Annotated in this window: 402 protein-coding genes, 3 tRNA genes, 1 other RNA gene, 11 pseudogenes and 2 riboswitches (1 of these 419 only partly in view); of the genes and pseudogenes, 218 read left to right on the top strand and 199 right to left on the bottom strand. The window is 64.3% G+C overall.

Annotation, left to right across the window (positions count from 1 at the left end; all coding sequences use genetic code 11):
- The 6 genes from AC25M7_RS02085 to AC25M7_RS02060 all read right to left on the bottom strand — a co-directional run.
- On the bottom strand, window positions 1-592 hold the 5' portion of the coding sequence (locus AC25M7_RS02085; RefSeq protein ID WP_486970683.1) for a beta-ketoacyl synthase N-terminal-like domain-containing protein. The gene continues 587 nt to the left of window position 1, outside the view; the window shows 592 of its 1179 coding nt (coding positions 1-592); its start codon is at window positions 590-592; its stop codon lies off the left edge, out of view.
- Window positions 589-1323, bottom strand: coding sequence for an ApeI family dehydratase (locus tag AC25M7_RS02080; RefSeq protein WP_486970682.1), 735 nt, complete (start codon window positions 1321-1323; stop codon window positions 589-591). Before AC25M7_RS02080 ends, AC25M7_RS02085 begins: the two co-directional genes overlap by 4 nt.
- On the bottom strand, window positions 1316-2176 hold the full coding sequence (locus AC25M7_RS02075; protein ID WP_486970681.1) for a hypothetical protein: 861 nt from the start codon (window positions 2174-2176) through the stop codon (window positions 1316-1318). The genes AC25M7_RS02080 and AC25M7_RS02075 overlap by 8 nt, the downstream gene beginning before the upstream one ends.
- Before the next feature lie 141 nt (window positions 2177-2317).
- Window positions 2318-2551, bottom strand: a complete 234-nt coding sequence (locus AC25M7_RS02070) for an acyl carrier protein (RefSeq protein WP_486970680.1) — start codon at window positions 2549-2551, stop codon at window positions 2318-2320.
- Window positions 2541-3377, bottom strand: coding sequence for a hypothetical protein (locus AC25M7_RS02065; protein ID WP_486970679.1), 837 nt, complete (start codon window positions 3375-3377; stop codon window positions 2541-2543). The genes AC25M7_RS02070 and AC25M7_RS02065 overlap by 11 nt, the downstream gene beginning before the upstream one ends.
- Window positions 3378-3428: 51 nt before the next feature.
- Complete coding sequence (locus tag AC25M7_RS02060; RefSeq protein WP_486970678.1) at window positions 3429-4112, bottom strand: SDR family NAD(P)-dependent oxidoreductase; 684 nt, start codon at window positions 4110-4112, stop codon at window positions 3429-3431.
- A gap of 300 nt (window positions 4113-4412) precedes the next feature.
- On the opposite strand from AC25M7_RS02060, the gene AC25M7_RS02055 reads away from it, so the two are divergent.
- Together AC25M7_RS02055 and AC25M7_RS02050 are read left to right on the top strand one after the other, a co-directional pair.
- Entirely contained in the window at window positions 4413-4688 is a 276-nt protein-coding gene (locus AC25M7_RS02055; RefSeq protein ID WP_486970677.1) for a transposase, read from the top strand.
- Between the two features lie 118 nt (window positions 4689-4806).
- Window positions 4807-5013 (top strand): transposase, encoded by a 207-nt coding sequence (locus AC25M7_RS02050; RefSeq protein WP_486970676.1) that lies wholly within the window; start codon window positions 4807-4809, stop codon window positions 5011-5013.
- A gap of 169 nt (window positions 5014-5182) precedes the next feature.
- Here AC25M7_RS02050 and AC25M7_RS02045 read toward each other — a convergent pair.
- Window positions 5183-6034 (bottom strand): annotated as a pseudogene (locus AC25M7_RS02045) (YifB family Mg chelatase-like AAA ATPase); the annotation flags it as partial.
- A gap of 199 nt (window positions 6035-6233) precedes the next feature.
- On the opposite strand from AC25M7_RS02045, the gene AC25M7_RS02040 reads away from it, so the two are divergent.
- On the top strand, window positions 6234-6500 hold the full coding sequence (locus AC25M7_RS02040) for a type II toxin-antitoxin system RelB/DinJ family antitoxin (RefSeq protein ID WP_236247723.1): 267 nt from the start codon (window positions 6234-6236) through the stop codon (window positions 6498-6500).
- A gap of 9 nt (window positions 6501-6509) precedes the next feature.
- On the opposite strand, the gene AC25M7_RS02035 is transcribed toward AC25M7_RS02040, so the two are convergent.
- The 5 genes and pseudogenes from AC25M7_RS02035 to AC25M7_RS02015 form a co-directional block, all read right to left on the bottom strand.
- On the bottom strand, window positions 6510-6782 hold the full coding sequence (locus tag AC25M7_RS02035) for a type II toxin-antitoxin system RelE/ParE family toxin (RefSeq protein WP_486970675.1): 273 nt from the start codon (window positions 6780-6782) through the stop codon (window positions 6510-6512).
- Window positions 6783-6875: 93 nt separating this feature from the next.
- Window positions 6876-7310 (bottom strand): DUF2493 domain-containing protein, encoded by a 435-nt coding sequence (locus tag AC25M7_RS02030; RefSeq protein WP_486970674.1) that lies wholly within the window; start codon window positions 7308-7310, stop codon window positions 6876-6878.
- Window positions 7311-7320: 10 nt separating this feature from the next.
- Window positions 7321-10032, bottom strand: coding sequence for a magnesium-translocating P-type ATPase (gene mgtA / locus AC25M7_RS02025; protein WP_486970673.1), 2712 nt, complete (start codon window positions 10030-10032; stop codon window positions 7321-7323).
- Between the two features lie 817 nt (window positions 10033-10849).
- Window positions 10850-11047 (bottom strand): annotated as a pseudogene (locus AC25M7_RS02020) (TOBE domain-containing protein); the annotation flags it as partial.
- Between the two features lie 24 nt (window positions 11048-11071).
- The gene (locus AC25M7_RS02015) at window positions 11072-11335 is read right to left on the bottom strand and encodes an accessory factor UbiK family protein (RefSeq protein WP_307943623.1); all 264 of its coding nucleotides are present in this window, start codon (window positions 11333-11335) and stop codon (window positions 11072-11074) included.
- 406 nt (window positions 11336-11741) lie between these two features.
- Here AC25M7_RS02015 and glnK point away from each other — a divergent pair, with 406 nt between their 5' ends.
- From glnK to sutA, 3 genes are all read left to right on the top strand, one after another.
- The gene (gene glnK / locus AC25M7_RS02010; protein WP_002555808.1) at window positions 11742-12080 is read left to right on the top strand and encodes a P-II family nitrogen regulator; all 339 of its coding nucleotides are present in this window, start codon (window positions 11742-11744) and stop codon (window positions 12078-12080) included.
- 47 nt (window positions 12081-12127) lie between these two features.
- The gene (locus tag AC25M7_RS02005) at window positions 12128-13462 is read left to right on the top strand and encodes an ammonium transporter (protein WP_028688622.1); all 1335 of its coding nucleotides are present in this window, start codon (window positions 12128-12130) and stop codon (window positions 13460-13462) included.
- A 431-nt stretch (window positions 13463-13893) separates the two neighbouring features.
- Window positions 13894-14223, top strand: coding sequence for a transcriptional regulator SutA (gene sutA / locus AC25M7_RS02000; RefSeq protein WP_023632536.1), 330 nt, complete (start codon window positions 13894-13896; stop codon window positions 14221-14223).
- Between the two features lie 114 nt (window positions 14224-14337).
- Here sutA and AC25M7_RS01995 read toward each other — a convergent pair whose 3' ends face one another.
- The 6 genes from AC25M7_RS01995 to lptM are packed head-to-tail and all read right to left on the bottom strand — an operon-like array spanning window position 14338 to window position 18951.
- Entirely contained in the window at window positions 14338-15033 is a 696-nt protein-coding gene (locus AC25M7_RS01995; RefSeq protein ID WP_062359929.1) for an HAD family hydrolase, read from the bottom strand.
- On the bottom strand, window positions 15030-15929 hold the full coding sequence (gene xerC, locus AC25M7_RS01990) for a tyrosine recombinase XerC (RefSeq protein ID WP_028688620.1): 900 nt from the start codon (window positions 15927-15929) through the stop codon (window positions 15030-15032). The genes AC25M7_RS01995 and xerC overlap by 4 nt, the downstream gene beginning before the upstream one ends.
- Window positions 15929-16639: a DUF484 family protein gene (locus tag AC25M7_RS01985; RefSeq protein ID WP_028688619.1), complete on the bottom strand. Its 711-nt coding sequence runs from the start codon at window positions 16637-16639 to the stop codon at window positions 15929-15931. Before AC25M7_RS01985 ends, xerC begins: the two co-directional genes overlap by 1 nt.
- 13 nt (window positions 16640-16652) lie before the next feature.
- Window positions 16653-17483 carry a diaminopimelate epimerase gene (dapF, locus tag AC25M7_RS01980; RefSeq protein WP_028688618.1) on the bottom strand — a complete coding sequence of 277 codons (831 nt, stop codon included), beginning with the start codon at window positions 17481-17483 and terminating at the stop codon, window positions 16653-16655.
- Between the two features lie 4 nt (window positions 17484-17487).
- Window positions 17488-18735, bottom strand: a complete 1248-nt coding sequence (lysA, locus tag AC25M7_RS01975) for a diaminopimelate decarboxylase (protein WP_062359926.1) — start codon at window positions 18733-18735, stop codon at window positions 17488-17490.
- A gap of 9 nt (window positions 18736-18744) precedes the next feature.
- Window positions 18745-18951, bottom strand: a complete 207-nt coding sequence (gene lptM, locus AC25M7_RS01970) for an LPS translocon maturation chaperone LptM (protein WP_050703271.1) — start codon at window positions 18949-18951, stop codon at window positions 18745-18747.
- Window positions 18952-19158: 207 nt separating this feature from the next.
- On the opposite strand from lptM, the gene cyaY reads away from it, so the two are divergent.
- The 3 genes from cyaY to rnk all read left to right on the top strand — a co-directional run bounded on the left by cyaY (window position 19159) and on the right by rnk (window position 20278).
- Window positions 19159-19491 carry an iron donor protein CyaY gene (gene cyaY / locus AC25M7_RS01965; RefSeq protein WP_028688616.1) on the top strand — a complete coding sequence of 111 codons (333 nt, stop codon included), beginning with the start codon at window positions 19159-19161 and terminating at the stop codon, window positions 19489-19491.
- A 1-nt stretch (window position 19492) separates the two neighbouring features.
- Complete coding sequence (locus AC25M7_RS01960; RefSeq protein ID WP_028688615.1) at window positions 19493-19711, top strand: DUF1289 domain-containing protein; 219 nt, start codon at window positions 19493-19495, stop codon at window positions 19709-19711.
- Between the two features lie 156 nt (window positions 19712-19867).
- On the top strand, window positions 19868-20278 hold the full coding sequence (gene rnk / locus AC25M7_RS01955) for a nucleoside diphosphate kinase regulator (protein WP_028688614.1): 411 nt from the start codon (window positions 19868-19870) through the stop codon (window positions 20276-20278).
- A gap of 45 nt (window positions 20279-20323) precedes the next feature.
- Here the strand turns inward: rnk and AC25M7_RS01950 are convergent, their stop codons facing one another.
- From AC25M7_RS01950 to AC25M7_RS01940, 3 genes are all read right to left on the bottom strand, one after another.
- Complete coding sequence (locus AC25M7_RS01950) at window positions 20324-23188, bottom strand: class I adenylate cyclase (protein ID WP_486970672.1); 2865 nt, start codon at window positions 23186-23188, stop codon at window positions 20324-20326.
- A gap of 166 nt (window positions 23189-23354) precedes the next feature.
- Window positions 23355-23606: a TIGR02647 family protein gene (locus AC25M7_RS01945; RefSeq protein WP_486970671.1), complete on the bottom strand. Its 252-nt coding sequence runs from the start codon at window positions 23604-23606 to the stop codon at window positions 23355-23357.
- A gap of 51 nt (window positions 23607-23657) precedes the next feature.
- A complete protein-coding gene (locus AC25M7_RS01940) occupies window positions 23658-23960 on the bottom strand; it encodes a hypothetical protein (protein WP_028688611.1) in 303 nt (100 codons plus the stop codon).
- A gap of 146 nt (window positions 23961-24106) precedes the next feature.
- On the opposite strand from AC25M7_RS01940, the gene AC25M7_RS01935 reads away from it, so the two are divergent.
- Window positions 24107-24766, top strand: a complete 660-nt coding sequence (locus AC25M7_RS01935) for a glutathione S-transferase (RefSeq protein ID WP_486970670.1) — start codon at window positions 24107-24109, stop codon at window positions 24764-24766.
- Window positions 24767-24888: 122 nt separating this feature from the next.
- Here AC25M7_RS01935 and argH read toward each other — a convergent pair whose 3' ends face one another.
- Window positions 24889-26283: an argininosuccinate lyase gene (argH, locus tag AC25M7_RS01930; protein WP_028688609.1), complete on the bottom strand. Its 1395-nt coding sequence runs from the start codon at window positions 26281-26283 to the stop codon at window positions 24889-24891.
- Between the two features lie 297 nt (window positions 26284-26580).
- On the opposite strand from argH, the gene AC25M7_RS01925 reads away from it, so the two are divergent.
- The 7 genes from AC25M7_RS01925 (at window position 26581) to AC25M7_RS01895 (ending at window position 33075) form a co-directional block, all read left to right on the top strand.
- On the top strand, window positions 26581-27330 hold the full coding sequence (locus AC25M7_RS01925; protein WP_028688608.1) for a LytR/AlgR family response regulator transcription factor: 750 nt from the start codon (window positions 26581-26583) through the stop codon (window positions 27328-27330).
- Between the two features lie 167 nt (window positions 27331-27497).
- Entirely contained in the window at window positions 27498-28439 is a 942-nt protein-coding gene (gene hemC, locus AC25M7_RS01920) for a hydroxymethylbilane synthase (RefSeq protein WP_028688607.1), read from the top strand.
- The gene (locus tag AC25M7_RS01915; RefSeq protein ID WP_028688606.1) at window positions 28436-29203 is read left to right on the top strand and encodes a uroporphyrinogen-III synthase; all 768 of its coding nucleotides are present in this window, start codon (window positions 28436-28438) and stop codon (window positions 29201-29203) included. Before hemC ends, AC25M7_RS01915 begins: the two co-directional genes overlap by 4 nt.
- 46 nt (window positions 29204-29249) lie before the next feature.
- Window positions 29250-30350 carry a uroporphyrinogen-III C-methyltransferase gene (locus AC25M7_RS01910; protein WP_028688605.1) on the top strand — a complete coding sequence of 367 codons (1101 nt, stop codon included), beginning with the start codon at window positions 29250-29252 and terminating at the stop codon, window positions 30348-30350.
- Window positions 30347-31585, top strand: a complete 1239-nt coding sequence (locus tag AC25M7_RS01905) for a heme biosynthesis protein HemY (RefSeq protein ID WP_062359920.1) — start codon at window positions 30347-30349, stop codon at window positions 31583-31585. The genes AC25M7_RS01910 and AC25M7_RS01905 overlap by 4 nt, the downstream gene beginning before the upstream one ends.
- Before the next feature lie 291 nt (window positions 31586-31876).
- Window positions 31877-32374: a disulfide bond formation protein B gene (locus AC25M7_RS01900; protein WP_028688603.1), complete on the top strand. Its 498-nt coding sequence runs from the start codon at window positions 31877-31879 to the stop codon at window positions 32372-32374.
- Window positions 32375-32604: 230 nt separating this feature from the next.
- Complete coding sequence (locus tag AC25M7_RS01895; RefSeq protein ID WP_028688602.1) at window positions 32605-33075, top strand: Rsd/AlgQ family anti-sigma factor; 471 nt, start codon at window positions 32605-32607, stop codon at window positions 33073-33075.
- A 1-nt stretch (window position 33076) separates the two neighbouring features.
- On the opposite strand, the gene AC25M7_RS01890 is transcribed toward AC25M7_RS01895, so the two are convergent.
- Window positions 33077-33742, bottom strand: coding sequence for an FKBP-type peptidyl-prolyl cis-trans isomerase (locus AC25M7_RS01890; RefSeq protein ID WP_486970669.1), 666 nt, complete (start codon window positions 33740-33742; stop codon window positions 33077-33079).
- Between the two features lie 224 nt (window positions 33743-33966).
- On the opposite strand from AC25M7_RS01890, the gene AC25M7_RS01885 reads away from it, so the two are divergent.
- A complete protein-coding gene (locus AC25M7_RS01885; RefSeq protein ID WP_486970668.1) occupies window positions 33967-35049 on the top strand; it encodes an AlgP family protein in 1083 nt (360 codons plus the stop codon).
- On the opposite strand, the gene AC25M7_RS01880 is transcribed toward AC25M7_RS01885, so the two are convergent.
- Window positions 35025-35504, bottom strand: a complete 480-nt coding sequence (locus tag AC25M7_RS01880; RefSeq protein WP_062359917.1) for a TIGR02444 family protein — start codon at window positions 35502-35504, stop codon at window positions 35025-35027. The two genes, AC25M7_RS01885 and AC25M7_RS01880, sit on opposite strands and share 25 nt — an antisense overlap.
- A 50-nt stretch (window positions 35505-35554) precedes the next feature.
- Here AC25M7_RS01880 and AC25M7_RS01875 point away from each other — a divergent pair, with 50 nt between their 5' ends.
- The 3 genes from AC25M7_RS01875 to AC25M7_RS01865 all read left to right on the top strand — a co-directional run bounded on the left by AC25M7_RS01875 (window position 35555) and on the right by AC25M7_RS01865 (window position 38764).
- A complete protein-coding gene (locus tag AC25M7_RS01875; protein ID WP_247283858.1) occupies window positions 35555-37465 on the top strand; it encodes an ATP-binding cassette domain-containing protein in 1911 nt (636 codons plus the stop codon).
- Entirely contained in the window at window positions 37465-38052 is a 588-nt protein-coding gene (locus AC25M7_RS01870) for a mechanosensitive ion channel family protein (protein WP_062359913.1), read from the top strand. Before AC25M7_RS01875 ends, AC25M7_RS01870 begins: the two co-directional genes overlap by 1 nt.
- Window positions 38053-38131: 79 nt before the next feature.
- Window positions 38132-38764 (top strand): LysE family transporter, encoded by a 633-nt coding sequence (locus tag AC25M7_RS01865; RefSeq protein ID WP_028688596.1) that lies wholly within the window; start codon window positions 38132-38134, stop codon window positions 38762-38764.
- Between the two features lie 28 nt (window positions 38765-38792).
- Here the strand turns inward: AC25M7_RS01865 and AC25M7_RS01860 are convergent, their stop codons facing one another.
- Window positions 38793-39545: a slipin family protein gene (locus AC25M7_RS01860; RefSeq protein ID WP_486970667.1), complete on the bottom strand. Its 753-nt coding sequence runs from the start codon at window positions 39543-39545 to the stop codon at window positions 38793-38795.
- A 3-nt stretch (window positions 39546-39548) separates the two neighbouring features.
- A pseudogene (locus tag AC25M7_RS01855) lies at window positions 39549-40892 on the bottom strand (NfeD family protein).
- A 96-nt stretch (window positions 40893-40988) separates the two neighbouring features.
- On the opposite strand from AC25M7_RS01855, the gene AC25M7_RS01850 reads away from it, so the two are divergent.
- The 3 genes from AC25M7_RS01850 to AC25M7_RS01840 all read left to right on the top strand — a co-directional run bounded on the left by AC25M7_RS01850 (window position 40989) and on the right by AC25M7_RS01840 (window position 42459).
- Window positions 40989-41447, top strand: coding sequence for an aminoacyl-tRNA deacylase (locus AC25M7_RS01850; RefSeq protein ID WP_486970666.1), 459 nt, complete (start codon window positions 40989-40991; stop codon window positions 41445-41447).
- A gap of 60 nt (window positions 41448-41507) precedes the next feature.
- Window positions 41508-41750 carry a DUF2789 domain-containing protein gene (locus AC25M7_RS01845; RefSeq protein ID WP_028688592.1) on the top strand — a complete coding sequence of 81 codons (243 nt, stop codon included), beginning with the start codon at window positions 41508-41510 and terminating at the stop codon, window positions 41748-41750.
- Window positions 41751-41820: 70 nt separating this feature from the next.
- On the top strand, window positions 41821-42459 hold the full coding sequence (locus AC25M7_RS01840; RefSeq protein WP_028688591.1) for a hypothetical protein: 639 nt from the start codon (window positions 41821-41823) through the stop codon (window positions 42457-42459).
- Between the two features lie 6 nt (window positions 42460-42465).
- Here the strand turns inward: AC25M7_RS01840 and AC25M7_RS01835 are convergent, their stop codons facing one another.
- Together AC25M7_RS01835 and AC25M7_RS01830 are read right to left on the bottom strand one after the other, a co-directional pair.
- Window positions 42466-42903, bottom strand: a complete 438-nt coding sequence (locus AC25M7_RS01835) for a CBS domain-containing protein (RefSeq protein ID WP_028688590.1) — start codon at window positions 42901-42903, stop codon at window positions 42466-42468.
- A 146-nt stretch (window positions 42904-43049) separates the two neighbouring features.
- On the bottom strand, window positions 43050-44780 hold the full coding sequence (locus tag AC25M7_RS01830; protein ID WP_486970665.1) for a dipeptidase: 1731 nt from the start codon (window positions 44778-44780) through the stop codon (window positions 43050-43052).
- Between the two features lie 226 nt (window positions 44781-45006).
- Here AC25M7_RS01830 and AC25M7_RS01825 point away from each other — a divergent pair, with 226 nt between their 5' ends.
- A complete protein-coding gene (locus AC25M7_RS01825) occupies window positions 45007-46851 on the top strand; it encodes a DUF3857 domain-containing transglutaminase family protein (RefSeq protein ID WP_486970664.1) in 1845 nt (614 codons plus the stop codon).
- Between the two features lie 92 nt (window positions 46852-46943).
- Here the strand turns inward: AC25M7_RS01825 and AC25M7_RS01820 are convergent.
- From AC25M7_RS01820 to AC25M7_RS01810, 3 genes are all read right to left on the bottom strand, one after another.
- Window positions 46944-47020: transfer RNA gene (locus AC25M7_RS01820), tRNA-Arg, on the bottom strand.
- 86 nt (window positions 47021-47106) lie between these two features.
- Entirely contained in the window at window positions 47107-47970 is an 864-nt protein-coding gene (locus AC25M7_RS01815; protein WP_486970663.1) for an ABC transporter ATP-binding protein, read from the bottom strand.
- On the bottom strand, window positions 47967-49550 hold the full coding sequence (locus AC25M7_RS01810) for an ABC transporter permease (RefSeq protein ID WP_486970662.1): 1584 nt from the start codon (window positions 49548-49550) through the stop codon (window positions 47967-47969). The genes AC25M7_RS01815 and AC25M7_RS01810 overlap by 4 nt, the downstream gene beginning before the upstream one ends.
- A 303-nt stretch (window positions 49551-49853) precedes the next feature.
- Between AC25M7_RS01810 and AC25M7_RS01805 the strand changes: the two genes are divergently transcribed.
- Together AC25M7_RS01805 and AC25M7_RS01800 are read left to right on the top strand one after the other, a co-directional pair.
- Entirely contained in the window at window positions 49854-50894 is a 1041-nt protein-coding gene (locus tag AC25M7_RS01805) for an ABC transporter substrate-binding protein (protein ID WP_028688585.1), read from the top strand.
- Between the two features lie 28 nt (window positions 50895-50922).
- Entirely contained in the window at window positions 50923-51828 is a 906-nt protein-coding gene (locus AC25M7_RS01800; RefSeq protein ID WP_062359903.1) for a TauD/TfdA dioxygenase family protein, read from the top strand.
- Between the two features lie 111 nt (window positions 51829-51939).
- Here AC25M7_RS01800 and AC25M7_RS01795 read toward each other — a convergent pair whose 3' ends face one another.
- Window positions 51940-52845 carry a LysR family transcriptional regulator gene (locus tag AC25M7_RS01795; protein WP_062359901.1) on the bottom strand — a complete coding sequence of 302 codons (906 nt, stop codon included), beginning with the start codon at window positions 52843-52845 and terminating at the stop codon, window positions 51940-51942.
- A gap of 192 nt (window positions 52846-53037) precedes the next feature.
- Between AC25M7_RS01795 and AC25M7_RS01790 the strand changes: the two genes are divergently transcribed.
- The 5 genes from AC25M7_RS01790 to AC25M7_RS01770 all read left to right on the top strand — a co-directional run bounded on the left by AC25M7_RS01790 (window position 53038) and on the right by AC25M7_RS01770 (window position 61758).
- On the top strand, window positions 53038-55374 hold the full coding sequence (locus tag AC25M7_RS01790) for a TonB-dependent receptor (protein WP_486970661.1): 2337 nt from the start codon (window positions 53038-53040) through the stop codon (window positions 55372-55374).
- Window positions 55375-55391: 17 nt separating this feature from the next.
- Entirely contained in the window at window positions 55392-57065 is a 1674-nt protein-coding gene (locus AC25M7_RS01785; protein WP_486970660.1) for an aryl-sulfate sulfotransferase, read from the top strand.
- Window positions 57066-57382: 317 nt separating this feature from the next.
- Window positions 57383-58825, top strand: a complete 1443-nt coding sequence (gene gabD / locus AC25M7_RS01780; protein ID WP_028688580.1) for an NADP-dependent succinate-semialdehyde dehydrogenase — start codon at window positions 57383-57385, stop codon at window positions 58823-58825.
- 183 nt (window positions 58826-59008) lie between these two features.
- The gene (gabT, locus tag AC25M7_RS01775; RefSeq protein WP_028688579.1) at window positions 59009-60286 is read left to right on the top strand and encodes a 4-aminobutyrate--2-oxoglutarate transaminase; all 1278 of its coding nucleotides are present in this window, start codon (window positions 59009-59011) and stop codon (window positions 60284-60286) included.
- A gap of 137 nt (window positions 60287-60423) precedes the next feature.
- Complete coding sequence (locus AC25M7_RS01770) at window positions 60424-61758, top strand: response regulator (protein WP_069015915.1); 1335 nt, start codon at window positions 60424-60426, stop codon at window positions 61756-61758.
- Window positions 61759-61814: 56 nt separating this feature from the next.
- On the opposite strand, the gene AC25M7_RS01765 is transcribed toward AC25M7_RS01770, so the two are convergent.
- On the bottom strand, window positions 61815-62804 hold the full coding sequence (locus tag AC25M7_RS01765) for a GGDEF domain-containing protein (RefSeq protein WP_241411340.1): 990 nt from the start codon (window positions 62802-62804) through the stop codon (window positions 61815-61817).
- A 140-nt stretch (window positions 62805-62944) separates the two neighbouring features.
- On the bottom strand, window positions 62945-64129 hold the full coding sequence (desA, locus tag AC25M7_RS01760; RefSeq protein WP_028688577.1) for a delta-9 fatty acid desaturase DesA: 1185 nt from the start codon (window positions 64127-64129) through the stop codon (window positions 62945-62947).
- A 150-nt stretch (window positions 64130-64279) separates the two neighbouring features.
- Between desA and dibA the strand changes: the two genes are divergently transcribed.
- Window positions 64280-66175 (top strand): phosphodiesterase DibA, encoded by a 1896-nt coding sequence (gene dibA / locus AC25M7_RS01755; RefSeq protein ID WP_062359892.1) that lies wholly within the window; start codon window positions 64280-64282, stop codon window positions 66173-66175.
- Window positions 66176-66319: 144 nt separating this feature from the next.
- Here the strand turns inward: dibA and AC25M7_RS01750 are convergent, their stop codons facing one another.
- From AC25M7_RS01750 to AC25M7_RS01720, 7 genes are all read right to left on the bottom strand, one after another.
- Window positions 66320-66964 carry a methionine ABC transporter permease gene (locus tag AC25M7_RS01750; RefSeq protein WP_028688575.1) on the bottom strand — a complete coding sequence of 215 codons (645 nt, stop codon included), beginning with the start codon at window positions 66962-66964 and terminating at the stop codon, window positions 66320-66322.
- The gene (locus AC25M7_RS01745; RefSeq protein ID WP_062572470.1) at window positions 66954-68063 is read right to left on the bottom strand and encodes a methionine ABC transporter ATP-binding protein; all 1110 of its coding nucleotides are present in this window, start codon (window positions 68061-68063) and stop codon (window positions 66954-66956) included. Before AC25M7_RS01745 ends, AC25M7_RS01750 begins: the two co-directional genes overlap by 11 nt.
- Before the next feature lies 1 nt (window position 68064).
- Window positions 68065-68865, bottom strand: a complete 801-nt coding sequence (locus tag AC25M7_RS01740) for a MetQ/NlpA family ABC transporter substrate-binding protein (RefSeq protein ID WP_028688573.1) — start codon at window positions 68863-68865, stop codon at window positions 68065-68067.
- Window positions 68858-70249: an LLM class flavin-dependent oxidoreductase gene (locus AC25M7_RS01735; RefSeq protein ID WP_486970659.1), complete on the bottom strand. Its 1392-nt coding sequence runs from the start codon at window positions 70247-70249 to the stop codon at window positions 68858-68860. Before AC25M7_RS01735 ends, AC25M7_RS01740 begins: the two co-directional genes overlap by 8 nt.
- Window positions 70249-71430 (bottom strand): SfnB family sulfur acquisition oxidoreductase, encoded by a 1182-nt coding sequence (locus AC25M7_RS01730; RefSeq protein WP_486970658.1) that lies wholly within the window; start codon window positions 71428-71430, stop codon window positions 70249-70251. Before AC25M7_RS01730 ends, AC25M7_RS01735 begins: the two co-directional genes overlap by 1 nt.
- Window positions 71431-71566: 136 nt before the next feature.
- On the bottom strand, window positions 71567-72808 hold the full coding sequence (locus AC25M7_RS01725) for an SfnB family sulfur acquisition oxidoreductase (protein WP_062359884.1): 1242 nt from the start codon (window positions 72806-72808) through the stop codon (window positions 71567-71569).
- A gap of 295 nt (window positions 72809-73103) precedes the next feature.
- Entirely contained in the window at window positions 73104-74084 is a 981-nt protein-coding gene (locus tag AC25M7_RS01720) for an NADPH:quinone oxidoreductase family protein (RefSeq protein WP_028688569.1), read from the bottom strand.
- A 157-nt stretch (window positions 74085-74241) separates the two neighbouring features.
- Between AC25M7_RS01720 and AC25M7_RS01715 the strand changes: the two genes are divergently transcribed.
- A complete protein-coding gene (locus tag AC25M7_RS01715) occupies window positions 74242-74643 on the top strand; it encodes a flagellar basal body-associated protein FliL (RefSeq protein ID WP_028688568.1) in 402 nt (133 codons plus the stop codon).
- Here the strand turns inward: AC25M7_RS01715 and AC25M7_RS01710 are convergent, their stop codons facing one another.
- The 4 genes from AC25M7_RS01710 to AC25M7_RS01695 form a co-directional block, all read right to left on the bottom strand.
- Window positions 74644-75753, bottom strand: coding sequence for an ABC transporter permease (locus AC25M7_RS01710; protein ID WP_062359883.1), 1110 nt, complete (start codon window positions 75751-75753; stop codon window positions 74644-74646). It abuts the gene before it with no gap.
- Window position 75754: 1 nt separating this feature from the next.
- Window positions 75755-78478: a ribosome-associated ATPase/putative transporter RbbA gene (gene rbbA / locus AC25M7_RS01705; protein WP_486970657.1), complete on the bottom strand. Its 2724-nt coding sequence runs from the start codon at window positions 78476-78478 to the stop codon at window positions 75755-75757.
- Window positions 78475-79434 (bottom strand): HlyD family secretion protein, encoded by a 960-nt coding sequence (locus AC25M7_RS01700; RefSeq protein ID WP_028688565.1) that lies wholly within the window; start codon window positions 79432-79434, stop codon window positions 78475-78477. The genes rbbA and AC25M7_RS01700 overlap by 4 nt, the downstream gene beginning before the upstream one ends.
- Window positions 79435-79527: 93 nt before the next feature.
- Entirely contained in the window at window positions 79528-79977 is a 450-nt protein-coding gene (locus AC25M7_RS01695) for an EVE domain-containing protein (protein ID WP_028688564.1), read from the bottom strand.
- 176 nt (window positions 79978-80153) lie between these two features.
- On the opposite strand from AC25M7_RS01695, the gene AC25M7_RS01690 reads away from it, so the two are divergent.
- Window positions 80154-80309, top strand: a complete 156-nt coding sequence (locus AC25M7_RS01690) for a hypothetical protein (protein WP_011536298.1) — start codon at window positions 80154-80156, stop codon at window positions 80307-80309.
- Between the two features lie 16 nt (window positions 80310-80325).
- Here the strand turns inward: AC25M7_RS01690 and AC25M7_RS01685 are convergent, their stop codons facing one another.
- The 4 genes from AC25M7_RS01685 to AC25M7_RS01670 all read right to left on the bottom strand — a co-directional run bounded on the left by AC25M7_RS01685 (window position 80326) and on the right by AC25M7_RS01670 (window position 81716).
- The gene (locus AC25M7_RS01685) at window positions 80326-80934 is read right to left on the bottom strand and encodes a 5-formyltetrahydrofolate cyclo-ligase (RefSeq protein WP_028688563.1); all 609 of its coding nucleotides are present in this window, start codon (window positions 80932-80934) and stop codon (window positions 80326-80328) included.
- A gap of 61 nt (window positions 80935-80995) precedes the next feature.
- Window positions 80996-81175: non-coding RNA, 6S RNA (ssrS, locus tag AC25M7_RS01680), on the bottom strand.
- A 17-nt stretch (window positions 81176-81192) separates the two neighbouring features.
- Complete coding sequence (locus AC25M7_RS01675) at window positions 81193-81510, bottom strand: cell division protein ZapA (RefSeq protein WP_028688562.1); 318 nt, start codon at window positions 81508-81510, stop codon at window positions 81193-81195.
- Window positions 81507-81716, bottom strand: coding sequence for a TIGR02449 family protein (locus AC25M7_RS01670; protein ID WP_028688561.1), 210 nt, complete (start codon window positions 81714-81716; stop codon window positions 81507-81509). The genes AC25M7_RS01675 and AC25M7_RS01670 overlap by 4 nt, the downstream gene beginning before the upstream one ends.
- A 146-nt stretch (window positions 81717-81862) precedes the next feature.
- Between AC25M7_RS01670 and AC25M7_RS01665 the strand changes: the two genes are divergently transcribed.
- From AC25M7_RS01665 to gcvP, 10 genes are all read left to right on the top strand, one after another.
- On the top strand, window positions 81863-82417 hold the full coding sequence (locus AC25M7_RS01665) for a YecA/YgfB family protein (RefSeq protein ID WP_028688560.1): 555 nt from the start codon (window positions 81863-81865) through the stop codon (window positions 82415-82417).
- Window positions 82418-82438: 21 nt separating this feature from the next.
- Entirely contained in the window at window positions 82439-83773 is a 1335-nt protein-coding gene (gene pepP, locus AC25M7_RS01660; protein ID WP_028688559.1) for a Xaa-Pro aminopeptidase, read from the top strand.
- Window positions 83770-84969 carry a 2-octaprenyl-6-methoxyphenyl hydroxylase gene (gene ubiH, locus AC25M7_RS01655; protein ID WP_486970656.1) on the top strand — a complete coding sequence of 400 codons (1200 nt, stop codon included), beginning with the start codon at window positions 83770-83772 and terminating at the stop codon, window positions 84967-84969. Before pepP ends, ubiH begins: the two co-directional genes overlap by 4 nt.
- Window positions 84966-85448: a DUF4442 domain-containing protein gene (locus tag AC25M7_RS01650; protein WP_241411350.1), complete on the top strand. Its 483-nt coding sequence runs from the start codon at window positions 84966-84968 to the stop codon at window positions 85446-85448. Before ubiH ends, AC25M7_RS01650 begins: the two co-directional genes overlap by 4 nt.
- 9 nt (window positions 85449-85457) lie before the next feature.
- A complete protein-coding gene (locus AC25M7_RS01645) occupies window positions 85458-86675 on the top strand; it encodes a 2-octaprenyl-3-methyl-6-methoxy-1,4-benzoquinol hydroxylase (RefSeq protein WP_486970729.1) in 1218 nt (405 codons plus the stop codon).
- Between the two features lie 151 nt (window positions 86676-86826).
- Complete coding sequence (locus AC25M7_RS01640; RefSeq protein ID WP_028688555.1) at window positions 86827-87828, top strand: extracellular solute-binding protein; 1002 nt, start codon at window positions 86827-86829, stop codon at window positions 87826-87828.
- A 116-nt stretch (window positions 87829-87944) separates the two neighbouring features.
- Entirely contained in the window at window positions 87945-89567 is a 1623-nt protein-coding gene (locus AC25M7_RS01635) for an ABC transporter permease (RefSeq protein ID WP_486970655.1), read from the top strand.
- 124 nt (window positions 89568-89691) lie between these two features.
- Entirely contained in the window at window positions 89692-90774 is a 1083-nt protein-coding gene (gcvT, locus tag AC25M7_RS01630; protein WP_028688553.1) for a glycine cleavage system aminomethyltransferase GcvT, read from the top strand.
- Between the two features lie 48 nt (window positions 90775-90822).
- Window positions 90823-91206, top strand: coding sequence for a glycine cleavage system protein GcvH (gene gcvH / locus AC25M7_RS01625; RefSeq protein ID WP_028688552.1), 384 nt, complete (start codon window positions 90823-90825; stop codon window positions 91204-91206).
- A 139-nt stretch (window positions 91207-91345) separates the two neighbouring features.
- On the top strand, window positions 91346-94219 hold the full coding sequence (gene gcvP, locus AC25M7_RS01620) for an aminomethyl-transferring glycine dehydrogenase (RefSeq protein WP_486970654.1): 2874 nt from the start codon (window positions 91346-91348) through the stop codon (window positions 94217-94219).
- A gap of 93 nt (window positions 94220-94312) precedes the next feature.
- On the opposite strand, the gene AC25M7_RS01615 is transcribed toward gcvP, so the two are convergent.
- From AC25M7_RS01615 to AC25M7_RS01605, 3 genes are all read right to left on the bottom strand, one after another.
- Window positions 94313-94627 (bottom strand): DUF2388 domain-containing protein, encoded by a 315-nt coding sequence (locus tag AC25M7_RS01615; protein ID WP_028688550.1) that lies wholly within the window; start codon window positions 94625-94627, stop codon window positions 94313-94315.
- 92 nt (window positions 94628-94719) lie between these two features.
- Entirely contained in the window at window positions 94720-96402 is a 1683-nt protein-coding gene (locus AC25M7_RS01610; protein ID WP_062359872.1) for a GspE/PulE family protein, read from the bottom strand.
- A 99-nt stretch (window positions 96403-96501) separates the two neighbouring features.
- Window positions 96502-96816, bottom strand: a complete 315-nt coding sequence (locus AC25M7_RS01605; protein WP_062359870.1) for a hypothetical protein — start codon at window positions 96814-96816, stop codon at window positions 96502-96504.
- A 126-nt stretch (window positions 96817-96942) separates the two neighbouring features.
- On the opposite strand from AC25M7_RS01605, the gene AC25M7_RS01600 reads away from it, so the two are divergent.
- Complete coding sequence (locus AC25M7_RS01600) at window positions 96943-97413, top strand: Lrp/AsnC family transcriptional regulator (RefSeq protein ID WP_062359868.1); 471 nt, start codon at window positions 96943-96945, stop codon at window positions 97411-97413.
- A 72-nt stretch (window positions 97414-97485) separates the two neighbouring features.
- Here the strand turns inward: AC25M7_RS01600 and AC25M7_RS01595 are convergent, their stop codons facing one another.
- A complete protein-coding gene (locus AC25M7_RS01595) occupies window positions 97486-98865 on the bottom strand; it encodes a CYTH domain-containing protein (RefSeq protein ID WP_062359866.1) in 1380 nt (459 codons plus the stop codon).
- 128 nt (window positions 98866-98993) lie between these two features.
- Here AC25M7_RS01595 and argE point away from each other — a divergent pair, with 128 nt between their 5' ends.
- Complete coding sequence (argE, locus tag AC25M7_RS01590) at window positions 98994-100139, top strand: acetylornithine deacetylase (RefSeq protein WP_069015903.1); 1146 nt, start codon at window positions 98994-98996, stop codon at window positions 100137-100139.
- A gap of 109 nt (window positions 100140-100248) precedes the next feature.
- Entirely contained in the window at window positions 100249-101547 is a 1299-nt protein-coding gene (gene argA / locus AC25M7_RS01585; RefSeq protein ID WP_028688544.1) for an amino-acid N-acetyltransferase, read from the top strand.
- A 117-nt stretch (window positions 101548-101664) separates the two neighbouring features.
- Here argA and AC25M7_RS01580 read toward each other — a convergent pair whose 3' ends face one another.
- Entirely contained in the window at window positions 101665-103041 is a 1377-nt protein-coding gene (locus AC25M7_RS01580; RefSeq protein WP_028688543.1) for a glutamine synthetase family protein, read from the bottom strand.
- 667 nt (window positions 103042-103708) lie between these two features.
- Between AC25M7_RS01580 and AC25M7_RS01575 the strand changes: the two genes are divergently transcribed.
- The 7 genes from AC25M7_RS01575 (at window position 103709) to AC25M7_RS01545 (ending at window position 112006) form a co-directional block, all read left to right on the top strand.
- Window positions 103709-105067 carry a glutamine synthetase family protein gene (locus AC25M7_RS01575; RefSeq protein ID WP_062359862.1) on the top strand — a complete coding sequence of 453 codons (1359 nt, stop codon included), beginning with the start codon at window positions 103709-103711 and terminating at the stop codon, window positions 105065-105067.
- A 48-nt stretch (window positions 105068-105115) separates the two neighbouring features.
- Window positions 105116-106477 (top strand): aspartate aminotransferase family protein, encoded by a 1362-nt coding sequence (locus AC25M7_RS01570; RefSeq protein WP_028688541.1) that lies wholly within the window; start codon window positions 105116-105118, stop codon window positions 106475-106477.
- Between the two features lie 168 nt (window positions 106478-106645).
- Window positions 106646-107743, top strand: a complete 1098-nt coding sequence (locus AC25M7_RS01565) for a polyamine ABC transporter substrate-binding protein (RefSeq protein WP_011536274.1) — start codon at window positions 106646-106648, stop codon at window positions 107741-107743.
- Between the two features lie 161 nt (window positions 107744-107904).
- Window positions 107905-108999, top strand: coding sequence for a polyamine ABC transporter substrate-binding protein (locus AC25M7_RS01560; protein ID WP_062359858.1), 1095 nt, complete (start codon window positions 107905-107907; stop codon window positions 108997-108999).
- 57 nt (window positions 109000-109056) lie between these two features.
- Window positions 109057-110199, top strand: a complete 1143-nt coding sequence (potA, locus tag AC25M7_RS01555) for a polyamine ABC transporter ATP-binding protein (RefSeq protein ID WP_062359856.1) — start codon at window positions 109057-109059, stop codon at window positions 110197-110199.
- Window positions 110200-110234: 35 nt separating this feature from the next.
- Window positions 110235-111116: an ABC transporter permease subunit gene (locus AC25M7_RS01550; RefSeq protein ID WP_175406148.1), complete on the top strand. Its 882-nt coding sequence runs from the start codon at window positions 110235-110237 to the stop codon at window positions 111114-111116.
- Complete coding sequence (locus AC25M7_RS01545; protein WP_028688537.1) at window positions 111113-112006, top strand: ABC transporter permease subunit; 894 nt, start codon at window positions 111113-111115, stop codon at window positions 112004-112006. The genes AC25M7_RS01550 and AC25M7_RS01545 overlap by 4 nt, the downstream gene beginning before the upstream one ends.
- 60 nt (window positions 112007-112066) lie before the next feature.
- On the opposite strand, the gene AC25M7_RS01540 is transcribed toward AC25M7_RS01545, so the two are convergent.
- Window positions 112067-113233: an AAA family ATPase gene (locus tag AC25M7_RS01540; protein WP_062359854.1), complete on the bottom strand. Its 1167-nt coding sequence runs from the start codon at window positions 113231-113233 to the stop codon at window positions 112067-112069.
- Between the two features lie 141 nt (window positions 113234-113374).
- On the opposite strand from AC25M7_RS01540, the gene AC25M7_RS01535 reads away from it, so the two are divergent.
- The 18 genes from AC25M7_RS01535 to AC25M7_RS01450 all read left to right on the top strand — a co-directional run bounded on the left by AC25M7_RS01535 (window position 113375) and on the right by AC25M7_RS01450 (window position 131427).
- Window positions 113375-114463 (top strand): efflux RND transporter periplasmic adaptor subunit, encoded by a 1089-nt coding sequence (locus AC25M7_RS01535; RefSeq protein ID WP_062359852.1) that lies wholly within the window; start codon window positions 113375-113377, stop codon window positions 114461-114463.
- Complete coding sequence (locus AC25M7_RS01530) at window positions 114460-115527, top strand: efflux RND transporter periplasmic adaptor subunit (protein ID WP_028688534.1); 1068 nt, start codon at window positions 114460-114462, stop codon at window positions 115525-115527. Before AC25M7_RS01535 ends, AC25M7_RS01530 begins: the two co-directional genes overlap by 4 nt.
- On the top strand, window positions 115524-118589 hold the full coding sequence (locus AC25M7_RS01525) for an efflux RND transporter permease subunit (RefSeq protein WP_028688533.1): 3066 nt from the start codon (window positions 115524-115526) through the stop codon (window positions 118587-118589). The genes AC25M7_RS01530 and AC25M7_RS01525 overlap by 4 nt, the downstream gene beginning before the upstream one ends.
- Before the next feature lie 259 nt (window positions 118590-118848).
- Window positions 118849-119031, top strand: coding sequence for a sulfur starvation response protein OscA (oscA, locus tag AC25M7_RS01520; protein ID WP_016489716.1), 183 nt, complete (start codon window positions 118849-118851; stop codon window positions 119029-119031).
- Between the two features lie 48 nt (window positions 119032-119079).
- Window positions 119080-120087, top strand: coding sequence for a sulfate ABC transporter substrate-binding protein (locus tag AC25M7_RS01515; protein WP_062359850.1), 1008 nt, complete (start codon window positions 119080-119082; stop codon window positions 120085-120087).
- A gap of 185 nt (window positions 120088-120272) precedes the next feature.
- Window positions 120273-121091, top strand: coding sequence for a sulfate ABC transporter permease subunit CysT (gene cysT / locus AC25M7_RS01510; RefSeq protein WP_104833771.1), 819 nt, complete (start codon window positions 120273-120275; stop codon window positions 121089-121091).
- 12 nt (window positions 121092-121103) lie between these two features.
- Window positions 121104-121976 carry a sulfate ABC transporter permease subunit CysW gene (gene cysW, locus AC25M7_RS01505; protein WP_062359848.1) on the top strand — a complete coding sequence of 291 codons (873 nt, stop codon included), beginning with the start codon at window positions 121104-121106 and terminating at the stop codon, window positions 121974-121976.
- Between the two features lie 3 nt (window positions 121977-121979).
- Window positions 121980-122969 carry a sulfate/molybdate ABC transporter ATP-binding protein gene (locus tag AC25M7_RS01500; RefSeq protein WP_062359846.1) on the top strand — a complete coding sequence of 330 codons (990 nt, stop codon included), beginning with the start codon at window positions 121980-121982 and terminating at the stop codon, window positions 122967-122969.
- Between the two features lie 298 nt (window positions 122970-123267).
- Window positions 123268-124059: an energy transducer TonB gene (locus tag AC25M7_RS01495; RefSeq protein ID WP_486970653.1), complete on the top strand. Its 792-nt coding sequence runs from the start codon at window positions 123268-123270 to the stop codon at window positions 124057-124059.
- Between the two features lie 30 nt (window positions 124060-124089).
- Window positions 124090-124812 (top strand): MotA/TolQ/ExbB proton channel family protein, encoded by a 723-nt coding sequence (locus AC25M7_RS01490; protein ID WP_028688527.1) that lies wholly within the window; start codon window positions 124090-124092, stop codon window positions 124810-124812.
- Window position 124813: 1 nt separating this feature from the next.
- Window positions 124814-125215 carry an ExbD/TolR family protein gene (locus AC25M7_RS01485; RefSeq protein WP_028688526.1) on the top strand — a complete coding sequence of 134 codons (402 nt, stop codon included), beginning with the start codon at window positions 124814-124816 and terminating at the stop codon, window positions 125213-125215.
- Window positions 125216-125455: 240 nt separating this feature from the next.
- Window positions 125456-126037 (top strand): alpha/beta hydrolase, encoded by a 582-nt coding sequence (locus AC25M7_RS01480; protein WP_028688525.1) that lies wholly within the window; start codon window positions 125456-125458, stop codon window positions 126035-126037.
- A 62-nt stretch (window positions 126038-126099) separates the two neighbouring features.
- Window positions 126100-127047, top strand: coding sequence for a sigma 54-interacting transcriptional regulator (locus AC25M7_RS01475; protein ID WP_062359839.1), 948 nt, complete (start codon window positions 126100-126102; stop codon window positions 127045-127047).
- Between the two features lie 181 nt (window positions 127048-127228).
- Window positions 127229-128014, top strand: coding sequence for a MetQ/NlpA family ABC transporter substrate-binding protein (locus AC25M7_RS01470; RefSeq protein WP_028688523.1), 786 nt, complete (start codon window positions 127229-127231; stop codon window positions 128012-128014).
- 468 nt (window positions 128015-128482) lie between these two features.
- On the top strand, window positions 128483-129148 hold the full coding sequence (locus AC25M7_RS01465; RefSeq protein ID WP_069015892.1) for an amino acid ABC transporter permease: 666 nt from the start codon (window positions 128483-128485) through the stop codon (window positions 129146-129148).
- Window positions 129129-129788: an amino acid ABC transporter permease gene (locus AC25M7_RS01460; RefSeq protein WP_486970652.1), complete on the top strand. Its 660-nt coding sequence runs from the start codon at window positions 129129-129131 to the stop codon at window positions 129786-129788. The genes AC25M7_RS01465 and AC25M7_RS01460 overlap by 20 nt, the downstream gene beginning before the upstream one ends.
- Complete coding sequence (locus AC25M7_RS01455) at window positions 129785-130558, top strand: amino acid ABC transporter ATP-binding protein (RefSeq protein WP_247283881.1); 774 nt, start codon at window positions 129785-129787, stop codon at window positions 130556-130558. Before AC25M7_RS01460 ends, AC25M7_RS01455 begins: the two co-directional genes overlap by 4 nt.
- Window positions 130555-131427 (top strand): transporter substrate-binding domain-containing protein, encoded by an 873-nt coding sequence (locus tag AC25M7_RS01450; RefSeq protein ID WP_028688519.1) that lies wholly within the window; start codon window positions 130555-130557, stop codon window positions 131425-131427. The genes AC25M7_RS01455 and AC25M7_RS01450 overlap by 4 nt, the downstream gene beginning before the upstream one ends.
- Before the next feature lie 37 nt (window positions 131428-131464).
- Here AC25M7_RS01450 and AC25M7_RS01445 read toward each other — a convergent pair whose 3' ends face one another.
- Window positions 131465-132283 carry an alpha/beta fold hydrolase gene (locus AC25M7_RS01445; protein WP_028688518.1) on the bottom strand — a complete coding sequence of 273 codons (819 nt, stop codon included), beginning with the start codon at window positions 132281-132283 and terminating at the stop codon, window positions 131465-131467.
- A 47-nt stretch (window positions 132284-132330) separates the two neighbouring features.
- Window positions 132331-134694 carry a penicillin acylase family protein gene (locus tag AC25M7_RS01440; RefSeq protein ID WP_486970651.1) on the bottom strand — a complete coding sequence of 788 codons (2364 nt, stop codon included), beginning with the start codon at window positions 134692-134694 and terminating at the stop codon, window positions 132331-132333.
- Window positions 134695-134782: 88 nt separating this feature from the next.
- Here AC25M7_RS01440 and AC25M7_RS01435 point away from each other — a divergent pair, with 88 nt between their 5' ends.
- Window positions 134783-135349 carry a sugar O-acetyltransferase gene (locus AC25M7_RS01435; protein ID WP_062359830.1) on the top strand — a complete coding sequence of 189 codons (567 nt, stop codon included), beginning with the start codon at window positions 134783-134785 and terminating at the stop codon, window positions 135347-135349.
- On the opposite strand, the gene AC25M7_RS01430 is transcribed toward AC25M7_RS01435, so the two are convergent.
- Window positions 135328-135909 carry a DUF6436 domain-containing protein gene (locus tag AC25M7_RS01430; RefSeq protein ID WP_062359827.1) on the bottom strand — a complete coding sequence of 194 codons (582 nt, stop codon included), beginning with the start codon at window positions 135907-135909 and terminating at the stop codon, window positions 135328-135330. The genes AC25M7_RS01435 and AC25M7_RS01430 overlap by 22 nt on opposite strands.
- Window positions 135910-135997: 88 nt before the next feature.
- Here AC25M7_RS01430 and bipL point away from each other — a divergent pair, with 88 nt between their 5' ends.
- Window positions 135998-136924 carry a phospholipase BipL gene (bipL, locus tag AC25M7_RS01425; protein ID WP_028688512.1) on the top strand — a complete coding sequence of 309 codons (927 nt, stop codon included), beginning with the start codon at window positions 135998-136000 and terminating at the stop codon, window positions 136922-136924.
- Here the strand turns inward: bipL and AC25M7_RS01420 are convergent, their stop codons facing one another.
- On the bottom strand, window positions 136925-137677 hold the full coding sequence (locus AC25M7_RS01420) for a DUF2059 domain-containing protein (RefSeq protein ID WP_028688511.1): 753 nt from the start codon (window positions 137675-137677) through the stop codon (window positions 136925-136927).
- 121 nt (window positions 137678-137798) lie between these two features.
- Here AC25M7_RS01420 and AC25M7_RS01415 point away from each other — a divergent pair, with 121 nt between their 5' ends.
- Together AC25M7_RS01415 and AC25M7_RS01410 are read left to right on the top strand one after the other, a co-directional pair.
- Window positions 137799-138422, top strand: coding sequence for a 2OG-Fe(II) oxygenase (locus AC25M7_RS01415; RefSeq protein ID WP_028688510.1), 624 nt, complete (start codon window positions 137799-137801; stop codon window positions 138420-138422).
- Window positions 138409-138906, top strand: coding sequence for a 2-thiouracil desulfurase family protein (locus tag AC25M7_RS01410; protein WP_486970650.1), 498 nt, complete (start codon window positions 138409-138411; stop codon window positions 138904-138906). The genes AC25M7_RS01415 and AC25M7_RS01410 overlap by 14 nt, the downstream gene beginning before the upstream one ends.
- Window positions 138907-138982: 76 nt before the next feature.
- On the opposite strand, the gene AC25M7_RS01405 is transcribed toward AC25M7_RS01410, so the two are convergent.
- Window positions 138983-139465: a transporter substrate-binding domain-containing protein gene (locus AC25M7_RS01405; protein WP_069015887.1), complete on the bottom strand. Its 483-nt coding sequence runs from the start codon at window positions 139463-139465 to the stop codon at window positions 138983-138985.
- Window positions 139466-139693: 228 nt separating this feature from the next.
- Between AC25M7_RS01405 and AC25M7_RS01400 the strand changes: the two genes are divergently transcribed.
- A complete protein-coding gene (locus AC25M7_RS01400; protein ID WP_062359824.1) occupies window positions 139694-140170 on the top strand; it encodes a DUF4399 domain-containing protein in 477 nt (158 codons plus the stop codon).
- A gap of 65 nt (window positions 140171-140235) precedes the next feature.
- Here AC25M7_RS01400 and AC25M7_RS01395 read toward each other — a convergent pair whose 3' ends face one another.
- Window positions 140236-141105, bottom strand: a complete 870-nt coding sequence (locus AC25M7_RS01395; RefSeq protein WP_028688506.1) for a LysR family transcriptional regulator — start codon at window positions 141103-141105, stop codon at window positions 140236-140238.
- Between the two features lie 32 nt (window positions 141106-141137).
- Window positions 141138-143369: a heavy metal translocating P-type ATPase gene (locus tag AC25M7_RS01390; protein ID WP_486970649.1), complete on the bottom strand. Its 2232-nt coding sequence runs from the start codon at window positions 143367-143369 to the stop codon at window positions 141138-141140.
- A 111-nt stretch (window positions 143370-143480) separates the two neighbouring features.
- Here AC25M7_RS01390 and cadR point away from each other — a divergent pair, with 111 nt between their 5' ends.
- A complete protein-coding gene (cadR, locus tag AC25M7_RS01385) occupies window positions 143481-143924 on the top strand; it encodes a cadmium resistance transcriptional regulator CadR (RefSeq protein ID WP_028688504.1) in 444 nt (147 codons plus the stop codon).
- A gap of 141 nt (window positions 143925-144065) precedes the next feature.
- Here cadR and AC25M7_RS01380 read toward each other — a convergent pair whose 3' ends face one another.
- The 3 genes from AC25M7_RS01380 to AC25M7_RS01370 are packed head-to-tail and all read right to left on the bottom strand — an operon-like array spanning window position 144066 to window position 146694.
- Window positions 144066-145037 carry a thymidylate synthase gene (locus AC25M7_RS01380; RefSeq protein ID WP_028688503.1) on the bottom strand — a complete coding sequence of 324 codons (972 nt, stop codon included), beginning with the start codon at window positions 145035-145037 and terminating at the stop codon, window positions 144066-144068.
- A 48-nt stretch (window positions 145038-145085) separates the two neighbouring features.
- The gene (gene lgt, locus AC25M7_RS01375; protein WP_050707398.1) at window positions 145086-145895 is read right to left on the bottom strand and encodes a prolipoprotein diacylglyceryl transferase; all 810 of its coding nucleotides are present in this window, start codon (window positions 145893-145895) and stop codon (window positions 145086-145088) included.
- Window positions 145896-145911: 16 nt separating this feature from the next.
- Entirely contained in the window at window positions 145912-146694 is a 783-nt protein-coding gene (locus AC25M7_RS01370; RefSeq protein WP_486970648.1) for a sulfite exporter TauE/SafE family protein, read from the bottom strand.
- Window positions 146695-146825: 131 nt separating this feature from the next.
- On the opposite strand from AC25M7_RS01370, the gene AC25M7_RS01365 reads away from it, so the two are divergent.
- Window positions 146826-147572 (top strand): NRDE family protein, encoded by a 747-nt coding sequence (locus tag AC25M7_RS01365; RefSeq protein ID WP_182321925.1) that lies wholly within the window; start codon window positions 146826-146828, stop codon window positions 147570-147572.
- Between the two features lie 95 nt (window positions 147573-147667).
- On the opposite strand, the gene ptsP is transcribed toward AC25M7_RS01365, so the two are convergent.
- Window positions 147668-149941 (bottom strand): phosphoenolpyruvate--protein phosphotransferase, encoded by a 2274-nt coding sequence (gene ptsP / locus AC25M7_RS01360; protein WP_028688499.1) that lies wholly within the window; start codon window positions 149939-149941, stop codon window positions 147668-147670.
- Between the two features lie 22 nt (window positions 149942-149963).
- Window positions 149964-150443 carry an RNA pyrophosphohydrolase gene (locus tag AC25M7_RS01355; RefSeq protein WP_028688498.1) on the bottom strand — a complete coding sequence of 160 codons (480 nt, stop codon included), beginning with the start codon at window positions 150441-150443 and terminating at the stop codon, window positions 149964-149966.
- Between the two features lie 141 nt (window positions 150444-150584).
- Here AC25M7_RS01355 and AC25M7_RS01350 point away from each other — a divergent pair, with 141 nt between their 5' ends.
- Entirely contained in the window at window positions 150585-151241 is a 657-nt protein-coding gene (locus AC25M7_RS01350) for a histidinol-phosphatase (protein WP_028688497.1), read from the top strand.
- 32 nt (window positions 151242-151273) lie between these two features.
- On the opposite strand, the gene AC25M7_RS01345 is transcribed toward AC25M7_RS01350, so the two are convergent.
- Window positions 151274-151699: a DUF2269 family protein gene (locus AC25M7_RS01345; protein ID WP_028688496.1), complete on the bottom strand. Its 426-nt coding sequence runs from the start codon at window positions 151697-151699 to the stop codon at window positions 151274-151276.
- A 72-nt stretch (window positions 151700-151771) separates the two neighbouring features.
- Window positions 151772-153286, bottom strand: a complete 1515-nt coding sequence (gene ilvA, locus AC25M7_RS01340) for a threonine ammonia-lyase, biosynthetic (RefSeq protein ID WP_486970647.1) — start codon at window positions 153284-153286, stop codon at window positions 151772-151774.
- A 133-nt stretch (window positions 153287-153419) separates the two neighbouring features.
- Here ilvA and rpiA point away from each other — a divergent pair, with 133 nt between their 5' ends.
- A complete protein-coding gene (gene rpiA / locus AC25M7_RS01335) occupies window positions 153420-154094 on the top strand; it encodes a ribose-5-phosphate isomerase RpiA (protein ID WP_011536226.1) in 675 nt (224 codons plus the stop codon).
- A gap of 71 nt (window positions 154095-154165) precedes the next feature.
- Here rpiA and AC25M7_RS01330 read toward each other — a convergent pair whose 3' ends face one another.
- The 4 genes from AC25M7_RS01330 to AC25M7_RS01315 form a co-directional block, all read right to left on the bottom strand.
- Window positions 154166-155071, bottom strand: a complete 906-nt coding sequence (locus AC25M7_RS01330; protein WP_028688494.1) for an SdiA-regulated domain-containing protein — start codon at window positions 155069-155071, stop codon at window positions 154166-154168.
- A gap of 86 nt (window positions 155072-155157) precedes the next feature.
- A complete protein-coding gene (locus tag AC25M7_RS01325) occupies window positions 155158-156078 on the bottom strand; it encodes an SdiA-regulated domain-containing protein (protein ID WP_069015882.1) in 921 nt (306 codons plus the stop codon).
- A gap of 151 nt (window positions 156079-156229) precedes the next feature.
- Window positions 156230-156895, bottom strand: coding sequence for a fumarylacetoacetate hydrolase family protein (locus AC25M7_RS01320; RefSeq protein ID WP_028688492.1), 666 nt, complete (start codon window positions 156893-156895; stop codon window positions 156230-156232).
- Window positions 156896-156920: 25 nt separating this feature from the next.
- On the bottom strand, window positions 156921-158318 hold the full coding sequence (locus AC25M7_RS01315; protein WP_062359811.1) for an FAD-binding oxidoreductase: 1398 nt from the start codon (window positions 158316-158318) through the stop codon (window positions 156921-156923).
- Between the two features lie 173 nt (window positions 158319-158491).
- Between AC25M7_RS01315 and serA the strand changes: the two genes are divergently transcribed.
- The 6 genes and pseudogenes from serA to AC25M7_RS01285 form a co-directional block, all read left to right on the top strand.
- Window positions 158492-159721 (top strand): phosphoglycerate dehydrogenase, encoded by a 1230-nt coding sequence (serA, locus tag AC25M7_RS01310; protein ID WP_028688490.1) that lies wholly within the window; start codon window positions 158492-158494, stop codon window positions 159719-159721.
- A 185-nt stretch (window positions 159722-159906) separates the two neighbouring features.
- Window positions 159907-160965: a putative 2-aminoethylphosphonate ABC transporter ATP-binding protein gene (locus tag AC25M7_RS01305; RefSeq protein WP_062359809.1), complete on the top strand. Its 1059-nt coding sequence runs from the start codon at window positions 159907-159909 to the stop codon at window positions 160963-160965.
- 1 nt (window position 160966) lies between these two features.
- Complete coding sequence (locus AC25M7_RS01300) at window positions 160967-162691, top strand: putative 2-aminoethylphosphonate ABC transporter permease subunit (RefSeq protein ID WP_069015881.1); 1725 nt, start codon at window positions 160967-160969, stop codon at window positions 162689-162691.
- 30 nt (window positions 162692-162721) lie between these two features.
- The gene (locus AC25M7_RS01295) at window positions 162722-163744 is read left to right on the top strand and encodes a putative 2-aminoethylphosphonate ABC transporter substrate-binding protein (protein WP_028688487.1); all 1023 of its coding nucleotides are present in this window, start codon (window positions 162722-162724) and stop codon (window positions 163742-163744) included.
- Between the two features lie 91 nt (window positions 163745-163835).
- Window positions 163836-164381 (top strand): phosphonate degradation HD-domain oxygenase, encoded by a 546-nt coding sequence (locus AC25M7_RS01290; protein ID WP_028688486.1) that lies wholly within the window; start codon window positions 163836-163838, stop codon window positions 164379-164381.
- Between the two features lie 118 nt (window positions 164382-164499).
- Window positions 164500-164899 (top strand): annotated as a pseudogene (locus AC25M7_RS01285) (type II toxin-antitoxin system HicB family antitoxin); the annotation flags it as partial.
- Between the two features lie 101 nt (window positions 164900-165000).
- Here AC25M7_RS01285 and AC25M7_RS01280 read toward each other — a convergent pair.
- The 5 genes and pseudogenes from AC25M7_RS01280 to AC25M7_RS01260 form a co-directional block, all read right to left on the bottom strand.
- Complete coding sequence (locus tag AC25M7_RS01280; protein WP_028688484.1) at window positions 165001-165213, bottom strand: DUF3079 domain-containing protein; 213 nt, start codon at window positions 165211-165213, stop codon at window positions 165001-165003.
- A 77-nt stretch (window positions 165214-165290) separates the two neighbouring features.
- Window positions 165291-166436: a copper-containing nitrite reductase gene (nirK, locus tag AC25M7_RS01275; RefSeq protein ID WP_028688483.1), complete on the bottom strand. Its 1146-nt coding sequence runs from the start codon at window positions 166434-166436 to the stop codon at window positions 165291-165293.
- 305 nt (window positions 166437-166741) lie between these two features.
- Window positions 166742-167035: a hypothetical protein gene (locus AC25M7_RS01270; RefSeq protein WP_486970646.1), complete on the bottom strand. Its 294-nt coding sequence runs from the start codon at window positions 167033-167035 to the stop codon at window positions 166742-166744.
- 136 nt (window positions 167036-167171) lie between these two features.
- A complete protein-coding gene (locus AC25M7_RS01265; protein WP_486970645.1) occupies window positions 167172-167939 on the bottom strand; it encodes an MltR family transcriptional regulator in 768 nt (255 codons plus the stop codon).
- Window positions 167940-168087: 148 nt separating this feature from the next.
- Window positions 168088-168918, bottom strand: a pseudogene (locus tag AC25M7_RS01260) (site-specific integrase); the annotation flags it as partial.
- On the opposite strand from AC25M7_RS01260, the pseudogene AC25M7_RS01255 reads away from it, so the two are divergent.
- Window positions 168914-170425 (top strand): annotated as a pseudogene (locus tag AC25M7_RS01255) (terminase large subunit domain-containing protein); the annotation flags it as partial. The pseudogenes AC25M7_RS01260 and AC25M7_RS01255 sit on opposite strands and share 5 nt — an antisense overlap.
- Before the next feature lie 21 nt (window positions 170426-170446).
- Window positions 170447-171466: a phage portal protein gene (locus AC25M7_RS01250; RefSeq protein ID WP_486970728.1), complete on the top strand. Its 1020-nt coding sequence runs from the start codon at window positions 170447-170449 to the stop codon at window positions 171464-171466.
- 646 nt (window positions 171467-172112) lie between these two features.
- Here AC25M7_RS01250 and AC25M7_RS01245 read toward each other — a convergent pair.
- From AC25M7_RS01245 to AC25M7_RS01215, 7 genes are all read right to left on the bottom strand, one after another.
- Window positions 172113-172274: a hypothetical protein gene (locus AC25M7_RS01245; RefSeq protein ID WP_486970644.1), complete on the bottom strand. Its 162-nt coding sequence runs from the start codon at window positions 172272-172274 to the stop codon at window positions 172113-172115.
- A gap of 634 nt (window positions 172275-172908) precedes the next feature.
- Complete coding sequence (locus tag AC25M7_RS01240; protein WP_486970643.1) at window positions 172909-173472, bottom strand: hypothetical protein; 564 nt, start codon at window positions 173470-173472, stop codon at window positions 172909-172911.
- Between the two features lie 91 nt (window positions 173473-173563).
- Window positions 173564-173639: transfer RNA gene (locus AC25M7_RS01235), tRNA-Thr, on the bottom strand.
- A gap of 98 nt (window positions 173640-173737) precedes the next feature.
- Window positions 173738-173989, bottom strand: coding sequence for a hypothetical protein (locus tag AC25M7_RS01230; RefSeq protein ID WP_432214411.1), 252 nt, complete (start codon window positions 173987-173989; stop codon window positions 173738-173740).
- 22 nt (window positions 173990-174011) lie between these two features.
- Window positions 174012-174398, bottom strand: a complete 387-nt coding sequence (locus AC25M7_RS01225) for a hypothetical protein (RefSeq protein ID WP_028688479.1) — start codon at window positions 174396-174398, stop codon at window positions 174012-174014.
- 18 nt (window positions 174399-174416) lie between these two features.
- On the bottom strand, window positions 174417-174623 hold the full coding sequence (locus AC25M7_RS01220) for a helix-turn-helix domain-containing protein (protein WP_023629980.1): 207 nt from the start codon (window positions 174621-174623) through the stop codon (window positions 174417-174419).
- A 9-nt stretch (window positions 174624-174632) separates the two neighbouring features.
- Window positions 174633-175211, bottom strand: a complete 579-nt coding sequence (locus AC25M7_RS01215) for a hypothetical protein (protein WP_062359792.1) — start codon at window positions 175209-175211, stop codon at window positions 174633-174635.
- Window positions 175212-175738: 527 nt separating this feature from the next.
- Here AC25M7_RS01215 and AC25M7_RS01210 point away from each other — a divergent pair.
- Together AC25M7_RS01210 and mdtI are read left to right on the top strand one after the other, a co-directional pair.
- Window positions 175739-176098 (top strand): multidrug/spermidine efflux SMR transporter subunit MdtJ, encoded by a 360-nt coding sequence (locus AC25M7_RS01210; protein ID WP_088852212.1) that lies wholly within the window; start codon window positions 175739-175741, stop codon window positions 176096-176098.
- A complete protein-coding gene (mdtI, locus tag AC25M7_RS01205; RefSeq protein WP_028688476.1) occupies window positions 176092-176409 on the top strand; it encodes a multidrug/spermidine efflux SMR transporter subunit MdtI in 318 nt (105 codons plus the stop codon). The genes AC25M7_RS01210 and mdtI overlap by 7 nt, the downstream gene beginning before the upstream one ends.
- Before the next feature lie 225 nt (window positions 176410-176634).
- On the opposite strand, the gene AC25M7_RS01200 is transcribed toward mdtI, so the two are convergent.
- The 5 genes from AC25M7_RS01200 to AC25M7_RS01180 are packed head-to-tail and all read right to left on the bottom strand — an operon-like array spanning window position 176635 to window position 180903.
- On the bottom strand, window positions 176635-177858 hold the full coding sequence (locus AC25M7_RS01200) for a methyltransferase (RefSeq protein WP_486970642.1): 1224 nt from the start codon (window positions 177856-177858) through the stop codon (window positions 176635-176637).
- Between the two features lie 58 nt (window positions 177859-177916).
- On the bottom strand, window positions 177917-178606 hold the full coding sequence (locus AC25M7_RS01195; RefSeq protein ID WP_028688474.1) for an ABC transporter permease: 690 nt from the start codon (window positions 178604-178606) through the stop codon (window positions 177917-177919).
- The gene (locus AC25M7_RS01190) at window positions 178607-179299 is read right to left on the bottom strand and encodes an ABC transporter permease (RefSeq protein WP_050703398.1); all 693 of its coding nucleotides are present in this window, start codon (window positions 179297-179299) and stop codon (window positions 178607-178609) included. It lies immediately after the preceding gene.
- A 57-nt stretch (window positions 179300-179356) separates the two neighbouring features.
- Window positions 179357-180118: an ABC transporter substrate-binding protein gene (locus AC25M7_RS01185; protein WP_028688472.1), complete on the bottom strand. Its 762-nt coding sequence runs from the start codon at window positions 180116-180118 to the stop codon at window positions 179357-179359.
- 11 nt (window positions 180119-180129) lie between these two features.
- Window positions 180130-180903, bottom strand: a complete 774-nt coding sequence (locus tag AC25M7_RS01180) for an ABC transporter ATP-binding protein (protein WP_028688471.1) — start codon at window positions 180901-180903, stop codon at window positions 180130-180132.
- A 606-nt stretch (window positions 180904-181509) separates the two neighbouring features.
- Here AC25M7_RS01180 and gabP point away from each other — a divergent pair.
- The gene (gabP, locus tag AC25M7_RS01175) at window positions 181510-182895 is read left to right on the top strand and encodes a GABA permease (protein WP_028688470.1); all 1386 of its coding nucleotides are present in this window, start codon (window positions 181510-181512) and stop codon (window positions 182893-182895) included.
- An 80-nt stretch (window positions 182896-182975) separates the two neighbouring features.
- On the opposite strand, the gene AC25M7_RS01170 is transcribed toward gabP, so the two are convergent.
- The 6 genes from AC25M7_RS01170 to AC25M7_RS01145 all read right to left on the bottom strand — a co-directional run bounded on the left by AC25M7_RS01170 (window position 182976) and on the right by AC25M7_RS01145 (window position 188472).
- Entirely contained in the window at window positions 182976-183419 is a 444-nt protein-coding gene (locus AC25M7_RS01170) for a hypothetical protein (RefSeq protein ID WP_028688469.1), read from the bottom strand.
- A 106-nt stretch (window positions 183420-183525) separates the two neighbouring features.
- Window positions 183526-184536: a polyphosphate kinase 2 gene (ppk2, locus tag AC25M7_RS01165; RefSeq protein WP_028688468.1), complete on the bottom strand. Its 1011-nt coding sequence runs from the start codon at window positions 184534-184536 to the stop codon at window positions 183526-183528.
- A gap of 188 nt (window positions 184537-184724) precedes the next feature.
- Window positions 184725-184800 (bottom strand) — tRNA-Phe (locus tag AC25M7_RS01160).
- 89 nt (window positions 184801-184889) lie between these two features.
- On the bottom strand, window positions 184890-185162 hold the full coding sequence (locus AC25M7_RS01155) for an oxidative damage protection protein (protein WP_011536185.1): 273 nt from the start codon (window positions 185160-185162) through the stop codon (window positions 184890-184892).
- Window positions 185159-186226 (bottom strand): A/G-specific adenine glycosylase, encoded by a 1068-nt coding sequence (gene mutY, locus AC25M7_RS01150; protein WP_028688467.1) that lies wholly within the window; start codon window positions 186224-186226, stop codon window positions 185159-185161. The genes AC25M7_RS01155 and mutY overlap by 4 nt, the downstream gene beginning before the upstream one ends.
- A complete protein-coding gene (locus AC25M7_RS01145; protein ID WP_028688466.1) occupies window positions 186223-188472 on the bottom strand; it encodes an AsmA family protein in 2250 nt (749 codons plus the stop codon). The genes mutY and AC25M7_RS01145 overlap by 4 nt, the downstream gene beginning before the upstream one ends.
- A gap of 425 nt (window positions 188473-188897) precedes the next feature.
- Here AC25M7_RS01145 and AC25M7_RS01140 point away from each other — a divergent pair, with 425 nt between their 5' ends.
- From AC25M7_RS01140 to hisF, 6 genes are all read left to right on the top strand, one after another.
- On the top strand, window positions 188898-190556 hold the full coding sequence (locus AC25M7_RS01140) for an OFA family MFS transporter (RefSeq protein WP_028688465.1): 1659 nt from the start codon (window positions 188898-188900) through the stop codon (window positions 190554-190556).
- Window positions 190557-190827: 271 nt separating this feature from the next.
- Entirely contained in the window at window positions 190828-191421 is a 594-nt protein-coding gene (hisB, locus tag AC25M7_RS01135; RefSeq protein ID WP_028688464.1) for an imidazoleglycerol-phosphate dehydratase HisB, read from the top strand.
- Complete coding sequence (gene hisH / locus AC25M7_RS01130) at window positions 191422-192060, top strand: imidazole glycerol phosphate synthase subunit HisH (protein WP_486970641.1); 639 nt, start codon at window positions 191422-191424, stop codon at window positions 192058-192060.
- Entirely contained in the window at window positions 192061-192321 is a 261-nt protein-coding gene (locus AC25M7_RS01125; protein WP_028688462.1) for a DUF2164 domain-containing protein, read from the top strand. It abuts the gene before it with no gap.
- Window positions 192322-192348: 27 nt separating this feature from the next.
- Complete coding sequence (gene hisA, locus AC25M7_RS01120; RefSeq protein WP_028688461.1) at window positions 192349-193086, top strand: 1-(5-phosphoribosyl)-5-[(5-phosphoribosylamino)methylideneamino]imidazole-4-carboxamide isomerase; 738 nt, start codon at window positions 192349-192351, stop codon at window positions 193084-193086.
- Between the two features lie 9 nt (window positions 193087-193095).
- The gene (gene hisF, locus AC25M7_RS01115; protein ID WP_008091498.1) at window positions 193096-193866 is read left to right on the top strand and encodes an imidazole glycerol phosphate synthase subunit HisF; all 771 of its coding nucleotides are present in this window, start codon (window positions 193096-193098) and stop codon (window positions 193864-193866) included.
- Between the two features lie 138 nt (window positions 193867-194004).
- Here hisF and choV read toward each other — a convergent pair whose 3' ends face one another.
- The 3 genes from choV to AC25M7_RS01100 all read right to left on the bottom strand — a co-directional run bounded on the left by choV (window position 194005) and on the right by AC25M7_RS01100 (window position 197057).
- Window positions 194005-195183, bottom strand: coding sequence for a choline ABC transporter ATP-binding protein (choV, locus tag AC25M7_RS01110; protein WP_028688460.1), 1179 nt, complete (start codon window positions 195181-195183; stop codon window positions 194005-194007).
- Complete coding sequence (choW, locus tag AC25M7_RS01105) at window positions 195180-196028, bottom strand: choline ABC transporter permease subunit (protein ID WP_172402369.1); 849 nt, start codon at window positions 196026-196028, stop codon at window positions 195180-195182. Before choW ends, choV begins: the two co-directional genes overlap by 4 nt.
- Window positions 196029-196109: 81 nt before the next feature.
- Entirely contained in the window at window positions 196110-197057 is a 948-nt protein-coding gene (locus tag AC25M7_RS01100; RefSeq protein ID WP_069015877.1) for a choline ABC transporter substrate-binding protein, read from the bottom strand.
- A 444-nt stretch (window positions 197058-197501) separates the two neighbouring features.
- Here AC25M7_RS01100 and AC25M7_RS01095 point away from each other — a divergent pair, with 444 nt between their 5' ends.
- Window positions 197502-198878, top strand: coding sequence for an L-serine ammonia-lyase (locus AC25M7_RS01095; protein ID WP_028688458.1), 1377 nt, complete (start codon window positions 197502-197504; stop codon window positions 198876-198878).
- A gap of 389 nt (window positions 198879-199267) precedes the next feature.
- Window positions 199268-200374, top strand: a complete 1107-nt coding sequence (gene gbdR / locus AC25M7_RS01090; protein ID WP_028688457.1) for a choline metabolism transcriptional regulator GbdR — start codon at window positions 199268-199270, stop codon at window positions 200372-200374.
- Between the two features lie 61 nt (window positions 200375-200435).
- Here gbdR and AC25M7_RS01085 read toward each other — a convergent pair whose 3' ends face one another.
- Both AC25M7_RS01085 and AC25M7_RS01080 read right to left on the bottom strand, forming a co-directional pair.
- On the bottom strand, window positions 200436-200693 hold the full coding sequence (locus AC25M7_RS01085; protein WP_028688456.1) for a hypothetical protein: 258 nt from the start codon (window positions 200691-200693) through the stop codon (window positions 200436-200438).
- Between the two features lie 203 nt (window positions 200694-200896).
- Window positions 200897-201067 (bottom strand): annotated as a pseudogene (locus tag AC25M7_RS01080) (IS3 family transposase); the annotation flags it as partial.
- Between the two features lie 675 nt (window positions 201068-201742).
- On the opposite strand from AC25M7_RS01080, the gene AC25M7_RS01075 reads away from it, so the two are divergent.
- Window positions 201743-202279 (top strand): hypothetical protein, encoded by a 537-nt coding sequence (locus tag AC25M7_RS01075; protein ID WP_143496109.1) that lies wholly within the window; start codon window positions 201743-201745, stop codon window positions 202277-202279.
- 89 nt (window positions 202280-202368) lie between these two features.
- A complete protein-coding gene (locus tag AC25M7_RS01070; protein WP_486970640.1) occupies window positions 202369-203682 on the top strand; it encodes a hypothetical protein in 1314 nt (437 codons plus the stop codon).
- An 89-nt stretch (window positions 203683-203771) separates the two neighbouring features.
- Here AC25M7_RS01070 and AC25M7_RS01065 read toward each other — a convergent pair whose 3' ends face one another.
- From AC25M7_RS01065 to choX, 4 genes are all read right to left on the bottom strand, one after another.
- The gene (locus AC25M7_RS01065; RefSeq protein WP_028688454.1) at window positions 203772-204239 is read right to left on the bottom strand and encodes a thioesterase family protein; all 468 of its coding nucleotides are present in this window, start codon (window positions 204237-204239) and stop codon (window positions 203772-203774) included.
- A gap of 10 nt (window positions 204240-204249) precedes the next feature.
- On the bottom strand, window positions 204250-205215 hold the full coding sequence (locus tag AC25M7_RS01060) for an L-carnitine dehydrogenase (RefSeq protein ID WP_486970639.1): 966 nt from the start codon (window positions 205213-205215) through the stop codon (window positions 204250-204252).
- Between the two features lie 20 nt (window positions 205216-205235).
- The gene (gene cdhC, locus AC25M7_RS01055; RefSeq protein WP_028688452.1) at window positions 205236-206120 is read right to left on the bottom strand and encodes a 3-dehydrocarnitine:acetyl-CoA trimethylamine transferase CdhC; all 885 of its coding nucleotides are present in this window, start codon (window positions 206118-206120) and stop codon (window positions 205236-205238) included.
- 197 nt (window positions 206121-206317) lie between these two features.
- A complete protein-coding gene (gene choX, locus AC25M7_RS01050) occupies window positions 206318-207262 on the bottom strand; it encodes a choline ABC transporter substrate-binding protein (protein ID WP_028688451.1) in 945 nt (314 codons plus the stop codon).
- A gap of 144 nt (window positions 207263-207406) precedes the next feature.
- Between choX and AC25M7_RS01045 the strand changes: the two genes are divergently transcribed.
- Entirely contained in the window at window positions 207407-208351 is a 945-nt protein-coding gene (locus tag AC25M7_RS01045; protein ID WP_062359778.1) for a GlxA family transcriptional regulator, read from the top strand.
- Window positions 208352-208375: 24 nt separating this feature from the next.
- On the opposite strand, the gene AC25M7_RS01040 is transcribed toward AC25M7_RS01045, so the two are convergent.
- Entirely contained in the window at window positions 208376-208777 is a 402-nt protein-coding gene (locus AC25M7_RS01040; RefSeq protein WP_028688449.1) for a lysozyme inhibitor LprI family protein, read from the bottom strand.
- Between the two features lie 275 nt (window positions 208778-209052).
- On the opposite strand from AC25M7_RS01040, the gene AC25M7_RS01035 reads away from it, so the two are divergent.
- The 9 genes from AC25M7_RS01035 to AC25M7_RS00995 all read left to right on the top strand — a co-directional run bounded on the left by AC25M7_RS01035 (window position 209053) and on the right by AC25M7_RS00995 (window position 219776).
- Window positions 209053-210030 (top strand): dipeptidase, encoded by a 978-nt coding sequence (locus tag AC25M7_RS01035; RefSeq protein ID WP_011536164.1) that lies wholly within the window; start codon window positions 209053-209055, stop codon window positions 210028-210030.
- Window positions 210031-210108: 78 nt separating this feature from the next.
- Complete coding sequence (locus tag AC25M7_RS01030; RefSeq protein WP_486970638.1) at window positions 210109-210639, top strand: DUF5943 domain-containing protein; 531 nt, start codon at window positions 210109-210111, stop codon at window positions 210637-210639.
- 15 nt (window positions 210640-210654) lie between these two features.
- Window positions 210655-212715, top strand: coding sequence for a dimethylglycine demethylation protein DgcA (dgcA, locus tag AC25M7_RS01025; protein WP_197866254.1), 2061 nt, complete (start codon window positions 210655-210657; stop codon window positions 212713-212715).
- 207 nt (window positions 212716-212922) lie between these two features.
- Window positions 212923-214875, top strand: coding sequence for a dimethylglycine demethylation protein DgcB (gene dgcB / locus AC25M7_RS01020; RefSeq protein WP_028688446.1), 1953 nt, complete (start codon window positions 212923-212925; stop codon window positions 214873-214875).
- Complete coding sequence (gene etfA, locus AC25M7_RS01015) at window positions 214875-216107, top strand: electron transfer flavoprotein subunit alpha (protein WP_486970637.1); 1233 nt, start codon at window positions 214875-214877, stop codon at window positions 216105-216107. Before dgcB ends, etfA begins: the two co-directional genes overlap by 1 nt.
- An 11-nt stretch (window positions 216108-216118) precedes the next feature.
- Window positions 216119-216889, top strand: a complete 771-nt coding sequence (etfB, locus tag AC25M7_RS01010; RefSeq protein WP_028688444.1) for an electron transfer flavoprotein subunit beta — start codon at window positions 216119-216121, stop codon at window positions 216887-216889.
- 451 nt (window positions 216890-217340) lie between these two features.
- The gene (locus tag AC25M7_RS01005) at window positions 217341-218183 is read left to right on the top strand and encodes an RHS repeat-associated core domain-containing protein (protein WP_486970636.1); all 843 of its coding nucleotides are present in this window, start codon (window positions 217341-217343) and stop codon (window positions 218181-218183) included.
- 81 nt (window positions 218184-218264) lie between these two features.
- Entirely contained in the window at window positions 218265-219026 is a 762-nt protein-coding gene (locus tag AC25M7_RS01000) for an RHS repeat-associated core domain-containing protein (RefSeq protein WP_486970635.1), read from the top strand.
- A gap of 6 nt (window positions 219027-219032) precedes the next feature.
- Window positions 219033-219776 (top strand): RHS repeat-associated core domain-containing protein, encoded by a 744-nt coding sequence (locus AC25M7_RS00995; protein WP_051555597.1) that lies wholly within the window; start codon window positions 219033-219035, stop codon window positions 219774-219776.
- 150 nt (window positions 219777-219926) lie between these two features.
- Here AC25M7_RS00995 and gbcA read toward each other — a convergent pair whose 3' ends face one another.
- Together gbcA and AC25M7_RS00985 are read right to left on the bottom strand one after the other, a co-directional pair.
- A complete protein-coding gene (gbcA, locus tag AC25M7_RS00990; protein WP_486970634.1) occupies window positions 219927-221219 on the bottom strand; it encodes a glycine-betaine demethylase subunit GbcA in 1293 nt (430 codons plus the stop codon).
- 71 nt (window positions 221220-221290) lie between these two features.
- Entirely contained in the window at window positions 221291-221518 is a 228-nt protein-coding gene (locus AC25M7_RS00985; RefSeq protein WP_175406147.1) for a protein GbcA, read from the bottom strand.
- Between AC25M7_RS00985 and gbcB the strand changes: the two genes are divergently transcribed.
- Together gbcB and AC25M7_RS00975 are read left to right on the top strand one after the other, a co-directional pair.
- A complete protein-coding gene (gbcB, locus tag AC25M7_RS00980; protein WP_028688442.1) occupies window positions 221517-222617 on the top strand; it encodes a glycine-betaine demethylase subunit GbcB in 1101 nt (366 codons plus the stop codon). The two genes, AC25M7_RS00985 and gbcB, sit on opposite strands and share 2 nt — an antisense overlap.
- Before the next feature lie 124 nt (window positions 222618-222741).
- A complete protein-coding gene (locus AC25M7_RS00975) occupies window positions 222742-223503 on the top strand; it encodes an RHS repeat-associated core domain-containing protein (RefSeq protein ID WP_486970633.1) in 762 nt (253 codons plus the stop codon).
- A 55-nt stretch (window positions 223504-223558) separates the two neighbouring features.
- Here AC25M7_RS00975 and AC25M7_RS00970 read toward each other — a convergent pair whose 3' ends face one another.
- Together AC25M7_RS00970 and AC25M7_RS00965 are read right to left on the bottom strand one after the other, a co-directional pair.
- Window positions 223559-224422, bottom strand: a complete 864-nt coding sequence (locus tag AC25M7_RS00970) for a methyl-accepting chemotaxis protein (RefSeq protein WP_372454741.1) — start codon at window positions 224420-224422, stop codon at window positions 223559-223561.
- Window positions 224414-225169 (bottom strand): annotated as a pseudogene (locus tag AC25M7_RS00965) (MCP four helix bundle domain-containing protein); the annotation flags it as partial. The pseudogene AC25M7_RS00965 and the gene AC25M7_RS00970, both read right to left, overlap by 9 nt.
- Before the next feature lie 291 nt (window positions 225170-225460).
- Between AC25M7_RS00965 and AC25M7_RS00960 the strand changes: the two are divergent.
- From AC25M7_RS00960 to AC25M7_RS00945, 4 genes and pseudogenes are all read left to right on the top strand, one after another.
- Window positions 225461-225691, top strand: a complete 231-nt coding sequence (locus tag AC25M7_RS00960) for a hypothetical protein (RefSeq protein ID WP_028688440.1) — start codon at window positions 225461-225463, stop codon at window positions 225689-225691.
- Window positions 225688-225990: a cell division protein ZapA gene (locus tag AC25M7_RS00955; protein ID WP_028688439.1), complete on the top strand. Its 303-nt coding sequence runs from the start codon at window positions 225688-225690 to the stop codon at window positions 225988-225990. Before AC25M7_RS00960 ends, AC25M7_RS00955 begins: the two co-directional genes overlap by 4 nt.
- A gap of 135 nt (window positions 225991-226125) precedes the next feature.
- Window positions 226126-227199: pseudogene (locus AC25M7_RS00950) on the top strand (HAMP domain-containing protein); the annotation flags it as partial.
- 126 nt (window positions 227200-227325) lie between these two features.
- Window positions 227326-228063, top strand: coding sequence for a methyl-accepting chemotaxis protein (locus tag AC25M7_RS00945; RefSeq protein WP_372454740.1), 738 nt, complete (start codon window positions 227326-227328; stop codon window positions 228061-228063).
- A gap of 78 nt (window positions 228064-228141) precedes the next feature.
- On the opposite strand, the gene AC25M7_RS00940 is transcribed toward AC25M7_RS00945, so the two are convergent.
- The gene (locus AC25M7_RS00940) at window positions 228142-229182 is read right to left on the bottom strand and encodes a threonine aldolase family protein (protein ID WP_486970632.1); all 1041 of its coding nucleotides are present in this window, start codon (window positions 229180-229182) and stop codon (window positions 228142-228144) included.
- 272 nt (window positions 229183-229454) lie between these two features.
- Between AC25M7_RS00940 and AC25M7_RS00935 the strand changes: the two genes are divergently transcribed.
- The 7 genes from AC25M7_RS00935 to fdhA all read left to right on the top strand — a co-directional run bounded on the left by AC25M7_RS00935 (window position 229455) and on the right by fdhA (window position 238424).
- Window positions 229455-230708, top strand: a complete 1254-nt coding sequence (locus AC25M7_RS00935; protein ID WP_028688436.1) for a serine hydroxymethyltransferase — start codon at window positions 229455-229457, stop codon at window positions 230706-230708.
- A 15-nt stretch (window positions 230709-230723) separates the two neighbouring features.
- Window positions 230724-231974 (top strand): sarcosine oxidase subunit beta family protein, encoded by a 1251-nt coding sequence (locus AC25M7_RS00930; RefSeq protein WP_011536148.1) that lies wholly within the window; start codon window positions 230724-230726, stop codon window positions 231972-231974.
- A 16-nt stretch (window positions 231975-231990) separates the two neighbouring features.
- A complete protein-coding gene (locus tag AC25M7_RS00925; protein ID WP_028688435.1) occupies window positions 231991-232326 on the top strand; it encodes a sarcosine oxidase subunit delta in 336 nt (111 codons plus the stop codon).
- On the top strand, window positions 232323-235340 hold the full coding sequence (locus AC25M7_RS00920; RefSeq protein WP_062359769.1) for a sarcosine oxidase subunit alpha: 3018 nt from the start codon (window positions 232323-232325) through the stop codon (window positions 235338-235340). The genes AC25M7_RS00925 and AC25M7_RS00920 overlap by 4 nt, the downstream gene beginning before the upstream one ends.
- Before the next feature lie 92 nt (window positions 235341-235432).
- Window positions 235433-236065 carry a sarcosine oxidase subunit gamma gene (locus tag AC25M7_RS00915; RefSeq protein WP_028688433.1) on the top strand — a complete coding sequence of 211 codons (633 nt, stop codon included), beginning with the start codon at window positions 235433-235435 and terminating at the stop codon, window positions 236063-236065.
- A gap of 12 nt (window positions 236066-236077) precedes the next feature.
- Window positions 236078-236935, top strand: a complete 858-nt coding sequence (gene purU / locus AC25M7_RS00910; protein ID WP_349738403.1) for a formyltetrahydrofolate deformylase — start codon at window positions 236078-236080, stop codon at window positions 236933-236935.
- Between the two features lie 289 nt (window positions 236936-237224).
- Window positions 237225-238424 (top strand): formaldehyde dehydrogenase, glutathione-independent, encoded by a 1200-nt coding sequence (gene fdhA / locus AC25M7_RS00905; protein ID WP_011536143.1) that lies wholly within the window; start codon window positions 237225-237227, stop codon window positions 238422-238424.
- A gap of 66 nt (window positions 238425-238490) precedes the next feature.
- Here fdhA and AC25M7_RS00900 read toward each other — a convergent pair whose 3' ends face one another.
- Together AC25M7_RS00900 and AC25M7_RS00895 are read right to left on the bottom strand one after the other, a co-directional pair.
- Window positions 238491-239318, bottom strand: coding sequence for an RHS repeat-associated core domain-containing protein (locus AC25M7_RS00900; protein ID WP_279152936.1), 828 nt, complete (start codon window positions 239316-239318; stop codon window positions 238491-238493).
- A gap of 344 nt (window positions 239319-239662) precedes the next feature.
- A complete protein-coding gene (locus AC25M7_RS00895; protein ID WP_486970631.1) occupies window positions 239663-240223 on the bottom strand; it encodes an RHS repeat-associated core domain-containing protein in 561 nt (186 codons plus the stop codon).
- Between the two features lie 398 nt (window positions 240224-240621).
- Between AC25M7_RS00895 and AC25M7_RS00890 the strand changes: the two genes are divergently transcribed.
- Together AC25M7_RS00890 and AC25M7_RS00885 are read left to right on the top strand one after the other, a co-directional pair.
- Window positions 240622-240930 carry a hypothetical protein gene (locus AC25M7_RS00890; protein WP_236179587.1) on the top strand — a complete coding sequence of 103 codons (309 nt, stop codon included), beginning with the start codon at window positions 240622-240624 and terminating at the stop codon, window positions 240928-240930.
- Window positions 240931-241142: 212 nt separating this feature from the next.
- Window positions 241143-241715 carry a DUF2780 domain-containing protein gene (locus tag AC25M7_RS00885; protein WP_069015869.1) on the top strand — a complete coding sequence of 191 codons (573 nt, stop codon included), beginning with the start codon at window positions 241143-241145 and terminating at the stop codon, window positions 241713-241715.
- Window positions 241716-241747: 32 nt separating this feature from the next.
- On the opposite strand, the gene AC25M7_RS00880 is transcribed toward AC25M7_RS00885, so the two are convergent.
- Window positions 241748-242989 (bottom strand): MFS transporter, encoded by a 1242-nt coding sequence (locus tag AC25M7_RS00880; protein ID WP_486970630.1) that lies wholly within the window; start codon window positions 242987-242989, stop codon window positions 241748-241750.
- Window positions 242990-243111: 122 nt separating this feature from the next.
- Here AC25M7_RS00880 and AC25M7_RS00875 point away from each other — a divergent pair, with 122 nt between their 5' ends.
- Window positions 243112-244017, top strand: coding sequence for a LysR family transcriptional regulator (locus tag AC25M7_RS00875; RefSeq protein ID WP_028688428.1), 906 nt, complete (start codon window positions 243112-243114; stop codon window positions 244015-244017).
- Window positions 244018-244069: 52 nt separating this feature from the next.
- Window positions 244070-244843: a ParA family protein gene (locus tag AC25M7_RS00870; protein WP_028688427.1), complete on the top strand. Its 774-nt coding sequence runs from the start codon at window positions 244070-244072 to the stop codon at window positions 244841-244843.
- Here AC25M7_RS00870 and trxC read toward each other — a convergent pair.
- The 7 genes from trxC to betI form a co-directional block, all read right to left on the bottom strand.
- On the bottom strand, window positions 244840-245274 hold the full coding sequence (trxC, locus tag AC25M7_RS00865; protein ID WP_486970629.1) for a thioredoxin TrxC: 435 nt from the start codon (window positions 245272-245274) through the stop codon (window positions 244840-244842). The two genes, AC25M7_RS00870 and trxC, sit on opposite strands and share 4 nt — an antisense overlap.
- 44 nt (window positions 245275-245318) lie before the next feature.
- Window positions 245319-246779: a protein adenylyltransferase SelO gene (gene selO, locus AC25M7_RS00860; protein WP_486970628.1), complete on the bottom strand. Its 1461-nt coding sequence runs from the start codon at window positions 246777-246779 to the stop codon at window positions 245319-245321.
- Between the two features lie 79 nt (window positions 246780-246858).
- On the bottom strand, window positions 246859-250164 hold the full coding sequence (gene mscK / locus AC25M7_RS00855; RefSeq protein WP_084941999.1) for a mechanosensitive channel MscK: 3306 nt from the start codon (window positions 250162-250164) through the stop codon (window positions 246859-246861).
- A 35-nt stretch (window positions 250165-250199) separates the two neighbouring features.
- Window positions 250200-251942: a potassium/proton antiporter gene (locus AC25M7_RS00850; protein WP_028688423.1), complete on the bottom strand. Its 1743-nt coding sequence runs from the start codon at window positions 251940-251942 to the stop codon at window positions 250200-250202.
- 164 nt (window positions 251943-252106) lie between these two features.
- The gene (gene betA / locus AC25M7_RS00845; RefSeq protein ID WP_028688422.1) at window positions 252107-253804 is read right to left on the bottom strand and encodes a choline dehydrogenase; all 1698 of its coding nucleotides are present in this window, start codon (window positions 253802-253804) and stop codon (window positions 252107-252109) included.
- A gap of 76 nt (window positions 253805-253880) precedes the next feature.
- Window positions 253881-255353 (bottom strand): betaine-aldehyde dehydrogenase, encoded by a 1473-nt coding sequence (betB, locus tag AC25M7_RS00840; protein WP_062362587.1) that lies wholly within the window; start codon window positions 255351-255353, stop codon window positions 253881-253883.
- 38 nt (window positions 255354-255391) lie between these two features.
- The gene (betI, locus tag AC25M7_RS00835) at window positions 255392-256048 is read right to left on the bottom strand and encodes a transcriptional regulator BetI (RefSeq protein ID WP_028688420.1); all 657 of its coding nucleotides are present in this window, start codon (window positions 256046-256048) and stop codon (window positions 255392-255394) included.
- A gap of 479 nt (window positions 256049-256527) precedes the next feature.
- Between betI and AC25M7_RS00830 the strand changes: the two genes are divergently transcribed.
- Window positions 256528-258531: a BCCT family transporter gene (locus tag AC25M7_RS00830; RefSeq protein ID WP_028688419.1), complete on the top strand. Its 2004-nt coding sequence runs from the start codon at window positions 256528-256530 to the stop codon at window positions 258529-258531.
- Window positions 258532-258666: 135 nt separating this feature from the next.
- Window positions 258667-263349 (top strand): dermonecrotic toxin domain-containing protein, encoded by a 4683-nt coding sequence (locus tag AC25M7_RS00825; RefSeq protein WP_486970627.1) that lies wholly within the window; start codon window positions 258667-258669, stop codon window positions 263347-263349.
- A gap of 45 nt (window positions 263350-263394) precedes the next feature.
- On the opposite strand, the gene AC25M7_RS00820 is transcribed toward AC25M7_RS00825, so the two are convergent.
- Entirely contained in the window at window positions 263395-264822 is a 1428-nt protein-coding gene (locus tag AC25M7_RS00820; RefSeq protein WP_486970626.1) for a trypsin-like serine peptidase, read from the bottom strand.
- 161 nt (window positions 264823-264983) lie between these two features.
- On the opposite strand from AC25M7_RS00820, the gene AC25M7_RS00815 reads away from it, so the two are divergent.
- Complete coding sequence (locus AC25M7_RS00815; RefSeq protein ID WP_486970625.1) at window positions 264984-269654, top strand: dermonecrotic toxin domain-containing protein; 4671 nt, start codon at window positions 264984-264986, stop codon at window positions 269652-269654.
- A gap of 5 nt (window positions 269655-269659) precedes the next feature.
- Here AC25M7_RS00815 and AC25M7_RS00810 read toward each other — a convergent pair whose 3' ends face one another.
- The 4 genes from AC25M7_RS00810 to gpmI form a co-directional block, all read right to left on the bottom strand.
- A complete protein-coding gene (locus AC25M7_RS00810; RefSeq protein WP_028688415.1) occupies window positions 269660-270424 on the bottom strand; it encodes a divergent polysaccharide deacetylase family protein in 765 nt (254 codons plus the stop codon).
- A 9-nt stretch (window positions 270425-270433) separates the two neighbouring features.
- Entirely contained in the window at window positions 270434-271765 is a 1332-nt protein-coding gene (locus AC25M7_RS00805; RefSeq protein WP_028688414.1) for a S41 family peptidase, read from the bottom strand.
- Between the two features lie 87 nt (window positions 271766-271852).
- On the bottom strand, window positions 271853-273151 hold the full coding sequence (locus tag AC25M7_RS00800; protein ID WP_486970624.1) for a murein hydrolase activator EnvC family protein: 1299 nt from the start codon (window positions 273149-273151) through the stop codon (window positions 271853-271855).
- Window positions 273152-273291: 140 nt separating this feature from the next.
- Entirely contained in the window at window positions 273292-274827 is a 1536-nt protein-coding gene (gene gpmI / locus AC25M7_RS00795; RefSeq protein ID WP_028688412.1) for a 2,3-bisphosphoglycerate-independent phosphoglycerate mutase, read from the bottom strand.
- Window positions 274828-275033: 206 nt separating this feature from the next.
- On the opposite strand from gpmI, the gene AC25M7_RS00790 reads away from it, so the two are divergent.
- The 3 genes from AC25M7_RS00790 to secB are packed head-to-tail and all read left to right on the top strand — an operon-like array spanning window position 275034 to window position 276225.
- Window positions 275034-275447 (top strand): rhodanese-like domain-containing protein, encoded by a 414-nt coding sequence (locus AC25M7_RS00790; RefSeq protein WP_028688411.1) that lies wholly within the window; start codon window positions 275034-275036, stop codon window positions 275445-275447.
- Window position 275448: 1 nt separating this feature from the next.
- Window positions 275449-275703 (top strand): glutaredoxin 3, encoded by a 255-nt coding sequence (gene grxC / locus AC25M7_RS00785; protein ID WP_003249204.1) that lies wholly within the window; start codon window positions 275449-275451, stop codon window positions 275701-275703.
- A gap of 39 nt (window positions 275704-275742) precedes the next feature.
- On the top strand, window positions 275743-276225 hold the full coding sequence (secB, locus tag AC25M7_RS00780; RefSeq protein ID WP_011531802.1) for a protein-export chaperone SecB: 483 nt from the start codon (window positions 275743-275745) through the stop codon (window positions 276223-276225).
- Window positions 276226-276294: 69 nt separating this feature from the next.
- Here the strand turns inward: secB and trmL are convergent, their stop codons facing one another.
- Window positions 276295-276750: a tRNA (uridine(34)/cytosine(34)/5-carboxymethylaminomethyluridine(34)-2'-O)-methyltransferase TrmL gene (gene trmL, locus AC25M7_RS00775; RefSeq protein WP_028688410.1), complete on the bottom strand. Its 456-nt coding sequence runs from the start codon at window positions 276748-276750 to the stop codon at window positions 276295-276297.
- Between trmL and AC25M7_RS00770 the strand changes: the two genes are divergently transcribed.
- Window positions 276749-277183 (top strand): hypothetical protein, encoded by a 435-nt coding sequence (locus tag AC25M7_RS00770; protein WP_182321863.1) that lies wholly within the window; start codon window positions 276749-276751, stop codon window positions 277181-277183. The two genes, trmL and AC25M7_RS00770, sit on opposite strands and share 2 nt — an antisense overlap.
- A gap of 245 nt (window positions 277184-277428) precedes the next feature.
- A complete protein-coding gene (locus AC25M7_RS00765) occupies window positions 277429-278271 on the top strand; it encodes an RHS repeat-associated core domain-containing protein (RefSeq protein ID WP_082750476.1) in 843 nt (280 codons plus the stop codon).
- Between the two features lie 124 nt (window positions 278272-278395).
- Here the strand turns inward: AC25M7_RS00765 and ntrC are convergent, their stop codons facing one another.
- The 4 genes from ntrC to glnA all read right to left on the bottom strand — a co-directional run bounded on the left by ntrC (window position 278396) and on the right by glnA (window position 283263).
- Window positions 278396-279832, bottom strand: a complete 1437-nt coding sequence (ntrC, locus tag AC25M7_RS00760) for a nitrogen regulation protein NR(I) (protein ID WP_062362611.1) — start codon at window positions 279830-279832, stop codon at window positions 278396-278398.
- Window positions 279829-280914 (bottom strand): nitrogen regulation protein NR(II), encoded by a 1086-nt coding sequence (gene glnL / locus AC25M7_RS00755; RefSeq protein ID WP_062362614.1) that lies wholly within the window; start codon window positions 280912-280914, stop codon window positions 279829-279831. The genes ntrC and glnL overlap by 4 nt, the downstream gene beginning before the upstream one ends.
- A gap of 254 nt (window positions 280915-281168) precedes the next feature.
- A complete protein-coding gene (locus AC25M7_RS00750) occupies window positions 281169-281711 on the bottom strand; it encodes a chorismate mutase (RefSeq protein WP_028688406.1) in 543 nt (180 codons plus the stop codon).
- Window positions 281712-281856: 145 nt separating this feature from the next.
- Window positions 281857-283263 carry a type I glutamate--ammonia ligase gene (gene glnA, locus AC25M7_RS00745; protein ID WP_028688405.1) on the bottom strand — a complete coding sequence of 469 codons (1407 nt, stop codon included), beginning with the start codon at window positions 283261-283263 and terminating at the stop codon, window positions 281857-281859.
- Window positions 283264-283677: 414 nt separating this feature from the next.
- Between glnA and thiI the strand changes: the two genes are divergently transcribed.
- Together thiI and typA are read left to right on the top strand one after the other, a co-directional pair.
- Window positions 283678-285132: a tRNA uracil 4-sulfurtransferase ThiI gene (gene thiI / locus AC25M7_RS00740; protein ID WP_028688404.1), complete on the top strand. Its 1455-nt coding sequence runs from the start codon at window positions 283678-283680 to the stop codon at window positions 285130-285132.
- A 127-nt stretch (window positions 285133-285259) separates the two neighbouring features.
- A complete protein-coding gene (typA, locus tag AC25M7_RS00735; protein WP_028688403.1) occupies window positions 285260-287080 on the top strand; it encodes a translational GTPase TypA in 1821 nt (606 codons plus the stop codon).
- A 115-nt stretch (window positions 287081-287195) separates the two neighbouring features.
- Here the strand turns inward: typA and AC25M7_RS00730 are convergent, their stop codons facing one another.
- Window positions 287196-287600: a YkgJ family cysteine cluster protein gene (locus tag AC25M7_RS00730; RefSeq protein ID WP_028688402.1), complete on the bottom strand. Its 405-nt coding sequence runs from the start codon at window positions 287598-287600 to the stop codon at window positions 287196-287198.
- A 198-nt stretch (window positions 287601-287798) separates the two neighbouring features.
- Here AC25M7_RS00730 and AC25M7_RS00725 point away from each other — a divergent pair, with 198 nt between their 5' ends.
- The 3 genes from AC25M7_RS00725 (at window position 287799) to AC25M7_RS00715 (ending at window position 292038) form a co-directional block, all read left to right on the top strand.
- Window positions 287799-290264, top strand: coding sequence for a glycogen/starch/alpha-glucan phosphorylase (locus AC25M7_RS00725; protein WP_062362617.1), 2466 nt, complete (start codon window positions 287799-287801; stop codon window positions 290262-290264).
- 163 nt (window positions 290265-290427) lie between these two features.
- Entirely contained in the window at window positions 290428-291438 is a 1011-nt protein-coding gene (locus AC25M7_RS00720) for a class 1 fructose-bisphosphatase (RefSeq protein WP_028688400.1), read from the top strand.
- 3 nt (window positions 291439-291441) lie between these two features.
- Window positions 291442-292038 (top strand): DUF924 family protein, encoded by a 597-nt coding sequence (locus AC25M7_RS00715; RefSeq protein WP_486970623.1) that lies wholly within the window; start codon window positions 291442-291444, stop codon window positions 292036-292038.
- Between the two features lie 122 nt (window positions 292039-292160).
- On the opposite strand, the gene AC25M7_RS00710 is transcribed toward AC25M7_RS00715, so the two are convergent.
- Both AC25M7_RS00710 and AC25M7_RS00705 read right to left on the bottom strand, forming a co-directional pair.
- Window positions 292161-292886 (bottom strand): methyl-accepting chemotaxis protein, encoded by a 726-nt coding sequence (locus tag AC25M7_RS00710; protein WP_373875685.1) that lies wholly within the window; start codon window positions 292884-292886, stop codon window positions 292161-292163.
- Between the two features lie 129 nt (window positions 292887-293015).
- Window positions 293016-294053 (bottom strand): annotated as a pseudogene (locus AC25M7_RS00705) (cache domain-containing protein); the annotation flags it as partial.
- A 223-nt stretch (window positions 294054-294276) separates the two neighbouring features.
- Here AC25M7_RS00705 and bamE point away from each other — a divergent pair.
- Complete coding sequence (gene bamE, locus AC25M7_RS00700) at window positions 294277-294531, top strand: outer membrane protein assembly factor BamE domain-containing protein (protein WP_028688397.1); 255 nt, start codon at window positions 294277-294279, stop codon at window positions 294529-294531.
- Window positions 294528-295100 carry a lipocalin family protein gene (locus tag AC25M7_RS00695; RefSeq protein ID WP_182321858.1) on the top strand — a complete coding sequence of 191 codons (573 nt, stop codon included), beginning with the start codon at window positions 294528-294530 and terminating at the stop codon, window positions 295098-295100. The genes bamE and AC25M7_RS00695 overlap by 4 nt, the downstream gene beginning before the upstream one ends.
- A 159-nt stretch (window positions 295101-295259) precedes the next feature.
- On the opposite strand, the gene AC25M7_RS00690 is transcribed toward AC25M7_RS00695, so the two are convergent.
- Entirely contained in the window at window positions 295260-296624 is a 1365-nt protein-coding gene (locus AC25M7_RS00690) for a formimidoylglutamate deiminase (protein WP_182321857.1), read from the bottom strand.
- Window positions 296625-296768: 144 nt separating this feature from the next.
- Between AC25M7_RS00690 and hutC the strand changes: the two genes are divergently transcribed.
- The 7 genes from hutC (at window position 296769) to hutG (ending at window position 305088) form a co-directional block, all read left to right on the top strand.
- Window positions 296769-297479, top strand: a complete 711-nt coding sequence (hutC, locus tag AC25M7_RS00685) for a histidine utilization transcriptional repressor HutC (RefSeq protein ID WP_172402402.1) — start codon at window positions 296769-296771, stop codon at window positions 297477-297479.
- Complete coding sequence (locus AC25M7_RS00680) at window positions 297476-298048, top strand: HutD/Ves family protein (protein WP_028688393.1); 573 nt, start codon at window positions 297476-297478, stop codon at window positions 298046-298048. Before hutC ends, AC25M7_RS00680 begins: the two co-directional genes overlap by 4 nt.
- 155 nt (window positions 298049-298203) lie before the next feature.
- Window positions 298204-299877: a urocanate hydratase gene (gene hutU, locus AC25M7_RS00675; RefSeq protein WP_062362626.1), complete on the top strand. Its 1674-nt coding sequence runs from the start codon at window positions 298204-298206 to the stop codon at window positions 299875-299877.
- An 87-nt stretch (window positions 299878-299964) separates the two neighbouring features.
- Window positions 299965-301497, top strand: coding sequence for a histidine ammonia-lyase (gene hutH, locus AC25M7_RS00670; RefSeq protein WP_062362629.1), 1533 nt, complete (start codon window positions 299965-299967; stop codon window positions 301495-301497).
- 149 nt (window positions 301498-301646) lie between these two features.
- Complete coding sequence (locus tag AC25M7_RS00665; RefSeq protein ID WP_062362632.1) at window positions 301647-303050, top strand: amino acid permease; 1404 nt, start codon at window positions 301647-301649, stop codon at window positions 303048-303050.
- 18 nt (window positions 303051-303068) lie between these two features.
- Window positions 303069-304274, top strand: a complete 1206-nt coding sequence (hutI, locus tag AC25M7_RS00660) for an imidazolonepropionase (RefSeq protein WP_486970622.1) — start codon at window positions 303069-303071, stop codon at window positions 304272-304274.
- 10 nt (window positions 304275-304284) lie between these two features.
- On the top strand, window positions 304285-305088 hold the full coding sequence (gene hutG / locus AC25M7_RS00655; protein ID WP_028688388.1) for an N-formylglutamate deformylase: 804 nt from the start codon (window positions 304285-304287) through the stop codon (window positions 305086-305088).
- Window positions 305089-305150: 62 nt separating this feature from the next.
- Here the strand turns inward: hutG and AC25M7_RS00650 are convergent, their stop codons facing one another.
- Window positions 305151-310640 carry a dermonecrotic toxin domain-containing protein gene (locus tag AC25M7_RS00650; protein ID WP_486970621.1) on the bottom strand — a complete coding sequence of 1830 codons (5490 nt, stop codon included), beginning with the start codon at window positions 310638-310640 and terminating at the stop codon, window positions 305151-305153.
- Between the two features lie 168 nt (window positions 310641-310808).
- Between AC25M7_RS00650 and pip the strand changes: the two genes are divergently transcribed.
- From pip to AC25M7_RS00610, 8 genes are all read left to right on the top strand, one after another.
- On the top strand, window positions 310809-311780 hold the full coding sequence (pip, locus tag AC25M7_RS00645) for a prolyl aminopeptidase (RefSeq protein WP_028688386.1): 972 nt from the start codon (window positions 310809-310811) through the stop codon (window positions 311778-311780).
- On the top strand, window positions 311777-312214 hold the full coding sequence (dtd, locus tag AC25M7_RS00640) for a D-aminoacyl-tRNA deacylase (RefSeq protein WP_062362635.1): 438 nt from the start codon (window positions 311777-311779) through the stop codon (window positions 312212-312214). Before pip ends, dtd begins: the two co-directional genes overlap by 4 nt.
- Before the next feature lie 263 nt (window positions 312215-312477).
- Complete coding sequence (locus AC25M7_RS00635) at window positions 312478-314199, top strand: glucan biosynthesis protein G (protein ID WP_081791504.1); 1722 nt, start codon at window positions 312478-312480, stop codon at window positions 314197-314199.
- A complete protein-coding gene (mdoH, locus tag AC25M7_RS00630; protein ID WP_486970620.1) occupies window positions 314192-316765 on the top strand; it encodes a glucans biosynthesis glucosyltransferase MdoH in 2574 nt (857 codons plus the stop codon). Before AC25M7_RS00635 ends, mdoH begins: the two co-directional genes overlap by 8 nt.
- Window positions 316766-317027: 262 nt before the next feature.
- The gene (locus AC25M7_RS00625) at window positions 317028-317825 is read left to right on the top strand and encodes a transporter substrate-binding domain-containing protein (RefSeq protein ID WP_028688382.1); all 798 of its coding nucleotides are present in this window, start codon (window positions 317028-317030) and stop codon (window positions 317823-317825) included.
- A gap of 79 nt (window positions 317826-317904) precedes the next feature.
- Window positions 317905-318867: an amino acid ABC transporter permease gene (locus AC25M7_RS00620; RefSeq protein ID WP_028688381.1), complete on the top strand. Its 963-nt coding sequence runs from the start codon at window positions 317905-317907 to the stop codon at window positions 318865-318867.
- Window positions 318860-319594, top strand: a complete 735-nt coding sequence (locus AC25M7_RS00615) for an amino acid ABC transporter ATP-binding protein (protein WP_028688380.1) — start codon at window positions 318860-318862, stop codon at window positions 319592-319594. Before AC25M7_RS00620 ends, AC25M7_RS00615 begins: the two co-directional genes overlap by 8 nt.
- Before the next feature lie 823 nt (window positions 319595-320417).
- Window positions 320418-320582 (top strand): hypothetical protein, encoded by a 165-nt coding sequence (locus tag AC25M7_RS00610; protein WP_486970619.1) that lies wholly within the window; start codon window positions 320418-320420, stop codon window positions 320580-320582.
- Here AC25M7_RS00610 and AC25M7_RS00605 read toward each other — a convergent pair.
- The 12 genes and pseudogenes from AC25M7_RS00605 to ubiE all read right to left on the bottom strand — a co-directional run bounded on the left by AC25M7_RS00605 (window position 320572) and on the right by ubiE (window position 330794).
- Window positions 320572-321276, bottom strand: coding sequence for a methyl-accepting chemotaxis protein (locus tag AC25M7_RS00605; RefSeq protein ID WP_373875684.1), 705 nt, complete (start codon window positions 321274-321276; stop codon window positions 320572-320574). The genes AC25M7_RS00610 and AC25M7_RS00605 overlap by 11 nt on opposite strands.
- 198 nt (window positions 321277-321474) lie before the next feature.
- Window positions 321475-322515, bottom strand: a pseudogene (locus AC25M7_RS00600) (methyl-accepting chemotaxis protein); the annotation flags it as partial.
- A gap of 155 nt (window positions 322516-322670) precedes the next feature.
- On the bottom strand, window positions 322671-324587 hold the full coding sequence (locus tag AC25M7_RS00595) for a HAMP domain-containing methyl-accepting chemotaxis protein (RefSeq protein ID WP_486970618.1): 1917 nt from the start codon (window positions 324585-324587) through the stop codon (window positions 322671-322673).
- A 99-nt stretch (window positions 324588-324686) separates the two neighbouring features.
- On the bottom strand, window positions 324687-325394 hold the full coding sequence (locus AC25M7_RS00590; RefSeq protein WP_028688377.1) for a 16S rRNA (uracil(1498)-N(3))-methyltransferase: 708 nt from the start codon (window positions 325392-325394) through the stop codon (window positions 324687-324689).
- Window positions 325391-326182, bottom strand: a complete 792-nt coding sequence (gene tatC, locus AC25M7_RS00585; protein WP_182321850.1) for a twin-arginine translocase subunit TatC — start codon at window positions 326180-326182, stop codon at window positions 325391-325393. The genes AC25M7_RS00590 and tatC overlap by 4 nt, the downstream gene beginning before the upstream one ends.
- Entirely contained in the window at window positions 326179-326547 is a 369-nt protein-coding gene (gene tatB, locus AC25M7_RS00580; RefSeq protein ID WP_028688375.1) for a Sec-independent protein translocase protein TatB, read from the bottom strand. Before tatB ends, tatC begins: the two co-directional genes overlap by 4 nt.
- A gap of 3 nt (window positions 326548-326550) precedes the next feature.
- The gene (locus AC25M7_RS00575; protein WP_028688374.1) at window positions 326551-326823 is read right to left on the bottom strand and encodes a twin-arginine translocase TatA/TatE family subunit; all 273 of its coding nucleotides are present in this window, start codon (window positions 326821-326823) and stop codon (window positions 326551-326553) included.
- 164 nt (window positions 326824-326987) lie between these two features.
- The gene (locus AC25M7_RS00570) at window positions 326988-327323 is read right to left on the bottom strand and encodes a phosphoribosyl-ATP diphosphatase (RefSeq protein WP_028688373.1); all 336 of its coding nucleotides are present in this window, start codon (window positions 327321-327323) and stop codon (window positions 326988-326990) included.
- Window position 327324: 1 nt separating this feature from the next.
- Entirely contained in the window at window positions 327325-327717 is a 393-nt protein-coding gene (gene hisI / locus AC25M7_RS00565) for a phosphoribosyl-AMP cyclohydrolase (protein WP_011536069.1), read from the bottom strand.
- Window positions 327718-327790: 73 nt separating this feature from the next.
- Window positions 327791-329404: a ubiquinone biosynthesis regulatory protein kinase UbiB gene (gene ubiB / locus AC25M7_RS00560; RefSeq protein ID WP_028688372.1), complete on the bottom strand. Its 1614-nt coding sequence runs from the start codon at window positions 329402-329404 to the stop codon at window positions 327791-327793.
- Window positions 329401-330024, bottom strand: coding sequence for a ubiquinone biosynthesis accessory factor UbiJ (locus tag AC25M7_RS00555; protein ID WP_182321849.1), 624 nt, complete (start codon window positions 330022-330024; stop codon window positions 329401-329403). The genes ubiB and AC25M7_RS00555 overlap by 4 nt, the downstream gene beginning before the upstream one ends.
- On the bottom strand, window positions 330024-330794 hold the full coding sequence (ubiE, locus tag AC25M7_RS00550) for a bifunctional demethylmenaquinone methyltransferase/2-methoxy-6-polyprenyl-1,4-benzoquinol methylase UbiE (protein WP_028688370.1): 771 nt from the start codon (window positions 330792-330794) through the stop codon (window positions 330024-330026). The genes AC25M7_RS00555 and ubiE overlap by 1 nt, the downstream gene beginning before the upstream one ends.
- 125 nt (window positions 330795-330919) lie before the next feature.
- Here ubiE and AC25M7_RS00545 point away from each other — a divergent pair, with 125 nt between their 5' ends.
- The 3 genes from AC25M7_RS00545 (at window position 330920) to AC25M7_RS00535 (ending at window position 332517) form a co-directional block, all read left to right on the top strand.
- Window positions 330920-331195 carry a polyhydroxyalkanoic acid system family protein gene (locus tag AC25M7_RS00545; protein WP_062360240.1) on the top strand — a complete coding sequence of 92 codons (276 nt, stop codon included), beginning with the start codon at window positions 330920-330922 and terminating at the stop codon, window positions 331193-331195.
- 184 nt (window positions 331196-331379) lie between these two features.
- The gene (locus AC25M7_RS00540) at window positions 331380-331802 is read left to right on the top strand and encodes a phasin family protein (protein WP_062360237.1); all 423 of its coding nucleotides are present in this window, start codon (window positions 331380-331382) and stop codon (window positions 331800-331802) included.
- 10 nt (window positions 331803-331812) lie between these two features.
- On the top strand, window positions 331813-332517 hold the full coding sequence (locus tag AC25M7_RS00535) for a phasin family protein (RefSeq protein WP_486970617.1): 705 nt from the start codon (window positions 331813-331815) through the stop codon (window positions 332515-332517).
- An 87-nt stretch (window positions 332518-332604) separates the two neighbouring features.
- On the opposite strand, the gene AC25M7_RS00530 is transcribed toward AC25M7_RS00535, so the two are convergent.
- From AC25M7_RS00530 to gshB, 14 genes are all read right to left on the bottom strand, one after another.
- Window positions 332605-333219 (bottom strand): TetR/AcrR family transcriptional regulator, encoded by a 615-nt coding sequence (locus tag AC25M7_RS00530; RefSeq protein ID WP_028688366.1) that lies wholly within the window; start codon window positions 333217-333219, stop codon window positions 332605-332607.
- Between the two features lie 4 nt (window positions 333220-333223).
- A complete protein-coding gene (gene phaC / locus AC25M7_RS00525) occupies window positions 333224-334906 on the bottom strand; it encodes a class II poly(R)-hydroxyalkanoic acid synthase (protein ID WP_486970616.1) in 1683 nt (560 codons plus the stop codon).
- A gap of 115 nt (window positions 334907-335021) precedes the next feature.
- Entirely contained in the window at window positions 335022-335873 is an 852-nt protein-coding gene (gene phaZ, locus AC25M7_RS00520) for a poly(3-hydroxyalkanoate) depolymerase (protein ID WP_062360233.1), read from the bottom strand.
- Between the two features lie 64 nt (window positions 335874-335937).
- Window positions 335938-337617, bottom strand: a complete 1680-nt coding sequence (gene phaC, locus AC25M7_RS00515; protein ID WP_028688363.1) for a class II poly(R)-hydroxyalkanoic acid synthase — start codon at window positions 337615-337617, stop codon at window positions 335938-335940.
- A 336-nt stretch (window positions 337618-337953) separates the two neighbouring features.
- Window positions 337954-338331: a gamma-butyrobetaine hydroxylase family protein gene (locus AC25M7_RS00510; RefSeq protein WP_011536058.1), complete on the bottom strand. Its 378-nt coding sequence runs from the start codon at window positions 338329-338331 to the stop codon at window positions 337954-337956.
- A gap of 172 nt (window positions 338332-338503) precedes the next feature.
- Entirely contained in the window at window positions 338504-339847 is a 1344-nt protein-coding gene (gene hslU / locus AC25M7_RS00505) for an ATP-dependent protease ATPase subunit HslU (protein ID WP_028688362.1), read from the bottom strand.
- A 76-nt stretch (window positions 339848-339923) separates the two neighbouring features.
- Window positions 339924-340454 carry an ATP-dependent protease subunit HslV gene (gene hslV, locus AC25M7_RS00500; RefSeq protein ID WP_028688361.1) on the bottom strand — a complete coding sequence of 177 codons (531 nt, stop codon included), beginning with the start codon at window positions 340452-340454 and terminating at the stop codon, window positions 339924-339926.
- A 201-nt stretch (window positions 340455-340655) separates the two neighbouring features.
- Window positions 340656-341927, bottom strand: coding sequence for a dihydroorotase (locus tag AC25M7_RS00495; protein ID WP_486970615.1), 1272 nt, complete (start codon window positions 341925-341927; stop codon window positions 340656-340658).
- Window positions 341924-342928: an aspartate carbamoyltransferase catalytic subunit gene (locus tag AC25M7_RS00490; protein WP_028688359.1), complete on the bottom strand. Its 1005-nt coding sequence runs from the start codon at window positions 342926-342928 to the stop codon at window positions 341924-341926. The genes AC25M7_RS00495 and AC25M7_RS00490 overlap by 4 nt, the downstream gene beginning before the upstream one ends.
- Before the next feature lie 12 nt (window positions 342929-342940).
- Entirely contained in the window at window positions 342941-343459 is a 519-nt protein-coding gene (gene pyrR, locus AC25M7_RS00485) for a bifunctional pyr operon transcriptional regulator/uracil phosphoribosyltransferase PyrR (protein WP_028688358.1), read from the bottom strand.
- A 51-nt stretch (window positions 343460-343510) separates the two neighbouring features.
- Window positions 343511-343936, bottom strand: a complete 426-nt coding sequence (gene ruvX, locus AC25M7_RS00480; RefSeq protein ID WP_028688357.1) for a Holliday junction resolvase RuvX — start codon at window positions 343934-343936, stop codon at window positions 343511-343513.
- On the bottom strand, window positions 343936-344505 hold the full coding sequence (locus AC25M7_RS00475) for a YqgE/AlgH family protein (RefSeq protein ID WP_028688356.1): 570 nt from the start codon (window positions 344503-344505) through the stop codon (window positions 343936-343938). Before AC25M7_RS00475 ends, ruvX begins: the two co-directional genes overlap by 1 nt.
- A gap of 127 nt (window positions 344506-344632) precedes the next feature.
- Window positions 344633-345532 (bottom strand): energy transducer TonB, encoded by a 900-nt coding sequence (locus tag AC25M7_RS00470; RefSeq protein ID WP_062360217.1) that lies wholly within the window; start codon window positions 345530-345532, stop codon window positions 344633-344635.
- A 90-nt stretch (window positions 345533-345622) separates the two neighbouring features.
- Entirely contained in the window at window positions 345623-346576 is a 954-nt protein-coding gene (gshB, locus tag AC25M7_RS00465; RefSeq protein WP_069016037.1) for a glutathione synthase, read from the bottom strand.
- Window positions 346577-346760: 184 nt separating this feature from the next.
- On the opposite strand from gshB, the gene pilG reads away from it, so the two are divergent.
- The 7 genes from pilG (at window position 346761) to trhA (ending at window position 356662) form a co-directional block, all read left to right on the top strand.
- On the top strand, window positions 346761-347162 hold the full coding sequence (gene pilG / locus AC25M7_RS00460) for a twitching motility response regulator PilG (protein WP_028688353.1): 402 nt from the start codon (window positions 346761-346763) through the stop codon (window positions 347160-347162).
- A 47-nt stretch (window positions 347163-347209) separates the two neighbouring features.
- Window positions 347210-347575 carry a twitching motility response regulator PilH gene (pilH, locus tag AC25M7_RS00455; protein ID WP_028688352.1) on the top strand — a complete coding sequence of 122 codons (366 nt, stop codon included), beginning with the start codon at window positions 347210-347212 and terminating at the stop codon, window positions 347573-347575.
- Window positions 347572-348126, top strand: a complete 555-nt coding sequence (locus AC25M7_RS00450; RefSeq protein ID WP_028688351.1) for a chemotaxis protein CheW — start codon at window positions 347572-347574, stop codon at window positions 348124-348126. The genes pilH and AC25M7_RS00450 overlap by 4 nt, the downstream gene beginning before the upstream one ends.
- Before the next feature lie 63 nt (window positions 348127-348189).
- On the top strand, window positions 348190-350214 hold the full coding sequence (locus tag AC25M7_RS00445; protein ID WP_486970727.1) for a methyl-accepting chemotaxis protein: 2025 nt from the start codon (window positions 348190-348192) through the stop codon (window positions 350212-350214).
- Entirely contained in the window at window positions 350211-355508 is a 5298-nt protein-coding gene (locus tag AC25M7_RS00440; RefSeq protein WP_486970614.1) for a hybrid sensor histidine kinase/response regulator, read from the top strand. Before AC25M7_RS00445 ends, AC25M7_RS00440 begins: the two co-directional genes overlap by 4 nt.
- Window positions 355501-355974: a chemotaxis protein CheW gene (locus AC25M7_RS00435; RefSeq protein WP_028688348.1), complete on the top strand. Its 474-nt coding sequence runs from the start codon at window positions 355501-355503 to the stop codon at window positions 355972-355974. Before AC25M7_RS00440 ends, AC25M7_RS00435 begins: the two co-directional genes overlap by 8 nt.
- A 70-nt stretch (window positions 355975-356044) precedes the next feature.
- On the top strand, window positions 356045-356662 hold the full coding sequence (gene trhA, locus AC25M7_RS00430; RefSeq protein ID WP_028688347.1) for a PAQR family membrane homeostasis protein TrhA: 618 nt from the start codon (window positions 356045-356047) through the stop codon (window positions 356660-356662).
- Here trhA and AC25M7_RS00425 read toward each other — a convergent pair.
- The 3 genes from AC25M7_RS00425 to AC25M7_RS00415 form a co-directional block, all read right to left on the bottom strand.
- Window positions 356659-357378, bottom strand: coding sequence for a 16S rRNA (uracil(1498)-N(3))-methyltransferase (locus AC25M7_RS00425; RefSeq protein WP_486970613.1), 720 nt, complete (start codon window positions 357376-357378; stop codon window positions 356659-356661). The two genes, trhA and AC25M7_RS00425, sit on opposite strands and share 4 nt — an antisense overlap.
- 174 nt (window positions 357379-357552) lie before the next feature.
- On the bottom strand, window positions 357553-358959 hold the full coding sequence (locus tag AC25M7_RS00420; protein WP_028688345.1) for an adenosylmethionine--8-amino-7-oxononanoate transaminase: 1407 nt from the start codon (window positions 358957-358959) through the stop codon (window positions 357553-357555).
- A gap of 73 nt (window positions 358960-359032) precedes the next feature.
- Window positions 359033-359464 carry a hypothetical protein gene (locus AC25M7_RS00415; RefSeq protein WP_143496085.1) on the bottom strand — a complete coding sequence of 144 codons (432 nt, stop codon included), beginning with the start codon at window positions 359462-359464 and terminating at the stop codon, window positions 359033-359035.
- 205 nt (window positions 359465-359669) lie between these two features.
- Between AC25M7_RS00415 and AC25M7_RS00410 the strand changes: the two genes are divergently transcribed.
- The 3 genes from AC25M7_RS00410 to AC25M7_RS00400 all read left to right on the top strand — a co-directional run bounded on the left by AC25M7_RS00410 (window position 359670) and on the right by AC25M7_RS00400 (window position 362863).
- Window positions 359670-361505, top strand: coding sequence for a flavin monoamine oxidase family protein (locus AC25M7_RS00410; protein ID WP_486970612.1), 1836 nt, complete (start codon window positions 359670-359672; stop codon window positions 361503-361505).
- Window positions 361506-361698: 193 nt separating this feature from the next.
- A complete protein-coding gene (locus AC25M7_RS00405; protein ID WP_028688342.1) occupies window positions 361699-362250 on the top strand; it encodes a cytochrome b in 552 nt (183 codons plus the stop codon).
- 34 nt (window positions 362251-362284) lie between these two features.
- Window positions 362285-362863: a YceI family protein gene (locus AC25M7_RS00400; RefSeq protein ID WP_028688341.1), complete on the top strand. Its 579-nt coding sequence runs from the start codon at window positions 362285-362287 to the stop codon at window positions 362861-362863.
- An 84-nt stretch (window positions 362864-362947) separates the two neighbouring features.
- Here the strand turns inward: AC25M7_RS00400 and rhlE2 are convergent, their stop codons facing one another.
- The 5 genes from rhlE2 to ahcY form a co-directional block, all read right to left on the bottom strand.
- Complete coding sequence (gene rhlE2 / locus AC25M7_RS00395; protein WP_197866592.1) at window positions 362948-364843, bottom strand: RNA helicase RhlE2; 1896 nt, start codon at window positions 364841-364843, stop codon at window positions 362948-362950.
- A 222-nt stretch (window positions 364844-365065) separates the two neighbouring features.
- The gene (locus AC25M7_RS00390) at window positions 365066-365866 is read right to left on the bottom strand and encodes a substrate-binding periplasmic protein (protein WP_232108830.1); all 801 of its coding nucleotides are present in this window, start codon (window positions 365864-365866) and stop codon (window positions 365066-365068) included.
- Window positions 365867-365904: 38 nt separating this feature from the next.
- The gene (locus AC25M7_RS00385) at window positions 365905-366981 is read right to left on the bottom strand and encodes a hypothetical protein (RefSeq protein WP_486970611.1); all 1077 of its coding nucleotides are present in this window, start codon (window positions 366979-366981) and stop codon (window positions 365905-365907) included.
- A 98-nt stretch (window positions 366982-367079) separates the two neighbouring features.
- The gene (metF, locus tag AC25M7_RS00380) at window positions 367080-367925 is read right to left on the bottom strand and encodes a methylenetetrahydrofolate reductase [NAD(P)H] (protein WP_028688337.1); all 846 of its coding nucleotides are present in this window, start codon (window positions 367923-367925) and stop codon (window positions 367080-367082) included.
- Between the two features lie 139 nt (window positions 367926-368064).
- On the bottom strand, window positions 368065-369474 hold the full coding sequence (ahcY, locus tag AC25M7_RS00375; protein WP_028688336.1) for an adenosylhomocysteinase: 1410 nt from the start codon (window positions 369472-369474) through the stop codon (window positions 368065-368067).
- 21 nt (window positions 369475-369495) lie between these two features.
- A riboswitch (S-adenosyl-L-homocysteine riboswitch) is annotated at window positions 369496-369592 on the bottom strand.
- A 179-nt stretch (window positions 369593-369771) separates the two neighbouring features.
- Here ahcY and AC25M7_RS00370 point away from each other — a divergent pair.
- Window positions 369772-370173, top strand: coding sequence for an acyl-CoA thioesterase (locus AC25M7_RS00370; RefSeq protein ID WP_028688335.1), 402 nt, complete (start codon window positions 369772-369774; stop codon window positions 370171-370173).
- Between the two features lie 45 nt (window positions 370174-370218).
- Here the strand turns inward: AC25M7_RS00370 and AC25M7_RS00365 are convergent, their stop codons facing one another.
- A complete protein-coding gene (locus tag AC25M7_RS00365) occupies window positions 370219-371457 on the bottom strand; it encodes a cation:proton antiporter (RefSeq protein ID WP_062360206.1) in 1239 nt (412 codons plus the stop codon).
- A gap of 196 nt (window positions 371458-371653) precedes the next feature.
- On the opposite strand from AC25M7_RS00365, the gene AC25M7_RS00360 reads away from it, so the two are divergent.
- A complete protein-coding gene (locus tag AC25M7_RS00360) occupies window positions 371654-372487 on the top strand; it encodes a DMT family transporter (protein WP_182321842.1) in 834 nt (277 codons plus the stop codon).
- Between the two features lie 31 nt (window positions 372488-372518).
- Window positions 372519-372905, top strand: a complete 387-nt coding sequence (locus tag AC25M7_RS00355; RefSeq protein ID WP_028688332.1) for an MAPEG family protein — start codon at window positions 372519-372521, stop codon at window positions 372903-372905.
- A 69-nt stretch (window positions 372906-372974) separates the two neighbouring features.
- Here AC25M7_RS00355 and mltA read toward each other — a convergent pair whose 3' ends face one another.
- Entirely contained in the window at window positions 372975-374126 is a 1152-nt protein-coding gene (gene mltA / locus AC25M7_RS00350; protein ID WP_062360204.1) for a murein transglycosylase A, read from the bottom strand.
- Window positions 374127-374245: 119 nt separating this feature from the next.
- On the opposite strand from mltA, the gene AC25M7_RS00345 reads away from it, so the two are divergent.
- Window positions 374246-374692 carry a c-type cytochrome gene (locus AC25M7_RS00345; RefSeq protein ID WP_069016028.1) on the top strand — a complete coding sequence of 149 codons (447 nt, stop codon included), beginning with the start codon at window positions 374246-374248 and terminating at the stop codon, window positions 374690-374692.
- Between the two features lie 30 nt (window positions 374693-374722).
- On the opposite strand, the gene AC25M7_RS00340 is transcribed toward AC25M7_RS00345, so the two are convergent.
- From AC25M7_RS00340 to AC25M7_RS00325, 4 genes are all read right to left on the bottom strand, one after another.
- Window positions 374723-375118 (bottom strand): DUF1090 domain-containing protein, encoded by a 396-nt coding sequence (locus AC25M7_RS00340; RefSeq protein ID WP_028688329.1) that lies wholly within the window; start codon window positions 375116-375118, stop codon window positions 374723-374725.
- Between the two features lie 59 nt (window positions 375119-375177).
- On the bottom strand, window positions 375178-376848 hold the full coding sequence (gene ligB, locus AC25M7_RS00335) for an NAD-dependent DNA ligase LigB (protein ID WP_028688328.1): 1671 nt from the start codon (window positions 376846-376848) through the stop codon (window positions 375178-375180).
- A 145-nt stretch (window positions 376849-376993) separates the two neighbouring features.
- Entirely contained in the window at window positions 376994-378184 is a 1191-nt protein-coding gene (gene metK / locus AC25M7_RS00330) for a methionine adenosyltransferase (protein ID WP_028688327.1), read from the bottom strand.
- 19 nt (window positions 378185-378203) lie between these two features.
- Window positions 378204-379196 carry an ArsR/SmtB family transcription factor gene (locus tag AC25M7_RS00325; RefSeq protein WP_028688326.1) on the bottom strand — a complete coding sequence of 331 codons (993 nt, stop codon included), beginning with the start codon at window positions 379194-379196 and terminating at the stop codon, window positions 378204-378206.
- Window positions 379197-379522: 326 nt separating this feature from the next.
- Here AC25M7_RS00325 and tkt point away from each other — a divergent pair, with 326 nt between their 5' ends.
- From tkt to AC25M7_RS00280, 9 genes are all read left to right on the top strand, one after another.
- The gene (tkt, locus tag AC25M7_RS00320) at window positions 379523-381520 is read left to right on the top strand and encodes a transketolase (protein WP_028688325.1); all 1998 of its coding nucleotides are present in this window, start codon (window positions 379523-379525) and stop codon (window positions 381518-381520) included.
- Between the two features lie 154 nt (window positions 381521-381674).
- Window positions 381675-382736, top strand: a complete 1062-nt coding sequence (epd, locus tag AC25M7_RS00315; protein ID WP_028688324.1) for an erythrose-4-phosphate dehydrogenase — start codon at window positions 381675-381677, stop codon at window positions 382734-382736.
- A 12-nt stretch (window positions 382737-382748) separates the two neighbouring features.
- The gene (locus tag AC25M7_RS00310; RefSeq protein ID WP_028688323.1) at window positions 382749-383912 is read left to right on the top strand and encodes a phosphoglycerate kinase; all 1164 of its coding nucleotides are present in this window, start codon (window positions 382749-382751) and stop codon (window positions 383910-383912) included.
- A gap of 32 nt (window positions 383913-383944) precedes the next feature.
- A complete protein-coding gene (locus tag AC25M7_RS00305) occupies window positions 383945-384163 on the top strand; it encodes a hypothetical protein (protein WP_062360254.1) in 219 nt (72 codons plus the stop codon).
- A 79-nt stretch (window positions 384164-384242) separates the two neighbouring features.
- Entirely contained in the window at window positions 384243-384572 is a 330-nt protein-coding gene (locus AC25M7_RS00300; protein WP_062360198.1) for an MliC family protein, read from the top strand.
- A 100-nt stretch (window positions 384573-384672) separates the two neighbouring features.
- Complete coding sequence (fba, locus tag AC25M7_RS00295) at window positions 384673-385737, top strand: class II fructose-bisphosphate aldolase (RefSeq protein WP_028688320.1); 1065 nt, start codon at window positions 384673-384675, stop codon at window positions 385735-385737.
- A gap of 206 nt (window positions 385738-385943) precedes the next feature.
- The gene (locus AC25M7_RS00290) at window positions 385944-388061 is read left to right on the top strand and encodes a putative bifunctional diguanylate cyclase/phosphodiesterase (protein ID WP_486970610.1); all 2118 of its coding nucleotides are present in this window, start codon (window positions 385944-385946) and stop codon (window positions 388059-388061) included.
- A 38-nt stretch (window positions 388062-388099) separates the two neighbouring features.
- Window positions 388100-388600 carry a M48 metallopeptidase family protein gene (locus AC25M7_RS00285; protein ID WP_023631708.1) on the top strand — a complete coding sequence of 167 codons (501 nt, stop codon included), beginning with the start codon at window positions 388100-388102 and terminating at the stop codon, window positions 388598-388600.
- Window positions 388601-388614: 14 nt separating this feature from the next.
- On the top strand, window positions 388615-388917 hold the full coding sequence (locus AC25M7_RS00280; RefSeq protein WP_028688318.1) for a winged helix-turn-helix domain-containing protein: 303 nt from the start codon (window positions 388615-388617) through the stop codon (window positions 388915-388917).
- Between the two features lie 60 nt (window positions 388918-388977).
- On the opposite strand, the gene AC25M7_RS00275 is transcribed toward AC25M7_RS00280, so the two are convergent.
- Window positions 388978-389430, bottom strand: coding sequence for a GNAT family N-acetyltransferase (locus tag AC25M7_RS00275; RefSeq protein WP_028688317.1), 453 nt, complete (start codon window positions 389428-389430; stop codon window positions 388978-388980).
- A gap of 211 nt (window positions 389431-389641) precedes the next feature.
- Here AC25M7_RS00275 and AC25M7_RS00270 point away from each other — a divergent pair, with 211 nt between their 5' ends.
- Complete coding sequence (locus tag AC25M7_RS00270; protein ID WP_028688316.1) at window positions 389642-390379, top strand: substrate-binding periplasmic protein; 738 nt, start codon at window positions 389642-389644, stop codon at window positions 390377-390379.
- A gap of 11 nt (window positions 390380-390390) precedes the next feature.
- Here AC25M7_RS00270 and yccS read toward each other — a convergent pair whose 3' ends face one another.
- The 7 genes from yccS to AC25M7_RS00235 form a co-directional block, all read right to left on the bottom strand.
- Complete coding sequence (yccS, locus tag AC25M7_RS00265; protein ID WP_062360196.1) at window positions 390391-392574, bottom strand: YccS family putative transporter; 2184 nt, start codon at window positions 392572-392574, stop codon at window positions 390391-390393.
- Window positions 392575-392700: 126 nt separating this feature from the next.
- Window positions 392701-393882: a BaiN/RdsA family NAD(P)/FAD-dependent oxidoreductase gene (locus AC25M7_RS00260; protein WP_062360194.1), complete on the bottom strand. Its 1182-nt coding sequence runs from the start codon at window positions 393880-393882 to the stop codon at window positions 392701-392703.
- A 49-nt stretch (window positions 393883-393931) separates the two neighbouring features.
- Complete coding sequence (gene dbpA / locus AC25M7_RS00255; RefSeq protein ID WP_241776330.1) at window positions 393932-395269, bottom strand: ATP-dependent RNA helicase DbpA; 1338 nt, start codon at window positions 395267-395269, stop codon at window positions 393932-393934.
- Window positions 395270-395380: 111 nt separating this feature from the next.
- On the bottom strand, window positions 395381-396808 hold the full coding sequence (mdtD, locus tag AC25M7_RS00250; RefSeq protein ID WP_028688312.1) for a multidrug transporter subunit MdtD: 1428 nt from the start codon (window positions 396806-396808) through the stop codon (window positions 395381-395383).
- 124 nt (window positions 396809-396932) lie between these two features.
- A complete protein-coding gene (locus tag AC25M7_RS00245; protein ID WP_062360192.1) occupies window positions 396933-398264 on the bottom strand; it encodes a TldD/PmbA family protein in 1332 nt (443 codons plus the stop codon).
- Entirely contained in the window at window positions 398264-399706 is a 1443-nt protein-coding gene (locus AC25M7_RS00240) for a TldD/PmbA family protein (protein ID WP_236179794.1), read from the bottom strand. The genes AC25M7_RS00245 and AC25M7_RS00240 overlap by 1 nt, the downstream gene beginning before the upstream one ends.
- Before the next feature lie 173 nt (window positions 399707-399879).
- Window positions 399880-401676 (bottom strand): acyl-CoA dehydrogenase, encoded by a 1797-nt coding sequence (locus AC25M7_RS00235; protein WP_486970609.1) that lies wholly within the window; start codon window positions 401674-401676, stop codon window positions 399880-399882.
- A gap of 276 nt (window positions 401677-401952) precedes the next feature.
- Here AC25M7_RS00235 and AC25M7_RS00230 point away from each other — a divergent pair, with 276 nt between their 5' ends.
- Together AC25M7_RS00230 and AC25M7_RS00225 are read left to right on the top strand one after the other, a co-directional pair.
- Entirely contained in the window at window positions 401953-402285 is a 333-nt protein-coding gene (locus AC25M7_RS00230) for a type II toxin-antitoxin system RelE/ParE family toxin (RefSeq protein WP_028688309.1), read from the top strand.
- Window positions 402286-402334: 49 nt separating this feature from the next.
- Window positions 402335-402619 carry a helix-turn-helix domain-containing protein gene (locus AC25M7_RS00225; protein WP_028688308.1) on the top strand — a complete coding sequence of 95 codons (285 nt, stop codon included), beginning with the start codon at window positions 402335-402337 and terminating at the stop codon, window positions 402617-402619.
- A 136-nt stretch (window positions 402620-402755) separates the two neighbouring features.
- On the opposite strand, the gene putA is transcribed toward AC25M7_RS00225, so the two are convergent.
- Together putA and AC25M7_RS00215 are read right to left on the bottom strand one after the other, a co-directional pair.
- Window positions 402756-406706 (bottom strand): trifunctional transcriptional regulator/proline dehydrogenase/L-glutamate gamma-semialdehyde dehydrogenase, encoded by a 3951-nt coding sequence (gene putA / locus AC25M7_RS00220; RefSeq protein ID WP_236179792.1) that lies wholly within the window; start codon window positions 406704-406706, stop codon window positions 402756-402758.
- 96 nt (window positions 406707-406802) lie between these two features.
- On the bottom strand, window positions 406803-407066 hold the full coding sequence (locus AC25M7_RS00215) for a hypothetical protein (RefSeq protein ID WP_486970608.1): 264 nt from the start codon (window positions 407064-407066) through the stop codon (window positions 406803-406805).
- Here AC25M7_RS00215 and putP point away from each other — a divergent pair.
- The 8 genes from putP (at window position 407065) to AC25M7_RS00175 (ending at window position 417084) form a co-directional block, all read left to right on the top strand.
- Window positions 407065-408543, top strand: a complete 1479-nt coding sequence (putP, locus tag AC25M7_RS00210; protein ID WP_028688306.1) for a sodium/proline symporter PutP — start codon at window positions 407065-407067, stop codon at window positions 408541-408543. The genes AC25M7_RS00215 and putP overlap by 2 nt on opposite strands.
- 142 nt (window positions 408544-408685) lie before the next feature.
- The gene (locus tag AC25M7_RS00205) at window positions 408686-409522 is read left to right on the top strand and encodes a 23S rRNA (adenine(2030)-N(6))-methyltransferase RlmJ (protein WP_028688305.1); all 837 of its coding nucleotides are present in this window, start codon (window positions 408686-408688) and stop codon (window positions 409520-409522) included.
- A gap of 252 nt (window positions 409523-409774) precedes the next feature.
- Window positions 409775-411532: a carbamoyltransferase family protein gene (locus AC25M7_RS00200; RefSeq protein ID WP_028688304.1), complete on the top strand. Its 1758-nt coding sequence runs from the start codon at window positions 409775-409777 to the stop codon at window positions 411530-411532.
- On the top strand, window positions 411516-412646 hold the full coding sequence (locus tag AC25M7_RS00195) for a glycosyltransferase (protein ID WP_062360181.1): 1131 nt from the start codon (window positions 411516-411518) through the stop codon (window positions 412644-412646). Before AC25M7_RS00200 ends, AC25M7_RS00195 begins: the two co-directional genes overlap by 17 nt.
- Window positions 412646-413542, top strand: a complete 897-nt coding sequence (locus tag AC25M7_RS00190; protein WP_028688302.1) for an antimicrobial resistance protein Mig-14 — start codon at window positions 412646-412648, stop codon at window positions 413540-413542. The genes AC25M7_RS00195 and AC25M7_RS00190 overlap by 1 nt, the downstream gene beginning before the upstream one ends.
- Window positions 413539-414942 carry a PIG-L deacetylase family protein gene (locus AC25M7_RS00185; RefSeq protein ID WP_241411147.1) on the top strand — a complete coding sequence of 468 codons (1404 nt, stop codon included), beginning with the start codon at window positions 413539-413541 and terminating at the stop codon, window positions 414940-414942. Before AC25M7_RS00190 ends, AC25M7_RS00185 begins: the two co-directional genes overlap by 4 nt.
- Before the next feature lie 16 nt (window positions 414943-414958).
- Entirely contained in the window at window positions 414959-415915 is a 957-nt protein-coding gene (locus AC25M7_RS00180; RefSeq protein WP_486970607.1) for a glycosyltransferase family protein, read from the top strand.
- A gap of 80 nt (window positions 415916-415995) precedes the next feature.
- Complete coding sequence (locus tag AC25M7_RS00175) at window positions 415996-417084, top strand: glycosyltransferase (protein WP_486970606.1); 1089 nt, start codon at window positions 415996-415998, stop codon at window positions 417082-417084.
- A 3-nt stretch (window positions 417085-417087) separates the two neighbouring features.
- Here AC25M7_RS00175 and AC25M7_RS00170 read toward each other — a convergent pair whose 3' ends face one another.
- Window positions 417088-417693 carry a BUD32 family EKC/KEOPS complex subunit gene (locus tag AC25M7_RS00170; protein ID WP_062360176.1) on the bottom strand — a complete coding sequence of 202 codons (606 nt, stop codon included), beginning with the start codon at window positions 417691-417693 and terminating at the stop codon, window positions 417088-417090.
- Window positions 417694-417797: 104 nt separating this feature from the next.
- Here AC25M7_RS00170 and AC25M7_RS00165 point away from each other — a divergent pair, with 104 nt between their 5' ends.
- The 3 genes from AC25M7_RS00165 to hldE all read left to right on the top strand — a co-directional run bounded on the left by AC25M7_RS00165 (window position 417798) and on the right by hldE (window position 422348).
- Window positions 417798-418973: an O-antigen ligase family protein gene (locus tag AC25M7_RS00165; RefSeq protein WP_486970726.1), complete on the top strand. Its 1176-nt coding sequence runs from the start codon at window positions 417798-417800 to the stop codon at window positions 418971-418973.
- Between the two features lie 15 nt (window positions 418974-418988).
- A complete protein-coding gene (gene msbA / locus AC25M7_RS00160; RefSeq protein WP_028688296.1) occupies window positions 418989-420797 on the top strand; it encodes a lipid A export permease/ATP-binding protein MsbA in 1809 nt (602 codons plus the stop codon).
- A 129-nt stretch (window positions 420798-420926) separates the two neighbouring features.
- Entirely contained in the window at window positions 420927-422348 is a 1422-nt protein-coding gene (gene hldE, locus AC25M7_RS00155; RefSeq protein ID WP_028688295.1) for a bifunctional D-glycero-beta-D-manno-heptose-7-phosphate kinase/D-glycero-beta-D-manno-heptose 1-phosphate adenylyltransferase HldE, read from the top strand.
- Window positions 422349-422411: 63 nt separating this feature from the next.
- Here hldE and AC25M7_RS00150 read toward each other — a convergent pair whose 3' ends face one another.
- The 4 genes from AC25M7_RS00150 to AC25M7_RS00135 form a co-directional block, all read right to left on the bottom strand.
- A complete protein-coding gene (locus AC25M7_RS00150) occupies window positions 422412-423380 on the bottom strand; it encodes a hypothetical protein (RefSeq protein WP_028688294.1) in 969 nt (322 codons plus the stop codon).
- Window positions 423381-423417: 37 nt separating this feature from the next.
- Window positions 423418-424230: an aldo/keto reductase gene (locus AC25M7_RS00145; protein WP_028688293.1), complete on the bottom strand. Its 813-nt coding sequence runs from the start codon at window positions 424228-424230 to the stop codon at window positions 423418-423420.
- Window positions 424227-425402 (bottom strand): NAD(P)/FAD-dependent oxidoreductase, encoded by a 1176-nt coding sequence (locus AC25M7_RS00140; RefSeq protein WP_486970605.1) that lies wholly within the window; start codon window positions 425400-425402, stop codon window positions 424227-424229. Before AC25M7_RS00140 ends, AC25M7_RS00145 begins: the two co-directional genes overlap by 4 nt.
- Window positions 425403-425470: 68 nt before the next feature.
- The gene (locus tag AC25M7_RS00135) at window positions 425471-425803 is read right to left on the bottom strand and encodes a DMT family transporter (RefSeq protein ID WP_028688291.1); all 333 of its coding nucleotides are present in this window, start codon (window positions 425801-425803) and stop codon (window positions 425471-425473) included.
- Between the two features lie 90 nt (window positions 425804-425893).
- On the opposite strand from AC25M7_RS00135, the gene AC25M7_RS00130 reads away from it, so the two are divergent.
- A complete protein-coding gene (locus AC25M7_RS00130) occupies window positions 425894-426784 on the top strand; it encodes a LysR family transcriptional regulator (protein WP_207852782.1) in 891 nt (296 codons plus the stop codon).
- A 38-nt stretch (window positions 426785-426822) separates the two neighbouring features.
- Window positions 426823-428094, top strand: a complete 1272-nt coding sequence (gene waaA / locus AC25M7_RS00125) for a lipid IV(A) 3-deoxy-D-manno-octulosonic acid transferase (protein WP_182321827.1) — start codon at window positions 426823-426825, stop codon at window positions 428092-428094.
- Window positions 428095-428252: 158 nt separating this feature from the next.
- Here waaA and AC25M7_RS00120 read toward each other — a convergent pair whose 3' ends face one another.
- Window positions 428253-429686 (bottom strand): TolC family outer membrane protein, encoded by a 1434-nt coding sequence (locus AC25M7_RS00120; RefSeq protein ID WP_028688288.1) that lies wholly within the window; start codon window positions 429684-429686, stop codon window positions 428253-428255.
- Window positions 429687-429846: 160 nt separating this feature from the next.
- Window positions 429847-429953, top strand: a riboswitch (TPP riboswitch).
- 156 nt (window positions 429954-430109) lie between these two features.
- Here AC25M7_RS00120 and thiC point away from each other — a divergent pair.
- Together thiC and cytX are read left to right on the top strand one after the other, a co-directional pair.
- A complete protein-coding gene (gene thiC / locus AC25M7_RS00115) occupies window positions 430110-431990 on the top strand; it encodes a phosphomethylpyrimidine synthase ThiC (RefSeq protein ID WP_486970604.1) in 1881 nt (626 codons plus the stop codon).
- 164 nt (window positions 431991-432154) lie between these two features.
- Window positions 432155-433438, top strand: a complete 1284-nt coding sequence (gene cytX, locus AC25M7_RS00110; protein ID WP_486970603.1) for a putative hydroxymethylpyrimidine transporter CytX — start codon at window positions 432155-432157, stop codon at window positions 433436-433438.
- On the opposite strand, the gene AC25M7_RS00105 is transcribed toward cytX, so the two are convergent.
- The gene (locus tag AC25M7_RS00105) at window positions 433407-434153 is read right to left on the bottom strand and encodes an RsiV family protein (protein ID WP_028688285.1); all 747 of its coding nucleotides are present in this window, start codon (window positions 434151-434153) and stop codon (window positions 433407-433409) included. The genes cytX and AC25M7_RS00105 overlap by 32 nt on opposite strands.
- Before the next feature lie 185 nt (window positions 434154-434338).
- Here AC25M7_RS00105 and AC25M7_RS00100 point away from each other — a divergent pair, with 185 nt between their 5' ends.
- The 9 genes from AC25M7_RS00100 (at window position 434339) to AC25M7_RS00060 (ending at window position 443641) form a co-directional block, all read left to right on the top strand.
- Window positions 434339-434956: an NUDIX domain-containing protein gene (locus AC25M7_RS00100; RefSeq protein WP_028688284.1), complete on the top strand. Its 618-nt coding sequence runs from the start codon at window positions 434339-434341 to the stop codon at window positions 434954-434956.
- Window positions 434947-435399: a DUF1249 domain-containing protein gene (locus tag AC25M7_RS00095; protein ID WP_023630808.1), complete on the top strand. Its 453-nt coding sequence runs from the start codon at window positions 434947-434949 to the stop codon at window positions 435397-435399. The genes AC25M7_RS00100 and AC25M7_RS00095 overlap by 10 nt, the downstream gene beginning before the upstream one ends.
- Window positions 435400-435485: 86 nt before the next feature.
- Entirely contained in the window at window positions 435486-436289 is an 804-nt protein-coding gene (gene cpdA / locus AC25M7_RS00090) for a 3',5'-cyclic-AMP phosphodiesterase (RefSeq protein ID WP_028688283.1), read from the top strand.
- 155 nt (window positions 436290-436444) lie between these two features.
- Entirely contained in the window at window positions 436445-437053 is a 609-nt protein-coding gene (locus AC25M7_RS00085; RefSeq protein ID WP_062360166.1) for a YqiA/YcfP family alpha/beta fold hydrolase, read from the top strand.
- 33 nt (window positions 437054-437086) lie between these two features.
- Window positions 437087-438991, top strand: a complete 1905-nt coding sequence (gene parE, locus AC25M7_RS00080; RefSeq protein WP_062360164.1) for a DNA topoisomerase IV subunit B — start codon at window positions 437087-437089, stop codon at window positions 438989-438991.
- Window positions 438988-439974 carry an esterase-like activity of phytase family protein gene (locus AC25M7_RS00075; RefSeq protein ID WP_069016021.1) on the top strand — a complete coding sequence of 329 codons (987 nt, stop codon included), beginning with the start codon at window positions 438988-438990 and terminating at the stop codon, window positions 439972-439974. The genes parE and AC25M7_RS00075 overlap by 4 nt, the downstream gene beginning before the upstream one ends.
- Window positions 439971-440489: a retropepsin-like aspartic protease family protein gene (locus AC25M7_RS00070; protein WP_069016020.1), complete on the top strand. Its 519-nt coding sequence runs from the start codon at window positions 439971-439973 to the stop codon at window positions 440487-440489. Before AC25M7_RS00075 ends, AC25M7_RS00070 begins: the two co-directional genes overlap by 4 nt.
- A 10-nt stretch (window positions 440490-440499) precedes the next feature.
- On the top strand, window positions 440500-442755 hold the full coding sequence (gene parC / locus AC25M7_RS00065; RefSeq protein WP_028688278.1) for a DNA topoisomerase IV subunit A: 2256 nt from the start codon (window positions 440500-440502) through the stop codon (window positions 442753-442755).
- A 175-nt stretch (window positions 442756-442930) separates the two neighbouring features.
- Window positions 442931-443641, top strand: coding sequence for a PqiC family protein (locus AC25M7_RS00060; RefSeq protein ID WP_028688277.1), 711 nt, complete (start codon window positions 442931-442933; stop codon window positions 443639-443641).
- Between the two features lie 189 nt (window positions 443642-443830).
- Here the strand turns inward: AC25M7_RS00060 and AC25M7_RS00055 are convergent, their stop codons facing one another.
- Window positions 443831-445282 carry a histidine kinase gene (locus tag AC25M7_RS00055; protein WP_028688276.1) on the bottom strand — a complete coding sequence of 484 codons (1452 nt, stop codon included), beginning with the start codon at window positions 445280-445282 and terminating at the stop codon, window positions 443831-443833.
- 136 nt (window positions 445283-445418) lie between these two features.
- On the opposite strand from AC25M7_RS00055, the gene serB reads away from it, so the two are divergent.
- The gene (gene serB, locus AC25M7_RS00050; protein WP_028688275.1) at window positions 445419-446633 is read left to right on the top strand and encodes a phosphoserine phosphatase SerB; all 1215 of its coding nucleotides are present in this window, start codon (window positions 445419-445421) and stop codon (window positions 446631-446633) included.
- A 98-nt stretch (window positions 446634-446731) separates the two neighbouring features.
- Here the strand turns inward: serB and asd are convergent, their stop codons facing one another.
- Genes asd through AC25M7_RS00035 form a run of 3 tightly spaced genes read right to left on the bottom strand, consistent with a single transcriptional unit; the run spans window position 446732 to window position 449994 of the window.
- Window positions 446732-447595, bottom strand: coding sequence for an archaetidylserine decarboxylase (gene asd / locus AC25M7_RS00045; RefSeq protein ID WP_062360156.1), 864 nt, complete (start codon window positions 447593-447595; stop codon window positions 446732-446734).
- Window positions 447596-447604: 9 nt separating this feature from the next.
- Window positions 447605-448414, bottom strand: coding sequence for a rhodanese-like domain-containing protein (locus AC25M7_RS00040; protein ID WP_028688273.1), 810 nt, complete (start codon window positions 448412-448414; stop codon window positions 447605-447607).
- 44 nt (window positions 448415-448458) lie between these two features.
- On the bottom strand, window positions 448459-449994 hold the full coding sequence (locus AC25M7_RS00035; RefSeq protein WP_062360153.1) for an HDOD domain-containing protein: 1536 nt from the start codon (window positions 449992-449994) through the stop codon (window positions 448459-448461).
- A gap of 130 nt (window positions 449995-450124) precedes the next feature.
- Between AC25M7_RS00035 and motA the strand changes: the two genes are divergently transcribed.
- Complete coding sequence (motA, locus tag AC25M7_RS00030) at window positions 450125-450976, top strand: flagellar motor stator protein MotA (protein WP_023630652.1); 852 nt, start codon at window positions 450125-450127, stop codon at window positions 450974-450976.
- Between the two features lie 3 nt (window positions 450977-450979).
- Complete coding sequence (gene motB / locus AC25M7_RS00025; protein WP_062360151.1) at window positions 450980-451996, top strand: flagellar motor protein MotB; 1017 nt, start codon at window positions 450980-450982, stop codon at window positions 451994-451996.
- Between the two features lie 32 nt (window positions 451997-452028).
- On the opposite strand, the gene AC25M7_RS00020 is transcribed toward motB, so the two are convergent.
- Together AC25M7_RS00020 and rsgA are read right to left on the bottom strand one after the other, a co-directional pair.
- Complete coding sequence (locus tag AC25M7_RS00020; RefSeq protein ID WP_084943295.1) at window positions 452029-452508, bottom strand: molecular chaperone Tir; 480 nt, start codon at window positions 452506-452508, stop codon at window positions 452029-452031.
- Window positions 452509-452654: 146 nt separating this feature from the next.
- Window positions 452655-453686, bottom strand: coding sequence for a small ribosomal subunit biogenesis GTPase RsgA (gene rsgA, locus AC25M7_RS00015; RefSeq protein ID WP_028688269.1), 1032 nt, complete (start codon window positions 453684-453686; stop codon window positions 452655-452657).
- 109 nt (window positions 453687-453795) lie between these two features.
- Here rsgA and orn point away from each other — a divergent pair, with 109 nt between their 5' ends.
- Both orn and AC25M7_RS00005 read left to right on the top strand, forming a co-directional pair.
- On the top strand, window positions 453796-454338 hold the full coding sequence (gene orn / locus AC25M7_RS00010; RefSeq protein WP_028688268.1) for an oligoribonuclease: 543 nt from the start codon (window positions 453796-453798) through the stop codon (window positions 454336-454338).
- A 92-nt stretch (window positions 454339-454430) separates the two neighbouring features.
- A complete protein-coding gene (locus AC25M7_RS00005; protein WP_023630647.1) occupies window positions 454431-455042 on the top strand; it encodes a trimeric intracellular cation channel family protein in 612 nt (203 codons plus the stop codon).
- Window positions 455043-455298 lie beyond the last annotated feature (256 nt).

The following is a 455298-nucleotide window of genomic DNA, read 5'->3' as shown; positions in this document are numbered from 1 at the left end:
TGTAGAACCCTGACCAGACCTTTTTCGAAAAGGCGTCTCCACCTCCAACCACGGCTGTGTCGACTGCCCCGCAATGGAGCATGCGCAAAGCGAACTCCAGCGCTACATTCGCCGAGGCACAAGTGTTGTGAAAACACAATGCTGGCCCTACCGAGCCAATCGCGCGAGCTACGTTTTGGGCAATAGAGTGACTGGAGTAAGTGTTATTGCGCCAGCCCTCGTCATCTCCTTCGACGAGGCGATCCAGGATGTCCGCCTCGGCTTCATTGTTGCCCACGCAGACTAGCGCGTTGCGCAGCGCTGCAGATCCGGCGGATAGGCCAGCGTCCGTGATCGCCTGCATCGCCGCATCCACTGCGTATAGTGAGGAGTCGGGTACATTTGGCCCGGTCGCGTCAGGTGCACGTTGCTTGAGCAGCGCTTTCTGTGTGTTATCAATACGCCCGGCCTTGAAGTTCGGCTTCATCCCTGGATAAACCGGTGCCTGCGCGATGAAATTTGATTGACCATGAATCAGTGCGGACCAGAACTGTGCAACGTCGATGCCGATTGGCGTCACCGCCCCGAGACCGGAAACATATATCGTGCTCAAACGATTTTCCTCTTTACAGAAATAGCGTTGTGAATCACCAGCCTGACGCCATGCGCGTCCCAGGCGCAGGCATCCCAGGCGAGAAACGAGCCGAAGTGATTGACACGGGTCTGCAGATGGACGGGCGCATAGGCAATGCCTGGCTTCAGGTCAATGTCCAATGCATCGAACTTTGCGAAGACGTAGCTGGCTGCTGGCCCGCCTGCATGACGTTGTTGCAGCGCAAGCGCGAGGTTGCCTAACGCCTCGGTCAATATCAGTAAAGTCGGATCGGGAATCTGCGTCAGAAAGGGGTGGTGAGCGATCACCTGCTGTAGGTCAATGTGTGTTTGGGCGTGCGAGCCGTCCTCATTGAGGTTGATTTGCTCCGGCAGAAACCAGTAGAGCGGCTCACGTGCTGGTGCGATTGAAGTTTTGAACAGGCAAGGCTCATCGGTGAAATTCGGAGCATTCACGGGGGGGCCGGCGCGAGTCGAGAACGAGCAACATAGGCCCGCATCGGAGGTGATCCGGGTCTCTATGCCCTCATTCAGGTAAGTGACCTGCTGGCCAGGACGTACAAAAGACTTAAAAGCCAATCGTTCGACATGGGTGCTTGAGTTGGCCTGCTGCGGTCGACGCTGCAGTTCTGTAAGAAGCAGCAACATGCCTGGAACAATAGGAGCATCGTTAAAATGCACCTTGAACACATCAAGACTGGGGTCGAAGATTTCGTCTCGACAGTTATTCATGATGACGCGAGATCTCTATGCTGGCGGCGCTAGTCTGTTGCGCGAGTAACAACGCAGTGCTCTGTCCGGGCTTCAAGGCCAGCACACCCTCAAGGAAATCAGCGAACACGAAGGCGCGATTGTGCTCGTTCAGAGGGGAGCCCGAATGGCTATCATCCGGAGGACACAGTTTCCCAAGTTGCTCACGACTGCAGCTGTCTAAGTAGATTCGTGCGCTCGGGGTAAGCGTTTTTAGAATCTGCTCGGCGCGTTCGTCGAAGCGGATTTTGGCACTAAATTGGTCTCCCTCTTTGAGCGCCAGGTAGCAGATGCCGGAGGAAGTTTGAGCAGTGGGGGCACTCTTTAGGATGTCGTCTACTGCTTCGCTAAAGTAAGTGTCACCGATAAAGACATGGCTCTTGGTACGCTCACGACCATGTATGTGAAGCAGACCGTGAAGCAATGCTAGCGCAGGTGTCAGTGCACCAGCGTTCAAGGTGGCGTTGCCGCCGCTGATGTGGCGAATAATGTTGATAAAGGTCGACGCAGAGCTGGTTGTAGCATAGGGAAATTGCTGTGCCGAAAGCGTTTTGTGATCGGTAAGTGCCTGATGCTGAAAGCGCAGCATGGCTTCGAGGTTGCCGTACTCGGTGCCCACAATAACTGCTTCGTCACACGAACTTTCGGAATGGCTCATGTAGCGTTCTGCGAGGTAGAAGCATATGCGACTGAACGTATCGCAGAAACGGTCACCTTTGGCGTCGACCCAGTGGCTGAAGTCTTCAGGTAGAAGGTCGGCGACGGGATACGGTTTTGGCAATGCTGGATAGATTGCGTATCGCTCAATCGAGAACTCGAGAGTCGCTTGGTTCATAGAGGGCTCTGCGTGGAAAAATGCGATTAAGCATTTCGATAGCCTTGGACGGCATCATGACGGCCTCGACATGCCGAACGCCATGCTGCTGGTTCTCTGACCGATGCCGATGTGCGCTTAGTGCAGCCGTCGGCTAATGAATCAAGCTTTGGCAATCTCGATTTCGTGCCAGAGCTCTCCAACGGTGCGGGCACGCACCAATGCGTCCTCGTCCAGCTCAGTACCGAACTCTCGCTCTACTGACATCACGACATCGATCAACTTCAACGAATCGATTCCCAATGCTTGCAGTTCTTGCGAGGCGTTGATTGGATAGTTGGAGTCGAGTTCGGCGGCGGTTCTCAAGATTTCTGAAAAGCGGATATCAATAGACATAGCTGGACTCTTTTGTTTTATATGGGTTGGACGGCTGTGGATATGAAAGTGAAGACTCAATTTCCGTGTAAATGTCGCAGACAAATTCCCCCGTGTCGGCGATTGCGGAATTAAATCCATCTTTTACTTGGCTCGCGTCGATAGTGCCCTCGACGATAAGTTTTTCGATAGACTCACATGTTGCTTTGGCATGTGCTTCTTCGCCACTTTCATCCATGTGAATGGTAAAAAACTCATCGCAGATGATAATGTTGGAGAACTGCTCTGTCAGTGCTCTATGGATAACTGCAATCTGGAAATCAGCCTCAGTCTCGACGCCCAGTGCATAGCCAAGTGCGAATCCCAAGGTCTCGCTGTAGCCTGTTATCAACTTGTCAACAAAGCGTTGTGCGGTGAGCGGTCGTTTACCGACGTCAAAGCCAAGGTTCTGGATGAATTTACTAAGCATTGTCGAGTGGCAGCTCGGTGTGTTTTCTTCGCGAATGATGCTCTTTATGTAGGCGCGCCAGCTTTCGTTTGTGTGAGCTTTCAATGCGGCCGGTAGTACCTTCTTGTTAAAGCCTTGGCTGGAGCCCCAGTAATAGGTGCGCAGAAAGGATCCTAAGGCACTGGATGACATTTTTCCGTCCAGCAGCGTCAGGTACATCGGGTTTTCGATGTGATTCAGCTCCAGTATTCCGTGCTTGAGCAGCTGGTTCAGCCATGGAAGAGTCGAGGGATCATCTCGTGAAGCGATCCGTTCGCGGTAAAGTTGATTTGCCGCGGACCTAGCGTTGGCTAGTGCTGTTTCCTGCGGTTTAGCAGAGGCTGTTCCCAAAGTCGTCATTACGTCATACCTTCCTTGTATGAGAGGTTCCAATGGGGGGATTGATCAGTATCAGTTGGTCAAACCACCATCGAGCGCGAGTGCCGTGCCTGTAAGATAGGTCGAGTCGAGTGTTGCAATGCAGAAGTGAGCAACTTCATCAGGGGTGGCTAAGCGCTTAAGTGATGCTTCCCTGGCCAGTACGGCCTTCTTTTCGTCAGGCAGGTGAGCCAGCATTCCTCCGTCGACATAACCGGGCATGACCGTATAGGCGCGGATATTGAATCGGCCGTAGTCGTGCGCAATGTTTAACGCTAGTGCGTTCAGAGCTGCCTTGGAGCAAGAGTAAGGCGCAGCCCCCGTGGCACCGCGTACAGCTGCGGTAGAGGACACGAACAGGAAGACGCCTTTGCGTGCTTTGATGAAGTGAGGAAGTAGATGGCGGACCACGCGTGCGGCGCCGAAGAGGTTAACGTCAAATGTCTTTGACCATGCCTCGTCGCTCAATGTGTGGATCAGACCGTCGATAGAAAGTGCGGGAGCATAAATAACTGCATCGATAGTGCCAAAATTGGCAATCGCCTGATTTATTGCGGACGTTACGCTTTCATTCGACGTTACATCCATGAGCAACCCAGAACTGTCGACAGATCGTTGGGTGCTGAAGACTTGGTGGTTGTTAATTTCGGCGCGCCGAATTATGGCGGCCCCAATTTCACTTGAGCCACCAATCACCAATAAATTTTTATATAGCATATGTAAGGCCAAAAAAAGTTAGAGGAATAACCGCAACCTTTGCACTACTGAAAGCGCGAAGCTTTCAGGACCTCATCATCAACTTCCGAGTCAATGAGCATTACTACTCTTTCGAGTGCCTTACATTATCACTTAAAAATTACAGCTTTTGTGATTTATAGCGCGGTCTGAAATCGCCTGTCAAGCATATTGATGCTTGTGCAGTGCTTAGGGATTTTCCGATCAAGTCAGCACAGATCGTCTGACCTGTGCTGGAATAGCCCTCCGCCCAGTTCCCACGCCTGAGCAAGCCTTCACCCCATGCGTCAGGTGAGCTTTTCCGATTTTGAATACGCCGGTAAGCGCAAGCAAACCCGTCGTGAGCTTTTCCTGGCCGAGATTGACCAGGTCGTGCCATGGCGCGACCTGGTCGCGTTGATCGAGCCGCATTACCCAAAGGTAGGTGGCGGTCGCAGACCCTATCCATTGGAAACCATGCTGCGCATTCGTCTGCTGCAATACTGGTTTTCACTGAGTGACCGGCCATGGAAGAAGCGTTGTACGAGATCACCTCGATTCGCCAGTTCGCTCGACTGACGCTCAGCGCCCCGCCCCCCGAAGACACGACGATCATGAATTTCCGGCACCTGATGGAGAAACACCAGTTGGTGGCAGGTATCCTGGAACCATCAATGCGTATCTGCAAGACAAAGGCTTGTCGCTGCGCCAGGACACGATTGTCGATGCCACGATCATCCACACACAGGTTGACCAAGAACAAGGAAGGCAAACGAGACCCGGAAATGCACCAGACGAAGAAGGGAACCAGTACTTCTTCGGCATGAAGGGGCATATCGGTGCCGACGCTAAATCGGGTCTGGTACATCATGTCCATGGCACCGACGCCACGTGGCTGGCATGACGGAAGTTGCCCATCTGTTGCACGGTGATGAGAATCCACTCCGCTCAGTCACCGAGATATAGGTTGTCAAGGTACTGCGAGCTTACTCCCTGCACGTTGGAGCATTTACCTCCGCAAGCTGCCGATCTCAGTCGCACCTATTTCGAAAAAATCGCATTTAATTCGAAAACCTACAGCCGCCGCCGACCAGCGCCGGACCTGAGGCCGAATGGTGCGGATGGCGGAACGGCCGCTGTGGCCAGCTATCGAGCGGGGCGTGGCCGCTGACCGAGCGGATCGCCGCCACCTCCAGTGCCTCGCGCTCGTCCAGCGGCGGCAGCAGCCCGGGCAGACGACTGGCAAGCAAGGTCTTGCCAGTGCCCGGGGGACCTGTGAACAACAGGTTGTGCGCACCGGCCGCGGCGACCAGCAGGGCGCGCTTGGCCGCGATCTGGCCCTGGACTTCGCTGAGGTCCGGATAGGGGCGTTGCTCCAGCAGCAGGCCATTGGCCGCGTAGGGAGACAGCGCGGGCTGGCCGTTCAGGTGGGCCACCAGCTCGCGCAGGTGCCCCATCGCATACACCACCAGGCCGCTGGCCAGGCTGGCCTCCTCGGCATTCTCCCGTGGCACCACCAGCGCCCGACCCGCATCCCGGGCCGCCAATGCCGCAGGCAGCACGCCCTGTACCGGGCGCAAGGCGCCCGACAGGGCCAGCTCACCCAGGCATTCGATATCGTCGAGGGTGGCCACCGGCACCTGGCCATTGGCGGCGAGGATGCCCAGGGCGATGGCCAGGTCGTAGCGGCCACCGTCCTTGGGCAGGTCGGCGGGGGCGAGGCTCTGGGTGATGCGCCGGGCCGGGTAGTCCAGGCCGGAGTTGACGATGGCGCTGCGTACCCGGTCCTTGCTCTCCTTGACCGTGGTTTCCGGCAGGCCGACCAGGGTAAGCGTGGGCAGGCCGTTGGCCAGGTGGGTTTCGACGCTGACGGCGGGGGCCTGCACACCCACCTGGGCGCGGCTGTGGACGAGGGCGAGGGACATGGGCACTCCGTGTTTGCAGGTGATGGCCGCGTCCTGCGGCTTGGCAAAGCTTAGTGGTGCGCTTGGGCAGGTGGACGAGAAGAGTGCGTCGAGGTTTTTCCGGTCAGCCCGCCTTTCTGACTGTTGTATCTGGACAGGGCGAGGCTAAGGTCTAAAATGTGATCACAATGTAGCTACAAAGTGCTTTAAGGGGGATCTCATGGCCCATACCGAAGTCGTTCGCACGCGCATCGATAGCGAACTGAAGACCAATGCGACAAGAATCCTGGAGGAAATGGGCATCACCGTTTCCCAGGCCATCCGCATGATGCTGGTCCAGGTCGTACAGACCAAAACGCTGCCGTTCGAAGTGAAGGCTTTGTCGCTAAACGAGCGAGCCCGCCAGGTAATGGAAGCCCAAGACCGTGAGCGTACCGTGCAGACGCATGACAACGCCGAGGCGTTGTTCAAGGACCTGGGTATTTGAGCCAAGGGTCTATTCGAACAGGTAGCTGTGTGGGCCTGTCTGTTCCAAGGTGATGGCGCCGGCTCTGATGTCGCATTGGTAGATTAACCACCAGTCGTAACTGACGAGGCAGCACCAGCGACCGGGCGCCCCTACCAGCTGACCATCACAATGCCTGGGCGGCAGCGGGAGCTGCTTTTCCAGGTGGCGGACAACATCCTTGAAGGCGGCAAGGTCTGGGCCCCTGCTTAGTTGCAACCGAAAGTCGGCCCGGAATTGTTCGGTGGTCTGGATCTTGAGCACTGGAGGCCTCCCGCCGGGTTGCGCGACGGGAGTTTCGGTTGGGGTTGGCACTCCAGGTTCGCGTGAAAGCCGCAGCCTGCGGCCTGGCAAAGCTTAGTGGTGCTCCTGGGCAGGTGGACGAGAAGAGTGCGTCGAGTTTTGTCCGGCCTGGCACTCAGTACTGTGGGCGCCTGCCGCCCGAGGCTGCCTGCCGCAGATCACCGGAATCCCCGAACCCCGCGCCCGTGCCAGCAGCTCCTCGGTATCGTCACCGCCCGGCAGCGCCAGCACCACGTCGGGCCGGCTATCCCGCAGCATGAAGACGTTGCGCAGGCGCTCGGCCAGCTTGCCGTGCAGCTGCCAATTGGGCGGGTAGCGCACGATGTCGGCGCCCTGCTCGCGGGCCCAGCCTTCGATCTCGCCACCCAGGTGCTGGCTGCCGCCGTGGATCAGCACCCGGATCGGTTGCTGGCGCTGGAGGGTGTCCAGCGCCTGGCGGCAGCGTTGGCTGTCGGCGTAGTTGCGCCCTGCGCAGATCAGTACGCGCATGCTCACCCCCTCAGAACCACTGGCCGAAGCGGCGGATGTACAGGGTCTTCATGCCCTGGGCAACCAGGCAGTAGCCCAGCAGGGTGGCGGCCAGCCACGGGAAGTATTCCCACGGCAGTGGCACCAGCCCGACCATCGCCCCCAGCGGCGAGAACGGGATGTAGATGCCCAGGCACATGACCAGGCCGGTGGCCAGGATCACCGGCAGCGCCGCGGTGCTCTGGAAGAACGGCACCTTGCGGGTGCGCAGCATGTGCACCACCAGCGTTTGCGACAGCAACCCCTCGATGAACCAGCCGGACTGGAACAGCGCCTGCATTTCCACGCTGTTGGCGGCGAACACGTACCACATCAGGGCAAAGGTGGTGATGTCGAAAATCGACGAAGTGGGGCCGATCCACAGCATGAAACGACCGATGTTACGGGCATCCCACTTGCGTGGCTCACGCAGGAATTCCTTGTCCATGCGATCCCACGGTAGCGATAGCTGGGAGAAGTCGTACATCAGGTTCTGCAGCAGCAGGTGGATCGCCAGCATCGGCATGAACGGGATGAACGCGCTGGCCACCAGCACCGAGAACACGTTGCCGAAGTTGGAGCTGGCGGTCATGCACAGGTACTTCATGATGTTGCCGAAGGTTTCGCGGCCCTTGAGCACGCCTTCTTCCAGCACCATCAGGCTCTTTTCCAGAAGGATGATGTCGGCCGACTCCTTGGCAATGTCGGTGCCGCTGTCCACCGAGATGCCCACGTCGGCATCGCGCAGCGCCGGGGCGTCGTTGATGCCGTCGCCTAGGAAGCCCACGGTGTGGCCGTTGGCCTGCAGCGCCTTGAGCACCCGCGATTTCTGCAACGGAGTGAGCTTGGCGAACACCGTGCGCTCTTCGACCAGCGCCTTGAGCTGGGTGTCGTCCAGGCGCTCGATGTCCTGGCCGAGCAGCGGCTGGCCGGGTTCCAGGCCCACTTCGCGGCAGACCTTGCAGGTGACCACCGGGTTGTCGCCGGTCAGCACCTTGACCTTCACCCCCATCTCGCGCAGGGCAGCGATGGCCGGGCCGGCGGTTTCCTTGGGCGGATCGAGGAAGGTCAGGAAGCCGCGTATCACCAGCTCGCGCTCGTCATCGGTGTGGTACTGGGGCTTGCCGGCGGCGGCCGGAATGTCGCGGGTGCCGACCAGCAGCACGCGAAAACCGTCCTGGTTGTAGGCGCTCGCGGTGGCCAGCAGCTGCTGGCGTCGCCCGGCGTCCAGGGCGACCCGCTGGCCGGCTTCTTCCACATGGGTGGCGATGGCCAGCATTTCCTCGACGGCGCCCTTGCTCACCAGCAAATGATCGCCCAGGGCATCCTGGACGATAACCGACAGGCGCCGGCGGATGAAGTCGAAGGGCAGCTCGTCGACCTTGGCGTAGGCATAGGGTGGTTGGAAACCCTGGTCTGCGCCGGCAAAACGCAGCACGGCCTGGTCCATCAGGTTCTTCACGCCGCTCTGGTGGTGGCTGTTGAGCCAGGCCAGTTCCAGCAGGCGCGGGTCCTTGTGGCCGCTGGGGTCGACGTGGTGCTCGAGGATGATGCGGTCCTGGGTCAGGGTGCCGGTCTTGTCGGTGCACAGCACGTCCATCGAACCGAAGTTCTGGATGGCGTTCAGGCGCTTGACCACCACCTTGCGCCGGGCCATGGCCACGGCGCCCTTGGCCAGGTTGGCGCTGACGATCATCGGCAGCATTTCCGGGGTCAGGCCCACGGCCACGGCCAGGGCGAACAGGAAGGCGTCGCTCCAGTCGCCCTTGACCACGCCGTTGAGCATGAACACCACTGGCACCATCACCAGCATGAAGCGGATCAACAGGCGGCTGACGCTGTTCACCCCGCGGTCGAAGGCGGTCTGGCTGCGCGAGCCGACGATGGCCTTGGCCAGCGAACCGAAGTAGGTGCGCTTGCCGGTGGCCACCACCACGGCGCGGGCGCGGCCGCTGACCACGTTGGTGCCCATGAAGCCGATGTTGGGCAGATCCAGCAGGCCGCTTTCATCGTTGGCGTTGTCGGCTGCGGACTTCTGCGCGACGTGACCGAGGGTGTCGTACTTCTCCACCGGCAGCGCTTCGCCAGTCAGCACGGCCTGGCTGATGAACAGGTCGCGGGACTCGATCAGGCGGATATCGGCGGGGATCATGTCGCCGGCGGCCAGTTGCACGATATCGCCGGCCACCAGTTCGTTCATCGGCACTTCGCGCAGGCGCGCCGGCTGGTCGTGGCGCTCGCGGCGCAGCACGGTGGCGGTGGTGCGGACCATGGCCTTGAGCGCATCGGCGGCCTTGCCCGAGCGGTACTCCTGCCAGAAGCGCAGCAGGCTGCTGAGGCTGACCATGGTCATGATGATGATGACCTTGGTCAGGTCCGCTTCTTCCAGGTCGCCTGCGCGTACCGGCAGCCAGTAGTCGGTGACGAAGCTGATGCCGGCGAGGGTGAGCAGCACGTAGATGAAGGGGTTGTGCAGGGCCTTGAGCAGTTGCACCAGGGCCGGTTGCGGCTTGTCATGGGCAACCTGGTTGGCGCCGTCGCGCTGCAGGCGCTTGGCGGCTTCGTGCTCGGTCAGGCCCAGCTCGCTGGCGTCGAGGCTGGCCAGGGTCACGGCCAGGCCGTTGCGTGCCTCGCGGGCGGCGCGCATCGACAGGCGGGCATCGTCGCCGGCTTTGCTGCGGGTGTTGCGGTCTTTTACGGTCATTTGGCTGTGCTCCTGCCGCAGGAGGCGGCACGACACACAGTCGACTCACGGTAGGGAAGGTGAGTGAACGTGTCCCGTGTCGCAATGATTCAAACAATGAAAAACGTGGTTTTTCCGACGTTTACCTGTTCGCTGGCGAATGCCGGAAATTAGATCGGCAGCGAACTTTCGACTGGCTGATTCCATGGTCGGTTAATTCCTTTGCTAAATGGCGGGCAATAGAACGCCAACAAACTTTAATTATTTAAAGTTCGGACGTTTCTGACGATTTATATGGCGTCAGTTCAGCGAACGGACAGCATCGCGCGCGTCACTGAAGGCAGTAACGGGCGCGCTATCGACTGGGCGGTTCCAGGGACGAGGACAGGCCCCAGCCGAGGACAGGACGGTGCGGGGCCTTGTGCGCACAGGTGCGCAGGCGAGGGGTGGCGATATCGAGGTTCATGAGCTTGCCTCCGACCGGGCGGGCACCCAGGGCGGCAAGCTACGGCGGAGCAGCAGGCTCTGGCGCGGCTTGCCCGACCTAGGGGCGGGCCCGGAGTTCCGGTTCAAGTGCCTGGCGGCCAAAGGCTGCCAGACAGCGACTAGATACTGTGTCCATTGAATTCTTCGTGAGTTGAAATAAAGGCCCGCTTTTCGGGGCGGGTGAACTTTATGCAAAGCATAGCGGGGAAGTCAACCGGGAAGGCGTAACTTAAATATGTTTCATCTGCTGGGCGGGGAATTAATGCAATACCTCTGCGCAAGTGTTATCGCAGGGCAAGCCCGCTCCTGCCTGGTCAAGGCAGAAGCGGGCATTCGATCAAGGCTTGGCGCCCAGGATGATGTGCGAGGCCTTGACCAGCGCCACGGCCTGCTTGCCGACGTTGATGTTGAGGTTGTGCAGGCTGGCCATGGTGACCACCGCGACCAGCTTCTCGCCGCCGCCCAGGGTCAGTTCGACCTCGGCATTCACCGCGCCTGGCTTGATGTCGCTGACCGAACCTTCAAAGACATTCCGGGCACTGACTTTCATGGCTAACACTCCCTGTATCGATTGTTAGTCTGCGGCGGGCGGCGCCATCCGTGCTTCCAGCCCGGCAACCTGCTTTTCCAGGGCCTCCAGGCGGGCGCGGGTGCGGGCCAGCACCACCATCTGGCTGTCGAACTCCTCGCGGCTGACCAGGTCGAGCTTGCTGAAGGCACCCTGCATCAGCACCTTGAACTGGCTTTCCAGTTCGGCGCGGGGCGCGGCGGTGTCACCGCTGAACAGGCGCGAGGCCTGGTCGCTCAGGGCATCGAGGAAGGCTTTGGGCGCGAGCATGTCTGGTATCCGCTGATCACTGAAAGGGCAGCAGTGTAGCACGGGGCTCCGGGCCACTTGCGCTGCACGCTTTTCGCGCAGGGCGGCCAAAGGTCGCGCACCGATTTTGTGCGCTTTTTCCTTGCTGGCGATTGGCCAATCCCTGCCGGTTCACGCAACTACCTGTTTTCCCGTGACTTACGCTAACTGGCAAGGTTTCTGCAAAGACCTGAGCGAGCCATGCACTGATGCAGTCCCTTGTGACCAGGCAGTGCGCAGGCGGAGCCGGAAGGTTCTTCGTCACAGCCGGATCGTGCGTCGGCGGGGAGGATGGAGCCGACGACGCGTTACAAAGCCAGGCGCTGCGCTTAGACTTGAGACGGGTTTGTTTTCCTGGGGCAAGTCCACCAAATCGGGAGAGAGTTTCATGAAGCTAGTCACTGCCATCATCAAGCCGTTCAAGCTGGACGACGTGCGCGAGTCGCTGTCGGAAATCGGCGTGCAGGGCATCACCGTGACCGAAGTCAAAGGCTTTGGCCGGCAGAAGGGTCACACCGAGCTGTATCGCGGCGCTGAATATGTGGTCGATTTCCTGCCCAAGGTGAAGATCGATGTCGCCATCGACGACAAGGACCTCGATCGGGTGATCGAAGCCATCACCAAGGCGGCCAACACCGGCAAGATCGGCGACGGCAAGATCTTCGTGGTCAATCTGGAGCAGGCGATCCGCATCCGTACCGGCGAGACCGATACCGACGCGATCTAAGCGCCAAACCAAGCCTCACCAAACCCAACGCCCCAGGAGAAAACAACATGACTCTGCGCAAGATCGCAGGGCTAGGAGCCCTATTGTCCCTCGTAATGCCAGGGCTGGCCCTGGCCGAGGAAACTGCCGCCCCCGTGCTGAACTCCGGCGACACCGCCTGGATGCTCACCTCGACGGCACTGGTCCTGTTCATGACCATCCCGGGCCTGGCCCTGTTCTACGGCGGCATGGTGCGCTCGAAGAACGTGCTGTCGGTGATGATGCAGTGTTTCGCCATCACCGGGTTGATCAGCATCCTGTGGGTCATCTACGGCTACAGCCTGGCTTTCGATACCGCTGGTATGGAAAAGGGCGTGCTCAACTTCAATTCCTTCATCGGTGGCTTCTCCAAGGCCTTCCTCAACGGCGTCACGCCGTCGGGCCTGACCTCGGCCACCGCGCTGTTCCCCGAGGCGGTGTTCATCACCTTCCAGATGACCTTCGCCATCATCACCCCGGCGCTGATCGTCGGTGCCTTCGCCGAGCGCATGAAGTTCTCGGCAATGCTGATCTTCATGGGCGTGTGGTTCACCCTGGTCTATGCGCCGATCGCGCACATGGTCTGGAGCGGTGACGGCGCGCTGATGTGGGACTGGGGCGTGCTGGACTTCGCCGGCGGCACCGTGGTGCACATCAACGCCGGTATCGCCGGCCTGGTCTGCTGCCTGGTGCTGGGCAAGCGCAAGGGCTACCCGACCACGCCGATGGCCCCCCACAACCTGGGCTACACCCTGATGGGCGCGGCCATGCTGTGGATCGGCTGGTTCGGCTTCAACGCAGGTTCCGCCGCCGCGGCCAACGGTACCGCCGGCATGGCCATGCTGGTGACCCAGATCGCCACCGCCGCCGCCGCCCTGGGCTGGATGTTCGCCGAGTGGATCTTCCACGGCAAGCCAAGCGCACTGGGCATTGCCTCGGGCGTGGTCGCCGGCCTGGTCGCCATCACCCCGGCCGCCGGCACTGTCGGGCCGATGGGCGCCCTGGTGATCGGCCTGGTGTCCGGCGTGGTCTGCTACTTCTGCGCCACCAGCCTCAAGCGCAAGCTGGGCTATGACGACTCCCTGGACGCCTTCGGCGTGCACGGCATCGGCGGCATCATCGGTGCACTGCTCACCGGCGTGTTCGCGGCACCTGCCCTGGGCGGCTTCGGCGCGGTCACCGACATCGCCGCGCAGTTCTGGATCCAGGCCAAGGGCGTGATCTTCACCGTGGTCTACACCGCCATCGTCACCTACGTGATCCTCAAGGTCCTCGACCTGGTGATGGGCCTGCGGGTCAGCGAAGAAGAAGAGTCGGTCGGTCTCGACCTGGCTCAACACAACGAGCGCGGCTACAACCTGTAACCGCGATGCTGGAAAACTTGCCCGGTTCGCCGGGCATTTTTTTGCCTGTAATTTACCGTTTGGCCTGGGGCAAACGGTTTCCCTGCGCTGATCGCGACCCGGGGTTAAAACTTACAAGCCATCGGGTGTTTCTGGTGCTTTGCTTTTTCTGCGAGCGCGCTAGAATGCGCGCCGAAGGAAGCTGGACGAGTAGTCCACACACTTCGCTACCCTTTGCTAGGCTTGCCAATAGCCTGTGGCCAGCAAGGGCTCAAACAATTTTGTCAGGCCTTGCCAGGAGCAGGGCCTGCAGGGTGCCGGGCCCCCCATGAGGGGGTGGACACCCAGGGCAGTGGCCAATCCACGGCCAGTTGAATTTTCACTGGTGGCTGCCGGTCTACGGCTGCACCGGTCTATAACTAACCTGCTTTTCGCAAGTCATGAGGTAGAACATGAGCGACGACGATCTGGAAAATGATGACCTCGAAGTAGGCGACGAAGACGAGGCTGATGACGGCCTTGAAGCGGCCGCTGACGACGGCGCGGAAGACGCCGGCGACGATGACAGCAGCCCGGCTCCTGCGGCCAAGGGCAAGTCCAAGGCGGCGGTCTCGGTAGACGAGATGCCGAGCATGGAAGCCAAGCAGAAAGAGCGCGATGCGCTGGCCAAGGCGATGGAAGAGTTCCTGTCGCGCGGTGGCAAGGTGCAGGAAGTGGAGGCCAACGTGGTCGCCGATCCGCCCAAGAAGCCGGACAACAAGTACGGCAGCCGCCCTATCTGAGTGGCTGAACGCAAAAAAGCCCGCCGTCGCTGCGGGCTTTTTTGTGCCTGTCAGGTTGGCACGGTCTCTGTAGGAGCATTGCCTGAAGATGTGGGATGGGGAATGTGAAGCCAGTCAGCGCCAGCGCGACAGCACGTCGGGCAACTGCGACAGCCGCTGAATCTCCGCATCCGGCGCCTGTTCGCCGCTCCAGGGCTTGTGCTGCGGGTTGAACCATACCGCCCGCAGCCCGGCGCGCTGGGCGCCGGCGATGTCGTCACCCGGATGGTCGCCGACGTGCACCGCCGCCCCTGCGTCCACCTCACCGCGCTTCAGCGCTTCGAGGAACGGTGCCGGGTCCGGCTTGCCTATCCCTAGGTCCTCCGCGCACAGCGCGAAGCGGAAGTAGTCCGCCAGGCCGAGCCTGCGCACGTCGGCATTGCCGTTGGTGACCACGCCGAGGGTGTAGTGATGGCGCAGGATCTCCAGCACCGGCTGCACCTCGGGGAACACCTCGACCTGGTGCCGGGCATGCAGGAACACCTCGAAGCCCTCGTTGGCCAGCTCCTGGGCGTGCTGCTCGCTGTAGCCGACCTCTTCCAGGGCGTGGAACAGCACCCGTCGGCGCAGGGCGCTGATGCGGTGTTTGAGGCCCGGTTCGGCCTGCACCAGGCGCTCGCGGATGGCGAACAGGTGCTCGACCGGCACGCCGCCGAGGATCGGCGCGTTGGCTTCGAGCCAGTCGCGCAGGACGACTTCGGCGCTGGCGATGACCGGCGCGGTGTCCCAGAGGGTGTCGTCCAGGTCGAAGGTGATCAGCTTGATGCTCATGAGTCCGTGTCCTTGCTGCGTTTGGCCCGAGGGTGGGCGCTGTCGTACACCGCAGCCAGGTGCTGGAAGTCCAGGTGGGTGTAGATCTGCGTGGTGCTGATGTCGGCGTGGCCGAGCATCTCCTGCACCGCGCGCAGGTCCTGGGACGATTCCAGCAGGTGGCTGGCGAAGGAATGGCGAAGCATGTGCGGGTGCAGGTGCTGGCCGAGCTCACGCTCGCCAGCGGCCTTGACCCGCAGCTGGATGGCGCGGGGGCCGAGGCGCTTGCCCTGGCGGCTGAGGAACACCGCGCCGTCCCGCGGGCCGGCGATGCCGCGCAGCTTGAGCCACGCCTGCATCGCCTCGCGGGCCTTGCGGCCGACCGGCAGCACGCGGCTCTTGCCGCCCTTGCCGTGCACCTGTACCAGCCCGGCGGCCAGGTCCAGGTGTTCGAGGTCGAGCCCGGTCAGCTCCGACAGGCGCAGGCCGGACGAGTAGAACAGTTCGAGGATCGCCTGGTCGCGACGGGCAATGAACTCGTCGTCGACGCCGCCATCGAGCAGTTGCAGGGCACGGTCGGTGTCCAGCACCTTGGGCAGGCGCCGTTCACCCTTGGGCGGCGCCAGGCCGTTGGCCGGGTCGTGCTGGCAATGGCCTTCGCGGTTGAGGTAGCGGTACAGGCCGCGCACCGCCGAGAGCAAGCGCGCCAGGCTGCGCGAGGACTGGCCGTGATGGTGCTGACGGGCGACCAGCTGGCGCAACTGCTGGACCTGCAGGGCGCTCCAGCCGGCGATGCCCTGGGTGTTGCAGAATTCGATGACTTTCTCGAGGTCGCGGCGGTAGGCCAGCAGGGTGTGCTCGGACACCTGGCGCTCGTTGCGCAGGTGAGCGCAATAAGCCTCCAGCTGGCGTTCCATCAGCGTACCGAGCGCAACGTCTGGGTGAAGCGCGGCACCACGCGGCCAAGCACTTCGGCGATGTAGCTGAGGAACAGGGTGCCGACGCTGCTCTTGTAGTGCTGCGGGTCGCGGCTGCCGATCGCCAGCACGCCGTGCAGGCCCTGGTACTCAAGGGTGGCCACGGCGCTGGAACCGACTTCCTTGTGCTGGGCATCGCCGAACAGGAAGGCCAGTTCATGCTCGCGCAGGCTGCCGCTGATGGTCTTGCCGCCGCCGATCAGCCCGCCGATGGCCTGCTGCGCCTCGGCCCCGGAGACCCAGCGGCCCACGGGCGCGGCGTTCTCGCCGAACAGGATCAGGCTGACGAAGGGCACCTGGAATTCCTGGCGCAGGCTGTCCTCGACCGCCATCACCACCTCTTCGAGGGTACCGGCGTCGAGCAGGTCGAGGATCAGTCGGCGGGTCTTGTCGAACAGCCGGTCGTTGTCACGGGCCACGTCCATCAACTGCGACAGGCGATGGCGCATCTCGATGTTGCGGTCGCGCAGCAGCTTGAGCTGGCGCTCCACCAGCGACACGCTGTCGCCGCGCTGATGGGGGATGCGCTGTTCGAGCAGCAGCTCGTCGTGCTCGGCGAAGAAGGTCGGGTGGGCGCGCAGGTAGGCGACCACCGCTTCGGCATCGAGCTCTCGGGCCTGCGGGGATGCAACGTTAGGCTGATCGGTCATGGCGGATACTCGCTTAGAGACGAACTTGTCCTTCGAACACGCGGACGGCGGGGCCGGTCATCAGCACCGGCTTGCCGGGGCCGGCCCACTCGATGCTCAGGCGGCCGCCCGGCAGGTCGATGGTCACCGGCGAGTCCATCCAGCCCTGGCTGATCGCCGCCACGGCCGCGGCGCAGGCGCCGGTACCGCAGGCCTGGGTCTCGCCGGCGCCACGCTCCCATACCCGCAGGTTGGCGCGGTGGCGGTCGACCACCTGGATGAAGCCGGCATTGACCCGCTGCGGGAAGCGCGGGTGATGCTCGATCTTCGGGCCCAGCTCATGGACCGGCGCACTGCGCACGTCGTCGACGCGCAGTACCGAATGCGGGTTGCCCATGGACACCGCGGCGATCTGGTGCACCTGGCCATCGACTTCCAGCGCATAGCTGATGGCCTGCTCGTCGGCGATGAACGGGATCTCGGCCGGGGCGAAGCGTGGCGGCCCCATGTCGACGCAGATCTGGCCGTCGTTGCGCACATCGAGCTCGATGATGCCGCCCTTGGTCTCGACGCGAATGCGCTTCTTGGCCGTCAGGCGCTTGTCCAATACGAAGCGAGCGAAGCAGCGCGCGCCGTTGCCGCACTGCTCGACTTCGGAGCCGTCGGCATTGAAGATCCGGTAGCGGAAATCCACATCCGGGTTATTCGGCGCCTCGACGATCAGCAGTTGGTCGAAGCCGATACCGGTGTTGCGGTCGCCCCATTGCTTGGCGTGCTTGGGTTGGATGTGCGCGTGCTGGCTGACCAGGTCGAGGACCATGAAGTCGTTGCCCAGCCCGTGCATCTTGGTGAAACGCAGCAGCATGGGCTCACTCCGGCAGCAGGCTTTCGCCGGCGAACAATTCGGCGACGGTCTCGCGGCGACGCACTTCGAAGGCCAGGTCGCCATCGACCAGCACTTCGGCGCAACGGCCACGGGTGTTGTAGTTGGAGCTCATGACGAAACCATAGGCGCCCGCCGAGCGGACGGCCAGCAGGTCGCCCTCGGCCAGGTCCAGCACGCGGTCCTTGCCCAGGAAGTCGCCGGTTTCGCAGATCGGGCCGACCAGGTCGTAGGCCCGGCCTTCACCTTCGCGGGGCTTGACCGCGCTGACGTCCATCCAGGCCTGGTACAAGGCGGGACGGATCAGGTCGTTCATGGCCGCATCGATGATGGCGAAATCCTTGTGCTCGGTGTGCTTGAGGTATTCCACGCGGGTCAGCAGCACGCCGCCGTTGGCGACGATGTAGCGGCCCGGCTCGAACACCAGGGCCAGGTCGCGCTCGCCGACGCGCTCGCGAATGGCGGCGATGTAGTCGGCCAGCAGCGGTGGTTGCTCGTCGCGGTAGCGCACGCCGACACCGCCGCCGAGGTCCAGGTGGCGCAGGTGGATGCCGCACTCGGCCAGGCGGTCGACCAGCACCAGCAGGCGGTCGAGGGCGTCGAGGAAGGGCTCGACGGTGGTCAGTTGCGAGCCGATGTGGCAGTCGACGCCGACCACATCCAGGTTCGGCAACTGCGCGGCACGCACGTAGATAGCCTCGGCGTCGGCGATGGCGATGCCGAACTTGTTCTCTTTGAGACCGGTGGAAATGTACGGATGGGTGCCGGCGTCGACGTCCGGGTTCACGCGTAGCGAAACCGGGGCCGTCTTGCCCATTTCGGCGGCAACGACCTGGAGGCGCTCGAGCTCGTCGGTGGACTCGACGTTGAAGCAGTGCACGCCCACTTCCAGAGCGCGGCGCATGTCGTCACGGGTCTTGCCGACCCCGGAGAACACCACGCGATCGGCGCGCCCGCCGGCGGCCAGGACGCGCTCCAGCTCACCGCCGGAGACGATGTCGAAGCCTGCGCCGAGGCGCGCCAGCAGGTTCAGCACGCCCAGGTTGGAGTTGGCCTTGACCGCGAAGCAGACCAAGTGCTCGACCCCTTGCAGGGCGTCGGTATAGCTGCGGTACTGGGCCTCGATATGGGCGCGCGAGTACACGTAGGTGGGCGTGCCGAAGCGTTCGGCGATCGCCGTCAGGGCCACCCCTTCCGCGAACAGCTCGCCGCCGCGGTAGTTGAATGCGTCCATGGGATTTCCTTACTGCGCGGGCGACTCTTCTGGCTGCTCTTGCGGCTGCACCAGCACCGGTTGCGGCTGGACAGGCTTGGCATGCTGGTGCGATTTGCGCGGGCCTTTGCCGTCCTTGCCGTCTTCAGGCAGGTACAGGGGGCCTTTCTGACCGCAGGCCGAAACGAGGCAGGCAACCGCGACCAGCGCCGCGAGGGAGGAAATCAGGCGTTTCATGGGTGAAATCCTTGGAAATATGCAGTATTGCGCCCGAGTATACCGAGCGCCCACCTGATTGCCTATGCAAGGGTCAGCCCCGCTCGGCGGGCATGGGCGACCGAAGGACATGCGGCTTTTTCTTACCGCGATTAGCTTGTAGCTTGAGGCGTTCGCCCTTATCGTGCCCGGCTTGCGTGTGTACAGCCATTTTTCGAGGTCCCTGCAATGAGTTTGAGCGAAGCGCGTTTCCACGACCTGGTCGATGCGACCCAACAGGCCCTGGAAGACCTGTTCGATGAAAGCGGCATGGACCTGGACATGGAGAACTCCGCCGGCGTTCTCACCGTCAAGTTCGACAACGGCAGCCAGCTGATCTTCAGCCGCCAGGAGCCGCTGCGCCAGCTGTGGCTGGCGGACAAGTCCGGCGGCTTCCACTTCGACTACGACGAAGAGAGCGGCAAATGGGTCTGTGAGAAGAGCGAAGAACTGCTGGGCGAGATGCTCGAGCGCATCGTCTGGGAACGCGCCGGCGAGAAGCTGGACTTTGACGAGATCTGAGATGAGCGACCTGCCCCGGCCACCCAAGCCGCTCTACAGCAACGTGAGCCCGGCGGTGCCATCACCTTGTATCAGCATATGTCGGCTGGATGAGCACAAGGTCTGCACCGGCTGTCACCGCCATGTCGAGCATATCCGCGAGTGGCGCTCGGCCGATGACGAGCGGCGCCGGCAGATCTGCCGCGAGGCGCTGGCCCTGAAATCGCGAGCACCGGCATAGGCACAACGAAGGTGTGGGCTTGAGTATTTGCCCCGCTGTGGTAGTGTCAGGGTCTGCGTCGATGACGCCACAGTATTTTGCAAACCCCGCCCTTGGGCGGGGTTTTGCTTTATCTGCCTGTTGAAAATTGCCTGTTCAAAGGAGTCTGACTGGATCATGAGCACCAAGCCTTCCCTCATCCTCACCCGCTTGGACGTGCAGCGTCTCGAGCGCCTGCTCGACGACCTCGATGAAAGCACCCCAGGTGTGCTCGCCCTGCAGGACGAGCTGGACCGTGCCGAGCAGGTGGTCGGGCATGAAGAGGTGCCGGCCGGCGTGGTGACCATGAATTCGCGGGTGCACTGCCGAGAGAGTGCCAGCGGCAAGGATTACCACCTGACCCTGGTGTACCCGAAGGATGCCGGCCCCGAGGGCAACGTATCGATTCTTGCGCCGATCGGCTGCGCCCTGCTCGGCCTGTCGGTGGGTGACCAGATCGACTGGCCGGCGCCGGGCGGCAAGACCCTCAAGCTGGAGCTGCTGGCGGTCGAGTACCAGCCGGAGGCGGCAGGGGATTTCGATCTCTGATACTGTGCATTCCCCTGTAGGAGCGGCCCGTCAACGCCGAGAGAGTCAGGGCTCCAGCCGCGCCTGCAACTGTTCCAGCCCATCGTTGAGCGCCTGCTCCAGCTCGCGCTTGTAGCGCAGGTACAGGCTGGTGGACCCCTGCTCGTCCTCCAGCAGCTCGGACAGGTCGAGGTCGGTGATGTAGCAGCGGTAACGGCCGCTGCTGCGCCGCTGGCCCAGGATCTGCCGGGCGACCACGGCATACAGCTGGTCGCCATGCTCCAGTTCGGAAAACTCCTGCTGGTCGCAGTAGAGCGTGACATGCACCCCGTCGCCGGTACCCGCCTGGAGGATCGCCTGGACCTCGTAGTAGGCCTGGTTCTGGCTGTCCATTGGCGTCTGTCGCGGCTCCAGGCTGCGTGCCTTGCCGAGGCCGGATGGCAGCAACTGGTAGTAGAGGATATCCAGCGACGCCAGCGGCAGGCTGTCCAGGGGCAGTTGGGCATCGCGGCGCATCAGCATCGATTGCAGGAAGCGTTGCAGCGGCAGCAGCAGGTGCTGCTCGTCCTGCAGCGGCAGCCGTTGCTGCCAGAGCGCGTTGTGCTCGTCGAGCACATACAGGTCGGCCCAGCCTTCGAACAGCCGGTAGAACACCTGGATACAGCCGGGGCGGCCCTGGGCCAGGACCAGCGGCAGGTCATGGTCCTGCAGGGCATGGGCGTCCAGGTGCAGCGGGCTGTAGCGGCTGCGCTCCTCGCCGAGGGCCGCCAGCACCGCGTCGTGGTCGGCGAGGCTGGCCAGGGTGATCTGCCCGGGCTGCAGGTCGAGGATGTGGGTGTGCTGGGCCACCTGCAGCAGGTAGCGGTGATTCAGGCCCTGGTCGAGCAGCAGCTGCACGGTGTCGAAGATGTCCTCGACCCGTTGGCTGATAGCCTGGGCGCGGTTGTGGCAGTAGCAGCGCACCCGTACCCGCGGGCGGTGGCTGCGCAGGCCCAGGCTGTTGAGGAAGTCGCGCAGGCAGCGCACCAGCGCATGCTCGCCATCGTAGCGCTGCACCAGGACCTCGTTCCAGCTGTTGAGGGTGATCTGGTCGAGGGTCAGCACCAGGTTCTCGCGCACCCCGGCGTAGCTCAGCGAGTCGGTGCGCTCGGTGGTCATCAGGATGTTCAGGTCGCGGTGATGGCGCAGCGGATCGGCCCCGACATTCACCAGCAGCAGGATCTCGTCGGCCACGCTCGGTTGCAGCAGGCGCACCTCGCTGACCGTTTCCAGGGGCAGGGGGATGCTCTGTTGCAGGCTGCCGATCAGGTTGAACAGCTCGAACTCGCTCAGGTCGCTGGCGCCAGGGTGCAGGGCCAGGCGTGTGCCGCTGTCGATCACGCCGTTGCGATGGGCCCAGGTGAGCAGCTCGAGCAGTTCGCGGCAGCGCTTGATCGGGCTGAAGTGCTCCCACTCGTGCACGCCGAGGTTGCCGTTGTACAGGCCCCAGTGGTGGGTGCCCGGCTCCTTGCGGTTGGGCGAGTGCACCAGGGTCAGGGTGTCTTCGGCCAGGTCCGGGGCGATGCCCGGGTTGATCACCTCGATCTTGCCGGCCCGTCGCTCGAAGGCGGCGTACAGGCGCCGGCCGAGGACGTTGAGGTCGCGCTGGTCGGCGCGGCTGTTGGCGTTCTGCTGGCGGGCGAACTGGGTCAGGAAGCGGTAGCTGTGGTTCAGCTCGGCCACCAGCTCGCGGCGCTCGACGGCCACCTGGCGCACTTTCCACTGGCTGCGGCTGTCGAGCAACGCCAGCTGGCGCTCGTCCCAGCCCCATTCCTCGGTCAGGCGCCCGAGCAGCTGGCGCTGCCAGCCGCCGCTGCGGGTGCGGCCCAGGTCGCTTAGCTTCTTGTTCACTTTCAGGTACAGGCTGCGCCGCACCAGCTCCAGGCGTGCCGATTGACCACGCTGAAGCAGGTAGCGTTCGATGCGCCGGTAGACCATGACGTAGGGGTCGAGCTCGTCCAGGTCCAGCTGGTTGGCGAACACGGCCTGCTTGTAGTCCAGGCTCAGGCAGCGCACCTGCGGGTGTTCGCTGGCGTAGGCCTCGGTGAGCAGCAGCTTGAGCAGCGATTTGTAGGGCGAGTCGATGCCCTTGAACAGCTGCCACAGCCCGGCACCGACATACTCGCCAGGCGGTATGTGCGCCAGGTTGCCGAGGTCCAGGGCGTCGGTGATGCGGATGAAGCGCTTGGCCAGCAGGGTCTGGGTAAAGTCGCGGTAGTTATGCTCCTGGTACACCGGCACCAGCCACCACAGCGGCGTACGCCCGGCCAGCCAGATGGCGGTGCGGTAGAACTCGTCGAGCAGCAGGTAGTGCTGGGTGGTGCCGCAGTCGTCGGAGCTGAGCTGGCTGTCGCGCTCGCCCTGGACGAAGCCGCGTGGCTCGATCAGGAACAGGTGCGCCTCGGCGCCCTGACTGGCGGCCCAGGCCTCGAGCAGCTGGCATTTGCGGCGCAGGTCGGCCAGGGCCTGCTCGTCCAGGTCGGGGGCGTGGCAGACCCAAAGGTCCATGTCACTCTGCTCGGCCTGAGCCAGGGTGCCCAGGCTGCCCATCAGGAACAGGCCGTGGATTGGTTGCTGCGGCTTGCCGTGGCGCGGTTTGTAGGTGAACGAGCGGGTCAGGCGCTGGGCCTCGGCCAGCAGGTCGCTGTCGGGCTCGAAGCCGGATACGCCGGCGGGGGTGGTGCCCGACACATAGCCCGGCAACAGCGGGTGATTGACGTGGAAGAACAGCGGCAACAGGGTGAGGACCAGTTGCTGGCGCGTGGACAGCCCTTCCATGGCCCGTGCCAGGCGGCCCTGGTTGATCTTCAGGAAGCGCGCGCGCAGCTTGGACAGCTCCTTGCGGTCGATGCCTTGGTCGAGATCGGGGCGGATTTCATGGGGGTGGTACATTGCGCACTCAGGCAGGCCGGGGGAGCACTGGCGAGTTTAGCCTGAGTGGGGCGCTCGGATAAGGGGTTGCTGGGTTTTTGACGTCAGATTTGCAGCGCCTGTGCAAGCCATCGACGGTAAGCCTGCTCCTGCAGGTCTGCCGAGCTGCAGGAGCGGGAGCAGGGGTTCAGGCCGGCTGGGCGGATTTTGATTTGAGGATGGTCAGCAAAAGCCGGACGCTCTCAGCAGCATCGTTACCAAGGCTGGTGAGGTAACCGCCATCGGGTTGGTCGGTTAGCCCTTTGTCATGCAAGCGCTTGGCAGCGGCGACCAGGGCGGGGGAGGCGTCGCTGCTAACCTTGATGCCTTCCTGGTGGTTATCCAGGTTGAACTGAGAAAGGACTTCCAGTTCGGCGATCAGTTCGGTGGTAAAAGGCATGGGCAACTCCTGACTTCGAGACAAGGATGGAAGTCAGGAGTGTAGTCAGGCTTATTCGATGTCGCCTTGATCCGCCTCAGGTGGTAGCTCCGGCAGGGCCCGCAGGGCGGTTTCATACCATTCGGTGTTGAACGGACGGTCTTCGTCGAGCATGGCGTCGATTTCGATGGCCAGCACATGGGCCATGAGATTGAGGATGTCCTCGCGCTCGTAGCCGACCAGGGTCAGCTTGTTGAAGGTGGCCTTGGCCGCCGCGGGTTCGCCGCTTTCGATCTGGTTCTCGATGGCCTGGGTGAGGGTAGCCTCGGTGAAGGCTTCTTCGTCGTTGCCGTCGATCTCGTCGTGCTCGCTCATGGCGGTACTCCTGTGGTGAAGCGCATAGTGTGCCATGTCTGGGTTGGCAATGCCCGGCCATCAACGCCGAGCATGCCACTGGTCAAGGGCCGGGCAGGGGGCTATAACAGCCGGGCCAACCCCATACGGCCTTGGAGGCTGTCTCAATGCTCAAGCTTCATGGATTCGCAGTCAGCAACTACTACAACATGGTCAAGCTGGCCTTGCTGGAGAAGGGCGTGCCCTTCGAGGAGGTACCGTTCTTCGGTGGTCAGTTGCCTCAAGCCCTGGCCGTCAGCCCTCGCGGCAAGGTGCCGGTGCTGGAGACCGAGCACGGTTTCATCAGCGAAACCGGGGTCATCCTCGACTACATCGAACAGACCCAGCCGGGCAAGGCGCTGCTGCCGGCCGATGCCTTCGGGCAGGCCAAGGTGCGCGAGCTGCTGCGGGAGATCGAGCTGTATATCGAGCTGCCGGCGCGTACCTGCTACGCCGAGGCGTTCTTCGGCGCGGCGGTCGAACCGCTGATCAAGGAGCGGGCGCGGGCGGACCTGCTGGCGGGCTTCGCCACCCTCAAGCGCAACGGGCGGTTCCAGCCATACGTGGCCGGTGAGCAACTGACCATCGCCGACCTGATGTTCTGCTTCTCGGTAGACCTGGCCTGCGCGGTGGGCAAGAAGGTGCTCAATATCGACTTCCTGGCGGATTTCCCGCAAGCGAAGGCGCTATTGCAGTTGCTGGGCGAGCACCCACACATGGCGCGGATCGTGGCGGACAAGGACGCGGCGATGCCGGCGTTCCTGGAAATGATCAAGAGCAAGCGCTGACTGGCGTCGGGGCCTTTTGCTGGCAAGCCGGCTCCCACGGATACAGCGAAGCGCTGAGGGCTGTGTGATCGGAGTGGGAGCCGGCTTGCCGGCGAAAGGGCCGCAAAGCGGCCCCTGACTGCTTAGCGCGAAGCCAGCAAGGCCTTGCCGCGCGCGACGGCCGCGCGCACCTGGGCCGGCGCGGTGCCGCCAATGTGGTTGCGGGCGTTGACCGAACCTTCCAGGGTCAGTACGGCGAACACGTCCTGCTCGATCTGGTCGCTGAACTGGCGCAGTTCGTCCAGGCTCATCTCGGCCAGGTCCTTGCCGGTATCGACACCGTACTTCACCGCATGGCCGACGATCTCGTGGCAATCACGGAACGGCAGGCCGCGGCGCACCAGGTAGTCGGCCAGGTCCGTGGCGGTGGAGAAACCGCGCAGGGCCGCTTCGCGCATGATCGCGTGCTTGGGCTTGATCGCCGGGATCATGTCGGCAAAGGCACGCAGCGAGTCGCGCAGGGTGTCGGCGGCGTCGAACAGCGGCTCTTTATCTTCCTGGTTGTCCTTGTTGTAGGCCAGCGGCTGGCCTTTCATCAGGGTCAGCAGGCCAGTCAGGGCGCCGAACACGCGGCCGCTCTTGCCGCGCACCAGCTCCGGCACGTCTGGGTTCTTCTTCTGCGGCATGATCGAGCTGCCGGTGCAGAAACGATCAGGCAGGTCGACGAACTGGAACTGGGCGCTAGTCCACAGCACCAGCTCTTCGGAGAAGCGCGACAGGTGCATCATCGCGATGCTCGCCGCCGAGCAGAATTCGATGGCGAAGTCGCGGTCCGAGACGCTGTCCAGCGAGTTGCCGCCCACGGCCTCGAAGCCCAGCAGCTTGCAGGTCAGTTCGCGGTCGATCGGGTAGGTGGTGCCGGCCAGGGCGGCGCTGCCCAGGGGCATGCGGTTGGCGCGCTTGCGGCAGTCCACCAGGCGCTCGTAGTCACGGCTGAGCATCTCGAACCAGGCCAGCAGGTGGTGGCCGAAGGTCACCGGCTGCGCGGTCTGCAGGTGGGTGAAGCCGGGCATGATGGTCTCGGCCTCGCGCTCGGCCTGCTCCAGCAGCCCCTGCTGCAGGCGGGTGATCTCGGCCAGGATCAGGTCGATCTCGTCGCGCAGCCACAGGCGGATGTCGGTGGCCACCTGGTCGTTGCGGCTGCGGCCGGTGTGCAGCTTCTTGCCGGTGATACCGATGCGGTCGGTCAGGCGCGCTTCGATGTTCATGTGCACGTCTTCGAGGTCGACGCGCCAGTCGAAGGAGCCGGCCTCGATTTCGCCCTGGATGGTCTTCAGGCCATCGATGATGGTGTCGCGCTCGGCATCGGTGAGGACGCCGACCTGCGCCAGCATGGTGGCGTGGGCGATCGAACCCATGATGTCGTGGCGGTACAGGCGCTTGTCGAAATCGACCGAGGCGGTGAAGCGGGCGACGAAGGCGTCGACGGGCTCACTGAAGCGGCCGCCCCAGGACTGATTGGTCTTGTCGGTGCTCATGGATTCACTCGTTGAAGGCGTGAACGGAAAAAGTGCGCCGATCATAGCAGGGTTGCGCCCGCCGCCGCAGGGCGCTGGTCGCGAGAATCGTCCCGTTACAAGGGGGTGCGGCATATTCAACGATTGAACGGCAGTGTTCCACGGAGCGTCTACAGTTGGACAAAGGACTGGCGGTGAATCTGCCAGACCAGTGAATCTTTGGCCTTCGCACCGGTCTGTAGCGTGACCGCGTTTCGGTCGCCCCACACTTGTCTACGCTATACCCGTGCGAGACTCACTCAGGAATCCAGCGCAATTATGAATGTCCTGATCGTTGATGATGAACCCCTGGCCCGCGAGCGCCTGAGCCGGCTGCTTGGCGAGCTGGAGGGGTACACCGTGATGGAGCCCAGCGCCACCAACGGCGAGGAGGCCCTGACCCTGATCGAAAGCCTCAAGCCCGATGTGGTGCTGCTGGATATCGGCATGCCGGGCCTCGATGGCCTGCAGGTCGCCGCCCGGCTGTGCGAACGCGAGTCGCCGCCGGCGGTGGTGTTCTGCACCGGCGACGATGAGTACGGCAGCGAAGCTTTCAGGGACAGCACCCTGAGCCATGTCGACAAGCCCATCCAGCCGCAGGCCCTGCGCGACGCCCTGCGCCGGGCAGAAAAACCCAACCGGGCCCAACTGGCCGCGCTGACCCGCCCCGCCAGCGATGCCGGTGGTGGCCCGCGCAGCCATATCAGTGCCCGTACCCGCAAAGGCATCGAGTTGATCCCCATTCCCCAGGTCATCTACTTCATCGCCGACCACAAGTACGTCACCCTGCGCCATGAGGCGGGCGAAGTGCTGCTTGACGAGCCGCTCAAGGCCCTGGAGGACGAGTTTGGCGAGCGTTTCGTGCGCATCCACCGCAACGCGCTGGTTGCCCGTGAGCGCATCGAGCGCCTGCAGCGCACGCCGCTGGGGCATTTCCAGCTCTATCTCAAGGGCCTGGACGGCGACGCCCTGACCGTCAGCCGCCGCCATGTGGCGGGGGTGCGCAAGATGATGCAGTCCTTGCACTGAATACCTGTTCGTGGCGTGGGAGCGGGCTTGCCCCGCGATGAGGTGTTGCCCGCCATCGCAATCGCGGGTCATGCCCGCTCCCGCGTGGCGCTTTGCTGATCTGAATCTGCGGGCACACCCAGAGGAGCTGTTATCATCGACCGCATTTCTCTGGATCGGTGCGCTTCATGTCCACTCGCGAAATCCGCATTGCCACCCGTAAAAGTGCCTTGGCCCTGTGGCAGGCCGAATACGTCAAAGCCCGCCTGGAGCAGGCGCATCCTGGTCTTCTGGTGACCCTGGTGCCGATGGTCAGCCGCGGCGACAAGCTGCTCGACGCGCCGCTGGCGAAGATCGGCGGCAAGGGCCTGTTCGTCAAGGAGCTGGAAACCGCCCTGCTCGACAACGAGGCCGACATCGCCGTGCACTCGATGAAGGACGTCCCCATGGACTTCCCCGAGGGCCTGGGCCTGTACTGCATCTGCGAGCGTGAAGACCCGCGCGACGCCTTCGTTTCCAACACCTTCGCCAGCCTCGAGGCCTTGCCGGCCGGCAGCATCGTCGGCACCTCCAGCCTGCGCCGCCAGGCCCAGTTGCTGGCGCGCCGGCCCGACCTCGAAATCCGCTTCCTGCGCGGCAACGTCAACACCCGCCTGGCCAAGCTCGATGCCGGTGAGTACGACGCCATCATCCTCGCCGCCGCCGGCCTGATCCGCCTCGGCTTCGAGGACCGCATCACTGCCTCCATCAGCGTCGATGACAGCCTGCCGGCGGGCGGCCAGGGCGCGGTGGGCATCGAATGCCGCAGCGCCGACGCCCAGATCCATGCCTTGCTGGCGCCGTTGCACCATGCCGACACCGCCGACCGGGTGGTGGCCGAGCGTGCCCTGAACAAGCGCCTCAATGGCGGTTGCCAGGTGCCGATTGCCTGCTACGCGGTGCTCGAAGGCGAGCAGCTGTGGCTGCGCGGCCTGGTTGGCCAGCCCTCCGGCGGCACCTTGCTGGTGGCCGAGGCCCGGGCGCCGCGTGCCGATGCCGAGCGCCTGGGTGTGCAGGTCGCTGAAGACCTGCTCGGGCAGGGGGCCGAGGCGATCCTCAAGGAAGTCTACGGCGAGGCCGGCCACCCGTGAGCCCCTGGCGCCTGCTGCTGACCCGCCCTGAAGAGGACTGTGCGGCGCTGGCGCAGACCCTGGCCGACGCGGGCATCGCCAGCGCCAGCCTGCCGTTGCTGGTGATCGAGGCGATCGCGCCGGCCCCTGAGCAGTTGCAGCGCCTGCGGGCGATCGCCGAGGCCCACGCCATCATCGTGGTCAGCAAACCGGCGGCCCGCCTGCTGCTGGAGCAACTCGCCCAAGCGGGAGTGACGCCGCCGTTCGCCGGCTGGTTCACGGTGGGCGAGGCAACCGCGCGGATCCTTCAGGAGCGCCGGTTGCAGGTGGCCTTCCCGGCTGTCGGCGACAACAGCGAAGCCTTGCTCGCATTGCCCGCCCTGCGCGAGGCTATCGCCGTGTCGGCACCCCGCGTCCTTATCGTGCGCGGCGTCGGAGGTCGTGAACTGCTGGCCGAGCGTCTTGCCGAGCAAGGTGCTAGTGTCGATTATCTGGAATTGTATCGCCGCTGCCTGCCGCACTACCCTGCCACGACCCTCGCCCAGCGCATCGATGGGGAACGCCTCAATGGCTTGGTGGTCAGCAGTGGGCAGGGTCTGGAACACTTGCAGCGACTGGCGGGTGCGGATTGGCCGCGGTTTTCCCGCTTGCCGCTGTTCGTGCCCAGCCCCCGGGTGGCCGAGCAGGCCCGAGCGCTCGGGGCGAAAGACATTGTGGATTGCCGTGGCGCCAGCGCCGCGGCCTTGCTGGCAGCCGTGCAGCGAACCGCTGCGCCTGCCCCTTAAGGCGCTAAGCTAGAGAGCTATGCGCCACCATGCAAAGGATGGATACGTGAGCGAAACTGTCTTGTCCAACACTGAACAGCCCGCGGCGCCCGAGGCGCCGCAATCCGCCACCGCCAAGCCCGCCCGACGCTCCGGCAACGGCCTGGCGCTGCTGGCCCTGCTGCTGGGCGCCGCCGGCGTCGCGGTCGGCGGCTGGAGCGTCTGGCAGGTCCGTCAGCTGCAAGGCAGCGAGCAAGGCCAGGGCGAACACCTGCAAGCCCTCAATCAACGCGCCGACGCGCTGCAGCAGCGCGAGCAGCAGCTCAGCGCGCAGCTGGCCAGCTTGCCGGCAGCCAGTGAGCTGGAAGACCGCCGGCGCCTTGTGGCGCAATTGCAGGGCGACCAGCAGCGCCTGAGCCAGCGCCTGGAAACCGTGCTCGGCGAAAGCCGCAAGGAGTGGCGCCTGGCCGAGGCCGAGCACCTGTTGCGCCTGGCCACCCTGCGCCTGTCGGCGCTGCAGGACATCACCAGCGCCAAGGCGCTGGTCGAAGGTGCCGACGAGATCCTCCGCGAGCAGAGCGACCCGGGCGCCTTCGCCGCCCGCGAGCAACTGGCCCGCAGCCTGGCGACGCTGTCCAGCACCGAGCAGCCGGATCGCACTGGGCTGTTCCTCAAGCTCGCCGCGCAGCGTGAGCTGGTGCAGCAGCTCAGCGCCCAGTCGCCGGAGTTCGACAGCAAAGCCGACGCCATGGGCGCGCTGACCGCCGATGGCGACGGCGCCAGCCGCTGGTCGCAGTGGTGGGCGGAGATCTCCAAGTACTTCCAGATCGAGTTCAATGCCGACGACAATGTCCGCCCGCTGCTGTCCGGGCAGTCGCTCAACCAGCTGCGCCTGGCCCTGAGCCTGACCATCGAGCAGGCGCAATGGGCGGCGCTCAACGGCGAGGCCAAGGTCTATGCCCAGGCCCTGGATGACGCGCGCAGCGTGTTGCTGGCCAACTTCAACCCGGACAACCCGCAAAGCAAGGCGATGCTCGACAGCTTCAACCAGCTGGCCGAACAGCCGGTGTCGGTGGTCACGCCTGACCTGAGCGAGAGCCTGGCCGCGGTGCAGGCCTACATCCAGCGTCGCCACCTACCGGCCGCCGCCGAGGGGGCCAAGCCATGAAGCGAGTGTACTTGCTGGCGGTGCTGGCGATCGTCGTTGCCGCGGCGCTGGGCATCGCGATTGCCAAGCATAGCGGCTACGTGCTGATCGCCTACGGCGGCTTCCGCTATCAGTCCGGGCTGTGGGCGGCGCTCGGCGCGCTGGTTGGCATCATCGTGCTGCTGTTGCTGCTGCGTTACCTGGTCGGCCTGGTGCTGACCTCGTCCGGCGTGGTCAACCCGTGGTCGCGGCGCAACCGCAGCCGCCGTACCCGGATCGCCGTCGAACAAGGCCAGCTGGACCTGGCCGAGGGGCGCTGGGCGAGTGCCCAGCGCCACTTGCAGCGTGCCGCCGAGTCTGACCGCCAGCCACTGCTCTACTACCTCGGTGCCGCTCGCGCCGCCAACGAACTGGGACGGGTGGAGGAGCGTGACAACCTGCTCGAACGTGCCCTGGAGCGCCAGCCCCAGGCGGAGCTCGCCGTTGCCCTGACCCATGCCCAGTTGCAGATGGACCGGGGCGAGAGCGAGGGTGCGCTGGAGGCCCTGCAGGCGATGCAGGAGCGTCACCCGCACAATGCCCAGGTGTTGCGCCTGCTGCAGCGCCTGCACTTGGAGCGCGGTGACTGGCCGGCGTTGATCCGCCTGCTGCCGGACTTGCGCAAGCACAAGGTGCTGCCCGCGGCGGAGCTTGCCGACCTGGAGCAGCGCGCCTGGGGCCAGAACCTGGGCCTGGCGGCGACCCGTGGCGAGGATCCGCAGACGGCGCGCCAGGCGCTCGAGCGCGCCTGGCAACAGCTGACCAATGCTCAGCGTCAAGAGCCGCAACTGGTGTCTGCCTATGCCGAACAGCTGCGTCAGGTCGGTGCCCAGGGCGAGGCCGAGCAGGTGCTTCGCGGCGCGCTCAAGCGCGGCTACGAAAGCCACCTGGCACGCCTGTACGGGCTGGTGCGCGGCGACGATCCGGCGCGCCAGTTGCAGACGGCCGAAGCCTGGTTGAAGGAACACCCGCAGGATCCGAGCCTGCTGCTCACCCTCGGCCGGCTGAGCCTGCAGAACCGCTTGTGGGGCAAGGCGCGAGACTATCTGGAGAGCAGTCTGCGCATGGAGCGCAATCCGGAAACCTGCGCCGAGCTGGCACGCTTGCTGGCAGGGCTTGGCGAGACCGAGCGCAGCAATCAGCTGTTCCAGGAAGGGCTGGGGCTGCTGGATGAGCGCCTGCTGGCGTTGCCGCTGCCGGAGGGTGTTCGGGCCTGAGGGCTCACTGGCCACGTGACGTACTGTTGCGCATCGCGGGCATGCCTGCCGGTGCAGGTGCGATGTTTTGCCAGCGGCGTGTTGCATTTTCTGATGAGCGATGACTCAAGACGCGCCCTCTGCGGGGAGGGCGTTGAATCTTCCTTCCTTCGCGTCGGAATATTCCCACGCTCCACAAAAATGATTCTCTAGCCATTCAGCGACTTGTCTGCACTGTAGCGCCTTGATACAAAGCGCTCCTTTCCTCTACCGTTTCAAACCACTTCCTTCATTTTCGGATCACATCTACCCATGTCGCTGGCCTGCTTGCGCAGCTCGTTCCTTCCCGCCTTCCTGGCCGCCGTAGTGGTGCTGGTTGCGTCGTTCCGTCTCGAGAACGTGGTTGGCCTGGATCCCTGCGCGTTGTGTTTCAGCCAGCGCCTGATGCTGGGCTGTTTTGCGCTGACCTGCCTGGTCGCCACGCTACACACCGGCGCCCGCCGCTGGCATGCCCGGCTGGCGCTGCTGTTCGCGTCGGCTGGCGCCTTGCTGGCGGGGCGGCATGTCTGGCTGCAGGCCGAGCCGCTGCCGGTCAGCGGTTGCCACCTGCCCCTGGCGCACCTGGTCGAACGCCCGTGGAGCGAGATTCTGCAGGCGTTCCTGCTGGGCAGCCCGGACTGCGTGTCGGTCAACTGGAGCTTCCTCGATCTGACCCTGCCGGAATGGAGCCTGCTGGCCTTCCTGTTGCTGGCGGCGGTGCCGTTGTCGTGGCTGGTGCTGTATCGATTGCGCCAGGACGCGGCGGGTTGATCCACGGCAATGCACCGGGCATTGCGCGACCAGCGGTGGCCGGCAACGGGATTAAACGCTTGTATGAACTTTGTCTGCTGCGTACCTTGAAGGGCAGGTCGCGCGGGAATAATCTCGCAGCACGCTTACCGAAAATACAACTGCTCGATGCCGTTTGCTGACGTCACCTTTGTGCCACGGTGTTGTGTCGCGAGGTGCAGCGGCATCTACCCAGAAGGGAAGAGATCGCCATGCTCGATAGTTGCCAGAACGCCCAGGAACGCTGGGGCGGTGTTCACAAGCTGATCGATCGTTGGCTGGAGGAGCGCCAGGAACTGGTGCAGGCCTTCCGCGCGTTGCGCGATGCCAAGCCGGCCTTTGCCGACAAGCACCACAACGGCGGATTCTGCGAGGTCCTCGTCGACTACGTCTCGGCGTGGCACTTCGAGGTGTGCGAACAGCTCATCAGCGAGGCCAAGGCTTTTGGCGACGAGCGTGCGCTGGAGCTGGCCGAGGAAATCAACCCGCGGATCAACGACATCACCCAGATCGCCCTGGCCTTCAACGACCACTGCGCCAAGGGCGAATGCACCGACACCGAACGCTTCGCGGAAAAGCTGGGCAAGCTCGGAAGCCTGTTGCACGAGCGTTTCGAGCTGGAAGACTGCCTGATCGAAGTGCTGCACAACGCCCACAAGCAAGAGGACGCGGTGCAGGCCTGATTCAGTCGGCCACGTCCAGCAGTTTGATCTCGAACACCAGTGGGGTATAGGGTGCGATCAGGTCACCCGCACCGTCGGCGCCGTAGGCTTGCGCCGACGGGATCACCAGGCGCCATTTCGCCCCCGCCTTCATGCGCTGCAGCGCCACCTGCCAGCCCTCGATCACCGAGTCCAGCTTGAACCATTGCGGTTGCAGGTTCTGGTCGAACACCGTGCCATCCGGCAATTTCCCTACATAGCGCACCTGCACGCGACCGCTGGCCTTGGGTTGTGCGCCGCTGCCGCTGGCCAGCTCGCTGTAGAGGATGCCCTCAGGCAGTTCGCGTACCCCGGCCTTGGCCCGTTCGCCGGCGATGAAGCGTTTTTCCGCTTCCACCAGCTTGTCCACCTGGGCCTGTTCGGCGGCGGCGTTGGCTTGCGTCTCGTGCTGTTCGAGGATGGCCTGCATGCGTGACTTGGCAATGCGGGGCGGCTGGCCCTGATAGGCCTGGCGCAGGCCTTCGACCAGGGCGTCGAGCTGCAGGCCGGGGACTTCCTGGCGCAGGCGCTCGCCCAGGCTGGCACCGAGGCTGTAGGCCAGGTCGCTGTCGTTGGCGGGGGCGGTTTCGGCGTTGGCCAGGGCGAGTGGCATCACCAGGCACAGGCCCAGAGTCAGATAACGAGGCATGAACGGTTCCTGCGGCAAAGAGCGCAAAGTATGCCAGCGTTGTTGGGCGAAGATGTGTAAATATCGGCAGTGCACTAATGGGCAACTACACTTGTTTCCAGCTGCAAGACAACAACTTTGCCCAGGCATGCAACGCGGCGCTACTGAGACTGTCAACATGCCCTAGCGGCGGTAGCAGCAGAAGCATAGTATGAGCCGCACTCTCGTCAGCCAGGAGGTAAACCATGTCGGCCAAGAAGAAAGCAGTCAGTACGCCGTTGCACCTGCTCCAGCAACTTTCCGGTAGCTTGCTCGAACATTTGGAAGATGCCTGCTCCCAAGCGCTGGCGGATGCCGAGAAACTGTTGGCCAAGTTGGAAAAACAACGTGGCAAGGCCCAAGAGAAACTGCACAACGCTCGTTTGAAGTTGCAGGACGCCGCCAAGGCCGGTAAAGCCAAGGCTCAGGGCAAGGCGCAAAAAGTCGCCGGAGAACTTGAGGACTTGCTCGATTCGCTCAAGGATCGCCAAGCGCAAACCCGTACTTATATCCAGCAACTCAAGCGCGATGCCCAGGAAAGCCTGAAGCTGGCCCAGGGTGTCGGCAAGGTGCGTGAGGCCGCCGCCAAGGCCTTGGACTCGCGTACTGCGGCACCGAAAGCCGCCGCGAAAGCTGCAGCCAAACCAGCGGCCAAGCCTGCTGCCGCCAAGGCACCGGCGAGGACTGCTGCCGCTAAACCTGCGGCCAAGCCAGCGGCCAAACCGGCTGCCGCCAAGGCACCGGCGAGGACTGCAGCCGCAAAACCTGCCGCCAAGCCAGCGGCCAAACCGGCTGCTGCCAAGGCCCCGGCGAAGACTGCAGCCGCAAAACCTGCCGCCAAGCCAGCGGCCAAACCGGCTGCCGCCAAGGCCCCGGCGAAGACTGCAGCCGCGAAACCCGCCGCCAAGCCAGCGGCCAAGCCTGCTGCCGCCAAGGCCCCGGCGAAGACCGCCGCCGCGAAACCTGCTGCCAAGCCAGCGGCTAAACCAGCTGCCGCCAAGGCACCGGCAAAGGCCGCTGCAGCGAAACCAGCAGCCAAATCAGCGGCCAAGCCTGCTGCCGCCAAGGCCCCGGCCAAGCCAGCAGCGGCCAAGCCCGCCGCCAAACCTGCAGCCAAGCCAGCAGCCAAACGGGCCGCTGCCAAGGCTCCGGCCAAGCCTGTAGCCAGCAAGCCAGCCGAAAACCAGCCAGCCACGCCGACCGCCAGCACCACCCCGGCGCCTGCGAACAGCGCGGCCACGCCTGCGGCAACCGCCACACCGGCTCAGTCGTCGACTTCGGCGTCCTGAAGCTCACGGGCCGCGGCGCGCAGTTGATGCAGCGCGTCGTGGTCCCGGGCCTGGTCCGGCGCCAGCCGGGTCAGCCAGTCCTGCGCGGCGCCCGCTTGCGCAGGCCACTCGTGCGCCAACGCCTCCAGGCGCTCCAACAAGGTGCGTTCAGCCTGCAACTCCAGCGCCTTCACCTGCTCACGCATCACGCTCAGTCGCGGGTCGGCCAGCGCCTGCTCGCGCCATTGCCGGCGTAGCATGCGTAGCGGCGTCACCACGTCGCGTTGCCAGGGGCCGGCAAGGGCCTTCAAGGCGGTAATCCTTTGTTCATCGGCGGCCACGCCGCGGGTCTGCAGCCAGGTGCCGCAGAGCAGCAGGCAGACATCGCCGCCCAGTTCCTGGAGGGCCAGGCTGGCGGCTTCGACGCCTGGCCGGGCATACAAGGCCAGGGCGTGATTCCACAGGTCGGTGTGCATGGTTTCACTCGCGCCAGTGATCGGCGAAGCTGGTAGACTCCGCGACCATCATGATCAGACTATCGAACCTCACTTTACAGCGTGGTCCCCAGCGCCTGCTAGAAGGCGCCGAGATGACCCTGCACACCGGTCACAAGGCCGGCCTGATCGGCGCCAACGGCGCCGGTAAATCCAGCCTGTTCGCCCTGCTGCGCGGTGAGCTTTCGCCCGATGCCGGCGATTGCCTGCTGCCCGGCGACTGGCGCATCGCCCACATGCGCCAGGAGGTCGACACCCTTGACCGCATCGCCGTGGACTATGTGCTCGACGGCGACGCCCGCCTGCGCAAGGTGCAGGCGGAGCTGGCCGCCGCCGAGCAGGCACACGACGGCACCGCCCTGGCGCGCCTGCACAGTGAGCTGGACAGCGCCGACGGCTACACCGCCGATGCCCGCGCGCGCAAGCTGCTGGCCGGCCTGGGCTTTACCAACGAGCAGATGGACCGCCGCGTCGGCGACTTCTCCGGTGGCTGGCGAATGCGCCTGAACCTGGCCCAGGCACTGATGTGCCCGTCCGACCTGCTGCTGCTCGACGAGCCCACCAACCACCTGGACCTCGATGCCATCCTCTGGCTGGAAGAGTGGCTCAAGGGCTACCCGGGCACGCTGCTGCTGATCTCCCACGACCGTGATTTCCTCGATGCAGTGGTCGACCATGTGCTGCATGTCGAGCAGCGCAAGCTCAATCTCTACAAGGGCGGCTACAGCGCCTTCGAGCGCACCCGCGCCGAACGCCTGGCGCAGCAGCAGCAGGCCTACGAGAAGCAGCAGGCGCAGCGCGCGCACATGGAAAAGTACATCGCCCGCTTCAAGGCCCAGGCCACCAAGGCCCGCCAGGCACAGAGCCGGATCAAGGCCCTGGAGCGCATGGAGGAGCTGTCGGCGGCCCATGTCGATTCGCCGTTCGACTTTGTCTTCCGCGAGTCGGAGAAGATTTCCAGCCCGTTGCTCGACCTGTCCGAAGGCCGCCTGGGCTATGGCGACAAGGCCATCCTCGAGAAGGTCAAGCTGCAACTGGCGCCGGGTGCGCGGATCGGCCTGCTCGGCCCCAACGGCGCGGGCAAGTCGACCCTGATCAAGAACCTCGCCGGCGAGCTGCAGCCGCTGTCCGGGCGCCTGGTGCGCGGCGAGAACCTCGCCGTCGGCTATTTCGCCCAGCACCAGCTCGACTCGCTGGACGACAAGGCCAGTCCGCTGCTGCACCTACAGCGCATCGCCCCGGGCGAGCGCGAGCAGACCCTGCGCGACTTTCTCGGCGGCTTCGATTTCCACGGCAACCGTGTCGACGAGCCGGTGGTGAATTTCTCCGGTGGCGAGAAGGCCCGCCTGGCCCTGGCGTTGATCGCCTGGGAGCGGCCGAACCTGCTGCTGCTCGACGAACCGACCAACCACCTCGACCTTGAGATGCGCCTGGCGTTGACCATGGCCCTGCAGGAGTTCGCCGGTGCCGTGGTGGTGGTGTCCCACGACCGTCACCTGCTCAAGAGCACCACCAACGACTTCCTGCTGGTGGCCGACGGCAAGGTCGACACCTTCGACGGCGACCTGGACGACTACAGCCGCTGGCTGGTCGAGTACCGCCAACGCAACGCGCCGGTGAGCAGCGCGCCCGCGAACCCGGACAAGACCGACAAGAAGGCCCAGCGCCAGGCCGCTGCGGCCCTGCGTCAGCAGTTGGCCCCGCACAAGAAGGCGGCCGACAAGCTGGAGGCCGAACTCAACCAGGTGCACAAGCAACTGGCCGAGATCGAGACGACGTTGGGCGACAGCGGTCTGTACGAGACCACGCGCAAGGATGAGCTGCGCGACTTGCTGGCCCGTCAGACCAAGCTCAAGCAACGCGAAGGCGAGCTTGAGGAAGCCTGGATGGAAGCCCTGGAAACGCTGGAAAGCATGCAGGCCGAGCTCGAGGCGCTGTCCTGATGGAGGCGCTGCGTTCGCTGCTGCCGGGGCAGTGGATGGACTCGTTCTGGCTGGGGCTGCAGATCCTGCTGATCCTGATCGCCGCCTTCGTCCTGCAGCGCATGGTCGCGCGCGGCCTGCGCAGCCTGGGCGAGCGCTACCCGTTGCCGCACGAGCTGATGGTACCGGTGCGCGGCGCCCTGCGCTGGCTGATCATGGGCAGCGCGCTGCTGTTCGTGCTCGAGCGCATGGGGGTGTCCGCCACGGTGCTGTGGACGGCATTGTCGGGCTTCGTCGCGGTGGCGGCGGTGGCGTTCTTCGCCATCTGGAGCGTGCTGTCCAACCTGCTGTGCGCGGTGCTGATCTTCACCGTCGGACCGTTTCGCATCGGCGATGTGGTCGAGCTGGTCGATACCCTCGACAAGCCGGGGGTGAAAGGCCGGGTGATCGCCATCAACCTGCTGTACACCACGCTGATGGAAACGCCGGAAGCCGGTGGAGCGCTGGTGCAGGTGCCGAACAGCCAGTTTTTCCAGAAGGCCGTGCGGCGTTGGCGTGGCACTGAAGCCGCCGTGGCGGCCAAGCCTGAGGCGATGGAAACCGACTGAAGCCGCAGAATTGTCTGGTTATTTTTTCGCCAACACCTTAGCTTAGCGGTTTGCAAAAGCTGTTAGAGCGAGGTGTGCGATGTCGATGGAAACGTGGTTGGCCTTCTTTGCCGCGTGCTGGGTGATCAGCCTGTCGCCGGGCGCCGGGGCAATCGCCTCGATGTCCAGTGGGCTGCAGTACGGCTTCTGGCGTGGTTACTGGAACGCCCTGGGCCTGCAATTGGGCCTGATCGTGCAGATCGCCATCATCGCCGCCGGTGTTGGCGCCATCCTCGCCGCGTCGGCCACCGCCTTCCAGGTCATCAAGTGGTTCGGCGTCGCCTACCTCGTCTACCTCGCCTACAAGCAATGGCAAGCCCTGCCGATGGACATGAGCGACGAGTCCGGCGTACGACCGATCGGCAAGCCGCTGAGCCTGGTGTTCCGCGGCTTCCTGGTCAACGTCAGCAACCCCAAGGCGCTGGTGTTCATGCTGGCGGTGCTGCCGCAGTTCATCAACCCGCACGAGGCGCTGTTGCCGCAGTATGTGGCGATCACCGTGACCATGATCAGTGTCGACATGCTGGTGATGGCTGGATATACCGGGCTGGCTTCGCGGGTGCTGCGCCTGCTGCGCACGCCGAAGCAGCAGAAGCGCCTGAACCGTACCTTTGCCGGGTTGTTCATCGGTGCGGCGACGTTCCTCGCTACCTTGCGTCGCGCGCCGCTTTGACGCGTGATGGGGCCTCCCAGAGGCCCCATCAGCGCTGCTTGTCCACCAGCCCCTTGAGCAGATCCACCGGCAGCGGAAACACGATGGTCGAGCTCTTGTCCCCGGCGATCGACCCCAGCGTCTGCATGTAGCGCAGCTGCATCGCCCCCGGCTCCTTGCCCAGCATCTGCGCGGCCTGCATCAGCTTCTCCGAGGCCTGCAGCTCGCCTTCGGCATGGATCACCTTGGCCCGTCGTTCGCGCTCGGCCTCGGCCTGGCGGGCGATGGCGCGGACCATCGACTCGTTGAGGTCGACATGCTTGATCTCGACGTTGGCCACCTTGATGCCCCAGGCGTCGGTCTGCGCGTCCAGCACCTCGCGGATATCCGAATTCAACTGCTCGCGCTCGGCCAGCAGTTCGTCCAGCTCGTGCTTGCCGAGCACGGCGCGCAGGGTGGTCTGGGCCAGCTGGCTGGTGGCGGTGAGGAAGTTCTCGACCTGGATGATCGCCTTCTGCGGGTCGAGCACGCGAAAGTACAGCACGGCATTGACCTTGACCGAGACGTTGTCGCGGGTGATCACGTCCTGGGAGGGCACGTCGAGCACCACGGTGCGCAGGTCGACCCGGACCATCTGCTGGATGCCGGGAATCAGGATGATCAGCCCCGGGCCCTTGTCCTGCCAGAAGCGCCCGAGCTGGAACACCACGCCGCGCTCGTACTCGCGCAGGATGCGCAGGGCCGAGAGCAGCAGTATGCCCAGCAGCACCAGCACGGCGCTGAATCCGAATTGCATGAACATCGTCTACTCTCCTTGCGCCGTGGGCGCAGTGGCGCTGACTTCCAGCGTCACGCCATGACGGGCGGTCACCCGCACGTGCTGGCCCGGCTGCAGCGGTGTCGCGCACTGCGCCTGCCACTGTTCGCCCTGGGCCTGTACCGAGCCGCAGAACGGGTTGTCCGCGCGTACCTGGGTCACCGTCACCAGGCTGCCCACCAGCCCGGCATCGCCGCTGACCAGGGCGCGTCGGCGCGCCTTCAGCGCCATGCCCAGCACGCCGCCGAGCAACAGCGCCGACAACACTGCCAGGCTGACGATCAGCGTCAGCGGAATGCCAAAGCCAGGGGCGTCGGTGTCCATCAGGATCACCGCGCCGACCACGAAGGCGACGATGCCGCCGAAGCCGATCACCCCGAAACTGGGCAGGAACGCCTCGGCGACCATGAACGCCACACCGAGCAGGATCAACGCCACCCCGGCGTGGCTCACCGGCAGCAGTTGCAGGGCGTACAGCGCCAGCAGCAGGCAGATGCCGCCGACCACGCTGCCGACTCCGGAGCCTGGGTTCATGAATTCGAACAGCAGGCCGTACACGCCGATCATGATCAGGATCAGCGCCACGCTGGGGTTGGTGATCACCGCCAGCAGGCGAGTGCGCCAGTCCGGCAGGTGCTCCACTACATTGGCGCCGGCGGTCTGCAGTGATGCTGGCTGGCCGGCGACGGTCAGCGTCCGGCCATCGAGCTGGCGCAGCAGGTCGGGCAGGTCAGCGGCGACCAGGTCGATCACCTTCAGCCGCTGGGCTTCGCTGGCCGACAGGCTGACCGCCTCGCGCACGGCCTTCTCCGCCCAGTCGGCGTTGCGCCCGCGCAGTTGCGCCAGGCCACGGATGTAGGCCGCGGCGTCGTTGACCTGTTTACGGGCGAGGGTGTCCTGCTCGCTGTTCGCGGCGGGCTTTTCGTCCTTGCCGGGTGCGCCGATCTGTACCGGCGTCGCCGCGCCCAGGTTGGTTCCCGGGGCCATGGCCGCCACGTGGCTGGCATAGAGGATGTACGTGCCGGCGCTGGCCGCCCTGGCGCCGCCCGGGGCGACGTAGGTGGCCACCGGCAGCGTGCTTGCGAGAATGGCCTTGATGATCTGGCGCATGGCGCTGTCGAGCCCGCCGGGAGTGTCGAGGCGGATGACCACCAGTTGCGCGCCCTGGGCCTGCGCCTGGTCCAGCCCGCGCAGGAGTTAGTCGGCGCTGGCCGGACCGATGGCGTCGTCGACGCTCAGCAGCCACACGTTGGCACCGGGCGCGGCCTGGCCGCCCGGGGCGAAGCCCAGGATCAGCAGCAACAGCAGCACGCGCCAGCGCCGGGCGATCACCTGTCGTCACCTCATGCGGACCTGTCCTTGAAGTTTAGTCGTGGCTGCCGGGCCACGGCCTAAACTTGAGGGTGGGGGCAAAACCGGAGGTGCATCATGCGTATGGCCAAGACCCTTCAGCAGCGCCTGGACCAGGCCAACTGCGACTACGACATCATTCCCCATCCCCATTCGGCCACTGGCCTGGAGTCGGCGCGCACGGCCGGCGTACCCGCCGAGCGGGTCGCCAAGTCGGTGATGCTCGATGACCGCCATGGCAACTACATCATGGCCGTGCTGCCGGCCAACCGGCATCTGGACATGACCGAAGTGCGCATGACCGGCGCCTGGCAGCTGACCCGCGAAAGCAACCTGCCGAGCCTGTTCGGCGATTGCGAACGCGGCGCCATCCCGGCTCTGGGCGATGCCTACAACATTCCCATGCTGCTCGACCGGACCCTTACCCGCCAAGGTGATGTCTACCTCGAGGCAGGTGACCACGATCACCTTATCCACATGAGCATGGAGCAATACTTGAAACTGGTGCCGCACGCCGAAGTGCGCGAACTGAGCTGATGCTCGCAACCCACGCCGGGCTGGCGTCGTGGACGACCGGCCCGGCCATAGGAGTGAATCATGGAAGCGCCGATCCACAAGTTTTCCGAACTGTTCAAGCAACTGGGCCTGCCGGACGATGCGCTGGGCATCGACCAGTTCATCACCAGTCATTCGCCGCTCAAGGGGGATGTGAAGCTGGTGGATGCGCCGTTCTGGAATGAGTCCCAGCGCTCGTTCCTCAGGGACAGCATCCTTGAAGATGCCGATTGGGCGGAGCTGTTCGACCAACTCAACGAGGCGCTGCGCCGTCCCCGCCAATAAAGCGCCGAGCGGCACCTGATGGGTGATCGGGGCGTTGCTATGCTCAGGGAAAACAAGAGGGGATGGCGCAATGAAAGATCCCTACGCACCAGGTTTCTGGTGCACCGTGACGATCCTGGGCACCCTGACCGCCGGCTACTTCTACGGTATCCGGCACACCCACACGATGAACCAGGCCGTGCAGTTTCTCTATGCCGCCGCCGCCGTGACCGCGGCGGTGGCGTTGTGCGGGCTGGCGTGGATCGCCTGGCAGCAGCTGCACCTGAACAGGCGCGAAGTCGCCCAGGGACGAACGTTGCTGACCATCTGGAACACCAAGGTCGCCCTGCGCCGGGTCGAGACGGTGTTCGACCGCTATTTCTGGGGCAGCTACTGGCACTCCGGACGCACCTTCGAGGAGGTGATGGGCGAGCTCAAGGGCACGCCGCTGGAGCAGAGCCTGGACGCCCTCAAGCGCCAGTGCCGGGAACTCGACCGGGAAGTGCACGACCACCACCATCACTGGCTGGCCAATGCCCGCGACCTGTCCAGCGTGGCCACGGCCATGGCCCGCGAGCGCTACCAGCTGGACCTGTGCGACGCGCCGGCCCGTGACGGCGGCAACACCGCCGTGCTCAACAGGGATCTGGAAGTGCTGGTGTACACCTGGTCGGCGCGCCTGCGCAGCTTCGACCATCAGCTGGACGAGCTGGAGCGCGCCTATCACTGAGCTGGGTCATTCACCGCGGATGTACTGCTCCAGTTGCAGGATCAGGTTGGCCTGTTCGGCGATGGTTTCCTTCACCAGGTCGCCGATAGACAGCAGCCCGAGCAGCTTGCCCTCATGCACCACCGGCAGGTGGCGCAGGTGGCGGTTGGTCATCAGGTTCATGCAGTACTCGAGATTCTGCTTGGGTTCAACCGTGACCACTGGAGAACTCATGATGTCGCGTACCGGCGTGGCCGCCGAGGAGCGACCCTTGAGCACCAGCTTGCGGGCGTAGTCGCGTTCGCTGACGATTCCCACTACCTGGCCATGCTCCATCACCGGCAGGGCGCCGACGTTCTTCTCCGCCAGCAACTTCAAGGCATCCAACACCGAGTCGTCTGGGTTGATGGTGTAGACGGTGTGGTGCTGGGACTTGGCTTTGAGGATTTGTTCGACGTTCTTCATACGGGCCTCTGTGGGTGCAAATGCGACGTGTCGGAGTAAATAAAGCATCCGGCACGGCGCTCTGCACGGCAATGCAGGAAACGGCATCGAGGTGATTGAAAAACGTCATCGCGGCAAGGGGCCGCAACGCGGCCCCGAGTGGGTCATCAGAGCTTCGGCATCTGCCCGATCCGCGCCACCATCTCGCTGACGACCTGTAGGTCGAGCATGAACTGCTCCACGGTCTTGAACTCGTTGTCGTTGTGCCCGGTGTACTTGACGTCCGGCATGGCCAGGCCGAACTGCACGCCGTTGGGCAGGTCGTGCACCGAGGTGGCGCCAGCGGAGGTGCCGTACTCGTGCTTCATGCCCAGGTTCTCGCTGGCCACGGCCAGCAGGGCCTTGACCCATTCGCCCTCGGGGTTGCGGTACATCGGCTCATCGAGGGTGTAGTCGAACGCCACCGGGGTCTTGCTCTTGGCCTTCCACGCATCGAGCTTGCCGGCGATCTCGCCCTTGAGGGTGTCGAGCGACTTGCCCTTGGGAATGCGCAGGTTCACCGCCAGCTTCAGCGCCTTGTCATCCAGGCCGACGAAGGTCAACGAGGTGGTCAGCGGGCCCATGAAGTCGTCCTTGAAACCGACGCCGAGCTTGTTGCCCAGGTAGTCCAGGCCCCAGTTGTCGGCGGCGTAGCGGGCGGCGTCGGTGATGTGGTTGTGCTTGAGCGGCACGTCCTTGCCCAGGCCGTTGAGGAAGTCGAGCATGCGCGCCACCGGGTTGACCCCGGACTCGGGCTCGGAGGAGTGCGCCGACACGCCGGTCACGGTGAGCAGCACCTGCTTGCCGTCGACCTTGGCGTAGATGCTGAAGTCGCCGCCATGGCGTTTGACGTAGGCCGCGCCGGCCTTGTTCAGCGCCTTGGCCAGGTCGGCCGGCTTGTCGCCGGTCAATGTCGCCACCGAGCTGCCGGGGATCTGGTTGGTGGCCAGGCCGCCGGTGAGGTTGATCACCTCGGCGCCTTTGCCGTCACCGGCACGCTTGGCGAAGGTGGCCATGACGGTGCCGTAGCCTTTCTCGGCGATTACCACCGGGTAGCCGCCGTCCAGCGCCAGGTTGTAGTCGGGGGTGGCGTTGCGTTCGAAGTAATAAGGGATGGCGTCGCCGGTGGTTTCCTCGGTGGTGTCCACCAGCAGCTTGAACTGGCGCGCCAGCGGCAGCTTCTCGTCCTTGGCCACCTTCAGCGCGTACAGCGCGACGACGATGCCGTTCTTGTCGTCCTCGGTGCCGCGGCCGTACATGCGGTCGCCCACCAGGGTGACCTTGAACGGGTCGAGCTTGGTGCCGTCCTTGAGTTTCCAGTTGTCCGGAGTGACCGGTACCACGTCGGCGTGGGCGTGGATGCCGATCACTTCCTTGCCTTCACCGAGGGTGATCTCGTAGACGCGGTTGTCGATGTTGCGGAACGTCAGGCCGAAGCCCTCGGCCAGGGCCTTGATCTTGTCGGCGATCTTGATGAACTCAGGATTCTCGTGCTGCGGTACACCGTCCTTGCGAACGGTCGGGATCTCCACCAGCTCGCGCAGGGTTTCCTTGGCGGCCTTGCCGTACTTGATGCGGGTGTACAGGCCCAGCAAGCGGCTGATCTCGTCCTGCTGTTCGGCGCTCAACGGCTTGCCGGCCAGGTACAGCTTGAGGGTTTCGTCCAGCTTGTCGGCCTTGGCCAGGTCGCTGCCGGCCAGCTTGCCGAGGAACTGCTTGAAGTCGGCCGGGTCGCTGCCGTCGTAGGCCTTGATGATGGCGGCGGACTGCTGCTGGGAGAGGTTGGCCTGGGCCGGGATCGAGAACATGGCCACGCTGGCCAGCAGGAGCGATGCGGCGGATAGCTTGGTATATGGCATGGGGGTGCGCATTCCTTTGCAGGGGTGGAGGGTGACCGTTTACGCAAACGGAAGATGCCCACGCTATCACCAATGACCACCGGCACGGGAGAGGTGGCAATGTGCTTTTCTGCACAAACGTGCAAGCGTTCATATACGGCGCGGCCTGCAGGTTTATGATAAAAATGCGTATCATTAGCGTTTTTTGTAATAACCCTCGCGTCACAAGAGAAGGATCCTCATGTTCATGTCTTACCTTGCTCCCCTGGCCGGGGTGCTGGCATTCACCCTGGCCTGCATCGCGCCTGCCCAGGCTCGGGACGATGGCACCGACCACTCCGTCACCCTTGAAAAGGTCGTGCAGACCTTCACCGTGCAGCGCGACGGCAGTTTCCAGGTGGCGGTCGAATCGGTCTCGCGCATCAACGAAGAGCGCGCCATCCAGGCCAAGGCCCAGCAAGCACTGAGCTACAACCGTGGGTACGAGACCCTGGAGGTCGACCAGGCCTTCACCCAGAAGCCCGACGGGCGCAAGGTCATGGTCGACGCCTCGCAGATCAAGGAGCAGCAGGAGCAGGCGTCCACCTACGCGCCGATGTTCCAGGACTCCCGGGTCAAGGTGGTGATCTTCCCGGAAGTGGCCGTCGGCGACCGCCTGGTGCTGCGCTACAAGCGCCATCGCACCACCGCGCTGTTCCCCGGCCATTTCGAGGACCTCACCGCGGCGGAATTTCACCCCGTGGAGCAGTTCTCGCTGATCTACGACCTGCCGGCGGACCTGCCGCTGTATGCCGACGCCCGTGGTTTCAAGGCGTCCACGCCCAAGGCCGGCAAGGGCCGCAAGGTCTACCGCTGGGACTTCGTGCCGACCGACAGGGCCAGGATCGAGGCGAGCGCCGTGTCCTACCTGGACTATGGCCAGTACCTCGCGGTCTCGACCTTCAAGGACTACGCAGGGCTTGCCGCCAGCTACCAGGCGCGCGCCGACGTGCAAGTGACACCGGCCATTGCCGCGTTGGCCGGACAATTGACGGCGAACCTGCCCGACGCCCGGGCCAAGACGCTCAAGCTCAGCGACTGGGTGCGTGAGAACATCCGCTACGTGGCGGTCTATGTCGGTGCCGGTGGCGTGGTTCCGCACGCGGCGCAGAGCGTGCTCGACAACCGCTATGGCGACTGCAAGGACCATGTGGCCCTGCTCGAGGCGCTGCTCAAGGCGGCGGGTATCGAGAGCTCGCCGGCGCTGATCAACCTCGGCAATGCCTACCAGCTGCCGAAGGTGCCGACACTCGGTGTGCTCAACCATGTGCTGACCTATGTGCCGAGCCTCGACCTGTACCTGGATTCGACCGACCCGTCGGTGGCCGCCGGTTACCTGCCGCTGATGGACCTGGACAAGACCACCCTGCTGACCGCCACCGGCGTGTTCGGCAAGACCCCGGCCACCCAGTTCGGCAAGCAGGTCGGTGAAATGCTGTTCAAGGTCAAGGACACGGGTGCCGCGGACTTCACCGGCGACTCGACCATCGAAGGCTGGGCCAGCGAGGTCAACCGCTATGGCGCCAAGACGATGAAACCGACGGACCTCGATCGCATCGTCGAGCAGGTGCTCAATGCCTATGGGCAACGGGGCAGCGGCAAGATCCTGATCCAGCCGTCGGCAGCGCCGGAGCACTTTCGCAGCCAGGTCCAGGGCCATACCGAGAACCTGGTGAACCTGCCCGGCCCGGTGGGCGTGCCAGCCCTGAGCAGCCTGGTGGGCGGCATCGCCCAGTCAGTCTATGGCTTTGCCACCGAGAACGAGCGCACCCAGGGCTTCGTCTGCATCTCCAACGAAACGCTGGAGCAATCGCGCTTCGAGTTCCCGGCCGGGGTCACCGTCCTGGCGACGCCCAAGGCCGTTGCCGTGAAGGAAGGCAGTTTCGACTACAGCGCCCGTTACACCCGTGACGGCAACGCCGTGGTGGTCGAGCGCCGCATGCAGTTCAAGCACCCGAAGGCAGTGTGCACGCCTGAGGAGTTCAAGGCGATGAAGCCGGTCATCGAGACCATGGTCCGAGACCTGCAGGGCCAGATCATCGTGCAGGGCTGAGGCCCGGAAACGCAAAAGCCCCGCCAGAGCGATCTGAGCGGGGCTTTTGCTTGCCGGCACCGGTGAAAACAAACGGGTGACGGCTGATGTCATGGCGCACTCGGCGGGATTCGAACCCACGACCCCTGCCTTCGGAGGGCAGTACTCTATCCAGCTGAGCTACGAGTGCAACGGGCCGCATGATACCCATCTGTGTCGGTGGCGTCCATGGCCTTGATCTGTGGAGTTTTTTCCCGGGGGGACAGCGGGTGCCGGTCACAGTGCGATCAGCTCCGGCCGCAGCCCCTCCATCCGCTGTCCCGCAGGCTTGAGATACCCGCCATCCCCGGTGATCTGGTGCAAGACCTTTTCACGCAAGCCATGCAATGCCACGCCGGTGCGCTGGCGCGGGTGCGGCAGGTCGATTTCCACTACCGCCTTGATCCGCCCCGGCCTCGGCTCCAGCACCACCACCCGATCGGCCAGGTAGGTGGCTTCCTCGGCATCGTGGGTGACCAGCAGGATGGTGATCCCCGAGCGTTCGCGAATCGCCAGCAGTTCGTCCTGCAGCTGTTGGCGGGTCAGGGCGTCGAGGGCGCCGAAGGGTTCGTCCAGCAGCAGGATCCGTGGGCTGGCCACCAGGCCACGGGCGATGGCCACGCGCTGGGCCATGCCGCCGGACAGCTGGTGCGGATAGGCCGATTCGAAGCCGACCAGGCCCACCAGTTGCACGTACTCGTGTACGCGCCGGGCGCGCTCGCCCTGGGTGAGTGTCTCGTTGACCAGCCCCAGGCCGATGTTCTGCGCCACCGTCAGCCATGGGAACAGGCGATGCTCCTGGAATACGATGCCGCGTTCGCCGCCGATGCCGTCGACCGGCTGGCCGTCGACCCGGATCGTGCCGCTGTAGTCGGTGTCCAGCCCCACCAGCAGACGCAGCAGGGTGGACTTGCCGCAGCCGGAGGAGCCGACGATGGCGATGAACTCGCCTTCGTTGATCGACAGGTCGAAGTGGCGGATCGCTTCGAAGGGCTGGCCATCGACGCTGAAGGTCTTGCCGACCCCCTCGAAACTGACCAGTGGCGGCGTGGCGTCGGGTTGGTTGGCCGCGTGCAGGGCCGGGGTGATGAAGGCGTTCATGCGGATCTCCAGCGCGTGGCGCGCGATTCGAGGCGTTGGCCGAGGTGGCTGAGCAGGGCGCCGACCAGGCCGATCAGGACCATGGCGGCCATCACCTGGTCCATGTGGAACAATTGCTGGGCGCCGATCATCAGGCTGGCGATGCCACCGTCCGAGGGCATGAAGTACTCGGCACCGATGGTGCCGAGCCAGGCGTAGATCAGCGCCAGGCGCAGCCCGGCGAAGATCGCCGGGGCGGCGCCGGGCAGCACCAGCAGACGCAGCCGGTGCGGCAGGTCCAGACGCAGGGCCTGGGCCGCCTCGCCCAGCTGTGGCGGGAGGCTGGCGATGCCGCGCTGGGTGGCGATCAGCAGCGGGAAGAACGCCGCCAGCGCGACGAACACCAGCTTGGCACCTTCACCCAGGCCGAACCAGGCGGTCAGCAGCGGCACCCAGGCGAACAGCGCCACCTGGCGCAGCGCCGACAGGCTCGGGCCGAGCATGCGTTCGGCGTTGGCTGACAGGCCCAGCAGCAGGCCCAGTACGAAGCCCGCGCCACCGCCGAGCAGCAGCCCGGCCAGGGTGCGTTGCAGGCTCAGGCGCAGGGCCTCGGGCAATGAACCGTCGAGCAGGCCTGCGTACAGGCTGCGCAGCACTTCCAGCGGCGAGGTGAGGATGTTGGCGTCGACCCAGCCAAGGCTGTTGGCGGCCTGCCACAGCAGCAACAGCCCCGCAGGCAGCAGCAGGCTTTGCCAGCCGCGTGGCACCTGGCCGCGCAGCTGTTCGCCCGTGGCCGGTTGCGGCCAGTGCAACAGGCCGCGCTCCAGGCGCGTGAAGCCGCGATCCATCAGCGCGCCGACCAGGCCGATCACCAGGATGCAGAGGAACACCAGGTCGAGCATGAACAGTTGCCGCCCCCAGACCATCAGGTAGCCGATGCCTTCGCTGGACGCCAGCAGCTCCACGGCCAGCAGCGAGGTCCAGCCAGTGGCCAGGGCCAGCCGCACACCGGCGAGAAACGCCGGCAGCGCGGCGGGCAGCAGCAGGCGCAGGAACAGCAGGTGAGGGGGCAGGCGCAGGACGGCGGCGGCTTCACGCAGCTTGGGCTGGGCGTCGCGCACGCCGATCAGGGTATGCAGCGTGACCGGCACCACCACGGCCTTGACCAGCACCACCAGCTTGAGCAGCTCGCCGATGCCGAAGAACAGCATGAACAGCGGGATCCAGGCCAGGGTCGGGATCTGCGCGAGGGCGACGAAGGTGGGCAGCACCAGGGTCTGCGCCCGTCGCGATCCACCCAGCCAGGTACCCAGCAGCAGGCCGCTGGCGATTCCCGCCAGCAGTCCCCAGGCCAGGCGCTGCAGACTTATCCACAGGTGGCCCCAGAGCTCACCGGAGCCATACTCCAGCGCGCTCTGCCAGACCAGCGACGGCGCAGGCAGGATCTGCTCGCTCATCCAGTGTTCACGGCTGGCGATAATCCACAATGCCGCCACCACCAGCGGCACGGCCCACGGTATGTAGGAGCGGCCTTGTGCCGCGAAAGGACCACGTAGCGGCCTCCATCGACGGCGCTGGCCTACGCTCAAGACTTCGCTCATCAAGGCACCTCTCAAACAAACCATTCCTTGTTTATTCGTTTATGGAATTAAAAATTCTCACAAACGATATTCAGGAGATAAGAGCATGCGCCTGCTGCATGCGAAACCCCCGAGGCATTGCGTTTTCCTCATATTTTTCATGCGTGCTCTGCAAGCCGCCCGGCGTCCCGCATGGCGCCTCGTTTATGTCTTCTGGTTACTAAAAAATGAAGTTTTGATCTTTGTAGGTTCTAACCGGACCTGCCTAGCTTCTGGCCCATAGCGCCGGCCATCGCCGGTGGCAGCCTGCCAAGGAGCCTTGCCATGAAAACCGCCTTCCGCCATCTGCTCAGCCCGTTACTCGCCGCCTTGTTGAGCGCCCTGCCCGTGGCAGCCCATGCCGCCCAGCCGGATGTGATCCGTATCGCCGTGCCCGACCTCAGCGCCGGCAGCAAGCCCAGCGCCGGCGGCGTGGTGGATGTGCTGCGCGACCAGCAACTGCTGGAGAAAGAGTTCGCCAAGGACGGCATCCGTATCGACTGGCGCTTCTTCAAGGGCGCCGGCCCCGTGGTCAACGAGGCCCTGGCCAACGGCCAGGCGGACTTCGCCTACCTGGGCGACCTGGCCGCGATCATCGGCAAGGCCAACGGCCTCGACACCCGCGTGTTGTCGGCCGGGGTGCGTGGGGTGAAGAGCTACCTCGGCGTGGTGCCGGGCTCGGGCATCCACAGCCTGCAGGACCTCAAGGGCAAGCGCGTGGCGGTGTTCCGCGGCACCGCCAACCAGCTGTCGTTCGCCAGCGCCCTGGCCAGCCAGGGGCTGTCCGAACGTGAGCTGAAAGTCATCAACCTCGATTTCAACGCGGCCAACGCCGCCCTGGCCGCCAAGCAGATCGACGCCACCTGGGGCCTGTCCAGCCTGCTGTCGCTGCGCGAGCGAGGGCTGGTCGAGCTCCCGGTCAACTCCCGGGACCTGAAAGGCGCCGGCAGCACCCAGGCGGTGCTGCTGGGTACCGGCGAGTTCATCCGCCAGCACCCCGACCTGGTACAGCGGGTTGTCAACGCCCAGGAGCAGGCGGTGAAGTGGCTGCGCGACGAACGTAACCGCGAGGCCTATGTGGACCTGGTGGCGAACACCGCCAACTGGCCAAAGGCGATCCTGCGCGACGACCTGGCCGAGGAGAACCTCGCCGACTACTTCGACCCACGCCTGGATGCCGGTTTCGTCGGCCTGCTGCAACAGGGCGTGGACCTGGCCGTCAAGGAGCGCCTGATCCGCCGTGGCTTCCAGGTGGCCGACTGGATCGAACCCCGTTTCATCGATGCCGCCCAGCGGCAGGACCAGGCCGTCCAGGCCGCCCGCTGACCCGACAACAACCGTGAGGAGCACGACCATGAGCAACGCCGCACTGGCCACCGCGCCGCAAACCCTGGAACTCGACATCCACCCCGTTGCCGGGCGCATCGGCGCCGAGATCCGTGGCATCAAGCTGTCCGCCGACCTCGATCCGGCCACCATCGATGCCATCCAGGCGGCATTGGTGCGCCACAAGGTGATCTTCTTCCGGGCCCAGGAGCACCTGGACGACGTGGGGCAGGAGGCCTTCGCCCAGTTGCTCGGCGAGCCGATCGCCCATCCCACGGTGCCGGTGGTCGATGGCACCAGCTACCTGCTGCAGCTCGATGGCGCAGAAGGCCAGCGGGCCAACTCCTGGCACACCGACGTGACCTTCGTAGACGCCTACCCCAAGGCCTCTATCCTGCGCAGTGTGGTGGCCCCGGCTGCCGGTGGCGACACGGTGTGGGCCAACACCGCCGCAGCCTATCAGGAGCTGCCCGAGCCGCTGCGCGAACTGGCCGACAAGCTGTGGGCGGTGCACAGCAACGAATACGACTATGCCAGCGTGAAGCCGGATGTCGATCCGGCGAAGCTTGAGCGCTATCGCAAGGTGTTCACCTCGACGGTGTACGAGACCGAGCACCCGGTGGTGCGGGTGCATCCGATCAGTGGCGAGCGGGCGTTGCAGCTAGGGCACTTCGTCAAGCGCATCAAGGGCTATTCGCTGGCGGACTCGCAGCATCTGTTCGCGCTGCTGCAGGGGCATGTGACACGCCTGGAAAACACCGTGCGCTGGCGCTGGCAGGCGGGGGACGTGGCGATCTGGGACAACCGCGCGACGCAGCACTATGCGGTGGATGACTACGGCACCCAACCGCGCATCGTGCGCCGGGTTACCCTGGCTGGCGAGGTGCCGGTGGGGGTGGATGGGCAATTGAGTCGGACCACGCGCAAGGGCTGAGATCGTTGGGGCCGCTTTGCGGCCCTTTCGCGACGCAAGGCCGCTCCCACAGGAGGGCAGTTCCCTGCGCGACAGCGCAGTCCCAAAGGGCTGCACAGCAGCCCCTTACGGCTACAACTCGCTATCACAGGCAATCAACTGCCTCACCAACCCCTGCGCCAGCGCCGACAACCCATACCCCACCCGGCTCACCACCCCATAGCGGGTATAGAACGCCTCCTCCTGCTCCGGCGCCAGATCCACCAGCTTGAGGGCCACCAGGCCGTCATAGGGCCGCAGGTTCGCGCTGCAGGCGATACCGATGGTGTCCGAATGCAGCACGACATTGAGCAGCGCATAACCATGCTCGCATTCCACGCTGGGCAGAAAGTCCTGCCGCCCGCTCAAGTCACTGAGGATCTTGCGGATGTTCGGCGGGCGAAAGGTGGTGGCCAGCGGGTAATCGAACAGGTCCCGCGCCCGCACTTCGGCCAGCTCGGTCAATGGATGTTCCCGGCGACAGCAGAAGTGCCAGCGCTGTGGCCTGAGCTTGTGCACCTGGTAGTCCGGGTCGGCCTCGAACTGGCGGGTGTCGGCGACGAAGAACTCGATCTCCTCGGCGATCAGCCGCCGGTTCAGCGCCTGCCAGTTGTCCACCTGGAAGCAGGTGCGGGCCGCTGGGTACTCGGCGACGAACCGCGCCACCGCCCTTGGCACCAGCCCGCCGGCGGGGGCCGGCCCCGAGCCGAAGCGCACCACGCCGGTGGTGGCGCCGTTGAACTGGTTGATCTCGTTGACCAGGTTGTGCGCCCCGTGCACCAGCCGCCGTGAATGCTCCAGCACCAGCAGGCCCTGGCGGGTCGGCGCCAGTTCCTTGTTGGCGCGATCGACCAGGCGGCAGCCGACGTTGTGTTCCAGCGTCTGGATGCTGCGGCTGAAGGCCGATTGCGAGAGGTTCACCGCCGCCGCCGCGGCGACAAAGCTGCGGTGCTCGACAAGGGCGATGAAGTGGCGGAGCTGGCGCAGGTCGATATGCATTTTCTACATGGAAACTTTCGGTGGAATGCAATTGCTGGGAAGGGTTGGGAACCTTATAAAGGGAGTCACTTATTCCACAAAATATGAAATACAAATATTTATATCTCTTAAAAGAATAAAGCCCGTCTGATCGCGATTCGGTTCCGCCAACGGAAATGCTCGCCAGGGCCTGTGCCTCCAAGGAGCATCTGCATGTCCCGACTTTCCCGTTGGCCGGCGCGCGCGTCGGTATTCGCCCTGCAACCCTTGGCCGCTGGCGTGCTGCTGGCCGCCGCCGGCAACAGCTTCGCCGAAGAGCCGCGCTCGGCTGCGCCAGCTGTCGAGCAGGAGGCCAAGCTCGGCACCGTCACTGTCAATGCCCGGCGCCGTGAGGAGACCGCCCAGAGCGTGCCCACGCCGATCAGCGTGCTGGGCAGCGAAACCCTGGAGACCCAGCGCATCTATCGCGTGCAGGATCTGCAACAGCTGGTGCCGAGCACCAACGTCGCCTATGTGCACGCCCGCCAGTCGAGCATTTCCATTCGCGGCCTGGGCAACAACCCGGCCAGTGATGGCCTGGAAGGCAGCGTCGGCGTGTATCTGGACAACGTCTACCTGGGGCGCCCGGGCATGGCGGTGTTCGACCTGCTCGATGTCGAGCAGCTGGAGGTGCTGCGCGGGCCGCAAGGCACGCTGTTCGGCAAGAACACCACTGCCGGGGTGCTCAACATCACCACCCGCAAGCCGACCTTCCACCAGGAAGGCAGCGTGCAGTCGTCGTTGGGCGAGGATGGCTACTGGCAGACCCAGGGCAGCTTCTCCGGCCCCCTGACCGACACCCTCGCCGGGCGCATCAGCGTCTACCACACCGAGGACGACGGCTATGTGAAGAACATCTACAACGGCCACGACCTCAATGGCGGCAAGCGCCAGGGCTTTCGTACCCAGTTGCTGTTCAAGCCCAGCGAAACCTTCAACCTGCGCTGGATCGGCGAGTACAACGAAGAAGACTCCGACAACGGCATCCTCAGCCTCTACAGCACCGGCCCGACCATCAATGGCGTGAACCGCTACGAAAGCCTGGCCGCCCAGGCCGGCGCCACCCTGGTGTCGGGCAAGGACCGCAAGGTCAACTTCGATGCCGACCAGATGGTCAAGGTGTTCCAGGGCGGCACTTCGGTAGAGGCCAACTGGACCCTGCCCAACGACTTCACCCTCACCTCGATCAGCGCCTACCGTTGGTGGGACTTCACCCCGCGCAACGACGACGGCCTCAACGTGCCGGTGTTCTACAGTGCCGGGGTTTCGGTGCGGGACAAGCAGTACTCGCAGGAGCTTCGGCTGGCCTCACCCACCGGCGGCTTCTTCGACTACGTACTGGGCGCGTACTACTTCAAGCAGGACCTGGACAATAAATCGTTCACTTACTACGGGCCGCAGGCCGATATCTGGAACCTGACCCCGGCCGGCGCCCTGGCCAACGTGAACACCATCGGCAATGGCCACATCGACACCGACAGCTACGCCCTGTTCGCCCAGGGCACCTGGCACCTGACCGAGCGCCTGGACTTCACCGCCGGGGTACGCGGCACCTACGAGGAGAAAAGCGCCTGGGTGACCCGCGATGCGCCGTCCGGCGGCGCGGCCGTCACCGGTGCGGCCGCGGCCGCCCGCCAGGGCCGGGTGGGCGCGTACGACTCAGGTGACCTTAACCAATACAGCTTCGCCCCCTCCGGGCTGCTCAGCCTGAGCTACCGATTCACCGATGACCTGTTGGGTTATGCCAGCCTGTCCCACGGCGAGAAGTCCGGGGGTGTCAACCTGACTGTCGGTGCCGCCCCACGCTTGGGCACCGATTCGCTGTTGGTGGGTACCGAGCGGGCCAACAACGCCGAACTCGGGCTCAAGAGCACCCTGTTCGACAACCGCCTGCAGCTGAACACCAACCTGTTCTGGACTGAAGTGCACGGCTACCAGGCCAACGTCTACGACGAAGCCAACCGTGTGCAGTACCTGGCCAACGCCGGCAGCGTGCGTTCTCGCGGCCTGGAGTTCGAAGCCACGGCCCTGCCGATCCGAGGCCTGACGCTGAACTTCAACGGCTCATGGAACGACGTGCGCTACACCGACTACAAGGACGCGCCGTGCCCGCCCGAGGTAAGCCTGGCCAACCCCGCCGCCACCTGCGACCTGTCCGGCCACCAGGTGGTCGGCGCCTCCAAGTACATCGCCAACCTCAACGGCCAGTACAAGTGGCAGATCAGCGAACGCATCGAGCCCTACGTCACCGCCAGCTACGCGTTCCGCTCCAAGGCCGTCGGCACCATCGACGATTCCGACTACGGCCAGATCCCCAGCTACGCCATCGTCAACCTGTCCACCGGCGTGCGCCTGGACCAGGGCGACGGCGTGCTCGACCTGTCGCTGTGGGTGAAGAACGCCGGCGACAAGACCTACTTCACCAGCCTGTGGAACTCCGCCAACGGCGGCTATGCCGGCGTGCTGGGCACCCCGCGCACCGTGGGCGCCACCGCCCGTTACGACTTCTGAGCACAAGGAGCTTTGCCATGAATGCCAAGACCCAACCGCATGACCTGCCCGAAGGCGCCTGCCTCACCGCCAAGGTGCCCGACCGCGACCAAGCCCTGCTCGGCGACGTGGTGGTCAACCCGTACCGGCTGGCGCCGCTGACCGCGATCATCCGTGATGGCGGGCGTACCCTGAGTGCCGCCCATGTGCGGGTGCTGGGCCGCGGCGAGCGCGGTGTCGATATCGTCTACGACGTGTCCGACCGCTCGCTGTGGACCTACGGCGGCATCCCGGTGTTCGGCCTGTACCCCGACCACGTCAACCAGGTCGAGGTGAGTTACAAGCTTGATGGCGAACGCATCCGCGAACGTTACGAAATCTACGCCCCGGCGGTGCGCCTGCCGGTGGTGGCCAAGCAGACTGCCGCGCTGCCCGAGGTAGAGCCGGTCAAGGTCGCCCCCGGTTTCGAAAAGCGCCTGTACCTGTTCAATCACCTGCTGGCCGAGATCCCGGGTGGGCGCGCCTTCAAGTGGAACGGCCTGGGCGGCGCCGCCGAGTGGGACTCGGTGGGCAACAACTGGATCGCCGACAGCAACGGTGACGTGCGCTGGTACCTGGATATCGAGCAGATCCATGATTCCAACCATCGCGACGGCCTGGGCGGCACCATGGGCTTCCACCAGACCCGCGACGGCAAGCTGATCTGGGGCCAGGGCCAGACCTACTCCAAGTACGACCTGCTGGGGCGCAAGGTGTGGCAGCGCAACCTGCCGGACAAGTTCGCCGACTTCTCCCACGAGATCCGCGAGACGGTGAACGGCAGCTACCTGCTGCGGGTCGGCACCAGCGACTACCGTCGCCCGGACGGCAAGCGCGTGCGCTCGATCCGCGACCATATCATCGAGGTCAACGAGGCTGGCGACGTGCTGGATTTCTGGGACCTGAACCAGATCCTCGATCCGTACCGCGGCGAGCTGCTGGAAACCCTGGGCAAGGCCGCGATCCAGCTGCCGGACGGTGTGCAGAAACAGGATGAGCGGCTGGCCAACGAATTGGCTGAAGGCGACCTGCCGTTCGGCGACGTTCCCGGTGTCGGTACCGGGCGCAACTGGGCCCATGTCAATGCCATCGACTACGACGCCGATGACGACAGCATCATCGTTTCAGCACGGCACCAGGGCGTGGTGAAGATCGGCCGCGACAAGCAGGTGAAGTGGATCCTCGCCGCGCCGCAAGGTTGGCCGGCACGTTTGCAGGACAAAGTGCTCAAACCAGTGGGCGAGGGCTTCGAGTGGTCCTGGACCCAGCACACCGCCTGGCTGACCGGGCACGGCACGCTGACTGTGTTCGACAACGGCTGGGGCCGCGACTTCGGCCTGACTAGGCTGACTGGCAACTACAGCCGGGCGGTGGAGTACCGCATCGACGAGGCCAAGGGCACGGTCGAGCAGGTGTGGCAGTACGGCAAGGAGCGCGGTGACGAGTGGTACAGCCCGATCACCTCGGTGGTGGCGTACCGGGCGGATACCGATACCCAGTTCATCTACTCGGCTTCGGTGAATTTCCTGACGTCCGAGAAACTGACGACCAGCGTGCTCAATGAAGTGCGCCGTGGCACCCAGGAGGTGGCGGTGGAGCTGAAAGTGCACAGTCGCCAGCCGGGCAGCGTGGGCTACCGGGCGCTGGTGATCGATCTCGACAAGGCGTTCTGACCCTTCCTTCTGACCGATGGTCTAACCTCTTACGGCCCAATCGCGGGGCAAGCCCGCTCCCACAGGAACCCTGCGCTCCTTGTGGGAGCGGGCTTGCCCCGCGATTGGGCCGTTTGCCAGGGGGGTGTTCAACCATTCGTTCTTTTTTTCGAACAGCCTATTGTCCAACACCCCAACCCCCGCTTAGCATTCCGTTTGAGATTTCAAACGCTCGGCACCCAGGCGTCGAACACCCTGGTGCACGAATTTGTGACGGCCGCCCCCTTCTCGGGGGCGCCTTTTCAACAATCAATAATTCGCAGTAAAGGGAAGCCGACATGCAGCTCAAAGACGCTCAGTTGTTCCGCCAGCAAGCCTTCATCAACGGTGAATGGCTGGATGCGGACAGCGGTCAGACCATCAAGGTGACCAACCCGGCCACCGGTGAGGTGATCGGTACCGTGCCGAAGATGGGCGCCGCCGAGACCCGCCGCGCCATCGAGGCCGCCGACAAGGCCCTGCCGGCCTGGCGCGCACTGACTGCCAAAGAGCGTGCCGGCAAGCTGCGTCGCTGGTTCGAGCTGATGATCGAGCACCAGGACGACCTGGCCCGCCTGATGACCACCGAGCAGGGCAAGCCACTGGCCGAGGCCAAGGGCGAGATCGCCTATGCCGCCTCGTTCATCGAGTGGTTCGCCGAGGAAGCCAAGCGCGTGTACGGCGACGTCATCCCAGGCCACCAGCCGGACAAACGCCTGATCGTCATCAAGCAGCCGATCGGTGTCACCGCCGCCATCACTCCGTGGAACTTCCCGGCCGCGATGATCACCCGCAAAGCCGGCCCGGCCCTGGCCGCCGGTTGCACCATGGTGCTCAAGCCCGCTTCGCAGACCCCGTACTCCGCCCTGGCCCTGGTCGAGCTGGCCACCCGTGCCGGCATCCCGGCTGGCGTGCTGAGCGTGATCACCGGCAGCGCCGGCGAGGTTGGCTCCGAGCTGACCGGCAACTCGCTGGTGCGCAAGCTGTCCTTCACCGGCTCGACCGAGATCGGCCGCCAGCTGATGGAAGAATGCGCCAAGGACATCAAGAAGGTTTCCCTGGAACTGGGCGGCAATGCGCCTTTCATCGTGTTCGACGACGCCGACCTGGACAAGGCGGTCGAGGGCGCGATCATCTCCAAGTACCGTAACAATGGCCAAACCTGCGTCTGTGCCAACCGCATCTACGTGCAGGACGGCGTCTACGACGCCTTCGCCGAGAAGCTCAAAGCCGCCGTGGCCAAGCTGAAGATCGGCAACGGCCTGGAAGAAGGCACCACCACTGGCCCGCTGATCGACGGCAAGGCTGTCGCCAAGGTCCAGGAGCACATCGAGGACGCCGTCGCCAAGGGCGCCAAGGTACTGTCCGGCGGCAAGATCATCGAAGGCAACTTCTTCGAGCCGACCATTCTGGTCGACGTGCCGAAGACCGCTGCCGTCGCCAAGGAAGAGACCTTCGGCCCGCTGGCGCCGCTGTTCCGCTTCAAGGACGAGGCCGAAGTCATCGCCATGTCCAACGACACCGAGTTCGGCCTGGCCTCGTACTTCTACGCCCGCGACATGAGCCGCGTGTTCCGCGTCGCCGAGGCCCTGGAATACGGCATGGTGGGTATCAACACCGGCCTGATCTCCAACGAAGTGGCGCCGTTCGGCGGCATCAAGGCTTCGGGCCTGGGCCGTGAAGGTTCCAAGTACGGTATCGAGGACTACCTCGAGATCAAATACCTGTGCATCAGCGTCTGATCGCCAGGTAAACGCTTTTACCTCTGCCAGCGGGGCGCGAGAGCGACGTCTCGCTGGCCTTTTTGACATAGCGGTACCTGGTGGCCAGGGCATGTGTGGCAGTCGATCAACGAATACTGTGCACGCCTGCATCCAGCCACCCCCGAATAAAAGCGCCGCAGAACCGGCGCAATTGAGGGCACTATGAGCAAGACCAACGAATCCCTGATGCAACGCCGTGTCGCCGCCGTCCCACGTGGCGTTGGCCAGATTCACCCGATCTTCGTCGATACCGCGAAGAACTCGACGGTGATCGACGTCGAAGGCCGCGAACTGATCGACTTCGCCGGCGGCATCGCGGTGTTGAACACCGGCCACCTGCATCCGAAAGTGGTCGCGGCCGTGCAAGAGCAACTGACCAAGGTCAGCCACACCTGCTTCCAGGTGCTGGCCTACGAGCCCTACGTCGAGCTGTGCGAGAAGATCAACAAGCTGGTCCCAGGCAACTTCGACAAGAAGACCCTGCTGGTCACCACCGGCTCCGAAGCCGTTGAAAACGCCGTGAAGATCGCCCGTGCCGCCACCGGCCGTGCCGGCGTGATCGCCTTCACCGGCGGCTACCACGGCCGCACCATGATGACCCTGGGCCTGACCGGCAAGGTCGTGCCGTACTCCGCTGGCATGGGCCTGATGCCAGGCGGCATCTTCCGCGCCCTGTTCCCGAGCGAACTGCACGGCATCAGCGTCGATGACGCCATTGCCTCGGTCGAGCGCATCTTCAAGAACGACGCCGAGCCACGCGACATCGCCGCGATCATCCTCGAGCCAGTACAAGGCGAAGGCGGTTTCCTGCCGGCGCCGAAAGAGCTGATGAAGCGCCTGCGCGCCCTGTGCGACCAGCACGGCATCCTGCTGATCGCCGACGAAGTACAGACCGGCGCTGGCCGCACCGGCACCTTCTTCGCCATGGAGCAGATGGGCGTCGCGCCTGACCTGACCACCTTCGCCAAGTCGATCGCCGGCGGCTTCCCGCTGGCCGGTGTGTGCGGCAAGGCCGAGTACATGGACGCCATCGCCCCGGGCGGCCTGGGCGGCACCTATGCCGGCTCGCCGATCGCCTGCGCCGCGGCCCTGGCCGTAATCGAAGTGTTCGAGGAAGAGAAACTGCTGGATCGCAGCAAGGCTGTCGGCGAGCGCCTGACCGCCGGCCTGCGTGAAATCCAGAAGAAGCACCCGATCATCGGCGATATCCGTGGTCTGGGCTCGATGATCGCGGTGGAAGTCTTTGAGAAAGGCACCCACACCCCGAACGCCGCCGCTGTTGCCCAGGTGGTCGCCAAGGCGCGCGACAAAGGCCTGATCCTGCTGTCCTGCGGCACTTACGGCAACGTCCTGCGGATTCTGGTTCCGCTGACCGCCGAAGACGCGCTGCTGGACAAAGGCCTGGCCATCATCGAAGAGTGCTTCGCCGAACTGGCCTGAAGAATGTGACATGCTTTAGAAAAAAACCCGCCTCGGCGGGTTTTTTTTGTGCCGTTCGCCGGTATCAGGCGCTAAGGTTGTACGAGGATTCCGTGGAAGCTGCGATGGATCGCGCGTCATAGCCTGGAGAATAGCCCATGAGCGCTGTCGACCCCGTCCCCCCCTGCGTGCTGATTGCCGAAGGCGATCCCTGGGTGCGCGACATGCTCAGCGAAATGCTGCTTAGCGTGCGCTGCGATGCCCGCCTGCAGGTTTGTGCCGATGGTTCCGAGGCGCTGAGTGCGCTGGCGGCCAAACCCGACCTGATCATCGCTGCCCGTGAACTCTCAGGGTTCGACGGCCTCGATCTGCTGCGCAAGGTGCGCGCCAAGGGCGACAAGCCCGGTTTGCCGTTCATCCTCATGAGTGACCGCACCGACAGCGCCAGTGTGCGCGAGGCGCTGCCGTTGCACCCGACCGCCTACCTGAGCAAGCCGCTTGACCTGGACAACCTGCGCAAGCGCCTGGAGAACCTGCTGCTGGCAGTAGGTGAGCAGATCGCCTGCCCGGTACCGCCGTTGCAGCCCGGCGCGCGACTGCCGGCCTACCTGGAACAGCGCCGGGCCACCGCCGACGGCGGCCCGCTGTTTGCCGATGTGCAGGTGGCGGTCAAGCGGGCCCTCAACCCCCATGGCCTCAACCTCAAGGTGCTCGAGGAAGAGGTGCGCAACGACCCACAGATCACCGGCGTGCTCATCGCCGCCGCCAACAGTGCCGCCCTGCACCGTGAAGCGCCGGTACAGACCCTGCTACAGGCGCTGAACAAGCTCGGCAGCACCCAGAGCATGAACCTCATCCTCGGCCTCACGCTCAAGCGCAGCGCCCGTTTGACCGACCCGCTGCTGGAGCGGCACGCCACCCATTACTGGAACCTGTCGCTGCACACCGCCGAGTACGGCCGCACATTGGCGCGCATGCTCGAGGTGGACGAAGCGCGTTGTTACTGCGCGGGGCTGCTGCACTGCCTGGGTGACCTGGCGGTGCTGCGCACCTTGCAGGAGTGGCGCCTGGCCGGTGGCGAGCTGGACGAGGACCAGGTGGAGCTGTCGCTCAACGAGTTCGGCGCGCCGTTCGGCTCGGCACTGCGCACCCGCTGGCGTCTGCCGTTGGACCTGCGCGAGCTGATCGCCGCGGTGTACCAGCTGGGCGGCGGCGTCTACTCCCGGGAGATCCTGGCGATGAACCTGGCCGGGCAGCTGTCGCGGCTCAAGCCCAGCGAAGGGCTGGAGAAGGTCGCCAGCAGCAAGACGGCGCGCCTGCTAAAACTTGGATTGCCGGAGCTGTCGCGGCTGCGCAAGGTGGACCCTGAGGCGCTGGCGCGGGAGGAGGCCGAGCGTCTGGCGGCGGAAGCGGCCGAGAGCAAGCTGCAGGTTGCTCCCATCGCTGCCCTGACTATTGATGCTGATCCCGCGGGGGGTGAGGAGCAGGCCTGAGACGTAGCGGGCTGATCGATTACGAGTGGAGTGCCGCAGCCGCGAAGTGATCCGTTTCAGCCTTTAACGATCTGGTTCTTGCCCTGGCGCTTGGCACGGTACATGGCGGCGTCCGCCCGGGCGAACAGGCTGTCGAGCGTTTCATCCTCATCCTGCAACCCGGTCAGCCCTTGGCTTACGGTAACCCCGTAGGTGTGCTCGCCATGGCTGAAGCTCAACCGCTGGATCTCCCGCTGCAGACGCTCGGCAATTTGCTCGGCCACTTGTGCGGTGCAGCCGGGGAACACGGCCGCAAACTCCTCGCCACCGATTCGTCCGAACTGATCGCCACGGCGCAGCACGGCCTTGCCGCTGTCGGCGATGCGCTGTAGCACTTGGTCGCCTTCCTGGTGGCCGTAGGTGTCGTTGATATGCTTGAAATCGTCGATGTCCAGCAGCAGGAAGGCCATCGGCGCGCCGTCCTCGCGTGCGCTGTCGAAGGCCTGCTGGGCGCACTCGAAGAAGTGCCGGCGGTTGCTGCTCTGGGTCAGCACATCGGTGGTGGCCAGGCGTTGCAGCTCGCCTTCGAGCTGTTTTTTTTCGGTGATGTCCTCGGCGATGCCGACGATGATCACCCGCTGGTCGCCCTCGCGATGCTGGTTGATGTAGCACTTGTCGCTGAGCCAGCGCACCTCGCCGGCGGCATTGAGGATGCGGTATTCGCGGTCCTCGACGGTGCCCTTGACCAGCACCTGGGCAAGGCTGCGTTCGGCGTACTCCAGGTCGTCCGGGTAGATGGCGTCGCGCCATTCGTTGTAGTCGGCCAGTACCAGGCTGGCCGGGCGGCCAAAGATGCGCTCGTAGGCGGGGCTGACGTAGAGCACCTGACGGGTTTCCCAGTCGAAGGCCCAGAGCACGGCGTTGACGCTGTCGAGCAGCGAGCTGTACAGCTGCTCGCGTTCGCTTAGGCGAGCCACTTCGCCTTGGGCATGGAGCAGGGCCAGCAGGGTCTGGGCGGCTTCTGGGCGGGGAGTGCCGGCAGGTGTGGGTGGGAGGTCTTTGGCCATGAGCACGGAACGTTTCTCGACGATGGGCGTGCGGCCACGGTCCGGCCCGCCACGCGGGCGATATGCCGGATTTGAGTCGATTTGCGGGGGGGAAGTTCCGGTCGGCACGCCCCGTTGCGGGGCATGCCGATCAACGGTGCTCAGGCGCCATTGGGGCGCAGCGAGTAGGTCTTGAGCTGGGCGGCGAAGTCACGCAGCGAGTGGATGCCACTGGCCTCGGCCTCGTGTACCCAATCCTTCATCGCGGCGAGCATATCGTGGCCGTTGGCGCTGGTGCGCGCCCAGATCTGCTGCAGCGCCAGGCGCTTTTCGTAGATGGTCTTGAGAGCCTGGCTGTGGGCCAGCATCGACTCGATGCGCACGTGGTGGCGGTCCTGCAGCAGGCTGGTTTCCCGCGAGAGCAGGCGCTTGGCACGGCGGAAACGGTGGCGCAGCGAGGCGTCGACCTTGTCCAGCTCTTGCTTGACCAGCGGGCCGATCACCAGCTTGCGGTACTGGGCCATGATCTGGAAGCGGTTGTTGAGGATGGCCATGGCGGTGTCCATGTCCAGCGACGCCTTGCCCTCCACGCGATGGGCGATGGGCGCGACACGCTGGACCTTGGCCAGGCGCAGCAGGCTCAGCAGACGGATCCACATCCAGCCCATGTCGAATTCCCAGCGCCGCACCGACAGCTTCGCCGAGTTGGGGTAGGTGTGGTGGTTGTTGTGCAGCTCCTCCCCACCAATGATGATGCCCCACGGCACCAGGTTGGTGGCGGCGTCGCGGCACTCGAAGTTGCGGTAGCCCACGGCATGGCCCAGGCCGTTGACCACGCCGGCGGCCCAGAACGGGATCCACATCATCTGGATCGCCCAGATGGTGATGCCGATGGTGCCGAACAGCAGCAGGTCGATGACCGCCATCAGGGCGATGCCGCCGAGCTTGAAGCGGGTGTAGAGGTTGCGCTCGATCCAGTCGTCCGGGCAGTTCTTGCCGTAGATGCGCAGCGTTTCCTCGTTACGCGCCTCTTCACGGTACAGCTCGGCACCCTTGCGCAGCACGGTGCCCAGGCCCTTGTGCACGGGGCTGTGCGGGTCGTCCGGGGTTTCGCACTTGGCGTGGTGCTTGCGGTGGATGGCGGTCCATTCGCGGGTGTTCTGCGCGGTGGTGAGCCACAGCCAGAAACGGAAGAAATGCTTGAGCCCCGCGTTCAGCTCCAGGGCGCGGTGCGCCGAGTAGCGGTGCAGGTAGATGGTGACGCTGACGATGGTCAGGTGGGTCATCAGCAGGGTGACGGCGACCAGTTGCCAGGCCGACAAGTCGAGTAGACCGTAGTACCACATAACGGGAAAGACCCTCGAAAACTCAGGGGAACAGCGCTCGCATTATCCCTGGGCGGGGAAATAAAACCAGTCACCCTTTTAGATAGGAGGTCACAGGGTGTTTCAGCCCTTATAATGCCCCTTCATTTTTCATGGGCTCATCCACCCGACATGTCTGTTTCCGTTCGCGACGCCTTGCGCATGGCCGGGCTCTACGTGGTGCTTTCGATCCTCTGGCTGGTGCTGTCCGAGCTGGTCCTGCAGGGCATGACCGACGACCCGCTGGCGCTGACCGTGGGCCGGCAGATCAACGTGGTGGTCTGGGTGCTGCTCAGTGCCTTGCTGATCTTTGTCTCCCGTGCCCGCCTGCTGAACTTCATCGGCATCGGCGCCCGCTTGCGCAGTGAAGACCGCGAGCGCCTGCGCATGGCTGCGGCGGTGTTCGACAGCACCCTGGAGGGTGTGCTGGTGACCGACCGCAATGGCCTGATCGTGCACGTCAACCGGGCCTTCATGCGCATCACGGGCTACCAGCAGGACGAAGTCATCGGCCAGCGCCCGAGCAAGTTCAAGTCCGGTCGGCATGGCGCGCCGTTCTACCAGCAGATCTACGCCGCCCTGGCGGAGCAGGGCGAGTGGAGCGGGGAGATCTGGAACCGCCGTAAAAGCGGGGAGATCTACCCGCAATGGCAGACGATCTGCGCCATTCGCGATGACAGTGGCGCGCTCAGCCATTACGTTGCGGTCTTCAGCGACATCAGCGCGATCAAGCACACCGAGGAAGAACTGGCCTATCTCGTCCATCACGACCCGCTGACCGGCCTGCCCAACCGTCTGCTATTCAACGACCGCGCCATGCAGGCCATGGCCGCGGCCCAGGCCAACAAGCGCGGCTGTGCCCTGCTGCTGCTCGACCTCGACCATTTCCAGAGCATCAACGATGGCCTTGGCCACACCATCGGCGACCAACTGCTCAAGCTGGTCGGCGAGCGCCTGCGCGAGGTGCTGGGCAGCGGCGTGACCCTGGCCCGGCTGGGCGGCGACGAGTTCGGCGTGCTGGCCGAGAACTGCCAGCAGGTCGGCCAGGCCGGCAAGCTGGCGCAATCGATCATCGAGCGATTGAAGGAACCGTTCTGCTTCGAAGGCAATCGCCTGTTCATCAGTGTCAGCATCGGCATCAGCCTGTTCCCCAGCGACGCGCTGAGTGCCGAGCAGTTGTTGCGCAACGCCGACTCGGCGCTGTTCAAGGCCAAGAGCAACGGCCGAGCCTGCTATGCGCTGTACACCGAGGAGCTCACCGCCCATGCCCAGCAGCGGGTCGAAACCGCCGGCGAGTTGCGCCGAGCGCTGGAGCAGCAGGAGCTGCGGGTGTTCTTCCAACCGGTGCATGACCTGTTCACCGCGCGGATGATAGGCGTCGAGGCACTGGTGCGCTGGCAGCATCCGCAGCGTGGTCTGGTCCCACCCGGTGAGTTCATCCCTATCGCCGAACGCACCGGGCTGATCGCCGAGATCGACGCCTGGGTGTTGCACCAGGCCTGCCGGCAGATGGTGCAGTGGCAGACCGAGGGACGGCAGTTGGCATTCGTTGCGGTGAACATTTCCAGCCGCCTGTTCAGCCAACGCGACCTGTACCGGCAGGTGGCCGATGCATTGCACGACACCGGGCTGGACCCAGCGCTGCTCGAGCTCGAAGTGACCGAGAGCGCGGTGATGGAAGACCCCGAGGTTGCCCTGGAGCAGCTTTACCGCCTGCGCGAGCTGGGCGTGACACTGGCCATCGACGACTTCGGCACGGGGTACTCGTCATTGCTGCGGCTCAAGCGAATGCCCGTGCAGAAGCTCAAGATCGACCAGGGCTTCGTCGCGGGCCTGCCCCATGACGAGGACGACATCGCCATCGTGCGGGTGATCATCGCCCTGGCGCGGAGCATGGGCATGCAGGTGCACGCCGAGGGGGTAGAGCAGGCGGAGCAGGCGCGGTTCCTGCTGGAGCAGCAATGCCAGCTGGGGCAGGGGTACTGGTTCGGGCGGCCGGTGCCGGCGGCGGAGCTGCACTGGGGCTGAGCCATGTGCATACCGTTGTAGGAGCGGCCTTGTGTCGCGAAAGGGCCGCAATGCGGCCCCGGCGATCTTTGCATCAACGCTGAAATCCTGGGGCCGCTTCGCGGCCCTTTCGCGACACAAGGCCGCTCCTACACCAATAATATTTCAACGTTTGTTCAACCCTTTGGCCAGACGGTCCCCGCCCAGCTGGATCAGCGCCACCAATGCCACAAGCATCACGATCACGGTCAGCATGATCTGGCTGTCGAAGCGTTGGTATCCATACCTGTAGGCAATATCCCCCAGGCCACCGGCGCCGATCGCTCCGGCCATGGCCGACGAGTTGATCAGCGTCACCAGGGTGATGGTGAAGCCGCCGACGATGCCCGGCAGGGCCTCGGGCAACAGCACGTGCCAGACGATGTGCCAGCGCCGGCAGCCCATGGCCTGGGCGGCTTCGATCAGGCCGTGGTCGACCTCGCGCAGGCTGACCTCGGCGATCCGCGCGAAGAACGGCGTGGCGGCGATGGTCAGCGGCACCACGGCCGCCCACACGCCATAGGTGGTGCCGACCACCAGGCGGGTGAAGGGGATCAGCGCGACCATCAGGATCAGGAACGGAATCGAGCGGAACAGGTTGACGATGGCGCCCAGCACCCGGTTCAGCGCCGGGGCCTCGAAGATCCCGCCCTTGTCGCTGGTGACCAGCAGCACCGCCATCGGCACCCCGACCAGCAGCGCGACCAGCGAGGACACGCCGACCATCAGCAGGGTGTCGAACAGGCCTTGCAGCAGGCGATCAATCCACATGGCCGAGTACCTCCACATCCGCGGCCCAGCGGCGGGCGCGTTCGAGCAATTGATGGGTGTCCAGCGGCGAGCCGCGCACGGACAGGATCAACTGCCCCAGGGCCTGCTCGCCGATGGTCTCGACGCCGCCCTGGAGCAGCCGCACGCGTCCGCCCAGGTCGTTGAACAGGGCGCTCAGTTCCGGCTCGCCGAGCAGGTCGAGCTTGAGCACCACGGCCGCGTCGCGGCTGACCGGCTGGGCGCGCAGGCTGGCCTGCAAGGCTGCCGGCAGCTTGGTCTGCAGCGGTGCGAGCAGGGTGCGGGTGACGTCGTGGCGTGGCGCGCCGAACACCTGCCAGACCTCGCCCTGCTCGACGATCTCACCCCGTTCGAGCACCACCACGTGCTGGCAGATGTCGCGGATCACCGCCATCTCGTGGGTGATCAGCACCACGGTCAGGCCCAGGCGCCGGTTGATGTCGCGCAGCAGTTCGAGGATCGAGGCGGTGGTTTCCGGGTCCAGCGCCGAGGTGGCCTCGTCGCACAGCAGGATCTCGGGGTCATGCACCAGCGCCCGGGCGATGCCGACGCGCTGCTTCTGCCCGCCGGACAATTGCGCCGGATAGACATGATGCTTTTCCTCCAGGCCGACCAGTGCCAGCAGCTCGCGCACCTTGCGCTGGCGCTCGGCCTTGTCCACCCCGGCCACCTTCAGCGGCAGCTCGACGTTCTGCCATACGGTCTTGGCCGACATCAGGTTGAAGTGCTGGAAGATCATGCCGATGCGCCGGCGCAGCGCCACCAGACGGTCCTCGTCGAACGGCGCGATATCCACCTGGTCGATCAGCACCCGGCCCTGGCTGGGCTGTTCAAGGCGATTGATGGTGCGCAGCAGCGAGGACTTGCCGGCGCCACTGCGGCCGATGATGCCGAAGATCTCGCCCCGGCGAATGTTCAGGTCGATGCCTTGCAGCGCCGGCTGGCCCTGGCCCGGATAGGTCTTGCCCAGGCCGATGAAGCGGATGTGCGCCTGGTTCACCTCCGGGCGCAGGGCGGTTTCCTCGGCCTTGAACGGTTCGGCGGGCGGGACGGGCGCCCTGAGGGCGCTGGCCTGGGCCATGTCAGCCTTCCCAGCCGGCCTGGTAGAGCTTGCCATGGGCCTTGTCCAGGGCGGCGCGCACGACCGGCGAGTGTTGGTAGATATCGACGAACTTGGCCAGGCGCGGGTCGTTCTTCTCCTGCGGGCGGATGACGAACTGGATCACGTACTCCTTGTTCTCCAGGCCGTCGAACAGCAGCGCCGAGGTGGCGTCGAAGCTGTTGGCCAGGCGGATGTAGGCCGGGTAGCCCTGGACCAGGTCGGCGTCGTCATAGGCGCGTACCAGTTGCACGGCTTCGACCTGGAGAATCCGGATCTTCTTCGGGTTGGCGACGATGTCGTCCTCGGTGGCCTTGTAGCCCACGCCCGGCTTGAGGGTGATCAGCCCGGCCTTGGCCAGCAATTGCAGGCCACGGCCACTGTTGATCGGGTCGTTGGCGATGGCCACGCTGGCGCCTTCGGGCAGCTCGGTGAAGCTTTTGTACTTTTTCGAGTACAGGCCAACGTTGTTGATGATCCCCGGCGCGTACGGGACCAGGTCGAAGCCGGCGGCGGCCTTGGCGTTTTCCAGGAACGGGATGTGCTGGAAGTAGTTCACGTCGATATCGCCGCTGTTGAGGCTGACATTGGGCGCGATCCAGTCGCTGAACTCGATCAGCTTCACTTCCAGGCCCTGTTTCTGGGCCTCTTCCACCGCTGCCTCCAGGGGGATGGCGAAGGCGGCGGTGGTGCCGATCTTCAGCGGTTCGGCGGCCAAGGCGGCGGCGGACAGGCCGAGGCCCAGGGCAATGGCCGCGATGGGCCGGAACAGTTTCTCAAGCATGGTGCAGGGCTCCAGTCGGGGCAGGGTCGGGGGTGTTGCGGTAGCGGGCGCCGGGGTGTCCGGCGGGCAGATGCGGCTCGCTGCTGGCGAACAGCTTCTCGCGCAGGGTGCCCTCGGCGTAGGCGGTCTTGTAGCGACCGCGGTGTTGCAGGGCGGGGACCACCAGTTCGATGAAGTCCTCGTAGCTTTCCGGGGTGACGGTGCGGGTCAGGTTGAAACCGTCCAGGCCGGTCTCGTCGATCCAGGCGATCAGTTGCTCGGCCACCTGCTCGGCGTCGCCGACCAGGGTCACGTAGCGACCGCCCAGGGCGTGCTGCTCGAGCAGGCGGCGGCGGGTCCAGGCGCTTTCCTGCAACTGGCGGGTGGCGGACTGGATGGCGTTGCCCTTGGCGAAGCCGATGGGCTCGTCCAGTTCGTAGCGCGAGAAGTCGATACCGGTGGAACTGGCAAAGTGCGCGACCCCGGCCTCGGCGCTGGCGTAGCGCAGGTACTCGGCGTGCTTGGCCTGCGCCTGCGCCTCGGTCGGCGCGACGATCACGGTGATGCCCATGAACACCTTGACCGCCTGCGGATCGCGCCCGGCCGCCTTGGCCGCGGCGCGCATCTTGTCGACCTGGGCGCGGGTGGCGGCCTTGTCCTGGCCGCTGATGAACACGCACTCGGCATGGTTGCCGGCGAAGGCCAGCCCGCGCGGCGAGCTGCCGGCCTGGAACAGCACCGGCGTGCGCTGCGGCGAGGGTTCGCACAGGTGGTAGCCCTCGACCTTGTAGAACTCGCCGTGGTGCTCGACCTTGCGCACCCTGTCAGGGCGGGCATAGACCCGCTGCTCGCGGTCGGCGACCACGGCATCGTCGGCCCAGCTGCCTTCGAGCAGCTTGTACAGCACCTGCAGGTACTCGTCGGCCTGATCGTAGCGGCGGTCGTGCTCGGGTTGCTGCTCCAGGCCCATGGCCCGGGCGGCGCTGTCGAGGTAGCCGGTGACGATGTTCCAGCCGACCCGGCCATTGCTCAGGTGGTCGAGGGTGGAAAGGCGTCGGGCGAACAGGTACGGCGCCTCGTAGGTCAGGTTGGCGGTGAGGCCGAAGCCCAGGTGCCTGGTCACCGCCGCCATGGCCGAGACCAGCAGCAGCGGGTCGTTGACCGGCAGCTGGATCGACTCCTTGAGCGTCACGTCCAGCGACTGGCCATAGACATCGTAGGTGCCGACGATATCGGCAATGAACAGCCCGTCGAACAGTCCCCGCTCCAGCAGGCGAGCCAGGTCGGTCCAGTAGTCGAGGGTCTTGTACTGGGTCGAAGTGTCCCGTGGGTGGGTCCACAAACCGTGGTTGATGTGCCCGATGCAGTTCATGTTGAAGGCATTGAGCAGGATCTGCTTCGCCATCAGATGGTCCCCCGGCGCGGCGGCTTCTCGTCGTTGAGGTAGTAGTTGCCGATGGCGTGGTACTTCCAGCGCACCGGGTCATGCAGGGTGTGCACCCGGGCGTTGCGCCAGTGGCGGTCGAGGTTGTGCTCGGCCAGGGTGGCCTGGCTGCCGGCCAGCTCGAACAGCGTGGTGCCGGCGGCCAGGGAGATCTCGGTGCTGATCGCCCGGGCCTCGGCCACGGCGATGGAGGCGGCGGCCAGGGTCTCGGCGTTGCTGTCGGCCTGGGCGATGTCGAGGATTTCGCCGGCGCGCTCGAGCAGCGCCTCGGTGGCGTGAAGGCGGATCGCCAGGTGGCCGAAGCTCTTCAGGGTCAGCGGGTCGTCGCTGGCCTTGTCGAGGCCGGAGTCGATCCATGGTCGGCTGCGGGTGCGCACGAAGTGCAGGGCATCCTCGTAGGCGGCGCGGGCGATGCCGGTGTCGATGGCGGCATGGAGGATCTGCGCCAGCGGGCCGACCGTGGTCGGGCGTTCGAAGGCGCTCTGGAACGGCACCACGTCCTCGGCGCGGACCGCCACGTGGTTGAACACCACCGAGCCGCTGCCGGTGGTGCGCTGGCCGAAGCTGCTCCAGTCGTCGATCACCTCGATGCCCTGGCTGTCGGCGGGCACGAAGGCCAGGTGCGACACATCCTGGTCGTCGATCACCAGGGTCGGGATGCGCTGGGCGTAGATCGCGCCGGTGCAGTAGAACTTGCGGCCGTCGATACGGAAATGGTCGCCATCGCGGCTCAGGCGGGTGGTGCGCTCGTGGGCGTTCTTGGTGCCGAGCTCGGCCAGGGCGTTGCCGAAACGGCGGCCGGCGAGCACTTCGGCGTAGAGACGTCGCTGTTGTTCGGGGCTGCCATTCACCCGCAGCACTTCCAGGGCGTAGAAGTGGTTCTGCGGGATCTGCCCGAGCGAGGCGTCGGCCTGGGCGATGCGGGCGATGACCTTGGCCAGGGTGACATTGGACACCCCGGCGCCGCCGAAGGCCTTGGGCACGCTGATGCCCCAAAGGCCGGACTGCACGAAGCGTTCGAGTTCGGCATGGGGCAGGCGGCGCTCGCGGTCGCGCAGGGCGCTGTCCTGGCGCAGGTGTTGGGCGAGTTCGTCGGCGACGGCCAGGGCCTGGGCGTCGGTGGTGATGATGGATGCAGTCATTTTGCTCTCCGGGCACTTGGAGCCGCTGTGCGGCTCTTTCGCCGGCAAGCCGGCTCCCACAGTGAGCGTTCACTGACGTCCTAGTGGGAGCCGGCTTGCCGGCGAAAGGGCTGCACCGCAGCCCCTGGGCCTTGAATCAGATCCAGGAATGGCGGGCAGGCAGGGTGCCGTTGAGGTGGTAGGCGCCGACGGCGTGGTACTTCCAGCGCACCGGGTCGTGCAGGGTGTGGACCCGGGCGTTGCGCCAATGCCGGTCGAGGTTGAACTCGGCCAGGCTGGCGCGGCTGCCGGCCAGCTCGAACAGCTTCTCGCTGGCCTGCAGCGAGATCTCGGTGGTGAGCACCTTTGCTTCGGCCACGGCAATCGAGGCACGGGCCGCGGCGGCGGCATCGATCACGCCGGCGTTCACTTCGTCGAGCACCTTGGCGGCCTTGCGCAGCAGGGCCTCGGCGGCGTGCAGCTCGAGCTTCAGGCGACCGATGTCGGCGATCACATAGGGGTCGTCGCTGTTGCGTTCGACCTTGGCTTCGATCCACGGCCGGGACTTCTCCCGAACGAACTGGATCGTGTCCTCGATGGCCGCTTCGGCGATGCCGGCGTCGATGGCTGCCTGGATCAGCTGCGAGGCGGCGCCCTGGATGCTGGGCTCCTCACGCAGGCGCCAGTTGTCCACCACCAGGTCGGCGTCCACCGGTACCTGGTCGAGCAGCACGGTACCGCTGGCTGTGGTGCGCTGGCCGAAGCCGGACCAGTCGTCGACGATACGCAGCCCCGGACTGCCGCGACGGACGAACGCCAGGCGCTGGCGGCCATCGTCGTCCAGCGCCTTGACCGCCACCCAATGGGCGTACAAGGCACCGGTGGAATAGAACTTCTCGCCGCTGATGCGATAGCCGTCGCCGTCACGGGTGAGGCGCGCCTTGAGCGTCAGGGTGTCCTTGGTCCCGCGCTCGGGGCCGGCATTGCCGATGCGCCAGCCGTCAAGCACCGAGCGGAAGATCACTGCCTGCTGGGCCTGGGTGGCGGTCAGGCGGACCAGTTGCAGGATGCCGAACTGGTTCTGCGGAATCTGCCCCAGCGCCGGGTCGGCGGCACTGATCAGGCGGAACACTTCGGCGATGGTGGCGAAGGACACCTCGGGGCCGCCGAAGGCCTTGGGCACGCTGATGCTGCCCAGGCCGCTGCGGGTGAACTGTTCGATCTCGGCCCAGGGCAGCTTGCGCTGCTGGTCACGCTTGGCGGCCTGCTGGCGGGCCACCTCGGCCAGCTCACGGGCAGCCTGCAGGGCCTCTTCGTCGTTGCGCAACACCGTGGCCGGCAGCAGCAGCGGCGAGCTGTCGAGATCGCTGTGGAATCGGGTAGTTGGTTGGCTGGACATCAGTACCGCTCCTTGGCTGCACTCAATGCCCTGGCGTTATGCACTGGGGTGATTGTGATCCTGACCATTCCTAACCTCACAAAGTTGAAAGCGTCGCCTCAGCTGATGGCGACAGACGTTTGCTGGTCCGGTGGTCCGGTCGATATACCCTATTCGTTTAGAAAAAGTTTATAAACTACCGTTTAGGAATATGAATAGAAGAACTGCAGGGTCGGCCCTGTCGCCGGCAAGCCGGCTCCCATGACCGCGGCGTAAAACTGTGGGAGCCGGCTTGCAGGCGATGAGACCTGAGCGGTCAGCGCGGGATCATCACCACCAGCTTGCCCACCGCCTGGCGCTGCGCCAGGCGTTCGATCGCCGCGCCACCCTCGGCCAGTGCAAAGGTCTGCGACACCAGCGGCTTCAACTTGCCTTCGGCGTGCCAGGCGAACAGCTGGCGGAAATTGGCGGCGTTGTCTTCCGGCTGGCGCTGGGCGAAGGCGCCCCAGAACACACCGAGCACCGCCGCGCCCTTGAGCAGGGCCAGGTTTACCGGCAGTTGCGGGATCGTGCCGCTGGCAAAGCCCACCACCAGCAACCGCCCGTTCCATGCCAGCCCGCGTACGGCCTGGTCGAACAGCGCGCCGCCGACCGGGTCGTAGATCACATCCACGCCCTGGCCGCCGGTCAGGCGCTTGATCTCGTCCTTGAGGCTGGCCTGGCTGTAGTCGATCAGTTCGTCGGCCCCGGCGGCCTGGGCGATCGCCAGTTTCTCGGCGCTGCTGGCCGCGGCGATCACCCGCGCGCCCAGGGCCTTGCCGATCTCCACCGCCGCCAGCCCCACGCCGCCCGAGGCGCCGAGCACCAGCAGGGTTTCGCCGGCCTTGAGCTGGCCGCGTTGGGTCAGCGCGTGCATCGAGGTACCGTAGGTCATGCCGAACGCGGCGGCGGTGGTGAAGTCCATGCCCGCCGGGATCGGCAGCACGTTGTAGAACGGCACCGCCACCTGCTCGGCGAAGGCGCCCCAGCCGGTCAGGGCCATGACCCGGTCGCCGACCTTGAACGCGCCGGCCTTATCGCCGACCGCGGCCACCACGCCGGCCGCCTCGCCACCCGGGGCGAACGGCAGCGGCGGCTGGAACTGGTACTTGCCCTCGATGATCAGGGTGTCGGGGAAGTTGACCCCTGCGGCGTGCACGTCGAGGAGGATCTCGTTCTTCTTGGGCGTGGGGCTGGCGACCTCTTCCAGGACCAGGTCCCGCGCCGGGCCCAGGGCTTTGCACAACAAGGCTTTCATTAGGGCTATTCCTTTGCGTGTGGTGGCCGATAAGTGTAGGAGGGCCGTCCCGAGGGTCAACGAGCATGGCCGGCCCTGATGAGCCGGCATAAGCCCGGGCTTGGGTTTGGCCGGCGCGCTGGGTAAGCTGGCGCCAACTGTATTGAGGAGCGAATTCGTGAAAGCGTGGATCTTGATGGTGCTGGCCTTGATGCTGCCAGTGGCGGCGATGGCCGAGGAAAAGGAAGGCGAGCCCAAGGTCGCCTACATCAGCCTCAGCCCGCCCTTCGTCGGCAACTACGCCCTCGACGGCGGCCCCAAGCTGCGCGTGTACAAGGCCGATGTCGCCCTGCGCGTGACCGGCGATGCCGCCGCCGCTGCGGTCAAGCACCACGAGCCACTGATCCGCAACCAGCTGGTGGCGCTGTTCACCCAGCAGGGCGTGGACAACATGAGCAACGTCGAGGCCAAGGAAAAACTGCGCCAGGAAGCCCTGAAGCAGGTGCAGCAGGTGATGGAATCCGAAGAGGGCAAGCCGATCGTCGAGGACCTGCTGTTCAACAACCTGATCGTGCAGTGATCAGGCGGCGAGGCTGCGGCGAAAGCGCGCCAAAGCCACGCCGAAGAATACCAGGCCGATCGCGGCCAGGGCCGCCACATCCGGCCACACCACGCTCAGCCCGGCGTCGCGGAACAGGATCGCCGCGCCGAGGCTGACGAAGTGGGTCGAGGGCGAGCCCTGCATGACCCACTGCAGCCACTGCGGCATGCTGTCCAGCGGCGTGCTGCCCCCCGACAGCAGCAGCATCGGGATGATCACCGGAATCGCCAGCAGGCCGAACTGCGGCGTCGAGCGCGCCAGGGTGGCGAGGAAGATGCCCAGTGCCGTGCTGGCGAACAGGTACAGCGCGGTCACCCCCAAAAACAGCCCCATCGAGCCCGCCAGCGGCACGCCCAGGGCGCCCTTGACCACCACTTCTAGCGAAATCCAGGTACAGGCCACCACCACCAGGGCGTTGCTGGCGATCTTCGCCAGCATGATTTCCAGCGCCGTCAGCGGCAGCACCAGCAGGTGGTCGAGGGTGCCGTGCTCGCGTTCGCGCAGCAACGCGGTGCCGGTGAGGATGATGGCCAGGATGGTGATGTTGTTGACGATCTGGATCACCGCCAGGAACCAGCCGCCTTCGAGGTTGGGGTTGAACAGTGCCTTCGGGTTGAGCAGGGCCGGGCTGCTGGTGCTGCGCCCTGCGTATTCAAGCAGCTCGCGTTCGAAGATCCGGCCGATGTAGCCGGCCCCCATGAAGGCCTGGCTCATGGCCGTGGCATCGACGTTGACCTGCAGCTCTGGTGAGCGCCCGGCCAGCAGGTCGGCCTGGAAGTTCACCGGCACATTGATCACGAAGGTGTATTGCCCGCTGTCCATGGCCTGGTCCAGCCGATTTGCCGGTAGTGCTACGGCGGGCTGGAATTCGGGCGGCTGCAGCGACTCGGCGAGCTTGCGCGAGACGGCGCTGTGATCTTCATCGACCACCGCGACACTGGCGTTGTGCACGCCGATCACGGAGCCGGCGGCGGGCATGTAGATCGCCACGCTGAAGGCGTACAGCAGGAACAGCAGCAACACGCTGTCGTGGCGCAGGCTGGTGAGTTCCTTCAGGCCCAGGCGCAGGGTGTGGGAGAGGCGGCTCATCTCAGGCCTCCTGTTTTTTCAGCATGGCCAGGCTCAGCCCGGTGAAGGCGGCGAAGAAGCCCAGCAGTGCCAGGCACTGCGGCCACAGCTCGCGCAGGCCCAAGGCCTTGGTGAAGGTGCCGACGGCGATGTCGAGGAAGTAGCCGGCCGGGAACAACTGGCCCATCAGCGCCGCCGCGCCGTCCAGCGACGAGCGTGGCACGATCAGGCCGGAGAACTGGATGGTAGGCAGGCTGGTGATGATCATGGTGCCGAGGATCGCCGCGATCTGCGTGCGGGTGAATGCCGAGATCAGCAGGCCCAGGCTGGTGGTCGCCAGCAGGTAGGCCAGGCCGCCGCAGGCCAGGGCCAGCGGGCTGCCCTTGAGCGGCACGCCGAACAGCCAGCGGTTCATCGCCACCAGCAGCGCCAGGTTGACCAGGCTCACCGCAAGGTAGGGCGCCTGCTTGCCGAGCAGGAACTCCAGGCGGGTCAGCGGGGTGGCGTAGAAGTTGGTGATCGAGCCCAGTTCCTTTTCCCGCACGATGCCCAGCGCGGTGAGCATGGCCGGGATGAAGGCCAGGATCAGCGCCATGACGCCGGGGCCGATGGCGTTCACGCTGACCACGTCCTGGTTGTAGCGAAAGCGTGTCTCCAGGCGTACCGGCTGCTGGCGCGCCACCGGGTGCGGGCCGAGGGCGGCCAGCTGCTCCAGGTTGGCCTGGTGCACGGCCTCGACGTAGTTGCGGCTGGTCTCGGCGCGGAACGGCATGCCGCCATCGAGCCACGCGGCCACCACCGGCTGGCGCCCGGCATGCAGGTCGCGACCAAAGCCCGGCGGGATCTCCAGGGCCAGCTTGATCTCCGAGCGTTGCAGGCGCTGGTGCAACTGGCGGGCATCGCGGATCGGCGCCTGTTCGGCGAAATAGCGCGAGCCCCGGAAGGCCTCGAGGTAGGCGCGGCTCTGCGGGCTCTGGTCCTGGTCGTACACGGCGAAGGCGAGGTTCTCCACATCCAGCGAAATGCCATAGCCGAAGATCACCATCATGAACAACGCCCCTGCCAGGGCGAAGGCCAGACGCACCTTGTCGCGCAGCAGCTCTTTGCCTTCGCGGCTGGCTACGGCCAGCAGGCGACGCAGACTGAAGGCCTGGCGCAGGGCGGGCGCTGGGGCAGCGGCCTGATCCAGCGTGGTGTCGGCTTGTGTCTGGGGGGGCGCGTCCTGGGCCTGTTCGAGACAACGCACGAACGCGTCTTCCAGGGTGTCGCCACCGAACCTGACTTGCAGGGCCTGCGGGGTGTCGCAGGCCAGCACCCGGCCGGCGTGCATCAGCGAGATGCGGTCGCAGCGCAGGGCTTCGTTCATGAAATGGGTGGACAGGAAGATGGTCACGCCCTGCTCGCGGGACAACTCCACCAGCAGGCGCCAGAAGTCGTCGCGGGCCGCCGGGTCGACACCCGAGGTCGGCTCGTCGAGGATCAGCACTTCCGGGCGGTGCAATACCGCCACGGCCAGCGACAGGCGCTGGCGCAGGCCCAGGGGCAGGGCGCCGGACGGCTGGTCGGCGATGGCGCCTAAGTCGAAGCGTTCGATGAGCTCGGCGATGCGCGGCGCGCTGTCGGCCTTGGCCAGGTCGAACAGGCGAGCGTGCAGTTCGAGGTTCTGCCGGGCGCTCAACTCGCCATACAGCGAATAGCTCTGGGACATGAAGCCGACCCGCTTGCGCGTGGCCAGGTCGCCAGCATCCACCGGGCGGCCAAGCAGACTGGCGCTGCCCTCGCTGGCCGGCATCAGGCCGGTGAGCACCTTCATGGTGGTGGTCTTGCCGCAGCCGTTGGAGCCGAGGAAACCGAAGATCTCGCCGCGGCCGATGGCGAAGCTGACCTTATTCACCGCGGTGAAGTCGCCGAAACGCAGGGTCAGGTCGTGGGCCTCGATGGCAATCGGCCCGCCGTCGGCCTGGCGTGGCGGGATGCGCAAGGGCTCGGGCTGTGGTCGTCCGGCGCCCTGGAAGTGGGTGAAGGCGTCGTCCAGCTTGCCGCTGGGCGTAATCGCCGCCAGTTCGCGGCTGAGGCCGGCGGCCAGCAGGCGGCCAGCGTCGAGCATCAGGCAATGCTCGAACTGCTCGGCCTCCTCCATGTAGGCGGTGGCCACCAGCAGGGTCAGTTGCGGGCGCTGGGCGCGCACCTGCTCGACCAGCTCCCAGAAGCGCCGCCGTGACAGTGGATCGACGCCGGTGGTCGGCTCGTCGAGGATAAGCAGGTCCGGTTCGTGGATCAGCGCGCAGCACAACCCCAGTTTCTGCTTCATGCCGCCCGAGAGCTTGCCGGCCGGGCGTTCGGCGAAGCGCTCCAGGTCGGTGGCGCGCAGCAGGCTGGTCATGCGCTGCTCGCATTCGGCGCGGCCCAGGCCGAACAGAGTGGCGAAGAAACGGATGTTTTCGCGGATCGACAACTCCGGGTACAGGTTGTTGCCCAGGCCCTGGGGCATGAAGGCGACCTTGGGATACAGCGCGGTGCGGTGGCGGCGTTGGCGGATCGAGCCGCCGAGTACCTGCAACTCGCCCTGTTGCAGGCGCTTGACCCCGGCGATCAGCCCGAGCAGGGTCGACTTGCCGGCGCCATCCGGGCCGATCAGGCCGCAGCGGGTCCCGGCCGGCAGGCTGAACGCGAGGCTGTGCAGGGCCTGCAGGTCGCCATAGCGGTGGCTGACCCCTTCGGCCCGCAGGGCGATCGCCGCGTTCATTGCAGGTTGGCCGGCCAGCCCACGTCGGCGGTGCGCACGTACCCGGCGCCGGGCATGCCCGGCTTGGCCTGGGGCACGGCGCTCGGTTCGGTCAGGCGCAGCTTGACCCGGAACACCAGTTTTTGCCGCTCATCGCGGGTCTCGACCTGCTTCGGGGTGAACTGCGCCTTGGCCGCGACGAACGCCACCTTGGCCGGCAGGGCCTTGTCCGGCAGGGCGTCGAGCACGATCCGCGCCTGGTCGCCGACGGTCAACCGGCCGGTGGTGGCGGCGGGCAGGTAGAGGTTCATGTACTGGTCGCTGGGGTCGATCAGCATCAGCACCCGGCCGCCTGCGCCGAGTACTTCGCCGGGCTCTGCCAGGCGCAGTTGGATGATGCCGTCGATGGGCGCGCGCAGGCTGCTGTCGTCGATTTCGCTGGTGAGCTGGGCGACCTGGGCCTCGGCGGCGCCGATGGCGGCCTTGATCGCCGCCAGCTGGGCCCGGGCCGCGACCAAGGCCGCGGTGGCGGTGTCGTAGCGGGCCTGCTGCTGGTCGAGCAACTGCTGGCTGGCGAACTTGCGCTGGTAGATCTCGCGAATCCGCTTAAGCTCCTGGCTGGCCAGCAACAGCTCGCTCTGGCGCAACTGCACGCTGGCTTGTGCAGCGGCGTAGTTCTCCCGGGCGCGCAGCACTTCGGCCTCGGCCTGGCTGCGCTGGGCTTCCATCGTGCGGGTGTCGATGCGCGCCAGCAACTGGCCGCGGGTGACCTTGTCGCCTTCGTCGACCAGCACCTCGGCCAGGCGTCCGGGGATCTTGCTGGCGATCTGCACCTCGGTGGACTCGAGGCGCCCGTTGCCCATGCTCAGGCCTTCGGGCAGGCGGTCGTGAAGGGACTTCCAGTAGCCCAGCCCGCCTGCCGCCAGCAACAGCAATACCAAGGCGGAGGCGAAGATTCTGGGGGCTTTTCGATTCATCGGTCTGCATCCTGCGGCTGGCACGCCTTATCCTGGCGCGACGCGCTTCCTTGCGCGTTGATATTAGTCAAACCCCTGACAATAGCCGCACAATCAGCTCAGCGCGAGAATCGCGGCCCATTGCTCGGCGCTCACCGGCATCACCGACAGGCGGCTGCCTTTGTGCACCAGGGGCAGTTCCTCGAGCGCCGCCTGCTGCTTGAGCAGGCCCAGGCCGAGTACCTGGCGGAACGTCCGCACATGCTCGACATCCACTGCGCTCCATGGGTTTTTCTCGGCGCTGGCCTTGGCGTCGTGGTAGTGGCTGCGCGGATCCAGGGCGGTCGGGTCCGGGTAGGCGGCGGTGCTGATTCGGGCGATACCGGCGATACCCGGTTGCGGGCAACTGGAGTGGTAGAAGAAGAACTCGTCGCCTACGCTCATGGCCCGCAGGAAGTTGCGCGCCTGGTAGTTGCGCACCCCGTCCCAGCGGGCGCTGCCCAGGCGTGCCAGGGCTTCGATGGAAAGCTCGTCGGGCTCGGATTTCATCAGCCAGTAGGCCATGGAGGCTGCTCCTGAAAAAGTTTGAAATAACTCGTTGCATGAAACCGACAGTCGGTTGGCGTCAACGTTTGCCTGGCGGCTCATGTTGTCGGAAAATGCGCCGATTTTAAGCTATACGCTCCGGCAGCCATCAAGAAAGCCGCCGAGCCTGGACAGTTGTTCTTGGGGGGCAATCAATGAAACAACGTAAACCGGACCTGCTCTGGATCCTGGCGTTCATCTTCGGGCTGGGCGTGGTCACCACCGGTTACGCGCAAGGTTTGTGGGAACGCAAGCTGGATGCCGCCTATCAGCAGGCGCCTGTCGATCCGGCGCAGCAACAGCACCGCTGATTCCCCTTCGCGCGCCTCACTTGGGCGCCAGGTACCAGCCACGGTCCGAGACCGTGCCTTGCAACGGTACATCCCAGCTCGCCTGGTTGAGTCGCTCCACTTTCTGGCATTCGTGCGCCAGCCCCAGCAGCAGTGGTTTTTTCCACGCCTTGCGCCGGCCCTGGTAGGCCAGGCTGCGGTCATAGAAGCCTCCGCCCATGCCCAGGCGTCCCCCCACCTCGTCGAAACCGACCAGCGGCAGCAGGATCAGGTCCAGCGCCCAGATCGGCCGTTGCCGCTTGCGTTCGATCACCGGCTCCAGGATGCGAAACCGGTTCGGGCGCAGTGCCTCGCCGGCCTCGAAGCGCTGGAACACCATGCGCGTGCGCGGCCAGGCGTGCAGCACCGGCAGGTAGACGCGCTTGCCGCGCTTGTGCGCCTCGCGCAGCAGCAGGCGCGGGTCGATCTCGCCGTCGTTGGGCAGGTACAGGGCGATATGCCGGGCGCGGCGGAACAGCGGATCCTGCGCCAGTTGGCGATACAGGCCTTCGGCGGCCTGGCGTTGCTGGGCGGGTGTGAGGGCGCGGCGAGCGTTGCGCAGGAGACGGCGAAGCTGGGGGCGGGTAAGCGGCGCGGTGTCGGTCATGGCACGGGCGATCCCAGAAGAAACGAAAAGCCCGCCGTTGGAGGCGGGCAGTTCTGAATGCAGGCTCCCCGACAAGACCGCTATCGGTGTAGCCCTTGAACCCGAAAGTTCAAGGTGGAGATTGCAGGGGGCGTTAAGGCTTTCCGTCGGGCGGACATGCACACCTGCCCCAGCGTGCAACCCCCGTGGTTGTGCGTATCGGCTCAGGGACATAACCGACTGGCGCATCCCCCAGGGAGTGGCGCCAGTATACCAATCTCAGTCGTTTTTGCTAACCGGATCGTCGGACAGGGCCTGGTCGACCCGCTCCAGCAGGTCGCGCACCTGCTCGCGGGTGGTGCCACCGCTGGTCACTTCGGGGCGTTCCTGGCGGTGCAGCAGCTCGTGGGTGATATTCAGCGCGGCCATCACGGCGATGCGGTCGGCACCGATCACCTTGCCGCTGCTGCGGATCTCGCGCATCTTGCCGTCCAGGTAACGGGCGGCGCCGACCAGGTTGTTGCGCTCCTCGGGCGGGCAGATGATCGAGTATTCCTTGTCGAGGATCTGGACGGTGACGCTATTGCTTGAACTCATGAGTCTTGCTCCAGGGCCTTGAGGCGCAGGATCATCGATTCGATCTTGCGTTTGGCGATCTCGTTCTTTTCGATCAGGTGGGCGCGCTCCTCGCGCCAGGTTCGTTCCTGAGCTACTAAGAGTGCATTTTGCCGCTTTAGTTGCTCGACCCGTTCGATCAGCAACTCGAACCGGCCCATCAGCGCTTGCAGGTCGTTCTCTTGCATGGATTGCACTCGATTCCTTGACTCGCCTGACGATCATGCCTGCCCCAAGGGCGCGACGGCCAGTGCCGATGGTCTTGGCGCGCCTGCCGGTGCTAGGATACAAGGTCTCCATTCTAGTCATTGCGCCGTCTGGCGCCTAGCTGCCCATGCCCAATACCCAATCGCCCTACATCGCCTTCGCCATGTTGCTTTCGAGCAATGGCCACCCTGTCACTCCCGCCGAGCTGCATGGCCTGCTGATCGGCCGCAGCTGCGCCGGCGCCGGCTTCGATGCCGATGCCTGGCTGGCCGACGCCGCCCAGCTGCTCGAGACCGAGCCCGGTGACTCGGTGCGCAACGCCCTGGTCGGCCTGCAAGAGATGGTCAAGGCCGAGCTGACCGGCGAGGACGTCGCCATCGTCCTGCTGCTGCCTTCCGACGACGCCGCGCTGGCCGACCGTGCCACCGCGCTGGGGCAGTGGTGCCAGGGCTTCATCACCGGTTTCGGCCTGAACGCCGGCGGCAAGGACCTGTCCACCGATGCCAAGGAAGTGCTCCAGGACCTGGTGGCCATTTCCCAGGTCCAGGAAGCGCTGGAAGAGTCCGAGGACGGCGAGAGCGACTACATGGAAGTCATGGAGTACCTGCGCGTCGCCCCGCTGCTGCTGTACACGGAGCTGGCCAAGCCGCAAGCGCCCGCGCCAAAGCCATCGCTGCACTGATCTGAACGGGGTCGTTTGCCCATGAGCCACATACCCAAGGCGGAGTACGCCCGTCGGCGCAAGGCGCTGATGGCGCAGATGGTCCCCAACAGTATCGCCATCCTGCCGGCGGCCGCGGTTGCCATCCGCAACCGCGATGTCGAGCATGTCTACCGCCAGGACAGCGATTTCCAGTACCTGAGCGGCTTTCCTGAACCCGAGGCGGTGATCGCCCTGATTCCGGGACGCGAGCATGGCGAGTACGTATTGTTCTGCCGCGAGCGCAATCCCGAACGCGAGCAATGGGACGGCCTGCGCGCCGGCCAGGAAGGCGCGGTGCGCGATTTCGGCGCCGACGACGCCTTCCCCATCAGCGATATCGACGAGATCCTGCCGGGCCTGATCGAAGGGCGCGAGCGGGTCTACAGCAACATGGGCAGCAACCCCGAGTTCGACCGCCGGCTGATGGAGTGGATCAACGTGATCCGTTCCAAGGCCCGCCTCGGCGCCCAGCCGCCGAACGAGTTCGTTGCCCTGGATCATCTGCTGCACGACATGCGCCTGTATAAATCGGCGGCGGAAGTGAAGGTCATGCGCGAGGCCGCGGCGATTTCCGCCCGGGCCCACGTGCGCGCCATGCAGGCCTGCCGCCCCGGACTGCACGAGTACAGCCTGGAAGCCGAACTGGACTACGAGTTCCGCAAGGGCGGGGCGAAGATGCCGGCCTACGGCTCGATCGTCGCCGCCGGGCGCAATGGCTGCATCCTGCACTACCAGCAGAACGACGCGCCGCTCAAGGACGGCGACCTGGTCCTGATCGACGCAGGTTGCGAGATCGATTGCTACGCCAGCGACATCACCCGCACCTTCCCGGTCAGCGGGCGGTTCTCGCCGGAACAGAAAGCCATCTATGAGCTGGTGCTCGCGGCCCAGGCCGCGGCGTTCGCCGAGATCGCCCCGGGCAAGCACTGGAACCACGCCCACGAGGCGACCGTGCGGGTGATTACCGAAGGGTTGGTGGCGCTGGGGCTGCTCAAGGGCGAGGTGCAGGCATTGATCGACAGCGAGGCCTACCGCGCCTTCTACATGCACCGCGCCGGACACTGGCTGGGCATGGATGTGCACGACGTGGGCGAATACAAGGTCGGTGGCCAGTGGCGCGTGCTCGAGCCGGGCATGGCGCTGACCGTCGAGCCTGGCATTTACATCGCTGCCGACAACCAGGCGGTGGCGAAGAAATGGCGCGGCATCGGGGTAAGGATCGAGGACGACGTGGTGGTGACCAGACAAGGCTGTGAAATCCTGACTTCAGGCGTGCCACGCACGGTCGCCGAGATCGAGGCGCTGATGCGAGACGCCCGCAAGGACGCCGCATGAACCGAGTCAACCTGGCGATCATCGGTGGCGGCCTGGTCGGCGCGAGCCTGGCCCTGACGCTGCAGGGCGCGGCCAAGGCCCGTGGCTGGAAGATCCTGCTGATCGAGCCGTTCGCGCCCGGCGACAGTTTCCAGCCCAGCTATGACGCACGTTCCTCGGCGCTGTCCTACGGCACCCGGCAGATCTACGATCGCCTGGGGTTGTGGCAGACCATCAGCCGCCGCGCCGAGCCGATCCGGCAGATCCAGGTGTCCGACCGCGGCCGCTTCGGCGCCACCCGCCTGGACGCCCTGGAAGAAGGCGTGCCGGCTCTCGGCTATGTGGTGGAGAACGCCTGGCTTGGCCAGTGCCTGTGGCAGGCCATCGACGACGAAGTGATCAGTTGGCGTTGCCCGGCGCAGGTGCAGGCGATGCAGGCTATTGCCGGCGGCTATCGCTTGCAGCTGGATGACGACACGTCGCTGGAATGCGACCTGGCGGTGCTGGCCGACGGTGGTCGTTCGGGCCTGCGCGAGCAACTGGGCATCCATGTGCGCAACACGCCCTATGACCAGAGCGCGCTGATCGCCAACATCACCCCGGGCGAAGCCCACGCCGGCCAGGCGTTCGAGCGCTTCACCGAACAAGGGCCGATGGCCTTGCTGCCGCTGGCGGACAACCGCTGCGCGCTGGTCTGGACCCGCCAGGGGATGGACGCCAGGCGGCTGGCCGAGCTCGACGAGCGCAGCTTCCTGCGCGAGCTGCAGGAGGCCTTCGGTTACCGCCTCGGCGCCTTGCGCCAGGTCGGTGCCCGCCATCTCTATCCGCTGTCGCTGGTCGAGGCCGAGGAGCAGGTACGCCCGCACCTGGTGGTGCTGGGCAACGCCGCCCACAGCCTGCACCCGATCGCCGGCCAGGGCTTCAACCTGTCGCTGCGCGACGTGCAGTCGCTGGCGGACGCCCTGCTGGCCGGCCCGGCGTTGCCGGGCGACCTGGCCACGCTGCAGGCATACCACCAGCGCCAGCGCCTCGACCAGGCCCTGACCATCGGCTTCTCCGACCAGGTCACCCGCCTGTTCGGCAGCAGCCAGCCATTGCTGGCTGCCGGGCGCAACCTCGGCCTGCTCGGCCTGGACCTGCTGCCGCCGGCGAAAAGCTGGTTCGCCCGCCAGGCCATGGGCCTGGGCACGCGCCCCGACCCGCGAGGTCGCCCATGAGCGCGGCGCGCAGGCTCGCACGGCGGGCGCGGATGCTGCGCTGGCTGCTGAACTTCTACCCGCCCTACCTGGGCGCCGGCATCCATATCCAGCAAATCAGCCCGGACATGCGCAGCGTCAAGGTGCGCATGAAGCTGACGCGGTGGAATCGCAACTACGTCGGCACCCAGTTCGGTGGCAGCCTGTACGCGATGGTCGACCCGTTCTACATGCTGCTGCTGATCGAGCAGCTGGGGCGTGACTACATCGTCTGGGACAAGGCCGCCAGCATTGATTTCATCACCCCGGGCAAGGGCCCGGTGTATGCCGAATTCCACGTCGACGACGCGCTGCTGGACGAGATCCGCCAGCAGACCGCCAGCGGCAAGAAGTACCTGCCCCGGCTGCAGGTGGAGATCCGTGACGGTGCCGGCGAGCTGGTGGCGCGGGTCGACAAAACCCTATACGTGCGGCTCAAGCCGCAAGCGAGGCAGGCGTAAGGCATGGAAATGCGCGCAGATCTGTTGATTGTCGGTGCCGGTATGGTCGGCAGTGCCCTGGCCTTGGCCTTGCGCCACAGTGGCCTGGAGGTGCTCCTGCTCGACGGCGGGCCGATGACGGTCAAGCCGTTTGACGGCGAGGCACCTTTCGAGCCGCGGGTAAGCGCCCTGTCGGCGGCCAGCCAGCGCATTCTCGAGCGCCTCGGGGCCTGGGACGGCATCGCCCGTCGCCGTGTCTCGCCGTATTCGGACATGCACGTCTGGGACGGTAGCGGCACTGGCGAGATCCATTTCTCCGCGGCCAGCGTGCATGCCGAGGTGCTGGGTCACATCGTCGAGAACCGCGTGGTCCAGGACGGCCTGCTGGAGCGCCTGCACGACAGCGATGTCGGGCTGCTGGCCAACGCCCGCCTGGAGCAGCTGCGCCGCTCCGGCGATGAGTGGCTGCTGACCCTGGCCGATGGCCGCAAGCTGCGCGCGCCGCTGGTGATCGCAGCCGATGGCGCCAACTCGGCGGTACGCCGCCTGGCCGGCTGCGCGACCCGTGAATGGGATTACCTGCACCACGCCATCGTCACCAGCGTGCGCTGCAGCGAGGCGCACCGGGCCACGGCCTGGCAGCGTTTCACCGACGAAGGCCCGCTGGCATTCCTGCCGCTCAGCCGCGATGGTCGCCAGGACTGGTGCTCGATCGTCTGGTCGACCACCCCGGAGCAGGCCGAGCAGGCTATGGCGATGGACGACGCGAGCTTCCGCCAGGCACTGGAACGGGCGTTCGAGGGGAGTCTGGGCGATGTGCTGGAGGCGGATCCGCGGGTCTGCGTGCCGCTGCGCCAGCGCCATGCCAAGCGCTACGTGGAGGAGGGGCTGGCGCTGATCGGCGATGCCGCCCACACCATTCACCCGTTGGCCGGGCAGGGGGTCAACCTGGGCTTTCTCGATGCCGCGGTGCTGGCCGAGGAACTGGTCCGCGCCTGCGAGCGTGGCGAGCGCCTGGCCGATGTGAAGGTGCTGAGCCGTTTCGAGCGGCGACGCATGCCGCACAACCTGGCGTTGATGGCGGCGATGGAAGGCTTCGAGCGGTTGTTCCAGGCCAATCCGCTGCCCTTGCGCTGGTTGCGCAACAGCGGCTTGAAGCTGGTTGAGCAGATGCCCGAGGCCAAGGCGCTGTTCGTGCGCCAGGCGCTGGGGTTGTCCGGAGATCTGCCGGCGCTGGCCAGGGCCTGATATCGCTGGGCCGCTGACATTGTGGGAGCCGGCTTGCCGGCGAAAGGACTGCGCAGCGGCCCTTTGCAACATCCGGTAACGGCTAAGCAGATGAGCAGGAAAATGGGATTCACTACCATTTACACCTCTCAACCCAGCGAGGAGTCCCCCGATGTTGCCCCGCAAGCCCCTAATGGCCGCCCTGGCCCTCACTCTCTTCGGCGGCACCGCCCAGGCGGCCGATGAAGTGGTGGTGTACTCCTCGCGCATCGACGAGCTGATCAAACCGGTGTTCGACGCCTATACCGCCAAGACCGGCGTCAAGATCAAGTTCATCACCGACAAGGAAGCTCCGTTGATGCAGCGCATCAAGGCCGAGGGCGAGAACGGCGTGGCCGACCTGCTGCTCACCGTCGATGCCGGCAACCTCTGGCAGGCCGAACAGATGGGCATCCTGCAGCCGATCAAGTCGGCGGTCATCGACCAGAATATCCCGCCGCAGTACCGTGCCTCGTCCCATGACTGGACTGGCCTGAGCCTGCGCGCGCGGACCATCGCCTACTCCACCGACCGGGTCAAACCGGCGGAGCTGACCACCTACGAGGCTCTGGCCGACAAGCACTGGGAGGGCCGCCTGTGCCTGCGCACGGCGAAGAAGGTCTACAACCAGTCGCTGACCGCCACGCTGATCGAAAACCACGGCGAGGCCGAGACCGAGAAGCTGATCAAGGGCTGGGTCAACAACCTGTCCACCGATGTGTTCTCCGACGACACCGCGGTGCTCCAGGCCATTGCCGCCGGCCAGTGCGACGTGGGCATCGTCAACACCTACTACTACGGGCGCCTGCACAAGGAGAAGCCCGACCTGCCGGTGAAGCTGTTCTGGCCCAACCAGGCTGATCGCGGCGTGCACGTCAACCTGTCGGGCATCGGCCTGACCAAGCACGCACCGCATCCGGAAGCGGCGAAGAAACTGGTGGAGTGGATGACCGGCGAAGAGGCGCAGAAGCTGTTCGCCGACATCAACCAGGAGTTCCCGGCCAATTCGAAGGTCAAGCCTTCTGCGGAAGTCGCGGCCTGGGGCAGCTTCAAGGCCGACAGCATTCCGGTGGAAGTCGCCGGCAAGCGCCAGGCCGAAGCCATTCGTTTGATGGACCGGGCTGGCTGGAACTGAGCCTGTCGCCTTATCCTTGAGAACCAATCGCGGGGCAAGCCCGCTCCCACGAACCATGCAGACGTGGGGGCGGGCTTGCCCCGCGATGCTATCGCCCAGTCATCGAGACCTTCGATTTGCCTCACACCCCCCAACGCCGCTGGTACCTGCCGGTCTCCCTGACCGCCGCCCTGGTCCTGCTCCCGCTGAGTGTCCTGCTGCTGTCCTGGCAATCGGTCGATATGCAGATCTGGTCGCACCTGCTCGACACCCAGATGGGCCGCCTGCTGGGTAACACCCTCACGCTGGTGGTCGGCGTTGGCGCCGGCGTGACCGTGCTGGGGGTGAGCCTGGCCTGGCTGACCAGCCTCTGTGAATTTCCCGGTCGGCGCTGGCTGGACTGGGCGTTGATGCTGCCGTTCGCGATTCCGGCCTATGTCCTGGCGTTCGTCTTCGTCGGTCTGCTGGACTTCGCAGGCCCCGTGCAGACGGCGCTGCGCGAGGTGTTCGGGCCCATGCGCCTGCCGCGGGTACGTTCCACCGGCGGGGTGATCACAGTATTGGTGCTGGTGTTCTATCCCTACGTTTACCTGCTGGCGCGCACCGCGTTCCTGGCCCAGGGCAAGGGCCTGATGGAGGCCGCGCGGGTGCTCGGGCTGTCGCCGTTGCAGGCGTTCTGGCGGGTGGCCCTGCCCATGGCGCGCCCGGCCATCGGCGCCGGTATCGCCCTGGCACTGATGGAGACCCTGGCCGACTTCGGCGCGGTGGCGGTGTTCAACTTCGACACCTTCACCACCGCCATCTACAAGACCTGGTACGGCTTCTTCAGCCTGTCCAGCGCGGCGCAGCTGGCCAGCCTGCTGCTGCTGGCGGTGATGCTGGTACTGTATGGCGAGCGCCGTGCCCGGGGCGCCAGCCGCAGTGGCAACGAGCGACCACGGGGCCAGGCACTGTATAACTTGCGGGGCATCAAGGCCCTGGCCGCCAGCGGCTGGTGCCTGTTGGTGTTCGCCTGCGCCTTCGTCATCCCGATGCTGCAGTTGCTGGCGTGGTTCTGGCAGCGGGGCCGGCATGACCTGGACGAGCGCTACCTCGGCCTGGTCATGCACACCCTGTATCTCGGCGCCATGGCGGCGCTGATCACGGTCAGCGTGGCCATGCTGATGGCCTTCGCCCGGCGCCAGGCACCGACCACGGCCATCCGTGCCGGGGTCGGCCTGGCCAATCTCGGCTATGCCTTGCCGGGTTCGGTGCTGGCGGTGTCGATCATGCTGGCGTTCAGCTACCTGGACAACCAGCTGGTGGTGCCGCTGTCGCAATGGTTGGGCGGGGTGGGCAAGCCATTGTTGCTGGGCAGCCTGTCGGCCCTGCTGCTGGCCTACCTGGTGCGGTTCATCGCCGTGGCCTATGGCCCGCTGGAAAGCAGCCTGGAGCGGATCCGCCCGTCGTTGCCGGAGGCGTCACGCAGCCTCGGGGTCGCCGGGCCGGGATTGTTTTTCAAGGTGTATCTGCCGCTGCTGGTGCCCGGTGCGCTCAGCGCCGCCCTGCTGGTGTTCGTCGACGTGTTGAAGGAGATGCCGGCGACCCTGCTGATGCGCCCGTTCGGCTGGGACACCCTGGCCGTGCGTGTGTTCGAGATGACCAGCGAGGGCGAATGGGCACGGGCCTCGCTGCCGGCCCTGACCCTGGTGCTGGTCGGTCTGCTGCCGGTGATCGGCCTGATCCGTCGCTCGGCCCATCGTCCGGGACACCCGCGCTGAGGGTGTCACGCCGCTTCCTTGCGGCTACAATGCGCGGCATTCGCAGCGACGGGTCCTACAAGAACAGGTGATGCCTGAACATCGCCGACCGCCGCCGCCTCGCCACGCCCGGAAGGAGAAACCCATGGGACAGCGTACGCCTCTGTATGACCTGCACCTGGCGCTCGGCGCCAAGACGGTCGATTTCGGCGGATGGGACATGCCCCTGCATTACGGCTCGCAAGTCGAGGAGCACCACCAGGTGCGCAGCGACTGCGGGGTCTTCGATGTCTCCCATATGACCGTCATCGATATCGAAGGTTGCGCCGCCACGCCCTGGCTGCAACACCTGCTGGCCAATGACGTGACGCGTCTGGAAAGCCCCGGCAAGGCCCTCTACAGCCCTTTGCTCAACGCCGATGGCGGGGTGATCGACGACCTGATCGCCTACCGCACCGAGGACGGCTATCGCCTGGTGGCCAACGCCGCTACCCGCGACAAGGTACTGGCTTGGCTGCAAGCGCAGAGCGAAGGATTCAAGGTTGGCTTCAAAGTCCGCCCCGAACTGGCCATCCTCGCCATCCAGGGCCCCCATGCCCGGGAAAAGGTCGCCGCCCTGCTCAGCGCCTCGCGTGCCGCGCTGATCCGCGAACTGCGCCCCTTCGAAGGCCTCGCCGACGGTGACTGGTTCATCGCCCGCACCGGTTACACCGGCGAGGACGGCCTGGAGATCATCCTTCCCGGCGAGCAGGCCCCGGCATTCTTCAACGACCTGGTCGGCGCCGGTATTGCCCCGAGCGGCCTGGGCGCGCGTGACACCCTGCGCCTGGAAGCCGGCATGAACCTATATGGCCAGGACATCGACGAAGCCCATACCCCGCTGACCTCCAACCTGGGCTGGAGCGTCGCCTGGGAGCCGGCAAGCCGCGAGTTCATCGGCCGTGCCGGCCTGCTGGCGGAAATCGAGCAGGGCGTGAAGGAAAAACTGGTCGGCCTGGTGCTCGAGGAGCGCGGAGTACTGCGTGCCCACCAGGTGGTCCGTGTATCCGGGATTGGCGAAGGAGAGATCACCAGTGGTAGTTTCTCGCCTACGCTGAGCAAATCCATTGCCTTGGCCCGCGTGCCCATGGCCACCGGCGACCGTGCCGAAGTGGAGATCCGCGGCAAGTGGTACCCGGTGCGGGTGGTCAAGCCGACCTTCGTGCGCCATGGCAAGATCCTGATCTGAACACTCAAATGGCGGGCCGACCGCTGACCCAATCGAGGAAGACAAGACATGAGCAATATCCCCGCCGACCTGCGTTTTGCCGAAAGCCATGAATGGGCCCGCCTGGAAGCCGATGGCACAGTGACCGTGGGTATCAGCGACCACGCCCAGGAAGCCCTGGGTGACGTGGTGTTCGTCGAGCTGGCCGAAGTCGGCAAGGTGTTCGCTGCTGGCGACGCCGCTGGCGTGGTCGAGTCGGTCAAGGCTGCGTCGGACATCTACGCACCGGTAAGCGGCGAGGTGATCGCGGTCAACGAAGAACTGGCCGATAGCCCGGAGCTGCTCAACGAAGAACCCTACGAGTCGTGGATCTTCAAGCTCAAGCCAAGCAACCCGGCTGAGCTGGGCAAGCTGCTGGATGCCGCTGGTTACGCAGCCCTGATCGGCGAGTGACAGGACTGGCCTCATCGTGGGGGAGGGCTTGCCCCGCGATGAGGCCTGCACGGCCAATGCAATAATCCCCGCACATCCGGCAATCCTTCCTAGACTTGTAAGTCTCCCATGAGAACTGGTCCAGGAAGAGATCGTCGCCATGTCCCAGTCGCCATCCCTGCATCAACTGCAAGAGCCCAACCCCTTCCTGCGCCGCCACCTGGGGCCCGATGCCCAGGAGCAGCAGGCCATGCTCGATGCCCTCGGCGTCGCCAGCCGCAGCGAGCTGATCGAGCAGACGGTGCCGCCCGGCATCCGCTTCAACCGCCCGCTGGACCTGCCGCCGGCTCTCGATGAGCAGGCCGCGCTGGCCAGGCTGGCGGGCCATGCCGCGCAGAACCAGCTGTGGACAAGCCTGATCGGCATGGGCTACCACGCGACCATCACCCCCACCGTCATCCTGCGCAACGTGCTGGAGAATCCCGGCTGGTACACCGCCTACACGCCCTATCAGCCGGAGATCGCCCAGGGGCGCCTGGAGGCGCTGCTGAACTACCAGCAGATGGTCATCGACCTCACCGGCCTGGCCCTGGCCAATGCCTCGTTGCTCGACGAGGCCACCGCCGCCGCCGAGGCCATGGCCATGGCCAGGCGCGTGGCGCGCAGCAAGAGCAACGCCTTCTTCGCCGACGAGCACTGCCACCCGCAGACCCTGTCGGTGCTCAAGACCCGGGCCGAGGGCTTCGGTTTCGAGTTGATCATCGATTCTGTGGATAACCTGGCCAAGCACAAGGTGTTCGGGGCGTTGCTGCAGTACCCGGACACCCATGGCGAGGTGCGCGACCTGCGCCCGCTGATCGACCAGTTGCACGCCCAGCAGGCCCTGGCCTGCGTCGCCGCCGATATCCTCAGCCTGGTGGTGCTCACGCCGCCGGGCGAACTGGGAGCCGACGTGGTGCTCGGCTCGACCCAGCGCTTTGGCGTGCCGATGGGCTACGGTGGGCCGCATGCGGCCTATTTCGCCTGCCGCGACGACTACAAGCGGGCCATGCCCGGGCGCATCATCGGGGTGTCCCGCGATGCCCGCGGCAACACCGCGCTGCGCATGGCCCTGCAGACTCGCGAGCAGCACATTCGCCGGGAGAAGGCCAATTCCAATATCTGCACAGCCCAGGTGCTGCTGGCCAACATCGCCGGCTTCTACGCCGTCTACCACGGCCCCGAGGGCCTGCAGCGCATCGCCCAGCGGGTGCACCGGCTGACCTTCATCCTTGCCGCCGGCCTCGAGGCGAAGGGCATCAAGCGCCTCAATCAGCACTTTTTCGACACTCTGACCCTGGATGTCGGCGGTACCCAGGCGGCGATCATCGAGAGCGCCGAGGCCGCCCGCATCAACCTGCGCATCCTCGGACGCGGGCACCTGGGCGTGAGCCTGGACGAAACCTGTAACGAAGCCACGGTGCTCAAGCTGCTGGATATCTTCCTCGGCGTCGACCATGGCCTGGACATCGCCACGCTCGACCAGCAGGCGCTGCCCGAGGGCATCCCTGGGGCGCTGATGCGCCGTACGCCAATCCTCGGGCATCCGGTGTTCAACCTGCACCACAGCGAAACCGAGATGCTGCGCTACCTCAAGCAGCTGGAGAACAAGGACCTGGCGCTGAACCAGTCGATGATTCCGCTGGGCTCGTGCACCATGAAGCTCAATGCCAGCAGCGAGATGATCCCCATCACCTGGCCGGAGTTCGCCCTGCCGCATCCCTTCGCCCCGGCCGCCCAGGTGCAAGGCTACAAGGCGATGATCGACGAGCTGGAAAGCTGGTTGTGCGCGATCACCGGCTTTGACGCCATCTGTATGCAGCCCAACTCCGGTGCCCAGGGCGAATATGCCGGGCTCATGGCCATCACCCGTTACCACCGCAGCCGCCACCAGCCCGGGCGCACCTTGTGCCTGATTCCGTCCTCGGCCCATGGCACCAACCCGGCATCGGCGCAGATGGCCGGCATGGAGGTGGTGATCGTGGAGTGCGACGAAGACGGCAACGTCGATCTCGACGACCTCAAGGCCAAGGCCCGGGCCGCCGGCGAGCGGCTGTCATGCCTGATGGTGACCTACCCCTCCACCCACGGCGTGTACGAGGAGGGGATCCGCGAGATCTGCGAGGTGGTGCACCAGCATGGCGGGCAGGTGTACATGGACGGCGCCAACCTCAATGCCCAGGTCGGGCTGGCGCGACCGGCGGACATCGGTGCCGACGTCTCGCACATGAACCTGCACAAGACCTTCTGCATCCCCCATGGCGGTGGTGGCCCGGGCATGGGGCCGATCGGCATTCGCGCCCACCTCAAGCCGTTCGTCGCCAGCCACCCGGTGGTGCCGGTGCCGGGGTTGGAGCCGACCAACAGCGCGGTGAGCGCGGCGCCCTGGGGCAGTGCCAGCATCCTGCCGATCAGCTGGATGTACATCGCCATGATGGGGCCGCAACTGGCCGATGCCAGCGAGGTGGCGATCCTGTCCGCCAACTACCTGGCCAGCCAACTGCGCGATGCCTTCCCGGTGCTCTACCGTGGGCGCAACCAGCGGGTGGCCCATGAGTGCATCTTCGACCTGCGGCCACTCAAGGCGCTGACCGGCATCACCGAGGAAGATGTGGCCAAGCGCCTGATGGACTACGGCTTCCATGCGCCGACCATGTCGTTCCCAGTGCCGGGCACGCTGATGGTCGAGCCCACCGAGAGCGAGTCGAAAGCCGAACTGGACCGTTTCGTCGAGGCGATGCTGGCGATCAGGGCCGAGATTGCCCAAGTTCAGGAGGGCAACTGGCCGGCCGAGGACAATCCGCTCAAGCATGCGCCGCACACCCTGGCCGACGTGCTCGCGCCCTGGGACCGGCCGTACAGCATCGAGCAGGGCATCGCCCCCAGCGCTCACGCGCGTCAGCACAAGTACTGGCCGGCGGTGAACCGGGTCGACAACGTGTATGGAGACAGGAACCTGTTCTGTGCGTGCGTGCCGGTGGAGGCGTATCGCTAGCGTCTGGCGTGGGAGGGGAAACTGTCTTGCATTGGGGCCGCTGTGCGGCCCATCGCCGGCTTGCCTGCGATGGGCTGCAAAGCAGCCCGGGACTTACTCGGCCACGGCGTTCTTGGCCAGGATCGCGTTGGCCAGTTCCATGTCGCTGGCCTGGACGCCCGGGTTGTCCGCGCGTACCTGGCGAATCGCGGCTTCCAGGAACGGACCGCGGATGGCGCCCTCACTGGCGACGAAGCTGCCGGCATCGTCCTGGGCGGCGACGATCAGTTTGTGGTCCTTGAAGGTCAGGTAGGTCGAGGCAGTGGTGGCACCGGAGGAGATGATGTTGCGCCAGAACGTGTCGGCCATGGCCGAGCCGAGGGGCAGCGAACAGAGGACGGTGGCTGCGATGGCTGTTTTGAAACGCATGATGAATCACCTCGGTCGATGAGGGCTGTCGGAATGCCGATTTGATCCGTTTTACCGCGGCCAAGTTCCCGACCACACGGGAGATTTCTTACTTATCCACAGACCCGTAGCACCTCCTCGATGGAGGTCAGCCGTTGCTCGGCCAGGCGGCTTCCGCTGCGGCGCAGGTCGTGCAGGCCATCAGCGATCGCCTGCTGGCGCAGGACTTCCAGGTCGGCGCCTGGGGTGATGCGCTGGCGTAGCGCGCTGTCGACCCGTAGCAGCTCGAACAGCCCGGTGCGGCCATGAAAGCCGCTGCCCCGACAGGTCTGGCAGGCGGGGCGATCGGTGTGTTCCATGCCTTGGCAGGCAGGACACAAGGTGCGCACCAGCCGTTGGGCCATAACCCCCAGCAACGTGGCCCTGATCAGGTAGTCGGCCACCTTCAGCTCCTGCAGGCGGGTGATTGCCGCGCAGGCATCGTCGGTGTGCAAGGTGGACAGTACCAGGTGGCCGGTCAGCGCCGCCTGTACCGCCACTTGGGCGGTTTCCTGGTCGCGGATCTCGCCGATCATGATGATGTCCGGATCCTGCCGCAGCAGAGCGCGCACGCCATCGGCGAAGCCCAGGCCCAGGCCGGGTTGCACCTGTAGCTGGTTGATCGCCGGCTCCAGGCGCTCGATGGGGTCCTCGATGCTGCACAGGTTGACCTGGGGCGTGGCCAGGTGGCGCAGGCTGGCGTAGAGGGTGCTGGTCTTGCCCGAGCCAGTGGGGCCGGTTACCAGCAGGATGCCCTGGCGCCGTTGCAGCAGGGTTTTCCACTGGGCCAGCAAGGGCGCCTCCAGGCCGAGGTGCTCGAGGGTTTCATGGCGTAGCTGCGGATCGAACAGACGCAGCACCAGCTTCTCGCCGAATGGCGTGGGCAACGTGGACAGGCGCAGCTCGATCTGCGCGCCATCCGGCAGGCGGCTTTTCAGGCGGCCGTCCTGGGGCCGACGCTTCTCCGCCACGTTCATCCGACCCAGGTGCTTCAGGCGGCTGACCATGGCCAGTGCGACGCCCGCCGGGAAGGCGTAGACAGGGTACAGCAGGCCATCGATGCGCAGGCGCAGGTGGCCCAGTTCGCGGCGCGGTTCCAGGTGAATATCACTGGCACGCTGCTCGATGGCGTACTGCAGCACCCAGTCGACAATGCGCACCACATGCTGATCCTCGGCGCCCGCTTGGGCCTGGCTGGCACCCAGCTCCAGCAGCTGCTCCAGTTCGCCGAGCCCGGGCGCCGGGGGCTGCTGGGCATTGCGCAGTGAACGCGCCAGGCCGAAGAAGGTGGGCGTCAGTTGGCGGATCTGCCGGGGGCTGGCCAGCACACGTTGCACGCGCTTGCCCAGGCCGTGGCACAGGTCGGCCTCCCAGTCACGTCGATAGGGTTGGGCGCTGGCCACGGTCACGCTGCTGTCGTCCAGCGCCACGGCGAGGATGCCGTGACGTTCGGCGAAGGCCGCTGACATCAGGCTGGCAACCTGTGCCAGGTCGACCTGCAGCGGGTCGATGTGCAGGAATGGCTGGCCCACCTGATCGGCCAACCAGTGGCAGAGCGCATGCAGGTCCAGGTGCTGGCCAGGGTGTAACGGATCTGCCAGGGCCAGAGCGGCGATCAGCTCCAGGGGATGCTCGTCAGGGTGTTGCCTGGCCCGCTCGAGCGCCTTGAGCGCATCGCAGGCGGCGATCCGCTGTTCGGCGAGCAAGGCGTCGAGCAGCCGGTTCAGGTCCAGGTCTTGGCTAGCGTTGGCAAACATGGCGAGATCCCTGCCAGGTGATCCATGACGCTGGCAAGGCTAGTCAGAGGACGCAATGGTGGGGTGAATAAAGGGTTTCGGAATCTTGCCAGGGGGCGTTCAGGCCGAGGCGGCCTGCGCCAGGCGTGGCCGGCACTCCAGGCTGACATCGGCCACGCAGACCAGGTTGCGCAGCTTCTGCGCGATGACTTCGGCGCGGTGCCAGCTCAGGCCGCCGATGCCGATTTCCATGTCCAGCAGGTCATCGCACTGGTTGACCTGGACGCTATGTGGTGTGAGGAACTGCAGGGCGAACAGGTTGAGCACCCGGCACAGGCTGTCCGGTTCCGCCTCGGCCTGCAGGCGATAGTGGACGGTGCTGTGGGCGGTGTTGGGGGCCCAGGCATCGATCCTGGGCTGTTCGGCTGAGTGCATGGCGTTTCTCCACGAAAGTGAAGAAATTCTTGCACGCTGGCGGTGGTATTTTTTCGCTATGATTTGAGCGTTTTCTATCTATTGAGAATAGTTTAATTCGCAAAGTTGAGTTCTGGAGAATTGATAATGCATGGTGGATTGGATGCCTATGATCGGCGCATCCTCGAGCTGCTGCAGGAGGACGCGTCGCTGTCCAGCGCGCAGATCGCCGAGCGCGTGGGCCTGTCGCAGTCGCCATGCTGGCGGCGCATCCAGCGCTTGAGGGAGGAGGGCGTGATCCGCGGGCAGGTGACCCTGCTGGATCGCAAGAAGGTGGGGCTGAACACGCAGATCTTTGCCGAGGTGAAACTCAATGCGCATGGGCGCTCGAACTTCGCCGAGTTCACCGAGGCGATCCGCGGGTTTCCCGAAGTGCTGGAATGCTACGTGCTGATGGGGGCGGTGGACTTCCTGCTGCGCATCGTTACCTCGGATATCGAGGCTTATGAGCGGTTCTTCTTCGAGAAGCTGTCGAACGTGCCGGGTATCCAGGAAGTGAACTCGATCGTGGCGTTGTCGGAGATCAAGTCGACCACGAGCTTGCCATTGAGACCCTGACGAGTCGATCGCGGGGCAAGTCGCAACGGCGCACCGCCGCTCCCACGAAGTGCAGGAGCGGGCAGCGCGGACTCAGGCCTTGAGCAGGTGTTTCCAGGCGCGGTTCTGCTCAATGGCGCGGGCCTGCTCGATACGGGCTTCGAGCAGTTCTTCCTTGCCTTCTTCCACCAGGGGGTGCTCGGCCAGTTCGTGCAGCTTGTTCAGCTCGCCGTAGAGGCGGTCCTGTTGCGGCAGGTCCAGCACCTGGCGGGCGTGGTGCAGCCAGCTCTGCACGCATTCGATGCGTGGCAGCTGTTCGGCCAGGTCTTCCGGGCGCTGCACGTACAGCGGCAGCTTCAGGGCGCGAGACTCCTCACCCAGCAGGTGCTGCAGCCAGCTGGCCAGCTGCGCCTTGCCCTGGCGCTCGCCACGGCCCTTGCGCTCGGCGGTCCAGGCGCGGGCGCTCAGCCAACGTGCGGTCTCCAGGGAGAACTGGCCCCAGCGCGGGTCTTCCAGTTCTTCGGCGAACTGCTCGGGGGCGGCGCGGCGAATGTCCTCGTCATCGTTGCCGGCCAGCACCAGCGGGCGCCAGTCTTCCAGCAGCGCGTCGAGGCTGGCGCGCAGGGCACGGGTGGTCGGGCGCGGCGCGGCCTGGCCGAGGCTTGCGGTGAGGGCGCGCAGTTCGGCCAGGCAGCGGACCCAGTCCTGCAGCAGGCGCCAGTGGCCATTGTGGCGATACTGCTCGGCCAAGCGCTGGCTGCTGCCCAGCAGTTGCCAGGCGAGGGCGGCGTAGGCGTCGTCCAGCGGCATCTCGGCCTGCAGTTCGGTCACCGGCAGGCCCAACTCGTAGCTGTCCGGATCGAGCAGGCGGTAGCCGCGCTCGGCCTTGCTGATGTCGCAGGGCATCAGTGGCAGGCTGGCGGCCAGCTCGGCGGCCAGCTCCAACAGCGCCTCAGGGGGACCTTCACGCAGTTCCAGCTCCAGCTCGCAGATTTCTTCCTTGCGCTTGCCGGCGATCACGAAACCTTGGTCCAGCGCGGCCTCGATCACCACCTTCGCCTTGCCACGGCCCCAGGCGATCTCGGCGTACTCGCGGGTGAAGTCGGTGGTGAACAGCGGCTTGATGGTCTTCTTGTCCAGCTCGGCCAGTTGCTCGGGCCAGCAGGTGGCGTCGAGCTTCTTCAGGTCGAGCTTGACCTTGTCCAGGTGCCACTCGTGCTCGTTGCGCTCGGACAGGCCGGCGACGCTCTGACCACGGCACTTGAGGGTCTGGATGATGACCTCGCCATCACGGCGAAGGCGCAGGGCGACACGGGCGGCGGACAGGTCGCGCTCGGGGGTGTCGAAGTACTGGTTGAGCAATTCGCGGGTCTGCCAGCCGGACTTGTTGCGCTTCTTCAGCAGGGGGTGCTCGCGCAGGGCGGCAAGGGTCTCGCGGCTGGCGCGGAGTTTGAGTTCGGTTTCTTTGTGCATCGCGGGCTCGGAAGGAGGGGCATCGTTGCTGGGCAGTCTACAGTACTTGCTCCACGAGGATGCTGTGGATTGCCAGGTGACGGGTCGCCATTGTTATGATGCCTTTCACGCCGTCGAGGAGTCCGCGCATGCCGTTGCCGTCGCTGAAAGACCAGTTCGCCGCCCTGATCGCCGCGCCCTCGGTCAGTTGCACCCAGCCTGCGCTGGACCAGTCCAACCGCGCGGTCATCGACCTGCTGGCCGGCTGGCTGGGCGACCTGGGCTTCACCTGCGAGATCCAGCAGGTCAGCCCCGGCAAGTTCAACCTCCTGGCCAGCCGCGGCACCGGCCCGGGCGGCCTGGTGCTGGCCGGACACAGCGATACCGTGCCCTACGACCCGCAGCTGTGGCGCAGCGATCCGCTCAAGCTGACCGAGGTCGATGGTCGCTGGGTCGGGCTGGGCAGCTGCGACATGAAAGGCTTCTTCGCCCTGGTCATCGACGCGGTCATCCCGCTGCTTGAGCACGATTTCAAGCAACCGCTGCTGATCCTCGCCACCTGCGACGAGGAAAGCTCGATGTCCGGCGCCCGCGCTCTGGCCGAGGCCGGCCAGCCGCTCGGACGGGCGGCGGTGATCGGCGAGCCCACCGGGCTCAAGCCGATCAGGATGCACAAGGGCATCCTCATGGACCGTATCGACATCCTCGGGCGCAGTGGCCATTCGTCGGATCCGAGCTTGGGCCGCAGCGCCATGGAAGCCATGCACGCGGTGATGGGCGAGCTGATGGGCCTGCGTCGTACCTGGCAGGAGCAGTACCGCAACCCGCAGTTCACGGTGCCGACGCCGACTCTGAACTTCGGCTGCATCCATGGTGGCGACAACCCCAACCGCATCTGTGGCCAGTGCGCCCTGGAGTTCGACCTGCGCCCGCTGCCGGGCATGGATGTCGAGCAGCTGCGCGCGGCGATTCGCGGCAAGATCGCGCCTTTGGCCGAACGCCACGACGTGCGTATCGACTATGCGCCGCTGTTCCCCGAAGTACCGCCATTCGAGCAGGACGCCGACAGTGAACTGGTGCGCCTGGCCGAACGCCTGACCGGTCACCGCGCCGAAGCGGTGGCCTTTGGCACCGAAGCGCCTTATCTTCAGCAGCTCGGTTGCCAGACCATCGTGCTCGGCCCGGGTGACATCGCCTGCGCCCACCAGCCCGGCGAATACCTGGAAATGTCGCGAATCGAGCCTACTGTGCGTCTACTCCGTGACCTGATCCGGCACTATTGCCTGAGCCATTGATCTTTCCCTGACCAGAGGAGACCGCGCGTGACCGCAAGCCTGTTCCGACGATGACTTTCGAACGTTGTGCGCCTTTTCGTTCTCCGTTCACTTATCCACAGGCCCTGTCATGCCCGATTACGTCAACTGGCTGCGTCATGCGTCTCCCTACATCAACGCCCACCGCGACTGCACCTTCGTGGTCATGCTTCCCGGTGATGGCGTCGAACACCCGAACTTCGGCAACATTGTCCACGACCTGGTGCTGCTGCACAGCCTTGGTGTGCGGCTGGTGCTGGTCCACGGCTCGCGCCCGCAAATCGAAAGCCGCCTGGCCGCCCGCGGCTTGACCCCGCACTATCATCACGGCATGCGTATCACCGATGCGGCAACGCTCGACTGCGTGATCGATGCGGTGGGCGCCTTGCGCCTGGCCATCGAGGCGCGCCTGTCGATGGATATGGCGGCCTCTCCGATGCAGGGCTCGCGCCTGCGGGTGGCCTCCGGCAACCTGGTCACGGCGCGGCCGATCGGCGTGCTCGAAGGGGTCGACTACCACCACACCGGCGAAGTGCGCCGGGTTGACCGCAAAGGCATCAACCGCCTGCTCGATGAGCGCTCCATCGTGCTGCTGTCGCCGCTGGGCTATTCGCCGACCGGCGAGATCTTCAACCTCGCCTGCGAGGACGTGGCCACCCGTGCCGCAATCGAACTGGGCGCGGACAAGCTGCTGCTGTTCGGCGCTGAACCTGGCCTGCTGGATGCGCATGGCCAACTGGTGCGTGAGCTGCGGCCACAGCAGATCGCGCCGCACCTGCAACGCCTGGGCAGCGACTACCAGGCCGAGTTGCTGGATGCCGCCGCCGAGGCCTGCAAGGGGGGCGTGGCGCGCAGCCATATCGTCAGCTATGCCGAGGACGGTGCGTTGCTGACCGAGCTGTTCACCCGTGGCGGTGGCGGGACGCTGGTGTCTCAGGAGCAGTTCGAAGTGGTGCGCGAGGCGACCATCGAGGATGTCGGCGGCCTGCTGGAGCTGATCAGCCCGCTGGAAGAGCAGGGCATCCTGGTGCGTCGCTCGCGCGAGGTGCTGGAGCGGGAGATCGAGCAGTTCAGCGTGGTCGAGCGCGAGGGCATGATCATCGCCTGCGCGGCGTTGTACCCGATTGCCGATTCCGAAGCCGGGGAGCTGGCGTGCCTGGCGGTGAACCCGGAGTACCGGCATGGCGGGCGTGGCGACGAACTGCTCGAGCGCATTGAGGAGCGGGCGCGGGCGCTGGGGCTGAACACCCTGTTCGTGCTGACGACCCGCACCGCGCACTGGTTCCGTGAGCGTGGCTTTGCACCCAGTGGCGTGGAACGGCTGCCGGCGGCGCGGGCTTCGCTGTACAACTACCAGCGCAATTCGAAGATCTTCGAGAAGCCGCTCTGATGCCATCGCGGGTCAAGCCCGCTCCCACGGTGTACACGGGCTGGCACACGTGGGAGCGGGCTTGACCCGCGATGCGATGGCAAAGAAAAACGCCGCCCTTGTGGGCGGCGTTTTCGTTTACACGGTATGCAGGTACCAGTTGTACTCGAGGTCGGAGATCGAATGCTCGAACTCCTCCAGCTCGCTCTCCTTGCACGCGACGAAGATGTCGATGTACTTCGGATCGATGTACTTGTTGAGGATCTCGCTGTCGTCCAGCTCGCGCAGGGCATCGCGCAGGTTGTTCGGCAGGCTCTGCTCCAGCTGCTCGTACGAGTTGCCTTCGATCGGCTCGCCCGGTTCGATCTTGTTGGTCAGACCGTGGTGCACGCCGGCCAACACGGCCGCCATCATCAGGTACGGGTTGGCGTCGGCGCCGGCCACCCGGTGCTCGATGCGCACGGCGTCCGGCGAGCCGGTCGGCACGCGCAGGGCCACGGTGCGGTTGTCCAGGCCCCAGCTCGGCGCGTTCGGCACGTAGAACTGCGCGCCGAAACGGCGGTACGAGTTGACGTTCGGGCAGAGGAACGCCATCGAGGCAGGCAGGGTCTCGAGCACACCGCCGACAGCGTGACGTAGCGCGGCGTTCTGCTCGGGATCCTCGCTGGTGAAGATGTTGTTGCCATCCTTGTCCAGCACGGAGATGTGTACATGCAGGCCGTTGCCTGCCTGGCCCGGGTAGGGCTTGGCCATGAATGTGGTGTCCATTTCATGGTCGTAGGCGATGTTCTTGATCAGGCGCTTGAGCAGCACCGCGTAGTCACAGGCCTTGAGCGGGTCGGGGACGTGGTGCAGGTTGACTTCGAACTGCGCCGGGGCGCTTTCCTTGACGATGGCGTCGGCCGGGATGCCTTGCTCCTTCGCGCCTTCGAGGATGTCCTGCAGGCAGTCGGCGTATTCGTCGAGGTCGTCGATCAGGTAGACCTGGGTCGACTGCGGGCGCTTGCCCGAGATCGGCGAGCGCGGCGGCTGCGGACGGCCGTTCACGTTCTCCTGGTCGATCAGGTAGAACTCCAGCTCGAACGCGGCGCAGATGGTCAGGCCCATCTCGGTGAACTTGCTCACCACCTGGCGCAGTACTTCGCGCGGGTCGGCGAAGAAGGGCTCGCCTTCGAGCTCGTGCATGGTCATCAGCAGTTGCGCGGTCGGGCGCTTCTGCCAGGGTTCGTTGGAGAGGGTGCCGGGGATGGGGTAGCAGATACGGTCGGCGTCGCCGATGTCCAGGCCAAGACCTGTGCTTTCGACGGTTGAACCGTTGATATCCAGGGCGAAGAGGGAGGCAGGCAGGTTGATGCCTTTCTCGTAAACCTTGTGGAGGCTGGTGCGCTCGATGCGCTTGCCACGCACCACACCATTCATATCTGCAATCAGAAGGTCAACGTAGAGAACCTCAGGATGTTCCTTAAGGAACGCGTTCGCTTCGTTAAGCTGAACGGCACGCGGGGGTACCGACATGATGCAACACCTTTGTTGTTAAAAATATCAATCAAGGGGGGCTTGCAACCTCAGTCAATCGGAAAGACCAGGTGAAGTCAAGCCAACCCCATGATGCCCTTAAATGGCACATCTACGGCAGATTTGCTGCATATCGGGGCGTGCCATTATCCGCTATTTTTGCCCTGAAGGGTTATCCCGAGCGGGGCGTGTTTTATTTTTTACGGAGAGGTTGTGTAAAAAAATGAACGAGGATAAGCTCGGTCACAACCCAGAACACAATAATACGAGGGTCACATGGTCCGCTTGCCGAGACCTGTCAGCGCCGCATGCACGGTGCGTTCAGGTACATCTCCCGGTTGCCGTCCGGTCATCGCACGCCTGTATCAAAGGGGCGCCGCGCTGGCCGCAATAATTGACGGTTCGCAAAAAAAAACCATACCTCGTAACGCTTTACCGCAACACCTCCTTTCCTTCTGCCCTTCGCTTTCTGTCCGGGCGCGCCGTCATGGCGTGCCTCCACTGTCGTCCTGCGCGAGGGTTTTTGCTTTAGCCATGCACAGCATCCAGAATCAAGGCGCGGGCCTTTCCAGGCCCCTCGGCGCCCTGCGCGCCGACTTTGCCCGACGCCTGGCGTCAGTGGCCGCCGGTTGCCTTCAATCGCGCCACATTACCTCCTGAGGTATTTATGAGTCACAACCTCGACCAGCTCACCGATTGGTTGAAAGAGCACAAGATCACCGAAGTGGAATGCCTGATCAGCGATCTGACCGGCATCACCCGCGGCAAGATCTCGCCCACCAACAAGTTCATCGCCGAGAAAGGCATGCGCCTGCCTGAAAGCGTGCTGCTGCAGACCGTGACCGGCGACTACGTCGACGACGACATCTATTACGAACTGCTCGACCCGGCCGACATCGACATGATCTGCCGCCCCGACGAGAACGCGGTGTTTCTCGTACCGTGGGCCATCGAGCCGACCGCCCAGGTGATCCACGACACCTACGACAAGAAGGGCAACCCGGTCGAACTGTCGCCGCGCAACGTATTGAAGAAGGTCCTGAAACTCTACGCCGACAAGGGCTGGCAGCCGATCGTCGCGCCCGAGATGGAGTTCTACCTCACCAAGCGTAGCGAAGACCCGGACTTTCCGCTGCAGCCGCCGGTGGGTCGTTCCGGCCGTCCGGAAACCGGGCGGCAGTCGTTCTCCATCGAGGCGGCCAACGAATTCGACCCATTGTTCGAGGACGTCTATGACTGGTGCGAATTGCAGCAGCTGGACCTCGACACGCTGATCCACGAGGACGGCACCGCGCAGATGGAAATCAACTTCCGTCACGGCGATGCCCTGCACCTGGCCGACCAGATCCTGGTGTTCAAGCGCACCATGCGCGAGGCCGCGCTCAAGCACAACGTGGCCGCCACCTTCATGGCCAAGCCCATGACCGGCGAGCCGGGCAGCGCGATGCACCTGCACCAGAGCGTGGTCGACGTGGCCACCGGCAAGAACATCTTCTCCAACGCCGACGGCAGCATGAGCAAGCTGTTCCTGCACCATATCGGCGGCTTGCAGAAGTTCATCCCCGAGGCGCTGCCGCTGTTCGCCCCCAACGTCAACTCGTTCCGCCGCTTCCTGCCGGACACCTCGGCACCGGTGAACGTCGAGTGGGGCGAAGAGAACCGTACCGTTGGCCTGCGCGTACCCGATGCCGGCCCGCAGAATCGCCGGGTCGAGAATCGCCTGCCGGGCGCCGACGCCAATCCCTACCTGGCCATCGCCGCGAGCCTGCTGTGCGGCTACATCGGCATGGTCGAAGGCATCGAGGCCAGCGCGCCGGTGCAGGGCCGTGGTTACGAGCGGCGCAACCTGCGCCTGCCGCTGACCATCGAGGACGCCCTCGAGCGCATGGAGAACAGCCGCGCGCTGGTGCAGTACCTGGGCAAGAAATTCATCACCGGCTACGTCGCCACCAAGCGCGCCGAGCATGAGAACTTCAAGCGCGTCATCAGCTCCTGGGAGCGTGAGTTCCTGCTGTTTGCTGTGTGATCAACCCTGAGGCCGCCTGCGGGCGGCCACCGGAAAATGGAGAGGCACATGAGCGTCAACAACCCGCAAACCCGTGAATGGCAAACCCTGAGCGGCGAGCACCACCTTGCACCTTTCAGTGACTACAAGCAGCTGAAGGAGAAGGGGCCGCGCATCATCACCAAGGCGCAGGGCGTGCATTTGTGGGACAGCGAGGGGCACAAGATCCTCGACGGCATGGCCGGCCTGTGGTGCGTGGCGGTCGGCTATGGTCGTGAAGAGCTGGTGCAGGCGGCAGAAAAGCAGATGCGTGAGCTGCCGTACTACAACCTGTTCTTCCAGACCGCTCACCCGCCGGCGCTGGAGTTGGCCAAGGCGATCACCGACGTGGCGCCCAAGGGCATGACCCATGTGTTCTTCACCGGCTCCGGCTCCGAGGGCAACGACACCGTGCTGCGCATGGTCCGTCACTACTGGGCGCTGAAGGGCAAGCCGCACAAGCAGACCATCATCGGCCGCATCAACGGCTACCACGGTTCCACCTTTGCGGGTGCGTGCCTGGGCGGCATGAGCGGCATGCACGAGCAGGGTGGCCTGCCGATTCCGGGCATCGTGCATATCCCGCAGCCGTACTGGTTCGGCGAGGGTGGCGACATGACGCCGGATGAGTTCGGCGTGTGGGCGGCCGAACAGCTGGAGAAGAAGATTCTCGAAGTCGGCGAGGACAATGTCGCCGCCTTCATCGCCGAGCCGATCCAGGGCGCCGGTGGGGTGATCATTCCGCCTGAGACCTACTGGCCGAAGATCAAGGAGATCCTCGCCAAGTACGACATCCTGTTCGTTGCCGACGAAGTGATCTGCGGTTTTGGTCGCACCGGCGAGTGGTTCGGCTCCGACTACTACGACCTTGCGCCTGACCTGATGACCATCGCCAAGGGCCTGACCTCCGGTTACATCCCCATGGGCGGTGTGATCGTGCGTGACAAAGTGGCCAAGGTGATCAGCGAAGGTGGCGATTTCAACCACGGCTTCACCTACTCCGGCCACCCGGTGGCGGCGGCGGTGGGTCTGGAAAACCTGCGCATCCTGCGTGACGAGAAGATTGTCGAGCGTGCCCGCAACGAAACGGCACCGTATTTGCAAAAACGACTGCGTGAGCTGCAGGACCATCCGCTGGTGGGCGAGGTACGCGGCCTGGGCCTGCTCGGCGCGATCGAGCTGGTCAAGGACAAGGCCACCCGCAGCCGTTACGAGGGCAAGGGCGTTGGCATGATCTGCCGCACCCACTGCTTCGAGAACGGCCTGGTGATGCGCGCGGTGGGCGACACCATGATCATCGCGCCGCCGCTGGTGATCAGTCGCGAAGAGATCGACGAACTGGTGGAAAAGGCGCGCAAGTGCCTGGACCTGACCTACGAAGCGGTCAAATGACAGTCTGCTAGGCTGGCGAGGTGACATTAAGTCGTTACAAGGCCCTGCTTCTGTTGAAACAGCGCCTTGTAACTTGCCAGACTAACGGCTGTTTAGTCGCCCAGCGCGCGTCCCGTGGTACCTGGCTGCTGAACAGATGGCTTGATAATAAATTCTGGAGCATTACGCATGAAGAAATTGGGCAAGACGCTGCTGGCCGCGGCCCTGATGGGTGCCATGGCGACCGCTGTTCAGGCTGACGACAAGGTGCTGCACGTCTACAACTGGTCGGACTACATCGCACCGGACACCGTGGCCAACTTCGAGAAGCAGACCGGCATCAAGGTGGTCTACGACGTCTTCGACAGCAACGAGACCCTCGAAGCCAAGCTGCTGGCGGGCAAGTCGGGCTACGACATCGTCGTGCCATCGAACAACTTCCTGGCCAAGCAAATCAAGGCCGGCGTCTATCAAGAGCTGGACCGCTCCAAGTTGCCCAACTGGAAGAACCTCGACCCGGCACTGCTCAAGGCCGTGGGCGATGCCAGCGACCCAGGCAACAAGTTCGCCTTCCCTTACATGTGGGGTTCGATCGGCATCGGCTACAACCCGGAGAAGGTCAAGGCCGCGCTGGGCGTGGACAAGATCGACTCGTGGGACGCCGTGTTCAAGCCTGAGAACATCGCCAAGCTCAAGAGCTGTGGCGTGAGCTTCCTCGATGCCCCGACCGAGATGATCCCGGCCGCGCTGCACTACCTGGGCCTGCCCAGCGACAGCACCAAGAAGGAAGACCTGAAGGCCGCGGAAGACCTGTTCCTGAAGATCCGTCCTTCGATCACCTACTTCCACTCTTCCAAGTACATCTCGGACCTGGCCAACGGCAACATCTGCGTGGCCGTGGGTTACTCGGGTGACCTGGAGCAGTCCAAGGCCCGTGCCCACGAGGCCGGCGACAAGGTCAAGCTGAGCTACACCATTCCGAAGGAAGGTGCCGGCACCTTCTATGACATGGTCGCCATTCCGAAAGACGCCGAGAACGTCGAGGCCGCCTACAAGTTCATGGACTTCCTGCTGCAACCGGAAGTGATGGCCGGCATCACCAATGCCGTGCGCTTCCCGAACGGCAACAAGGCAGCCACCCCGCTGGTGGACAAAGAGATCACCAGCGATCCGGCGATCTACCCGTCCGATGAAGTGAAGGCCAAGCTGTACGCCATCAAGGCGCCGGAAAAGACCGCCCAGCGCGAGATCACCCGCAGCTGGACCAAGATCAAGTCGGGCAAGTAAGCCCGATGCAAGGCCCTCTGGGCCGGGGTTTCCCGGCCTGGAGGCAGGTTAAGGCAAATAAGTTTGCGGCATCCACGCCGTGAAGGTAAGTTGCGCGCCGGTTTTGCGTGTGCGGCCGAGGTTTACTGCCCGCAAAGGCACTGATTGTGAGGACCACCCACTTGTCTATTTCTGTTTTTCGCAAGGCCTTGATGGCCGGAGCGGGTCTGACGCTGGCTTGCAGCGTCCAAGCGGCGCCCACGGTGCACATCTACAACTGGTCCGACTACGTTGGCCCCAATACCCTCGCCGATTTCCAGAAGGAAACCGGCATCACCCCGAAATACGACGTCTTCGACAGCAACGAGACGCTGGAAGGCAAACTGCTGGCCGGGCGCACCGGCTATGACGTGGTCGTGCCGTCCAACCATTTCCTCGGCAAGCAGATCAAGGCGGGCGCTTTCCAGAAGCTCGACCGTGACCTGCTGCCCAACTACGTGAACCTCGACCCGGCGCTGATGAAGCGTCTGGAGAAGAACGACCCGGGCAACCAGTACGCCGTCCCTTACCTGTGGGGCACCAATGGCATCGGCTACAACGTCGAGAAGGTCAAGGCGGTACTGGGCACCGACAAGATCGACTCCTGGGCGGTGCTGTTCGAACCCGAGAACATGAAGAAGCTCAGCCAGTGCGGCGTGGCCTTCCTCGACTCGGCCGACGAGATGCTCCCGGCGGTGCTCAACTACATGGGCCTGGACCCGAACAGCAGCAACCCCAAGGACTACCAGAAGGCGGAAGAGAAACTGCTGGCCGTGCGCCCGTACGTGACCTACTTCCACTCATCGAAGTACATCACCGATCTCGCCAACGGCGACATCTGCGTGGCCGCCGGCTTCTCCGGCGACATTTTCCAGGCCAAGGCCCGCGCTGAAGAAGCGAAGAAGGGCGTGAAACTGGCCTACGCCATTCCCAAGGAAGGCGGCAACCTCTGGTTCGATGTGCTGGCGATTCCCAAGGACGCCAGCAACGTCAAGGAGGCCCACGCCTTCATCAACTATTTGCTGAAACCTGAGGTGATCGCCCAGGTCAGTGATTACGTCGGTTACGCCAACCCGAACCCCAAGGCTGGCGACCTGATGGACCAGGCCGTGAGGACTGACGCCGCGGTTTACCCACCGCAGGAAGTGCTGGACAAGATGTTCGTCAACGCTGAGTTGCCACCCAAGGTGCAACGTTTGATGACCCGCAGCTGGACCAAGGTCAAGTCGGGCAAGTAACAATCCAGGCCCGCCAGCGCAGCGGCGGGCACATAAATCTTGTTGGGAGTTTCACTCATGGCAGTTGCCTCCGGTGCCTATAAGAAAGCCCTCGAGGGTGGCCAGCAACCCAAGCAGGTGCTGGTCAAGATCGACCGGGTCACAAAAAAATTCGACGAAACGGTAGCCGTGGACGATGTGTCCCTGGAAATCCGCAAGGGTGAGATCTTCGCCCTGCTGGGCGGCTCCGGGTCCGGCAAATCGACCTTGCTGCGCATGCTGGCCGGCTTCGAGCGTCCGACCGAAGGGCGGATCTTCCTCGATGGCGTCGACATCACCGACATGCCGCCCTACGAGCGGCCGATCAACATGATGTTCCAGTCCTACGCGCTGTTCCCGCACATGACCGTGGCGCAGAACATCGCCTTCGGCCTGCAGCAGGACAAGATGCCCAAGGCCGAGATCGAAGCCCGCGTGGCCGAGATGCTCAAGCTGGTGCACATGACCCAGTACGCCAAGCGCAAGCCGCACCAGCTGTCCGGTGGCCAGCGTCAGCGCGTGGCCCTGGCCCGCTCGCTGGCCAAGCGCCCGAAACTGTTGCTGCTCGACGAGCCGATGGGCGCGCTGGACAAGAAACTGCGTTCGCAGATGCAGCTGGAACTGGTGGAGATCATCGAGCGCGTGGGCGTGACCTGCGTGATGGTGACCCACGACCAGGAAGAGGCCATGACCATGGCCCAGCGCATCGCCATCATGCACCTGGGCTGGATCGCCCAGATCGGCAGCCCGATCGACGTCTATGAAACCCCGACCAGCCGCCTGGTTTGCGAGTTCATCGGCAACGTCAATCTGTTCGAGGGCGAGGTGGTCGACGACGCCGAAGGCCACGCGATCATTGCCAGCCCGGAACTGGAGCGCAAGATCTACGTCGGCCACGGTGTCACCACCTCGGTCGAGGACAAGCACATCACCTACGCCCTGCGTCCGGAGAAGCTGCTGGTCACCACCGAGCAGCCGACCTGCGAGCATAACTGGTCGCGCGGCAAGGTCCACGACATCGCGTACCTCGGCGGCCACTCGGTGTTCTACGTCGAGCTGCCCGGCGGCAAGATCGTCCAGTCGTTCGTCGCCAACGCCGAGCGCCAGGGCACCCGCCCGACCTGGGATGACGAAGTCTACGTGTGGTGGGAAGACGACAGCGGCGTGGTACTGCGCTCATGAAACCACGAAAGCTCAAACGAGCCCTCCAGCGCTTGATCCCCGAAGGACGGCACATGGTGATCGGCGTGCCGTTCATCTGGCTGTTCCTGTTCTTCATGCTGCCGTTCTTCATCGTATTGAAGATCAGCTTTGCCGAAGCCGACGTGGCGATTCCGCCGTACACCGAGATCTATACCTATCTGGAAGGCAAGGTCCAGCTGGTGCTGAACCTGGCCAACTACGGCCTGCTGACCGAGGATGAACTGTACATCGCGGCCTACCTCGGCTCGTTGAAAGTGGCCTTCTTCAGCACCTTGCTGTGCCTGCTGATCGGCTACCCGATGGCCTATGCCATCTCCAAGGCGAACAAGGAATCGCAGACGGTCCTGCTGCTGCTGATCATGATGCCGACCTGGACCGCGATCCTGATCCGCGTCTATGCCTGGATGGGCATCCTCAGCAACAACGGGCTGCTCAACAGCTTCCTGTTGTGGCTGGGCCTGATCGACCAGCCGCTGCAGATTCTCAACACCAACCTGGCGGTATATATCGGCGTGGTCTATTCGTACCTGCCGTTCATGATCCTGCCGTTGTACGCCAACCTGGTGAAGCATGACCAGAGCCTGCTCGAAGCCGCATCGGACCTGGGTTCGAGCACCTTCAACAGCTTCTGGAAAATCACCGTGCCGCTGTCGAAGAACGGCATCATCGCCGGGTGCATGCTGGTGTTCATCCCTGTGGTCGGTGAGTTCGTCATCCCGGAACTGCTGGGCGGTCCGGAAACCCTGATGATCGGTAAAGTGCTGTGGCAGGAGTTCTTCAACAACCGCGACTGGCCGGTGGCATCCGCCCTGGCGGTGGTGATGCTGGCGATCCTGATCGTGCCGATCCTGCTGTTCAACCGTAGCCAGGCCAAAGAGATGGAGGGCCGCGCATGAAACGCTTCAGTTTCTCCAAGCTGATGCTGGTGCTCGGCTTGCTGTTCATCTACCTGCCGATGCTGATCCTGGTGATCTACTCGTTCAACGCCTCGAAACTGGTGACGGTGTGGGGCGGCTGGTCGGTGAAGTGGTACGTCGGCCTGCTCGACAACACCCAGCTGATGGGTTCGGTGATGCGCTCGCTGGAGATCGCCTGCTACACGGCGGTCGCCGCCGTGGCGCTGGGCACCCTGGCGGCCTTCGTGCTGACCCGGGTCACCCGCTTCAAGGGCCGCACCCTGTTCGGTGGCCTGGTCACCGCGCCGCTGGTGATGCCCGAGGTGATCACCGGTCTGTCGCTGCTGCTGCTGTTCGTGGCCATGGCGCAGATGATCGGCTGGCCCCAGGAGCGGGGCATCGTCACCATCTGGATCGCCCACACCACGTTCTGCGCCGCCTATGTGGCGGTGGTGGTGTCGGCGCGCCTGCGCGAGCTGGACCTGTCCATCGAAGAGGCGGCCATGGACCTGGGCGCCAAGCCGTGGAAGGTGTTCTTCCTGATCACCATCCCGATGATCGCGCCGTCGCTGGCGGCGGGCGGCATGATGTCGTTCGCCCTGTCGCTGGATGACCTGGTGCTGGCCAGCTTCGTCTCCGGCCCGGGCTCGACCACCCTGCCGATGGAAGTGTTCTCGGCCGTGCGCCTGGGCGTGAAGCCGGAGATCAACGCCGTGGCCAGCCTGATCCTGCTGTCGGTGTCGCTGGTGACCTTCCTGGTCTGGTACTTCAGCCGCCAGGCCGAAGAGCGTCGCCGCCGGGCGATCCAGCAGGCCATCGAAGAGGGCGCCGCGGCGAACGTCTCGCAGCCGCAGGTGCGTCGTCCGGCCCAGGCCACCGCGCAGGCCTGAGCCAACGCATCGCGGGGCAAGTCGCATCGGCGCACCGATGCGACTTGCCCCGCGATCGTTTCAGCCCTGGTCCGGCCAGTTCCAGGCCGGTTCATCCAGCATGCCTTGTCCGACGATACCGGTCTGCCCCAAGTTTTTCTCCAGGTGGATCGAATTGCAGTCGGCATCCTCCTCCAGCGCCGCCACCAGCCGGGGCGCGTGCGATACCACCCATACCTGACATTGCTGGGCCGCGCGGCGGATCAGGCGTGCCAGTGCCGGCAGCAGGTCCGGGTGCAGGCTGGTCTCCGGCTCGTTGAGCACCATCATGCTCGGCGGGCGCGGCGTGAGCAGGGCCGCCACCAGCAACAGGTAGCGCAGGGTCCCGTCGGACAGCTCCGCGGCGCTCAGCGGCCGCAGCAGTCCGGCCTGGTGCAAGCGCAGGCCGAACAGACCGCCGGGCTGGGCATCGACCGCGAGCCGGGCGCCGGGAAAGGCGTCGCCCACGGCGTCCTGCAGGGCTTGCAGGTCGCCGATCTCGTCGATGGTCTGCAGGGCGGCGGCGAGGTCACGGCCGTCGTGATGCAGCACCGGCGTGCGCGTGCCCAGCCGTGATTGCCGGGCAGGGGCCTCGGCATCGGTACGGAAATGGTCATAGAAGCGCCAGCTGCGGATCTGCTCGCGCAGATGCGGCACCTCGGGGGAGCCCTGGAGGCTGCCGACCTGGTCGAACAGGCTGTCGAACTCGGTCATGTGCTGGTGCAGCACCTGCCATTGGCGCCCATCGCGGGCCTTGACCATCCCTGCATTGCGCTGCACCAGCAGGCTGGCGGGGCGGCACAGGGGGCCTGCCCAGATCGTCTCCTGCTTGATCTGCGGGTCCAGGGCGAACTTTGACCGGCTGGGTTCGGGCAGGCCGAGGCTGATCGCGTAGCCGAAGTCTTCGCCAGCGAAGCCCATCTTCAGGCGCCTGGCCTGCTGGCGTGGCCCGCCTTGCACCGGCACCTCGCCGTTGAGCATGCGCCGGGAGAGTTTCTCGGGGCCGGCCCAGAAGGTCGACTCCAGCCCGCCCTCGGCTGCCAGCGCGTTGACCACGCCGCCGCGGGCGGTCTCGGCCAGCAGGCGCAAGGCTTTGTACAGGTTGGACTTGCCGCTGCCGTTGGCACCGGTGATCACGTTGAGCTGCCCGAGCGGCATCACCAGCTGGTTGATCGAGCGGTAGTTGGCAATGGCCAGGGTGGTCAGCATCAGCATTGTCCTTGAGCGTCTGGCCCACAGTATCGCCGATAGCGCTGTGCTTTGTTGAACCGACATCGGTGTCGTTTGTCCATCCCTGATCTACGCTTTCAAACGCATCCCTCACTCCCTTTGTCGAAGCAAGGAGCCTGCATGACGGTAACGCGTCCGCTGATGGTCGTTTGCCTGGGGCTGCTGTTCATGCTGACGGGCTGTGGTAAAGAGGAGGCCGCGCCGGTGTTGCCCCGGGTCGCGGTGCAACAGGTGCAGCCCACCGACTTCGCCGCCCGGGTCACCTTGACCGGAGACGTGCAGGCGCGGGTGCAGACCGACCTGTCGTTCCGCGTGGGCGGCAAGATCATCGCCCGCGGCGTCGATGTCGGCGACCACGTCAAGGCCAACCAGGTGCTGGCGCGCCTGGATCCGAAGGACCTGCAGAACAACGTCGACTCGGCCAAGGCCGAGGTGTTCGCCGAGCAGGCGCGGGTTACCCAGGCCAGCGCCGCGTTCGTGCGTCAGCAGAAGCTCCTGCCCAAGGGCTACACCAGCCAGAGCGAGTACGACTCCGCCGAAGCCGCGCTGCGCAGCAGCCAGAGCGCGCTCAAGGCCGCCCAGGCGCAGTTGGCCAACGCCAACGAACAGTTGAGCTACACGGCGCTGGTGTCCGAAGCCGACGGGGTGATCACCGCGCGCCAGGCCGAAGTCGGCCAGGTGGTGCAGGCGACCATGCCGATCTTCAGCCTGGCGGTCGATGGCGACCGTGACGCGGTGTTCAATGTCTACGAATCGTTGCTGGTGAAGTCCCCCAGCGACGAGGGCGTTGTCGTCAGCCTCTTGGACAACCCGGCGATCAAGGCCGAGGGCCGGGTCCGCGAGATTACCCCGACGGTCTCCGCCGAGAGCGGCACGGTGCAGGTCAAGGTCGCGCTGCGCAACGTGCCGGCGGGCATGCAACTGGGGTCGCCGGTCACGGCCACTGGCAACACCCAGGGGCGGCCCAGCATCGAGCTGCCGTGGTCGGCCCTGACCAAGGCGCTGAAGGAGCCGGCGGTGTGGGTGGTGGGCGAGGGCGACAAGGTTGAATTGCGCAAGGTCCAGGTCGCGCGCTACCTCACCGGCAAGGTGGTGATCGCTGACGGTATCAAGGGCGGCGAGACCGTGGTGGTGGGCGGTGGGCAGCTGCTGCATCCGGACATGCAGGTCGAGAAGGTCAGCGCCAAGGACGGAGGGGCCGCGCCATGAAACGTCAGTTGCTGATACTGTCGGCCAGCCTGATGCTGGGCGCCTGCGGTGGCGATGAGGCGCCACCTGAGGCGATCCGTCCGGTGCTCTCGACACTGGTCGAGCCGCAGGTACAGTCGCAGCTGGGCCGCTTTGCCGGCGCCATCCAGGCCCGCTATGAAAGCACTTTGGGTTTTCGGGTGTCCGGACGCATCGCCCGGCGCTGGCTGGATGTCGGCGCCCGGGTAAGCCCAGGCGACACCCTGGCGACCCTCGATCCGACCGACCAGCAAAACCAGCTGCGCGCCGCCGAAGGCGACCTGGCCAAGGTCCAGGCGCAATGGATCAACGCCCAGGCCAATGCCCGCCGCCAGCAGCAGCTGTACGACCGTGGCGTCGGCGCCCAGGCCCAGCTGGATATCGCCCAGACTGACCTGAAAACCACCGGCGCCGCGCTGGAGCAGGCACGCTCGGCGGTCAGCCAGGCCCGCGACCAGCTCGGCTACAGCACCCTGCGCAGTGATCATGCGGCGGTGGTCACCGCCTGGCAGGCCGAGGCGGGGCAGACCGTCAGCGCCGGTCAGGCGGTCGTCACCCTGGCCCGCCCGGACGTCAAGGAGGCGGTGATCGACCTGCCGATTCCGCTCGCCGAACAGCTGGACAAGGACCTCACCTTTACCGTCGCTTCGCAGCTCGACCCAGGCATCAACACCACCGCCACGCTGCGCGAGCTCGAGCCACAGGCTGACGCCACCACCCGTACCCGTCGCGCCCGATTGACCCTGACCAGCACGCCCGATGCCTTTCACCTGGGCACCGCGGTCAGCGTGACCCTGACCTCGGCGGTGAGCCCGCGCAGCGAGCTGCCGTTGACCGCGCTGCTCGAGCGGGACGGCAAGACCCAGGTGTGGGTGGTCGATCCGCAGCAGAAAACCGTGGCTACCCGCGATGTCGCGTTGATCGAACGTACCGCCGACAGCATCGTCCTTGCCTCCGGGGTGCAGCCCGGCGAGCGCGTGGTGACCGCTGGCGTGAACAGCCTCAAGCCCGGCCAGAAGGTCACCTTCGACGAGGACGCGCAATGAAAGGAAGCTTCAACCTCTCGGAATGGGCGCTGAAGCACCAGTCCTTCGTCTGGTACCTGATGTTCGTTGGCCTGCTGATGGGGATCTTCTCCTACTTCAATCTCGGCCGTGAGGAAGATCCATCCTTCACCATCAAGACCATGGTCATCCAGACCCGCTGGCCCGGCGCCACCCAGGACGAGACCCTCTACCAGGTCACCGACCGCATCGAGAAGAAGCTCGAGGAACTGGACTCCCTCGACTACGTGAAAAGCTACACCCGTCCAGGGGAATCCACCGTCTACGTCTACCTGCGTGACACCACCAAGGCCAAGGACATTCCCCAGATCTGGTACCAGGTGCGCAAGAAGATCCAGGACATCCGCGGGCAGTTCCCCGCAGGCATCCAGGGCCCGGGCTTCAATGACGAGTTCGGCGACGTGTTCGGCTCGATCTACGCGTTTACCGCCGACGGCCTCACGCTGCGGCAACTGCGCGATTATGTGGAAGTGGCGCGGGCCGAAGTGCGCGAGGTGCCCAACATCGGCAAGGTCGAGCTGATCGGGACCCAGGACGAAGTGCTCTACCTGAACTTCTCCACCCGCAAGCTGGCCGCGCTTGGCATCGACCAGCGCCAGGCCATGCAGGCCCTGCAGCAGCAAAACGCGGTGACCCCGGCCGGGGTGATCGAGGCCGGGCCCGAGCGCATCTCGGTGCGCACTACCGGGCAGTTCGCCTCGGAGAAGGACCTGCAGACGGTGAACCTGCGTATCAACGATCGCTTCTTCCGCCTGGCCGACATCGCCGATATCGAGCGCGGCTATGTCGACCCGCCGTCGCCGATGTTCCGTTTCAATGGCCAGACGGCCATTGGCCTGGCGATCGGCATGAAGGCCGGCGCGAACATCGAGGTGTTCGGCGCCGCCCTGAAAGCGCGGATGGACAGCATCGTCCGCGACCTGCCGGTGGGGGTTGGCGTGCACAACGTGTCTGACCAGGCAGTGGTGGTCAAGCAGGCGGTCGGCGGCTTCACCAGCGCGCTGTTCGAAGCCGTGGTGATCGTGCTGGCGGTGAGCTTCGTCAGCCTGGGCATTCGCGCGGGGCTGGTGGTGGCCTGCTCGATTCCGCTGGTGCTGGCGATGGTGTTCGTGTTCATGGAGTACAGCGACATTACCATGCAGCGGATCTCGCTCGGTGCGCTGATTATCGCCCTGGGGTTGTTGGTGGACGACGCGATGATCACTGTCGAGGTGATGGTCACGCGCCTGGAGATGGGCGAGACCAAGGAGCAGGCGGCCACCTTCGCCTATACCTCCACGGCGTTCCCCATGCTCACCGGCACCCTGGTGACGGTGGCCGGCTTCGTGCCTATCGGCCTCAACGCCAGTTCCGCGGGCGAGTACACCTACACCCTGTTCGCGGTGATTGCCGTGGCCTTGCTGGTGTCCTGGGTGGTGGCGGTATTTTTTGCGCCGGTACTGGGCGTGCACATTCTCAGCAGCAGCAAGCTCAAGCCCCATGAGGCCGAGCCCGGGCGTGTCGGCCGGGCGTTCGAAGGCGGGCTGCTGTGGTGCATGCGCCACCGCTGGCTGACCATCATCGGCACGGTGCTGCTGTTCGCCCTGTCGATCTTCAGCATGCGTTTCGTGCAGAACCAGTTCTTCCCGTCGTCGGACCGGCCGGAGATCCTGGTCGACCTGAACCTGCCGCAGAATGCCTCGATCGAGGAAACGCGCAAAGTCGTCGACCGCCTGGAGGCGCGGATCAAGGACGACCCGGACCTGGTGCACTGGAGCACCTACATCGGCCAGGGCGCGATCCGTTTCTACCTGCCCCTCGACCAGCAGTTGCAGAACCCGTACTACGCCCAGCTGGTGATCGTCAGCAAGGGTTTCGAGGAGCGCGAGGGCATGATGCAGCGCCTGCAGAAGCTGCTGCGTGAGGAGTTCGTCGGCATCGGTACCAACGTTCAGTCGCTGGAGATGGGGCCCCCGGTGGGCCGGCCGATCCAGTACCGGGTCAGCGGCAAGGATATCGACCAGGTGCGCAAGCACGCCATCGAACTGGCGACCCTGCTCGACAGCAACGAACACATCGGCGAGATGATCTACGACTGGAACGAGCCCGGTAAGGTGCTGCGCATCGAGATCGCTCAGGACAAGGCGCGCCAGCTGGGCCTGTCGTCCGAGGATGTGGCCAATGTGATGAACAGCATCGTCAGCGGCGTGCCGGTCACCCAGATCAACGACAACATCTACCTGGTCAATGTGGTGGCCCGCGCCGAAGACAGCGAACGCGGCTCGCCGGATACCTTGCAGAACCTGCAGATCGTCACGCCCAGCGGCGCCTCGATTCCTCTGTTGGCCTTCGCCACGGTGCGCTATGAGCAGGAGCAACCGCTGGTATGGCGTCGCGACCGCAAGCCGACCATCACCATCAAGGCCTCGGTGGTCGGTGATATCCAGCCCACCGACCTGGTAGCCGAACTCAAGCCCAGTATCGAAGGCTTTGCCAGCCAGCTGCCGGTGGGTTATGAGGTGGCCACCGGCGGTACGGTGGAGGAGAGCAGCAAGGCCCAGGGACCGATCGCCGACGTCATCCCGTTGATGCTGTTCCTGATGGCGACCTTCCTGATGATCCAGCTGCACAGCGTGCAGAAGCTGTTCTTGGTGGTCAGCGTCGCGCCCCTGGGGCTGATCGGCGTGGTGCTGGCGCTGGTGCCCACGGGTACCCCGATGGGCTTCGTGGCGATCCTCGGGATCCTCGCGCTGGCAGGGATCATCATTCGCAACTCGGTGATCCTGGTGACCCAGATCGACGAATTCGAAGAGCAGGGCTATACGCCGTGGGATGCGGTGGTGGAGGCGACCAACCACCGCCGCCGGCCGATCCTGCTGACGGCGGCGGCGGCGAGCCTGGGCATGATCCCGATCGCCCGGGAAGTGTTCTGGGGGCCGATGGCCTACGCCATGATCGGCGGCATCATCAGTGCAACGCTGCTGACGCTGCTGTTCCTGCCGGCGCTGTATGTGGCCTGGTACAAGATTCGCGAGCCCGAGGACAAAACCCCGCGACCGCATTGACCCCTGTAGGAGCGGCCTTGTGTCGCGATGGGCCGCATGGCGGCCCCAGGATCTGGGCATCTTGCAGAATTGTCGGGGCTGCTGCGCAGCCCATCGCGACACAAGGCCGCTCCTACAGGTCATCCTTTTAAAGTTGGTTATATAAACATTCTTAAACAGTATTTTTAAGAATATCCGCGCCTCACTAGTATTGCCCTCAAGCCAGGCGCAATCCCCTTCAAAACCTCTGCCCGGCACCCTTACTCACAGGAGAACGAGCATGAGTGCATCCCTGCGCAGCATCGACGGTCAGGACGAAGCCACCATTCTGCGTGAAATCCAGAGCGCGCTGCGCGACCTGCGCTTCGGCGCGGTGGAGATCACCGTGCACAACGCCCAGGTGGTGCAGATCGAACGCAAGGAGAAGTTCCGCCTGCAGCAGCCCGGCAACAAGTCCGGCTGACACCGCATCACTTCAAAAACTAGAAAAATGCCAATCGGGAGCTTCACCATGTCCATCCGCCGTTATGCGCTTGCCGCCCTGGCCAGTGCCGTTTTTGCCGGTTCCGCGATCGCCAAGGACTACGAACTGCTGAACGTGTCCTATGACCCGACCCGCGAGCTGTACCAGCAGTACAACGCCGAGTTCATCAAGCACTGGCAAGCCGCCCACCCGGGCGACAAGGTGAAGATCCAGCAGTCCCACGGTGGTTCGGGCAAGCAAGGGCGTGCGGTGATCGACGGCTTGCGCGCCGACGTGGTGACCCTGGCCCTGGCCGGTGACATCGACGAGATCGCCAAGCTCGGCAAGACCCTGCCGGAGGACTGGCAGAAGCGCCTGCCGGACGCCAGCACGCCGTACACCTCGACCATCGTATTCCTTGTGCGCAAGGGCAACCCGAAAGGCATCAAGGACTGGGGCGACCTGATCAAGAAGGATGTCTCGGTCATCACCCCCAACCCGAAAACCTCCGGCGGCGCCCGCTGGAATTTCCTCGCCGCCTGGGCCTACGGCCTGAAGACCGGTGGCAGCGAAGACAAGGCCAAGGCTTACGTGCAGGAGCTGTTCAAGCACGTGCCGGTGCTCGATACCGGCGCCCGTGGCTCGACCATCACCTTCGTCAACAACGGCCAGGGCGATGTGCTGCTGGCCTGGGAAAACGAGGCCTTCCTGGCGTTGAAGGAAGACGGCGGCGCCGACAAGTTCGAGATCGTCGTGCCTTCGCTGTCGATCCTGGCCGAGCCACCGGTGGCGGTGGTCGACAAGAACGCCGAGAAGAAGGGCAACGAGAAGATCGCCGAGGAGTACCTCAAGCACCTGTACAGCCCGGCTGGCCAGAAGATCGCCGCAGAGAACTTCTACCGTCCGCGTGACGCGAAGGTCGCCGCCGAATTCGGCCAGCAGTTCCCGAAACTGGACCTGGTGACCATCGACAAGGACTTCGGTGGCTGGAAGACTGCGCAGCCGAAGTTCTTCAATGATGGTGGGGTGTTCGACCAGATCTATCAGGCACAGTAAGCGGTATGGAGAAGCGGGGCCGCTGTGCGGCCCTTTCGCGACACAAGGCCGCTCCTACAAGAATCCGCGATCCCCTGTAGGAGCGGCCTTGTGTCGCGAAAGGGCTGCGCAGCAGCCCCAGGATTCAGAAGCCTGCACCGGCCCGGGAGCGCTCCCGGGCTTCGTGCGTTCAACCAGGGACCTTTATGTCACGTCGCATTTCCCCCGTCATACCCGGCTTCGGGCTGACGCTGGGCTACACCTTGGTGTACCTCAGCCTGATCGTGCTGATACCGCTGGCGGCCATGTTCATCCATGCCGCGCAGCTCACCTGGGAGCAGTTCTGGAACATCATCAGCGCACCACGGGTGCTGGCCGCGCTGAAGCTGAGTTTCGGTACCGCCCTGTTCGCCGCCATCATCAACGGCGTGATCGGCACCCTGCTGGCCTGGGTGCTGGTGCGCTACACCTTCCCCGGGCGCAAGATCATCGACGCGATGATCGACCTGCCGTTCGCCCTGCCCACCGCCGTCGCCGGTATCGCCCTGACCGCCCTGTACGCCCCGGCGGGCTGGGTCGGCCAGTTCGCCACCGACCTCGGTTTCAAGATCGCCTACACGCCGCTTGGCATCACCCTGGCGCTGACCTTCGTCACCCTGCCGTTCGTGGTGCGCACGGTGCAGCCGGTGCTGGCTGACATTCCGCGTGAAGTGGAAGAAGCCGCCGCCTGCCTGGGCGCGAAACCGCTGCAGGTGTTCCGCCACGTGCTGGCGCCCGCCTTGCTGCCGGCCTGGCTGACCGGCTTCGCCCTGGCCTTCGCCCGGGGCGTGGGTGAGTACGGCTCGGTGATCTTCATCGCCGGTAACATGCCGATGAAGACCGAGATCCTGCCGCTGCTGATCATGGTCAAGCTCGACCAGTACGACTACACCGGCGCCACCGCCATCGGCGTGCTGATGCTGGTGGTTTCCTTCATCCTGCTGCTGCTGATCAACCTGCTGCAGCGGCGCATCGAAACCCCTTGAAGGAGGCCGGCAATGTCTAGTCAAACCCTCGGCGCAACCGCCGCCGCCAACGCCGCCCGGCGTGGCAGCGCCACTTCGCGCCGCGTGCTGATCACCCTGGCCTGGATCGTCTTCGCGCTGTTCCTGGCGCTGCCGCTGGTGATCGTGGTGTCGCAGGCGCTGAAGAACGGCTTCGGCACGTTCTTCGAAGCGATCTTCGAGCCCGACGCGCTGTCCGCCCTCAAGCTCACGCTGCTGGCGGTGGCCATCTCGGTACCACTGAACCTGGTGTTCGGGGTGTCCGCTGCCTGGTGCGTGAGCAAGTACACCTTCCGTGGCAAGAGCGTGCTGGTCACCTTGATCGACCTGCCGTTCTCGGTGTCGCCGGTGATCGCCGGCCTGGTCTACGTGCTGATGTTCGGCGCCCAAGGCCTGTTCGGGCCGTGGCTGCAGGACCACGATATCCAGATCGTCTTCGCCCTGCCGGGCATCGTCCTGGCGACCATCTTCGTCACCGTGCCGTTCGTCGCCCGTGAACTGATTCCGCTGATGCAGGAGCAGGGCACCCAGGAAGAGGAGGCCGCGCGCCTGCTGGGCGCCAACGGCTGGCAGATGTTCTGGCATGTCACGCTGCCGAACATCAAGTGGGGCCTGATCTACGGCGTGGTGCTGTGCACCGCCCGGGCCATGGGCGAGTTCGGCGCAGTGTCGGTGGTGTCCGGCCATATCCGCGGCGTCACCAACACCTTGCCGCTGCACGTGGAGATCCTCTACAACGAGTACAACCACGTCGCGGCCTTCAGCGTGGCCAGCCTGCTGCTGATCCTGGCGCTCTTCATCCTGCTGCTCAAGCAGTGGAGCGAGAACCGTATTAACCGCCTGCGCCACAGCGCCGCGGAGGAATGATTCATGTCGATCGAAGTTCGTAACGTCAGCAAGCGCTTCAACAGCTTCCAGGCCCTGGACAACATCAACCTGGATATCCACAGCGGCGAGCTGGTGGCGCTGCTGGGCCCGTCCGGCTGCGGCAAGACCACCCTGCTGCGCATCATCGCCGGCCTCGAGACGCCGGATAACGGCAGCATCGTGTTCCATGGCGAGGACGTGTCCGGCCACGACGTGCGTGATCGCAACGTCGGTTTCGTGTTCCAGCACTACGCGCTGTTCCGCCATATGAGCGTGTTCGACAACGTCGCCTTCGGCCTGCGCATGAAGCCCAAGGGCGAGCGCCCGAGCGAGAGCAAGATCGCCGAGAAGGTCCATGAGCTGCTGAACATGGTGCAGCTTGACTGGCTGTCCGACCGCTACCCCGAGCAGCTGTCCGGTGGCCAGCGCCAGCGTATCGCCCTGGCCCGTGCCCTGGCGGTGGAGCCCAAGGTATTGCTGCTCGACGAGCCATTCGGGGCGCTGGATGCCAAGGTGCGCAAGGAGCTGCGCCGCTGGCTGGCGCGCCTGCACGAGGACATCAACCTGACCTCGGTGTTCGTCACCCACGACCAGGAAGAGGCCATGGAAGTCGCCGACCGTATCGTGGTGATGAACAAGGGCGTGATCGAGCAGATCGGCTCCCCGGGTGAGGTGTACGAGAAGCCGGCCAACGACTTCGTCTACCACTTCCTTGGCGACTCCAACCGTCTGGCTTTGAGCGAGGGCCATCATGTGCTGTTCCGGCCGCACGAAGTGTCGCTGTCTCGGCATGAGACCGAGGGGCACCATGCCGCCGAGGTGCGCGATATCCGGCCGCTGGGTGCAACCACGCGAGTGACGCTGAAGGTGGAAGGGCAGAGCGAGCTGATCGAAGCCGAGGTGGTCAAGGATCACGACAGCCTGGCCGGGCTGGCGCGGGGGGAAACGTTGTTCTTCCGGCCGAAGGTGTGGCAGAAGGTGACGGATATCTGAGCTGGCGCTTGCGATGAAAAACCCGGGCATGGTCCCGGGTTTTTTATTGCCTGAGCGTGATCGAGGGCGAAGCCCTCGCAGCGAACCGATGCCTTGAACGAATATTTTGAATGCCGATAAAGCATCGTTCGCGAGCTGTTTTGCTGCAGGCCAAGAACGACGCGGGCTGTGGGCAATCCATCAAAATAAATATTCCATAAATATCTAACTTTACGTTTAAACATTACTTTATGAACTAAGCATCTGGCACTGATGATTCAGCCACACACCTGAATCAACACCCCAGGAGCCTCAAGCAATGGGTAATGTCCAGACCTCCGCCCGGGCCTACGACCAGCCTTGGCGCCCCGCGCCAGGGGAGCTCGTCGAGCTTGGCCGCACCCTGCGCTTGCCGCTCGCGCAACTGCGCCTGCAACGCACGCCGGTCAGCGGCTTGAAGCGTCGCGACAAGCTGGCGTTGGGCCTGCTGGTGCTGGTGCTGCATGGCGCGGTGGCGTACTGGGTCAGCCACCAGCCGACCCCCGAGCTGCCGGTCATCCCGCCGAAGATTCCGCCCATGACCATCGAGTTCGCCGCGCCAGCGCCACCGGTGGCCGAGCCGCCGCCGCCGGCCCCTGTGGTCCAGCCGCCGCCACCGGTGGTCGACGAACTGGCCGCCAAGCCTGCGCCCAAGCCGGTCCCCAAACCCAAGCCGCTACCCAAGCCCGTGGCCAAGCCGCAGCCCAAGCCAGTCGAGGCGCCACCGCCGACACCGGTCGCCGCGCCAGCACCCCCGGCGCCGGCACCTGCTCCACCCGCGCCGGCTCCGGTGACCCCTGCCTCGGCCAACGCCGCGTACCTGAAGAACCCGGCGCCGGAGTATCCGCAGATGGCCCAGCGCCGTGGCTGGGAAGGCACGGTGCTGCTGCGCGTGGAGGTGCTGCCCAGTGGCAAGCCGGGGCAGATCCAGATCCAGAAGAGCAGTGGCCGCGACGCCTTGGACGCCGCCGCGCTGGCCGCGGTGAAGCACTGGAGCTTCGTCCCGGCCAAGCAGGGCGACGTGGCCCAGGTGGGCTGGGTCAGCGTACCGATCGATTTCAAGCTTCGTTAACTTGCGACCGCATACAGGAAGGACTTCATCATGAGCTTGTTGGCATCTCCCCTCGAATCCGTTGAAAGCGCGGTCATCTGGCTGCTGGTCGGCTTCTCCGTCGCCACCTGGGCGCTGGCCCTGGTCAAGGTCGTGCAGTTCGTGCGCCTGAAAAACCAGGACAAACGCTTCCACCAGCAGTTCTGGGCCGCGTCCAGCCTCGACTCCGCCGCCGAGCCCGCCCACGACCTGCCAGGACCGGCCGCCCGTGTCGCCCAGGCGGGCTTTGCAGCGATCGCGGTTGGCGAGCCTGGCCAGGCCAGTGACCTCAGCCAGGCGATCAACCACCAGGATCGCCTGGAGCGCGCCCTGCGCCAGCAGATCGTCCGCGAGCGCCGTTCGCTGGAGACCGGCCTGGCCGTGGTCGCCAGTATCGGCAGCACCTCGCCGTTCATCGGCCTGTTCGGCACCGTGTGGGGCATCATGGAAGCCCTCAAGGGCATCAGCGCGGCGGGCTCGGCGAGCCTGGAAACCGTGGCCGGCCCGATCGGCGCGGCGCTGGTCGCCACCGGCGTGGGTATCGCCGTCGCGGTGCCGGCGGTGCTGGTCTACAACTACTTCCTCCGTCGCCTGAAGCTGACCGCGGCCGACCTCGACGACTTCGCCCACGACTTCTACAGCCTGGCGCAGAAGAGTGCCTTCCGCGTGCTGGTGCACCCCGCGGTGCAGCGCCAGCACACCGGCTTCACCCAACCTGTGAAGGAGGCCTCCTGACATGGCCTTCTCGACCCAGGACAGCGATGAAGTGTTGAGTGAAATCAACGTCACGCCGCTGGTGGACGTCATGCTGGTGCTGCTGGTGGTGTTCATCGTCACCGCGCCGTTGCTGACCAATGCCATCCCGATCAACCTGCCCAAGACCGAGGCCGTCGCCCCGGTGGAGCAGAAGGACCCGCTGGTGGTGAGCATCGACGGCAGCGGCAAGCTGTTCATCAACAAGGACGAGATCCAGCCGGACTTGCTGGAGACCAACCTAAAGGCTGCCAAGGACAAGGACGCCGAGCTGCGTGTGCAGTTGCAGGCCGACGATGGTGTGAACTACGGCGAGGTCGCCCGCGCGATGGCGGCGATCGAGCGTGCCGGGATCAGCAAGCTGGCGGTGATCACCGCGCGCTGACCGACGATACCCTCTTCAGGCAAGTGCTTCGGGGCCATTTTCCTTGGCAGGGGATGGCCCTTTTTTATTGGAGACGCGGATTTGAAGCCTTTCGCGATCCCTGTAGGCGCAGGGCTTAACAGTGCAAGACAGTTGCTTTAAAAGAATTTTGGTTATTAATAAATAGCTTCTTATTCCTTTACGAACATAGCCCCCTCCCTATACTTGCACCCAAGCACGCAAACTTCCGGAGGCGTCCCCATGCGCAATGAGTCGATTCGTTACCTGATTGTGCCGGGCTGGCAAGGATCGCCAGACAACCATTGGCAAAGTCACTGGCAGCGCAGCCTGCCCAACAGCGCCCGGGTCGAGCAGCACGACTGGCTGACCCCGCAGCGGCGCGATTGGGTGCAGGCCCTGGAGCAGGCGATTGCCGCCGAACGCTCGCCGGTGATTCTCATCGCCCACAGCCTGGGCTGCATCACGGTCGCCCATTGGGCAGCCCAGGCCAGCCCCGAGCTGCTGTGCCGAGTACGTGGCGCACTGCTGGTGGCGCCGGCGGATGTCGAGCGGCCGACCTGCGCGCCGGCCCTGCGCAATTTCGCGCCGATTCCACTGCAGGCCCTGCCGTTCCCCAGCCAGGTGGTCAGCTCCGACAACGACCCGGCGGTGAGTGTGCCGCGCGCGTTGTACCTGGCCCAGGCCTGGAGTGCCGAGGCTGGGCTGCTGGCTGATGCCGGGCACATCAACGTCAAGTCCGGCCATGAACGCTGGGAACAGGGCTTCGCCTACCTCTACCGCCTGCAGGCCCGTGTCGATCAGCGCGCGCTGCGCCGCGCCTGATCCGCCGGTTTTTTCGAACGAGTCGAATCCCCGGTCGCGTGCGACCGGGGCGGGAGTATTCCATGACGTTTCACACTGCTTTCGGCCAGCCGTTGCTGACCTTCCCCGAATTGGACAAGAGCCCGTTGAGCATTCGCGCCAAGGCGCTGGTGTTCGTCGATCCTCGCTCCCAGGCGTTGCGCCAGGCCCTGGAGCGGCTGGCGCCACAACCCTTGCCCGTGCTGATCCGTGGCGAGACCGGCACCGGCAAGGAATTGCTGGCCCGGCAGATCCACCGCGCCAGTGACCGCAGCGGGTTGTTCGTGTCGGTCAACTGCGCGGCCATCAGCCCGACCTACGCCGATGCCGAGCTGTTCGGCTACAGTGCCGCGACCCAGGGCGGCACCGCCAGCAGTCGAGCCGGCTGGTTCGGCTCGGCCAATGGCGGAACGCTGTACCTGGACGAGATTGCCGACCTGCCCCTGGCGATCCAGGGCAAGCTGCTGGCGGCCCTGGAGAACCGCGAGGTAACCCGGGTCGGCGCCACCCAGCCGCAGGCGGTCGATGTGCGGCTGGTGGCCGCTTCCAGCATCGACCTGGCCCAGGCCGTGCGCGCCGGGCGCTTCAACGAACGGCTTTACCATTACCTGCATGAGGGTGAACTCGAGCTGCCGGCATTGCGCGATCGGGTCGGCGACATCCTGCCGCTGGCCGAGTATTTCGTCGGTATCTACAGCGTGCGCCTGGATCGGCCGCTGCCCCTGATCAGCGAGGCGGCCCAGCAGGCGCTGGAGGCCCATGCCTGGCCGGGCAATACCCGTGAGCTGGAGAACATCATCCACTTTGCCCTGCTGGTCAGCGACGGCGAGGAAATCCTCCCGGCGCACCTCGACCTTCCGGATACCGCACCCTTGGCCAGCCTGGCCCGTCAGCTCGCGCAACTGGGTGCCAGTCGGGAGCCGCAAACCGTGGCCGAACTGCGCGGGTTGCTGAACACCGCCTTGGCGCAGTTGGGCGAAGCCGCGCCGTAGAGCAGTGCGTGGCCGCTCATAAACAAAGGCGGTGATGGCGATTTGTTTTTGGAATAAGCAGCTAATCAAAAGATATTGTTACGGAATAAAAAATCTCGGTATTGTCCGTTGCACGCCCACCCGAACGGATGGGCACCCGACTCGCCATCTGCGATGGCCCAGCTTTAGAACAAGGATCACCATGAAAAAGACCCTGCTGACCACCGCCCTGGCCGCCGCCCTTTCGTTTGCTGGCCTGGCCAATGCCGCCGAGAAACTGGTGGTCGCCGCCACGCCTGTGCCGCATGCCGAAATCCTCGAACTGATCAAGCCGACCCTGGCCAAAGAGGGCGTGGACCTGGAAATCAAGGTCTTCACCGACTACGTCCAGCCCAACGTGCAGGTCGACCAGAAGCGCCTGGACGCCAACTACTTCCAGACCCTGCCGTACCTGAAGAACTTCAACGAAGGCAAGGGCACCCACCTGGAAACCGTGATCGGCGTGCACGTCGAGCCGTTCGGTGGCTATTCGAAGAAGGTCAAGAGCCTGAGTGAGCTGAAGGACGGCGCCACCGTCGCCATTCCCAACGAAGGCAGCAACAGCGGCCGCGCCCTGCTGCTGCTGCAGAAAGCTGGCCTGATCACCCTGAAGGATCCGAAGAACGCCCTGGCCACGCCGAAAGACATCGCCGAGAACCCGAAGAAGCTGAAGTTCAAGGAGCTCGAGTCGGCCATGCTGCCGCGTGTGCTCGACCAGGTCGACCTGGACATGATCAACACCAACTACGCGCTGGAAGCCGGCCTGAACCCGGCCAAGGATGCGCTGGTGATCGAAGGCAGCGACTCGCCTTACGTTAACTTCCTGGTCGCCCGTCCGGACAACAAGGACAGCGAGGCCATCCAGAAACTGGCCAAGGCGCTGACCAGCCCGGAGGTGAAGGCGTTCATCGAGAAGAAATACAGCGGTGCCGTACTGCCGGCGTTCTGATACGCGATCTGGTACGAAAAACGCCGACGCATTTTGCGTCGGCGTTTTTGTTTGGGCTGGCTTGGAGAGGGGCTAGCTCGCCGTGGCGTTTCAGCGCTGACTGGCCAGCGCCCGGCGCAGCGCCAGGAGCCACAGCAATTGTTCATTCGAAGCAGGCAAGCAGGGGCTGTTCATCGTTGTCTTCCTTGTTGAATGTGATGGGCCGTGCAAGTCACAGTTTGAAACCCCTTGGAGGGGAAAATGCTCGGAAAGATCCGTGTGGGATGAAGGAAATTTCTGAGCACCATGGGGCGGTGATATAGATATGCAATAAAGGTATTTATAAAAATATTTTTATACCTTTAGAGTCTAGGGATCGTGCTTACCGGCACAGCGCCACCATTCGTGAAACGACGCCGAGCCACCCTCGTGCCGACCCTGGACCTGCCCCATGCCGTACCTTCGTGACCCCGTGTCGAGGCCCTTTCCATGAGCTTCGACACCGCTTTCATGCTTAGCACACTGCCGGCCTTCTTCAAGGCCGTTGGCGTGACCCTGCAAGTCGGGGCGATCGCCATCGTCACCTCGATGCTGGTGGCGCTGCTCAACGCGACGCTCCTGGTGTTGCGCACGCCGTACCTGTGGCGCCTGGTCAAGGGCTACGTAGAACTGGCCCGCAACACACCGCTGCTGATCCAGCTGTTCTTCGTCTACTTCGCCTTGCCGAGCCTGGGGCTGAAGGTGTCCGGCTTCGCCGCCGCGATCATCACCCTGACGTTCATGGGCGGCGCCTATCTCACCGAGGTGCTGCGCGCCGGGGTAGAAGCCGTGCCGCGGGCGCAACTGGAGTCCGGGCGCTCCATCGGGCTCTCCGAGGGCCAGCTGCTGCGCCATGTGATCCTGCCCCAGGCTGGCATCCTCAGCCTGCCGGCACTGTTCGCCAACTTCGTGTTCCTGCTCAAGGAGACCACCGTGGTGTCGGCGGTGGCGGTGCCGGAGATCCTCTACACCACCAAGAACTACATCGCCCTGTACTACAAGACCTACGAAATGCTCGCCGTGCTGACCCTGCTCTGCGTGCTGATCTTCCTGCCGCTGTCGCTGCTGCTGCGCTACCTGGAACGGAGGCTGCAACATGGCCAGTTCGGGCATTGAGCTGCTGCTGGTTTCGCTGCCGCAACTGGCCACGGGCGCCGGGCAGACCCTGGCGATCTCGGCCCTGGGCATTCTGTTCGCCACCCTCGGCGGTGTGCTCTACGGCGTGCTGGCGACCCTCGGCAAGCGCTGGCTGAACATCCTGCTGCAGGTGTACCTGGAACTGTTCAGGGCGATTCCAGTGCTGGTCTGGCTGTACCTGGTGTTCTTCGGCTTGCCGATCTTCTTCGGCCTGAGCATTCCCAGTTTCTGGTGCGCGGTGCTGGTGCTGGGCCTGTGGGGCGCCAGCGAGGTCGGCGAGGTGGTGCGCGGCGCCTTGCAGTCGCTGCCACGCGGGCAGCGCGAGGCGGGGTTGTCGATCGGCCTGAGCGGCTGGCAGCTGTATGGCTACGTGCTGCTGCCCCAGGCGCTCAAGCGCATGACCCCGCCGATCATCAACCTCTACACGCGGATCATCAAGACCAGCTCGCTGGCGGTGCTGATCGGCGTGGTTGAAGTGATCAAGGCGGGGCAGCAGATCATCGAACGCACCTACGAGTCGGTGCTGATCTACGGCGCGCTGTTCCTGTTCTTCTTTCTTGTCTGCTACCCGCTGTCGGCCGCCTCCCGCGTGCTGGAGCGGCGCTGGGCCCCTGCATGAATCCATTGATCGAATTCCAAGGCTTCAACAAGTTCTTCGGCGAGCACCAGGTGCTCGCGGACATCGACCTCAAGGTCCCGGCCGGCGAGGTGGTGGTGATCCTTGGCCCCAGCGGCTGCGGCAAGAGCACCCTGCTGCGTTGCCTCAACGGGCTGGAGGAGGCCCAGGGCGGCAGCCTGCGGCTAGACGGCCAAGAGCTGCTCGGCCCCGACACCGACTGGCGCCAGGTACGCCAGCGGGTCGGCATGGTGTTCCAGAGCTACCACCTGTTCGGTCACATGAGCGTGCTCGACAACCTGCTGCTGGGCCCGCTGAAGGTGCAGAAGCGCGAACGCCGCGAGGCCCAGGCCCAGGCCGAGGTGCTGCTGGCCCGGGTCGGGCTGCTGGACAAGCGCGACGCCTTCCCCCGCCAGCTCTCCGGTGGCCAGCAGCAACGCATCGCCATCGTCCGTTCGCTGTGCATGAACCCCCAGGTGATGCTGTTCGACGAGGTCACCGCCGCCCTCGACCCGGAGATGGTCAAGGAGGTGCTGCAGGTGATCCAGGGCCTGGCCCGCGAAGGCATGACCCTGCTCATCGTCACCCACGAAATGGCCTTCGCTCGCGCGGTGGCCGACCGCATCGTGTTCATGGAGGCCGGCAGGATCCTTGAACAGAACCACCCCGAGCGCTTCTTCACCCAACCGCAGACCGCACGCGCGCAGCAGTTCCTGGAGAAATTCTCGTTCGTCGAAAGCCTGCCCAAGACACTGCACAAGGAACTGTCATGAAGACTGCCCCGTTCGCCAAACTGCTCGCTCCACTGCTTGGCCTGGCCCTGCTGGCCGGCTGCAACAAGTCCGAAGACCCGGCCAAGCCTGCTGCTGCCTCGCCGGCCTCCAGCTACCTGGAAACCATCAAGGCCCGCGACAAGCTGATCGTCGGTGTGTTCACCGACAAGCCACCGTTCGGCTTCGTCGATGAAAGCGGCCGCTACGTGGGCTTCGACACCGACATCGGCCGTCGCTTCGCCAAGGACCTGCTGGGCGATGAAAGCAAGGTCGAGTTCGTCGCCGTCGAGCCTGCCAGCCGCATTCCGTTCCTGCAGAGCGACAAGGTCGACCTGATCCTCGCCAACATGACCGTCACCCCCGAGCGCAAGGAAGCGGTGGACTTCACCAACCCCAACCTGCGCGTGGCGGTGCAGGCCATCGTCGCCGATGGCAGCCCGGTGCAGAAACTCGACGACCTGGCCGACAAGACCATCATCGTCACCACCGGCACCACCGCCGATATCTGGCTGACCAAGAATCACCCGGACTGGAAGCTGCTGAAGTTCGAGAAGAACACCGAGTCGCTGGCTGCCCTGGCCAATGGCCGTGGCGATGCCTATGCCCAGGACAACCTGATCCTGTTCAGCTGGGCCAAGCAGAACCCGGGCTATCGCGTGCTGCCGCAGCTGCTGGGCGACGAGGCGCCGATTGCGCCGGCGGTGAAGAAGGGCAACACCGAGTTGCGCGACTGGGTGAACAGCGAGCTGGCCAAGCTGGGCGAGGAGAAGTTCCTGCTCAAGCTGTACGACCAGTACGTGCGCAAGGAACTGAGCGACGACACCAAGCCTGAGAGCGTGATCGTCGAGGGCGGCAAGTGGCAGGGTTGATTACCTGAACGGGGCCGCACAGCGGCCCCCTCCGGTCTCAGCGATTTCGCGGCAACCAGTTCAACAGGAAATCATTCACCACCTGCGGATTCTCCAGGCTGGAGATATGCCCGGCGAATGGAATCTGTGCCGCCAAGCATCCAATCAGCTGCGCCATCTCCGCTGACTCTGTCGGTGGCCTTGGAATGTCCTGGTCGCCACAGAGCACGATGGTTCGCTCTCCTGGCAGCTCACCCAGTCGCGCCAGCAGGTCTGGCCGGCCGAAGATCACCCGGCCCATCGGATCGAGGCTGTCCCGGATGGTTTCGGCGCTGCTTGCCTTGAGGTCCGCACGGAAGCATTCGCGCACCTCGGGCACCGTCTGGCCACCGGCATGGAAGAAGATCGGCACCACAACGTCCAGCAACGGGTCTATGAAGGCTCCCGCTTTGCTTGCCGCATCCAGCAAACCGAAATACTTCAGCCGCGTCGGCTCAGGCTCGGCGCCCAGGTAGGTGTCCATCAGCACCAGGCGGTCGACGCGTTCAGGGTGGTCAACGGCCAGCTGCGCGCCCCACATGCCGCCAACCGACAGCCCGACCAGGTGGCACTTCTGGATATCCAGGGCATCGAGCAATGCCAGGTGCTGTCGAGCCAGGGCAGCCATGTCGACGGTACTGGCGGGCGGAGCGGCGGAATCGCCGTGCCCCCACAGCTCAGGCACGATGACCCGGAAGTGCCGTGACAGGGCGTCGATCTGCGGTTGCCACATGGCGGACGACCACAGGTAGCTGTGTCCCAGCAGCACTGGGAAGCCCTGGCCCTGGTCGACATAGCTCATGCGTGCTCCGTCTATCTCGATGAAGCGTTTGTGCATTGCGTGACCTCATGGATTGCGAGAGGGCCGCTGTGTGGCCCCGGTTTCTATCTGGGCACCAGCCGCAACGTGCTCTGCGCCGGAATCACCCCCATCCGCGCCTTGTGATAGCGCCCCTCGATATAGTCCTCGGCCTGATCGCCGTAATGCCGGTCGAACGGCACGCCACTCTGCCCGACGGGGTTGATGGTCAGCGCGGCGCCTGCGTCGGCGAAGTCGATCAACCGGCGGGTTGAAGGACCATAGGTCACCGGCCAGGGCGCCGGGCCGATCTTCGCCGACAGGTTGTTCGGCACCTCGTGGGTGCCGGGCGCGGCGAACGGGCCGACATTGAACAGCAGGTTGAGCGGCTTCTTCACCCCCAGTGGATGGTTGTGGGTGAGGGTGTGGGCCTTGCCCCATTGCCAACTGGCCGGATCCTTGCCGAATGTCTCGCGCAGGTGCTTGAGGCTGCGTTGCCAGGCCTGGCGCACGATGGCGTCACGGTCTGTGCGTTCACTGGCGCCGCGCTGGCTCCACCAGGGCGATGTCGGGTCCGCGGCCAGGCGGGGCAGAGCGGCGTCGATGGCGCGGGTGCTGATCAGCACCGGGAACCAGGTGTCGCCCAGCTCGTCGTGCAGGGCGGCGAACGCCAGTTCGTAGAGGAACTGGTTGAACAGCGTGGCACTGATGGAGTCCAGCGGATAGTCGCCGCGCCAGGCGGCCAGTTGCTCGACCAGCTCCTTCTCCTCGTCGCCCTGGGCGATATTGCGCAAGGTGCCGAGCAGCGGCGCCAGGGTGCGCGGGCCGTAGTCGGTGCTGGTGTCCAGTTGCAGGGCCTGGCTGTTCTGGGTGTCCCACTTGATGTCCGGGTCGCTCAACTGGCGATCGAGCTGACGACCGCGATCGGCCAGGTTGTAGTAGCCGGGCACGGGAATTGCGCCGGGCGGCTGGTAGTTGGCCGAGACGATGTAGCCGCTCGCCGGGTTCTCCTGCTGCGGATTGGCGCTGAACGGGTAGAAGCCCGGCTTGGCGGCCTGCCCGCTGGCACCATCGAGAATGAACGCCGGGTTGACGCCGTCCGGGCGGATCGGCAGGCGCGCCGCCGCCCACCAGCCGATATCGCCCTGGGCATTGGCCCATACCAGGTTCAGCCCCGGCGCCTGAACCTTGGCGGCCGCCTCGCGCATCTTGCCCAGGGTGTCGGCGCGGTTGATCTGGTAGAAGCCCTCGAGTATCGGGTTCTCTGTTTCCAGGAACGCCCACCACATGGCGATGGGCGTCGGGCCTGCGGTATCGCCGAGCACGCTGTTGACGATCGGGCCATGGGGCGAGCGGTGCAGGGTGATGCTGGCAGGTTCCGCGCCCTTGACCGCGATCTTCTGTTCGATCTTTTCCAGTGGCTGCCAGCGGCCATCGACCATCACCTGCTCGGGGTCCTGTGGGTTGGTCCGCTCCGCGATCAGGTCAACGTCGTCGTTCTGGAACATGGTCAGGCTCCAGCCGAAGTCGCGGTTGTGGCCGAGCAGGGCGAACGGGTTGAGCGCCTGGAAGTAGCCATACAGGTTGAACCCCGGCGCCGACAGCTCCGCCTCGTACCAGATTGCCGGCACGGCGAAGCTGATGTGCGGGTCGCCCGCCAGCAGCGGCCGGCCACTGCGGGTGCGGCTGCCAGCCACGGCCCAGGCGTTGCTGCCTTCGAACTGCGGGATGCCGGCATCGCCCAGGGCATCGTGACTCAGTCGCGCCAGCTGCTCCAGGCTGCGCCAGTCGGCGGCGGCCAGAGGGGTGGCCACGGCGCCGTCGGGCTGCCAGTCGAGGTCGAAAATCTTCAGGTATTCGGGGCCGAGCTGGTCGCGGATGTAGGTCAGCGCGGGGTCGGTACGGAATGCCGCGGCGAAGCTGTAGGCGAGGTAACCGGCGATGCTCAGGGTGTCCTCGGCGGTGAAGGGGCGTGGCGGGATGCCGAGCAGGTCGAACTCCATGGGTTTGGGATGGCCGGCCTGCCACTGGTTGATGCCGTCCAGGTAAGCCTGCAGCGCCTGCCAGGCCGGCGACTGGCGGTCCTGGCGCTGCGCCATCAAGGCCGCCTGGTCGCGGATGCGCAGGCTGCGGAACAGGGTGTCGGTGGGCAGCAGCTTGTCGCCCAGCACCTCGGCCAGCTCGCCACGGGCCAGGCGGCGCATGATCTCCATCTGGAACAGACGGTCCTGGGCGTGCACGTAGCCCAGGGCACGGTACAGGTCCTGCTCGTTCTGCGCCTGCAGGTGCGGCACGCCGCGGGCATCGAAACGCACGCTGACCGGCGCCTGCAATCCGCCGACGGCTACCTCGCCGTCACGTTGCGGCTGCTTGCCGCGCACGTACCAGTAACCGGTGCCTGCGGCGGCCACTGCGATCACCACCGCCAGCAAGGTCAGGCTGCGCTTCATCGAGACTCCTTGTGCACTCGAACGAGAAAATATGGTCCGATCATCGGCGGATTCGCGAACTGAGCATAGTCCCCTGGAAGGAGTTTCCATGTCCCTCAGCGAAAAACAGAAAATGCTGGCAGGCCAGCTCTACCATGCCGGCTGTCCCGAGCTACAAGCCGAACAGGCGGCCAACCGCCACTGGATGCACCGCTACAACAACAGTGTCGATCAGCCCAACGAGGCGCGTCATGGCCTGTTGGAGGAGCATTTCGGCAGTGTGGGCAGCGGCGTGGTGATCCGCCCGCCATTCCATTGCGACTACGGCTACAACATCAGTGTGGGCACCAACACCTTCATGAACTTCAACTGCGTGATTCTCGACGTGCTTCCTGTGCGGATCGGTGCCGATTGCCAGATCGCCCCGGCGGTACAGATCTACACCGCCGACCACCCGCTGGACCCGGCGCTGCGCCGCAGTGGCCTGGAAAGCGGGCGCCCGGTGATCATTGGCGACAATGTCTGGATCGGCGGCGGGGCGATCATCCTGCCGGGGGTGACCATTGGTGATAACGCCGTGGTCGGCGCCGGCAGCGTGGTGACCCGGGATGTGCCGGCGGGGGCGGTGGTGGTAGGCAATCCGGCGCGGGTGCGTCAGCCGGTCCAAGGGCAATAGCAGCCGACGGCCAGGGTATTGGATGCCTGCACCCGGCGGCCTTCATTCAGCGCCGTGAGGATCGGTTCGATGAAGCTGTTGTTGGAGTTGCACACCGCCCCTTCGCTGTAGGGGCCGAAGTAGGCGAGGTTGCCGTCGTGGTCCCAGATCGCCACGGCGGGACTTGCGGGCAGGTGCTCGCTGCCGGGCAGGCTGGCCAGGGGCTTCAGCGCTCCCAGGTTGGCCGGCAGTCGGCCGTGGCTGCCAGGTTTTTGCACGACATGGAAGCTGACCCCGAGCGGCGCGAAGCGCTCGAACAGCTCGCCCAGGTGCTGCTGGTTGCCGACGTTGCAGGGGCAGGCCGGGTCCCAGAAGTGCACCACGCGGATCGGGCCCGGACCTGCCAGTTCGGGGGGCAGGCGCAGCTGGCTGCCGTCGAAGAAGGTGGTCTGGTTGTCGAAGGTGCGCAGGTAGCGGGACTGGAAGCTGTCGTAGGCCCACCAGAGGGTGGTGGCGCAGAGCAGCAGTGCAAGTAATGTGATAAATCGCTTCGCCATGGGGGCCTTGGCACGAGGTCGCATTGTTCATCGGAGGAGGGGCCAAGCTTGCCATGGCGCGGCGCAGAGCTGAATATCGCAGATCAATACTTGCTTCACACTGGATGTACCGATGCCCGCCAGCTTCAATCCCGACCAGCTGCGTACCAGCCTGTCGCCCCTTGCTGATCGCCAGCCGTTGTCCGCCCAGGGCCAGGCCTACCAGCGCTTCTACGGCCTGGATCTGCCCGCGCGCAGTTGGCTGGGTGGCTTCCAGGTGGCGGGCTTCGATCTGGTCGGACAGCTCTGGCTGCCGGAGCAACCGGTGGCGACGGTGTTCCTGCTGCACGGCTATTACGACCACATGGGCCTGTACCGGCATGTGATCGCGTGGGCATTGGGCCAGGGCTACGCAGTGATCGGCTGCGACCTGCCCGGTCATGGCCTGTCCAGCGGCGAGCGGGCCAGCATCGATGACTTCGGCATCTACCAGCAGGTGCTCGATGCACTGTTCGAACAGGCCCGCCTGCTGGAACTGCCGCGACCCTGGCATCTATGCGGACAGAGCACCGGCGGGGCAATCGTGGTCGATCACCTGCTGCACCAGGGTGAACGCAGCCCGGCCGACGGCCAGGTGATCCTGCTGGCGCCCCTGGTGCGCCCACGTGCCTGGCACTGGTCGAAACTGAGCTATCGGGTGCTGCGCCACTTCGTCAGCGGCATCGAGCGGCGCTTCAGTGAGAACACCAACGACCCGGCCTTCCTGCCCTTCCTCGAGGCCGACCCGCTGCAGCCACGGCGCCTGCCGACTGCCTGGGTGGGGGCGTTGATGAAGTGGGTCCGGCGTATCGAAGCCGCGCCGCGCAGCACGCGCCAGCCCCTGATCGTGCAGGGCGAGGCGGACGGCACGGTGGACTGGCCCTACAACCTCAAGGTGCTCAAGGCCAAGTTCGCCGAACCGCAGATCCTCATGCTGCCCAAGGCGCGGCATCACTTGGCCAACGAGCTGCCCGGCATTCGCCAGCGCTACTTCGACTTCATCGGCCAGCGCCTGGGCTGATCACTTCAGCTCGGCGGCATTCTGGCCCACGGCCAGGGCGGCGCGTACCGCTGCCACCGCCGCCTTGTAGTAGGCCTGGCCGTCGGCGGATTCGGCGAAGGTGGCGAATTCCTCCAGCTCGGCGTCCGACAGGTCGCGATAGACGTACAGCAGGGTATTGTTGAGGTCTTCGCCGACCTGGTTCATCAAGCGTTGGCGCTGGCCATCGAGCAGGTTCTGCGCCTGGCCGCCACCGAACAGGCCGGGCAGCATCGAGCTCAGGCTGTCGGCCGCCACGCCGGCGATCGCCAGGCTGACCTCGGCGCCGGCTTCGCGGGCCGGCAGGGCCTGGGCCAGGTGGCCGACGATCAGCAGGCGGTTGTCGCTGGCCTGGACCTTGGGCAGGCCCTTGGCATTCTTGGCCAGCTGGTCCTTGCGCGTGGCCAGCAGCTCGGCGGCCACCACCTTGCGCCCCAGCGGTGACTGGAAGAACGCCAGGGCCGGCGAGGGATTCGCCAGGTTGGCGCGCAGCTGCGCCTGGGCCCGGCGGTCCATGGCCTGGGCCTGGAAGCGCTGGTTGCTGTTGTTGACCAGCGCCTGGTAGACGGCAGGCGGCAGGCTGTTGCGGTAGCGCTGCTGGGCAGCGCTCACGGCATCGTTGAAATGGACGCGCTGGTCGGGCCAGCCGGCGGCCTTGTACAACTGTTCGAGGCTGTCCGCCCAGACAGGCATGGTGCAGATCATCAGCAGAAGCAGGGAAAACAGACGGCGCATTCAGGACTCCTGTCGGCAGGCCGCTATTGTCCTAGGCGTGGCGGGGCTTTGTCGAGTCGCCAGCGGCGCTTCCTGACCAAGTGGCGCTGTGCGAGCGATTGGCGAATGGCTATGATGCGCCATGCACACGCCTTTCGAACATCCGCTGCTGTCGACGATCGTCGACGACCTGGCCACCCGTGGCTGGTCGCAGCAACCTCTCTTCCTGCCCGACGCGCTGTCGCGCGCGCTGGCGGCCGAATGCCGTCGCCGTCACGCCGAGGGCGAACTCAACCCGGCCAGCGTCGGTCGCGGCGCCGCGCAGGAGATCCGCGAGGCGATCCGTGGCGACCAGATCCAGTGGCTCGACCCCGGCGAGTCGGAGGTCTGCGACCGCTACCTGGGCGCGATGGACAGCCTGCGCCAGGCCATCAACCAGGGTTTGTTCCTGGGGCTTGAGGACTTCGAGTGCCATTTTGCGCTGTATCCCCCGGGGGCTTTCTACAAGCGCCATCTCGACCGCTTCCGTGACGACGACCGGCGCATGGTATCGGCCGTGTTCTACCTCAATGAAGGTTGGCAACCGGAGGATGGCGGGCAGTTGCGGATGTTCCTGCAGGACGGTGTCGAGCACGACGTGCAGCCGGTGGCGGGCAGCCTGGTGGTGTTCCTGTCGGGTGAAGTGCCGCACGAAGTGCTCCCGGCCGGGCGTGAGCGCCTGTCGTTGACCGGCTGGTTCCGGCGCCGTGGCAATGACCCGTTCTGAGCGGCCGAAAGTACTGGTCAGTGCCTGCCTGCTGGGCCAGCCAGTGCGCTATGACGGGCGTGCCAGTGGTCATCCCGACGTCGTGCAGCGCTGGCAGGCCGAAGGCCGGGTGGTGCCGCTGTGCCCGGAGGTGGCCGGTGGCCTGCCGACGCCGCGACCGCCTGCGGAAATTCCGGGCGGGCAGGGCGTTCAGGTCCTGGATGGGCAGGCGCGGGTAGTGACGGTGTCCGGCGACGATGTCAGCGAGGCGTTTCTGGCCGGGGCCAGACGGGCGCTGGAGTTGGTGCGTCGGCATGGCATCCGTGTGGCGGTGCTTAAGTCCGGCAGCCCGTCGTGTGGCAAGCTGCAGACCTATGACGGCAGCTTCAGCGGAGTGAAGGTGGCTGGGGAAGGGGTGACCGCGGCCTTGCTGCGTCGCGAAGGGGTGCTCGTGTTCAGCGAGCTGGAGCTGGAAGACGCGCAGCGAGCGTTGGCCAAGGTCTGATCGCCGGGCAAGCCCGCTCCCACGCAATGGTGACCATGACGGCAGCGTGGGAGCGGGCTTGCCCCGCGATGCGGTGTTACTGTCCGGTGGTCGCCTGCTTGGTGCCCTTGAACCATTTGCTTTCCAGGTCGGCCAGACGGCCATCATCCTCGATCCGCTGCAGGGCATTGTTCACAGCCGTCTCGAAAGCTGGATTGCCCTTCTGGTACGGGATCACCAATTTCTGGCCGGCCAGGGCCCGAATGGCGTCGAGCTTGTCGCTCAGTTCGGCATCTTGCTGGTTGAAGGTCATGTCGAATTTGCCGCTCTCCACCCCAGGCAGCACCTCTTCGGCGGGCGTCTCGACGAACTCGGCCCGCACATCCAGCTCCTTGGCCAGGGCCTGCCCCAACTCGATCTCGAAGCCGGTCAGGTGTTCGTTCTCCTTGAACGCATAGGGCGGCGCGTCGCCAAGCACGGCGATGCGCAGTTCGCCACGGTCGTTGATTTCGTCGATCAGTTCGGCCTGGGCCAATGGGCTGAACAGTGCCGCCAGCAGAATGCCAATGGTCAAACGCATGAGTGCCCCTTTCTTGTTCGGCAGATGAAGTGCATTCGCCGTGGCTTTCTCGTCTGCCCCGGTCTAACGCAGCCTAAGACCTCCAGGTCGCGGCAAGGTTTTCTTCGGCCCTGAAATATTTCTGTCCCTGTTTTTGAACCTCTCCCGGTCGCGTTGGACTATGGTGAAGTACCGCCACACTGCCTTTAAGTGATAGCGGTCAATTGAAGTGAATCACAGGAGAAGTGAATGAAAAGCCTATTTTCGCGTGCTGCCGTCGCCGGTCTGCTGATGGGGGCGTCGGTGTTCGCCAGTGCCGCGGATGCCCTGAAGAGCGAGCAGCCACCGGAAGGCGCCAAGGTCTTCATCGTTTCCCCCGCCGACGGGGCCACGGTCGACAAGACCTTCACCGTCAAGTTCGGCATCGAAGGCATGGACCTCAAGCCCGCGGGCGACCAGACCCCGCACTCTGGCCATCACCACCTGCTGGTGGATGTGGACAAGGCGCCCCTGGCCGACCAGCCGCTGCCCACGAGCCTGATGCCCGAGAACAACGCGCCGCTGCCGGCAGGCCCGCAGGTGCTGCACTTCGGCAAGGCGCAGACCGAGGCAACCATCACCCTCACGCCGGGCAAGCACACCCTGCAGCTGGTGCTGGGCGACAAGTACCACGTGCCGTTCAAGCCAAGCGTCGAGTCGCAGAAGATCACCGTCAACGTGAAGTGACCCGCCGCGCCATCGCCGGCCGGCCAGCTTGCCGGCGATGAGCGCATTGCAGACGGGCAAGCGTTTCAGAATTGCGAGCCAACCACTTCCTGCGCCACGCCCAGAAAAGCCGCCGGCAATCGCGCCTGACGCCGCTCCTTCAGGCAGTACAGGTACTCGTGCATCACCGGCGCCTCCTCCAGCGCCAGCACCCGTAGCTCCGGGTTATGCGGCACCTCGTGGCGGGCAATGATGCTGATGCCGATGTTGCGCAGCACCGCCTCGCGAATCGACTCGCGGCTGCCGATCTCCAGCAAGGCCCCGGCCTTCACATTGGCTTCTTGCATCATCTGCTCGGTCAGTTTGCGGGTGGTCGAGCCTTGCTCGCGCATCAGCAGGCAATGCCCGGCCACCACGTCGATGGACACCGCCTGACGCTGGGCCAGCGGATGATTGCGGTGTACCGCCAGCACCAGCGGATCGGTGCCCAGCACCCGGCGCACCAGGCGCGCATCTTCCAGCAGTTGCGAGGACGCGGCGATATCCACCCGGTAATCCTCGAGCATCTCCAGCACCAGCTGCGAGTTGCCGATTTCCACCGCCACTTCCACTTGGGGCAGGCGCTCGCGGAAGATCTTCACCAGGTCGAGAATGTAGTAGGGCGCCGTGGCGGCGATGCGCAGGCTGCCCTGGGCCTGGCCACTGTTGCGCAGCTCGAACTCGATGTCGGCCTCCTGCTGCAGCAGTGCCTTGACCATCGGCAGCAGGCGCACGCCTTCCTCGCTCAGCACCAGGCGCCGACCACCGCGGTAGAACAGCTCGACGTTGTACTGGCCTTCGAGATTGCGGATCTGCGTGGTCACCGTCGGCTGGCTGAGCCCGAGCTTCTTTGCCGCCAGGGTGATGCTGCCCAGGCGGGCCACCATGTAGAAGGCTTTGAGTTCGGCGCTCAGCATTGTGGATAACCTCTGTTCTGCGCTGCGGACGCCTATTTGCGCAGCAGGCGCAAGCCGTTGAACACCACCAGCAGGCTCACGCCCATGTCGGCGAACACCGCCATCCACATGGTGGCCATGCCGGCAAAGGTGATTGCCAGGAAGATCGCCTTGATTGCCAGGGCCAGCACGATGTTCTGGGTGAGGATCGCCGCGCTTTGGCGCGACAGCCTGACGAACGCCGGGATTTTGCGCAAGTCGTCGTCCATCAGCGCCACGTCGGCGGTCTCGATGGCCGTGTCGGTGCCGGCGGCGGCCATGGCGAAGCCGATTTCGGCACGGGCCAGTGCCGGTGCGTCGTTGATGCCGTCACCGACCATGCCGACCCGGTGGCCCTCGCCGTACAGGCGCTCGATGCTGGCCAGCTTGTCCGCCGGCAGCAGGTTGCCCTCGGCGCGATCAATCCCCACCTGGGCGGCGATGGCCTGGGCAGTGTGGGGATTGTCGCCGGTCAACATGACAGTCTTGATGCCCAGCTCGTGCAGTTCGGCGATGGCCTGGCGGCTGCTGTCCTTGACCGTGTCGGCCACGGCGAACAGCGCCAGCGGGCCGGAGCGGTCGAGCAGCAGCACCACGGTCTTGCCCTGGCGCTCCAGCACATCGAGCTGCGCTTCAAGCTCCGGGGAGCACAGGCCGAGCTCTTCGACCAGGCGATGGTTGCCCAGGTGGTAGGTCTGGCCCCCGATATCACCGCGCACACCGCGACCGGCCAGGGCGGCGAAATCGGTGACTTCGCTCAAGGGCAGGTCCTGTTCCTTGGCGAACAGGGCGATGGCACCGGACACCGGGTGGTCGGAGCGGGCGGCCAGACTGGCGGCCAGGGCTTGGGCCCGGCCTTCGAACAGCGGGTCGAGGACCTTGCTGTCGGTCTGCACCGGCTTGCCGTGGGTGATGGTGCCGGTCTTGTCCAGGGCGAGGAAGTCCAGTTTGCGACCGCCTTCGAGGTACACGCCGCCCTTGATCAGGATGCCCTTGCGCGCCGCCGCGGCCAGGCCACTGACGATGGTCACCGGGGTCGAGATCACCAGCGCGCACGGGCAGGCCACCACCAGCAGCACCAGGGCGCGGTAGATCCAGTCGAACCAGGCGCCGGCCATGAACAGCGGTGGGATCACCGCCACGGCCAGGGCCACGGCGAACACCACCGGGGTGTAGATGCGCGAGAACTGGTCGACGAAGCGCTGGGTCGGCGCGCGGGCGCCCTGGGCCTCCTCGACGGCCTTGATGATCCGCGCCAGGGTCGACTGGCCGGCGGCGGCGGTGACGCGGTACTCCAGGGCACCGGCCTGGTTGATGGTGCCGGCGAACAGCTTGTCGCCCACGGCTTTCTCGACCGGCAGGCTCTCGCCGGTGATCGGCGCCTGGTCGACGCTGGACTGGCCACTGACCACCTCGCCATCCAGGCCGATACGTTCGCCCGGCCGTACCCGCACCAGGGCGCCGATCGGCACCTCGCGCACGTCGAGCTCGCGCCACTGGCCGTCAGCCTGCTGCACGGTGGCCAGGTCTGGCGCCAGTTGCATCAGGCCGCCAATGGCATTGCGCGCGCGATCCAGCGAGCGTGCCTCGATCAGCTCGGCGATGGTGAACAGCACCATGACCATGGCCGCCTCGGGCCATTGGCCGATCAGCACGGCGCCGGTCACGGCGATGCTCATCAGGGCATTGATGTTGAGGTTGCGGTTCTTCAGGGCGATCCAGCCCTTCTTGTAGGTGCCCAGGCCACAGCCGAGGATCGCCGCCAGGGCCAGCACGGCGACCACCCAATCCGGCGCCTTGCCGGAGAAGTGCACGACTTCGGCGGCAATCGCGGCAACACCCGACAAGGCCAGCGGCCACCAGCGGGTCTTGCTCGCCTGGGGCGCATTGGCGCTGCCGTCGTCCTCGGCGGCCAGCGGTTCGGCCTTCATGCCCAGGCTGTCGATGGCCCGCTCGATCTCGGCGGTGCCGGTCAGTGTATGGCGCACGCCAAGCACACGGTTGATCAGGTTGAACTCCAGCTGCTCGATGCCGGCCAGCCTGCCCAGCTTGTCCTGGATCAGGGTCTGTTCGGTGGGGCAGTCCATGGCCTCGATGCGAAAACGACTGAGCTGCGCCTGGGCGCTGGCCTTTTCGGTCAGCTGCACCAAGGCCGGTGCAGCCTTGCTGGCACAGCAGCTGTGGGCGTGGGGCTCATGGTCATGCGCATGGTCATGCTTGTTGTCGGGGCTGACAGGCTGGTTCATGGAATCATCCTTAACTGAGCACTGGCCTCTGCGCAAATCCGCAGAGTGGGTTGTTGCCAAGTGAACACCCTGTAGCCACTATAGGGTCAAGCCCTCTGCTGGAGATTTGCCATGAAGATCGGAGAATTGGCCAAGGCCACCGACTGCGCCGTGGAGACCATCCGCTACTACGAGCGTGAGCAGCTGCTGCCCGAGCCCGCCCGCAGCGACGGCAACTATCGGCTCTACACCCAGGCCCATGTCGAGCGGCTGACTTTCATCCGCAACTGCCGCACCCTGGACATGACCCTCGATGAGATCCGCAGCCTGTTGAACCTGCGCGACAGCCCCGACGGCTCATGCGGCAGCGTCAACGCGCTGATCGACGAACATATCGAGCATGTGCAGGCGAGGATCGACGGGCTGGTGGCGCTGCAGGCGCAGCTGGTGGAGTTGAGGCAGCGGTGCAATGCGCAGGGGGCGGAGTGCGCGATTCTCCAGCAACTGGAGACCAATGGGGCGGTGACGGTGCCGGAAACCGAGCATTCCCATGTAGGCAGAAGCCACGGGCATTGAAAGTACTGGGGGCGCTGCGCCCCCCTTTCGCGACACAAGGCCGCTCCCACAGGTACAGCGCAGTTTCAGGTTCTGCACCGTACCTGTGGGAGCGGCCTTGTGTCGCGATGGGCTGCAAGGCAGCCCCGGCAATCTGAAAAGCTACACCGCCATCGGCGCGGTCATCGGCGCATGGTGCTCGTAGCCTTCCAGCCAGAAGTCGCTCGGCTCGATCTTCTCCAGCCACTCCGGCTCGTACTTGCCGGTCTCGGCGAATGCCGGCACGCGGTCGCTGATCACCAGCTTCGGTGCCGCCAACGGCTCACGCTTCATCTGCTCATTGAGCATGTCCAGGTGGTTCTCGTACACATGGGCATCGCCGATGAAGTAGGTGAACCAGCGCGGGGTGTAGCCGGTCAGGCGGCCGAACAGCGACAGCAGCGCCGCGCCCTCGGTGAGGTTGAACGGCGTGCCCAGGCCCAGGTCGTTGGAGCGGATGTAGAGGGTCAGGGAGATTTCCTTCGTCTCGACATTCGGGTGGAACTGGTACAGCAGGTGGCACGGCGGCAGGGCCATTTCATCCAGCTGGGCGCAGTTCCAGCCGTGGAACAGGATGCGTCGGCTGCCCGGGTCGTTGGCGATGGTGTCCAGGCACTGGCGTACCTGGTCGATGGCCTTGTACAGGATGACGAACGCCTGGCCGTCTTCCTCGTCCTGGGCGATACGGCGGAAACCGGCCTTTTCAGCCATCTCGATGGCTGCCGGGTTGCTCAGCGGGACGCGCTTGTAGCCCGGCCACTGGCGCCATTGCACGCCGTAGATCTCGCCGAGGTCGTCATGGCCCTGGCGGAACGGGTTGGCCAGCCACTGGGCGTTCTCGTTGGCGTTCTGGTCCCAGACCTTGCAGCCCAGTTCGCGGAACTCGCCGGCGTTCTTCACGCCGCGCAAAAAGCCCACCATCTCGCCGATCGCCGACTTGAACGCCAGCTTGCGCGTGGTGATGGCCGGGAAGCCTTTCTGCAGGTCGAACTTGAGCATGGCGCCCGGCAGGCTGATGGTGCGGATGCCGGTGCGGTTTTCCTGCAGCGTGCCGTTTTCGATGACGTCACGGACCAGATCTAGATACTGTTTCATGGCTTACCTGTAGCAAGAACGGCAGGGGGATCGCCCCTGCCGTGAAAATCAGACGGTGGCCTTGGCCGACGGCTTACGGTTGTAGGCCCACCAGATCAGGAAGATGCCGCCGACGATCATCGGCACGCAGAGCAACTGACCCATGGTCAACCAGCCGAAGGCGATGTAGCCCAGCTGGGCGTCGGGTACCCGCACGAACTCCACGATGAAGCGGAAGATGCCGTAGAACAGTGCGAACATGCCGGAAACGGCCATGGTCGGGCGCGGCTTGCGCGAGTACAGCCAAAGGATGACGAATAATGCCACACCTTCGAGGGCGAACTGGTACAGCTGCGACGGGTGACGCGGCAGCTGGGCCGGGTCGCTGAATGGTGGGAACACCATCGCCCACGGCACGTCGGTGGCCTTGCCCCACAGCTCGGCGTTGATGAAGTTGCCGATACGCCCGGCGCCCAGGCCGATCGGCACCAGCGGCGCGACGAAGTCCATCAGCTCGAAGAACGACTTGTTGTTGCGCTTGCCGAACCACAGCGCGGCCAGCATCACGCCGATGAAACCGCCGTGGAACGACATGCCGCCTTTCCACACCTCGAAGATCAAGGTCGGGTTGGCCAGGTACTGGTGCAGGTCGTAGAACAGCACGTAGCCCAGGCGCCCGCCGACGATCACCCCCATCGACAGCCAGAACACCAGGTCGGAGAGTTTCTCGCGGCTCCAGGTCGGGTCGAAGCGGTTCAACCGGCGCGAGGCCAGCAGCCAGGCGCCGCCGATGCCGATCAGGTACATCAGGCCGTACCAGTGGATTTTCAGTGGACCGAGGGCCACGGCCACCGGGTCGATCTGCGGGTAAGGCAGCATTGTCTTTCCTCTAGGTTCAGATAAGGAAGCTCAGTCCGACGCAGAACAGCAGCGCGGCGAACAGACGCTTGAGCACGCGCGGCGACAGCTTGTGCGCCAGACGCGCGCCGTAGCGGGCGAAGAACATGCTGGTGGCAGCGATGCCGACCAGCGCCGGAAGGTAGACGTAGCCCAGGCTGTGGGCCGGCAGGTGTTCCTCGTGCCAGCCCAGCCACATGAAGCCCAGGGCACTGGCCAGGGCGATCGGCAGGCCACAGGCCGACGAAGTCGCCACCGCCTGCTGCATGGGCAGGCTGCGCCAGGTGAGGAACGGCACGGTCAGCGAACCGCCACCGATGCCGAAGATGGCCGAGGTCCAGCCGATCACCCCGCCGGCGGCGGTCAACCCGGGCTTGCCGGGGATGCCGCGGCTGGCCTTGGGCTTGAGGTCCAGGGCCATCTGCGCGGCGATCACCAGGGCGAACACGCCGATGATCTTCTGCAGCATCGGGCCCTGGATGAGCGAGGCGGTCTTGGCCCCGACCAGCGCGCCGAGCAGGATGCCCACGGTCATCCAGGCGAAGATCGGCCACTGCACCGCCCCCTTGCGCTGGTGCTCGCGCACGGCATTGATCGAGGTGAAGACGATGGTCGCCAGCGACGTGCCGACCGCCAGGTGGGTCAGCACCGAAGGGTCGAAGCCCTGCAGGGTGAAGCTGAACACCAGCACCGGCACGATGATGATGCCGCCACCAACGCCGAACAGCCCGGCCAGCACGCCGGCGCAGGCGCCCAACAGCAGATAGAGAGCGAATTCCATTCGTGGCCCCAGTGGAAAACAATCCGGCATGGTAACGGAAGCCAAGCCCGGCGCTCTAGTGAACTCTGTGTCAGATGATGGATAGCGGTCGGCGGCGCGGGTAGAGTGGCCAAAAACACAGGGGACAACCTATGTGCCTGATCGTATTCGCCTGGCGGCCGGGGACGACCCGGCCGCTGATCGTCGCGGCCAACCGCGACGAGTTCTATGCCCGGCCGACACAGGCCCTGGCGGCCTGGGAGGATGCGCCGGGGGTGCATGCCGGGCGCGACCTGGAGGCCGGCGGCACCTGGCTTGGCGTGGGGCCGAACGGGCGCTTCGCCGCGCTGACCAACATCCGCGATCCGCGCCAGCCGCTGGGGCCGCGCTCACGGGGCGAGCTGGTGGCGGCGTACCTGCAGGGCGAGCTGGATGTCGAGGCCTACCTGGACCAGGTGGCCAGCCGCAGTGGGCAGTACTCGGGGTTCAACCTGCTGGTGGGCGATGGCGAGCGGCTGGGCTACCTGCATGCCCGTGAGGCCGCGCCGCGTCTGTTGGCGCCTGGGGTCTACGGGCTTTCGAACGCCGGGCTGGATACGCCGTGGCCCAAGCTGGTGAAGGCGCGTAGCGGGCTTGAGAGTTTGCTTGAGGCCGCCGATCCGCAACGGCTGTTGACCCTGCTGGGCGATGCGCAGCCCGCGTCGGATGGTGAGCTGCCGGAGACTGGCGTGGGGTTGACCACCGAAAGGTTGCTGTCGAGTGTGTTCATCGCCAGCCAGAACTATGGGACGCGGGCGAGCACGGTGCTGATCGTCGATGACCAGGGGCGGCGGCGGATGGTCGAGCGCAGCTACGGGCCGTTTGGCGGGCACCTGGGCGAGGTCAGCCTGGAGGTGTGAGTCCGACCTCATCGCGGGGCAAGCCCGCTCCCACGAGGCTCTTGCAGCAACTTTGTGGGAGCGGGCTTGCCCCGCGATGAGGCCGGTACCGACGATCAGAGGGTCTTGTTAGGCCCGATCATCCGCGCCAGGCCAAGGTTCTTCAGCGCCAGTTGCAGCGAGCTGTGGATAACCTGCGGGTTGTCATGGCTCATGGCGTCGGCCAGCAGTTCCTTGGCTTTGCCCAGGTTGATCTGGCGCAGCATCCACTTCACCTTCGGCAGGTTGGTGGCGTTCATCGACAGGCTGTCGAAGCCCATGGCCATCAGCAAAATCGCCGCGGCCGGGTCACCGGCCATCTCGCCGCAGATGCTCACCGGCTTGCCTTCCTCGTGGGCGACGCTGACCACGGTCTGCAGGGCCTGCAGCACCGCCGGGTGCAGGTAGTCGTACAGGTCGGCGACCCGCGGATTGTTGCGGTCGACCGCCAGCAGGTACTGGGTCAGGTCGTTGGAACCGACCGAGAGGAAGTCGACCTGGCGCGCCAGTTCACGGGTCTGGTACACGGCGGCGGGAATCTCCACCATCACCCCCACCGGCGGCATCGGCACGTCGGTGCCTTCGTCGCGCACCTCGCCCCAGGCACGGTGGATCAGGTGCTGGGCTTCTTCCAGCTCGTGGATGCCGGAGATCATCGGCAGCAGGATGCGCAGGTTGTTCAGGCCCTCGCTGGCCTTGAGCATGGCGCGGGTCTGCACCAGGAAGATTTCCGGATGATCGAGGGTGACGCGGATGCCGCGCCAGCCGAGGAACGGGTTTTCTTCCTTGATCGGGAAGTACGACAGCGACTTGTCGCCACCGATGTCGAGGCTGCGCATGGTCACCGGCAGCGGGTGGAACGCCTGCAACTGCTCGCGGTAGATCGCCAGCTGTTCCTTCTCGCTGGGGAAGCGCTGGTTGATCATGAACGGCACTTCGGTGCGATACAGGCCGACGCCCTCGGCGCCGCGCTGCTGGGCGCGGGCCACATCGGCGAGCAGGCCGGTGTTGACCCACAGCGGCATGCGATGGCCGTCCGGGGTGATGCACGGCAGCTCGCGCAGGGCGTCGAGGCCACGGGCCAGCTGGCGCTCCTCCTCGACCACATCGCTGTACTGCTTGCGCAGCACCTCGCCGGGGTTGGTGAACACCTCGCCCTTGTAGCCGTCGATGATCATCTCGATGCCGTCGGCCTTCGAATAGGGCAGGTCGACCACGCCCATGACGGTCGGGATGCCCATGGCACGGGCAAGAATCGCCACATGGGAGTTGCCCGAGCCCAGTACCGAGACCAGGCCCACCAGCTTGCCTTCCGGCACCTCGCCGAGCATGGCCGGGGTCAGCTCTTCGCTGACCAGGATGGTGTTGTCCTGGTAGACCAGCGACTGCGAACGGGCTTCCTGCAGGTAGGCCAGCAGGCGCCGGCCCAGGTCCTTGACGTCCGAGGCGCGCTCGCGCAGGTAGTCATCGTCCATCAGCTCGAAGCGGTTGACGTGCTCGCCGACCACCTGGCGCAGCGCGCCCTGGGCCCACTGGCCGGTCTTGATGACCTCGACCACCTCGCCACCGAGGGCGGCGTCCTCGAGCATCATCAGGTACACGTCGAACAACGCGCGCTCTTCGGGCCGCAGCTGGGTGGCGAGCTTGGCCGACAGCTTGCGCATGTCCTCGCGCACGCCTTCAAGGGCGTTGTTGAACAGCTTGAGTTCGTTGTCGATGTCCTCGACGGTGCGGTCCGGCACCACCTCAAGGTCGGCAGGCGGCAGCATCACCACCGAGCGGCCGACGGCGGCGCCTGGAGAGCCCGGCACGCCGACGAAGCGGGCTTCCTGGATACCCTTGCCCTGGCGCCCCAGGCCGCGGATCGAACCGGTCGCCTCGGCATGGGCGATAACCCCGGCGAGCTGGGCGCTCATGGTGACCAGGAAGGCCTCTTCGCCTTCGTCGAACTGGCGGCGCTCCTTCTGCTGGATGACCAGTACCCCCACCACGCGGCGGTGGTGGATGATCGGCGCACCGAGGAAGGAGGCGAATTTCTCTTCGCCGGTCTCGGCGAAGTAGCGATAGCGGGGGTGGTCGGCGGCGTTCTCGAGGTTCAGTGGCTCCTCGCGGGTGCCGACCAGGCCGACCAGGCCTTCATTGGGGGCCATGCTGACCTTGCCGATGGAGCGCTTGTTCAGGCCCTCGGTCGCCATCAGCACGAAGCGGTTGCTGTCCGGGTCGAGCAGGTAGACTGAGCAGACCTGGCTGCCCATCGCCTCCTTGACGCGCAAGACAATGATACCCAACGCCGTCTTGAGATCTTTGGCGGAGTTCACTTCCTGGACGATCTTGCGCAGCGTATTGAGCATGGCTCGGGGTCGGACTCCGTCGTCAGTCGCGCGTCAGCAGGCGCGGGGCTAGCTCTTTCAGGGCGCGGCGGTATACCTCGCGCTTGAATGTCACCACCTGGCCCAGCGGATACCAGTAGCTGACCCAGCGCCAGCCATCGAATTCCGGTTTGCCGGTGAGGTCCATGCGCACCCGTTGCTCATTGCTCACCAGGCGCAGCAGGAACCACTTTTGTTTCTGGCCAATGCACAGTGGCTGGCTGTGGGTGCGCACCAGGCGCTGGGGTAAACGATAACGCAACCAGCCACGGGTGCAGGCAAGAATTTCCACATCCTGGCGCTCCAGGCCCACTTCTTCGTTCAGCTCGCGGTACAGGGCATCTTCCGGCGTCTCGTCAGGGTTGATACCACCCTGGGGAAACTGCCAGGCATCCTGGTTGATCCGCCGAGCCCATAGCACCTGCCCGGCATCATTCGTGAGAATGATCCCGACATTGGGGCGAAAACCATCCGGGTCGATCACGGCAGCAACCTCGCAAACGCATGTCAACGCATTGTTCCACAAAGCCCGAGCGCGCAGCAACGCGCCCGCCAAGCTTATGTGCAGCGAGGTGAAAACTCCGTATTCTGCGGGACTCTCCCGTGGCTGATGCGAGTGACCGCGATGCGCCTGGCTTTATTCGACCTGGACAATACCCTCCTCGGTGGCGACAGCGACCACGCCTGGGGTGACTACCTATGCGAGCGGGGCATTCTCGATCCGATCGCCTATAAGCAACGCAACGACGCTTTCTACCAGGACTACCTCAACGGCTCCCTGGATATGCAGGCCTACCTGGCCTTTTCCATGGAAATCCTCGCGGCCAGCGAGCCCGCGCAGTTGGAGCAGTGGCACCGCGAGTTCATGCGCGACTGCATCGAACCGATCATCCTGCCCAAGGCCCTGGCGTTGCTGCAGCAGCACCGCGAGGCGGGCGACCAACTGGTGATCATTACCGCCACCAACCGCTTTGTCACCGCGCCGATCGCCCACCGCCTGGGCGTGCGCGTACTGCTGGCGACCGAATGCGAAACGCAGGACGGGCGCTATACCGGGCGCAGTACCGATATACCCTGTTTCCGTGAAGGCAAGGTGACGCGGCTTGCGCGCTGGATGCTGGAGAACGGGTTCGACCTGGAAGACAGCTACTTCTACAGCGACTCGCTGAACGACGTGCCGTTGCTGGAGGTGGTGGCGAACCCGGTGGCGGTGGATCCGGATCCGAAGCTGCGGGCCGAGGCCGAGCGGCGGGGGTGGCCGGTGATTTCTCTTCGGCGTTGAGATCGGCGGGGCTGCAAAGCAGCCCACGGAGCCTAGATCGGCTTGGCGCCCATCAGGCCAGCAATGGACAGGAAGCAGACGCCACTGAACAGCGCCAATGCCAAGGTGAACTTCAAACCCACGGTTTCAGCCTTGCGCAGCCGGTTGAGCCGCACTACCAGCCACCACACGGCAAATGCGCCCAGCGTATAGATGATGCTGGACGCCAGCACCCAGGTCTGCCCCAGTGGCCAGCCGACCAGGTGCACCAGCCACCAGCCGGTGAACGGCATGCTCACCAGGCACAATCCCATCAGCAGCCAGATGAACACCAGTGGTCGGCGCAACAGCTTGCCGTAGGCCTCGGCATCGCCCTGGCGGCGGGCGCGGACAGTCCAGATCGCCAGGCCCAGGCCACCCAGCAGCAACAGGGCGGTGGCGAGGATGTGCAGGGTCTTGAGGGTGGTCAGGTGTTCCATTTCGTGATCGTCCTTCTGGCTGGTGGCTTCATCGCGGGGCTAGCCCGCTCCCACGAGGTCCGTTTGGCGTGTTCAGCCCAAGAATAGCTGGTAGGCCGGATTCTCGGTCTCGTCCCAGTACGGATAGCCGATCTTGGCCAGCGCCGCTGGCACCAGGTGGCGCTCCTCCTCCGGCACCTGCAGGCCCGCGACCACCCGGCCATCGGCGGCGCCGTGGTTGCGGTAGTGGAACATCGAGATATTCCAGCGCCCACCCAGCTTGTTGAGGAAGTTGAACAGCGCGCCCGGCCGCTCGGGGAACTCGAAGCGCAGCACCATCTCGTCGCTGGCCCCGGCCGAGTGGCCACCGACCATGTGACGAATATGCAGCTTGGCCAGTTCATTGTCGGTCAGGTCGGTAACCGGGAAGCCTTGTTCGGTCAACTGCTGGACCAACGCCGCGCGCGGGTCGGTTTCGGGGTGGGTCTGCACACCGACGAAGATATGCGCCTCGTCCGAGGTGTGCTTGCGGTAGTTGAACTCGGTGATCTGGCGCTTGCCGATGGCTTCGCAGAAGGCCTTGAAGCTCCCCGGGCGCTCGGGAATGGTCACGGCGATGATCGCCTCGCGCTTCTCGCCAAGTTCGGCGCGCTCGGCCACATGGCGCAGGCGGTCGAAATTGACGTTGGCACCCGAGTCGATGGCCACCAGGGTCTGCCCGGCAACGCCCTTGAGCTCGACGTATTTCTTGATACCGGCCACGCCCAGTGCGCCTGCAGGTTCTGTGATCGAGCGGGTATCGTCGTAGATATCCTTGATCGCCGCGCAGATCTCGTCGGTGCTGACGGTGATCACCTCGTCCACATGGTGACGGCAGATGTCGAAGGTGTGCTGGCCGATCTGCGCCACCGCCACGCCGTCGGCGAACAGGCCGACCTGCGGCAGCACCACGCGCTCGCCTGCGGCCATGGCCGCCTGCAGGCAGTTTGAGTCGTCCGGCTCGACGCCGATCACCTTGATCTCGGGGCGCAAGTACTTCACGTACGCCGCGATGCCGGCGATAAGCCCGCCGCCGCCGACCGGCACGAAGATCGCGTCCAGCTGGCCCGGGTGCTGGCGCAGGATTTCCATGGCCACGGTGCCTTGCCCGGCGATGGTGTGCGGATCGTCGTAGGGGTGGATGTAGACGAAGCCCTTCTCCTCCACCAGCTTCAGCGAGTAGGCCAGTGCCTCGGGGAAGGTGTCGCCGTGCAGCACCACCTTGCCGCCCCGCGAGCGCACGCCTTCGATCTTGATCTCCGGGGTGGTCTTGGGCATGACGATGGTCGCCTTGATCCCCAGCTCCCGCGCCGCCAGGGCCAGGCCTTGGGCGTGGTTGCCGGCGGAAGCGGTGACCACGCCGCGGGCCAGTTCCTCGGCGCTCAGTTGCGCGAGTTTGTTGTAGGCCCCGCGGATCTTGAACGAGAACACCGGCTGCAGGTCCTCGCGCTTGAGCAGCACGGTGTTGCCCAGGCGCTTGCTCAACTGCCTGGCGCTGTGCAGCGGGGTTTCGACGGCAACGTCGTAGACGCGCGAGGTGAGGATCTTCTTGACGTACTGTTCGAGCATCGGAAAGCATCACTGGGCCGCGGGACAAGGGCTGGGAGTCTACCGCAGCGTCACGTCGGGCGACCACAGCAAAGCCGCCGGAGCCGTTATACTTGGCAACTTTGAAATCCGCCCAGCCCCTCCCGGAGCCCGCATGACCCAGGACCAACTCAAACAGGCCGTCGCCCAGGCCGCCGTCGATCTCATCCTGCCGAAACTGGATGAGAAAAGCGTCGTCGGCGTCGGTACCGGTTCGACCGCCAACTTCTTCATCGACGCCCTGGCCCAGCACAAGACCGCCTTCGATGGCGCCGTCGCCAGCTCCGAAGCCACCGCTCAGCGCCTGAAGGGCCATGGCATCCCGGTCTACGAGCTGAACAGCGTCAGCGAGCTGGAGTTCTACGTCGACGGCGCCGACGAGAGCGACGCCCACCTCAACCTGATCAAGGGCGGCGGTGCGGCCCTGACCCGGGAGAAGATCGTCGCGGCGGTGGCCAAGACCTTCATTTGCATCGCCGACGCCAGCAAGCTCGTACCGGTGCTCGGCGCCTTCCCGCTGCCGGTCGAGGTGATTCCGATGGCCCGCAGCCATGTGGCGCGCCAGTTGGTCAAGCTGGGCGGTGACCCGGTCTACCGTGAAGGCGTGGTGACCGACAACGGCAACGTCATTCTGGATGTGCACAACCTGCAGATCACCAACCCGGTGGAGCTGGAAAGCCAGATCAACGCCATTGTCGGCGTGGTCACCAATGGCCTGTTCGCGGCGCGTCCTGCGGATGTGCTGTTGCTGGGGACCGCAGAAGGCGTGAAGACCCTCAAGGCCGAGTAAGCCTCATCGCGGGGCAAGCCCGCTCCCACGGTGGGAGCCGGCTTGCCCCGCGATAGCGTCAGCCCAGGCAATCAATCAGCCGGCTGCTTGAACACATAGAACAGGTTCGGCTCGCTGACCAGGTAAATGGTCCCAGCGTCATCCATCGCAATCCCCTCCGCCTGCGGCACGGTCTGCTTCAAACCCTGAGACCCCTTGCGCAGCGACAGCGTGCTCAGCGGCCTGCCCTCCACATCCAGCTCCAGCACCAACCGCGACTCGTCCGACAGCGCCAGCAGGTGCCCGCTGCGTTCGTCGAACTGCAGGCTCGACAGGTCCCTCACGAACAGCCGCCGGTCACGCTTGCGGTCCTGCACCACATGCACGGCATAGGGCTTGTCAGGGTTGTCATGGGGAAAACCATGCACCTCGTAGATCATCATCGGATCCCGCTCCTTGGCCACGAACAGGCGCTTGCCCGCCGAGTCGTAGGCCAGTCCCTCGAAGCCCTTGTTGCCATTGAGACCGATGCCAAGGGACAGCTGCTCGGCATCGCTGGCGTCGAGGAACAGGGTGTCGTCGTCCAGGCGCACGCGAATCAGCCGCTGCTGGCGCTCGTCGGTGATCACGTAGCTGTTGGGTCCCACATACTCTACCGCCTCGGGGTCACCGAAGCCGGTCAGCGGCACGCGGCGCAGGATACGGCCGTCCAGCGACAGCTCGATCAGCTCCGAGCGGGCATTGGTGACGGTGAACAGGCTCTTGCGGTCGGGATCGTAGGTCAGCGCCGAGATGTCGTCGTCCAGCCCGACGATGGGCTGCGCTTCGATCGCCACCCGGTAGCGATCCAGGCCGATGCTTTGTTCGGCCGGTTGCCACCAGGTCTTGAGGTTGAACCAGCCGCGCTCGAACAGGCGGAACTCATGCCCGGCAGCAGCCAGGACGAGCAGGACAACAAGCACGATGAAGGCGAAGATCAGGCGAAGGTGGCGGCGCATGCGGACGGACTCGGCGAAAGGAGCGCGTAGCTAACCACTATCAACTGAAGCAAAGCTTAATGCCATCATCAGGAAAGTCTGGCAGTTCAGGGCTTCCTGAAACGATAGAACAGGTTGGGCTCACTGATGATGTACAGGTTGCCCCTGTCATCCATCGCCACACCTTCAGCCCGCGGAATGGTGTCACCCAGGCCGTTGAAGCCACCGAGCAAGGTCATGAAGCTGACCTGCTCGCCCTTCTCGTCCAGTTCGAGCAGCATGTTGGAGTCCGCCGACAGTGCCAGCAGGTGACCGGTGCGCGGGTCGATGCCCAGTGCCGACAGGTTGCGCAGGTCCAATTCGTCGCTGGGCAGCGGTTGCTTGTCGCCCTTGAGCGGGCCTTGGCCGTCAGTGCTCCAGATGAACAGTTTCGGTGGCCGCTCGGCGCCGATGATCAGCCGCTGCCGGATCTGGTCCCAGGCAATGGCTTCGAAGCCCTTGTTGCCATCCTCGGTATTGCCCAGGTCATAGGACGGATAGTCGGCGCGGTTCAGCGATGTCGAGGTGGCATCCACCTTGACCAGCGTCAGGTCATGGTTGCGCTCGTCGACAATGGCGACCTGGCCATTTTCGAGTACCGCCACGCCTTCCGGGTTCGACCAGCCCACCAGGGGAATCTTGCGCAATACATCACCGTCAAGGGTGAGCTCGACCAGGAATGGGTGCTTGCCCATGACCGAGAACAAGGTGCGGGTGTGCGGATTGAACGCGAGGTCCGATGCTTCGTCACGCTCCATGCCCGGCAACGGCTTGGCATCGATGTCGACCACGTAGTCCGGCAGCCAGATGCTTTCCTGGCGCTCGGCCTGGCTTTCGAAGCCTTCCTTTATCCACAGCAGGCCACGGTCATCCCAATGCATGGCCACCACCAGGCCATAGGCGATGATCGCCAGCGCAAGCAGCCACAGCGACCAGCGGGTGATCAGTCGTCGCTTTGGCGGCAGGGATGCGCTGGGGGGATTGGTCATCGGACAGGGATCCTGGAAATAGGCGGCAGGGTGGTCGCCACGGTCGGCAAAGGAGCGGGAAACAGCGAATTATCCGGATCAATTGTGAAAAAAACGACAAACCCTACCGGCAAGGGCGGCGACGACGGCATTGCGCCGTCGTCGATCTTGGTCAGAGCACCCGGCCTTCGAACCGGCTCGCGCCCGGAAGTTCCAGCACCAGCTCATCGCCCACATTGAACGGCCCCACGCCCGCCGGGGTGCCGGTGAGGATGACATCGCCGGCCTGCAGGGAGAAATGCGCCGCCATATGCTGGATCATCGGCACGATCGGGTTGAGCATCAGCGCGCTGTTGCCGTCCTGGCGTACCTTGCCGTTAATGGTCAGACGAATGCCGATATCGGTCAGGTCCTCGAAGGTACCGGCCGACACGAACGGCGGCAGCACGCAGGCGCCATCGAAACACTTGGCCAGTTCCCAGGGCAGGCCCTTTTCCTTCAGCTTCGCCTGCACATCGCGCAGAGTGAGGTCCAGCGCCGGGGCAAAGCCGGAGATGGCGTCGAGCACCTCTTCCTCGGAGGGATGGGTGGACAGAGGCTTGCCCAGCAGCACGGCGATCTCCGCTTCGTAGTGCACCGAACCGCGCTCGGTCGGGATCTTGAAGCCGCCTTCCAGGGGCACCACGCAGCTGCCGGGTTTTATGAACAGCAGCGGCTCGCTGGGGATGGGGTTGTCCAGTTCCTTGGCATGCTCGGCGTAGTTGCGGCCGATGCACACCACCTTGCCCAGCGGGAAGTGGATGCGCGTGCCGTCTACGTACTGGTGCTGGTAACTCATGGCCGACTCCTGTGAATACTGCTTTTTATTCGGGAGCGAAGATCTTACCCGGATTCATGATGCCGTTCGGGTCGAACACGGCCTTGATCGCCTTCATGCAGGCAATTTCCTCCGGCGAGCGGCTGTAGCCCAGGTAGTCACGCTTGGTCATGCCCACGCCATGCTCGGCGGAGATCGAGCCGTTGTAGCGTTCGACGATCTCGAACACCCATTTGTTGACCTTGGCACAGGAAGCGAAGAAGTCGTCCTTGCTCATGTGGTCGGGCTTGAGGATGTTCAGGTGCAGGTTGCCGTCGCCGATGTGGCCGTACCAGACCACTTCGTAGTCCGGGTAGTGCTTGCCGACGATGGCGTCGATATCGCGCAGGAAAGCCGGCACCTTGGACACGGTGACCGAGATGTCGTTCTTGTACGGCGTCCAGTGCGAGATGGTCTCGGACAGGTACTCGCGCAGCTTCCACAGGTTCTTCAGCTGGGTCTCGCTCTGGCTCATCACCCCATCGAGCACCCAGCCCTGCTCCACGCAGTGCTCAAAGGTGGCCAGGGCCTCGTTGGCCACTTCCTCGGTGCTGGCTTCGAACTCCAACAGGGCGTAGAACGGGCAGTCGGTTTCGAACGGCGCGGGCACATCACCCCGGGCGAGGATCTTGGCCAGACCCTTGTCGGAAAAGAACTCGAAGGCCGTCAGGTCGAGCTTGCCCTGGAAGGCGTGCAGCACCGGCATGATCGCGTCGAAATCGGGCGTGCCCAGCACCATGGCGGTGAGGTTGCGCGGCGCGCGGTCCAGGCGCATGGTGGCCTCGACCACGAAGCCCAGGGTGCCTTCGGCGCCGATGAACAGCTGGCGCAAGTCGTAGCCGGTGGCGTTCTTGATCAGGTCCTTGTTCAGCTCGAGCAGCTCGCCCTTGCCGGTGACCACTTTCAACCCGGCCACCCAGTTGCGGGTCATGCCGTAGCGAATCACCTTGATCCCGCCAGCGTTGGTACCGATGTTGCCGCCGATCTGGCTGGAACCGCTCGAGGCGAAGTCCACTGGGTAATAGAGGCCTTGGTCCTCGGCAAACTGTTGCAACTGGCGGGTGACGACCCCTGGCTGGCAGGCTACGGTGCGGTCGAATTCATTGAAGGCCAGGATCTGGTTCATGTAATCGAAGGCCACCACCACCTCGCCATGGGCGGCCACGGCGGCGCCCGACAGGCCGGTACGCCCGCCCGATGGCACCAGGGCGACCTTGTGCCGGTTGGCCCAGCGCACGATGGCCTGTACCTGCTCGACAGACTTGGGGAAGACGATGGCGGTGGGAGCCGGCGGGTAGTGCTTGGTCCAGTCCTTGCCGTAGGCCTCGAGCGAGGCCGGGTCGGTGAGGACCTTGCCAGGGTCGACCAGGGTCATCAGCTCATCAATTACCGCAGACTGGGTCATCGCTGGAACTCTCGACTTATTCATAGTCACCCTGAGCACGCTTCACCTGTCGGCATAAGCTCAGATTGTGTCGCGTATGCTAGCATAGCCCTCCCGCTGTTCGTGCTAAGGCGCGACGCCGCGCCGCTTCACCCCCTCTTCGCCATTTTTCTCCGGGATACAGGTTTACGCAGATGAGCAAGACTTCTCTCGACAAGAGCAAGATCCGGTTCCTTCTTCTTGAAGGTGTGCACCAGAACGCGGTCGATACCCTCAAGGCCGCCGGCTACACCAACATCGAATACCTCACTGGTTCGCTGCCGGAAGCTGAGCTGAAGGAAAAGATCGCCGATGCCCATTTCATCGGCATCCGCTCGCGCACCCAACTGACCGAAGAGATCTTCGACTGCGCGAAGAAACTGGTGGCGGTCGGTTGCTTCTGCATCGGCACCAACCAGGTCGACCTGGAAGCGGCTCGCGAGCGCGGTATCGCCGTGTTCAACGCCCCTTACTCGAACACCCGTTCGGTGGCCGAGCTGGTGCTGGCCGAAGCGATCCTGCTGCTGCGCGGCATCCCCGAGAAGAACGCTTCCTGCCACCGTGGCGGCTGGATCAAGAGCGCGGCCAACTCCTTCGAGATCCGTGGCAAGAAGCTGGGCATCGTCGGCTACGGCTCGATCGGCACCCAGCTGTCGGTCCTGGCCGAGAGCCTGGGCATGCAGGTGTACTTCTTCGACCCGCTGACCAAGCTGCCGCTGGGCAACGCGGTACAGGTCACCAGCCTGCACGAGCTGCTGGGCCTGGCCGACATCGTCTCGCTGCACGTGCCTGAGCTGCCGTCCACCCAGTGGATGATCGGCGAGAAGGAAATCCGCGCGATGAAGAAGGGCTCGATCCTGATCAACGCCGCCCGAGGTACCGTGGTCGAGCTGGACCATCTGGCCGCCGCGATCAAGGACAAGCACCTGATCGGCGCCGCCATCGACGTGTTCCCGGTCGAGCCGCGCTCCAACGACGAAGAGTTCGAAAGCCCGCTGCGCGGCCTGGACAACGTGATCCTGACCCCGCACATCGGTGGTTCCACCGCCGAGGCCCAGGCCAACATTGGCCTGGAAGTGGCCGAGAAACTGGTCAAGTACAGCGACAACGGTACGTCCGTATCGTCGGTCAACTTCCCGGAAGTGGCCCTGCCGGCCCACCCAGGCAAGCACCGCCTGCTGCACATCCACGAAAACATCCCGGGCGTGCTCAGCGAGATCAACAAGGTGTTCGCCGAGAACGGTATCAACATCTCCGGTCAGTTCCTGCAGACCAACGAGAAAGTGGGTTACGTGGTCATCGACGTCGACGCCGAGTACTCGGACCTGGCCCAGGAGAAACTGCAGCACGTGAAGGGCACCATCCGCTCGCGCGTACTGTTCTGAGTTTCACTGCGTCATGAAAGCGGGAGGCCCTGGTGGCCTCCCTTTTTTGTTTGGCTAACGGCTAAAACCCAGAAGGGCCACTACAAAAATCCACCAATACCACTATCACTCGTTTTTACCCCCTCGCCACACAACCGTCTCACAGCCTTCCTAGCATGGCCCCATCTCTTCGATGAGGCCTTGCCATGAACGACGCCACGCCAGGCGCACAGATGAAAGTGCGCGGTATCCACAAGCGCTTCGGCGCCTTCACCGCACTCAACGACGTCTCCCTCGACATCGCCGCCGGCGAGCTGGTGTGCCTGCTCGGCCCATCGGGCTGTGGCAAGACCACCTTGCTGCGCTGCATCGCCGGGCTCGAACGCCAGGACCGCGGGACGCTATACATTGGCGAGCGCGACATCTCCGAGCTGCCACCCCAGGCCCGTGACTACGGCATCCTGTTCCAGTCCTACGCCCTGTTCCCCAACCTCACCGTCGAGGCCAACATCGCCTACGGCTTGGCCGGCAGCAGCCGTGAGGCCTCGCGCCAGCGGGTCGGTGAAATGCTCGAGCTGGTCGGCCTTGCCGGCAGCGAGAAGAAATACCCCGGCCAGCTGTCCGGCGGCCAGCAGCAGCGCGTGGCCCTGGCCCGAGCGCTGGCGCCCTCGCCGTCGCTGCTGCTGCTCGACGAGCCGATGTCGGCGCTGGACGCCCGTGTGCGCGAGCACCTGTGCACCGAACTGCGCCAGCTGCAGCGTCAACTTGGCATCACCACGCTGATGGTCACCCACAACCAGGACGAGGCCATGCTGATGGCCGACCGCATCGCCGTGATGAACAACGGCCAGGTCGAGCAGTACGCCACGCCCCAGGAGATCTATGACCAGCCGGCCACGCCGTTCGTCGCCGAATTCGTCGGCCAAGGCAACTGGCTGCCGTTCCAGCGCAGCGGCGACAGCCATGCCCAGGTCGGCGGCCTGCACATGCGCCTGGCGGCCAACGCCGCTGGCGCCAGCAGTGGGCGGCTGTTCTGCCGGCCCGAGGCGATCACCGTCAACCCGGTGGTACACGAGGAAAACCTGTTCCCGGCCAAGGTCCGCGAGATCACTTTCCTCGGCAACCGCTGCCGCATGAGCTTCGAGTTCAAGGCCCTGCCGGGCCACGCATTGCTTGCGGAGCTGGCGCCGGAGGCGATGCCGCGCCTGGGCTCGCAGGACATCTGGGTGGCCCTGCCGCCGCAGAGCCTGCAGGTGTTCGCCTGAGATGGCCGCGCCGATGACCCTGCCGCTCACCTCCACCAAGGCCGCACCTCGCAGTGGTGTCGCTCTGGGGGACCGTCTGTTCGTGGTCGGTGGCAAGAGCCTGCTGCTGATCTTGCTGGTGCTGGCGGTGCTGATGCCGTTGCTGGCGATCTTCTGGCGCGGTTTCAGCGCTGAAGCCGGGCAGGGCGGCGGCCTGCCGGCGGCCCGTGAGCTGTTCGCCAGCGAGAACTTCCACTGGCTGCTCGGCAACAGCCTGGCGGTGGCCTTCACCGTCGCTGCCATTGTCGTGCCGCTGGCCTACCTGTTTGCCTATGCCCTGCAACGCACGCTGATTCCGGCCAAGGGCCTTTGGCGAGGCATCTCGCTGCTGCCGTTGCTGGCGCCGTCGATGCTGCCGGCCATCGCCCTGGTGTACCTGTTCGGCAACCAGGGCCTGCTGCGCGGGCTGCTCAGCGACAACATCTACGGCTTCTGGGGCATCGTCCTCGGCGAGACCATCTACACCTTCCCCCACGCCCTGATGATCCTGCTTTCGGCGCTGTCGCTGGCCGACGCGCGACTGTTCGACGCCGCCTCGAGCATGGGGGCTGGGCCGGCGCGGGCATTCTTCAGCATCACCTGGCCGGCCACGCGTCAGGCGGTGTTCGCCGCGTTCTGCCTGGTGTTCACCCTGACCATCACCGATTTCGGCGTGCCTGTCGTGGTAGGTGGGGATTACCAGGTGCTGGCCCTGGAAGCCTACAAGGCCGTGGTCGGCCAGCAGCAGTTCGGTCGTGGCGCGCTGATCGGTATGGTGCTGCTGGTGCCGGCGCTGCTCAGTTTCGCCGTCGATGCCTGGTTGCGTCGCCGCCAGGGCGACGCCATGAGCGGCCGTGCCCAGGTGTTCGAGCCCAAGCCGTCGCGGCTGCGCGATGGCTGCTTCCTGGCCATCGTGCTGCTGGTGTGCGCGGCACTGCTGGCGGTGATCGGCATGGCGGTGTACTCGTCGCTGGTCACGTTCTGGCCGTACAACCTGTCGCTGTCGCTGAAGCACTACATGTTCGAGGACACCGCCGGTGGTGGTTGGCTGGCCTATCGCAACAGCGTGACCATGGCCATCGGCACCGCGCTGATCGGCAGCGTGGTGATCTTCACCGGCGCCTACCTGATGGAGAAGGCCCAGGGGCAGCGCCTGCTCAACCAACTGCTGCGCCTGCTGAGCTTTATTCCCATGGCGGTGCCCGGCCTGGTGCTGGGCCTGGGCTACGTGTTCTTCTTCAACCTCAACGGCAACCCGCTGCATGTGTTCTACGGCAGCATGGCGCTGCTGGTGGTGTGCACCATCGCCCACTACCTGACCACCGCGCAGATGACCGCCACCACCGCACTGCGCCAGCTCGATGGCGAGTTCGAGGCCGCCGCGCTGTCGCTCAAGGCGCCGCTGTACAGGCATTTCATGCGGGTCACCGTGCCGATTTGTCTGCCGGCGCTGCTGGACATCATTCGCTACCTGTTTGTCTCGGCCATGACCACCGTGTCGGCGGCGATCTTCCTGTACAGCCCCGACACCATCCTCGCCGCCGTTGCCGTGCTGAACATGGACGACGCCGGCAACGTCGGCGGTGCCGCTGCCATGTCGACCCTGATCCTGCTCACCAGCGCTGCCGCATCCTTGCTGCTGGCCGGTGCCTCACGCGGCCTGCTGCGCCGCTCCCAGGCCTGGCGCCAGCGCGCCCCAGGCCATTGACCGACTGCCCACACTGATAGGAACCGCATCATGTTCAAGCCCCTCGCACTTGCCGCTGCCGTATCCGCTGTCTTCAGCCTGCAGGCCTCGGCCGCGACCCAGCTGACCGTCTACACCGCCCTCGAGGCCGAGCAGCTCAAGCGCTACAAGCAGGCTTTCGAAAAGGCCAACCCCGACATCGAGATCAAGTGGGTGCGCGACTCCACCGGCATCATCACCGCCAAGCTGCTGGCCGAGAAGGACCGTCCGCAGGCCGACGTGGTGTGGGGCCTGGCTGCTTCCAGCCTGGCCATCCTCGATCAGAACGGCATGCTCGAGGCCTATGCGCCGAAAGACCTGGGCAAGATCTCGGCCAACTATCGCGACGCCGCCAACCCGCCGGCCTGGGTGGGCATGGACGTGTGGGCCGCGACCCTCTGCTTCAACACCGTCGAGGCCGAGAAGCAGGGCCTGAGCAAGCCGGTGAGCTGGCAGGACCTGACCAAGCCTGAATACAAGGGCAAGATCGTCATGCCCAACCCGGCCTCGTCCGGCACCGGCTTCCTGGATGTGAGCGCCTGGCTGCAGACCTTCGGCGAACCGCAGGGCTGGGCCTACATGGATGCGCTGCACCAGAACATCGGCCAGTACGTTCATTCCGGCTCCAAGCCGTGCAAGCTGGCGGCCGCCGGTGAATTCCCGATCGGCATCTCCTTCGAGTACCCGGCCGTGCAGCTCAAGCGCCAGGGCGCGCCGCTGGATATCGTGCTGCCCAAGGAAGGCCTGGGCTGGGAGATCGAAGCCACCGCGGTGATCAAGGGTTCGCCGAAGGCCGATGCCGCCAGGCGCCTGGCCGACTTCTCCGCGAGCCCCGCGGCCATGGAGCTGTACAAGGAGAACTTCGCCGTGCTCGCCGCGCCGGGCATCGCCAAGCCGCAGACCGAGTTGCCGGCCGATTACGAGCAGCGCCTGATCAAGAACGACTTCGCCTGGGCCTCGAAGAACCGCGACCAGATCCTCAGTGAGTGGCGCAAGCGCTACGACGGCAAGTCCGAGAAGGTCGCCCAGCAGTAAAGCCTTCGCGCAGCGAGCCTGTTCCTGCAAGATCGTGGGAGCGGGCTTGCCCCGCTACGGCGTCACATCCGTCAGAACAGGAGCCCGCGTGATGGCAACATCCTCCCAGATTGTCAGCGACATCTTTGCCCTCTATGACCGTCATGGCAGCGCCGACTACATCGGCGAAGCCATCACCCAGGTCGAGCACATGTCCCAGGCCGCCCAGTTGGCGATGGAGGAGGGCTACGACGACGAAGTGATCCTCGCTGCCTTCTTCCACGACATCGGCCACCTGTGCGAGGGCGAGGACATGGGCGGCTATGGCATCGTCAGCCATGAGCGCATCGGCGCCGAGTACCTGCGCCGCTGCGGTTTCAGCGAGCGACTGGCGCGGCTGGTGCAGTATCACGTCGAGGCCAAGCGCTACCTGACCTTGCGCCAGCCCGGCTACTACGCTCGCCTGAGCGAGGCCAGCCGGCGCACGCTGGCCTACCAGGGTGGGGTGATGAACAACAGCGAAGCCGACGCGTTCGAGGCCGATCCTCTGTTCCGGGTGAGTCTGCGCCTGCGTGAGTGGGACGAGATGGCGAAGCTGACCGGTGTGCCCGTGATGGACCTGGAGGTGCTGAAGAGAAAGGCGCTGGCGGTACTTTGATCGATCCGTTTTCCCTTTCCGCAAGATCCCGCATCACTTCTCCAGATCCTCATGCTGTGCCTCTTACCATACTTCCCCTCCTGGCAGCCCACTCGTCGCGACGAGGAGACCTATCACCATGTTGTTCCCCATTGCGATTCTCCCCGGTGACGATAAACATGCCAGGGGGTGTGGAAGTCCCTGATATTCCAGGCTGTTTCTCGGCCGGCGAGGACCTCGACAACGCAATTGCCATGGCCCGCGAGGCCATCGAAGGCCACCTCGAACTGCTGGCCCAGGACCAGCAGCAGATTCCCAAGGCCAGCCTGGTCAGCGTGCACGCGGCGAATCCGGCCTATGCCGGCTGTACCTGGGCGCTGATCGACATCGACATCACCCGTTACCTGGGCAAGGCCGAGAAGCTCAACATCACGCTGCCGGCGTACTTGCTCACCCGCATCGACGCGTACGTGCAGAACCATCCGGAGCACAAGAGCCGTTCGGGCTTCCTAGCCGAAGCGGCGCTCAGGATCTTGCAGGGTGCAAGTGATCGGGCGCTCGCGTCCAACGGTAGGCGCACGCTGACGCACAATTCGCCATCGTTTCAGTCCGATCGAGATCTGTAGTTTTAAGGGCCGGATCAACCTGCGTTTGATTGGCGATCCGGGTGGGGGTCGATTGGCCTGTCGAGATGATCGTCCAGTTGGTTCCAATCCTCCCCGAACAACTCCACCGGATGCATGGTCCGGTCCGCGCCGTTGCCGCATGCCAGTGCCTTGGCCGGGCAGTACAGGTCGCAGCCCCAGCAGATCCGTTCGGGATGGCTGGGGTTGCTGGGAAATCGCTTGGCCATGTTTCCCTCCATGAAGTGAATGCCTGCGCTCAGGCTATGCCGCGCATGGCCAAGGGGCTTGATCGGGGTCAATGCCGCTAGCTGATCGGCCCGGGCGCCTGCACCTGTTTCATCAGGTCGTCGTTCCAGTGGCCCTCGACCTGCACATGCGCGGCGGCGCCGAGCATCACCGCTTCGATCAGGTTGTGGTTGAGGTAGGTGTACAGCCCGGGCTGGCGGAAGGTATACAACGCCGCGCCCGCCGCGCCGCCGGGAATGAACCAGGTTTCCAGGTTGCGCTGCGGCGGGTTGGCGAACTTGCCCGAGGCCCAGACATAGTCGCCGTGGCCGCCGATCAGGTGCGGGCGGGTATCGCGGTTGGCCTGGGAGTGAACGATCAGCACGGTCTCGCCGACCTTGGCGGTGAGCGCCTGCTTGCCGGTCAGGGCACCGACGCTGCCGTTGAACACCACATGGCTGGGCACCAGCCCTTTCATCAGCTGGCTCATGTCACCGAAGCTGGCCATGGGGTTGGCGTAGCGCTTGTACTTGCCGTCCTTGTCGCGGGGGATGTAGTAGTCCTGCTCGCCGATGTACCAGACCTTGTCGTAGCGCAATGGCCGGCCCTCGGGGTCCTTCAGGCCATCGCGGGGCAGGACCATGATCGCGCCGTTCATGCCGCACACCACATGCCAGGGAATCATCGCCCCGCCCGGTGCGCAGTGGTATACGAACACCCCGGCACGGTCGGCCTTGAAGCGCAGCTTGACCTGCTCGCCGGGCTTCACGTGGGTCAGCTCGCCGCCGCCGAGGGCGCCGGTGGAGGCGTGGAAATCGATGTTGTGCATCATGCTGTTGCTGGCTGGGTTGACCAGGGTGAGTTCCACGTAGTCGCCCTCATGCACCACCATCAGCGGGCCGGGAACCGAGCCGTTGAACGTCATGGCGTGGATGTAGGCGCCGGCGGTGTCGATGGCCAGTTCTTTCTCTTCGATGACCATGCGGAACTCGACGATCCGCGGCTTGCCCTCGGCACGCTGGGTATGAGCGTGGACTTGCGGCGGCGCCACCAGCTCGACGCTGACACGTTCCAGTTTCGCCAGGTCAACCGCCGGGTCCTGGCCCGGTACGGCGGTCGCGGCCTTTGCCAGGCCACTGCCAAGCGCCGAGGCGCCGACGCCCAGTAACACGGTACCGGCCAGCATGCCACGCCGGGTGAGGGACACGCCTTCTTGCTCGTTCATGGGACTTCTCCTTAAGTCGACGAAAGCCGTCGGGCACAGGAATAGCCGCTTTAAAGGTAAGGTTTATTGAGGGAGAACAAGAAGCGGAGAGGGTGGGCAATGTGTCGCAGGGGCTGAAACGAAAAAGCCCCGACATTCGTCGAGGCTTTTGAGGATGGTGCGGCACCAGGAATCGAACCCGGGACCTACTGATTACAAGAACGCTGCTCACAGCAATTAAATCAATGGGTTATGTGATTTTCTGGTACGTGCTGGGAGTGCGCGAAGCCTTAAACGTAGCAGTCTCTGGCCGTGTTGGAACGTAGTCAGACAGGTCTATTACGCTCAGCATCTTGCGTCGGTAGCCCGGCGGCGTAGACCATCAACGCCTCGTACTCGGTACGGCTCAGTTCGCCACGCATCCAAGCCGAATGGCCATGGCCACGGACAGCTCCGCGAGCGTCGAAAAGCACGCTGTCAGGAGCGTTGTGCAGGCCCTGCAGAGTGGCCAACTCAATAGCAAGGGCATGGCTGGCAGGGCTCGGTAGGCGTTCTAGGATGAGACGCAGCGACGTCGGCAAGGAAGCGAGACGGTCGGCGTGATCGGCGGTGCGGGGCATGGCGACACTCCTTACAGAATAGGAGGGGCCTGCGTGTTAAGCAGACCCAGGGGGTGTGTCGGGCAGTATAGATAGAGGAGGTAAACAGAGGAGCGTTAAAATTCGCCCATATCACGGATGTGTAAGTTGAATTCAACTAGATGTTGATGCTGATAGCCATATCCATAATCTCGTTTCGTAGTTTATCGATGGCTTGCTCATCTGCCTCTGAATCGGCACCATTCAAATACTCGGTTCTGCCATGCAGCGTAATCAATGCTTGTCGGTAGAATGATAACGCTTCGCCCTTCGCTGTCTGCATGCTAGTGCAGATGCTTTGAAAATCATCACGAGCCCATTTGATCTGTTCGTTAAAGTCCCCGGGGAATCCGAGGACTATTTCTCCGGCGATTGGTTTGGCTCCACCACCTTGTTCTACCAAATTGCCGGCGAAGCCAGTCAGTGCCATAAGCAGCGAAAATCCAGAAGTTTGCAATTTTTTCTTTGGCGTTTCTGGATGTTTTAGAAGGAAGGGCGAGTAGCTCATGGATCTAATATGCGCTGCGACTTTATGATCTTCTAATGAAATTTGTTGCCATGTGTGGGCAAACAAATTTCTGATTCTACGTAACTGCTCCAAGTCGTTGAATTGCTTTTCTGTTAAGACGCCGAGTGAATGAGCGGTCTTTATGCGCGCTGAAAAAGTTCCAAGTGGGGCGTTGAATCCATTCAATAATTCGGTTGAACTCTTAACTGGAAGTAGAAAAGCTTTAAGAAGTTTGCCGAGCGCCTCTTCCGCAAAAGCCGCAAGTGATAAAACCAGCCCCCTATCATCGTGATCTTCTAGCAGAGAGCTAAAAGAATTTAAGCTGCCAAATCCCTCGTCCTCTGTTCCTTCAAGATCATCTTCGTAATTGTCATCCATAAACTCGGGTCCTATTTTTCTAGTTTCCACAAATTCTGTCATTTCCTCCTTCGAGGTCCCATCGGTGCATTTATCACAAATGGGTAGGGTAGGGAAAATCTTAGAGGTAAAAGAACGGCAGAAAATCACTCTCACCTTCCTCGTCGAGTCAGTCGGCGGAAGGGGATACGCGAGGGAGGCTGAAGTCGTAGATGTCGAGCATGGCTTCGTCGCGATGGCCGCTGGCGTCCTGCTTCTGCTTGCGGTCGCCAGGTGTGTCGGTGATACCGCGACGTTTGAGATCATGCAACCCGAAGCGTTGCTCTTCGGTGATGACGCCGTCCTTGATCGCCCTGGTGATGAAGCGTTGCCAGGTGCTGTCCAGGCTGCTCTTTTGCAACTGCCCGCCGTGGGCCGCCACGATAACGAAGCGGTGCTCGGCCAATGCTGGAACAGAGTAGGACTGGCTGGCCCATACACGACGTCTGTAAAACTTGGCGCCCTCCCAGGCAGCGCGGAGCCTTGGCGTCCAGCACACCACGTTGTCACGGCTGCCCTTACGCCTGTTCGTCTGTACGCCGTCCTCCAGCTCGTTCGCATCGGTGAGTGTGACGGCCTCGATGCCGCGCAGGCGGCATAGGTAGGCCAGCTCCATCACGTAGCCCAGATAGGCCGGGCAGGCCCCAGGCTGTCCGCGTGTGAGCTGCCCCATAGCGTGCGCTGGTGCGATCAGTTCACCCATGACCTTGGGGTTCGGCAGGCGGCGCTGCTTACGCGCGGCCGGCGCTTCGATGCCCAGGGCGACATTGATTTCCAGGTAACCGCGGTTGCGACCCCACTGCATGACCCGCCGCAAGTAACGCAGAACGTGCGCGGCCTTCGATGGGGTACCCTCGTCAGCGATCCGGTCGACCAGGCGTTGCACCAGGGCTGAGGTGAACTTGCGTACGGAAAGCTCGCCGAGTGGTTTTTGCAGCTTGGTTGGGATGGACGCCAAGACCAGCGGCGACTTCAAGGAGATCGATCTGCTCCATCGCCAGCTTGAGCGGCAGTCACGCATTCAGCGGTATCAGGCTGGCGGTACCGAAACCGACCTGAATCAGAACATAGCCAAGCGCAACGAAGGGCCCAAGAAGCAGCCCAAGCGTAACTAGCTGGACGAGGACCAGATCGAGCAACTGGTCGACGCCTTCCGGGACAGTTGCTTCGACTACCAGCTCGACTGGCACCGCGCGGGCAACCAGCGCACCCGGATGATTCTCAAAAGCCGGCAGATCGGTGCCACGTTCTACTTTGCCCGGGAAGCGCTGATCGACGCCATCACGACCGGTCGAAATCAGATATTTCTTTCGGCCAGCAAGGCCCAGGCGCACCAGTTCAAGACCTACATGCAGGCGTTTCTCAACGAGGTTCTGGGTATCAAACTTACTGGCGACCCCATCGTGCTTTGGAACAACGCCGAGCTGCACTTCCTGGGCACCAACTTCCGTACCGCTCAGTGCCGATCCGGCAACTTCTACTTCGACGAATTCTTCTGGGTGCACGGCTTTACCGAGATCAATAAGGTCGCTTCAGGCATGGCATTACACAAGAAGTGGCGAAAGACCTACTTCTCGACTCCGAGCAGCATGGCGCACCCAGCCTACTCCTGGTGGACAGGCGATCGGATCAACAAGGGCAAGCCTTCCGCCCAACATATCCAGCTGGATGTTACCCACGAGGCTCTGCAGCAGGGCCGACTTTGCGAGGACAAGATCTGGAGGCAGATCGCCACGATCATGGACGCTGAGTCCAGGGGATGTGATCTGTTCGACCTGGATGAGCTGCGACTCGAGTACGACGCAGCAGCGTTCCAGAACCTGCTCATGTGCCAATTCGCGGACGACGGCGCAAGCATCTTCCCATTGAGCATGCTGCAGCCTTGCATGGTGGAAAGCTGGGACTGGCCGGGCTACAGCCCATTCGCCGCGCGGCCTTACGGTGAACGGCCGGTGTGGGTGGGCTACGACCCAGCGGAAAGCGGCGATTCGGCCGGCCTGGTCGTGGTGGCGCCGCCACTGGTACCGGGTGGGAAGTTCTTCGTCTTGGAGAAGCATCAGTTCCGCGGGATGGACTTCAACACGCAGGCCGAGACCATTCGGCAAATCACCAAGCGGTACAACGTCGCATACATCGGGATCGACACCACGGGCATGGGAAGCGCCGTCGCGTAGCTGGTGCGCCAGTTCTTCCCGGCGCTGCGCACCTTCAGCTACAACCCGGAGGTCAAGACACGCCTGGTCATGAAGGCCTGGGACGTGATCAGCAAGGGCCGACTGGAGTTTGATGCCGGCGCTAACGACATTGCCCAGTCGCATATGGCTATCCGCAAAACCGTCACCCCAGGCGGTCGCCAATTCACATACACCGCTGGCCGCAATGAGGCCACCGGCCACGCCGACCTGGCCTGGGCGCTCTTCCACGCGCTGCACAACGAGCCCCTCGAAGGTCAGACCGCAACCAACACACGCATTTATGGAGATCTTCTGATGGGCAACATTGATCAGGCCGGCGCCTTGCCTGCGCCCGCTGGGCAGCTGCTGACCAACCCTGGCGCCCGAGCCGAGGCCTTCACCTTCGGCGATCCAGCACCGGTCCTGGACGGGCGGGAGATCCTGGATTACCTGGAGTGCTACAACAATGGCCGTTGGTACCAGCCTCCGGTGTCGCTGGATGGTCTGGCCCGCTCCTCGAAGGCCAGCGTCTACCTGCAGTCAGGGCTAATCTTCAAGCGTAATGCCCTGGCGCGGACGTTCAGGCCCCACAAACTGCTGAGCCGCCAAGCTTTCGAGCAGATCGTCATGGACCTTGACTGGTCGGGGAATCTGTACCTGGAGAAGCGCGACAACATGCTGCGCGACACCCTCGTCCTTCGGCCGTGCCTGGCGAAGTACATGCGGCGGGGTGCCGATCTGGAGACCTATTACCAGGTGCGAGGCTGGCGGGATGACTACGAGTTCCGCGCGGGCAGCATCTGCCACTTGCGCGTGGCAGACATCAACCAGGAGGTCTACGGCCTACCGGAGTGGTTGCCGGCGCTCCAGGCCGCGCTGCTGAACGAGTCGGCCACATTGTTCCGGCGAAAGTACTACCAGAACGGCAGCCATGCGGGGTTCATCCTGTACATGACCGATGCCGCCCAGAACGAAGATTTCGTCGACGACCTCCGCAAGGCAATGAAGAGCAGCAAGGGGCCGGGCAACTTCCGAAACCTGTTCATGTACGCGCCCAACGGCAAGAAGGACGGTATCCAGCTCATTCCGATCAGCGAGGTGGCGGCGAAGGACGACTTCGGCGCGATCAAGAATAACAGCCGGGACGATCAGCTCGCGATGCTTCGAATCCCGCCGCAGTTAATGGGTGTTGTGCCCCAAAACTCAGGCGGATTCGGCTCAGTCCGCGAAGCTTCGGAGGTATGGAGCTTGAATGAACTCGAACCAGAGCAAGCCAGACTCCGTCAGATTAACGACTGGATTGGAGAAGAGGTCGTGCGTTTCGAAGCCTGCTGAATCGCTTAGGCAAAAAAAAAGCGCCGAAAGGGCGCCTTTTTGCGTGCTGACATATTGACATCAGCCAAATATGTGCTATAATCTTTGGTTATGTTCGGCACCAAAAACACAGACATATATAACGGTATAGCCAAAGGATACCTTGAGTTGCCACAAGCGTCAACAAGGACCTACAAGAAAAACTGTTTTTTGGGCCGGCTTCGCGAAACCCTGGGGCGATATGGCAGGGCAAATAGAAGAAGGAGCCGTTATGGACCCAATGACAATTATAGGCCTTGTGGCCAGCGTCGTGGCCATCGCTTCAGGCGTAGTAGGCCTCACCATCAAGGTGATCCAGCTGAAAAGACTGATCGAGCAGGGACGCAGTAAGTGAGTTTGACCGCCGGCTAGCCCGGCGGTTTTTTTGCCCGCAAGAAGCCAGCAGGTGCGTCATGGCTTGTACTTCAAGCGTCGGCATGGCAAGCGCTACGTCAGTAGCCTCGCGCAGCTGCCCCGCCCATTGCATCCAATCTCTGCTGAATACTGTTCGCCTCTTCCTCAGTGATCAGATTGCCAACTGATCCCCAGGTGCTGAAGCTGTGCTGGGGTAATGGGCCTACACCAGGCCTCTGGTTCTGCTCCTGATGGAGCGTCCGCAAGCGCACCGTCAGGGCGGCGTTGATTCCACGAGTTTCTCAATATTGCGCTTCGCCCTTACCAGATCACGGCGTAGTTCGTCATTCTCGTTGCAGAGCATGTTGCACTGGTGCTTGAGCAGTTCCAGGTGTGATGGCATGCCCCCCTCAAAGCCGCTGTCATCGATCTCCATGGCAATGTCCTCATTACTGTATGTAAATACAGTATCAGCATTCATCAGACTGAGGCAGGGTCTTGACGGTTTGGCCGACCAGCTGGACTTGGGCCCGGCGCGTGCTCTCGTCCCCCCGCCACGCCTGCGGGCTAAACGTGTCGGAATTTCCGCACCCCTGCGCAGACGCTCAAGAGGCCTGGCCGCTGGCCTGCTGGAGGGGAATGGCGTTCCTGGTCTTCTGCGGATCCCTGCACCGATGGGGTATTTCTACGGCGCCGAGCCATGAAGCGTTGCCTGGCTGGTATAGGGGGTAGTCTTGAAAAAAGAGTAACAACCGTAACTGTTGGGTACGACCGGTGCTGGAGGTGCCCTATTTGCTGGGCTTCGCCGGTTACAAAGAGAGGTAATGGAAAGGTAATCTTTTGCTAAGCCATTGATTTTAAAGGCTTTGCCGACTGGCAAATATCACTCAAAGAAAGAGTAATCTGATTACTTATAGGTTACTTAAAAATTACTTTCTGGAAATTGGCTAAGGCCGCGAAAATCAAGGGCTGCGAGAGAGAAAAAGGTCAGGATTACTGAGGTTACTCTTTTTACTAGGCCAGCCACTACATTGGAAAGTGAGGTCTAGACGCGGGTGCATGCGCACGCGTTATGCCCCAGTCGCTTCATCAATCATCACTCTGAATCGCCCGCCCACCCAGCTACACAGCTGAGCCATAACAACGGGTGCATCAGGTGCAATTTCACGATCGCTCATGTGCACAGCCTCGTTTCTGATCTTTCTCAGCTTCTCGAAAGAGTCAAATGTCAGATCGTCGAGGTGGTCGTTCCTATGCAGCACACGGGCAAGTAATCCAGGCGGCATTTTATCTGCCTGGTCGAACCCCACGACCCTGCCAAACTCCCTGAGCTGACGCTCAACAGGGATCCAGGCAGCGAGTATTGCTCCCCGCGTATCCACATCAGCGAGTTTTGCAATGTCACTCTCCACACCTGGAGCTTCAGCAGGGGGAGGGGACCCGGCAGCTTCTGCTTTAACCTTGATCTCCTCAAGCTGAGCGGCGAGGTCGATCTGCAGTTCCTTGTATTTCAAGGTGCGGATGAGGGGCAGCAGTTTTCCGAGAGGTTCACGTAATAGGAGCACTATCCCCACCACAGCCACAGGCCAAGCCAGAGAGCCAAAGACCGAAGCGAAGAACTGTAGCCAATCCATGAAACTTCCCATTTTCGGTGCGCTTGGTACGTGCGGTGGTACGTGTGTAGCCAAAAAAAAGGCCTGCATCACTGCAAGCCTTTGATTTATATGGTGCCGGCACCAGGAATCGAACCCGGGACCTACTGATTACAAGTCAGTTGCTCTACCATCTGAGCTATACCGGCACAGGGGCGTCATTATAGCGATGGATTTGCCGCTGTAAACCACTTCGTTGCATCCATCGCACATTCCCCTAAGTCACCGCGCAGAAAGGAGAATTTTCCTACCAGCCGCGGTGAATCGAGTTGACGCTTGGCTCGGGCTGGCCCGGGTTGAAGAACAGCTTGCCGTTGTCGCAGCCGCGCTTGCGGCAGGTGCCGTCGGCGTTGTGCAGGGGCAGGCCGCGGTCGCCGCCCAGTTGCATGCCGGGCATGTTCCAGTTCAGCGGGGCGGGCTTGCTCGATGGCGTGCCGCTGGCGCAGCCGGTCATGGCCAGGGCGAGGGTCAGCAGGGCGAAGGGCTTGGTGTGTTTCACGATGTTCGAGTCCGTTCCGGGATCAGTCTTTGTTCAGGATGCGCTGGATGGTGCCGCCGCAGGCCATGTAGCAGGAGTCGTAGTCATTGCCGCAACTGTAGCTGCTCCCCGTGTAGGAGGGGTAGCTCGGGTAGTAGCAACTGTGACGCGCTTCCTTCTTGCTCTTGCCGTTCTTGCAGTACTGGTAGGCCCTCATCTCGGCCTGGTGCAAGGCACGTTCGCTGTTCTCCTGCAGGCGCGCCATCTGCTGGCAGTGGTTGCGCTCGGTCGAACAGCTGTTGATGCAATTCATGCCATGCGCGCTGGGCGGTGGCGAGTATCTATAGGTGTAGCTCGGGCCGCAGCCGGCCAGGGCCAAGGCCAGGCAGGCCAGCACGAGGGCGGCCAAACTGTTGTGGAAAAGTGCCATGGGTGTTGCAGTCCTTGATCATTCGTCGCTGAACTCCAGCAGGTCGCCGGGCTGGCAGTTCAGGGCGCGACACAGCTTCTCGAGGGTCTCGATCTTGAAACCCTTGATCTTGCCGTTCTTCAGCAGCGACAGGTTCGCTTCCGTGATACCGATGATTTCCGCCAGGTCCTTGGAACGCATCTTGTTCCGGGCCATGACGACGTCGAGGCGGATGATTATCGGCATAGGAAGCAGTCAGACATAACAGTTGTGTTCATCGCTGATGGTCTTGGCGTCACGCATGAGCAGCGAGAAGGCACACAGCAGGATGCCTTTCATGATCTCGTAGACAGCCTGCGATGATACACCGATCGAGAAGCTGAAGCTCCTTTCGCCGGCCGGCAGGTCGATAGCCAGGGCCAGGCCCTGCAAGGTGTAGGTCACCGGCCACAGCAACGGGGTGAAGATGCACAGCAGGCCGACCCACCACAGCAGCTTGATGTTGTCCGAGGACCAGGTCTGGCCACGGGACAGCCGATGGAAGAACAGGCCGGTCAGGCTTAGGGCAATGACGGAAATCATTGTCGGGATCATGTCCACGGCCAGTACCAGGCCGATGGCCAGGGGAGATGGCATGTAGCCGGGTTCCAGCAGCAGGGGCATCTGGTCGCCATAGGCCTGCAGGTAGCCGTTGAGCATTTCAGGGAAGTCGAAGATGCAGAGCAACGGGATGGCCGCCAACTCGACGATCGCGGTCGTCCAGGCCAGGTAGGCGGCAAATGTGCCGATGGTGCGTAGGCGCGAACGCGCATAGGCCACGGATCTACTGTTCATGGGGTGCCTCCGTACAGTGATGAACGGGGCGGATTATTCTTGAATAATTATCGTAAAACAATAATTAATTTTGTATTTTTGACTATGGCGACGGTTTGTCGCAGGGGGAGGGGGTGAGCATGGCACAGGCCTTGCCGGTGTTCGCGGGGCCAGCCCGCTCCCATGCTGAGGAAGCTTGCCTACGCTATAGAGCAGTCGCAGGGTCATCCCTATAGGAACGACTGTGGGGAATATAATTTACGAAGCTTTCAGCAGGCTTTAAGGGGATAAATCTGGAGGCGCGCAATTTTTCGCGAGAAACATTTAGTCTAACCCTATCGTTTTGACTTAATCGATCAGTTCAGTTAATCTCATGTTCATTATGTTGAACAGCAAAGCTTTCAAGCTCCTCTCCTCCTCCCGCCTGGTTTCCCGTGAACGTCACTGGACCGGCGACCTCTAGCGCCACCCTCCCTCTACAGCCATAACCATCTCTGTCTGGCGCCGATACCTGTGCGCTCGGCTGCTGTCGCCCATGGGAGGGCATCATGCGTTCCTGGATCTACCTGATCGTCGCCATCACCTTCGAGGTGATCGGCACGGCGTCGATGAAACTCGCCGCCACCCATTTCCCCGTGCTGGGGCATGCCGTCATGTACGTCATGATCTGTCTGTCGTATTTCTTCCTGGCCCTGGCGGTCAAGCGGGTGCCGGTGGGTGTCGCCTACGCGCTGTGGGAAGGGTTCGGTATCGTGCTGATTACCTTGATCAGCGTGCTCTGGCTCGGCGAAAGCCTGGGCTGGACCAAGGCCCTGGGCCTGGCGGTGATGATCGCCGGTATCCTGCTGGTCAAGGCCGGCACTCGGGCCAAGGCCGTCGAGCGTGAAGGGGAGGCGGCGCCATGCTGATGCCATTTGCCTGGCTGGGCCTGGCCATCGTGCTGGAAGTCCTGGCCAACCTGCTGCTCAAGTATTCCGAGGGTTTTAGCCGCAAGGGCCTGGGCGTGGCCTCGATCCTGTGTGTGCTGGCGGCGTTCACCGCGCTGGCCCAGGCGGTCAAGGACATCGACCTGTCGCTGGCCTACGCCATCTGGGGTGGCTTCGGCATTCTTGCCACCGTGGCCATGGGTTGGGCCCTGTTCGGCCAGCGCCTGGCCGGGCGCGGCTGGCTCGGCCTGGTGCTGCTGCTGGTAGGCATGAGCTTGCTCAAACTGGCTTGACAACACCCCTGCCAGAGCGCTCGGCCGAATGGTTTATGCACAATGGGCATTGATTGCTTGCGCGAAAGGCATGCCGACCGGCGCTACCATCGGTCTTTGCGCAAAGGCCTGTTTTTACTGACTTTGCCGGCTGCAGTGGAATAAGCAAACCCGCGCAAATAGCCTCTGGATCCAACATTTGGTGACTTTCATCACAAGCTTGTTCACAGAGTTATCCACAGGCTGTCAACTGCCCTGCGGTGCTATGTCGCGCTCCCCAAGCAGCAGCAAGTTGCGAGGCGTTAGCGGGTAGTCGCAGAACACGCCGACCCTCACCGCATAGCCTTGCTCCTGAAGGAACAAGGCGCGGTCGAGCACCAGCCACATTTCCAGGGGGCGGCGGAAGACATTGCGTACCCGCTCGAGGTTGCGCACCTCGGCCAGGCGTCGCTGGCCGGCTGCTTCCAGGAAGGCCCAGTCGGGGTTGCCGATGAGCATGACCTGCTTGAGTTCGGCCAGGTCGCGGCAGTACTGCTCGAAGGGCTTTGCCAGCCAACTGACCGGCAGCGATGGCGTGGGCAGGTAGTCGTCTATGCCACGTTGCTGGCGCTGCAGGAGGTCAAAGCCCAGGCGCCGGGCCATGGAGCTGTCACGCTGGCGGCGGGTGCGCAGGCTGGAGGTGACCGCTTCGCTCAGCGGCAGGCCCAGGTCTTCCTGGGTCAACGCCAGACTCGAGGCTCGGGCGGCGCGGGAGAGCGGCTTATAGGCCTGGCCCTGGATGCGGTTGTAGCAGCAGGGCGCAACGGCGATCTGCCGGCAACCCTGCTGGCTTGCCAGCTGCATGAGCCGAACATGCAGTTCGCCGCAGGCGTGCAGGGCGACCACGCTCTTGTCGCCGTCCAGGTGGCGAGCGCTGTCGGCGGCCATGACGTCCTGATGCACGTGGGTGGCAGGCAAGTGATGGTGCTCGCTCAGGGCCTTGCCGGCGCTGACCAGTTCGGCGTCGTACTCCAGGCAGGTCAGGCGCTGGCCGGGCTGTAGCAGGCGACGGCCCAGGTGGCCTTTGCCGGAACACCAGTCGAGCCAGTGCCGGGCGGGTTGACTGAACGCCAGGCGACGGCTGAAGGCTTCGATCTGCTGCCACTTGCGGCCGGGGACACCGACATCGAGGCGGTGGCCGGCGGGATGCAGGCCGGCGTCGGGCAGTTCGCCGACGGCGGACAGCTGCGCGGCTTTGGCGGCCAGTTGTGGGAAGGGGGCCGGGGCCTCGGGAGTGTCGAGGGACTCGGCTTGTTCGAGGGTACATTGGCGAAGCCAATGGGACAGTTCCGGGTGTTCGTCTTCCCACGCCAGGCGCAGGTGGGTGAACGGGCGTGGGTGCCACAGCGGCTGGTGCTGTGCGAGGAAGCGGTCGAGGGCCTGGAAGCGCTCGAGGAGCTGGTCGTTTTGCAGGCAGGATGTTGTGGTCATTCGAGCACCGGGGCGCGGTCGAGAGGGGCTGCTGTGCAGCCCCGAGGTCTTCATGGGCTCAACGTCCCTGGCAGGCATCCACGCGCAGCCAGCGCTCCAGTACCTTGAAGCCTTGCACCAGCACGAACGAGATCACGAGGTAGAACACCCCGGCGGCAAAGAAGATCTCCACCGGCAGGTAGGTGCGGGCGATGATGGTCCGCGCCATGCCGGTTAGCTCCAGCAACGTCACGGTGCTGGCCAGGGCGCTGGCCTTGAGCATCAGGATCACTTCGTTGCTGTAGGCCGGCAGGCCGATGCGCGTGGCGCGCGGCAGCATGATGTAGAACAACGTCTTGCCCCGCGACATGCCCAGTGCACGGGCCGCCTCGATCTCGCCCTTGGGGATCGCCTGCAGGGCGCCGCGCAGGATCTCGGCGATGTAGGCGGCGGTGTGCAGGGTCATGGTCAGCACCGTGCACCAGAAAGGATCGCGCAGGTACGGCCACAGCGAGCTGTTGCGCACCACTTCGAACTGGGCCAGGCCATAGTAGACCAGGAACAGCTGCACCAGCAGCGGCGTGCCGCGGAAGAAGAAGATGTAGCCGTAGGGCAGGGCGCGCACGTACCAGTGCCGCGAAGAGCGCGCCACCCCCAGCGGAATGGCCAGGATCAGGCCGGCGATGACGGCGATGGCCACCAGCTCCAGGGTCAGGGTCGCGCCCTGGGCCAGGCGCGGCAGCCACTTGATGATGACTTCCCAGTTCATTTACTCGGCCCTCATGAAGCCGCGAGCGGCGCGCTTTTCCAGGAAGTGCATGCCGATCATCGCGATGATGGTCAGGCCCAGGTAGATGCAGGCGGCGACCGCGTAGAAGGTGAACGGCTCCTTGGTCACGGTCACGCCGATCTGTGCGTGGCGCATGATTTCTTCAAGGCCGATCACCGACACCAGCGCGGTGTCCTTCATCAGGATCATGAACAGGTTGCCCAGGCCCGGCAGGGCGATGCGCCACATCTGTGGGAGGATGATCCGCGAGAGGATGCGGCCCTTGGACAGGCCCAGCGCCAGGCCCGCTTCACGGTGCCCCTTGGGAATGGCCAGGATCGCGCCGCGGAACACTTCCGTGGCGTAGGCGCCGAAGCACAGGCCCAGGGCGATGACGCCAGCGGCGAAGGCGCTGAGCTCCAGGCCCGGTATGTTCAGGGCGGCGCCGAGGCTGTTCATCAGCCCGACGGTGCCGAAGTAGATGAGCAGCACCCAAAGCAGTTCGGGTACGCCGCGCACCAACGTGGAATAGGTGCCGCCAAGCCATTGCAGCGGCTTGACCGACGAAGTCTTGGCCAAGGCGCCGAGCAGGCCCAGGGCCAGCCCCAGCAGCAAGGCGCAGAGCGCCAGTTTTACGGTCATCAGGGTACCGGCCATCATGGCCGGGCCGAATCCGTGCAGGTCGATAGTCATGGGTAAGTTTGTTCAAGGGACAGGCACCGCCATGGCGGCGATGCCTGTCGGGGCGAATCAATAGATGCTGAACGGGAAGTACTTGTCGTTGATCTTCTTGTAGGTGCCGTCGGCGACGATTTCCTTCAGCGCGGCATTGAGCTTGTTACGCAGTTCGTTGTCGCCCTTGCGCACGGCGATGCCGACCTTGTCGCTTTCGTTGACCGGATCGCCCTTGAACTCGTAGTTCTTGCCGGCGTCGGATTTCAGCCAGTCGTAGTTGGCGTACTTGTCGGCGAGGATGGCGTCGACACGGCCGGAGGTCAGGTCCAGGTAGGCGTTTTCCTGGCCGTCGTAGAGGTTGACCTTGAACTCGCCATCCATGCCGCCGTTGTCATCCAGCCAGGTTGCCGCCTGGGTGGCGCGCTGGGTACCGATGGTCTTGCCCTTGAGCGAGGCGCGGTCGGTCTTGAAGTCGACGTTCTTCGGCGCGATGAACTGCTGCTTGTTCGAGTAGTACGGGTCGGTGAAGTCCACCGCCTGCTTGCGCTCATCGGTGATCGACAACGACGAGACGATGAAGTCGAACTTCTTGGCGTTCAACGCCGGGATGATGCCGTCCCAGTCGGAAGTGACCACTTCGCATTCGACCTTCATCTTGGCGCACAGGGCGTCGCCGATGTCCTTGTCGAAGCCGACGACCTGGCCGCTGGCATCCTTGTTGTTGAACGGTGGGTAAGCGGCTTCGATACCCATGCGCAGTTTCTCGGCGGCCATGGCATTGGCCGACATCACCAGCGTGGCAGCAGCTGCCAGGAGGAACTTCTTGTAGGTCTGCATGTAGTGCTCCGTTAGCGGTGGCTGGACATGAATTGCTTACAACGCGCCGAGGTCGGGTTCTCGAAGACCTGCTGCGGCGATCCTTGCTCTTCGACCAGGCCCTGGTGCAGGAAGACCACTTCACTGGACACCTGGCGGGCAAAGTTCATCTCGTGCGTCACCAGCAGCATGGTACGGCCTTCTTCGGCCAATGCGCGGATGACGTTAAGCACTTCCTGGACCATTTCCGGATCGAGCGCCGAGGTTGGCTCGTCGAACAGGATGACCTTGGGTTTCATGGCCAGGGTACGGGCGATGGCGGCACGCTGTTGCTGGCCACCGGAAAGCTGGGCGGGGTAGCTGTGGCGCTTGTCGAAGATGCCGACCTTGTTCAACAGCGCCTCGGCGTGCTCGGTGGCCTCGGCCTTGCTCTGGCCGAGCACGCGGCGCGGCGCCTCGATGATGTTGTCGAGGATCGACATGTGCGGCCACAGGTTGAAATTCTGGAAGACAAAGCCGATTTCGCTGCGCAGGCGGTTGATCTGGCGGTTGTCGGCGGCGATCAGGTCGCCGTTTTTCTGCGCCTTGAGTTTGAGGGCTTCACCGGCGACGAGGATTTCGCCCTGGTGCGGGTTCTCCAGCAGGTTGATGCAGCGCAGCAGGGTGGACTTGCCAGAGCCGGATGAGCCGAGGATGGAGATCACGTCACCGTCGCGCGCGGTCAGCGAAATGCCCTTGAGAATTTCCTGCTCGCCATAGCGTTTGTGCAGGTTGCGGATTTCCAGCGCGGGCGTGGCCTGGGCCATGTGCGGTCCTCATGTGTTCGGGTGCGTTCCCAGCTGTTGGCGGCCTTCCTGGCGAGCGCCACGCTAGCATAGCGGCGCAACGGCGGCCAACCGGGTCGCGGGGGGCTCGGGTCGCTGGTAGGACAGTTTGTCGCATCGCTGCAGTGGACTGTCGCCAGGATATCCGCATTGGCGTTTTGCCCAGCACCGGAGCCTTGATGAAAAAAGGCGCGATGGTGCCAGCTTTGCTCCGGTCTGGGAAGCCGTTTTTGGCCGGGTGGCACTGTGTTGCGTGTTATGTGGGGTCCGGGTTGCGCCCGTGGGTTGCGCTTTGCCTTGCCCTGAATGTGTGCCTGGGTGTTACCGAGGGGCACCTTTGGTGCGTTTGTAAGTGGGTATTTCAGTAATCCCAACTTGGCACGGGGGGTTGGCGACCTTTCGGCCAAGGCTTGGCACAATGCCCTGCAAGCCGCGTCGTTATTGGTTGCAGAAACATTTCAGACGAAAGCCATTCTCAGCTGGCCCGCTTATTGCCATCCGGAAACCACTGAATGCAGCGACGCCCACTCACACCCCGGCGCGCTGGCCAGTCATTCGTGTAGTCCACCTCCTTACAAAGGTAGTTTTATGAGCGGTAACAATTCCAATGACCTCGCTCAGGGGCTCAAGCAACGGCATGTGACCATGCTGTCGATTGCCGGCGTGATCGGCGCCGGCCTATTCGTCGGCTCCGGCCATGCCATCGCTGCCGCCGGCCCTGCCGTGCTGCTGGCCTACGCCGCCGCTGGTACCCTGGTGGTGCTGGTGATGCGCATGCTCGGCGAAATGGCGGTCGCCTCGCCGGATACCGGTTCCTTCTCCACCTACGCCGACCGCGCCATCGGGCGCTGGGCTGGTTTCACCATTGGCTGGCTGTACTGGTGGTTCTGGGTCCTGGTGATCCCGCTGGAGGCCAACGCCGCCGCGGCCATCCTGCATGCCTGGTTCCCGTCGGTGGACCTGTGGGCCTTCTCCCTGATCATCACCCTGGCGCTGACCGTCACCAACCTGTTCAGCGTGAAGAACTACGGTGAGTTCGAGTTCTGGTTCGCCCTGCTCAAGGTGCTGGCGATCATCGGTTTCATCGTCGTCGGTTGCGCGGCCATGTTCGGCATGGTGCCGAGTAGCCAGGTCAGCGGCGTCAGCCATCTGTTCGATACCCAGGGCTTCATGCCCAACGGCCTGGGCGCGGTGCTGGCCGCGATGCTGACCACCATGTTCTCGTTCATGGGTACCGAGATCGTCACCATTGCCGCCGCCGAGTCGAAAGACCCGGGCAAGCAGATCAGCAAGGCCACCAACTCGGTGATCTGGCGTATCTGCCTGTTCTACCTGGTGTCGATCTTCCTGGTCGTGGCCATGGTGCCGTGGAACGATCCGGCCCTGGCCGAGAAAGGCTCCTACCAGACTGTCCTCAGCCTGATCGGCGTGCCGAATGCCAAGCTGATCGTCGACATCGTCGTGCTGATCGCCGTGACCAGCTGCCTGAACTCGGCGCTGTACACCTCCTCGCGCATGCTGTTCTCCCTGAGCAAGCGTGGCGACGCCCCGGCCATCGCCCAGCGCACCACCAAGGCGGGCACTCCGCACTGGGCCGTGCTGCTGTCCACTGCCGCAGCCTTCCTGTGCGTGTTCGCCAACTTCCTGGCCCCGGCCGCGGTGTTCGAGTTCCTGCTGGCAAGCTCCGGCGCCATCGCCCTGCTGGTGTACCTGGTGATCGCCGTGTCGCAACTGCGCATGCGTGCCCAGCGTGAGGCGAAGGGCGAGAAGATCTCGTTCAAGATGTGGATGTTCCCGGGCCTGACCTGGGCGACCATCGCTTTCATCATCGCCATTCTGGTGGTGATGGGCCTGCGTGAAGACCACCGTGCCGAGATCATCGCCACGGCGATCCTGAGCATTGGCGTGGTGGCGGCTGGCCTGTTGCTGCACCGCAAGCGCGGCGCTGCTGCGCGGGTGGCGCTGGATAGCTGATCCGTTGGCGTGAAATGCAAAGGCCGCGTCCTGTGAGGGGCGCGGCCTTTTTGTTTGACTTGTGCGGGGGTGGGAGCGACTCAGCCGAACTGCTTCTGCTGTTGCTGCTGCCTGGCCACGACTTCCGAGGCAGTGACATAGGCGTCCTGGAACTCGTCGCTTTCCAGCCAGGCCATGGTCGCGTCCTCGTCGGCACCGTCGAGCCATTTGCGGTAGGCGGTGAACACCAGGACGATGTAGTCGGTGGCGTGTTCTTCTTTGTGGCCCTTGAGCACCAGTGCCAGCAGCGGGTCGACCAGGAATACCGAGATCATCGGCACCAGGCCGTTCTCCTGGGCTTGCTTCATCTTTTCGAACAGGCTGTTGTAGCTGCCCGACTCCATGGCCTTGTTGAACACCTGCTCGACGCTGGCGCTGTCACCGGCGCTGGCCTTGACCGCCTGGCCGCTGCGCACCATGCGGTTCTGCTTGGCCTTGGTGGCGGCGCGCTTGGCGCGTTTCTGTTGTTTGGTGTTGGTGGCCATGGGTGGATCCTTGGGGTGTCTGGTAAAGGCGCGTATTGAAGCGTAGTTGCCAGGGAAACCCAAGCAGGTATTCGAGATCGCCGGGGGCGCAACGCGCCCCCGGGGCTTAACTGACTAGCGCCTCCGGCTCATCCTCCTCGAAGCCCCGCGAAGCCCGCCCGACCAGCAACGGATCCGGCGCATGCGCCACGCTGTGATCCTTACCCGGATAATCCAGCGAATGCAGGAAGTGGCGAATGCAGTTGATCCGTGCCCGCTTCTTGTCGTCCGACTTGATTACCGTCCACGGTGCATCGGCGGTGTCGGTGTGGAAGAACATCGCTTCCTTGGCCGCGGTGTAGTCCTCCCACTTGTCCAGCGACTTGATGTCGATGGGCGACAGCTTCCAGTGCTTGAGCGGATCGTCACGGCGCGAAATGAAGCGGCGCAACTGCTCCTCGCGGTTCACCGAGAACCAGAACTTGAACAGCAGGATGCCGCTGTTGCACAGCATGCGCTCCAGCTCCGGCGCTTGGCGCATGAATTCCAGGTACTGCAGGGGCGAGCAGAAGTCCATGACCTTCTCGACCCCGGCGCGGTTGTACCAGGAGCGGTCGAAGAACACCATTTCGCCGGCTGTGGGCAGGTGCTGGACGTAGCGCTGGAAGTACCACTGCCCCTTCTCCTGCTCGGAGGGCTTCTCCAGCGCGACGATGCGCGCGCCGCGCGGGTTCAGGTGCTCCATGAAGCGCTTGATGGTGCCGCCCTTGCCGGCGGCGTCACGGCCCTCGAACAGCACGACGATGCGCTGGCCGGTTTCCTTCACCCAGTTCTGTACCTTGAGCAGCTCGATCTGCAGGTCATGCTTGGCCTTCTCATAGTCCTGGCGGCGCATGCGCGTGCGGTAGGGGTAGTTGGCCGGTAGGCGAGCGGAGGTGCTGTCTTCGTTGCTGCCTTTGCGAGCGTTCGCCACTTCCAGGGCGGCGGGCTGCTGGCTGACCTGGGTAATGGTCTCTTGCGCGGCGGTGCTGGTGGCCGGCTTGCGCTGGCGTGGGCGACGAGGGCGAGGGGCTGGCTTGGGGCTGCTGGCGGCCTCGGCGGGCGCTGGCAGGAGGAGGGTGGCGGATTCTTCGCTCATGGAGGTCCTTGCGGGGGTCGGTCGAATGTCCACCTTCCATCCTATGCAGGAGCAATGGGAGGCATTTTGATATCGATCAACCAGGGGCGAAGGATTCCTGGGGTAAAACGGTAGGCAACAAAAAACCCGCACTAGGCGGGTTTCTTGTGTCGCTTCGGGTAACTTTGCAACCACCAGAAGCTTGAAGGTGGTGCCCAGAGACGGAGTCGAACCGCCGACACGAGGATTTTCAATCCTCTGCTCTACCGACTGAGCTATCTGGGCGACGGGGTGAATTAAATAGATTTTCTCAGAGGCCGTCAACGACTTTTTCAAAAAAATTTAAATTAATTCCGTCGCTTACGATTCGTGGGTCAATTCGAGGGCGGAACGTAGCCTTCGGCCTGGGCGTAATCCTCGCCGGCGAAGAACTTGTCCATCTCGGCCTGGATGAATTTGCGGTCTTCGGCATTCATCATGTTCAGGCGCTTTTCGTTGATCAGCATGGTCTGGTGGTCCTGCCACTCCTTCCAGGCTTTCTGCGAGATGTGCTCGAAGATGTCCTGGCCCTTGGCGCCCGGGTAGGGCGGGCGGTCGAGGCCTGGGAGTTCTTCGTTGTACTTGCGGCACTTCACGGTGCGGGTCATGGCTTATCTCCTGCAATCAGTTCGTCGGCCGCGCGTTGCAGCAGCTTCTTGACAGGGGCGGCGAGGCCCAGGCGCGGCGGGGTGGCGAGGTTATACCAGAGCCAGTCGGGCTCGGCCACGTACGAGCCGACGGGCTCGACACGCACCAGCCAGGGTTCGATGGCCAGTTGGAAATGGCTGAAGGTGTGGGTCAGGCCGTCCAGGGCCTGGCTGCCGTTCAGGCGCAGGCCGTGCTGGTACGCGAGGTCGTCGAGCTGTTCCAGGCTGTCCAGCTCCGGCAGGCTCCATAGTCCGCCCCACAGGCCGGTGGAGGGCCGGCGATAGAGCAGGATCGCGCCTTCGTGGTTGGTCAGCAGCGGCATCAGGGTCTTGCGCTGGGGCAGGGCCTTGCGCGGCTTGGGCTCGGGGTAGCGGGTCTCTTCGCCATGCAGGTGTGCCTCGCAACCCCTTTGCAGCGGGCAGATCAGGCAACTGGGCTTGCTGCGGGTGCACAGCGTGGCGCCCATGTCCATCATGGCCTGGGTGAAGTGGTTGACCCGGGTCATCGGTGTGAAGCGTTCGGCGGTGGCCCAGAGCTGGTTGGCCACTTTGGGCTCGCCGGGGTAGCCGGCCTGCGCGGTGAAGCGGGCCAGCACGCGCTTGACGTTGCCGTCGAGGATCGGTGCGCGGATGCCCATGCTGATGCTGGCGATGGCGCCCGCCGTGGAGCGCCCGATGCCGGGCAATTCGGTGAGTTGCTCGACGCTGCGTGGGAACTCGCCGCCATGCTGCTCGACAACGATCTTCGCGGCTTTTTGCAGGTTACGGGCGCGGGTGTAGTAGCCAAGGCCCGTCCACAGGTGCAGCACCTCGTCCTCCGGCGCCTCGGCCAGAGCCTGCACGGTCGGTAGCGCCTGCATGAAACGGTCGAAGTAGTTGAGCACGGTGCTGACTTGCGTCTGTTGCAGCATGATTTCGGAGACCCACACCCGATACGGGGTGATGCCCTGTTGCCAGGGCAGGTCGTGGCGGCCGTGCTGGTCGTACCAGTCCAGCACGGCGCTGGAGAACTGCTGGGGGGTCATCGTTTGAACAGCCCCTTGAGCGCATCTTTGAGTTCCGGGCTCACCTTGTCTCCGAGTTTCTCTTCGAGTTTTTCATCGATCTTGTCCTTCAGGCGGTTGCCGGCCAGCTTCGCGGCGACCTTGCCCAGGCCGTCCTGGTCCAGGCGGCAGGCCTTGGCGCCCAGCTCCAGCGGGCCACGGCAGCGCAGCGGTACTTCGACACCGGTAAAGCGCTCGTTGACCTGGCAGGCCGGGTCGGGCATGGCGCGCTGGTCGCCCTCGACGATCACACCGACGTTGTAGTCCATGCCCAGCACGCGCAGGTCGAGGTCGCCATGGCCGTTGACGGTCAGGCCCGGGATGCGTGCCTTGAGGTCCGGGTTGCTGGCTACGCCGTTACGCACCACCAGGCTGCCGCGCAGTTCCTGGAACGGCGTGTCCTTGCCCCGTTGTTCGCCGCTGAGCTGCTTGCGGTTGAGGGTGGCGATGGCCTGGCACAGCTGCTGTTCCAGGTTGGCGTTGACCAGCACACCATCATTGATGGTGAAGCTGGCGTTGCCGTTGAGGGTATCGACCAAGGCTTTCTGGCTGTTGCCGGTGGCGGTCAGGTCGCTGTTCAGGGTCAGCAGGCCCTTGACCGGCGGCGCCTGGTCCGGGCTTTCGCGCTTGATGAAGTGCTCCACCGGCACGCGACTGATCTTGGCGTTCACGCCGATCTGCGGCACGGCAGGGCGTACGTCGACAGTGCCCTTGGCCTCGAAGGTGCCGTTGTACAGGCCGCCGCGCAGGGTCTGCAGGGTGACCAGGCCGGCCTGGCCGCTGGCGGTCAACTGCGCGTCGCTGATCGGCAGCTTGTCCAGGGTCAGCGCGCCGAACGACAGGTCGGCCTGCAGGTCCAGGGCGCGCAGGCGGTCGACCGGCAACAGCTTGTCGTTGCTCCAGGCCACCTGGGTCGGAGCGTCGGGCAGTGGTGTGGTGCCCGCGCCAGCGACGGCGGTGGCTTCCTGCTGCTTGACCTCGGCCTGGCGCGCTGCCGTGGCGCCCTTGGCCTCTTCGCTTTTGGCCGGCAGGTAGCGATCGGCGTTGAACGTGTCGGCTTTGAGGCGCACACGCAACGCTTGCTTGGCGAAGTCGTCCACGGCGACACGGCCGGTGAAGGTGCTGTCGTCCAGCTTCACCGCCAGGTCTTCCAGGGCCAGGCTGTTCTGCGTGCCTTGCAGGCGGGTGACCAGCTCCAGTTTCTTGAATGCCGCCGGGTCAGCGGTGGCCGGCAGCGGGTGGCCGATGCTGTCGAGGAAGCTGCGCAGGTCGAACTGGGCGATGGACAGGCCGCCGCTGACCTGCGGGGCCTTGTCGAGGTCACGCACGTTCAGCTCGCCCAGGGCACGCAACTGGTTGGCCGAGACCTTCAGGCCGCTCCAGGACGCGACATTGGCCGCCAGGTCGACCAGCACCTGCCCTTGGGCAACGAAGGTCAGGGTCTTGCCGGAGAGCGGCTCGCCCGAGGTTTCGCCGGACAGACGCATGTCCTCGAGGTTGTAGCGCTTGAGCTTGCGGTCGAAGCGCAGCTCGCCGGTCAGCTCGGTGCGCGCCTTGATGTTCGGCTGGCTGGCGCTGAGGAAGGCGCTGGCCTTGAGCGCGATGTTCGCGCCTTCGTGCACGGGACCTGTGCTCAGCTGGATGCTTTCGGCGCCATAGGTCTGTCCGGCTTTCTCGTCGGTGTAGAGCACGCGGGCGTTATTGACGGTCAGGCTGTCGATGTCGAGCTTGACCGAGCGCTCGCTGGCTTCCGAGTTGGCTGGTGTGGCGGCTGGCGTTTCAGTCGGCGTGCTCGCCGACGCGCCTGCGACGGTCGGCTGCGGCAGTGGCTTGCCGATGTCTTCCCAGTTGCCATGGCCGTTGGCGTCGCGTGTCAGGGTCAGGTTGAGGCCCTCGACCCGCACATCGCTCATCTGCACCTCGCGGCGCAGCAGCGGCAGCACGCGCACTGACAGGCCGAGCATCTGCAGGTCGGCGAACGGCACCTTGGGGTTGTTCAGCGTGGCGATGCTTGCTTCGTGCAGTTCCAGGCCCAGCCAGGGGAACAGGCTCCAGCCGATGTCGCCGTTGAGGGTCAGTTCCACATGGGCCTTGTCGCGGGCCAGCTTGCGGATTTCATCTTTGTAGTCGTTGGGATCGAAGAGGTGGGTCAGGGCGAAGCCCAGCGCCACGATGATCAGCAACAACCCGAGAAGTCCCAGCCCCAGGATTTTGCCGAACGCTTTCATGGGCGAGTCCTTGTAGTCCGATTTAGAAATTCAGCGGCGAGTATAGCGCCGTGGCACTTGGCTCTGCGTATCCGACATTTCGACAGTGGCAATGGCGGCAGTTCATTTGTTGCCTGTCCGGGCCTCATCGCGGAGCAAGCCCGCTCCCACGCGAATCCTGACCAACGTGGGAGCGGGCTTGCCCCGCGATGAGGCCCGAACAGGCGACACAATCTCACCTGAATACGCGAAATACCGATTCAGCTGAAGAAAAAAACACGATATCAGATTGCTTTCATGTCACCCCCTGCTGGTAATCTTGCGCCCGCCCGTGGAGTCCCCGCGACCCATTGTCGCGGGGTGCCAGCCCAAGCGGCCGGGCTGCCTTGCGTGCAGCCGAAGCAGAGCCGTCCATGCGCACAGCCCACCTACAAAAGGAACAATCCATGAACAGCAGTATCACGTCGGGGACGGTGGCGAGCGCGCCGGGCTTCCTGTCGAAGGAGCGCATCATCGCCCGTCCGGGCTTCAATCGCTGGCTGGTGCCGCCGGCGGCCCTGGCGATCCACCTGTGCATCGGCATGGCCTATGGCTTTTCGGTGTTCTGGCTGCCGCTGTCCCAGGCCTTGGGTGTCAGCGCACCGGTGGCCTGCGCCGCCGACATGGGCTTTGTCGCCCGACTGTTCAGCGCCGAGTGCGACTGGCCAATCTCCATGCTCAGCTGGATCTACACCCTGTTCTTCGTGTTCCTCGGCTGCTCGGCCGCGGTGCTCGGCGGCTGGCTGGAGCACGCCGGCCCGCGCAAGGCCGGCCTGGTATCGGCGCTATGCTGGTGCGGTGGCCTGCTGATCTCGGCGATCGGCGTGAAGACCCACCAGTTGTGGCTGATGTGGCTGGGCTCGGGGGTGATCGGTGGGATCGGCCTGGGTCTGGGCTACATCTCGCCGGTGTCGACGCTGATCAAGTGGTTCCCGGACAAGCGCGGCATGGCCACCGGCATGGCGATCATGGGCTTTGGCGGGGGTGCCATGGTGGGCGCGCCGCTGGCCACCGCACTGATGGGCCATTTCTCCAGCCCGACCGAAGTGGGCGTATGGCAGAGTTTCGTGGCCATGGCCGCGATCTACTTCGTGTTCATGACCGCCGGCGCCCTGGCCTACCGCGTGCCGCCGACCGGCTGGAAGCCTGAAGGCTGGACGCCGCCGGCGAAGAAGGCCAACGCCATGGTCACCGATCGTCACGTGCACGTCAGCGTGGCCTGGAAGACCCCGCAGTTCGCCCTGGTGTGGCTGGTGCTGTGCCTGAACGTGTCGGCCGGTATCGGCATCCTGGGCATGGCCTCTCCGCTGTTGCAGGAAGTGTTTGCCGGCAAGCTGCTGGGCAACGAACTGACGTTCAGCGAACTGAACGCCGCGCAGCTGGCGCAGATCGCCGCCATTGCCGCCGGCTTCACCGGGCTGCTGAGCCTGTTCAACATCGGCGGGCGCTTCTTCTGGGCGTCGTTCTCCGACTACATCGGCCGCAAGAATACCTACTTTGCCTTCTTCGCCCTGGGCGTGGGCCTCTACAGCCTGGTGCCGAACATGGGGCACATCGGCAACGTGGCGCTGTTCGTGGCGGCGTTCTGCATCATCCTGTCGATGTACGGCGGCGGTTTCGCCACCGTCCCGGCGTACTTGGCCGACCTGTTCGGCACACAGATGGTCGGCGCCATCCATGGTCGCCTGCTGACGGCCTGGGCGGCGGCAGGCGTGCTCGGCCCAGTGCTGATCACCTACCTGCGCGAGGCGCAGCTGGCTGCGGGCGTGGAGCGCGCGGCGGCTTACGACATGACCTTGTACATTCTCGCCGGCCTGCTGGTGCTGGGCTTCATCTGCAACATGTTGGTGCGGCCGGTAGCGGACAAGTACTTCATGACCGATGCCGAACTGGCTGCCGAGCGAGCGCTGAGCCATGACAAGGGTGTCGATTCGGCACGCTCGCTGGAGTGGCATGCGGCGCCGGGCAGCCTGCCGTTGGTGCTGCTGGCCTGGGCCGTGGTGGTGATTCCGCTGGCCTGGGGGGTGTGGATCACCTTGCAGAAGACGGCGGTGCTGTTTCACTGAGTTAGCTGGCCCTGGGGGCGCTTTGCGCCCCCTTCGCGACACAAGGCCGCTCCCACAGGCATTGCGTACCTTCAGGCTCACGAGGCTCCTGTGGGAGCGGCCCTGTGTCGCGATGGGCTGCGAAGCAGCCCCCAAAGGTACTTGTATAGACCTGTAGGCCCGTCCCGCCCCCGTAATTACTAGCCCTGCCATATGTCATCCGCGTTTCAAGCCGGCGCGTTCTGGGCCTATAATGGAGCCCTTTTCGCCCAATGATTTTGCGGAGCTGGTGATGGTCGAACGTAAGGCTTCCGTCGAGCGCAATACCCTGGAAACCCAGGTCAAGTGCTCGATCAACCTCGATGGCAGCGGCAAGGCCCGATTTGAAATCGGCGTGCCTTTCCTTGAACACATGCTCGACCAGATCGCCCGGCATGGGCTGATCGACCTGGACATCGAGTGCAAGGGCGACCTGCATATCGACGATCACCATACCGTCGAGGACGTTGGCATCACCCTCGGCATGGCGTTCGCCCAGGCCATCGGCGACAAGAAAGGCATCTTCCGCTATGGCCATGCCTATGTGCCGCTGGACGAAGCGTTGTCGCGCGTGGTCATCGACTTCTCGGGGCGCCCGGGCCTGCAGATGCATGTGCCCTACACCCGCGCCACCGTCGGCGGCTTCGATGTCGACCTGTTCCAGGAGTTCTTCCAGGGCTTCGTCAACCACGCCCTGGTGACCCTGCACATCGACAACCTGCGTGGCCACAACACCCACCACCAGATCGAGACCGTGTTCAAGGCTTTCGGCCGCGCCCTGCGCATGGCCGTCACCCTCGACGAGCGCATGGCCGGGCAGATGCCGTCCACCAAAGGGTGCCTGTAAATGCAGACGGTAGCCGTAATCGACTATGGCATGGGCAACCTGCACTCGGTGGCCAAGGCCCTCGAGCACGTGGGCGCCGGCAAGGTGCTGGTGACCAGCGACGCCGCGGTGATTCGTGAAGCCGACCGCGTGGTGTTCCCCGGCGTCGGCGCGATCCGCGACTGCATGGCCGAGATCCGCCGCCTGGGCTTTGACAGCCTGGTGCGCGAGGTCAGCCAGGACCGTCCGTTCCTCGGTATCTGCGTGGGCATGCAGGCGCTGCTCGACCACAGCGAAGAAAACGATGGCGTCGATTGCATCGGCCTGTTCCCCGGCCAGGTGCGCTTCTTCGGTAAAGACCTCAAGGAAGACGGCGAGCACCTGAAGGTGCCGCACATGGGCTGGAACGAAGTGAGCCAGACCATTGACCACCCGCTGTGGCATGACATCCCTGACCGGGCGCGCTTCTACTTTGTGCACAGCTACTACATCAACGCCGGCAAGCTGGGCCAGGTCGTCGGTCGCGGCCACTATGGCGTCGACTTCGCCGCCGCGCTGGCCGATGGCTCGCGCTTTGCCGTGCAGTTCCACCCGGAGAAGAGCCATACCCATGGCCTGCAGCTGCTGCAGAACTTCGTCGCCTGGGACGGGCGCTGGTAAATGAGCCGATCGAAGACCAAGGCCCCGATCATCACGCTGACGCCGGAGCAGGAGCGCGACGCGCTCGACACGCTCAAGCGTTTCCTCGAAGACCGCTTCGAGCTGCAGCTGGGGTCGTTCGAGGTGGCCGAGGTCCTCGAGCTGTTCAGCAAGGAAATTGCACCCCATTACTACAACAGGGCGATTGCCGATGTTCAACTGCACCTCAAGGAGCGGTTCGAGAGCATCGAAAGCGACCTGTGGGCGCTCGAGAAGCCCTGAACCCAACGAACAAGACAGGTTGCCAAGATGCTGATTATCCCCGCTATCGATCTCAAGGACGGTGCCTGCGTACGCCTGCGCCAAGGCCGCATGGAAGACTCCACCGTATTCTCCGACGACCCGGTGAGCATGGCCGCCAAATGGGTCGAGGGTGGCTGCCGTCGCCTGCACCTGGTCGACCTGAACGGCGCCTTTGAAGGCCAACCGGTCAACGGTGAAGTGGTCACTGCCATCGCCAAGCGCTACCCGAACCTGCCGATCCAGATCGGCGGCGGCATCCGCTCGCTGGAAACCATCGAGCACTACGTCAAGGCCGGCGTCAGCCACGTGATCATCGGCACCAAGGCGGTCAAGCAGCCCGAGTTCGTCGCCGAAGCGTGCAAGGCCTTCCCGGGCAAGGTCATCGTCGGTCTTGATGCGAAAGACGGCTTCGTCGCCACCGACGGCTGGGCCGAAGTGAGCTCGGTGCAGGTCATTGACCTGGCCAAGCGTTTCGAGGCCGATGGCGTCTCGGCGATCGTCTACACCGACATCGCCAAGGACGGCATGATGCAGGGCTGCAACGTGCCCTTCACCAAGGCCTTGGCCGAAGCCACCTCGATCCCGGTGATCGCCTCGGGCGGCATCCACAACCTGGGCGACATCAAGGCCCTGCTGGACGCCAAGGCCCCCGGCATCATCGGCGCCATCACCGGCCGCGCCATCTACGAAGGCACCCTCGACGTCGCCGAGGCCCAGGCCTTCTGCGACAACTATCAAGGCTAAGGAGCGACCATGGCACTGGCCAAGCGCATCATCCCTTGCCTGGACGTGGACAACGGCCGGGTGGTCAAGGGCGTCAAGTTCGAGAACATCCGCGATGCCGGCGACCCGGTGGAGATTGCCCGGCGCTACAACGAGCAGGGCGCGGACGAGATCACCTTCCTGGACATCACCGCCAGCGTCGATGGCCGTGACACCACCCTGCATACCGTCGAGCGCATGGCCAGCCAGGTGTTCATCCCGCTGACCGTCGGTGGCGGCGTGCGTACCGTGCAGGACATCCGCAACCTGCTCAACGCCGGTGCCGACAAGGTCTCGATCAACACCGCGGCAGTGTTCAACCCTGAGTTCGTGGGTGAGGCGGCGGACCGTTTCGGTTCGCAGTGCATCGTCGTTGCCATCGACGCCAAGAAGGTTTCTGGACCGGGCGAAACGCCGCGCTGGGAGATCTTTACCCATGGCGGGCGCAAGCCGACCGGGCTGGATGCCGTCGAGTGGGCGAAAAAGATGGAAGGCCTGGGCGCCGGCGAGATCCTGCTGACCAGCATGGACCAGGATGGCATGAAGAACGGCTTCGACCTGGGTGTTACCCGGGCGATCAGCGATGCGTTGGGGATTCCGGTGATTGCCTCCGGTGGCGTGGGCAACCTGCAACACCTGGCGGACGGAATTCTGGAAGGCCACGCCAGCGCGGTGCTGGCGGCGAGTATCTTCCACTTTGGCGAGTACACGGTGCCTGAGGCGAAGGCCTATATGGCTTCGCGTGGGATCGTCGTTCGCTGACAGAGCGCTGGGAGGGCTTCGCCCTCCTTTCGCGACACAAGGCCGCTCCCACAAGTACAGCACTGCACCTGAGGCTGGCGTCGTGCCTGTGGGAGCGGCCTTGTGTCGCGAAAGGGCCGCGAAGCGGCCCCAGAGGCATCACCCGTGGTTCTTGCCAAGCAAGGCATGGTAAAGCTCGGTATCCCCAAGAATCCCCACCACCTTGTCGTTATCCTGCAGCACCAGCTTGTTGCCGGTCTGGTAACGAATCTGCAGCGCCTCGCGCATGCCGATATCGGCGTGCACCACGGTCGGCCTGCGCTCCAGCAGCTCCACATCCTGCCCCGGTGCCCAGTTCTGCATATCCAGCCCGTTCTGGCCCTGGCGCGCGCGCTTGAGCGAGCCTCCCTCGCCGAGGTCCAGCCATGAGTCGATTCCCGGGTCCAGGCACACCGAGCCGTTGACCCGCTTGCACTGGTCCAGGCTGCGCATCAGGCTGCGGCCGCACAGCACGTTGAGCGGGTTGGTGTGGGCGACGAAGGTACGCACGTACTCGTCGGCCGGGTTGAGCACGATGTCTTCCGGCTTGCTGTACTGGATGATCCGCCCGTCCTTCATGATCGCGATGCGGCTGCCCAGCTTCAGGGCCTCGTCGAGGTCGTGGCTGACGAAGACGATGGTCTTGCTCAGCTTGCTCTGCAGGGCCAGCAGTTCGTCCTGCAGGCCCTGGCGGATCAGCGGGTCAAGGGCCGAGAACGGTTCGTCCATCAGCAGGATGTCGGCGTCCATCGCCAGCGCCCGGGCCAGGCCGACGCGCTGCTGCATGCCACCCGAGAGTTCATCCGGCTTCTTGTTTCGCCACTGGGTCAGGCCCACCAGCTCGAGCTTTTCATCCACCAGCTTGCGCCGTTCCTTCTCGGGACGGCCCTGCATCTCCAGGCCAAAACTGATGTTCTCGCGCACCGTCAGCCAGGGCATCAGGGCGAACTTCTGGAACACCATGGCGATGCGCTTGGTGCGCATCATTTTCAGCTCCGCCGGGGTGCAGTGGGCGATGTCGATGTGCTTGCCTTCATGCTCGACGAACAGCTTGCCGCGGCTCACGGTGTTGAGGCCGTTGATGCAGCGCAGCAAGCTGGATTTGCCAGAGCCGGACAGGCCCATCAGCACGCAGATCTCGCCCTTGTTGATGTCCAGGTTGGCCTTCTCGACACCGACCACCAGCCCGGTTTGCTTGAGGATCTGCTCGCGGGTCTTGCCCTGGTCGAGCAGGGCCAGGGCCTCGCGCGGCTTGCTGGAGAAAATGACGTCGACGTCTTCGAAACGAATGATGCTCATGCCTCACCCCTTACCGGCAGCTCCGGTTGCTTGCAGATACGGTCGAGCATGATTGCCAGCAGCACGATGGCCAGGCCCGCTTCGAAGCCCAGGGAGATATCGGCGGTGTTCAGTGCGTTGACCACGGGTTTGCCCAGGCCGTCGGCGCCGACCAGGGCGGCAATCACCACCATCGACAGCGACAGCATGATGCATTGCGTCACGCCGGCGGCGATGCTCGGCATGGCGTGGGGCAGTTCGATACGGGTCAGCAACTGGCGGCGCGAGCAACCGAAGGCCTTGCCGGCGTCCATCAGTTCCTGCGGCACGTCGCAGATACCCAGATAAGTGAGGCGGATGGGCGCGGCGATGGCGAACACCACGGTGGAAATCAGTCCTGGCACCACGCCCAGGCCGAACAGGGTCAAGGTCGGGATCAGGTAGACGAAGGTGGGCACGGTCTGCATCAGGTCCAGTACCGGGCGCATGGCGGTGTAGAACATTGGTTTGTGCGCGGCGGCGATGCCCAGCGGCACGCCGATGACCACGCAGACCACCGTGGCGAAGGTGACCTGCGCCAGGGTTTCCATGGTTTCCTGCCAGTAGCCCAGGTTGAGGATCAGCAGGAACGACAGGGCGACGAAGACGGTGAGGGCCCACTTGCGCTGGATCAGGTGCGCGAGGGCGGCGAACAGGGCGATGAGCACGAACGGGTTGAACCAGGTCAGGGCGCTGGTGACCCCATGGATCATGAATTCCAGGCCTGCGGCGATGGCGTCAAAGTAACTGGCGCCGTTCTGGGTCAACCATTCGACGAATGAGGCGATGTACTGCCCCAGGGGTATTTTCTGATCGATAAGCATGATAGCGAGCTTCCACCTGCAAAGATTGAAATCAGTCCGGGGCGGGCACGGTCCCGCCCCGAGGTGTTGCCATTGCGTCTTGCGTTATTGCGTCAGTTTGGCCTTGGCCGCCTCGAGGCCGGGCTTGCCGTCCACGGTGGTCACGCCGGCCAGCCAGGCATCCAGCTTGCCGGGGTTGTCCTTGAGCCATTTCTTGGCCGCCGCCTCGGGTTTCATCTTGTCGTCCAGGACATAGCCCATCATGGTGCTTTCATCCTTGAGCTCGAACGACAGGTTCTTCAGCAACTGGCCGACGTTGGCGCATTCCTGCGCATAGCCCTTGCGGGTGTTGGTGAGCACGGTGGCCTTGCCGAAATCGGGACCGAAGTAGGCGTCCCCGCCGGTCAGGTACTGCATCTTGAAGCGGGTGTTCATCGGGTGTGGTTCCCAACCGAGGAACACGATCGCCTCGTCGCGCTTCTGCGCCCGCTCTACCTGGGCGAGCATGCCGGCCTCGCTGGACTGCACGATCTGGAAACCGGCGTCCTTCAGGCCGAAGGCGTTGTCGTCGATCATCTTCTGGATGGTGCGGTTGCCGTCGTTGCCGGGTTCGATGCCGTAGATCTTGCCCTTGAGCTCCTGCTTGAACTTGGGCAGGTTGGCGAAATCCTTCAGGCCCTTGTCATACAGGGCCTGGGGCACGGCCAGGGTGTACTTGGCGTTCTCCAGGTTGGCGCGCACGGTCTCGACGGTGCCGGCGTCGCGGTACTGCTTGATGTCGTTCTCCATGGTCGGCATCCAGTTGCCGAGAAACACGTCCAGGTCCTTGCCGGTGGCCAGCGACTTGTAGGTCACCGGTACCGAGATCATGGTGGTGTGGGTCTTGTAGCCCAGGGCTTCGAGCACGACGCTGGTGGTCGCGGTGGTGACCGTGATGTCGGTCCAGCCGACATCCGAGAAACGCACCGTCTGACACTGCTCGGGTTCGGCGGCCTGGGCCAGCAGCGGAGCGGACAGCAACGCGACCAGCAACAGCTTGGGTGAAGCTTTCATGGATGGACTCCTGTGATTTTATCTTCGGGTTCGCGTGGGTCGCCGGGCGTTCTCAGGGCTCCGGTCGACCAGGCCTGCAGAGGGCAGGATGCGAGGCCGTGCAATACGAGTCGCTTTCGATAATCCTCCAGCGTTCGGCAATCGCCTACTGGTGGCGTCGTATCCAGTACAGGACGGGTCGCATCCAGTACGGACGATGTCGCAACTGGATTTTTCCACCCCCCGGCCTCGGTTTTTGCGGCGTCCCGGCGCTGGAAAACGGCGCACGCAGGGCCGGTGCAGTGGCGGCGCTGCTGGACAAAAGTACGTCGGTTGCAGACGGCGAGGGGGTGGGCAAAAGCCCGATGATGCGAGCATTCCGAGGCGGCTCGAGCTTTCAGCCTAGCAGTTGCGCAAGGCGGTGTTCGGCGCTGCGAGACAAGCCCATCAAGAGGTGATGCGACAATGGCCATCAGCGTGTTCGACCTGTTCAAGATCGGTGTCGGGCCTTCCAGCTCACACACCGTCGGCCCCATGCGCGCCGGCGCGCTGTTCGTCCAGGGGCTGCGCGAGCGCGGTGAGCTGGAGCGGGTGCGGCGCGTCGAAGTGAGGCTGTATGGCTCGCTGTCGGCCACCGGTGTCGGTCACGGCACCGACAACGCCACGATCATGGGCCTGATGGGCGAATGGCCCGACGCCATCGACCCCAGCCAGATCACCCCGCGCATCGCCGACCTGCGCGAAACCAACGTGCTCAAGCTCGACAACCACCTGCCCATCGAGTTCGTCTGGGCCCGCGACATGCTGCTGCTGGACGAGAACCTGCCGTACCATCCCAATGCCATGACCCTGATCGCCGAAGGTGAGGCGGGCGAGCTGCACCGCGACACCTATTACTCGGTGGGCGGCGGTTTCGTGGTCGATGCCGCCCAGGCCGCCAGCGGCGTGCTGGACGCCGACCAGACCGTGCTGCCCTACGACTTCGACAGCGCCGCCGAACTGCTGCGCCTGTGCAAGCAAAACGACCTGCGCGTGTCGCAATTGATGCTGGAGAACGAAAAGGTCTGGCGCAGCGAAGCGGAGATCCGCGCCGGCCTGCTCAAGCTCTGGCAAGCCATGCAGGAGTGCGTGAACAACGGCCTCAAGCATGAAGGCATCCTCCCGGGAGGGCTCAATGTGCGCCGCCGCGCCGCCCGCCTGCACCGCAGCCTGCAGGAGCTGGGCAAGCCTAACGTGATCGGCTCGACCATGAGCGCCATGGAGTGGGTCAACCTGTTTGCCCTGGCGGTCAACGAAGAGAACGCCGCTGGCGGGCGCATGGTCACCGCGCCCACCAACGGTGCGGCGGGCATCATCCCGGCGGTGTTGCACTACTACATGCGGTTCTCCGATGCGGTGGATGAGTCCAATGTGGTGGACTTCTTCCTCGGCGCGGCGGCAGTGGGCATCCTGTGCAAGAAGAACGCCTCGATCTCCGGCGCCGAGGTTGGTTGCCAGGGCGAGGTCGGTTCGGCTTGTGCCATGGCTGCCGCAGGCTTGGCCGACGTGCTTGGCGCCACCCCGGCGCAGTTGGAGAACGCCGCCGAGATCGCCCTTGAACACAACCTTGGCCTGACCTGCGACCCGGTCGGTGGCCTGGTGCAGGTGCCCTGCATCGAGCGCAACGCCATCGCTGCGGTGAAGGCGATCAATGCCGTGCAGATGGCCTTACGCGGTGATGGCGATCATTTCATCTCCTTGGACCAGGTGATCCGCACCATGCGCGACACCGGCGCCGACATGCATGACAAGTACAAGGAAACCTCCCGTGGGGGCCTGGCGGTCAGCGTCATCGAATGCTGATGCGCCGTTCTGGCCCGCGCGTGACCGATGCGCCACATTCTGGCGCACTGGTTGTCATCTACCGGCCGTCGCCTGTCGTTACCAGCAGGGTCATTGTCGGTGACACTCAAGTCTGTCGCATCTGGGCAACTTTCCCACAAGTGCTACCGAATTGCTCAGCGGTGACGCGCAGGGGCGCTGGCGCGCCCGTTTGCGTTTGAACTGACGTTCATCACCCGGCCCGCTGGAAGGCGCATGCCGACGTCGTTTTTGGGTTTTATTGGATGAGCGTTCAATTTCAGGCATGCCATTTGCGTTGAGATTGGCAAAGCCCCTGCATACGAAACGGGGCCATTACAAGAACAGTGCTCGCCTGAGGCACACCCTGCATTGTGTGAGGAGAAATCGCGATGACGTCGTACACCTCCGGGACCCCAACCCAGAACCGCACAGCACCCCAGTCCATCGGCTTTCTCCTGCTGGACAACTTCACCCTCATTTCCCTGGCGTCGGCGGTCGAGCCGCTGCGCATGGCCAACCAGCTGTCCGGTCGCGAGCTCTACCGCTGGCATACTCTGACCGTAGACGGTGGCCAAGTCTGGGCCAGTGATGGCTTGCAGATCACCCCCGATGCCGCCATGCACAGCGCGCCCCCGATCGACACCGTGATCGTCTGCGGCGGTGTGGGCATCCAGCGCACCGTCACCCGCGAGCACGTCACCTGGCTACAGGCCCAGGCCCGCCAGTCGCGCCGCCTGGGCGCGGTGTGCACCGGCAGCTGGGCGCTGGCCTGCGCCGGCCTGCTCGACGGTTTCGACTGCAGCGTGCACTGGGAATGCCTGGCGGCGATGCAGGAAGCCTACCCGCGGGTGAACATGAGCACCCGCCTGTTCACCCTCGACCGCAACCGCTTCACCAGCTCCGGCGGCACCGCGCCGCTGGACATGATGCTGCACCTGATCAGCCGCGATCATGGCCGTGAGCTGTCGGCGGCGATCTCCGAGATGTTCGTCTACGAACGCATCCGCAACGAACAGGACCACCAGCGCGTGCCGCTCAAGCACATGCTCGGCACCAACCAGCCGAAGCTGCAGGAAATCGTCGCGCTGATGGAGGCCAACCTCGAGGAGCCGATCGACCTGGACGAACTGGCGGTGTACGTGGCCGTGTCGCGGCGCCAACTCGAGCGACTGTTCCAGAAGTACCTGCACTGCTCGCCGTCGCGCTACTACCTCAAGCTACGCCTGATCCGTGCCCGGCAATTGCTCAAGCAGACGCCGATGTCGATCATCGAGGTGGCGTCGGTGTGCGGGTTCGTGTCCACGCCGCACTTCTCCAAGTGCTACCGCGAGTACTTCGGCATTCCGCCGCGTGACGAGCGCGTGGGCTCGAACACCACCCAGCAGGTGGCAATGATGCCGATTCCGCAAGCCATGGCCTTGTCACCGCACAGCGGGCCGATGGCGGCGCTGAGCCAGGCGCGTAACGAGTCGACCTTTGCCAGTGTGCGCCTGTAGCTGAACATCGGTCCCTGTAGGAGCGGCACAAGGCCGCTCTTACAAAGGGCCAGTCAATGCTTCAGGCACGTTTGTTGAACTGCGCCAACGCCGGCAGCAACTGCTTGTCGATGGCTTGGCGCACGGCCGGCAGGATCGTCGCGCTGCCGGTGTACATCTGCTCGACCATGCCCTTCAGCGCCCGCGCATTGGGCTCGGTCAGTCCGCGTATCACCACCTCGCAGGCCTGCTCGGCGCTGGCGCCGGCCGGAATGTCGAAACCCCGCGAGCGCAGCTGGCCCAGCAGGTCGTCCTGGTCGATCAAGTCCGCATGCATCATGACTAATGTCCTTCGCCGCTGTTGTTTTCAATTGATTCTGTGTCCGATGCTCCGGGGCGGCAAGGGCGGATTGTCACGATGGCTGCTTTGACTACGAACAGGTCGTTTACGGCTAAATCGTCGGGAAAGGAGGGCCGCAGATTGATGTCACGGCACCGGGGGCTTGGTCACTCTCGGCGTTTTTCAAACTAGTTGTCGCGTCACTCCTCGATCAGATACAGGTAGTCGTACTGACCACGCACCGAAGACGGTAAGTATGTGATGTCCCACGACCACACACGATTCGGTGCCTGGGTCGCATGTGTTGTCGGCTCGGCATTACGTCCAGGGCGCTGAGCACGTCCTCGGTGCTGCCTCTGTCCGGCAGTTCGAAGCTGCAGCGCAGTTCAATCTCAAGTTCTTTGATGCATTTCTGATCCTGCCGGGCTTGTTCCCGATCAACCTTGGGTTGCGCTTGTTGAGACGCCATTGCGCTCAGAAGCCCTTGCCGTCACGCGGTTATCTGCTTGGCATACAAGCTTTTGCGACGACAGTATTCGCCCAATTCAATCTCGGACAGGCTGGCACACTCGGTGACTGCAGCGAATTTCACCTCCACCGACTAACTCTCGGTCGGGTGTTTGGGGGCGGACACCACTACGGATCCTTTGGTACTGGCTTGCCGACGTCAGGTGTACAGAGACATTTCAGGAACGCCCTCGGCCATCGTCAGATTGAATGGAGGGAGCAACATCTTGAGGAATTCGGCTTTGCGCTCAGAGGAATAGTACGGCACAACGGCTCTGTTTGCGCCCCTGTGTCTGGTTTCAGGTAAATCAGGCGAGGCGGCCACTATCCTGACACCGGGGGCCTTGCAGTGGATGTTGCTCTTGATCCCGGAAGCTCACGGCTTTCCAGGACTTTTGGGGGCACGCAAACTACCTGATAATTTTGCCAGTTGCGGGCTGTGTGATAGTTAGTTAAGTATTATGGCAGATACTTTTTGTTCGAGCGTTGGCATGTCACTGGTGGGCGACGACAGCATAATCTGAGGATAGGGAGGTAAGGACATGAACAAACTATGCGGAATTCATGCTGTCTTGCTATGGACTGTACTGGTCTTTGTTTTTTCGGGGTGTTCCACCCCGAAGCCCGAGGGGGCGACGCCGTCTGCAAACGAATTGCAGGTTTCTTTTTATACGGGGTCTTTCGCAGCGAGTGGATTTCTATGCAGTGTAATCGTGCCTGATCACGGAAATGCGCCACTATGTCCTGCGATGCTACAAGCGCTGGCGGAGAATAGTTGTCATACTTCTGAGGAGGGGTGTAGGAGAGAAGGGAAGGAATATATGCCTGAGCTCGGGTCAATTCGATTTCTACTCTGGTTTGGCTTTCGCGTTATCTGTTTTGAAACGGCGCGAGGCGAGGCTGCGCTGTGCGTTCAGGGGATGCTTCCTGAACCCAATTTATTTCCGCGGATGATTGCAGATATAAAGAAATCGGTGTGGGAACATCCAAATATTCTTCAGCCTCTGGAAATAACGATATGGAATGAGGAGTTGTTCGGTAAGATAACCCATATTACCTCCTGGAAGCTTGATCAATAAGGCTGCTTGCGGCTGGTCTTCTGGCTTGTTTAAGTATTTGCATTGTGCCTGGTTGTGTACTGCTTGCTCATATGTTCAAGGAGAATAGGATGATTATTCAACGAAGGACTACGTGGCTTTTCGCATTTTTACAGGTGCTTCTGCTGTCGGCTTGTGGAGTGGCAAGTCATGCGCAGGTTTCATCAATGGATGATGAGCAAAAACTTTATGATATCAAGGAAGCGATGGATCTCCAGAGGCTGTCGACGCTGGCCTCTAGCGATGCAGACGTCAATTTCCTTAAAGCACTGGGGCAATCGAGGAACATAGAATATGCGCGTTTCATTGATGTCAATCCGGCCTTGGTCAAGGCAGGGGTTGGCCGGCTTTTGGTGTCGCTACCAAATGGAGATATTGTAAAGTTTCAGCAACGTAATGTCTATGAAGAAGGTAACAATACTACGTATTGGTTTGGAGACATCGTTTCCGATCGAAAACAACACCACACATCTCCTGGTGAGGTTGATATAGATCCTGTCAGCAGAATTATGCTGGTGCGGCAAGGGCAGCGACTGAGCGGTGAGATATATCTGCCAGGACAATTTTATCGTTTGGAAAATGCGGGTGCGGGGCGATATGCTCTCATTAAATTTGGGTCGGATTCTAATTTAAAGTGTGATCCTATACGTGAGTCGCAGGGTAAAAAACTGAAAAAAGCAGTGAATGGTTCACAGCCCAGGGCGCGTAGTGTTATTCGGGTCATGTTCGTTAGTACGCAGGAGGCGCGTGCAGTTGATCCGTCTTTTGAAGGCAGGATTAGGGCAATGTTGGCATCGAGCTCTCAGGTGTTTCGGAGAAGTAATGTTGACCTTGAGTTTGAGTACGCTGGGTATTATGCCTCGAGTTTGAAGGAGGCTGAGCTTGAACAGGACCCAAAAAAAATACTGAGGGAGGTCCGTGGGCCAAACACGCCTGTCGCAAGACAAATTGCTGAACAGAGAGAGTCGAAGCAGGCTGATTTGGTTGTCACTGCAGTTGCTTATCCATTTTTTGGTGGCCAGGCTTATGTCTCGGCAAGAAAGGAAACTGCCTTTGCATTGATCCATGTTGCACACGAATCAGACATTCTGACGCATCAGCTTGGACATCTCTTGGGCGGGGAGCATACATGGAAATCTGGATATCCCGATCCAGGTGAACATCCATACAGATTCGCGCATGAGTTTTTTGCCAACGGTGCTAAGTATCATACGATAATGGGTAAGTTTGATTGCGGAAAAAATGGATGTGATCATTATGATATGGGTCAATTTTCTGACCCTAAAGCTACTTTTGCTTCAGTGCGTTTGGGTACTAAGGAGCATAGTGATAATGTTCGTCTTTTTAATGAGGTTAGGGATGATGTGTCCAAGTTCTATCCCTGAAATCAAGGTTGAGTGTATTTAGGTGGGCTCTGAGTGAGAAGGCACGCTGGTGGTCGAGGTAATCTTCTCGCTCGAGCCTGATCTTACGTTCAAGGAATGCGAATGGTTCGGCCAACGTACAGTGAATGCGGTTGGCTATCTTGCCCAGTGACCAGGTTTTCCAGTTGTTCGATGGAACTCGCCGTAAACGGCGCAGACTTTGGTCCGGCCATATCCACGTGCAGTAGCAGTTGCTCGCTGGCGGAGAGGGCTTCCTCAAAGTCCTTTCTATGCAAGCTGTGGTACAGGTGCAGGCGCTTCTTGTCGAAGCCGATAATGAATGTCTGCACCCACACCTCAGTATCAAGCTTTACCTCGTGCAAGTAGTTGATATGCGCCTCTAGGGTAAACAGCGAATGCCCGCTCTGCCCTCGTGCATCGGCATCCAGGCCGATGCGCTCCATCAGCGCATCGGTGGCGTAGCTGAAGATCAGCAGGTAGTAGGCATCGCGCAGGTGGCCGTTGTAGTCGACCCATTCCGGCAACACCCGGGTACGGTAGGTGATCAGGGCGGGCATCGTTTACTCCTCAGTCGCCGAAGGCCATGCCGTGCTTGGCTTTGCTGGTTTTCACCGCTTCCAGTACCGCCAGCAGTGTGTCATCACGATAGCGCTCCAGGGCCGCGATGCTGCGCTCGCCCAGCTGTTCCGAGGTGCCTTCCACCACATCGTCGATCAGCTTGTCGGTCAGCTCCGGTGCCGGCAGGTACGTCCAGGGCAGCTTCAGCGCGGGGCCGAACTGGGCCATGAAGTGGCGCATGCCGGCGTCGCCACCAGCCAGGGTATAGGTAAGGAAAGTGCCCATGAACGACCAGCGCAGACCGGCGCCGAAGCGGATCGCGTCGTCGATCTCGCCAGTGCTGGCGACGCCGTCGTTGACCAGGTGCAAGGCCTCGCGCCAGAGCGCTTCGAGCAGGCGGTCGGCGATAAAGCCGGGGACTTCCTTGCGCACATGCAATGGGCGCATGCCCAGCGCGGTGTAGAGGGCTTTTGCCGCTTCGATGGCGTCGGGGCTGGTGTTTCGGCCGCCGACGATTTCCACCAGTGGCAGCAGGTACACCGGGTTGAACGGGTGGCCCACCACGCAGCGCTCGGGGTGGGTGGCCGACTCATAGAACTCGCTGGGCAGCAGGCCCGAGGTGCTGCTGGCGATGATCGCATTCGGCTTGGCGGCGGCGCTGATCTTCGCGTGCAGGTCGAGCTTGAGGTCCAGGCGTTCGGGGGCACTCTCCTGGATGAAATCGGCGTCGCGCACGCACGCCTCGATGGTGGTGACGAAAGTCAGGCGATCCTGTGAGGCGCCGGGCGCCAGACCTTGCTTCTGCAGGGCCGGCCAGGCATTGGCGATACGTTTGCGCAGCATGGCCTCGGCGCCGGGCGCAGGGTCCCAGGCAATCACGTCCAGGCCATGGGCCAGGGCGCGGGCGACCCAACCGCTGCCGATTACGCCGCTACCTAGGGCGGCGAAGGTCTTGATGTCGGTGATGAATGGCATATCGGGCTCCTACAGGAATATCAGCGGCGTTTGAGGTTCATCTTTTCCCGGCCTTCTGCCGGGCTGAGCACGCGGGCACCCATGCGGGTGATGATTTCCATCGCCCGTTCCACCAGCTGGCCGTTGCTGGCCAGCACGCCACGGTCCAGGTACAGGTTGTCCTCCAGCCCGACCCGGACGTTGCCGCCGAGCAGCACCGCCTGGGCGGCCATGGGCATCTGCATGCGGCCGATGCCGAAGCCGGCCCAGGTGACATTGGCCGGCAGGTTGTCGACCATCGCCTTCATGGTGGTGGTATCCGCCGGCGCGCCCCATGGGATGCCCAGGCACAGCTGGAACAGCGGGTCGTCCAGCAGGCCTTCCTTGATCATTTGCTTGGCGAACCACAGGTGACCGGTATCGAAGATCTCCAGCTCGGCCTTCACGCCCAGCTCGGTGATGCGCTTGGCGCCTGCGCGCAACTGGGCCGGGGTGGAGACGTAGATGGCGTTGCCGTCGCCGAAGTTGAGGGTGCCGCAGTCGAGGGTGCAGATTTCCGGCAGCAGTGCCTCGACATGGGCAAGGCGCTCCAGCGGGCCAATCAGGTCGGTGCCTGGGCCGAATTCCATGGGTGACTCGCCCGGGCCGATCTCCAGGTCGCCGCCCATGCCGGCGGTGAGGTTGACGATGATGTCCACGTCAGCCTCGCGGATGCGCTCCATCACTTCGCGATAGAGGTTGACGTCGCGGCTAAAGCGGCCGGTTTGCGGATCGCGAACGTGGCAGTGGACCACGGTGGCGCCGGCCTTGGCGGCCTCGACGGCGGATTCGGCGATCTGTTTCGGGGTGACCGGGACCAGGTGGCTCTTGGCGACCGTGTCGCCGGCACCGGTGAGGGCGCAGGTGATGATGACGTCGTGGTTCATGGTGGATTCCTTTTTGTGACTATGGACCGGATCTCTGTAGGAGCGGCCTTGCGTCGCGATAGGGCCGCGCAGCGGCCCCAGGATTTATGTGGCGGCGTTGAAGTCCGGGGGCCGCCTTGCTGCCCTATCGCGACACAAGGCCGCTCCTACACCGATCGGGTTGACCTGTCGGTGTGCGAGTAGGCGATGAGGTTCTGTCAGTTGGCCGTGAGCTTGAGGTTGTCCGCGGCGGGCTTGCCATCGAAGGTGGTTACACCCTCGAGCCAACGGGCCTTGTCCTCGGGGTGGTCCTTGAGCCACTGGCGGGCGGACTCCAGCGCGTCCTTGTGATCGAGCAGCGGCTGCATCATCCGGCTCTCGTCCTCGGCGCTGAAGTTCAGGTTGGCCAGCAGGCGGTGGGCGTTGGGGCAGCGTTCGGCGTAGTCCGGCGCGGTCACCGTCCACACCGTGGCGCGGCCTTCGTCCGGGCCCAGGGCGTCCTGGCTGTCGCCGAGATAGACCATGTCGATGTTCACGTTCATTGGGTGCGGCGCCCAGCCGAAGAACACCACCGCTTCCTTGCGTCGTACCGCTCGGTCCACCGCGGCGAGCATCCCGGCCTCGCTCGACTCGACCAGCTGGAACTTGCCCAAGTCGAACTGGTTCTTGCTGATCATCGCCTTGATCTGGGTATTGGCGCCGGAGCCTGGCTCGATGCCGTAGATCTTGCCGCCCAGTTCCTTCTGGAACTTGTGGATGTCGGCGAACGTCTTCAGGCCTTTGTCGGCCAGGTATTTCGGCACGGCCAGGGTGGCGCGGGCGTCTTCCAGGCTTGGCTTGTCGAGCACCTTGACCTGGTTGGCCTGGATGAATGGGGTGATGGTCTGGGTCATGATCGGGTTCCAGTACCCGAGGAACATGTCCAGCCGCTTATCGCGAATACCGGCGAAAATGATCTGCTGCGAGGCGCTGGTCTGCTTGGTCTGGTAGCCCAGACCATCGAGCAGCACCTGGGCCATGGCGCTGGTGGCGATCACGTCGGTCCAGTTGACCACGCCCAGACGCACGTCCTTGCAGACGGCGGGTTCGGCGGCGAAGAGCGGTGCGGCTACGGTGGTGCTGAGCACGAGGGACAACAGGCTGCGGCGGATAAAGCGTTGCATGGTGGCTCTCCATCGGCAGTGCGTATTGTTATGGGTCCGGCCTCTGCGGGCCGTGAGAACACGCTACGCTGGCGACAGGGTGGAAAATCGCACCCTGGCGACCAACACTTGCACGGAGGCGACCACCTTTGCGCGGAGCATGCGATGCCGGAAACCATAGACTTCCTGTTGCTACCCGGCTTTTCCGCCATGGGTTTCATCAGTGCCATCGAGCCGCTGCGCGTGGCCAATCGCTTCCGTGGCCCGTTGTACCGCTGGCGCGTGCTGAGCCTGGACGGTGGCGCGGTAGAGGCCAGCAACGGCATGTCGGTGAATGCCGATGGCGCGCTGGGGGAGGGCGGGCACGGGCGGCTGTTGCTGCTGGTGGCCGGCTTCGAGCCCTTGGCGTGCTATGGATCGGCGCTGCAGCAAGCGCTACGTCGTCTCGACCATGAAGGCGTAGTGCTCGGGGGTATCGACACCGGCGCAGTGGTGCTGGCCGAGGCCGGTCTGCTCGATGGTCACCGGGCGACCCTGCACTGGGAGGCACTGGAGGCGTTCAAGGAGCGCTATCCACGCCTGCAGGCGACCCAGGAGCTGTTCGAGATAGACCGTCGGCGCATCACCTGTGCCGGCGGCACGGCCTCCATCGACCTGATGCTCGACCTGATCGCCCAGGCCCACGGCAGTGAGCTGGCGGTGCAGGTTTCCGAGCAGTTCGTGCTGGGGCGCATCCGTCCGCGTCAGGACCACCAGCGCATGGAGATCGCCACGCGTTACGGGCTGCGCAACAAGAAGCTGGTGAAAGTGATCGGCGAGATGGAGCGCAACACCGAGCTGCCGCTTAACACCCAGGTACTGGCTGATGGTGTGCAGGTGACCCGGCGCCAGTTGGAGCGGCTGTTTCGCCTGTACCTGGCCGACACGCCCAGCGGTTTCTATCTGCGGCTGCGACTGGACAAGGCCCGCCAGCTGCTGCGCCAGACCGACATGAGCGTGCTGGAGGTGGCAGTGGCGTGCGGGTTCGAGTCGGCGTCGTATTTCACCCGCTGCTATCGGACACGGTTCGAGCGGTGCCCGCGGGAAGACCGGCGATTGGTCGTGTCATGAAGTGAGCATTCGCGGGGCAGGCAATCACTGCTGTCCGATCGACTGCAGGTATTCCGAGCGCTCGTCGCTACGCTGCGCCACGCAGGTATCCCACGCCGCCTCGTACGCCTTGCTCCCCGGCTTCTCGGCCCAGGTCTCGACCTTGCAGTCGGCGTCGCGCAACTGTGCCCACAGCTTTTCGGCTGCCTCCATCTTGCCGCTCAGCGCCGCGGCCTTGTCGCTTTCATCCGCGTACTGGTCGCGGATGCGTTGCATCAGGTCGTCATAGGCCGCTTTCAGTTCGCGCTCGGCGGTCTGCTTGTTGTAGGCCGCGCAGGCATACCCCTGCTGTTCGGTCTCGACGTTGTCGCAAGGCGTGCTTTCTTCCTCGGCGGCGTGCGTGCTACCCGCGACCGCCAGCAGAACCAGCCATGCCATTGATTTCATCCAATTTCTCCTGAACAGGCTGACCAATCGCTGGATTCTCGCTCAGCGCAGGTTCGGGCGATAGCTCCCTGACGAAATGTTCATCAAACGTCGTTGTCGAGACTCGCTCTCATTGCCGAGCGCCGTGCCAGAGCGTGCCGGATCGGCCATTGACGCTTTCGGCAAACCCCCTGTCGTTTTTGCATCGGGGCGCCTCGGGCGGCAGGCATATGCTGGCCCCAAAGCGCCGGCACAAGGTTCGGCGCATGCAGACTTCAATAAAAGGGGACAGCCTGATGAGCCCAGCCGAACTTCACGCCGACAGCATCGTCATCGACGGCCTGATCATTGCCAAGTGGAACCGCGAGCTGTTCGAGGACATGCGCAAGGGCGGGCTGACCGCGGCCAACTGCACGGTCTCGGTGTGGGAGGGCTTCAAGGCCACCGTCGACAATATCGCCTCCAGCCAGAAACTGATCCGCGAGAACAGCGACCTGGTGATGCCGGTGCGCACCACCGCCGATATCCGCAAGGCCAAGGAGCTGGGCAAGACCGGCATCCTCTTCGGCTTCCAGAACGCCCATGCGTTCGAAGACCAGATCGCCTATGTCGACGTGTTCAAGCAGCTCGGCGTGGGCATCGTGCAGATGTGCTACAACACCCAGAACCTGGTCGGCACCGGTTGCTACGAGCGTGACGGTGGCCTGTCGGGCTTCGGCCGCGAGATCGTCGCCGAGATGAACCGCGTCGGCATCATGTGCGACCTGTCCCACGTTGGCTCCAAGACCTCCGAAGAGGTCATCCTCGAGTCGAAGAAGCCAGTCTGCTATTCCCACTGCCTGCCCTCGGGCCTGAAGGAACACCCGCGCAACAAGTCCGACGCAGAGCTTAAGTTCATCGCCGACCACGGCGGCTTCGTCGGCGTGACCATGTTCGCGCCGTTCCTGGCCAAGGGCATCGACTCGACCATCGACGACTACGCCGAGGCCATCGAGTACACCATGAACATCGTCGGCGAGGACGCCATCGGCATCGGCACCGACTTCACCCAGGGCCACGGCCAGGACTTCTTCGAGTACCTGACCCACGACAAGGGCTACGCCCGGCGCCTGACCAACTTCGGCAAGATCATCAACCCGCTGGGTATCCGTACCGTCGGCGAGTTCCCCAACCTGACCGAAACCCTGCTCAAGCGCGGCCACTCTGAACGCGTGGTGCGCAAGATCATGGGCGAGAACTGGGTCAACGTCCTCAAGGATGTGTGGGGCGAGTAAAGCCGCTCTCCAAGCCTGAAAGCCCCTGCCAGCAACGCCGGGGCATCCAAACAAAAAATTTTATGGAGTTGAGTTTCCATGGCCAAGATCGCCCCGCAATTGCCAATCGAAGTCGACAGCGAGACCGGTGTCTGGACCAGCGACGCCCTGCCGATGCTCTATGTGCCACGGCATTTCTTCGTCAACAACCACATGGGCATCGAGGAAGTGCTGGGCGCCGACAAGTACGCCGAGATCCTCTACAAGGCCGGCTACAAGTCCGCTTGGCACTGGTGCGAGAAAGAAGGCGAGTGCCATGGCCTGGAGGGCGTGGCGGTGTTCGAGCACTACATGAAGCGCCTGTCCCAGCGTGGCTGGGGCCTGTTCCAGATCCAGGACATCGACCTGGACAAAGGTACCTGCAGCGTCAAGCTCAAGCACTCGGCGTTCGTGTACGTGTATGGCAAGTGCGGCCGCAAGGTCGACTACATGTTCACCGGCTGGTTCGCCGGGGCCATGGACCAGATTCTCGCTGCCCGCGGCAGCTCGATCCGCACCGTGGCCGAACAGGTCTACGGCGGGTCGGAAGAAGGCCACGAAGATGGCCTGTTCGTTACAAAGCCGTTGTAAGCCGGAGATAGCGTCATGGCCTTCGAAGCAATGTTCCAGCCGATTCAGATCGGCAAGCTGACCGTCCGCAACCGTGTGCTCAGCACCGCGCACGCCGAGGTCTACGCCACCGACGGCGGCATGACCACCGACCGCTACGTGAAGTACTACGAAGAGAAGGCCAAGGGCGGCATCGGCCTTGCCATCTGCGGCGGCTCGTCGGTAGTGGCCATCGACAGTCCGCAGGAGTGGTGGTCGTCGGTCAACCTGTCCACCGACCGCATCATCCCGCACTTCCAGAACCTCGCCGACGCCATGCACAAGCATGGCGCCAAGATCATGATCCAGATTACCCACATGGGCCGTCGCTCACGGTGGGACGGCTTCAACTGGCCGACGTTGATGTCGCCGTCGGGCATCCGCGAACCGGTGCACCGCGCCACCTGCAAGACCATCGAGGTGGAAGAGATCTGGCGGGTGATTGGCAACTACGCGCAAGCCGCGCGTCGCGCCAAGGAGGGCGGCCTGGACGGCGTCGAGCTGTCGGCTGTGCACCAGCACATGATCGACCAGTTCTGGAGCCCGCGGGTCAACAAGCGTACCGACGAGTGGGGTGGCACCTTCGAGGGCCGCATGAAGTTCGGCCTGGAAGTGCTCAAGGCCGTGCGCAAGGAAGTCGGCGATGACTTCTGCGTGGGCATGCGTATCTGCGGCGACGAGTTCCATCCCGATGGCCTCAGCCACGAGGACATGAAGCAGATCGCCGCCTACTACGACGCCACCGGCATGCTCGATTTCATCGGCGTGGTCGGCTCGGGCTGCGACACCCACAACACCCTGGCCAACGTCATCCCCAACATGAGCTACCCGCCGGAGCCGTTCCTGCACCTGGCGGCCGGCATCAAGGAAGTGGTCAAGGTCCCGGTGTTGCACGCGCAGAACATCAAGGACCCGAACCAGGCCACACGCATCCTCGAAGGCGGCTATGTCGATATGGTCGGCATGACCCGCGCGCACATCGCCGACCCGCACCTGATCGCCAAGATCAAGATGGGCCAGATCGACCAGATCAAGCAGTGCGTCGGTGCCAACTATTGCATCGACCGCCAGTACCAGGGCCTGGATGTGCTGTGCATCCAGAACGCCGCGACCTCCCGTGAATACATGGGCGTGCCGCACATCATCGAGAAGTCCACCGGGCCGAAGCGCAAGGTGGTGGTGGTGGGCGCAGGCCCAGCTGGCATGGAAGCGGCCCGCGTCGCCGCCGAGCGTGGCCACGACGTCACCGTGTTCGAGAAGAAAGACCAGATCGGCGGACAGATCACCATCGCCGCCAAGGCGCCGCAGCGCGACCAGATCGCCGGCATCACCCGCTGGTACCAGCTGGAGTTCGCCCGCCTGAAGGTCGACCTGCGCCTGGGTACCGCTGCGGATGTGGACACCATCCAGGACCTGCGCCCGGACATCATCGTGCTGGCGGTGGGCGGCCATTCGTTCCTCGAGCAGAACGAGCACTGGGGCGCCGCCGAAGGGCTGGTGGTCAGCAGCTGGGACGTGCTCGACGGCAAGGTCGCGCCGGGCAAGAACGTGCTGGTGTACGACACCATCTGCGAATTCACCGGCATGTCGGTTGCCGACTTCCTCGCCGACAAGGGCAGCCAGGTCGAGATCGTTACCGACGATATCAAGCCGGGCGTGGCCATGGGCGGCACGACCTTCCCGACCTACTACCGCAGCATGTACCCCAAAGAAGTGATCATGACCGGCGACATGATGCTGGAGAAGGTCTACCGCGAGGGTGACAAGCTGGTGGCGGTGCTCGAGAACGAGTACACCGGCGCCAAGGAAGAGCGCGTGGTCGACCAGGTGGTGGTGGAGAACGGCGTGCGCCCTGACGAGCAGCTGTACTACGCGCTCAAGGACGGCTCGCGCAACAAGGGCCAGATAGACGTGGAGGCGTTGTTCGCCATCAAGCCGCAGCCGATCCTCAGCCAACCGGGCGAGGGCTACCTGCTGTACCGCATCGGCGACTGCGTGGCCCAGCGCAACGTGCATGCGGCGATCTATGACGCCTTGCGGCTGTGCAAGGACTTCTGATCGCACCGCCTCTCTAGAGGCGGGATTGGCCCCCTGTAGGAGCGGCCTTGCGTCGCGAAAGGGTCGCGAAGCGACCCCGGGATCTGTGCATCACTGCTGAGCCCCAGGGGCTGCTTTGCAGCCCTTTCGCGACACAAGGCCGCTCCTACAGGGGTCGGTGCCGCCCTTGAGAGCGGCGCAGGATTCTAGCTGTTGTGGGAGCCTCCCATGTTGAACACCCTCTTACCCATCCTGCTGTTCGCCGCCCTCGGCCTGGCGGTGCTCGGCGCCCTGCGCCGGGTGCGCATGTGGCGGCGTGGGCGGCCGAGCAAGGTTGACCTGATTGGTGGCCTGCTGGCCATGCCACGGCGCTACCTGGTGGACCTGCACCATGTGGTCGAGCGCGACAAGTACATGTCCAAGACCCACGTGGCCACCGCCGGCGGCTTCGTGCTGTCGGCCGTGCTGGCGATCCTGGTGCACGGCTTCGGCCTGCACAGCACGATCCTCGGCTATGCCTTGCTGGTGGCCACGGTGATCATGTTCACTGGCGCGCTTTTCGTCTTCAAACGCCGGCTCGATCCGCCTTCACGCCTGTCCAGGGGCCCATGGATGCGCCTGCCGAAAAGCCTGCTGATGTTCGCGGCGAGCTTCTTCATCGCCACGCTTCCGGTTGCTGGCATCCTGCCGGAAGGTACTGGCGGCTGGGTGCTGGTCGTCTTGCTGGGTGTCGGTGTGCTGTGGGGCGTGTCCGAGCTGTTTTTTGGCATGACCTGGGGCGGCCCGATGAAGCACGCCTTCGCCGGTGCCCTGCACCTGGCCTGGCACCGCCGTGCCGAGCGCTTCGGCGGTGGCCGCTCCACCGGCCTCAAGCCGCTGGATCTGGAAGACCCGAATGCACCGCTGGGCGTGGAAAAGCCGGTCGATTTCACCTGGAACCAACTGCTCGGTTTCGACGCCTGCGTGCAGTGCGGCAAGTGCGAGGCCATGTGCCCGGCGTTCGCCGCCGGCCAGCCGCTGAACCCCAAGAAGCTCATTCAGGACATGGTCATCGGCCTGGCCGGTGGTACCGACGCACAGTTCGCCGGCAGCCCTTACCCGGGCAAGCCGGTCGGCGAGCATGGCGGCCATCCGCACCAGCCGATCGTCAACGGCCTGGTGGATGCCGAGACGCTGTGGTCGTGCACCACCTGCCGCGCCTGCGTCGAGGAATGCCCGATGATGATCGAGCACGTCGATGCCATCGTCGACATGCGCCGCCACCTGACCCTGGAAAAGGGCGCCACGCCGAACAAGGGTGCCGAGGTGCTGGACAACCTGATCGCCACCGACAACCCCGGCGGTTTCGCCCCGGGCGGGCGGATGAACTGGGCGGCCGACCTCAACCTGAAACTGCTGTCCGAGGTGAAGCGCACCGAAGTACTGTTCTGGGTCGGCGACGGCGCCTTCGACATGCGCAACCAACGCACCCTGCGGGCCTTCGTCAAAGTGCTCAAGGCCTCGGGCGTGGACTTTGCCGTGCTCGGCCTTGAAGAGCGCGACAGCGGAGATGTGGCCCGTCGCCTGGGCGACGAGGCGACCTTCCAGCAACTGGCCAAGCGCAACATCCAGACCCTGGGCAAATACAGCTTCCAGCGCATCGTCACCTGCGATCCGCACAGCTTCCATGTGCTGAAGAACGAGTACGGTGCGCTTGGCGGCGAGTACCAGGTGCAGCACCACAGCACCTACATTGCCGAGCTGATCGCCGCGAACAAGCTCAACCTCGGCCAGCACAAGGGCGGCAGCGTTACCTATCACGACCCGTGCTATCTGGGCCGCTACAACGGCGAATACGAAGCCCCGCGCGAAGTGCTCAAGGCGTTGGGCATCGAAGTGCGCGAGATGCAGCGCTCGGGCTTCCGTTCCCGCTGCTGCGGCGGTGGCGGCGGTGCGCCGATCACCGACATCCCCGGCAAGCAGCGTATTCCCGACATGCGCATGGACGATATCCGCGAGACCGAGGCCGAGCTGGTGGCGGTGGGTTGTCCACAGTGCACGGCAATGCTCGAAGGCGTGGTCGAGCCGCGTCCGCAGATCAAGGACCTGGCCGAGCTGGTCGCCGATGTGCTGATCGAAGACGAAGCCCCTGCAACCGCGAAGTCGCAGGCTGCCAAACGTGAACCTGCGGAGGTGCACTGATGAGCGACATCATCCGCCGCGACCCACGCGCCGAGTGGATCGCCCGTAACCGCCTGCATCCGCAGCACGCGGCGATGCAGACGCAACAGACGAGCTGGATGGGCCCGCACGGGATCATCCGCAAGAACCCGCACGCGATCGCCGCCGGCTTCATCGGCCCCAGCGGCCTCAAGCGCATCGACCGCAGCGGCGCCCAGCAGGGCACCGGTGTCGGCGGGCGACGCAGCGCGGCCGCCGAAGTGCAGTTGCCGCTGCACAGCGTGGCGCAACCGGCCTTCTACATTGCCGTGGTCCCGGACATGGTCGGTGGTCGCCTGGGCAGCCATGACCGTGACCTTTTGGGCCTTGCCCACAGCCTTGCCGGCGGCGACGGCGCGGTGCTGGCCATCGTCTTTGGCGAGCACAAGGAAAACAACTTTTCCACAGCCGGCGTCGATCGCTTGCTGGTCATCGAGGGCGAGGCCTTCGCAGGTTATGCACCGGAGCAGCTGGTCCAGGGCCTGCGGGCTGTGGATAACCAGTTCGCGCCGCGTCACTGGCTGCTGCCTGACAGCCGTACCGGTGGCGGCGAACTGGGACGTCGCCTGGCCGCGGCGCTGGGCGAACGCCCTGCGACGCGGGTGTGGCAGGTCAAGGACGGCCAGTGCATCGGTCGTGCCGGTGCCGCCCAGCAGGATATCCAGCGGAGTGTGCCACGCCTGATCCTGGCCGCCGCCGAATGTGCCGAGCCGGTCAGCGAAACCCGTCATGAAGCGTTGCCGGTGGAGTTGTCCACAGGCGTGGCACGCAGCCTGTCGCGTATCGAAGACCTGGGTTCGGTGGCCGTGGACCCGGCGGCCATCGCCATGGCCGAGGCCGAGTTCATCGTCTCCGGCGGCAACGGCGTCAAGGATTGGGACCTGTACCACCGGGCCACGGCGGCCCTCGGCGCCACCGAGGGCGCATCGCGGGTGGCGGTGGACGACGGCTTCATGCCGCGCAACCGCCAGGTCGGCGCCACCGGCACCTGGGTCACGGCGCGGGTCTATGTGGCTGTGGGTATCTCCGGTGCCATCCAGCACCTGCAGGGTATCGGTGCCTGCGACAAGGTGGTGGCGATCAACATGGACCCGGGCTGCGACATGATCAAGCGAGCTGACCTGTCGGTGATTGGTGACAGCTCGGCAATTCTCAAGGCACTGATCGAGGCTGTGGACAACTTCCGCAGCGGCGGCCAGCGCGACGCGGCATAGGGGCAGCGAGCATGAGTACGAAAGTCATCAGCCTGGTCTCGATCGGCGCCCACCCCAGCTCCGGCCGCGCCCGCCGCGCCGAGCAGGATGCCCGTGCCGTGGAACTGGGCTTGCAACTGGCTGGGGATAACTTGCAGGTGGTGCACGCCGGCGATCCTCGCGAAGAGGCACTGCGTGCCTACCTGGGCATGGGGCTGGATCATCTGGATGTGCTGGAACAACCCGCCGGCGCCGATGTATTGGGCGTGCTCGGCGATTATCTGCGCGACGCGGGTGCCCAGCTGGTGCTGACCGGCAGCCAGGCCGAAACCGGCGAAGGCTCGGGCATGCTGCCGTTCCTGCTGGCCGAGAAGCTGGGCTGGCCGCTGGTGGTGGGGTTGGCCGAGGTCGAGTCCATCGACAACGGTACCGCCCAGGTGTTGCAGGCTCTGCCAAGGGGTCAGCGGCGTCGCCTGAAGGTGCGCCTGCCATTGCTGGCAACTGTGGATAACGCTGCGCCCAAGCCTCGACAATCGGCGTTCGGCCCGGCCCGGCGTGGTGTATTGGCGGCGCGCAATGTGGCAGTGATTGAGGATTCGTTGCTGGCCGAGGATGCCCTGCAACCGGCCAGGCCACGGCCCAAGCGGCTCAAGGTGATCAAGGCCAAGAGCGGCGCCGACCGCATGAAGGCCGCCACGGCCAAGGCCAGTGGCGGGGGGGGCAAGGTGCTCAAGGATGTATCTCCACAGGAAGGCGCCGAGGCTATTCTCAAGCTGCTGGTAGAGGAGGGGGTACTACGCTGATTTTGCCCACATTCACTGTTGGTCACGCTGTGGATAAACTGTTCGAATACCGCTGAAGCCCTTGTCAATCAATGTGTCTGCAGGTTTGTTCAATTTCTGAGCACTGGCATCTCCATTCATCATGGAAGCTATAGCGAACTGGGATTGATATGAGATATGCACAGACATATGCACAGACCTTGATTGGAGGGGGTTGTCAACAAAGCTTGTTCATGTCTCTGTGGACAAGTTGTTTGTGCAAGGCTGCAAGCACCGGACTCATTGGACTGTGGAGGAGTGACTATTTTTTGTTCATCAATGGTCGGAAGCAGCCAGGCGAAGCTGTGCCTGTGAGTTGTTGAAAAGAGGACCCACTTTACCAGGCGGGCTGCATGACCCTGGTAATTTTGCTAGTTAACGCTCCCTGACAGGCGGTGGTAGTGTTGCTGCCAGGTCAGACAGGGGCTTATCTATGTTCACGGCAAAGCTGTTGGTCACAGACCATCTACTTAGTCCTAGCCTTGTACGGGGGACGTCAGGGAGTGCGCCTGTCTCCTATACCCCCTACGGTGACCGTTCTTCGCGAACGGGTTTCGCATGCACAGGCTTCTCAGGCCAGTTTCGTGAGCCAATCTCAGGCAGCTATCTGCTGGGCAATGGCCGCAGGTCCTACAACCCTCAGCTGATGCGCTTCCATTCACCCGATGCACTAAGCCCATTTGCTGCCGGAGGCCTGAACCCCTATGCGTACTGCAAAGGTGACCCTGTCAACATGACCGACCCAAGTGGCAATTTCCCTGGATACAAGGCGACAGTGATGGGGAACGCGCCGGCACTCTATACGGCAGGTAAAATGGTAGTCAGTAGTCTCTACAATAGAACACTGCCATCGGCTAAAGATACCGTTGTCACGCTCGCCACAGCAGCAGTTGGCGGTGTAGGTATGTATGGTGCTCTGTTGCAGTATCACGGCGATCCGTTGGGTGATGATTATGCTAACTGGACAACGGCGATAAATGGAGTTGGAACGACTGCATATTTATTTATGAGTGATCTGCTGAAAGGCGGTACGTTAAGCCTTGAAAAAGTTCGGGAAGTCGGTGAAAAGGTGGCCAGTTATACCCGCGAAAGTTTCCGGACTCGACATGCAAAAGAAATCGCAATGAAGAGTATGACCAAAGAAAACCAAGTAGTACTTCGCACATTCGAGCCGCGGCACAGCGTGGTAGAACTCCGAGGCAGAAGTCCAGGCTCGTCGAGTTCGGATAGCGAGTCTGATCTTCCTAGTTCTGCTGAATCGCTAAGACGAAGCTGATTAGTCACCTGGCTAGATAGTATTCGGCTTCGGCGCAACTACGGGTTATTCGTGCTGTTTCGACCTGTCGAGGTACCGACTATGAGCGTTTCATCATCATTGTTGCAGACGGATCTTCAGTACAGTGCCCTGGCCGCCATGCTTAGAGACGGATCTCGATTCATTGCTTATACGGTATATGGCGCGTCTCCGGTAATAGTCGCTGGTACCTTGACGGGTTTTGATGGAGTAGTGCGAGACGGCTGTTTGGGGGGGTATCTGCTTGGAAATGGTTATCGTGTATACAGCCCCATGCTGATGCGTTTTTATTCTGCCGACCAGGTGAGTCCATTTGGGCGAGGTGGAGTAAATGCTTATGCGTACTGTCAGGGTGATCCAGTCAATTATCGAGATGACTCTGGGAGGGTGCGGAAACCTGCTCGAAAAATATCACTATCTGAATTCCAACTGGCTTCATTGGCAAGCCTGGCTAAAGAATTGACAAAAGAAATAAGTATCTTGGATGAACAGCTTGAAAAAAGCGGAAGGTTGTTGAGGAGTAGCCCCTCGCGTGGAGCGCCAAGTTCCGCAGAGAAAAGCCTTCGGGAGTCGATGGTGCAATTACAGCTGAAAAGGCATGAGGTCGAGAAGTCTCTTGTAACAGTTAATAATGAAAGCGCCAAGCTTTCGCAGTCAACATCAGCGACGTCATCGGAGCCAGAGTCACAAGCTAGTCAGCCTACTTCGCCCACACTCGCACTAATTTCTGTGCAGGTTCGTCAATCCTCTAGCTCTTCAGTTCACCATGATCCAGGAGCGCCTCGCCAAGTAAAAGAGCATTATTTTGTCTACCCAGGCAGGTGACACACCATGAGACAGGCTACTGTACTTCTAGAAGTTGACAGGCAGAAGAGTGCCTTGAATCTCAATTCGGGTCGTGGGTACACGCCGTTTGGCTACAGGCAGGCATATTTTTCGCTGATGGGTTTCACAGGTCAGTTATGTGAGCGTGGCCAGGGGGCGTATGCGCTCGGGAACGGACACCGCTTCTATAACCCCTGGTTGATGCGCTTCCATTCTCCAGATGCATTAAGCCCTTTTTCCCAAGGGGGGATAAATGCTTATGCCTATTGCGCGCTCGACCCCATAAATCATGTCGATCCTAATGGTCGATGGCTTTATACCGTCGCGAAGAACAATCTCGTGACGGTAAAAATATTCATGGAAGGAATTTATGTTGGTCAGAAGCTTGTAAAGCGCTATATCACCGGTTCAGAGGAGGGGTGGTATGAACCGAGAAAAGTTGGCGAGTATGTTTCCTACGCTTTCAAGGGGGCTGCAGTGGCGTTGTCAGCGATGTCTGAGCTTATAAGCAATCTACCAGGCCCTACGACGCCAAAAGAGCAGGATAGTTACGATCGACTAATGAGTGCCGCCGACAATTTGAAAGGCGCTGCCGCAGTTTTAAGTCTGGGTGCGACAGGTATCGAGATTCTCATCGCAAGTGTAGACATTTATAAAATGGTACAAAAAAATAGGCGAGTCGATGTGCGTCGTGAGGCCGATATGTTGAGACAGGCCGAGCAAAATGATGATCTACTGAACAGGCTGTAAAAGGCGATGTTTGATCTGGCAAGAGGAACTTGCCGCAGTCGTTACACCCCATCCCAGTGATGACAGGGCTATAGCCGCATCTTCGCATGATGAAGGTGGAACGCCCTACCTGCCGCTGGTTCAGTACTAGGCAGCACGTAGGGCCTGGGGTTACTGAGAAATGACTTCCTTTAGATAAGGCGCCGGCTCGGCACCAAGATTGTTAAGCAAGCGTTGGCTGTACCAGTCAATAAAGTTCACCACCCCGAACTCATAGGTCTTGGAGTACGGGCCAGGCTGGTAAGCGGTAGAATTGATCCCCCGCTGGTTCTCCTCCGCCAACCGACGATCCTGGTCGTTGGTGGCATCCCATACTTTGCGCATCTCCTCTGGGTTGTAATCAACCCCCTCGACCGCATCCTTGTGCACCAGCCACTTGGTGGTGACCATGGTCTCCTGCGCGCTGATCGGCCACACGGTGAACACGATCATATGGTCGCCCATGCAGTGGTTCCACGAATGCGGCAGGTGCAGGATGCGCATTGAGCCTAGGTCCGGATTCTTGATACGGCCCATCAGCTTCTGGCAGGCCTGCTTGCCGTCCATGGTCATCGACACGGTGCCCTTGAGCAGTGGCATGCGCACGATGCGGTTACGCAGGCCATGGCTCTTGTGCAGGTACGGAATCCCCTCGGCTTCCCAGGCGGCGGCCGAGGCGGCCACGTGGTCCTTGAATTCCTGGCTGGCGCGCGGGTCGTTGGTGTCGTCCCATTCCAGCAGGGTCTTCAGCAATTCGGGGTGTGAGCCACTGCAGTGGTAGCACTCGCGGTTGTTCTCCAGCACCAGTTTCCAGTTGGCCTTCTCCATCAAGGTGGTCTGCACCGCCACCTTGGTGTTCTCCATGTCGTACGGTTCCATGTAGTGGTCGAGGGTGGCGAGGAACTCGTCGATGGCTGGCGGGTTCTCGGCCAGGCTGATGAAGATGTAGCCACCGGCCACCTTCACGTTCACCGGTTTGAGGCCGTACTGGTTCATGTCGAAGTCGGCGTCCATCTCGGTGCCGGCGAACAGCAGGCGGCCATCGAGCTCATAGGTCCACTGGTGGTAGTGGCAGACCAGCTTGGCCACCTTGCCTTTGTCGCTGACGCACAGGCGCGAGCCGCGGTGGCGGCAGACGTTGTGGAAGGCATGCACCTTACCTTCGGCGCCGCGTATCACGATGATCGGGTTCTTGCCGATCTGCAGGGTGATGTAGTTGCCCTTGGTCGGGATCTCGCAAACCATGCCGGCGATCAGCCACTCCTTGTGGAAGATCTCCTGCATGTCGATCTGGAACAAGCGCTCGTCGCAGTAGAACGGCTGCGGCAGCGAGTAGGTGCGCTCGCGGGTCTGCAGCATTTCGGCGGTGGCCTTGCGTGCAGGTTCCAGTGGATCGCCCAGGCTCAGGGTTGCGGTGACGTCCATCGTGTGGTCCTCGTGGCCGCGCGCGGCCGGCTGAAGTGGCTAATCGTTGTTGTAGTGCCGCAAGGCTGTTGTTAGCGATAAACAACCTGTTGTTTTGCCGAGGAGTGTGCGTCCGGGCCGGGAAATGACCATATCCACGGGCGACATGGCCGCATCGAATTCCGACGCGCCAACCCTTGTAGCGCGGGGCTGGTCGCGATGAGCACGCCGATGTCGCGGATGGGAATGTACGGCGCGGTGCGCTTGCGCATTATCGGAGCCATGAGAATGGCCGACAGTCGGCTGCTGGAGATGAACATGTCCGATACCTTCCTCAATCCGGTTACCACCCAGACCTGGGCCAATGGCCGCCACATCGTGCGCTGCGTCAAGGTCATCCAGGAAACCTGGGACGTGCGCACCTTCTGCTTCATGGCCGACCAGCCGATCATGTTCTTCTTCAAGCCCGGGCAGTTCGTCACCCTGGAACTGGAGATCGAAGGTAAGCCTGTGATGCGTTCGTACACCATCTCCAGCTCGCCGTCGGTGCCCTACAGCTTCTCCATCACCGTCAAGCGCGTGCCGGGTGGGCTGGTGTCCAACTTCCTCCACGACACCATGCATGAAGGCGCTGAACTGCCGGTGCACGGGCCGGTGGGGTTGTTCAACGCCATCGACTTCCCCGCGGGCAAGACGCTTTACCTGTCCGGCGGCGTCGGCATCACCCCGGTGATGTCCATGGCCCGCTGGTTCTACGACACCAACGCCAATGTCGACATGGTGTTCGTGCACAGCGCCCGCTCGCCGAAAGACATCATCTACCATCGCGAGCTGGAGCAGATGGCCTCGCGCATCCCCAATTTCAGCCTGCACATCATCTGCGAAAAGCATGGGTTGGGTGAGCCCTGGGCCGGTTACCGCGGTTACCTGAACCAGCGGCTGATGGAACTGATTGCCCCGGACTACCTGGAGCGCGTGATCTTCTGCTGCGGGCCGACGCCCTACATGAACGCGGTCAAGCGCATGCTCGAGGCGGTCGGCTTCGACATGAAGAATTATCACGAGGAATCGTTCGGTGCGACGCCGCCTGAGGCGAAGGCCGACGCGGTGGAGCATGCCGAAGCGGCTGCCGATGCGCCGGAAGTGGATGTGGCCGACCTCAACCTGGTGGAGTTCGTCGGTAGCGACAAGAGCATCCGCGTGGCCCCTGGCGAGACCGTGCATGCGGCGGCGGCCAAGGTCGGGCTGATGATCCCCAAGGCCTGCGGCATGGGGATCTGCGGCACCTGCAAGGTACTCAAGCTCGGCGGCGAGGTGGAGATGGAGCACAACGGCGGGATCACCGAGGAGGATGAGGCCGAGGGTTACATCCTGTCGTGCTGCAGCGTGCCGAAGGGGGATGTGCGGATCGAGTATTGATCTACATTCGCAGGGGCCGCAAAGCGGCCCGGGTTACATGGGGTGCCTGATATTTTTGCCAGTTCCACTAGCGCCGCATCGCTGCCAATCTTCGGATGGAATTCACGGCGAAGGATTGTGGACAATGCCTACCTACTTGTTTGCCTGCGACAAGCAGAACACCCCCCTTGGCGGCATTGGTTTTTCCGATCGGGGCTTTACCGCCTATGGGGCGTTAACGTCACCGATCAGCCCGATGACAGGTTTCTGTGGACAGCCTCGTGACGCCCAGATGGATCGCTATCCATTAGGCAATGGGCACCGTCGGTACAGTCCTGCCTTGATGCGGTTCCAAGAACCTGACACGTTGAGTCCGTTCGACAAGGGCGGCATCAACGCGTACATGTATTGTGCGGGAGATCCGGTGAACCGGCTTGACCCGACTGGCGGATACTCTGCCTTGGTCTCGCAGATCATTCAGCGCTCCGGGACCATCGCATTGCATACCGCCTCGCCGCTGGCGTTGTTGTTGGGGCCAGAGCCCAAGGGGGCGTTGGCGGTGAACGCCACACGGGTTGCCCTGGCTGGTTCCGCCACCAGTGTGGTGGCAGCAGGGTTGGGGTTGGCCGGGGTGGGGGCGGCAACCTATGTTGCCAATGCCGGGACCGCACTGCTGGCAGCGGGGGCAGGAACTCGGATTGCCAAGGCGGTCTGGGAGAACCGAGCGGAGCTCTGGCAGTATGTCAAGGAAAGTGTCAGCACCAATGTAAGGGCAGTGCTGGGCCTGCGCAGAGAAACAAGTACGCCGTCGACAACCGATGGAGCTTCCAGCGTTCAGGTATCCACGGTTGACCACGAAATTGTGTCACTGGGTGGATCCATGAATGGCATCAGGGCCTCTACCTGATGCCATTGGGTTAGAGGCAGTTAATCGCGGGCTTGCCTCGCTATGGCTGTAAAGGTCAGGTACGGAAGCGGGCCACCAGGCCGTTCAAGTCAACCGCCAGGCGCGACAGCTCGGCACTCGCCGCGCTGGTCTGATGTGCCCCGGTAGCGCTCTGCACCGACAGGTCGTTGATGTTCACCAGGTTGCGGTCCACCTCGCGGGCGACCTGAGCCTGTTCTTCCGCCGCACTGGCAATCACCAGGTTGCGCTCGTTGATCTGCGCCACCGCACCGGCGATGGTGTCCAGCGCCAGGCCCGCGCCACGGGCGATGTTCAGGGTTGACTCGGCGCGCTCGGTGCTAGTGCGCATCGAGTCCACGGCCTGCTCGGTGCCGCCCTGGATGCTGCCGATCATCCGCTCGATCTCGCTGGTGGACTGCTGGGTGCGATGTGCCAGTGCGCGCACCTCGTCGGCGACCACGGCGAAGCCACGACCGGCCTCGCCGGCGCGGGCGGCCTCGATGGCGGCGTTGAGCGCCAGCAGGTTGGTCTGGTCGGCCAGGCCGCGGATCACGTCGAGCACCTTGCCGATATCGCGGGACTGCTCGGCCAGGTGGGTGATCAGCTTGGCGGTGGACTGTACGTCGCCGCTCATGCGTTCGATGGCGCCCACGGTCTCCATCACCAGGTCGCGGCCATCGCCGGCCGAACGGCTGGCTTCGCTGGAGGCCTCGGAGGTGCTTACCGCGTTGCGCGCCACTTCCTCGACCGCGCTGGTCATCTCGGTGACGGCAGTGGCGGCCTGCTCGATCTCGTTGTTCTGCTGCTGCAGGCCACGGGCGCTTTCGTCGGTGACGCTGTTCAGCTCCTCGGCGGCGGAGGCCAGCTGGGTGGCGGAGCCGGCGATCAGCTGCAGGGTGTCGCGCAGCTTGTCCTGCATCTTGGCCATGGCCTTGAGCAGCCGCGCCGCCTCGTCGGTGCCTTCGGCGTGAATGCTGTGGGTCAGGTCGCCCTCGGCGATCTGCTCGGCGGCCTGCAGCGCTTCGTCGATGGGCTTGACGATACTGCGGGTAAGCAGGAAGGCGAACAGCAGGGTCAGCACCGTGGCGGCCACCAGCAGGCTGATCACCAGGGCGAAGGCGCCGCTGTACTGGTCGGCGGCCTGGGCATTGGTGGCGCTGGTCTGGTCAGTGTTGATGCGCACCAGGGTGTCCATGATCTTGTTGATCTGTTCGGAGTTGTCCAGCAGGTCGCGGTTGAGCAGGTCGCGCAGGGCGTCCAGATCGCCGGCCTGGCTCAGCGTGCGCATGCGCGCCTCGAGCTGGCGGTACTGGTTGAGCAGCAGGCCGTACTGGTCGAAGGCGGCCTTCTCGTCGGCGGCGGTCACCAGCGGCTCGTAGGCGCGGCGGGCCTTGTCGATCTGTGCGTTGCGCTCGTCCAGCAGGCGCAGGGTGTCCTGTTGGGTGGCCGGTTCGCGGTTGAGCAGCAGGCGGTAGGACAGGGTGCGCAGGCGCAGGTTGAGCGCGGTCAGCTCGTCGAGGGTCTTGATGCTGGGCACGCTGATCTCCTCGATGGTCACGCCGGCCTGGCGGATGTTGCCCATCTGGATCAGCGAGAACACGCCGAGGCCCAGCATAAGCAGGCCGATCACGGCGAACCCGAGCAGCGCGCGCGGCGCGATATTCATATTGCGTAAGGACATGGAGGCAGTTCCCAAGGCAGAAGAGGTGCCGCGATCCATGCGACGGAAGAGGACCTGCCTGCCTATCGGTCGTGACCGGCCAGTCTTGAGTCCGTCAGGCAAAAATTGTGAGGCAGCTAACTATTTTCCTGACCAGCGGTTGATCCAGGTCGGAACAAGGGAGCCGATCCTGGGTCAACCTGAACCCGGCAAACACCTTTTGAATCCGATATTTAATGGCGGGGGCGGCAGTTTTTCCTTATCGTGTGCGCCCTTTGCAACAACCGAGATAGACGCATGTTGGAAACTTCCCTGAATCAACTCGAGCAACTGGTCAGCGACCTGATGCACAAGAACGCGCAACTGGCCGAGCAAAACGCCAGCCTCGGCCAGGAACTGGCCCAGGCCAAGGAAGAGAACGACAGCCTGCAGTTGTCGCTGATGGAGCAGGAAGAGAAGCACGGCGCCACCGCCGCCCGCATCCAGGCCCTGGTCGAGCGCGCCAGCGCGGGTGTCGTGAACGCATGAGACTGCAAGCGCAGCCGGTCAATGTCGTGTCGATCCTGGGTAACGACTACTCGCTCAAGGCGCCCGAAGGCCAGGAAGAAACCCTCTCCCAGGCCGTGCGCATGCTCAACGTCGCCCTGGCCGAAACCAAGCGCAACTATCCGACCCTGATCGGCGACAAGCTGCTGGTGCTGGCCGCCCTGAATTTGTGCTCCAAGCAGATCGAACTGCAGCGCGAGCACGACCGCACCCTCGAGCGCACCCAGGCGCAGATCGACGCCACGGTCGATGCCATCAGCAAGGCCGTCTCCGACGTCTGACTGACGCCATCGCGCGGCGACTGGTAGCAGGCTTGCCCCGCGACTAGGGCGGCCGTTGTGTCGCGGATCACTGGAACAACTGGATACTTAAGTGTATACACTTCCCGAAAAACAATAATTAACGGGGAGTGGAACATGCGCATCTGGCGGCGGAGTATCCAGTGGCAACTGATCGCAAGCATGGGCGCCGCCCTGCTGGCGAGCATCCTGGTGGTGGTGGCGATCTATACGATGGCGCTCAACCGCTTGACCGAGCGCTACCTGGTGGACACGGCGTTGCCGGCCAGCGTCGAAGCCATTCGCAACGATATCGAGCGCATGCTCGGTCAGCCGCTGGCGGCGGCGGCGGACATTGCCGGCAACACGCTCCTGCGCGACTGGCTGGCCGCCGGTGAGGCCCCGGCCGAGCTGCCGCGCTTCATCGAATACCTGGAGGCGGCCAAGCAGCGCAACCACGCCTTCACCACTCTGTTCGCCTCGACTGTCACCGGCCACTACTACAACGAGAAGGGGCTGGACCGCACGCTCAGCCGCGCCAATCCCAAGGACAAGTGGTTCTACGGCTACATCGACAGTGGTGCCGAACGCTTCATCAATATCGATATCGACGGCTCCACCGGCGAGCTGGCGCTGTTCATCGACTATCGGGTCGAGAAGGACGGCCAGCTGGTCGGCGTGGCCGGCATGGGCCTGCGCATGACCGAGCTGTCGAAGCTGATCCACGACTTCAGTTTCGGCGAGCACGGCAAAGTGTTCCTGGTGCGCAATGACGGCTTGATCCAGGTCCATCCCGACCAGCAGTTCAGCGGCAAGCGCCAGCTTGCCGAGCAGCTGGACGTCGAGGCGGCCAAGGCCGTGCTGGTGGGCGGTGAAGGCCTGCGCAGCAGCCGTTTCCAGCGTGATGGCAAGGACTACCTGGCCCTCGGCCTGCCCCTGCGAGACCTGAACTGGACCCTGGTAGCCGAGGTGCCGGAAGCCGAGATCTACGCCCAGGCCCGCCAGGCCATCTGGCAGACCTGCCTGATCGGCGGCGGCGTGGCGCTGCTTTCGCTGTTGCTGGTGGTACTGTTGGCACGCGGGTTGGTCCGGCCCATTCGCCAGGTCACCGCCGCATTGGTGCAGATCGGCGGTGGCGCGGGAGACCTCAGCCATCGCCTGGACGACTCGCGCCAGGACGAGCTGGGCGACCTGGCCCGTGGCTTCAACCGCTTCCTCGACAGCCAGCGCGGTCTGATCGGCGAGGTGCTGCGTACGACCGAACGCCTGCACCGGTCGGTGGAGCAGGTGACCCTGGTGGTGGACAACACCGCAGAGCGCTCGGGCCGTCAGCAGGAAATGACCGAGATGGTCGCCACCGCCGTGCACGAAATGGGCCTGACCGTGCAGGATATCGCCCAGAATGCCGGCTCCGCCGCCCATGCCTCGCAGTCGGCGCGCGACGAGGCGCTGCAGGCGCGGGAGGTGGTGCGCCGTTCCATCCACAACATCGAAGGCATGTCCGGGGAGATCGGCCGCGCCGCCGAGGCGGTGACGCAGCTGGCCGACGAAGTCGCCTCGATCGACGAAGTGCTGGCGGTGATCCGCAGCATTTCCGAGCAGACCAACCTGCTGGCGCTCAACGCCGCCATCGAAGCGGCACGGGCCGGTGAGATGGGCCGGGGGTTCGCCGTGGTGGCCGATGAGGTGCGGACCCTGGCGCGGCGGACCCAGGTATCCACCGACGAGGTGCAGCAGATGATCCACCGCCTCAAACAGGGCGCGGGCACCGCCGTGGCGTCGATGCAGGCGGGGCAGCAGGCGACCGGCAACGGCGTCGAGTCAAGCCAGCGCACCGGCACCTCGCTCGGTGCGATCACCGATCAGGTCGAGCGCATCAGCGGCATGAACGAGCAGGTGGCCACCGCCACCGAGGAACAGTCGGCGGTGACCGAGGAGATCAACCGGACGGTGCAGGGGATTTCCGACCTGGCGCGGCAGACGGCCAGCGAAGTGCAGGGGTGTCGCGAGGAGTGCCAGGCGTTGCGTGGGCTGGCCGATGACCTGGCGCGGCAGATGGGTGGGTTCCGCCTCTAGCTGATCGCGGGGCAAGCCCGCTCCCACAAGAGGCTTGGAATGCTCGTGGGAGCGGGCTTGCCCCGTGATGACGATATATCAGGCAGCAAAGATGGCGCGGATGTCCGCCGCCAGTTCACGCACCCGTGCTTCCTGGGTATCCCACGAGCACATGAACCGCGCCCCACCGCTGCCAATGAAGGTATAGAACCGCCACCCCTTGTTGCGCAGCACTTCCAGCGCATGCTCCGGCATCTGCAGGAACACGCCGTTGGCCTCCACCGGGAACATCAGCTCCACCTCCGGCAAATCGCTCACCAGCGATGCCAGCAGCTGCGCGCAGTTGTTGGCATGCTTGCCATGACGCATCCACGCGCCGTCTTCTAGCAGACCAACCCATGGCGCCGACAGGAAACGCATCTTCGATGCCAACTGCCCGGCCTGCTTGCAGCGGTAGTCGAAGTCCTCGGCCAGGGCGCGGTTGAAGAACAGGATCGCCTCGCCCACCGCCATGCCGTTCTTGGTGCCGCCGAAGCACAGCACATCGACCCCGGCCTTCCAGGTCAGTTCGGCCGGCGAACAGCCGAGGAACGCGCAGGCATTGGTGAACCGTGCGCCGTCCATGTGCAGGTTCAGGCCCAGTTCCTTGCAGGTGGCGCTGATCGCCTTGAGCTCGTTGGGGCGATACACCGTGCCCACTTCGGTGGCCTGGGTGATGGTCACCACGCGGGGCTTGGGGTAGTGGATGTCCTGGCGCTTGAGCGCCACTTCGCGGATCGACTGGGGCGTCAGCTTGCCGTTGACGCTGGCGGCGGTCAGCAGCTTGGAGCCGTTGGAGAAGAACTCCGGCGCGCCGCATTCGTCGGTCTCGACGTGGGCGGTCTCGGAGCAGATCACGCTGTGGTAGCTCTGGCACAGCGAGGCCAGGGCCAGGGAGTTGGCGGCGGTGCCGTTGAAGGCGAAGAACACCTCGCAGTCGGTCTCGAACAGCTTGCGGAAGTATTCCGAGGCGCGTTCGGTCCACTGGTCGTCGCCGTAGGCGCGTTCGTGGCCCTGGTTGGCCTTTTCCATCGCGGCCCAGGCTTCGGGGCAGATGCCGGAGTAGTTGTCGCTGGCGAATTGTTGGTTGTTGTCGATCATGACGCCTGTCCTTTTGTACGACGCAGGAACGCACTCTAAACCATCGATTTGGCGGTTGCCTATACAGGCTGTTTGAGCCGGATGCGGTCTCTTGGGAGAAGCGGCGCACCGCCGCTCCCACGCAACTTTCCTCAGCGCCTTGAACAATGTCGTAAACGCGCCATTGCAAGGCGCGCGCAGGCATCTGTGCCCCGGTGCCCGGCCATACCATCGCTGCAAAGGGTGGGAAAACCCTCACCAGACAAGAAACGATCGCTGCCGGGAGATACACGATGTTCAGCAAGCAAGACCAGATCCAGGGTTATGACGACGCACTGCTGGCGGCGATGAATGCCGAGGAACAGCGCCAGGAAGATCACATCGAGCTGATCGCCTCGGAGAACTACACCAGCAAGCGCGTGATGCAGGCCCAGGGCAGCGGCCTGACCAACAAGTACGCCGAGGGCTACCCGGGCAAGCGCTACTACGGCGGCTGCGAGCACGTCGACAAGGTCGAGGCGCTGGCCATCGAGCGCGCCAAGCAGCTGTTCGGCGCCGACTACGCCAACGTCCAGCCGCACTCCGGCTCCTCGGCCAACGGCGCCGTATACCTGGCTCTGCTGCAAGCCGGCGATACCATCCTGGGCATGAGCCTGGCCCATGGCGGCCACCTGACCCACGGTGCCAAGGTGTCGTCCTCGGGCAAGCTGTACAACGCCGTGCAGTACGGCATCGACACCACCACCGGCCTGATCGACTACGACGAAGTCGAGCGCCTGGCCGTCGAGCACAAGCCGAAGATGATCGTCGCCGGTTTCTCGGCCTACTCGAAGACTCTCGATTTCCCACGTTTCCGCCAGATCGCCGATAAAGTCGGCGCGCTGCTGTTCGTCGACATGGCCCACGTCGCGGGCCTGGTCGCCGCCGGCCTGTACCCGAACCCGATCCCCTTCGCCGATGTTGTCACCACCACCACCCACAAGACCCTGCGCGGCCCGCGTGGTGGCCTGATCCTGGCCAAGAGCAACGAAGAGATCGAGAAGAAGCTCAACGCCGCCGTGTTCCCCGGCGCCCAGGGTGGCCCGCTGATGCACGTGATCGCCGCCAAGGCGGTGTGCTTCAAGGAAGCGCTGGAGCCTGAGTTCAAGAGCTACCAGAAACAGGTCATCGAAAACGCTCAGGCCATGGCCCAGGTGTTCATCGACCGCGGCTACGACGTGGTCTCCGGCGGCACCGACAACCACCTGTTCCTGGTCAGCCTGATTCGTCAGGGCCTGACCGGCAAGGACGCCGACGCCGCCCTTGGCCGCGCTCATATCACCGTCAACAAGAACGCCGTGCCCAATGACCCGCAGTCGCCGTTCGTCACCTCGGGCCTGCGCATCGGCACCCCGGCCGTCACCACCCGCGGCTTCAAGGTCGCCCAGTGCGTGGCGCTGGCCGGCTGGATCTGCGATGTGCTGGACAACCTGGGCGACGCCGATGTCGAGGCCGATGTGGCCAAGAACGTCGCCGCCCTGTGCGCCGACTTCCCGGTCTACCGCTGAGTGGAGCAGAACACCATGCAACGTTATTCAGGCTTCGGCCTCTTCAAGCACTCCCTCAGCCACCACGAGAACTGGCAGCGCATGTGGCGCACGCCGACGCCGAAGAAGGTCTACGACGTGGTCATCGTTGGCGGTGGCGGCCATGGCCTGGCGACTGCCTACTACCTGGCCAAGGAACACGGTATCACCAACGTGGCGGTGGTCGAGAAGGGCTACCTGGGCGGCGGCAACACCGCCCGCAACACCACCATCGTGCGTTCCAACTACCTGTGGGACGAGTCGGCGCACCTGTATGAACACGCCATGAAACTGTGGGAGGGGCTGTCGCAGGACATCAACTACAACGTGATGTTCTCCCAGCGCGGCGTCTACAACCTGTGCCACACCCTGCAGGACATCCGCGACTCCGAGCGTCGGGTCAACGCCAACCGCCTCAATGGCGTGGACGGCGAGCTGATCCGTACCGAGCAGGTGGCGGCCGAGATCCCGTACCTGGACTGCTCGAAGAACACCCGCTACCCGATCCTCGGTGCCACCGTACAGCGCCGTGGCGGCGTGGCCCGTCACGATGCCGTGGCCTGGGGCTTCGCCCGTGCCGCCGACGCCCTGGGCGTGGACCTGATCCAGCAGACCGAGGTGATTGGCTTCCGTAAAGAGAATGGCGCCGTGATCGGTGTCGAAACCAACAAGGGCTTCATCGGCGCCAAGCGCGTCGGCGTGGTCACCGCTGGTAACTCCGGGCACATGGCCAAGCTGGCCGGTTTCCGCCTGCCGCTGGAGTCGCACCCGCTGCAGGCACTGGTATCGGAGCCGATCAAACCGATCATCGACAGCGTGATCATGTCCAACGCCGTGCACGGCTATATCAGCCAGTCCGACAAGGGCGACCTGGTGATCGGCGCCGGTATCGACGGCTGGGTCGGCTACGGCCAGCGCGGCTCCTACCCAATCATCGAGCACACCCTGCAGGCGATCGTCGAGATGTTCCCGATCCTCTCCCGGGTGCGCATGAACCGCCAGTGGGGCGGCATCGTCGACACCACGCCGGACGCCTGCCCGATCATCTCCAAGACCCCGGTGAAGAACATGTTCTTCAACTGCGGCTGGGGCACCGGCGGCTTCAAGGCCACCCCGGGCTCGGGCAACGTGTTCGCCGCGAGCCTGGCCAAGGGCGAGATGCACCCGCTGGCCGCGCCTTTCTCCATCGATCGTTTCTACAACGGCGCGCTGATCGACGAACACGGCGCCGCTGCCGTCGCCCACTGACCCGGAGACAACCGTCATGTTGCAAATCTTCTGTCCCCACTGCGGCGAGCTGCGCTCCGAGGAAGAATTCCACGCATCAGGCCAGGCGCACATCGCCCGCCCACTCGACCCCAACGCCTGCTCCGACGAGGAGTGGGGCACCTACATGTTCTTCCGCGACAACCCGCGCGGCATCCACCATGAACTGTGGGATCACGTCGCGGGCTGTCGCCAGTACTTCAACGTCACCCGCGACACCGTGACCTACGAGATCCTGGAAACCTACAAAATCGGCGAGAAACCTCAGGTTACCGCCGCCTCGAAACAGAGCACCGCGCCAGCGACCGCCAAGGGCCAAGGGGAAAAAGTATGAGCCAGACCTATCGCCTCGCCAGCGGCGGCCGTATCGACCGCAGCAAGGTGCTGAACTTCAGCTTCAACGGCAAGACCTATCAGGGCTATGCCGGCGACACCCTGGCCGCCGCGCTGCTGGCCAACGGCGTCGACATCGTCGGGCGCAGCTTCAAATACTCGCGCCCGCGCGGGATCATCGCCGCCGGTACCGAGGAGCCGAACGCGATCCTGCAGATCGGCTCCAGCGAAGCCACCCAGATCCCCAACGTGCGCGCCACCCAGCAGGCCCTGTATGCCGGCCTGGTGGCCACCAGCACCAACGGATGGCCGAACGTCAACAACGACATGATGGGCATCATCGGCAAGGTCGGCGGCAACATGATGCCGCCCGGGTTCTACTACAAGACCTTCATGTACCCCAAGTCGTTCTGGATGACCTACGAGAAGTACATCCGCAAGGCGGCGGGCCTGGGCCGTGCGCCGCTGCAGAACGATCCGGACAGCTACGACTACATGAACCAGCACTGCGACGTGCTGATCGTCGGCGCCGGCCCTGCTGGCCTGGCCGCTGCGCTGGCTGCCGCGCGCAGCGGCGCCCGGGTGATCCTGGCGGACGAGCAGGAGGAGTTCGGCGGCACCTTGCTCGACAGCCGCGAAACCCTTGATGGCAAACCAGCCGTCGACTGGGTCAATGCCGTCGTTGCCGAGCTGGAGTCGCTGCCGGAAGTCACCCTGCTGCCACGCAGCACGGTCAACGGCTACCACGACCACAACTTCCTGACCATCCACGAGCGTCTGACCGACCACCTCGGCGACCGCGCGCCCATCGGCCAGGTACGCCAACGCGTGCACCGTGTGCGCGCCAACCGTGTGGTCCTGGCTGCTGGCGCCCATGAGCGCCCGCTGGTGTACGGCAACAACGACCTGCCGGGCAACATGCTGGCGGGTGCCGTGTCCACCTACGTGCGCCGCTATGGCGTGGCGCCGGGCCGCAAGCTGGTGCTGTCGACCAACAACGACCACGCCTACCGCTGCGCTTTGGACTGGCACGACGCGGGTCTGCAGGTGGTCGCCATTGCCGATGCCCGCCACAACCCACGCGGTTCGCTGGTCGAAGAGGCTCGCGCCAAAGGTATCCGTATCCTCACCTCCAGCGCCGTGATCGAGGCCAAGGGCAGCAAGCACGTCACTGGCGCCCGCGTGGCCGCCATCGATGTGCAGGCGCACAAGGTTACCAGCCCGGGTGAAACCCTCGAGTGCGACCTGATCGCGACTTCCGGCGGTTACAGCCCAGTGGTCCACCTGGCCTCGCACCTGGGCGGTCGCCCGGTCTGGCGTGAAGACATCCTCGGCTTCGTCCCGGGCGATGCACCGCAGAAGCGCGTGTGCGTCGGTGGCGTGAACGGCGTCTATGCCCTGGGCGATGTGATCGCTGACGGCTTCGAGGGCGGTGTTCGCGCCGCCACCGAGGCCGGCTTCAAGGCCAGCGTCGGCACCCTGCCGAAAACCCTGGCGCGCAAGGAAGAAGCCACCGTGGCACTATTCCAGGTGCCCCACGACAAGGGCACCGCCCGTGCGCCGAAGCAGTTCGTCGACCAGCAGAACGATGTCACCGCCGCCGCCATCGAGCTGGCCACCCGCGAAGGCTTCGAGTCGGTCGAGCACGTCAAGCGCTACACCGCCCTGGGCTTCGGCACCGACCAGGGCAAGCTGGGCAACATCAACGGCCTGGCCATCGCCGCCCGCTCGCTCGGAATCGGCATCCCGGAAATGGGCACCACCATGTTCCGCCCCAACTACACGCCGGTGACCTTCGGCGCGGTGGCGGGCCGGCACTGCGGCCACCTGTTCGAGCCGGTGCGCTTCACCGCCCTGCATGCCTGGCACATCAAGAACGGCGCCGAGTTCGAGGACGTCGGCCAGTGGAAGCGCCCGTGGTACTTCCCCAAGCCCGGCGAAGATATCCACACCGCCGTGGCCCGCGAATGCAAGGCTGTGCGTGACAGCGTCGGCCTGCTGGACGCCTCGACCCTGGGCAAGATCGACATCCAGGGCCCGGACGCGCGCGAATTCCTCAACCGCATCTACACCAACGCCTGGACCAAGCTCGACGTGGGCAAGGCCCGCTACGGCCTGATGTGCAAGGAAGACGGCATGGTCTTCGACGACGGCGTGACCGCCTGCGTCGGCGACAACCACTTCATCATGACCACCACCACCGGCGGCGCCGCCCGTGTGCTGCAGTGGCTGGAGCTTTACCACCAGACCGAATGGCCAGAGATGAAGGTGTACTTCACCTCGGTCACCGACCACTGGGCGACCATGACCCTGTCCGGCCCCAACAGCCGCAAGCTGCTGGCCGAGGTCAGCGACATCGACCTGGACAAGGAAGGCTTCCCGTTCATGAGCTGGAAGGAAGGCCTGGTTGGCGGCGTGCCGGCACGGGTGTTCCGCATCTCGTTCACCGGCGAGCTGTCGTACGAGATCAACGTCCAGGCCAACTACGCCATGGGCGTGCTGGAGCAGATTGTCGAGGCGGGCAAGAAGTACAACCTGACCCCGTACGGCACCGAGACCATGCACGTGCTGCGTGCCGAGAAGGGCTTCATCATCGTCGGCCAGGACACCGACGGCTCGATGACCCCGGACGACCTCAACATGAGCTGGTGCGTGGGTCGCAACAAGGCCTTCTCGTGGATCGGCCTGCGCGGCATGAACCGTGAAGATACCGTGCGAGAGAACCGCAAGCAGCTGGTGGGCCTCAAGCCTGTGGACCCGAACGTGTGGCTGCCGGAAGGCGCCCAGCTGGTGTTCGATCCCAAGCAACCGATCCCGATGGACATGGTTGGTCATGTCACCTCCAGCTACGCGGCCAACTCCCTGGGCTATTCGTTCGCCATGGGCGTGGTCAAGGGCGGCCTCAAGCGCCTGGGTGAGCGGGTGTATTCGCCCCAGGCCGACGGCAGCGTGATCGAGGCCGAGATCGTGTCTTCGGTGTTCTTCGATCCGAAGGGCGAGCGGCAGAACGTTTGATTCCAGGATGACGGGATCTGCGAGGGAGCGCTCAAGCCCGCTCCCTCGAGGTCAGCGTGGTTCCTCGCACAAGAATTCAAGGCAGGTAAGAAATGAGCGCTATCAACGTCTTCCAGCAAAACCCAGGCTCCGATGCCAAGGCCCAGTCGCCGCTGCACCACGCCGACCTGGCCAGCCTGGTCGGCAAGGGCCGCAAGAACGCAGGCGTGACCCTGCGCGAGAAGAAACTCCTCGGCCACCTGACTATCCGTGGCAATGGCCATGACCAGGCCTTCGCCGGCGGCGTGCACAAGGCCTTGGGTCTGGAGCTGCCGGTGGCTCTGACCGTGGTCGCCAACAGCGAGATGTCGCTGCAATGGGTGGGCCCGGACGAGTGGCTGCTGATTGTCCCCGGCGGCCAGGAGTTCGCCGTCGAGCAGAAGCTGCGCGATGCCCTCGACGGCCAGCATATCCAGGTGGTCAACGTCAGCGGCGGACAGACCCTGCTCGAGCTGCGCGGACCGAACGTGCGCGACGTGCTGATGAAATCCACCAGCTATGATGTACACCCGAACAACTTCCCGGTGGGCAAGGCCGTTGGCACCGTGTTCGCCAAGTCGCAACTGGTGATCCGGCGCACCGCCGAGGACACCTGGGAGCTGGTGATCCGCCGCAGCTTCTCTGACTACTGGTGGCTGTGGCTGCAGGACGCGTCGGCCGAATACGGCCTGGCCATTGAAGCGTAAGGAGCATTACCCATGAGTCGGGCACCGGACACCTGGATCCTCACTGCCGACTGCCCGAGCATGCTCGGCACGGTCGATGTGGTGACGCGTCATCTCTACGAGCAACGCTGCTACGTCACCGAGCACCATTCCTTCGATGACCGGCTGTCGGGGCGGTTCTTCATTCGCGTGGAGTTCCGTGCCCCCGATGGCTTCGACGAGGACGGTTTTCGCGCAGGCCTGGCCGAGCGCAGCGAAGCCTTTGGCATGGCGTTCGAGCTGACCGCGCCGAATCACCGCCCCAAGGTGGTGATCATGGTGTCCAAGGCCGACCACTGCCTTAACGACCTGCTGTACCGCCAGCGCATCGGCCAGCTGGCCATGGACGTGGTTGCGGTGGTGTCCAACCATCCTGACCTCGAGCCGCTGGCACATTGGCACAAGATCCCCTATTACCACTTCGCCCTCGATCCGAACGACAAGCCGGCGCAGGAGCGCAAGGTGCTGCAGGTGATCGAGGAGAGCGGCGCCGAGCTGGTGATCCTCGCCCGCTACATGCAGGTGCTGTCGCCGGAGTTGTGCCGGCGACTGGATGGCTGGGCGATCAACATCCACCACTCGTTGCTGCCCGGTTTCAAGGGCGCCAAACCGTATCACCAGGCCTACAACAAGGGCGTGAAGATGGTTGGCGCCACGGCGCACTACATTAACAACGACCTGGACGAAGGGCCGATCATCGCCCAGGGCGTCGAGGTGGTTGACCATACGCACTATCCCGAGGACCTGATCGCCAAGGGGCGCGATATCGAGTGCCTGACCCTGGCGCGGGCTGTGGGTTATCACATCGAGCGACGGGTGTTCCTCAACGCCAATCGGACTGTGGTGCTTTGACATTGGGGCTGCTTTGCAGCCCATCGCGACACAAGGCCGCTCCCACAGGTACAGCGCAAGTCTCAGGGGTTGCGCTGGCCATGTAGGAGCGGCCTTGTGTCGCGAAAGGGCCGCACAGCGGCCCCGGCTTTTGGCCTGCCGTGAACAGGCATTTGCTTGTCGCATCCAGTCACCGCCCCACCTCCTATCCAGCCCACAATTCCCTTCATTCCAGTAACACAGGCCGCCCACGGAAAGGCGGCGCTTTCCACCACCGCTGCATAAATACAAATCAAGCGAGGTAAGAAGCATGTCTGGTAACCGTGGAGTGGTGTATCTCGGCGCGGGCAAGGTCGAGGTGCAGAAGATCGACTACCCCAAGATGCAGGACCCGCGCGGCAAGAAGATCGAGCACGGCGTCATCCTCAAGGTGGTCTCCACCAACATCTGCGGCTCCGACCAGCACATGGTCCGCGGCCGCACCACCGCCCAGGTCGGCCTGGTCCTGGGTCATGAAATCACCGGTGAAATCGTCGAAATGGGCCGTGACGTCGAACGCCTGAAAATCGGCGATCTGGTGTCGGTACCCTTCAACGTTGCCTGCGGTCGCTGCCGCTCGTGCAAGGAGATGCACACCGGCGTCTGCCTCACCGTCAACCCGGCCCGCGCCGGTGGTGCCTACGGTTACGTTGACATGGGCGACTGGACCGGCGGCCAGGCCGAGTACGTACTGGTGCCCTACGCCGACTTCAACCTGCTGAAACTGCCGGACCGCGACAAGGCCATGGAGAAGATCCGCGACCTGACCTGCCTGTCCGACATCCTCCCCACCGGTTACCACGGCGCCGTCACCGCCGGTGTCGGCCCGGGCAGCACCGTATACGTCGCGGGTGCCGGCCCGGTCGGCCTGGCCGCCGCCGCGTCCGCCCGCCTGCTGGGCGCCGCCTGCGTCATTGTCGGCGACCTCAACCCGGCCCGGCTGGCCCATGCCAAGTCGCAAGGTTTCGAAGTGGTCGACCTGTCCAAGGACACTCCGCTGCACGAGCAGATCATCGATATCCTCGGTGAGCCGGAAGTGGATTGTGCCGTCGATGCCGTTGGCTTCGAGGCCCGTGGCCATGGCCATGAAGGCGCCAAGCACGAGGCCCCGGCCACCGTGCTCAACTCGCTGATGCAGGTGACCCGCGTGGCTGGCAAGATCGGTATTCCGGGCCTGTACGTGACCGAGGATCCGGGCGCAGTGGATGCCGCCGCCAAGATCGGTGCCCTGAGCATCCGCTTCGGCCTGGGCTGGGCCAAGTCCCACAGCTTCCACACCGGGCAGACCCCGACCATGAAGTACAACCGCCAGCTGATGCAGGCGATCATGTGGGATCGCATCAATATCGCCGAAGTGGTGGGGGTGCAGGTGATCAGCCTGGACCAGGCGCCGGAGGGGTATGGGGAGTTTGATGCAGGGGTACCGAAGAAGTTTGTGATTGATCCGCATAAGACATTTAGTGCGGCGTAAGATGTTAACTACAGCGCCCCTTTTGGGGCGTTGTGGTTTTTTGAAAACGGCCAGTGACTTTGCGGGTTAGTCCCTACGTAAGTCGATATTGCTATCTTGCATGGGGAAGAAGGTCCTGGGTTTGTAGTTGAAAGGTTCTGTCTCGCTAACTTCAAAGTTAGCGTCGGTAAGTGCTACTCTGCGGTCTGTTTTAAGGATTTCTAGGTCGATCTTTCCTGTATTTGGATATTCGCTACGCAAATCGAATACCGTCCCCTCATAGCCTTTTACCTTACGGCCTGAAATGTTAGATAGTTCCTGGGCGAATATTTTTCCATTGGCATCTGGTGTGGCTGAGTCGCATATTGAGATATGAATTTTTTTGAATTTTTTTACATTGATTTCATTGTCTGATAGGAAGTTGGTGAATTGTGCTGCGCTCATTGTTTTGTCGTTAGCTCGTACTGCACCTGGAAGTCCGTGAGCTTTTATGAGCAGTGAATCACGTTGAAGCTTTCTGGGCTGCGAAAGAACAAGCACCCCCTGACTGTTTAAAAGCGGTAGCACCGGCTTGTGGCCTGATGGGTCGGTTTTGTTTATGGGGTCATTTAGTACATAAGCGTACACATTAACCCCGCCGTCATCGAATGGACTAAAGCTGTCTGGTGAGTTGAAGCGCATCAGTGATGGGTTATACGTCCGATAGCCATTTCCGAGCAGGTAGAGTCCTGAGCGCGCTCTGTGTTCAGCATTGAATCCCAATAGTGTGGGTTCACTGCTATTGAGCGGGCTGTGGCCAAAAGCTGAATAAGAAATGGTGCTTTGGGCCGAGTTTGAATGTCTGATTATAGATCCATTCTTGTCTGTGCCAAGTAACACCTTTACTGATGTAATAAGCATAGACTTTCTCGTCATGTTGCCTCCCTGAGATAGCCACCGTATTACGTCATGAGTGCTTTCTGTCTAGTAATGCTCACTGGTTCGGTATTAACTATGGGATGTCGCGTTGGTCCCGTATGCGCTGAACGCTTTCATTATGAGCGGCGAGCCTGTCTAGGCTATCTTCGCGATGCTCGATAATTGGCCGCCCTATTGCGCGGCGGCGTCCGTTTCGACCACTAGGGGGGACCTCAGTATCGCCCCATAGGCTTTTTAAATGCTGTATTCGGAGATCGAATATACGGTGTTCTGCCGCTTCGAGTGAAACACCTTTCATGTAAAACGTGCCTTCATCAATCGCGTCGCTAAAATCGCTATAGTTATCGCTCGTGATGTTTTCGAAAGCGGCTTTGTTTGATTTTTTGGTGGCTATAATTTTGGTTTTTTTTTGCCAGTTTTTTTAAGTTGTTAGCTTCGGTGTCAGGTAGGTGTTTTGTAATTCCTTCGACTACGGTGTCATTGAGCAGCAATGCGGGCCAGCCGGACGACTTATCAATATTCCATGCAGTGTTTATTCTGCCGGAAAGGCTGAGGTCGAGGGCGTGTCCGGAACTGTCTGTCATGTTAACAGGGTCACCTTGGCAGTATGCGTAGCTATTCAGACCTCCACGCTCAAATGGGGACCAGCTGTCGGGCGAGTTGAAGCGCATTAATTCGGTGTTGTAACCGCGGTAACCATTGCCAAGTAAATAAGTATCATTTTTTTCACGGTGTACGCCGGTAAAGCCCAGCAAATTTGTCCTGCCATTGAAAGGACTGAAGCCGAATACGGTATAGGGGCAGGAGTGTTGCTCCTGCGGCTTATGCCGGTGCAATACAGATCCCTGCCGGTCTGTTGCCAAAAACACCGTTTTTGAGCTTCTTATAAATCGCTGTGTCATGTCGCACCCCTGGCGTTGGCTTGACTTTACATAACTCTGCGACGGAGGGGGGGGCTCAGCAACTGGCAAAAATGTCAGGTACGCAGAAGGGTCCTACCTGCTCACAGGATGTATCTCACTGACTCGATGAGGTTAAAGGAAATACCCTACGTAATCTGTCGATACACGTCTGATTGTTTGGGGAAATCCTGCCCACTAGGCTCTCCCGGTCGCTGTCGGTTCAGCGATCGGGCGTGGAAACCCGGCGGTTAGCATGGTTGTTGTCGTCATGACGGCTGTACGCGGGAGGTCTCTGGGCCTGCCGGGTTCACCATGCACCGGTCTTTCCACCCCGTGTACAGCTGTCACCCTGATGTGTGGAAGCGGAAGGGTGGCACCCAACACTGCATGGTGCCTCTATGAAAAAAATCGTCCCCGACCCACCCGAAAACCTCCACGCCAAATTCCAGCTCCCACCCGGCCAATCCCTTTCCACTGCCATCCTCGAAGGCGCCGTGCCCATCGAAGAGGTGCTGATGAACGTCTGCCATTTCATGTTCATCGCCTATACCGACGGTTACCACGCCCAGGAACTGGCGACCGAGGACGATTTGAGGCAACTCCAGGCGTCCAGCCTGCAGCATTTGACTGTCGCCTGGGGGCAGGTCGATGCGCTGGTGGGGGCGTTGAAGCAGGTGCCTGCCTCGGGGTTCTATCAGCCGGGTTGAAATAGCCGGGGCCGCTGTGCGGCCCATCGCCGGCAAGCCGGCTCCTACAGGTACAGCGCAGGTCTCAGGCTATTGCGCAATACACTGTGGGAGCTGGCTTGCCAGCGATTGGGCCTCAGGGATGAACACCGATGGCCGGCCCGGAACAAACCCCCGGCGCTCCAGTCCAATCCCTCGTTTTCCGGCCATTCCGGCCGACGAGGTCCCTCCTGATGAAAGCAATCACCCTGGCAACCCTGATGACCCTGGCCGCAAGCCCGGTGTTCGCCTTCAACCTCAGCGACGCGGCCAACGCCGTCTCGGCCATGCAGAACCAGAACCAACAGGGTCATGTGCAGGCGCCGGCCGGCCAGGCCAACCTCCTCAACACCTTGGGCAGCGAATTGAAGATCACCCCAGAGCAGGCCATCGGTGGTGCCGGGGCGATGCTGGGGCTGGCGCGCAACAACCTCAGCGGCGACGACTATGGGCAACTGACCAAGGCCGTGCCCGGGCTGGACCTGCTGTCGGGTACCAATGCGCTGGGCGGGCTGAGCGGCCTGGGGCAGTTGCTCGGCAATGACAAGAACAGCTCGGCGCTGAGCAACGCGCTGGGCGGTGAGGTGCAGAACCGCAGCGACCTGGACAACGCCTTCAAGGCGCTGGGCATGGATACCGGGATGATCGGGCAGTTCGCGCCGTTGATCCTGCAGTACCTGGGGCAGCAAGGAATTGCCGGGTCGTTGTTGCAGAACCTGGGCAGCCTGTGGAACGCCCCTGCGCCGTTGAGCCAGCCATCGGTCTGAGCGTCTGACACCGGCACTGAGCGGTCGTGGGATCAGCCTGACTTAGGCGCCAACCTGCTCAGGTGCAGCGCCACCAGCAATGCGACCGCCAGCAGGCTGGCAATGAACAGCCCTGTCCCGTTCCAGCCCCACCGGTGCCAGAACACCCCGCCGGCAGTCCCGGCGACACTTGATCCCGCGTAGTAGCAGAACAGGTAAAGCGAAGACGCCTGTCCCTTGGCCTTCAGCGCCCGGCGGCCGATCCAGCTGCTGGCCACCGAGTGCGCGCCGAAGAAGCCGAAGGTGAACACCAGCATGCCGACGATGATCATCGCCAATGGGGTGGCCAGGGTCATCAACAGGCCCCCGGCCATCACCAGGATGCTGGCCCAGAACACCTTGCGCCGTCCCAGCCTGTCGGCCAGGGCGCCGACCTGCGCCGAACTGTAGATCCCCGACAGGTAAACCACCGACAGCAACCCGACCAGCGCCTGGTTCATGTGATAGGGCCCAGCCAGCAGGCGGTAGCCGATGTAGTTGAACAGGGTGACGAAGGCGCCCATCAGCAGGAAGGCTTCGAGGAACAGCCAGGGCAACCCTGCGTCCCTGAAGTGCATGGCGAAGCCGTCCAGCAGGCTGCGCGGATTCAGGGCCTGGGACCGGAAGTTGCGCGATTCGGGCAGCACTTTCCAGAACACCAGCGCCGCTGCCAGGGCCAATCCGCCGATGGTGAGCATCGCCGTGTGCCAGCTGACAAAGTCGATCAGCACGCCGGTGATCAGGCGCCCGCTCATGCCGCCGATGGCGTTGCCACCGATGTACAGGCCCATGGCCAGGCCGATGTGCTGCGGGTGGATCTCTTCGCTCAGGTAGGTCATCGCCACCGCCGCCAGGCCGCTCAACGACAAACCCACCAGGGCGCGCGTCGCCAGCACCAGCTCCCAGTTCGGCATCACCGCGCTGGCCAGGGTCGACAGGGCGGCGCAGAGCAGGGCGAAGACCATCACCGGCTTGCGCCCGATGCGGTCGGAGATCGGCCCGGTGACCAGCAGCCCGAACGCCAGCATGGCGGTGGACACCGACAGCACCAGGCTGCTCTGCGCGGCGTTGATGGAAAACTCCCGGGACAGCAGCGGCATCATCGGCTGCACGCAGTACAACAGGGCAAAGGTGGCGAAGCCACCGCTGAACAGGGCCAGCACGGTCTTCATGAAGGCGGGGGAGCCTTTCTCGATCCAGGTATCGTCGACGACAGGCTCGGGTTCGGCAGGCAGGGGGACTACGACGGATCTCACGGAGGGTACCTCGGGCGCTGGGGCCGGTGCTGCGGTAAAAAAAGCATATAGCTGGCTAATGATTAGATCCAATATATTGTTCGACCCGTTCAAGATGTTTTACGACCTGTTTGGAGTCGATCATGGAGTTGCGTCATCTGCGCTATTTCATCGCCGTGGCCGAGGAACTGCATTTCGGCCGCGCCGCCCAGCAGCTGGGTATTTCCCAGCCTCCCTTGAGCCAGCAGATCCAGGCCCTGGAGCAGGAGCTTGGGGCCCGCCTGTTCGAGCGCACCAACCGCCGGGTCGAGTTGAGCGAGGCCGGGCGGCTGTTCCTCGAGGAGGCGCGCCAGGTGCTGGCGCAGGTGGAGAAGGCCGCCGATGTGGCGCGGCGAGCGCAGCTGGGTGAACTGGGCGAGATGAAGATCGGCTTCACCTCGTCGGCACCCTTCACCTCGCGGATTCCCCAGGCCATTCGGGCCTTCCGCCAGCGCTATCCTTCAGTGCACCTCAACCTCAAGGAAATGAGCAGCCGAGAAGTGGTGGAGGCGGTGTTCGACGAGTCCATCGAAATCGGCCTGATGCGACCGATGCCGTTGCCGGAAGGGATCGCTTGCACCGAGCTGTTCCGCGAACCCCTGGTAGCCGTGCTCAATGCATCGCACCCGCTGGCTATTGGCAGCGAACAGGGTGTACATATGCAAGCCCTGGCCCATGAGCCGTTCGTATTCTTCCCGCGCAGCTACGGCAGTGGCCTGCATGCCCAGTTGCTGAGCCTGGCGCGCCAGGCGGGTTTCAGCCCGCATTTCGCCCAGGAAGCCGGTGAGGCGATGACCATCATCGGCCTGGTGTCGGCGGGGTTGGGTGTTTCGGTGTTGCCGGCCTCGTTCCAGCGCATGCGCATCGAAGGCGTGGTGTACCGCACGTTGCTCGACGAAGAGGCCATGACCGCCGTGTGGCTGGTACGTCGCGAGGCGCCCGGCTCGGCCATGGCCAATGCCTTCATCGCCCTGCTGGCCGGGCTGGAACAGCCCGAAGGTGCTGGCTAAACCGCTGCGCTGACCACATACTCGGGCATTCGTTGATACACGGAGGTCTGACATGCGGCGCGTGGTGTTCAATCAGAAAGGTGGCGTGGGCAAGTCGAGCATTGCCTGTAATCTCGCGGCGGTCAGTGCCAGTGAAGGCTATCGGACCCTGCTGATCGACCTGGATGCCCAGGCCAACTCGACCCAGTACCTGACCGGCCTGACCGGCGACGACATCCCCATGGGCATCGCCGACTTCTTCAAGCAGTCGCTGTCCAGCGGGCCGTTCGCCAAGAAGAACAAGGTCGATATCTACGAAACCCCCTTCGACAACCTCCACGTGGTGACCGCCACCCCGGAGCTGGCCGACCTGCAGCCCAAGCTCGAGGCCAAGCACAAGATCAACAAGCTGCGCAAACTGCTCGACGAGCTGGACGAAGACTACGAGCGGATCTACATCGATACGCCGCCGGCGTTGAACTTCTACGCGGTTTCCGCACTGATCGCCGCCGATCGCGTGCTGATTCCCTTCGACTGTGACAGCTTCTCGCGCCAGGCGCTGTACGGCCTGCTGGCCGAGATCGACGAACTCAAGGAAGACCACAACGACGAGCTGGTGGTCGAGGGTATCGTGGTCAACCAGTTCCAGTCACGGGCCAGCCTGCCCCAGCAGATGCTCGACGAGCTGCTGGCCGAGGGCCTGCCGGTACTGCCGGTGTACCTGGGCAGTTCGGTGAAGATGCGCGAATCCCACCATGCCAGCCTGCCGTTGATCCACCTGGAGCCACGGCACAAGCTTACCCAGCAGTTCGTCGAGTTGCATGATCTGCTGGAGCGCAGCGCCTAGACACCCTGGCTGCGCAGCCACTCCAGCAACGACTGCAGTGGGAACGCGCCGGCCTGGCGAGCCACTTCGCGGCCGTTCCTGAACAGGATCAGGCTGGGGATCGAGCGGATGCCGAACTGGCCGGCCAGGTTGCGGTTGGCCTCGCTGTCGAGCTTGGCCAGGCGGCAGCGGCCGGCGAGGTGACGGGCGGCCTGTTCGAACACCGGGGCGAAACTCTTGCAGGGGCCGCACCAGTCGGCCCAGACATCCAGCAGCAACGGCAGGTCGCCTTTGATCTGGGCGGCGTAGGTGCCCTCGTTCAGTTCGAAGGGCTGAGCGAGCAGCACGTCCTGCTTGCAGCGGCCGCATTTGGGGCTGTCGCCCAGGCGCTCGGCGGGCAGGCGGTTGAGGCCGTTGCAGTGAGGGCAGGGGATTACCAGGGGGGCGGACATTTTATCTCCTTGATGTGGCTGGGGCCGCGTAGCGGCCCCGGGGTTCATGACGAACAGCTGATTTCCAGGTGCTTGCCCCACTCAGGTGGCCGTTCGGCATAGGCCTGCATCCCGGGCTGTTCCTCGAACGGCTTGCCCAGCACCTGATGCAGCCGCCGCACTTCACTGTAGTCGCCCGCCTCGGCGGCTTCGATGGCCTTCTGCGCCAGGTAGTTGCGCAGCACATACAGGGGATTGATCGCATGCATGCGCTCGCGGCGCCCTTCTGCATTGCCCGCTTCGCGCGCGCAGCGCGCCTGGTAGTCGGTGCTCCAGGCGTCGAAGCCGGCCAGGTCGATGAAATCTTCCCGCACCACCTGCAGGGCCTGGGCCACGGGCTGCTCGCCCAGGCGGCGGAAGAACAGGGTGTAGTCCACGCCCCCCCGCTGCATGCACTGCAGCAGGCGCTCGACCAGCGCCATGTCGTCGTCCTCGGCCGTGGTCAGCCCCAGGCGGCGGCGCATCAGGTCAAGGTAGTGCGCCTGGTACAGCGGCAGGAACAGCCCCAGCGCCTCCTTCAGCGGCTCGACTTCGATCACTGTGGTCAGGGCCTGGGCCAGGGCGCTGAGGTTCCAGTGGGCGATTGGCACCTGGTTGGCGTAGCTGTAGCGGCCCCGGTCATCGGAATGGTTGCAGATGAAGTTGGCGTCGAAGTCGTCGAGGAAGGCGTAGGGGCCGAAGTCGAAGGTGATGCCCAGGATCGACATGTTGTCGGTGTTCATCACTCCGTGGCAGAAGCCATAGGCCTGCCAGCGGGCGATCAGCTCGGCGTTGCGCTCGACGAGGGTGCGGAACATGGCCAGGTAGGGCTGCTCGGCGTCGCGGCACTCGGGGTAGTGCTGTTCCAGCACATGGTCTATCAGCACCCGCTGCTGTTCCGGTTGCTTGGTGTAGTAGAAGTATTCGAAGTGGCCGAAGCGCACGTGGCTTTGGGCCAGGCGCAGGAGCATGGCAGCGCTCTCGCGGGCTTCGCGCCATACCGGGGTGCTCGAGCCGATCACGCACAGCGCGCGGCTGCTGGGAATGCCCAGGGCGTGCAGGGCCTCGGAGGCGAGGAATTCGCGGATCGACGAGCGCAGCACGGCGCGGCCGTCGCCCATGCGCGAGTAGGGCGTCTGGCCGGCGCCCTTGAGGTGCAGGTCCCAGTGCTCGCCGGCATCGTTGAGAACCTCGCCCAGCAGCAGGCCACGACCATCACCCAGGCGCGGGTTGTACGAGCCGAACTGGTGACCGGAATACACCATCGCCCGTGGGTCGGCCTCTTCCCAAAGCTTGTGGCCGCTGAACAGCTCGGCGAACACCGGCAGCTCGGCCTGTGCCGGGTCGAGATCGAGCAGGGCCATGGCCGATTCACTGGCGACGACCAGGCGTGGATCGGCGATCGGGTCGGGCAGGACCTGGGTGGAGAAGGCATCGCCGAGTTGGGCGAAGCGGTTGTCGAAGGTGAGTTGGTCGAGGGACTTCACGGGGCCTGCTCCTGGATTCGGTGCCATCGAGGGCAAAGCCCTCGCCTGCATTCTGGAGGGCATGCCTGTCGTAGTCCACTCAGCTCGGCGGCGTGCTGTCCGGTTTGCCGTCCATCGGGATCAATTGCTGCTTGCCGTTCTTCGGGTCCATGAGGAACACCTCCACTTGGCGCACCGAGATCTTGATGTTGTGCGCCTTGAACTCGCGGTTGATATAGCGGTTCAGCTCGTCCAGCGTCGGGTTGCGGTCGCCCAGGTCGCGCACATGCATGCGCAGCTCGTGGTCCAGCGAGCTTTCGCCGAAGTTGAGGAAGTACACCAGCGGTTCCGGATCCTTGAGCACCCGTGGGTTCTCGTGGGCGCCCTTGAGCAGCAGGTCGCGCACTAGGTCAAGGTCCGAGCCGTAGTCGATGCCCAGCTTCAGCGTCACCCGGGTGACTGTGTCGGTCAGCGACCAGTTGATCAGCTGGCCGGTGATGAAGGTCTTGTTGGGGACGATGATGTCCTTGCGGTCGAAGTCGGTGATGGTGGTGGCGCGGATGCGGATCCTGCTCACCGTGCCGGACAGGTTGCCGATGGTGATGGTATCGCCGATGCGCACCGGGCGCTCGAACAGGATCATGATGCCGGAGATGAAGTTGGCGAAGATCTCCTGCATGCCGAAGCCCAGGCCCAGCGACAGGGCCGCCACCAGCCATTGCAGCTTGTCCCAGCTGACCCCGAGGGTGGCCAGGGTGCTGACGATGCCGACGCCGGCGATCACATAGGACAGCAGCGTGGTGATGGCGTAGGCGCTGCCCTGGGCAAGGTTCAGGCGCGACAGCACCAGCACCTCGAGCAGGCCCGGCAGGTTGCTGGCCAGGGCCACGGCGATGCCGGCGATGACCATGGCGCCGAGCAGGTCGCCGAGGCTGATCGGTACCATGCTCGCCGCCGCGCCGGTGCCGCTGCTGTATTCGTAGAGGGTTATGTTGTTGAGGTAGGCGAATACCGTGATCAGGTCTGCCCAGACCCAGTACAGCCCGCCGATGAAGCCGCCGAGCAGGGCCAGGCGGATCAGACGCAGGGACTGCTGGTTGACTTGCTCGATGTCCAGGGTCGGCTCCTCGACCACCACTTCGCCGTCGAGCCCCTCCTTGGCCGCCTGGCGTTTGCTCAGGGCGCGCTGGTAGGCCAGGCGCCGCGCCGCCACCGACAGGCCGCGCACGAATGCGGCCTCGATCACCAGCCAGAACAGCAGCAGGTAGAGGGTGTAGATCAGCCGGTCGGTGAGCTTGAGGGCGGTGTAGTAGTAGCCGAAGCACACCGCCACGAACAGGGCGATGGGCAGGGCGGTGAAGGCCACCCCGACGGCCTTGCGGAACAGCGAGGTGTTGCGGTGCGCCGGGCTGCTCAGCAGCAGGCGGCTGAGCAGCCAGGCCATCAGCGCGTAGCAGGTCAGTACCACGCCGATGCCCAGCACGTCCTCGGCCAGGGCCGATGGCTGGTGTTCGGCCACCGCCACCACGCCGACCAGGGCCAGCACCACGGTGCCGAGCCGGCGCACCCAGCCGCGCAGGAACTCGACCTGCGGCTTGTGCCAGCGGAAGTGGATCTCGGCCACGCCGCCCGGGGCGAGGATACGGTAGGCGGTGTAGAACACCAGCCAGGCCTGGGCGATCTGCCACAGGGCGGCGCCGAGGTTGGCGTTCTGCCCGCGGGCATCGAGCTGCAGGGCGTAGCTGCCCAGGGTCAGGGCCAGGGCCACCGGCAGGGCCAGGAGGATGTTGATCAGGATCGCCTGGGGCGTGTGCCACTGGCTGTCGCGCTTGAAGTGGCCGATGTCCTGGTGGACCTTGCCCAGCCGTCGGTACAGCGCCTTGCGCCGCCACAGCAGGGCGCCGATCACCAGGATCAGCGGCAGGAACAGCAGCGGCTGTTGCACCAGGCCGTCCGCCAGCTCCTTGATGCCCGCGCCCCAGGGCAGGCTGGCCACCTGTGTGGTCAGGCGCTCGGGTACCTCGCGCAGCCATTGCCAGTCCAGCGGCTTGTTGCTGGGGATCCAGAACATCTGTTCTTCCAGCGTGGTGCGCAGGTTCTGGGCGGTGCTCAGCAGTTGTTTCTGGTTCAACTGCAGGGTGATGCATTCGTTGAGCAGCGCCGACAGCTCGCGGTTCAACCGCTCGAGCAAGTCGCTGCGGGTGATCGCCACTTCCAGCAGGGCCTTGCGCAGTTGCGGGGTGACATCTTCCTCGGGCTGGCTGGCCAGCAGCTTGTCCACATAGGTGGACGGGCTGCTCATCTGTTCGCGTTCCTGGTTGATCTCGAACTGGTAGAGGCGGATATCGGCGATCTGGTCGGCCAGGTTGCGGTCAAGCTTCAGGTGCGGCAGGGCCTGCTTCTGCTTGTAGAGGATCTTCGACAGCAGCAGGCTGCCCTTGAGCACGTTGATCTGTTCGTCCAGGGCCTGGTCGGCCTGGGTGAGGCTGTCGAGCTGTTGCTTGGTACGCAGGTTCTGCTGGGTCACCTCGTTGAGGCGATCGGTGCTGCGCAGCAGGTAGTCGGACAGTTGCAGGTTGGCGGTGCTCTCGGTGGCCAGCAGGTTGCTGCCGCCGGCCTTCTGCGCCTCGATCGACTGGCGGGTGACGGCCTGTTGCGACTGGGCCAGGCGCTTTTCGTTGATCAGCGTCTGCAGGTCCTGGATTTCCTGCTCCAGGCGGGTGGCGCGCTCGATCAGCAGGTCGTGGCGGGCGTTGCCCAGGTCCTGCAGCACGCTGTTGCCGGCCAGTTCCTGGCGGCGCAGCAGGGTCAGCGCGTTGAGCGAGGCCAGTTCGGCGTTGAGCTGGTTGCGCTGGTCGGCGTTGATCGCCTTGCCGTTGTCCTTGCCGCTCTTGAGGCTGCTGTTGATCTGCTGGGCGCGCATCTGGTTGCCGCTGATCTCGGCCTGGGCGCGTTCAGGACGGGTCTGCGCATTGATGATCAGGCTGTTTGCTTCGGACAGCGCCTTTTGCAAATCGCCCTGCTGGGTGCTGCGTTCGCTGAGCATCTGCTCGAGCTGCGGCACCGTCAGGCTGGCGTAGCGCTGCGCCACCGGCGGGGTGGTGCTGGCCTTGAGCTTGATCAACTCGCGCTGGCTGTCGCGGATCTCCTGGGGTGCGCCGGCCAGCTGCTGCTTGAGGGCTTCGAGCTTCTTTTCGCTGTCGTCGCGGGCGTTGAGCAGCGCCAGGGTCTGCTCCAGCACCTGCTGCACGGCTTTCTGCTCGGTTTCCGGCAGCTTGCGCTCGGCGATCTTGCTCAGGCTGCTCTGGATGCCCGGGGTGGTCGGGACTTCCACCGCGCCGGCGGCGAACGAGAGGGTCAGGCACAGCCCCAGCAGGGCTGCGCGGCAATGGTCACGCAGGGACATAGGCAGAGTTCTTGTGTTACGCGGCAAATCGGAGTTTAGAGGAACAGCCCGGGTCCGGGGCGGGTACCTTCGGGGAATCTGACGCCCACTTTCTGGATCTTGTTCCCGTCCATGACCGCGACGGTCCAGATCGTGCCGTGCCATTCGATCTGGTCGCCTACTACTGGCGCGCCTCCGACCTTCTGTCGGATGAACTGCGCCAGCGGCATGTTCGCGTCCAGGCCATCGAGTTTCAGGCCATACAGCGCGGCCACCGCGCCCAGTTCGGCGTCGCCTTCGAGGACGAAGTCGCCGAAGAAACGCAGGTCCAGGCCACGCTGTGGTGCCTGGCTGAACAGCTTGCCCAGCGCCGGCAGGTTATGTTCGTGGCCGATCACGCAGAGCATGTCGCCGACTTCCAGCACGGTGCTGCCCGATGGGTGCAGCAGTTGCTCGCCGCGAAACAAGGCGGCGATGCGCGTGCCCTCGGGCATCTTCAGCTCGCGCAGGGCGGCGCCGATGCACCATTTCTCGGCGCCCAGGCGGTAGACGAACAGCTCCCACTCGCTGGTGACGTGCACTTCGAGTGCGGAGCGGGAAATCGGCGCCGGGTCCGGCGGTACCGTGACCTTCAGCAGTTTGGCCATCCACGGCAGGCTGGTGCCTTGCACCAGCAGTGACACCAGCACGATGAAGAAGGCCAGGTTGAAGAACAGCTGGGCCTGGGGCAGCCCCGCCATCAGCGGGAACACCGCCAGGATGATCGGTACCGCGCCACGCAGGCCGACCCAGCTGATAAAGCCTTTCTCGCGACCATGAAAGGCCTTGAACGGCAGCAGGGCGGCGACCACCGACAGCGGGCGGGCCACCAGGATCATCCACAGCGCCAGGCCCAGGGCCGGCAGGGCGATGGGCAGCAGGTCGTGGGGCGTGACCAACAGGCCGAGCACCAGGAACATGCCGATCTGCGCCAGCCAGGCCATGCCGTCGAGCATGTGCAGGATGCCGTGGCGGCTGCGGATCGGCCGGTTGCCCAGCACCAGGCCGCACAGGTACACGGCCAGGAAGCCGCTGCCGTGCAGGGCGTTGGTCAGGGAGAACACCGCCAGTCCGCCGGCTACCACCAGGATCGGGTACAGGCCGCTGGCCAGGTTGATGCGATTGACCAGTTGCAGCATCAGCCAGCCGCCGCCCAGGCCCATCAGCCCGCCGATGCCGAACTCGCGCAGCAGGTGGGTGAGCAGGCTCCAGTGCAGGCCGGTCTGGCCGCTGGCGATCATGTCGATCAGGGTGACGGTGAGGAACACCGCCATCGGGTCGTTGCTGCCCGACTCGATCTCCAGGGTGGCGGTGACCCGCTCGTTCAGGCCCTTGCCGCCGAGCAGCGAGAACACCGCCGCGGCATCGGTGGAGCCGACGATGGCGCCGATCAACAGGCCCTGGATCAGGTTCAGGTTGAACAGCCAGGCGGCGACCATGCCGGTCAGGCCGGTGGTGATCAGCACGCCGATCGTGGCCAACGACAGGGCCGGCCACAGCGCCACGCGGAAGCTCGCCACCCGGGTGCGCAGGCCGCCGTCGAGCAGGATCACGGCGAGTGCCAGGTTGCCCACCAGGTAGGCGGTCGGGTAGTTGTTGAAGATGATGCCGCCACCATCGACCCCGGCAATCATGCCGACCGCGAGGATGATGACGAGAATGGGGATGCCCAGGCGCGATGACAGCGAGCTGACCAGGATGCTTGCGCCCACCAGTAAAGCGCCGATCAGGAACAGGCTGTTGATGGTGCTCGCATCCAAAGGTGGTACTCCGGGATATCGCGGGGGAAGGGACCTGGAAGCATGAACTAGCAGGTCGCGTGCCAATCGATTCTAACCTGATGAATTGGCAGGCTGTAAAGCGTTTCTGCAGATGTAGAAAAGGCACCTCGAGAGGTGCCTTTTCTTGTGTTGCCGCAGCAGGCTTACGCTTGCTTCACTTCACGCATCGGCTTGCCCTTTACCGGTGCATCGCCGGCCACGTAGTACTTGGCGGTGCTGCGCGGCAGCGGCTTGCGGCCACGGATCTTGTCCGAGATCTTCTCGGCGATCATGATCGTGGTGGCGTTGAGGTTGCCGGTGATGATCAGCGGCATGATCGAGGCGTCGACCACGCGCAGGCCCTGCATGCCATGCACGCGACCTTCGCCGTCGACCACTGCCATGTCGTCGGTGCCCATCTTGCACGAGCAGGATGGGTGGAAGGCGGTTTCGGCGTGCTCGCGGATGAACTTGTCCAGCTCTTCGTCGGTCTGCACGTGGGCGCCTGGGCTGATCTCGCGACCGCGGTACGGGTCCAGCGCCGGCTGGGCCATGATTTCGCGGGTCAGGCGAATACCGTCGCGGAATTCCTGCCAGTCCTGCTCGGTGGACATGTAGTTGAACAGGATGCTTGGGTGCTGGCGCGGGTCTTTCGATTTGGCCTGGATGCGACCACGGGCTGGCGAGCGCATGGAACCCATGTGCGCCTGGAAGCCGTGTTCTTTCACACCGTTCGAGCCGTTGTAGTTAATCGCTACCGGCAGGAAGTGGTACTGGATGTTCGGCCACTTGAATTCAGGACGGGTGCGGATGAAGCCACCGGCCTCGAACTGGTTGCTGGCGCCGATGCCGGTGCCGTTGAACAGCCACTCGGCACCGATGGCTGGCTGGTTCCACCACAGCAGCGACGGATACAGCGACACCGGCTGGGTGCAGGCGTACTGCAGGTACAGTTCGAGGTGGTCCTGCAGGTTCTCGCCGACGCCTGGCAGGTCGTGGACCACCGGGATGTCGAGGCTTTCCAGCAGTGCGCGCGGGCCGACGCCGGAGCGCTGCAGCAGCTGCGGCGAAGCGATGGCGCCGGAGCTGACGATGACTTCCTTGCGCGCCCGGGCTTCGACACGCTCTTCGCTGTCACCGACCAGGTAGGTCACGCCGACGGCGCGCTTGCCGTCGAACAACACGCGGTCAGTCAGGGCGTGGGTGACGATGGTCAGGTTCGGGCGTTTCTTGGCCTGGTCCAGGTAGCCGCGGGCGGTGCTGGAGCGACGGCCGTTCTTGGTCACCGAACGGTCCATCGGGCCGAAGCCTTCCTGCTGGTAGCCGTTGAGGTCTTCGGTGCGCGGGTAACCGGCCTGCACGCCGGCTTCGACCATGGCGTGGAACAGCGGGTTGTTGCCGGCTTTCGGCGTGGCCACGCTGACCGGGCCGTCGCCACCGTGGTAGTCGTTCGGGCCGATGTCGCGGGTTTCGGCTTTACGGAAGTACGGTAGGCAGTCCAGGTAGGTCCAGTCTTCCAGGCCCGGCAGTTCCGCCCAGCCGTCGAAGTCCATGGCGTTGCCGCGGATGTAGCACATGCCGTTGATCAGCGAGGAGCCACCCAGGCCCTTGCCGCGGCCACACTCCATGCGGCGACCGTCCATGAACGGCTCCGGATCGGTCTCGTAGGCCCAGTTGTAGCGACGGCCCTGCAGCGGGAAGGCCAGGGCGGCCGGCATCTGGGTGCGGAAGTCGAAGCGGTAGTCGGGGCCACCGGCTTCCAGCAGCAGCACGGTGACGCTGGCGTCTTCGGTCAGGCGGGTGGCCAGGGTGTTACCGGCCGAGCCGGCACCGACGATGATGTAATCGAATTCTTGGGACATGAAAAGTACCCTCGTTGGCGGTGGTCAGGGAGCGCAAGCGCCCGTGCGCGAAGGCACGGGCGTGGCTAAACGGGGTTTAGAAAACCGAGTTGTAGCCGCCCAGCTCGACCTGGACCGACTTGATGCGAGTGTATTGAGCCAGCGAGCTGACACCGTTCTCACGGCCGACGCCCGACTGCTTGTAACCGCCAACCGGCATTTCCGCCGGCGACTCGCCCCAGGCGTTGATCCAGCAGATGCCGGCCTCGAGCTTGTGGATGATGCGGTGCGCGCGGCTGATGTCGTTGGTGCAAACGCCGGCGGCCAGGCCGTATTCGGTGTCGTTGGCGCGACGGATGACTTCTTCCTCGGTCTCGTAGCTGAGGATGCTCATCACCGGGCCGAAGATCTCTTCCTTGACGATGGTCATGTCGTCGGTGCAGTCGGTGAACACGGTCGGGGCCACGAACGCGCCCTTGGCGAAGTCGCCGTCCAGCAGACGCTCACCGCCGCACAGTACGCGGGCGCCTTCTTCTTTACCCTTGGCGATGTACGACAGCACGCTTTCCATGTGCTGGAAGCTGACCAGCGGGCCGAAGTTGGTGTTCTCGTCTTCCGGGTTGCCGGCACGGATGCGGGCGACGCGCTCGGCGATCTTGGCTTCGAAGGCGGCTTTCATCGAGGCTGGGATGAACACGCGGGTGCCGTTGGTGCAGACCTGACCGGAGCTGTAGAAGTTGGCCATCATGGCGATGTCGGCGGCCTTGTCCAGGTCGGCGTCGTCGCAGATGATCAGTGGCGACTTGCCGCCCAGTTCCATGGTCACTTCCTTCAGCGACGAGCTGGAGGCGCTGGCCATGACTTTCTTGCCGGTGGTGGTGCCGCCGGTGAAGGAGACTTTCTCGATGCGCGGGTGCTCGGTCAGCCAGGTGCCGACTTCGCGGCCGCTGCCGGTCAGGACGTTGAACACGCCGTTCGGCAGGCCGGCTTCGGTGAAGATCTCGGCCAGTTTCAGGGTGGTCAGCGAGGTGACTTCCGACGGCTTGAAGATCATCGCGTTGCCGGCGGCCAGGGCCGGGGCGGATTTCCACAGGGCGATCTGGATCGGGTAGTTCCAGGCGCCGATACCGACGGTCACGCCCAGCGGCTCGCGGCGGGTGTAGACGAAGGACGACTCGCGCAGCGGGATCTGCTCGCCTTCGATGGCCGGTACCAGGCCTGCGTAGTACTCCAGCACGTCGGCGCCGGTGACGATGTCGACGTAGCGGGTCTCGGAGTACGACTTGCCGGTGTCCAGGGTTTCCAGCATGGCCAGCTCGTCGTTGCGCTCGCGCAGGATGTCGACGGCGCGGCGCAGGATGCGCGAACGCTGCATGGCGGTCATCGCGGCCCAGATTTTCTGGCCGCGCTCGGCGCTTTCGACGGCTTTTTCGACGTCGGCTTGGGTCGCGCGCTGCACATGGGCGAGGACTTCGCCGGTGGCCGGGTTGATGGCTTCGAAGGTGGCGTCGCTGCCAGCGTCGACGTAAGCGCCATCAATGTAGAGTTTTTGCGTTCCGAAACGGGCCATAGTGTCCTCGCAAGTGCAGTGTGTGGTTGGCTGCCGCGTCACGCTCCTGCCGGTTGGCTGGTCGCTGCGCGCGGCTGTTCAGAGGCCTGGTCGGTTGTGCCCAGGGACTGCTGTTTCGCCAGTTGTAGATCCATGTATTCGTAAGCGATGCGTATCGCCTGGTCGGTGTCGAATGCATCACCCGACAGGGCGCCACGCAACCACAGGCCGTCGATCAGGGCCGCCAGCCCGCGGGCAGCCTTGCGCGCATGGTAGAGCGGCAGGACGCGGCGGAACTGGCAGCACAGGTTGGAATACAGACGGTGATCGTTGATCCGCTGCAACCTGTGCAAAGACGGCTGGTGCATGCTGGAGGCCCAGAAGGCCAGCCAGGTTTTCATTGCCGGGCCATTCACCTGGCTCGCATCGAAGTTGCCTTCGATGATCACCTTCAGGTGGGCACGCGGGCTATCGTCCGTGAGTGCCTGACGACGCGCGATCACACCCTCGTTGAGCATGTTCATGATGTGGCGCATCGTCGCTGCGATCAGGCCGTTCTTGTCCTGAAAGTAGTGACTGATGATGCCGTTCGACACGCCGGCCAAACGGGCAATCAGCGCAATGCTGGCATCGCCCAGTCCGACCTGATCGACCGCCTGCAAGGTGGCTTCGATCAACTGCTGGCGGCGGATGGGTTGCATACCGACCTTGGGCATCTTGCTATCTCCTCAGGCCTGCGGGCAGACGACGAGCGGCTGCCTCGGCGAAGGCCAGTCTATTTTGTTTTGATTGAACGTTCAATCAATAAAGAATAAGCTCTGCGACAATTTGTGCCATTGACAGTTTTTCAGGCCGTCAAAGGGACACGAATCGACACCCCAGGAAATCGTGTAACCCCCGGAATACAAGGCGTTGACGGGCATGAGCGATGCAAAGGACAGATTCTGCCGAGCGGTCATGGACTGCGCGGTCGGCCCTTGGAGCGGGCCAGGTGGTCTGTGGCGAATGCGCGCACCTTCTGCTGAGTGCGTGGCAAGGCGACAGACGGCCGGTCTGTATTTTTTGCAGCGTTTCGATTCGGGATCACGGTTTCCAGGTGCCTTTTATAACACCTTGCGTAGTAGGGCTATTGCACCAATTGCGCGGGAAATAACTGTTTAGCCTCCACTGCCGCACTGCCCGGAGCATTCGTGCAATGAGTTCTGCCTCCCTGACAAAGCCTCCCGCCGAGCGGGTACGGGTCAACCGCGTGGTGTTCTACACCTCTGCGCTGATGATCCTCGTTCTGACTGCCCTGCTGATTGCTGTACCCGAAGCCGCCGGCCAGGCGCTGGGCGTTGCCCAGAAATGGCTGACCCGTACCTTCGGCTGGTACTACATGCTGGTGATCTGCGGTTACCTGCTGTTCGTCGTCTACCTGGCCTTCTCCGATTTCGGCAAGCTCAAGCTTGGCGGCAAGGACGACACCCCCGATTTCAGCTACGGCGCCTGGGCCGGCATGCTGTTCTCCTCGGGCATCGGTATCTCGCTGCTGTACTTCGGCGCCTCCGAGCCGCTGGACCACTACTTCAACCCACCCGAGGGCACCCCGGCCAGCCTCGAGGCCGCGCGCCAGGGCCTGCAGCTGACTTTCCTGCACTGGGGCCTGCACGGCTGGGCAATCTACGCCCTGGTGGGGCTTGCCGTGGGTTACTTCGCCTACCGTCACAACCAGCCGCTGGCACTGCGCTCGGCGCTTTATCCGCTGGTCGGTGAGCGTTGGGTCAAGGGTGGCGCCGGTCATGCCGTGGACATCTTCGGCATGTTCGTCACCCTGCTGGGCCTGGTGACCAACCTCGGTATCGGTTCGATGCAGGTGGCTTCGGGCCTGGAGTACCTGTTCGGCATGGACCACAGCAAGACCAACCTGCTGGTGGTGATCCTGGTCATGGCGGGCGTTGCCACCGTGGCCGCGGTGTCGGGCGTGGAGAACGGTATCCGTCGCCTGTCCAACCTGAATATCCTGCTGTTTAGCGGCCTGCTGATCTTCGTGCTGCTGGCCGGCAATACCCTGCACCTGCTCAACGGCTTCGTGCAGAACATCGGCGACTATCTCAACGGTGTCGTGCTGAAGACCTTCGACCTGTACGTCTATGAAGGCGACAACGACAAGTCCGAGCGCTGGCTGGGCCTGTGGACCGTGTTCTACTGGGCCTGGTGGATCTCCTGGGGCCCGTTCGTCGGCATGTTCATTGCCCGTATCTCCAAGGGCCGTACCGTGCGCCAGCTGGTCAGCGGCGTGCTGCTGATCCCCCTGGGCTTCACCCTGGCCTGGCTGTCGATCTTCGGTAACACCGCATTGGACCTGGTGATCAACCAGGGTGCGGTGGAGCTGGGCAAGACGGCGCTCGAACAGCCGTCGATGTCGATCTACCAGCTGCTGGAGTTCTTCCCGGCCGCCAAGATTGTCATCGGTGTAGCCGTGTTCGTCGGCTTCGTGCTGTTCCTGACTCCCGCCGACTCCGGCGCAGTGATGATGGCCAACCTGTCGTGCAAAGGCGGCAAGGTCGACGAGGACGCCCCGCACTGGATGGTGGTGTTCTGGTCGGTGGTCATCACCCTGGTCACCATCGGCTTGCTGTTCGCCGGTAACTTCGAGGCCATGCAGACCATGGTGGTACTGGCCGGCCTGCCGTTCTCGGTGGTCCTGGTGCTGTTCATGTTCGGCCTGATGAAGGCCATGAAGCAGGACGTCGCGGTCGAGAGCGAGCGCGCCGAGCTGGCCGCCCGTGGCCGTCGCGGCTTCAGCGAGCGCCTGAGCCAGTTGGACCTGCAACCGACCCAGGCCGTGGTCCAGCGTTTCATGGACAAGCAGGTCAGCCCGGCGCTGAAAGAGGCCGCCGAGCAGCTTCGCACCCTGGGCTTCGAGGTCGAGACCCGTGTTGGCCAGTCACGCAACATGATGGGCCTGCGGGTGATGATGGAAGAGGGTAACCCCTTCGTCTACGAAGCCAGCCTGGACGGTTACATGGCCGCGCCGAGCGAGGCGCCGGTCGAGGGCGAGCCGGAAGTGCGTCAGCGCTTCTACCGTGCCGAGGTGTACCTGCACGATGGCAGCCAGGAGTACGACCTGATGGGCTTCACCCGCGAGCAGATCGTGCGTGACGTGCTGGATCAGTTCGAGAGCCACCGTCAGCTGCTGGGGCGTGTTTACAGCTGATCGTGAGCGGTAACAGGCAGGGGCCTGGCGTGAAAGCGCCGGGCCCTTGTCGTTTCTGGGGCGCGCAATATGTACAGCCTCGCAGGCTGGTGGGTGACGGCATGGTGGCAGTCCACTCACCAGGAGGCGTTCACCATGACGACACCTTCGACACCCCTGTTCGATTTCAAGGGCGCTGCCGCCCGGCAGTTCGCCAACCGTCCGACCCTGCGCCAGGTGGCCAGCACGCAGGTGCTGAGCCTGCTGCTCGAACACTTGCCATGGCTGGCGTCGGTCACCCCGGCGCTGACCGACGCCGACCCGCTGATGCTCGACAGCCCTGTGCCCGGCACCAACTACTACACCACCGACAGCTTGGTCGACCTGGTGTTGCAGGCCATGGTCGCGGAGCAGCCCATGAACCTGGAAGCGCTCGAAGGGCGCCACCACAACCTCGGGCTGGTGGCGACCCACCGCTTCGCCGGCTCGCACAGCGAGTTCGATACCCGCCGCCTGAGCGGGGTGACGGACGCCTTCAACGGGTTGCTGGCGCGCTTGCCCGAGCTCTTCTGTCAAGCGCAGCTGGACTATTGGCAGGGCCGGGGCAGCGCCGGCAAGAGCCGCGACCGGTGGCTGCAGTTGCTGTTGAAGATGGCGCTGCTGAGCAACCTGCCTGCGCAGGGGCTCGATGCCAAGGCGCAGGCGTGCGTGCGTGGCCTGATCGAGGGCGGTGCCGAGCAGCCGGCGACGTTCGTCGTGCAGGCCAGGCTGGGCTGGGATGACCAGGTGTTCACGGTCGTGCAACCCGGCCTGTTGGTGGTGGGCGAATGGGACGAAGCGCAGGTGGTGCTGTGGTGCAGGCCGTCGACCCAGGTCACGGCCTTCGCGTCGCTTGAGGCGTTTGGCCTGGCCCTGCGCGATGCGTTGGCGCTCGCGCACAGCTTCGACACGCTGAACTGGGAGCGCCATGCGCTCGAGGGCAACGTGTTCGCGCAGCAGAGTGCGCTGCTGCTGGCGAGGATGTGCGAGCACATCGCTCAGTTGCGTCTGCGTGGCCTCTCGGTGGCACGGATGGAGGCCCTGTTCGCGCAGTTGAGCGACCCCGCGCAGTGGCTACTTGGCGGCTACTTCCACGACGATGGCGTTCAGGCCAAACTCCCGCCAGGCCTGTCCAGCGCCTCGGCCAGCGACAGCTTCGCAGCCCAGGAAGCCCTGTTGAGTATGGCCTTGGCGCAAGCGCAGGCCGAAGGGGGCTCGGCGCTCGATGGCGTCCAGGACCTGCAGACCTACGCGCGCGAACGCTTGCGCGAACAGTTGCTGGCGGACTATCCGGTAGAAGCGAACTATTTTCCTGACGACCTGTTGCTGTCGCTCGCCACCGCCGAGGGCATTCCGGGTGGCGCGGGAAGCGGCGCAGGCGGGGGGGAGCCGTTGGCCGACAGGGGCGAGGTAAGCCTGACCGCCTTCGCCATCGGCAACCTCAGTTCACTGGGCGCGGCGGTCATCAAGGGCATACGGCACCGCACTGGACAATTGATCATGCCGTGGCTGACGGTCGACTACCTCAAGGGCGTGGTCCAGCGCGTCGACATCGGAGGCAAATACCCTCGCTACGTGGCGACCACCCTGGGTGACCCTTCAAGCCGGGCGCAGCGTACCCGGCACTTCGCCCGGGAGTGGCGCCAGGGGCTGTTATTCAGTGCCCTGCTGGCCAAGCTCGATGGCAAGGTTTCCGATGCCGGGCTGCAACACGTCGTCGATTTCTGCCAAGGCCACCTGGATCCTGAGTCACCCAGTAGCGTGCTGGCGCCCCTGGCCTTCAAGCGCCGTCCCGACGCCACGCATTCCGACCTGGTCCAGGCCATGTACGTATTGTTCTGTGCGCAGCCCTCGCGGGTGTTGCTGTACCGTCCGCTCTACGCCAAGGATACGCTGCTGGAGTACGCCAGCCTGGAGGCGATGATGGCGGCGATTCGCGCCTCCACCGAGCTGCAGCAGAGCCTGGTGGCGTGGATGAACCCAACGGCACGCTCCATCTATGACCACGGCGGGTTCAAGGAGCCGCACATCGGCAGCATCGGCATCGACCCTTATAACCTGCCGGAAAAGCCGGCCCCCGCCGAACTCGCCAGTTGCCACTGGGCCACGGGTGTGGATGAAAAGCTCTATGCCGCCAACCAGGCGTTGCGGGTGGCGCTGGCCGACGCGCAAAGCACCTCCACGGCAGAAAGCCGTTGGGCGCTGCTCGGCCAGGGCGCCTGGCTGCTGTTCGACGTGGCCAGCCTGGCGTTGCGTGGCCCGGTGGCATCGGCGGCATGGCTGGTGCAAACCCTCAGCGCCCTGGACAGCGATCTCGAGGCGGTGGCCTACAGTGACTATTTCAACCGGGACGCGGCCACGGTCGACCTGATCATCAACACCGGCATGACCTTGCTGCACGCGCACCTGCCCAAGGCTCCCCCCGCCGATGCGCAGCCTTTACCCGGTGCGGCGGCGTTCACGCAAGCACCGGCCCAGGATGGCCGTTACCAGGCGCTCAAGGTCGTGCCGAGCCAAGGCCGGGTCACGTCACCTGGGCCCTTGGCATGGCCAGAGCCAGTGGTGGGCGACGCAGCCGTTGTGGACTTCAGTTGGCGTGGCAACCAGGGCTTCAACGACTTGCCGCCCTCGCGGCGCAAGGCGTTGATGGCCATGCGCTCGAACGTGGCACTCGCAGGTGAGCAGCCACAGGCATCAGGGGTTTACCGGGTGGCTGGGCAGGACTGCGTGCCGATGCTGGGCGAAGTGTTTGCCGTGAGCGCATCGGACGACGGCATCCGCGTGGTCGACCCGGCGGGTGGGCATGGCCCTTACTTGTCCTACGAGGCGGGCGCCTGGCGTGTCGATACCCGGCTGCGCTTGCGCGGTGGCATGCCCAAGCCTTCCCTGGAAAAGCAGTTCAACAGGATGCTCACGCAGATCGACCGGCTGACCCTGGAATCGAACCAGGCGGCGGGAGTTCTCAAGCCAACCCTTGATGAAGCGCTGGTATTGCAACGCAAGCACGATCAGCTCTGCGTGCTCGAGGCTGCGGAGCGAAAGCGTCGCCTGGACGCCGAGATGACAGGCGACACCTGCTTCGACAAGGTCGGCTCCGACCGCCTGATGACCAGCTACCAGGCACGACTCGCCGAGTTGAACACGGCGTTGAAGGCAAAGCGGCTCGAGGCGCTGTCGGCGCTGGACGCGGTCATGGCGCCCGATCGCAAGCAGATCGCCCAGATCAAGGTGATGCTCGAGCCCAAGTATGGTCGCTACCGGCAGCATGGCGCGGGCGCGCTCCTCGATGGCCAGTTGAACCTGCTCACGCAGTCGACGATTCGTAACGCCGATTTCGCGCTGACCGAACTCTATACGCTGGCCGACTACGCGCACATCAGTGAGATGCGCAAACAGTTCAGGGGAAAGTACCTTTTCGAAGTGGCGGAGCACTATCGGCAATTTCGTAACGAACTCATCGATCTCTGCGAGATCAACGAGCGGGTGCTTGCTTTGCACGGCGAGCTCGACGTGCTGCTGCTCGGCGTGCCGGATACCCTGAATGTCAGCGCCACGACGACGGCCCGCAGCGTGGCGCAGTTGATCATGGGGCGGCGCTTCACCACGATCGATTTGCGTTTCCAACACGTGTTGAACCTCGCGGAGGCCGCGTTGCGGCTGGAGTCCAGGAGCATGCCGCGGCGCTTGTTGAGGTTCCAGCGGGGGCTGGTCAACCCTGCGCTGAATCGCGCCTCCTCGGCGCATGGGGATTCGTTGAAGGCCAACCTGTCGGCGGCCGACCGGATCAGCATCCTGCAAGAGGCCTGGGACGTGTACACCGCCGCGATCGTACACAGCCTGCACATCGAGCCCCAGGCCGGCGAGTTGCTCGACCCCGTGATGCTGCGCCGCTACCGGGCACACATGATCCTGCTCAAGGAGGACGCGGGGCGCCGCTTGGTCGATGCCATCGCCGAGCAGGACGGTGCGCCGACGTCCAGCGGGCGCGTGCCTTACCCCGTCGCCCAGGAGCCCAAGCGGATAATTCGCAATGACGACGGCCAGTTGCTCATCGCCACCGAGGTAGACCACGAAGGACGGGTTGTCCTGGAGGTGCGCCAGTCGATCACCGACAAGGTCTTGCAGGTGTTCGAGCGCCAAGGGGATGCCTGGGTCGAGCGTGTTGAGGACGCGCCCGCGCCCAGCGTGCAGCCAGGCCCATCGATTGACGTCGCTGCGCAGGTCAAGGCGCTGCTCGCGGACCACCAGGACCTGCTCGACGCCGCCCAGGCGTATGTGCAGGACGATGTCAGTGGCGCGCTGCTGGATCGCCTGCTCAGTGAGCAGGTGAAGGTGTTGGAGCAAGCCTTGGCAGGCTTCGCCGAGCAGGGGGCGCAGGCGACGGCTACCGCCCCGCTGAGAAAGGCTTTGGAGGCCTTGAAGACTTACCGGGTCGAACAGTTGACCCTGCTCTACGGCAAGACCCCATACCCCACGGCCAAGGGGTTGCGCTTCCTGCATGAGCAGCAACTGATCAAGGTCGAGTACGTGCGGCGCGAGAGCTCGGTCAACACCAGCCCGTTCGATGAGTTCAAGATCGTGCGTCTGAACGCGCCGGCTGGCAGCAAGGGTCGCCCGCTTTGGGCCGCGCATTTCCACTTGCCGTCGCAAGCGGCAAACCTGGCGGACTTCACCCACGCCCACCTCAAGCTCTGGAGCCAACGCTTGTTGGGCCGGCAGTACGAGGCCGCCAGCGGTCAGCGGGTGCACCGCGGGCGTCTGGAGCAGGCCGATGTGCAGGGCATCATCCCGCTGACCTGACGCCCGCAGGAACAGGCCCGGTCTTCACGACAGGGCCTTCGATCATCAACTTTCCGGGCTCAGCAACTCGCTGCGGGTGGCCGAGACCTGCCCGTCGAGATCGATCGCCCGGCTGCAGAGGGTGACCGGAAGCTGCGCCGCCGTGATGACCTGAGACGACATCAATGCGCGTCGGTAACCAAAGGGATTGGTGCAGTCGACTGCGTCCGGCTTACCCAGCTTGAGCACGTAACGCCGCAAGTAGGGCTGGTCAGTCTGCCAGTTGATCCGTACATGGCCTGCTTGGTGACGATCGATGCTGTAGCGCACCTGCGGCGAGCCCTCGGCGAGCAGTTCCAGCGGCACGCTCAAGGCATTGGCCATTAACGCTGGCGAAGGCAGTTGGTCGGCCGACTGCACGCCGATCAGGCACAGGTGATACCTGCCGGGTTGGCTGCCGATCGGGTCGTCGATGTGGTTTTCACTGGACGCTAGGGTTGCGCTGTAGCCGACAGGATCCTCGCAGGCCAGCGCATCGCGCACGGTTTTGTAGCGGTAGTAAGGGGTATCGAGGCTGAAGCTCATGTTCCATGTCGCGGGGAGGGGCTGGCCCTGCGCGTCGCTGGCTACCCGCTTCAGCAGACGGATGGGCGGCTTCTGGACGAGTTGGAAGCCGGGCAGCAGGTCGCAGCCCTCTACGCTGAGGTCTACGTGTGCGTTGCGAAAGCATCCCATCACCCGTTGCACCGGAATCGCGAAGTTGTTCATGGGCGTACAGGCGCCACCGGGGGCGCAGGCCTGGCCGACCGCCGCACTGTTGAGCACGCTGACCACGCGGCCGTTGGCGCGTTCGATCACCGGGCTGCCTGAGGCGCCTTCGCTACGGGTGGGGCAGTCGTTGGTCTTGAGCTTGCGCCAGACCCAGGGGAAGTCGGTCACGCTGTCCACGTCAGTCTCTTTGCAATACGCCGCGCGCAAGCCGCTGTCTGGTCGGCTGGGCTCACCCACCATCACCACTTCGCTGCCCGCTGGGGCGCGTTTGCCGAGCGTCAACGGCTCGACCCCGGCGGCCATGACATCGGCCAGGCTGGCTTGCAGTTCCACCAGGGCCAGGTCACTGCCTTGCACGCTGCTCCACACTGTGCGCTTGAGGGGGAAGGCGGCGCGTGTATCGGGGGTGTCGATGAAGTAGTTGAATGTGATCGTACCTTGCGCCGGTGCGTCATGGACGATCTGGCCGTTACGGGTGCTCAGGCAGTGGCCGCTGGTCAGCACGTAGGCGGGGCCGTTGGTGGCAGATGTCTGCTCACGGCTGTCGATCAGGGTGGCGATGCATTGGGTGTAGGGCGGCACGCTCAGGCGACCGATGCCGGTCCAGTGGGCGTTTTCGCCGTTGGCATTGGTCAGCGGCGTGGGCACCGCCTGGGCGGCGATGGCGTTAAGGGTGGTCAGGGCCAGTACGCTGGCCAGGGCGTTGCTGGGGAGCATGGGCATGGGGCGGTTCTCTTCGTGGGGGGCGCCGTCACGCTGCCGTAACCGGACCCTGCGTTGTGGTGCTTATTGATGACGTCACCGCGCTGAGCAATATGTAGGCCTGCCCCGCGTTCTTGGCTGTATACGCTCCTTGGCCACCCTCAGCCTGGAGCCGCCCGCCCATGACCCCTTTGACCGATGACAAGCACGCCGTGGCGATTCAGTTCGCCAGCCGCCCGACCCTGCGCCAGGTCGCGGGGCGGCAGTTGATGCAGGTGCTGATTGAGCATCACCCGACGATTGCCGAGTACCGCCCGGAGCTGACATCTGCAGAGGTGCTGTACCTGATGATCCCCCAAGCGGATACCACCTGGCGCAACCAGCCGTTCGTCGACTACATCCTGCAAGCGCTGCTGGATCGACGCGTCCTCGATTTTTCCCGGGTGGCTGGTCTGGACTACCGCCTAAGCCTTGAGGTCCCGCGCCGGTTCTACGCCAACCCGGCCCCCTTCGAAGGTTCCGATGCCGACGTGGTCAGGCTCGAAGCGCTGACCGACGCGCTCAATGACCTGCTGGTACTGCTGCCCGAGCACTTCTGCCAGGCGCAGGTCGAGTACTGGCAAGGCACGGGCAGTGCCGGGGTCAGCCGCGACCGCTGGCTGCAACAGGCGATGAAGTCGGCCTGGTTGGCCAACCTGCCCCTGCAAGGCTTGGATGCCGAGCAACAGGGCTACGTCCATGGCCTGCTTCAAGGCGGCAACCAATCGCCTAGCGTGAGTGTGCTCCAGGTGCAATTGAGCCAAGGCGCCGAGCGTTACCACACGCTGCTGCCGAACCTGCTGCTCATGGGCGAGAGCGATGCGCGCAAGGTGTTCCTCTGGTGCATGCCTTCCAGTGCCATCCGCGCGTTCGACTCGCTCGAAACCCTGGTCCTGTTCCTGCGCGATGCATTCGCTCAGGAGCAGGCGTTCGAGACGTTCGTGTGGAACCGCTACGAACTGGAGGGCGATGCGTTCGCCCAGCTGAGCACGTTGATGCTCGAGGCGTCGCTCGAGCGCGTGCGCCGTGTCCGCTACTCGCAACTGGCCGATGTCGACGCCCTGGAGCGCTGCTTCGCCGCGCTGTGCGACCCGTCGCGCCCCTTCATCGAGGGCTACCGCGTGAACGACCCGCAAGCCCGCGCGCTATTGCCGCCGCAGTTTCTGCACGCGGTGCCGGCCGACAGCTTCGCTTGCCAGTGCGCGCTGTTCGACCTGGCCCTGGCGCAGGCGCTGTCCGATGGTGTCGGCGCCCTGGATGGCGTGCTCGACCTACAGGCCTACGCGCGCCAGCAGTTGCGTACGCAGTTGCTGGCCGACCATCCCGACGACGCCAACTACTTCCCGGACGACCTGGAGTTGACCCTGACCATCGCCCGAGGCACACCCGGCGGTGCGGGCGCAGGCGTGGGTGGCGGCAGCGTGGCGCACCGGCGCATGAGCCTGACCGAATTCGCCATCGGCAACCTGAGTTCGCTGCAAGGCGCGCTGCTGAGCGCCGTCGAACACCGCAAGGGCCAGTTGATCATGGACTGGATGAACCCGGGCTACGTGCAGTCACTGGTCCAGCGGGTCGATATCGGCGGGCACTATCCGAACTACGTGGCGCAGTGCCTGTACGACCCTGCCCAGCGCGCGCAGCGGGTCGTGCGGTTCGGGCGCGAGTGGCGCTGCTCGCTGTTGTTCAGCGCCCTTTCGGCACGCCTGGCCAAGACCCTCAGCGAAGCGGCCCTGGGCTGCGTGGTCGACTACTGCCGCGGTGTCGTCGATCCGCAGTCGCCTGCGCAGATGCTGATGCCCTTGGCGTTCAAGCGCGAGCCCGACGCGACCTCCAGCGACAAGGCGGCGGGCATGTACGTGCTATTTTCCACCCAACCTGAATGTGTGCTGCTGTACCGGCCGCTGTACGGTAATGCCGCGCTCATCGAGTACGCCAGCCTTAGGGCGATGATGGCGGCGATCAGCCAGTCCGGTGCGCTGCAGGACAGCGTCCTCGACTGGCTCACCCCCGAGGCGCGTCTTGTCTATGGCCACGGCGGTTTCCTCGAGCCGCACCTGCTGCGGCCGATCGTCGACACCTCGGTGCTGCCTTCGCGGGTCAAGCCTGCGACCTTCGAGGCGCAGTTCTGGCAGCGCGACGTCGACGCCAAGCTGTACCAGGCCAACCGCGATCTGCTGGTGGAACTGGCCGACCGGCAATCGGTTTCCAATCGGGAAAGCCGCTGGGCGATCCTCACCCAGGGCGCCTGGTTGCTGTTCGATGTGGTCAGCCTGTTGCTGCGCGGGCCTGTGGCCACTGTTGCCTGGCTGGCGCAGGGCATCACAGGGATGCAGAACGACCTGGCGGCGCTGCGTGGCGACAACGCGTTCGAGCGCTCCGCGGCCGTGGTGGACCTGCTGCTCAACGCGTCAATGGCGTTGATGCACCTGCGCCTGCCAGGGGCGTCGGCCGTCACGCAATCGATCGTGCCTGCCTCGGCCATCGAGCGCCTGCCGTTGCTGCAGCCAGCTCGCCGCGCACAGGCACTCAAGCCTTCGCAGGGCAAGGTCGGGTTAGCGGGGGCCCTGGGTGACGCGGCCACACGGCTGGACTTCTCGTGGCGCGGCGCCCAAGGGCTCAACGTGCTCACGGCCGAGCGGCGCAAGGCGCTGCAAGCCCTGCGTGTCGGGCAATCGCTTGACGGTCTGGAGGCGATTGGAAGCGGTGACCATCAAGGGCTGTATGCGCTCGAGGGACATCACTATTTGCCCTTGGGTGGCGATGTGTACCGCGCTCGTGTCTCTGGCGAGGGGGTGCGCATCGTCGACCTTGCCGGGCAAGCGGGGCCTTGGGCGGTGTTCGTCGACGGCCAGTGGCGGATCGACCCGGCGCTGCGCCTGCGCGGCGGCATGCCGCGCAGTCGTCTGAAGGCGATGAAGGAGGAAAACCAGAGGTTGTTCGACAGTCTGCGTCATAGCGAGACGGTATTCGCGCAAACCAACAACCGACTGGGCAAGCTACTGGAGGACCACCGCGACCTACTGAACCAGAAGGACCGTCAGATTGCCGCATTGGAAGCCTTGCCCGCACTGGACGAGCTGAACCAGAACGTCCTCGACCTGACTCGGCGCTTGCGCAAGAAGATCAACGAGAAAGTCATCTACGAACTCAAGGCGGTGGTGGAGAACGGTATCGAGCATGACCGGCTCCTTGCTCGCCTGCACGACATGCGGATCGACGACACGGCGCTGCAAGCTTCGCTCGCGGAGCAGCGCAGTGGCGTGCGCCAGGCCCTCGTCGAGAATCTTTCGGTGTACTACAACGAGATGGCCTCGATGATCAACGAAGAGGGGCTGGATGATATCTCCAAGGATGTCGCCGTGCGCCCCGAGGGAGCGCTGGAGATACAGCACTACAAGACGTTCCTGGCCTCGCTGGAGAATGTCATCAAATGGGAGACCGATCTGGTCGACATCTCCCGAGTGCTGGACAAGGTGCTCGTGGATACCCTGAACGACACCTCGATCGTGTTCAAGAATGACAAGAACGAGGCGAGGATCAACAAGGACACCGAGCTCAAGCAGACTATCGAGCGCCGACGCCTGTCGGCCATCGACCTGGATTTCCGCCTGTTGCTCGACCTGGCCGAGGTCAGCCTCGACCGCTTGGTGGATGTCGAGGAGCGTACCTTGGAGCAGTACCTCGACTACCTGGCCAGCGAAGCCCTGAAGAGTGCGGGCAATGCCCATGGTGACCTGGCCGGGAGCGAGCTTTCGGTCAATGAGCGGATCGACGTTCTGACGGGCATCCTGGAGGCCTACGAAGAGGCCAGGGGGATGGCGGACTACCTGAGTAGCCTCGGTGGCCAGGCGATCCGGCAGGATCGTTTACAGCAGTACAAGCAGACCCTCGAAGGCCTCAAGAACTTGGCGGAAAAAGACCTGGCCGAGGCCGTCCGGGAAAAGGAACTCGAGCTGCCGCCGGTGAGACAGGCTTCCACCTACGCGCCACGCGGCGGCAGGCGCAAAGTAGTCAGGACCAGCCGCGGGCGCAGCGTCCTGGGTGAAGAGGTGGAGATCGACGGTATCGCGGTGATCCAGCAGCGGGACTTCCGCACCCAAAGCGTGATCAAGACTTTCCACAACCAGGGTGGGGAATGGGTCGAGCAAGCCTCGGGGAGCGGGGCTGACGACCTTCCGCCCGTTTCGCCCAAGGACCCGCGCATCGCGCGTCAGCGTGCCCATGCCTTGGTCGGCCAGGTGGACTCGGTAATCAACCTTGCCCGGCTGTACGTCAAGTCCGATGAAGCGCTCGGGCTTTCCGCGGTGATGGAGGGGCATATCGGCAAACTCAAGGAGGTGCAGGCCAAGTTGCCTAGGCTGACCCCTGAAGACGAGCTGTTCGACAACCTGAGCCAGGCGGTGACGCGTCTGCAGGCGACCCAGCGTGACCTGCTGACGGGCATGTACCTGGTCACCTCCCACCCCACGGCGAAGAGTTTGCGCTTTCTGTTCGAGCACAACGAAGTGACGGTTCACCGGGCCGGCCCACGGCGAATGCTGTCGGCCAAGGACTACCTGGACGTTTATGAGATTCGCCGCCGTCAGCGGGCGGGTGAGCAACAGGGCGAGGGCCTGTGGGAGGCGCATTTCCACTACCCTGCAACGACCACCGGCACACGGCAATTCAGCAAGGGCCATCTCAAGCTGTGGTCGCAGCGCAAGCTGGGGCGCAAGGCGCAACTGCATGCGGCGGCCAGCGGCAAGGACCTGCTGGCGATCTACCGGGGGGAAGTGCGACTGGGTGAGGTGGAGGGCGTTATTCCCTTCGACTGAGGCGCTCAGCGGTTCAGGTAGCGGCCTTGCTTGCCGTGCGCGGGCGTGGCCTGGTTGCCCCGTTCGGCGATCATCTGGTGCAGGCTGATCAGCTCGATGCCTTGGCTTTTCAGCCGGGGCAGTTGCTCCTCCAGGACCGCCAGGGTTTGTGGGTAGGGGTGGCCGATCAGCACCGCCGAGCCTTGCTTGCGCGCCTGGGCAATGCCCAACTGCAACTGTCCGCTGATCGCCTCTGTGGTGCGCACGTCATCGAGGAACACATCCCTCGAAACATGAGCCAGGCCGACGGTCTGCGCTTCGGCGGCTGCCACGGTGGCAGCGCTGGTGCGGCTGTCGACGAAGAACAGGTGGCGGCGCTGTAGTTCTTCCATAAGCCAGTGCATCGGCTTGCGCTGGGCAGTCATGCGGCTGCCCATGTGGTTGTTGATACCCGCGGCGAAGGGCACCTTTGCCAAGGCGGCGTTCAGGCGCCGGGCCAGCTCCTCGATCGGCGTGCCAGGGTGCCAGGCGTAGGGGCCGGTGGCCGGGTCCATGGGCATGTGCAGGATCACCGTGCGTCCGGCCTTGTGGGCCTGGCGGGCGAAGTCGGTGGCGTGCGGGGTGTCGGGCATTATCGCCATGGTCACCGGCCCAGGCAGGGCGAGGGTGCGGCTGTCACGCTCGCTGTTCTGGCCCAGGTCGTCGATGATGATGCTCAGGTAGGCCTTGCCCGGCGCCGCCTGGGCGGTACCGAGCATCAGGCAGATAAGCGTGAACAGCAGGTAACGCATTGGCAACGGTCAGTCGCCCTTGGTGATGTTCAGGCCCTTCAGCAGGCTGAGGGCCTGGCTGAGCTGGAAGTCGTTGTCCTGTGGGCGGTCCTTGCGCTTGCTGCTGCCGCTCGGACGGTCGGCGCCGCCGTTTCCGTTGCCCAAGTGACCCTGCAGATCGGCTTCCTTGAAGTTGTCGTTGTCGGCCTCGGCGGTAAGCTTGGCAGGACGCACCTCGATGTCCGGGACGATGCCCTGGGCCTGGATCGAGCGGCCGTTGGGGGTGAAGTAAAGCGCGGTGGTGAGCTTAAGCGCACGGTCGTTGGCCAGTGGTAGCACGGTCTGTACGGAGCCCTTGCCGAAGCTGTCGGTGCCCATCAGCACGGCGCGTTTCTGGTCCTGCAGGGCGCCAGCGACGATTTCCGAAGCCGAGGCGCTACCGCCGTTGATCAGCACCACCAGCGGCACGCCTTCGCTGGCGTCGGCCGGATCGGCAGAGTAGCGCAGCTCGGAATTGGCGATACGGCCCTTGGTGTAGACGATCAGGCCCTTGGTCAGGAAGTGGTCGGCCACTTCCACCGCCGACTGCAGCACGCCGCCGGGGTTGTTGCGCAGGTCGAGGACCACGCCGCGCAGCTTCTTGCCGTTGTCCTTGCGCAGCTTGGCCAGGGCCTTGCCTACCTCGTCGCCGGTCTTGACCTGGAACTGGGTGATGCGGATGTAGCCGTAGTCGTTTTCCAGCAGCTGGCTCTTGACGCTCTTGACCTGGATCACCGCGCGGGCCAGTGTCACGTCGAACGGCGTGCCGCCGTCGCGCACCAGGGTCAGGGTAATTTTCTCGCCGATCTTGCCGCGCATCTTGTCCACGGCCTCGGTCATGGTCTGGCCACGGGTTGGCGCGCCGTTGATCTTGACGATCAGGTCGCCGGCCTCGATGCCGGCGCGGGATGCCGGGGTGTCGTCAATGGGCGAGACCACCTTGACGAAGCCGTCTTCCATGCCCACTTCGATGCCCAGGCCGCCGAACTCGCCGCTGGTGCTTTCCTGCAGCTCCTGGAAGTCCTCGGGACCAAGGTAGGCCGAGTGCGGGTCGAGGTTGCTGAGCATACCCTTGATGGCGTTTTCCAGCAGGGTCTTGTCATCCACTGGCTCGACATAGGCTGCCTTGATACGGTCCATGACCTCGGCGAAGGTGCGCAGCTCGTCCAGCGGCAGCGGCGCCTTGGCGGTCACCTCGGTGGCCGGCACGGCGGCGGGCTTGGCCGTCGTCGGCTTGGCCGGCTCGGCGGCAACGGCCAGGGGCGCGCCGACGACCAGAGCGATGGTCAAGGCCAGCTGGGTGAGGCGAGGCGAGTGCAGCATGTCAAACGAACTCCTGATCCTGTTGGTGCTCCCGTTGGGAGCATCGGTGCCACCGTTTCGTGGGCGGCGCCGTAAAAGTAGCATTAACTAGCCTCGGCACCATTGCGCTGGGTCGGTTGGCCGGCCCTGCTGGCGAATCGCGAAGTACAAGCCCGCGTTGTCCTGGCCACCGCTGTCGCCTACGGTGGAGATGGCATCGCCGGCCTTGACGATGTCGCCAGCGCTCTTGAGCAGGCTCTGGTTGTGGCCGTACAGGCTCAGGTAGCCATTGCCATGGTCGAGAATGACCAGAAGTCCAGCGCCGCGCAACCAGTCGGCGAACACCACGCGCCCGCCGTGCACGGCGCGCACCTGGGTGCCGGCGCTGGCGCCGATCATCACCCCGTCCCACTTGGCCCGGGCATCGCCGCCGCGGGTATCGCCGAAGCGTGCCAGCAATCGACCATTGACTGGCCATGGAAGTTTTCCCCGGGCCGCAGAAAAAGCACCGCCGTAGCTGGCGCCATCGCTGGAAACCACTGGGCCGAGGGTGGTACGGGCCTTCTTCGGCGCTTCCTCGGGTTCCTGGGCGCTGGCCGCCGCGGCCAAGGCCTGCTGCTTGCGGCGTTTTTCTTCTTCCTGCTTGGCCAGCAGGGCGCGCTGGCGGGCTTCCTCGGCCTCGCGGGCCTGGCGGGCGAGGGTTTCCTCGATGGTCTTGAGCACCTTGCCCAGGTCGGCCTGGTCCTGCTCGCGGCGCTGCAGCTTCTGGTCGCGTTCTTTCATGTCGCTGTTGAGCTTGGCCAGCACCTGCTGGCGCTTGTCGCGTTCGGCCACCAGCGCTTGACGGCGGCCGTCGAGGTCGGCGCGTTGGGTCAACAGCTGTTCCTGCTGGCGGGCGATGTCTTGCTCGACATTGGCCAACTGGCGCAGGGTCTCGTTGAAGGCGCGCAACTGCTCCATGCGTGCCTTGCTGAGGTAATCGTAATAGGTGAGGGTGCGGGCGAACTTCTCGGGGTTCTGCTGGTTCAGCAGCAACTTGAGGTATTCCTCGCGGCCATTGTTCTGATAAGCGGAACGGGCCTGGATGGCAATCAGGCGTTGCTGTTCAACGCGGGCGCTCTGGAGTTTTTTTTTCTCGTGATCAAGGCGCTCCAGTTCGCCCTCTGTCTTTTTTAGTTCTTGCTGCAGTGCCTCAACCTGTTTCTCGAGGTTGCCGATGTCGGTCTCGGTGGACTTGAGGTCTTTCTGCACGCCGGCTTTCTCCTCCTGGAGCTTGCCCAGCATCTTCTTCAGCTCGGCGATGTCCTGGCGGGTGGCGTCCAGCTGCTGCTGGGTCTGCGCGCGCTCGTCGGCGAAGGCCGGGGTGAGCAGGCATGACAGGGCGAGTAAAAAGAGGGCGCGGAGCATGGGGTTTGGCGTACCGGGGATGGAGACTGGCCTAGTATGCCCTTGCGGGCCTGCAAAAAAAACGCCCCGCGGCTTGGGCGGCGGGGCGTTGGTCTGGAATTAGGGTATTTCGGGGCCACAAAGCGGCCCCAGTACAACCCTCAAGCATCGATCAGGATCGAGGTTCCGGTCATTTCCGCCGGCTTTTCCAGCCCCAGCAGCTTGAGCATGGTCGGCGCCACATCGGCCAGCACGCCGCCTTCGCGGACCTTGACCTGACGCTTGCCGACATAGATGAACGGCACCGGCTCGGTGGTGTGGGCGGTGTGCGCCTGGCCGGTGCATTCGTCTTCCATCTGCTCGACGTTGCCGTGGTCGGCGGTGATCAGCGCTTCGCCGCCGACCTTGTCCAGCGCCTCGACGATGCGACCGACGCAACCGTCCAGCGCTTCCACGGCCTTGACCGCCGCGTCGAATACGCCCGTGTGGCCGACCATGTCGCCGTTGGCGTAGTTGACCACGATCACGTCGTAACGCTGCTGCTCAATGGCCTCGACAATACGGTCGGTGACCTCGGGGGCGCTCATTTCTGGCTGCAGGTCATAGGTGGCGACCTTTGGCGATGGGATCAGGATGCGTTCTTCGCCTTCGAACGGCTCTTCGCGCCCGCCCGAGAAGAAGAAGGTGACATGGGCGTACTTCTCGGTCTCGGCAATGCGCAGTTGGGTCTTGCCGTTCTTGGCAAGGTATTCGCCGAGTACGTTGTTCAGGCTGGCCGGGGCAAACGCCGCTGGGGCCGGAATCTTCGCCGAGTACTGGGTCAGGCCGATGTAGGCCGCCAGTTTCGGCAGGCGGGCGCGAGGGAATTCGTTGAAATCGGCCTCGACGAACACACGCGACAGCTCGCGGGCACGGTCGGCGCGGAAGTTCATGAAGATCACCGCGTCGCCGTCCTCGACCTTCACGGCTTCGCCGACACGGGTGGCCTTGACGAACTCGTCGCTCTCGTCGCGGGCATAGGCGGCTTCGAGGCCGGCCAGGGCGGTGTCGGCGGTGTAGTCGGCGACGCTGTCGACGATCAGGTTGTAGGCGGCGCTCACGCGGTCCCAGCGGTTGTCGCGGTCCATGGCGTAGTAGCGGCCGATCAGGCTGGCGATGCGGCCCTTGCCCAGCTTGGCGAAGGTGGCGTCGAGCAGTTCGATGGACGACTGGGCGCTGCGCGGTGGGGTGTCGCGGCCATCGAGGAAGGCGTGCAGGTAGATCTTCTCGGCGCCACGCTGCGCGGCCAGCTCGGCCATGGCGACCAAGTGGTCTTGGTGGCTGTGCACGCCGCCGTCGGAGAGCAGGCCGAGGATATGCACGGCCTTGCCAGCACCGACGGCCTTGTCCACCGCGCCGCCGAGCACGGGATTCTCGAAGAACTCGCCGTCACGGATGGCCTTGGTCACCCGAGTGAAGTCCTGGTACACCACACGGCCGGCGCCAAGGTTCATGTGTCCGACTTCGGAGTTGCCCATCTGCCCGTCGGGCAGTCCCACGTCCATGCCGGAACCGGAGATCAGGCCATGCGGCTGAGTGGCGCGCAGGCGGTCGTAGACCGGCGTGTTGGCAGCGAAGATGGCGTTGTATTCGGGGCTTTCGCTGTGACCGAAGCCATCCAGGATGATCAGGACCAGGGGTTTAGGCGTACTCGTCATCAATCAAACTCACGGTTGTTCAAAGATGATAAAGACACGCATTTTAGGGCAAATCCGCCAGCGACGGCGAATATTCCTCCCCTTGCCCGACAGGCGCGGTCAGGCATGCAACATGAAGACGCGTTTGCCGCCAGCCCAGTGGGCTTTGGTGGTCATGGGGCGCTGTGTATACTGGCCGCCATTTTCAATCGCCTGGAACACCCCTGATGGTTGCTCACCTGATTCAATTCGCGACAGATCACTACATCCTGGTGGCCATTTTCGTCGTCCTGCTGGTCCTGCTGCTGATCAACGAAGTCCGCCGTGGCGGCCAGAGCCTGAGCAACGGCCAGCTGACCGCGCTGGTCAACGCCGACAAGGCCGTGGTGATCGATATCCGTACCGCCAAGGAATACTCGGCCGGGCATATCGTCGGTGCGCTGAACATTCCCCAGGACAAAGTGGCCGGCCGCATGAGCGAGCTGGAAAAACACAAAGAAAAGACCCTGATCGTCGTCGACGCGATGGGCCAGCAGTCCGGCACCCTGTGCCGCGAACTGCTCAAGGCTGGTTACACCGCCGCCAAGCTCAGCGGTGGCGTTTCCAGCTGGAAAGCCGATAACCTGCCCCTGGTGAAGTGATATGAAGCCCGTCATCGTCTATTCCAGCGACTACTGCCCCTACTGCATGCGCGCCAAGTACCTGCTCGAGAGCAAGGGCGTGGCGTTCGAGGAGATCAAGGTCGACGGCAAACCCCAGGTTCGCGCCGAAATGAGCCAGAAGGCCGGCCGTACCTCGGTGCCGCAGATCTGGATCGGCAGCACGCACGTCGGTGGATGCGATGACCTCTATGCCCTGGAGCGCGCGGGCAAGCTCGACGCGCTGCTGGCGGCCTGATTCGCACTGCATTCAAGAACATTAGGAAAAGGATCTGCCATGACCGAGCAACAGACCAACGGCGCCACTGACGCCAACGCCCCACAATTCTCCCTGCAGCGCATCTACGTGCGCGATCTGTCGTTCGAGGCGCCGAAAAGCCCGCAGATCTTCCGCCAGCAGTGGGAGCCGAGCGTCTCGCTGGACCTGAACACCCGCCAGAAGGCCCTGGAAGGCGACTTCCACGAAGTCGTGCTGACCCTGTCGGTGACCGTCAAGAACGGCGACGAAGTGGCCTTCATCGCCGAAGTGCAGCAGGCCGGCATCTTCCTGATTGCCAACCTCGACGCCGCTTCGATGAGCCACACCCTTGGCGCGTTCTGCCCGAACATCCTGTTCCCGTACGCCCGTGAGACCCTGGACAGCCTGGTGACCCGTGGCTCGTTCCCGGCGCTGATGCTGTCGCCGGTCAACTTCGACGCCCTGTACGCGCAAGAGATGCAGCGCATGCAGGAAGCCGGCGAAGTGCCGACCGTGCAGTAATCGCTGAAACAAGAAAGGGCGACTTCGGTCGCCCTTTTTTGTTCGTCGGTGTGCCCCGCGAAAGACCTTTCAGGCAAACCCCTGCTGCCGCCACGCCTCGTACACCGTCACCGCCACGGTATTGGACAGGTTCAGGCTCCGGCACCCCGGCCGCATCGGCAGGCGCAGGCGCTGCTCGGGGGCCAGGCTGTCCAGTACCTCGGCCGGCAGGCCACGGCTTTCAGGCCCGAACAGGAACGCATCGCCAGGTTGGTACTCGACCTCATGGAACGGGTGCGAACCCTTGGTGGTAAAGGCGAACAGCCGCGGCTGATTCAGGCTTTCCAGGCATTCGGCCAGGCTTTGGTGACGCTTGAGCGTGGCATACTCGTGGTAGTCCAGCCCGGCCCGGCGCAGGCGCTTGTCATCCAGTTCGAAGCCGATCGGCTCGATCAGGTGCAGGTCGCAGCCGCTATTGGCGCACAGGCGGATGATGTTGCCGGTATTCGGCGGAATTTCTGGTTGAAAAAGGATGACGTGAAACATGCACGGCTCCAAGCATGAGGATAACGAGCATTCTACCCCCGAACCCGACCCGCGTTCGAAGGCCTTCCCGCGGGTGATCCTGTCGCTGGCGATTGTCGGGCTGATGGTGGGCATGATGATCGGACGCCTGACCACCCCGGAGGAACGGGTGCTCGAGCAGGTGCAGGTGGTGCAGGATGGCCTGGACCTGTGGTTCAACGAAGAACCCAGACTGCATGGCGAGAATGTCCAAGGCACCGTTGCCATCGTGTTCGAGGCCCAGGGCAAGGCACAGCGTGGTCAGCTGACGCTGCAGGACAAGCCGGTGGGCTGGCGCCTGCAGAAGAGCGAGGAAGGGCTGGTACTGACCTTGGTGGCCGCCCGCCCCCTGCGCGGCGACTGGAACGCGAGGGAGGAGGCGGGGCGCTGGCGGGTGCAGGTGAGGCTGCACTAATAAAAGAGGGGATTTCCCGGCCTGCCTGTACCGAGGTCCCCAAAACTGGAGGTACTGGATACTTAGCAGGGAGCGTGCCAGGTCTTGCAGGCCCTGGAATGCGGTGTTCCGGCCATTTTTCGAGGGTTTTGAAGGCTAATCTGCCTTGTGCTGGTGCATGTGGCACAGCAACGGTGCAGCTGGGACCTGATAGTTTTGCCAGTTTCGGCCACTGCCAGCCTTGGTTAACGTTCTGCTCATGAGTCATGGTCCTGTGGGAGGGATTGTTCATGGGCCTGCACTTGCCGATGCTCGATCACCAGCGATCATCTTTCGGAGGGAGTTCATACTCCAGGGCGTATACGCCATACGGTGCCACTGCATTTGCAGAAGGTCCGACTCTCGGCTTCTGCGGGCAGCTCTGCGAAAGACCGATGGGCACCTATCAGCTGGGCAACGGCTACCGTTGCTATTCGCCAACCGCATTGCGCTTCCTGTCACCGGATCGCCACAGCCCATTCGGCAGAGGGGGGCTCAACGCATATGGCTATTGTGCTGGTGATCCAGTCAATCGGAGTGATCCTGGTGGGCGCTGGTGGGGATTGGTGAGAGATGCCGTCTTCTCGGGCCTCGTCTTTCAGGATGGGGCAAGGGATCTGCACAAAAGCCTCCTGAGCAGGGTGGAGGTGCAGGCGAAAAAGGCGCATTCGACCGATCATCGTGTACTGAACGAGGTGGCCCCTAGCCTGACGCGGCTCACCGTCGATAGTGGTGAGGTCGCCTTGGGAGGGCTTGCGTTTGCCACCAATGCGCTTCAGTTGGTGGGTGTGGCGGTAAACCCTGTTGTGGGCAGTGTGGCGGCATGGGCGGGTTTTGCGCTTTGGGGAGCCAAGAAAGCTGCCCAGTATCGTGAGGCAAGGCAAGCGCAGGATCCCTTGCACTATCTGACGCTGAGTAGCGTGAAACAGGAACAGAAAATTCCTGCGTTGTTCGGGCAAGTGAGGGAGTCAATCAACGCCGGCACGGCCTCGGATCTGTCCGAGGTAGTGATACAGCAGGCACACAATGACGTTCTTAAGGTCGCTGGTGAATTAAGGGACATGAAGTAAGTCGATCTAATCCTGCTTCATGTCTGTTGCGTTCATTGGCCGTTGAGCCGCCAATTGGTCTGAATCATGTGTTGTCTACGAGAGGGCCATGTTTGGCCCTCCCAGGTTTGCAGCAGGTCGATGCTCAGTGGTCTTCGCCCTCGTCCTCATCGGAGCCATCCACCTTCATCCCCAACTCCTTGATCTTGCGCGTCAGGGTGTTGCGTCCCCAGCCCAGCAGCACCGCCGCGTCACGACGACGTCCGGCTGTATGCTTGAGCGCGGTCTCGATCATGATGCGCTCGAAGCTCGGCACGGCGCTGTCGAGCAAACTTGACTGGCCACGGGCCAGGGCCTGGTCGGCCCACTGGCGCAAGGCCTGTTCCCAGTTGGTCACGGGCGCTGCGTCCTGGGGCAGGTTGAGCAGCTCCGGCGGCAGGTCGCCGACCAGCACTTCGCGGCTGGAGGCCATCACCGTGATCCAACGACAGGTGTTCTCCAGCTGGCGCACGTTGCCCGGCCAGGGCAGGTTGCGGATGAATTCCTCGGTCTCCGGCTTGAGCAGCTTGGGTTCCACCGCCAGCTCCTGGGCGGCGCGACCTAGGAAATGGCGGGCCAGGGCCGGGATGTCCTCGCGCCGGTCCGCCAGGCGCGGTATATGGATGCGGATCACGTTGAGGCGGTGGAACAGGTCTTCACGGAACTTGCCGGCCTGCACCAGCGACTCGAGGTTCTGGTGGGTGGCGGCAATGATGCGCACATCCACCTTTACCGGCACATGGCCGCCGACCCGGTAGAACTCGCCATCGGCCAGCACCCGCAGCAGGCGGGTCTGGGTGTCGGCGGGCATGTCACCGATCTCGTCGAGGAACAGCGTGCCGCCGTCGGCCTGCTCGAAACGGCCACGACGCAGGTTGGCGGCGCCGGTGAAAGCGCCTTTCTCATGGCCGAACAGCTCGGACTCCATCAGGTCCTTGGGGATCGCCGCCATGTTCAGGGCGATGAACGGCGACGCCGCACGCGGGCTGTGACGGTGCAGGGCGTGGGCTACCAGCTCTTTACCTGTGCCGGACTCACCGTTGATCAGCACGGTGATGTTGGAGTGGCTGAGGCGACCGATGGCGCGGAACACCTCCTGCATCGCTGGCGCCTCGCCGATGATCTCGGGCGTGCGGGTCAGTGCCTGGGGCACTTCCAGGGCCTGCTGTTCCTGGGCATGCTGGTTGGCGCGCTTGACCAGTGACACCGCCTCGTCGACATCGAACGGCTTGGGCAGGTATTCGAAGGCGCCGCCTTGGTAAGAGGCCACCGCGCTGTCCAGGTCGGAGTGGGCGGTCATGATGATCACCGGCAGCCCTGGGTGCTGTTCGCGGATCTGGGCGAGCAGGTCAAGGCCGCTGGCGCCGGGCATGCGGATGTCCGAGATGATCACATCCGGTTGCTGGCGGGCCAGGCGGCCCATGACGCCGTCGGCGCTGTCGAAGCTCTGGGTGGTCATGCCTTCCTGCTGCAGGGCCTTTTCCAGGACCCAGCGGATGGAACGATCATCATCGACGATCCAGACGGTTTCACTTCGGCTCATGGGGCGGTGGCTCCTTGTTCCAGGGGCAGGTAGATCGAGAAGGTGGTGTGGCCGGGGTGGCTCTCGCACTCGATCAGGCCCTGGTGCTGGCTGATGATGTTCTGGGTGATGGCCAGGCCCAGCCCGGTACCGTCCGGGCGGCCGCTGACCATGGGATAGAAGAGGGTGTCCTGCAGTTCCGTGGGGATGCCGGGGCCGTTGTCGACGATCTCGATCCGGGCGACCAGGCGGTGGCGCACATGGCCGATGGTGAACTGGCGCACGGCGCGGCTGCGCAAGGTGATGCGGCCCAGGCGCAGCTCGTTCTGCCCGCCGATGGCCTGCATGGCGTTGCGCACGATGTTGAGCACGGCCTGGATCATCTGCTCGCGGTCGATCAGTACGTCCGGCAGGCTAGGGTCGTAGTCGCGCACCAAGGTGATGCAGCCCTGGCTCTCGGCCTCGACCAGGCTGCACACGCGCTCGAGCACTTCGTGGATGTTGGTCATGGCCAGCGACGGCAGCTTGTTCGAGCCAAGCATGCGGTCGACCAGGTTACGCAGGCGGTCGGCTTCCTCGATGATCACGTTGGTGTAGTCGCGCAGGCTTTCTTCCGGCAGTTCACGGGCCAGCAACTGGGCCGCGCCACGGATGCCGCCGAGAGGGTTCTTGATCTCGTGGGCCAGGCCGCGCACCAGCATCTTGGTGGTCTCCTGCTTGCTCAGCTGGGCCTCTTCCTTGGTGATGCGCAACAGGCGATCGCGTGGGTGCACCTCCAGCAACAGCAGGGTCTGGCCCAGGTGCAGGATGGGCGTGACGGCATAGTCGACGGTGATGGTCTGTCCGGTCAGCGAGGTCAGCTGCGCTTCACGCTTGGTGAACGGGTGCGCCTGCTCCACCGCCTGGCGCAACGAATTGAGCGCCTCGGTCGATTCGGTGAACAGCTCGCTAATGAACTGCCCGTGGCTGCGCTGGCCGCTGACGGCCAGAAGCATCTCCGCCGCCGGGTTCATGTACTCCAGGCGCAGTTCAGAATTGAGCAACAGCGTGGCCGTGGTCAGGTTGTCCAGAAGCAGACGGTGCTGTGCATCGCTGATGGTCATAAGGCGTCGTTGACCTCTTTTGGCACAGTGGCGCCCAAGGGCTCAGGCCTGGGGCGCGCACGGAAGAGTGCTGGATGCAGTGAAAATGCAAGAACCAAACCAAGGCTCCGAAAAGAAGCGGAAATTCCGGATAAAGACTCGGAAATGCGCGAATTCGAGCCAGAAAGCCTTGGTTTATCGATTCTTGTGACCCAAATTGGGGTACATGATGGGGCGGCTCGCGCAATCATGCACCAATATGGAGCATAGGGCGGTCAGCGCAATTTGCACAGCTGGGCGCTGGCGCGAACCAGGGCGAGGTGGCGCGTGGTGTCCTGGGCGCGTTGCTGCAGGGCGTCGGCCAAGTGGTTGGCGCAATTGGCCGGCGGGGTCTGGTCAAAGCGGGCGAGGGCGCTCAGCAGCTGTTCCTGCAGCAGATCCAGTTCCGGGCGCACGTCGTTGGCCAGGTCGCGGCGTGGCAGGGCTGGCGCTTGACGGGCGCGATGCCAGGTGTCGAGCAGGTGGTACTGCAGGAGCTTGTTGGCTTCGATCTGGTCGGCAAAAAAGGCCTCGACGCGTGCCGGATCCAGGTGGTGAGCGACGGCGGCCTGCCGCGCACTGGCCAATACCTGCTGCTCGCGGGCGCTGGCCTGCACCGGTTGTTGGTGATCCCACTTGTGCAGGGCGACCGCTTCGGCCAGGTCCAGGCGCCGGTCAATGGTGGCAAGCAACTGATCCAGGGTTGGCGTGACGCTCGGTGAGGTGGCACAGCCGGATAGGGCGAAGCAGCAGGTCAGGGCGAGGGTGGTGGCACGCATGGCGATCTCCTTGGGAATGAAGCCTCGAGTGTCGCCTTTGGCTGTGTGGCGGCTAATAGGTGTTGTCCGATTATGAGGGTATGAAAAAGAAACGGCCTCCCGAGGGAGGCCGTCCTGATGTCATCGACGCGGGGCGCCGATCATATCAGCAGCTGTAGTACAGCTCGTATTCCAGCGGGTGCACGAAGGTGCGGACCTTGATCTCTTCTTCGCTCTTCAGCTCGATGAAGGCATCGATGAAGTCGTCGGAGAACACGCCGCCCTTGGTCAGGAACGCACGGCCCTTGTCCAGCTCTTCCAGGGCTTCCTTCAGGCTGCCGCACACTTGCGGGATGTCTTTCGCCTCTTCAGGCGGCAGGTCGTACAGGTTCTTGTCGGCGGCATCGCCTGGGTGGATCTTGTTCTGGATGCCGTCCAGGCCTGCCATCAGCAGGGCCGCGAAGGCCAGGTATGGGTTGGCCGACGGGTCCGGGAAGCGTGCTTCGATACGGCGGGCTTTCGGGCTACCGACGTACGGAATACGGATCGAGGCGGAACGGTTGCGAGCCGAGTAGGCCAGCATTACCGGGGCTTCGAAACCTGGGACCAGACGCTTGTAGGAGTTGGTCGAAGGGTTGGTGAAGCCGTTCAGGGCCTTGCCGTGCTTGATGATGCCGCCGATGAAGTACAGGGCGGTATCGGACAGGCCGGCATAGCCTTCGCCGGAGAAGGTGTTCTTGCCGTCTTTCCAGATCGACATGTGCACGTGCATGCCCGAGCCGTTGTCGCCGTACAGAGGCTTGGGCATGAAGGTGGCGGTACGGCCATAAGCGTCGGCAACATTGTGCACGACATACTTCAGGGCCTGCACTTCATCCGCTTTCTTGACCAGGGTGTTGAACTTGACGCCGATCTCGTTCTGGCCGGCGGTCGCCACTTCGTGGTGGTGAACTTCGACGGTCTGGCCCATTTCTTCCAGGGCATTGCACATAGCAGTACGGATTTCGTGGTCGTGGTCGAACGGCGGAACCGGGAAGTAGCCGCCTTTCACGCCCGGACGGTGGCCTTTGTTGCCGCCTTCGACGTCAGCGCCGGTCATCCACGAGCCTTGCTCGGAGAAGATCTTGAACATCGAACCGGAGATGTCCGACTGGAACTTCACTTCGTCGAAGATGAAGAACTCAGGCTCTGGGCCGGCGAACACGGTGTCACCGATGCCGGTGCTCTTCAGGTACTCTTCGGCGCGCTTGGCGATGCCGCGCGGGTCGCGATCGTAGCCCTGCATGCTCGACGGATCGACGATATCGCAGGTGATGATCAGGGTCGGCTCTTCGGTGAATGGGTCCAGCACGGCGGTTTCGTCGACCGGCATCAGGATCATGTCGGAGGCTTCGATGCCTTTCCAGCCAGCGATGGAGGAACCGTCGAACATCTTGCCGACTTCGAAGAAGTCTTCGTCCAGGCCATCGCGCGCCGGCATGGTCACGTGATGCTGAATGCCCTTGGTGTCCGTGAAACGCAGATCAATCCACTTGACGTCATGATCTTTGATGAGTTGAACCGACTTCGACATGTTGTCCTCCGGATGGTCTAGGGCGCAGTTGGCCGCTGCCCTGGAAAAAGGGTGTCGCTGGGCGCGGATAGTCGGCCAAGCGTACCTGCCTCACAAGGGAGCAAATTGCATGCCAGTGCCCAAAAATGGCGAGAGTGGGATGAAAGGGGGCGTTGGCGGGCATTTCTTGGAGGGGTGGAGTGTAGCTTTGCACTCATAAGATGCGTTTTTTGGTGTAACTGCACCATTGTGGTGCTTTTGTGCTGGCGTGGGCCTCATCGCGGGGCAAGCCTGCTCCCACGCAGCAGGCCGACGAGGGGTGGCGCGGCCAACATAAATCGCACCTTCTGTACAAAAGTTGCTCAAACCTTGAGCGATTTCCGCTATAATTCGCGCCCCCTATTTTCGGCAGGCCCTGTGCGCGCTGTTAAACCAATGAAACTTATCGTCAAAGTCTTCCCAGAGATCACCATCAAGAGCCGGCCGGTGCGCAAGCGCTTCATCCGTCAGCTCAGCAAGAATATCCGCAACGTGCTCAAGGATCTCGATCCTGAGCTCGCGGTCGATGGTGTCTGGGACAATCTCGAAGTGGTCACCCGCATCGAGGACGAAAAGATCCAGCGCGAAATGATTGAGCGCCTGCGCTGTACCCCGGGCATCACTCACTTCCTGCAGGTGCAGGAGTACCCACTGGGCGACTTTGACGACATCGTCGAGAAGTGCAAGCAGCACTTCGGTCACCTGCTCGCCGGCAAGTACTTCGCCGTGCGCTGCAAGCGCGGCGGCCACCACGACTTCACCTCGATGGATGTCGACCGCTATGTCGGCAGCCAACTGCGCCAGCAATGCGGCGCTGCCGGCATCGAGCTGAAGAAGCCCGAAGTGCTGGTGCGCATCGAGATCCGCGATCAGCGCCTGTACGTGATCCACAATCAGCACAACGGCATCGGTGGTTATCCGCTGGGCGCCCTGGAGCAGACCCTGGTGCTGATGTCCGGTGGCTTCGACTCCACCGTGGCGGCCTACCAGATGATGCGTCGCGGCCTGATGACGCACTTCTGCTTCTTCAACCTCGGTGGCCGCGCCCACGAACTGGGCGTGATGGAAGTGGCCCACTTCCTGTGGAAGAAGTACGGCAGCAGCCAGCGCGTGCTGTTCATCAGCGTGCCGTTCGAGGAAGTGGTCGGCGAAATCCTCAACAAGGTCGACAACAGCTACATGGGTGTCACGCTCAAGCGCATGATGCTGCGCGCGGCCGCCCGCATGGCCGACCGCCTGCAGATTGATGCCCTGGTCACCGGCGAGGCGATTTCCCAAGTCTCCAGCCAGACGTTGCCGAACCTGTCGATTATCGATTCGGCCACCGACAAGCTGGTGCTGCGCCCGCTGTTGGCCAGCCATAAGCAGGACATCATCGACCAGGCCACCGAAATCGGCACCGCCGACTTCGCCAAGCACATGCCCGAGTACTGTGGCGTGATCTCGGTAAACCCGACCACCCATGCCAAGCGTCACCGCATGGAGCACGAAGAGAAGCAGTTCGAGATGGAAGTACTGGAGCGTGCCCTGGAGCGCGCCAAGTTCATTTCCATCGACCACGTGATCGATGAACTGGGCAAGGACATCGAAGTCGAGGAAGTGGCCGAGGCGCTGCCTGGTCAGATCGTTATCGACATTCGTCACCCTGATGCCCAGGAAGACGAACCCCTGGCGCTGGACGGTATCGAAGTCCAGGCCATGCCGTTCTACGCGATCAACAGCAAGTTCAAGCACCTGGACCCCACGCGCCAGTACCTGCTGTATTGCGACAAGGGTGTGATGAGCCGTCTGCACGCACACCACCTGCTCAGTGAGGGACATGCCAATGTGCGTGTTTATCGTCCGACATAAGACGCCAGGGCTGTATGGCGGCAGCATCCGCCATCGCCCTCCCGACCGCCGGGCCCGCTGAGCCTTAAACAGTACATATTGGCCGCCTACACTGGCGGCAACCGAATCCTCTGATCGAGATACAGTTGTGATCGAAAATCTGCGTAACATCGCCATCATCGCCCACGTTGACCATGGTAAAACCACCCTGGTCGACAAACTCCTGCGCCAGTCCGGCACCCTGGAGCGTAACGAGCTCAACGACGAGCGCGTCATGGACTCCAACGATCAGGAAAAAGAGCGCGGCATTACCATTCTGGCGAAGAACACCGCCATCAACTGGAACGGCTACCACATCAACATCGTCGACACCCCCGGCCACGCCGACTTCGGTGGCGAGGTCGAGCGTGTAATGTCGATGGTCGACTCCGTGCTGCTGCTGGTCGACGCCCAGGACGGCCCGATGCCGCAAACCCGCTTCGTGACCAAGAAGGCCTTCGAAGCCGGTCTGAAGCCGATCGTCGTGATCAACAAGGTCGACCGTCCGGGCGCGCGTCCTGACTGGGTTCTGGACCAGATCTTCGACCTGTTCGACAACCTCGGCGCCACCGACGAGCAGCTGGACTTCAAAGTTGTCTACGCTTCGGCCCTGAACGGCATCGCCGGCCTGGACCACACCGAAATGGGTGAGGACATGACCGCGCTGTACCAGTCGATCGTCGACAACGTACCCGCACCGTCTGTTGACCGTGACGGCCCGTTCCAGATGCAGATCTCCGCACTGGACTACAACAGCTTCCTCGGTGTTATCGGCGTTGGCCGCATCGCCCGTGGTCGCGTCAAGCCGAACACCCCGGTTGTTGCCATCGACACCGAAGGCAAGAAGCGCAACGGTCGTATCCTCAAGCTGATGGGCCACCACGGCCTGCACCGCGTCGACGTCGAAGAAGCCCAGGCTGGCGACATCGTCTGCATCAGCGGTTTCGACGAGCTGTTCATCTCCGACACCCTGTGCGCCCCGGATACCGTCGAGGCGATGAAGCCGCTGACCGTTGACGAGCCAACCGTTTCGATGACCTTCCAGGTCAACGACTCGCCGTTCTGCGGTAAAGAAGGCAAGTTCGTCACCAGCCGTAACATCAAGGACCGCCTGGACAAAGAGCTGCTGTACAACGTTGCCCTGCGCGTTCAGGAAACCGATTCCCCTGACAAGTTCAAGGTATCGGGCCGTGGCGAGCTGCACCTGTCGGTACTGATCGAAACCATGCGCCGTGAAGGCTTCGAGATGGCCGTGGGCCGTCCTGAAGTGATCATCCGCGAAGTCGACGGCGTCAAGCAGGAGCCGTTCGAGAACGTCACCATCGACATCCCTGAAGAATCCCAGGGCAAGGTCATGGAAGAGATGGGCCTGCGTAAAGGCGACCTGACCAACATGGTTCCGGATGGCAAGGGCCGTGTTCGCCTGGAATACAACATTCCAGCCCGTGGTCTGATCGGTTTCCGTAACCAGTTCCTGACCCTGACCAACGGTGCAGGCATCCTGACCTCGATCTTCGATCGTTACGACACCATGAAGTCGGGCCAGATGTCCGGCCGCCTGAACGGTGTCCTGGTTTCGGTCGAGACCGGCAAGGCCCTGACCTACTCGCTGGAAACCCTGCAGGCTCGCGGCAAGCTGTTCGTTGAACACGGCCAGGAGATCTACAACGGTCAGATCATCGGCCTGAACAGCCGTGACAACGACCTGGGCGTGAACCCGACCAAAGGCAAGAAGCTCGACAACATGCGTGCTTCGGGCAAGGACGAAGTCATCGCCCTGGTTCCGCCGGTTCGCCACACTCTGGAACAGGCCCTGGAATTCATCCAGGACGACGAGCTGTGCGAAGTGACGCCGAAGTCGATCCGTCTGCGCAAGAAGATCCTCGATGAAGGCGAGCGTACCCGCGCTGCCAAGAAAGCCAAGAACTGAGTCATTAGTTCAGGCTGAATGAAAACGCCCCCGGTCGAAAGGCCGGGGGCGTTTTTGTTTGCCTTGAGAAATTGGGGCCGCTTTGCAGCCCCGGGATTTCACAAGCAAAGCAGGATCAGCGGGTAGCCACCTTGGGCTTGTACGCACAATACCCCGGGCGCGGCCCGATCTTGGGGTGATTGCGGCAGGTATCCGGGCGCTTGTCATAAATGGTGCACAGCCGGCTCTTGCGGTCCAGATAGAGGCAGTCGTCGTTGCTCATCCGGGTCAGGGTGAAGATCCCCGACTTCTGGTTGAAGCGTTCGATGATGCCGTCCTTCTGCAGGCGCTTGGCGATATTCTTCGGCGGCTCGTCCTTCTCGAACTCGTCCACCACGCCGATACGGATCAGATCCTTGATCTTCACCTCCACCGGCAAGGTGCAGCAGGTCGAGTGGCAGCCACCGCACATGTGGCTGGCATAGCGCTGCCAGGTCTCCAGGCGGTCGACTTCGGCGGCGGCGATCAGGGTCGGTTTCATGGTTACGGTTTTATTCTTGCAAGGGAAATCACGGTTTTGGGGCGCGCGATGATACCGGAGTTGTTCAATTTGTGAACAACCTTTTGCCGGTTTCTCCAGCGGTGGATGAAAACCGCGAACCGTCGCTGTCGCTCCGTGTCAGAGCGTCTAGGCTGAACAATCTCCCTGCGCTTTCGCCCATTTGCCCGAGGATGCCCCATGTCCCAGGAAACCGAAGCCCGTGACAAAAAGCACCATAGTGCAGAGGTGGCGGCCTTTCGCGCCGCCGTGCTGGCCAAGCTGACCTACGCGGTCGGCAAGGATCCGGAACACGCCTTCGACCACGACTGGTTCGAGGCCATCGCCCTGGCCGCCCGCGACCACATGGTCGATCACTGGATGGACCATACCCGCCAGGCCTACCGGCGCAGCCAGAAGCGCGTCTACTACCTCTCCCTCGAGTTCCTCATCGGCCGCCTGCTGTACGACAGCCTGAGCAACCTCGGCTACCTGGAGATCGCCCGCGAGGCCCTCGAAGGTCTGAACGTGGACCTGGAGCGCATCCGCCTGCTCGAGCCCGACGCGGCGCTGGGCAACGGCGGCCTGGGTCGGTTGGCGGCGTGTTTCATGGAAAGCATGTCGACCCTGGGCATCGCCGCCCATGGCTACGGCATCCGCTACGAGCATGGTTTGTTCCGCCAGGCGGTGGTCGATGGCTGGCAGCAGGAGCAGACCGAAAACTGGCTGGATTTCGGCAACCCCTGGGAGTTCGAGCGCGCCGAGGTGATCTACCCGATCAGTTTCGGCGGCAGCGTTGAAACCGTGCACGAGGGCAACGGCCAGCAGCGCCAGGTCTGGTCACCGGGCGAAACGGTGCGGGCGGTGGCCTACGACACGCCGGTGGTCGGCTGGCGCGGTTCCAGCGTCAATACCCTGCGCCTGTGGCGGGCCCGGGCCCTGGAAGAGCTGCACCTGGAGCGCTTCAACGCTGGCGACCATCTGGGCGCGGTAGCCGAGGTGGCCCGCGCCGAGAGCATCTCGCGGGTGCTGTACCCGGCCGACAGCACCGAGGCCGGCCAGGAGCTGCGCCTGCGCCAGGAGTACTTCTTCGTCTCCGCCTCGTTGCAGGATCTGCTGCGCCGCCACCTGAACATGCACAAGGATCTGCTCAACCTGCCGGACGCCGCGGCGATCCAGCTCAACGACACCCATCCGTCGATCGCCGTGGCCGAACTGATGCGCCTGTTGGTGGACCAGCACGAAATCCCCTGGGACAAGGCCTGGGCGCTGACCGTCGGAACCTTGGCCTACACCAACCACACCCTGCTCCCCGAGGCCCTGGAAACCTGGCCGGTGGCGCTGATGGAGCGCATGCTGCCGCGGCACATGCAGATCATCTACCTGATCAACGCCTACCATATCGATGCCCTGCGGGCCAAAGGCCTGCATGACTTCGACGTGCTGCGCGCGGTGTCGCTGATCGAAGAGGACAATGGCCGGCGGGTGCGCATGGGCAACCTGGCGTTTCTCGGTTCGCACAGCGTCAACGGCGTGTCGGCGCTGCACAGCAAGCTGATGAAGAGCACGGTGTTCGCCGAACTGCACAAGCTCTACCCGCAGCGGATCAACAACAAGACCAACGGCATTACCTTCCGTCGCTGGCTGTACCAGTCCAACCCGCAGCTCACGGCGATGCTGATCGAGGCGCTGGGCCCCGAGGTACTGGACGATCCGGAAGGCAAGCTAAAGGGGCTGGCGCCGTTTGCCGACAAGGCCACCTTCCGCAAGCAGTTCGCCGCCCAGCGCCTGCACAGCAAGCGCGCCCTGGCCAGCATCATCCAGGACCGGCTGGGGGTGACGGTCAATCCGGAGGCGCTGTTCGACGTCCAGGTCAAGCGTATCCATGAGTACAAGCGCCAGTTGCTCAACCTGCTGCACACGGTGGCGCTGTACCAGGCGATCCGCAATGACCCCAGCACCGACTGGGTGCCGCGGGTGAAGCTCTTTGCCGGCAAGGCGGCGGCCAGTTATCACCAGGCCAAGCTGATCATCAAGCTGGCCAACGACATCGCCCGGGTGGTCAACAACGACCCCACGGTGCGTGGCCTGCTCAAGGTGGTGTTCCTGCCCAACTACAACGTCAGCCTGGCCGAGAGCATCATCCCGGCGGCGGACCTGTCCGAGCAGATCTCCACCGCCGGCTACGAGGCGTCCGGTACCAGCAACATGAAGTTCGGACTCAATGGCGCGCTGACCATCGGCACCCTGGATGGCGCCAATGTCGAGATGTGCGAGCAGGTGGGCGCCGAGAACATGTTCATCTTCGGCCTGACCGCCCAGCAGGTGGAGGCACGCAAGCGCAGCGGCGATTTCGGTGCCGCCGCGGCGATTGCCGCCTCCCATCGCCTGGGTGATGTGCTGCAGGCGATCCGCAGCGGGGTGTTCTCGCCGGACGACCCGGCGCGCTATGCCGGATTGGTGGATGGATTGATCGCCTATGACCGCTTTCTGGTATGCGCCGACTTTGATGCCTACTGGGACGCCCAGCGACGGGTCGAGGAGCTGTGGCACGCCCCGCAGGACTGGTGGCGCATGGCGGTGCTCAATACCGCGCGGATGGGTTGGTTCTCGTCGGATCGGACCATCCGCGAGTATGCCACCGAGATCTGGAAGGCGTTGGATTGAGGTCCATCGCGGGGCAAGTCGGGCCGCCGCGATGGCTTAAACCGACCACCGGCCGGCAGCTTGCTGAACTCAACCCCACCCGACGAGTCTCTTTGCTCGCTAGCCCGCCACTCTCCCTGTAAACTGCGGGGGTTTTCTCCCCCTATTCCTTTCGGAGCCATACATGTCCCGCGTTACCCTGAGTCGCTATCTGATTGAGCAGACCCGCAGCAACAATACCCCTGCCGATCTGCGCTTCCTGATCGAGGTGGTGGCGCGTGCGTGCAAGGAGATCAGCCACCACGTGTCCAAGGGCGCCCTGGGCGGCGTGCTGGGCAGCATGGGCACCGAAAACGTCCAGGGCGAAGTGCAGAAGAAGCTCGACGTGATCTCCAACGACATCCTGCTCGAGGCCAACGAGTGGGGCGGCCACCTGGCCGGCATGGCGTCCGAAGAGATGGACAACGCCTACCAGATCCCGGGCAAATACCCGAAAGGCGCCTACCTGCTGGTCTTCGACCCGCTGGACGGCTCGTCGAACATCGACGTCAACGTTTCGGTCGGCACCATCTTCTCGGTACTGCGTTGCCCTAACCAGTACCTGAGCCAGAACGAAAGCCTGAACGAGAATGCCTTCCTGCAGCCAGGCACCGAGCAGGTTGCCGCCGGTTACGCCATCTACGGCCCGCAGACCATGCTGATCCTGACCTTGGGCAACGGCGTCAAGGGCTTCACCCTGGACCGCGAACTGGGCAGCTTCGTCCTGACCCACGAGAACATCCGCGTTCCGGAAACTACCGCCGAATTCGCCATCAACATGTCCAACCAGCGTCACTGGGAGGCCCCGGTGCAGCGCTACGTGGGCGAGCTGCTGGCCGGCGAGACCGGTCCGCTGAAGAAGAACTACAACATGCGCTGGATCGCCTCGATGGTGGCTGACGTGCACCGTATCCTGACCCGTGGCGGCCTGTTCATGTACCCGCGCGACGCCCGCGAGCCGAGCAAGCCGGGCAAGCTGCGCCTGATGTACGAGGCCAATCCGATGTCGTTCATCATCGAACAGGCCGGTGGCGCGTCCACCAACGGTTACGAGCGCATCCTCGACATCAAGCCGCAGAGCCTGCACCAGCGCGTGTCGGTGATCCTCGGCTCGAAGGAAGAGGTCGAGCGCGTCACCGCCTACCACAAGGAGTAAGTCATGCTCGCACCTTGGCAGCCGTTGCTGGAGTGGTGGTTCGGTTGGGGCACGAGTGCCCAGGCCGTGGCTGACGAGAAGAACACGCTGTGGTTCGGCAAGCATCACGACGCCGATGCCCAGGCGCTGTTCGGCGACCTGGTCGAGCAAGCCCTGGCGGGTGGGCTCGACGAGTGGCAGCAGAGCCCCCAGGGCTGGCTCGGGCTGCTGCTGCTGCTGGATCAGTTGCCGCGCATGATCTATCGCGACACGCCGCGTGCCTTCGAGGGCGACCGGCGTGCCCAGGTGGTGGCCATGCAGGGTCTGCAGAAGGACTGGGACTATCAGCTGCTGCCGATCCAGCGGGTGTTCGTGCTGCTTGTGCTGGAGCATGCCGAGGTGCTGGACTGGCAGAACCTGTGCGTCGAGCGTTACCAGACCTTGCTGGACGAGCAGCCCGAGGCCAACCGCCGGTTGTTCGAAGGCTTCCTCGACTATGCCGAGCAGCATCAGCGGGTGATCGCCCGCTTCGGGCGCTTCCCGCACCGCAACCTGGTGCTGAACCGCCCGAGCACCAGCGAGGAGATGGACTTCTTGCTGGAGCCGGGTTCCCGCTTCTGAATAGCCGGGCCTGCTGCGCGGGCCTTTCGCGACACGAGGCCGCTCCTACAGGGAATCGCATCCCCCTGTAGGAGCGGCCTTGCACCGCGATGGGCCGCAAAGCGGCCCCCAGGGCCTTCGAATCAGATCCTGAAACTCCCCACCAGATGCTTCAACCGCTCGACCTGATGTTCCAGGTCGGTGCAGGCACGCAAGGTGCTCTGCAGGTTCTGCACCCCTTCCTGGTTCAGCGTATTGATCTCGGTGATGTCGACATTGATCGACTCGACCACGGCCGTCTGCTCTTCGGTGGCGGTGGCCACCGACTGGTTCATGCCGTCGATCTCGCCGATGCGCTGGGTGACGCTGCCCAGGCGTTCGCCGGCCTGGTTGGCGATGCCGACGCTGCGGTCGCTGTGCTGCTGGCTCTGGTTCATGGTGCTCACGGCCACCTGGGCGCCGGCCTGCAGCTCTTCGATCAGGCGCTGCACCTGCTGCGCCGAGTCCTGGGTGCGGTGGGCCAGGTTGCGCACCTCGTCCGCCACCACCGCGAAGCCGCGCCCGGCCTCGCCGGCGCGGGCGGCCTCGATAGCGGCGTTGAGCGCCAGCAGGTTGGTCTGCTGCGAGATGCCGCTGATCACATCGAGGATCTGGCCGATGTTCGCCGTATGGTTGTTCAGCGTCTCGATATTGCCGCTGGCGTCGCTGATGCGCGCCGACAGTTGGTTCATCACGTCGATGGTCTCGCCGACCACCTGCTGGCCTTCCTCGGCCAGGCCACGGGCGGCGCTGGAGTGCTGCGAGGCGAGGGCGGCGTTCTGGGCGATTTCCTGGGCGGCGGCGCCGAGCTGGTTGATCGCCGCGGCCACGCTGCTGGTGCGGCTCGACTGCTGGTCGGCGTTGTGGATCGAGGCGTTGGAGGCGTTGACCACCTGGCTGGCCACGGCATTCACCTGGCCGGTGGCCGAGGCCACTTCGCGGATCGACTCGTGGATCCGCTCGACGAAGCGGTTGAACGACTGCGCCAGGCTGCCGAACTCGTCCTGGGCGTGGATGTTCAGGCGTCGGGTCAGGTCGCCCTCGCCCTCGGCGATATCGCGCATGGCACGGCCCATTACGTGCAGCGGCTCCATCAGCACGCGGATCAGCAGGCCGAGCAGGGCGATGATCACCACCACCGCGATCAGCGTCGCCACCAGCGCCGAGGTGCGCAGCTCGCCGAGCATGGCGAAGGCCGCGTCCTGGTCCAGCACCAGCGCCACGTACCAGTCCGCCGACGGCACGCCGTCGACATGGGTGAAACTGATGAACTGCCGGCGGCCTTCGACCTCGACCTCTTTCAGGCCGCTGCCGATGCGCAGGTCGTTGCCGGGGTAGACATCGGCCAGGGTCTTGAGCGCCAGCTCGCCCTTGGGATGGATGAGCACCTTGCCTTCGCCGTTGACGATGAAGGCATGGCCGCGACCGCCGAAGTCCAGGGTGTTGATCAGGTTGCTGATGGTCTGCAAGTCGGTGTCGACACCGCTCACACCAATCATGCGCCCGCCCTGTTGCACCGGGGTGGCCAGGGTGATCACCAGCTTGCCGGCCGAGACCGAGATGTACGGCTCGGTGACGATGGTCTGGCCCGCCGCGCTGGCCGCCTTGTACCAGCCGCGCACGCGCGGGTCGTAGTCGGCGGCGCGGTTGCCCACCGGCACCGACTGCATGCTGCCGTCCTGGCCGCCGAAGTAGGTGAGGATGAAGTTGGCGCTGTACACCGGCAGCGCCAGGATGCGCTCAAGGCTGCCCTTGGCCGGGCCGTCGACGGCGATCTGCTGGGCCACCGAGTTCACCAGCTGGATGCGGCTGTCGAGCCAGGTTCGGATGTTGCCCGCGGTCAGGTTGCCCAGTGACTGCAACGTCGATTCGGTGTCGCTGCGTAGCGACTGGCGCTGCCGGTAGTCGTTGAACAGAACGAAACAGGTAAAGGCGACGGCCACCACGAGGGCGGCGGCCAGCAGGATCTTGTGGCTGAACTTGAGGTTCTTGGTCATTTTTCTTGGAATCTGCGCACGGGCACGAAGGGGAGGGGTGCGGCAAAAGGCCACACCACCGCTCTATGTCGACGCGCAGGAATAAAACATTAATCGTTTGCGCGCCAGGCGACCAACGGCGCACAACGAAACCTGGCCTGCCAGGGAACCACGGAGCCTTTTTCCCTTCTAAGCTCCCTGCAGGCCCTCGTACCTGCGTATCCACCTCCAGGAGTGTCCCTTCATGTCGTTGCGTTCCCTCGCCCTGTTGTCCTTGTGCGTCGTCCTGACCGCCTGCAGCAAGATCAACCAGGAAAACTATTCCAAGCTCAAGGCCGGCATGAACAAGGCTGAGGTCGAGCAACTGCTCGGTTCGCCCAAGGAGTGCTCCGGCGCGCTGGGCATGAGCAGTTGCACCTGGGGTGACGAGAAGAGCTTCATCAGCGTGCAGTACGCGGCGGACAAGGTCCTGATGTATTCCGGGCAGGGCCTCAAATGAGGCGTCTGCACCTGCTGCTGGGCGTGTGCCTGGTGATGCTGCTCGGTGGCTGCGCCACCTCGGCCACCGACCCGCTGGCGCCGAAGACCGCAGGTGCGGTCGACCTCAAGCGTTACCAGGGCAAATGGTTTGAACTGGCGCGTCTGCCGATGAAGTACCAAGATGGCTGCGCCCAATCCGAAGCCCACTACAACCTCAAGCCCGACGGCACGGTCGGCGTGCTCAACCGCTGCCGCACCCTGGGCGATGAGTGGCTGCGCGCCGAAGGCCATGCCACGCCGCAGGAGGCCGGGCACACCGACAAGCTGTGGGTGGAGTTCGACAATTGGTTCACCCGGCTGGTGCCCGGCGTGGCCAAGGGTGATTACTGGATTCTGTTCGTAGACGAACGCTACCGCACGGCGATTGTCGGCAGCCCGGATCGCAGGTACCTGTGGATTCTTTCACGTACGCCTTCGCTGCCGGCCTGGGAGCGCGAGAACCTGTTGGCCAAGGCGAGGCAGCAGGGGTATGACACCAATCGGTTGATCTGGCGCACGCCTGACAAGCAGATTGTCGTCCGGCATTGAGCAGCAGACTGACGCGGTCCCTGTAGGAGCGGCCTTGTGTCGCGATAGGGGTGCGAAGCGCCCCCAGGATTTCAGTGTCAATGCACATATCGCCGGGGCCGCTATGCGGCCCTTTCCGACCGGCCCGACGCCTCGGCAAGGCCGCTACAGAGCCGGCGTTCAGGCTAGAAGCTGGCGCAGGGCTGTCGCAAACGCCACCGCGCTTTCCTCTTCCTGCCCATGACGCCCCTGGCGCACCACCCACTGCCCGTTGACCATCACATCGCGCACCTGGCGGTCGCCGCCGGCGAACAGCCAGCGGTTCAGGATCGCATCGCCTTCGGCCACGGCCAGGTATGGATCCTGCCCATCGAGCACCAGCCAGTCCGCGCGCTTGCCCACGGCGAGTTCGCCGATCGGCTGCCCCAGCGCCTGGGCACCGCCCATCAGCGCGGCATCGTAGAGCGTGCGGCCCACCATTGGCTGGTCGGCGCGATACAGCCGGTTGCGGCGCTGGTCGCGCAGGCGCTGGCCATACTCCAACCAGCGCAACTCCTCGACCACGCTGAGCGACACATGGCTGTCCGAGCCGATGCCCATGCGTCCGCCCTGGGCCAGGTAGTCCACCGCCGGGAAGATTCCATCGCCCAGGTTCGCCTCGGTGGTCAAGCAGAGCCCGGCCACCGCGCCGCTGCGGGCCATGGCGGCGACTTCGTCGGCTTCGGCGTGGGTGGCGTGTACCAGGCACCAGCGCTGATCCACCTCGACATGCTCGTATAGCCACTGCAGCGGACGGCGGCCACTCCAGGCCAGGCAGTCATCGACTTCCTTCTGCTGCTCGGCAATGTGGATATGAATAGGGCAGGCCGCATTGCTGGCGCCCAGCACATCGGCGATCTGGCCCGGCGTCACCGCGCGCAGGGAATGGAAGCACAGCCCCAGTGCTTGCGCCGGTTGTTGCGCTAGCAAGGGTGCAAGCTGCTGCTGCAGGCGCAGGTACTGCTCGGTGGAATTGATGAAACGTCGCTGACCGTCGTTGGGCGCCTGGCCACCGAAGCCGGAATGGCTGTACAGCACCGGTAGCAAGGTCAGGCCGATACCGCTGGCGCTGGCGGCGGCGCTGATGCGGCGCGACAGCTCGGCAGGGTCGGCATAGGCCTGGCCATTCTGGTCATGGTGCACGTAATGGAACTCGGCCACCGAGGTGTAGCCGGCCTTGAGCATCTCGATGTACAGCTGGCGGGCGATCACCTGCAACTGCTCCGGGGTGATCCGGCCGACCAGGCGGTACATCAGCTCGCGCCAGGTCCAGAAGCTGTCGTTGGGATTGCCGGCCACTTCCGCCAGCCCTGCCATGGCCCGCTGGAACGCGTGCGAGTGCAGGTTGGGCATGCCCGGTAGCAACGGCCCGGCCAGGCGCTCGGCGCCATCGGCGCTGGCATCGGCCTCGATCGAGGCCAGTCGGCCGTCGGCGGCGACCTCCAGGCGGACATTGCGGGCCCAGCCCGAGGGCAGCAGGGCGCGTTCGGCGAAGTAGGCGGACATCGGTGAAATCCTGTTATTGTTAACTTGTATATACATATGCAGCCGTTTGCCTGCCGGGTAAACTCCGGCAAGCTACCGTTCACTCCAACCGCACAAGGATTCAACGCCGTGCCGACACCTCCTGTCTCCGCGCTGGTTGCCCAGATGGGCGAAGGGCCGGCGCCGCTCTACGCCCGGGTGAAACAGATGATCATCCAGCAGATCGAGAGCGGCAGCTGGCCGCCTCATCACCGGGTGCCTTCCGAGAGCGAACTGGTCAGCGAGCTGGGCTTCAGCCGCATGACCATCAACCGCGCCCTGCGCGAACTGACCGCCGAAGGCCTGCTGGTGCGCATGCAGGGCGTCGGCACTTTCGTCGCCGAGCCCAAGAGCCGCTCGGCACTGTTCGAGGTCAACAACATCGCCGACGAGATCGCCGGCCGTGGCCACCAGCATAGCTGCCAGGTGATTACCCTGGCCGAGGAGGCCGCCGGTTCCGAGCGCGCCCTGGCCCTGGACATGCGCGAAGGCCAGCGGGTGTTCCATTCGCTGATCGTGCATTACGAGAACGGCGTGCCGGTGCAGATCGAGGACCGCTACGTCAACGCGGCCATCGCTCCGGATTACCTCAAGCAGGATTTCACCCTGCAGACGCCTTACGCCTATCTATCGCAGGTCGCGCCGCTTACCGAAGGCGAGCACGTGGTCGAGGCCATCCTCGCCGAGCCTGAAGAATGCACGCTGTTGCAGATCGAGCGGGGCGAACCTTGCCTGCTGATCCGCCGCCGCACCTGGTCGGGGCGCCAGCCGGTGACCGCCGCGCGCCTGATCCACCCCGGTTCCCGCCATCGCCTTGAAGGACGATTCAGCAAATGACTCAGTTGCAGTTGTTGCGCGCCCGGGATTATCCGCGCATGCCCTGGAAGAACGGTGGTGGCTTCACCGAAGAGATCACCCGCGATGCCGGCGACAGCCTGGACGGTTTTGGCTGGCGCTTGTCGATTGCCGATATCGAGGAGTCCGGTGGCTTTTCCAGCTTTGCCGGGTACCAGCGGATCATCACCGTGTTGCAAGGCGACGGCATGCGGTTGCTGGTCGATGGCCAGGCCAGCCGGCCGCTGCTGCCGTTCGATGCGTTTGCCTTCAGTGGCGAGAGCCAGGTCAGTTGCAAGCTGCTGGGCGGGGCGATTCGAGATTTCAATCTGATCTACGCGCCGCAGCGGTATCGGGCTCGGTTGCAGTGGTTCGATGGCGGCAACCGCGTGTTCAGTTCGGCGTCGACGCTGTTGCTGTTTGCCGCCGGCACTCATGTCGAGGTGAGGTTGGCTGGGGAAGAGACGCAGCAGCTTGGGCGGTATGACTGCCTGCGGATCGATGGCAACGAGGGGTTGCTGGAAATGGATATGCAGGGGCGATTCTGCCTGATCGAACTCACTTCGCGTTGAAATAACTGGGGCCGCAAAGCGGCCCCAGTTATTTCAGCCGCTCAGCGGACAGGTCTGATTTTTTTGGTTGTCCATGCTTGTACATACAAGTAAAGGTGTGTTTGTATATTGAGCACGACATACCCGCCCGCGGACGACCGCAGAGGACCTCTCCCGTGACTGACAACAACAAATACCGTGACGTAGAAATCCGTGCCCCGCGTGGCAACAAGCTGACCGCCAAGAGCTGGCTGACCGAAGCCCCGCTGCGCATGCTGATGAACAACCTCGACCCGCAGGTCGCCGAAAACCCGAAAGAGCTGGTGGTGTACGGCGGCATCGGCCGCGCCGCGCGCAACTGGGAGTGCTACGACAAGATCGTCGAGACCCTGACCCGCCTGGAAGACGACGAAACCCTGCTGGTGCAGTCGGGCAAGCCGGTCGGCGTGTTCAAGACCCACAGCAACGCCCCACGCGTGCTGATCGCCAACTCCAACCTGGTGCCGCACTGGGCCAACTGGGAACACTTCAACGAGCTGGATGCCAAGGGCCTGGCCATGTACGGCCAGATGACCGCCGGCAGCTGGATCTACATCGGCAGCCAGGGCATCGTCCAGGGTACCTACGAAACCTTCGTCGAAGCCGGCCGCCAGCACTACAACGGCAGCCTGCAAGGCAAGTGGGTACTGACCGCCGGCCTCGGTGGCATGGGCGGTGCCCAGCCACTGGCCGCCACCCTGGCCGGTGCCTGCTCGCTGAACATCGAGTGCCAGCAGAGCCGCATCGATTTCCGCCTGGAAACCCGCTACGTCGATGAGCAAGCCAAGGACCTCGATGACGCCCTGGCGCGCATCGCCAAGTACACCGCCGAAGGCAAGGCCATCTCCATCGCCCTGCACGGCAACGCCGCCGAAATCCTGCCGGAGCTGGTCAAGCGTGGCGTGCGCCCGGACATGGTCACTGACCAGACCAGCGCCCATGACCCGCTCAACGGCTACCTGCCGGCCGGCTGGACCTGGGAGCAATACCGCGACCGCGCGCAGACCGACCCGGCTGCGGTGGTCAAGGCCGCCAAGCAATCGATGGCCGTCCACGTCAAGGCCATGCTCGACTTCCAGAAGCAAGGCATCCCGACCTTCGACTACGGCAACAATATTCGTCAGATGGCCAAGGAAGAGGGCGTGGCCAACGCCTTCGATTTCCCGGGCTTCGTCCCGGCCTACATCCGCCCACTGTTCTGCCGCGGCGTCGGCCCGTTCCGCTGGGCCGCGCTGTCCGGCGACGCCGAGGACATCTACAAGACCGACGCCAAGGTCAAGGAACTGATCCCGGACGACGCCCACCTGCACCGCTGGCTGGACATGGCCCGCGAGCGCATCAGCTTCCAGGGCCTGCCGGCACGTATCTGCTGGGTCGGCCTGGGCCTGCGCGCCAAGCTTGGCCTGGCGTTCAACGAAATGGTGCGCAGCGGCGAGCTGTCGGCGCCAGTCGTCATTGGCCGTGACCACCTGGACTCGGGCTCGGTGTCCAGCCCCAACCGCGAGACCGAAGCCATGCGCGACGGCTCCGACGCGGTCTCCGACTGGCCGCTGCTCAACGCCCTGCTCAACACCGCGGGCGGCGCCACTTGGGTTTCGCTGCACCACGGCGGTGGCGTGGGCATGGGCTTCTCCCAGCACTCGGGCATGGTCATCGTCTGCGACGGTACCGATGAAGCCGCCGAGCGTATCGCCCGCGTGCTGACCAACGACCCGGGGACCGGCGTCATGCGCCATGCCGATGCCGGCTACCAGATCGCCATCGACTGCGCCAAGGAGCAGGGCCTGGACCTGCCGATGATCACCGGCTGATCGCCGCGCTTTGGATCGCACCCTGTACGGGTGATACTGAACAACAAGAAGGGGCCCTGCGTGGCCCCAAGCGATTGGAGTAGCGAAGTGACCGAATTGACCCTCAAGCCCGGCACCCTGACCCTGGCCCAACTGCGCGCCATCCACGCCGCCCCCGTGCGCCTGCAGCTGGACGCCAGCGCCGCACCGGCCATTGACGCCAGTGTCGCCTGCGTCGAGCAGATCATCGCCGAAGACCGCACAGCCTACGGCATCAACACCGGTTTCGGCCTGCTGGCCTCGACCCGCATCGCCAGCCACGACCTGGAGAACTTGCAGCGCTCGCTGGTGCTGTCCCACGCCGCCGGGATCGGCGCGCCGCTGGACGACGACCTGGTGCGGCTGATCATGGTGCTGAAGATCAACAGCCTCAGCCGTGGCTTCTCTGGCATTCGCCGTAAAGTCATCGACGCGCTGATCGCCCTGGTCAACGCAGAAGTCTATCCACACATTCCGCTCAAGGGCTCGGTCGGCGCTTCCGGCGACTTGGCCCCGCTGGCGCACATGTCGCTGGTGCTGCTGGGCGAGGGCAAGGCGCGCTACAAAGGGCAGTGGCTGTCTGCCACCGAAGCCCTGGCCGTTGCCGGCCTCGAGCCGCTTACCCTGGCCGCGAAAGAAGGCCTGGCCTTGCTCAACGGTACCCAGGCGTCCACCGCTTATGCCCTGCGCGGCCTGTTCCAGGCCGAAGACCTTTATGCTGCGGCCATCGCCTGTGGCGGCCTGACCGTGGAAGCGGCACTGGGCTCGCGTTCGCCGTTCGATGCGCGCATCCATGCCGTGCGTGGCCAACGTGGCCAGATCGACACCGCCGCCTGCTTCCGCGATCTGCTGGGCGACTCCAGTGAAGTGTCGCTGTCGCACAAGAACTGCGACAAGGTCCAGGACCCGTACTCCCTGCGCTGCCAGCCACAGGTCATGGGCGCCTGCCTGACCCAGATCCGCCAGGCCGCCGAAGTCTTGGGCATCGAAGCCAACGCCGTATCGGACAACCCGCTGGTGTTCGCCGCCGAAGGTGACGTGATCTCCGGTGGCAACTTCCACGCCGAGCCCGTGGCCATGGCCGCCGACAATATTGCCCTGGCCATTGCCGAGATCGGTTCGCTGAGCGAGCGGCGCATCTCGCTGATGATGGACAAGCACATGTCCCAGCTGCCGCCGTTCCTGGTGGAAAACGGCGGGGTCAACTCCGGCTTCATGATCGCCCAGGTCACCGCCGCCGCGCTGGCCAGCGAGAACAAGGCGCTGTCGCACCCGCACAGCGTCGACAGCCTGCCGACTTCGGCCAACCAGGAAGACCACGTGTCGATGGCCCCGGCCGCCGGCAAACGTCTGTGGGAAATGGCCGAGAACACCCGTGGCGTGTTGGCCATCGAATGGCTGGGCGCCTGCCAGGGCTTGGACCTGCGCAAGGGGCTAAAGACCTCGGTCAAGCTCGAACAAGCGCGCCAGGCGCTGCGCAAGGACGTGCCGCACTATGACCGTGACCGTTTCTTCGCGCCGGATATCGAAGTGGCGTCCGAGCTGCTGGCCAAAGGTACCTTGACCGGCCTGCTGCCGGCTGGGGTCCTGCCTAGCCTGTAATGCCGCTGGGGCCGCTGTGCGGCCCTTTCGCCGGCAGGCCGGCTCCCACGCAGGTGTGCCGCATGCGCCCTGTGGGAGCCGGCTTGCCGGCGATGGGCTGCGCAGCAGCCCACTCATTCTCACGACCAGAACAACAATAAGGACGTGACATGCAACAAGCTCAAGGTCTCAAGCGCGGGCTATCGGCCCGGCATATCCGTTTCATGGCGCTCGGTTCGGCAATCGGTACCGGGCTTTTCTACGGTTCGGCCTCGGCCATCCAGATGGCCGGCCCGGCCGTGCTGCTGGCCTACCTGATCGGCGGCGCTGCCGTGTTCATGGTCATGCGCGCCCTCGGCGAGATGGCCGTGCACAACCCGGTGGCCGGCTCTTTCGGCCACTACGCCAGTACCTACCTCGGCCCGATGGCCGGCTTCATCCTGGGCTGGACCTACGCCTTCGAGATGGTCATCGTCGCCATCGCCGATGTCACCGCCTTCGGTATCTACATGGGCTTCTGGTTCCCCGAGGTCGCCCGCTGGATCTGGGTGCTGGGTATCGTCTTCCTGATTGGCGGCCTGAACCTGTGCAACGTGCGGGTCTTCGGCGAGATGGAGTTCTGGCTGTCGCTGCTCAAGGTCGGCGCCATCGTCGCGATGATCCTCGCGGGCCTGGGCATCATGGCCTTTGGCTTCAGCCAGGTGGGCACCGGGCACGCGGTCGGTGTGAGCAATCTGTTCGACCATGGCGGCTTCATGCCCAATGGCGTCAGTGGCCTGATCGCCTCGTTCGCGGTGGTGATGTTCGCCTTCGGCGGCATTGAGATCATCGGCGTCACCGCCGGCGAGGCGAAAGATCCTCAGCGGGTCATCCCCAAGGCGATCAACGCCGTGCCGCTGCGCATCCTGCTGTTCTATGTGCTCACCCTGTTCGTGCTGATGTGCCTGTACCCGTGGCCGCAGATCGGCAGCCAGGGCAGCCCGTTCGTGCAGATCTTCAGCAACCTTGGGATCGGCTCGGCCGCGGCCGTGCTCAATATCGTGGTGATCTCGGCGGCGATCTCGGCAATCAACAGCGACATCTTCGGCGCCGGGCGCATGATGTATGGCCTGGCCCAGCACGGCCAGGCGCCGCGTGGCTTCGGCAAACTGTCGAAACACGGCGTACCGTGGATGACCGTGGTGGTGATGGGCGCGGCGCTGCTGATCGGCGTGCTGCTCAACTACCTGATCCCGGAAAACGTGTTCCTGCTGATCGCCTCGATCGCCACCTTTGCCACGGTATGGGTGTGGCTGATGATCCTGGTCACCCAGGTTGCCATGCGTCGCAGCATGAGCCGCGAGGAGGTCGCCCAGCTCAAGTTCCCGGTACCGTTCTGGCCCTATGGCCCGGCCCTGGCCATTGCCTTCATGGTGTTCATCTTCGGTGTGCTCGGCTACTTCCCTGACACCCAGGCGGCGTTGATCGTCGGCGTGATCTGGGTGGTGTTCCTGGTGGCGTCCTACCTGCTGTGGTGCAAGCCGCGCGCCGGTGGTGGCGAGCAGGTCCGGGAGCCTGCCGAGCTGCATCGCTGAATTAGAAAGGAGATCCTGATGAGAACCCTCTGGCAGCACTGCCACGCCGCGACCATGACCGATGGTCGCTACGCGGTCATCGAGGACGCGGCGATCGTCACCAGCGCTGGCCTGATCGAGTGGATCGGCCCCCGCGCTGACGTGCCTTCGGTCGCGGCCGACCGCGTCGTCGACCTGGGCGGCGCCTGGCTCACCCCCGGGCTGATCGACTGCCATACCCACGCGGTATTTGGCGGCAACCGCAGCGGCGAATTCGAGCAGCGCCTGCAGGGCGTGAGCTATGCCGAGATCGCTGCCCAGGGCGGCGGTATCGCCAGCACCGTGCGGGTCACCCGCGCCGCCAGCGAGGACGAGCTGCTGGCCAGTGCCCGCCAGCGGGTCCAGGCGCTGATGCGCGACGGCGTGACCACGATCGAGATCAAGTCCGGCTATGGCCTGGACCTCGAGAACGAACGCAAGATGCTGCGCGTCGCCCGGCGCCTGGGCGAGGAGCTGCCGGTGACTGTACGCAGCACCTGCCTGGCTGCCCACGCCCTGCCGCCGGAATACGCGGGCAAGGCAGATGATTACATCGATCATATCTGCGAGCAGATGCTCCCGGCGCTGGCTGCCGAGGGGCTGGTGGACGCGGTGGACGCTTTCTGCGAGCACCTGGCGTTCTCCCCGGCTCAGGTCGAGCGCCTGTTCATCAAGGCGCGCGAGTTGGGGCTGCCGGTCAAGCTGCACGCCGAGCAGCTGTCTTCGCTGCACGGCTCGAGCCTGGCGGCGCGCTACCAGGCGCTGTCGGCCGACCACCTGGAGTTCATGACCGAGGAAGACGCCATCGCCATGGCCGAGGCCGGTACCGTTGCCGTGCTGTTGCCTGGGGCGTTCTACTTCCTGCGCGAAACCCAGCTGCCACCGATGGACGCCCTGCGCCGGCACGGCGTGAAGATCGCCCTGGCCAGCGACCTCAATCCCGGGACTTCACCGGGGCTGTCGCTGCGCCTGATGCTGAACATGGGCTGCACCTGTTTCCGCATGACCCCGGAAGAAGCGCTGGCCGGCGTCACCGTTCACGCCGCCACGGCGCTGGGGCTGGGCGACAGCCACGGCTCGCTGGAAGTGGGCAAGGTGGCGGACTTCATCGCCTGGCAGATCGAACGCCCGGCCGACCTCAGCTACTGGCTCGGCGGCGACCTGCCCAAGCGTGTGGTGCGCCTGGGCCATGAGATATCCAATTGAGCGAGGCTACATGGACAAGGTATTGAGTTTCCACCAGGGCCGCCTGCCCCTGCTGATCAGCATGCCCCACGCCGGGCTGGGTCTGACGCCGGCCGTGCGTGAAGGCCTGGTTGACCAGGCACGCAGCCTGCCAGACACCGACTGGCACATTCCACGCCTGTACGACTTCGCCCGTGACCTGGGCGCCAGTGTGGTGGCGGCCGAATATTCGCGTTTCGTCATCGACCTGAACCGCCCGGATGACGACAAGCCGCTGTACGCCGGCGCCACCACCGGCCTGTATCCGGCGACATTGTTCGACGGCAAGCCATTGTTCAGAGAAGGCCAGGTGCCCTCCGTTGAGGAGCGGGCAACGTACCTGGAAGAGATCTGGCGCCCCTACCACGACACGATACGTCGCGAGCTGGACCGTCTGCGTGCCGAGTTCGGTTATGCACTGCTCTGGGATGCCCACTCGATCCGTTCACATATACCCCACCTGTTCGATGGCAAGTTGCCGGACTTCAACCTGGGTACTTTCAATGGTGCCAGTTGCCACCCGGAGCTGGCCGAGCGGTTGCAGACTGCATGTGCCCAAGCCAAAGGCTACAGCCATGTCCTCAATGGCCGTTTCAAGGGCGGGCACATTACCCGGCATTACGGCGACCCGGGTAACGATATTCATGCCGTGCAGTTGGAGCTGGCGCAGTGCAACTACATGAATGAAACCGAGCCATTTGCCTACCGCGAAGACCTGGCCCAACCGACGCAGAAGGTATTGACGCAGCTTTTGCAGGCCCTTCTGGATTGGGGCAATGAACGGTACAGGCGCTGAAGTTTTCCTGTGAAGTTGGCGACGCGCCGCGGGCCATGTGCGTCGCCAGTTCAAGCAGTTAATCAGTTGTTGATCTGCGCTATTGTGAGCTCACGCAACAGCTCCTGCTCCTCCAGATCCCTATCATTTTGCAATCTCTGTTGCAGGCTTAGCTCCTCCCCAAGCGAATGATCCTTGTTGGCCAGCTCAAGCACGTGCTGGCGGAAACGGGTTTCAATTTCAGCGAAGCGGTCGGCATGTTCGGCTCGCAGGCGTGCAACCCAGTCCGTATTTGCCAACATATAGTCGACCAGAGCATCGCTCAGTTCACTTTTGCGAACGTTTTCCAGCACTTGCGACAATTCATTAGGCGCCAGATTCGCGGCACTTCGAAAACGCATGCTGTCGGCAAGTGGAAGGTCAAGTTCCTTGGCCAGCTCCCGCCGGTAGGCCAGTCGCACCGAAACCCGGTCACCCGGGCCGGATCGCTGGCTGGCCAGTTTCTCCAGCTGTTCGACCCTGAACAGCTGCAATAGACGCCGGCGTAACGTTTGCAAGGTATCGCCAGCCTCGATGATCAGGCGCTGCCCCATCAGGTACAACTCGATATTGTTGAACTCCTGCAATGCGCCATCGTGGCAAGTCTGCGAGCCTGTTTCAGGGTCGGGCAATGCGGCTGCGGCAATATTTTCCATGAGCGGGCGCTCATCCTGGTTGCTTGCGGCTACCACCAGCATCATGCGCACGCGCTCGCAGAAGCTGGCTTGTGTGTTCGGGTCGACGTAGGGCGCAGCATTGCGCAAACGGCCTGCCAGGCGCAGCAGGTCGCTGCCTTCGAGCATGTCCCAGCAGTCGCGCAAGGCCTCGTTCTGCGCATCGTTGCCAAGCATCCAGTCTTCAAGCCTGGGTTTATCGTCGCCCAGTAGCGGGAAGTGAGGGTGATCCAGTGAGCCTTCGCTCGATGAGTCGTCAAGCATCAGGTTGTCCGGGATATCCAGGGCGAAGGAATAACTGTGCTGGCTGTCCGAGAGCGCACGCACCCGAAGAATGGTTTCCAGTGGCAAAGGGTTGTCGAACAAGGCAATCGAAGAAATAGGCATGGAGTTGCCCAGGTTCGAGAGGATGTGCTCTGGCAACTGGGTGATGCTGTTGGAACTCAAGTCCAGCAGCTCCAGCGGCAGCAAACTGTCGCACCAGCTGGGCCAGGCTTGCAGGTCCATGTTGGTCAGCGCGAGTGATTGCAGGTTGCTGGACAGCTGCGCGGGAACCTGCCTGATGGTCCCCACGCGGTTGCCTGAGAGGTCCAGCGAGGTCAGGTGCTCCAGCCCTGCGAAGGCTTCCAGCATCGCTTGATCGACTTCCAGGCCCATGTTGCGCATTTCCAGGTAGTTGAGTTGGGGAAGGTGTGCCAAGGCAGACGCCAGAGAAGAAGTGGCCGCCTGATGCGTATCAATGGTCAGCCGGGTGACGTTGGGGAAACGGCTGAGCAGTTTAGCGACCTCTGAAGCGGCGCCGCTGGTGCGGGTCAGGAAGAGCGCCCGAACGCGTTCTTCAAAAAATGCCGGAAGCCGTCTGGGGAAGTGTTCGACAGCCACATCCTCCAATTGCAAGCGAAGGTATTGCTGGCCCTGTTCCTGCTGTTCCCAGAATCGGCCGATCGCTGCCTGGATACGCTGCCTGTCCGCCAACGCTGCGGGTGTCAGCGGGTTGCGCGAACTGGACGCCTGGGCCCAGCCGTCGATCGCGTCGCGCATCTGCTGGCGCTCATCGCGAATGCGTGCAAGCCGGTCGGTGAGCGCCGCGGACACATCCACGGTGATACCGGCTGTCCCGGCCCACTCGTTCAACAGCAAACGCTGCAAATGGGTTTCATTGATTGGGTTGTCTTCGAGTGCAATCACCGTCGGGCTTGGCAGGGCGTCTGCTTCATTGAGCAGGAACGATGGCAATGACCTGAGGTTGTTGTTGCGCAGGGACAGGTGGGTGATGCGTCTCAGGGCATCACTGCCAATCCCGATAGGCCACTGCGTCAGTTGCATGTTATCCAGGCCCAGGAAATCCAGAGACAGCTGATGGAAGCTAGGGCTGTTGTTCTGGGCCAGGCGGTTGCCACTCAGATTCAGGTACCTCAACTGGCGCAATGCTGCCAACTGATTGAGGTCGTTTTCGGAGAGCGCGATGTTCTGGTTGGTTAGCACCAGTCTTTGCAGCTCGGGCAAGCGCTCGGTGATGGAAGGGACAGCGAGAAGGAATAAGGACGGTGTAGCTCTGGGGTTGTACGGCCGGCTGATTTCAAGTGATTCGATCTGCGGCATCAACCTGAGCAGGCGTTGCAGCAAGCGTTCGTGCTGTGCCCAGCCGGCGAGGCTGCCTGACGGTAGATCGACCAGGCTCAAGCTGCGTATGCGACGGTAGAAGAAATCGGGCAAGGTCAGGGGGACATCGGCCAAGGAAACCCGCGTGATGCGGAGCTCAGCCGTGTGCTCGCCGCTTTCATCCAGAGCGGTGTCATACCAGTGTTGCATGATTGACTCGCGCAGGCGGCTGTAGTCCTGTGCAGCTTGCTCTGTCACGGGGGAAAAGGCCTCGCTCCAGTCAGCCAGCCTGCTTTGCAATTCATTGCGCTGCTCCAGCAGCACCTGCAGGTGTTCGAGCGTCTGCAATTGCGTACGTCCGCGATTGGCAAGCGAAAACAGTACCTGATCCGCCGAAAGCCCAGTGTGTGTGGCAAGGCCTGTTGCTTCGACAGCGTCGATCAGGCGCTGGTGGGTAATGCCTTGTGTTGCAGGGCCACCCCCGCTCAGCGGATAGCCCAGGCGCCCATCGGCCAGGCGCATGGGCGAACGGTAGCCAGGGAGCACTGGTTGCATGCCCAGAAACGTCCTCAAGGTCGAGCGGGGCAGCAAGGGGAGGGCCTGTACCAGGTGCTTTAATGCTTGCCGATCTGCGACACGCAACTGCGTCATGGCCTTTGGCAGCGCTTGATATATCGCTGAGTAAAGGTCAGCGTATGCCGTGAGCCCTGCACTCGGGCGGCTTTTATCGTGAACGATGTAGCCTGCCTCGGCATGAGTGATGGTCTGGTAGGGGCGCGTGTCCTGGGGGCCGATGCTCTGCGACTGGGCAGGCCAGGACATGCGCTGCAGCACTTGCAGTTTTGTCTCGGCCGGCCAGCCTGGCAGTCGCTCAAGCGTGTGCAGGATCAGTCGGTCACTGTCCCAGTTTGGCACCCCGGACAGGTACAGCCCTTCGCAGGCGCGGGCCAGGCGAATGTGTTGCAGGTAGACGCGGATTTCCTCTCCAAGGCGTATGGGTATCTTGCCGCTGCCAAGCATTTGCCGTTCGCTGGCGCTGGCGCCGCGTTCCAGCTCAGCGATTACGGGGACCGGCAGGTTCGGATACACCCGCTGTATGGTCTCGGCTCCCGGCGCCAGATTGCTCGGTAGGCGGGCGTAAGCTCTGGAATACTCCGTTGGCCAGGTGCTTGCGTCAGGTAGCTGGCGGATGGTTTCGTCAAGCTTGAAGCGTTGCATCGTGTCTTCCAGCAAGGCCGGCAGCCGCTGGTTCTCGGCCAAGACCCGGCGCAGTACGTCTTCGTGGGTGTCGCTTACGGCGAGTATCCGTTGTAGCGTTGGCTCGTCGAAGTGGTTGTTCAAATGACCGATACGGCGTAACAGGGCGCCGCCCGACCAGCTCAGTGGCTGATCGGTTACTTGCAACCAGGCCCCGGCCCCATTATGTCGTAGCGATGGCTGATAACCGCCAGCCTTGCTGGGGTGTTCGATGCTGTAGGTGCCTCTATCCGCATTCCATTTGAGTGAAAATGCCTTGCCTTCAAGGCGTAACCAGATCTTCCCATCCTGGCGGTACAGCCCGAGCTCATCTGGTTTGGCCTGTGAGGGAAACGCGATGTCTTGTGCAAAGGGAGTCAGGTCCTTCTTCCACAAGCGCGTACTGCCATCCGGTAGCTCAACCTCCACCAGTTCCTCGATGAAGGAGGGCGTTGTCACAGCAATATGTTCTACCTCGGGCTCTTCCAGCGCGGCGCCTGTTTCGCCGACTTCTGTTCTCGTCGCTTTGGCTGCCGCGCTCAGTACGGCCATGATCGCCACGTTTTCGATCACATCGACCATGTAGGTGAAGGCTTTTTCGCGTTCGTCGTTTTTCCAGGCCTCGATGCCTTCGTATACCTCATGGGCTAGCTGGGTCACGCAGACGGCAAGCATCACCTCGCCCAGTCCGGGCACGAAGAAACCGGCGATGTTCAGGGCCGTCAGCACGCGGCCGGCGATCATTTTCCGGTGAGCCTGGGCGGTGCGCCGGTCGACGATTTCAGTCGGGATGGCGTTGAACAACGCATCTTTTTCATGGCGTTGGGCTTTCTGAAACGCCATGGCGCCTTGGAACGCGTGGCTGAAAGGCTCGGCAACCGGATACAGGGTGGCATGTGGGTCAGGGACACCCTCAAGTACCCCGCGGGCACTCCAGGTGATGGGCGTGAACCGGTCCTTGAGACGAGATATCGTCGACGCTTTGTCACGGTCGGCGATGTGTTTGTCCAGGTAGCTGATGTTGGCCTGGAGCCGGTCGCGCAAGTCGGCCTGCAAGGCCTCCAGGGTTGTAAATTCCTTGAGGGGCTCTGCGCTGTCCTCTGGGTTGTACAGGGCCACGGCCTGATGCCCTTTGGCCTGAAAGGTCATGAGCACAATCCCGGTCAGCTGCGTTTCCCACAGGTAGAGATAGCTGAACGTCACCTGCGAGGCCGCCGATAGCGGCTGGTCAAGCGGGACGGCAAGGGCTGCGGTGTACAGCGGTTCGCTGATATCGCCTTTGAGGCGGGCGAAATGTAAAGACTGCCGGAAGGCCGAGACCTCTGCTTGCCCCAGGGTCTGGTAAACGGACAGCTTGGCTTCATCGGCGCTGAGCTGCGTCGTGGCCGCAGGGTAATAGATCGCATGCACCAGTTGGTGATACTTGCCGCCGATGTCCAGCGTACGGCACAGGTCTGCGAAGTCTTCGGCGGCGATATCCACGGCATTGGTGATCGGCACGGTGCCCATGAAGCGCCGGTGATCGAGGATGACGGACTTCTTCAGCAGTGCCTTGGGTGCGTTCATCCCATGTTCGGCAGCGGTGTACTGGTCAAAGTTGTGCAGGGCACTTTGCAGCAACGAGCGTGTAGCCTGGTTCACGGCCATGCGCGCGTCGCTTGTATTGGTAGGGTCGATCAGGCGTGCATCGACCAAGTGTGTGTTGTGCACATCCAGGTCGAGCCCGAACCGCTGCTTGATGGCTTCAGTCAGTCGCTGGGCGGCGTAGGCTTGCAGGTCGGGTAGTTGTTCGAACAGTTTCTGCACCTGTGCCTGGTGTTCACGGTGGCGGGCATGTTCCTCCTGCCACGCTTTGGCAATTTCCGGTAGCCGCCGGATTGCTGCGGTCAGCCAAGCTGGGGCCTGCTGCCAATTGCGCATGGCGCGATGGGTGTCTGGCGGGGCTTGCTTGAGCCAGGCGGGGATCTTGCGCTCGATGGCAGTGTAATGAGCGCTGGACGAAGTTGTGGAGGGGGGTGGCATGGTGGGCCCTTGCTAGGTATGGGGCAAGGGACTATCGATGAGTTGGCTGGCGTGTTGGAGGTAAATGTATGTGCCCGGCTCGCGGTGGTGTCCGAGAGGACGGTGCTCAAAGCGCAATTCAGGTTTATGATGGCCCACGGCCGAACCAAACCTCACACGGAGTGCGCGATGCAGACCCTCTACCCGCAGATCAAACCCTACGCCCGGCACGATCTGGCCGTGGAAGCGCCGCATGTGCTGTATGTCGATGAGAGCGGCTCGCCGGAAGGTCTGCCCGTGGTGTTCATCCACGGCGGTCCGGGCGCGGGCTGTGATGCCCAGAGCCGTTGCTACTTCGACCCCAACCTGTACCGCATCGTCACCTTCGACCAGCGCGGCTGCGGTCGCTCCACGCCTCATGCGAGCCTGGAGAACAACACCACCTGGCACCTGGTCGAGGACCTGGAGCGCATCCGCGAGCACCTCGGCATCGAGAAATGGGTGCTGTTCGGCGGCTCCTGGGGCTCCACGCTGGCCCTGGCCTACGCCCAGAAGCACCCCGATCGCGTGCACGGCCTGATCCTGCGCGGCATCTTCCTGTGTCGCCCGCAGGAGATCACCTGGTTCTACCAGGAAGGCGCCAGCCGCCTGTTCCCCGACTATTGGCAGGACTACATCGCGCCGATCCCGGCAGAAGAGCGCGGCGACCTGGTCAAGGCCTTCCACAAGCGCCTGACCGGTAACGACCAGATCGCCCAGATGCATGCTGCCAAGGCCTGGTCGACCTGGGAGGGCCGCACCGCGACCCTGCGTCCGAACCCGCTGGTGGTCGACCGCTTCTCCGAGCCGCAGCGCGCCCTGTCGATTGCTCGCATCGAATGCCACTACTTCACCAACAACGCCTTCCTCGAGCAGGACCAACTGATTCGCGACATGCCGAAGATCGCCCACTTGCCGGCGGTGATCGTGCATGGTCGCTACGACGTGATCTGCCCGCTGGACAACGCCTGGGAGCTGCACCAGGCCTGGCCGAACAGCGAGCTGAAGGTGATCCGCGACGCCGGCCACGCCGCCTCCGAGCCCGGCATCACCGATGCCCTGGTGCGCGCCGCCGACCAGATGGCCCGACGCCTGCTCGACCTGCCCCTGGAAGAAGCATGAAGGGGCTGATCCAGCGCGTGCGCGGCGCCCGGGTTGAGGTGGCGGGGGAAATCGTCGGCGCCATCGACCAGGGGTTGCTGGCGCTGGTGGCGGTCGAGCCTGAAGATTCGCCTGAGCATGCCGACAAGCTGTTGCACAAACTGCTGAACTACCGGGTGTTCAGCGACGAACAGGGCAAGATGAACCGTTCGCTCAAGGATGTCGGTGGTGGCCTGCTGCTGGTGTCGCAGTTCACCCTGGCCGCCGACACCCGCAACGGCATGCGCCCGAGCTTTTCGACGGCTGCGCCACCGGCCCTCGGCGCCGAACTGTTCGACTATCTGCTGCGCCAGGCACAGGGTCAGCACCCGGTTGTGGCCAGTGGTCGCTTCGGTGCCGACATGCAGGTGCATCTGGTCAATGATGGCCCGGTAACATTTATGTTACAAATATGAGGTCAAAAAACCCTTTGTTTGTCGAAAAACAAGGGGTTTTGTACGATAAATAGTTTGTTCAGCCTGATGCGTTGTAACGCGACCTGCTGGATAATCGCGCGCTGCATGAACCTGCGTTCGCAGGTTCGTTTCACTTTGACTCGAGCATTGTCAGGATCCGTTTGGGGAATCATTAGGCCCTCACGGGGTCCGAACAGTGCTCGCCAACCCGGCATTGGTCGCTGGCCGTTGGTTTCATGATCTGTTTTCGGCGAGGATTGCTCGTGATTGTAAGCCCCTGTATTGCACCTAGAATCCCCGGTACCCGGCTGCGCAAGGCCATGCTGGCCGGCGTGGCGCTGGTCGGCCTGATGAGCGCGGGCCAGCTGTGGGCATTCAATCTGGACGATGTTGCAGCCAAGGCAAAGGATCTGGCCGGTCAGAAGTTCGAGGCACCGAAGAGCAACCTGCCGCCGGTGTTCCGCGACATGAAGTACGCCGACTACCAGAAGATCCGCTTCCTGCAGGAAAAGGCCGAGTGGGCCAAGGACAAGACGCCGTTCAAGCTCTCGTTCTACCACCAGGGCATGCATTTCGACACGCCGGTGACCATCAACGAGATCACCGCCAACAAGGTCAGGGAAATCAAGTACGACCCGAGCCGCTTCGAGTTCGGTGACGTGCCGCACGACGCCGACGCCACCAAGAACCTCGGCTACGCCGGTTTCCGCGTGCTCTACCCGATCAACAAGGCCGACAAGCAAGATGAGATCATGACTCTGCTTGGCGCCAGCTATTTCCGCGTGGTCGGCAAGGGCCACCGCTACGGCCTGTCGGCCCGTGGCCTGGCCATCGACACCGCGCTGCCGTCCGGCGAGGAGTTCCCGCGCTTTCGCGAGTTCTGGATCGAAAAACCCAAGCCGAATGACAAGCACCTGGTGATCTACGCACTGCTCGACTCGCCGCGCTCCACCGGCGCCTACAAGCTGACCCTGCGTCCGGGCGAGGATACCCTGGTCGACGTCAAGTCGCGGGTCTACCTGCGTGACAACGTCAGCCGCCTGGGCATCGCCCCGCTGACCAGCATGTACCTGTTCGGCCCCAACCAGCCGTCCAAGGTCATGAACTACCGTCCGGCCCTGCACGATTCCGAAGGCCTGTCGATTCACGCCGGCAACGGCGAATGGCTGTGGCGTCCGCTGAACAACCCCAAACACTTGGCCGTGAGCAACTTCAGTGTCGAGAACCCGCGTGGTTTCGGCCTGCTGCAGCGCCAGCGCGACTTCAGCGACTACGAAGACCTCGACGACGAATACGAGAAGCGCCCGAGCGCCTGGATCGAGCCGAAGGGTGACTGGGGCAAGGGCACTGTCGATCTGGTCGAGATCCCGACCGCCGACGAGACCAACGACAACATCGTGGCCTTCTGGAGTCCGGAAAAACTGCCGGAGGTAGGCAAGCCGTTCGAGTACGACTACCGCCTGCGCTGGACCATCAAGGAAGACCAGCTGCACTCGCCTGAGCTGGGCTGGGTCAAGCAGACCTTGCGTTCCACCGGCGACGTCAAGCAGTCCAACCTGATCCGTCAGCCCGATGGCACCATCGCCTTCCTGGTCGACTTCATCGGCCCGAACCTTGCCAGCCTGCCGGCCGACACCGCCGTGCGCAGTCAGGTCAGCGTTGGCGACAACGCCGAAGTGGTCGAGAACAACCTGCGTTACAACCCGGAAACCAAAGGCTGGCGCCTGACCCTGCGCCTGAAGGTGCAGGATCCGAAGAAATCCACCGAGATGCGCGCCGCGCTGCTGCGTGACGTTCCGGTCGAGCAGCCCAAGCCGGCCAAGGATGCCAAGCAGGACAAGGCCGCGGCCAAGCACGCTCACGCCAAGGCCGAGAAGGCTGCCGAGCAACCCGCCGCCGATGCGGCATCCACCAACGGGACCCCGGCCACCACCGAGAAAGTGCTGACCGAGACCTGGAGCTATCAGTTGCCTGCCGATGAGTAACTCAAGCGCAAGGCCGGAATCGCTGAGCGAATACCTGGCCCACCTTCCCCTGAGCGACGAGCAGCGTGCGGAACTTGCCCGCTGCACCTCCTTCAGCGAGCTGCACCAACACCTGGCGGCCCAACCGGCCGCCGGCACCACCGAGGCCGCCCAGGCTTCGGTGGGCGCCCGTCTTACCGTCGGCAGCGCCGCCGAACTGGAAGACGCCGAGATGCTCGGCGTCGATGCCGGTGGGCGGCTGTGCCTGAAGATCGCCCCGCCGATCAAGCGCACCAAGGTCGTGCCCGAGCCTTGGCGCACCAACATCCTGATCCGCATGTGGCGCCGCATGACCGGCCGCGCCAACGCCCCGCAGCCGCCCAAGCGCGAGCTGCCGCCGGCGCGCTGGCGCACGGTCGGTTCGATCCGCCGTTACATCCTGCTGACCCTGATGATCGGCCAGACCCTCGTCGCCGGCTGGTACATGAAGGGCATCCTGCCTTACCAGGGCTGGTCGTTCGTCGATCTCGACGAGATCCTCAACCAGCCGTTGTGGGACACGGTGGTGCAGGTGTGGCCGTATGCGCTGCAGACCTCCATCCTGGTCCTGTTCGGCATCCTGTTCTGCTGGGTGTCGGCGGGCTTCTGGACCGCCCTGATGGGCTTCCTCGAGCTGCTCACCGGGCGTGACAAGTACAAGATTTCCGGCAGCAGCGCCGGCAACGAGCCGATCGCGCCCGAGGCGCGCACCGCGCTGGTGATGCCGATCTGCAACGAAGACGTGCCACGGGTGTTCGCCGGCCTGCGCGCCACCTTCGAATCGGTGGCCGCCAGCGGCAACCTCGACCGCTTCGATTTCTTCGTGCTCAGCGACACCAACGACACCGATATCGCCGTCGCCGAACAACAGGCCTGGCTCGACGTGTGCCGTGAAACCAAGGGCTTCGGCCGCATCTTCTACCGCCGCCGCCGGCGCCGGGTGAAGCGCAAGAGCGGCAACCTCGACGACTTCTGCCGTCGCTGGGGCGGCGAATACAAGTACATGGTCGTGCTCGACGCCGACAGCGTCATGAGTGGCGAGTGCCTGAGCAGCCTGGTGCGCCTGATGGAGGCCAACCCGGACGCCGGTATCATCCAGACCGGGCCGAAAGCCTCGGGCATGGACACCCTGTATGCGCGCATGCAGCAGTTCGCCACCCGCGTGTACGGCCCGCTGTTCACCGCCGGCCTGCACTTCTGGCAGCTGGGCGAATCGCACTATTGGGGCCACAACGCGATCATCCGCATGAAGCCGTTCATCGAGCACTGCGCCCTGGCGCCGTTGCCGGGCAAAGGTGCGTTTGCTGGTGCGATCCTCTCCCACGACTTCGTCGAAGCCGCGCTGATGCGCCGTGCCGGTTGGGGCGTGTGGATCGCCTACGACCTGCCGGGCAGCTACGAAGAGCTGCCGCCGAACCTGCTCGACGAACTCAAGCGCGACCGCCGCTGGTGCCACGGCAACCTGATGAACTTCCGCCTGTTCCTGGTCAAGGGCATGCACCCGGTGCACCGCGCGGTGTTCCTCACCGGGGTGATGTCGTACCTGTCGGCGCCGCTGTGGTTCCTGTTCCTGGTGCTGTCGACGGCGCTGCTGGCGACCAACACCCTGATGGAGCCGCAGTACTTCATCGAGCCGTTCCAGCTTTACCCGCTGTGGCCGCAGTGGCACCCGGAGAAAGCCATCGCGCTGTTCTCCACCACCATCGTGCTGCTGTTCCTGCCCAAGCTGCTCAGCGTCATCCTGATCTGGGCCAAAGGCGCCACCGAATTTGGCGGGCGCATCAAGGTCACCCTGTCGATGCTGATGGAGATGCTGTTCTCCATGCTGCTGGCGCCGGTGCGGATGATCTTCCACACCCGCTTCGTGCTGGCCGCGTTCCTCGGCTGGGCCGCGACCTGGAACTCGCCGCAGCGTGACGACGACTCGACTCCGTGGAGCGAGGCGGTACGTCGCCATGGTCCGCAGACCCTGCTGGGCATCGCATGGGCTGGCCTGGTGGCCTGGCTGAACCCGAGCTTCCTGTGGTGGCTGGCGCCGATCGTCGGCTCGCTGGTGCTGTCGATCCCGGTGTCGGTAATTTCCAGCCGCACGCGCCTGGGCCTGGCGGCCAAGGACGAGAAGCTGTTCCTCATCCCCGAGGAATATGCAACGCCGCAAGAGCTGCTGGCGACCGACCAGTACACCCACGAGAACCGCTGGCACGCCCTGCATGACGGTTTCGTCCGTGCCGTGGTCGACCCGCGCCAGAACGCCCTGGCCTGTGCCATGGCCACTGCGCGTCACGGCCAGGCGGCTCCGATCGAGGCGCTGCGCGCCGAGCGCGTGGGCAAGGCACTGGAAGTCGGCCCGAAAGGCCTGGACCTGAACACCCGCCTGGCGCTGCTCAGCGATCCGGTGGCGCTATCGCGTCTGCACGAGCAGGTGTGGGCCGGGCATAACACGGCGTGGATCGATGTGTGGCGGGCGTCCATCGCCAACGATCCGCACTCGCCGCTGCTGCCGCTGCATCCGGAGAACGTGGCCCAGCCAGCCTTGGCCGGCGCCTGACCCTTCCTTGGGGCCGCTTCGCGGCCCGTTCGCCGGCAAGCCGGCTCCCACAGGTGCAACATTATCCTTGTGAGAGCCGGCTTGCCGGCGATACGAGGGCAAAGCCCTCGTTCTTCGCCATCTTTTGGCCAACAAAGTCCCCCCCGGCTCTAGGTCCTGCGCCGCGCATGCGTTAGCATCCGTCCCGATATTGCGCATCGGTCTGTCGGACCGTGCTTACAAGAAAAAATCTGCGTACTTCTTGCTAGGGGACTTGGTGATGATTAAGAAATACCTGTCGCGACTGCTGGTAGGTGCGACCGCCCTGATCGCGGTGACCGCCGCCCAGGCCGGCGCCATCGACGACGCGGTCAAGCGTGGCACCCTGCGCGTGGGCATGGACCCGACCTACATGCCGTTCGAAATGACCAACAAGCGCGGTGAGATCATCGGCTTCGAGGTCGACATCCTCAAGGCCATGGCCAAGTCCATGGGCGTCAAGCTGGAGATGGTTTCCACCGCCTACGACGGCATCATCCCGGCCCTGATGACCGACAAGTTCGACTTCATCGGCAGCGGCATGACCCTGACCCAGGAACGCAACCTGCGCCTGAACTTCAGTGAACCCTTCATCGTGGTTGGCCAGACCCTGCTGATCCGCAAGGAGCTGGCGGGCGAGATCAAGTCGTACAAGGACCTGAACAACGAGAAGTACCGCCTCACTTCCAAGCTTGGCACCACCGGCGAGATGGTCGCGAAGAAGCTGATCAGCAAGGCCAAGTACCACGGCTACGACAACGAGCAGGAAGGGGTGATGGACGTGGTCAACGGCAAGGCCGACGCCTTCGTCTACGACTCGCCCTACAACGTGGTGGCGGTGGAGAAGGCCGGCGCCGGCAAGCTGGTGTTCCTGGAAGAGCCTTTCACCTACGAGCCGCTGGCCTTCGGCCTGAAGAAAGGCGACTACGACAGCATCAACTACATCAACAACTTCCTGCACCAGATCAAGCATGACGGGACCTACGATCGTATTCACGACAAGTGGTTCAAGAGCAAGGACTGGCTGAAGGAAATGGAATAAGGCCCGGGCCAAAACCCCAGGCACTGACCTCGACGCGCAGGCAAGCCCTGCGCGTTTCGCTTTTACGGAAGTACCCCACGTGATCAAACACAAGAAAGCACAGTGGCCCTGGCATGGGCTGACCGCGCTGGTCCTGGTGGGCCTGGCGTTCAGCCTGTACCTGGCCACCTCGATGATTTCCTATGAGTGGCGCTGGAACCGCGTTCCGCAATACTTCGCCTACAAGGCCGAGGAAACCCAGCGTGCCACCAACCCAGGCACGGTCGAGGAAATCGTGGTGTCCGGCGACAATGCCCGGGTCACCCTGAAGGACGAGAACGGCGACAACCAGGTCGTCGAAGTGGCCAAGGACAGCATGCTGCTGGCCCGCGGCGACGACGTCGCCGAGGGCGATGCCATCGGCGTCACCCGCCACTGGGCCGCCGGCCCCTTGGCCTGGGGTCTGTGGACGACGCTGTGGATCTCGGTGATCTCCGGCGCCCTGGGCCTGGTGATCGGCCTGTTCGCCGGGCTGTGCCGGCTGTCGAACAACCCGACCTTGCGTGATCTTTCCACTGTCTATGTCGAGCTGGTGCGTGGCACGCCGCTGCTGGTGCAGATCTTCATCTTCTACTTCTTCATCGGTACCGTGCTCAACCTGTCCCGCGAGTTCGCCGGGGTGGCGGCGCTGGCGCTGTTCACCGGCGCCTACGTGGCCGAGATCGTCCGTGCCGGCGTGCAGTCGATCGCCAAGGGGCAGAACGAGGCGGCGCGATCGCTGGGCCTGAACGGCGCCCAGTCGATGCGTCACGTGATCCTGCCGCAGGCGTTCAAGCGCGTGCTGCCGCCGCTGGCCGGGCAGTTCATCAGCCTGGTCAAGGACACCTCGCTGGTGTCGGTGATCGCCATCACCGAGCTGACCAAGAGCGGCCGCGAGGCCATCACCACCTCGTTCTCGACCTTCGAGATCTGGTTCTGCGTGGCGGGCCTGTACCTGCTGATCAACCTGCCGCTGTCGCACATCGCCAGCCGGCTCGAGCGGAGGCTTGCGCAAAGTGATTGAAGTCCGTGACCTGCTGAAAGTCTTCGACACCCGGGGCCAGGTGGTGCGCGCGGTGGACAACGTCACCACCCAGGTCGCCAAGGGCGAGGTGGTGGTGGTGCTGGGGCCGTCGGGCTCGGGCAAGTCGACCTTCCTGCGCTGCCTGAACGGCCTGGAGCATTTCGACGAGGGCCATGTGTCCATCGGCGGTTTGCAGCTGGACGACCCGAAGACCGATATCAACGCCTATCGCCGAGAAGTCGGCATGGTGTTCCAGCATTTCAACCTGTTCCCGCACATGACCGTGCTGGAGAACCTGTGCCTGGCGCAGAAGGTGGTGCGTAAGCGCAACAAGGCCGAGCGCGAGGCCAAGGCCCGGGCGTTGCTGGAAAAGGTCGGTATCGCGCAGAAGGCCAACGAGTACCCGTCGCGGCTCTCCGGTGGCCAGCAGCAGCGGGTGGCCATCGCCCGGGCCCTGGCGATGGACCCGAAGGTGATGCTGTTCGACGAACCGACCTCGGCGCTCGATCCGGAGATGGTCGGGGAGGTGCTGGATGTGATGAAGACCCTTGCCCAGGAAGGCATGACCATGGTCTGCGTGACGCACGAGATGGGCTTTGCCCGGGAAGTGGCGGATCGGGTGTTGTTCTTTGACCACGGGAAGTTGCTGGAAGATTCGCCGCCGCAGGAATTCTTTGCTGCGCCGAAGGATTTGCGGGCCCAGGCGTTCTTGCGGCAAGTTTTGTGATTGTGTTTAGACCTGCGTAAACCGTGGGTGCAATGTATGTGATCAAAACTGTTCAGGCCTCTTGCTATATATTGGCGAGAGGCCTGACTGTCGAAATACCACCACCTTCCAATCAAAGAGTGCTCATTTCTTGATCTTGATCTTGATCTTGATCTTGATCTTGATCTTGCTTCTAAGTGCGCGATAGTTCAGGCGCCGCCAATTGCGACTTCAGGAGGCCGAGCGGAGTTCTTGCGCAGGGAGGTGACGGGCATGGATGCCCGTCAAGCGCTGCGCCCCAGGATGGGGCGTTCAGCGCGGTCCTCCCGGGAGCAAGAACGGAGCGAGGGAACCCCGGAGCGAAGCGTAGGGGCCGGATGAATGGAGCGAGGATTTTTTGCTTACTTTTTGATCCTTCAAAAAGTGAGCCGCCGTAAGGGCGGAAAGGTGACTTCGCGTCACCATCGCCAATGAATGCGCATACAGCTTTCAAAACACACGCTCTAAAAGTCAAAGTCAAAGTCAAAGTCAAAGTCAAAGTCGGTCGGCGCTGGTTTCAATGGTTGTAAGTGCATTCGTTTGCGATGTCGACGCATAGTCACCTTTTCGCCCTTACGGCGAGTTCCTTTTTGAAGGATCAAAAAGGAACCAAAAAATCCTCGCTCCATTCATCCGGCCCTCCGCTTCGCTCCGGGTCCCCTCCCTCCGGCCTTGCTCCCGGGAGGACCGCGCTGCAGGGCCCATCCTGGGCCCCAGCGCTTGACGGGCATCCATGCCCGTCACCTCCCTCCGCAAGGCCTGCGTTCGGCCTCCTGAAGTCGCGAAGTTACGGGCGGCGCCTGGGATGGCGCAGCTGTCGCTAGTGGGCTGCAGGGTTAATCTTCTGAGCGCCAAAGCCAAAGCCAAAGCCAAAGCCAAAGCCAAAGCCAAAGCCAAAGCCAAAGCCGAAGCCGTCGGTCTGGTTTCAGGTCCTGGCGATCTGGGCGCGCCTGCAAGGCTTAGAGATTGAACCTTCCCACCATGCCCCGCAACTGCTGCCCCAACTGCTCCAACTCCCCACTCGAAACCGCAGTCTGTTCACTGGCCGCCCGCGTCTGTTCCGAAACATCACGTACATTGATCACGTTTCGGTTGATCTGCTCGGCCACCACGCTCTGCTGCTCACTGGCCGTGGCAATCTGCTGGTTCATCCCCTGGATCGTCGACACCGTCTCGGTAATCTGCCCCAGCGCAGCGCCAGCCTTGCGGCTGAGTTCGACGCTTTGCCCGGTCAGGCGCTTGCTGTCGTCCAGAAGGCCGGTCACCTCGTCGGTGCCGCGGTGCAGGCTGTCGATCAGCAGCTCGATCTCTTCGGTCGACTGCTGCGTGCGCTGGGCCAGGCCGCGCACCTCGTCGGCCACCACGGCGAAACCGCGCCCGGCCTCGCCGGCCCGGGCTGCCTCGATGGCGGCGTTGAGCGCCAGCAGGTTGGTCTGCTCGGACACCGACTTGATCACATCGAGAATCGAACCGATACGCTGGCTTTCACCGGCCAGGTGACCCATAGCCGTGAGGCAGTGGTCCATCTGCCTCGCCAACTGCTCGATGCGGGCAATCGCCTCGGCCACCACCTGATCACCCAGCTGTGCCTGGCGGTCGGCGGTGGTGGCCGCCTGGGAGGCCTGCTCGGCATTTTGCGCGACCTCCTGCACCGTGGCGCTCATCTGGTTCATGGCCGTGGCCACCTGGTCGGTCTCCTCGCGCTGCTGGCCGATTCGCTCGCGGGTGTCCACGCTGGCGCCGGCCAGCGCCGTCGCGGCTCTGGACAGTTGGCCGACACCCTGGTCGATGCCGCCGAGCAGCTCGCGCAGGCTCAAGGTCATCTCGCGCATGCTGGCCTGCAGCTGCCCCATCTCGTCGCGGCGCTGCACCGTCTGTACCTGGCTGAGGTCGCCACGGGCGATACGCGCGGCCTGGGCCAGCACCTGGCGCAGGGGCTGGGTTACCTGCCGGGTGATCAGCCAGGCAGCGAGGATGCCGAACACCAGTGCTAGCACAGCCACGCTGGTCAGCAGCGAACGGTCGGCCAGGGCCTCGTTGTCGCGCTGCTCGACTTTGCGCTCGCTCAGTTCACCGCTTACGGCCTGCAGCTCGTCACCCATTTTCTCCATGCCGTCCTGCAACTGCTCGACCTTGAGCGCGGCCTCGCGATATTGGTGCAGGACGTCGCGGTAGCGGTCCAGTTCCACCTGTGGGCGCTGGGTCAATGTGCCGGGCAGTTCCAGCGGGGTGATTGCCCGCAGCAACTGGCCAAGGCTGGCATTCGCCGCCTGCAGCGCGTCATCGCCCATGCTGGCAAAGCTGTCCCGGGGTGAGAAGGCATAGGCTGGCACCAGGCTTTGCTGGCTGGCGGACTCGATATGGCGGCCCAGAGTGTCCATGAGCCCGACCACGCTGCTCTGCGGGCCGTCGCCCGACAGCTTCAGCAGGGCTTGGGTCTGCAGTTCGTCGATCACGGTTTCGAGCACGCCAGACTGCGCCTGCATCGCCGCATGCAAGCCTTCGCGGCTGTCCACGGTACCTTGTAGGGTGGCGAAGTCGCCCTTCAGGCGCTGCAGCAACTGCAGCTTCTGGCTCAGCATCTGTCGCGACGAATCGAGGCCGCTGCGTTGCTGCAGCAGGGTCAGGCGGTCGTGCAACTGTTCCAGGATGGTCGCGATGCGTGTCCTGCTGACGTCGTCGGCGAGTACCCGGTAGGTGATGCGCTCGGCGCGCAGGTCACGGGTCAGATCGTTGAGTTGGCCGATGTCGCTCAGTTGTTCCGAGCGCTCGATGGCGCCGTCCAGCGCACGCCAGCCGCTGAGTGTGGTGGCCAGGGTGAGCAGCAGCACCACGGCGAAACCCAGGGTGAGCTTGAGCCCGACGCCGAGGTTGCCGAGTTGGCGGTCAAGGTATCCGAACATGGCAGGTCTCCGTCCGATTGAGAAAAGGCCATGGCAGCAGATTGCCGCCATGGCCTTTGCTCATCGGCCGGAAGTCCGTCGGACTGGACCTGCAAATTGAGTAGGAAAATTCTCTGAGGGATGAAGGGTAGTACCTACAGCCCGCAAGCCGCGAATTAGAGCCTGAAACGCCCCACCAGGCCCTGCAGGTGCGTTCCCAGGCGGGCAAGCTCGACGCTGGAGCTGGCGGTCTCCTCGCTGGCTGCCGAGGTCTGGTCGGAGATGTCGCGCACGTTCATCACGCTGCGGTTGATCTCTTCGGCCACGGCGCTCTGCTGTTCGGCGGCGGTGGCGATCTGCTGGTTCATCGACTGGATCGACGACACTGTGCGGGTGATGGTGCCCAGCGAGTCGCCAGCGCGGCGGGTCAGCTCGACGCTGCTATCGGTCAGGGCGCGGCTGCTGTCCATGACGCTGGCCACGCGCTCGGTGCCGTTCTGCAGGCTGGCGATCAGTTCCTCGATCTCCTCGGTGGACTGCTGGGTGCGCTGGGCCAGGCTGCGCACCTCGTCGGCGACCACGGCGAAGCCACGGCCCGCTTCGCCAGCGCGGGCGGCTTCGATGGCGGCGTTGAGCGCCAGCAGGTTGGTCTGCTGGGCCACCGACTTGATCACATCCAGCACGCTGCCGATCTTGTCGCTCTCGGCCTTGAGCTGGCTCATCGCTTCGCTGGAGTTGACCACCTCGCCGGCCAGGCGCTCGATCTGGCTGATCGCCTCGCCCACCACCTTGTCACCCTCGCGGGCCTGCTGGTCGGCCATCAGCGCCGCTTCCGAGGCTTGCTCGGCGTTGCGCGCCACTTCCTGGACGGTGGCGGCCATCTCGTTCATGGCAGTGGCGACCTGGTCGGTCTCGACCTTCTGGTTGTTGACCCCGGCGCTGGTCTGCTCGGTGACCGCCGACAGTTCCTCGGCGGCGCTGGCGATCTGCGTCACGCCGTCACCAATGCCCCCGATGAGCTCACGCAGGCCCTGGGTCATGCGCTGCATGCTGGCCTGCAGCTGGCCCAGTTCGTCGCGCCGATCGGCCTTGAGGTCCTGGCGCAGGTCGCCGCCGGCCACGCGCTCGGCGGCGGCGAGGGTCTGGCGCAGCGGCACGATGATCTGCCGGGTGATGGCGAAGGCGGCCAGCACCCCCAGCAGCAGCGCCAGGGCGGTGGCGCCGGCCAGCAGGGTCTTGGCCTGCTGGGTGCCCTGGTCGCGCACGGTGGTTTGCGAGACGGTCATTTCCTGGCTGGCGGACAGCAGCACCTGGCCTTGCGCGGCCATGCGCGCCAGCGCCTGCTCACTGGCCGTCTGGGCGTTGCCGAACTGGTTCACCGCGTCGCGGTACGCGGCCAGTGCGCTGGCCGCGTCGTCGAGGCTGGCGGCGAATTCGGCCGGAAGCTTGCCTGGCAGGGCCTTGAGTACGGTCATGGCCTGGTCGATGGCGCCGAGCGCGGTCTGCTGGAACTCGGCCTTGCCGCTGTAGGTGTAGCCGCGCACCTGGAAGCGTGCCTGCTGCAACAGGGCGGCGACCTGCACCACCTCCTGGTACTGCTGGATATCGCCGCCCTGCAGCAGGCGCTGCTGGACCTTGGCGATCAGCTCGGCGGCCTTGTCGGCGCTGTCGCCCAAAGTGGCGCGGCTGGCCTCGCGGCGCAGGCCGGCCTGCTTGAGTTCGGCGAAGGCCTGCTGGTACTGGCGCACGGCGTCCTGCTGCTTGTCCAGGCGTTGGCGGTCGGCGGGGAGTTCGATCTGGCCGAGCATGAACTGCACCTGGCGCTCGAGGTTGGCCAGGGCCTTTTCCAGTTCCGCCACGGCGGCGTCGTCACGGTTGCGCTCATAGCCCAGGCGGGCCAGGCGCAGGTCCTGGGTGTACTGGTGGATCACCGAGATGTTGCCGAGCTTGTCGCCACGGCTGGTGACGCTGTCGATGCCCAGCCAGCCGGTGAAGGTGATGCCGAGGGTGAGCAGCAGCACCAGGCCGAAGCCGATCCCCAACTTGCGATTGACGCTTACATTTCCCAGTGACTGGGCAAACCAACGGTACATAGACGACTCCCCGGCGCGTGGCAGTGCGGATTATTGTTCTGTTGCACAGGCCATCGGCGCGGGGCGGGGAAACTTGATGGCAAAAACTTGACTATTGCGTCAGAAAATTCGCGAGAGCAGGGCGGTGACCGCCGTTTCCACCCGCAGGATGCGATCGCCCAGCTGCACCGGGGCCAGGCCGGCCTTGCCGAGCAGCTCGACCTCGTAGGGGATCCAGCCGCCTTCGGGGCCGATCGCCAGGGTCACCGGGCCTTCCACGGCGCGCGGGCAGGCAGGGTAGGGGCCGGGGTGGCCGACCAGGCCCAAGGAGCCTTCGGCGATGGCGGGCAGGCGGTCTTCGACGAAGGGCTTGAAGCGCTTCTCGATGATCACTTCCGGGAGCACCGTGTCACGGGCTTGCTCCAGGCCGAGAATGAGGTTTTCGCGGATGGTCTCGGACTGCAGAAACGGCGTCTGCCAGAAGCTCTTCTCGACCTTGTAGCTGTTGACCAGGATCAGCCGCGGCACGCCCAGGGTGGCGACCGTCTGGAACAGCCGACGCAACATCTTTGGCCGCGGCACGGCCAGCACCAGGGTCAGCGGCAGCTTGGCCGGCGGCGGCTGGTCGAAGGCCACCCGCAGTTCGGCCTCATGGCCTTCGAGGCGGATGACCTCGGCCTTGCCCATCAGGCCGCCGATGCGCCCGACGCGCAGGTTGTCGCCCACCGCCACACGGTGGATCTCCTGCATGTGGGTGAAGCGGCGATCAGCCAGGACGACACGGTCGGCCGACACGAAGTCGGCCTCTTCAAGAAGCAACAGGTTCACGGTTGGGTCGCTGGCGGCTGGTCGTTGTGGTCGTTGCTCGCTTCGTCCGGCTCGTGGCTGCGCTTGCGGATCAGGCTGCCGCACAGCACGCCGACCTCGAACAGCATCCACATGGGCACGGCCAGCAGGGTCTGGGAGAAGATGTCCGGCGGGGTGAGGATCATGCCGACCACGAAGCAGCCGATGATCACGTACGGGCGGATCTTCTTCAGGTACTGCACGTCGACCACGCCGATCCACACCAGCAGCACCACCGCCACCGGAATCTCGAAGGCGACGCCGAAGGCGAAGAACAGGGTCATGACGAAGTCGAGGTAGCTGGAAATGTCGGTCATCATCGACACGCCCTCGGGGGTGGCGCTGGCGAAGAAGCCGAAGATCAGCGGGAACACCAGGAAGTAGGCGAAGGCCATGCCGGCATAGAACAGGACGATGCTCGATACCAGCAGCGGGATGGCGATGCGCTTTTCGTGGCGGTACAGGCCCGGAGCGATGAAGCCCCAGATCTGCTGCAGGATGAACGGGATCGCCAGGAACAGCGAGACGATCATGGTCAGCTTGAACGGCGTCAGGAACGGCGAGGCCACGTCGGTGGCGATCATCGTCGCGTTGGCCGGCAGGTGCGCGCGCAGCGGCGCCGAGACCAGGGTGTAGATCTGCTGGGCGAAGGAGAACAGCCCGGCGAAGATCAGGAAGATGGCGGCGACGCAGCGCAGCAGGCGGGTGCGCAGTTCGGTCAGGTGCGAGACCAGCGGCATCGGCTGGTCATGTTCCGGATTCTCGCTCATGGGGCTCGTGGCGGTTGGGGCGGCTCGGAGGGTGGCGTCGCGGTCGGCTGCGCGGGGGCGGCTTCGACGGCGGGTGTGGCGGGCGTTTCAGCGCTGGTCGGCGGCTGCGCCGGTGGCGTCAGCGGGTTGAGGATGCGCTTGGCCTCCTGCTCCATCTGCAGGATGTGCTCGTTGTGCAACTGGCGGCGGATGTCGTCGGCGCCGATCTCGCGCTCGACCTCCATCTTGATCGCGTTGAAGCTGCGCTTGAGGCGGCCGATCCACAGGCCCGCGGTGCGCGCGGCCCCCGGCAGGCGCTCGGGACCGAGCACCAGCAGGGCGACCAGGCCGACGAGCAGCAGCTCGCTGAAACTGATGCCGAACATGGGTCAGTCTTTCCGCTGTGGCTCTTGGACCGGCTGGGCCTGGCCCTCGATGGTGTGGCCCTGGGCCTGCTGCGCGGTGTTCTGCACCGGCGGAACCGGTTGGGCCGGCGGCGGGGTCTGCTCGGCGGGCTTGGTTTCTTCTTCGTTCATGGCCTTGCGGAAGCCCTTGATCGATTCGCCCAGGTCGCTGCCGAAGTTCTTCAGTTTCTTGGTGCCAAACACCAGCACCACGACGACCAGCAGGACGATCCAGTGTTTCCAGTCAAAAATACCCATTTCGTACTCCTGAAAAATGTGTGTCGGTCTATCGGGCCCTGGGGCTGCCTTGCAGCCCATCACAGGGTTCAGCGAATCGTTCAGGCGACGCGGCCCCCTGTAGGAGCGGCCTTGCCGAGGCGTCGGACCGGTCGGAAAGGGGCGCAACGCGCCCCCGGCAATCTTCAGGCAGACGGCTGACGCGCAGCCTTCTCATCATGCCCGGACAATCCGAACCGACGCTCCAGCTCGTCGAGCACCGCCTGCGGATGCTGGCCGAGCGCGCTGAGCATGACCAGGCTATGAAACCACAGGTCTGCGGTTTCATAGATGACATCGCTGTAATCCTTGCTGACGGCGGCATCCTTGGCGGCGATGATGGTCTCGATGGACTCTTCGCCGAGCTTCTCGAGGATCTTGTTCAGGCCCTTGTGATACAGGCTGGCCACGTAGCTGCTGTCCGGCGCCGCGTGCTTGCGTTCTTCCAGCACCTCGGCGAGGCGGTTCAGGGTGTCGCTCATGTCAGTGTCCTGCGCTGTAGATGGCGTTCGGATCCTTCAGGACCGGGTCGACGGTTTTCCACTGGCCGTCCTCGAAGACGCGGTAGAAGCAGCTTTCGCGGCCGGTATGGCAGGCGATATGGCCCAGTTGCTCGACCATCAGGATGATCACGTCGGCGTCGCAGTCCAGGCGCATTTCATGCAGTTTCTGCACATGGCCCGACTCTTCGCCCTTGCGCCACAGCTTGCCCCGCGAGCGCGACCAGTAGATGGCGCGATGCTCGGCGGCGGTCAGGGCGAGGGATTCACGGTTCATCCAGGCCATCATCAGCACGCGCCCGGTCTTGTGGTCCTGGGCGATCGCCGGCACCAGGCCATCGCTGTTCCACTTGATCTCGTCCAGCCAGTCTTTCATCGTCGACTCCAAACCAGGCCCGCTCCCGTACCGGGCCCCTGTACGCTAGTGTGCCAGCCGACGGCGCGGCTGGCTATCGGCGCACGATAAGGTACAGGCCCGCGGCCAGCATCAGCCACGCCGGCCAGGTGGCCGGGGCGCTGAGGCTGACGGCGCCGGCGGCCAGCGTCGCTCCGCCGCCGAGCAGGCCGGCACCGAGCAGGCGCAGCGCCCAGTTGTCGCCGGCGCGGCGTCGCTCGGGCAGTTGCGCATCGTGCAGGTGCGGTTGCGACAGGCGCTCGAGCAGGTCGCGGGTCATGTCGGCCAGGTGCGGCAACTGCTCGGCCTGGCTGTACAGGTTGCCGATAACCGCCTTCGGGCTCATGCGCTCGCGCATCCAGCGTTCGAGGAACGGCTTGGCGGTGCTCCACAGGTCCAGGTCGGGATAAAGCTGGCGGCCCAGGCCTTCGATATTCAGCAGGGTCTTTTGCAGCAGCACCAACTGCGGCTGGACTTCCATGTTGAAGCGCCGGGCAGTCTGGAACAGGCGCATCAGCACTTGGCCGAAGGAGATGTCCTTCAACGGCTTTTCGAAGATTGGCTCGCACACGGTGCGGATCGCCGCCTCGAATTCGTTGACCTTGGTCTGCGCCGGCACCCAGCCCGAATCGATGTGCAACTGGGCCACGCGGCGGTAGTCGCGCTTGAAGAAGGCGATCAGGTTGCGGGCCAGGTAGTCCTGGTCCTCGGCGGTGAGGCTGCCGACGATGCCGCAGTCGATGGCGATGTACTGCGGGCTCCATGGCTTGACCGTGCTGACGAAGATGTTGCCCGGGTGCATGTCGGCGTGGAAGAAGCTGTCGCGGAACACCTGGGTGAAGAACACTTCCACACCCCGCTCGGCGAGCATCTTCATGTCGGTGCGCTGGTCCGCCAGCGTGACCATGTCGGTGACCGGTACGCCGTAGATCCGCTCCATCACCAGCACCTTGGGCCGGCAGAAGTCCCAGTACACCTGGGGCACGTACATCAGCTCGGAGCCTTCGAAGTTGCGCCGCAGCTGGCTGGCGTTGGCCGCCTCGCGCAGCAGGTCGAGCTCGTCGTAGATGGTCTTCTCGTAGTCGCCGACGATCTCCACCGGGTGCAGGCGACGGGCATCGGCCGAGGCGCGTTCGGCGGCCTTGGCGATCAGGAACAGCCAAGCCAGGTCCTGGGCGATGACTGGCTTGAGGCCCGGGCGCACCACCTTGACCACCACTTCCTCGCCGCTCTTGAGGCGCGCGGCGTGGACCTGGGCCACCGAGGCCGAGGCCAGCGGCTCGACGTCGAAGCGGCTGAACACCTCGGCCACCTTAGCCCCGAGCTGTCCCTCGATCAGCGCCACGGCGTGCTGCGGGTCGAACGGCGGTACCCGGTCCTGCAGCAGCATCAGCTCGTCGGCGATGTCGGTGGGCAGCAGGTCGCGGCGGGTGGAGAGCAACTGGCCGAACTTGATGAAGATCGGCCCCAGGTCCTGCAGCGCCAGGCGCAGGCGCGCGCCGCGGCTCAGCTCCAGGGGCTTGCGCGGCAGCCAGCGCCAGGGCATCAGCAGGCGCAGGCTGGCCAGCCACCAGGGCAGCAGGGGCTGTTCGAACAGCAGGTCATCGAGGCGGTAGCGGATCACGACGCGCTGGATGCGCAACAGACGGCGGACGGCGAGCAGCTTCATGCGTTATCGCTGGTATCAAGAGTGTGGGCGAGGCGGCGCAGGCGCGCCTCGAGACGTTCGATGTCGACTTTCAGCGCATCGAGCTCGCTGAACGCCGCTTCGGCTTCGCGTTTGCCGACCAGGGTGCGGGATTCCTCGGCCAGGTACTCGGAGAGGTTCTCGCCGAAACGGGCCAGACCCTGGCGGGTCCAGCGCGCGCGCAGGCGCAGGTGGCCGGCGATCAGCGCGGTGGGCACCGGGCCCAGCCAGCGCTGCAGCTCGTATTCCCAGTCCAGCTCCAGGTCTTGCACGATGCCGAACAGGTCGAGCAGCACGGCGCTGTCGCCATGCAGTTCGACCTGGGGGCTGTGCAGTACGGCGGTCTTGTCCTTGGCCAGGGCCAGCTGCGCCAGGCGCCCGGCGGGGGCACGCAGGGTGCAGTCGACCTCGCCCTCCCAGTGGGCGGCGAGCATCAGGCCTTCCTCGTCGGGCAGCACGAACACCTTCAGGGCCGGCTGCACGCAGTCGATCTCGATCACCCGGCCCTCCAGCGCCGCCAGGCGCGGGAGGGCGGTGCTGTCCAGGCGCAGGACACGGTTGAGCCCGTGCTCGGCGCTGGCGAGCAGGCCGGCCAGGAGCATCAGGGCTTGATCCCCCGGTGCACGGCGACGATGCCGCTGGTCATGTTGTGGTAGGTGACGCGGTCGAAGCCAGCCTCGACCATCATGCTCTTGAGCGTTTCCTGGTCGGGGTGCATGCGGATCGATTCGGCCAGGTAGCGGTAGCTTTCCGCGTCGTTGGTGATCAGCTTGCCGGCCAGCGGCATGAAGGCGAACGAATAGGCGTCGTAGGCCTTGGACATCAACTTGTTGGTCGGCTTGGAGAACTCCAGGATCAACAGGCGGCCACCAGGCTTGAGCACCCGCAGCATGGAACGGATGGCTTCGTCCTTGTGGGTCACGTTGCGCAGGCCGAAAGCGATGGTCACGCAGTCGAAGTGGTTGTCCGGGAACGGCAGCTTCTCGGCGTCGGCCTGGACGAACTCGATGTTGCCGGCCACGCCGCGGTCGAGCAGGCGGTCACGGCCGACCTTGAGCATCGAGTCGTTGATGTCGGCCAGCACCACCTGGCCGGTCGGGCCGACCAGGCGCGAGAACTTGGCGGCCAGGTCGCCGGTGCCACCGGCGATGTCCAGCACCCGGTTGCCGCTGCGCACGCCGGACAGCTCGATGGTGAAGCGCTTCCACAGGCGGTGCATGCCGCCGGACAGCACGTCGTTCATCAGGTCGTACTTGGCGGCCACCGAGTGGAATACCTCGGCGACTTTCTTCGCCTTCTGGCTCTCGGGCACGTCCTGGTAGCCGAAGTGGGTAGTGGGTTCGGCGTGGTCGCCTTTGCGCTGGTCGGTCATATCGCTTCACCAGAAAAAAATTACGGCCATTCTAGGGGCTGCGGGCGGATTTGTCTTGGCGGGGTGTGTCATGCAGAGGGGGCGGGCATAATGGCGATTATGTCTTCATATCCAGGATCACCCGCATGACCCAGATCAGCGTCGAACGCAAACACTCCCTCGGCCGTGACGCCGCCCGTGCCAAGGCCGAGGCGCTGGTCGACAGGCTCAGCCGCGAATACGACCTCAAGGCCACCTGGAACGGCGACCGCGTCGATGTGACGCGCAGTGGTGCCAATGGCAGCGTGCACATTGGCGAGGACACCATCCGCGTCGAGCTGAAGCTGGGCATGATGCTGTCGATGATGAGCGCCAGCATCAAGGGCGAGATCGAGCGGGCGCTGGACAAGGCACTGGCCTGATTCGCCCGTACCGTCCCGATCCCTTGTAGGCGTGGCACAAGGCCGCGCCTACATCCAGCAGGCCTGAAGCGGCAATACGGCCCACCTTAGGGTGAGGATTCTAATTTTTCCGCCTACCTTCACGCTCAAGCCCTGCCTCCCAGGGCAGTTCCTCCCTCCCTTGAACGAGCATGAGGTGCAGAGCATGGCCAAAGTGAATCTCAAGCAGAAAGACGACGCCCAAGGCAGTACCCTGGGTGAGGTGCGCGGCTACGCCCGCAAGATCTGGCTGGCGGGCATCGGTGCCTACGCCCGCGTCGGCCAGGAAGGTTCCGACTACTTCAAGGAGCTGGTGAAGGCCGGCGAAGGCGTCGAAAAACGCGGCAGGAAGCGCCTGGGTAAAGAGATCGAAGCCGCCAACGGCCATCTCGACGAAGCTACCCAGGAAGTCAGCCGGGTACGCGGCAAGGTCGAGGTCCAGCTGGACAAAATCGAGAAAGCCTTCGACGCCCGTGTCGGTCGCGCCTTGAATCGCCTCGGCATTCCGTCTAAACATGACGTTGAGGCGTTGTCCATCAAGCTTGAACAGCTGCATGAGCTGCTCGAGCGCGTCGCGCACAAACCATAAGGAGAGCAGGATGGCTGGCAAGAAGAACACCGAGAAAGAAGGCAGTTCCTGGATCGGCGGAATCGAGAAGTATTCCCGCAAGATCTGGTTGGCTGGCCTGGGTATCTACTCCAAGATCGACCAGGACGGTCCCAAGCTGTTCGATTCGCTGGTGAAGGATGGCGAAAAGGCTGAGAAGCAGGCGAAGAAAACCGCCGAAGACGTGGCCGAAAGCGCCAAGTCGTCGACCAACTCCCGGGTGTCTGGCGTGAAGGACCGCGCGCTGGGCAAGTGGAGCGAGCTGGAAGAGGCCTTCGACAAGCGCTTGAACAGCGCCATCTCGCGCCTGGGCGTGCCCAGCCGCAATGAGATCAAGGCCCTGCACCAGCAGGTCGACTCGCTGACCAAGCAGATCGAGAAGCTGACCGGCGCGTCGGTGACCCCGATCTCCAAGGCCAGTGCCAGCAAGACCGCGGCCAAGCCCTTGGCCAAGGCGGCAGCCAAGCCTGCGGCGAAAACCGCGGCGGCTAAACCGGCAGCCAAGCCAGCGGCGGCCAAACCCGCTGCCAAACCCACTGCGGCCAAAAAGCCGGCCGTGAAGAAAGCGACTCCGACCAAGCCTGCGGCAGCCAAGCCGGCCGCTCCGGCGCCCGCCGCCACCGCGGCTCCGGCTCCGAGCGCGGCCCCGGCCAGCAGCACGCCGTCGGCACCGGTGAACGCGGCCACCCAGGCCTGACACACCGCGTCGCCCTGATCGCGGGGCAAGCCCGCTCCCACGAAGCCTGCACAGGACGCGTGGGGGTGGGCTTGCCCCGTGATCGTTTCAGCCTTCCAGATAGCGCATCGCCAACTGCTCCGCCGCCCTGCGCGCCGGTGCCTGCAGATGCGGCGCCACCAGCATCATCACCTGGTATACCACCACCCCCACATCGCCCTCGCGCCCCAGCACCCGCTGGTAGTCCAGCGAGCACATCAGGGTCAGGGTGATCTGCTCCACCAGTTGCCCCAGCGCCTGGGTCTCACTGGTCACCTGGCCCTGGCCCTTGAGGCTGGCCAGCAACGCCGCCAGGGTGCGCTTGAGGGCGTTGATCAGGCTGCGCATGCCCCGCGCCAGCTTGGGCAGGCGCCCGGTGAGGTTGGACAGGTCCTGGAACAAAAAGCGGTACTGGGCCATGCGCTCGACGATCAGGTGCAGGAACAGCCAGTAGTCCTCGGCGTCCAGGCGCACATCCAGGGGCGGATCGAGCAGTGGCATCAGCTCCTCTTCGAAACGCTCGAACAGGCCGATCACCAGCGGCTCCTTGCCGTGGAAGTGGTAGTACAGGTTGCCGGGGCTGATCCCCAGTTCATTGGCGATCTCCAAGGTCGAGACGTTCGGCTCGCCCTGGCGGTTGAACAGCTGCAAGGCACATTCAAGGATACGGTCGCGGGTCTTCATCCGGTCAGCGCGCCAATACGTAGCTGCCCGGCGCGGGGCCCAGCGGTGGATAGGTGGCGTTGCCCAGTTCCTCGCGTGGCGCCTTCAGCGTGCCGGAGCGCTCACTGATCCATTCCCGCCACAACGGCCACCAGCTGCCGTCGCGCCGTTGGGCATCGTGGAACCAGGCCCGCGGGTCGCTGGAGAGCTTGGGGTTTTCCAGGTAGTAGGCCTTGGGATTACCGGGCGGGTTGATGATGCTCTGGATATGCCCACTGTTGGCCAGGATGAAACGTCGGTCGCCACCGAGCAACAGCGCCGAGCGGTAGACCGCGTCCCACGGAGTGATGTGGTCGTTGCTGCCGGCCACGGTGAAACTGTCCAGCCCGACCTGCTTGAGGTCGATAGGTGTACCGCACACTTCCAGGCCTTCGGGGAAGGTCAGCGGGTTGAGCTTGAAGAAGTCCAGCAGGTCGCCGTGCAGGGCGGCGGGCAGGCGGGTGTTGTCGGCGTTCCAGTAGAGGATGTCGAACGCCGGCGGGGTCTTGCCCATCAGGTAGTTGTTGACCCAGTAGTTCCAGATCAGGTCGTTGGGGCGCATCCAGGCGAAGATGCGCGCCACTTCGCCGCCGTCCAGCACGCCGCGCTGGTACGAGCGGCGCTTGGCCGCCTCGATGGTCTGCTCGTCGGCGAACAGGCTGGCGGGACTGTCGAAATGGCTGTCGAGCAGGCTCACCAGGTAGGTGGCGCTGCGCACCTTGCGCAGTTGCTTCTTGGCCTGCAGGTGGCCCTGCAGGGCGGCCATGGTCAGGCCGCCGGCGCAGGCGCCCATCAGGTTGGGATCACGGCTGCCGCTGATGCTGCGGCAGGTGTTGAGCGCCTCCTCCAGGGCCTGCACGTAGCTGGACAGGCCCCATTCGCGGTGACGCGGGTCAGGGTTGCGCCAGCTGACCATGAACACCTGCAGGCCCTGCTTGAGCATGTACTGGACGAAGCTGTTGGTCGGGCCGAGGTCGAAAATGTAGAACTTGTTGATCTGCGGCGGTACCACCAGCAATGGCCGGGCGTACTGTTTCTCGCTCATGGGCTTGTACTGGATCAGTTCCAGCAGCTCGTTGCGAAACACCACCGCGCCGGGGGTGGCGGCCAGGTTGCCACCGACTTCGAAGGCCCGTTCGTCCACCTGGCGCGGCAGGCCATCGTTGTGGCGCAGGTCGTCGAGCAGGTGGCTGGCCCCGCGCAGCAGGCTCAGGCCGCCGGTGTTGAACAGCTCCTTGATCGCCAGCGGGTTGAGCAGCGAGTTGCTCGGCGCGAAGGCGTCGCTGACCAGGTTGAACAGGAACTGCGCCCGGGCGCGGTCATCGTCGGTCAGGCTGCTTTCCTCGATCCACAGGCGAGTTTGCTTCTGCCAGGCCAGGTAGGCCTGCAGGCCGCGACGATAGAACGGGTTCTGGCTCCAAGTCGGGTCGCTGAAGCGCGCGTCGCGGGGGTGGGGTTGATAGGCGCTGTCACCGATCAGCACACGGCCCAGCTGGCCGCCCAGGCTCAGCAGATGGTGCGCGGTGTGCAGCGGGTTGCGCAGGCCGATCCGGCCGACCTGGCGCAGGGTCGAGATCAGGTCGCGACCGCGCAGGCCGGTGATGGCGTTCTGCACGTTCATGCTCGTGGCGGGGACCGGTGTCATCCCTCTGGCCGGTTTGTCCTTCATGCCAACACTCCTTCGTCAGATCCATTTCCGCGTTGGCCTCGTCGCGGGCTCGCCCGCGCGAAGGCGCACTGGGCTTGGCTGCAACTAGCCTGTGCTGACGCATAAAAAAGCCTTCCTACCCCCTTGCCGCTGGCCGGGGGTGCATGACCGCGCGTTGGCGTTCCTGCTCGAGGAATTTCATGATGATCGGCGCGACGGCTTCGGCCCGGGTGATCAGGAACAGGTGGCCGTCGTCGATTATGTGTAGCTGGGCATTGGGAATTCGCCAGGCCAGCAAGCGCATGTTGATCAATGGGATCAACGGATCGTCGTCGCCGGCCAGCACCAGCGTGGGTTGGTGGATCTTGTGCAACCAGTGGATGCTGGTCCATCCGAGTCCGGCGAACAGTTGCCAGTAGTAGCCCAGCTTGCCGCCCGAACGGACCTTGGAGGCGTGGTGCATGGCCAGCTCAGGGTCGCGCCGGAAGCCGCCGCCATAGATCAGCGGGGCGATGCGGATCACATGGGAGGGTTGCACGTAGCGCCTTGGGCTGGCCATCATCCACAGCACCTTGGGCTTGCCCGGTACCATCACCGCGCCGGCGGCGGTGGCGGCCAGCACCAGCTTCTTGCAGCGCTCCGGGTAGTCGTAGGCGAACTGCTGGGCCAGGGCGCCGCCCCAGGACACACCGATGACGTTGACCTGGCCGTAGTCCAGGTAGTCGAGCATGCGCGCGGTCAGCTTGGCCAGGCCGGGAAAGCGGTAGGGGTGGCGCGGCGTCGACGAGCCGCCGACCCCGGGTACGTCGAAGGCGATGACTTCCAGGTCCGGGTCCAGCGCCTCGATGAAAGGGAATACCAGCTCGAGGTTGGCGCCGATGCCGTTGAAGATCAGCAACGGCGTCAGGTGTGGCTTGCCCGGGCGGACCGCGGTGCGGATGGACTGATCGTCCAGCTCGACGGTCCTGAAGATGTACGGTTGCGGCATGCGCGTGACTCTGTGGTGAAGGTAGCGCCGCGATGCGCCGACTGGCCCATCGCGGCGGTTCGGTTCAACGCTCGTGCACGTATGTTCCCGGTGCGGCCTCGCCTGCGGTATAGGTGCGGTTACCCAGCTTTGTAGGCGCCTTCTTGAGTTCGCCGGCGCGCTCGCCCAGCCAGGCCTGCCAGTGCAGCCACCAGGAGTCGGCGTGCTTGATGGCGTTCTCCTGCCAGGCCACCGGGTCGTCCGGGCGGTCCTCGCCGGTCATGAAGCGTGCCTTGGGGTTGCCCGGCGGGTTGAGGATGCTCTGGATATGGCCGCTGTTGGACAGCACGAACTCGATCTTGCCGCCGAACAGGTGCGCAGAGCGGTAGCACGACTGCCACGGGGTAATGTGGTCGGCGGTGCCGGCGACGCTGTAGATGTCGCAGTCGACCTTCTTCAGGTCGATGGCGGTGCCGCACACCTCGAGGGCGTCGGGGCGGGTCAGCGGGTTATTCTTGAACATCTCGATCAGATCACCGTGGAAGGCGGCCGGCAGGCGGGTGGTGTCGTTGTTCCAGAACAGGATGTCGAACACTGGCGGTTCGTTGCCCAGCAGGTAATTGTTGACCCAGTAGTTCCAGATCAGGTCGTTGGGGCGCATCCAGGCGAATACCTTGGCCATGTCGCTGCCTTCGAGCACGCCAGCCTGGTAGGAGTGGCGCTTGGCCGCCTCCAGCGTTTGCTCGTCGACGAACAGCGCGACCTGGGTGTCGACGGTGGTGTCGAGCACGCTCACCAGCAGGGTGAGGGCGTTGACCTTTTTCTCGCCGAGCGCGGCGTAGTGGCCCACCAGCGCGGTGCAGGTGATGCCGCCGGAGCAGGCGCCAAGCATGTTCAGGTCCTTGCTGCCGGTGATCGCCAGCACCGCGTCGACTGCTTCCTTGAGCGCGTCGATGTAGGTCGAAAGGCCCCACTCGCGCTGAGCCTTGGTCGGGTTGCGCCAGCTGATGATGAAGGTCTGCTGCTGGGAGCGCAGGCAGAAGCGTGCCAGGCTCTTTTCCGGGCTCAGGTCGAACACGTAGAACTTGTTGATCTGGGGCGGTACCACCAGCAGCGGACGGCTGTGCACCTGCTCGGTAATGGGGCTGTACTGGATCAGCTCCAGCACATCGTTGCGGTACACCACCGAGCCTTCGCTGGTGCCGAGGTTCTTACCGACCTCGAAGGCCTCCATGTTCACCTGGCTGGGCATGCCGCCGTTGTTGACGATGTCCTTGGCCAGGTTGGACAGCCCGTCGAGCAGGCTCTTGCCGCCGGTCTCGAAGAAGCGCTTGACCGCGGCGGGGTTGGAAAGGGTGTTGGTGGGGGCCATGGCCTCGGTCACCAGGTTGATGACGAACTGCCCGCGGCTGATGTCCTGGGGCGACAGGTCGCTTTCGCTGATCCAGTCGTTGAGCTCCTTGCGCCAGGCCAGGTAGGTCTGCAGGTAGCGGCGGTACAGGGGGTTCTTGCTCCACGCCGGGTCAGCGAAGCGACGGTCGTCGCCTTCGGGCTGCAGGGCCGACTTGCCCAGCAGCACGTTCTTCAGCTCCAGGCCGAAATGCGCCACGTGCTTGGCGCTGTGCAAGGGCTGGCGTATTGCCTGGCGCAGCACCGTGCGCGCCGATGTCAGCAGATCCTTGCGGCGAATGCCGATGACCGGGTTCAGCCCCAGGGTGTTTTCCGAGGCCTGCCGCTGCAACTCATCGTTGTTCTTGTTACTCATCTACGACGCTCCGTTGTCCTGAGACGAGTACCGGTGTGCTGTGACAGCCCGGTACTGCTACTCGGGTGACCAGTGATAAGGAACAGCGGTGCTGCGACCGGATGCGTGCCGATGATGAGCTGCGTGGGTTTCTGCGTGTGAAGACAACCTGCTTTCGCTCGCGACCTCTACATACCGGCCCGGCCCTGCCTGCCTTCAAGGCGATGCAGGGAACTTGCCAGCTCCATTGGTTACCCGACTTTCGTGTAATGCGCAAGACAGCCAATCTTTGGCTGTCATCAAGGCATTCAAGCAGATGAGATTAGAAAATGCGCTCTAAAGCCTGCGAGCCTTGAGCTAGAGCATCAATTTCACCACCGATTCGGACGGGTCGCGGGATTTGCCGGCCTTGTGCAATTCGTCGAGGTACTCGGCCCACAGCTGCTCCTGGCGCAGGCACAGCTGCTCGAGGTACTCCCAGGTGAACAATCCGGAGTCATGGCCATCGTCGAAGGTCAGTTTCAGTGCATATTGACCGGCCGGTTCCAGACCGCTGAGGCCGACGTTGATCTTGCCAAATTGCAGGATGGGGTTGCCGTGGCCCTGGACCTCGGCGGACGGCGAATGCACGCGCAGGAATTCGGCGGGCAGGTGGTAGACCTCGCCGGGGGCGTAGGTGAGGGTGAGGGTCTTGGAGGCTTTGTGCAGGTTGATGGCGGTGGGGAGGCGGGCCATGGCTGGAATCTCTGGTGAGCTGATGGTGCAAGCTTCGGGAGATTCAGGGGATTGTGCAAGGGGGCTGCTTTGCAGCCCTTTCGCGACACAAGGCCGCTCCTACAGATGATCGCGATTCCCTGTAGAAGCGGCCTTGTGTCGCGAAAGGGCCGCGCAGCGGCCCCCAGCGGTCTTACAGGATATAGCGCGACAGGTCTTCGTTCTGCGCCAGCTCACCCAGGTGGCTGTTTACGTAGGCGGCGTCGATGTGGATCGGCGTCTCGTCGTGGGTGCTGGCCAGGTCGCCGGCGCTGAACGACACTTCTTCGAGCAGGCGCTCGAGCAAGGTGTGCAGGCGGCGGGCACCGATGTTCTCGGTCTTCTCGTTGACCTGGTAGGCGATCTCGGCCAGGCGCTTGAGGCCTTCGTCGGCGAACTCGATGTTCAGGCCCTCGGTCTTGAGCAGGGCGCTGTACTGTTCGGTCAGTGAGGCATGCGGCTCCTTGAGGATGCGCTCGAAGTCTTCCGGGGTCAGCGCCTTGAGCTCGACACGGATTGGCAGGCGGCCCTGGAGCTCGGGCACCAGGTCGCTTGGCTTGCTCAGGTGGAACGCGCCGGAGGCGATGAACAGGATGTGGTCGGTCTTGACCATGCCCAGCTTGGTGTTGACGGTGCAGCCCTCGATCAGCGGCAACAGGTCGCGCTGTACGCCTTCACGGGAGACATCGGCGCCGCCGACGTTGCCACGCTTGGCCACCTTGTCGATCTCGTCGATGAACACGATGCCGTGCTGCTCGACCGCTTCCAGGGCCTTGGCCTTGAGCTCTTCCTCGTTGACCAGGCGGCCGGCTTCCTCGTCGCGGACCATCTTCAGGGCGTCCTTGACCTTCAGCTTGCGGCTCTTGCGCTTGCCCTTGCCCATGTTGGCGAACAGGCTCTGCAGCTGGTTGGTCATCTCTTCCATGCCGGGCGGCGCGGCGATCTCGACGCCCATGTTCTCGGCGACTTCGATCTCGATTTCCTTGTCGTCCAGCTGGCCTTCGCGCAAGCGCTTGCGGAACAGCTGGCGGGTGTTGGAGTCGGTGCTGGACTGCTGGGCTTCCTCGCTGAAGCTGCTGACCCGCGCCTGCGGTAGCAGGGCGTCGAGGATACGGTCTTCGGCGGCGTCCTCGGCGCGGTGGCGCACGCGCACGATCTCCTGCTCGCGCAGCATCTTCAGCGCGGCGTCGGCCAAGTCGCGGATGATCGACTCGACGTCACGGCCAACGTAGCCAACTTCGGTGAACTTGGTCGCCTCGACCTTGATGAACGGCGCGTTGGCCAGCTTGGCCAGGCGGCGGGCGATTTCGGTCTTGCCGACACCGGTGGGGCCGATCATCAGGATGTTCTTGGGCGTCACTTCGGCACGCAGCTCGGCAGGGAGCTGCATGCGCCGCCAGCGGTTGCGCAGGGCGATGGCGACGGCGCGCTTGGCGTCGTCCTGACCGATGATGTGGCGGTTCAGTTCGTGAACGATTTCGCGGGGGGTCATGGACATGATGAATGTGGTCCTTCGGCAAAGTGGGTCAGCGTGGAAAAGCCCCATCACCGGGATGGGGCGCCAGAACAGCTGATCACTCGGCCAGGTCCTGCTCCTCGATGGTCAGGTTGTGGTTGGTGAACACGCAAATGTCGCCGGCGATGTTCAGGGCTGTCTCGGCGATCTCACGGGCCGAGAGGTCGGTCTTGTTCAGCAGGGCGCGGGCCGCGGCCTGGGCGTAGGCACCGCCGGAACCCATGGCGATCAGGCCGTCCTCGGGTTCGACCACGTCGCCGTTACCAGTGATGATCAGCGAGGCGTCCTTGTTGGCCACGGCCAGCATGGCTTCCAGGCGGCTCAGGGTACGGTCGGTACGCCATTCCTTGGCCAGCTCGACGGCGGCGCGCACCAGATGGCCGGAGTGTTTCTGCAACTGGGCTTCGAAGCGTTCGAACAGCGTGAAGGCATCGGCGGTGGCACCGGCGAAGCCGGCGATGACCTGGCCGTTGTACAGGCGACGGACTTTCTTGGCGTTGCCTTTCATCACAGTGTTGCCGAGGGAAACCTGGCCGTCGCCGCCCATGACGACTTTGCCGTTACGGCGGACAGAAACGATGGTAGTCAAGGGAGAGTCTCCACGCAGCGGGGCGAAAATGCCTGATGCAGACTCATATGGGGGGAGGGGGGAAGGATTTCAACCAGCGGGGATGAATGGTTGTTTCAGGTCTTTGCCGGCTCCATCGCGGGGCAAGCCCGCTCCCACGCCAGGTCGACCTTGCGTGGGAGCTCCTGCGTGGGAGCGGGCTTGCCCCGCGATAGGCGTTACTCAGGCCTCGTGGCAGACGTGCCCATCGACCAAGGTATAACGCACCGCGCCCGGCAGGCAGTGGCCGATGAACGGGCAGTTCGCACCGCGAGAGAACCACTGCTCGCCTGCCACGGTGGACGCGTTCGGATCGAACAGCACCAGGTCCGCCGCGCCACCCACCTTCAGCTCGCCGGCCGGCAAGCGCATCGCGGCAGCCGGGCCGCTGCTCAGGCGTGCCAGCAGGGTTGGCAGGTCGAGCAGGCCGTCCTCGACCAGGGTCATGGCCAGCGGCAACAGCAGCTCGACGCTGCTGATACCCGGCTCGGTGGCACCGTACGGCGCCAGCTTGGCATCACGCTCGTGAGGCTGGTGATGGCTGCTGATCGCCTGAATCACCCCGGACTTCACCGCCTCGCGCAGGCCATCGCGGTCGGCGGCGGTGCGCAGCGGCGGCTGCACGTGGTACAGGCTGGAGAAGTCGCGCAGCGCTTCGTCGGTGAGGATCAGCTGGTACAGCGCCACGTCGGCGGTGACCGGCAGCCCCAGCGCCTGGGCCTGGGCGATCAACCGGGCGCCGCGGGCGCTGGTGATCTGGGTGAAGTGGGCGCGCACGCCACTCTGCTCGACCAGCAGCAGGTTGCGGGCCAGGGCCACGGTCTCGGCGGTTTCCGGGATGCCCGGCAGCCCGAGGAAGCTGGCCATGGGGCCTTCGTGGGCCAGGCCGCCTTGCGCCAGGTCGCGGTCCTGGGAGTGGAACACCACGGTCAGGTCGAAGGTCGCCGCGTATTCCAGGGCGCGGGCCAAGGTGCGGTTGTTGGGGATTTCCTTCAGGCCGTTGCCGAAGGCCACGCAACCGGTGTCGCGCAGGGCTACCAGTTCGGCCAGTTGCTCGCCTTCCAGGCCCTTGGTCAGGGCGCCTATCGGGTAAACCTTGCTGTTGGCCGCCTCGCGGGCGCGGTCGAGGATCAGTTCGGCGACTGCCGAGGTGTCCAGCACCGGCTTGGTCTGCGGTGGGCAGCACAGGCTGGTGACGCCGCCAGCCACGGCGGCGCGGGTTTCACTGGCGATGTTGCCCTTGCGGCTGTAGCCCGGCTCGCGCAGGGAGACGCCGAGGTCGACCAGGCCCGGCGCGGCTACCAGACCGTCGGCCTGGATCGTGCGGCTGGCGTTGAAACCGGCCGGCGCCGCGCCGATGGCGGCGATGCGCCCGCCGTCCAGGTGCAGGTCGGTGATGCGGTCCAGGCCGCTGGCAGGATCGATGACCCGGGCGCCGATAATGCTGATGGTCACTGGGCGTTCTCCTGGTCGAATTGACGTTGCGCGTTCTGCCCGCTCATGGCCATGGACAGCACGGCCATGCGCACGGCGATGCCGTAGGTGACCTGGTTGAGGATCACCGAGTGCTGGCCGTCGGCCACCGCCGATTCGATTTCCACGCCGCGGTTGATCGGACCCGGGTGCATGACGATGGCATCCGGCTTGGCCCCGGCCAGGCGCGAGGTGGTCAAGCCGAACAGGCGGTAGAACTCGCCCTCGCTGGGCAGCAGGCCGCCGGCCATGCGCTCGCGCTGCAGGCGCAGCATGATCACCACGTCGACATCCTTGAGACCTTCGGCGAGGTCGGTGTAGACCTTCACCCCGTATTGTTCGATACCAATCGGGATTAGCGTCTTCGGGCCGATCACGCGGATGTCCGGGCAGCCCAGCGCCTTGAGCGCGAGCATGTCCGAGCGCGCCACCCGCGAGTGCAGGATGTCGCCGACGATGGCCACGGAGAGGTTTTCGAAGCCGCCCTTGTGCCGACGAATGGTGAGCATGTCGAGCATGCCCTGGGTCGGGTGGGCGTGGCGGCCGTCACCGCCATTGATTACTGCCACGTCCGGGCACACATGCTCGGCGATGAAGTGGGCGGCGCCGGAATCGGAGTGGCGCACGACGAACATGTCGGCGGCCATGGCCTCCAGGTTACGCAGGGTGTCGAACAGGGTCTCGCCCTTGCTGGTCGAGGAAGTCGACACGTTCAGGCTGATCACGTCGGCCGACAGGCGCTGGGCCGCCAGTTCGAAGGTGGTGCGGGTGCGGGTGGAGTTCTCGAAGAACACGTTGCACACGGTCTTGCCGCGCAGCAACGGGACTTTCTTCACGGCCCGGGCGCCGACTTCGAGGAACGAGTCGGCGGTGTCGAGGATCTCGGTGAGCAGTTCGCGGGGCAAACCGTCGAGCGAGAGGAAGTGGCGCAGCTGGCCCTGGTCATTGAGCTGCAGCGGGCGCTTGGCGTCGAGTGGCGTCATCGCGGGGGACTCTTAAAGGGCGGAAGCGGGAGCGAGGTCCTGGCGCTCGAGGGCGAGCGGCGTGGGTCCGGTCAATTTTACCCGTTCATGGGCGGCCAGGGACAGGGTGGCGCCGACTACATTCGGCCGGATCGGCAATTCGCCGGCATCCAGGTCGAGCAGGCAGGCCAGGGTCACGCTGGCCGGACGGCCATAGTCGAACAGCTCGTTGAGGGCGGCGCGGATGGTGCGCCCGCTCATCAGCACGTCGTCTACCAGCACCAGGTGCTGGCCTTCGATCTCGAACGGCAGCTCCGAAGGGCGCACCTGCGGGTGCAAGCCGTTCTGGCTGAAGTCGTCGCGGTAGAAGGACACATCCAGGGTGCCCAGCGGGCCCTGGTCGCCCAGCTCGGCCAGCAGGGCCTGGGCCACCCACACGCCGCCGGTGCGGATGCCGATGAAGCGCGGCTCGCTGATGCCGCGGCGGGCCAGGTGGGCGCGAAGGTCGACGGCCATCTGCCGGATCAGATCGGCGGGATTGGGTAGGCTCATTGCGTGCTCCTCGGAAGGCGGGCGCCGGCTCCAGCCGGCGGCAAAGCGGATTTAAGTGTTGGCCTCCAGCCAGCCTTGCAGCAGCAGGGCGGCGGCGATGGCGTCGACCGGGTTATCGCGGTAGCTGCCGTGGCGCCCGCCTCGGGCCATCTGCTCGCCCTTGGCCTCGAAGGTGGTCAGGCGTTCGTCGTGGGTGTGCACCGGCAGGTTGTAGCGGCCGTGCAGGCGCCGGGCAAATTTCTCGGCGCGTTCGCTCATCTCGCTGGGCGTGCCGTCCATGTTCAGCGGCAGGCCGACAACGATCGCGTCGGGTTTCCATTCCTTGATCAGCTTCTCGACCTGGTTCCAGTCCGGTACGCCGTTCTGGGCCTTGAGCGTGCACAGCTCGCGGGCCTGGCCGGTGATCACCTGGCCGACGGCCACGCCGATCTGTCGGGTGCCATAGTCGAAGCCCAGCAGTAGACGCAGTTCGGCCATCAGGCGTGGCCCGCCTGGCTGGTCAGCAGGCTGAGGTTGATCCCCAGGCTCGCGGCGGCGGCGCCCAGGCGTTGGTCGCTGGCCAGGCCAAAGATGATCTCGGGGTCGAAGGGGCAGTTGAGCCAGGCATTGTCGGCCAGCTCCGCCTCCAGCTGGCCGGCTTCCCAACCCGCGTAGCCCAGGGTGATGAGGCTCTTGCGCGGGCCATCGCCGGTGGCGATGGCGAACAGCACGTCCTGGGAAGTGGACAGCGACAGGCCCTCCAGCTCGACCGTGGCCTGGTAGCTGCGGTCGTTGCTGTGCAGCACGAAACCGCGGTCGGTCTGCACCGGGCCACCCTGGTAGATCGGGATATGCAGGGTGCTGGCGGGCGGCTCGTCGTCCGGGCGCAACTGCTCGAGGATGTCGGCCAGGTTCAGCTCCTGCGGGCGATTGACCACCAGGCCCATGGCGCCGTGGGCATTGTGCTCGACGATGTAGGTGAGGGTCTGGGCAAAGTTCGGATCGGCCATGTGCGGCATGGCGATCAGGAACTGGTGCTTGAGGTAGCTGGGGGCGAGGGTTTTCATGACCGCTAGTGTGGCGCCAGGTGACGAGACTGACAAGCCGGGTCCCACACCGATCGTGCAGAACTCAAGCCATGCGCTGTCCCTGTGGGCGCTGGCTTGCCAGCGATGGGCCGCAACGCGGCCCCGATCAGTTGCTCGACAGCCGGTCACCCCGGGCAAAGCGCCAGGTGCGGATGATCTCCAGGCGGTCAAACTCCGCCAGGTCGCCGGTGAACGGCGCGAATGGCGCCGCCAGGCGCACGATGCGCTGGGCCGCCTGGTCCAGCACCGGCTGGCCCGACGATTCCAGTACCAGCACTTCGTACAACGAGCCGTCGCGGTTGATCGACACCATCATCCGCAAGCTGCCGTACAGCTGCTGGCGCCGGGCCTCCTCGGGGTAGTTGAGGTTGCCGATGCGCTCGACCTTCTTGCGCCACTCTTCCTTGTACCAGGCGCCCTTGTCGCGCAGGGTCGAGGCGGCGTTCAGGCGATGGATGCGCGGGCGCTTGGCATACAGCTGCTGCTCATGGGACAGCTCGGCCTCGAGGCTGGCGATCTGGCTGGACAGCTGCGAGCTGTCGAAGTCCGGCACCTTGGCCTCGGGCTTGGGCTGCGGCTTGCTTTCCTTCGGCCTGGGCTCGACCTTCTGGGTTTTCGGCGCCTGGGTGGCGACCACGGACTTCGCCGGTGCGGGCGGGGTCTCTGGTTTCGCCGCCGGCGGCGGGGTGATCTTGTTGATCTTGCTGTCCTGGAACGGCGCGACCTCGGTGGTTTTGGGCACCGCCTTTTTTTCCAGGGTGCCGCTGCCCTGCTGGTTGTCCTGGGCCTGGAAGTCGGCCTTCTCGGGCGCCTTCTCACTCTTGAAGGTGGCCAGGGTGATGTCCATGGTGTGGCGGATGTCGGCCGGCTTGACCACGGTGAAGCCCACGCCCAGGATCAGCGCCAGGTGCACCAGGGCGGCCAGGAACAGGGTGAAGCCGAGCCTGTCCACCGGGCGAACGCGGGGTGGCAGCAGGTCGGCGGGGATGTCGGCAGGCAGCGTCATCAGGTATCCAGCAACCGCGAAACAGGGCGCAGGTCAGCGAAAAAGGACCGGCATCATACCCCACTCCGCGGGTTTGCCACGTGTCGGCGGTCAGCGCGCCTGCAGCTTGCGATCAATGGCGTCCATCAAACGGCCGCCGATGTCGGTGTTGTAGGCAGCATCAATCTCGCGAATGCAGGTCGGGCTGGTGACGTTGATTTCGGTGAGGTAGTCGCCGATCACGTCCAGGCCGACGAACAGCAGGCCCTTCTCGCGCAGGGTCGGGCCGACCTGGGCGGCGATCCAGCGGTCGCGCTCGCTCAGCGGCCGGGCTTCGCCGCGTCCGCCGGCGGCCAGGTTGCCGCGGGTCTCGCCGCTGGCCGGAATGCGCGCCAGGCAGTAGTCCACCGGCTCGCCGTCAATCATCAGGATGCGCTTGTCGCCGTCCTTGATCGCCGGCAGGTAGGCCTGGGCCATGATCTGCTGGGCGCCGAGCGCGGTCAGGGTCTCGAGGATCACCGACAGGTTGGGGTCGCCGGCCCGGTGGCGGAAGATCGAGGTGCCGCCCATGCCATCCAGCGGCTTGAGGATCACGTCGCCATGCTCGGCGGCGAAGGCGCGGATGATATCCGGGCGGCGGCTGACCAGGGTCGGCGGCGTGCACTGCGGGAACAGCGTGGCGAACAGCTTCTCGTTGCAGTCGCGCAGGCTCTGCGGGCGGTTGACCACCAGCACGCCTTCGGCCTCGGCCTGCTCCAGCAGGTAGGTGCTGTAGACGAACTCCATGTCGAAGGGCGGGTCCTTGCGCATCAGGATCACGTCCAGCTCGGCCAGCGGGCTGTCCTGCTCCTCGTCCAGCTCGAACCAGCGGGCCGGGTCGGCGAACACCTTGAGCGGGCGCATCCGCGCGCGGGCCTTGCCCTGGGCCTGGTACAGGTCGCGCTGTTCCAGGTAGAACAGGCTCCAGCCACGGGCCTGGGCGGCCAGCAGCATGGCCAGCGAGCTGTCCTTTTTGTAGGAGATGGACGCGATGGGGTCCATGACAATCCCGAGGCGAACGCTCATGGGGTAGTTCCTCTTGGCGGCAGGGGCCGCGATGGCACGAAAGAAAAGTGGCTCAGGGTGGCGCCGGGCGCGCCCACGGTCAAGGGGCGGGCGGATGGAATGGCCCTCTGGACTGTGTTAAAAAGGCCAGGCACATGGCCTGCACGGCCTTTTGGCGAATTCGCTCCCAGGCAGAAGCGCAACTATGGAACAACCCCTGAAGGTGATGGTGATCGACGACTCCCGCACGATCCGCCGCACCGCGCAGATGTTGCTCGGCGAGGCCGGCTGCGAGGTGATCACCGCCAGTGACGGCTTCGACGCCCTGGCCAAGATCGTCGATCACAAGCCCCGGATCATCTTCGTCGATGTGTTGATGCCGCGCCTTGACGGTTACCAGACCTGCGCCATCATCAAGCACAACAATACGTTCAAGGACACCCCGGTGATCCTGCTGTCTTCCCGCGATGGCCTGTTCGACAAGGCCCGCGGCCGGGTGGTCGGCTCCGATCAGTTCCTGACCAAACCGTTCAGCAAGGAAGAACTGCTCGACGCGATCCGTGCCAGTGTGCCCGGTTTCGCCGCGCAGGACCCACACGCACCCTGACGCCGCCCTCGCCGGACGGCGTCTCTATTTCCTGATGGGGAAACAGCATGGCCCGAATTCTGATTGTCGACGACTCGCCGACAGAGATGTACAGATTGACCGAATGGCTGGAGAAAAGCGGCTATGGGGTGCTCAAGGCTGACAATGGCGCCGACGGCGTGGCCCTGGCCCGCCAGGAGAAGCCCGATGCCGTGCTGATGGACATCGTCATGCCTGGCATGAACGGCTTCCAGGCCACCCGGCAACTGAGCAAGGACCCGGAAACCAGCGCCATTCCGGTGATCGTGGTGACCACCAAGGACCAGGAAACCGACCGAATCTGGGCCCAGCGTCAGGGCGCCCGCGATTTCCTGACCAAGCCGGTGGAGGAGGAGGCGCTGATCGCCAAGTTGAAAGAAGTGCTCGGCGCTTGACCACCCGGCCCCAGGGCGCGTCGCTGACCGCCTTCGAGCTGTTGCTGGACATCGACCGGCGCTGCCGCCTGCTGGTGGCCGACCAGCCACCGCAGGACACCCGCCTGCAGCAGTGGAGCGGCATCGGCTTTCGCATTGCCGGGCAGTGGTTCGTCGCGCCCATGGGCGAGGTTGCCGAGGTGCTGCGCGAGCCCCGCAGCAGCCGGGTGCCGGGGGTGCAGCCGTGGGTCCGCGGGGTGGCCAACCTGCGCGGGCGGCTGTTGCCGGTGATGGACCTGTGCGCGTTCTTCGGTCTCGGCCCGGCGGCGGCGGGCAAGCAACGGCGGGTACTGGTGCTGGACCATGAGGAGCTGTTCGCCGGGCTGTTGGTGGACGAGGTGGTCGGCCTGCAGCACTTCGCCCTGAGCAGCCTCGAGCTGTCGCCGCCGCAACCGCTGATTCGCGCGGCCACGCCCTTCGTGCAGGGCCATTTCCCCCGTGAACGCAATTGGGCGATCTTCAGCCCGTTCGCCCTGGCACAGGCCCCGGGTTTTCTCGATGTGGCGTTGTAGAGGATTTTCGACGTGAACAAGCCAGGACCTTCCGTAGCCACCGCAGGCGTCTCGCCAGCCGCCCTGGCCCAGCGCCCGCGCAGCACCGCGCAGATTACCGTGCTGTTCGTGGTGCTGATCCTGTCGATCGTCCTGCTGTTCGCCAACTTCGCTTACCTCAACACCCAGGCCAACCACGACAAGCAGTACATTGGCCATGCCGGCGAGCTGCGCGTGCTGTCCCAGCGCATTGCCAAGAACGCCACCGAGGCGGCGGCGGGCAAGGCGCTGGCGTTCAAGCTGCTCAGCGACGCGCGCAACGACTTCGAGCGGCGCTGGGGCTACCTGCGCGAGGGCGACAAGACCACCGGCCTGCCAGCCGCGCCGGTGACGGTGCGCGACGAGATGGACGCGGTGCGCCAGGACTGGGAGAACCTGCGCAAGAACACCGACACCATCCTCGCCAGCGAACAGACCGTGCTGTCGCTGCACCAGGTCGCGGCCACCCTGGCCGAGACCGTGCCGCAGTTGCAGGTCGAGTACGAGAAGGTGGTGGAGATCCTGCTGCAGAGCGGCGCGCCTGCCAACCAGGTGGCGGTGGCCCAACGCCAGTTGCTGCTGGCCGAACGCATTCTCGGCTCGGTCAATACCGTGCTGGCCGGCGACGAAACCTCGGTGCAGGCCGCCGATGCCTTCGGCCGCGACGCCAGCCGCTTCGGTCAGGTGCTCGAAGGCATGCTCGCCGGCAACCCGGCGATCCAGGTCACCCGGGTCGAGGACGCCGACGCCCGGGCGCGGCTGGCCGAGATCGCCGAGCTGTTCCAATTCGTTTCGGGCTCGGTGGATGAGATCCTCGAGACATCACCCGAGCTGTTCCGGGTACGTGAGGCCGCCGGAAACATCTTCAGCCTGTCGCAGACCCTGCTCGACGAGGCCTCGCACCTGGCCAACGGTTTCGAGAACCTGGCCGGCGGGCGCACCCTGGACACCGTCGGCGGCTACGTGCTCGGCCTGCTGGCGCTGGCTTCGATCATCCTTATCGGCCTGGTGATGGTGCGCGCCACCCACCGCCAGCTGCGCGAGACCGCCGAGAAGAACGAACGCAACCAGCAGGCGATCATGCGCCTGCTCGACGAGATCGAGGAGCTGGCCGACGGCGACCTGACCGTCACGGTGTCGGTCACCGAGGACTTCACCGGCGCCATCGCCGACTCGATCAACTACTCGGTCGACCAGCTGCGCGACTTGGTGGCCACCATCAACCACAGCGCCGAGCAGGTCGCCGCCGCCGTGCAGGACACCCAGAACACCGCCCGCCAGCTGGCCAAGGCCTCCGAGCACCAGGCCGAGCAGATCAGCGAGGCCTCCGAGGCGGTGGGCGACATGGTCGAGTCGATCGACCGCGTCTCGGCCCACGCCTACGAGTCGGCCAAGGTGGCCGAGCGCTCGGTGGCCATCGCCAACAAGGGCAACGAGGTGGTGCACAACACCATCCACGGCATGGACAACATCCGCGAGCAGATCCAGGACACCGCCAAGCGGATCAAGCGTCTGGGCGAGTCCTCCCAAGAGATCGGCGACATCGTAAGCCTGATCGACGACATTGCCGACCAGACCAACATTCTCGCCCTCAACGCGGCGATCCAGGCCTCGCTGGCTGGCGAGGCTGGTCGCGGCTTTGCCGTGGTGGCCGATGAAGTGCAACGCCTGGCCGAGCGCTCCTCTTCGGCGACGCGGCAGATCGAGGCATTGGTGCGCACCATTCAGGCCGATACCAACGAGGCGGTGATCTCCATGGAGCAGACCACCGCCGAAGTGGTGCGTGGCGCGCGCCTGGCCCAGGATGCCGGGGTGGCCCTGGCGGAAATCGAGGGTGTGTCGCAGACCATGGCCGAACTTATCCACAGCATTTCCGACGCCGCCCAGTTGCAGACCTCCTCGGCAGGGCAGATTTCCCACACCATGGCGGTGATCCAGCAGATCACCGCACAGACCTCCGCCGGCTCCGGCGCCACCGCTGACAGTATCCGCCACCTGGCGCGCATGGCCAGCGAGATGCGCCGCTCGGTGTCCGGCTTCACCCTGCCCAAGCCGGTGGAGCGCTCGTGAGCGAGGCGCACCTGAACCCGTCCGGCGAGCGCCACGACACGGTGGCCCTGGCCTGGACCAAGGCGCCGATCCTCGATTGCCTGGGCCAGGCGCGCCAGGCCCTGGAGCGCTTCTCGGCGGAACCGGGCGACCTGTCGATGCTGGCGTTCTTCGTCGACAACCTGCACCAGGTCCACGGCTGCCTGCACATGCTCGCGCTACCGGGCGCGATGCGCCTGGCCGAGGAACTGGAGCTGCTCGGGCGGGCCATGGCCGACGGTCAGGTGAGCCCACGCGGCGATTGCCTGGGGGCGCTGTTCCGCGGGCTCGAGCAATTGCCGCCGTACCTGGACCGCCTGCGCGGCGCGCGCCACGACCTGCCGCTGGTGGTCATGCCGCTGCTCAACCAGTTGCGGGTCTGCCGTGGTGCCGAGCCCTTGGCCCAGGGCAGCTTGCTGGGCGACCTGGGGCAACGGCTGGCCGGGGCGGCGGACTTGGCCAACCTCGACCTGTCCCTGGGCAGCTGGCGCGAGCACATGCAGGCCGGCCCGGGGCGCGATGCGCTGCGCTCGGTGGTGATGGCACTTTGCGACGACCTGATGCGCATCAAGGACCGCCTCGACCCCTTCGTCGGCGGCGAGCGCTCGCCCAGCGAGCCACTGGAGTCGCTGCTGCCGCCCTTGCGGCATGTGGCCGATACCCTGGCGGTGCTGGGCTTCCAGCAGCCGCGGCGGGTGATCATCGACCAGGTGCTGGCGCTGCAGGCACTGGTTGAAAAGGACAGCGCCGTGGATGAAGCGCTGCTGATGGATGTCGCCGGGGCACTGCTGTATGTCGAGGCCACCCTCAACGGCATGGTCGGCCCGTTGGAGGAAACCAACCCCGGCAGTTTGCCCGGCTCGGACCTGGCCGAAATCCGCCAGCTGGTGCTCAACGAGTCGCTCAACGTGCTGCAGCAGGCCAAGGACCTGATCGGCGATTGCCTGGAGTCCGACTGGTCGCGCCAGCGCCTGCAGGCCCTGCCCGGCTTGTTGCAGCAGGTGCGCGGGGCGCTGGCGATGCTGATGTTGCCGGCGGCCGCCGAGGTATTTGCCGGTTGCGCGGGCTATGTGCAGGGCTGGCTGGTGCACCTGGAGGATGAGCCGCAAGCGGACGAACTGGCGCATCTGGCAGATGCCCTGAGTGCCGGCGAAGCCTGGTTGCAATGGCGGGTGGCCGATCCGCTGGCCGACGCCCAGCGCTTCATCGACATGGCCCACGCCAGCCTGGCCGCGCTGGGCGTGCAGTGTGCGCGCGACACGGCAGCCGCCGGCGGCGAGCAGGCGCTGGACGGTATCGACGATGAATTGCGCGAGGTGTTCCTCGAAGAGGCTGGCGAGCTGCTGCCGGAGATCGAGCGCCAATGGCTGCGCTGGCGCGCCGACAATGGTCTGCGCGAGGCGTTGATCGAGGTGCGCCGGGCACTGCACACTCTCAAGGGCAGCGGGCGGATGGTCCATGCCGAAGCCGTGGCCGAGCTGGCCTGGGGCGCCGAGCACCTGCTCAATCGGGTGCTGGAAGGGCGCATCGTGCTCAGCGCCGAAGGCCTGGTGGCCCTGCAGCAGGTGTTCGTGCGCCTGCCCGACCTGCTGGCCGACTTCGCCGCCAGCCAACTGCCGCCCACGGCCGAGATCGAACAGCTGGCCGGGCACCTGCACGCGCTGGCGCTCAACGACACGCCGGCCAGCGCCAGCATCGATGGTCTCGACCCGCAGTTGCTGGAAATTTTCCGCAACGAAGCCCGGGGCCACCTGGCCGGCCTTGATGGCTTCCTGCAGGCGGTCGATGGGCGGGGCAGCGCGGTCAGTGACAGCCTGCAACGCGCCCTGCACACCCTCAAAGGCAGCGCCGCCATGGCCGGCGTGATGCCGGTGGCGGAGCTGGCCACCGCCCTCGACCGCCTGGTGCGCGAATACAAGGGGCACCAGCTACCCCTGCGCGTGGCCGAGATCGAACTGCTGGAGGCGGCGCGTGCGCTGTTCCACCTGGGCCTGGCCCAGCTGGGCAGCACGCCGTTGGCGCCCATCCCCGGGGCCGCCGGGCTTATCGAGCAGGTCGGGCAGACGGTAGACGCCCGGCTGGCCCAGCTCCAGGCCGAACCGCACCCGCCGCGGCGGGCCCGACGCGACCCGCAACTGACGGCCACCTTCCTGACCATGGGCATGGACATCCTGCTCGATGCCGAGGCGCGGCTTGCCAACTGGCAGGGCGATCCTGCGCAGCACCACGAGCTGCACCTGCTGCTCGAGGAAATGACCACCCTCGGTCATGGCGCGCACCAGGCCGAGCTGTGGCAGGTCGATGAGGTCTGCGAAGGGCTGCTGGACCTGTATGGCGCGGTTGAGGAGGGCAGCCTGGCGGTCACGCCACGCTTCTTCGCTGTCGCCCGGCAAGCCCACGAAGCGCTGCTCGACCTGTTCGACGAGATTGCCGCCGGCCAGGACCCGAACCCACGGCCTGAATGCCTGGCAGCCCTGCATGGCCTGCTCGACGATGCCCTCGATCCTGCCGCCCTGGGGCTGGTCGGGGCGAACGGCGTGACAGCGCTGACAGCGCCAGGCGAGTTGCCGGACCCCGCGGTGGTCGAGCTGTTCCTCGAAGAAGCCGGGGATATCCTCGACGGTGCCGACCAGGCCTTGCGGCAATGGAAGTCCGATCCGGACAGCCTGTCGCCGCTGTCGGCGCTGCAGCACGATGTGCTCACCCTCAAGGGCGGGGCGCAGATGGCGGCGATCGGCGCCGTCGAGGTGCTGGCCCAGGAACTGGCGCTGCTCTATGAAGGCCTGGTGGACCGTCGGCTAGGTGCCGGCCCGGCGCTGTTCGAGCTGCTCCGGCGCAGCCATGACGCCCTGGCCGAAATGTTGCGCAGCCTGCGCGAGGGCCAGCCACCGCTGTCGGCGGTGGCGTTGCTGGGCGAGTTGCGCGAGTTCCGCCACAGCGCCCCGCCTCCCGTCGCCTCCGAGCCGCAGGAGGACAACGAAGAAACCGAGGGCGACAAGGAGCTGCTGGAGGTTTTCCTCGAAGAGAGCTCCGATATCCTCGAGAGCGCGGCCGAGTCCCTGGCGCGCTGGCAGGTCGACCCGCGCAACACGGTCGAGGTGGAGAACCTGCTGCGCGACCTGCACACGCTCAAGGGCGGCGCGCGCATGGTCGAGATCGCCGCCATCGGCGACCTCGCCCATGAGTTGGAATTCCTCTACGAACTGCTCGCCGCCGGGCGCCTGCCGTCGACGCCGGCCCTGTTCAGCCTGCTGCAGAATTGCCATGACCGCCTGGCGCACATGCTCGACGCGGCGCGCCTGGGCGAGCCGCTGCATGCGGCCACGGCGCTGATCGACTACATCCGCAACTTCTCCAGCGCCGCCCTGACCGACAGCGTGGCCGGCCAGGCCCAGGTCGAGCCGGCCCCCGCCGAAATCCCGGCCGTAGCCCCCGAGCGGGCGGGCGATATGGTCAAGGTCGATGCCGAACTGCTCGACGACCTGGGCAACCTGGCCGGTGAGCACTCGGTCATTCGTGGGCGTATCGAGCAGCAGGTCAACGATGCGCAGTTCGCCCTCAACGAGATGGAAACCACGCTGGAGCGCATGCGCGACCAGCTGCTGCGCCTGGACATCGAGACCCAGGGACGGATTTCCAGCCGTCACCAGTTCGAGGGTGACACCTATGACGATTTCGACCCCCTGGAGATGGACCGCCATTCCCAGCTGCAGCAATTGTCGCGGGCGCTGTTCGAATCCACCTCGGACCTGCTCGACCTCAAGGAGACCCTGCTGCAGAGGGCCCAGGAAGCCTACAGCCTCCTGCAGCAGCAGGCGCGGGTCAACAGCCAGCTGCAGGAGGGCCTGACCGCTACCCTGATGGTGCCTTTCGAGCGGCTGGTACCGCGTTTGCAGCGGGTGGTACGGCAGGTGGCCAGCGAGCTGGGCAAGCAGGTCGAGCTGGTGGTCGGCAACGCCGAGGGCGAGCTTGACCGCAGCGTGCTCGAGCGCATGGTGGCGCCCTTGGAGCACATGCTGCGCAACGCCGTCGACCATGGCCTGGAGGCCCGCGAGGCACGCCTGGCCGCCGGCAAGCCGGAGCAGGGCACCATTCACCTGAACCTGCTGCACGAAGGCGCCGACATCGTCATCGAGATGAGCGACGACGGCGCCGGGGTGCCGCTGGAGGCGGTACGCAACAAGGCCATCAAGCGTGGCCTGCTTGATCCGCAGGCGCGCCTGAGCGACCACGAGATCCTGCAGTTCATCCTGCGTCCCGGGTTCTCCACGGCCGAGAAGATCACCCAGATCTCTGGCCGCGGCCTGGGCATGGATGTGGTCCATGAGGAGGTCAAGCAACTGGGCGGTTCGATGAGCATCGAGTCCAGTCCCGGCAAGGGCGCGCGTTTCCTGATTCGCCTGCCGTTCACGGTGTCGGTGAACCGAGCGCTGATGGTGCACGTTGACGAGGAACAGTATGCCATTCCGCTGAACACCATCGAGGGCATCGTGCGCGTGCCACCGGCGGAGCTGGAGGCCTGTTACCGGCTCGACCCGCCGCGCTACAGCTACGCGGGCCACGACTACGCGCTGCGCTACCTCGGTGACCTGCTGCAGGGCGGCGGCCAGCCTGGCCTGCTGGGCCAGAGCGTGCCGCTGCCGGTACTGCTGACCCACTCCCATGAGCAGTCGTTCGCCATCCAGGTCGACAGCCTGTCGCCCAGCCGCGAGATCGTGGTCAAGAGCCTCGGCCCGCAGTTCGCCGCAGTGCCGGGGCTGTCCGGCGCCACCCTGCTGGGGGACGGGCGGGTGGTGCTGATTCTCGACCTGCTCGGCCAGTTGCGCGGACAGCAACGGCGTCTGGCGCGCCTGCCGGGCGTGGCCGAGGCGGCGCATGCGCTCACTGGCCCGGTGCCCCGGCGGCCATTGCTGGTGATGGTGGTGGACGACTCGGTGACCGTGCGCAAGGTCACCAGCCGCCTGCTCGAGCGTCACGGCATGAGCGTGCTGACGGCCAAGGACGGCGTCGATGCCATGGCGCTGCTCGAGGAGCACCGTCCGGATGTGCTGTTGCTGGATATCGAGATGCCGCGCATGGACGGCTTCGAAGTGGCCACGCGGATCCGTCGCGATGAGCGCCTGAGCCAGCTGCCGATCATCATGATCACCTCGCGTACCGGCCAGAAGCACCGCGATCGGGCCATGGCCATTGGCGTCAATGAATACCTCGGCAAGCCGTACCAGGAATCGGTGCTGCTGCAGAGCATCGCCCACTGGAGCCAACCCCATGCTTGAACATATTGCCGGCCAGCGCAGCAGCCTGACCGGGTTGCTGCTGCCGCTGGGCGACCGCACCTTGGTGTTGCCAAACGTGGCGGTGGCTGAGCTGATCGGACACCGTGTCATTGCTTGTGAGCCAGGGGAGCCGGCCTGGCACCTGGGCTGGGTCGACTGGCGCCAGCAACGGCTGCCGCTGATCGGCTTCGAGGCGGCTTGCGGCGGGCAGACCCCTTGCGGCGAGCGGGCGCGGGTGATGGTGCTCAACGCCCTGGGAGATACCGGGCTGCGCTACCTGGCGTTGCTGCTGCAGGGTATCCCGCGCTCGTGCAAGCTCGACAGCCAGCTGAACTATGTCGACGTGCCGTTGGCGGGGTTGGAGTTGGCGGCGGTGCAGGTGGGCGAGCAGGTGGCGCGGGTGCCGGACCTGGCGGGGCTGGAAAGATTGGTGCGTGACGCGCAACTGCAACCTGCCGCTGGCTAGGATGGTGTCTGGGCTTGCCCCGTGATAGGGGTTTCAGGAACCCGAACGGCGTAGCGAGGTCTGTGCTTGCATGTACTACGGTGAACGTTTCAACGCCTGGACCCACCTGGTCGGTGCGGTGCTGGCCTGTATTGGCGCAGTCTGGCTGATCGTCGTGGCCGGCCTGCAGGGCGATCCGTGGAAGATCGTCAGTTTCTCCATCTACGGCTTTACCCTGCTGCTGCTCTACAGCATCTCCACCCTCTACCACAGCACCCGCGGACGAGCGAAGCGGATCATGCGCAAGCTCGACCACTTGTCGATCTACCTGCTGATTGCCGGAAGCTACACGCCCTTTTGCCTGGTCAGCTTGCGCGGGCCGTGGGGCTGGAGCTTGTTCGGGGTGGTCTGGGGGCTGGCGCTGGTCGGCATGCTGCAGGAGATCAAGCCGCGTTCGGAGGCACGGATCCTGTCGATCATCATCTACGCGCTGATGGGCTGGATCGTGCTGGTGGCGGTCAAGCCGCTGCTGCACAGCCTGGGCGGTGCCGGCTTCGCCTGGCTGGCGGCCGGCGGCGTGTTCTACACCGTCGGCATCATCTTCTTCGCCTTCGACAGCCGGTTCCGCCACTGGCATGGCATCTGGCACCTGTTCGTTATCGCCGGCAGCCTGATGCACTTCGTCGCGGTGTTCTTCTACGTGTCTTAGAAATCGCCCCACAACTGCTGCGCTACCGACAAAGCCACCACCGGCGCTGTCTCGGTACGCAGCACCCGTGGGCCGAGGCGAGCGGCGTGGTAGCCGCTGACCTTGGCCTGTTCGACCTCCGCATCGCTCAGGCCGCCTTCCGGGCCGATCAGGAAGGCCAGCTTTGCAGGTTTTTCGTGACGGGTCAGCGCTTCGGCCACCGGGTGCAGCACCAGCTTGAGGTCGGCCTCGGTGTCCTTGAGCCATTCGGCCAGGGTAACCGGCGGGTTGATGACCGGCAGGGTCGAGCGACCGCACTGCTCGCTGGCGCTGATCGCCACTTGGCGCCAGTGGGCCAGGCGCTTGTCGGCGCGCTCATCCTTCAGACGCACTTCGCAGCGTTCGCTGACGATCGGGGTGATTTCGTTTACGCCCAGTTCGGTGGCCTTTTGAATCGCCCAGTCCATGCGCTCGCCGCGGGACAGGCCCTGGCCGAGGTGAATGCGCAGCGGCGAGTCGGCCTGGCCGGGGACGGCTTGGCCGAGGCTGACGCGCACGCTTTTCTTGCCTACCTCGAGCAGTTGGCCAAGGTATTCCTGGCCGCTGCCGTCGAACAGCTGCACGGCGTCGCCGGCGGCCATGCGCAGGACACGGCCGATGTAGTGGGCCTGGGCTTCGGGGAGCTCGTGCTCGCCAAGGCCAAGCGGGGCGTCGATGAAGAAGCGGGAGAGTCTCATGGTTCTACTCGGAATCTGAATGGGGGCATCGTCCTCTGTAGGAGCGGCCTTGCGTCGCGATAGGGCCGCAAAGCGACCCCGGAAATTTCTGCTGCGAAGCTGAAAGCCTGGGGCTGCTGCGCAGCCCTATCGCGACGCAAGGCCGCTCCTACAGGGGGACGGAGGTGTTGGGGCCTAGCCCGGATCGCGGAAATCGGGGTGGAAGTCGGCCGGCACCGCCACGCTGACGCTATCACGGGTGGCGATGTCGATCCCTTCGCTGGCCACTTCGGCCAGGAAGTCGATCTGCTCCGGGGTGATCACGTAGGGCGGCAGGAAGTACACCACGCTGCCCAGCGGGCGCAACAGCGCGCCACGTGTCAGGGCATGCTCGAAGACCTTCAGGCCGCGACGCTCCTGCCAGGGGTAGGCGGTCTTGCCGGCCTTGTCCCGGACCATCTCGATGGCCAGGGCCATGCCGGTCTGACGAATCTCGGCGACATGGGCGTGGTCGGCCAGGTGCGCGGTGGCGCTGGCCATGCGCGCCGACAGGGCCTTGTTGGCCTCGATCACGTTGTCTTGCGCGAAGATGTCCAGGGTCGCCAGGGCCGCGGCGCAGGCCAGCGGGTTGCCGGTGTAGCTGTGCGAGTGGAGGAACGCGCGCAGGGTCGGGTAGTCGTCATAGAAGGCCTGGTACACCTTGTCGGTGGTCAGGCAGGCGGCCAGGGGCAGGTAGCCGCCGGTCAGGGCCTTGGACAGGCACAGGAAGTCCGGGCGGATGCCGGCCTGTTCGCAGGCGAACATCGTGCCGGTGCGGCCGAAGCCCACGGCGATCTCGTCGTGGATCAGGTGCACGTCGTAGCGGTCGCAGGCCTCGCGCAGCAGCTTGAGGTACACCGGGTGGTACATGCGCATGCCGCCGGCGCCCTGGATCAGCGGCTCGACGATCACCGCGGCGATGCTGGCGTGATGTTCGGCCAAGGTCTGCTCCATGGCCGCGAACATGTTCCGTGAGTGCTCCTCCCAGCCCATGCCTTCGGGGCGCAGGTAGCAGTCCGGGCTGGGCACCTTGATGGTGTCCAGCAGCAGGGCCTTGTAGGTCTCGGTGAACAGCGGCACGTCGCCCACCGACATCGCCGCGATGGTCTCGCCGTGGTAGCTGTTGGTCAGGGTGACGAAGCGCTTTTTCTGCGGTTTGCCGATGTTCTGCCAGTAGTGGTAGCTCATCTTCAGCGCCACTTCGATGCACGACGAACCATTGTCGGCGTAGAACACCCGCTCCAGGCCAGACGGCGTCATGGCTACCAACCGCTCGGACAGCTCAATCGCCGGCTGGTGGCTGAAGCCGGCCAGGATCACGTGCTCGAGCTGGTCGACCTGGTCCTTGATGCGCTGGTTGATGCGCGGGTTGGCATGGCCGAACACATTGACCCACCAGGAGCTGACCGCGTCCAGGTAGCGCTTGCCCTCGAAGTCCTCGAGCCACACGCCCTCGCCACGGCGGATCGGAATCAGCGGCAGCTGCTCGTGGTCTTTCATCTGGGTGCAGGGGTGCCACAGGACCTTGAGGTCGCGTTGCATCCACTGATCATTGAGGCCCATGGGCACTTCTCCTGGCGTTACGGCTCGGTTTGACCGCGTAAGCCTAAGCAATGCCGGGGGGCAGGACAACCGCTCAATGACGCCAGGCCGGGCGCCACTCCAGTTGGCGCACGTGCACGGTGCACAGCGGCAGGGTGGAGAGGACCAGGCGCTCCAAGGGGCCGGGCACATCGTGCCAGAAGGTTCCGAGCGCGCCGGGACCGGGCATGAACTCGGTGTAGTCATGGTCGCGCAGGGTCAGCCAGTAGGCGGTTGAGACGGCGCTGCCTAGGGTACTGATCTCCACCTCGAGCAGCAGGCAATCGACCGTCTGGCCGAAGATGATCTCGACATCGGATTGGCCCAGGACAATCAGTTCCGTGCCGCTACGTCCTTCGTCGGTCTTGTAGCGCGAGCTGTAGGCGATGCCATTGGAGACGATGTTCAGGCCCGAGGGCGTGCGCCAGGTGATTTCCGGCATCGGCGCTGAAGGCTGCCACCTGGCAAAGTCTTCCGTGTAGATCACCGTTGTTTCTCCGGCCTGGTTCGGGTGTGCTAACCAAGACTGCCTACCCTTGCGACAGTCAGCTACTGACAAAAATACCAGTTGCAAAAAGCACTTGATGTCACTGCGGTGGCAGGGTGGGCAGAGCTGACGTATTCTTAACGCATCTCTCCCGGGGCGTTCCTCCCCGTATCTTCTATCGCTTCTCTAACCGGAGTTCGCCATCATGGCTGCTGCTTGGGTGCGCCTGTGCGCGTTGGTATTGATCGGGGTGTCCAGCGGTGCCGCGCTGGCCAAGGACAAGACGGCGATCGTCGTCGGTGGTGGCCTGGCAGGCCTGACCGCGGCCTATGAATTGCAGGCCAAGGGCTGGCAGGTCACCCTGCTGGAAGCCAAATCTGGCATGGGTGGGCGTTCGGGGCTGGCCACCAGCGAGTGGATTGGCAACAGCAAGACCCAGCCGGTGCTCAACCAGTATCTGGAGCGGTTCAAGGTCGGCACGTTGCCGGCGCCGGAATTCGTGCGAACCCCGGGCTACCTGATCGACGGCGAGTACTTCAGCGCAACCGATCTGGTGGCCAAGCAACCGGCCACTGCCGAGGCCCTCAAGCGCTACGAGAAGACCCTCGACGACCTGGCCCGCTCCATCGAGGATCCGCTGAATCCGGCGGCCAACAGCACCCTGTTCGCCCTCGACCAGATGAACGTTTCCACCTGGCTGGACAAGCTGCAGTTGCCGGCGACCGCACGTCAGCTGGTCAACCAGCAGATCCGTAGCCGTTATGACGAGCCGTCGCGCTTGTCGCTGCTGTACTTCGCCCAGCAGAGCCGCGTCTACCGCAACGTCAGCGACCGCGACCTGCGCGCCGCGCGCCTGCCGGGCGGCAGCCCGGTGCTGGCCCAGGCCTTCGTCAAGCAGCTCAAGACCATCAAGACCAGCTCGCCGGTTACCGCCATCGTCCAGGACAAGGACGGGGTGACGGTGAAGGTCGGCGCCGTGGGCTACCAGGCCGATTATCTGGTCATGGCCGTGCCGCTGCGGGCCCTGGCCAAGATCCAGATGACCCCGGGCCTGGACAACCAGCACCTGGCCGCGCTGAAGGGCACCAACTACGGTTGGCGCGACCAGTTGATGCTCAAGTTCAAGAACCCGGTGTGGGAAAGCCGTGCGCGCATGTCCGGCGAGATCTTCTCCAACACCGGCCTGGGCATGTTGTGGATCGAACCTGCGCTCAAGGGCGGCGCCAACGTGGTGATCAACCTGTCCGGCGACAACGCTCGTCTGCTGCAGGCCTTCGGTGACAAGCAGATGGTCGACCAGGTGCTGATCCGTCTGCACGCCTTCTACCCGCAGGCCCGTGGCGCCTTCACCGGCTACGAAGTACGTCGTTACAGCACCGATGCCGGCATGGGAGGCGCTTACCTGGCCTACGGCCCAGGACAAATCAGCAAGTACTGGCGTCTGTGGGAGCGTCCGGTCCAGCGTATCGCCTTTGCCGGCGAGCATACCGACGCACTCTACCCTGGTACCCTCGAAGGTGCCCTGCGCAGCGGCCAGCGCGCTGCGAGCCAGGTCCAGGACCTGGCGGCAGGCAAGTCCTTCGACCCGGCCAAGGCCGCACCGGTTGCCGCCGCAGCCGCCGCTGGAGCAGCGGGTGCCGTGGTGGCAAAGGATAAGGGCGGGTTCTTCTCCAACCTGTTCGGTGGCGGCTCCGACAAGGCTCCGGCCAAGGCGGAGCCTGTGAAGGTCGAGGAGGCCAAGCAGGACAATCCAGGCTTCTTCTCGCGTCTGTTCGGCGGTGCTGACAAGCCAGAGGCGAAGGCCGCGCCGATCGCCAAGGCCGAGGAGATCGCCCCGGCGCCTGCACCGGCCCCGGTCGCCCCGGCACCTGTGGCCAAGGAGGAAGCGGTTAAACCTGCCGCCACCAAGCCTGCTCCAGCCAAGCCTGCGGCCAAGCAGGCACACAAGCCCGGTACCAAGCCGGCGCCGGTGAAGAAGGCTACCGCCAAGTCGGAACCGGCCAAGAAGCCGGTGGTCAACGGCCAGGCCAAGGCCGGCTGATCTCGCTATTGACGCCATCGCGGGCTCCCGTGATGGCGTCGGCACATCCAAACGACTATCGTTAATGTTTCCTTAATAGGAAGCTTGCAGACTAAATATCGGGTTTTTAGATAATCCGAAGCAATTTTTTACGCTTTTATTCGATGCGTTAAGCGCTAGTCTTGTGCGCAGCTTTCACGGGGAATACGCCAACATGCAACTGCGCAACTCATCTTCCCGCTATGGCCTGGTCAGCATCGTCCTGCACTGGGGCGTGGCGCTGGCGGTCTTCGGCCTGTTCGGCCTGGGCCTGTGGATGGTCGGCCTCGACTACTACAACCCATGGCGCAAGACCGGCCCCGACCTGCACAAGAGCATCGGCCTGGTACTGCTGGCTGCCATGCTGCTGCGTGTGCTCTGGCGTTTCATCAGCCCGCCACCGCCGGCGCCGGCCAACCATGGCAAGGTCACCCGCCTGGCCGCCAAGCTGGGTCACCTGGCGCTGTACCTGGGCTTGTTCGCGGTGATGGTCGCCGGCTACCTGATTTCCACTGCCGACGGTGTCGGCATTCCGGTGTTCGGCCTGTTCGAGGTGCCGGCGCTGATCAGCGACCTGCCTGACCAGGCCGACACCGCCGGGGTGATCCATCTCTGGCTGGCCTGGGGCCTGGTGATTTTCGCGGTGCTGCATGCCCTGGCGGCACTCAAGCACCATTTCATCGACCGTGACGCGACCCTGACTCGCATGCTGGGCCGCAAAGCTTGACTCTCAACCTCAATTGCAAAGGAAGGAAGTAAGGATGTTGAAAAAGACTTTTGCCGCTCTGGCGCTCGGTACCGCCCTGATCTCCGCCGGCCAGGCCATGGCCGCCGAATACAAGATCGACAAGGAAGGCCAGCACGCGTTCGTTGACTGGAAGATCAGCCACCTGGGCTACAGCTTCATCCACGGCACCTTCAAGGACTTCGACGGCAACTTCACCTGGGACAGCGCCAAGCCCGAGGCCAGCAAGATCAGCGTCGACCTGAAGACCGCCAGCCTGTGGTCGAACCACGCCGAGCGTGACAAGCACATTGCCAGCGCCGACTTTCTTGATGTGAAGAAGTACCCTCAGGCCAAATTCGTCTCCACCAGCGTCAAGTCGACCGGTGAGAAGACCGCTGACGTCACCGGCGACCTGACCTTGCACGGCGTGACCAAGCCGGTCACCTTCAAGGCTGTGTTCAACGGTGAAGGCAAGGACCCATGGGGTGGCGAGCGCGCTGGCTTCAACGCCACCACTACGCTGAACCTGAACGACTTCGGGATCAAAGGCCCAGGCCCGACCTCCCAGACCCTGGACCTGGATATCAGTGTCGAAGGTGTGAAGCAGAAGTAGTTCGCTACGCTGGAAACAAAAACGCCGCCCATTGGGCGGCGTTTTTGTTTGGGTTCCGCACGGGACAGGCCCGCGATTGCGTTCTTAACCCTTGCGAGTCAGCAGCGCCGGACGCTCACCCCGTGGGCGGCTCGGCAAGTCGTCCAGTTGCTCGGGCGTCGGGTAACGGTCGAGCTTGGATTCCTTGCGAATGATCACCGGCGCGCTCTGAGACTCGCGCGGGTTGCGCACGGCGGGTTCCTGGCGAGCCGATTCGTCACGGCGGTTACGGCCACCGTTGTTGTCACGACGAGCGCCGCCATTGCTGCCACCACCGTTGCGCGGGCGTTTTTCACCCGAGCCTTGGCCTTGGCGCTGTTGGCCATTACCACGGCCTTGACCTTGAGCCTGGCCACCACCACTGCGTTGGCCCTGGCCTTGTCCGCCATTGCCACCTGGGCGACGGTTGCGGCCTTGATTCTTGGCGTTCTGGTAAGGGCTGACGTAGTCGGCGCGGTTGCCGAAGTTATCCACATCGTCGTCCAGAAACTCTTCCGGGTCACGATCGGCGGGGACCGAGGGGATGGCCTTCTGGCCCTGTGCGACCTGCTGCTGGCGTGGCTTCTTGTCACGCGGCTTGCGCTGCTGCTGGCCTTGCTGCTGCTTGTCGCCAGTCTTTTCCTTGTCGGCCTGCTTCTCGCCCGCAGGTTTGTTGCGGCCTTTGTCCTTGCCCTTGTCCTTGCGTCCGCCACTGCCTTCCTTGCCGCCTTCGCCGCGAGGTTGCTGGTTGCGGCCACCGCGACCAGTGTTCTGCTGGCGCTCGCGGACTTCCGGCTTCTCGGCCTCGACCTGGGAGGCGTCGAAGCCCATCAGGTCGCCGTCCGGGATCTTCTGCTTGGTGACGCGCTCGATACTCTTGAGCAGCTTCTCTTCGTCTGGGGCGACCATCGAGATGGCCTCGCCCGAGCGACCGGCACGGCCGGTACGGCCGATGCGGTGAACGTAGTCTTCCTCGACGTTGGGCAGCTCGAAGTTGACCACGTGGGGCAACTGGTCGATGTCCAGGCCGCGGGCGGCGATGTCGGTGGCGACCAGCACGCGCACGGTGTTGGCCTTGAAGTCGGCCAGGGCCTTGGTGCGGGCGTTCTGGCTCTTGTTGCCGTGGATTGCCGCGGCAGTCAGGCCGTGCTTCTCGAGGTACTCGGCCAGGCGGTTGGCGCCGTGCTTGGTACGGGTGAACACCAGTACCTGCTCCCAGGCACCCAGGGTGATCAGGTGCGCCAGCAGGGCGCGCTTGTGGCTGGCCGGCAGGCGGTAGACACGCTGCTCGATACGCTCGACGGTGGTGTTTGGCGGCGTGACCTCGATGCGCTCGGGATTGTGCAGCAGCTTGTCGGCGAGGTCGGTGATGTCCTTGGAGAAGGTCGCCGAGAACAGCAGGTTCTGGCGCTTGGCCGGCAGGCGCGCCAGCACTTTCTTGACGTCGTGGATGAAGCCCATGTCGAGCATGCGGTCGGCTTCGTCCAGCACCAGGATCTCGACCCGCGAGAGGTCGACGCTGCCCTGGCCGGCCAGGTCGAGCAGGCGGCCCGGGCAGGCGACCAGGACGTCGACGCCCTTGGCCATGGCCTGGACCTGCGGGTTCATGCCGACGCCGCCGAAGATGCAGGCGCTGATGAAGTTCAGGTCGCGGGCATAGACCTTGAAGCTGTCATGCACCTGGGCGGCCAGCTCGCGGGTCGGGGTCAGCACCAGCACGCGCGGTTGGCGCGGGCCGTGGCGTTGCGATTTGTCGGGGTGGCCACCCGGGAACAGGCGCTCGAGGATGGGGAGCGCGAAGCCGCCGGTTTTACCAGTACCTGTCTGGGCGGCGACCATCAGGTCGCGACCTTGCAACACGGCGGGAATGGCCCGCTGTTGCACCGGAGTGGGCTGGGTGTAGCCCGCTGCCTCGATAGCGCGGACAAGAGCCTCGGAGAGACCGAGGGAAGCAAAGGACATGGGCAATCCTGTTCTCGTGGGGGCTGGGCCCGATGGGGTGTACTGCCTGGCGCGACGGGCATCGGAAGGATGCGATCGCGTCCGGTCCAGCTGGGCGTTCACGGCGCATCCTGGATGCCAGCAGGCGGCGCGCAAGGTGCGCTGCTGCGGGTCGAGATGCCTGTTGCGAGGCCGAGCGTCCGGGCGTGAGCCTGGCGGGAAGGCTCGAGTATAACAGAGCAATCAGGGTGTGCTGCGTTCCTGCTGCTCAACGGCGAAAGGAAAGTCCTGATTGCCCAGGTAGCGGGCGTTGATCGCCGCATAGACCGGCTCCTGCTTGAAGCGTCGCAGTTCTTCGCTGAACGCCTGTGCCAGATGCTCGCGCCCTGGCTTGCGGGCCAGCCCCAGGTACTGCTGGCGGCGGCTGATCACCAGGGGCAGCGCCTCGACGGTCTGCTCCAGGCCAAGCTGGCGGCTGACATAGCGACCCACCTTGCGGTCGGTCACCAGCAGGTCTATGCGCCCGAGCGCCAGCTTGCCAAAGTTGGCTTGGTGGCTCGGCGCCGGTTCCCGGCGGAACAGCGGCGATTCAGCGAAGTCGCCGTCGTAGACGTAGCCCGGCGAGGTGCCCACGGTCAGCCCGGCCAGGTCTTCTAGGCGTTTGACCGGATGGGGGCGCGAGCGGGCCTGGTAAAGGACGAACTCGACCTCTGACATGGGTTCGTCCGGGTAGACCAGGTAACCCTGGCGCGAGTCGACGCGGAAAATGTCCATTATCGCGTCCGCCTGGCCTTGCTCGACCATGGCCAGGCAGCGCCGCCAGGGCAGGAACTGCCATTGCACCTCGACGCCCAGGCGCTTGAATACCTCTTCGGTAACCTCGTAGTCGATGCCTTTGGGCTGACCGTTTTCCTGGTAGAGGTAGGGCGCCCAGTCGTCGCTGACGATGCGCAGGCGTTCGGCATGGGCCAGGGAAGTCAGGCAGGCAAGCCATAACAGGCAGAGAGCATGGATGACCTTGTACCTGGCGCGTGGCGGGGTCAACGTGGGGAGCCCCCGCAGTGGCACGCCCGGCATGCGTGTCAGGCCTGCCGCTGTTTCAGCAGGTGCGTCTCGATCTCTTGCCTGCGCTGGCCCAGCGCTAGGCGCAGTCCGGGGTGGCGCAGGCACTTACGCAATTGCTCAGGGGCCGGTTGCCCCTCGCGTTGGGTAAGGTTTTCCAGGGCCTTGTCCCACCATGCGCAGGCGCACGCCCGATCGAATTCGTTTTCGTAGGGGTAGCAGCCATACAACAGTTCGCGAGCGAATTGCCGCTCCTTGCTGGGAAGTGTAAGGCTCAAGGCCTTGTATGCAAGGCGTTGCAGAGCCGGTGGGCGGGGGAGCTGTTCGTTGACCAGCGCAACGTCCGCCAGTGCCGCCTCGCTCAACGGCGCGTCGCCGTGCTTGTGCAGCCAGGCCTGGATCTTTGCGCGGAACTGGGCTTTGCGGCTCCAGTAATGGTGGATGACGTCGGTACACTCGTTGAGCTTGAGCGTACGGTAAGCCACCACCGCAAGGCAGAACTCCTCGAGCGTATAGGCTTCCCTGGCCAATGGGTGCAGTTCGTCCATCAGGGCGATGGACTGGTCCAGGATCGGGGCATCCTGTGCGGTGAGCCCGATCACGCCGGAGTTGACCAGCGGCATCTGGCGGTCGGCCAGACCGCGCTCTTCGAGAATGCCGACCAGGTTCTTGTACAGCAGGCATTTCTGGTTCTCGCCGTAGCGTCCGCCAATAGCGTTGCACAGCAGGCTGCCGGTTGTGACACGGTCGAACAGGTGCTTGGGTGAGGTACGGAAGAAGGTATCGGTGTCGATGAGCACGGCCAGCGGGTGGTGCCCAAGGACTTGGCGCAGCAGCACGTGCTTGCTGCGGAAATGGTAGCCGTGTGGCTGGTTCCAGGTTCTGCGGGTGGCCTCGTCGAGCAGGTGAACGGTGACCGGCAGGTTGTAATAGGGCTCGGCGTTGTCGGTGTAGACCTGGATGTCCATGGACACGCCGGGGGTGGATCGCAGGTGTGCCAAGGCACTGACGATGCTGAAGCAGGCCTCCTGATGGTAAGTGGCCGGACCGAATGCCAGGTAGACGAGCTGAGGGTGAGCGGAATGAGGGTGCTGCATGCTGGCCGGTAACCTATTGCGAGGCGGAAGTGAAGAAGGCTTTAGCCTAAGGCAAAGCCTTCTTCATGGCTCTAATTAATTGTTACCGGCAACATCTTTCAGCGTGGCAGCTTCAGGTTGTTCCAGATCGCCAGGCTCGGCTCGGCCTGGTTGAGGGTGTAGAAGTGCAAGCCCGGTGCGCCGCCTTGCAGCAGTTGTTCGCACATGCGGGTGATCACTTCCTCGCCGAAGGCCTGGATGCTGGCGGTGTCGTCGGCATAGGCTTCCAGCTGCTTGCGGATCCAGCGCGGGATCTCGGCGCCGCAAGCGTCGGAGAAGCGTGCCAGCTTGCTGTAGTTGGTGATTGGCATGATGCCGGGCACCACCGGGATGTCCACGCCCAGCTTCTGTGCGCGCTCGACGAAGTAGAAGTAGCTGTCGGCGTTGAAGAAGTACTGGGTGATGGCGCTGTCGGCGCCGGCCTTGACCTTGTGCACGAAGTTGGCAAGGTCTGCCTCGAAGTTACGCGCCTGTGGGTGCATCTCCGGATACGCGGCCACTTCCAGGTGGAAGTGGTCGCCGCTTTCCTGGCGAATGAACTCGACCAGGTCGCTGGCGTAGCGCAGCTCGCCACTGGCCATGCCCATGCCGGATGGCAGGTCGCCGCGCAGGGCGACAATGCGCCTGATGCCGGCGGTCTGGTACTCGGCGAGCAGCGCGCGCAGGTCGTCCTTGCTGTCACCTACGCAGGACAGGTGCGGGGCGGCGGGGACCTTCACTTCGCTTTCCAGCTGCAGCACGGTGTTCAGCGTGCGGTCGCGGGTCGAGCCACCGGCACCGTAGGTGCAGGAGAAGAAGTCCGGGTTGTAGCTGGCCAACTGGCGGGCGACGCCCATCAGCTTCTCGTGGCCGGCGTCGGTCTTGGTTGGGAAGAACTCGAAACTGTAGCGGCGTTCTTGTGACATCTCTCGTTCCTTCGGTGGCGCGCCCGGGGCGGCTACCTGCAAATAAAAGCCAGGACGGTTGGGGCCGGCCTGGCTCGGACATCGGTACGACGCGTTGCCAGCCAGCGCCAGGGCGATAGCCCGGCGCTGGCGCCGCTGCTTAGTAGCGGTAGGCGTCCGGCTTGAACGGACCTTCGACGGTCACACCGATGTACTCGGCCTGCTGTGGGGTCAGCTGGGTGACCACGCCGCCGAAGCCGCGGACCATTTCCAGGGCCACTTCTTCGTCCAGCTTCTTCGGCAGCACTTCCACGGTCAGGCGCTCGGCCTTCTTGGCGGCTGGCAGTTCGGCGAACTTCTGCTCGAACAGGAAGATCTGCGCCAGCACCTGGTTGGCGAACGAGCCATCCATGATGCGGCTTGGGTGACCGGTGGCGTTGCCCAGGTTCACCAGGCGTCCTTCGGCCAGCAGGATCAGGTAGTCGTCGTTCTGCGGGTCGAATACGCCAGCGCCGGTGCGGTGGATCTTGTGCACCTGCGGCTTGACCTCTTCCCACGCCCAGTTCTTGCGCATGAAGGCGGTGTCGATCTCGTTGTCGAAGTGGCCGATGTTGCAGACCACGGCACGCTTCTTCAGGGCCTTGAGCATGTTGGCGTCGCAGACGTTGACGTTACCGGTGGTGGTGACGATCAGGTCGATGCGGCCCAGCAGGTCTTTGTTGATGCCTGCTTCGGTACCGGTGTTGATACCGTCCTTGAACGGCGAGACCACTTCGAAGCCGTCCATGCAGGCCTGCATGGCGCAGATCGGGTCGACTTCGGTGACCTTGACGATCATGCCTTCCTGGCGCAGGGACTGGGCCGAACCCTTGCCCACGTCGCCGTAGCCGATCACCAGGGCCTGCTTGCCCGACAGCAGGTGGTCGGTACCGCGTTTGATGGCGTCGTTCAGGCTGTGACGGCAGCCGTACTTGTTGTCGTTCTTGCTCTTGGTGACCGAGTCGTTGACGTTGATCGCCGGGACTTTCAGCTCGCCCTTGGCCAGCATGTCGAGCAGGCGGTGCACGCCGGTGGTGGTCTCTTCCGTCACGCCGTGGATCTTGTCCAGCATGGCCGGGTATTTCTTGTGCAGGATTTCGGTCAGGTCACCGCCGTCGTCCAGGACCATGTTGGCGTCCCATGGCTGGCCGTCTTTCAGGATGGTCTGCTCGATGCACCACTCGTACTCTTGCTCGGTTTCACCTTTCCAGGCGAACACCGGGATGCCGGCGGCGGCGATGGCGGCGGCGGCCTGGTCCTGGGTGGAGAAGATGTTGCACGACGACCAGCGTACTTCAGCGCCCAGGGCGACCAGGGTCTCGATCAGCACGGCGGTCTGGATGGTCATGTGGATGCAGCCGATGATCTTCGCGCCCTTGAGCGGTTGCTCGGCTTGGTACTTGCGGCGCAGGCCCATCAGTGCCGGCATTTCCGATTCGGCGATGATGACTTCCTTGCGGCCCCAGTCGGCCAGGGAGATGTCGGCGACCTTGAAGTCGGAAAAACCAGCAGGCGTGTTTACAGCGCTCATTGAGAGCCTCCATTCGTAGTGTGCGAATGGGCGCCGTTGTGCGTTAAGCGTCCGCTTGCGCGGACAACGCCCCAACCGAGCCTGACAGGCCGAGCCTGCTGCAGCGCCCCTCGGTCGGGTGGCGGGATGGCCACCACTGCGGGAGACCATGTGAAACGGCAGGGATTATAGCCGCGGGCGTGTGACACACCCAAGACTTTCTGTCGATTAATCGAGACGATAGTCGATGTTCAATGGAGGGTGGCCGAGCGGTCTGCCATCATTAGCCCATGTGAGCCAGGCAGGTCAGGAGTACAGATGAACTTTCACACCCGCAAATGGGTAAAACCCGAAGACCTCAACCCCAACGGCACCCTGTTCGGCGGCAGCCTGCTGCGCTGGATCGACGAGGAGGCGGCGATCTACGCCATTGTCCAGCTGGGCAACCAGCGCGTGGTGACCAAGTACATTTCCGAGATCAACTTCGTCAGCGCCTCGCGCCAGGGCGACATCATCGAGCTGGGCATTACCGCCACCGAGTTCGGCCGCACTTCGATCACCCTCAAGTGCGAAGTGCGCAACAAGATCACTCGCAGGGCCATCCTCACAGTCGACAAGATGGTCTTCGTCAACCTCGGCGAGGACGGGCTGCCGGCGCCGCACGGGCGTACCGAGATCAAGTACATCCAGGATCAGTTCCCGGACAGCGCGGTCGAATAAGCGCTGGAGCGTTCGTGGGAGCGGCGCACCGCCGCTCCCTCGCCATTACTCGGGTTGTGTGCTGACCTTGCGCACCACCTTGCCGACCGTCAGCCCCTGCACCAGGATCGACGACAGTACCACGATGTAGGTGATCGACAGCAGCAGGTCACGTTCATCGCCCTGTGGCAGGGACAGCGCCAGGGCCACCGACACGCCACCACGCAGGCCGCCCCAGGTCAGCACGCGGATGGTGCCCTGCGGCACGGTCCGCCAGCGGCGCAGCAACACGATGGCTGGCGCCACGGTCAGCAGGCGCGAGGCCAGCACCGCCAGCGCCAGCACGCCACCGGCCGCCAGGTGCAGCCAGTTGAAGGGCAGCAGCAACAGCTCCAGGCCGATCAGGGCGAACAGCAGGGCGTTGAGCATGTCGTCGATCAGTTCCCAGAATCCGTCCATGTAGCGACGTGTCATGTCGTTCATCGCCAGGTTGCGCCCCAGGTTGCCGATAATCAGGCCGGCCACCACCATGGCGATCGGCGCCGACACATGCAGCTCGTAGCACATGGCCGAGCCACCGATCACCAGCGCCAGGGTCAGCATGACCTCGACCTGGTATTGCTCGACGCTCTTGATCATGCGGTAGGTGGCGTAGCCGATCAGCCCGCCGAACACCACTCCACCGATGGCTTCGCGGGCGAACAGCAGGGCCGTGTCAGACACGCTCGGGGTCTCGCCCAGCTGGATGATGCCCAGCAGCACGGTGAACACCACCACCGCGGTGCCGTCGTTGAACAGCGACTCACCTACGATGGTGGTCTTCAGCGGTTTCGAGGCGTTGGCGGTGCGCAGCGCGCCGAGCACGGCGATCGGGTCGGTTGGCGAGATCAGCGCGCCGAACAGCAGGCAGTAGATCAGCGGCACGTTCCAGCCGAACAGGGCGAACACCCAGTGCGCCAGGTAGCCGATCACCACGGTGGCGATCAGCACCCCGATAGTGGCCAACAGGCCGATCGGCCAGCGGTAGCTGCGCAGGTCAGCGAGGTTGACGTGCAGGGCGCCGGCGAACAGCAGGAACGACAGCATCCAGTGCATCAACAGGTCATTGAAGTCGATCTGGTTCATCAGGCCTTCGACGCGCTCTTCCAGGCCGGGGAAGCCGATCAGGCTCAGGCCCTGCAGTATCAGGGAGAACAGCAATGCGGTGACCATCACGCCGATGGCCGGCGGTAGGCCGATGAAGCGGTAGTTCACATAGGTGAGGAGGGTGGTGAGGCAGATAAACGCGGCAACTAATTCAAGCATCCCGAATCCTGTAACAGTGGCTTCCAAGTCGTTTCCCGAGTAACTCGGGCAGTTCTTGGATGATCTGGCGCGGGGCTCGGGACACACCTTATGACCGGAAATACCAAATTCGTTCCTCAGAACGGATTGCAGATTCTTTATGGGAGCAAGCGTTATAGTGCGTGCAGCCGCCTGGTCATTGCGCAAGGAGCCCCGCGTGCTGGCAACCTCCCTGGTACTGGTCGCAGCCCTGCTCCACGCGACCTGGAACACCCTCATCAAATTCAGCGGCGAACGCCTTCTGGTGATCGCCAGCATGGACCTGGTCGCACTGGTCTTCGCCATTCTGGCGGTGGCGTTCGTCGATTTTCCCCCGGCGGGCATCTGGCCCTGGCTGCTGGCATCGGCGCTGGCCGAGCAGCTCTACCGCTACCTGCTGATCAAAGCCTATCGCGTCGGTGACCTGGGGCTGGTCTATCCGTTGATGCGTGGTTTGTCGCCGTTGGTCGTGCTCGGACTGACCCTGGCTTTTGCCGGCGAGTCGCTCAGCCAGCAGCAGATCATCGGCATCCTGCTGATCCCCTGCGGCATGGCCTGCCTGTTGTGGCAGGGTGGTGGCGGTGATCGCCTGCCCTGGTCGATGCTGCCGGTGGTGGCCCTGATCGGCCTGTGCATCGGCTGCTACACCTGGTTCGACGGCCAGGCCGTGCGCCTGTGGGGCAAGCCCTGGGATTACCTGGTGTGGCTGACCCTGCTCAGCGCCTGGCCGTTCCCGTTGCTGGCCGGGGTGGCGCGGCGGGCACCGTTCGCCATGTTTTGGCGCACTCAGTGGCGTCTCGGGCTGACGGTGGGGGTGTGCGTGCTGCTGAGCTACGCCCTGGTGCTGTGGGCCATGCACCTGGGATCGGTGGCGGAGGCGGCGGCGCTGCGCGAGCTGAGCGTGATCCTCGTGGTGTTGCTGGGCATGCGTTACCTCAAAGAACCTTTTGGCGGGCCGAGACTCCTAGCTTGCGGGCTGGTCCTGGCCGGCATGCTGGTGATGAAGCTGTGAACCGATCCTCTGTGAACAAGGAGTCCTGTAGATGACCGTTGCCCTGTGGTGCATTCTCGTCGCGCTGTTCCTGCCGCCGCTGTGCGCATTGATCGCCAAGCTCAGCAGCGGGTATTTTGGCCTGCGCGCCAATCACGACCCGCGTGCGTTCCTGGACAAGCTGGAAGGGTTGCCTCGACGCGCCCATGCTGCCCAGCTGAACGGCTATGAGGCGTTTCCCGCGTTTGCCGCGGCGGTTCTTGTGGCCGATATCGTCGGCAATGCCGAGCAGGTGACCCAGGATGTGCTGGGGGTGGTGTACATCACCAGCCGGCTGCTCTACATCATCTGCTACCTGGCGGACTGGGCGGTGCTGCGTTCGCTGGTGTGGTTCGTTGGGATGGCGCTGATTGTGTCGTTCTTCGTCGTATCGATCTGAATGGATCGCGGGGCAAGCCCGCTCCCACGCAATCATCGTGGGAGCGGGCTTGCCCCGCGATAGCGTCTGTCAGGGTACTTTCGGCACTTCAGGCAAAGGCTGACCTTTGGGCCACAGCATCCAGATCTGTCCCTGCTGCTTCATGTTCCCCGCCAGCTCGCCGGCCTCGTGGCCGGTGCCCCAGAACAGGTCCGCGCGCACTTCGCCGGTGATGGCGCCGCCGGTGTCCTGGGCGCCGACCGGACGCACCACCGGGCTGCCGTCCGGGCGGGTGGTGGAGAGCCACAGCAGGCTGCCCAAGGGGATTACCTTGCGGTCGATCGCGACGCTGTAGCCTGCGGTCAGCGGCACGTTGAGCGAGCCGCGCGGCCCCTCGTTGCTGTCCGGGCGGGTACTGAAGAACACGTAGCTCGGGTTGCTGGCCAGCAGCTCGGGCACGCGCTGCGGGTTGGCCTGGGCCCAGGCGTGGATGCTGCCCATGGTCACCTCCTCTTTCGGCAGCTGTCCCTGTTCCACCAGCCAGCGTCCGATCGGGCGGTACGGGTGGCCGTTCTGGTCGGCGTAGCCCAGGCGCAACTGGCGGCCGTTCTCCAGCTGGATACGGCCCGAGCCTTGAATCTGCAGGAATTGCAGGTCCATCGGGTCGGTCAGCCAGGCCAGCACCGGCGCCTTGGCGCCGTCGCGGTTGATCACCTCGGCGGTGTCGTAGGGTTTGAGCACCCGTCCGTCAAGGCGCCCGCGCAGGCGTTTGCCCTTGAGCTCGGGGTACACGCTGGCCAGGTCGACCACGATCATGTCCTCGGGCACCCCATACACCGGTACACGCGCGCTGTCGGTGCGGGCCAGGCTGCCGGGGTAGACCGGCTCGTAGTAGCCGGTGATCAGGCCGTTGGCGCTGTTCTGCGCCGAACGCAGGGCATAGACCTGCAGATTCTGTTCGAGGAAGGTGCGCACCTGGGCGGCATTCGCCGTTGCCGAGCCGGCTGCTTCGCAGGTGGCGGCCCACACCGGGTCGCGCCTTAGCTTCTCGCAGCCATTGCGCCAGGCGTAGAAGCCGGCCAACAGGTCGTCGTCGCTGACCTGGGGCAGATCCTTGAAAGTAGCTGGTACGTAGGTGGCGATGGCGTGGGGTTCGGGCTTGGCGCTTTCACCGCCGTTGCAGCCGGCCAGGAGCGCCAGGGCGGGCAGTGCCCAAGCGAAATGGCGCAATGCAGATTTCATGTTGTCGATCCTGTGTGGGGAAAAGCATGAAGATTCACCCCTGTTTTCTGTGTGGCTATTGGTCTTTGCCCCCGGGGCGGCGATACTGGCCGCCCGTTTTCCTGGCCGAAGAGACCGTGATGTTCAAGCGATTGACCGTAGTACTGCTCGCCGCCCTTTCCATGAGCGCCTGTGACGGCGTCGACCCCAACTCGCCGTTGGGCCAGCGCAAGGCGATCTTCAAGCAGATGCTCAAGACCAGCGAAGACATGGGCGGCATGCTGCGCGGGCGCTTGCCCTTCGACGGCGTGAAGTTCGCCGATGGCGCGGCGAAGCTGGACAGCCTGGCCCATGCACCGTGGCAGCACTTCCCACAGGCGCGCGACGCGGGTGATAGCAGCGCGCGGGCCGCGGTCTGGGAGCGCCAGGCGCGATTTCAGGACCTGGCCCGGCAACTGGAGGGCGTCACTGGCGAGCTGGTCGTGGTGACCCGTACCCAGCCACTGGACGCAGCCCAGGTGAAGGCGCCGATGGACAAGGTCGAGGCGGCGTGCAAGGCCTGTCATAGCGAGTTTCGCAATCACTGAGCCAAGGGGCTCTTGTGGGAAGCTATCCGGTTAGCGTTCGAGCTCGTCCACGGCCTCCTGCAGCTCCTTCTTCGCCTCGGCCAGTTTGTCCTTGCGCTTGTTGATCTTCTCCGCGTCGCCCTTCTTCATGGCCTTGTCCAGGTCCTTGGTGCGCTGGTTCACTTCGTGGCGGGCGTCGAGCACCTTCTGCTCGCGTTCCTTGCGCAGACCGGCATCGGTACAGTGCTCGGTGACTTCGTCCAAGGCCTTTGCCAGGCCTGCTTGCTGGTCGCTGTTGCCATGGGCGCGGGCTTGTTCGATCTGTTCGCTGATGGCCTGGCGCTTGGCTGCGCAGCCGGTCAGGCCCGGCTGCTCTTGGGCAGCCAGCAGCGGGCTGGCGGCGAAGCCGAGCAGGGTGGACAGGGCGAGGGACGAAAGCAGTTTCATCGGGGGCTCCATATCGGGCAGGGCAGCGGAAAGCGAAATGCTGCCCTGATCCGCGCAAATTAGAAACCCTCGATTGCATGGTTGCGCAGGTTTCCGACAAGTCCCTGGACCTGCTCGTGGGCGAAAAAAGCCTGCAGTTGCTCGGCACGACCGGGCCCGACGCCAGGTTCGGCAAGCCATTGCTCGATGTTTCTGGAGGCCAGTGTGGGCCAGTCGGGGCCCAGTTGCAGGCTGGACGGCGCGGGTATGCCGAGGCCCCGCAGCCAACGCTGGAAGGGCTGTTGGCGGGCCTGAGCGAAAGCCGCATGCAATTGCCTGGCTCGTGCCTCGGCGATCCCGGGTACCTCGAGCAGCTGCTTCTGATCGAGGCTCAGCCAATCGGTCAACTGCACGATGTGGCCACTTTCGACAAGGCGTTTCCAGGTTTCGGCCCCCATGCCAGGCAGGTCGAGGCCCTGCTTGCCGCTCAACCAGGCAAGGCGGGCGATGAACTGCTGCTGGCATCCCTCGACTGCCTGCCAGCAGCTGAAGGCGTGGTAGGTCGCCGGATCCGGAGCCTGCACGATGGGGCGTCGAGCGGCACGATGCACTACGCTATGCAAGCGTGGGATAGTCATGCCGGCCAGGCTGACCGCTATCTGGTCACCCGGGCGGATATCCAGCTCCTTCCAGCGCGCCAGCGATCCGAGGCTGAGCTGGTTTATCCGGCGGTCGTCCAGGGTCACTGGCTGCAATACCAGCAAGGGCGTGATGCGCCCGGTCCGGCCGATTCGAAACTGCACATCCCTGACCTGCGCCAGCGCCTGGGTGAAGGGGTATTTCCAGGCAGCGATCCAATAGGGCGCCTGGGCGCGCCAGCGCTGCGCCGCCGGGCGACTGTCCTGGCGCAGGATCACGCCGTCGGTGGCGAAGGGCAGGGGCGAGTGGTACCAGTGCTGGCGCCAGCGCGCGGCTTCGGCAAAGCCATCGATGGCCACGCTCAGCCGCTGGCTGTCGGTGAAGCCCAGTGTTGCCAGGCGTGCTAGGCGCTCGGCCTGGTTATCCGGGCCGTGTGGCCAGTCCCAGACGAACAGTCCGATGCTTGCGCCCTGCTCTTCGCTCATCCGCGTGCGTGCCAGCATCCCGGCGACGGTGCCGCGGGCATTGGCGCTGCCTGCCTCGGCCTGCACATGGTTGTTCAGGCGCCAGTACAGCTCGCCTTGGAACACCGCGTCCAGCGGTTGGGAAAGTTGCTGCACGATGCCGCTCAGCAAGGGGATGTGCCGGCTCCAATCGTGCCCCAGTATTCCATCGCCACGGCTGAGCAGGCCTGTCAGCTGGCCCTGGCGGTAGATCAGCGAGACCGCGACGCCATCGACCTTCGGCTGCATCCAGACATTGCGTTTGCCCTGCAGCCATCGGGCTACGGCCTGCTCGTCGGCGAGCTTGCCGACGCCGGTGTGAGGTATCGGGTGGGGGGCTGTGCCGCGTGCGCTGGCCAGCGGGGAATCGCTGTGGGAGAGGCCAAAGCAGGCTTGAAGCTCCAGCAGGTGCTGGCGGCTTTGATCGTAGAGCTCATCGGCCACCAGGGCGACGCCTTGGCGGTGATACTGCTCGTCCCAGTGGGCGAGGGTGGCACGCAGCTGGGCGACCTCGGCCTCGGCCTGCGCCGTGTCCCAGGCCGGGCAGGTGCTTGCCTGGGCGACGGGGTGGTGCAACAGCAGTGCAATGAAGATCAGCAGCAATGGCATGGCCGGCATCCTTGCAAGGCGGGAAAGTGTCCTTAGCCTAGGCGGGTGACGGTGTGGGCAGCGGCGGGGATTTGTCAGCCGATATGTCACGAAAAAGCCCCTGTCGATCACTCGGCAGGGGCTTTCCGTTACTGCTGTAGGAGGTTTACAGGCCAGCTGCGTCGCGCAGGGCGGCGGCGCGGTCGGTGCGCTCCCAGGTGAAGGTGGTGAAGGTGTCGTCGCCGACGGTCTTCTGCTGCGGAGTACGGCCGAAGTGGCCGTAGGCCGCGGTCTCCTGGTACATCGGGTGCAGCAGGTCGAGCATGGTGGTGATGGCGTAAGGACGCAGGTCGAAGCACTCGCGCACCAGTTGGATGATCTTGTCGTCGGAAACCTTGCCGGTGCCGAAGGTGTTGATCGAGATGGAGGTCGGCTGGGCCACGCCGATGGCGTAGGACACCTGGATCTCGCAGCGCTCGGCCAGACCGGCGGCGACGATGTTCTTGGCCACGTAGCGGCCGGCATAGGCTGCAGAGCGGTCGACCTTGGACGGGTCCTTGCCGGAGAACGCGCCGCCACCGTGGCGGGCCATGCCGCCGTAGGAGTCTACGATGATCTTGCGGCCGGTCAGGCCGCAGTCGCCCACCGGGCCACCGATGATGAAGTTGCCGGTCGGGTTGATGTGGTACTGCGTGCCCTTGTGCAGCAGCTCGGCCGGCAGGGTGTGCTTGACGATCAACTCCATCACCGCTTCCTGCAGGTCTTTCTGTGACACCTCAGGGTTGTGCTGGGTCGACAGGACGACGGCATCGATGCCCACTACCTTGCCGTTTTCGTAACGGCAGGTGACCTGCGACTTGGCATCCGGGCGCAGCCAAGGCAGCAGGCCGGACTTGCGCGCTTCAGCCTGGCGCTCGACCAGGCGGTGCGAGAAGCAGATCGGCGCAGGCATCAGCACTTCGGTCTCGTTGCTGGCGTAGCCGAACATCAGGCCCTGGTCGCCGGCGCCCTGGTCTTCCGGCTTGGAGCGGTCGACGCCCTGGGCGATATCCACCGACTGTTTGCCGATGATGTTCATCACGGCGCAGGTGGCGCCGTCGAAGCCGACGTCGGAGCTGTTGTAGCCGATGTCGATGATGACCTTGCGCACCAGGTCTTCCAGGTCGACCCAGGCCGAGGTGGTGACTTCACCGGCGATGATCGCGACACCGGTCTTGACCAGGGTCTCGCAGGCCACGCGGGCGTACTTGTCCTGGGCGATGATGGCGTCCAGCACCGCGTCGGAGATCTGGTCGGCAATCTTGTCCGGATGCCCTTCGGACACGGACTCGGAGGTGAAAAGGGAGTATTCGCTCATCTCGATGGGTTCCTGAAATTTACCGATGTTGAATGTCGCCAGTGGCCCGCTGGAAATGCCGGACCTGGATCTGGAAACCGTTACGCAAGCCCACGTAGAGGCTGTCCCCTGGGGCCAGCCCTGCCGCGTTGGCCCAACGGGCCAGGTCGTCCTGCTCGAAGCCAAGCCACAGGTCGCCGCAGGCTTCGCGGGCCCACCCCTGGTCATGGCTGCACAGCTCGGTGACCAGCAGGCTTCCGCCCGCTTTCACCCGTCTGGCCAGCAGGCGCAGGGCCTGGGCCGGGTCGCTGAAATGGTGCAGGACCATGTTCAGCACAACGCAGTCAGCTTCCACATCCGTTGCACCCAGTGCATCGGCCAACTGCAGGTTGACGTTGTTCAGTGCGTGGCGCTCGCATACCTGGCGAGCCAGCTCGAGCATGGTCGGGCTGTTGTCCATGGCCGTGACCTGCTCGAAGCGCCTGGCCAGGTCGGGTAGGAAACCGCCGTCGCCGGGGCCGACCTCAAGGGCGCTGGCGCCATCCTCGAAGCTCAGCTTGTCGAGCAGTGCCAGCAGGCTCTCGCGGTATTGCGGCAGGCCGGCGATGAGGTCTTGCTGGGCGCGGAATTTCTCTTCCACGCGCAGGAAGAAATCCTGGCTGGTGGCGGCGCGACGCTGCTGTACCTGGGCGATGCGGGCCTGCACCGCTTGAGGCAGGGCGAAATTGTCGACTTCATCGAGCAGCGCCGCATGCAGGCGGCCGCCCAGCCGCTGGCTATCGGGCAGGGCACGGCGGTAGAAGATCGCGTTACCCTCGCGACGGGTCGCCACCAGCTCGGCCTGGGCCAGCACCTTCAGGTGATGGCTCATGCCCGACTGGCCGATGTCGAAGATCTGTGCCAATTCCAGCACGCCGAACGAGTCGTTGGCCAATGCGCGCAGTACGTTCAGGCGCAGAGGGTCGCCGCCGGCCTTGCACAGGGCGGCCAGTTCGTCGCTGCGTTGTGGGGTGACGGGCGCATTGAAGTTCATGGGGCGGGAGTCTAGACAGGGGATGCTGTCGTCGCAATAGCAATATCAAAAAGTTTTGATATTGCCTGATCAGTGGCTTCCAGGGATGCCTCGTGGGAGTGGTCTGCCCCGCGATGGCGTCAGATCAGACGGGGGGATGGGCCAGGGCTGACGCCATCGCGGGGGCAGGCTCGCTGCCACAACCCCGCTTTTCTGCTCTTTTGCCAATCAATCACAGGAAAAAAGCCCGACTGCGACCATACGTCATTGCCCCCGGCCCCCCCTGTGGGCGAAAATGGTCGCCTTTTTCGCTTCACCACTTATTTCAAGCCCCAGGAGACTCAGCGATGCCCAGCCGTCGTGAACGTGCCAACGCCATTCGTGCCCTCAGCATGGATGCCGTGCAAAAGGCCAACAGCGGCCACCCAGGTGCCCCCATGGGTATGGCGGATATCGCCGAAGTGCTTTGGCGCGATTACCTGAAGCACAACCCGAGCAACCCAAGCTTCGCCGACCGTGACCGCTTCGTGCTGTCCAACGGCCACGGCTCGATGCTGATCTACTCGCTGCTGCACCTGACCGGCTACGACGTCAACATCGACGACCTCAAGGCCTTCCGCCAGCTGCACAGCCGCACCCCGGGTCACCCGGAGTATGGCTACACCCCGGGCGTCGAGACCACCACCGGCCCGCTGGGCCAGGGCATCGCCAACGCCGTGGGCTTCGCCCTGGCGGAAAAAGTGCTGGCCGCCCAATTCAACCGTGAAGGCCACGACATCGTCGACCACAACACCTACGTGTTCCTCGGCGACGGCTGCATGATGGAAGGCATCTCCCATGAAGTCGCCTCGCTGGCCGGCACCCTGGGTCTGAACAAGCTGATCGCCTTCTACGACGACAACGGCATCTCCATCGACGGTGAAGTCCACGGCTGGTTCACCGACAACACCCCGGCGCGCTTCGAGGCCTACAACTGGCTGGTGATCCGCAACGTCAACGGCCACGACGCCGACGAGATCAAGACCGCCATCGAGACCGCGCGTAAGAGCGACCGTCCGACCCTGATCTGCTGCAAGACCATCATCGGCTTCGGCTCGCCGAACAAGCAGGGCAAGGAAGACTGCCACGGCGCACCGCTGGGCAACGACGAAATCGCCCTGGCGCGCAAGGAACTGAACTGGAACCACGGCCCATTTGAAATACCTGCCGACATCTACGCCGAGTGGGATGCCAAGGAAGCCGGCGCCAAGGTCGAGGCCGAGTGGAACCAGCGTTTCGACGCCTACGCCAAGGCCTACCCTGAGCTGGCCGCCGAGTTCAAGCGCCGCGCCGCAGGCGACCTGCCAGCCGACTTCTCCGAGAAGGCCCAGGCCTACATCAACGAGGTTGCCGCCAAGGGCGAGACCATCGCCAGTCGCAAGGCCAGCCAGAACACCCTGAACGCCTTTGGCCCGCTGCTGCCCGAGTTCCTCGGTGGCTCCGCCGACCTGGCCGGCTCCAACCTGACCCTGTGGAAAGGCTGCAAGGGCGTCGAAGCCAACGATGCCAGCGGCAACTACGTGTTCTACGGCGTGCGCGAGTTCGGCATGACCGCCATCATGAACGGCGTCGCCCTGCACGGCGGCCTGGTGCCCTACGGCGCCACCTTCCTGATGTTCATGGAATACGCCCGCAACGCCGTGCGCATGTCGGCACTGATGAAGCAGCGTGTGATCCACGTCTACACCCACGACTCCATCGGCCTGGGTGAAGACGGCCCGACCCACCAGCCTATCGAACAGCTGACCAGCCTGCGCAGCACGCCGAACCTGGACACTTGGCGCCCGGCCGACGCGGTGGAATCCGCCGTGTCCTGGAAGCATGCCCTGGAGCGCAAGGACGGCCCGTCGGCGCTGATCTTCTCGCGCCAGAACCTGCAGCATCAGACCCGCGACGCCCAGCAGATCGCCGATATCGCCCGTGGCGGTTACGTGCTCAAGGACTGCGCCGGCGAGCCTGAGCTGATCCTGATCGCCACCGGCTCCGAAGTGGGCCTGGCCGTTCAAGCCTTTGACAAGCTGACCGCTGAAGGCCGCAAGGTCCGTGTCGTGTCGATGCCGAGCACCAGCGTGTTCGACGCCCAGGATGCCGCGTACAAGCAGTCGGTACTGCCGCTGGAAGTTGGCGCGCGTATCGCCATCGAAGCCGCTCACGCTGACTTCTGGTACAAGTACGTCGGCCTCGAAGGCCGCGTGATCGGCATGACCACCTACGGCGAGTCGGCCCCGGCCAGCGCGCTGTTCGAGGAATTCGGCTTCACCCTGGACAACATCCTGGGCACCGCCGAAGAGCTGCTGGAAGACTGATTCAGACTGTGCGAGGCGAGGGCGTTGCCCTCGTTTCGCGACACAAGGCCGCTCCTACAAGGTATGGCGTACACCGTACCCTGTGGGAGCGGCCTTGCGTCGCGATGGGCCGCAACGCGGCCCCCAAAGCCATCATGCGTTAGCGAGCCATCGAATGCCCCACCCGCGTCCCTACAAAGTTGCACTCAACGGTTACGGCCGCATCGGCCGCTGTGTCCTGCGCGCACTGTTCGAGCGGGGGGCGAAGGCCGGTTTCGAGATCGTCGCGCTGAACGACCTGGCCGACCAGGCCAGTCTGGAATACCTGACGCGCTTCGACTCCACCCACGGGCGTTTCCCCGGCGAGGTGAAGGTTGACGGCGACTGTCTGCATATCAATGGCGACTGCGTGAAAGTGCTGCGCAGCGCTACCCCGGAAGGCATCGACTGGGCCGCCCTGGACATTGACTTGGTGCTGGAATGCTCCGGCGCCTACCACACCCGTGCCGACGGCCAGCGCTTCCTCGATGCCGGCGCGCCACGGGTGCTGTTTTCCCAGCCCATGGCCAGCGAGGCGGACATCGACGCCACGGTGGTCTATGGGGTCAACCAGGATTGCTTGACCGGTAGCGAACTGCTGGTGTCCAACGCCTCCTGCACCACCAACTGCGGCGTGCCGCTGCTGCGCGTGCTGGACCAAGCCTTTGGCATCGAATACGTGCAGATCACCACCATCCACTCGGCGATGAACGATCAGCCGGTGATCGACGCCTACCACCACGAAGACCTGCGTCGCACCCGTTCGGCATTCCAGTCGGTGATTCCGGTGTCCACCGGCCTGGCCCGGGGTATCGAACGCCTGCTGCCGGAACTTGCCGGGCGAATCCAGGCCAAAGCGGTACGCGTGCCGACCGTCAACGTCTCGTGCCTGGACATCACCCTGCAGACTTCCCGCGATACCAGCGCCGAGGAAGTCAACCGGGTGCTGCGCGAGGCTGCCCTGGATGGCCCGCTGAAAGGCTTGCTGGCCTACACCGAGCTGCCCCACGCCAGCTGTGATTTCAACCATGACCCGCATTCGGCCATCGTCGATGCCAGCCAGACCCGCGTCTCAGGCCCTCGCCTGGTGAACCTGCTGGCCTGGTTCGACAACGAATGGGGGTTTGCCAACCGTATGCTCGACGTTGCCGAACACTATCTGCACGTCGTACACCCAACCCGCAGCAAACAGCCCTGAAGGACTGCATTCATGACCGTGTTGAAGATGACCGACCTCGACCTGCAAGGTAAGCGCGTACTGATTCGCGAAGACCTCAACGTCCCTGTGAAGGACGGTGTGGTAGCCAGCGACGCGCGTATCCTGGCAGCGCTGCCGACCATCAAGCTGGCCCTGGAGAAGGGCGCGGCGGTGATGGTCTGCTCGCACCTGGGCCGCCCGACCGAAGGTGAGTTCTCCGCCGAGAACAGCCTCAAGCCGGTTGCCGATTACCTGAGCAAGGCCCTGGGCCGCGACGTGCCGCTGGTCGCCGATTACCTCGACGGCGTTCAGGTGCAGGCCGGTGACCTGGTGCTGTTCGAAAACGTGCGCTTCAACAAGGGCGAGAAGAAGAACGCCGACGAGCTGGCGCAGAAATACGCCGCCCTGTGCGACGTGTTCGTGATGGACGCCTTCGGTACCGCCCACCGCGCCGAGGGTTCCACCCATGGCGTCGCCAAGTTCGCCAAGGTCGCCGCCGCAGGCCCCCTGCTGGCCGCCGAGCTGGATGCCCTGGGCAAGGCCCTGAAAGCTCCGGCCAAGCCGATGGCTGCCATCGTCGCCGGTTCCAAGGTGTCGACCAAGCTGGACGTGCTGAACAGCCTGAGCGCGGTCTGCGACCAGCTGATCGTCGGTGGCGGCATTGCCAACACCTTCCTTGCCGCCGCCGGTCACCCGGTCGGCAAGTCGCTGTACGAGCCTGACCTGGTCGAGACCGCCAAGGCCATCGCCGCCAAGGTCAGCGTACCGCTGCCAGTGGACGTGGTGGTCGCCAAGGAATTCGCCGAGAGCGCCGAAGCCACAGTCAAGGCGATCGCCGATGTGGCTGCCGACGACATGATCCTGGACATCGGTCCGAAGACCGCCGAGCAGTTCGCCGAATTGCTCAAGACCTCGAAGACTATCCTTTGGAACGGTCCGGTCGGTGTGTTCGAGTTCGACCAGTTCGGCAACGGCACCCAGGTCCTGGCCAAGGCCATCGCCGACAGCGCCGCGTTCTCCATCGCCGGTGGCGGTGACACCCTGGCGGCCATCGACAAGTATGGCGTGGGTGCCGATATCTCCTACATTTCCACCGGTGGCGGCGCGTTCCTCGAGTTCGTCGAGGGCAAGGTCCTGCCTGCCGTGGCAATCCTGGAAGAGCGGGCCAAGGCCTGAGCGTGAAGGCGCCTGGCAAAGGGAGCGACCTGATGGTCAAGCAATTGCCTGTGATGATCGTGGCCTTGTTGCTGGGCGCCTGTTCCAGCAACAAGGGCAGCGAGGCCGATCCGGCGCAGCCGCCCAAGGGGGGGTGCTACCAGTCCCAGTGGCAGGCGGAGACGGCACCGGTGATCAACAAGCGCTTGGGTCCGGACGGCCTGGAAAAGTATGACGACGAACACCAGCGCAGGGCCCCGGGCTGCCCTTGATCGGGTGGTTGGCAACCTGGCAAGGGTTTCGTGGTCTTGAATACCGGGGCTGCGGCGCAGCCCCCAGCGGAGTAGTTTGATGAAAGTGCTTCTGGCCGCACTGGCCTTGGCGATCCTGGCAGGCTGCTCGCTGCTGCAGCCGGCCCAACCGGCCCCGGCGGACAACTGGACCCGCTGGGTCTGCGACAGCCAGGCCGAAGTGCTGTGGCGCTTCGCCGACGCGCAGCAGGACACAGTCGATGTCCGTCTCGGCGGCGGCGACCAAGTCCATCGGCTCAAGGCCGAGCCGGGTGCCTCCGGCGCGCTGTACAGCGATGGCATGCTGGCCTTCCACACCAAAGGTGACGAAGGCCTGGTGTATTGGGTGGCGACCAACGATCTGATTGGGCGGGGCTGCAAGGCACCGTGACTGGCCGGGCCGTGTAGATGGCCCACACTACTTGAACAGCAACCGCCCCTGCGGCAGGCTTGCATGAAACAAACGACGCTTGTCGGGAGAGAGATACACAATGGCACTCATTAGCATGCGCCAGATGCTGGACCACGCCGCCGAGTTCGGCTACGGCGTTCCGGCTTTCAACGTCAACAACCTCGAGCAGATGCGCGCCATCATGGAAGCCGCAGACGCCACCGACTCTCCGGTCATCGTCCAGGCCTCGGCCGGCGCCCGCAAGTACGCGGGTGCCCCGTTCCTGCGTCACCTGATCCTGGCCGCCATCGAAGAGTTCCCGCACATCCCGGTGTGCATGCACCAGGATCACGGCACCAGCCCAGACGTGTGCCAGCGCTCGATCCAGCTGGGCTTCAGCTCGGTGATGATGGACGGCTCGCTGAAGGAAGACGGCAAGACCCCGTCCGACTACGACTACAACGTCCGCGTCACCCAGCAGACCGTGGCGTTCGCCCACGCCTGCGGTGTGTCGGTGGAAGGTGAGCTGGGCTGCCTGGGCAGCCTGGAAACCGGTCAGGCCGGCGAGGAAGACGGCGTCGGCGCAGAAGGCATTCTGGACCACAGCCAGATGCTGACCGACCCGGAAGAGGCCGCCGACTTCGTCAAGAAGACCCAGGTCGATGCCCTGGCCATCGCCATCGGTACCAGCCACGGCGCCTACAAGTTCACCAAGCCACCCACCGGTGACATCCTGGCGATCGACCGCATCAAGGAAATCCACAAGCGCATCCCCAACACCCACTTGGTGATGCACGGTTCCTCGTCGGTACCGCAGGAATGGCTGAAGATCATCAACGAGTTCGGTGGTGATATCAAAGAGACCTACGGCGTACCGGTCGAGGAAATCGTCGAAGGCATCAAGTACGGCGTGCGCAAGGTCAACATCGATACCGACCTGCGTCTGGCGTCCACCGGTGCCATCCGTCGCTACATGGCTGCGCACCCAAGCGAGTTCGACCCACGCAAGTTCTTCGCCGAGACCGTGAAGGCCATGCGTGACGTGTGCATCGCCCGCTACGAAGCCTTCGGCACCGCCGGCAATGCTTCGAAGATCAAGCCGATCACCCTCGAAGGCATGTTCCAGCGTTATGCCAAAGGTGAACTGGCGGCCAAGATCAACTGATCCGGCACCGTTCAACGAAGGAGCCCGCAGCGATGCGGGCTTTTTTGTGCCCGTATGTCGACTGCCCACCGCTTATACCGTTAGTCGGCTAACATCGGTTCAGATGGCTTACGGCCATCTGCCTGCATTGCGTCTTCGGGGGCCGAGTCTAGAGTAATAATCGGATCCAATCACAAGTCGCAGTTGGACTTACCAAGAGAAGCAGCATGGATGGCGCTTATTCAAAATCACCGGAAAGCAGCTCGGTGCTGCTGGTCGTAGACGACTACCCGGAAAACCTCATCAGCATGCGGGCCTTGCTGTCCCGCCAGGATTGGCAGGTACTGACCGCCAGTTCAGGGATGGAAGCCCTGAGCACCCTGCTCGAACACGAAGTCGACCTGGTCCTGCTCGACGTGCAGATGCCCGAAATGGACGGCTTCGAGGTGGCCCGCCTGATGCGCGGCAGCCAACGCACGCGGCTAACCCCGATCATCTTCCTCACCGCCAATGAACAGTCCGAGGCGGCGGTGCTCAAAGGCTATGCCAGCGGTGCTGTGGACTACCTGTTCAAACCCTTCGACCCGCAGATTCTCAAGCCCAAGGTCCAGGCCCAGCTGGAGCAGCAGCGCAACCGGCGCATGCTGCAACGCCTGACCCGCGAACTGGAATCGGCGCGGGCCTTCAATGCCTCGATCCTGGAGAACGCCGCCGAGGGCATTCTGGTGGTGGACGAGTCGGGCTGCATCGGCTTCGCCAACCCGGCCGTCTCGCGCCTGCTCGATACCCCGGTGGACAAGTTGCAGGGCGCGCACATGCTGGACCTGATCCAGCTGCCCTGCGCCAACCTGTGGCACGAGTCGGACTTCTACCAGGTCTACCTGGGCCGGCAGATCTTCCGCGTGCACGACGCCCAGCTGCGTACACTCGCAGGCCAGTTGGTGCCGGTGGCGCTGTCCTGCGCGCCGCTGCCCGCCGAACAGAAGGCCATGGTGGTGACGGTGCTGGACATGTCCGTGGTGCGCAACCTGCACCAGCAGCTCGAATACCAGGCGGTCACCGACCCGCTGACCGGGCTGCTCAACCGCCGCGGGTTCTACCAGGCCGCCGAGAGCGCGCTGCTGCGCAACGAGCGCTCGGACAAGGCCAAGGCCTTGATGTACATGGACCTGGATGGCTTCAAGCGGATCAACGACCTGCTCGGCCATGAGGCCGGCGACAAGGTCCTGCGCTGGGTGGCCGATCAGCTCAAGGAGTGCCTGGGCAGCGAGGCGCTGTTGGCCAGGATGGGCGGTGACGAGTTCACCGCGTTGTTCGACGGACTGCCATACCCCGAGCAGGCCGGACGCTATGCCGAGAAGCTGCTGGAGCGGATGTCGAGCTTCCAGCAGGTGGATGGCCTGGAGGTCAACCTGGGGGTGAGCATCGGCATCGCCACCTACCCGGACTGCGGCGCCAACGTGGAAGGCCTGCTGCGGGCGGCCGATGCCGCAATGTATGCGGCCAAGCAGGCCGGGCGCCAGCAGTACCGTTTCTACGACCAGGAACTCAATGGTCGCGCCCGTTCACGACTGATGCTTGAGGACAGCGTGCGCACGGCCATCGAGCAGAACGACTTCAGCCTGGTCTACCAGCCCCAGGTGGCGTTCGCCGACGGTCGGCTGCGCGGCTTCGAGGCGCTGTTGCGTTGGAAGCACCCGAGTGTCGGTGATGTGCCCCCCGGGCTGTTCATTCCCTTGTTGGAAGAGGCGCGGCTGATCAACCGCCTGGCCAGCTGGATCTATCGCAAGGGCGCCGCGCAGCGCAATGCCTGGAGCGAGCGCTTCGGTTCGCAGCTGGTGCTGGGCATCAGCCTGAGCCGCGCCCAGTTCACCATGCCTGGATTGGTCGATGAACTGGCCCAGGTGATCGACAAGCACCAACTGCAGCCCGATCAGCTGGAGGTGGAGGTGGCCGAGACGTCGCTGATGTACAACATCGACGCGGCGGTGAAGCAGGTGCACCGCCTGCGCGAGCTGGGTATTCGCGTGGCACTGGACGACTTCGGTGCCGGCGATTGCTCGTTGCGCATGCTGCGCGACCTGCCCATCGACACCCTCAAACTTGACCGCCACCTGGTTGCGCGGCTACCGGACTCGGCGGCGGACATCGCGCTGGTGCGCAGCGTCATTGGCCTGTGCGCGGCCTACGACATCACGGTGATCGCCGAGGGCGTGGAGACCCAGACCCAGGCCGAATGGCTCAAGGATGCCGGCTGCGCCTACGTGCAGGGGTTCCTGGTCGCCCGTCCGCTGACCGCCAGCGATGCCGGCAACTTCCCGGTGGTTTTCCCATGGGCGTCGTGATTGGCTAAACTCGCGTCTTCCCGTTCCGAACGCCTGCCATGACCGCCTTACGCTACCTGCAAGCCTACCCGCCGCACCTGCAGGAACAGGTGCGCCAGATGATCGCCAGCGATCGCCTGGGCGACTACCTGCGCCAGCGCTACCCCGAGCGCCATGACGTGCAGAGTGACAAGGCACTGTACGGCTATGCCCAGGAAATCAAGCAGCAGTACCTGCGCAGTGCGCCGCCGCTGGACAAGGTGCTGTTCGACAACCGCCTGGACCTCACCCACCGGGCGCTGGGCCTGAACACGGCGGTGTCGAGGGTGCAGGGCGGCAAGCTCAAGGCGAAGAAGGAAATCCGCGTCGCCTCGCTGTTTCGCGAGGCGGCGCCGCAGTTTTTGCGCATGATCGTGGTGCATGAGCTGGCGCACCTGAGAGAACGCGACCACAACAAGGCCTTCTACCAGCTCTGCCAGCACATGGAGCCGGACTACCATCAACTGGAATTCGACCTGCGCGTCTACCTGACCTATCGGGAGCTGCCGGGCAACACCTGAGGGACAAGCACCCCATGACCACGGAAGTGAGCAAGACCCGCAGCAGCTTCTACCGCCGCCTCTACGTGGCCTGGCTGATCGACAGCCAGACCGCCACCAGCGTGCCGGCGCTGATGGAGGCCACCGGCATGCCGCGGCGTACCGCCCAGGACACCATCGCCGCCCTGGCCGACCTGGATATCGTCTGCGAGTTCGAGCAGCAGGCCGGCGCGCGCAACCATGCCGGGCATTACCGCATCCGCGACTGGGGCGCGATCGACAAGCAGTGGATCATCCAGCACCTGCGCCAGCTGCGCGAAGTGTTGGGTTATCCCTGAAAGGGCTCCCCGTGGGAGCGGGCTTGTCCCGCGATGGTGCGCGCAGAGCTCCCGGCAATCTCAGCCTTTACGCATGCCGATGTGCGGAATATCGTCCTCGAGGTATTCTTCGCCGACCGCTTCGAAACCATGGCGAGCGTAGAACCCCTGCAAATGCGCCTGGGCCGACAGATAGATCGATACGCCAGGCCAGCAATGGCCGGCAGCTTCCAGTCCCTTCAGCAGTAGTGGGTGGCCCAGCTTCATATCGCGCGCCTCGGGGGACGTCACCACCCGGCCAATGACGACCTCGCCGTCCTGCGATTGCGGATCGAGCAAGCGCAGGTACGCCACCAGCCGCTCACCGTCCCAGCCCATCAGGTGCAATGTGTCGCCACACAGGTCGAGCCCGTCGACTTCCTGGTAGGCACAACGCTGCTCGACCACGAACACTTCGGTGCGCAGTTGCAGGATGGCGTAGAGTTGTTCCTTGGCAAGGTCGCCATGGTGCTTGCAGATCCACTCGATGGACATGGATGGGTACTCCTTCGGTTGACCGTCGATCATCGCAAATCCTGCTGGGTTCGACGAGATCGAATGACGGTACCTGGCACTCGGCCAAAATAGAGGCTAAATGACACTATCGCCCGCTGTCGCCAGGATGCGGCTTGTGTAATCTGGACCTCTGTTGCTAGTAGAGACCGCCGTCACCAGCGTGAGCCCCCAACTGCGAAAGGAATTGAGCATGCGGCCACTGCTTTGCGTTCTTGGTTTACTCGGGCTGTTGTGCGCGGGGCCTGCCCTGGCCCAAGGCAAGCTGCGGCTGGTGGCCGACAGCTGGCCGCCGTTTACCGACACCAGCATGCCCGGTGGCGGCCTGGCCACCAGCATCGTCACCACGGCGCTGACCCGCGCCGGCTACGCCATCGAGTTCGAGGAGGTGCCTTGGGCCAGGGCGCTGATGGGCGTGGGCGAGGGGCGCTACGATGTGCTGATCAACGCTTGGTATAACGACGAGCGAACCCTGATCGGCCAGTTCTCGGGCGCCTACCTGGTCAACCGCATCCGCCTGCTCAAGCGTGAGGGCGAAGCGTTCTCCTATGCACGCCAGTCTGACCTTTATCCCTACACCATCGCCGTGGTGCGCGATTACGCCTACTCCCCAGAATTCGACAGCGACGAGCGCCTGAACAAGGTGCCGGTGCGCAGCTTCTCGTCCGCGGTGCGCATGCTGGCGGCCGGCCGGGTCAACCTGGCAGTGGAGGACGAGTACGTCGCGCGTTACAACCTGCAGCGCGAGCCGCAGCCGGTGCGGGAGGGGGTGGCGTTCGTCGACCCGCCGCTGAGCGAGAACAGTCTGCACATCCTGGTCAGCCTCAAGCACCCGGAGCATCAGAAGATTGTCGCCCGCTTCGAGAAGGCGATCGCCACGATGAAGGCCGACGGCAGCTACGACCGGCTGCTGCGCCAGCATGGGTTCTGATCGCGGGGCGATCAGGCGGGTTCGCCTTCCTTGATCAAATGCCCTGCGAGTGTCCGTAACGGTCCCAGTTGTCGGCAGATCAGCGCCAGTTGCGTCTGTACCAGCCGCTGATGCTCGTCCAGCTCCTCCGGCATCTGCTCCAGCGCGTTGGCCAGGGCTTCCTCGGCGTCGCTGTGGATTGCCACCGGCAACCGCGCCGCCAAGCCATTGGCGATTTCGTCGAGGCTGCTGGCCAGGCTCCGCCCGGCGCCATCGATCAACTGCTCGTGGACCTCGGCCGGCAGCACCGTGTCGCGGTGCGCGCCCAGCCCCGAGAGGTAGCTGAGCAAGGTGTGTGACAGCACCAGGAAGCGGAAGCCGACATCGGCTTCCTTACGGAAGTGCCCCGGCTCCATCAGCATGTTGGCCAAGGTGGTGGACAATGCCGCGTCGGCGTTGTGCGCGTTGCGCCGGGCCAGGCGGTAGGCCAGGTCGTCGCGCTTGCCATGGGCATACTGCTGCATGATCTGGCGCAGGTATTCGCTGGCGCAGGCCAGGGTGTTGGCCAGCACCTTGTTCAGCCGCCGGCCCTGCCAGTCAGGCAGGAACAGGAACACCGCGAGAATGGCGATCAGGCTGCCCACCAGGGTATCGAACAGGCGCGGCAGGAACAGGCCGTAGCCATCGCCGATCTGGTTGAAGCAGAACAGCACCATCAGGGTGATCGCCGCCGTGGCCAGGGTGTAGCGGGTGGTGCGGTTGACGAAGAAAACCACCCCGGCGACCACCGCGAACAGCGACTGGATGATCGGGTTGGGGAACAGGTCGAACAGCGCCCAGCCCACGGTCAGGCCGATGGCGGTGCCGAAGATCCGCTGCACCAGCTTGCGCCGGGTCGCGCCATAGTTGGGCTGGCAGACGAACAGGGTGGTGAGGATGATCCAGTAACCCTGGGTCGGGTGGATCAGGTGCACCATGCCATAGCCCACCGACAGCGCCAGCGACAGGCGCAGGGCGTGGCGGAACAGCAGCGAGGTCGGCGTCAGCTGGGTGCGCAAGCGTTTCCACACATCCTTGAGGTTGCGGGGCGAGCGGTCGAGCAGGCTGCTGTCGCTGGCGTCGGCCAGGCTGTCCGGGTTGCTCGCGGCGCTGAGCAGCCGATCCAGGGTGGCCAGGTTGGCGGCCAGTGCCCGCAGCGAGCGCAGCAGGCCGCGCCAGGCCGGGTTGCTCTGGATGCGCAGGTGCTCCAGCGAAGCATTGAGGTCTTCCAGGGCCTCGGGGTAGCCACTGGCGAGCACGAAGGGCTGGCGCAGGCGAATCGAGCGGGCCAGCTCCTGGCAGGATGAGCCCTGTTTGCGCAGCAGGCGTTGGCAGCGGAACATCACATCGCTGTGGAAGAAGGCGTCCGTCAACGCGTTGTAGGGGTAGTGCGAGGCACTGACCCGCTCATGGATGTCCTGGGCCAGGAAGTACAGCTTGAGGTAGCGGCTGACCTTGGAGTTCGGCTGGCTGTTGCCGACCCGGTGCAGGATGATTTCCTTGGCCGCGTTGAGCGCCGCCACAACCTTGCCATTCTGCTTGGCCAGCTCCAGGCGCGTGGCCTCGACGTCGAGTGTGCGCACCGGCTCGAACAGGCTGGCCTTGAGCTTGAGGTAGGTGCCCAGCTCGAAGAACAGCTTGGCCAGGCTCTGCTGCACCGGCTGGTTGGAGAACAGCGCCTGCCACAGCACCGACAGCAGGCCATACCAGGCCGCGCCCGCGACCAGCAGCAACGGCTCGTGCCAAAAGTCGCTGACTTCGCCGCCGCGCTGGTCGACGCCGATCATGGTGTAGACCGAAAGGATCAGCGTGGCCGAGGCGATCGCCCCGTAGCGTTCGCCCAAGGCCCCGAGCATGGTCAGGGAAAACGCCGCCAGGGCCAGGGCGACGGCGAAGATCCAGGGGTAGGGGAACAGCAGCTCGACCGACAGCGCGGCGATGGCGAAACAGCCCAGGGTCACCAGCAGGGCGCTGAGCCGGCCCTGCCAGCCATCGTCGGTTTCGGCCAGGGCGCTGGCGATGATGCCGAGGAACAGCGGGATGAGCAGGCTCATCTCGTTCTGGTACCAGCACCAGGCCATGCTACCGGTGAGGGCGATGGTCACGCGGATGGCGTAGCTGAACTTGTCTTGGCCCCACAGGCGACGCAATGAATGGCGGAACGAGCTCGATGACATGATGGCCCTGGGCTGAGATCGGTTGAGTAGCGTCGAGGCTGTCTTGGGGCCGCGCAGCAGCTCCCAAAAATGGCGCTCCAGCACAGACCAGCAAGAAGCGTTCCGTGCTGCTGAATGGATTCTACTCTACACGAACTGCGCCGCCGCGTTGGCCGAAGCCCAGGCCCACTGGAAGTTGAAACCACCCAGGTGCCCGCTCACGTCCAGCACCTCGCCGATGAAGTACAGCCCAGGGCTCTTCAGCGATTCCATGGTCTTGGACGACACCTCGCGGGTATCGACTCCGCCCAAGGTCACCTCGGCGGTGCGATAGCCCTCGGTGCCGGCCGGGATCACTTGCCAGGCCGACAGTTTCTCGGCGATTTGGGTCAATTCTGCCGGCGTGTACTGTTTCAAGGGTTTCGAAACGAACCACTGCTCGGCCAGCAGGTTGGCCAGCTTGCGGGTGAACACCTCGCCCAGCACTGTCTTCAGCTCGCTGTTGGAGCGCTCGACTTGCTGGCCCTGCAGCCACTCCAACGCGTCGCGATCAGGCAGCAGGTTGATCTGCACCGTGTCGCCGGCTTCCCAGAACGACGAGATCTGCAGGATCGCCGGGCCGCTCAGGCCGCGGTGGGTGAACAACAGATTCTCGCGGAAGCTCATGCCATTGCAGCTGGCGACACAGTCCAGCGAGGTGCCCGACAACTCGGTGCACAGTGCCTTGAGCTGGGGCTCGGTGATGGTGAACGGCACCAGGCCGGCGCGGGTCGGCAACAATTCATGGCCGAACTGGCGGGCGACCTGGTAGCCAAAGCCGGTAGCGCCCAAGGTCGGGATCGACAGGCCGCCGGTGGCGATCACCAGCGACTGGCAGGCGAACGGACCGGCGCTGGTCTGCAGGGTGTAGCCGCCTTCGGTCTTGTCGATGCGCTCGATGCTGGTGTTCATGCGCAGTTCGGCGCCGGACTCGTCACACTCGGCCAGGAGCATGTCGAGGATGTCGCTGGACTTGTTGTCGCAGAACAGCTGGCCGAGCTTCTTCTCGTGGTACGCCACGCCGTGCTTGCACACCAGCTCGATGAAGTCCCACTGGGTGTAGCGGGCCAGCGCCGACTTGCAGAAGTGCGGGTTGTGCGAGAGGAAGTTGGCGGGCTCGGTGTACATGTTGGTGAAGTTGCAACGCCCGCCACCGGACATGAGGATCTTCTTGCCCGGCTTGTTGGCGTGGTCGAGCAGCAGCACCCGGCGCCCGCGGCGGGCGCTGAGCTGGGCGCACATCAGGCCGGCGGCGCCGGCGCCCAGGATGATCACGTCGGTGGAGTGCACGAAATTACCTCTTCAAGAACTGGGCCCGCAAAGCGGCCCCAAAAAGTCTTCAGACGATACGGACTTTCAGGGCGCGACCCTTGATCTTGCCGCTGTTCAGCCGCTGCATGGCCTGCTTGGCCACCGCCCGCTCCACCGCCACGAACGCCACGAAGTCGAAGATGGCGATCTTGCCCACCTGCTTGCCCGGCAACCCGGCATCGCCGGTCAGCGCGCCGAGGATGTCGCCCGGGCGCAGCTTGTCCTTGCGTCCGGCACCAATGCACAGGGTGGTCATCGCCGGCAGCAGCGGCTCGCCGCCCTTGCTCTTGAGGTTGTCCAGCTGTTCCCAGCGCAGCGGCTTGTTCTGCAGGTCCTCGATGGCCTGGGCGCGGTGGCCTTCGGCCGGGGCCACCAGGCTGATCGCCACGCCTTTCTCACCGGCGCGGCCGGTACGGCCGACGCGGTGCACGTGGATCTCGGCGTCACGGGCCAGCTCGACGTTGATCACCAGGTCCAGGCCGTCGATGTCCAGGCCGCGAGCGGCCACGTCGGTGGCCACCAGCACCGAGCTGCTGCGGTTGGCGAACATCGTCAGCACCTGGTCGCGGTCGCGCTGCTCCAGGTCGCCGTGCAGTGCTTGGGCGACGATACCCTTGGCGGTCAGGTGGGTGACCAGGTCCTCGCACTGCTGCTTGGTGAAGCAGAACGCCACGCAGGACTGCGGGCGGTAGTGGCCGAGCACGCGGGTGACCGCTTCCAGGCGCTGCTGTGGGTCGATCTCGATGAAGCGCTGTTCGATCTGGCTGTCGCTGTGCAGGGCCTCGACCTTGACCTGTTGCGGCTGGCGCATGAAGTCCTTGGCCAACTGCTCGATACCGGTCGGGTAGGTGGCGGAGAACAGCAGGGTCTGGCGGCGCGACGGGGTTTTGCGGATGATACTGGCGATGGCGTCGAAGAAGCCCATGTCGAGCATGCGGTCGGCTTCGTCCAGGACCAGGGTGTTGAGGCCGTCGAGCACCAGGGTGCCTTTGTCCAGGTGCTGCTGGATGCGCCCCGGGGTGCCGACGATGATGTGCGCGCCGTGTTCCAGCGAGGCGATCTGCGGGCCGAGCGAGACGCCGCCGCACAGGGTGAGGATCTTGATGTTGTCCTCGGCGCGGGCCAGGCGGCGCAGTTCCTTGGCCACCTGGTCGGCCAGCTCCCGGGTCGGGCACAGCACCAGAGCCTGGCAGCCGAAGTAGCGCGGGTTGATCGGGTTGAGCAGGCCGATGCCGAAGGCGGCGGTCTTGCCGCTACCGGTCTTGGCCTGGGCGATCAGGTCCTGGCCCTTGAGGATGACCGGCAGGCTATGGGCCTGGATTGGTGTCATCGAGGCGTAGCCCAGGGCGTCCAGGTTGGCCAGCATGGCGGCGGACAGCGGTAGGGTGGCAAAAGCGGTGGTTTCAACGGTCACGAGGCGGGCCTGCGGCTGGAGCGAAAAATGTCGCACAGTCTACCAGCCTCATGGCCATTCGCCCTACGACTCGACGTGCTCTTCCGGACGACGAGCGCGCCTTCCGTCTGTCGGTGCCAGTTGCAGGAAGATCGCCGCCGCCAGCATGGCCATCACGCCGATGGTGACGAAGGTCAGCTGGAAGGCGCCCAAGGTGCTCTGCACGCCATCGCCGCTGCCGGCTGCGGTGAAGCCGCCGAGCAAGGCACCGGCGCAGGCCACGCCCAGGCTCAGCGACAGTTGCGCGACCACTGACAGCAGGCTGTTGCCGCTGCTGGCGCTGGCATCGTCGAGGTCGATCAGGGTCACCGTGTTCATCGCTGTGAACTGCATCGAGTTGACCGCCCCCAGCAGCGCCAGTTGCACCAGTAGCACGGCATAGGGTGTCTGCTCGTCGACCAGCCCCAGGCTGGCCAGGAGCAGGCCCAGCAGCAGGGTGTTGCCGGTCAGCACGATGCGGTAGCCCAGGCGCTCGATCAGCGGCCGGGCGATGGACTTGGCGAGCATCGCCGCCGCCGCCAGCGGGATCATGCTCATGCCGGCCTGGGCCGGCGAATAGCCCAGCGCCACTTGCAACAGCAAGGGCACGAGGAAGGGCAAGGCGCCGCTGCCCAGGCGGGCGAACAGGTTGCCGAGGATACCGATGGCGAAGGTCCGTACGCGGAACAGCGAGGGCGAGAACAGAGGTTCCGGGTCACGCCCGGCGCGCAACCAGTAGGCGGCCAGGCATGCCATGCCGGCGAACAACAACAGCATTACTCGCAGGTGCGGCAGGTGCAGTTCGCCCAGGCCTTCCATGGCAATGGTGATCAGCACCATTGCCGCGCCGAACAGCAAAAAACCTGGGGTATCGAAACGGGTGCGTTCAGCCCCGCGCAGGTCGGGGATGAACTTCCACACCGCATAGCAGCCCAGTGCGCCCACCGGCAGGTTGAGCAGGAAGATCCAGTGCCAGGTCAGGATCTCCACCAGCCAGCCACCCAGGGTCGGACCCAGCAGCGGGCCGAGCAGGCCGGGGATGGTAATGAAGCTCATGATCCGCACCAGCTCCGAGCGTGGGTAGGCACGCAGCACCACCAGGCGCCCGACCGGCAGCATCAACGCGCCGCCCAGGCCTTGGATGACCCGGGCCAGGGTCAGGAACGCCAGGCTGTTGGCCATGGCGCACAAGAGCGAACCGAAGCTGAACAGCAGGATGGCGCTGAAGAAGATGCGCTTGGTGCCGAAACGGTCGGCGATCCAGCCCGAGGCCGGGATCAGCAGAGCCACGGTGAGCATGTAGGCAATGATCACCCCCTGCATGCGCAGCGGGTCCTCGGCCAGCGAGCGGGCCATGGCCGGCAGCGCGGTGTTGAGAATGGTGCCGTCGAGCGACTGCATGAAGAAGGCGATGGCCACCACCCAGGGGATCCAGCGGGCGGTGACAGGGTCCAGTGGTGCGCGTTCGGGCATGGGTTACCTCAATGTCCTGTGTTGCCTGGGCCGACCTCGTCGCCGGCAAGTCGCCTTCCACAGGGGCAGCGCATGCCGGTCATGGTGGAAGCTGGCTTGCCAGCGATGAGGCCGATCCTGCCGATCACAATGTCAGGGTCAGCCCTTTGACCAACGCCCCCGGCAGATGACTCGATCCGGTGCTGCGTTGCCCATAGGTGCTGGTCGAGAGGATCATCTCGCGCTCCTGGGTCAGGTCTTCGAGCTGGCTACCCAGCAGGTTGTACAGGCTGTCGTCGAAGCGCATGGTGCTCACTGGCCCCTGGATCTGCCCGTTCTCCACCCAGAAAGTGGCGAAGCGGGTCAGCCCGGTCATGCGTGCCGCAGGCAGGTCCGAATAGTTCAGGTACCACAGGTTACTGATGTACAGCCCGGTGCCCAGACGCGCCAGAATCTTTTCGCCAGGCAGGTTGCCCGGCGCCAGGCTCAGCGCGCACGGCGACTCGTGGCTGTCTGCGCCATTGGCCTGCTGGGCGAACTCGGCGGCGCTTCGGGCGCTTACCAGCCGCTCCAGCGCACGGCCTTCGCCGATCAGCAGCAGGTCGCGACGGGGCGAGCCCTCGTCGGAGAACGCTGGGCTCAGCGAGCCGCTGACCTGCTCGCTGAAGCTCACTCGTGGGCTCAGTTGCGCGTCGCCGTTGTACAGGCGCTGCAGTGGGCTGTTGCCCGTGGCCAGGGCCTGGGCGGAGAAACCGCCCCAGCACAGCATCCCGGCGATCTCGTCCATTGCCGCCGGCGCCAGGTAGGCTCGGTAGCTGCCGGGCTTGAGGGTGATGGCCGGGCGTCCCAGGTACGCCAGCTGTTCGCGGGCCTGACGCAGGCGCGCGGCGAAGGCCTCGCCGCTCCAGGTCTGCCCGGCATAGTTGGCCTTGACTGCCTGGCCGTTGGCGTGGAACAGGCTCCAGTCGACGTTGAAACTATTGGCCTGGTGCCAGCCGAAGGCCCCGAAGGAACTGGCGAAACCCCGGCAGATGGGGCCGGCGGCATAGATGCCGACCAGGTCCAGATCACCGGCTTCGCGCTCGATGAGGGCCAGCACTGCGTCCAGCTCGGGCAATGGCTGTTCCAGCAGGCTATGGCTGTGCCAGGCGCTGTCGTCGAGGTTCAGGTAGGGATCCACCGCCAGCAATGGCAAGGTCTGGCGCAACTGCGCCAGGGCGTCGTGCAGACGCCGTTGGTCGAGGTCGGGATCGTCGCCCAGGGTGATCTGCTGTTCGGCCTGGCGCCCTTCGCGCACCAACCGCAGGTGCACGCTGGCCTGGCTGACCAGCCCGGCCTGGCGCACCTTGGCATGGTTGAAGCGCACGAACTGCGAATGCTCGGCGCTGTAGCCAAGGGTGAACTGCTCGCCCGGTTGCACGGCGGCGTTCAGGCTGTCGAGCAGGTTTTCGAAACGTTGCTGGTACAGGGTGCTCATCAGGCGTCTCCCCCGAATACGTCGATCTGGCGGAACACGCAGGCGGGCGATGCGTGACCGACCCGCACCACCTGGTTAGGCTCGCCCTTGCCGCAGTTGGGCGTGCCGAGCACCTGGTAGGTGCTGCTGTCGCCCACGGCCGAGAGGTTGCGCCAGAAGTCGGCGGAGATGCCCCGGTAGTTCGGGTTCTTCACCACGCCCTTGAGCTTGCCGTTTTCGATCAACTGCCCCCACTCGCAGCCGAACTGGAATTTATTGCGCGCATCGTCGATGGACCAGGAGCGGTTGGTACGCATCAGGATGCCGTGCTCGATGCCGCTGACCAGTTGCTCAAGCGACTGGTCGCCCGGCTCGATGTTGAGGTTGGCCATGCGGTCGATCGGCGCGCGGTTCCAGCCGCAGGCTCGGCTGTTGGCCACGCCATCCAGGCCCGAGCGCAGTTGCGAAAGAGCGCCGCCCAGGGGGCGAACCAGCAGGCCATCGCGGATCAGGAACTGCTTGCTGGCCGGGGTGCCGTCGTCATCGAAGCTGTAGCTGGCCAGCTCCTCGCGAAGGGTTGGGTCAAAGGTTACGTTGAGCAGCTCCGAGCCGTATTGCAGATGGCCGAAGTCTTCGGCTTTGACGAAGCTGGTGCCAGCGTAGTTGCGCTCATCGCCGAGGATCCGGTCCAGCTCCAGCGGGTGGCCGATGGATTCGTGGATCTGCAGCATCATCTGGTCGGGCATCAGCAGCAGGTCGCGCCGGCCGCTTGGGGTATTCGGTGCCAGCAGCAGTTGCAGCGCCTCGTCGGCCACCCGGCGGGCAGCGCCGACCAGGCCGCAGCGCTCGATCACCTCGAAGCCGCCCTGCTGGCCGAAGTTCTCCCGGCCCAGGCTGCGGCTCTGGCTGTCCTGGCCGTCGCTGGCGGTGACACCCAGGCCCGGGTAGACGAAGCGCTGGGCATGGCGCAGCTCGGCGCCGGCGGAGTTCAGGTAGGTCTGCTCGACCACGCTGATGCCCAGGCTGGCCTGCCAGTCCACCAGGCGTTCGTCCATGGGCACGCTGGCCGATTCGGCGGCCAGCAGGTCCAGGCATTCGGCGAGGTTGGGCAGGGGCTGTTCGAAATTGGGCGAGACATGGTCGTGGCGTCCGTCCGGGGCTGGCTGGCCGCTCAGGTCGAGCAGGCTGCTGGCCTTGATCCGTCGGGCCAGCGCCTCGGCGTGCTCCAGGGCACGTTGCAGCCCAGCCTGGGACAGGTCGGCGGTGGCCGCGTAGGCCTCGACGCCCTCCACCCGCACGGTGAGCATGGCGCCTTCATCCTGGCTGAAGAAGGGAGGCTCGGCGACGTTGCGCCGAACCGACAGTGACTGGTGCGATTGCTTCACATGGCGAAGCGAGAACAGTTCGGCCGTGCTGCGCAGCGCGGCAAAACGCTGGCGCAGCAGGGTGCTGGAGTCGAACATGGAAATCTCCGTGTGTGCGGTGGCTCCCCCTAGGCTTTATACGAAAAGTGCCTGCGCGTCGATCATGCTGCGTTGAAAACAGGCTCGGAATGCTCATTTGCAACCAGCAAACTCCGCTTCCTCGCCTGTTTTCGCCTTGCCTGATCGCCGCTCGGCGACTTTTCGTACAAAGCCTAGAACCACCCCTCTTGCATGCCCAGGCACGTATCGTCGCGGGCCTCGAGCAAAGCGAGGTCATTATGGCAGCCCGGCACTTCCCAGGTGAGGAAATAACGCGCGGCCTGGAGTTTGCCCAGGTAGAAGTCGCGATCGCTGCCCTTGAGGAGGCCGACCTCGGCATGAATGGCCTGCTCCAGCCAGCGCCAGCCGATCACGCAGTGGCCGAACACCTTGAGGTACAGCGCCGAGTTGGCCAGCGCGCCGGCGACCTTGCCGCTGGCCAGGTCGCCGAGCAGGGTGAGGGTCACGCTCTGCAGGCGGTTGACCAGGTGCTCCAGGGGCTGGCGCAACGGATCTAGGTTCGGGTGATGGCTGGCGCGCTCGCAGGTGCCGGCGATCAGGCGGATCAGCTGCTTGAGCCCCGCGCCGTTGTTCTGCGCCAGCTTGCGCCCGAGCAGGTCGAGGGACTGGATGCCCTCGGTGCCTTCGTGGATCGGGTTGAGGCGATTGTCGCGGTAGTACTGCTCGACTGGGTACTCGCGGGTGTAGCCGTGGCCGCCGAGGATCTGGATCGCCAGCTCGTTGGCTTTCAGGCAGAACGCCGAGGGCCAGGACTTGACGATGGGCGTGAGCAGATCGAGCAGTTCCAGGGCTTGCCGGCGAGCCTCGGCATCCGCGGCGGTGTGGGTGTCATCGAACAGCCGGGCCGCGTACAGGCCCAGGTCGAAAGCACCCTCCACGTAGGCCTTCTGCGCCAGCAACATGCGCTTCACATCGCTGTGCTCGATGATCGATACGGCGGGGCTGTTCGGGTCCTTGTTGTCTGGAAGGCGGCCCTGTGGACGTTGGCGGGCGTAGTCCAGGGAATACAGGTAGCCGGCGTAGCCCAGCATCACCGCGCCCATGCCGACGCCGATGCGCGCCTCGTTCATCATCTGGAACATGCAGGCCAGGCCCTGGTGCGGCTGGCCCACCAGGTAGCCGACGCACTGGCCGTTGTCCCCGAAGTTCAGCGCGGTGGAGGTGGTGCCGCGCCACCCCATCTTGTGGAACAGCCCGGCCAGCAGCACGTCGTTGCGCGGCCCCAGGCTGCCGTCGGCGTTGACCAGGTACTTGGGCACAATGAACAGCGAGATGCCCTTCACCCCGGGCGGTGCGTCCGGCAGCTTGGCCAGGACCATGTGCACGATGTTCTCCGACAGTTCGTGGTCACCGCCGGAGATGAAGATCTTGTTGCCCTTGAGCCGGTAGGTGCCGTCGTCTGCGGGTTCGGCGCGGGTGCGAATATCGGCCAGGGACGAGCCGGCGTGGGGTTCGGTCAGGGCCATGGTGCCGTAGTAACGGCCCTCGATCATCGGTTGCAGGAACAAGCGTCTCTGTTCGTCGCTGCCGAAGCTCTCGATCAGGTTGGCCGCGCCCATGGTCAGGAACGGGTAGGCCGTGGTGCCGGCGTTGGCGGCCTGGAAGTGGGCGAAGCAGGCTTGCGATACCAGGCTGGGCAACTGCATGCCGCCGACTTCGAAGTCGCGGTTGGCGTTGAGGAAGCCCGCTTCGAGGAAGGCGTCGACCGCAGGCTTCACCTCCGGGATCAGCTCGGCACGGCCTTCCACGTAGCGCGGCTCGTGTTCATCGCCCTTGCGGTTGTGCGAGGCGAAGTACTTCTCGGCGATGGTGCGGGCGGTGGTCAGCGCCGCGTCAAAGGTCTCGCGGCTGTGCTCGGCGAAGCGCGGGCGCTGGGTCAGGGCCTCGGCGTCGAGGACTTCGTAGAGCTCGAAGGCGAGGTTGCGGTTGCTGAGGAGTTGCTCGGACATGGCGGCATTCCTGGTTCGGGATGCAGCGAGTCTAGGCAAGGTGATAGGGCAGGGGACAGGTTAATTGGTTTGGGTGATATGGGGGCAGAAGTTGCCATCACCCAGGTCTCCTTGGGTTGCGCCGGGCGCTATGGATATGGGTGTTACCCGTCGCAAAGCCTTGTCACGCAATTGCACTTATATCGATATCGATATAGTTTTATCTTTGCCGCTCATGGAGAGCTTACGCCTCCGGTATGGGCAAGCCAGGCGAGTGCATTGGCGGGAGCGTGCAGGATGCATGACGGGCAAAAGCCAATCGAATGGTTGGGTAGCAGCAAGCAGGACCTGCGGGACTTTCCGGTTGTGGCAAGGCAGCGGGCCGGGTATCAGCTGGAGCTGATCCAGGACGGTGAAGCTCCCTTCGACTGGAAACCAATGGAAAGCGTTGGGCCTGGGACGCGGGAAATCCGCATCAAGTGTCGGGACGGGGCGTTTCGGGTGTTCTATGTCGTGAGTCGACCAGAAGCGGTTTATGTCCTGCACGCGTTTCGCAAGACGACCGAGAAGACGGAAAAGCGCGATATCGATCTGGCGAGAGCGCGATACAAATTGTTGGGCGCCTGCTGAGCTGGAGTCGACAGTGTTTGAACGAGATGGATGCACAGAGGGATTTGCGATGACAAACGAACGCTCCACTTCGGTATGGGATGCGCTGTTCGACTCACCCGCAGAGGCCGAGAACCTGCGGCTTCGGGCGAAGCTGATGCGGGTATTGACCAGGATTGTCCAATCCTGGGATCTGCCGCAGAAAGACGCAGCACGGCGACTGCATCTGACTCAGCCACGTTTGAGTGACTTGCTCAACGGCAAGATAGACAAGTTCTCGCTGGATGCTCTGGTGAATATCCTGGCGAACGCCGATCTGGAAGTCGATTTTACGGTGAAAAAGAAATCTGCGTGATGGTTGCTTCGCTTTAGTTGCGCTGGCTTTTCCTGATTAGGTGAAGGGCTGCCAGGTTGAGAAATCTCGGCAAGACAGTTGCTCCCACAAAAAAGGAGAGCCTGAGCTCTCCTTTTCCGTTCACCGACCGTCAGCGTCAGCCAATGGTCATCAGGCTGGCGTTACCACCCGCCGCCGCAGTGTTCACGCTTACCGCCCGCTCGATCACCAGGCGTTCCAGGGCGATCTGGTGATCGCCACTCGACAGCCCGTGCACGCCGACGATCGCGCCGGCACGCTTGGCCACCTGCTCGCAAACACCGCGCAGCTGGTCGGAGTGACCGTGGTGGATGACCGCGTCGAAGGCCACGTCGTCCTTGCTCCAGTCGGCCACCAGCTTGATCTTCGCCTGCAGCTCCTTCGGCAGACGGCCGCGCACGGTCTTGGCCGGCTCGCCGTCCTGGAACACCGCCGAGCTGCCCACGGCCAGTACCGCCGCCAGCTGGGCCAGCTGGTCGGCCTCGTTGTCGGCCAGGCACAGCACGTGTTCGCGAGGCAGCACAGTGTAGGTGTTGCGCTCGCCGGTCGGGCCTGGCAGCACGCGGGTGATGCCGCTCTGCGACTGCTCGGCGAACTGCTCGCACAGCGCGGCCAGGTCGCTCATCTGGCTGCTGGCCGCCCAGGTCTTGAGGGTGGTCAGCGGTTTGAGCTGCTGGTCGCGCAGGGTGGTGTCGGCCTTGCTGCGCGCATCGTCGGCCTGGAAGTGGCGGGCGATGGCGTCGGCCGGGCGGGTCGACAGCAGGCGGTACAGGTACAGCGGGCCGCCGGCTTTCGGGCCGGTGCCCGACAGGCCTTCACCGCCGAACGGCTGCACGCCGACCACGGCACCGACAATGTTGCGGTTGACGTACATGTTGCCGGCGTTGACGTTGTCCACCACCTTGGCGATGGTCTCGTCGATGCGGGTGTGCACGCCCAGGGTAAGACCGTAGCCGGAAGCGTTGATCTGCTCGATCAGCTGGTCCAGGTCCTTGCGGTTGTAACGCACCACGTGCAGCACTGGGCCGAAGATCTCGCGCTTGAGCTCGTCGAAGCTTTCCAGTTCGATCAGGGTCGGCATCACGAAGGTGCCGCGCTTGATCTCCTCGCCTTCGGCGATGGCCACCTGGTAGACGGTGCGGCCTTTGTCGCGCATGCCCTGGATGTGCTTCTCGATGCCGGCCTTGGCTTCGGCGTCGATCACCGGGCCGATGTCCACGGACAGGCGCTCCGGGTTGCCCAGGCGACTTTCGGCCATGGCGCCCTTGAGCATCTCGATCACGCGGTCGGCGGAGTCTTCCTGCAGACACAGAACGCGCAGGGCCGAGCAACGCTGGCCGGCGCTGTCGAAGGCCGAGGAGACCACATCGATCACCACCTGCTCGGTCAGCGCCGAGGAGTCGACGATCATGGCGTTCTGGCCACCGGTTTCGGCGATCAGCGGGATCGGGCGGCCCTGGTTGTCCAGGCGTCCGGCGATGTTGCGTTGCAGCAGGCGGGCGACTTCGGTGGAGCCGGTGAACATCACGCCCTTGACGCGCTCGTCACCGACCAGGCCGGCACCGACGGTTTCGCCCTGGCCTGGCAGCAGTTGCAGCACGCCTTCGGGGATGCCGGCTTCCAGCAGCAGGCGCACGGCCTGGGCGGCGACCAGCGGGGTCTGTTCGGCCGGCTTGGCCAGTACCGGGTTGCCGGCGGCCAGCGCCGCGGCCACCTGTCCGGAGAAGATCGCCAGCGGGAAGTTCCATGGGCTGATGCACACCACCGGGCCCAGAGGGCGGCAGCTGTCATTGCGCAGGTCGTTGCGTGCCTGCACCGCGTAGTAACGCAGGAAGTCCACGGCCTCGCGCACTTCGGCGATGGCGTTGGCGTAGGTCTTGCCGGCTTCGCGCACCAGCAGGCCCATCAGCGGCTGGATGTCGGCTTCCATCAGGTCGGCGGCGCGTTCGAGGATCGCGGCGCGCTCGGCCGGTGGGGTGGCTTGCCAGATCGGCGCGGCGTTCAGTGCGCACTGGATGGCGTTGTCGACGTCGGCGACGGTGGCTTCCTGCACGTGGCCCACGACATCGCGGTGGTCGGCCGGGTTGAGTACCGGTGTGGCCGGCTGCTCGCTGGCGGCGCAGGCCAGCAGCGGCGTGGCTTTCCAGTCATTGTGGGCGGTGGCCAGCAGGGCGCAGGACAGCGACGCCAGGCGGTGTTCGTTGGCCATGTCGATGCCGGCAGAGTTGGCCCGCTCGCTGCCGTACAGCTCACGCGGCATCGGGATGCGCGGGTGCGGCAAGCCGATGCTGCCTTCCTGGGTGCCCATGCGCTCGATGCTGGCGACCGGGTCGGCGACCAGTTCCTGGATGGAGATCGAGTGGTCGGCGATGCGGTTGACGAACGAGGTGTTGGCGCCGTTTTCCAGCAGGCGACGGACCAGGTAGGCCAGCAGGGTCTCGTGGGTGCCGACCGGTGCGTACACGCGGCATGGACGGTTCAGCTTGCCCTCGGAGATCTTGCCCACGACTTGCTCGTACAGCGGTTCGCCCATGCCGTGCAGGCACTGGAATTCGTACTGGCCCGGGTAGTAGTTCTGCCCGGCGATGGTGTAGATGGCCGACAGGGTGTGGGCGTTGTGGGTGGCGAACTGCGGGTAGATGGCTTCTGGCACGGCCAGCAGCTTGCGGGCGCAGGCAACATAGGAAACGTCGGTGTACACCTTGCGGGTGTAGACCGGATAGCCTTCCAGGCCTTCGACCTGGGCGCGCTTGATCTCGCTGTCCCAGTAGGCGCCTTTCACCAGGCGGATCATCAGGCGGTGACGGCTGCGCTTGGCCAGGTCGATGACGTAGTCGATCACGTACGGGCAGCGCTTCTGGTAGGCCTGGATGACGAAACCGATGCCGTTCCAGCCGGCCAGCGACGGCTCGAAGCACAGGCGCTCGAGCAGGTCCAGCGACAGCTCCAGGCGGTCGGCCTCCTCGGCGTCGATGTTCAGGCCGATGTCGTACTGCTTGGCCAGCAGGGTCAGCGACAGCAGGCGCGGGTACAGCTCGTTCATCACGCGCTCGTACTGGGCACGGCTGTAGCGCGGGTGCAGGGCCGAGAGCTTGATCGAGATGCCCGGGCCTTCATAGATGCCGCGGCCGTGCGAGGCTTTGCCGATCGAGTGGATCGCCTGCTCGTAGGACGCCAGGTATTTCTGCGCGTCGTGCTCGGTCAGCGCGGCTTCGCCAAGCATGTCATAGCTGTAGCGGAAGCCCTTGGCTTCGAACTTGCTGGCATTGGCCAGGGCCTCGGCGATGGTCTCACCGGTGACGAACTGCTCGCCCATCAGGCGCATGGCCATGTCGACGCCCTTGCGGATCATCGGCTCGCCGCTCTTGCCGATGATGCGGGTGAGCGAGGAAGTCAGGCCGGATTCGTTGTGGGTGCTGACCAGCTTGCCGGTCAGCAGCAGGCCCCAGGTGGCGGCGTTGACGAACAGCGACGGGCTGTTGCCCAGGTGCGGCTGCCAGTTGCCGGTGCTGATCTTGTCGCGGATCAGCGCGTCACGGGTGCCTTTGTCGGGGATGCGCAGCAGTGCTTCGGCCAGGCACATCAGCGCCACGCCTTCCTGGGAGGACAGCGAGAACTCCTGCAGCAGGCCCTGGACGATGCCGGCACGGCCGCCGGCGCTCTTCTGGTTGCGCAGCTTGTCGGCCAGGCTCGCGGCCAGCTTGTTGGTGGCTTCGGCCTGGGCGGCTGGCAGGCGGGCCTGCTCCAGCAGCATCGGCACCACTTCCTGCTCGGGGCGGCGGTAGGCGGCGGTGATCGCCGAGCGCAATACCGACTGCGGCAGGATGCTTTCGGCGAATTCCAGGAAGCACTGGTGGGCGTGATCGGCGGCGACTTCGCCGGCGTCGTCGCCAGCGGCGGCATGGCCGTTGAGGTCGTTCAGGGTGGCGCCACCCTCGAGCTTCTCGAGATAGTTGAAGATCGCTTGCTTGATCAACCAGTGCGGCGTGCGGTCGATGGACTGCGCAGCTGCTTTGAGTCGCTCACGGGTCGGGTCGTCGAGTTTGACCCCAAGGGTGGTCGTCGCCATTTCTTATCCTCGTTATTGGTCACGGATGTGGCCTAAGCTGAAGGCAAGATTAGCCTGTAGGACGATTCGGGTGCAACCGGGTGCAACCCGAAATCTTCACGGTAAAGGTGCAACTCGTCTGAAGGATGTTTCCTTACAGCCGAAACGGTCTTTTTTGCTGCTTTTGCTTATGTAAAACGCTGCGTTTGCTCCGAAAAGGAGCAAAAAAGGGGCTTTATCCGAAAAACCATGGCTGGGTGCAACTTGCAAATGAAAAATGGTTGCACCTCGTTCATGTTGTTGCATAGGATTCGCCGCCTGGGTGCAACCGTCGTGCACGACGGTCGCAAGAGATAAAAACAACGCCAGGGCACAACTCATGGGCAATCCACTAACGATCACCTTCGTGATCTACATTGCGGCAATGGTGCTGATCGGCTTCGCCGCCTATCGCTCCACCAAGAACCTTTCCGACTATATTCTCGGCGGCCGTAGTCTCGGCAGCGTGGTTACCGCGCTTTCCGCCGGCGCATCGGACATGAGCGGCTGGCTGTTGATGGGCCTGCCGGGCGCCATCTACTTTGCGGGCCTTTCCGAGGCCTGGATCGCCATCGGCCTGACCGTCGGCGCCTACCTGAACTGGCTGTTTGTCGCCGGCCGTCTGCGTGTGCAGACTGAGCACAACGGTGATGCCCTGACCCTGCCGGACTACTTCTCCAGCCGCTTCGAAGACCAGACCGGCCTGCTGCGGATCATCTCGGCGATCGTCATCCTGGTGTTCTTCACCATCTACTGCGCTTCCGGCATCGTTGCCGGCGCCCGTCTGTTCGAAAGCACCTTCGGCATGTCCTACGAGACCGCCCTGTGGGCCGGTGCCGCCGCGACCATCGCCTACACCTTCATCGGTGGTTTCCTGGCCGTAAGCTGGACCGATACCGTGCAGGCTTCGCTGATGATCTTCGCGCTGATCCTTACCCCGGTGATCGTGCTGATTTCCACTGGCGGCTTCGACCAGACCTTCGCTGCCATCGACGCGGTGAACCCGGCGCACTTCGACATGTTCAAGGGCGCGACCTTCATCGGCATCATCTCGCTGATGGGCTGGGGTCTTGGCTACTTCGGGCAGCCGCACATCCTGGCGCGCTTCATGGCCGCCGACTCGGTCAAGTCGATCGCCAACGCCCGCCGCATTTCCATGACCTGGATGATCCTGTGCCTGGCCGGTACCTGCGCAGTGGGCTTCTTCGGCATCGCCTACTTCTCGGCGCATCCTGACCTGGCAGGTCCGGTCACCGAGAACCACGAGCGCGTGTTCATCGAACTGGCCAAGATCCTGTTCAACCCTTGGGTTGCCGGTATCCTGCTGTCGGCCATCCTGGCCGCTGTGATGAGTACCTTGAGCTGCCAGTTGCTGGTGTGCTCCAGCGCCCTGACCGAGGACTTCTACAAGGCCTTCCTGCGCAAGAACGCTTCGCAGCAGGAATTGGTCTGGGTCGGTCGCCTGATGGTCCTGGCTGTCGCGCTTATCGCCATTGCGATGGCCTCCAATCCGGAAAACCGAGTGCTGGGCCTGGTGGCCTATGCCTGGGCCGGCTTTGGTGCCGCCTTCGGTCCGGTGGTGTTGATCTCGGTGCTGTGGAAGGGCATGACCCGTAATGGCGCCCTGGCCGGTATCGTGGTCGGCGCGCTGACCGTGATCCTGTGGAAAAACTACGTGGACATGGGCCTGTACGAGATCATCCCGGGCTTCCTGTTCGCCAGCATCGCCATCTTCGTGGTGAGCAAGCTGGGCAGCCCGTCGAACAGCATGGTTTCGCGTTTTGAAACTGCTGACGCGGCGTATCACGCTGACAAATAACGCCTGCTGAATCGGCGTTGTCCCTATCGCGGGGCAAGCCCGCTCCCATGTGTCCTCGGGCATTTGTGGGAGTGGGCTTGCCCCGCGATGCTTTTTGCCGGCTGCAAGGCAAGGTAAACTTGTTGCCCCCGCAGGAGTCCTCATGAACTATCGTCACGCCTTCCACGCCGGCAACCACGCCGACGTCCTCAAGCACATCGTGCTCACCCGCCTCATCGCCCTGATGTCGCGCAAGGAACAGCCATTCGCCTACATCGACACCCACGCTGGCCTGGGTCTCTACGACTTGCAGGGCGACCAGGCGAGCCGTACCGGTGAGTACCTCGAGGGCGTGGCCCGCCTGTGGAATCGTGACGACCTGCCGGAAGCGGCCGCCGACTACCTGCGCATCATCAAGCGCCTGAACCCGGATGGCGAGCTGCGCTTCTACCCGGGCTCGCCCGAGCTGGCGCGTCGTTTGATGCGTCAGCAGGACCGCGCCCTGCTCAACGAGAAGCACCCTGAAGATGGGGCGCTGCTCAAGGAGAACATGAAGAAGGATCCGCGGGTCACCGTTCACCTGGGCGAAGGCTGGCACATCCCGCGGGCGCTTCTGCCGGTGCAGGAAAAGCGCGCCATCATGCTGATCGACCCGCCGTTCGAGCAGGCCGACGAGCTCAAGCGCTGCACCGTGGCCATGAAAGAGGCGATCGGTCGCATGCGCCAGACCGTCGCGGCGATCTGGTATCCGATCAAGGACCAGCGCTCGTTGACCCGTTTCTATCAAGACCTGACCAGCACCGGCGCGCCGAAGCTGCTGCGGGTCGAGCTGTACGTGCACCACCAGGATAGCCCGCAGGGCCTGAACGGCTCGGGCCTGGCCATCGCCAACCCGCCGTGGGGCCTGGAGGACGAGCTCAAGACGCTGCTGCCGTGGCTGGCCAAGGAGCTGGCGCAGACCGCTGGCAGCTTGCGCATGGACTGGCTGATCGCCGAGTAAGCCGCAGCGCGTGCCTTTGTAGGAGCGGCCTTGCCGAGGCGTCGGACCGGTCGGAAAGGGGCGCGAAGCGGCCCCAGGTTTCAGCTCCACCATCGAAATCGCCGGGGCTGCTGCGCAGCCCTTTCGCGACACAAGGCCGCTCCTACAAGGGGGCGGTGTGTCCTTGATCTTTGCGTTATAATCCCGCCCTTTAGCCGCCATCCGCCCGAATGGCCGTTGGCGCACTTCATACCGATTTGAGAGGCTAGACCCTTGGCACTGACGATTCTTGGCCTGTCCGGCGCCCTTAGCCATGACCCTTCCGCGGCCCTGTACATCGACGGCAAGCTGATTGCCGCCGCCGAAGAAGAGCGCTTCGTGCGTGACAAGCATGCGAAGAACCGCATGCCCTACGAGTCGGCGAAGTTCTGCCTGGAGCAGGCCGGCATCAAGCCGTCTGACGTCGACGTGGTGGCCATTCCGTTCGCCCCTATCAGCCTGTTCGGCAAGGCCCGCTGGCATTACGCCAAGCGCTACTGGTACGCCCCGGACCGCGCCCTCGATGCGCTGCTGATGGGTAACCGCCGCTACAAGCGCTACCGCAAGAAGATCGTCTGGTGCCTGGAGCAACTGGGCTTCGATCCGAAGAAGATCAAGATCGAGCCGGTCGAGCACCACCTGGCCCATGCCTCCAGCGCCTACCACTGCTCGGGTTTCAAAGAGAAAACCGCGATCCTCGGCATCGACGGCAAGGGCGAGTACGCCACCACCTTCTTTGGCTATGGCGAAAACGGCAAGATCCACAAGATCAAGGAATTCTTCGATCCGGACTCGCTGGGCGGCCTGTATGGCGCGATCACCGAGTTCCTCGGCTTCGAGATGCTCGATGGCGAGTTCAAGGTCATGGGCATGGCGCCATACGGCGATGCCAGCAAGTACGACTTCTCGCGCCTGGCCAGTTTCGAAAACGGCGAGCTGGTGATCAACACCGAATACGCCAACGTCATCGGCCTGCGCCGCTATAAAGAGAAGGGCAAGGGCTTCTACTTCTCGCCCAAGCTGATCGAGTGGCTGGGTCCGAAACGCGAAGGCGACATCGCCGACGAGCCTTACATCCACTACGCCGCCAGCATGCAGGCGCTGTTCGAGAAGCTCGCCCTGCAGATGATCGACCATTACCTGGGCGACACGCTGAAAGAAACCGGCAAGCTGGCCTTCGCCGGCGGCTGCGCGCTGAACGTCAAGCTGAACCAGAAGATCATCGCCCGTGATGATGTAAAGGAGCTGTTCGTCCAGCCGGCCTCCGGCGACGCCGGTACCGCCGTTGGCGCGGCCGCCTACGTGTCCCACGCCCGTGGCGTGCCGGTCGAGAAGATGGAACACGTCTACCTTGGCCCTGCGTATTCTAATGAAGACGTGATCGCCGCCTGTGCCCGTCACCCGAGCCAGCCGAAATGGCGCAAGCTGGAGAACATGCCGGAGCAGATCGCCAAGATCATGGTCGATGGCAACCCGGTGGCCTGGTTCCAGGGCCGCATGGAGTTCGGTCCGCGTGCGCTGGGTGGTCGTTCGATCATCGGCTGCCCGAGCGTGGAAGGCGTTGCCGACCGCATCAACCACCAGATCAAGTTCCGCGAACGCTGGAGACCTTTCTGCCCGTCGATGCTCGATACTGTCGCGCCGCAGATGATCAAGATCGATCACCCCGCGCCGTTCATGACCTTCACCTTCGAAGTCGCCGAGGAGTGGAAGACCCGCGTGCCGGAAGTCGTCCACGAGGACGGCACTTCGCGCGCCCAGGTGCTCAAGCGTGAGTACAACCCGCGCTACTACGACATGATGAAGGCGCTGGAAGACCTGACCGGCAACGGCGTGTCGTTGAACACCTCGCTGAACCGCCGCGGCGAACCCATGATCTGCTCGCCGACCGACGCCCTGAACATGTTCTTCGGTTCGGACCTGCAGTACCTGATCATGGAAGACATCCTGGTGGTCAAGGAAGGCGCCGCGCCGTATGACCAGCCGCTCTGAACCGCGCATCCTGCAGTTCTGCCATGGTTATGACGGGCCGTTCCTCGATTGTGCCCGTCAATACGCCAGCCTGTTCCAAGGCAGCGGCTACAAGGTCACTACCGTGTTCCTCACCGGGGCAGCGGACGCGCAGGTCGCGGCTGGCTGTGCCTCGGACGAGGTGCTGTTTCTCGAGTTCAGTTCCAAGGCCGTGCGCGGCCTGAAGCTGGGCGCGATCCGCGCGCTGCGCAAGATCGCCGCGCAGCGCAATTTCAGCTTTTGCATCGCCCACCGCTTCAAGCCGATCTATGTCGCGCTGCTCGGGACCGGACTGCCGGTGATCGGCGTGCACCATGCCTTCGGCGACTATGAGCGCAAAGGGCGGCGGCTGTTCGCCAACCTGTTCCGCAAGCGCCTTAGCCTGCTCGGTGTGTCGGACGCGGTGCGTGACGACATGCGTCGCTGCTTGGGCCAGTGGCCGGCCGAGCGTATTCAGACCCTGTACAACCGCATCGACGTCGAGGCACTGCAGGCCAGCCTGGTGCCGCGTGACGAGGCGCGCCGTGCACTGGGTCTGGATGAACGTGCCTGGGTGGTCGGCAACGTCGGACGCCTGCATCCGGACAAGGACCAGGCCACGCTGCTGCGCGGCTTTGCCGAAGCCTTGCCGGGGCTGCCGACCGGCGCGCGCCTGGCGATTCTGGGCAAGGGGCGTCTCGAGGCGAAACTCAAGGCCCTGGCCGCTGAGCTGGGCATCACCGACCAGGTCGACTTCCTCGGCCAGGTCCCGGATGCCCGCCGTTACTTCCGCGCTTTCGACGTGTTCGCCCTGAGCTCCGACCATGAGCCGTTTGGCATGGTCTTGCTCGAAGCCATGGTCGCTGGCGTACCAGTGCTGGCCACCGCCTGTGGCGGCGCCCGGGAAGTGGTCGAGGGTGTGGGTGTGCTGTTCCCGCTGGGCGATGCCGCGCAGCTGGCCCAGGGCCTGAAGCACATGGCCGGCCTGGATGCGCAGCAGCGCGAGGCATGCGCCGAGCATATGCTGCAGCGTCTGCAGCGGCGCTTCAGCGACCAGGCGGTGCGGGATGCCTTCTGGAAACTGCCGCAAGTCCGCGCGCTGAAGGCGGAGGCTTGATGCTCAATCATCTCAAGGCCTGGCGCGAACGCGGCTGGCAAGTGATCGACGTGGCCGCGTACAGCGACGCCTGGCAGCGTTATGGCGGCAGTGTCGCCACGCACCCGTTGGTGATCGAGCAACTGGCGGACCTGGCCGGGATCCCGGTGCGTTACCTGGGCTGGTTCCAGGGCGCCGAGCTCAAGGCCGCGCTGCCGACCTGGGGGCGCCACCTGGCGCTGTCCAAGGACGTGCTCAAGCGCGAAGGCAAGAAAGGCCTGTTCGACCTGGGCAATGCCGAGATCATCCTGCCGGCCGCCGCCGATGCTGGGGCGCCGCTGCGCCACGCCGGTCGCTACCTGTCGGAGTTGAACCAGGGGCGTTTCGCCGGCTTGAAGGCACAACCCGAGCAGTTGGCCATGGCACGTCCCCACGAGGACCTGTCGAAGAAGTTCCGCTACAACCAGCGTCGTGAGCTGCGCTTGCTGGAAGAGGCGGGCGGTCAGGTGCGACCGATCAGCGATTTCACTGCAGCCGAGGTCGCCGCGATGTACTGTGATTTGTTCCAGCGTCGCTGGGGCTTCCCGGCCACCGGCGCGGCCCGCATGGCCGAGGTGGTCGAGCGCCTGCGCGAGCTGCTGGTCGGTTCGGTGCTGTTCCTCGACGGGGCGCCCATCGCCATTCAACTGGTGTATCGCGTCGAGGCGCCGCAATGGATCAGCGTCGAATATGTAAACGGCGGTGTCGATCCAGAGACCAAGGCCTTCAGCCCTGGGAGCGTATTGAGCTTCCTCAACACCCAGTCTGCCTGGGAGCAAGCCACGGCCCGCGGCAAGGCATTGCGGTTCTCGTTCGGTCGTGCGGACCGTGAGTACAAGGACCGTTGGTGCAACCCTGTACCGGTGTTCCAGTCGTGAGCCGCAAGCAGCAGTTGCTCAAGCGCCACCGGCGCAACAAGCGCCTGGTGCTGCTGGTGGGCCTGGTGCTGCTGGTTGCGTTGGGCGTGTTGGGTGTGTGGTGGTTACCGCTGTTGTTGCTGGCGCTGCTGTGGGGGGGGCACGAGGCCTGGTTCGCCGATCACCTGTTCTACTCGCCGGGCGAAGACTACGCTTACCGTTTTGCCAAGGACACTCGCGAAGTCGCGGCGAGCCTGCGGGGCGATCTGCTGCAGACCGATGTTGCACTGCAAGGTGACGAGACACTGATCCTTGAAATCGGTATTCGGAGCCGTTGGCTCGGGCGTTTCCTTGATCCTCGCGTCGAGCTGCTGGCGGGGGCCGCCAGCGACGTGCAGACGTTCGAGCGTGGCGTCAACGGAGTGCGATTCCTCAATCTGACCGGGTTGGCCGAACCATTGGCGGCCGGCACGTTGCGTCTGCGTGGTCGGCATTGCCGATTGGAAGAGTCAGCGCGCTTGTGGATAACCCCAGCGGTCAAGCTGCGCAACCGCCGAGTGATGGTCATTGCCCCCCATGCCGACGACGCCGAGTTGGCGGCCTATGGGCTCTACAGCCAGGCCGACGAAGCTTGGGTTGTCACCCTGACTGCCGGTGAGATCGAGGCCGAACACTACCAGGCCATGGGCCTGGCCAAGGCTGAGGCGGCCAGGCTGAAGGGCCGCCTGCGCGCCTGGGACAGCATCGCCGTGCCACGTTGGGCAGGCGTGCCGGAGTCGCATTGCGTGCAGCTGGGCTACTTCTGCCTGCAATTGCCAGTCATGCAGGCTGCGCCGGATCTGCCGGTGGGCTCGCGTGAAGCCGATCTAGCCGACATTCGTCCCTTCCGCCGTTTCAATCCGTTCCCGCTGCCGGCCGATGTCGATGGTGCGCCAAGCTGGCACAACCTGCTGGCCGACCTGCGTGCCCTGTTCGAGATGGCCCGGCCCCAGGTGCTGGTGATGCCGCACCCGGTGCTCGATCCGCACCCGGACCACATCTGTGCCCAGGCCGCAGTGCTCGAGGCGCTGCAAGGCCTGGCGTGGCAGCCTGAAACGTTGTTGTGCTACGCCAACCACCTGCATGACAACGACCGCTGGCCGATGGGCGACAGCGGTGATGGCGTCGCCCTGCCGCCGCAGTTGCAAGCCGCCGAAGCCTGGGCACCCTGTAGCCTGGTGCTGGATATCGACACCCAGCGCGACAAGGCCATGGCCCTGGGCATGATGCATGACCTGCAACCTGCCCCCCCCTTCAAGCGTCGCCTGCGCCGTGCGTTGCAACGCTGGCTGGCAGGGCGCCGCCCATCGCCGTACGGAGAGAATGAATTCTTCCGCAAGGCGGTGCGCCGACATGAACTGTTCTGGCGTCGCGACCTGTGAGCGCCCAAGGAAAGCAATGAAAGTCCTATTTCTGGTGCAGAAGGAACAACGGGCGATTCTTGACCGCCTGTACGACGGCGTCGCGGCCAACTGTGACTGCGATCTGCGTTGGCTGAGCGACGAGGACCAGCGCAACCTGCGTCGCTACTTCAAGCGGGAAGTGGACGTCACGCGCTACGACCGTATCGTGTTCTTCCTGCGTTTCAAGCAGGAAATCCGTCAGGTTGCGTTCATTCGCAGCGTTCCCAACCTGGTGATCCTCGAGCACGACGCGTACCAGAACTACATACCCTGCAAATACACCGGCAAGTTCAGCGAGCATTACCGCCAACTGCCTTGGGCCCGAATCATCAGCTCTGGCTACATGGTCAGCGAGCGCCTGCGCCAGGAAGGCTTCGACGCGGTATTCGTGCCCAAGGGCTACGACGAACAACTGTTGGCCGACCAGGGGCGCGAACGCGATATCGAGCTGGCATTCGTCGGCAGCACCAAGAGTGTCGCCTACAGTGGCCGCAAAGCCTTGCTGGATGAGTTGGGGCAGGTGGAGAATCTGGTGGTCACCCGTACCAAGTCAGGCGAGGACTATTGCAATACCCTCAACCGTATCCGTTTTTTCGTCAGTGCCGACGTCGGTATGGGCGAGTACATGATCAAGAACTTCGAGGCGATGGCCTGCGGTTGCGTATTGTTCGCCTACGACCAGGGCGAAGCGGAGAACCGCGCACTGGGGCTCGAGGACATGCGCAACGTGGTGTTGTATGACAGCATCCCGACGTTGCAGGCCAAACTGCGTCAGTTACGCGAGGATCCTGCGCTGGCGGCGTTCATCGCTACGAATGGGCGTGAACTGGCCACTTCGCGCTTCAGTTTTGCCGCCGTGGGCCGAAGCATTGTCGAGCACATGGTGCCTGCACTGCGAGCGCATCCGCCGCTGACCGGCTGGCAGCGCTTGCGTTTGTGGCTCGGAGTCTGACCTGGTTCGAGCAAGATTTCGCGGATCAGCAAAACGGCTGGCTTCAAGGCCCACCGAATCATCAAAGGGGCGTTACGCCGTTGAATATCCTCAATGTGATGTGGTCGGGTGGTTCGCCCTTCGCTTCCATCCACAGTGTGCACCGGCAGGTGCTGGCGCATGCCCCGAGTGGTGCGCAGGTGACCAACTGGCTTCTGCTCGGAGAGGGTTTGTGCAGCGGCGTGGGTCAGACGCGCAGCTGGCATTTGTCGCCACGCGTGCTCAAGGGGCGGCTAGCGCACCGACTGGCACTGTCCTGGGTGAAGTGGCGTCTGCGTCGCGCGTTGAAGGTGGTGGTTCCCGATGTGCTGTTGCTGGACGGACTGGGCGTTGCCCGGCTGCTGCTGCCATTGTTGCGACGGCTTCCAGACGTGCAGGTTGCCGTCCTGTTCCACGGTACGACACGCCTGACCCGACGCGATGTAGCCCTGTTCCGGCAGTTTCCTGTAGAGCGCCTGACGGTCGCCGCTGTCTCCACGACATTGGCGCTTTCGCTGGCCCAGGGGTTGGGGCGTTCGGTGCAAAGCTTGCGTGTGGCGCTGAATCCTCGGGCCTTCACCGATCATTCGCTGGATCGGGAGCAGGCCAGGCAGGCCTTGTCGTTGATGGAGGACGGTCTTGTGCTGGGGGCGGTGGGTCGCCTGGTCGAGAGTAAAGGTTTCGAGATGTTGATCCAAGCGTTCGCCAGGACGCGCGCAGTACAGCAAGGCGCTCGCCTGGTCATACTCGGCGATGGACCGTTGCGTGGGCAGCTGGAAGCGCAGGCCAGATCGCTCGGCGTGGGTGATCGTGTCCGGTTCTATGGCCACCGTGAAGATTCGATACGACTGTACCCGGCCTTCGACTGGTTGCTGCTGCCCTCCCGCTCGGAAGGCCTCGGGCTGGTGCTGCAGGAGGCCGTGCTTTCCAAGGTGCCGGTCGTCTGCAGTGACCTGCCGGTTTTTCGAGAGCAGTTGGCTGATGCGGGCCACTACCTGCCGACGGACGATCCGTATGCCTGGACTGACGTCATTGACGATTGCGCCTTTCAGGATGCCGGGGCCAAGGCTTCGGAGCAGTGGCAGGCCTTGGCGCCGGAGCAGGGATGGCAAGCGTTCCGGTCCGGTTCGGCCAGCCTGTTGGCGCGCTGAGTGTCAGCGCGCCGCCAGGGCCGCCTGGAACTGATCGAGGGGAAACTCTCGGGCGAGGGGTTCTCGCTCGATGTAGCGAACCATGTGCTGTACGTTGCGTTGCACCATTCGGGAAGAGAGCGGGGCGCGCAGGAAGCGCATGTCGGCCACGTCGATCAAGCCCAGCAGGCCTTCGGGGGTCTCGACCACGTTGCCCAGATGCAGCGAGCGGAAGTAGATCCCCGCGTGATGCAGTCGCCGAATAAGCTCGACGAGGCGCGGCAATTGCCGGTCCCAGCTGAAGTCGGCCTGGCGCGACAGTTGCAGCAGGGTCTCGCCCGGCAGCGGTCGATAGAGCACTGCCGTGCGGCCCGGCAGCGGCAGCTTGTGGTGGCTGATCACTTCCAGGGTTGGGAAACCGGCCTGGCCCAGGCGCATGGCGTTGTCGATGAAGCGCTGCGAGTAGGGGCGTAGCAGTGCAGATGAAATCAGACGCTTGCGACGAAACACCTTGAGGATATTTCCATCCCCAAGCAGGTAGACTTTGGCGCCGTGGCTATCTGCCTCAAGCACCTTGGCGCCGAGAGTCAATCGATCGAAGTCGACCTGGGAGAGCCGGGAACATTGCATGTATTCGAGCCTTGTCTTCAGGGCAGGCAAAATGACCGGTAATAATGCCGAAAAAAATCTGCCAGCACCATGACGGTGTTTTTACGTTTCATCGGGGGAAAGGAATGTTGTATGCGAAGAGCTGGGCAAAGGCCTGGCTGGGGTTGGGTTTTGTCTGGTTTCTGGCGGCGGTGGCATTGGCGCCAACCAACAAGTTGTACCAGCAGGGCATGATCCTGTTCCTGTGGCTGCCGACCTTGGGGTTGGCATGGTCCGCCAGGCACGTATTCCTTCAGGCCTGGCGCCGGCAGCCAGCCTTGTGGATCGCAATCGCCGCATTGCTGGCCTGGAGCGCCGTGACCCTGATGTGGTCTAGTGCAGAAGACGGTCTGCGTGAAGGCAAACGGTTATTATACATCCTGTTGTTCCTCATGGCTTTTCCGCTCATGGCCCAAATGGGTATCGCGCGTTGCTGGCGACTGTTGCAACTGGGTGGTGGGCTGCTGGCCATAGCTGCCTTGATATCGATCGTGCGCTTCTATGGTATGTCTGGCCAGTCGTGGGTGGAGCGCCTGGCCGGTATAGGCGAGATCTCCCATCCGATTCTGGGTGCCTACGTCATTGCCGCCGCCATCCTGTGGATTCTGTATGCCTGCCCGCGTCATCGTGGCCTGCAACTGGCCTGGACGCTCGCGCTGGCGTGTCTGGGAGCGTTCGTGATTCTGAGCCAGAGCCGCGGCGCGGCATTTGCGTTGGTCGTGACGGTCATACTGGGTGTTTTATGGCACCGTGATCGTGCAAGTGGGCTGTTCGCGCTCCTTGCCGCCTTGGCCACGGGGGCGGCGTTTTACCAGATGTACGACCTGATCATGGCGCGAGGTTCGTCCTACCGACCAGAGATTTTCATGTCCGCCGTACACATGATCGGTGAGCATCCCCTTACTGGACTGGGGTTGGGGGCCTACTATCGAGTGGAGGCGCTCGGAGAGATGTTCGAGCACACGCACAACATGTTCACCCATGTCGCCGTGGAGCTTGGCTTGCCAGGGATGCTGCTGTGGGTGGCAATCTGGCTTTTCACTCTGGGCGAGATCGTACGAGCCCGCCATACGGTATTCGGCAAGGCGCTGCTTGGCCTCTGGGTGTTTTCCACCCTGGCCATGCAATTCGATGCCGCCAGCCTGACCGCCACGCCACGGGCCGAATGGTTCATCAGCTGGCTGCCGGTAGGCCTGGCAATGTTGTTGCCGTGGGCAGATGACCAGAAACGACGCTGTGGTAAAATCGCCGGTTCAATCTGAACAGCGAGCTCGATGATGGCCGAAACACCGCTACCGGTGGAGAACACCTCCAGCCTGAAGATCTACTTCAGGCTGCTGAGGTACGTGAAACCCTACATCGGCATCTTCCTGCTGAGTATCGTCGGGTTTGTGATCTTCGCTTCGACCCAGCCGATGCTGGCCGGGATCCTCAAGTACTTCGTCGACGGCCTGAGCAATCCCCAGGCCGTCCTGTTCCCCAACGTGGCCTACCTGCGCGACCTGCAACTGCTGCAGGCCGTGCCGCTGCTGATCATCCTGATCGCAGCCTGGCAGGGCCTGGGGTCGTTCCTAGGCAACTACTTCCTGGCCAAGGTATCGCTGTGCCTGGTGCACGACCTGCGCGTGGAGCTGTTCAACAAGCTGCTGGTGCTGCCCAACCGCTATTTCGACAACCACAACTCCGGCCACCTGATTTCGCGCATCACCTTCAACGTGACGATGGTCACCGGCGCTGCGACCGACGCGATCAAGGTGGTGATCCGTGAAGGCCTGACGGTGGTCTTCCTGTTCGCCTACCTGCTGTGGATGAACTGGCAACTCACGCTGGTCATGGTCGCAATCCTGCCGGTGATCGCCGTGATGGTGAGCACTGCCAGCAAAAAATTCCGCAAGCAGAGCAAGAAGATCCAGGTGGCCATGGGTGACGTCACCCATGTTGCCTCCGAGACCATCCAGGGCTATCGGGTGGTGCGCAGTTTCGGCGGCGAACGTTACGAGGAGCAGCGCTTCAGCGCCGCCAGCCAGGGCAACACCGACAAGCAGTTGCGCATGACCAAGACCGGCGCGCTCTACACGCCGCTGCTGCAACTGGTGATTTACAGCGCCATGGCTGCGCTGATGTTCCTGGTCCTGTTCCTGCGTGGGGACGCATCGGCTGGCGACCTGGTTGCCTACATCACGGCCGCGGGTCTGCTGCCCAAGCCGATCCGTCAGCTTTCGGAGGTCAGTTCGACCATCCAGAAAGGCCTGGCCGGTGCCGAGAGCATCTTCGAGCAATTGGATGAAGCCCCTGAGGTGGATACCGGTACCGTTGAGAAGGCGCGTGTGCAGGGCCGTCTGGAAGTGCGCAATCTGAGCTTCACCTACCCAGGTACCGAGCGTCAGGTGCTCAGCGACATTAGCTTCACTGCCGAACCTGGCCAGATGATTGCCCTGGTCGGTCGTTCCGGCAGCGGCAAGTCGACCCTCGCTGCGCTTATTCCGCGTTTCTATCACCACAGCGAAGGGCAGATTCTGCTCGATGGCGTGGAAATCGAGGAGTATCGCCTGCGCAACCTGCGTCGACATGTATCCCAGGTCACCCAGCATGTCACGCTGTTCAATGACACCGTGGCCAACAACATCGCCTATGGCGACCTGGCTGGTGCACCGCGTGCCGATATCGAGGCCGCGGCCGCCGATGCCTATGCCAAGGAGTTCGTCGACCAGTTGCCGAAAGGTTTCGACACTGAGGTCGGCGAGAACGGTGTGCTCCTGTCAGGCGGTCAGCGTCAGCGCCTGGCGATAGCCCGTGCACTGCTGAAGAATGCGCCGTTGCTGATTCTGGATGAAGCGACCTCGGCGCTGGATACCGAGTCCGAACGGCATATCCAGGCAGCCCTGGACCATGTCATGCAGGGGCGCACGACACTGGTGATCGCCCACCGGTTGTCGACCATCGAGAAGGCCGACATGATCCTGGTGATGGAGCAGGGGCGTCTGGTGGAGCGTGGTACTCATGCCGAGCTGCTTGAGGCCAATGGCTACTATGCCCGTCTGCATGCCATGGGCCTGGATGCGCCGGAAAACGTCGATATCACCTAAATCCAAGCATCGGGGCCGGCACGGCCCCGATTGTCACTGCAGTTGTCCACAGCGAAGGTGGCGGTAAAGCCATCCACGACCCTGTGCTAATATCCTGCCCCTGTTCACTTTTCCAAAAATGGGTTGCCCATGAAGTTGTCCATGCCGCGTTTCGATCAAGCCCCGGTACTGGTGGTCGGCGATGTCATGCTTGACCGCTACTGGCATGGCGGTACTTCGCGTATTTCGCCTGAAGCGCCGGTGCCGGTGGTCAAGGTCGATCAGATCGAGGATCGCCCCGGCGGCGCGGCCAACGTGGCCTTGAACATCGCTGCCCTCGGCGCGCCCGCTTCTCTGGTCGGCGTCACCGGCCAGGACGAGGCTGCCGACAGCCTTGCCAACAGCCTGCATGCCGCCGGTGTGCGCTCGATCTTCCAGCGCATCGCCCACCAGCCGACCATCGTCAAGCTGCGGGTGATGAGCCGTCACCAGCAACTGCTGCGCATCGACTTTGAAGAGCCGTTCGCTACCGACCCGCTGTCGCTGGGCGCGGAGGTCGATGCCCTGCTTGAAGGCGTCAAGGTGCTGGTGCTGTCCGACTACGGCAAGGGCGCGCTGCAGAACCATCAGGCGCTGATCCAGGCCGCGCGCGGCAAGGGCATTCCGGTACTGGCCGACCCCAAGGGCAAGGATTTCTCGATCTACCGCGGTGCCAGCCTGATCACCCCGAACCTCAGCGAGTTCGAGACCATCGTTGGCCGTTGCGCCGATGAATCCGAGCTGGTCGGCAAAGGCCTGAAGCTGCTCGACGAATTGGATCTGGGCGCGCTGCTGGTGACCCGTGGCGAGCATGGCATGACCCTGCTGCGCACCGGCCACCCGGCCCTGCATCTGCCGGCCCGTGCCCGTGAGGTGTTCGATGTCACCGGTGCCGGCGATACGGTGATTTCCACCCTCGCCGCCGCCATTGCCGCGGGTGAAGACCTGCCGCATGCCGTCGCCCTGGCCAACCTGGCCGCCGGCATCGTGGTCGGCAAGTTGGGTACCGCCGCCATCAGCGCGCCTGAGCTGCGTCGCGCCATCCAGCGTGAAGAGGGCTCGGAGCGGGGCGTGCTGGGCCTGGAGCAGCTGCTGCTGGCCATCGACGATGCCCGTGCGCACAACGAGAAGATCGTCTTCACCAACGGCTGCTTCGATATCCTCCACGCCGGTCACGTGACCTACCTGGAACAGGCACGCGCCCAGGGCGACCGGCTGATCGTCGCCATCAACGACGATGCCTCGGTCAGCCGCTTGAAGGGCCCGGGCCGGCCGATCAACAGCGTCGACCGACGCATGGCCGTGCTGGCGGGCCTCGGTGCGGTGGATTGGGTCATCAGCTTCCCCGAGGACACGCCGGAGAACCTGCTGCGCCAGGTCAAGCCAGATGTGCTGGTCAAGGGCGGTGACTACGGTATCGACCAAGTGGTCGGCGCCGATATCGTCAAGGCCTACGGCGGCACGGTGAAGGTGCTGGGCCTGGTGGAAAACAGCTCGACCACGGCGATCGTCGAGAAGATCCGCAAGCACTGATAGGCTGCAAGTCGCGGGGTAAACCCGCTCCCACGAAACGCTGGGAGCGGGCTTGCCCCGTGTTCATTTATGCAGCGAGGTCCGCGCCCGGGCCAGCAGTTCCCGAGCCTTGTCCCCGAACCGTTCCAGGTGCGACACCGGCGCGGGCTTGCTTTCGACCAGCCCCTGCTGCTTCAGCCAATCCTTCCAGCGCACCCGCTCATCCCGCACCACCCAGCCATCCTGACGGGCGAAGCTCTCTGCCAGCCACAGTCCGCGCGTGCCCGCGGGTGTCAGTTGGTCCTTCTTCAAGGTGTACAGCTCGGCCACGGGCTGGCCGTCCTTGAGCGGCATCAGGTAGAGATCCGGCCGCTTGCGATTGAGCCTGGCCACCAGTTGATCGCCCTCCAGGCGCTCGTCGACATGAAACAGGCTCAGCGATTTGGCCTCCTTGGGCACTTGCAGGCGCAAGTCGTAGATCAGCTGCAACGACGCCGTGGGCAGATGAACATAGGCGCGTGGCCGCTCCAGCAACATCAGGTTGGCGCAATGCACCGGGCGGGCAGCGCCCGACTCGGGCGACAGCACGAACGGCAGCGCCTCACGGTAGTGCAGGGCAGCGGCATAGGGCGCTGGCAGCCAGGTGTCGTTGAAGCGTCCGCCCAGCCAGCCTTCGGGGGTTTCCAGCAGACATTCCTCGGCCACTTCCTGGATCGCTGTGTGCAGCGGCAGGTTCAGCTCGTGGGCCGGGACGTAGCCGGAAATCAGTTTGAGCACTACATCGCCACGGTCCTGTCTGCGCTGGCGGACCAGCACCCAGTAGTCGCGGCCCTGCCAGTGCAGGGTCAGTCGTACCGACACGCCGAGGTTGGCCAGTTCTGCCACGAAGTGTTCGGGGTCGGCGACCTGGATGGCCTTGCGCCGCTGCAGGGTCTGGGCGAAATTCAGCGGCATGCCGATACTCTGGTAGGTCAGGCCTTCGGGCGTGGCCTCGACGTGCAGCGGCAGGGTCTTGAAGTTGCTCGGATTCTTGCGGATCAGCGTACGCGGCACGAGGCTCCTCCTTGCGTTGGGCCCCCGCCTGGACGGCTCAGGGCCGGCCCAGGATGCGGGCGACGGTGGCCACGTTATGGGCCAGGTGCACCGGGTTGATGGTGCCGACGATGGCACTGCTCACGCCCGGGTGGGCGAACAGCAGCTCGAAACTGGCCTGCACCGGATCGACCCCGGGCGCCAGGCAGATATGCCCGCTGGCCAGGGCTTTCTTCACCAGGATGGCCTTGCCGTGCTCGGCAGCGTAGTCCAGCACGGGCCGCTCCGCCTGCTCGTTGAGGTTGTAGGTGACCATGGCGCAATCTCCTTGCTCCAACGCCTTCAGGCCGCCGGCGACGGTCTTGCCAGACAAACCATAGCCCAGGATCTTGCCTTCCTGCTTGAGTGCGGCGAGGGCTTCGTACACGCCCTCTCGCTCGAGGATCGCCAGGTCGTTGCCGTCGGAATGCACCAGCACCAGCTCGATGCGGTCGGTTTCCAGGCGCTGGAGGCTGCGTTCGACCGAGCGGCGGGTGTGGGCGGCGCTGAAATCGAAGTGCGACTGGCCGGCCTCGAACTCTTCGCCGACCTTGCTGACGATCACCCATTGGTCACGCTGGCCGCGCAGCAATGGGCCAAGGCGTTCCTCGCTGCGGCCGTAGGCCGGTGCGGTGTCGATCAGGTTGATGCCCAGTTCGCGGGCCTGGGCGAGCAGCAGGCGGGCGGTTTCGTCATCGGGGATGGTGAAGCCGTTGGGGTACTTCACGCCCTGGTCGCGGCCAAGCTTGACCGTGCCCAGGCCCAGCGGCGACACCCGCAGGCCGGTGCTGCCCAGGGGGCGGTGATGATCGTGCAGGGTCGGCAGGCTCATTGCAGCAGTTGCTCCCAGGCAGGCAGCGCCAGCGGTGGGCGGGGCAGGTTGGCGAGGTCCGGCTGGTTCTTCGGGTGGATGCCGTCACGTTCGAAGCTGGCCAGCACACGATCAGCGAAGTCCGGCGCCAAGGCCAGCTTGGTCGGCCAGCCGACCAGCAGGCGCTGCTGGTCGGCGAGGAAGGCGTTGTCCGGGCGTACCAGGCCCGATTGCGCCGGCTCGGCACGGTCGACGCGCAGGGTGGCCCAGCGCACCTGGGCCTGGTCGATCCAGGGCAGCAGGCTGGCGACTTCCTTTTGCGCCGCGGCGATCTGCGCGGCGGGCTCGCGGGCCACGCCGTCGGCCTCGGCGATGTCGCCACCCAGGTACCACACCCACTGGCCGTCGGCGGCCGGGTGGGTGGTCACGGTGATGCGCGGCTTGGGCCCGCCGCCCAGGCAGTGGGCGTACAGCGGCTTGAGGTTGGGCCCCTTGGCCAGGACCATGTGCAGCGGCCGGCGCTGCATGGCCGGTTGGTTCAGCCCCAGGGCGTGCAGCAGTGCTTCGGTGCCGCCACCGGCGCTGAGGACGATACGTTGGGCGCGGATCTCGCGGCCGTCGACCACCAGCCCGGCCAGGTCACCGCCGTCGCGCAGCGGCTCGACGCGCTCGCCGGCCAGCAGGCTGTCGCCCGCCAGCTGCGCCAGGTTGGCCAGCAGGCTGGGCACGTCGATGACCAGTTCGGCCAGGCGATAGACCTTGCCCTTGAACGCGCGGTCCTGCAGGGCCGGCGGCAGTTGCTCGCCCTTGACCTGGTCGACCCGGCCACGCACGGCCTTGCTGGCGAAGAAACTGGTGAGGTTGCCGGCCAGGGTGCCGGGGGACCACAGGTAATGGGCATCGGAAAGCAGGCGGGTAGCGGACAGGTCCAGCTCGCCGTTGCCGGCCAGCGCTTCGCGCCAGCGCCTCGGCATGTCGGCGATGGCCTCGGAGGCGCCGCTGAGGGCGCCGTGCAGGGCGTATTTGGTGCCGCCGTGGATGATGCCTTGCGACTTGATGGTCTGCTCGCCACCCAGGCTGGCGCGCTCCACCAGCACCGTCGAATAGCCCAGGCGGCGCAGCCGGGCATTGAGCCAGAGGCCTGCGACCCCGGCGCCGACGATCAGCACGTCAGTGGTAATGGCGGATGGCATGCGGGCACCTCGAAAACTGGGACAGGTGCGCAGTATACAGTTCACATGGGAACAGTGTTCCCCGTGGATCAATGCCCGGCGGTATTGGAGAACACCTGGATCACCACCACCCCGCCGACGATCATGGCCATGCCCAGCATCGCCGGCACATCCAGTTTCTGTCCGTAGATCAGCAACGCCGCGATGCTGATCAGCACGATGCCCAGCCCCGACCAGATCGCATAGGCGATGCCCACCGGAATGCTCCGCACCACCAGGGTCAGCATCCAGAACGCCACGCCGTAACCGCAGACCATCAGCAGCAACGGTAGCGGCGTGTTCAGCCCCTTGACCGCTTTCATGGAGGCGGTGGCGATGACTTCGGCGCAGATGGCGATGGCGAGATAGGTGTAGGCGTTCATGGTGCGGGTCCTCCGTTGCTGGATGGGCATTCTAGGGAATCCCTGGATGCGGTAAAGTCATTACCTATCTACTTTGAAGATAGGTTGGTCATGACAGAACACTGGAGCCTCGAGCAACTGCGCCTGTTCGTGCGGGCCGCCGAGTTGCGTTCGTTTTCCGCCGTGGCCCGCGAACAGCGCAAGGCCCAGTCGGCGATCAGCAGCGCCATCGCCTTGCTCGAGACGGACCTGGGTGTAACCCTGTTCGAGCGCAGCAGCGGCCGGCTGCCGCGCCTGACCGAAAGCGGCGCCGCGTTGCTGGAGGACGCCCGCGAGCTGTTGCGTCAGTGCGAGCGCCTGGATGGTCGGGCACAGGCCTTGATGCGCGGGCAGGAGGCGTTGTTGCGGGTGGCCCAGGACGAGGCCATGCCCTACCAGCCGGTGATCGACAGCCTCGACGAGTTGGCGGCGCACTACCCCTACCTGGAAGTGCAGCTGGCCAGCGGTGCCCAGGGCGATGTGGCGCGCAAGCTGGTGGAGCGGCGTGCCGACCTGGGGTTGTTCTTCCACCATGAAAGCATTCCCGCCTCGTTGGAGCGGCGCGCCCTGGGCAGCGTCGAGATGGTCACGGTGTGTGCCATCGACCACCCGCTGGCACACTTGGCCAAGGTCAGCCGCCAGCAACTGGCCCGTCATCGCCAGTTGCTGATCACCCCGCAGCAGAGTGGCTACCCGGGCGGCGAGGCGATCAGCCCGCAGGTCTGGCGCGCCGACAGTTTCTACGCCATGGCCGAGTTGCTGATGCGCGGTCTGGGCTGGGCCTGGCTGCCTCGGCATGTGGTGCAGTACCCCACCTACCAGACGCAGATGGTCGAGCTGGACAGCGAGTGGCGCCCGCCAGCGCTGGTGGCAGAGCTGGCCTGGCGGCGCGACGAACCGTTGGGCCCGGCCGCGCAGTGGCTGGCCGAGCGCTTCGCCGTGCACCTGAGGGCGATTGGCTGACAGGCCTTTTCGCGCGGTTCCTAGTAAACTCCGCCGCCATGAACAGAACCCTCTATACCTTGCTGTTTCACCTGGGCCTGCCGCTGGTCGCGCTGCGCCTGTTTCTGCGCGGGCGCAAGGCGCCGGCGTACCGTGCGCGGATCGCCGAGCGTTTCGCCTGCCAGCTGCCGGCGATGCGCCAGGGCGGCATCTGGGTGCATGCGGTCTCGGTGGGCGAGAGCATCGCCGCCGCGCCAATGGTCCGGGCCCTGCTCAAGCAGTACCCGGACCTGCCGATCACGCTTACCTGCATGACCCCGACCGGCTCCGAGCGCATCCGCGCGATGTTCGAGGGTGAGCCACGGGTGCAACACTGCTACCTGCCTTATGATCTGCCGTGGGCGGCCGGGCGGTTCCTCGACCATGTGCGCCCGCGCCTGGGCATCATCATGGAAACCGAGCTGTGGCCGAACCACATCCACCAGTGCGCCAGGCGCGGCATTCCGGTGGCGCTGGCCAATGCCCGGCTGTCCGAGCGCTCCGCCCGTGGCTATGCCCGCTTCGCCGGCCTGACCCGGCCGATGCTCGAGGAGATGAGCCTGATCGCCGTGCAGAGCGAAACCGAGGCCGAGCGTTTCCGTACGCTCGGTGCGCGCGACGAATGCGTGCAGGTGACCGGTTCGATCAAGTTCGACCTCAAGGTCGACGATCAATTGCCGCCACGGGCCAGCGCATTGCGTGAACAGTGGGCTGCCCGGCAACGTCCGGTATGGATCGCTGCCAGTACCCATGATGGCGAAGACGCGTTGATTCTCGAGGCTCATCGTGAGCTGCTGAAGGTCCACAGCGATGCGTTGCTGATCCTGGTGCCGCGCCATCCCGAGCGTTTCACGGCGGTGCATGAACTGTGCGCCGGCCAGTTCACCACAGTGCGCCGCTCGAATGGCGACACGGTCACGGCGCAGACCCAGGTGCTGCTGGGCGACACCATGGGCGAGCTGCTGTTCCTCTATGCCCTGGCCGATATCGCCTTCGTCGGTGGCAGCCTGGTGGCCACCGGCGGTCACAACCCGCTGGAGCCGGCGGCGCTGGCGCTGCCGGTGCTCATGGGGCCGCATGTGTTCAACTTCCTCGAGATCAGCGCGATGCTGCGCGAGGCGGGGGCGTTGCAGCAGGTGGATGACGCCGAAGGGCTGGCCGGGGCGGTGCGTCGGTTGGTCGAGCTGCCACAGGATGCGCGGCGCATGGGCGAGGCGGGCAGGGCGGTGATGCAGGCCAACCAAGGGGCGTTGCAGCGGTTGCTGGATGGGCTGGCTGCGCTAATCCGCTGATCTGTGAGGCGATGCGGTCCCTGTAGGAGCCGCCTTGTGTCGCGAAAGGGGGGCGAAGCGGCCCCGGGATCTGCGCATTACTGCTAGATTGCCGGGGCCGCGGTGCGGCCCTATCGCGACACAAGGCCGCTCCTACAGCGACCGCGAGCTCCCTTGGCTCAAGGCCGGCGTTCGAAGTTCTTCGCCGCCGCCGCCGCCAGGTCCGGTGGCAGGAAATCTTTGTCCGGGTTGTAGTCGGCCTTCAGGTACCGCCCCAGGTCCTGTAGGTCCTGGGGGCTCAGGGTGCCGGCGGCCTGCTTCAGGCGCAGGTTGTCGAGAATGTAGTCATAGCGGCTGTTGTTGTAGTCGCGCACCGAGGTGTACAGCTGACGTTGCGCGTCGAGCACGTCGACGATGTTGCGGGTGCCGACCTGGTAGCCGATCTCGGTGGCTTCCAGCGCGCTCTGGTTGGAGATGATCGACTGCTTGCGCGCCTGCACCTGCTCCACGTCGGTATTCACCGCGCGGTGCAGGTTGCGGGTGTTCTCCACCACCTGGCGACGCAGGCTTTCGCGTTGCTGCTCGCTCTGGGTCAGGCGCGCATAGGCCTCGCGTACCTGAGAACTGGTCAGGCCGCCGCTGTAGATCGGGATGTTCAACTGCAGGCCGACGCTGGTCTGCTCGACATCGCCACCGTAGCGCACCCCGTTCTGCGAGGGGTTGGTGAAACCGAGGTTGTCGTTGTCGCCCTTCTGATACTTGGCCACCGCGTCGAGGGTCGGCGCATGGCCGGCCTTGCGCTGGCGCACGGTCTCTTCGGCGGCCGCCACGGCGTGGTTGGTCGCCAGCAGGTTGAGGTTCTGCCGTCCGGCGGTCTCGACCCAGGCCTTGGCGTCGTTGGGCGTGGGCACCTGCACTGGCAGGGTGTGGACTACGCCCTGGATTGCCGTGTACTGGCGGTTGGTCAGGGTGATCAGGGCCTCGAAGGCATCCTGCACCTGGCGCTCGGCAATGATCCGGTTGGCCCGGGCGGTGTCGTAGCTGGCCTGGGACTGCAGCACGTCGGTCTTGTCCGAGAGGCCGACGTCGAAGCGCTCGTTGGATTGGTCGAGCTGACGCTTGAAGGCCGCTTCTTCGGCCTTGGTCGAGGCCAGGTTGTCCTGGGCGCGCAGCACCGCGAAGTAGTTCTCGGCGCTCTGCAGGATCAGGTTCTGCTCGGTGGCCGACAGTTCCAGGGCGGCCTGTTCGTTGACCGACTCGGCGGCTTGCAGCTGGAACCAGCGGTCGGCGCGGAAGATCGGCTGCGCCAGGGTGGCGCTCCAGGCGTTGCCGCTGCGGTTGGAGGTGACCGACGGTTCGTCGAGCTTGGTGCGGGTGTTCATCATCTCGGCGCCGGCCGAAAGGTTCGGCAGCAATCCGGCGCGGGCCTGGGGCACCACTTCACGGCGGGCACCGTAGTCGGCGCGGGCGGCGGCCAGGTCGGCGTTATTGTCGACCGCTTCCTGGTAGACGCTGACCAGGTCGGTCTTCACCGTCGTGGGCGTATCCACTGCCCAGGCCACTCCGTGGGACGCACAAGACACGGCAATTGCCAGTGAGAGTTTGCGCAGCATAGGGCAATCCTTGATCAAATTTTATTTACTGTACTGTCGGGTATCGGGCGATGCGCCAGTGTAGTGCCGCGCGCCGTCATCAACAATCCGCCACTTGTGCCATTTATCACCCCCGGATTTACCCGCTTGGCTTTGCCGGCCACTCCAGTCTAGACTGCGCATGTTCTTGTCGGGGTGCCTTGAAGCAAAGGCTGAGATCGCAGAGGTGCGGATCCCGTTGAACCTGATCAGGTTAGCGCCTGCGTAGGGAACAAGATTGCTCTCACATCCCGGGAGCCTCTTGTGCCAGGTCCGGGATCGTCACGGCTGCTTGCAGTCCACGGCACCCCATGTCCGGCACTGCACCCGTCAACACGGGTGCGTCCACGCCTTTCAGGTTCACCCCGACATTCCACCGCCTGGAAGCTGTCTGGAGAGCCTGTGATGAGCAAACAAGAAAAAACAATCAGTCTGAGCGAGTCGGCCCAAGTCGACCAACAGTCCGTGCAACCCCTGCCCAATTCGCGCAAGGTGTATGTCGAAGGTTCGCGCCCCGACGTCCGCGTGCCCATGCGCGAGATCAGCCTGCACGACACCCCCACCGACTTCGGCGGCGAGAAGAACGCTCCGGTGCTAGTGTATGACACGTCCGGCCCGTACACCGACCCCAATGTCATCATCGACGTGCGCAAGGGCCTGGGCGATGTGCGTTCGGCCTGGATCGACGCCCGTGGCGACACCGAGCGCCTCGATGGCCTGAGCTCGAACTTCGGCCAGCAGCGCCTGAACGACGCGGAGCTTGCCAAGCTGCGCTTCGCCCATGTGCGCAACCCGCGCCGCGCCAAGGCCGGCGCCAACGTCACGCAGATGCACTACGCGCGCCAGGGCATCATCACCGCCGAGATGGAATACGTCGCCATCCGCGAGAACATGAAGCTGCAGGAAGCCCGCGCCGCCGGCCTGCTGGACCAGCAGCACGCCGGCCACAGCTTCGGCGCCAGCATCCCGAAGGAAATCACCCCCGAGTTCGTCCGCGAAGAGATCGCCCGCGGCCGCGCGATCATTCCGGCCAACATCAACCACACCGAACTGGAGCCGATGATCATCGGCCGCAACTTCCTGGTGAAGATCAACGGCAACATCGGCAACAGCGCCCTGGGTTCTTCGATCGAGGAAGAAGTGGCCAAGCTGACCTGGGGCATCCGCTGGGGTTCGGACACGGTCATGGACCTGTCCACCGGCAAGCACATTCACGAGACCCGTGAGTGGATCATCCGCAACTCGCCGGTGCCGATCGGTACCGTGCCGATCTACCAGGCCCTGGAGAAGGTCAACGGCGTGGCCGAGGACCTGACCTGGGAGCTGTTCCGCGACACCCTGATCGAACAGGCCGAGCAGGGCGTGGACTACTTCACCATCCATGCCGGCGTCCTGCTGCGCTATGTGCCGCTGACCGCCAAGCGCGTTACCGGCATCGTCAGCCGCGGCGGCTCGATCATGGCCAAGTGGTGCCTGGCGCACCATAAAGAGAACTTCCTGTACACGCACTTCGACGAGATCTGCGAGATCATGAAGGCCTACGACGTCAGCTTCTCGCTGGGTGACGGCCTGCGCCCGGGCTCGATCGCCGATGCCAACGACGCCGCCCAGTTCGGTGAACTGGAAACCCTCGGCGAGCTGACCAAGATCGCCTGGAAGCACGACGTGCAGTGCATGATCGAGGGCCCGGGCCACGTGCCGATGCAGTTGATCAAGGAGAACATGGACAAGCAGCTCGAGTGCTGCGACGAGGCGCCGTTCTACACCCTCGGCCCGCTGACCACCGACATCGCCCCGGGCTACGACCACATCACCTCGGGGATAGGCGCGGCGATGATCGGCTGGTTCGGTTGCGCCATGCTCTGCTACGTCACGCCCAAGGAGCATCTGGGCCTGCCGAACAAGGATGACGTGAAGACCGGCATCATCACCTACAAGATCGCCGCCCATGCCGCGGACCTTGCCAAGGGCCACCCGGGCGCGCAGATTCGTGACAACGCGTTGTCCAAGGCGCGCTTCGAATTCCGCTGGGAAGACCAGTTCAACCTGGGCCTGGACCCGGACACCGCGCGCTCGTTCCACGACGAGACGTTGCCCAAGGAGTCGGCCAAGGTCGCGCACTTCTGCTCGATGTGCGGGCCGAAGTTCTGCTCGATGAAGATTACCCAGGAAGTGCGTGAGTATGCGGCCAAGATCGAGACCGTGGATGTGACGGTCGAGCAGGGCATGCGTGAGCAGGCCGAGCGGTTCCGCCAGGAAGGCAGCCAGTTGTACCAGAAGGTGTAAGTAGACCTTGGGGGCCGCATCGCGGCCCTTTCGCGACGCAAGGCCGCTCCCACAGGTCCTGTATATGGCTCACGTCATACGCGGAGCCTGTGGGAGCGGCCTTGTGTCGCGATACGAGGACGCAGTCCTCGCCAGCAACAACTCCAATACTCCGGCGAGCCCCCATGACAACACTCAGTCACTTCTCCCCCGACCATTGCGTCCCCACCCACCACCGGCAGTTCGGCGCCCGCGACCTGTTTGCGCTGTGGTTCTCCCTCGGCATCGGCCTGATGGTCCTGCAGGTCGGCGCACTGCTTGCCCCGGGCCTGGGATTGGCCGGCTCGATCCTGGCGATCACGCTTGGCACGGCGGTGGGTGTGCTATTGCTCGCGGCGGCCGGCGTGATCGGCAGCGACACCGGCCTCTCGGCGATGGGCAGCCTGCGCCTGACCCTGGGGCGCCACGGCGCGCGCCTGCCTGCCTTGCTGAACCTCCTGCAACTGGTGGGCTGGGGCTCGTTCGAGATCATCGTCATGCGCGACGCCGCCAGCCTGCTGGGTGCCCGCGCCTTTGGCGAGGGCAGCGGCTGGAGCAGCCCGTTGCTGTGGACCCTGTGCTTCGGCGCCCTGGCCACCCTGCTGGCGGTCTGCGGGCCGCTGGCGTTCGTGCGCAAGGTCCTGCGCAAATGGGGCATCTGGCTGCTGCTGGGCGCTTGCAGCTGGCTGACCTGGAACCTGTTCGCCAAGGCCGACCTGGCCGAGTTGTGGCAGCGCCCGGGGGATGGTTCGCTGTCCCTGGCCCTGGGCTTCGACATCGTCATCGCCATGCCGCTGTCGTGGCTGCCGCTGATCGCCGACTATTCACGCTTCGGCCAGCGTGCCAGCCGGGTATTCGGCGGTACGGCGCTGGGCTTTTTCATTGGCAATGCCTGGCTGATGAGCCTGGGCGTGGTCTATACCCTGGCGTTCGCGCCGAGCGGTGAAGTGAATGCGTTGCTGCTGGCGCTGGCCGGTGCCGGGCTGGGCATTCCGCTGCTGCTGATCCTGCTGGACGAGTCGGAGAACGCCTTTGCCGACATTCACTCCGCAGCGGTTTCCACCGGGCTGTTGATCAAGCTCAAGGTCGAGCACCTGGCCTTGGCCATCGGCGTGTTGTGCACGCTGATCGCCCTGCTGGCACCGCTGGCCCAGTACCAGAACTTCCTGCTGCTGATCGGCTCGGTGTTCGCGCCGCTGTTCGGCGTGGTGCTGGTGGATCACTTCGTGGTCCGTCGCCGTCGCCTGCCGGTGCTGGTCGAGGGCTTGCACGGGCGGGCGCTGCTGGCCTGGGCGGTGGGGGGAGCGGCCTATCACCTGCTGGCCAGCCAGGCGCCGGAGCTTGGGGCGACCCTGCCGGCACTGCTGCTGGCAGGGGGGCTGCATCTGCTGCTATCGCTCAGCCGCGGCCGGGAAACAGCTCGGGCCTGATCACGCCGTTGAGGCGCGGGTAGGGGATCTTCAGTTCGACGTGGCCCATGGAGTACGGGGCGATGGCGTAGACCTCGTACTTGATCACCACCGCGCCGTAGGTCAGGGCGATGTGCGGCGACTGCTTGAACGGCCAGGTCTTGACGAACTCGGGATCCTTGTCCATGCCGGTGCTGATCAGCCAGGCGCGGTGGGACTCCTCGGCGGTCTTCCAGAAGGTCGCTTCCTGGCCGGGCACCAGCATGTCGTCCAGGGTCAGCACCTTGTCCAGCTTTCGCGAGTAGTTGATGAAGCCGCGCCCGGGCATGCCATGGGCGCCGCCGCTGTCCAGGTAGCTGGACAGCTCGACGATCACCAGCCCGTCATGCTGCTCGCGTACCTTGGCCTGCAGGTAGCTGCTGTTGCGCTTGTCGGCGCGGGCCAGGTACTGCTGTTCATAGGCTTGCAACGAGGCCGGCGGGGTGCCGCGCTGGTTGTCCTCGGTGAGCATCAGCAGGCGTTTCTCGACGAGGGCGTCGAGCTTGGGCAGGGCGGGGAAGTGCACCACGTCGATGTTGACCAGTGGGCAGTCGCTCTCGCTGCAGCCGGGCTTGACGTGTTCCCAGGCCTCGCGCTTGACCTCGAGCGGAGCGCGGTAATTGGGCGTGAACAGGCTCTGGCAGGCGCCGAGCGCCAGTGCCAGGACGGCCACGGAAGTCAGTTTGACAAGCGTCATGTTGCCTCTTTCACAACGGTGATGATCGGCCTTGGACCGCCTGCGCGGCCTTCAGTTCGCCACTAAGCTAACAGAGAGCGGCGCGCCTGTCCCGGCTGCCTGAACGGTCGCCAGAAAGGGGTGAAACCGGGCGGCGCGCAGAGTAGGATTGCGCGATGCGGTAACCGAGGTATCAAGGAGTTTGCATGACGGACACGTTGAATACAGTGCCCACCCAGGTCGAAATCACCCGGCGTGAGCAGTTGTTCAAGGGCTTCTACAAGCTCGACAAGCTGCACCTTCGCCACGAATTGTTCGCCGGCGGCATGAGTCGCGAGTTCACCCGCGAGTTGTTCGTGCGCCATGACGCCGTCTGTGTGCTGCCCTACGATCCGCAGCGCGACGAAGTGGTGCTGATCGAGCAGTTTCGAGTCGGCGCCGTGGGCAAGATCGATAATCCCTGGCTGATCGAGATGGTCGCCGGCCTGATCGACAAGGACGAGCAGCCGGAAGAGGTCGCTCATCGTGAAGCCGATGAAGAAGCTGGCCTGACCTTCAGCGCGCTGTGGCCGATGACCTGCTACTTCCCCTCGCCAGGCGGCAGCGACGAGTACGTCCACCTGTTCCTGGGCCGTTGCATCAGTGAAGGTGCCGGCGGCCTGCATGGCCTGGAGGAGGAGAGCGAGGATATCCGTGTTCGCGTGTGGGCGTTCGAGGACGCCCTGCAGGCGGTGCGCGACGGGCGTATCTGCAACGCCGCCACGATCATCGGCCTGCAATGGCTGGCACTCAACCGTGATGAAGTTCGAGGTATGTGGAAGTGAACCTGCTGCGTGAGCGCTATCGGGTCGACCTGGTCGGGCTGCAGTCGGCCTGCGAGGCCAACTATGCCCGCCTGATGCGCCTGCTGCCGGACATGCGCACCACGCAGAGCTCGCGGCGCATCGGCATGACCCAGGGCGACCAGATGCTCGGCGTGCTGGTGCTTGAAGTGCTGCTGGCCTGTCCCTATACCACGACCCTCAAGGTGCGCCAGGAGCACAGTCTGCCCTGGCTGCCGGTGCCCGAACTGGAAGTGCAGGTCTACCATGACGCGCGCATGGCCGAGGTGGTCAGCGCCGAGCATGCCCGCCGCCTGCGCAGCATCTACCCGTACCCCAACACGGCGATGCACCAGCCGGACGAGAAAGCCCAGCTCAATCTGTTTCTCGGCGAATGGTTGAGCCACTGCCTGGCCTGCGGCCACGAACTGGAAGCGGTGCGCTGAAATTGTGATGCGCGTCGGTTTCGAGTACTTGCTCGAAACCGATCCGCCGCCATAATCGGTGCTGAATCCCTTCGAGGAGACGGCCGTTGCCGCAACCACACCCACTTTCGTCACCCGTCCATGTGGTGCAACTGACCGATGCCCACCTGTTCGCCGACCCGGCGGGCACTTTGCTGGGCCTGAATACCCGTGCGAGCCTCGGGCATGTGATCGACCAGGTGCGTCGCGAGCAGCCGCGTATCGACCTGCTGCTGTGCACGGGCGACCTGTCGCAGGACGCCAGCGCCGCCTCCTACCAGGCCTTCAGCGAGCTGACCTCGAAGTTGGAGGCGCCAGCGCGTTGGCTGCCGGGTAACCATGACGAGGCCCAGGTAATGCAGGCCGTGGCGCCGGAGCTGGTGCAGGCGGTGACGGACATTGGTCAATGGCGCATTGTCATGCTCGATTCGGCAGTGGTCGGTGCCACCTTCGGCGTGTTGGCGGACGACCAGTTGGCCGTGCTGGATCAGGCGCTGAACAGTGCGGGCGAACGCCATTGCCTGGTGTGCTGCCATCACCAGCCGGTGGATATCGGTTGTGCGTGGATTGCGCCGATCGGGTTGCGAAACGCCGATGAACTGTTGCAGCGCCTGCGCGGTTATCCACAGGTGAGGGCGCTGCTGTGGGGGCATATCCATCAGGAATGGGACGAGGTGCGCGACGGCGTTCGTTTCCTTGCCACGCCTTCAACCTGCATCCAGTTCGCGCCGCGTAGCGAGGAATTCAAGGTGAGCGAGGAGCAGCCGGGCTATCGCTGGCTGCGGCTGCACGCCGACGGACGGTTGGAGACCGGGGTGGAGCGGGCGCGCGATTTCGAGGTGAAACTGGATTTCGACAGCCCGGGCTACTGAGTCGGGGGACCGCTTTGCGGTCCTTTCGCGACACAAGGCCGCTCCCACAGAGATCGTGCCCCCGGCTGTTTGAAGAATTTGCTGCGAAAATCCCCACGCTGCGCCAATGCCCTTTGAACACGCTACACTGCGCGTCTTTGCGTCCGGGGGGCAGCATGTCGGGTTCCATCCTCTATATCCATGGCTTCAACAGCTCGCCGCTGTCGAAGAAGGCGCGCCAGCTCGAGGCGGTGATGCAGCGGATCGGCCTGTCCGACCAGCTGCGTGTCCCGGCCCTGCATCACCACCCGCGCCAGGCCATCGCCCAACTGGAGGCCGCCATCGATGAGCTCGGCGCCCCCTTGCTGGTCGGCAGCTCACTCGGCGGCTACTATGCCACCCATCTGGCCGAACGCCATGGCCTCAAGGCCTTGTTGGTCAATCCGGCGGTCGGCCCGCACCGCCTGTTCGACGGCTACCTGGGTACCCAGCGCAACCTTTATACCGACGAGGCCTGGGAGCTGACCCATGATCATGTGGCCGCCCTGGCCGAACTGGAAGTGCCGCCGCCGCAGGACGCCGCCCGCTATCAAGTGTGGTTGCAGACCGCCGATGAAACACTGGACTATCGCCACGCCGAGCACTATTACCGTGCTTGTGCCCTGCGTATCCAGGCCGGTGGCGACCACAGCTACCAGGGCTTCGCCGAGCAACTCCCGGCCCTGCTGGCGTTCGCCGGTATTGCCCGTGGGCAGTATGCGGCGCTGGATTTTTCTGTATTTTGACTTTTGCATTCACCTGACTGACGACGAGAACCCATGGCCAATCCCAGCGCTAGCGCCTATAACGCAGACGCCATCGAAGTCCTCTCGGGCCTTGACCCGGTCCGCAAGCGGCCGGGCATGTACACCGACACCAGCCGGCCCAACCACCTGGCCCAGGAAGTGATCGACAACAGCGTCGACGAAGCCCTGGCCGGCCACGCCCGCTCGGTGCAGGTGATCCTGCATGCCGACCACTCGCTGGAGGTCAGCGACGATGGCCGCGGCATGCCGGTGGACATCCATCCCGAGGAGGGCGTTTCCGGCGTCGAGCTGATCCTCACCAAGCTGCACGCCGGCGGCAAGTTTTCCAACAAGAACTACCAGTTCTCCGGCGGCCTGCACGGCGTCGGTATCTCGGTGGTCAACGCCCTGTCGAGCCAGGTGCGGGTGCGCGTCAAGCGCGACGGCAACGAATACCAGATGACCTTCGCCGACGGCTTCAAGGCCAGCGAGCTGGAAGTGGTCGGCACCGTCGGCAAGCGCAACACCGGCACCAGCGTGTACTTCACCCCCGATCCGAAGTACTTCGACTCGCCGAAATTCTCCATCAGCCGCCTCAAGCATGTGCTCAAGGCCAAGGCCGTGCTGTGCCCGGGGCTGTCCATCAGCTTCGAGGACAAGGGCACCGGCGAGAAGGTCGAATGGCACTACGAGGACGGCCTGCGTTCCTATCTGGTCGATTCGGTCAGCGAGTACCTGCGCCTGCCCGACGAGCCGTTCTGCGGCAGCCTGGCCGGTAACAAGGAGGCCGTGGACTGGGCCCTGCTGTGGCTGCCCGAAGGCGGCGACAGCATCCAGGAAAGCTACGTCAACCTGATCCCCACCGCTCAGGGCGGCACCCACGTCAACGGTCTGCGTCAGGGCCTGCTGGACGCCATGCGTGAATTCTGCGAGTTCCGCAACCTGCTGCCACGCGGGGTCAAGCTGGCGCCTGAGGACGTCTGGGAGCGCATCAGCTTCGTGCTGTCGATGAAGATGCAGGAGCCGCAGTTCTCCGGCCAGACCAAGGAGCGCCTGTCGTCCCGCGAGGCGGCGGCATTTGTCTCCGGCGTGGTCAAGGACGCCTTCAGCCTGTGGCTCAACGCCCATCCCGAACTGGGCATGCAGTTGGCCGAACTGGCCATCAGCAACGCCGGCCGTCGCCTGAAGGCAAGCAAGAAGGTCGAGCGCAAGCGCATCACCCAGGGCCCGGCGCTGCCCGGCAAGCTGGCCGACTGCGCAGGCCAGGATCCGATGCGCGCCGAGCTGTTCCTGGTCGAGGGTGACTCCGCCGGAGGTTCTGCCAAGCAGGCGCGGGACAAGGAATTCCAGGCGATCCTGCCGCTGCGCGGCAAGATCCTCAACACCTGGGAAGTCGATGGCGGCGAGGTCCTGGCCAGCCAGGAAGTGCACAACATCGCCGTGGCCATCGGTGTCGATCCGGGCGCCACCGACCTTTCGCAACTGCGCTACGGCAAGGTCTGCATTCTCGCCGACGCCGACTCCGACGGCCTGCACATCGCCACCCTGCTGTGCGCGCTGTTCGTCCAGCACTTCCGTCCGCTGGTCGAGGCCGGGCACGTCTACGTGGCCATGCCACCGCTGTACCGCATCGACCTGGGCAAGGAGATCTACTACGCCCTGGACGAAGCCGAGCGCGATGGTGTCCTGGACCGTCTGGTCGCCGAGAAGAAGCGTGGCAAGCCGCAAGTCACCCGATTCAAAGGCCTGGGCGAGATGAATCCGCCGCAGTTGCGCGAGACCACCATGGACCCGAACACCCGGCGCCTGGTCCAGCTCACGCTGGACGACGTGCAGGGCACCACCGAGATCATGGACATGCTGCTGGCCAAGAAGCGCGCCGGTGACCGCAAGAACTGGCTGGAAACCAAAGGCAACCTGGCCGAGGTCCTGGTTTGATTCGTCCGTTGCTCATGGCCTGCCTGGCGTTGTTCGCCCTGCAGGCCCAGGCCGGCGACTGGCCGCAGCTCAAGCTCAGCGGCGAGCACGTGGTCGATGGCATGCGCGGCGGCAACCTGTCGGGCCTGGCCTGGTGCCGGGGCGCATTGTGGGCGGTGTCCGACCGCGATGACGACCGTATCTACCGCCTGGACCAGGAGGGCGCGGCCTGGCAGGCCCAGCCGCTGACCTTCACGCCGCCACCGGCCCCCGATACCGGGTTGCCCTGGGGGTTGAAGTCGCGCAACTGGGCATCGTCGTTTATTCGTGGCGGCGCGCTGGATTTCGAAGGTATCACCTGCGACCAGGCAGGCAACCTGTTCATCGTCAGCGAGGCCCAGGCCGCGGTGCTGCAACTGCCCCTGGAAGGCGAGCCGAACTGGCTGAGAATCGACCAGGCCATGGTGCGCCAGGCGCGAGCCAGCGGCATGCTGCTGCATTTCAATGCCCTGTTCGAAGGGCTGGCGATCAACCCGGCGGGCGATCGCTTGTGGCTGGCCGCCGAGCGTGAGCGACGCGGGCTGCTCGCCGTGCAGCGCCAGCAGTCGGTATGGACCTGCGGGCGCGGTTGCGTGCTGCTCAGCGAAGCCGGCGTGGAAATGCAGCCGCCGCAGTTCCCCGAGGCACGCCCGGTTTCCCGCGACTTCGCCGACCTGGCCTGGTTCGAGGGCAAGTTGTTCACCCTCGAGCGCAACGCTTATCGCATCTGCCGACGCGACGCTGACAGTGGCACCGTGGAGCGCTGCTGGTCGTTCGCCGCGGACGCCCTGGTGGAATCGCGTCGCTATTCACAGCCCTATGGCCTGGCCGAGGCGCTGGTGATCGACAAGGACGGCGCCTGGATCGGCGTGGACAACAACGACCGGCCACGGGCGGATGGTGAAGCGCGGCCGGTCGTCTGGCGCTTCGGCGCGCCGGCCGGCGGCTGGAGTGCCAAGCCATGAGCCAGCCAGCGGGCAAGCGGGCGGGCAGGGTGCTGATGATCGTTGCCTGGGCGGCGGCGATGTTTTTGGCCACGCGCTTTTTCGGCCAATGGGAGGCGCGTCAGCAGAATCCCAACGCCGTGGTGCAGAGCGAGCAGGGCGACGGCTTCGTCGAAGTTCGCCTGCTGAGCAACGGCCAGGGCCATTTCGTCGCTGACGGCGTGATCAATGGCCAGGTGGTGCATTTCATGCTCGATACCGGCGCCACCGATGTGGCGATCCCCGAGGCGCTGGCCCGCGACCTGGACCTGGCCCGTGGCGCCCCGGTGCAACTGAGTACCGCCAATGGCCGCACCGAAGGCTACCGCACCCGGCTCGACAGCCTGCAACTGGGCGACATCCACCTGCGCGACGTGCGCGCTTTGGTGGTGCCGGGCCTGGATGGCCAGGCCGTGTTGTTGGGCATGAGCGCCCTGAAACAACTTGAATTTACCCAGCGCGGCGGCACCATGCTGCTGCGCCAGAACCTGAAATGACGAGGCTCGCATGAGCGACTTACTGGACAGTCTCGAAGGCGTCGAACGCCGTTCCCTGGCCGACTTCACCGAACAGGCCTACCTCAACTACTCCATGTACGTGATCATGGACCGCGCCCTGCCGCACATCGGCGACGGCCTCAAGCCGGTCCAGCGCCGCATCGTCTATGCCATGAGCGAGCTGGGTCTGGACGCCGACTCCAAGCACAAGAAGTCGGCGCGTACCGTCGGCGACGTGCTCGGCAAGTTCCATCCCCACGGCGACTCGGCGTGCTACGAGGCCATGGTGCTGATGGCCCAGCCGTTCAGCTACCGCTACACCCTGGTCGACGGCCAGGGCAACTGGGGTGCGCCGGACGATCCGAAGTCGTTCGCCGCCATGCGTTACACCGAGGCGCGCCTGTCGCGCTACTCCGAAGTGCTGCTCAGCGAGCTGGGCCAGGGCACCGTCGACTGGGTGCCGAACTTCGACGGCACCCTGCAGGAGCCAGCGGTGCTGCCGGCGCGCCTGCCGAACATCCTGCTCAACGGTACCACCGGCATCGCCGTGGGCATGGCCACCGACGTGCCGCCGCACAACTTGCGGGAAGTGGCCAGCGCCTGCGTGCGCCTGCTCGACGAGCCCAAGGCCACCATCGAGCAGCTGTGCGAGCACATCCAGGGCCCGGACTACCCCACCGAGGCCGAGATCGTCACCCCGCGCGCCGATATCCTCAAGCTCTACGAGACCGGCAAGGGCTCGATCCGCATGCGCGCGGTGTACCGTGTCGAGGACGGCGACATCATCGTCACCGCGTTGCCGCATCAGGTCTCCGGGGCCAAGGTTCTGGAGCAGATCGCCGCGCAGATGCAGGCCAAGAAGCTGCCGATGGTCGCCGACCTGCGCGATGAGTCGGACCACGAGAACCCCTGCCGCATCGTCATCATCCCACGTTCGAACCGCGTCGATGCCGCCGAATTGATGCAGCACCTGTTCGCTACCACCGACCTCGAGAGTACCTACCGGGTCAACGTCAACATCATCGGCCTCGACGGCCGTCCGCAGCTGAAGAACCTGCGCGCGCTGCTGCTGGAGTGGCTGGAGTACCGGATCGGTACCGTCCGTCGCCGCCTGCAGCACCGCCTGGACAAGGTCGAGAAGCGCCTGCACCTGTTGGAAGGCCTGCTCACCGCGTTCCTCAACCTGGATGAAGTGATCCATATCATCCGTACCGAAGAGCACCCCAAGCAGGCACTGATCGCCCGTTTCGACCTGACCGAAATCCAGGCTGACTACATCCTCGAGACCCGCCTGCGCCAGCTGGCCCGTCTGGAAGAGATGAAGATCCGTGGCGAGCAGGACGAGCTGCTCAAGGAACAGAAGCGCCTGACCACCCTGCTGGGCAGCGATGCCAAGCTGCGCAAGCTGGTGCGCAGCGAGCTGATCGAAGACGCCGAGACCTATGGCGACGACCGTCGCTCGCCGATCGTCGAGCGTGCCGAGGCCAAGGCGCTCTCGGAAAACGAGCTGATGCCGACCGAACCGGTCACCGTGGTGCTGTCGGAGAAGGGCTGGGTGCGTTGCGCCAAGGGCCACGATATCGATGCCACGGGGCTTTCCTACAAGGCCGGTGACGGTTTCAAGGCCGCCGCCGCCGGACGCTCCAACCAATTCGCCGTGCTCATCGACTCCACCGGCCGCAGTTATTCGGTGGCGGCCCACAGCCTGCCATCGGCGCGCGGCCAGGGCGAGCCGCTGACCGGTCGTCTGACTCCACCGCCCGGCGCTACCTTCGAGTGCGTGCTGCTGCCGGAGGACGAGGCCCTGTACGTGGTGGCCTCCGACGCCGGCTACGGCTTCGTGGTCAAGGGTGAGGACCTGCAGGCCAAGAACAAGGCCGGCAAGGGCCTGCTCAGCCTGCCCAACGGCGCCAAGGTGATGACCCCGCGCCCGGTGGCCGACCGCGAGCAAGACTGGCTGGCCGCGGTAACCACCGAAGGCCGTCTGCTGGTATTCAAGGTCGCCGACCTGCCGCAGTTGGGCAAGGGCAAGGGCAACAAGATCATCGGCGTTCCGGGCGACCGAGTAGCCAGTCGTGAAGAATTCGTCACTGACCTGGCAGTGATCAGTGAGGGGTCGACCCTTGTATTGCAAGCTGGCAAGCGTACCCTTTCTCTGAAACCAGATGATCTCGAGCACTACAAGGGTGAGCGTGGTCGCCGCGGTAGCAAATTGCCACGTGGTTTCCAGCGCGTGGATAGCTTGATGGTGGAAACCCCCGCCTGAGTGCATGGGCTGTCTGATGCGGCGCTTTCGGCGCCGCTTCAGGCGGAAATGCTGGAGTCTGGCGGCTAATTCGCGGATGATAGGGCCCGCGTGGCGCCGGCGTGGCCGGGTGCCCGGATGAATCTACATGAGTATCACTGCGGTCAGTCTGGAGACGACCGCCTGGATGGGATGAATGAAATTTCTGCGCCTTCCATTTGCGTTGCTGGTGACCGGCTTGCTGGGCCTGAGCGGATGCAGCATGCATCAGCCGGTCGCCTTGTATCAGCTCGACAGCGGTGAACCCGGCCAGCCGACCCAGGCGGCGGGCATGGCGGTGGTGCTCGGCCCGGTATCGGTGGCCGACTACCTGCAACGTGAGACTTTTCTACAGCGGCAGGTCGATGGCAGTCTGACGGCAGCCACCGATGGCCGTTGGGCCGGCAGCCTTTCGTCGGATATCGACCAGTTGCTGGTGCGCCAGCTGGCCTGGCGCCTGGACAGCCAGCGCGTGGTGCTGGCGCCGGCGAGCGCCGGCTTCACGCCGGACGTGCAGGTGCTGCTGTCCATTACCCGCCTGGACTCGGGCAAGAACCAGCCCGCGATCCTGGACGCCCAGTGGCGTGTGCTGGACCGCCGTGGCCAGGTGCGTGACAACCGCATCGTCCACCTCGAGCAGCCCCATGCGGGCAGCGAGTCTGCGCAGGTCCAGGCTCAGGGGCAATTGTTGCAGAAGCTGGCCGAACAGCTGAGCACCGCCGTTAAACCACTGGCCAACCAGCCGGCCATCGCCGAGGAGACGCCACGCAAGCCGGCGGCGCCGGTGCAGGTGAAGAAAGAGCCTGAGAAACCGAAGATTCCGATGGCCTCGCCGATTCGTACCGATATGGAAGTGTTCCGCTTCTGATATCCGCAGCCACAAAAAAGCCCGCAGCGATGCGGGCTTTTTTGTGTCTTTGGTCGGGAGGCTTTATCAGATCTGCGTGGGAGCGGGCTTGTCCCGCGATAGGGCTTGCCAGGGCAGCAACATTGCCTGCCCCCGACGCTATCGCGGGGCAAGCCCGCTCCCACGCAAGTCCTAGATGAGCGGTGGCGCTCAGGCGCGGCGCTCGTGCATCCGTGCCAGCTGGCGTTCCAGCATCGACGGGTAAGGCTCCATCAGGCGTTCTACACAGCACGCGCCTTCCGGGCTGGCAATCGGCCGAATACGCGCACGCTGGCGCACCAGGGCGTCATCGCTGATGCGGCGCTCCACCAGCAGCAGGTTGCGGCTGTGCTGCGACAGAGCCAGGGCGTCCTGGGCCTGTTCGGTCATTAGCAGGTCGACCTGATCCAGGCCTTGCAGGTCGTCAGCCAGCACCAGGCCCAGTTGCAGCTGCAGGGTGATGCCGCTGTCGGCCACCTCGATCTGCAGGGCGTGGCCCAGGGCGCGCAGCAGCTCGCCGCAGCAGATGGCATTGGTCAGGTAGTCCTCGCCGCTGTCGCGGCTGTGGAACAACAGCAGGGTGCTGCCGTCGTTCAGGGTGTGGACTTCGCCTTCGTACAGCGATGCAGCCTGCTCCAAACAGTCGCGGTAGCGCTCCAGCAGCTCGGTCAGGCGGGTGCGTGGCAGGCGACGCAGTTGCTCCTGGGAGCCCAACTGCACGGCCAGCACGGCACTGAACTGCGGCTCGTCGGACTCGACGATGACAGGCTTGGCCGGAGCGCTTTGCTCATCCATCAGGTCGGCGAAGGCGTCGTCGTCCTCGTCGTGCCCGGCAGTCTGTACCATCGCCTTGGCCCGTGGGGCGACCTTGGCAACTGGCGCGTCGTCGAAATCGTCTTCCTCGTCCTCTTCTTCAGGCTCAGGTGGCGGCGGTGGGGCGAGGCGCGCGTGCAGTTGGCGCGCCAGATCGCCGATTTCGTCCTGGCGGTCGATGCCCGGCGTGTAAGGGTGCGGGTCACGCAACCACACGCGCAACTGCAGCAGCGGCGTCGAGATAAAGCGTCCAAGGCGCAGGCTGAGGGTCAGGGCCAGGGCCAGCAGGATCGCGGCGAGGATACCCATGCTCTGCAAGCTGATCAGCATCGGTTGCTGGAACTGGTTCATGTCCAGGCTGATGCGCAACTGGCCGGCGGTCACGTCCTGGAAGGTGATCTTGGTCTGGTAGACCCCTTCGGTTTCGCCCAGCAGGCTGTTGCGCGGGCGCTGGCCGGCCTCGGCGAGGATGCGGTTGTCCACGCTGTAGATGGCCGCATGGGCCACCAGCGGGTTCTTCACCAGGTTGCCCAGCAGCACGTTGAGGCTGAGGATGTCGTTGGACACCAGCAGCTCGGTGGCCGAGGTGGCGGTCTGGGTGGTCAGGCTCTGGCCGACGGCATCGGCCTGCTCGTGCATGGCCTGCTTGAACTGCAGGCCCATCACGCAGGCATAGATCACCAGGGCCAGGGCCACCAGGAAAATGTTGTGGCTGGCAATGCGCAGGGCCAATGGAATTCGGCGCTGGCTCAGGGCTCGGTAGATCATCAGGAAGAAGTTGTCGGGTTTTACGGGCGTGGGCCGGTTCACAGAGCGCGGCTCTTTATGGCGAGAAAGTTGCTGCGCAGTATAGCGACACGCGTTTTGTCGGCAAAGTATCGTTGGCGCCCGGCGGTCATGGAAAATCGGTAGAATGCGCATTTTTCATCGAGTTGGAGCCCCGGTCTTGCGCGAAATCGTCCTGATCAACATCACTGGTGAAGACCGTCCGGGTCTCACTGCGGCCATCACCGGCGTCCTGCTCCAGGGCGGTGTGAGTATTCTCGACATCGGCCTCGCGGTCATGCACGGCACGCTGTCGTTCGGCATCCTGGTCGACATCCCCGATAACGAAGTGGCCACGGCGCTGCTGCAGAGCGTGCAGTCCAAGGCTCACGAACTGAACTTGCAGGCCCGCTACACCCCCATTTCCGAGGCCGACTACCAGCACTGGGCCGACAGCCAGGGTGAGGCCCGCCACATCGTTACCCTGCTCAGCCGCCGGATCACCCCGCAGCAGTTGCAGCGCGTCAGCGCCATCATCAGCGAGCACGACCTGACCATCGAGCGCATCGAACGGCTGTCCGCCCGCGTGGCGCTGGACGCCCAGATCGACAAGGGCAAGGCCGCGCTGGAAATCTCGGTGCGTGGCGAGCCGAACGACGGCCAGGCCCTGCGTGCGGCGTTCTTCGCGCTGTCCGAAGAGCTGAGCATCGACATCGCCTTCCAGAAAGACGACCTGTTCCGCCGCAACCGCCGTCTGGCGGTGTTCGATATGGACTCGACCTTGATCGAGGCCGAAGTCATCGACGAGCTGGCCAAGGCCGCCGGCGTCGGCGAACAGGTCGCGGCGATCACCGAGCGTGCCATGCGTGGCGAACTGGATTTTCGCGCCAGCTTCAAGGAGCGCATGGCCTTGCTCAAGGGGCTGGACGTGAGCGTGCTCGACCAGATCGGTGCTTCGCTGCGCCTGACCGAGGGTGCCGAGCACCTGTTTGCCGAACTCAAGCGCCTGGGCTACAAGACCGCCATCCTCTCCGGCGGTTTCACCTACTTTGCCAAGCAGGTACAGGCGCGCCTGGGCATCGACTACGTATTCGCCAACGAACTGGAGGTGGTCGACGGCAAGGTGACCGGGGTGGCCGTCGAACCGATCGTCGATGCCCAGCGCAAGGCCGACCTGCTGTTGCAACTGGCCAGTCAGGAGGGCCTGCAGCTCGAGCAGACCATCGCCGTTGGTGATGGGGCCAACGACCTGCCGATGCTGTCCCAGGCCGGCCTGGGCGTGGCCTTCCGCGCCAAGCCGCTGGTGCGCCAGTCGGCCAAGCAGGCCATCTCGACGCTGGGCCTGGATGGCGTGCTGTACCTGCTGGGCGTGCGTGATCGCGAAGCGCGCGGTTGATCTTGAGCCCAAGGAGGGCGAAGCCCTCCCAGCAATCCCAAGGCAAAAAAAGGCCCTGCATGACTTGAATCATGCAGGGCCTTTTGCTTACCGGATAGTCAGGCCTGGGTCGGCTGCGCCAGCAGCTCGCCCATGCGCACCGCGGAGCCGGCACCCAGGCTCTCTGCCCACTTCACCTGCTCCGGCCCAAACAGCACGATGGCGGTGGAGCCCAGCTTGAAGCGGCCCAGTTCTGCGCCCTTTTCCAGGTAGATCGGCGCACGGCTGGCCTCGTCGTAGCGGAAGGTCTTCAGCTCGCGCTTCGGTGGCGTGACCAGGCCGGCCCAGACGGTCTCGATCGAGGCGACGATCATCGCGCCGACCAGCACCACGGCCATCGGCCCACGCTCGGTGTCGAACAGGCAGACCACGCGCTCGTTGCGGGCGAACAGTTCAGGTACGTTTTCCGCGGTGGTCTGGTTGACCGAGAACAGCCGACCCGGCACATAGACCATTTCGCGCAGGGTACCGGCCAGCGGCATGTGCACGCGGTGGTAGTCCTTGGGCGACAGGTAGATGGTGGCGAATTCACCGCCCATGAACGGTGCGGCCAGGGCCGGATCGCCGCCCAGCAGCTCCAGGGCGCTGTAGCCGTGGCCCTTGGCCTGGAAGATGCGGCCGTGCTCGATCGGGCCGAGCTGGCTGACGGCGCCATCGGCTGGGCAGAGGATCGCGCCGGGGGTTTCGTCCAGCGGGCGGGCTCCCGGCTTGAGGGCGCGGGTGAAGAAGGCGTTGAAGTGCTCGTAGGCACTGAGATCTTCGACCAGCGCCTCGGACATGTTCACCTGGTAGCGCTTGGCAAACCAGGCGGTGAAGGCGTTCTTGAACCAGCGTGCGCGGCACTCGGCGACGCAGCCGGCCAGCCGCGACAGCAGGTGGTGCGGCAGCAGGTACTGGCTGATGATGAACAAGCGGGATTTCATTGAGCGTCCTTAAACTTCGACGGGCGTGTCGGGGTGATTGCCCCATTCGCCCCAGGAACCGGCATAGCCCTTCACCCGTGGATAGCCGAGGGCCTTGGCCACGAGGTAGGTGAAGCCGGAGCGGTGGTGGGTCTGGCAGTGGGTAATCACTTCCTTGTCGGGGGTGATGCCCAGGTTTTGCAGAACGTCGGCGATGTCCTTGCGGATGCGCAGGTGGTTGTTCAGGTCCATGCCGGCGGTCCACTCGAAGTTGATCGCGCCGGGAATGTGCCCGCCCTTGGCCGCCAGCACCTTCTCGCCGCTGAATTCCAGTGGCCCGCGTGCGTCCCAGATGACCAGGTCGGCGGCGCCCAGGCGGCTTTGCAGGTATTCGCGGGTAGCGGTGGGTTCGCCATGCAGGTGCAGGCTCACCGGGCCGCCGGCGACTTCGGGCGTTTCGGTGGACAGCTTGTCCGCCGGCCAAGCCTGGATGCCGCCATTGAGGTAGTGGTATCCCTTGTGGCCGATGACGTCGAGCAGCCAGATGAAGCGCCCGGCCCAGCCGCCGCCCTCGTCGTCGTAGACCACATACACTGCATCGTCGCGGTGGCCGAGTTCACCGAACAGTTTCTCCAGGTCGGCACGGGCCGGCAGCAGGCCGGGTGCCGGGGGCTGGCCCAACTGGGTGCGTTTCGGGTCGACGAAGCGGGCTCCGGGGATGTGCCCGCTGCCATAGCGGTTGGCGCTGGTCAGGTCGACCAGGATCAGCCGCGGCGAATCCAGGCGCGGCAGCAGGTCCTCGGCTTCGATCACCAGGGACAGGCCGGAAAAGTCAGTCATCCACGTTCTCCAGGGTGGAAAGAGGGGCGATTGTAGCGCAAGGGTCAGGCATTGCGGGTGGCAAACACGGCCAGGGCGCGCTCCACGCATTGCGCGGTCTTGCCGAACGCCTGCACGCTGACGTCGGCCAACGGCTTGCCGTCCTGGTCGGCCACCGCCAGCATCAGTACCTGGTCGCCCACCGCCAGCGAGCGCAGCAGCAAGTGCTCGCCGCGGAAGAAAGCGCGCAGCGGTGCCGGCAGCAGGGCACTGAACTGGGCATGGTTTTCGGGTGTCAGGCGTAGTTGCCCGGCTTTTGCCATCAACTTTTGCAACAATTTGTTCTGCACGACGGGCAGCGCCATGGCGGCGGCCTCGCGTGGCAGGCCGGCGGTCTGCTGCACGCGCAGGTAATCGGTGGTCTTGTCCAGGCTCAGCAGCATGATGCGTTGCATGCCGCAGGCCAGCAGGGCGTCGCGGGCCTGGGTGGCCAGGTGCACGGCATTGCTGAACGGGCTGGGCTGGGCCAACAGTTCCTGGCACAGCGCGCGCCAGCGGCCAAGATCCTCGGTGCTGGGTGGCGGCGGAGTAAGCATGTCCGGGTGCGGTCTGCGCTGGTGCCAGGGCCAGATCAGCGCCTCGGCCGGGTGGAACAGCGCATCACGGGCGTGATGACGGGCACTGGCCGCGGCTTGTTGGTGAACCTGCTGCTGGACATCGTCCAGGGTGGTCTGCAGGTATAGCGCGGTGAGCAGTTGCCAGCGCAGCAGGTGCGGGTTGTCCCAGCCTACCTGGGCGGCCAGGGCGAGGCCGTTGGCCAGCAGCACGGTGTTGGGTGGCTGGTTGAACCAGCGACGCAGCGCTGGCTCGTCGTCCAGGCGCTGCTGCTGGACCAGCGGGTCCTGTTCGCGGGCGATGTTCAGCACCTGAGCCAGTTGCTCGCGCTCGTCCATCAGCAGGCGATAGCCCTGGGTCACCCACTCGGGCAGGCGCCAATGCTCGGCCATGGCCTGGCATAGTTGCATGAGGCGCACGCCGAACAGTTCCCGTTCGACCTCGGCGGCGTCCTCGCTCTTGTGGATGACCCGCAGTTCCCAGTTATCCAGCAATTTGGGGTAAGCCAGGGCCAGCGGCCACAGCGGCGAGAGGAACAGCAGGCTGCCCCAGTGGATTTCCTGCCACAGCCGCGCCAGCCGGCTGGCGAACAGGCCGTTGGCCTGTTGGGTGGCGTGTTGGCTGATCAACAGGAACTGGCGCAGCACCGGCGGGATCTCGTCGGCCGGTATCGACGGCAGCCGCGCCAGCAACTGGCTGGTGCGGGCCAGCCCCAGCCGATTGAGGGCGATTTCCAGGCTTTCGGCAGGCTCCGCCAGGCTGGCGTTGGCCGGGTGATTGGCCTCGCGCAGCACGCAGAGCACCAACGCGGGGCTGTCCTGCATCAGTTCGGCGATGTCGCGCAGGGAGCGGCGGCTGTCGTTGATGGCCTGTAGAACGCGGTCGTGGCTGTCTTTCGGCACGGGTACTCGAATCCCGTCGAGCAGCTTTACCCAGGCCTCTAGACTCGACGGAACCTGACTTGGCACCTTGGTTTCAATTGGCATATTGACATCAGTCCGAACTGGCTTTTCGCAATGAGTGGCTATAGTCTGGCGCAGTTCTGCCGATAAGTAGAAGAAGAGTTTTCAAGCTTCCGTTCCCTACCCTGACCACGACAGCAAGTGCTTCCAACTTATGGCTAAAATTATCGGCATCATCGTCGTATTCGCGAGCGTGCTCGGCGGCTACGTGCTTTCCCACGGCAAGATCGCGGCACTGATCCAGCCGTTCGAAGTGCTGATCATCGGCGGCGCGGCCTTTGGTGCGTTCCTCCAGGCCAACCCTGGTTACATGACCATGCATGTAATCAAGAAGTCGCTGAAGATGTTCGGCACCCGCTTCACCCACACCTTCTACCTCGAAGTGCTGGGCCTGGTGTACGAGATCCTCAACAAGAGCCGTCGTGAAGGCATGATGGCCATCGAGGGGGACATCGAGGACGCCGCGGCCAGCCCGATCTTTGCCAAGTACCCGGCCGTGCTGGGCGATGAGCGCATGACCGCGTTCATCTGCGACTACCTGCGGATCATGTCCACAGGCAACATGGCGCCCCATGAGCTCGAAGGCCTGTTCGACATGGAGCTGCTGAGCATGAAGGAAGAGCTGGAGCACCCGTCCCACGCGGTGACCGGCATCGCCGACGGCATGCCCGGCTTCGGTATCGTCGCGGCGGTACTGGGTATCGTGGTGACCATGGCCTCGTTGGGCGATGGCGACCAGAAGTCCATCGGCCTGCACGTGGGCGCGGCGCTGGTCGGTACCTTCTTCGGTATTCTCGCTGCCTACGGCTTCTTCGGCCCGCTGGCCAACGCCCTGCGCCACGATGCGAAAGAGGAACTGAACGTCTACGAGGCGATCAAGGCCTCGCTGGTGGCCTCGGCCTCCGGCATGCCGCCGTCGCTGGCGGTCGAGTTCGGTCGCAAGGTGCTGTACCCGGCGCACCGCCCGAGCTTCGCCGAGCTGGAACAAGCGGTACGCGGTCGCTAAGCCATGGAGAACAATCAGCCCATCATCGTCAAGCGCGTCAAGCGCTTTGGCGACGGCCATCACGGCGGCGCCTGGAAAATCGCCTTCGCCGACTTCGCCACGGCGATGATGGCGTTCTTCCTGGTGCTCTGGCTGCTGTCGACGGCCACGCCCGAGCAGAAGATCGCCATCGCCGGCTACTTCAAGGATCCGATCGGCTTCTCCGAGAGCGGCACGCCCTACATCATCGACCTGGGCGGTTCGCCGCAACTGGCGCCGGAAAAGACCATCAACCCGGAAGTGAAGTCCGAACCGACGCCCGACACCAGCCTGCAGCTGGACAAGGACAAGGTCGAGACCATGGCCGAGCAGGTCGAGCGCGAGCGCCTCGAGCTCTTGCTGCAGGAGTTGCAGAACAAGGTCGAGGAAAACCCGCAACTGCAGAAGTTCAAGGACCAGATCCTGTTCGAGATCACCCAGGACGGTCTGCGCATCCAGATCATGGATGCCGAGAACCGGCCAATGTTCGACCTGGGGAGTGCACGACTGCAGCCCTATTTCGAAGATATTCTGTTGGCCATGGCCGACACCATCAAGGCGGTCCCGAACAAGATCAGCATCAGTGGCCATACCGATGCCAAGCCGTATTCCGGTACCGGCGATTTCGGTAACTGGGAGCTTTCGGCCAACCGCGCCAACGCGGCGCGTCGTGCATTGGTCGCCGGTGGCTATCCGGACGAGCAGGTGGCCCGTGTGGTCGGTTATGCATCGTCGTCGCTGTTCGACCGTGCCAACCCGTTTAACCCGGTCAACCGCCGTATCGACATCATCGTCCTGACCAAGAAGGCGCAACGCGATATCGAAGGTGAGCAGGGCAAGCCGGACGCAGCGCCACCTGCCGCTGAAGCACCGCCTGCGGGCGCTGCGCCAGGTGCGGCCGCGACACCGGGCGATACGCCGATGCAGCCGCGCGAGCTGCGCCAGAAGCTGAACATCTTCGAGGATGGCGTGTTGAAGATGGATGAGGCCAAAGACCAGTAATTGACAGGGGCCGCTTTGCGGCCCCGATGCATTCAGAACCCCCGCCTGATCTTGGCCTTGAGATCGGCATGGAAGAAATCTGCATTGTCCCTGTCCGACACTACGCCGTCCCCGGCCGGTGAGGCCATGGCCCGGCCAAAGGTCTGCTCGTCATGATAGGCGCGCACGAACAGGTCTATATGCGCTCGTTCCCGCATTACTGGCCACTTGCGCAGGCCCTGCGGCAGTTCAGTCGAGTCAGGGTGGTAGAAAGTCACCCGCCGATCCGCCATGGCCGCTGCGCCCAGTAACCAGGCCGTCCACAAGTCTTCGGTATAGGCCTCGCAGAGCACTCCGATCCAGTGAGTGGCATCGGCCATGTGTTGGCAAAAGCTGCCATGCAGGTCGTCGTGGGTCTGTCCTTCACTGTCGAAGGGGACGAGTTGGGTGGGAATGCCTTCTAGTAGCAGGCGCTCGTTCAAGATGAAGGCATCGAGCCGTTCGTTCTGGTGGTAACTGATGAATACTGGCATCTGTGCTGCCCTCCCTGATCAATGCCGACGACAAAGTCATGACCATCAGGGAAAACCGTGGGAGGGACAATAGGAGACCGCGAAACCGGAGCGGCCCTACCTGCTCCGGTAAAATTTCCTACGATGCTGGCGTGCTTGCCGTCACTTCAATAGGTGTCTTCCGGCAAACTGGCTATGATCGAGCGGTAGCTGTTCATTCGCTGTTGCGTGACGCTGCCGTCTTCCAGGGCCTTGAGCAGCGCACAGCCAGGCTCGCGGTCATGCTTGCAGTCGCGGAAGCGGCAGTTGCCGATCAGTTCGCGGAATTCGATGAATCCATCCTCGACATCATCACGGCTGACATGGCCCAGGCCGAATTCGCGGATGCCCGGCGAGTCGATCAGGTCACCGCCATTGGGGAAGTGGTAGAGGCGCGCGGTGGTAGTGGTGTGAGTGCCCTGGCCGGACCATTCCGATAGGTCGCCGACACGGGTGCCTGCATCAGGCAGCAGGCTGTTGACCAGCGAGGACTTGCCCACGCCCGACTGTCCGACGAACACGCTGATATGACCATCGAGCGTCTGCTGCAAGCGCTGCATGCCATCGCCCTGGTGCGCCGAGACTTCCAGCAGCGGGTAGCCCAGGCCGCGGTAGACCTCGAGCATGGCATTGAGAGTCGGGGCGTTCTCGTCGTTGATCAGGTCGGCCTTGTTCAGCAGTAGCAGTGGGTGGATGCCGGCATGCTCGGCGGCGACCAGGTACCGGTCGATCAGGTTGGGGTGCGGTTCGGGCGCAGGGGCGAAGACAATGACGATCAGGTCGACGTTGGCTGCCACCGGCTTGAGCTGGCCATGATTGTTTGGCCGGCACAGCTCGGTGCTGCGCGGCATCTGCGCGACGATCACGCCGATGCCCTGGTTGCCCGCGCGCCAGACCACACGGTCGCCGGTGACCAGCGCCGGCAGATTGGCCCGCAGGTGGCAACGGAAGACCTGGCCGGCGGCCTCGCCGTCCTGGGCCTCGACCTCGACCTGCACACCGAAGTGGGCGATCACCAGGCCCAGTTGTTCCGGCCCGAGATCGCCACCCTCGAGTTCCTGCAGCACGTGCTGCTCGCGTTTGGCGGCGCGGGCGGCGCGCTCGCCCTGGATCTTTTCGATGCGCCAGTTCTGGCGGCGATTGAGCTGGCGTTTGGCCATGAGGGTTCCGTGTCGGCGGGGCAGAAAGAAAACGGCGGGCAGTTTAGCACGGCACGCCCACGAGCCGCCCCGCTAGGCTAATATGACGGGCTATTCGAGGAGCCTTTTCATGCAGAACCCACAGAATCTGATCTGGATCGATCTGGAGATGACCGGCCTGGATCCGGACAACGACGTCATCATCGAGATGGCCACCATCGTCACCGACAGCGAGCTGAACACCCTGGCCGAAGGCCCGGTGATCGCCATTCACCACAGTGATGAGGTGTTGGCGCGCATGGACGAGTGGAACACCCGCACCCACGGCGCCTCGGGCCTGACCCAGCGCGTGCGGGAGAGCAAGGTGAGCATGGCCGAGGCCGAGGCGCAGACCATCGCTTTCCTCGAACAGTGGGTGCCGAAGGGCAAGTCGCCGATCTGTGGCAACAGTATCTGCCAGGACCGTCGTTTCCTGTATCGCCACATGCGCGAGTTGGAAAACTACTTCCACTATCGCAACCTCGATGTGTCCACGCTCAAGGAGCTGGCCGCGCGCTGGGCGCCGGAAGTGCGTGACAGCTTCAAGAAGGGCAGCACCCACCTGGCGCTGGACGATATTCGCGAGTCGATTGGCGAGCTGCGCCACTATCGCGAGCACTTCATCAAGGTCTGACCTTGTCGTGCGCCGACGATCGTCGGCGCGCCCCCTTTTGGTGCCCCGCGCGACTGGGTAGACTGCGCGCCTTTCCCGCACGGACCTGCACCATGTTGCTGATGCTCTACCTCATCGCGATCACCGCCGAAGCCATGACCGGCGCCCTGTCCGCCGGCCGCCGCGGCATGGACTGGTTCGGCGTGGTGCTGATCGCCTGCGTCACCGCGCTCGGTGGTGGCTCGGTGCGTGACGTGCTGCTTGGGCACTACCCGCTGACCTGGGTGAAGCACCCGGAGTACCTGGTGCTGACCAGCTTCGCGGCGCTGCTGACGATTTTCATCGCGCCCTTGATGCGTCACCTGCGGTCGCTGTTCCTGGTGCTCGACGCGCTGGGGTTGGTGGCGTTTACCCTGATCGGCTGCATGACCGCGCTGGAGATGGGGCAGGGGTTCCTGGTTGCTTCGATCAGCGGGGTGATTACCGGGGTATTTGGCGGCATCCTGCGGGATATCTTCTGCAACGATATTCCGCTGGTGTTTCGGCGTGAGCTCTATGCCAGTGTGTCGTTCGCGGCGGCTTGGTTCTACCTGGGGTGTGTTTACTTCAAGGTGCCGGCGGAGCAGGCCATGTTGCTGACATTGTTTGGTGGTTTTCTGGTGCGTTTGTTGGCGATTCGGTTTCATTGGGAGATGCCGAAGTTTCATTACAACGATCAACAGTAAACTAGCGCTGCGCTTTGAGGGGTTCAGTTATCCCTGTGGGAGACGGCTAGTCGCCGAGAGCCTATAACTTAGCTACACTGCCAGTGGTCCAATAGTTGGTTCATGTCTGTTGATCTTGATCTTGATCTTGCTTCTAAGCGCGCGATAGTTCAGGCAACGCCAATTGCGACTTCAGGAGGCCGAGCGGAGTTCTTGCGGAGGGAGGTGACGGGCATGGATGCCCGTCAAGCGCTGCGCCCCAGGATGGGGCGTTCAG

This window comes from Pseudomonas sp. P106(2024), from assembly GCF_057480815.1.
Note: the sequence above shows the minus strand (reverse complement) of the source record. Positions and strands in the feature narration are given on the sequence as shown.

Bases quoted from the DNA above. Each gene is read 5' to 3' on its own strand.
- AC25M7_RS02080 (WP_486970682.1), bottom strand. From the start codon at position 1,323: ATGAATAACTGTCGAGACGAAATCTTCGACCCCAGTCTTGATGTGTTC.
- AC25M7_RS02075 (WP_486970681.1), bottom strand. From the start codon at position 2,176: ATGAACCAAGCGACTCTCGAGTTCTCGATTGAGCGATACGCAATCTAT.
- AC25M7_RS02070 (WP_486970680.1), bottom strand. From the start codon at position 2,551: ATGTCTATTGATATCCGCTTTTCAGAAATCTTGAGAACCGCCGCCGAA.
- AC25M7_RS02065 (WP_486970679.1), bottom strand. From the start codon at position 3,377: ATGACGACTTTGGGAACAGCCTCTGCTAAACCGCAGGAAACAGCACTA.
- AC25M7_RS02060 (WP_486970678.1), bottom strand. From the start codon at position 4,112: ATGCTATATAAAAATTTATTGGTGATTGGTGGCTCAAGTGAAATTGGG.
- AC25M7_RS02055 (WP_486970677.1), top strand. From the start codon at position 4,413: ATGCGTCAGGTGAGCTTTTCCGATTTTGAATACGCCGGTAAGCGCAAG.
- AC25M7_RS02040 (WP_236247723.1), top strand. From the start codon at position 6,234: ATGGCCCATACCGAAGTCGTTCGCACGCGCATCGATAGCGAACTGAAG.
- AC25M7_RS02030 (WP_486970674.1), bottom strand. From the start codon at position 7,310: ATGCGCGTACTGATCTGCGCAGGGCGCAACTACGCCGACAGCCAACGC.
- mgtA (WP_486970673.1), bottom strand. From the start codon at position 10,032: ATGACCGTAAAAGACCGCAACACCCGCAGCAAAGCCGGCGACGATGCC.
- AC25M7_RS02015 (WP_307943623.1), bottom strand. From the start codon at position 11,335: ATGCTCGCGCCCAAAGCCTTCCTCGATGCCCTGAGCGACCAGGCCTCG.
- glnK (WP_002555808.1), top strand. From the start codon at position 11,742: ATGAAGCTAGTCACTGCCATCATCAAGCCGTTCAAGCTGGACGACGTG.
- AC25M7_RS02005 (WP_028688622.1), top strand. From the start codon at position 12,128: ATGACTCTGCGCAAGATCGCAGGGCTAGGAGCCCTATTGTCCCTCGTA.
- sutA (WP_023632536.1), top strand. From the start codon at position 13,894: ATGAGCGACGACGATCTGGAAAATGATGACCTCGAAGTAGGCGACGAA.
- AC25M7_RS01995 (WP_062359929.1), bottom strand. From the start codon at position 15,033: ATGAGCATCAAGCTGATCACCTTCGACCTGGACGACACCCTCTGGGAC.
- xerC (WP_028688620.1), bottom strand. From the start codon at position 15,929: ATGGAACGCCAGCTGGAGGCTTATTGCGCTCACCTGCGCAACGAGCGC.
- AC25M7_RS01985 (WP_028688619.1), bottom strand. From the start codon at position 16,639: ATGACCGATCAGCCTAACGTTGCATCCCCGCAGGCCCGAGAGCTCGAT.
- dapF (WP_028688618.1), bottom strand. From the start codon at position 17,483: ATGCTGCTGCGTTTCACCAAGATGCACGGGCTGGGCAACGACTTCATG.
- lysA (WP_062359926.1), bottom strand. From the start codon at position 18,735: ATGGACGCATTCAACTACCGCGGCGGCGAGCTGTTCGCGGAAGGGGTG.
- lptM (WP_050703271.1), bottom strand. From the start codon at position 18,951: ATGAAACGCCTGATTTCCTCCCTCGCGGCGCTGGTCGCGGTTGCCTGC.
- cyaY (WP_028688616.1), top strand. From the start codon at position 19,159: ATGAGTTTGAGCGAAGCGCGTTTCCACGACCTGGTCGATGCGACCCAA.
- AC25M7_RS01960 (WP_028688615.1), top strand. From the start codon at position 19,493: ATGAGCGACCTGCCCCGGCCACCCAAGCCGCTCTACAGCAACGTGAGC.
- rnk (WP_028688614.1), top strand. From the start codon at position 19,868: ATGAGCACCAAGCCTTCCCTCATCCTCACCCGCTTGGACGTGCAGCGT.
- AC25M7_RS01950 (WP_486970672.1), bottom strand. From the start codon at position 23,188: ATGTACCACCCCCATGAAATCCGCCCCGATCTCGACCAAGGCATCGAC.
- AC25M7_RS01945 (WP_486970671.1), bottom strand. From the start codon at position 23,606: ATGCCTTTTACCACCGAACTGATCGCCGAACTGGAAGTCCTTTCTCAG.
- AC25M7_RS01940 (WP_028688611.1), bottom strand. From the start codon at position 23,960: ATGAGCGAGCACGACGAGATCGACGGCAACGACGAAGAAGCCTTCACC.
- AC25M7_RS01935 (WP_486970670.1), top strand. From the start codon at position 24,107: ATGCTCAAGCTTCATGGATTCGCAGTCAGCAACTACTACAACATGGTC.
- argH (WP_028688609.1), bottom strand. From the start codon at position 26,283: ATGAGCACCGACAAGACCAATCAGTCCTGGGGCGGCCGCTTCAGTGAG.
- AC25M7_RS01925 (WP_028688608.1), top strand. From the start codon at position 26,581: ATGAATGTCCTGATCGTTGATGATGAACCCCTGGCCCGCGAGCGCCTG.
- hemC (WP_028688607.1), top strand. From the start codon at position 27,498: ATGTCCACTCGCGAAATCCGCATTGCCACCCGTAAAAGTGCCTTGGCC.
- AC25M7_RS01905 (WP_062359920.1), top strand. From the start codon at position 30,347: ATGAAGCGAGTGTACTTGCTGGCGGTGCTGGCGATCGTCGTTGCCGCG.
- AC25M7_RS01900 (WP_028688603.1), top strand. From the start codon at position 31,877: ATGTCGCTGGCCTGCTTGCGCAGCTCGTTCCTTCCCGCCTTCCTGGCC.
- AC25M7_RS01895 (WP_028688602.1), top strand. From the start codon at position 32,605: ATGCTCGATAGTTGCCAGAACGCCCAGGAACGCTGGGGCGGTGTTCAC.
- AC25M7_RS01890 (WP_486970669.1), bottom strand. From the start codon at position 33,742: ATGCCTCGTTATCTGACTCTGGGCCTGTGCCTGGTGATGCCACTCGCC.
- AC25M7_RS01885 (WP_486970668.1), top strand. From the start codon at position 33,967: ATGTCGGCCAAGAAGAAAGCAGTCAGTACGCCGTTGCACCTGCTCCAG.
- AC25M7_RS01880 (WP_062359917.1), bottom strand. From the start codon at position 35,504: ATGCACACCGACCTGTGGAATCACGCCCTGGCCTTGTATGCCCGGCCA.
- AC25M7_RS01875 (WP_247283858.1), top strand. From the start codon at position 35,555: ATGATCAGACTATCGAACCTCACTTTACAGCGTGGTCCCCAGCGCCTG.
- AC25M7_RS01870 (WP_062359913.1), top strand. From the start codon at position 37,465: ATGGAGGCGCTGCGTTCGCTGCTGCCGGGGCAGTGGATGGACTCGTTC.
- AC25M7_RS01865 (WP_028688596.1), top strand. From the start codon at position 38,132: ATGTCGATGGAAACGTGGTTGGCCTTCTTTGCCGCGTGCTGGGTGATC.
- AC25M7_RS01860 (WP_486970667.1), bottom strand. From the start codon at position 39,545: ATGTTCATGCAATTCGGATTCAGCGCCGTGCTGGTGCTGCTGGGCATA.
- AC25M7_RS01850 (WP_486970666.1), top strand. From the start codon at position 40,989: ATGCGTATGGCCAAGACCCTTCAGCAGCGCCTGGACCAGGCCAACTGC.
- AC25M7_RS01845 (WP_028688592.1), top strand. From the start codon at position 41,508: ATGGAAGCGCCGATCCACAAGTTTTCCGAACTGTTCAAGCAACTGGGC.
- AC25M7_RS01840 (WP_028688591.1), top strand. From the start codon at position 41,821: ATGAAAGATCCCTACGCACCAGGTTTCTGGTGCACCGTGACGATCCTG.
- AC25M7_RS01835 (WP_028688590.1), bottom strand. From the start codon at position 42,903: ATGAAGAACGTCGAACAAATCCTCAAAGCCAAGTCCCAGCACCACACC.
- AC25M7_RS01830 (WP_486970665.1), bottom strand. From the start codon at position 44,780: ATGCCATATACCAAGCTATCCGCCGCATCGCTCCTGCTGGCCAGCGTG.
- AC25M7_RS01825 (WP_486970664.1), top strand. From the start codon at position 45,007: ATGTCTTACCTTGCTCCCCTGGCCGGGGTGCTGGCATTCACCCTGGCC.
- AC25M7_RS01815 (WP_486970663.1), bottom strand. From the start codon at position 47,970: ATGAACGCCTTCATCACCCCGGCCCTGCACGCGGCCAACCAACCCGAC.
- AC25M7_RS01810 (WP_486970662.1), bottom strand. From the start codon at position 49,550: ATGAGCGAAGTCTTGAGCGTAGGCCAGCGCCGTCGATGGAGGCCGCTA.
- AC25M7_RS01805 (WP_028688585.1), top strand. From the start codon at position 49,854: ATGAAAACCGCCTTCCGCCATCTGCTCAGCCCGTTACTCGCCGCCTTG.
- AC25M7_RS01800 (WP_062359903.1), top strand. From the start codon at position 50,923: ATGAGCAACGCCGCACTGGCCACCGCGCCGCAAACCCTGGAACTCGAC.
- AC25M7_RS01795 (WP_062359901.1), bottom strand. From the start codon at position 52,845: ATGCATATCGACCTGCGCCAGCTCCGCCACTTCATCGCCCTTGTCGAG.
- AC25M7_RS01790 (WP_486970661.1), top strand. From the start codon at position 53,038: ATGTCCCGACTTTCCCGTTGGCCGGCGCGCGCGTCGGTATTCGCCCTG.
- AC25M7_RS01785 (WP_486970660.1), top strand. From the start codon at position 55,392: ATGAATGCCAAGACCCAACCGCATGACCTGCCCGAAGGCGCCTGCCTC.
- gabD (WP_028688580.1), top strand. From the start codon at position 57,383: ATGCAGCTCAAAGACGCTCAGTTGTTCCGCCAGCAAGCCTTCATCAAC.
- gabT (WP_028688579.1), top strand. From the start codon at position 59,009: ATGAGCAAGACCAACGAATCCCTGATGCAACGCCGTGTCGCCGCCGTC.
- AC25M7_RS01770 (WP_069015915.1), top strand. From the start codon at position 60,424: ATGAGCGCTGTCGACCCCGTCCCCCCCTGCGTGCTGATTGCCGAAGGC.
- AC25M7_RS01765 (WP_241411340.1), bottom strand. From the start codon at position 62,804: ATGGCCAAAGACCTCCCACCCACACCTGCCGGCACTCCCCGCCCAGAA.
- desA (WP_028688577.1), bottom strand. From the start codon at position 64,129: ATGTGGTACTACGGTCTACTCGACTTGTCGGCCTGGCAACTGGTCGCC.
- dibA (WP_062359892.1), top strand. From the start codon at position 64,280: ATGTCTGTTTCCGTTCGCGACGCCTTGCGCATGGCCGGGCTCTACGTG.
- AC25M7_RS01750 (WP_028688575.1), bottom strand. From the start codon at position 66,964: ATGTGGATTGATCGCCTGCTGCAAGGCCTGTTCGACACCCTGCTGATG.
- AC25M7_RS01745 (WP_062572470.1), bottom strand. From the start codon at position 68,063: ATGGCCCAGGCCAGCGCCCTCAGGGCGCCCGTCCCGCCCGCCGAACCG.
- AC25M7_RS01740 (WP_028688573.1), bottom strand. From the start codon at position 68,865: ATGCTTGAGAAACTGTTCCGGCCCATCGCGGCCATTGCCCTGGGCCTC.
- AC25M7_RS01735 (WP_486970659.1), bottom strand. From the start codon at position 70,249: ATGGCGAAGCAGATCCTGCTCAATGCCTTCAACATGAACTGCATCGGG.
- AC25M7_RS01730 (WP_486970658.1), bottom strand. From the start codon at position 71,430: ATGACTGCATCCATCATCACCACCGACGCCCAGGCCCTGGCCGTCGCC.
- AC25M7_RS01725 (WP_062359884.1), bottom strand. From the start codon at position 72,808: ATGTCCAGCCAACCAACTACCCGATTCCACAGCGATCTCGACAGCTCG.
- AC25M7_RS01720 (WP_028688569.1), bottom strand. From the start codon at position 74,084: ATGAAAGCCTTGTTGTGCAAAGCCCTGGGCCCGGCGCGGGACCTGGTC.
- AC25M7_RS01710 (WP_062359883.1), bottom strand. From the start codon at position 75,753: ATGAGCCGCCTCTCCCACACCCTGCGCCTGGGCCTGAAGGAACTCACC.
- rbbA (WP_486970657.1), bottom strand. From the start codon at position 78,478: ATGAACGCGGCGATCGCCCTGCGGGCCGAAGGGGTCAGCCACCGCTAT.
- AC25M7_RS01700 (WP_028688565.1), bottom strand. From the start codon at position 79,434: ATGAATCGAAAAGCCCCCAGAATCTTCGCCTCCGCCTTGGTATTGCTG.
- AC25M7_RS01695 (WP_028688564.1), bottom strand. From the start codon at position 79,977: ATGGCCTACTGGCTGATGAAATCCGAGCCCGACGAGCTTTCCATCGAA.
- AC25M7_RS01690 (WP_011536298.1), top strand. From the start codon at position 80,154: ATGAAACAACGTAAACCGGACCTGCTCTGGATCCTGGCGTTCATCTTC.
- AC25M7_RS01685 (WP_028688563.1), bottom strand. From the start codon at position 80,934: ATGACCGACACCGCGCCGCTTACCCGCCCCCAGCTTCGCCGTCTCCTG.
- AC25M7_RS01675 (WP_028688562.1), bottom strand. From the start codon at position 81,510: ATGAGTTCAAGCAATAGCGTCACCGTCCAGATCCTCGACAAGGAATAC.
- AC25M7_RS01670 (WP_028688561.1), bottom strand. From the start codon at position 81,716: ATGCAAGAGAACGACCTGCAAGCGCTGATGGGCCGGTTCGAGTTGCTG.
- AC25M7_RS01665 (WP_028688560.1), top strand. From the start codon at position 81,863: ATGCCCAATACCCAATCGCCCTACATCGCCTTCGCCATGTTGCTTTCG.
- pepP (WP_028688559.1), top strand. From the start codon at position 82,439: ATGAGCCACATACCCAAGGCGGAGTACGCCCGTCGGCGCAAGGCGCTG.
- ubiH (WP_486970656.1), top strand. From the start codon at position 83,770: ATGAACCGAGTCAACCTGGCGATCATCGGTGGCGGCCTGGTCGGCGCG.
- AC25M7_RS01650 (WP_241411350.1), top strand. From the start codon at position 84,966: ATGAGCGCGGCGCGCAGGCTCGCACGGCGGGCGCGGATGCTGCGCTGG.
- AC25M7_RS01645 (WP_486970729.1), top strand. From the start codon at position 85,458: ATGCGCGCAGATCTGTTGATTGTCGGTGCCGGTATGGTCGGCAGTGCC.
- AC25M7_RS01640 (WP_028688555.1), top strand. From the start codon at position 86,827: ATGTTGCCCCGCAAGCCCCTAATGGCCGCCCTGGCCCTCACTCTCTTC.
- gcvT (WP_028688553.1), top strand. From the start codon at position 89,692: ATGGGACAGCGTACGCCTCTGTATGACCTGCACCTGGCGCTCGGCGCC.
- gcvH (WP_028688552.1), top strand. From the start codon at position 90,823: ATGAGCAATATCCCCGCCGACCTGCGTTTTGCCGAAAGCCATGAATGG.
- gcvP (WP_486970654.1), top strand. From the start codon at position 91,346: ATGTCCCAGTCGCCATCCCTGCATCAACTGCAAGAGCCCAACCCCTTC.
- AC25M7_RS01615 (WP_028688550.1), bottom strand. From the start codon at position 94,627: ATGCGTTTCAAAACAGCCATCGCAGCCACCGTCCTCTGTTCGCTGCCC.
- AC25M7_RS01610 (WP_062359872.1), bottom strand. From the start codon at position 96,402: ATGTTTGCCAACGCTAGCCAAGACCTGGACCTGAACCGGCTGCTCGAC.
- AC25M7_RS01605 (WP_062359870.1), bottom strand. From the start codon at position 96,816: ATGCACTCAGCCGAACAGCCCAGGATCGATGCCTGGGCCCCCAACACC.
- AC25M7_RS01600 (WP_062359868.1), top strand. From the start codon at position 96,943: ATGCATGGTGGATTGGATGCCTATGATCGGCGCATCCTCGAGCTGCTG.
- AC25M7_RS01595 (WP_062359866.1), bottom strand. From the start codon at position 98,865: ATGCACAAAGAAACCGAACTCAAACTCCGCGCCAGCCGCGAGACCCTT.
- argE (WP_069015903.1), top strand. From the start codon at position 98,994: ATGCCGTTGCCGTCGCTGAAAGACCAGTTCGCCGCCCTGATCGCCGCG.
- argA (WP_028688544.1), top strand. From the start codon at position 100,249: ATGCCCGATTACGTCAACTGGCTGCGTCATGCGTCTCCCTACATCAAC.
- AC25M7_RS01580 (WP_028688543.1), bottom strand. From the start codon at position 103,041: ATGTCGGTACCCCCGCGTGCCGTTCAGCTTAACGAAGCGAACGCGTTC.
- AC25M7_RS01575 (WP_062359862.1), top strand. From the start codon at position 103,709: ATGAGTCACAACCTCGACCAGCTCACCGATTGGTTGAAAGAGCACAAG.
- AC25M7_RS01570 (WP_028688541.1), top strand. From the start codon at position 105,116: ATGAGCGTCAACAACCCGCAAACCCGTGAATGGCAAACCCTGAGCGGC.
- AC25M7_RS01565 (WP_011536274.1), top strand. From the start codon at position 106,646: ATGAAGAAATTGGGCAAGACGCTGCTGGCCGCGGCCCTGATGGGTGCC.
- potA (WP_062359856.1), top strand. From the start codon at position 109,057: ATGGCAGTTGCCTCCGGTGCCTATAAGAAAGCCCTCGAGGGTGGCCAG.
- AC25M7_RS01545 (WP_028688537.1), top strand. From the start codon at position 111,113: ATGAAACGCTTCAGTTTCTCCAAGCTGATGCTGGTGCTCGGCTTGCTG.
- AC25M7_RS01540 (WP_062359854.1), bottom strand. From the start codon at position 113,233: ATGCTGACCACCCTGGCCATTGCCAACTACCGCTCGATCAACCAGCTG.
- AC25M7_RS01535 (WP_062359852.1), top strand. From the start codon at position 113,375: ATGACGGTAACGCGTCCGCTGATGGTCGTTTGCCTGGGGCTGCTGTTC.
- AC25M7_RS01530 (WP_028688534.1), top strand. From the start codon at position 114,460: ATGAAACGTCAGTTGCTGATACTGTCGGCCAGCCTGATGCTGGGCGCC.
- AC25M7_RS01525 (WP_028688533.1), top strand. From the start codon at position 115,524: ATGAAAGGAAGCTTCAACCTCTCGGAATGGGCGCTGAAGCACCAGTCC.
- oscA (WP_016489716.1), top strand. From the start codon at position 118,849: ATGAGTGCATCCCTGCGCAGCATCGACGGTCAGGACGAAGCCACCATT.
- AC25M7_RS01515 (WP_062359850.1), top strand. From the start codon at position 119,080: ATGTCCATCCGCCGTTATGCGCTTGCCGCCCTGGCCAGTGCCGTTTTT.
- cysT (WP_104833771.1), top strand. From the start codon at position 120,273: ATGTCACGTCGCATTTCCCCCGTCATACCCGGCTTCGGGCTGACGCTG.
- cysW (WP_062359848.1), top strand. From the start codon at position 121,104: ATGTCTAGTCAAACCCTCGGCGCAACCGCCGCCGCCAACGCCGCCCGG.
- AC25M7_RS01500 (WP_062359846.1), top strand. From the start codon at position 121,980: ATGTCGATCGAAGTTCGTAACGTCAGCAAGCGCTTCAACAGCTTCCAG.
- AC25M7_RS01495 (WP_486970653.1), top strand. From the start codon at position 123,268: ATGGGTAATGTCCAGACCTCCGCCCGGGCCTACGACCAGCCTTGGCGC.
- AC25M7_RS01490 (WP_028688527.1), top strand. From the start codon at position 124,090: ATGAGCTTGTTGGCATCTCCCCTCGAATCCGTTGAAAGCGCGGTCATC.
- AC25M7_RS01485 (WP_028688526.1), top strand. From the start codon at position 124,814: ATGGCCTTCTCGACCCAGGACAGCGATGAAGTGTTGAGTGAAATCAAC.
- AC25M7_RS01480 (WP_028688525.1), top strand. From the start codon at position 125,456: ATGCGCAATGAGTCGATTCGTTACCTGATTGTGCCGGGCTGGCAAGGA.
- AC25M7_RS01475 (WP_062359839.1), top strand. From the start codon at position 126,100: ATGACGTTTCACACTGCTTTCGGCCAGCCGTTGCTGACCTTCCCCGAA.
- AC25M7_RS01470 (WP_028688523.1), top strand. From the start codon at position 127,229: ATGAAAAAGACCCTGCTGACCACCGCCCTGGCCGCCGCCCTTTCGTTT.
- AC25M7_RS01465 (WP_069015892.1), top strand. From the start codon at position 128,483: ATGAGCTTCGACACCGCTTTCATGCTTAGCACACTGCCGGCCTTCTTC.
- AC25M7_RS01460 (WP_486970652.1), top strand. From the start codon at position 129,129: ATGGCCAGTTCGGGCATTGAGCTGCTGCTGGTTTCGCTGCCGCAACTG.
- AC25M7_RS01455 (WP_247283881.1), top strand. From the start codon at position 129,785: ATGAATCCATTGATCGAATTCCAAGGCTTCAACAAGTTCTTCGGCGAG.
- AC25M7_RS01450 (WP_028688519.1), top strand. From the start codon at position 130,555: ATGAAGACTGCCCCGTTCGCCAAACTGCTCGCTCCACTGCTTGGCCTG.
- AC25M7_RS01445 (WP_028688518.1), bottom strand. From the start codon at position 132,283: ATGCACAAACGCTTCATCGAGATAGACGGAGCACGCATGAGCTATGTC.
- AC25M7_RS01440 (WP_486970651.1), bottom strand. From the start codon at position 134,694: ATGAAGCGCAGCCTGACCTTGCTGGCGGTGGTGATCGCAGTGGCCGCC.
- AC25M7_RS01435 (WP_062359830.1), top strand. From the start codon at position 134,783: ATGTCCCTCAGCGAAAAACAGAAAATGCTGGCAGGCCAGCTCTACCAT.
- AC25M7_RS01430 (WP_062359827.1), bottom strand. From the start codon at position 135,909: ATGCGACCTCGTGCCAAGGCCCCCATGGCGAAGCGATTTATCACATTA.
- bipL (WP_028688512.1), top strand. From the start codon at position 135,998: ATGCCCGCCAGCTTCAATCCCGACCAGCTGCGTACCAGCCTGTCGCCC.
- AC25M7_RS01420 (WP_028688511.1), bottom strand. From the start codon at position 137,677: ATGCGCCGTCTGTTTTCCCTGCTTCTGCTGATGATCTGCACCATGCCT.
- AC25M7_RS01415 (WP_028688510.1), top strand. From the start codon at position 137,799: ATGCACACGCCTTTCGAACATCCGCTGCTGTCGACGATCGTCGACGAC.
- AC25M7_RS01410 (WP_486970650.1), top strand. From the start codon at position 138,409: ATGACCCGTTCTGAGCGGCCGAAAGTACTGGTCAGTGCCTGCCTGCTG.
- AC25M7_RS01405 (WP_069015887.1), bottom strand. From the start codon at position 139,465: ATGCGTTTGACCATTGGCATTCTGCTGGCGGCACTGTTCAGCCCATTG.
- AC25M7_RS01400 (WP_062359824.1), top strand. From the start codon at position 139,694: ATGAAAAGCCTATTTTCGCGTGCTGCCGTCGCCGGTCTGCTGATGGGG.
- AC25M7_RS01395 (WP_028688506.1), bottom strand. From the start codon at position 141,105: ATGCTGAGCGCCGAACTCAAAGCCTTCTACATGGTGGCCCGCCTGGGC.
- AC25M7_RS01390 (WP_486970649.1), bottom strand. From the start codon at position 143,369: ATGAACCAGCCTGTCAGCCCCGACAACAAGCATGACCATGCGCATGAC.
- cadR (WP_028688504.1), top strand. From the start codon at position 143,481: ATGAAGATCGGAGAATTGGCCAAGGCCACCGACTGCGCCGTGGAGACC.
- AC25M7_RS01380 (WP_028688503.1), bottom strand. From the start codon at position 145,037: ATGAAACAGTATCTAGATCTGGTCCGTGACGTCATCGAAAACGGCACG.
- lgt (WP_050707398.1), bottom strand. From the start codon at position 145,895: ATGCTGCCTTACCCGCAGATCGACCCGGTGGCCGTGGCCCTCGGTCCA.
- AC25M7_RS01370 (WP_486970648.1), bottom strand. From the start codon at position 146,694: ATGGAATTCGCTCTCTATCTGCTGTTGGGCGCCTGCGCCGGCGTGCTG.
- AC25M7_RS01365 (WP_182321925.1), top strand. From the start codon at position 146,826: ATGTGCCTGATCGTATTCGCCTGGCGGCCGGGGACGACCCGGCCGCTG.
- ptsP (WP_028688499.1), bottom strand. From the start codon at position 149,941: ATGCTCAATACGCTGCGCAAGATCGTCCAGGAAGTGAACTCCGCCAAA.
- AC25M7_RS01350 (WP_028688497.1), top strand. From the start codon at position 150,585: ATGCGCCTGGCTTTATTCGACCTGGACAATACCCTCCTCGGTGGCGAC.
- AC25M7_RS01345 (WP_028688496.1), bottom strand. From the start codon at position 151,699: ATGGAACACCTGACCACCCTCAAGACCCTGCACATCCTCGCCACCGCC.
- ilvA (WP_486970647.1), bottom strand. From the start codon at position 153,286: ATGCTCGAACAGTACGTCAAGAAGATCCTCACCTCGCGCGTCTACGAC.
- rpiA (WP_011536226.1), top strand. From the start codon at position 153,420: ATGACCCAGGACCAACTCAAACAGGCCGTCGCCCAGGCCGCCGTCGAT.
- AC25M7_RS01330 (WP_028688494.1), bottom strand. From the start codon at position 155,071: ATGCGCCGCCACCTTCGCCTGATCTTCGCCTTCATCGTGCTTGTTGTC.
- AC25M7_RS01325 (WP_069015882.1), bottom strand. From the start codon at position 156,078: ATGACCAATCCCCCCAGCGCATCCCTGCCGCCAAAGCGACGACTGATC.
- AC25M7_RS01320 (WP_028688492.1), bottom strand. From the start codon at position 156,895: ATGAGTTACCAGCACCAGTACGTAGACGGCACGCGCATCCACTTCCCG.
- AC25M7_RS01315 (WP_062359811.1), bottom strand. From the start codon at position 158,318: ATGACCCAGTCTGCGGTAATTGATGAGCTGATGACCCTGGTCGACCCT.
- serA (WP_028688490.1), top strand. From the start codon at position 158,492: ATGAGCAAGACTTCTCTCGACAAGAGCAAGATCCGGTTCCTTCTTCTT.
- AC25M7_RS01305 (WP_062359809.1), top strand. From the start codon at position 159,907: ATGAACGACGCCACGCCAGGCGCACAGATGAAAGTGCGCGGTATCCAC.
- AC25M7_RS01300 (WP_069015881.1), top strand. From the start codon at position 160,967: ATGGCCGCGCCGATGACCCTGCCGCTCACCTCCACCAAGGCCGCACCT.
- AC25M7_RS01295 (WP_028688487.1), top strand. From the start codon at position 162,722: ATGTTCAAGCCCCTCGCACTTGCCGCTGCCGTATCCGCTGTCTTCAGC.
- AC25M7_RS01290 (WP_028688486.1), top strand. From the start codon at position 163,836: ATGGCAACATCCTCCCAGATTGTCAGCGACATCTTTGCCCTCTATGAC.
- AC25M7_RS01280 (WP_028688484.1), bottom strand. From the start codon at position 165,213: ATGGCCAAGCGATTTCCCAGCAACCCCAGCCATCCCGAACGGATCTGC.
- nirK (WP_028688483.1), bottom strand. From the start codon at position 166,436: ATGAACGAGCAAGAAGGCGTGTCCCTCACCCGGCGTGGCATGCTGGCC.
- AC25M7_RS01270 (WP_486970646.1), bottom strand. From the start codon at position 167,035: ATGCCCCGCACCGCCGATCACGCCGACCGTCTCGCTTCCTTGCCGACG.
- AC25M7_RS01265 (WP_486970645.1), bottom strand. From the start codon at position 167,939: ATGGATGACAATTACGAAGATGATCTTGAAGGAACAGAGGACGAGGGA.
- AC25M7_RS01250 (WP_486970728.1), top strand. From the start codon at position 170,447: ATGGGCAACATTGATCAGGCCGGCGCCTTGCCTGCGCCCGCTGGGCAG.
- AC25M7_RS01245 (WP_486970644.1), bottom strand. From the start codon at position 172,274: ATGGAGATCGATGACAGCGGCTTTGAGGGGGGCATGCCATCACACCTG.
- AC25M7_RS01240 (WP_486970643.1), bottom strand. From the start codon at position 173,472: ATGGATTGGCTACAGTTCTTCGCTTCGGTCTTTGGCTCTCTGGCTTGG.
- AC25M7_RS01225 (WP_028688479.1), bottom strand. From the start codon at position 174,398: ATGGCACTTTTCCACAACAGTTTGGCCGCCCTCGTGCTGGCCTGCCTG.
- AC25M7_RS01220 (WP_023629980.1), bottom strand. From the start codon at position 174,623: ATGCCGATAATCATCCGCCTCGACGTCGTCATGGCCCGGAACAAGATG.
- AC25M7_RS01215 (WP_062359792.1), bottom strand. From the start codon at position 175,211: ATGAACAGTAGATCCGTGGCCTATGCGCGTTCGCGCCTACGCACCATC.
- AC25M7_RS01210 (WP_088852212.1), top strand. From the start codon at position 175,739: ATGCGTTCCTGGATCTACCTGATCGTCGCCATCACCTTCGAGGTGATC.
- mdtI (WP_028688476.1), top strand. From the start codon at position 176,092: ATGCTGATGCCATTTGCCTGGCTGGGCCTGGCCATCGTGCTGGAAGTC.
- AC25M7_RS01200 (WP_486970642.1), bottom strand. From the start codon at position 177,858: ATGACCACAACATCCTGCCTGCAAAACGACCAGCTCCTCGAGCGCTTC.
- AC25M7_RS01195 (WP_028688474.1), bottom strand. From the start codon at position 178,606: ATGAACTGGGAAGTCATCATCAAGTGGCTGCCGCGCCTGGCCCAGGGC.
- AC25M7_RS01190 (WP_050703398.1), bottom strand. From the start codon at position 179,299: ATGACTATCGACCTGCACGGATTCGGCCCGGCCATGATGGCCGGTACC.
- AC25M7_RS01185 (WP_028688472.1), bottom strand. From the start codon at position 180,118: ATGCAGACCTACAAGAAGTTCCTCCTGGCAGCTGCTGCCACGCTGGTG.
- AC25M7_RS01180 (WP_028688471.1), bottom strand. From the start codon at position 180,903: ATGGCCCAGGCCACGCCCGCGCTGGAAATCCGCAACCTGCACAAACGC.
- gabP (WP_028688470.1), top strand. From the start codon at position 181,510: ATGAGCGGTAACAATTCCAATGACCTCGCTCAGGGGCTCAAGCAACGG.
- AC25M7_RS01170 (WP_028688469.1), bottom strand. From the start codon at position 183,419: ATGGCCACCAACACCAAACAACAGAAACGCGCCAAGCGCGCCGCCACC.
- ppk2 (WP_028688468.1), bottom strand. From the start codon at position 184,536: ATGAGCGAAGAATCCGCCACCCTCCTCCTGCCAGCGCCCGCCGAGGCC.
- AC25M7_RS01155 (WP_011536185.1), bottom strand. From the start codon at position 185,162: ATGACCCGCACCGTGAAGTGCCGCAAGTACAACGAAGAACTCCCAGGC.
- mutY (WP_028688467.1), bottom strand. From the start codon at position 186,226: ATGACCCCCCAGCAGTTCTCCAGCGCCGTGCTGGACTGGTACGACCAG.
- AC25M7_RS01145 (WP_028688466.1), bottom strand. From the start codon at position 188,472: ATGAAAGCGTTCGGCAAAATCCTGGGGCTGGGACTTCTCGGGTTGTTG.
- AC25M7_RS01140 (WP_028688465.1), top strand. From the start codon at position 188,898: ATGAACAGCAGTATCACGTCGGGGACGGTGGCGAGCGCGCCGGGCTTC.
- hisB (WP_028688464.1), top strand. From the start codon at position 190,828: ATGGTCGAACGTAAGGCTTCCGTCGAGCGCAATACCCTGGAAACCCAG.
- hisH (WP_486970641.1), top strand. From the start codon at position 191,422: ATGCAGACGGTAGCCGTAATCGACTATGGCATGGGCAACCTGCACTCG.
- AC25M7_RS01125 (WP_028688462.1), top strand. From the start codon at position 192,061: ATGAGCCGATCGAAGACCAAGGCCCCGATCATCACGCTGACGCCGGAG.
- hisA (WP_028688461.1), top strand. From the start codon at position 192,349: ATGCTGATTATCCCCGCTATCGATCTCAAGGACGGTGCCTGCGTACGC.
- hisF (WP_008091498.1), top strand. From the start codon at position 193,096: ATGGCACTGGCCAAGCGCATCATCCCTTGCCTGGACGTGGACAACGGC.
- choV (WP_028688460.1), bottom strand. From the start codon at position 195,183: ATGAGCATCATTCGTTTCGAAGACGTCGACGTCATTTTCTCCAGCAAG.
- AC25M7_RS01100 (WP_069015877.1), bottom strand. From the start codon at position 197,057: ATGAAAGCTTCACCCAAGCTGTTGCTGGTCGCGTTGCTGTCCGCTCCG.
- AC25M7_RS01095 (WP_028688458.1), top strand. From the start codon at position 197,502: ATGGCCATCAGCGTGTTCGACCTGTTCAAGATCGGTGTCGGGCCTTCC.
- gbdR (WP_028688457.1), top strand. From the start codon at position 199,268: ATGACGTCGTACACCTCCGGGACCCCAACCCAGAACCGCACAGCACCC.
- AC25M7_RS01085 (WP_028688456.1), bottom strand. From the start codon at position 200,693: ATGATGCATGCGGACTTGATCGACCAGGACGACCTGCTGGGCCAGCTG.
- AC25M7_RS01075 (WP_143496109.1), top strand. From the start codon at position 201,743: ATGAACAAACTATGCGGAATTCATGCTGTCTTGCTATGGACTGTACTG.
- AC25M7_RS01070 (WP_486970640.1), top strand. From the start codon at position 202,369: ATGATTATTCAACGAAGGACTACGTGGCTTTTCGCATTTTTACAGGTG.
- AC25M7_RS01065 (WP_028688454.1), bottom strand. From the start codon at position 204,239: ATGCCCGCCCTGATCACCTACCGTACCCGGGTGTTGCCGGAATGGGTC.
- AC25M7_RS01060 (WP_486970639.1), bottom strand. From the start codon at position 205,215: ATGCCATTCATCACCGACATCAAGACCTTCGCCGCCCTAGGTAGCGGC.
- cdhC (WP_028688452.1), bottom strand. From the start codon at position 206,120: ATGAACCACGACGTCATCATCACCTGCGCCCTCACCGGTGCCGGCGAC.
- choX (WP_028688451.1), bottom strand. From the start codon at position 207,262: ATGCAACGCTTTATCCGCCGCAGCCTGTTGTCCCTCGTGCTCAGCACC.
- AC25M7_RS01045 (WP_062359778.1), top strand. From the start codon at position 207,407: ATGCCGGAAACCATAGACTTCCTGTTGCTACCCGGCTTTTCCGCCATG.
- AC25M7_RS01040 (WP_028688449.1), bottom strand. From the start codon at position 208,777: ATGAAATCAATGGCATGGCTGGTTCTGCTGGCGGTCGCGGGTAGCACG.
- AC25M7_RS01035 (WP_011536164.1), top strand. From the start codon at position 209,053: ATGAGCCCAGCCGAACTTCACGCCGACAGCATCGTCATCGACGGCCTG.
- AC25M7_RS01030 (WP_486970638.1), top strand. From the start codon at position 210,109: ATGGCCAAGATCGCCCCGCAATTGCCAATCGAAGTCGACAGCGAGACC.
- dgcA (WP_197866254.1), top strand. From the start codon at position 210,655: ATGGCCTTCGAAGCAATGTTCCAGCCGATTCAGATCGGCAAGCTGACC.
- dgcB (WP_028688446.1), top strand. From the start codon at position 212,923: ATGTTGAACACCCTCTTACCCATCCTGCTGTTCGCCGCCCTCGGCCTG.
- etfA (WP_486970637.1), top strand. From the start codon at position 214,875: ATGAGCGACATCATCCGCCGCGACCCACGCGCCGAGTGGATCGCCCGT.
- etfB (WP_028688444.1), top strand. From the start codon at position 216,119: ATGAGTACGAAAGTCATCAGCCTGGTCTCGATCGGCGCCCACCCCAGC.
- AC25M7_RS01005 (WP_486970636.1), top strand. From the start codon at position 217,341: ATGTTCACGGCAAAGCTGTTGGTCACAGACCATCTACTTAGTCCTAGC.
- AC25M7_RS01000 (WP_486970635.1), top strand. From the start codon at position 218,265: ATGAGCGTTTCATCATCATTGTTGCAGACGGATCTTCAGTACAGTGCC.
- AC25M7_RS00995 (WP_051555597.1), top strand. From the start codon at position 219,033: ATGAGACAGGCTACTGTACTTCTAGAAGTTGACAGGCAGAAGAGTGCC.
- gbcA (WP_486970634.1), bottom strand. From the start codon at position 221,219: ATGGACGTCACCGCAACCCTGAGCCTGGGCGATCCACTGGAACCTGCA.
- gbcB (WP_028688442.1), top strand. From the start codon at position 221,517: ATGTCCGATACCTTCCTCAATCCGGTTACCACCCAGACCTGGGCCAAT.
- AC25M7_RS00985 (WP_175406147.1), bottom strand. From the start codon at position 221,518: ATGTTCATCTCCAGCAGCCGACTGTCGGCCATTCTCATGGCTCCGATA.
- AC25M7_RS00975 (WP_486970633.1), top strand. From the start codon at position 222,742: ATGCCTACCTACTTGTTTGCCTGCGACAAGCAGAACACCCCCCTTGGC.
- AC25M7_RS00970 (WP_372454741.1), bottom strand. From the start codon at position 224,422: ATGCAGGACAAGCTGCGCGACACCCTGCAGCTGATCGCCGGCTCCGCC.
- AC25M7_RS00960 (WP_028688440.1), top strand. From the start codon at position 225,461: ATGTTGGAAACTTCCCTGAATCAACTCGAGCAACTGGTCAGCGACCTG.
- AC25M7_RS00955 (WP_028688439.1), top strand. From the start codon at position 225,688: ATGAGACTGCAAGCGCAGCCGGTCAATGTCGTGTCGATCCTGGGTAAC.
- AC25M7_RS00945 (WP_372454740.1), top strand. From the start codon at position 227,326: ATGACCGAGATGGTCGCCACCGCCGTGCACGAAATGGGCCTGACCGTG.
- AC25M7_RS00940 (WP_486970632.1), bottom strand. From the start codon at position 229,182: ATGATCGACAACAACCAACAATTCGCCAGCGACAACTACTCCGGCATC.
- AC25M7_RS00935 (WP_028688436.1), top strand. From the start codon at position 229,455: ATGTTCAGCAAGCAAGACCAGATCCAGGGTTATGACGACGCACTGCTG.
- AC25M7_RS00930 (WP_011536148.1), top strand. From the start codon at position 230,724: ATGCAACGTTATTCAGGCTTCGGCCTCTTCAAGCACTCCCTCAGCCAC.
- AC25M7_RS00925 (WP_028688435.1), top strand. From the start codon at position 231,991: ATGTTGCAAATCTTCTGTCCCCACTGCGGCGAGCTGCGCTCCGAGGAA.
- AC25M7_RS00920 (WP_062359769.1), top strand. From the start codon at position 232,323: ATGAGCCAGACCTATCGCCTCGCCAGCGGCGGCCGTATCGACCGCAGC.
- AC25M7_RS00915 (WP_028688433.1), top strand. From the start codon at position 235,433: ATGAGCGCTATCAACGTCTTCCAGCAAAACCCAGGCTCCGATGCCAAG.
- purU (WP_349738403.1), top strand. From the start codon at position 236,078: ATGAGTCGGGCACCGGACACCTGGATCCTCACTGCCGACTGCCCGAGC.
- fdhA (WP_011536143.1), top strand. From the start codon at position 237,225: ATGTCTGGTAACCGTGGAGTGGTGTATCTCGGCGCGGGCAAGGTCGAG.
- AC25M7_RS00900 (WP_279152936.1), bottom strand. From the start codon at position 239,318: ATGACGAGAAAGTCTATGCTTATTACATCAGTAAAGGTGTTACTTGGC.
- AC25M7_RS00895 (WP_486970631.1), bottom strand. From the start codon at position 240,223: ATGACACAGCGATTTATAAGAAGCTCAAAAACGGTGTTTTTGGCAACA.
- AC25M7_RS00890 (WP_236179587.1), top strand. From the start codon at position 240,622: ATGAAAAAAATCGTCCCCGACCCACCCGAAAACCTCCACGCCAAATTC.
- AC25M7_RS00885 (WP_069015869.1), top strand. From the start codon at position 241,143: ATGAAAGCAATCACCCTGGCAACCCTGATGACCCTGGCCGCAAGCCCG.
- AC25M7_RS00875 (WP_028688428.1), top strand. From the start codon at position 243,112: ATGGAGTTGCGTCATCTGCGCTATTTCATCGCCGTGGCCGAGGAACTG.
- AC25M7_RS00870 (WP_028688427.1), top strand. From the start codon at position 244,070: ATGCGGCGCGTGGTGTTCAATCAGAAAGGTGGCGTGGGCAAGTCGAGC.
- trxC (WP_486970629.1), bottom strand. From the start codon at position 245,274: ATGTCCGCCCCCCTGGTAATCCCCTGCCCTCACTGCAACGGCCTCAAC.
- mscK (WP_084941999.1), bottom strand. From the start codon at position 250,164: ATGTCCCTGCGTGACCATTGCCGCGCAGCCCTGCTGGGGCTGTGCCTG.
- betA (WP_028688422.1), bottom strand. From the start codon at position 253,804: ATGTCCCAAGAATTCGATTACATCATCGTCGGTGCCGGCTCGGCCGGT.
- betB (WP_062362587.1), bottom strand. From the start codon at position 255,353: ATGGCCCGTTTCGGAACGCAAAAACTCTACATTGATGGCGCTTACGTC.
- betI (WP_028688420.1), bottom strand. From the start codon at position 256,048: ATGCCCAAGGTCGGTATGCAACCCATCCGCCGCCAGCAGTTGATCGAA.
- AC25M7_RS00830 (WP_028688419.1), top strand. From the start codon at position 256,528: ATGAGTTCTGCCTCCCTGACAAAGCCTCCCGCCGAGCGGGTACGGGTC.
- AC25M7_RS00825 (WP_486970627.1), top strand. From the start codon at position 258,667: ATGACGACACCTTCGACACCCCTGTTCGATTTCAAGGGCGCTGCCGCC.
- AC25M7_RS00820 (WP_486970626.1), bottom strand. From the start codon at position 264,822: ATGCCCATGCTCCCCAGCAACGCCCTGGCCAGCGTACTGGCCCTGACC.
- AC25M7_RS00815 (WP_486970625.1), top strand. From the start codon at position 264,984: ATGACCCCTTTGACCGATGACAAGCACGCCGTGGCGATTCAGTTCGCC.
- AC25M7_RS00810 (WP_028688415.1), bottom strand. From the start codon at position 270,424: ATGCGTTACCTGCTGTTCACGCTTATCTGCCTGATGCTCGGTACCGCC.
- AC25M7_RS00805 (WP_028688414.1), bottom strand. From the start codon at position 271,765: ATGCTGCACTCGCCTCGCCTCACCCAGCTGGCCTTGACCATCGCTCTG.
- AC25M7_RS00800 (WP_486970624.1), bottom strand. From the start codon at position 273,151: ATGCTCCGCGCCCTCTTTTTACTCGCCCTGTCATGCCTGCTCACCCCG.
- gpmI (WP_028688412.1), bottom strand. From the start codon at position 274,827: ATGACGAGTACGCCTAAACCCCTGGTCCTGATCATCCTGGATGGCTTC.
- AC25M7_RS00790 (WP_028688411.1), top strand. From the start codon at position 275,034: ATGGTTGCTCACCTGATTCAATTCGCGACAGATCACTACATCCTGGTG.
- grxC (WP_003249204.1), top strand. From the start codon at position 275,449: ATGAAGCCCGTCATCGTCTATTCCAGCGACTACTGCCCCTACTGCATG.
- secB (WP_011531802.1), top strand. From the start codon at position 275,743: ATGACCGAGCAACAGACCAACGGCGCCACTGACGCCAACGCCCCACAA.
- AC25M7_RS00770 (WP_182321863.1), top strand. From the start codon at position 276,749: ATGCACGGCTCCAAGCATGAGGATAACGAGCATTCTACCCCCGAACCC.
- trmL (WP_028688410.1), bottom strand. From the start codon at position 276,750: ATGTTTCACGTCATCCTTTTTCAACCAGAAATTCCGCCGAATACCGGC.
- AC25M7_RS00765 (WP_082750476.1), top strand. From the start codon at position 277,429: ATGGTCCTGTGGGAGGGATTGTTCATGGGCCTGCACTTGCCGATGCTC.
- ntrC (WP_062362611.1), bottom strand. From the start codon at position 279,832: ATGAGCCGAAGTGAAACCGTCTGGATCGTCGATGATGATCGTTCCATC.
- glnL (WP_062362614.1), bottom strand. From the start codon at position 280,914: ATGACCATCAGCGATGCACAGCACCGTCTGCTTCTGGACAACCTGACC.
- AC25M7_RS00750 (WP_028688406.1), bottom strand. From the start codon at position 281,711: ATGCGTGCCACCACCCTCGCCCTGACCTGCTGCTTCGCCCTATCCGGC.
- glnA (WP_028688405.1), bottom strand. From the start codon at position 283,263: ATGTCGAAGTCGGTTCAACTCATCAAAGATCATGACGTCAAGTGGATT.
- thiI (WP_028688404.1), top strand. From the start codon at position 283,678: ATGAAACTTATCGTCAAAGTCTTCCCAGAGATCACCATCAAGAGCCGG.
- AC25M7_RS00730 (WP_028688402.1), bottom strand. From the start codon at position 287,600: ATGAAACCGACCCTGATCGCCGCCGCCGAAGTCGACCGCCTGGAGACC.
- AC25M7_RS00725 (WP_062362617.1), top strand. From the start codon at position 287,799: ATGTCCCAGGAAACCGAAGCCCGTGACAAAAAGCACCATAGTGCAGAG.
- AC25M7_RS00720 (WP_028688400.1), top strand. From the start codon at position 290,428: ATGTCCCGCGTTACCCTGAGTCGCTATCTGATTGAGCAGACCCGCAGC.
- AC25M7_RS00715 (WP_486970623.1), top strand. From the start codon at position 291,442: ATGCTCGCACCTTGGCAGCCGTTGCTGGAGTGGTGGTTCGGTTGGGGC.
- bamE (WP_028688397.1), top strand. From the start codon at position 294,277: ATGTCGTTGCGTTCCCTCGCCCTGTTGTCCTTGTGCGTCGTCCTGACC.
- AC25M7_RS00695 (WP_182321858.1), top strand. From the start codon at position 294,528: ATGAGGCGTCTGCACCTGCTGCTGGGCGTGTGCCTGGTGATGCTGCTC.
- AC25M7_RS00690 (WP_182321857.1), bottom strand. From the start codon at position 296,624: ATGTCCGCCTACTTCGCCGAACGCGCCCTGCTGCCCTCGGGCTGGGCC.
- hutC (WP_172402402.1), top strand. From the start codon at position 296,769: ATGGGCGAAGGGCCGGCGCCGCTCTACGCCCGGGTGAAACAGATGATC.
- AC25M7_RS00680 (WP_028688393.1), top strand. From the start codon at position 297,476: ATGACTCAGTTGCAGTTGTTGCGCGCCCGGGATTATCCGCGCATGCCC.
- AC25M7_RS00665 (WP_062362632.1), top strand. From the start codon at position 301,647: ATGCAACAAGCTCAAGGTCTCAAGCGCGGGCTATCGGCCCGGCATATC.
- hutI (WP_486970622.1), top strand. From the start codon at position 303,069: ATGAGAACCCTCTGGCAGCACTGCCACGCCGCGACCATGACCGATGGT.
- hutG (WP_028688388.1), top strand. From the start codon at position 304,285: ATGGACAAGGTATTGAGTTTCCACCAGGGCCGCCTGCCCCTGCTGATC.
- AC25M7_RS00650 (WP_486970621.1), bottom strand. From the start codon at position 310,640: ATGCCACCCCCCTCCACAACTTCGTCCAGCGCTCATTACACTGCCATC.
- pip (WP_028688386.1), top strand. From the start codon at position 310,809: ATGCAGACCCTCTACCCGCAGATCAAACCCTACGCCCGGCACGATCTG.
- dtd (WP_062362635.1), top strand. From the start codon at position 311,777: ATGAAGGGGCTGATCCAGCGCGTGCGCGGCGCCCGGGTTGAGGTGGCG.
- mdoH (WP_486970620.1), top strand. From the start codon at position 314,192: ATGAGTAACTCAAGCGCAAGGCCGGAATCGCTGAGCGAATACCTGGCC.
- AC25M7_RS00610 (WP_486970619.1), top strand. From the start codon at position 320,418: ATGGCGCAGCTGTCGCTAGTGGGCTGCAGGGTTAATCTTCTGAGCGCC.
- AC25M7_RS00605 (WP_373875684.1), bottom strand. From the start codon at position 321,276: ATGAGCGCCACGGTGCAGGAGGTCGCGCAAAATGCCGAGCAGGCCTCC.
- AC25M7_RS00595 (WP_486970618.1), bottom strand. From the start codon at position 324,587: ATGTACCGTTGGTTTGCCCAGTCACTGGGAAATGTAAGCGTCAATCGC.
- tatC (WP_182321850.1), bottom strand. From the start codon at position 326,182: ATGAGCGAGAATCCGGAACATGACCAGCCGATGCCGCTGGTCTCGCAC.
- tatB (WP_028688375.1), bottom strand. From the start codon at position 326,547: ATGTTCGGCATCAGTTTCAGCGAGCTGCTGCTCGTCGGCCTGGTCGCC.
- AC25M7_RS00575 (WP_028688374.1), bottom strand. From the start codon at position 326,823: ATGGGTATTTTTGACTGGAAACACTGGATCGTCCTGCTGGTCGTCGTG.
- AC25M7_RS00570 (WP_028688373.1), bottom strand. From the start codon at position 327,323: ATGAGCGACACCCTGAACCGCCTCGCCGAGGTGCTGGAAGAACGCAAG.
- hisI (WP_011536069.1), bottom strand. From the start codon at position 327,717: ATGAAAGACTGGCTGGACGAGATCAAGTGGAACAGCGATGGCCTGGTG.
- ubiB (WP_028688372.1), bottom strand. From the start codon at position 329,404: ATGAAGCTGCTCGCCGTCCGCCGTCTGTTGCGCATCCAGCGCGTCGTG.
- AC25M7_RS00555 (WP_182321849.1), bottom strand. From the start codon at position 330,024: ATGCTCCTGGCCGGCCTGCTCGCCAGCGCCGAGCACGGGCTCAACCGT.
- ubiE (WP_028688370.1), bottom strand. From the start codon at position 330,794: ATGACCGACCAGCGCAAAGGCGACCACGCCGAACCCACTACCCACTTC.
- AC25M7_RS00545 (WP_062360240.1), top strand. From the start codon at position 330,920: ATGACCCAGATCAGCGTCGAACGCAAACACTCCCTCGGCCGTGACGCC.
- AC25M7_RS00540 (WP_062360237.1), top strand. From the start codon at position 331,380: ATGGCCAAAGTGAATCTCAAGCAGAAAGACGACGCCCAAGGCAGTACC.
- AC25M7_RS00535 (WP_486970617.1), top strand. From the start codon at position 331,813: ATGGCTGGCAAGAAGAACACCGAGAAAGAAGGCAGTTCCTGGATCGGC.
- AC25M7_RS00530 (WP_028688366.1), bottom strand. From the start codon at position 333,219: ATGAAGACCCGCGACCGTATCCTTGAATGTGCCTTGCAGCTGTTCAAC.
- phaC (WP_486970616.1), bottom strand. From the start codon at position 334,906: ATGAAGGACAAACCGGCCAGAGGGATGACACCGGTCCCCGCCACGAGC.
- phaZ (WP_062360233.1), bottom strand. From the start codon at position 335,873: ATGCCGCAACCGTACATCTTCAGGACCGTCGAGCTGGACGATCAGTCC.
- phaC (WP_028688363.1), bottom strand. From the start codon at position 337,617: ATGAGTAACAAGAACAACGATGAGTTGCAGCGGCAGGCCTCGGAAAAC.
- AC25M7_RS00510 (WP_011536058.1), bottom strand. From the start codon at position 338,331: ATGGCCCGCCTCCCCACCGCCATCAACCTGCACAAAGCCTCCAAGACC.
- hslU (WP_028688362.1), bottom strand. From the start codon at position 339,847: ATGTCCATGACCCCCCGCGAAATCGTTCACGAACTGAACCGCCACATC.
- AC25M7_RS00490 (WP_028688359.1), bottom strand. From the start codon at position 342,928: ATGACGCCACTCGACGCCAAGCGCCCGCTGCAGCTCAATGACCAGGGC.
- pyrR (WP_028688358.1), bottom strand. From the start codon at position 343,459: ATGAGCCTACCCAATCCCGCCGATCTGATCCGGCAGATGGCCGTCGAC.
- ruvX (WP_028688357.1), bottom strand. From the start codon at position 343,936: ATGGCCGAACTGCGTCTACTGCTGGGCTTCGACTATGGCACCCGACAG.
- AC25M7_RS00475 (WP_028688356.1), bottom strand. From the start codon at position 344,505: ATGAAAACCCTCGCCCCCAGCTACCTCAAGCACCAGTTCCTGATCGCC.
- AC25M7_RS00470 (WP_062360217.1), bottom strand. From the start codon at position 345,532: ATGACGCTGCCTGCCGACATCCCCGCCGACCTGCTGCCACCCCGCGTT.
- gshB (WP_069016037.1), bottom strand. From the start codon at position 346,576: ATGAGCGTTCGCCTCGGGATTGTCATGGACCCCATCGCGTCCATCTCC.
- pilG (WP_028688353.1), top strand. From the start codon at position 346,761: ATGGAACAACCCCTGAAGGTGATGGTGATCGACGACTCCCGCACGATC.
- pilH (WP_028688352.1), top strand. From the start codon at position 347,210: ATGGCCCGAATTCTGATTGTCGACGACTCGCCGACAGAGATGTACAGA.
- AC25M7_RS00435 (WP_028688348.1), top strand. From the start codon at position 355,501: ATGCTTGAACATATTGCCGGCCAGCGCAGCAGCCTGACCGGGTTGCTG.
- trhA (WP_028688347.1), top strand. From the start codon at position 356,045: ATGTACTACGGTGAACGTTTCAACGCCTGGACCCACCTGGTCGGTGCG.
- AC25M7_RS00425 (WP_486970613.1), bottom strand. From the start codon at position 357,378: ATGAGACTCTCCCGCTTCTTCATCGACGCCCCGCTTGGCCTTGGCGAG.
- AC25M7_RS00420 (WP_028688345.1), bottom strand. From the start codon at position 358,959: ATGGGCCTCAATGATCAGTGGATGCAACGCGACCTCAAGGTCCTGTGG.
- AC25M7_RS00410 (WP_486970612.1), top strand. From the start codon at position 359,670: ATGGCTGCTGCTTGGGTGCGCCTGTGCGCGTTGGTATTGATCGGGGTG.
- AC25M7_RS00405 (WP_028688342.1), top strand. From the start codon at position 361,699: ATGCAACTGCGCAACTCATCTTCCCGCTATGGCCTGGTCAGCATCGTC.
- AC25M7_RS00400 (WP_028688341.1), top strand. From the start codon at position 362,285: ATGTTGAAAAAGACTTTTGCCGCTCTGGCGCTCGGTACCGCCCTGATC.
- rhlE2 (WP_197866592.1), bottom strand. From the start codon at position 364,843: ATGTCCTTTGCTTCCCTCGGTCTCTCCGAGGCTCTTGTCCGCGCTATC.
- AC25M7_RS00385 (WP_486970611.1), bottom strand. From the start codon at position 366,981: ATGCAGCACCCTCATTCCGCTCACCCTCAGCTCGTCTACCTGGCATTC.
- metF (WP_028688337.1), bottom strand. From the start codon at position 367,925: ATGTCACAAGAACGCCGCTACAGTTTCGAGTTCTTCCCAACCAAGACC.
- ahcY (WP_028688336.1), bottom strand. From the start codon at position 369,474: ATGAGCGCTGTAAACACGCCTGCTGGTTTTTCCGACTTCAAGGTCGCC.
- AC25M7_RS00370 (WP_028688335.1), top strand. From the start codon at position 369,772: ATGAACTTTCACACCCGCAAATGGGTAAAACCCGAAGACCTCAACCCC.
- AC25M7_RS00365 (WP_062360206.1), bottom strand. From the start codon at position 371,457: ATGCTTGAATTAGTTGCCGCGTTTATCTGCCTCACCACCCTCCTCACC.
- AC25M7_RS00355 (WP_028688332.1), top strand. From the start codon at position 372,519: ATGACCGTTGCCCTGTGGTGCATTCTCGTCGCGCTGTTCCTGCCGCCG.
- mltA (WP_062360204.1), bottom strand. From the start codon at position 374,126: ATGAAATCTGCATTGCGCCATTTCGCTTGGGCACTGCCCGCCCTGGCG.
- AC25M7_RS00345 (WP_069016028.1), top strand. From the start codon at position 374,246: ATGTTCAAGCGATTGACCGTAGTACTGCTCGCCGCCCTTTCCATGAGC.
- AC25M7_RS00340 (WP_028688329.1), bottom strand. From the start codon at position 375,118: ATGAAACTGCTTTCGTCCCTCGCCCTGTCCACCCTGCTCGGCTTCGCC.
- ligB (WP_028688328.1), bottom strand. From the start codon at position 376,848: ATGCCATTGCTGCTGATCTTCATTGCACTGCTGTTGCACCACCCCGTC.
- metK (WP_028688327.1), bottom strand. From the start codon at position 378,184: ATGAGCGAATACTCCCTTTTCACCTCCGAGTCCGTGTCCGAAGGGCAT.
- AC25M7_RS00325 (WP_028688326.1), bottom strand. From the start codon at position 379,196: ATGAACTTCAATGCGCCCGTCACCCCACAACGCAGCGACGAACTGGCC.
- tkt (WP_028688325.1), top strand. From the start codon at position 379,523: ATGCCCAGCCGTCGTGAACGTGCCAACGCCATTCGTGCCCTCAGCATG.
- epd (WP_028688324.1), top strand. From the start codon at position 381,675: ATGCCCCACCCGCGTCCCTACAAAGTTGCACTCAACGGTTACGGCCGC.
- AC25M7_RS00310 (WP_028688323.1), top strand. From the start codon at position 382,749: ATGACCGTGTTGAAGATGACCGACCTCGACCTGCAAGGTAAGCGCGTA.
- AC25M7_RS00305 (WP_062360254.1), top strand. From the start codon at position 383,945: ATGGTCAAGCAATTGCCTGTGATGATCGTGGCCTTGTTGCTGGGCGCC.
- AC25M7_RS00300 (WP_062360198.1), top strand. From the start codon at position 384,243: ATGAAAGTGCTTCTGGCCGCACTGGCCTTGGCGATCCTGGCAGGCTGC.
- fba (WP_028688320.1), top strand. From the start codon at position 384,673: ATGGCACTCATTAGCATGCGCCAGATGCTGGACCACGCCGCCGAGTTC.
- AC25M7_RS00290 (WP_486970610.1), top strand. From the start codon at position 385,944: ATGGATGGCGCTTATTCAAAATCACCGGAAAGCAGCTCGGTGCTGCTG.
- AC25M7_RS00285 (WP_023631708.1), top strand. From the start codon at position 388,100: ATGACCGCCTTACGCTACCTGCAAGCCTACCCGCCGCACCTGCAGGAA.
- AC25M7_RS00280 (WP_028688318.1), top strand. From the start codon at position 388,615: ATGACCACGGAAGTGAGCAAGACCCGCAGCAGCTTCTACCGCCGCCTC.
- AC25M7_RS00275 (WP_028688317.1), bottom strand. From the start codon at position 389,430: ATGTCCATCGAGTGGATCTGCAAGCACCATGGCGACCTTGCCAAGGAA.
- AC25M7_RS00270 (WP_028688316.1), top strand. From the start codon at position 389,642: ATGCGGCCACTGCTTTGCGTTCTTGGTTTACTCGGGCTGTTGTGCGCG.
- yccS (WP_062360196.1), bottom strand. From the start codon at position 392,574: ATGTCATCGAGCTCGTTCCGCCATTCATTGCGTCGCCTGTGGGGCCAA.
- dbpA (WP_241776330.1), bottom strand. From the start codon at position 395,269: ATGCTGGCCAACCTGGACGCCCTGGGCTACGCCTCGATGACACCAATC.
- mdtD (WP_028688312.1), bottom strand. From the start codon at position 396,808: ATGCCCGAACGCGCACCACTGGACCCTGTCACCGCCCGCTGGATCCCC.
- AC25M7_RS00245 (WP_062360192.1), bottom strand. From the start codon at position 398,264: ATGAGCACCCTGTACCAGCAACGTTTCGAAAACCTGCTCGACAGCCTG.
- AC25M7_RS00240 (WP_236179794.1), bottom strand. From the start codon at position 399,706: ATGTTCGACTCCAGCACCCTGCTGCGCCAGCGTTTTGCCGCGCTGCGC.
- AC25M7_RS00235 (WP_486970609.1), bottom strand. From the start codon at position 401,676: ATGTCCGAGCAACTCCTCAGCAACCGCAACCTCGCCTTCGAGCTCTAC.
- AC25M7_RS00230 (WP_028688309.1), top strand. From the start codon at position 401,953: ATGCATGACGGGCAAAAGCCAATCGAATGGTTGGGTAGCAGCAAGCAG.
- AC25M7_RS00225 (WP_028688308.1), top strand. From the start codon at position 402,335: ATGACAAACGAACGCTCCACTTCGGTATGGGATGCGCTGTTCGACTCA.
- putA (WP_236179792.1), bottom strand. From the start codon at position 406,706: ATGGCGACGACCACCCTTGGGGTCAAACTCGACGACCCGACCCGTGAG.
- putP (WP_028688306.1), top strand. From the start codon at position 407,065: ATGGGCAATCCACTAACGATCACCTTCGTGATCTACATTGCGGCAATG.
- AC25M7_RS00215 (WP_486970608.1), bottom strand. From the start codon at position 407,066: ATGAGTTGTGCCCTGGCGTTGTTTTTATCTCTTGCGACCGTCGTGCAC.
- AC25M7_RS00205 (WP_028688305.1), top strand. From the start codon at position 408,686: ATGAACTATCGTCACGCCTTCCACGCCGGCAACCACGCCGACGTCCTC.
- AC25M7_RS00195 (WP_062360181.1), top strand. From the start codon at position 411,516: ATGACCAGCCGCTCTGAACCGCGCATCCTGCAGTTCTGCCATGGTTAT.
- AC25M7_RS00190 (WP_028688302.1), top strand. From the start codon at position 412,646: ATGCTCAATCATCTCAAGGCCTGGCGCGAACGCGGCTGGCAAGTGATC.
- AC25M7_RS00180 (WP_486970607.1), top strand. From the start codon at position 414,959: ATGAAAGTCCTATTTCTGGTGCAGAAGGAACAACGGGCGATTCTTGAC.
- AC25M7_RS00170 (WP_062360176.1), bottom strand. From the start codon at position 417,693: ATGCAATGTTCCCGGCTCTCCCAGGTCGACTTCGATCGATTGACTCTC.
- AC25M7_RS00165 (WP_486970726.1), top strand. From the start codon at position 417,798: ATGTTGTATGCGAAGAGCTGGGCAAAGGCCTGGCTGGGGTTGGGTTTT.
- msbA (WP_028688296.1), top strand. From the start codon at position 418,989: ATGGCCGAAACACCGCTACCGGTGGAGAACACCTCCAGCCTGAAGATC.
- hldE (WP_028688295.1), top strand. From the start codon at position 420,927: ATGAAGTTGTCCATGCCGCGTTTCGATCAAGCCCCGGTACTGGTGGTC.
- AC25M7_RS00145 (WP_028688293.1), bottom strand. From the start codon at position 424,230: ATGAGCCTGCCGACCCTGCACGATCATCACCGCCCCCTGGGCAGCACC.
- AC25M7_RS00140 (WP_486970605.1), bottom strand. From the start codon at position 425,402: ATGCCATCCGCCATTACCACTGACGTGCTGATCGTCGGCGCCGGGGTC.
- AC25M7_RS00135 (WP_028688291.1), bottom strand. From the start codon at position 425,803: ATGAACGCCTACACCTATCTCGCCATCGCCATCTGCGCCGAAGTCATC.
- AC25M7_RS00130 (WP_207852782.1), top strand. From the start codon at position 425,894: ATGACAGAACACTGGAGCCTCGAGCAACTGCGCCTGTTCGTGCGGGCC.
- waaA (WP_182321827.1), top strand. From the start codon at position 426,823: ATGAACAGAACCCTCTATACCTTGCTGTTTCACCTGGGCCTGCCGCTG.
- AC25M7_RS00120 (WP_028688288.1), bottom strand. From the start codon at position 429,686: ATGCTGCGCAAACTCTCACTGGCAATTGCCGTGTCTTGTGCGTCCCAC.
- thiC (WP_486970604.1), top strand. From the start codon at position 430,110: ATGAGCAAACAAGAAAAAACAATCAGTCTGAGCGAGTCGGCCCAAGTC.
- cytX (WP_486970603.1), top strand. From the start codon at position 432,155: ATGACAACACTCAGTCACTTCTCCCCCGACCATTGCGTCCCCACCCAC.
- AC25M7_RS00105 (WP_028688285.1), bottom strand. From the start codon at position 434,153: ATGACGCTTGTCAAACTGACTTCCGTGGCCGTCCTGGCACTGGCGCTC.
- AC25M7_RS00100 (WP_028688284.1), top strand. From the start codon at position 434,339: ATGACGGACACGTTGAATACAGTGCCCACCCAGGTCGAAATCACCCGG.
- AC25M7_RS00085 (WP_062360166.1), top strand. From the start codon at position 436,445: ATGTCGGGTTCCATCCTCTATATCCATGGCTTCAACAGCTCGCCGCTG.
- parE (WP_062360164.1), top strand. From the start codon at position 437,087: ATGGCCAATCCCAGCGCTAGCGCCTATAACGCAGACGCCATCGAAGTC.
- AC25M7_RS00070 (WP_069016020.1), top strand. From the start codon at position 439,971: ATGAGCCAGCCAGCGGGCAAGCGGGCGGGCAGGGTGCTGATGATCGTT.
- parC (WP_028688278.1), top strand. From the start codon at position 440,500: ATGAGCGACTTACTGGACAGTCTCGAAGGCGTCGAACGCCGTTCCCTG.
- AC25M7_RS00060 (WP_028688277.1), top strand. From the start codon at position 442,931: ATGAAATTTCTGCGCCTTCCATTTGCGTTGCTGGTGACCGGCTTGCTG.
- asd (WP_062360156.1), bottom strand. From the start codon at position 447,595: ATGAAATCCCGCTTGTTCATCATCAGCCAGTACCTGCTGCCGCACCAC.
- AC25M7_RS00040 (WP_028688273.1), bottom strand. From the start codon at position 448,414: ATGACTGACTTTTCCGGCCTGTCCCTGGTGATCGAAGCCGAGGACCTG.
- AC25M7_RS00035 (WP_062360153.1), bottom strand. From the start codon at position 449,994: ATGCCAATTGAAACCAAGGTGCCAAGTCAGGTTCCGTCGAGTCTAGAG.
- motA (WP_023630652.1), top strand. From the start codon at position 450,125: ATGGCTAAAATTATCGGCATCATCGTCGTATTCGCGAGCGTGCTCGGC.
- motB (WP_062360151.1), top strand. From the start codon at position 450,980: ATGGAGAACAATCAGCCCATCATCGTCAAGCGCGTCAAGCGCTTTGGC.
- AC25M7_RS00020 (WP_084943295.1), bottom strand. From the start codon at position 452,508: ATGCCAGTATTCATCAGTTACCACCAGAACGAACGGCTCGATGCCTTC.
- rsgA (WP_028688269.1), bottom strand. From the start codon at position 453,686: ATGGCCAAACGCCAGCTCAATCGCCGCCAGAACTGGCGCATCGAAAAG.
- orn (WP_028688268.1), top strand. From the start codon at position 453,796: ATGCAGAACCCACAGAATCTGATCTGGATCGATCTGGAGATGACCGGC.
- AC25M7_RS00005 (WP_023630647.1), top strand. From the start codon at position 454,431: ATGTTGCTGATGCTCTACCTCATCGCGATCACCGCCGAAGCCATGACC.